415 protein-coding genes, 31 pseudogenes, 2 riboswitches and 3 other annotated features are annotated in these 457,319 nt (G+C 32.9%); of the genes and pseudogenes, 124 read left to right on the plus strand and 322 right to left on the minus strand.

Annotation, left to right across the window (positions count from 1 at the left end; all coding sequences use genetic code 11):
• Positions 1–55: 55 nt before the first annotated feature.
• Positions 56–910 carry a BCA family alpha/beta fold macrolide esterase gene (gene mleBCA / locus AC3WTA_RS01315; RefSeq protein WP_000136590.1) on the minus strand — a complete coding sequence of 285 codons (855 nt, stop codon included), beginning with the start codon at positions 908–910 and terminating at the stop codon, positions 56–58.
• A 186-nt stretch (positions 911–1,096) separates the two neighbouring features.
• Between mleBCA and AC3WTA_RS01320 the strand changes: the two genes are divergently transcribed.
• A complete protein-coding gene (locus AC3WTA_RS01320; protein WP_000644556.1) occupies positions 1,097–2,026 on the plus strand; it encodes an NADP-dependent oxidoreductase in 930 nt (309 codons plus the stop codon).
• Between the two features lie 117 nt (positions 2,027–2,143).
• Here the strand turns inward: AC3WTA_RS01320 and pdxR (AC3WTA_RS01325) are convergent, their stop codons facing one another.
• Positions 2,144–3,583, minus strand: coding sequence for a MocR-like pyridoxine biosynthesis transcription factor PdxR (gene pdxR, locus AC3WTA_RS01325; RefSeq protein ID WP_098098183.1), 1,440 nt, complete (start codon positions 3,581–3,583; stop codon positions 2,144–2,146).
• Positions 3,584–3,729: 146 nt separating this feature from the next.
• Here pdxR (AC3WTA_RS01325) and AC3WTA_RS01330 point away from each other — a divergent pair, with 146 nt between their 5' ends.
• Entirely contained in the window at positions 3,730–4,647 is a 918-nt protein-coding gene (locus AC3WTA_RS01330; protein WP_000234370.1) for a DMT family transporter, read from the plus strand.
• A gap of 134 nt (positions 4,648–4,781) precedes the next feature.
• Positions 4,782–5,819 (plus strand): DnaA N-terminal domain-containing protein, encoded by a 1,038-nt coding sequence (locus AC3WTA_RS01335; protein WP_000783728.1) that lies wholly within the window; start codon positions 4,782–4,784, stop codon positions 5,817–5,819.
• A gap of 17 nt (positions 5,820–5,836) precedes the next feature.
• Here the strand turns inward: AC3WTA_RS01335 and secY are convergent, their stop codons facing one another.
• Positions 5,837–7,141, minus strand: a complete 1,305-nt coding sequence (secY, locus tag AC3WTA_RS01340) for a preprotein translocase subunit SecY (protein ID WP_000490105.1) — start codon at positions 7,139–7,141, stop codon at positions 5,837–5,839.
• A gap of 535 nt (positions 7,142–7,676) precedes the next feature.
• On the opposite strand from secY, the gene AC3WTA_RS01345 reads away from it, so the two are divergent.
• From AC3WTA_RS01345 to AC3WTA_RS01375, 7 genes are all read left to right on the plus strand, one after another.
• Positions 7,677–8,192 carry a DinB family protein gene (locus tag AC3WTA_RS01345; RefSeq protein WP_001091622.1) on the plus strand — a complete coding sequence of 172 codons (516 nt, stop codon included), beginning with the start codon at positions 7,677–7,679 and terminating at the stop codon, positions 8,190–8,192.
• 585 nt (positions 8,193–8,777) lie between these two features.
• A complete protein-coding gene (locus AC3WTA_RS01350; RefSeq protein WP_001171067.1) occupies positions 8,778–10,724 on the plus strand; it encodes a bifunctional metallophosphatase/5'-nucleotidase in 1,947 nt (648 codons plus the stop codon).
• A gap of 885 nt (positions 10,725–11,609) precedes the next feature.
• Entirely contained in the window at positions 11,610–13,313 is a 1,704-nt protein-coding gene (locus AC3WTA_RS01355; protein WP_000791435.1) for a M4 family metallopeptidase, read from the plus strand.
• A 486-nt stretch (positions 13,314–13,799) separates the two neighbouring features.
• Positions 13,800–16,364 carry a type I pullulanase gene (gene pulA / locus AC3WTA_RS01360; protein WP_001177928.1) on the plus strand — a complete coding sequence of 855 codons (2,565 nt, stop codon included), beginning with the start codon at positions 13,800–13,802 and terminating at the stop codon, positions 16,362–16,364.
• Positions 16,365–17,235: 871 nt separating this feature from the next.
• The gene (locus tag AC3WTA_RS01365) at positions 17,236–18,213 is read left to right on the plus strand and encodes a SagB/ThcOx family dehydrogenase (RefSeq protein WP_000003215.1); all 978 of its coding nucleotides are present in this window, start codon (positions 17,236–17,238) and stop codon (positions 18,211–18,213) included.
• Positions 18,214–18,245: 32 nt separating this feature from the next.
• Positions 18,246–25,256, plus strand: coding sequence for a non-ribosomal peptide synthetase (locus tag AC3WTA_RS01370; RefSeq protein ID WP_070168605.1), 7,011 nt, complete (start codon positions 18,246–18,248; stop codon positions 25,254–25,256).
• Positions 25,257–25,311: 55 nt separating this feature from the next.
• Positions 25,312–26,766 carry an aromatic-L-amino-acid decarboxylase gene (locus AC3WTA_RS01375; RefSeq protein WP_000164817.1) on the plus strand — a complete coding sequence of 485 codons (1,455 nt, stop codon included), beginning with the start codon at positions 25,312–25,314 and terminating at the stop codon, positions 26,764–26,766.
• 111 nt (positions 26,767–26,877) lie between these two features.
• On the opposite strand, the gene AC3WTA_RS01380 is transcribed toward AC3WTA_RS01375, so the two are convergent.
• Both AC3WTA_RS01380 and AC3WTA_RS01385 read right to left on the minus strand, forming a co-directional pair.
• Entirely contained in the window at positions 26,878–27,834 is a 957-nt protein-coding gene (locus AC3WTA_RS01380; RefSeq protein ID WP_000797653.1) for an alpha/beta hydrolase, read from the minus strand.
• Positions 27,835–28,146: 312 nt separating this feature from the next.
• Positions 28,147–28,314, minus strand: coding sequence for a hypothetical protein (locus AC3WTA_RS01385; RefSeq protein WP_000649299.1), 168 nt, complete (start codon positions 28,312–28,314; stop codon positions 28,147–28,149).
• A gap of 531 nt (positions 28,315–28,845) precedes the next feature.
• Here AC3WTA_RS01385 and AC3WTA_RS01390 point away from each other — a divergent pair.
• The 3 genes from AC3WTA_RS01390 to AC3WTA_RS01400 all read left to right on the plus strand — a co-directional run bounded on the left by AC3WTA_RS01390 (position 28,846) and on the right by AC3WTA_RS01400 (position 32,168).
• Positions 28,846–29,445 carry an undecaprenyl-diphosphatase gene (locus AC3WTA_RS01390; protein WP_000010593.1) on the plus strand — a complete coding sequence of 200 codons (600 nt, stop codon included), beginning with the start codon at positions 28,846–28,848 and terminating at the stop codon, positions 29,443–29,445.
• Between the two features lie 606 nt (positions 29,446–30,051).
• Positions 30,052–31,479 carry an ABC transporter permease gene (locus AC3WTA_RS01395; protein WP_001010228.1) on the plus strand — a complete coding sequence of 476 codons (1,428 nt, stop codon included), beginning with the start codon at positions 30,052–30,054 and terminating at the stop codon, positions 31,477–31,479.
• Between the two features lie 11 nt (positions 31,480–31,490).
• Positions 31,491–32,168, plus strand: coding sequence for an ABC transporter ATP-binding protein (locus tag AC3WTA_RS01400; protein ID WP_000447850.1), 678 nt, complete (start codon positions 31,491–31,493; stop codon positions 32,166–32,168).
• A gap of 295 nt (positions 32,169–32,463) precedes the next feature.
• On the opposite strand, the gene AC3WTA_RS01405 is transcribed toward AC3WTA_RS01400, so the two are convergent.
• The 5 genes from AC3WTA_RS01405 to AC3WTA_RS01425 form a co-directional block, all read right to left on the minus strand.
• Positions 32,464–32,646: a hypothetical protein gene (locus tag AC3WTA_RS01405; protein WP_000273229.1), complete on the minus strand. Its 183-nt coding sequence runs from the start codon at positions 32,644–32,646 to the stop codon at positions 32,464–32,466.
• 154 nt (positions 32,647–32,800) lie between these two features.
• Positions 32,801–33,337 (minus strand): DinB family protein, encoded by a 537-nt coding sequence (locus AC3WTA_RS01410; protein WP_001167129.1) that lies wholly within the window; start codon positions 33,335–33,337, stop codon positions 32,801–32,803.
• 297 nt (positions 33,338–33,634) lie between these two features.
• Positions 33,635–34,651 carry a hypothetical protein gene (locus AC3WTA_RS01415; RefSeq protein ID WP_492332788.1) on the minus strand — a complete coding sequence of 339 codons (1,017 nt, stop codon included), beginning with the start codon at positions 34,649–34,651 and terminating at the stop codon, positions 33,635–33,637.
• Between the two features lie 614 nt (positions 34,652–35,265).
• Positions 35,266–36,738 carry a sensor histidine kinase gene (locus AC3WTA_RS01420; RefSeq protein ID WP_001080057.1) on the minus strand — a complete coding sequence of 491 codons (1,473 nt, stop codon included), beginning with the start codon at positions 36,736–36,738 and terminating at the stop codon, positions 35,266–35,268.
• Positions 36,731–37,396 (minus strand): response regulator transcription factor, encoded by a 666-nt coding sequence (locus tag AC3WTA_RS01425; RefSeq protein ID WP_000800743.1) that lies wholly within the window; start codon positions 37,394–37,396, stop codon positions 36,731–36,733. Before AC3WTA_RS01425 ends, AC3WTA_RS01420 begins: the two co-directional genes overlap by 8 nt.
• Positions 37,397–37,843: 447 nt before the next feature.
• Here AC3WTA_RS01425 and AC3WTA_RS01430 point away from each other — a divergent pair, with 447 nt between their 5' ends.
• From AC3WTA_RS01430 to AC3WTA_RS01465, 8 genes are all read left to right on the plus strand, one after another.
• Positions 37,844–38,536 carry an HAD family hydrolase gene (locus AC3WTA_RS01430; protein WP_000540707.1) on the plus strand — a complete coding sequence of 231 codons (693 nt, stop codon included), beginning with the start codon at positions 37,844–37,846 and terminating at the stop codon, positions 38,534–38,536.
• A 171-nt stretch (positions 38,537–38,707) separates the two neighbouring features.
• Entirely contained in the window at positions 38,708–39,079 is a 372-nt protein-coding gene (locus AC3WTA_RS01435) for a DUF4180 domain-containing protein (RefSeq protein ID WP_000403433.1), read from the plus strand.
• Between the two features lie 84 nt (positions 39,080–39,163).
• Positions 39,164–39,688: a MepB family protein gene (locus AC3WTA_RS01440; protein WP_078183525.1), complete on the plus strand. Its 525-nt coding sequence runs from the start codon at positions 39,164–39,166 to the stop codon at positions 39,686–39,688.
• 138 nt (positions 39,689–39,826) lie between these two features.
• Entirely contained in the window at positions 39,827–40,594 is a 768-nt protein-coding gene (locus AC3WTA_RS01445; protein WP_000202759.1) for an arylamine N-acetyltransferase family protein, read from the plus strand.
• A gap of 153 nt (positions 40,595–40,747) precedes the next feature.
• The gene (locus AC3WTA_RS01450) at positions 40,748–41,401 is read left to right on the plus strand and encodes a YdeI/OmpD-associated family protein (RefSeq protein WP_000022224.1); all 654 of its coding nucleotides are present in this window, start codon (positions 40,748–40,750) and stop codon (positions 41,399–41,401) included.
• A 126-nt stretch (positions 41,402–41,527) separates the two neighbouring features.
• Complete coding sequence (locus AC3WTA_RS01455; RefSeq protein WP_000844362.1) at positions 41,528–42,643, plus strand: NAD(P)/FAD-dependent oxidoreductase; 1,116 nt, start codon at positions 41,528–41,530, stop codon at positions 42,641–42,643.
• Positions 42,644–43,069: 426 nt separating this feature from the next.
• On the plus strand, positions 43,070–43,738 hold the full coding sequence (locus tag AC3WTA_RS01460) for a DNA alkylation repair protein (protein WP_001003171.1): 669 nt from the start codon (positions 43,070–43,072) through the stop codon (positions 43,736–43,738).
• A 177-nt stretch (positions 43,739–43,915) separates the two neighbouring features.
• The gene (locus AC3WTA_RS01465) at positions 43,916–44,104 is read left to right on the plus strand and encodes a hypothetical protein (RefSeq protein WP_000170114.1); all 189 of its coding nucleotides are present in this window, start codon (positions 43,916–43,918) and stop codon (positions 44,102–44,104) included.
• Positions 44,105–44,538: 434 nt separating this feature from the next.
• Here AC3WTA_RS01465 and AC3WTA_RS01470 read toward each other — a convergent pair whose 3' ends face one another.
• The gene (locus tag AC3WTA_RS01470; RefSeq protein ID WP_001202579.1) at positions 44,539–44,988 is read right to left on the minus strand and encodes an NUDIX hydrolase; all 450 of its coding nucleotides are present in this window, start codon (positions 44,986–44,988) and stop codon (positions 44,539–44,541) included.
• Positions 44,989–45,036: 48 nt separating this feature from the next.
• The gene (locus AC3WTA_RS01475; protein ID WP_000996282.1) at positions 45,037–45,294 is read right to left on the minus strand and encodes a hypothetical protein; all 258 of its coding nucleotides are present in this window, start codon (positions 45,292–45,294) and stop codon (positions 45,037–45,039) included.
• Between the two features lie 201 nt (positions 45,295–45,495).
• On the opposite strand from AC3WTA_RS01475, the gene AC3WTA_RS01480 reads away from it, so the two are divergent.
• The 4 genes from AC3WTA_RS01480 (at position 45,496) to AC3WTA_RS01495 (ending at position 48,634) form a co-directional block, all read left to right on the plus strand.
• A complete protein-coding gene (locus tag AC3WTA_RS01480) occupies positions 45,496–46,926 on the plus strand; it encodes a PQQ-dependent sugar dehydrogenase (RefSeq protein WP_000186023.1) in 1,431 nt (476 codons plus the stop codon).
• Between the two features lie 74 nt (positions 46,927–47,000).
• Complete coding sequence (locus tag AC3WTA_RS01485) at positions 47,001–47,573, plus strand: YybS family protein (RefSeq protein WP_001015346.1); 573 nt, start codon at positions 47,001–47,003, stop codon at positions 47,571–47,573.
• Between the two features lie 39 nt (positions 47,574–47,612).
• Positions 47,613–48,176: a GNAT family N-acetyltransferase gene (locus AC3WTA_RS01490; RefSeq protein ID WP_000282955.1), complete on the plus strand. Its 564-nt coding sequence runs from the start codon at positions 47,613–47,615 to the stop codon at positions 48,174–48,176.
• Between the two features lie 77 nt (positions 48,177–48,253).
• Positions 48,254–48,634, plus strand: a complete 381-nt coding sequence (locus tag AC3WTA_RS01495) for a nucleotide excision repair endonuclease (RefSeq protein WP_001048941.1) — start codon at positions 48,254–48,256, stop codon at positions 48,632–48,634.
• Positions 48,635–48,688: 54 nt separating this feature from the next.
• On the opposite strand, the gene AC3WTA_RS01500 is transcribed toward AC3WTA_RS01495, so the two are convergent.
• Positions 48,689–48,895 (minus strand): hypothetical protein, encoded by a 207-nt coding sequence (locus tag AC3WTA_RS01500; protein ID WP_000267714.1) that lies wholly within the window; start codon positions 48,893–48,895, stop codon positions 48,689–48,691.
• 132 nt (positions 48,896–49,027) lie between these two features.
• Here AC3WTA_RS01500 and AC3WTA_RS01505 point away from each other — a divergent pair, with 132 nt between their 5' ends.
• The 5 genes and pseudogenes from AC3WTA_RS01505 to AC3WTA_RS01525 form a co-directional block, all read left to right on the plus strand.
• The gene (locus tag AC3WTA_RS01505; RefSeq protein WP_001104283.1) at positions 49,028–49,807 is read left to right on the plus strand and encodes an undecaprenyl-diphosphate phosphatase; all 780 of its coding nucleotides are present in this window, start codon (positions 49,028–49,030) and stop codon (positions 49,805–49,807) included.
• Between the two features lie 62 nt (positions 49,808–49,869).
• Positions 49,870–51,192, plus strand: coding sequence for an NAD(P)-binding protein (locus AC3WTA_RS01510; RefSeq protein ID WP_000482020.1), 1,323 nt, complete (start codon positions 49,870–49,872; stop codon positions 51,190–51,192).
• A 63-nt stretch (positions 51,193–51,255) separates the two neighbouring features.
• Positions 51,256–51,783 carry a GNAT family N-acetyltransferase gene (locus tag AC3WTA_RS01515; protein ID WP_000708345.1) on the plus strand — a complete coding sequence of 176 codons (528 nt, stop codon included), beginning with the start codon at positions 51,256–51,258 and terminating at the stop codon, positions 51,781–51,783.
• A 16-nt stretch (positions 51,784–51,799) separates the two neighbouring features.
• Positions 51,800–52,321 carry a YfiT family bacillithiol transferase gene (locus tag AC3WTA_RS01520; protein WP_000999066.1) on the plus strand — a complete coding sequence of 174 codons (522 nt, stop codon included), beginning with the start codon at positions 51,800–51,802 and terminating at the stop codon, positions 52,319–52,321.
• Position 52,322: 1 nt separating this feature from the next.
• Positions 52,323–52,796, plus strand: a pseudogene (locus AC3WTA_RS01525) (GNAT family N-acetyltransferase); the annotation flags it as partial.
• A gap of 121 nt (positions 52,797–52,917) precedes the next feature.
• On the opposite strand, the gene AC3WTA_RS01530 reads toward AC3WTA_RS01525, so the two are convergent.
• Complete coding sequence (locus tag AC3WTA_RS01530) at positions 52,918–53,295, minus strand: PH domain-containing protein (protein WP_000522465.1); 378 nt, start codon at positions 53,293–53,295, stop codon at positions 52,918–52,920.
• 179 nt (positions 53,296–53,474) lie between these two features.
• On the opposite strand from AC3WTA_RS01530, the gene AC3WTA_RS01535 reads away from it, so the two are divergent.
• The 6 genes from AC3WTA_RS01535 (at position 53,475) to AC3WTA_RS01560 (ending at position 57,943) form a co-directional block, all read left to right on the plus strand.
• On the plus strand, positions 53,475–54,326 hold the full coding sequence (locus AC3WTA_RS01535; RefSeq protein ID WP_000789272.1) for a patatin-like phospholipase family protein: 852 nt from the start codon (positions 53,475–53,477) through the stop codon (positions 54,324–54,326).
• A gap of 12 nt (positions 54,327–54,338) precedes the next feature.
• Entirely contained in the window at positions 54,339–54,710 is a 372-nt protein-coding gene (locus tag AC3WTA_RS01540; RefSeq protein WP_000924180.1) for a YxiJ-like family protein, read from the plus strand.
• A gap of 268 nt (positions 54,711–54,978) precedes the next feature.
• Entirely contained in the window at positions 54,979–55,344 is a 366-nt protein-coding gene (locus tag AC3WTA_RS01545) for a hypothetical protein (RefSeq protein ID WP_000432668.1), read from the plus strand.
• A gap of 79 nt (positions 55,345–55,423) precedes the next feature.
• Entirely contained in the window at positions 55,424–56,620 is a 1,197-nt protein-coding gene (locus AC3WTA_RS01550; protein WP_098828252.1) for an alpha/beta hydrolase, read from the plus strand.
• Between the two features lie 21 nt (positions 56,621–56,641).
• On the plus strand, positions 56,642–57,049 hold the full coding sequence (locus AC3WTA_RS01555; RefSeq protein WP_001070912.1) for a DnaJ family domain-containing protein: 408 nt from the start codon (positions 56,642–56,644) through the stop codon (positions 57,047–57,049).
• Between the two features lie 78 nt (positions 57,050–57,127).
• Complete coding sequence (locus AC3WTA_RS01560; protein ID WP_000799782.1) at positions 57,128–57,943, plus strand: YwqG family protein; 816 nt, start codon at positions 57,128–57,130, stop codon at positions 57,941–57,943.
• 713 nt (positions 57,944–58,656) lie between these two features.
• On the opposite strand, the pseudogene AC3WTA_RS01565 reads toward AC3WTA_RS01560, so the two are convergent.
• Positions 58,657–58,851, minus strand: a pseudogene (locus AC3WTA_RS01565) (RidA family protein); the annotation flags it as partial.
• Positions 58,852–59,505 (minus strand): annotated as a pseudogene (locus tag AC3WTA_RS01570) (hypothetical protein); the annotation flags it as partial.
• A gap of 169 nt (positions 59,506–59,674) precedes the next feature.
• Between AC3WTA_RS01570 and AC3WTA_RS01575 the strand changes: the two are divergent.
• Positions 59,675–60,637 (plus strand): MBL fold metallo-hydrolase, encoded by a 963-nt coding sequence (locus AC3WTA_RS01575; protein ID WP_078183534.1) that lies wholly within the window; start codon positions 59,675–59,677, stop codon positions 60,635–60,637.
• A gap of 60 nt (positions 60,638–60,697) precedes the next feature.
• Here the strand turns inward: AC3WTA_RS01575 and AC3WTA_RS01580 are convergent, their stop codons facing one another.
• The 14 genes from AC3WTA_RS01580 to AC3WTA_RS01645 all read right to left on the minus strand — a co-directional run bounded on the left by AC3WTA_RS01580 (position 60,698) and on the right by AC3WTA_RS01645 (position 73,492).
• Positions 60,698–61,639 carry a hypothetical protein gene (locus tag AC3WTA_RS01580; RefSeq protein ID WP_001242976.1) on the minus strand — a complete coding sequence of 314 codons (942 nt, stop codon included), beginning with the start codon at positions 61,637–61,639 and terminating at the stop codon, positions 60,698–60,700.
• Between the two features lie 88 nt (positions 61,640–61,727).
• Entirely contained in the window at positions 61,728–62,234 is a 507-nt protein-coding gene (locus AC3WTA_RS01585) for an NUDIX hydrolase (protein WP_070168868.1), read from the minus strand.
• Positions 62,235–62,256: 22 nt separating this feature from the next.
• Positions 62,257–63,387, minus strand: a complete 1,131-nt coding sequence (gene dnaN / locus AC3WTA_RS01590; protein ID WP_000394447.1) for a DNA polymerase III subunit beta — start codon at positions 63,385–63,387, stop codon at positions 62,257–62,259.
• A 30-nt stretch (positions 63,388–63,417) separates the two neighbouring features.
• Positions 63,418–63,861, minus strand: coding sequence for an NUDIX hydrolase (locus AC3WTA_RS01595; protein ID WP_000757647.1), 444 nt, complete (start codon positions 63,859–63,861; stop codon positions 63,418–63,420).
• A gap of 224 nt (positions 63,862–64,085) precedes the next feature.
• Positions 64,086–64,502, minus strand: a complete 417-nt coding sequence (locus AC3WTA_RS01600) for a GNAT family N-acetyltransferase (protein WP_492332789.1) — start codon at positions 64,500–64,502, stop codon at positions 64,086–64,088.
• Between the two features lie 240 nt (positions 64,503–64,742).
• Complete coding sequence (locus AC3WTA_RS01605) at positions 64,743–65,369, minus strand: cadmium resistance transporter (protein ID WP_327965607.1); 627 nt, start codon at positions 65,367–65,369, stop codon at positions 64,743–64,745.
• A 289-nt stretch (positions 65,370–65,658) separates the two neighbouring features.
• The gene (locus AC3WTA_RS01610; RefSeq protein WP_000815162.1) at positions 65,659–66,867 is read right to left on the minus strand and encodes an L-lactate MFS transporter; all 1,209 of its coding nucleotides are present in this window, start codon (positions 66,865–66,867) and stop codon (positions 65,659–65,661) included.
• Between the two features lie 492 nt (positions 66,868–67,359).
• Positions 67,360–68,376, minus strand: a complete 1,017-nt coding sequence (locus tag AC3WTA_RS01615; RefSeq protein WP_000288899.1) for a serine hydrolase domain-containing protein — start codon at positions 68,374–68,376, stop codon at positions 67,360–67,362.
• A gap of 102 nt (positions 68,377–68,478) precedes the next feature.
• On the minus strand, positions 68,479–68,751 hold the full coding sequence (locus tag AC3WTA_RS01620) for a heterocycloanthracin/sonorensin family bacteriocin (protein WP_001013079.1): 273 nt from the start codon (positions 68,749–68,751) through the stop codon (positions 68,479–68,481).
• 199 nt (positions 68,752–68,950) lie between these two features.
• The gene (locus AC3WTA_RS01625) at positions 68,951–69,397 is read right to left on the minus strand and encodes an NUDIX domain-containing protein (protein ID WP_000790755.1); all 447 of its coding nucleotides are present in this window, start codon (positions 69,395–69,397) and stop codon (positions 68,951–68,953) included.
• A gap of 60 nt (positions 69,398–69,457) precedes the next feature.
• Positions 69,458–69,916, minus strand: a complete 459-nt coding sequence (locus AC3WTA_RS01630; RefSeq protein WP_492332790.1) for a GNAT family N-acetyltransferase — start codon at positions 69,914–69,916, stop codon at positions 69,458–69,460.
• A 76-nt stretch (positions 69,917–69,992) separates the two neighbouring features.
• Positions 69,993–70,916: a nucleoside hydrolase gene (locus tag AC3WTA_RS01635; RefSeq protein WP_000416762.1), complete on the minus strand. Its 924-nt coding sequence runs from the start codon at positions 70,914–70,916 to the stop codon at positions 69,993–69,995.
• Positions 70,917–71,077: 161 nt separating this feature from the next.
• The gene (locus AC3WTA_RS01640) at positions 71,078–72,439 is read right to left on the minus strand and encodes a family 8 glycosyl hydrolase (RefSeq protein WP_001013582.1); all 1,362 of its coding nucleotides are present in this window, start codon (positions 72,437–72,439) and stop codon (positions 71,078–71,080) included.
• A gap of 138 nt (positions 72,440–72,577) precedes the next feature.
• A complete protein-coding gene (locus tag AC3WTA_RS01645; RefSeq protein ID WP_001106994.1) occupies positions 72,578–73,492 on the minus strand; it encodes a DMT family transporter in 915 nt (304 codons plus the stop codon).
• Between the two features lie 145 nt (positions 73,493–73,637).
• Between AC3WTA_RS01645 and norG the strand changes: the two genes are divergently transcribed.
• Positions 73,638–75,071: an efflux pump transcription regulator NorG gene (gene norG / locus AC3WTA_RS01650; protein ID WP_000210492.1), complete on the plus strand. Its 1,434-nt coding sequence runs from the start codon at positions 73,638–73,640 to the stop codon at positions 75,069–75,071.
• A 45-nt stretch (positions 75,072–75,116) separates the two neighbouring features.
• Here the strand turns inward: norG and AC3WTA_RS01655 are convergent, their stop codons facing one another.
• On the minus strand, positions 75,117–75,647 hold the full coding sequence (locus AC3WTA_RS01655) for a DUF4269 domain-containing protein (RefSeq protein ID WP_000495201.1): 531 nt from the start codon (positions 75,645–75,647) through the stop codon (positions 75,117–75,119).
• Between the two features lie 174 nt (positions 75,648–75,821).
• Here AC3WTA_RS01655 and AC3WTA_RS01660 point away from each other — a divergent pair, with 174 nt between their 5' ends.
• Entirely contained in the window at positions 75,822–76,283 is a 462-nt protein-coding gene (locus AC3WTA_RS01660; protein ID WP_000021530.1) for a hypothetical protein, read from the plus strand.
• A 270-nt stretch (positions 76,284–76,553) separates the two neighbouring features.
• Here the strand turns inward: AC3WTA_RS01660 and AC3WTA_RS01665 are convergent, their stop codons facing one another.
• A complete protein-coding gene (locus tag AC3WTA_RS01665) occupies positions 76,554–77,417 on the minus strand; it encodes a glycerophosphodiester phosphodiesterase (RefSeq protein WP_000824690.1) in 864 nt (287 codons plus the stop codon).
• A 45-nt stretch (positions 77,418–77,462) separates the two neighbouring features.
• Positions 77,463–78,263: a GNAT family N-acetyltransferase gene (locus tag AC3WTA_RS01670; protein ID WP_001107082.1), complete on the minus strand. Its 801-nt coding sequence runs from the start codon at positions 78,261–78,263 to the stop codon at positions 77,463–77,465.
• Between the two features lie 507 nt (positions 78,264–78,770).
• Between AC3WTA_RS01670 and AC3WTA_RS01675 the strand changes: the two genes are divergently transcribed.
• Positions 78,771–79,469 (plus strand): hypothetical protein, encoded by a 699-nt coding sequence (locus AC3WTA_RS01675; protein WP_033657770.1) that lies wholly within the window; start codon positions 78,771–78,773, stop codon positions 79,467–79,469.
• 49 nt (positions 79,470–79,518) lie between these two features.
• Here AC3WTA_RS01675 and AC3WTA_RS01680 read toward each other — a convergent pair whose 3' ends face one another.
• Together AC3WTA_RS01680 and AC3WTA_RS01685 are read right to left on the minus strand one after the other, a co-directional pair.
• On the minus strand, positions 79,519–79,995 hold the full coding sequence (locus AC3WTA_RS01680; RefSeq protein ID WP_000971288.1) for a methyltransferase family protein: 477 nt from the start codon (positions 79,993–79,995) through the stop codon (positions 79,519–79,521).
• Between the two features lie 117 nt (positions 79,996–80,112).
• A pseudogene (locus tag AC3WTA_RS01685) lies at positions 80,113–80,454 on the minus strand (MFS transporter); the annotation flags it as partial.
• Positions 80,455–81,098: 644 nt separating this feature from the next.
• Between AC3WTA_RS01685 and AC3WTA_RS01690 the strand changes: the two are divergent.
• Positions 81,099–82,283, plus strand: a complete 1,185-nt coding sequence (locus AC3WTA_RS01690) for an MFS transporter (RefSeq protein ID WP_492332791.1) — start codon at positions 81,099–81,101, stop codon at positions 82,281–82,283.
• A 92-nt stretch (positions 82,284–82,375) separates the two neighbouring features.
• Here the strand turns inward: AC3WTA_RS01690 and AC3WTA_RS01695 are convergent, their stop codons facing one another.
• Positions 82,376–83,593, minus strand: coding sequence for a methyltransferase domain-containing protein (locus AC3WTA_RS01695; RefSeq protein WP_000703273.1), 1,218 nt, complete (start codon positions 83,591–83,593; stop codon positions 82,376–82,378).
• 584 nt (positions 83,594–84,177) lie between these two features.
• Here AC3WTA_RS01695 and AC3WTA_RS01700 point away from each other — a divergent pair.
• Complete coding sequence (locus AC3WTA_RS01700; protein ID WP_000684453.1) at positions 84,178–84,750, plus strand: DJ-1/PfpI family protein; 573 nt, start codon at positions 84,178–84,180, stop codon at positions 84,748–84,750.
• A 134-nt stretch (positions 84,751–84,884) separates the two neighbouring features.
• Here the strand turns inward: AC3WTA_RS01700 and AC3WTA_RS01705 are convergent, their stop codons facing one another.
• The 9 genes from AC3WTA_RS01705 to AC3WTA_RS01745 form a co-directional block, all read right to left on the minus strand.
• The gene (locus tag AC3WTA_RS01705) at positions 84,885–85,691 is read right to left on the minus strand and encodes a DegV family protein (protein WP_000831942.1); all 807 of its coding nucleotides are present in this window, start codon (positions 85,689–85,691) and stop codon (positions 84,885–84,887) included.
• A 200-nt stretch (positions 85,692–85,891) separates the two neighbouring features.
• On the minus strand, positions 85,892–86,398 hold the full coding sequence (locus AC3WTA_RS01710; RefSeq protein ID WP_000576339.1) for a DUF3189 family protein: 507 nt from the start codon (positions 86,396–86,398) through the stop codon (positions 85,892–85,894).
• 79 nt (positions 86,399–86,477) lie between these two features.
• Positions 86,478–86,945, minus strand: coding sequence for a DUF1453 family protein (locus AC3WTA_RS01715; protein WP_000353194.1), 468 nt, complete (start codon positions 86,943–86,945; stop codon positions 86,478–86,480).
• A 206-nt stretch (positions 86,946–87,151) separates the two neighbouring features.
• Entirely contained in the window at positions 87,152–88,177 is a 1,026-nt protein-coding gene (locus AC3WTA_RS01720; protein ID WP_000849937.1) for a serine hydrolase domain-containing protein, read from the minus strand.
• Positions 88,178–88,282: 105 nt separating this feature from the next.
• The gene (locus tag AC3WTA_RS01725; protein WP_000793339.1) at positions 88,283–89,521 is read right to left on the minus strand and encodes an MFS transporter; all 1,239 of its coding nucleotides are present in this window, start codon (positions 89,519–89,521) and stop codon (positions 88,283–88,285) included.
• 65 nt (positions 89,522–89,586) lie between these two features.
• Positions 89,587–89,845: a binding site (T-box leader), on the minus strand.
• A 176-nt stretch (positions 89,846–90,021) separates the two neighbouring features.
• Complete coding sequence (locus AC3WTA_RS01730; RefSeq protein ID WP_000549366.1) at positions 90,022–92,160, minus strand: penicillin-binding protein; 2,139 nt, start codon at positions 92,158–92,160, stop codon at positions 90,022–90,024.
• 306 nt (positions 92,161–92,466) lie between these two features.
• On the minus strand, positions 92,467–93,066 hold the full coding sequence (locus AC3WTA_RS01735) for an undecaprenyl-diphosphatase (protein ID WP_001110142.1): 600 nt from the start codon (positions 93,064–93,066) through the stop codon (positions 92,467–92,469).
• A 262-nt stretch (positions 93,067–93,328) separates the two neighbouring features.
• The gene (locus AC3WTA_RS01740; RefSeq protein ID WP_000644541.1) at positions 93,329–94,318 is read right to left on the minus strand and encodes a zinc-binding dehydrogenase; all 990 of its coding nucleotides are present in this window, start codon (positions 94,316–94,318) and stop codon (positions 93,329–93,331) included.
• Positions 94,319–94,489: 171 nt separating this feature from the next.
• Positions 94,490–95,002 (minus strand): GrpB family protein, encoded by a 513-nt coding sequence (locus tag AC3WTA_RS01745; protein WP_000437694.1) that lies wholly within the window; start codon positions 95,000–95,002, stop codon positions 94,490–94,492.
• A 127-nt stretch (positions 95,003–95,129) separates the two neighbouring features.
• Here AC3WTA_RS01745 and AC3WTA_RS01750 point away from each other — a divergent pair, with 127 nt between their 5' ends.
• Entirely contained in the window at positions 95,130–96,011 is an 882-nt protein-coding gene (locus tag AC3WTA_RS01750) for a protein kinase family protein (protein ID WP_492332792.1), read from the plus strand.
• Positions 96,012–96,349: 338 nt separating this feature from the next.
• Here the strand turns inward: AC3WTA_RS01750 and AC3WTA_RS01755 are convergent, their stop codons facing one another.
• The 5 genes from AC3WTA_RS01755 to AC3WTA_RS01775 form a co-directional block, all read right to left on the minus strand.
• Positions 96,350–96,916, minus strand: coding sequence for a hypothetical protein (locus AC3WTA_RS01755; RefSeq protein WP_492332793.1), 567 nt, complete (start codon positions 96,914–96,916; stop codon positions 96,350–96,352).
• An 84-nt stretch (positions 96,917–97,000) separates the two neighbouring features.
• Entirely contained in the window at positions 97,001–97,537 is a 537-nt protein-coding gene (locus tag AC3WTA_RS01760) for a replication-relaxation family protein (protein ID WP_492332842.1), read from the minus strand.
• A 31-nt stretch (positions 97,538–97,568) separates the two neighbouring features.
• Complete coding sequence (locus AC3WTA_RS01765) at positions 97,569–98,756, minus strand: FtsK/SpoIIIE domain-containing protein (RefSeq protein WP_492332794.1); 1,188 nt, start codon at positions 98,754–98,756, stop codon at positions 97,569–97,571.
• A gap of 118 nt (positions 98,757–98,874) precedes the next feature.
• Positions 98,875–99,057 carry a hypothetical protein gene (locus tag AC3WTA_RS01770; RefSeq protein WP_000156987.1) on the minus strand — a complete coding sequence of 61 codons (183 nt, stop codon included), beginning with the start codon at positions 99,055–99,057 and terminating at the stop codon, positions 98,875–98,877.
• Positions 99,054–99,356: a hypothetical protein gene (locus tag AC3WTA_RS01775; protein WP_001267641.1), complete on the minus strand. Its 303-nt coding sequence runs from the start codon at positions 99,354–99,356 to the stop codon at positions 99,054–99,056. The genes AC3WTA_RS01770 and AC3WTA_RS01775 overlap by 4 nt, the downstream gene beginning before the upstream one ends.
• A 183-nt stretch (positions 99,357–99,539) precedes the next feature.
• On the opposite strand from AC3WTA_RS01775, the gene AC3WTA_RS01780 reads away from it, so the two are divergent.
• A complete protein-coding gene (locus AC3WTA_RS01780) occupies positions 99,540–99,758 on the plus strand; it encodes a helix-turn-helix transcriptional regulator (RefSeq protein WP_000584772.1) in 219 nt (72 codons plus the stop codon).
• On the opposite strand, the pseudogene AC3WTA_RS01785 reads toward AC3WTA_RS01780, so the two are convergent.
• Positions 99,755–100,329: pseudogene (locus tag AC3WTA_RS01785) on the minus strand (restriction endonuclease). The gene AC3WTA_RS01780 and the pseudogene AC3WTA_RS01785 sit on opposite strands and share 4 nt — an antisense overlap.
• 127 nt (positions 100,330–100,456) lie before the next feature.
• Between AC3WTA_RS01785 and AC3WTA_RS01790 the strand changes: the two are divergent.
• From AC3WTA_RS01790 to AC3WTA_RS01815, 6 genes and pseudogenes are all read left to right on the plus strand, one after another.
• Positions 100,457–100,888 (plus strand): annotated as a pseudogene (locus AC3WTA_RS01790) (DUF4429 domain-containing protein); the annotation flags it as partial.
• A gap of 430 nt (positions 100,889–101,318) precedes the next feature.
• The gene (locus tag AC3WTA_RS01795) at positions 101,319–101,594 is read left to right on the plus strand and encodes a TIGR04197 family type VII secretion effector (RefSeq protein WP_000529645.1); all 276 of its coding nucleotides are present in this window, start codon (positions 101,319–101,321) and stop codon (positions 101,592–101,594) included.
• A 41-nt stretch (positions 101,595–101,635) separates the two neighbouring features.
• The gene (locus AC3WTA_RS01800; protein ID WP_000076112.1) at positions 101,636–101,992 is read left to right on the plus strand and encodes a DUF3958 family protein; all 357 of its coding nucleotides are present in this window, start codon (positions 101,636–101,638) and stop codon (positions 101,990–101,992) included.
• A gap of 3 nt (positions 101,993–101,995) precedes the next feature.
• The gene (locus AC3WTA_RS01805) at positions 101,996–103,597 is read left to right on the plus strand and encodes a T7SS effector LXG polymorphic toxin (RefSeq protein WP_000056134.1); all 1,602 of its coding nucleotides are present in this window, start codon (positions 101,996–101,998) and stop codon (positions 103,595–103,597) included.
• Positions 103,598–103,613: 16 nt separating this feature from the next.
• A complete protein-coding gene (locus AC3WTA_RS01810; RefSeq protein ID WP_000617446.1) occupies positions 103,614–104,318 on the plus strand; it encodes a PoNi-like cognate immunity protein in 705 nt (234 codons plus the stop codon).
• Between the two features lie 133 nt (positions 104,319–104,451).
• Positions 104,452–104,571, plus strand: coding sequence for a bacteriocin immunity protein (locus AC3WTA_RS01815; RefSeq protein ID WP_492332843.1), 120 nt, complete (start codon positions 104,452–104,454; stop codon positions 104,569–104,571).
• 45 nt (positions 104,572–104,616) lie between these two features.
• Here the strand turns inward: AC3WTA_RS01815 and AC3WTA_RS01820 are convergent, their stop codons facing one another.
• From AC3WTA_RS01820 to AC3WTA_RS01930, 23 genes and pseudogenes are all read right to left on the minus strand, one after another.
• Positions 104,617–105,684, minus strand: coding sequence for an N-acetylmuramoyl-L-alanine amidase (locus AC3WTA_RS01820; protein WP_000753390.1), 1,068 nt, complete (start codon positions 105,682–105,684; stop codon positions 104,617–104,619).
• Positions 105,681–105,920, minus strand: a complete 240-nt coding sequence (locus AC3WTA_RS01825) for a hypothetical protein (RefSeq protein ID WP_000253957.1) — start codon at positions 105,918–105,920, stop codon at positions 105,681–105,683. The genes AC3WTA_RS01820 and AC3WTA_RS01825 overlap by 4 nt, the downstream gene beginning before the upstream one ends.
• The gene (locus tag AC3WTA_RS01830) at positions 105,920–106,156 is read right to left on the minus strand and encodes a hemolysin XhlA family protein (RefSeq protein ID WP_000398739.1); all 237 of its coding nucleotides are present in this window, start codon (positions 106,154–106,156) and stop codon (positions 105,920–105,922) included. Before AC3WTA_RS01830 ends, AC3WTA_RS01825 begins: the two co-directional genes overlap by 1 nt.
• 39 nt (positions 106,157–106,195) lie before the next feature.
• A complete protein-coding gene (locus tag AC3WTA_RS01835; RefSeq protein WP_001260216.1) occupies positions 106,196–110,344 on the minus strand; it encodes a phage tail spike protein in 4,149 nt (1,382 codons plus the stop codon).
• Positions 110,341–111,816: a distal tail protein Dit gene (locus tag AC3WTA_RS01840; RefSeq protein ID WP_000094117.1), complete on the minus strand. Its 1,476-nt coding sequence runs from the start codon at positions 111,814–111,816 to the stop codon at positions 110,341–110,343. The genes AC3WTA_RS01835 and AC3WTA_RS01840 overlap by 4 nt, the downstream gene beginning before the upstream one ends.
• 41 nt (positions 111,817–111,857) lie before the next feature.
• Positions 111,858–114,038, minus strand: coding sequence for a phage tail protein (locus AC3WTA_RS01845; RefSeq protein ID WP_002096560.1), 2,181 nt, complete (start codon positions 114,036–114,038; stop codon positions 111,858–111,860).
• Between the two features lie 223 nt (positions 114,039–114,261).
• Positions 114,262–115,719 (minus strand): annotated as a pseudogene (locus AC3WTA_RS01850) (DUF2207 domain-containing protein); the annotation flags it as partial.
• A 230-nt stretch (positions 115,720–115,949) separates the two neighbouring features.
• The gene (locus AC3WTA_RS01855) at positions 115,950–116,306 is read right to left on the minus strand and encodes a hypothetical protein (RefSeq protein WP_000415928.1); all 357 of its coding nucleotides are present in this window, start codon (positions 116,304–116,306) and stop codon (positions 115,950–115,952) included.
• A 6-nt stretch (positions 116,307–116,312) separates the two neighbouring features.
• Positions 116,313–116,909: a major tail protein gene (locus AC3WTA_RS01860; RefSeq protein WP_000159683.1), complete on the minus strand. Its 597-nt coding sequence runs from the start codon at positions 116,907–116,909 to the stop codon at positions 116,313–116,315.
• Positions 116,910–117,242: a hypothetical protein gene (locus AC3WTA_RS01865; RefSeq protein ID WP_000172101.1), complete on the minus strand. Its 333-nt coding sequence runs from the start codon at positions 117,240–117,242 to the stop codon at positions 116,910–116,912.
• Positions 117,239–117,607 (minus strand): HK97 gp10 family phage protein, encoded by a 369-nt coding sequence (locus tag AC3WTA_RS01870; protein ID WP_000179017.1) that lies wholly within the window; start codon positions 117,605–117,607, stop codon positions 117,239–117,241. The genes AC3WTA_RS01865 and AC3WTA_RS01870 overlap by 4 nt, the downstream gene beginning before the upstream one ends.
• Positions 117,600–117,899, minus strand: coding sequence for a phage head closure protein (locus tag AC3WTA_RS01875; RefSeq protein ID WP_000997909.1), 300 nt, complete (start codon positions 117,897–117,899; stop codon positions 117,600–117,602). Before AC3WTA_RS01875 ends, AC3WTA_RS01870 begins: the two co-directional genes overlap by 8 nt.
• Positions 117,896–118,168, minus strand: coding sequence for a head-tail connector protein (locus AC3WTA_RS01880; RefSeq protein ID WP_000979064.1), 273 nt, complete (start codon positions 118,166–118,168; stop codon positions 117,896–117,898). The genes AC3WTA_RS01875 and AC3WTA_RS01880 overlap by 4 nt, the downstream gene beginning before the upstream one ends.
• Positions 118,169–118,170: 2 nt before the next feature.
• The gene (locus tag AC3WTA_RS01885; protein WP_001291036.1) at positions 118,171–118,461 is read right to left on the minus strand and encodes a hypothetical protein; all 291 of its coding nucleotides are present in this window, start codon (positions 118,459–118,461) and stop codon (positions 118,171–118,173) included.
• Between the two features lie 36 nt (positions 118,462–118,497).
• Positions 118,498–119,664: a phage major capsid protein gene (locus tag AC3WTA_RS01890; RefSeq protein WP_000854834.1), complete on the minus strand. Its 1,167-nt coding sequence runs from the start codon at positions 119,662–119,664 to the stop codon at positions 118,498–118,500.
• A gap of 13 nt (positions 119,665–119,677) precedes the next feature.
• Positions 119,678–120,262 (minus strand): HK97 family phage prohead protease, encoded by a 585-nt coding sequence (locus tag AC3WTA_RS01895; RefSeq protein WP_001076781.1) that lies wholly within the window; start codon positions 120,260–120,262, stop codon positions 119,678–119,680.
• Positions 120,228–121,439, minus strand: coding sequence for a phage portal protein (locus tag AC3WTA_RS01900; RefSeq protein WP_000522191.1), 1,212 nt, complete (start codon positions 121,437–121,439; stop codon positions 120,228–120,230). The genes AC3WTA_RS01895 and AC3WTA_RS01900 overlap by 35 nt, the downstream gene beginning before the upstream one ends.
• A gap of 35 nt (positions 121,440–121,474) precedes the next feature.
• Positions 121,475–122,299 carry an NUMOD3 domain-containing DNA-binding protein gene (locus AC3WTA_RS01905; protein WP_000041371.1) on the minus strand — a complete coding sequence of 275 codons (825 nt, stop codon included), beginning with the start codon at positions 122,297–122,299 and terminating at the stop codon, positions 121,475–121,477.
• 99 nt (positions 122,300–122,398) lie between these two features.
• Positions 122,399–124,084: a terminase large subunit gene (locus AC3WTA_RS01910; RefSeq protein ID WP_000599026.1), complete on the minus strand. Its 1,686-nt coding sequence runs from the start codon at positions 124,082–124,084 to the stop codon at positions 122,399–122,401.
• Positions 124,077–124,451, minus strand: coding sequence for a hypothetical protein (locus tag AC3WTA_RS01915; RefSeq protein WP_000985224.1), 375 nt, complete (start codon positions 124,449–124,451; stop codon positions 124,077–124,079). Before AC3WTA_RS01915 ends, AC3WTA_RS01910 begins: the two co-directional genes overlap by 8 nt.
• A gap of 359 nt (positions 124,452–124,810) precedes the next feature.
• Positions 124,811–125,032: a hypothetical protein gene (locus AC3WTA_RS01920; RefSeq protein WP_000777418.1), complete on the minus strand. Its 222-nt coding sequence runs from the start codon at positions 125,030–125,032 to the stop codon at positions 124,811–124,813.
• A complete protein-coding gene (locus AC3WTA_RS01925) occupies positions 125,033–125,254 on the minus strand; it encodes an HNH endonuclease (RefSeq protein ID WP_000333136.1) in 222 nt (73 codons plus the stop codon).
• A 206-nt stretch (positions 125,255–125,460) separates the two neighbouring features.
• Positions 125,461–125,934, minus strand: a complete 474-nt coding sequence (locus AC3WTA_RS01930) for an NUMOD4 domain-containing protein (RefSeq protein ID WP_002096564.1) — start codon at positions 125,932–125,934, stop codon at positions 125,461–125,463.
• Positions 125,935–126,068: 134 nt separating this feature from the next.
• On the opposite strand from AC3WTA_RS01930, the gene AC3WTA_RS01935 reads away from it, so the two are divergent.
• Positions 126,069–126,275, plus strand: coding sequence for a hypothetical protein (locus AC3WTA_RS01935; RefSeq protein ID WP_000834524.1), 207 nt, complete (start codon positions 126,069–126,071; stop codon positions 126,273–126,275).
• A gap of 64 nt (positions 126,276–126,339) precedes the next feature.
• Here AC3WTA_RS01935 and AC3WTA_RS01940 read toward each other — a convergent pair whose 3' ends face one another.
• Positions 126,340–126,648: a hypothetical protein gene (locus AC3WTA_RS01940; RefSeq protein WP_001228365.1), complete on the minus strand. Its 309-nt coding sequence runs from the start codon at positions 126,646–126,648 to the stop codon at positions 126,340–126,342.
• Between the two features lie 205 nt (positions 126,649–126,853).
• Here AC3WTA_RS01940 and AC3WTA_RS01945 point away from each other — a divergent pair, with 205 nt between their 5' ends.
• Positions 126,854–126,979: a hypothetical protein gene (locus AC3WTA_RS01945; protein WP_000669508.1), complete on the plus strand. Its 126-nt coding sequence runs from the start codon at positions 126,854–126,856 to the stop codon at positions 126,977–126,979.
• Between the two features lie 77 nt (positions 126,980–127,056).
• On the opposite strand, the gene AC3WTA_RS01950 is transcribed toward AC3WTA_RS01945, so the two are convergent.
• Together AC3WTA_RS01950 and AC3WTA_RS01955 are read right to left on the minus strand one after the other, a co-directional pair.
• Positions 127,057–127,734 carry a hypothetical protein gene (locus tag AC3WTA_RS01950; protein ID WP_001095931.1) on the minus strand — a complete coding sequence of 226 codons (678 nt, stop codon included), beginning with the start codon at positions 127,732–127,734 and terminating at the stop codon, positions 127,057–127,059.
• A 949-nt stretch (positions 127,735–128,683) separates the two neighbouring features.
• Positions 128,684–129,061, minus strand: coding sequence for an ArpU family phage packaging/lysis transcriptional regulator (locus AC3WTA_RS01955; protein WP_001072805.1), 378 nt, complete (start codon positions 129,059–129,061; stop codon positions 128,684–128,686).
• 833 nt (positions 129,062–129,894) lie between these two features.
• On the opposite strand from AC3WTA_RS01955, the gene AC3WTA_RS01960 reads away from it, so the two are divergent.
• The 4 genes from AC3WTA_RS01960 to AC3WTA_RS01975 all read left to right on the plus strand — a co-directional run bounded on the left by AC3WTA_RS01960 (position 129,895) and on the right by AC3WTA_RS01975 (position 134,530).
• Complete coding sequence (locus AC3WTA_RS01960; RefSeq protein WP_001288631.1) at positions 129,895–130,539, plus strand: hypothetical protein; 645 nt, start codon at positions 129,895–129,897, stop codon at positions 130,537–130,539.
• 389 nt (positions 130,540–130,928) lie between these two features.
• Entirely contained in the window at positions 130,929–131,408 is a 480-nt protein-coding gene (locus AC3WTA_RS01965) for an exosporium leader peptide-containing protein (protein WP_002096569.1), read from the plus strand.
• A gap of 485 nt (positions 131,409–131,893) precedes the next feature.
• Entirely contained in the window at positions 131,894–132,679 is a 786-nt protein-coding gene (locus AC3WTA_RS01970; protein ID WP_492332795.1) for a sulfotransferase family 2 domain-containing protein, read from the plus strand.
• A 426-nt stretch (positions 132,680–133,105) separates the two neighbouring features.
• Positions 133,106–134,530 carry an NTTRR-F1 domain gene (locus tag AC3WTA_RS01975; RefSeq protein ID WP_492332796.1) on the plus strand — a complete coding sequence of 475 codons (1,425 nt, stop codon included), beginning with the start codon at positions 133,106–133,108 and terminating at the stop codon, positions 134,528–134,530.
• Positions 134,531–134,679: 149 nt separating this feature from the next.
• On the opposite strand, the pseudogene AC3WTA_RS01980 reads toward AC3WTA_RS01975, so the two are convergent.
• From AC3WTA_RS01980 to AC3WTA_RS02065, 18 genes and pseudogenes are all read right to left on the minus strand, one after another.
• Positions 134,680–134,877, minus strand: a pseudogene (locus AC3WTA_RS01980) (hypothetical protein); the annotation flags it as partial.
• A gap of 9 nt (positions 134,878–134,886) precedes the next feature.
• A complete protein-coding gene (locus tag AC3WTA_RS01985) occupies positions 134,887–135,585 on the minus strand; it encodes a hypothetical protein (RefSeq protein ID WP_002096570.1) in 699 nt (232 codons plus the stop codon).
• A 33-nt stretch (positions 135,586–135,618) separates the two neighbouring features.
• Positions 135,619–135,834: pseudogene (locus tag AC3WTA_RS01990) on the minus strand (zinc-finger domain-containing protein); the annotation flags it as partial.
• Between the two features lie 18 nt (positions 135,835–135,852).
• On the minus strand, positions 135,853–136,590 hold the full coding sequence (locus tag AC3WTA_RS01995; RefSeq protein WP_492332797.1) for a 2-methylcitrate dehydratase: 738 nt from the start codon (positions 136,588–136,590) through the stop codon (positions 135,853–135,855).
• Between the two features lie 14 nt (positions 136,591–136,604).
• Entirely contained in the window at positions 136,605–137,021 is a 417-nt protein-coding gene (locus tag AC3WTA_RS02000; protein WP_492332798.1) for a DUF1064 domain-containing protein, read from the minus strand.
• Positions 137,018–137,533, minus strand: coding sequence for a dUTP diphosphatase (locus tag AC3WTA_RS02005; RefSeq protein ID WP_492332799.1), 516 nt, complete (start codon positions 137,531–137,533; stop codon positions 137,018–137,020). The genes AC3WTA_RS02000 and AC3WTA_RS02005 overlap by 4 nt, the downstream gene beginning before the upstream one ends.
• A gap of 561 nt (positions 137,534–138,094) precedes the next feature.
• The gene (locus tag AC3WTA_RS02010; protein WP_492332800.1) at positions 138,095–138,541 is read right to left on the minus strand and encodes an MFS transporter; all 447 of its coding nucleotides are present in this window, start codon (positions 138,539–138,541) and stop codon (positions 138,095–138,097) included.
• Positions 138,542–138,556: 15 nt separating this feature from the next.
• A complete protein-coding gene (locus AC3WTA_RS02015; protein WP_492332801.1) occupies positions 138,557–139,039 on the minus strand; it encodes a YpiB family protein in 483 nt (160 codons plus the stop codon).
• The gene (locus AC3WTA_RS02020; protein WP_000335954.1) at positions 139,020–139,208 is read right to left on the minus strand and encodes a hypothetical protein; all 189 of its coding nucleotides are present in this window, start codon (positions 139,206–139,208) and stop codon (positions 139,020–139,022) included. Before AC3WTA_RS02020 ends, AC3WTA_RS02015 begins: the two co-directional genes overlap by 20 nt.
• Before the next feature lie 5 nt (positions 139,209–139,213).
• Positions 139,214–140,107, minus strand: coding sequence for an ATP-binding protein (locus AC3WTA_RS02025; protein WP_000531231.1), 894 nt, complete (start codon positions 140,105–140,107; stop codon positions 139,214–139,216).
• Positions 140,040–140,855: a DnaD domain-containing protein gene (locus AC3WTA_RS02030; protein ID WP_000347301.1), complete on the minus strand. Its 816-nt coding sequence runs from the start codon at positions 140,853–140,855 to the stop codon at positions 140,040–140,042. Before AC3WTA_RS02030 ends, AC3WTA_RS02025 begins: the two co-directional genes overlap by 68 nt.
• 171 nt (positions 140,856–141,026) lie before the next feature.
• Positions 141,027–141,833, minus strand: a complete 807-nt coding sequence (gene recT, locus AC3WTA_RS02035; RefSeq protein ID WP_000224587.1) for a recombination protein RecT — start codon at positions 141,831–141,833, stop codon at positions 141,027–141,029.
• A gap of 15 nt (positions 141,834–141,848) precedes the next feature.
• A complete protein-coding gene (locus tag AC3WTA_RS02040; protein ID WP_001148169.1) occupies positions 141,849–142,784 on the minus strand; it encodes a YqaJ viral recombinase family nuclease in 936 nt (311 codons plus the stop codon).
• 77 nt (positions 142,785–142,861) lie between these two features.
• Positions 142,862–143,077 (minus strand): YqaI family protein, encoded by a 216-nt coding sequence (locus AC3WTA_RS02045; protein WP_000892408.1) that lies wholly within the window; start codon positions 143,075–143,077, stop codon positions 142,862–142,864.
• Positions 143,078–143,171: 94 nt separating this feature from the next.
• Positions 143,172–143,486: pseudogene (locus tag AC3WTA_RS02050) on the minus strand (hypothetical protein).
• Between the two features lie 2 nt (positions 143,487–143,488).
• Positions 143,489–143,644, minus strand: a complete 156-nt coding sequence (locus AC3WTA_RS02055) for a hypothetical protein (RefSeq protein WP_000230373.1) — start codon at positions 143,642–143,644, stop codon at positions 143,489–143,491.
• Entirely contained in the window at positions 143,637–143,912 is a 276-nt protein-coding gene (locus tag AC3WTA_RS02060) for a helix-turn-helix domain-containing protein (RefSeq protein ID WP_492332802.1), read from the minus strand. Before AC3WTA_RS02060 ends, AC3WTA_RS02055 begins: the two co-directional genes overlap by 8 nt.
• Positions 143,913–143,968: 56 nt before the next feature.
• Entirely contained in the window at positions 143,969–144,160 is a 192-nt protein-coding gene (locus AC3WTA_RS02065) for a helix-turn-helix domain-containing protein (RefSeq protein WP_000854266.1), read from the minus strand.
• A gap of 203 nt (positions 144,161–144,363) precedes the next feature.
• On the opposite strand from AC3WTA_RS02065, the gene AC3WTA_RS02070 reads away from it, so the two are divergent.
• Positions 144,364–144,717: a helix-turn-helix domain-containing protein gene (locus AC3WTA_RS02070; RefSeq protein ID WP_000481769.1), complete on the plus strand. Its 354-nt coding sequence runs from the start codon at positions 144,364–144,366 to the stop codon at positions 144,715–144,717.
• Positions 144,718–144,752: 35 nt separating this feature from the next.
• Here AC3WTA_RS02070 and AC3WTA_RS02075 read toward each other — a convergent pair whose 3' ends face one another.
• The 3 genes from AC3WTA_RS02075 to AC3WTA_RS02085 all read right to left on the minus strand — a co-directional run bounded on the left by AC3WTA_RS02075 (position 144,753) and on the right by AC3WTA_RS02085 (position 146,370).
• Positions 144,753–144,881 carry a hypothetical protein gene (locus AC3WTA_RS02075; protein ID WP_000836757.1) on the minus strand — a complete coding sequence of 43 codons (129 nt, stop codon included), beginning with the start codon at positions 144,879–144,881 and terminating at the stop codon, positions 144,753–144,755.
• Between the two features lie 153 nt (positions 144,882–145,034).
• Positions 145,035–145,181, minus strand: a complete 147-nt coding sequence (locus tag AC3WTA_RS02080; RefSeq protein WP_000733985.1) for a hypothetical protein — start codon at positions 145,179–145,181, stop codon at positions 145,035–145,037.
• Between the two features lie 37 nt (positions 145,182–145,218).
• Positions 145,219–146,370 carry an AimR family lysis-lysogeny pheromone receptor gene (locus tag AC3WTA_RS02085; protein WP_492332803.1) on the minus strand — a complete coding sequence of 384 codons (1,152 nt, stop codon included), beginning with the start codon at positions 146,368–146,370 and terminating at the stop codon, positions 145,219–145,221.
• A gap of 394 nt (positions 146,371–146,764) precedes the next feature.
• Here AC3WTA_RS02085 and AC3WTA_RS02090 point away from each other — a divergent pair, with 394 nt between their 5' ends.
• The gene (locus AC3WTA_RS02090) at positions 146,765–147,133 is read left to right on the plus strand and encodes a helix-turn-helix domain-containing protein (RefSeq protein ID WP_000380120.1); all 369 of its coding nucleotides are present in this window, start codon (positions 146,765–146,767) and stop codon (positions 147,131–147,133) included.
• A 123-nt stretch (positions 147,134–147,256) separates the two neighbouring features.
• On the opposite strand, the gene AC3WTA_RS02095 is transcribed toward AC3WTA_RS02090, so the two are convergent.
• Positions 147,257–147,907 carry a hypothetical protein gene (locus AC3WTA_RS02095; RefSeq protein ID WP_000379416.1) on the minus strand — a complete coding sequence of 217 codons (651 nt, stop codon included), beginning with the start codon at positions 147,905–147,907 and terminating at the stop codon, positions 147,257–147,259.
• Between the two features lie 291 nt (positions 147,908–148,198).
• Here AC3WTA_RS02095 and AC3WTA_RS02100 point away from each other — a divergent pair, with 291 nt between their 5' ends.
• Together AC3WTA_RS02100 and AC3WTA_RS02105 are read left to right on the plus strand one after the other, a co-directional pair.
• Entirely contained in the window at positions 148,199–149,308 is a 1,110-nt protein-coding gene (locus tag AC3WTA_RS02100) for a site-specific integrase (protein ID WP_000675847.1), read from the plus strand.
• Between the two features lie 136 nt (positions 149,309–149,444).
• The gene (locus AC3WTA_RS02105) at positions 149,445–150,713 is read left to right on the plus strand and encodes a LytS/YhcK type 5TM receptor domain-containing protein (RefSeq protein ID WP_001012273.1); all 1,269 of its coding nucleotides are present in this window, start codon (positions 149,445–149,447) and stop codon (positions 150,711–150,713) included.
• Positions 150,714–150,805: 92 nt separating this feature from the next.
• Here the strand turns inward: AC3WTA_RS02105 and AC3WTA_RS02110 are convergent, their stop codons facing one another.
• From AC3WTA_RS02110 to AC3WTA_RS02125, 4 genes are all read right to left on the minus strand, one after another.
• The gene (locus AC3WTA_RS02110) at positions 150,806–150,913 is read right to left on the minus strand and encodes a YjcZ family sporulation protein (protein ID WP_000120182.1); all 108 of its coding nucleotides are present in this window, start codon (positions 150,911–150,913) and stop codon (positions 150,806–150,808) included.
• Positions 150,914–151,048: 135 nt separating this feature from the next.
• The gene (locus tag AC3WTA_RS02115) at positions 151,049–151,849 is read right to left on the minus strand and encodes an energy-coupling factor transporter transmembrane component T family protein (RefSeq protein WP_000287575.1); all 801 of its coding nucleotides are present in this window, start codon (positions 151,847–151,849) and stop codon (positions 151,049–151,051) included.
• A complete protein-coding gene (locus AC3WTA_RS02120; RefSeq protein ID WP_001182493.1) occupies positions 151,842–153,545 on the minus strand; it encodes an ABC transporter ATP-binding protein in 1,704 nt (567 codons plus the stop codon). Before AC3WTA_RS02120 ends, AC3WTA_RS02115 begins: the two co-directional genes overlap by 8 nt.
• Positions 153,546–153,555: 10 nt before the next feature.
• Positions 153,556–154,104, minus strand: coding sequence for an ECF-type riboflavin transporter substrate-binding protein (locus AC3WTA_RS02125; protein ID WP_001038205.1), 549 nt, complete (start codon positions 154,102–154,104; stop codon positions 153,556–153,558).
• A 138-nt stretch (positions 154,105–154,242) separates the two neighbouring features.
• A riboswitch (SAM riboswitch) is annotated at positions 154,243–154,358 on the minus strand.
• A gap of 153 nt (positions 154,359–154,511) precedes the next feature.
• On the opposite strand from AC3WTA_RS02125, the gene AC3WTA_RS02130 reads away from it, so the two are divergent.
• Positions 154,512–155,192, plus strand: coding sequence for an aspartate/glutamate racemase family protein (locus tag AC3WTA_RS02130; protein ID WP_000864386.1), 681 nt, complete (start codon positions 154,512–154,514; stop codon positions 155,190–155,192).
• Between the two features lie 49 nt (positions 155,193–155,241).
• Here the strand turns inward: AC3WTA_RS02130 and AC3WTA_RS02135 are convergent, their stop codons facing one another.
• The 6 genes and pseudogenes from AC3WTA_RS02135 to AC3WTA_RS02160 form a co-directional block, all read right to left on the minus strand.
• The gene (locus AC3WTA_RS02135; protein ID WP_000932166.1) at positions 155,242–156,420 is read right to left on the minus strand and encodes a macrolide family glycosyltransferase; all 1,179 of its coding nucleotides are present in this window, start codon (positions 156,418–156,420) and stop codon (positions 155,242–155,244) included.
• A 338-nt stretch (positions 156,421–156,758) separates the two neighbouring features.
• Positions 156,759–158,885, minus strand: a complete 2,127-nt coding sequence (locus AC3WTA_RS02140; protein WP_000745498.1) for a peptidoglycan D,D-transpeptidase FtsI family protein — start codon at positions 158,883–158,885, stop codon at positions 156,759–156,761.
• A 221-nt stretch (positions 158,886–159,106) separates the two neighbouring features.
• Positions 159,107–160,894 carry an ATP-binding protein gene (locus AC3WTA_RS02145; RefSeq protein WP_000994063.1) on the minus strand — a complete coding sequence of 596 codons (1,788 nt, stop codon included), beginning with the start codon at positions 160,892–160,894 and terminating at the stop codon, positions 159,107–159,109.
• 442 nt (positions 160,895–161,336) lie between these two features.
• Positions 161,337–162,188 (minus strand): Cof-type HAD-IIB family hydrolase, encoded by an 852-nt coding sequence (locus AC3WTA_RS02150; protein WP_000766373.1) that lies wholly within the window; start codon positions 162,186–162,188, stop codon positions 161,337–161,339.
• A gap of 177 nt (positions 162,189–162,365) precedes the next feature.
• Positions 162,366–162,944: a cysteine dioxygenase family protein gene (locus tag AC3WTA_RS02155; protein WP_000954445.1), complete on the minus strand. Its 579-nt coding sequence runs from the start codon at positions 162,942–162,944 to the stop codon at positions 162,366–162,368.
• A gap of 112 nt (positions 162,945–163,056) precedes the next feature.
• Positions 163,057–163,170, minus strand: a pseudogene (locus tag AC3WTA_RS02160) (cytochrome P450); the annotation flags it as partial.
• Here AC3WTA_RS02160 and AC3WTA_RS02165 point away from each other — a divergent pair.
• Positions 163,163–163,504 (plus strand): annotated as a pseudogene (locus tag AC3WTA_RS02165) (PadR family transcriptional regulator); the annotation flags it as partial. The pseudogenes AC3WTA_RS02160 and AC3WTA_RS02165 sit on opposite strands and share 8 nt — an antisense overlap.
• A gap of 102 nt (positions 163,505–163,606) precedes the next feature.
• Here AC3WTA_RS02165 and AC3WTA_RS02170 read toward each other — a convergent pair.
• The 6 genes from AC3WTA_RS02170 to AC3WTA_RS02195 form a co-directional block, all read right to left on the minus strand.
• A complete protein-coding gene (locus tag AC3WTA_RS02170; RefSeq protein WP_000046092.1) occupies positions 163,607–163,762 on the minus strand; it encodes a DUF1540 domain-containing protein in 156 nt (51 codons plus the stop codon).
• Positions 163,763–163,832: 70 nt separating this feature from the next.
• Positions 163,833–164,465 (minus strand): Vat family streptogramin A O-acetyltransferase, encoded by a 633-nt coding sequence (locus AC3WTA_RS02175; protein WP_078183857.1) that lies wholly within the window; start codon positions 164,463–164,465, stop codon positions 163,833–163,835.
• On the minus strand, positions 164,455–165,738 hold the full coding sequence (locus AC3WTA_RS02180; RefSeq protein WP_078183858.1) for an MFS transporter: 1,284 nt from the start codon (positions 165,736–165,738) through the stop codon (positions 164,455–164,457). Before AC3WTA_RS02180 ends, AC3WTA_RS02175 begins: the two co-directional genes overlap by 11 nt.
• Before the next feature lie 266 nt (positions 165,739–166,004).
• Positions 166,005–167,240: a cytochrome P450 gene (gene cypA / locus AC3WTA_RS02185; RefSeq protein WP_000062108.1), complete on the minus strand. Its 1,236-nt coding sequence runs from the start codon at positions 167,238–167,240 to the stop codon at positions 166,005–166,007.
• Between the two features lie 158 nt (positions 167,241–167,398).
• Entirely contained in the window at positions 167,399–167,803 is a 405-nt protein-coding gene (locus tag AC3WTA_RS02190) for a hypothetical protein (protein ID WP_000282702.1), read from the minus strand.
• Positions 167,804–167,949: 146 nt separating this feature from the next.
• Positions 167,950–168,954: a DUF1835 domain-containing protein gene (locus AC3WTA_RS02195; protein WP_078183859.1), complete on the minus strand. Its 1,005-nt coding sequence runs from the start codon at positions 168,952–168,954 to the stop codon at positions 167,950–167,952.
• Between the two features lie 229 nt (positions 168,955–169,183).
• On the opposite strand from AC3WTA_RS02195, the gene AC3WTA_RS02200 reads away from it, so the two are divergent.
• Positions 169,184–169,396 (plus strand): hypothetical protein, encoded by a 213-nt coding sequence (locus AC3WTA_RS02200; RefSeq protein WP_000409414.1) that lies wholly within the window; start codon positions 169,184–169,186, stop codon positions 169,394–169,396.
• A gap of 247 nt (positions 169,397–169,643) precedes the next feature.
• Here the strand turns inward: AC3WTA_RS02200 and AC3WTA_RS02205 are convergent, their stop codons facing one another.
• The 13 genes and pseudogenes from AC3WTA_RS02205 to AC3WTA_RS02265 all read right to left on the minus strand — a co-directional run bounded on the left by AC3WTA_RS02205 (position 169,644) and on the right by AC3WTA_RS02265 (position 183,498).
• Positions 169,644–169,847 carry a hypothetical protein gene (locus AC3WTA_RS02205; RefSeq protein WP_000878362.1) on the minus strand — a complete coding sequence of 68 codons (204 nt, stop codon included), beginning with the start codon at positions 169,845–169,847 and terminating at the stop codon, positions 169,644–169,646.
• Between the two features lie 139 nt (positions 169,848–169,986).
• A complete protein-coding gene (locus AC3WTA_RS02210; RefSeq protein WP_000905592.1) occupies positions 169,987–170,403 on the minus strand; it encodes a DUF3995 domain-containing protein in 417 nt (138 codons plus the stop codon).
• 128 nt (positions 170,404–170,531) lie between these two features.
• Positions 170,532–171,305 carry a DUF3959 family protein gene (locus AC3WTA_RS02215; protein WP_000732197.1) on the minus strand — a complete coding sequence of 258 codons (774 nt, stop codon included), beginning with the start codon at positions 171,303–171,305 and terminating at the stop codon, positions 170,532–170,534.
• A gap of 208 nt (positions 171,306–171,513) precedes the next feature.
• Positions 171,514–173,901, minus strand: coding sequence for an RNaseH domain-containing protein (locus AC3WTA_RS02220; protein WP_141541578.1), 2,388 nt, complete (start codon positions 173,899–173,901; stop codon positions 171,514–171,516).
• 323 nt (positions 173,902–174,224) lie between these two features.
• Positions 174,225–174,479 (minus strand): annotated as a pseudogene (locus AC3WTA_RS02225) (thiaminase II/PqqC family protein); the annotation flags it as partial.
• Positions 174,465–175,313: pseudogene (locus tag AC3WTA_RS02230) on the minus strand (alpha/beta hydrolase); the annotation flags it as partial. The pseudogenes AC3WTA_RS02225 and AC3WTA_RS02230, both read right to left, overlap by 15 nt.
• An 832-nt stretch (positions 175,314–176,145) precedes the next feature.
• A complete protein-coding gene (locus AC3WTA_RS02235) occupies positions 176,146–176,478 on the minus strand; it encodes a DUF898 family protein (RefSeq protein ID WP_000402399.1) in 333 nt (110 codons plus the stop codon).
• 503 nt (positions 176,479–176,981) lie between these two features.
• Complete coding sequence (locus AC3WTA_RS02240; RefSeq protein WP_098631997.1) at positions 176,982–177,314, minus strand: heterocycloanthracin/sonorensin family bacteriocin; 333 nt, start codon at positions 177,312–177,314, stop codon at positions 176,982–176,984.
• 293 nt (positions 177,315–177,607) lie between these two features.
• Positions 177,608–178,297, minus strand: a complete 690-nt coding sequence (gene tenA, locus AC3WTA_RS02245; protein ID WP_000672760.1) for a thiaminase II — start codon at positions 178,295–178,297, stop codon at positions 177,608–177,610.
• Positions 178,298–178,419: 122 nt separating this feature from the next.
• A riboswitch (TPP riboswitch) is annotated at positions 178,420–178,525 on the minus strand.
• A gap of 72 nt (positions 178,526–178,597) precedes the next feature.
• Complete coding sequence (ddlB, locus tag AC3WTA_RS02250; protein WP_002096579.1) at positions 178,598–179,512, minus strand: D-alanine--D-alanine ligase; 915 nt, start codon at positions 179,510–179,512, stop codon at positions 178,598–178,600.
• A 4-nt stretch (positions 179,513–179,516) separates the two neighbouring features.
• Positions 179,517–180,965 (minus strand): MocR-like pyridoxine biosynthesis transcription factor PdxR, encoded by a 1,449-nt coding sequence (pdxR, locus tag AC3WTA_RS02255; RefSeq protein WP_000471626.1) that lies wholly within the window; start codon positions 180,963–180,965, stop codon positions 179,517–179,519.
• A gap of 160 nt (positions 180,966–181,125) precedes the next feature.
• Positions 181,126–182,169: a homoserine dehydrogenase gene (locus AC3WTA_RS02260; protein ID WP_000868161.1), complete on the minus strand. Its 1,044-nt coding sequence runs from the start codon at positions 182,167–182,169 to the stop codon at positions 181,126–181,128.
• An 87-nt stretch (positions 182,170–182,256) separates the two neighbouring features.
• On the minus strand, positions 182,257–183,498 hold the full coding sequence (locus tag AC3WTA_RS02265; protein WP_098632000.1) for an esterase/lipase family protein: 1,242 nt from the start codon (positions 183,496–183,498) through the stop codon (positions 182,257–182,259).
• A gap of 276 nt (positions 183,499–183,774) precedes the next feature.
• On the opposite strand from AC3WTA_RS02265, the gene AC3WTA_RS02270 reads away from it, so the two are divergent.
• Positions 183,775–184,116, plus strand: a complete 342-nt coding sequence (locus AC3WTA_RS02270) for a DUF3914 domain-containing protein (protein WP_000690182.1) — start codon at positions 183,775–183,777, stop codon at positions 184,114–184,116.
• A 76-nt stretch (positions 184,117–184,192) separates the two neighbouring features.
• Here the strand turns inward: AC3WTA_RS02270 and AC3WTA_RS02275 are convergent, their stop codons facing one another.
• The 5 genes and pseudogenes from AC3WTA_RS02275 to abc-f form a co-directional block, all read right to left on the minus strand.
• Complete coding sequence (locus tag AC3WTA_RS02275) at positions 184,193–184,864, minus strand: lipoprotein BA_5634 family protein (protein ID WP_098632040.1); 672 nt, start codon at positions 184,862–184,864, stop codon at positions 184,193–184,195.
• A gap of 68 nt (positions 184,865–184,932) precedes the next feature.
• Positions 184,933–186,864 (minus strand): ABC transporter permease, encoded by a 1,932-nt coding sequence (locus tag AC3WTA_RS02280; protein WP_000144149.1) that lies wholly within the window; start codon positions 186,862–186,864, stop codon positions 184,933–184,935.
• Positions 186,839–187,609, minus strand: a complete 771-nt coding sequence (locus AC3WTA_RS02285) for an ABC transporter ATP-binding protein (RefSeq protein WP_000404253.1) — start codon at positions 187,607–187,609, stop codon at positions 186,839–186,841. The genes AC3WTA_RS02280 and AC3WTA_RS02285 overlap by 26 nt, the downstream gene beginning before the upstream one ends.
• Before the next feature lie 280 nt (positions 187,610–187,889).
• Positions 187,890–188,442 (minus strand): annotated as a pseudogene (locus AC3WTA_RS02290) (GNAT family N-acetyltransferase).
• Positions 188,443–188,462: 20 nt separating this feature from the next.
• Positions 188,463–190,091 (minus strand): ribosomal protection-like ABC-F family protein, encoded by a 1,629-nt coding sequence (gene abc-f / locus AC3WTA_RS02295; RefSeq protein ID WP_098632043.1) that lies wholly within the window; start codon positions 190,089–190,091, stop codon positions 188,463–188,465.
• 518 nt (positions 190,092–190,609) lie between these two features.
• Between abc-f and AC3WTA_RS02300 the strand changes: the two genes are divergently transcribed.
• Positions 190,610–191,599, plus strand: a complete 990-nt coding sequence (locus AC3WTA_RS02300; protein ID WP_000395983.1) for an aldo/keto reductase family protein — start codon at positions 190,610–190,612, stop codon at positions 191,597–191,599.
• Positions 191,600–191,671: 72 nt separating this feature from the next.
• On the opposite strand, the gene AC3WTA_RS02305 is transcribed toward AC3WTA_RS02300, so the two are convergent.
• The gene (locus tag AC3WTA_RS02305) at positions 191,672–192,571 is read right to left on the minus strand and encodes a LysR family transcriptional regulator (protein ID WP_000354629.1); all 900 of its coding nucleotides are present in this window, start codon (positions 192,569–192,571) and stop codon (positions 191,672–191,674) included.
• Between the two features lie 367 nt (positions 192,572–192,938).
• Here AC3WTA_RS02305 and AC3WTA_RS02310 point away from each other — a divergent pair, with 367 nt between their 5' ends.
• Positions 192,939–193,565, plus strand: a complete 627-nt coding sequence (locus AC3WTA_RS02310) for a DUF6518 family protein (RefSeq protein ID WP_000373290.1) — start codon at positions 192,939–192,941, stop codon at positions 193,563–193,565.
• A 318-nt stretch (positions 193,566–193,883) separates the two neighbouring features.
• Here AC3WTA_RS02310 and AC3WTA_RS02315 read toward each other — a convergent pair whose 3' ends face one another.
• The 3 genes from AC3WTA_RS02315 to AC3WTA_RS02325 form a co-directional block, all read right to left on the minus strand.
• A complete protein-coding gene (locus AC3WTA_RS02315; protein ID WP_000620165.1) occupies positions 193,884–194,867 on the minus strand; it encodes a sensor histidine kinase in 984 nt (327 codons plus the stop codon).
• Positions 194,864–195,571, minus strand: a complete 708-nt coding sequence (locus AC3WTA_RS02320; RefSeq protein WP_000238985.1) for a response regulator transcription factor — start codon at positions 195,569–195,571, stop codon at positions 194,864–194,866. The genes AC3WTA_RS02315 and AC3WTA_RS02320 overlap by 4 nt, the downstream gene beginning before the upstream one ends.
• Before the next feature lie 126 nt (positions 195,572–195,697).
• Positions 195,698–196,612, minus strand: coding sequence for an acetamidase/formamidase family protein (locus AC3WTA_RS02325; protein ID WP_000285655.1), 915 nt, complete (start codon positions 196,610–196,612; stop codon positions 195,698–195,700).
• Between the two features lie 156 nt (positions 196,613–196,768).
• Here AC3WTA_RS02325 and AC3WTA_RS02330 point away from each other — a divergent pair, with 156 nt between their 5' ends.
• On the plus strand, positions 196,769–197,197 hold the full coding sequence (locus tag AC3WTA_RS02330) for a cell wall hydrolase (RefSeq protein WP_001128408.1): 429 nt from the start codon (positions 196,769–196,771) through the stop codon (positions 197,195–197,197).
• A 60-nt stretch (positions 197,198–197,257) separates the two neighbouring features.
• Here the strand turns inward: AC3WTA_RS02330 and lysS are convergent, their stop codons facing one another.
• Together lysS and AC3WTA_RS02340 are read right to left on the minus strand one after the other, a co-directional pair.
• Positions 197,258–198,811, minus strand: coding sequence for a lysine--tRNA ligase (gene lysS / locus AC3WTA_RS02335; protein ID WP_000558605.1), 1,554 nt, complete (start codon positions 198,809–198,811; stop codon positions 197,258–197,260).
• Positions 198,812–198,893: 82 nt separating this feature from the next.
• Positions 198,894–199,150: a binding site (T-box leader), on the minus strand.
• A gap of 67 nt (positions 199,151–199,217) precedes the next feature.
• Positions 199,218–199,388: a DUF2197 domain-containing protein gene (locus AC3WTA_RS02340; protein WP_000551050.1), complete on the minus strand. Its 171-nt coding sequence runs from the start codon at positions 199,386–199,388 to the stop codon at positions 199,218–199,220.
• 230 nt (positions 199,389–199,618) lie between these two features.
• On the opposite strand from AC3WTA_RS02340, the gene AC3WTA_RS02345 reads away from it, so the two are divergent.
• Positions 199,619–200,323: a class I SAM-dependent methyltransferase gene (locus tag AC3WTA_RS02345; protein ID WP_001079942.1), complete on the plus strand. Its 705-nt coding sequence runs from the start codon at positions 199,619–199,621 to the stop codon at positions 200,321–200,323.
• A gap of 146 nt (positions 200,324–200,469) precedes the next feature.
• Here the strand turns inward: AC3WTA_RS02345 and AC3WTA_RS02350 are convergent, their stop codons facing one another.
• The 3 genes and pseudogenes from AC3WTA_RS02350 to AC3WTA_RS02360 form a co-directional block, all read right to left on the minus strand.
• The gene (locus AC3WTA_RS02350; protein ID WP_001194782.1) at positions 200,470–201,102 is read right to left on the minus strand and encodes a type 1 glutamine amidotransferase family protein; all 633 of its coding nucleotides are present in this window, start codon (positions 201,100–201,102) and stop codon (positions 200,470–200,472) included.
• Positions 201,103–201,156: 54 nt separating this feature from the next.
• A pseudogene (locus AC3WTA_RS02355) lies at positions 201,157–202,637 on the minus strand (UDP-N-acetylmuramoyl-L-alanyl-D-glutamate--2,6-diaminopimelate ligase).
• A 440-nt stretch (positions 202,638–203,077) separates the two neighbouring features.
• Positions 203,078–203,590, minus strand: coding sequence for a hypothetical protein (locus AC3WTA_RS02360; protein WP_000197227.1), 513 nt, complete (start codon positions 203,588–203,590; stop codon positions 203,078–203,080).
• Positions 203,591–204,096: 506 nt separating this feature from the next.
• On the opposite strand from AC3WTA_RS02360, the gene AC3WTA_RS02365 reads away from it, so the two are divergent.
• Positions 204,097–204,507, plus strand: coding sequence for a hypothetical protein (locus AC3WTA_RS02365; RefSeq protein ID WP_001013790.1), 411 nt, complete (start codon positions 204,097–204,099; stop codon positions 204,505–204,507).
• 121 nt (positions 204,508–204,628) lie between these two features.
• Here the strand turns inward: AC3WTA_RS02365 and AC3WTA_RS02370 are convergent, their stop codons facing one another.
• The 5 genes from AC3WTA_RS02370 to AC3WTA_RS02390 form a co-directional block, all read right to left on the minus strand.
• Entirely contained in the window at positions 204,629–204,910 is a 282-nt protein-coding gene (locus AC3WTA_RS02370; protein WP_000600377.1) for a hypothetical protein, read from the minus strand.
• 218 nt (positions 204,911–205,128) lie between these two features.
• The gene (locus AC3WTA_RS02375) at positions 205,129–205,758 is read right to left on the minus strand and encodes a class I SAM-dependent methyltransferase (RefSeq protein ID WP_000397613.1); all 630 of its coding nucleotides are present in this window, start codon (positions 205,756–205,758) and stop codon (positions 205,129–205,131) included.
• A 234-nt stretch (positions 205,759–205,992) separates the two neighbouring features.
• The gene (locus AC3WTA_RS02380) at positions 205,993–206,490 is read right to left on the minus strand and encodes a DUF421 domain-containing protein (RefSeq protein ID WP_001021693.1); all 498 of its coding nucleotides are present in this window, start codon (positions 206,488–206,490) and stop codon (positions 205,993–205,995) included.
• A gap of 55 nt (positions 206,491–206,545) precedes the next feature.
• Positions 206,546–207,403 carry an NAD-dependent epimerase/dehydratase family protein gene (locus AC3WTA_RS02385; protein ID WP_000689427.1) on the minus strand — a complete coding sequence of 286 codons (858 nt, stop codon included), beginning with the start codon at positions 207,401–207,403 and terminating at the stop codon, positions 206,546–206,548.
• Between the two features lie 81 nt (positions 207,404–207,484).
• The gene (locus AC3WTA_RS02390; protein ID WP_078183834.1) at positions 207,485–208,411 is read right to left on the minus strand and encodes a zinc-dependent alcohol dehydrogenase; all 927 of its coding nucleotides are present in this window, start codon (positions 208,409–208,411) and stop codon (positions 207,485–207,487) included.
• Positions 208,412–208,522: 111 nt separating this feature from the next.
• On the opposite strand from AC3WTA_RS02390, the gene AC3WTA_RS02395 reads away from it, so the two are divergent.
• A complete protein-coding gene (locus AC3WTA_RS02395; RefSeq protein WP_078183833.1) occupies positions 208,523–208,765 on the plus strand; it encodes a hypothetical protein in 243 nt (80 codons plus the stop codon).
• Positions 208,766–208,792: 27 nt separating this feature from the next.
• Here the strand turns inward: AC3WTA_RS02395 and AC3WTA_RS02400 are convergent, their stop codons facing one another.
• The 9 genes and pseudogenes from AC3WTA_RS02400 to AC3WTA_RS02440 form a co-directional block, all read right to left on the minus strand.
• The gene (locus AC3WTA_RS02400; protein WP_000538967.1) at positions 208,793–208,996 is read right to left on the minus strand and encodes a hypothetical protein; all 204 of its coding nucleotides are present in this window, start codon (positions 208,994–208,996) and stop codon (positions 208,793–208,795) included.
• A 395-nt stretch (positions 208,997–209,391) separates the two neighbouring features.
• Positions 209,392–209,490, minus strand: a pseudogene (locus AC3WTA_RS02405) (S-layer homology domain-containing protein); the annotation flags it as partial.
• 222 nt (positions 209,491–209,712) lie between these two features.
• Positions 209,713–211,797, minus strand: coding sequence for a serine hydrolase domain-containing protein (locus AC3WTA_RS02410; protein ID WP_070168850.1), 2,085 nt, complete (start codon positions 211,795–211,797; stop codon positions 209,713–209,715).
• 93 nt (positions 211,798–211,890) lie between these two features.
• On the minus strand, positions 211,891–213,057 hold the full coding sequence (locus tag AC3WTA_RS02415) for a serine hydrolase domain-containing protein (protein ID WP_098632006.1): 1,167 nt from the start codon (positions 213,055–213,057) through the stop codon (positions 211,891–211,893).
• 908 nt (positions 213,058–213,965) lie between these two features.
• Complete coding sequence (locus AC3WTA_RS02420) at positions 213,966–215,135, minus strand: serine hydrolase domain-containing protein (protein ID WP_492332804.1); 1,170 nt, start codon at positions 215,133–215,135, stop codon at positions 213,966–213,968.
• Between the two features lie 805 nt (positions 215,136–215,940).
• Positions 215,941–216,573, minus strand: a complete 633-nt coding sequence (locus AC3WTA_RS02425) for a type 1 glutamine amidotransferase family protein (protein ID WP_098654044.1) — start codon at positions 216,571–216,573, stop codon at positions 215,941–215,943.
• A gap of 33 nt (positions 216,574–216,606) precedes the next feature.
• Positions 216,607–217,568, minus strand: a pseudogene (locus AC3WTA_RS02430) (helix-turn-helix transcriptional regulator).
• 63 nt (positions 217,569–217,631) lie between these two features.
• Positions 217,632–217,942 (minus strand): annotated as a pseudogene (locus AC3WTA_RS02435) (helix-turn-helix domain-containing protein); the annotation flags it as partial.
• Between the two features lie 91 nt (positions 217,943–218,033).
• A complete protein-coding gene (locus AC3WTA_RS02440) occupies positions 218,034–219,428 on the minus strand; it encodes an aminotransferase-like domain-containing protein (RefSeq protein WP_000280084.1) in 1,395 nt (464 codons plus the stop codon).
• A 190-nt stretch (positions 219,429–219,618) separates the two neighbouring features.
• Between AC3WTA_RS02440 and AC3WTA_RS02445 the strand changes: the two genes are divergently transcribed.
• A complete protein-coding gene (locus tag AC3WTA_RS02445) occupies positions 219,619–221,310 on the plus strand; it encodes a M3 family oligoendopeptidase (RefSeq protein WP_000440496.1) in 1,692 nt (563 codons plus the stop codon).
• Between the two features lie 14 nt (positions 221,311–221,324).
• On the opposite strand, the gene AC3WTA_RS02450 is transcribed toward AC3WTA_RS02445, so the two are convergent.
• Positions 221,325–222,419: a helix-turn-helix domain-containing protein gene (locus AC3WTA_RS02450; protein WP_000991133.1), complete on the minus strand. Its 1,095-nt coding sequence runs from the start codon at positions 222,417–222,419 to the stop codon at positions 221,325–221,327.
• A gap of 192 nt (positions 222,420–222,611) precedes the next feature.
• Between AC3WTA_RS02450 and AC3WTA_RS02455 the strand changes: the two genes are divergently transcribed.
• The gene (locus AC3WTA_RS02455; RefSeq protein WP_001003817.1) at positions 222,612–223,559 is read left to right on the plus strand and encodes a phosphotransferase enzyme family protein; all 948 of its coding nucleotides are present in this window, start codon (positions 222,612–222,614) and stop codon (positions 223,557–223,559) included.
• 88 nt (positions 223,560–223,647) lie between these two features.
• On the opposite strand, the gene AC3WTA_RS02460 is transcribed toward AC3WTA_RS02455, so the two are convergent.
• Both AC3WTA_RS02460 and AC3WTA_RS02465 read right to left on the minus strand, forming a co-directional pair.
• Entirely contained in the window at positions 223,648–224,397 is a 750-nt protein-coding gene (locus AC3WTA_RS02460) for an aminoglycoside phosphotransferase family protein (protein ID WP_098656562.1), read from the minus strand.
• Positions 224,398–224,513: 116 nt separating this feature from the next.
• Positions 224,514–225,308: a VOC family protein gene (locus tag AC3WTA_RS02465; RefSeq protein ID WP_000627930.1), complete on the minus strand. Its 795-nt coding sequence runs from the start codon at positions 225,306–225,308 to the stop codon at positions 224,514–224,516.
• A gap of 250 nt (positions 225,309–225,558) precedes the next feature.
• Here AC3WTA_RS02465 and AC3WTA_RS02470 point away from each other — a divergent pair, with 250 nt between their 5' ends.
• Entirely contained in the window at positions 225,559–226,002 is a 444-nt protein-coding gene (locus AC3WTA_RS02470; RefSeq protein WP_000194099.1) for a carboxymuconolactone decarboxylase family protein, read from the plus strand.
• A gap of 75 nt (positions 226,003–226,077) precedes the next feature.
• Here the strand turns inward: AC3WTA_RS02470 and AC3WTA_RS02475 are convergent, their stop codons facing one another.
• The 3 genes from AC3WTA_RS02475 to AC3WTA_RS02485 form a co-directional block, all read right to left on the minus strand.
• Positions 226,078–226,281: a hypothetical protein gene (locus AC3WTA_RS02475; protein WP_000334477.1), complete on the minus strand. Its 204-nt coding sequence runs from the start codon at positions 226,279–226,281 to the stop codon at positions 226,078–226,080.
• Positions 226,282–226,326: 45 nt separating this feature from the next.
• Positions 226,327–227,079, minus strand: a complete 753-nt coding sequence (locus tag AC3WTA_RS02480) for a class I SAM-dependent methyltransferase (protein ID WP_001003844.1) — start codon at positions 227,077–227,079, stop codon at positions 226,327–226,329.
• A 272-nt stretch (positions 227,080–227,351) separates the two neighbouring features.
• A complete protein-coding gene (locus tag AC3WTA_RS02485; RefSeq protein ID WP_000365527.1) occupies positions 227,352–227,684 on the minus strand; it encodes a winged helix-turn-helix transcriptional regulator in 333 nt (110 codons plus the stop codon).
• A 153-nt stretch (positions 227,685–227,837) separates the two neighbouring features.
• Between AC3WTA_RS02485 and AC3WTA_RS02490 the strand changes: the two genes are divergently transcribed.
• The gene (locus tag AC3WTA_RS02490; RefSeq protein ID WP_048547026.1) at positions 227,838–228,554 is read left to right on the plus strand and encodes an SDR family oxidoreductase; all 717 of its coding nucleotides are present in this window, start codon (positions 227,838–227,840) and stop codon (positions 228,552–228,554) included.
• A gap of 42 nt (positions 228,555–228,596) precedes the next feature.
• On the opposite strand, the gene AC3WTA_RS02495 is transcribed toward AC3WTA_RS02490, so the two are convergent.
• A complete protein-coding gene (locus AC3WTA_RS02495) occupies positions 228,597–229,172 on the minus strand; it encodes an NUDIX hydrolase (protein WP_000581289.1) in 576 nt (191 codons plus the stop codon).
• Between the two features lie 221 nt (positions 229,173–229,393).
• On the opposite strand from AC3WTA_RS02495, the gene AC3WTA_RS02500 reads away from it, so the two are divergent.
• Positions 229,394–230,620, plus strand: a complete 1,227-nt coding sequence (locus tag AC3WTA_RS02500) for an MFS transporter (protein WP_098656563.1) — start codon at positions 229,394–229,396, stop codon at positions 230,618–230,620.
• A gap of 92 nt (positions 230,621–230,712) precedes the next feature.
• Here the strand turns inward: AC3WTA_RS02500 and AC3WTA_RS02505 are convergent, their stop codons facing one another.
• The 11 genes from AC3WTA_RS02505 to AC3WTA_RS02555 form a co-directional block, all read right to left on the minus strand.
• Positions 230,713–231,522, minus strand: coding sequence for a MerR family transcriptional regulator (locus AC3WTA_RS02505; protein WP_088107183.1), 810 nt, complete (start codon positions 231,520–231,522; stop codon positions 230,713–230,715).
• Between the two features lie 115 nt (positions 231,523–231,637).
• Positions 231,638–233,089, minus strand: coding sequence for a serine hydrolase domain-containing protein (locus AC3WTA_RS02510; protein WP_098656564.1), 1,452 nt, complete (start codon positions 233,087–233,089; stop codon positions 231,638–231,640).
• Complete coding sequence (locus AC3WTA_RS02515; RefSeq protein ID WP_002096590.1) at positions 233,089–233,601, minus strand: DUF1700 domain-containing protein; 513 nt, start codon at positions 233,599–233,601, stop codon at positions 233,089–233,091. Before AC3WTA_RS02515 ends, AC3WTA_RS02510 begins: the two co-directional genes overlap by 1 nt.
• Complete coding sequence (locus AC3WTA_RS02520) at positions 233,598–233,903, minus strand: PadR family transcriptional regulator (protein ID WP_000338007.1); 306 nt, start codon at positions 233,901–233,903, stop codon at positions 233,598–233,600. The genes AC3WTA_RS02515 and AC3WTA_RS02520 overlap by 4 nt, the downstream gene beginning before the upstream one ends.
• 426 nt (positions 233,904–234,329) lie before the next feature.
• Positions 234,330–237,500: an ATP-binding cassette domain-containing protein gene (locus tag AC3WTA_RS02525; RefSeq protein ID WP_000865433.1), complete on the minus strand. Its 3,171-nt coding sequence runs from the start codon at positions 237,498–237,500 to the stop codon at positions 234,330–234,332.
• A gap of 79 nt (positions 237,501–237,579) precedes the next feature.
• Complete coding sequence (locus tag AC3WTA_RS02530; RefSeq protein ID WP_000881623.1) at positions 237,580–238,059, minus strand: SRPBCC family protein; 480 nt, start codon at positions 238,057–238,059, stop codon at positions 237,580–237,582.
• 102 nt (positions 238,060–238,161) lie between these two features.
• Positions 238,162–238,899, minus strand: coding sequence for a hypothetical protein (locus tag AC3WTA_RS02535; protein WP_001182539.1), 738 nt, complete (start codon positions 238,897–238,899; stop codon positions 238,162–238,164).
• Positions 238,900–238,978: 79 nt separating this feature from the next.
• Positions 238,979–239,536 (minus strand): class I SAM-dependent methyltransferase, encoded by a 558-nt coding sequence (locus AC3WTA_RS02540; protein ID WP_098656882.1) that lies wholly within the window; start codon positions 239,534–239,536, stop codon positions 238,979–238,981.
• A gap of 118 nt (positions 239,537–239,654) precedes the next feature.
• Positions 239,655–241,895, minus strand: a complete 2,241-nt coding sequence (locus AC3WTA_RS02545) for a SpaA isopeptide-forming pilin-related protein (protein WP_144524821.1) — start codon at positions 241,893–241,895, stop codon at positions 239,655–239,657.
• Positions 241,896–242,048: 153 nt separating this feature from the next.
• The gene (locus tag AC3WTA_RS02550; protein WP_000828079.1) at positions 242,049–242,852 is read right to left on the minus strand and encodes a class C sortase; all 804 of its coding nucleotides are present in this window, start codon (positions 242,850–242,852) and stop codon (positions 242,049–242,051) included.
• Positions 242,853–242,944: 92 nt separating this feature from the next.
• A complete protein-coding gene (locus AC3WTA_RS02555) occupies positions 242,945–244,606 on the minus strand; it encodes a SpaA isopeptide-forming pilin-related protein (protein WP_000719291.1) in 1,662 nt (553 codons plus the stop codon).
• Between the two features lie 569 nt (positions 244,607–245,175).
• Here AC3WTA_RS02555 and AC3WTA_RS02560 point away from each other — a divergent pair.
• Positions 245,176–246,402, plus strand: coding sequence for an AraC family transcriptional regulator (locus tag AC3WTA_RS02560; RefSeq protein ID WP_000162839.1), 1,227 nt, complete (start codon positions 245,176–245,178; stop codon positions 246,400–246,402).
• Positions 246,403–246,700: 298 nt separating this feature from the next.
• Here the strand turns inward: AC3WTA_RS02560 and AC3WTA_RS02565 are convergent, their stop codons facing one another.
• From AC3WTA_RS02565 to yqeK, 7 genes and pseudogenes are all read right to left on the minus strand, one after another.
• Positions 246,701–249,373 carry a M4 family metallopeptidase gene (locus AC3WTA_RS02565; protein WP_000791155.1) on the minus strand — a complete coding sequence of 891 codons (2,673 nt, stop codon included), beginning with the start codon at positions 249,371–249,373 and terminating at the stop codon, positions 246,701–246,703.
• 208 nt (positions 249,374–249,581) lie between these two features.
• A complete protein-coding gene (locus AC3WTA_RS02570) occupies positions 249,582–249,956 on the minus strand; it encodes a hypothetical protein (protein WP_001059012.1) in 375 nt (124 codons plus the stop codon).
• A gap of 108 nt (positions 249,957–250,064) precedes the next feature.
• On the minus strand, positions 250,065–250,913 hold the full coding sequence (locus AC3WTA_RS02575; RefSeq protein ID WP_000617082.1) for a GNAT family N-acetyltransferase: 849 nt from the start codon (positions 250,911–250,913) through the stop codon (positions 250,065–250,067).
• A gap of 102 nt (positions 250,914–251,015) precedes the next feature.
• The gene (locus tag AC3WTA_RS02580; RefSeq protein ID WP_000446317.1) at positions 251,016–251,651 is read right to left on the minus strand and encodes an SDR family oxidoreductase; all 636 of its coding nucleotides are present in this window, start codon (positions 251,649–251,651) and stop codon (positions 251,016–251,018) included.
• A gap of 15 nt (positions 251,652–251,666) precedes the next feature.
• Positions 251,667–252,407 (minus strand): 5'-methylthioadenosine/S-adenosylhomocysteine nucleosidase, encoded by a 741-nt coding sequence (gene mtnN / locus AC3WTA_RS02585; protein ID WP_000210321.1) that lies wholly within the window; start codon positions 252,405–252,407, stop codon positions 251,667–251,669.
• Positions 252,404–253,078, minus strand: a pseudogene (locus AC3WTA_RS02590) (DUF3885 domain-containing protein). Before AC3WTA_RS02590 ends, mtnN begins: the two are co-directional and overlap by 4 nt.
• Positions 253,079–253,091: 13 nt before the next feature.
• Positions 253,092–253,700 (minus strand): bis(5'-nucleosyl)-tetraphosphatase (symmetrical) YqeK, encoded by a 609-nt coding sequence (yqeK, locus tag AC3WTA_RS02595; RefSeq protein WP_000932408.1) that lies wholly within the window; start codon positions 253,698–253,700, stop codon positions 253,092–253,094.
• A 192-nt stretch (positions 253,701–253,892) separates the two neighbouring features.
• Here yqeK and AC3WTA_RS02600 point away from each other — a divergent pair, with 192 nt between their 5' ends.
• The 3 genes from AC3WTA_RS02600 to AC3WTA_RS02610 all read left to right on the plus strand — a co-directional run bounded on the left by AC3WTA_RS02600 (position 253,893) and on the right by AC3WTA_RS02610 (position 256,933).
• Entirely contained in the window at positions 253,893–254,588 is a 696-nt protein-coding gene (locus tag AC3WTA_RS02600; RefSeq protein WP_001038819.1) for a response regulator transcription factor, read from the plus strand.
• Positions 254,578–255,735, plus strand: coding sequence for a sensor histidine kinase (locus AC3WTA_RS02605; protein WP_001243287.1), 1,158 nt, complete (start codon positions 254,578–254,580; stop codon positions 255,733–255,735). The genes AC3WTA_RS02600 and AC3WTA_RS02605 overlap by 11 nt, the downstream gene beginning before the upstream one ends.
• Before the next feature lie 181 nt (positions 255,736–255,916).
• Positions 255,917–256,933: a D-alanyl-D-alanine carboxypeptidase family protein gene (locus AC3WTA_RS02610; protein ID WP_001160066.1), complete on the plus strand. Its 1,017-nt coding sequence runs from the start codon at positions 255,917–255,919 to the stop codon at positions 256,931–256,933.
• Positions 256,934–256,991: 58 nt separating this feature from the next.
• Here AC3WTA_RS02610 and AC3WTA_RS02615 read toward each other — a convergent pair whose 3' ends face one another.
• The 5 genes from AC3WTA_RS02615 to AC3WTA_RS02635 form a co-directional block, all read right to left on the minus strand.
• On the minus strand, positions 256,992–257,450 hold the full coding sequence (locus AC3WTA_RS02615) for a DinB family protein (protein WP_000288264.1): 459 nt from the start codon (positions 257,448–257,450) through the stop codon (positions 256,992–256,994).
• Positions 257,451–257,452: 2 nt separating this feature from the next.
• Positions 257,453–258,193, minus strand: a complete 741-nt coding sequence (locus AC3WTA_RS02620) for an alpha/beta fold hydrolase (RefSeq protein WP_000237655.1) — start codon at positions 258,191–258,193, stop codon at positions 257,453–257,455.
• Complete coding sequence (locus AC3WTA_RS02625; RefSeq protein WP_492332805.1) at positions 258,186–258,746, minus strand: nucleoside/nucleotide kinase family protein; 561 nt, start codon at positions 258,744–258,746, stop codon at positions 258,186–258,188. The genes AC3WTA_RS02620 and AC3WTA_RS02625 overlap by 8 nt, the downstream gene beginning before the upstream one ends.
• Positions 258,747–258,797: 51 nt before the next feature.
• Positions 258,798–259,319: a GNAT family N-acetyltransferase gene (locus AC3WTA_RS02630; RefSeq protein WP_080014166.1), complete on the minus strand. Its 522-nt coding sequence runs from the start codon at positions 259,317–259,319 to the stop codon at positions 258,798–258,800.
• A 118-nt stretch (positions 259,320–259,437) separates the two neighbouring features.
• Positions 259,438–259,794 (minus strand): hypothetical protein, encoded by a 357-nt coding sequence (locus tag AC3WTA_RS02635; protein WP_000535579.1) that lies wholly within the window; start codon positions 259,792–259,794, stop codon positions 259,438–259,440.
• A 698-nt stretch (positions 259,795–260,492) separates the two neighbouring features.
• Here AC3WTA_RS02635 and AC3WTA_RS02640 point away from each other — a divergent pair.
• On the plus strand, positions 260,493–260,660 hold the full coding sequence (locus AC3WTA_RS02640; RefSeq protein ID WP_170956736.1) for a hypothetical protein: 168 nt from the start codon (positions 260,493–260,495) through the stop codon (positions 260,658–260,660).
• A 210-nt stretch (positions 260,661–260,870) separates the two neighbouring features.
• Here AC3WTA_RS02640 and AC3WTA_RS02645 read toward each other — a convergent pair.
• The 4 genes and pseudogenes from AC3WTA_RS02645 to AC3WTA_RS02660 all read right to left on the minus strand — a co-directional run.
• Positions 260,871–261,150 (minus strand): annotated as a pseudogene (locus AC3WTA_RS02645) (N-acetylmuramoyl-L-alanine amidase); the annotation flags it as partial.
• 1 nt (position 261,151) lies between these two features.
• A pseudogene (locus tag AC3WTA_RS02650) lies at positions 261,152–261,320 on the minus strand (terminase large subunit); the annotation flags it as partial.
• Positions 261,321–261,377: 57 nt separating this feature from the next.
• Positions 261,378–261,758: a hypothetical protein gene (locus tag AC3WTA_RS02655; protein WP_000450250.1), complete on the minus strand. Its 381-nt coding sequence runs from the start codon at positions 261,756–261,758 to the stop codon at positions 261,378–261,380.
• A gap of 166 nt (positions 261,759–261,924) precedes the next feature.
• A complete protein-coding gene (locus tag AC3WTA_RS02660) occupies positions 261,925–262,095 on the minus strand; it encodes a hypothetical protein (protein ID WP_000284253.1) in 171 nt (56 codons plus the stop codon).
• A 328-nt stretch (positions 262,096–262,423) separates the two neighbouring features.
• On the opposite strand from AC3WTA_RS02660, the gene AC3WTA_RS02665 reads away from it, so the two are divergent.
• The 3 genes from AC3WTA_RS02665 (at position 262,424) to AC3WTA_RS02675 (ending at position 264,132) form a co-directional block, all read left to right on the plus strand.
• Positions 262,424–262,792: an FtsB family cell division protein gene (locus AC3WTA_RS02665; RefSeq protein ID WP_492332806.1), complete on the plus strand. Its 369-nt coding sequence runs from the start codon at positions 262,424–262,426 to the stop codon at positions 262,790–262,792.
• Between the two features lie 197 nt (positions 262,793–262,989).
• Entirely contained in the window at positions 262,990–263,634 is a 645-nt protein-coding gene (locus tag AC3WTA_RS02670; protein ID WP_492332807.1) for a collagen-like triple helix repeat-containing protein, read from the plus strand.
• 300 nt (positions 263,635–263,934) lie between these two features.
• The gene (locus tag AC3WTA_RS02675; RefSeq protein WP_000358738.1) at positions 263,935–264,132 is read left to right on the plus strand and encodes a hypothetical protein; all 198 of its coding nucleotides are present in this window, start codon (positions 263,935–263,937) and stop codon (positions 264,130–264,132) included.
• A 443-nt stretch (positions 264,133–264,575) separates the two neighbouring features.
• On the opposite strand, the gene AC3WTA_RS02680 is transcribed toward AC3WTA_RS02675, so the two are convergent.
• From AC3WTA_RS02680 to AC3WTA_RS02805, 26 genes and pseudogenes are all read right to left on the minus strand, one after another.
• Positions 264,576–266,516, minus strand: a complete 1,941-nt coding sequence (locus AC3WTA_RS02680) for an AMP-binding protein (protein ID WP_492332808.1) — start codon at positions 266,514–266,516, stop codon at positions 264,576–264,578.
• Between the two features lie 49 nt (positions 266,517–266,565).
• Entirely contained in the window at positions 266,566–268,107 is a 1,542-nt protein-coding gene (locus AC3WTA_RS02685; RefSeq protein WP_000886750.1) for an acyl-CoA carboxylase subunit beta, read from the minus strand.
• 2 nt (positions 268,108–268,109) lie between these two features.
• A complete protein-coding gene (locus AC3WTA_RS02690; RefSeq protein ID WP_000939810.1) occupies positions 268,110–268,898 on the minus strand; it encodes an enoyl-CoA hydratase in 789 nt (262 codons plus the stop codon).
• A gap of 4 nt (positions 268,899–268,902) precedes the next feature.
• Positions 268,903–269,814: a hydroxymethylglutaryl-CoA lyase gene (gene mvaB, locus AC3WTA_RS02695; RefSeq protein WP_000775447.1), complete on the minus strand. Its 912-nt coding sequence runs from the start codon at positions 269,812–269,814 to the stop codon at positions 268,903–268,905.
• Positions 269,815–269,835: 21 nt separating this feature from the next.
• Complete coding sequence (locus tag AC3WTA_RS02700) at positions 269,836–270,051, minus strand: acetyl-CoA carboxylase biotin carboxyl carrier protein subunit (RefSeq protein WP_001987345.1); 216 nt, start codon at positions 270,049–270,051, stop codon at positions 269,836–269,838.
• Between the two features lie 26 nt (positions 270,052–270,077).
• Positions 270,078–271,415 (minus strand): acetyl-CoA carboxylase biotin carboxylase subunit, encoded by a 1,338-nt coding sequence (locus AC3WTA_RS02705; protein ID WP_000486754.1) that lies wholly within the window; start codon positions 271,413–271,415, stop codon positions 270,078–270,080.
• Between the two features lie 15 nt (positions 271,416–271,430).
• The gene (locus AC3WTA_RS02710) at positions 271,431–272,576 is read right to left on the minus strand and encodes an acyl-CoA dehydrogenase (protein WP_000397261.1); all 1,146 of its coding nucleotides are present in this window, start codon (positions 272,574–272,576) and stop codon (positions 271,431–271,433) included.
• A gap of 216 nt (positions 272,577–272,792) precedes the next feature.
• The gene (locus AC3WTA_RS02715; protein WP_001248618.1) at positions 272,793–273,761 is read right to left on the minus strand and encodes a YbgA family protein; all 969 of its coding nucleotides are present in this window, start codon (positions 273,759–273,761) and stop codon (positions 272,793–272,795) included.
• A gap of 4 nt (positions 273,762–273,765) precedes the next feature.
• Positions 273,766–274,419 (minus strand): TetR/AcrR family transcriptional regulator, encoded by a 654-nt coding sequence (locus tag AC3WTA_RS02720; RefSeq protein WP_492332809.1) that lies wholly within the window; start codon positions 274,417–274,419, stop codon positions 273,766–273,768.
• A 24-nt stretch (positions 274,420–274,443) separates the two neighbouring features.
• Positions 274,444–275,463 carry an ABC transporter permease gene (locus AC3WTA_RS02725; protein ID WP_001266751.1) on the minus strand — a complete coding sequence of 340 codons (1,020 nt, stop codon included), beginning with the start codon at positions 275,461–275,463 and terminating at the stop codon, positions 274,444–274,446.
• On the minus strand, positions 275,460–276,185 hold the full coding sequence (locus tag AC3WTA_RS02730) for an ABC transporter ATP-binding protein (RefSeq protein WP_001186992.1): 726 nt from the start codon (positions 276,183–276,185) through the stop codon (positions 275,460–275,462). Before AC3WTA_RS02730 ends, AC3WTA_RS02725 begins: the two co-directional genes overlap by 4 nt.
• Positions 276,186–276,363: 178 nt before the next feature.
• The gene (locus AC3WTA_RS02735; protein ID WP_000548621.1) at positions 276,364–276,615 is read right to left on the minus strand and encodes a hypothetical protein; all 252 of its coding nucleotides are present in this window, start codon (positions 276,613–276,615) and stop codon (positions 276,364–276,366) included.
• A 207-nt stretch (positions 276,616–276,822) separates the two neighbouring features.
• Positions 276,823–277,086 (minus strand): annotated as a pseudogene (locus AC3WTA_RS02740) (metallophosphoesterase); the annotation flags it as partial.
• A 115-nt stretch (positions 277,087–277,201) separates the two neighbouring features.
• Positions 277,202–278,638 carry an MBL fold metallo-hydrolase gene (locus AC3WTA_RS02745; RefSeq protein WP_000925296.1) on the minus strand — a complete coding sequence of 479 codons (1,437 nt, stop codon included), beginning with the start codon at positions 278,636–278,638 and terminating at the stop codon, positions 277,202–277,204.
• Between the two features lie 66 nt (positions 278,639–278,704).
• Positions 278,705–279,904 (minus strand): FAD/NAD(P)-binding oxidoreductase, encoded by a 1,200-nt coding sequence (locus AC3WTA_RS02750; RefSeq protein ID WP_000857203.1) that lies wholly within the window; start codon positions 279,902–279,904, stop codon positions 278,705–278,707.
• A 750-nt stretch (positions 279,905–280,654) separates the two neighbouring features.
• A complete protein-coding gene (locus AC3WTA_RS02755) occupies positions 280,655–282,286 on the minus strand; it encodes a M4 family metallopeptidase (RefSeq protein WP_098656694.1) in 1,632 nt (543 codons plus the stop codon).
• 209 nt (positions 282,287–282,495) lie between these two features.
• Positions 282,496–282,770: pseudogene (locus AC3WTA_RS02760) on the minus strand (IS4 family transposase); the annotation flags it as partial.
• Positions 282,771–283,383: 613 nt separating this feature from the next.
• Positions 283,384–284,463, minus strand: coding sequence for a Ger(x)C family spore germination protein (locus AC3WTA_RS02765; protein ID WP_000832862.1), 1,080 nt, complete (start codon positions 284,461–284,463; stop codon positions 283,384–283,386).
• 2 nt (positions 284,464–284,465) lie between these two features.
• On the minus strand, positions 284,466–285,548 hold the full coding sequence (locus AC3WTA_RS02770; protein ID WP_000809708.1) for a GerAB/ArcD/ProY family transporter: 1,083 nt from the start codon (positions 285,546–285,548) through the stop codon (positions 284,466–284,468).
• Positions 285,549–285,568: 20 nt separating this feature from the next.
• Positions 285,569–287,068: a spore germination protein gene (locus AC3WTA_RS02775; RefSeq protein WP_000802287.1), complete on the minus strand. Its 1,500-nt coding sequence runs from the start codon at positions 287,066–287,068 to the stop codon at positions 285,569–285,571.
• 536 nt (positions 287,069–287,604) lie between these two features.
• Complete coding sequence (locus AC3WTA_RS02780; RefSeq protein ID WP_255258041.1) at positions 287,605–288,240, minus strand: HXXEE domain-containing protein; 636 nt, start codon at positions 288,238–288,240, stop codon at positions 287,605–287,607.
• Positions 288,241–288,265: 25 nt separating this feature from the next.
• Entirely contained in the window at positions 288,266–288,793 is a 528-nt protein-coding gene (locus AC3WTA_RS02785; RefSeq protein WP_098656790.1) for a TetR/AcrR family transcriptional regulator, read from the minus strand.
• Between the two features lie 85 nt (positions 288,794–288,878).
• Entirely contained in the window at positions 288,879–290,081 is a 1,203-nt protein-coding gene (locus AC3WTA_RS02790; RefSeq protein ID WP_001236740.1) for an MFS transporter, read from the minus strand.
• Positions 290,082–290,155: 74 nt separating this feature from the next.
• Complete coding sequence (locus AC3WTA_RS02795) at positions 290,156–291,205, minus strand: Gfo/Idh/MocA family protein (RefSeq protein ID WP_001020533.1); 1,050 nt, start codon at positions 291,203–291,205, stop codon at positions 290,156–290,158.
• A 17-nt stretch (positions 291,206–291,222) separates the two neighbouring features.
• The gene (locus tag AC3WTA_RS02800) at positions 291,223–292,083 is read right to left on the minus strand and encodes an HAD-IIB family hydrolase (RefSeq protein WP_000026449.1); all 861 of its coding nucleotides are present in this window, start codon (positions 292,081–292,083) and stop codon (positions 291,223–291,225) included.
• Positions 292,070–293,395 (minus strand): DegT/DnrJ/EryC1/StrS aminotransferase family protein, encoded by a 1,326-nt coding sequence (locus AC3WTA_RS02805; RefSeq protein ID WP_000855147.1) that lies wholly within the window; start codon positions 293,393–293,395, stop codon positions 292,070–292,072. Before AC3WTA_RS02805 ends, AC3WTA_RS02800 begins: the two co-directional genes overlap by 14 nt.
• Positions 293,396–293,493: 98 nt before the next feature.
• On the opposite strand from AC3WTA_RS02805, the gene AC3WTA_RS02810 reads away from it, so the two are divergent.
• The 3 genes from AC3WTA_RS02810 (at position 293,494) to AC3WTA_RS02820 (ending at position 297,458) form a co-directional block, all read left to right on the plus strand.
• On the plus strand, positions 293,494–294,483 hold the full coding sequence (locus AC3WTA_RS02810; protein ID WP_000256376.1) for a LacI family DNA-binding transcriptional regulator: 990 nt from the start codon (positions 293,494–293,496) through the stop codon (positions 294,481–294,483).
• A gap of 582 nt (positions 294,484–295,065) precedes the next feature.
• Complete coding sequence (locus AC3WTA_RS02815) at positions 295,066–295,635, plus strand: hypothetical protein (RefSeq protein ID WP_000782799.1); 570 nt, start codon at positions 295,066–295,068, stop codon at positions 295,633–295,635.
• 407 nt (positions 295,636–296,042) lie between these two features.
• Positions 296,043–297,458 carry a phosphatidylinositol-specific phospholipase C gene (locus AC3WTA_RS02820; RefSeq protein ID WP_098656187.1) on the plus strand — a complete coding sequence of 472 codons (1,416 nt, stop codon included), beginning with the start codon at positions 296,043–296,045 and terminating at the stop codon, positions 297,456–297,458.
• A gap of 175 nt (positions 297,459–297,633) precedes the next feature.
• Here the strand turns inward: AC3WTA_RS02820 and AC3WTA_RS02825 are convergent, their stop codons facing one another.
• On the minus strand, positions 297,634–299,010 hold the full coding sequence (locus AC3WTA_RS02825) for a lytic polysaccharide monooxygenase (protein ID WP_001049446.1): 1,377 nt from the start codon (positions 299,008–299,010) through the stop codon (positions 297,634–297,636).
• Between the two features lie 1,318 nt (positions 299,011–300,328).
• Here AC3WTA_RS02825 and AC3WTA_RS02830 point away from each other — a divergent pair.
• The 4 genes from AC3WTA_RS02830 (at position 300,329) to AC3WTA_RS02845 (ending at position 305,954) form a co-directional block, all read left to right on the plus strand.
• On the plus strand, positions 300,329–301,372 hold the full coding sequence (locus AC3WTA_RS02830; RefSeq protein WP_001204204.1) for a Fic family protein: 1,044 nt from the start codon (positions 300,329–300,331) through the stop codon (positions 301,370–301,372).
• 859 nt (positions 301,373–302,231) lie between these two features.
• Positions 302,232–303,740 (plus strand): spore germination protein, encoded by a 1,509-nt coding sequence (locus tag AC3WTA_RS02835; RefSeq protein ID WP_000055696.1) that lies wholly within the window; start codon positions 302,232–302,234, stop codon positions 303,738–303,740.
• The gene (locus AC3WTA_RS02840; protein ID WP_000527380.1) at positions 303,727–304,830 is read left to right on the plus strand and encodes a GerAB/ArcD/ProY family transporter; all 1,104 of its coding nucleotides are present in this window, start codon (positions 303,727–303,729) and stop codon (positions 304,828–304,830) included. Before AC3WTA_RS02835 ends, AC3WTA_RS02840 begins: the two co-directional genes overlap by 14 nt.
• Complete coding sequence (locus tag AC3WTA_RS02845; protein ID WP_000619585.1) at positions 304,827–305,954, plus strand: Ger(x)C family spore germination protein; 1,128 nt, start codon at positions 304,827–304,829, stop codon at positions 305,952–305,954. Before AC3WTA_RS02840 ends, AC3WTA_RS02845 begins: the two co-directional genes overlap by 4 nt.
• Positions 305,955–305,996: 42 nt before the next feature.
• Here AC3WTA_RS02845 and AC3WTA_RS02850 read toward each other — a convergent pair whose 3' ends face one another.
• Positions 305,997–306,347 carry a hypothetical protein gene (locus AC3WTA_RS02850; RefSeq protein WP_033657795.1) on the minus strand — a complete coding sequence of 117 codons (351 nt, stop codon included), beginning with the start codon at positions 306,345–306,347 and terminating at the stop codon, positions 305,997–305,999.
• A 1,246-nt stretch (positions 306,348–307,593) separates the two neighbouring features.
• Between AC3WTA_RS02850 and AC3WTA_RS02855 the strand changes: the two genes are divergently transcribed.
• Together AC3WTA_RS02855 and AC3WTA_RS02860 are read left to right on the plus strand one after the other, a co-directional pair.
• Positions 307,594–308,178 (plus strand): sigma-70 family RNA polymerase sigma factor, encoded by a 585-nt coding sequence (locus AC3WTA_RS02855; protein ID WP_000157852.1) that lies wholly within the window; start codon positions 307,594–307,596, stop codon positions 308,176–308,178.
• Positions 308,162–308,977, plus strand: a complete 816-nt coding sequence (locus tag AC3WTA_RS02860; protein ID WP_000010529.1) for a DUF4179 domain-containing protein — start codon at positions 308,162–308,164, stop codon at positions 308,975–308,977. The genes AC3WTA_RS02855 and AC3WTA_RS02860 overlap by 17 nt, the downstream gene beginning before the upstream one ends.
• Positions 308,978–309,735: 758 nt before the next feature.
• Here the strand turns inward: AC3WTA_RS02860 and AC3WTA_RS02865 are convergent.
• The 7 genes from AC3WTA_RS02865 to AC3WTA_RS02895 all read right to left on the minus strand — a co-directional run bounded on the left by AC3WTA_RS02865 (position 309,736) and on the right by AC3WTA_RS02895 (position 320,900).
• Positions 309,736–310,155, minus strand: coding sequence for a fascin domain-containing protein (locus tag AC3WTA_RS02865; protein WP_000819322.1), 420 nt, complete (start codon positions 310,153–310,155; stop codon positions 309,736–309,738).
• Positions 310,156–310,410: 255 nt separating this feature from the next.
• Complete coding sequence (locus AC3WTA_RS02870; RefSeq protein ID WP_000527924.1) at positions 310,411–312,618, minus strand: M60 family metallopeptidase; 2,208 nt, start codon at positions 312,616–312,618, stop codon at positions 310,411–310,413.
• A 511-nt stretch (positions 312,619–313,129) separates the two neighbouring features.
• Entirely contained in the window at positions 313,130–314,263 is a 1,134-nt protein-coding gene (gene hblA / locus AC3WTA_RS02875) for a hemolysin BL binding component B (protein ID WP_001038658.1), read from the minus strand.
• Positions 314,264–314,294: 31 nt separating this feature from the next.
• Positions 314,295–315,524: a hemolysin BL lytic component L1 gene (hblD, locus tag AC3WTA_RS02880; protein ID WP_080014168.1), complete on the minus strand. Its 1,230-nt coding sequence runs from the start codon at positions 315,522–315,524 to the stop codon at positions 314,295–314,297.
• Between the two features lie 62 nt (positions 315,525–315,586).
• Complete coding sequence (gene hblC / locus AC3WTA_RS02885; RefSeq protein ID WP_070168830.1) at positions 315,587–316,906, minus strand: hemolysin BL lytic component L2; 1,320 nt, start codon at positions 316,904–316,906, stop codon at positions 315,587–315,589.
• Between the two features lie 701 nt (positions 316,907–317,607).
• The gene (gene bla, locus AC3WTA_RS02890) at positions 317,608–318,534 is read right to left on the minus strand and encodes a class A beta-lactamase Bla1 (RefSeq protein ID WP_371410401.1); all 927 of its coding nucleotides are present in this window, start codon (positions 318,532–318,534) and stop codon (positions 317,608–317,610) included.
• Positions 318,535–318,764: 230 nt separating this feature from the next.
• Entirely contained in the window at positions 318,765–320,900 is a 2,136-nt protein-coding gene (locus AC3WTA_RS02895) for a peptidoglycan D,D-transpeptidase FtsI family protein (RefSeq protein ID WP_000744259.1), read from the minus strand.
• A 393-nt stretch (positions 320,901–321,293) separates the two neighbouring features.
• Here AC3WTA_RS02895 and AC3WTA_RS02900 point away from each other — a divergent pair, with 393 nt between their 5' ends.
• Positions 321,294–323,018, plus strand: coding sequence for a peptidoglycan D,D-transpeptidase FtsI family protein (locus AC3WTA_RS02900; protein WP_000902384.1), 1,725 nt, complete (start codon positions 321,294–321,296; stop codon positions 323,016–323,018).
• Positions 323,019–323,064: 46 nt separating this feature from the next.
• Here the strand turns inward: AC3WTA_RS02900 and AC3WTA_RS02905 are convergent, their stop codons facing one another.
• From AC3WTA_RS02905 to AC3WTA_RS02935, 7 genes are all read right to left on the minus strand, one after another.
• Complete coding sequence (locus tag AC3WTA_RS02905) at positions 323,065–323,892, minus strand: hypothetical protein (RefSeq protein ID WP_001060748.1); 828 nt, start codon at positions 323,890–323,892, stop codon at positions 323,065–323,067.
• On the minus strand, positions 323,882–324,415 hold the full coding sequence (locus tag AC3WTA_RS02910; protein ID WP_000393076.1) for an RNA polymerase sigma factor: 534 nt from the start codon (positions 324,413–324,415) through the stop codon (positions 323,882–323,884). Before AC3WTA_RS02910 ends, AC3WTA_RS02905 begins: the two co-directional genes overlap by 11 nt.
• A 600-nt stretch (positions 324,416–325,015) precedes the next feature.
• The gene (locus AC3WTA_RS02915) at positions 325,016–326,986 is read right to left on the minus strand and encodes a penicillin-binding transpeptidase domain-containing protein (RefSeq protein WP_000737779.1); all 1,971 of its coding nucleotides are present in this window, start codon (positions 326,984–326,986) and stop codon (positions 325,016–325,018) included.
• 455 nt (positions 326,987–327,441) lie between these two features.
• Complete coding sequence (locus AC3WTA_RS02920) at positions 327,442–328,062, minus strand: SGNH/GDSL hydrolase family protein (protein WP_116480648.1); 621 nt, start codon at positions 328,060–328,062, stop codon at positions 327,442–327,444.
• Between the two features lie 175 nt (positions 328,063–328,237).
• Complete coding sequence (locus AC3WTA_RS02925) at positions 328,238–329,347, minus strand: acyltransferase family protein (protein WP_088092590.1); 1,110 nt, start codon at positions 329,345–329,347, stop codon at positions 328,238–328,240.
• Between the two features lie 563 nt (positions 329,348–329,910).
• Positions 329,911–331,224, minus strand: a complete 1,314-nt coding sequence (locus tag AC3WTA_RS02930; RefSeq protein WP_000677729.1) for a D-alanyl-D-alanine carboxypeptidase family protein — start codon at positions 331,222–331,224, stop codon at positions 329,911–329,913.
• 265 nt (positions 331,225–331,489) lie between these two features.
• Positions 331,490–332,149 (minus strand): CatB-related O-acetyltransferase, encoded by a 660-nt coding sequence (locus tag AC3WTA_RS02935; RefSeq protein WP_000682543.1) that lies wholly within the window; start codon positions 332,147–332,149, stop codon positions 331,490–331,492.
• Between the two features lie 454 nt (positions 332,150–332,603).
• On the opposite strand from AC3WTA_RS02935, the gene AC3WTA_RS02940 reads away from it, so the two are divergent.
• The gene (locus tag AC3WTA_RS02940; RefSeq protein ID WP_000771847.1) at positions 332,604–333,074 is read left to right on the plus strand and encodes a DUF5065 family protein; all 471 of its coding nucleotides are present in this window, start codon (positions 332,604–332,606) and stop codon (positions 333,072–333,074) included.
• 593 nt (positions 333,075–333,667) lie between these two features.
• Here the strand turns inward: AC3WTA_RS02940 and pepD are convergent.
• From pepD to AC3WTA_RS02970, 6 genes are all read right to left on the minus strand, one after another.
• On the minus strand, positions 333,668–335,137 hold the full coding sequence (gene pepD, locus AC3WTA_RS02945; RefSeq protein WP_000287560.1) for a beta-Ala-His dipeptidase: 1,470 nt from the start codon (positions 335,135–335,137) through the stop codon (positions 333,668–333,670).
• Positions 335,138–335,278: 141 nt separating this feature from the next.
• A complete protein-coding gene (gene spoIISB / locus AC3WTA_RS02950) occupies positions 335,279–335,455 on the minus strand; it encodes a stage II sporulation protein SB (protein WP_000852619.1) in 177 nt (58 codons plus the stop codon).
• 75 nt (positions 335,456–335,530) lie between these two features.
• Positions 335,531–335,656 (minus strand): hypothetical protein, encoded by a 126-nt coding sequence (locus tag AC3WTA_RS02955; protein ID WP_000588712.1) that lies wholly within the window; start codon positions 335,654–335,656, stop codon positions 335,531–335,533.
• A 94-nt stretch (positions 335,657–335,750) separates the two neighbouring features.
• Positions 335,751–336,488, minus strand: coding sequence for a type II toxin-antitoxin system SpoIISA family toxin (locus AC3WTA_RS02960; RefSeq protein WP_116480647.1), 738 nt, complete (start codon positions 336,486–336,488; stop codon positions 335,751–335,753).
• 336 nt (positions 336,489–336,824) lie between these two features.
• Positions 336,825–337,562, minus strand: a complete 738-nt coding sequence (gene gpmA / locus AC3WTA_RS02965) for a 2,3-diphosphoglycerate-dependent phosphoglycerate mutase (RefSeq protein WP_000594144.1) — start codon at positions 337,560–337,562, stop codon at positions 336,825–336,827.
• 167 nt (positions 337,563–337,729) lie between these two features.
• Positions 337,730–338,212 (minus strand): MarR family winged helix-turn-helix transcriptional regulator, encoded by a 483-nt coding sequence (locus AC3WTA_RS02970; RefSeq protein ID WP_000191899.1) that lies wholly within the window; start codon positions 338,210–338,212, stop codon positions 337,730–337,732.
• Positions 338,213–338,328: 116 nt separating this feature from the next.
• Here AC3WTA_RS02970 and AC3WTA_RS02975 point away from each other — a divergent pair, with 116 nt between their 5' ends.
• Positions 338,329–340,005, plus strand: a complete 1,677-nt coding sequence (locus AC3WTA_RS02975) for an alpha-keto acid decarboxylase family protein (protein WP_070168824.1) — start codon at positions 338,329–338,331, stop codon at positions 340,003–340,005.
• 49 nt (positions 340,006–340,054) lie between these two features.
• Here the strand turns inward: AC3WTA_RS02975 and AC3WTA_RS02980 are convergent, their stop codons facing one another.
• The 6 genes and pseudogenes from AC3WTA_RS02980 to AC3WTA_RS03005 all read right to left on the minus strand — a co-directional run bounded on the left by AC3WTA_RS02980 (position 340,055) and on the right by AC3WTA_RS03005 (position 346,437).
• Positions 340,055–340,462: a VOC family protein gene (locus tag AC3WTA_RS02980; protein WP_070168823.1), complete on the minus strand. Its 408-nt coding sequence runs from the start codon at positions 340,460–340,462 to the stop codon at positions 340,055–340,057.
• A 120-nt stretch (positions 340,463–340,582) separates the two neighbouring features.
• Positions 340,583–341,293, minus strand: a complete 711-nt coding sequence (locus AC3WTA_RS02985) for a class I SAM-dependent methyltransferase (RefSeq protein ID WP_070168822.1) — start codon at positions 341,291–341,293, stop codon at positions 340,583–340,585.
• 98 nt (positions 341,294–341,391) lie between these two features.
• Entirely contained in the window at positions 341,392–342,144 is a 753-nt protein-coding gene (locus AC3WTA_RS02990; RefSeq protein WP_070168821.1) for an ABC transporter ATP-binding protein, read from the minus strand.
• 11 nt (positions 342,145–342,155) lie between these two features.
• Positions 342,156–344,487: pseudogene (locus AC3WTA_RS02995) on the minus strand (ABC transporter permease).
• A 6-nt stretch (positions 344,488–344,493) separates the two neighbouring features.
• Positions 344,494–345,756, minus strand: coding sequence for an MFS transporter (locus tag AC3WTA_RS03000; protein WP_492332810.1), 1,263 nt, complete (start codon positions 345,754–345,756; stop codon positions 344,494–344,496).
• 42 nt (positions 345,757–345,798) lie between these two features.
• Positions 345,799–346,437, minus strand: a complete 639-nt coding sequence (locus AC3WTA_RS03005) for a TetR/AcrR family transcriptional regulator (protein ID WP_098655169.1) — start codon at positions 346,435–346,437, stop codon at positions 345,799–345,801.
• A 485-nt stretch (positions 346,438–346,922) separates the two neighbouring features.
• On the opposite strand from AC3WTA_RS03005, the gene AC3WTA_RS03010 reads away from it, so the two are divergent.
• Positions 346,923–347,135 (plus strand): hypothetical protein, encoded by a 213-nt coding sequence (locus AC3WTA_RS03010; protein ID WP_000033155.1) that lies wholly within the window; start codon positions 346,923–346,925, stop codon positions 347,133–347,135.
• 8 nt (positions 347,136–347,143) lie between these two features.
• Here AC3WTA_RS03010 and AC3WTA_RS03015 read toward each other — a convergent pair whose 3' ends face one another.
• On the minus strand, positions 347,144–347,302 hold the full coding sequence (locus AC3WTA_RS03015; RefSeq protein ID WP_492332811.1) for a hypothetical protein: 159 nt from the start codon (positions 347,300–347,302) through the stop codon (positions 347,144–347,146).
• A 422-nt stretch (positions 347,303–347,724) separates the two neighbouring features.
• Here AC3WTA_RS03015 and exsF point away from each other — a divergent pair, with 422 nt between their 5' ends.
• Positions 347,725–348,228 (plus strand): exosporium protein ExsF, encoded by a 504-nt coding sequence (exsF, locus tag AC3WTA_RS03020; RefSeq protein ID WP_492332812.1) that lies wholly within the window; start codon positions 347,725–347,727, stop codon positions 348,226–348,228.
• A gap of 841 nt (positions 348,229–349,069) precedes the next feature.
• Here the strand turns inward: exsF and AC3WTA_RS03025 are convergent.
• The 4 genes and pseudogenes from AC3WTA_RS03025 to AC3WTA_RS03040 all read right to left on the minus strand — a co-directional run bounded on the left by AC3WTA_RS03025 (position 349,070) and on the right by AC3WTA_RS03040 (position 351,432).
• Complete coding sequence (locus AC3WTA_RS03025; RefSeq protein ID WP_176547014.1) at positions 349,070–349,327, minus strand: hypothetical protein; 258 nt, start codon at positions 349,325–349,327, stop codon at positions 349,070–349,072.
• Positions 349,303–349,576: pseudogene (locus AC3WTA_RS03030) on the minus strand (hypothetical protein). The gene AC3WTA_RS03025 and the pseudogene AC3WTA_RS03030 overlap by 25 nt, the downstream one beginning before the upstream one ends.
• A gap of 172 nt (positions 349,577–349,748) precedes the next feature.
• Positions 349,749–351,089 carry a DEAD/DEAH box helicase gene (locus tag AC3WTA_RS03035; protein WP_002096607.1) on the minus strand — a complete coding sequence of 447 codons (1,341 nt, stop codon included), beginning with the start codon at positions 351,087–351,089 and terminating at the stop codon, positions 349,749–349,751.
• Between the two features lie 73 nt (positions 351,090–351,162).
• On the minus strand, positions 351,163–351,432 hold the full coding sequence (locus AC3WTA_RS03040; RefSeq protein WP_000054886.1) for a hypothetical protein: 270 nt from the start codon (positions 351,430–351,432) through the stop codon (positions 351,163–351,165).
• Positions 351,433–351,494: 62 nt separating this feature from the next.
• Between AC3WTA_RS03040 and AC3WTA_RS03045 the strand changes: the two are divergent.
• A pseudogene (locus tag AC3WTA_RS03045) lies at positions 351,495–352,204 on the plus strand (hypothetical protein).
• Positions 352,205–352,245: 41 nt separating this feature from the next.
• On the opposite strand, the gene AC3WTA_RS03050 reads toward AC3WTA_RS03045, so the two are convergent.
• Complete coding sequence (locus AC3WTA_RS03050; protein ID WP_000691140.1) at positions 352,246–352,932, minus strand: MBL fold metallo-hydrolase; 687 nt, start codon at positions 352,930–352,932, stop codon at positions 352,246–352,248.
• Between the two features lie 245 nt (positions 352,933–353,177).
• Here AC3WTA_RS03050 and AC3WTA_RS03055 point away from each other — a divergent pair, with 245 nt between their 5' ends.
• Positions 353,178–353,507 (plus strand): YkvA family protein, encoded by a 330-nt coding sequence (locus tag AC3WTA_RS03055; RefSeq protein ID WP_000415093.1) that lies wholly within the window; start codon positions 353,178–353,180, stop codon positions 353,505–353,507.
• A 273-nt stretch (positions 353,508–353,780) separates the two neighbouring features.
• Here the strand turns inward: AC3WTA_RS03055 and AC3WTA_RS03060 are convergent, their stop codons facing one another.
• The 10 genes from AC3WTA_RS03060 to AC3WTA_RS03105 all read right to left on the minus strand — a co-directional run bounded on the left by AC3WTA_RS03060 (position 353,781) and on the right by AC3WTA_RS03105 (position 363,359).
• Positions 353,781–355,010, minus strand: a complete 1,230-nt coding sequence (locus AC3WTA_RS03060) for an MFS transporter (protein WP_000025583.1) — start codon at positions 355,008–355,010, stop codon at positions 353,781–353,783.
• Positions 355,011–355,167: 157 nt separating this feature from the next.
• A complete protein-coding gene (locus AC3WTA_RS03065; protein ID WP_001030911.1) occupies positions 355,168–355,638 on the minus strand; it encodes a MarR family transcriptional regulator in 471 nt (156 codons plus the stop codon).
• Positions 355,639–355,879: 241 nt separating this feature from the next.
• Positions 355,880–356,881 (minus strand): bifunctional threonine ammonia-lyase/L-serine ammonia-lyase TdcB, encoded by a 1,002-nt coding sequence (gene tdcB / locus AC3WTA_RS03070; protein ID WP_000628895.1) that lies wholly within the window; start codon positions 356,879–356,881, stop codon positions 355,880–355,882.
• Between the two features lie 107 nt (positions 356,882–356,988).
• Positions 356,989–358,572 carry an aminotransferase class V-fold PLP-dependent enzyme gene (locus tag AC3WTA_RS03075; RefSeq protein WP_000523027.1) on the minus strand — a complete coding sequence of 528 codons (1,584 nt, stop codon included), beginning with the start codon at positions 358,570–358,572 and terminating at the stop codon, positions 356,989–356,991.
• Between the two features lie 69 nt (positions 358,573–358,641).
• Positions 358,642–359,190: a glycerol-3-phosphate 1-O-acyltransferase PlsY gene (gene plsY, locus AC3WTA_RS03080; RefSeq protein ID WP_000610848.1), complete on the minus strand. Its 549-nt coding sequence runs from the start codon at positions 359,188–359,190 to the stop codon at positions 358,642–358,644.
• A 134-nt stretch (positions 359,191–359,324) separates the two neighbouring features.
• Positions 359,325–360,224: a BadF/BadG/BcrA/BcrD ATPase family protein gene (locus AC3WTA_RS03085; RefSeq protein ID WP_000876624.1), complete on the minus strand. Its 900-nt coding sequence runs from the start codon at positions 360,222–360,224 to the stop codon at positions 359,325–359,327.
• A gap of 9 nt (positions 360,225–360,233) precedes the next feature.
• Positions 360,234–361,391: an anhydro-N-acetylmuramic acid kinase AnmK gene (gene anmK, locus AC3WTA_RS03090; RefSeq protein ID WP_000274958.1), complete on the minus strand. Its 1,158-nt coding sequence runs from the start codon at positions 361,389–361,391 to the stop codon at positions 360,234–360,236.
• 22 nt (positions 361,392–361,413) lie between these two features.
• Positions 361,414–361,680 carry a hypothetical protein gene (locus AC3WTA_RS03095; RefSeq protein WP_000511497.1) on the minus strand — a complete coding sequence of 89 codons (267 nt, stop codon included), beginning with the start codon at positions 361,678–361,680 and terminating at the stop codon, positions 361,414–361,416.
• Between the two features lie 78 nt (positions 361,681–361,758).
• Positions 361,759–363,042 carry a PTS sugar transporter subunit IIC gene (locus AC3WTA_RS03100; RefSeq protein WP_001032306.1) on the minus strand — a complete coding sequence of 428 codons (1,284 nt, stop codon included), beginning with the start codon at positions 363,040–363,042 and terminating at the stop codon, positions 361,759–361,761.
• An 11-nt stretch (positions 363,043–363,053) separates the two neighbouring features.
• A complete protein-coding gene (locus tag AC3WTA_RS03105; protein WP_000865895.1) occupies positions 363,054–363,359 on the minus strand; it encodes a PTS sugar transporter subunit IIB in 306 nt (101 codons plus the stop codon).
• 226 nt (positions 363,360–363,585) lie between these two features.
• On the opposite strand from AC3WTA_RS03105, the gene AC3WTA_RS03110 reads away from it, so the two are divergent.
• Positions 363,586–365,145, plus strand: a complete 1,560-nt coding sequence (locus AC3WTA_RS03110; RefSeq protein ID WP_033659156.1) for a glycoside hydrolase family 10-like protein — start codon at positions 363,586–363,588, stop codon at positions 365,143–365,145.
• Between the two features lie 55 nt (positions 365,146–365,200).
• Here AC3WTA_RS03110 and AC3WTA_RS03115 read toward each other — a convergent pair whose 3' ends face one another.
• The 3 genes from AC3WTA_RS03115 to AC3WTA_RS03125 all read right to left on the minus strand — a co-directional run bounded on the left by AC3WTA_RS03115 (position 365,201) and on the right by AC3WTA_RS03125 (position 368,070).
• Entirely contained in the window at positions 365,201–366,034 is an 834-nt protein-coding gene (locus tag AC3WTA_RS03115; protein WP_000008384.1) for a DUF3974 domain-containing protein, read from the minus strand.
• Positions 366,035–366,058: 24 nt separating this feature from the next.
• The gene (locus tag AC3WTA_RS03120) at positions 366,059–367,171 is read right to left on the minus strand and encodes a toxic anion resistance protein (protein ID WP_000137410.1); all 1,113 of its coding nucleotides are present in this window, start codon (positions 367,169–367,171) and stop codon (positions 366,059–366,061) included.
• Positions 367,172–367,485: 314 nt separating this feature from the next.
• On the minus strand, positions 367,486–368,070 hold the full coding sequence (locus AC3WTA_RS03125; protein WP_000380142.1) for an O-methyltransferase: 585 nt from the start codon (positions 368,068–368,070) through the stop codon (positions 367,486–367,488).
• A gap of 311 nt (positions 368,071–368,381) precedes the next feature.
• Between AC3WTA_RS03125 and AC3WTA_RS03130 the strand changes: the two genes are divergently transcribed.
• Positions 368,382–368,540 (plus strand): hypothetical protein, encoded by a 159-nt coding sequence (locus AC3WTA_RS03130; RefSeq protein ID WP_001100982.1) that lies wholly within the window; start codon positions 368,382–368,384, stop codon positions 368,538–368,540.
• 35 nt (positions 368,541–368,575) lie between these two features.
• Here AC3WTA_RS03130 and AC3WTA_RS03135 read toward each other — a convergent pair whose 3' ends face one another.
• The 3 genes from AC3WTA_RS03135 to AC3WTA_RS03145 all read right to left on the minus strand — a co-directional run bounded on the left by AC3WTA_RS03135 (position 368,576) and on the right by AC3WTA_RS03145 (position 372,431).
• Positions 368,576–369,445 (minus strand): sigma-70 family RNA polymerase sigma factor, encoded by an 870-nt coding sequence (locus tag AC3WTA_RS03135; RefSeq protein ID WP_000447164.1) that lies wholly within the window; start codon positions 369,443–369,445, stop codon positions 368,576–368,578.
• A complete protein-coding gene (locus AC3WTA_RS03140; RefSeq protein WP_000680073.1) occupies positions 369,423–370,733 on the minus strand; it encodes a phytoene desaturase family protein in 1,311 nt (436 codons plus the stop codon). Before AC3WTA_RS03140 ends, AC3WTA_RS03135 begins: the two co-directional genes overlap by 23 nt.
• A gap of 165 nt (positions 370,734–370,898) precedes the next feature.
• Positions 370,899–372,431 carry an SMI1/KNR4 family protein gene (locus tag AC3WTA_RS03145; protein ID WP_033657796.1) on the minus strand — a complete coding sequence of 511 codons (1,533 nt, stop codon included), beginning with the start codon at positions 372,429–372,431 and terminating at the stop codon, positions 370,899–370,901.
• 225 nt (positions 372,432–372,656) lie between these two features.
• On the opposite strand from AC3WTA_RS03145, the gene AC3WTA_RS03150 reads away from it, so the two are divergent.
• Positions 372,657–373,289, plus strand: a complete 633-nt coding sequence (locus tag AC3WTA_RS03150; RefSeq protein WP_000127250.1) for a cupin domain-containing protein — start codon at positions 372,657–372,659, stop codon at positions 373,287–373,289.
• Between the two features lie 578 nt (positions 373,290–373,867).
• Here AC3WTA_RS03150 and exsJ read toward each other — a convergent pair.
• Positions 373,868–375,142 carry an exosporium protein ExsJ gene (exsJ, locus tag AC3WTA_RS03155; protein ID WP_492332813.1) on the minus strand — a complete coding sequence of 425 codons (1,275 nt, stop codon included), beginning with the start codon at positions 375,140–375,142 and terminating at the stop codon, positions 373,868–373,870.
• 468 nt (positions 375,143–375,610) lie between these two features.
• Between exsJ and AC3WTA_RS03160 the strand changes: the two genes are divergently transcribed.
• The gene (locus AC3WTA_RS03160; RefSeq protein ID WP_001121646.1) at positions 375,611–375,901 is read left to right on the plus strand and encodes a DUF4183 domain-containing protein; all 291 of its coding nucleotides are present in this window, start codon (positions 375,611–375,613) and stop codon (positions 375,899–375,901) included.
• 60 nt (positions 375,902–375,961) lie between these two features.
• Here AC3WTA_RS03160 and AC3WTA_RS03165 read toward each other — a convergent pair whose 3' ends face one another.
• Positions 375,962–376,684 (minus strand): DUF4183 domain-containing protein, encoded by a 723-nt coding sequence (locus AC3WTA_RS03165; RefSeq protein ID WP_492332814.1) that lies wholly within the window; start codon positions 376,682–376,684, stop codon positions 375,962–375,964.
• Positions 376,685–376,894: 210 nt separating this feature from the next.
• Here AC3WTA_RS03165 and AC3WTA_RS03170 point away from each other — a divergent pair, with 210 nt between their 5' ends.
• Positions 376,895–377,536: a BclA C-terminal domain-containing protein gene (locus AC3WTA_RS03170; protein ID WP_097860313.1), complete on the plus strand. Its 642-nt coding sequence runs from the start codon at positions 376,895–376,897 to the stop codon at positions 377,534–377,536.
• A gap of 407 nt (positions 377,537–377,943) precedes the next feature.
• Here AC3WTA_RS03170 and AC3WTA_RS03175 read toward each other — a convergent pair whose 3' ends face one another.
• Entirely contained in the window at positions 377,944–378,558 is a 615-nt protein-coding gene (locus AC3WTA_RS03175; RefSeq protein ID WP_097860314.1) for a helix-turn-helix domain-containing protein, read from the minus strand.
• Positions 378,559–378,617: 59 nt separating this feature from the next.
• Here AC3WTA_RS03175 and AC3WTA_RS03180 point away from each other — a divergent pair, with 59 nt between their 5' ends.
• Positions 378,618–379,202, plus strand: a complete 585-nt coding sequence (locus tag AC3WTA_RS03180; protein ID WP_001121295.1) for a LysE family transporter — start codon at positions 378,618–378,620, stop codon at positions 379,200–379,202.
• Between the two features lie 221 nt (positions 379,203–379,423).
• Here AC3WTA_RS03180 and AC3WTA_RS03185 read toward each other — a convergent pair whose 3' ends face one another.
• On the minus strand, positions 379,424–380,161 hold the full coding sequence (locus AC3WTA_RS03185) for an N-acetylmuramoyl-L-alanine amidase (protein WP_000135308.1): 738 nt from the start codon (positions 380,159–380,161) through the stop codon (positions 379,424–379,426).
• Between the two features lie 254 nt (positions 380,162–380,415).
• Between AC3WTA_RS03185 and AC3WTA_RS03190 the strand changes: the two genes are divergently transcribed.
• On the plus strand, positions 380,416–380,676 hold the full coding sequence (locus AC3WTA_RS03190) for a hypothetical protein (protein ID WP_000774121.1): 261 nt from the start codon (positions 380,416–380,418) through the stop codon (positions 380,674–380,676).
• A 293-nt stretch (positions 380,677–380,969) separates the two neighbouring features.
• Entirely contained in the window at positions 380,970–381,755 is a 786-nt protein-coding gene (locus tag AC3WTA_RS03195; RefSeq protein ID WP_000006502.1) for a sulfotransferase family 2 domain-containing protein, read from the plus strand.
• A gap of 710 nt (positions 381,756–382,465) precedes the next feature.
• Here the strand turns inward: AC3WTA_RS03195 and AC3WTA_RS03200 are convergent.
• The 4 genes from AC3WTA_RS03200 to AC3WTA_RS03215 form a co-directional block, all read right to left on the minus strand.
• A complete protein-coding gene (locus AC3WTA_RS03200; RefSeq protein WP_492332815.1) occupies positions 382,466–384,262 on the minus strand; it encodes an ABC transporter ATP-binding protein in 1,797 nt (598 codons plus the stop codon).
• Positions 384,255–386,009, minus strand: a complete 1,755-nt coding sequence (locus AC3WTA_RS03205) for an ABC transporter ATP-binding protein (protein WP_070168789.1) — start codon at positions 386,007–386,009, stop codon at positions 384,255–384,257. Before AC3WTA_RS03205 ends, AC3WTA_RS03200 begins: the two co-directional genes overlap by 8 nt.
• A 343-nt stretch (positions 386,010–386,352) precedes the next feature.
• Positions 386,353–387,237, minus strand: coding sequence for a GNAT family N-acetyltransferase (locus AC3WTA_RS03210; protein WP_492332816.1), 885 nt, complete (start codon positions 387,235–387,237; stop codon positions 386,353–386,355).
• Positions 387,238–387,446: 209 nt separating this feature from the next.
• Positions 387,447–388,184: an MOSC domain-containing protein gene (locus tag AC3WTA_RS03215; RefSeq protein WP_001045582.1), complete on the minus strand. Its 738-nt coding sequence runs from the start codon at positions 388,182–388,184 to the stop codon at positions 387,447–387,449.
• A gap of 263 nt (positions 388,185–388,447) precedes the next feature.
• On the opposite strand from AC3WTA_RS03215, the gene AC3WTA_RS03220 reads away from it, so the two are divergent.
• On the plus strand, positions 388,448–389,350 hold the full coding sequence (locus tag AC3WTA_RS03220) for a LysR family transcriptional regulator (protein ID WP_000248936.1): 903 nt from the start codon (positions 388,448–388,450) through the stop codon (positions 389,348–389,350).
• Positions 389,351–389,452: 102 nt separating this feature from the next.
• On the opposite strand, the gene AC3WTA_RS03225 is transcribed toward AC3WTA_RS03220, so the two are convergent.
• The 3 genes from AC3WTA_RS03225 to AC3WTA_RS03235 all read right to left on the minus strand — a co-directional run bounded on the left by AC3WTA_RS03225 (position 389,453) and on the right by AC3WTA_RS03235 (position 392,100).
• Entirely contained in the window at positions 389,453–389,716 is a 264-nt protein-coding gene (locus tag AC3WTA_RS03225; protein ID WP_000921702.1) for a hypothetical protein, read from the minus strand.
• Between the two features lie 66 nt (positions 389,717–389,782).
• Positions 389,783–390,889, minus strand: coding sequence for a C45 family autoproteolytic acyltransferase/hydrolase (locus AC3WTA_RS03230; RefSeq protein ID WP_492332817.1), 1,107 nt, complete (start codon positions 390,887–390,889; stop codon positions 389,783–389,785).
• Positions 390,890–391,056: 167 nt separating this feature from the next.
• Positions 391,057–392,100, minus strand: a complete 1,044-nt coding sequence (locus AC3WTA_RS03235; RefSeq protein ID WP_492332818.1) for an aspartate-semialdehyde dehydrogenase — start codon at positions 392,098–392,100, stop codon at positions 391,057–391,059.
• Positions 392,101–392,229: 129 nt separating this feature from the next.
• On the opposite strand from AC3WTA_RS03235, the gene AC3WTA_RS03240 reads away from it, so the two are divergent.
• The gene (locus AC3WTA_RS03240) at positions 392,230–393,096 is read left to right on the plus strand and encodes a LysR family transcriptional regulator (RefSeq protein WP_000425883.1); all 867 of its coding nucleotides are present in this window, start codon (positions 392,230–392,232) and stop codon (positions 393,094–393,096) included.
• Between the two features lie 58 nt (positions 393,097–393,154).
• Here AC3WTA_RS03240 and AC3WTA_RS03245 read toward each other — a convergent pair whose 3' ends face one another.
• A complete protein-coding gene (locus tag AC3WTA_RS03245) occupies positions 393,155–393,781 on the minus strand; it encodes a PRK06770 family protein (RefSeq protein ID WP_116480646.1) in 627 nt (208 codons plus the stop codon).
• 189 nt (positions 393,782–393,970) lie between these two features.
• Here AC3WTA_RS03245 and AC3WTA_RS03250 point away from each other — a divergent pair, with 189 nt between their 5' ends.
• Positions 393,971–394,732: an arginase family protein gene (locus AC3WTA_RS03250; protein WP_000055486.1), complete on the plus strand. Its 762-nt coding sequence runs from the start codon at positions 393,971–393,973 to the stop codon at positions 394,730–394,732.
• Between the two features lie 36 nt (positions 394,733–394,768).
• Here AC3WTA_RS03250 and AC3WTA_RS03255 read toward each other — a convergent pair whose 3' ends face one another.
• Positions 394,769–395,428 (minus strand): nucleoside/nucleotide kinase family protein, encoded by a 660-nt coding sequence (locus tag AC3WTA_RS03255; protein WP_000862571.1) that lies wholly within the window; start codon positions 395,426–395,428, stop codon positions 394,769–394,771.
• On the minus strand, positions 395,428–396,324 hold the full coding sequence (locus AC3WTA_RS03260; protein WP_492332819.1) for a CPBP family intramembrane glutamic endopeptidase: 897 nt from the start codon (positions 396,322–396,324) through the stop codon (positions 395,428–395,430). The genes AC3WTA_RS03255 and AC3WTA_RS03260 overlap by 1 nt, the downstream gene beginning before the upstream one ends.
• 385 nt (positions 396,325–396,709) lie before the next feature.
• Here AC3WTA_RS03260 and cspD point away from each other — a divergent pair, with 385 nt between their 5' ends.
• Both cspD and AC3WTA_RS03270 read left to right on the plus strand, forming a co-directional pair.
• Positions 396,710–396,913: a cold-shock protein CspD gene (gene cspD, locus AC3WTA_RS03265; protein WP_000176365.1), complete on the plus strand. Its 204-nt coding sequence runs from the start codon at positions 396,710–396,712 to the stop codon at positions 396,911–396,913.
• Between the two features lie 86 nt (positions 396,914–396,999).
• A complete protein-coding gene (locus tag AC3WTA_RS03270) occupies positions 397,000–397,185 on the plus strand; it encodes a cold-shock protein (RefSeq protein ID WP_000286202.1) in 186 nt (61 codons plus the stop codon).
• Positions 397,186–397,223: 38 nt separating this feature from the next.
• Here the strand turns inward: AC3WTA_RS03270 and AC3WTA_RS03275 are convergent, their stop codons facing one another.
• Entirely contained in the window at positions 397,224–397,775 is a 552-nt protein-coding gene (locus AC3WTA_RS03275) for a GNAT family N-acetyltransferase (protein ID WP_000885383.1), read from the minus strand.
• A gap of 374 nt (positions 397,776–398,149) precedes the next feature.
• Between AC3WTA_RS03275 and AC3WTA_RS03280 the strand changes: the two genes are divergently transcribed.
• Positions 398,150–398,698, plus strand: a complete 549-nt coding sequence (locus AC3WTA_RS03280) for a hypothetical protein (protein WP_000275253.1) — start codon at positions 398,150–398,152, stop codon at positions 398,696–398,698.
• 51 nt (positions 398,699–398,749) lie between these two features.
• Here AC3WTA_RS03280 and AC3WTA_RS03285 read toward each other — a convergent pair whose 3' ends face one another.
• The 5 genes from AC3WTA_RS03285 to AC3WTA_RS03305 all read right to left on the minus strand — a co-directional run bounded on the left by AC3WTA_RS03285 (position 398,750) and on the right by AC3WTA_RS03305 (position 402,945).
• Positions 398,750–400,150, minus strand: coding sequence for a protoporphyrinogen oxidase (locus AC3WTA_RS03285; RefSeq protein WP_000860333.1), 1,401 nt, complete (start codon positions 400,148–400,150; stop codon positions 398,750–398,752).
• Positions 400,151–400,210: 60 nt separating this feature from the next.
• The gene (locus AC3WTA_RS03290) at positions 400,211–400,939 is read right to left on the minus strand and encodes an alpha/beta fold hydrolase (protein WP_000600636.1); all 729 of its coding nucleotides are present in this window, start codon (positions 400,937–400,939) and stop codon (positions 400,211–400,213) included.
• A gap of 114 nt (positions 400,940–401,053) precedes the next feature.
• The gene (locus AC3WTA_RS03295) at positions 401,054–401,203 is read right to left on the minus strand and encodes an aspartyl-phosphate phosphatase Spo0E family protein (RefSeq protein WP_000424360.1); all 150 of its coding nucleotides are present in this window, start codon (positions 401,201–401,203) and stop codon (positions 401,054–401,056) included.
• 166 nt (positions 401,204–401,369) lie between these two features.
• On the minus strand, positions 401,370–402,317 hold the full coding sequence (locus AC3WTA_RS03300) for a hypothetical protein (protein WP_000428949.1): 948 nt from the start codon (positions 402,315–402,317) through the stop codon (positions 401,370–401,372).
• A gap of 34 nt (positions 402,318–402,351) precedes the next feature.
• Positions 402,352–402,945 carry a helix-turn-helix domain-containing protein gene (locus tag AC3WTA_RS03305; RefSeq protein WP_306667946.1) on the minus strand — a complete coding sequence of 198 codons (594 nt, stop codon included), beginning with the start codon at positions 402,943–402,945 and terminating at the stop codon, positions 402,352–402,354.
• A 138-nt stretch (positions 402,946–403,083) separates the two neighbouring features.
• On the opposite strand from AC3WTA_RS03305, the gene AC3WTA_RS03310 reads away from it, so the two are divergent.
• Positions 403,084–403,971, plus strand: coding sequence for a DMT family transporter (locus AC3WTA_RS03310; protein ID WP_064470559.1), 888 nt, complete (start codon positions 403,084–403,086; stop codon positions 403,969–403,971).
• A 38-nt stretch (positions 403,972–404,009) separates the two neighbouring features.
• Here the strand turns inward: AC3WTA_RS03310 and AC3WTA_RS03315 are convergent, their stop codons facing one another.
• The 4 genes from AC3WTA_RS03315 to catA form a co-directional block, all read right to left on the minus strand.
• Positions 404,010–404,537 (minus strand): GNAT family N-acetyltransferase, encoded by a 528-nt coding sequence (locus AC3WTA_RS03315; protein ID WP_097860318.1) that lies wholly within the window; start codon positions 404,535–404,537, stop codon positions 404,010–404,012.
• Positions 404,538–404,682: 145 nt separating this feature from the next.
• Positions 404,683–405,627, minus strand: coding sequence for a GNAT family N-acetyltransferase (locus AC3WTA_RS03320; RefSeq protein ID WP_033659154.1), 945 nt, complete (start codon positions 405,625–405,627; stop codon positions 404,683–404,685).
• 37 nt (positions 405,628–405,664) lie between these two features.
• On the minus strand, positions 405,665–406,189 hold the full coding sequence (locus AC3WTA_RS03325; RefSeq protein ID WP_000673962.1) for a GNAT family N-acetyltransferase: 525 nt from the start codon (positions 406,187–406,189) through the stop codon (positions 405,665–405,667).
• 207 nt (positions 406,190–406,396) lie between these two features.
• Positions 406,397–407,041 carry a type A chloramphenicol O-acetyltransferase gene (catA, locus tag AC3WTA_RS03330; RefSeq protein WP_000668478.1) on the minus strand — a complete coding sequence of 215 codons (645 nt, stop codon included), beginning with the start codon at positions 407,039–407,041 and terminating at the stop codon, positions 406,397–406,399.
• A 200-nt stretch (positions 407,042–407,241) separates the two neighbouring features.
• Here catA and AC3WTA_RS03335 point away from each other — a divergent pair, with 200 nt between their 5' ends.
• Positions 407,242–407,424 carry a DUF4021 family protein gene (locus AC3WTA_RS03335; RefSeq protein ID WP_001060700.1) on the plus strand — a complete coding sequence of 61 codons (183 nt, stop codon included), beginning with the start codon at positions 407,242–407,244 and terminating at the stop codon, positions 407,422–407,424.
• A gap of 42 nt (positions 407,425–407,466) precedes the next feature.
• Here AC3WTA_RS03335 and AC3WTA_RS03340 read toward each other — a convergent pair whose 3' ends face one another.
• Entirely contained in the window at positions 407,467–409,698 is a 2,232-nt protein-coding gene (locus tag AC3WTA_RS03340; protein WP_000716571.1) for an MMPL family transporter, read from the minus strand.
• A gap of 122 nt (positions 409,699–409,820) precedes the next feature.
• Here AC3WTA_RS03340 and AC3WTA_RS03345 point away from each other — a divergent pair, with 122 nt between their 5' ends.
• Positions 409,821–410,444 carry a TetR/AcrR family transcriptional regulator gene (locus tag AC3WTA_RS03345; protein WP_000436028.1) on the plus strand — a complete coding sequence of 208 codons (624 nt, stop codon included), beginning with the start codon at positions 409,821–409,823 and terminating at the stop codon, positions 410,442–410,444.
• Between the two features lie 127 nt (positions 410,445–410,571).
• On the opposite strand, the gene AC3WTA_RS03350 is transcribed toward AC3WTA_RS03345, so the two are convergent.
• Complete coding sequence (locus AC3WTA_RS03350; RefSeq protein ID WP_000401496.1) at positions 410,572–411,225, minus strand: MBL fold metallo-hydrolase; 654 nt, start codon at positions 411,223–411,225, stop codon at positions 410,572–410,574.
• Positions 411,226–411,291: 66 nt separating this feature from the next.
• The gene (locus AC3WTA_RS03355; RefSeq protein ID WP_000850345.1) at positions 411,292–411,699 is read right to left on the minus strand and encodes a GNAT family N-acetyltransferase; all 408 of its coding nucleotides are present in this window, start codon (positions 411,697–411,699) and stop codon (positions 411,292–411,294) included.
• A gap of 543 nt (positions 411,700–412,242) precedes the next feature.
• Between AC3WTA_RS03355 and AC3WTA_RS03360 the strand changes: the two genes are divergently transcribed.
• A complete protein-coding gene (locus tag AC3WTA_RS03360) occupies positions 412,243–412,683 on the plus strand; it encodes a MarR family winged helix-turn-helix transcriptional regulator (RefSeq protein WP_000468590.1) in 441 nt (146 codons plus the stop codon).
• A gap of 34 nt (positions 412,684–412,717) precedes the next feature.
• On the plus strand, positions 412,718–413,539 hold the full coding sequence (locus AC3WTA_RS03365; protein ID WP_000237903.1) for a class I SAM-dependent methyltransferase: 822 nt from the start codon (positions 412,718–412,720) through the stop codon (positions 413,537–413,539).
• A 428-nt stretch (positions 413,540–413,967) separates the two neighbouring features.
• Here the strand turns inward: AC3WTA_RS03365 and AC3WTA_RS03370 are convergent, their stop codons facing one another.
• The 7 genes and pseudogenes from AC3WTA_RS03370 to AC3WTA_RS03400 form a co-directional block, all read right to left on the minus strand.
• The gene (locus AC3WTA_RS03370; protein WP_000824735.1) at positions 413,968–414,465 is read right to left on the minus strand and encodes a DM13 domain-containing protein; all 498 of its coding nucleotides are present in this window, start codon (positions 414,463–414,465) and stop codon (positions 413,968–413,970) included.
• Positions 414,466–414,563: 98 nt separating this feature from the next.
• Positions 414,564–415,622, minus strand: coding sequence for a sensor histidine kinase (locus tag AC3WTA_RS03375; protein ID WP_002096621.1), 1,059 nt, complete (start codon positions 415,620–415,622; stop codon positions 414,564–414,566).
• The gene (locus AC3WTA_RS03380; RefSeq protein WP_000746046.1) at positions 415,619–416,332 is read right to left on the minus strand and encodes a response regulator transcription factor; all 714 of its coding nucleotides are present in this window, start codon (positions 416,330–416,332) and stop codon (positions 415,619–415,621) included. Before AC3WTA_RS03380 ends, AC3WTA_RS03375 begins: the two co-directional genes overlap by 4 nt.
• Positions 416,333–416,704: 372 nt before the next feature.
• On the minus strand, positions 416,705–418,921 hold the full coding sequence (locus AC3WTA_RS03385; protein ID WP_000811546.1) for a binary toxin-like calcium binding domain-containing protein: 2,217 nt from the start codon (positions 418,919–418,921) through the stop codon (positions 416,705–416,707).
• 266 nt (positions 418,922–419,187) lie between these two features.
• Positions 419,188–421,593 carry a PAS domain S-box protein gene (locus AC3WTA_RS03390; protein WP_000584324.1) on the minus strand — a complete coding sequence of 802 codons (2,406 nt, stop codon included), beginning with the start codon at positions 421,591–421,593 and terminating at the stop codon, positions 419,188–419,190.
• Between the two features lie 269 nt (positions 421,594–421,862).
• Positions 421,863–422,115 (minus strand): annotated as a pseudogene (locus AC3WTA_RS03395) (hypothetical protein); the annotation flags it as partial.
• Between the two features lie 369 nt (positions 422,116–422,484).
• Positions 422,485–424,299, minus strand: coding sequence for an acyltransferase family protein (locus AC3WTA_RS03400; RefSeq protein ID WP_000165415.1), 1,815 nt, complete (start codon positions 424,297–424,299; stop codon positions 422,485–422,487).
• Between the two features lie 506 nt (positions 424,300–424,805).
• On the opposite strand from AC3WTA_RS03400, the pseudogene AC3WTA_RS03405 reads away from it, so the two are divergent.
• Positions 424,806–424,908, plus strand: a pseudogene (locus tag AC3WTA_RS03405) (IS6 family transposase); the annotation flags it as partial.
• A gap of 233 nt (positions 424,909–425,141) precedes the next feature.
• Here the strand turns inward: AC3WTA_RS03405 and hblB are convergent.
• From hblB to AC3WTA_RS03450, 9 genes are all read right to left on the minus strand, one after another.
• Positions 425,142–426,539 carry a hemolysin BL regulatory component HblB gene (hblB, locus tag AC3WTA_RS03410; protein ID WP_000730544.1) on the minus strand — a complete coding sequence of 466 codons (1,398 nt, stop codon included), beginning with the start codon at positions 426,537–426,539 and terminating at the stop codon, positions 425,142–425,144.
• A 325-nt stretch (positions 426,540–426,864) separates the two neighbouring features.
• Positions 426,865–427,992: a hemolysin BL binding component B gene (gene hblA / locus AC3WTA_RS03415; protein WP_000977256.1), complete on the minus strand. Its 1,128-nt coding sequence runs from the start codon at positions 427,990–427,992 to the stop codon at positions 426,865–426,867.
• A gap of 36 nt (positions 427,993–428,028) precedes the next feature.
• A complete protein-coding gene (gene hblD, locus AC3WTA_RS03420) occupies positions 428,029–429,249 on the minus strand; it encodes a hemolytic enterotoxin HBL lytic component L1 (protein ID WP_000714431.1) in 1,221 nt (406 codons plus the stop codon).
• A 61-nt stretch (positions 429,250–429,310) separates the two neighbouring features.
• Positions 429,311–430,630, minus strand: a complete 1,320-nt coding sequence (gene hblC, locus AC3WTA_RS03425) for a hemolysin BL lytic component L2 (RefSeq protein WP_000791001.1) — start codon at positions 430,628–430,630, stop codon at positions 429,311–429,313.
• Positions 430,631–432,144: 1,514 nt separating this feature from the next.
• Positions 432,145–433,374 carry a helix-turn-helix domain-containing protein gene (locus AC3WTA_RS03430; protein ID WP_492332820.1) on the minus strand — a complete coding sequence of 410 codons (1,230 nt, stop codon included), beginning with the start codon at positions 433,372–433,374 and terminating at the stop codon, positions 432,145–432,147.
• Positions 433,375–434,669: 1,295 nt separating this feature from the next.
• Positions 434,670–435,140, minus strand: a complete 471-nt coding sequence (locus AC3WTA_RS03435) for a DMT family transporter (protein ID WP_000579016.1) — start codon at positions 435,138–435,140, stop codon at positions 434,670–434,672.
• A gap of 19 nt (positions 435,141–435,159) precedes the next feature.
• A complete protein-coding gene (locus tag AC3WTA_RS03440; protein ID WP_000427368.1) occupies positions 435,160–435,852 on the minus strand; it encodes a Crp/Fnr family transcriptional regulator in 693 nt (230 codons plus the stop codon).
• 19 nt (positions 435,853–435,871) lie between these two features.
• Positions 435,872–436,297 (minus strand): DMT family transporter, encoded by a 426-nt coding sequence (locus tag AC3WTA_RS03445; protein ID WP_000679405.1) that lies wholly within the window; start codon positions 436,295–436,297, stop codon positions 435,872–435,874.
• Between the two features lie 181 nt (positions 436,298–436,478).
• Complete coding sequence (locus AC3WTA_RS03450; protein ID WP_001143430.1) at positions 436,479–436,964, minus strand: DUF2798 domain-containing protein; 486 nt, start codon at positions 436,962–436,964, stop codon at positions 436,479–436,481.
• Positions 436,965–437,176: 212 nt separating this feature from the next.
• Between AC3WTA_RS03450 and AC3WTA_RS03455 the strand changes: the two genes are divergently transcribed.
• Positions 437,177–437,779: a DUF2441 domain-containing protein gene (locus AC3WTA_RS03455; RefSeq protein ID WP_001000138.1), complete on the plus strand. Its 603-nt coding sequence runs from the start codon at positions 437,177–437,179 to the stop codon at positions 437,777–437,779.
• 21 nt (positions 437,780–437,800) lie between these two features.
• A complete protein-coding gene (locus AC3WTA_RS03460; RefSeq protein WP_098098625.1) occupies positions 437,801–438,754 on the plus strand; it encodes a nucleoside hydrolase in 954 nt (317 codons plus the stop codon).
• Between the two features lie 156 nt (positions 438,755–438,910).
• Here the strand turns inward: AC3WTA_RS03460 and AC3WTA_RS03465 are convergent, their stop codons facing one another.
• The 4 genes and pseudogenes from AC3WTA_RS03465 to AC3WTA_RS03480 all read right to left on the minus strand — a co-directional run bounded on the left by AC3WTA_RS03465 (position 438,911) and on the right by AC3WTA_RS03480 (position 441,843).
• Entirely contained in the window at positions 438,911–439,777 is an 867-nt protein-coding gene (locus AC3WTA_RS03465; protein WP_001184105.1) for an MBL fold metallo-hydrolase, read from the minus strand.
• Between the two features lie 73 nt (positions 439,778–439,850).
• Positions 439,851–440,384: a DUF6843 domain-containing protein gene (locus tag AC3WTA_RS03470; protein ID WP_000375923.1), complete on the minus strand. Its 534-nt coding sequence runs from the start codon at positions 440,382–440,384 to the stop codon at positions 439,851–439,853.
• A pseudogene (locus AC3WTA_RS03475) lies at positions 440,377–441,006 on the minus strand (immunity protein Imm33 domain-containing protein). Before AC3WTA_RS03475 ends, AC3WTA_RS03470 begins: the two are co-directional and overlap by 8 nt.
• A gap of 48 nt (positions 441,007–441,054) precedes the next feature.
• Positions 441,055–441,843: a class I SAM-dependent methyltransferase gene (locus AC3WTA_RS03480; RefSeq protein ID WP_000870998.1), complete on the minus strand. Its 789-nt coding sequence runs from the start codon at positions 441,841–441,843 to the stop codon at positions 441,055–441,057.
• A gap of 135 nt (positions 441,844–441,978) precedes the next feature.
• Between AC3WTA_RS03480 and AC3WTA_RS03485 the strand changes: the two genes are divergently transcribed.
• Both AC3WTA_RS03485 and AC3WTA_RS03490 read left to right on the plus strand, forming a co-directional pair.
• Positions 441,979–442,716, plus strand: coding sequence for a ZIP family metal transporter (locus tag AC3WTA_RS03485; RefSeq protein ID WP_000440594.1), 738 nt, complete (start codon positions 441,979–441,981; stop codon positions 442,714–442,716).
• An 81-nt stretch (positions 442,717–442,797) separates the two neighbouring features.
• Positions 442,798–444,498 (plus strand): pyruvate oxidase, encoded by a 1,701-nt coding sequence (locus tag AC3WTA_RS03490; protein ID WP_000467226.1) that lies wholly within the window; start codon positions 442,798–442,800, stop codon positions 444,496–444,498.
• 311 nt (positions 444,499–444,809) lie between these two features.
• On the opposite strand, the gene AC3WTA_RS03495 is transcribed toward AC3WTA_RS03490, so the two are convergent.
• The 8 genes and pseudogenes from AC3WTA_RS03495 to AC3WTA_RS03530 form a co-directional block, all read right to left on the minus strand.
• Positions 444,810–445,655, minus strand: a complete 846-nt coding sequence (locus AC3WTA_RS03495) for a DUF2785 domain-containing protein (RefSeq protein WP_001285741.1) — start codon at positions 445,653–445,655, stop codon at positions 444,810–444,812.
• Positions 445,652–446,410, minus strand: coding sequence for an alpha/beta fold hydrolase (locus tag AC3WTA_RS03500; RefSeq protein ID WP_000155511.1), 759 nt, complete (start codon positions 446,408–446,410; stop codon positions 445,652–445,654). Before AC3WTA_RS03500 ends, AC3WTA_RS03495 begins: the two co-directional genes overlap by 4 nt.
• 109 nt (positions 446,411–446,519) lie before the next feature.
• A complete protein-coding gene (locus AC3WTA_RS03505) occupies positions 446,520–447,524 on the minus strand; it encodes an ABC transporter permease subunit (RefSeq protein ID WP_000267887.1) in 1,005 nt (334 codons plus the stop codon).
• A 1-nt stretch (position 447,525) separates the two neighbouring features.
• On the minus strand, positions 447,526–448,392 hold the full coding sequence (locus tag AC3WTA_RS03510; protein ID WP_000929007.1) for an ABC transporter permease subunit: 867 nt from the start codon (positions 448,390–448,392) through the stop codon (positions 447,526–447,528).
• 53 nt (positions 448,393–448,445) lie between these two features.
• Positions 448,446–449,725: pseudogene (locus AC3WTA_RS03515) on the minus strand (MFS transporter).
• Positions 449,726–449,963: 238 nt separating this feature from the next.
• Positions 449,964–450,995 carry an alpha/beta fold hydrolase gene (locus tag AC3WTA_RS03520; RefSeq protein WP_000721359.1) on the minus strand — a complete coding sequence of 344 codons (1,032 nt, stop codon included), beginning with the start codon at positions 450,993–450,995 and terminating at the stop codon, positions 449,964–449,966.
• 257 nt (positions 450,996–451,252) lie between these two features.
• Positions 451,253–453,136, minus strand: coding sequence for an FtsX-like permease family protein (locus AC3WTA_RS03525; RefSeq protein ID WP_000897900.1), 1,884 nt, complete (start codon positions 453,134–453,136; stop codon positions 451,253–451,255).
• A 12-nt stretch (positions 453,137–453,148) separates the two neighbouring features.
• Positions 453,149–453,916, minus strand: coding sequence for an ABC transporter ATP-binding protein (locus AC3WTA_RS03530; RefSeq protein ID WP_000106412.1), 768 nt, complete (start codon positions 453,914–453,916; stop codon positions 453,149–453,151).
• A 389-nt stretch (positions 453,917–454,305) separates the two neighbouring features.
• On the opposite strand from AC3WTA_RS03530, the gene AC3WTA_RS03535 reads away from it, so the two are divergent.
• Positions 454,306–454,788: a DUF2975 domain-containing protein gene (locus AC3WTA_RS03535; RefSeq protein ID WP_000815884.1), complete on the plus strand. Its 483-nt coding sequence runs from the start codon at positions 454,306–454,308 to the stop codon at positions 454,786–454,788.
• Positions 454,789–454,913: 125 nt separating this feature from the next.
• Here the strand turns inward: AC3WTA_RS03535 and thrS are convergent, their stop codons facing one another.
• Positions 454,914–456,833 carry a threonine--tRNA ligase gene (thrS, locus tag AC3WTA_RS03540; protein WP_000663105.1) on the minus strand — a complete coding sequence of 640 codons (1,920 nt, stop codon included), beginning with the start codon at positions 456,831–456,833 and terminating at the stop codon, positions 454,914–454,916.
• A gap of 44 nt (positions 456,834–456,877) precedes the next feature.
• Positions 456,878–457,100, minus strand: a binding site (T-box leader).
• Positions 457,101–457,319 lie beyond the last annotated feature (219 nt).

Consider the following 457,319-nt stretch of genomic DNA (forward strand, 5'->3'; position numbering starts at 1 on the left):
TGTAACGAATAGAAGGGGCACAAATTGTGGTGTGCCCCTTCTATTCGTTATTTATCTATATTTTAGATGTATGTTCAGTAACTGCATGAAGTATGTCTTCCCAGTCATCAGGATGATTTTCATGTCCTGCGCCTTCAAGGGTTAATAGCAATGAGTTAGGAATTTCATCAATAAGTGCGAGACCATGTTCAAAAGGGAGTGCTGTATCGTCTGTTCCGTGAATAACTAATGTAGGTGCTTGTATGGAGTGAAGCACACCTTCATAAGCATCATCCCCTTGAAGTAAAGCGTGATTAAACATACTTAATAGATTATTTGCTCGTTCTATTTCTTGTTTTACTTGATTATAGACTCTTTTTTCATCAAATGTTCGTTTGGATCCACATAAAAGGCGAGATCCGGAAACTAAATATTCTGCTACAACATTTTCATTTGTCCAATCTAAATGCGTGCCATTTGCGTGATGTGTTAAAATTCTTTCGTCCATCGGAGGTAAATCGCGCGTGTTATCGTCAGAGCCTATCACACTTGTAGCTAATAATGTTAACGTTAAAATTCTTTCGGGATGTTTTACAGCAGCAATTTGAGCGATCATACCACCTAATGACATACCAAATAGATGTGCTTTATCAATATGATAAGCATCGAGTACCCCAATTGCATCTTCAGCCATATTTGTAACTGTATAATTGGAAGTTCCAGGCTCATATGTAACAGAGCATCCCACATCACGGTTATCAAAACGAATAACAAATTTCCCCGTGTTAGCCAACTGTTCACAAAACTCTTCATCCCAATAAACCATTGAACACGTAGCGCCCATAATTAATAAAATAGCTGGGTTTTTAGGGTTCCCAAAGCTTTCTGTACATATATCAATCCCGTTTATTTTAAATATCTTTTCAGTCATAGAGTTTTCCCCATTTCTTTTGAATTTCATTAAAAATACAATGTTGAGTGATTCTAAGGTGTATGTAAGTTTCGTTTTGGAATTAATAGTGCAATAACCCCTAAAAATAAGTATATAGCCATTCAAGGCAAAAAATTTTGAGAAATATTTGTATGTTATTAAAATAAATAGCAAGGAGGAATGGAAATGAAAGCAATTGTTATAGATCAATATGGTAATGTTGAAGAATTAAAAGAAAGACAAGTTTTAAAACCGGTTGTTAAAGATAACGAGGTATTAATACGCATTCTCGCAACATCTATTAATCCTGTTGATTGGAAAATAAGAAAAGGAGACTTACAAGAACAGTTACGATTTTCATTTCCAATTATTTTAGGGTTAGATGTAGCTGGGGTTATTGAAGAAGTTGGGGAAGAGGTAGAGTGCTTCAAAGTAGGAGATAAAGTATTTACGAAACCTGAAAATATAGGGAAGGGCTCTTATGCTGAATTCATTACAGTAAAATCGGATTTAGTATCCTATATGCCTACTAATCTAAGTTATGAAGAGGCAGCTTCTATTCCTCTGGTAGGACTTACAGCGTGGCAAAGTCTTGTAGATTACGCAAAAATAAAAGAACATGACCGAGTACTCATTCATGCTGGAGCTGGTGGAGTTGGAAGTTTGGCAATCCAAATCGCAAAATCATTTGGAGCTTTTGTTGCAACAACTGCAAGTAGTAAGAATGAAGAGTTTTTAAAGTCTTTAGGAGCAGATCTCGTTATTGATTATAAAAAAGATAAATTTGAAGAATTACTATCAGATTTCGATATTGTATTAGATACAATAGGTGGTGAAGTACAAAAGAAAAGCTTTCAAATTATAAAAGCTGGTGGTGTGTTAGTTTCGATTGTTCATGAGCCAATTCAAAAAGTAAAAGGGATAAAATCAGGGTTTTTATGGCTAAAACCAAACGGAAAGCAATTAGAAGCATTATCAAAATTAATTGTACACGGAAAAATAAAACCAATTATAAGTAAAGTTGTGCCGTTTAATGAAGAGGGGGTTAGAGAAGCTCATATTTTGAGTGAAGGTCAACATGTTAGAGGTAAAATTGTAATGAAAGTCGGAGGATAATGAATATAGTGGCTTGTAGAGAAAGTGAAGTTGAACCAGGAAAAAACTTAGAAATAAATACTATCCCAAAATTCACATTTTTATTTTGGGATAGTATTTATTATTGGACATGTAATGTTATTTCAATAATATACAATTTCGTATTGTATCATGTAATTTCTCTAAACCAATCAACATATCTTTTTCATTTAACATTGAGTAGCTAATCCGTAATTGATTATTACTTATATCGGTATTTAATAGACAAGCTGTTCCTGGTAAAAAAGAGACATCTACTTCATTTGCTTTTTGTAATAAGGTAAAGGAATCTATCGAATCAGGAAGTGTAATCCATAAATTAAAGCCACCATTTGGTATTTCAAATCGTAATTCTTTAAGTGGTGATAACATATCAATCGTTATATCACGTCTAATTTGTAGAGCCGTACGTAATTTTTCTAAATGATTTTTCATACGTTCTGCACGTAAAAAAGGAAGGAGTGCTTTTTGCGTTAATAAAGGACTACCGATATCCATTGAACCTTTTACAGCATATAACCATTCAAAAATAGGCCCATCGGCAATAAGAGATGCGATACGCAATCCTGGTGCTAACGTTTTACTAAATCCTTTTATATATATTACATGACCGTTCGTATCAAAATTTTTGATAGGAGGGGGAATAGTAGCACCCTCAAAATATATTTCTCCGAAAGAATCATCTTCAATTATAAAAAACTCATATAGCTCTGCTAATTCTATAAGTTCCATTCGCCTTTCATTACTCATTACTGTACCTGTCGGGTTCTGGAAAGTTGGATTCGTATACAATAATACGGGATTTTTACTTTGACAAATATCATCGATTAAGTCGGATCGAACTCCATGATTATCAAGAGAAACTGGTATAATTTTAGCGCCTTTATTGATGAAAATATCAAGTGCAGAACTGTAACAAGGACTTTCCACTAATACAATATCACCAGGTTTTAATAATGTTTGAGCAATTAAATCAATTCCTTGTTGTGCTCCGCTTGTAATTAATAATTGAGATGGATCGGTCACTAAATTTTGGTGTTCACTTAAGTAATTTGCTATTTCAACTCGCAGTTCATAATCACCCTGTACTGGCCCATAAGTTGCTAGGATCATCTGGTCTTTATTAAGTATTTTATGCATTTCGTCTGCTAAGAATGGATTTGGCAATAAACGAGGATATAAAATTGCTTGTGAAAAATCGTAATATTTTCGGTGCTGATTCATTGCATATTGAGATCGCATAACATTAATCGTTTTCGTTTGTTGCCATTTGTACGGAATTGGTTTGAAATCTTTCTTTACATGTTTATGTATATAAGCACCTTTTCCTTGCTCAATGCGTATATATTCTTTCTTTTCTAATTGCTTATATGCCTTACGAACAGTTAATAGGCTAATCTGCAAATCTTCGGCCATAGAGCGTAAAGATGGAAGGGGGTCACCATGCGCAAGCATGCCACTTAGTACTCTTTCAACGATTTGCATATATATTTGTTGGTAATACGGTATGTTGGATTCTTTACGAAGGACAATCTTCATGGTTTCACCTTTTTCGTTTTTATTTTATTAAAGCGAAAAATATAAAGAGAATCAACTACAATTTTAAGTAACTGTTATATACATAGATACACTGTTATACACCATACCTTCTATACTCATGTTAAGAGTAAAAAGGAGGAAGAAAAATGGTCATTTTCAATTATATTTTAGTATGTATTATTTTCGGAACAACATTTTTAACGATAAAAATGGGAATTGAAGCAGGAGCGCCCCCATTATTTTCAGCAGGAATTCGTTTCTTTTTAGCAGGCGTAATTCTGATAATTATATTTAAGTTAAAGCGAAAAGAAATTATGCCACATGTATTTTCAAAACGTATTATATATGCTGGTTTTTGCTTAACGTTTATGACATTCGCTACATTGTACTGGGCGGAACAATATATTTCTTCAGGATTAGCTGCTGTACTTTCTGCTACGGGGCCGATGATGATTTTATTATTACAGGCAAAGAGAAATAAGGAAAAATTACAAAAAGAGCAACTCGTAGCATTAATTATTGCACTAATAGGTGTTATTTTTGTTTCTTTACCAGGAACGCACCAAGAAATAAGTCTCATATGGAGTATCGCTTGTTTTGTTTTAATAATAGGAGAGTTATTTTACGGAATAGGCTCTATTCGCTCAAAAGAAATACTTTCGGATTTACAAAGTGTTTCACCATTTCTCATTAATGGTATTCAAATGTTTTACGGAGGAGTTTTATTACTAATCATATCCGTCATAGTAGAACAACCGAATGTATCTGTATTAGCTTCATGGAGTGTACAGTGGCCTATTTTATATCTTATCTTTATCGGATCAATTGGTGGGCACGGATTATATTATTGGCTCTTATCAAAAACAAACCCTGTATTCCCGTCAACGTGGTTATATGTATCACCGCTAATTGCTATTATAGTAGGATATATCATATTAGGAGAACCTTTAAACCCTACAATGGGAATAGGTGCTTGTTTTATTTTGGTTGGTGTATTTTTAGCTAATCGATCCACACTCCGGAGCTATTTCAAACAAGGGAAATTATTTGAGAAGGAAATGTAGTTGTATAAAGAAGCAGCCCTGTATATAACAGGGCTGCTTGAATTTTATTCATGATACGGATTGACTTTATTTATTGGAAAGGCGTAATATTATTAAGCTATATGAAAGAGAACTGTAAAAAGAGGGGAGTTATTATGAAAATGAATTGGACTGAAGTAAAGGAAAAAATTCGACCGCAAATTTCAAAACCATCATATGAAACTTGGTTTACTAATACTACTGTTTATTTAGAGGATGATATATTAACAATTTATTGTCCAAATGAATTTGCTCGTGACTGGTTAGAATCTCACTACAAAGAATTAGTATTTCATACATTAAGAGAAATGTTTAATACGACGTTTGAAATTCAGTTTGATCTATGTAATGACGAACCATCAAAGTTGAAAGATGTTCCAAAAAAAAAGCTAAATAGCTGGGATGAAGTAAAGAAAGCGTTAAGGCCAAAATTAGCAGAGAAAACATTTATAACCTGGGTTAGAAATACAAATGCTACTATAGAAGATAATACATTAATAATCTTTTGTGAGGATGCGTTTCATCGTGATTTGCTTGAAGGTGAGTATAAAAATATAATTTCAAGTACCGTACAGAAAATTACTAATGAAGAATATCAAATATGGTTTGAAATAGAATCAAAAACCACTTCTATCACACATATTCATCATATGCAAAATAATCCACTCACTTCCGGACAAGAAGAACCCAATACAATTTGGAATGAAATAAAAGGTAAAATGCAATTAATAATTTCAAGACCTTCATATGAAACATGGGTTAAAGAAACGACAGCCAGAATAAATGAAAATTCATTAATCATTTATTTTGAAAACGAATTCCAACAAGGATGGGTTGAAAAGTCTTATAAAGATTTAATTGCGGAAATAGCTAAAGAGTTAACTGGAAATACATATGAACTTCAATTTGAATTAGAATCAAATAAAGATGCAACCAGTAGTGGTGAAAAATCAAAATCACCTACTGAAAATACTATTTTCGAATTATGGGAGCAGTTCAAATCGTCCAATGATGAGTTAAAATATAATAATGTAGAGGATAGCGAAAAACGCATTCAAGCATTAGAAGAAAAAATAGTGAACTTAGAAAAAGTGATTGATACATTAGTGGGAAAATTAGAGGTAGTAGAATTAAAAACACAGTTGGAAAAATAACCAACTGTGTTTTTTACTTAATTCGCTTTATTGATAAACCCTTTATAATGACGTTTTACAAGCTGACTTTCTAAAGTCTTCATTGTTTCAAGTGCTACACCGACGATGATAAGTAAGCTTGTACCACCGATTTGTGCAGAAGGTGGTAATGTAGCAATTTTCGTGAATACGAGCGGTAAAATTGAAATTGCCCCTAAGAAAATTGCACCGATAAATGTTAAACGGTATAAAATTTTAGTTACATATTGTTCTGTGGATTTACCAGGACGAATACCAGGCACATAGCCATTTTGCTTTTTCAAATTCTCAGCCATTTGTTCAGGGTTTACTTGAATAAATGCGTAGAAGTATGTAAAAGCAACGATCAGACCGACATAAAGCGTCATTCCAATTGGATGTGCGAAATCAAGATTTGCAACTAACCATTGCGATACGCTTGAATCAGGGAAGAGCTGCGCAATTGTACGCGGCGTCATTAAAAATGCGGAAGCAAAGATAACTGGAATTACACCAGCACTATTTACTTTAAGAGGTAAATGAGTGTTTTTTGCTCCTTGATATTGATTGTTTCCTGAAACAGCTTTTGCATATTGAATCGGTATTTTACGCACAGCTTGTTGAATGTAAATAACGCCAACAACTATCGCTAAAATTACGAGACCAATTAAGACCATCTTTATGATGTGCATGAATAATTGATCGCCTGCATTTTGAAATTGTTGCAAATAAATTTGATTCGCAACATTTGGAATCGCCGCAACAAGTCCTGCGAAGATAATCATCGAAATACCATTACCTACTCCATTAGCGGTAATTTGTTCACCTAACCAAAGTAAAAATGCAGTACCTGCAGTTAAAACTGTCGCAATAAATAAGTATGTAGTCCAGCTTTGATCTGTTATTAATTGTCCACCTGCTATATTATTAAAGCCATAAGACATCCCAATGGCTTGTATGAAGGCGAGAATGATTGTAAAGTATCGAGTGAATTGAGCTGATTTCTTACGGCCCATTTCTCCTTGCTTTGCCCATTCCGAAAATTTAGGTATAACGTCCATTTGTAGTAATTGTACTATGATGGAAGCTGTAATATATGGTGTAATACCTACAGCGAAGATTGAGAAGTGTTGCAGTGCTCCTCCGCCAAATACGTTTAGCATACCTAAAACGTTAGCTTGATCTTGTACTTTTAATACCTCTGCGTTAGTATGAGGAACTGGAATAAACGTGCCAATTCGAAAAACAATTAGCATCGCTAGTGTAAAAAGAATTTTGTTTCTTATCTCAGCTACTCTCATGAAATTTGAAATCGTACGAAACATTATGTCGCCTCCTATATTTTTATCAGTTCAAAACTGATTATTATATCCCGATGAAGTAACCACAAACCTCCTTCCGCATTAAATTCATTTGACAAATGGAATTTTATACATTTTGTAGTTTTCTCGGATATAAAAATATAAGGTGTTTTTTAGCGACCAATAAGCTTTTCGTAATTATTCAATACACATAATATATCGAATAAATTAACAAATGTACATACATACGCATGAAAAATGAATGAATAGGGGCATTTTTTACATTTATTTAATGCTAGATTGATAATTAGGAACGTTTTATGTAGTTGTATTGAAAGGATTCCGTGGAAAGTATTATGGTGTAGCTGTAGCACATGATAACCTCAAGGAAATCTTCAAGGATGTTGAGAAAACTCATATATTTTGTCGTGAATTAGAGAAACTATTAAAGCAAGAAAAGATTTGATTGAAATAGTAGTGAAGGAAAATCTTTCTTCTATAGAGAATATTTCTAACGCAGGAATCTAAGTATATAGGTTCTAATGAAAGGAGAATTCACATGAACACATTTGTAAAGGACAAGTTTTATAAAACGAGAAATCAATTATTTGAGGAAATTACTTTGTTAAGTGATGCTCAATTTAATAGAAAACCAGATAAGGATAAATGGAGTATAGCACAAGTTTGTCATCACTTAGTTTTATTAGATGAGAGAGTTATAACGGTTATTTCGTCAGGATTAAAAAAGATGGATAGTTTCCAAAATGAGCGTAAAGAAATTCATACTATTGTATTAGATAGATCGATAAAATTTATAGCACCAGAAATGATTGAACCAAGTATAGAACCATTTGAAGTGCTGCAAATGGTTGATTTGTTAAACGACTCTAGAAAAGAATTAATGCGTTTTCTGAGTACAATAGAAGATGAATCTAAATTGGCAAAAAAATCAGTGATGCATCCAGCTCTTGGAGAATTACTTCTTGATCAGTGGATAGAATTAATCTATTTGCATGAACAGCGTCATATAGAACAAATCAAAGAGGTCAAATTGCTTTGTGAAGTTGAAAAGTAAAAATTATTATCTATTTATTGAGCGATTTAAGATAGCATCAAGGGTTTGAGTGATAAAATACAAGTCTTAATTAAAATTATGATGAATTTAGTTGAAAGCAACCAATAAGCAGAAGAAAATACGAAACTAGCAGATCTTACTCTTGAATAGGAAACGAACATTCAAAAAAACGAATCCGAATTGCTGTATAAGTGTAACCCCGTCTTAAATGAAGAACGGGGTTATTATTTTTGGAAGTGATCTCAGCATTTTCATTTAGAAGGAAATAAATTAGCAATGAAATCCGAAAATGTAATTAGCATTACATACTATATCTTTAAGTTATAATGATTTCTGGAAATGAGTTATATGTCCATAATTTTGACAGTACATATACATCTACCGTTGGTTTAGCGCTCTTCACACGTTAGAGGAAGAAGTAAATACTATTCTGCTAGGGGGGATATGCATTTTATTCTCTATATTTTCACAGCAGAACCACCTCCAAAATTATCTTTTGCAGTTGAATTTTTCCGAATAATAAGTTACATTTTTAAAGTTCAAGCTACTTTATAGCAGTACAAAAAGGGGAGAAATATTGTTATTATGCAAAAAATGAAATGGAAGAACTATGTATGCTATTTTATTATTCTTATGCTTATTGTAACAGCAGTAACAGCCAAACCAGCTATTTCTAAGGCTGAGGAATCTGATGTTAATATTACATTGTTAGGTACTGCAGATATTCATGGTAGATTTATGCCCTGGGATTATGCGCTCGATGGTGCAAATACGAGCGGAAGTTTAACACAGCTTTATACGGTTATAAAGAAGGTGCGTCAAGAAAATCCCAATACCATATTAGTAGATGCTGGGGATACAATCCAAGGAAACTCAGTAGAATTATTCAATGATCAGCCACAATCGCCAATGATGGTAGCGATGAATGCAATGGGATATGATGCTTGGGCATTTGGAAATCATGAATTTAACTTTGGATTAGATACATTGAAAAAAGTTAGTGAGCAATATAAGGGAAAGACGTTAGCAGGAAATATTTACAAGGAAAATGGAGAGCGTTTTCTTCCTGCATATACAATTGTTGAAAAAGGTGGAATTAAAGTCGGGATTATTGGTATGAATACACCAATGATTAGTGATTTTGAAAAAGGGACAGATCATTTGGATGGATTGGTAGTGAAAAATCCAGTAGAAGAGACAAGGAAGGCCATTAAAGAGTTAGAAGGTAAAGTAGATGTAATGGTAGGTGTTATGCATATGGGACTAGAAAATGAGAATGGAATCCCTGGTACTGGTGTTCAAGATATTGCGAATGCTTGTCCGGAACTAAGCGCTATTTTTGCAGCTCATATGCATAAGCTTGTTAAAAAAGAAGTTGTAAATGGTGTCATTATTACAGAACCAGATAAATATGGAACACATATCTCACGTATTGACCTTAATTTTACAAAGCAAGATGGAAAGCTGGTTCTAAAAGATAAAACTGCTACCGCTATACCTGTAAAAAATACTGATGGAACAACAGTAGTATCTGATCCTACACTTGAAGACACACTCACACCTTTTCACGAGTATGCGAGGGGAGATGCAAATGTTGTAGTCGCTCAATTAAAGGGTAGAAACCTTGTTCCTGAAAATGAAATAAAAGGTATTCCAGGTGTGCAGATTCAAGAGACACCTTTATCGGATTTCTTTCATGAAGTCATGCTCTACTACAGCAAAGCAGATGTAGTAGCCCATCAAATTGATAACGATAATGCCCGTTTGGATGTAGGTCCTATTAAGAAAAAAGATATTGCGTATAATTATCAATATGCTTTGGGAGAAATTACGGTATATAAGGTAACTGGGAAAGACTTAAAAGACTATATGGAATGGGCGGCAGGGTACTTTAACTCATCTCGTGCCGGAGATGTAACAGTTAGCTTTGATAAAACCCGTCGTGCTTCTAAATACAGTACGAATGATTTCTTTGGAGGCGTAAAATATGAAATTGACTTAACAAAACCATATGGAAGTAGAATTACAAATTTACGTTCTATTCGTACAAATAAACCAATCAAAACGAACGATGTTATGACACTAGGAATGAATGCATATAGAATGGAGGCTCTTCAGGCAAAAGGTGGAGCTTTAGAGGGGCGTAAGTTTGAACAAATTTGGTCATCTAAACAAGAGAATGCATTCGGGGAAACTGGTGGAACCATTCGTAACCTTGCTATTACATATTTAAAAGAGGTAAAGAATGGTGTATACACACCAAAAGTTATGCATAATTGGAAAATTACTGGCGTGAATACACATTCTTCAGAGCATAAGGCTGTAGTGGATCTTGTAAATAAAGGGATTTTAGAAATTCCAAAAACTGAAGATGGAAAATATACAAATATAGCATCTATAAATACTAAAGATTCAATTACAAAAGAAGAGATTGTAGCACTCTCACAAAAAGCTAATATTAATCCAAATCAGTTTAATCATGTAAAAAGAAAAGGTGAATTTTACAAAAAACTTAGTAGGATAATTAAATAAATATAAAATAGATAGCTTTCGTGCAAAAAACTATTAAACTTGGACATACCATTAACCTAAAAAAAGTTTGTGATTGGTATGGAAATATAAAGAATCAACGATAAAAAGTCCCCTGGATCATTAAACAAATCCGGGGGATTTTTTATTTGAATAATTTTGGTTTTATTTCTTACTATGCATATTTATAATATGCTTTAAAAGAACATACCTTGAGCTAATAACATGCAAAAGATGTGTCCTTTACTATATTTAAATGGGAGACAAATTAAAGATATTTTTGACAAAATAAAAAAGCCTGAAACTCATATGAGACTTCAGCTATCTCATGATGTTACAATCCATGTAGCTATATACATAAAAACATTATATTAAAAAATCTAAATTGTAGATGCGCTGCCTCACTAAAGTATTTATATACTATATATATCATAAAACAAAACACGCACTTTCTTTTTCTTGTTTATCAAGGTCATTAGTATTCATTTGATCCATCTTTATCCTAAATCAACTTCATGTCCGAAATATAAGTTTAAATAAGTAATATAAATTATAAGATGTCCTATAATAATTGTTATTTTAATAGCATTAAACCTACTCTTAAAATAGTAAAGAGTGGGTTTTTATGTTGTTATTTAGATGTAAGGGTACTTTGATTAGAATGAATATAGATAATTAACAACTAACCAATTGGATGAGCGCCTAAAAGAGCTCTGTTTTATTGAAATTAATATACATATATGTGTCGTTCTTTATTTATATCATCGACCACATATATGTAATTTTGCATAATGTTACATAAATTGTGTATTTTCTCTTTTTTCCGACAGGAATAGACAGTATACTTTGTACAAGCTTTCTATTTCAAAAATTATACGAGGTGAAAAAATGAAAAACAAAAAGACATTAACTAAGGTAGCATTAACAACAGGCTTAGCTTTAACAGCTGTAGCACCATACGGAGTAGGTCATGCTGAGGAAACAGATCAACTACAAGTTCAAATTCAGGAAGAATCGTTCCGTTCAGGTGAACTTACACAACCGTCACAAAAGGCACCAGAGAATGTAGTAAAAGATGCTCTTAAGGAGAAAACAGAACAAGCCCTTTCTCCAAAGCAAGTCAATGGAGAAACAGGAGTAGATTATAAAGTTCTTCAAAAACGTGGTTCATATGATGGAACTACACTTGTACGTATACAGCAAACATACGAAGGAAAAGAAGTATATGGCCATCAATTAACTGCACACGTAGATAATAACGGTGTTATTAAAAGTGTTTCAGGCGATAGCGCGCAAAATTTAAAACAAGAAGAATTGAAAAAACCTATTAATCTATCAAAAGATGAAGCAAAACAATATATTTATACGAAGTACGGGAACGATATCAATTTTATTTCTGAGCCAGAAGTTAAAGAAGTTATTTTTGTTGATGAAAATAATGGACAAGCTAGCAATGCATACCAGGTTACATTTGAAGCTGCAACACCAAAATATGTTTCCGGAACTTATTTAGTAAATGCACAAAATGGTGATATGTTAAAAAATATGTTACAAGAATCTAACTTAAAAGCAAGTGAAAAACTAGTTGGAGCATTAAAGAAAAGTAAAAAAAGCAATCTTACATCATTAACTGGAACAGGAAAAGATGATTTAGGTATATCACGTACATTTGGAATCTCTCAACAAAGTAATGGCAAATATGCTCTTGCTGATTATACAAGAGGGCAAGGAATTGAAACATATGATGTGAATTATAGAGACATTACTAAAGAAGAAAGCTATTATCCTGGTACATTAGCAACTAGTACTTCGACAACATTTAACGATCCAAAAGCAGTAAGTGCTCATTACTTAGCAACAAAAGTATTTGATTTTTATAAAGATAAATACAAGCGTAATAGCTTTGATAATAAGGGACAAAAGGTAGTTTCAGTTGTACATGCTTGGGATTCTGGAGATACGAATGATCCGAAAAATTGGCAGAATGCATTAAGTGCGAATAATGGAAGTATGCTTGTATACGGAGATCCTATCGTTAAAGCTTACGACGTAGCTGGCCATGAATTTACACATGCAGTTACTTCTAGCGAATCTAATCTTGAATATTACGGTGAATCTGGTGCGATTAATGAGGCGCTATCTGATATTATGGGAACATCTATTGAGAAATACGTAAATAATGGAAGCTTTAACTGGACGATGGGAGAACAAACTGGATCTGTTTTCCGTGATATGGAAAACCCGGCTTCTGTTCCATCTTCACTTGGAGTACCTTATCCAGATGATTACAGTGAATTTAACGATTTTAATGGATGGGATCAAGGTGGCGTTCATTTTAATTCAAGTATTATTAATAAAATTGCATATCTCATTGCAAAAGGTGGAACTCATAACGGTGTAACTGTTAAAGGGATTGGTGAAGATAAAATGTTTGATATCTTCTATTATGCAAATACAGATGAGTTAAACATGACTTCTAATTTTAAAGAATTGAGATCAGCATGTATTCGAGTGGCAACTAATAAATATGGAGCAAATACTGCTGAAGTTCAAGCAGTTCAAAAGGCATTTGATGCAGCGAAAATTAAGTAAGTTAGAAATATAGTTTTCATTCATATATTATTACGTTATGAAAAACAGCTACTGTCATTTTAAAGATAGTAGCTGTTTTTTATACAGCAATGTATGATTGAAAATACACTTAATAAGCAATAATTAGGTTGTCTATCTTTATGAAGTTACGACACATATATAAGGTTTAAAGTATATAAAAACAGAAAATTAATAATATATTGACCTCTTAATAGAAAGTGCTATAAAATGAAAGCGATAACAAACGATTGCTTTAAAATGATTTCCCTGATCTTTTAGTATTTACAAATATATGTAGACATAAAAAAATCTATTTTTTTAAACATTAATGCAAACGTTTTCGCATTAAAAAGATCATGGAAATCCATATGTAAAAATTGCCAATATGGGGGGTGAAATAAAAGAGATTTCTAGATTAATTTAAGTAGTGTAATTTAGTACGAACATATTAAATCGTGCGTACTATTTAAAGAAAGGGTGTATGTGGTGCAAATGATAAAAAGATTAATTAACAAATCAGTTTTATTACTTACTATAATCGTTATGTTATCCTCTGTTTTCTCTTTTCAAAGTGTAAAGGCAGTTTCAAATTCGAAAACAACTGAAGTTATCATTCATTACAAAGAACAGTCTGGAAATACAAAGGATTGGAACCTTTGGTTATGGGGAGAAAATGCGAATGGTAAATCATATGAATTTACTGGTGAAGATGAATTTGGAAAGTACGCTAAGATTAATATAGATGATGACTATGATCGTGTAGGATTTATCATTCGTACGAATGAGTGGGAAAAAGATGGTGGCGATCGTTGGATTGAAAATATAAAGGACGGTCGTGCTGAAGTATGGATTCTTTCTGGTGATGAAAAAGTATATAATTCTAAGCCTTCTTCGGATCTATCAATTCAAAAAGCAACTATTGATAGTTTTAATGAAATTACTGTAACGACTAATGTCCCGTTTCATATTAAAGAACGGAATATTGAAATTGAAGGCATTAAAATTAAGGATATTAGTCCTTATGATATAAACAGTGGAGATATTACTAATAAGGTAAAAATAATTACAGAACAGAAAATTGATTTAAAACAGACATACAAAGTTAAAATAGAAAACGTTGCTGATACGAATACTGAAATCGGTAAAGTCATTCGTAACGAAGAGTTTGATAAATTATTTTATTATAGTGGTAACGATTTAGGGAATATATATACGCCTCAGCATACGAAGTTCCGTGTATGGGCTCCTACTGCGAGTGAAGCGAAGTTAGTTACATATAAAAAGTGGAACGATAAAATAGGTACTGAAATAAACATGCAACAAGGTGAAAAAGGAACTTGGAAAGCAGAACTTAAAGGGAACCAAAAAGGGCTCTATTATACGTATAAGGTGAAAATTGGTGATAAGTGGACTGAAGCAGTTGATCCGTATGCACACGCTGCTTCTGTAAATGGAGATAAAGGTGCAATTGTTGATATAGAAGAAACAAATCCGAAAAAATGGAAGGCAAACAAAAAGCCGAAATTTAAAAATTCGGAAGATGCTATTATTTATGAATTGCATGTACGTGATCTTTCTATTCAGCCCGAAAGCGGTATTAAACAGAAAGGAAAATATTTAGGGGTAACAGAAAAAGGAACAAGAGGTCCTGAAGGTGTGAAAACAGGCCTTGATCATATGAAAGATCTTGGTGTTACGCACGTGCAGCTTTTACCGATATTTGATTATGCATCAGTAAATGAAGAGAATTTAAACGAACCACAATATAACTGGGGATATGATCCGAAAAATTTCAACGTTCCAGAAGGATCCTATTCTACAAATCCATATGAGCCAACTGTTCGAATAACTGAATTAAAGCAAATGATTCAAACACTGCATGATAATAATCTTCGTGTTGTAATGGATGTAGTATATAACCATATGTATAATGCTGCTGAATCTAATTTTCATAAGTTAGTTCCAGGTTATTATTACCGTTACAATGAAGATGGAACATTTGCAAATGGAACTGGAGTAGGAAATGATACAGCTTCAGAACGAAAAATGATGAGAAAATTTATGGTGGATTCGGTCACATACTGGGCAAAAGAATATAATTTAGACGGATTCCGTTTTGATTTAATGGGTATCCATGATTATGAAACAATGAATGAAATACGTAATGCTGTTAATCAAATTGATCCTTCTATTATACTGCATGGAGAAGGTTGGGATTTAAATACACCTCTTGCAGCTGAGTTGAAAGCAAATCAAAAAAATGCGGAGAAAATGAAAGGGATTGCTCATTTTAACGATAATATACGTGATGGATTGAAAGGTAGTGTATTTGAGGAGAAGGAAAATGGATTTGTAAATGGAAAGGACAACATGGAAGACCGCATTAAAAAAGGGATTACGGCAGGCATTTACTATGATACAAATTCGTCTACTTATAAAGATCCGGAGCAGGTGCTAACTTATGTGGAAGCACATGATAATCATACATTATGGGACAAACTTGAATTGACTAATCCAGATGACAGTGAAGAAGTGCGAAAACAAATGCACAAATTGTCTTCTTCGATTTTATTAACATCACAAGGTATTCCATTCTTACACGCAGGACAAGAGTTTATGCGCACGAAATATGGTGATCATAACAGTTATAAATCTCCTGATTCAATTAACCAAATGGACTGGTTGCGCCGTGCAGCATTTAATAATGAGGTAGAATATATGAAGGGTTTAATAGATTTACGCAAAAAGTACTCAGCTTTTCGAATGACATCTGCAGAACAAATAAAAAAACATATAGCTTTTATGGATACTCCCAAAAATGTTGTGGCTTATTCAATAAAGGGAAATGGTAATAAAAACGAATACTTTATGGTGGCTCACAATGCAAATAGAGAAATCGTTGAAATAACGCTTCCATCGAAAGGTCCTTGGAAAGTATTAGTAGACGGTAAACAGGCAGGCAGTAAAACACTTTACGTTGTCCATGATAATAAAATTAAAGTTCCTGCGTTAAGTTCATTAGTTTTAAAAACGGAGAAACCGATTAAATAAAAGTAAATAATGTGGAAATATATACTGAATTAAGCAAATTGAATAAGGATTGCAAATAAAAAAGCGAAGTGAAGGTTGTTTTCACTTCGCTTTTAAAGTTAATGTAATATAATTTCACATACTGTAATTATATTACAATTTAATAAAAGAAATAGGCAAGAGATTATTGGTATTGTAACAGTTGGGAGAGAAGATGTCTTTGCGTTTATTTATAAAATTATCTGAAATACATTCTTAATTTATATAATTTTCATTACATATTCGAACATATAACGGACTAGAGGTTCGAGTTGTATTAATTCCTACAAATCGTTTAAAGATAGTAAAGGCGTAAAAAGTATATGGAATTAAAATAGAGAAAAGATACCATTCAAGGTGTCTTTTCTCTATTTTAAATACGATATGTAAGTAACTTACTTGCATGCAATAGTATGTTATATTTTTACACTAACTTCTAAAGGGAAATTTAAAACTCTTTTCTTAATCTATTTGTAATAAATCGTATCAGAAAATTTTATCGATATAATAAATAAAACTTTCTCAATATTATTGTGTTTAATAACTATATCCATCTGCTTTCCAATCCATTACAATAATTTCACATTGGAAATACATGAAAATTCTCAATGTTCTAAATGGTTTATACCTTATAGGATTACTATGGGAAAGGATGTGAAATGTCTAATAAAAAATCATTTTTTATGATGAAATAAAAAAATTTAATGAAGAAAAAGTTATTTTATTATTCTCAAGCTTCGTTGAAGTACATGTATTTATAATCACTATGAGACAAGGGGCAGAATCTAAAGATTATTTTTGTAGATTAGAAAATTGTATTTTAAAAATAAGTGAAACATTTATGGAGGGTTATATGAGCGAGCAAATTTATTTCTGGTCTCCTATTAAGCATTGGGAGAAATTGCATAATCAAATTTTGATAGGGGAAACAAGATTTACAGGCGTTCTGTCTGAGTGGTTTCCTGAGTTTTATTTTTTGACTCAAAAAGGTGTGAAAATTAGTGAACTAGTAGAGCACTTTTCGTTAGGAAATGTAGAAGAGACACAAAAAACAATAGAGCTTATGATAAAAAAACGTGTGTTAGTAAGTAACATATTACCCCCAAGAGAAGTCTTTTCCACACAAGAAAAGATTTTTCCGAATCCATATAGCAACCAGATGCGCTTTTCTAAAGAAGATTTAGATAAGTATATGAGTGAACAATTGAATCGAACGCACCATGCTGTGCGGTCAACCGAAATTCAACTTGAAACAACAAATGATCTACCCACTATAATCAAGGAACGTAGGTCTTGTCGCCAATTTGATATGAAAAAACATATTAGTTTTTTAGAATTTTCCCAATTCATATCAACTCTAAAACAGGTTAGGAAAGAAAATATATACTATCATTACGCAAGTGCAGGCGGACTCTACCCTATTGATATCTTTGTTTATATAAAACCAAAACGTATAGAAGGTATGAAAGCTGGGTTTTATTATTATAACCCATCAAAAAACTGTCTTGTGATTGTAAATAATATTGATCAAGTAATCAAAAGTGATCATGAGTTAATTAACCAAGATTTATTTACTCAGTCTGCCTTTTCAGTTTATTTGGTTTATAATGCGAACGCTTCCATCCCGAAATACGGTTCAGATGGATATTTATTTGCTTGTATTGAGTCTGGTATTATCACTGCTACCTTAAATATGGTGGCTGAGACATTGAATTTAGGCGTTTGTTCAATTGGTCATATGAAATTTGAAGAGATTCAGCAGTTTTTATGTTTGGATAATCATCAAGTATTTCTCCATGGGCTTGAAATTGGTCTGAAGATTAACGAATAGATGAAATGAATATTAGGGGGATAAAGATAAAAATGCACATTAAAGATCGAAGTTCGATTCATGAAAATAAAGGGGTAGAGGCGTTTTGGAAGGAGCAGTTATCTTCCGAGGTTCTCGATTTTTCTGTATTTAATAGAGGTTACCAACTAAATAAAGAAAATCCTTGCGAGCACGTTCAAGTCATAATGAATGTAGAGTTTAGTAAAAGTATACAAAAAATAATTAAGTCTCAAGATTTATTATTATTTAGCTGGTTACAGGCCGCGTTAAGGATTTGTTTGGCACACTATACAGATCAAGAAAGGATTACTATTGGTATTCCTGTAATTGAAAAGAATATTGAACAAAGCGAGAATCTTAATAAATTGATTCCTTTAGGAAGTGAAATCCATCCGCATCATAGCTTTAAACAAGTAGTAAATCAGATTGAACAAACGACTTTATTCGGGTATGAAAATCAGGAGTATCCGCTCTCTGAATTATTAGTTAAACACAATTTAACTCCTTTTCAAATTGTTATTGGGATGGAAGGATTACATAACGAAAATTCGCTAGAAGAATATGCAGAGAATAATTTAGCCATCTGGATACAAAGAAAATGGAATGAAATACATAATGAATTTGAAATTCAAATTTCTTTCAAGTCTCATTCATTCTCTTCTTTGCAACAGTTTGCAAATTCATATCTTTATGTTTTAAAGCAAGTGTCAACAAATTCGAATTTGGCTGTGAAAGATATTTGTATCATTTCAGAAGAAGAGAAAGAGTTGCTAGAAGAATTGAATCAAGGACAGGCGGACATAGAATTGTCTCAATCATTTCAAGATTTATTTGAGGAGCAAGTGTTAAAAACCCCAGATCAAATTGCTGTTGTTTGTAATGATCAATCTTTGACATATAGAGAATTGAATAGGAAATCAAATCAATTGGCTTCTATTCTTCAAAGTAAAGGTGTTTCGAAAGAAAGTATTATTGGGGTTATGGTAGATCGTTCATTGGAAATGATCATTGGCATGGTGGGGATTTTAAAAGCAGGAGCAGCTTACTTACCTATCGATCCTAACTACCCAACTGAACGAATTGAATATATGTTACAAGACAGTCAAGCAAAATGTTTACTTAGTAAGCGAACTGAGGAAGCATTGCCACAATTTGCGGGTGAAGTACTGTATCTTGATAAAGAATATCTTTTCCAAGGTGAAGAAAGTAATTTAGTACGAGAACATAATCCTAATGATTTGGCTTATGTTATTTACACATCAGGATCGACAGGGAATCCAAAAGGGGTAATGGTAGAACAGAAATCTCTTGTCCATTTTTTAAGTGTAATGAGAGAAAAAGTAAAAGATAATCAGTCATTCTTGTTTCTTGCTAGTGTATCTTTTGATATCTCCTTGTTAGAAATATGTCTGCCTTTAACACAAGGTTCGAAAGTAGTTATTGCTACAGAGGATCAGTTCGCAACAAAAGAATTAGCTTATTTGGTCAAAGAACATAAGGTGGATTTATGGGAATCAACGCCATCGCGAATGGAAGTGATTTTGAGTGATCCAGAAGGGGCAAATTTTCTAAAAGATTTAAAATCTATTTTGTTAGCAGGAGAAGCATTTTCCATTGATTTGGTTGAAAAAATTCGATGCATCAGTGAAGCGACAATTTTAAATATTTATGGTCCTACAGAAACAACCATTTGTGCAACAGTAAAGGATTTGAGCTCTGCCAAAGAAGTTACGATTGGAAGTCCCAACCCGAATTATCATTCCTATATATTGAATAAGTATGGTCAATTAAAACCATTTGGAATTCCGGGTGAACTCTGCATTGGTGGCGTGGCGGTAGCACGAGGGTATCTTGGGAAATCTAAACTGACAGATGAAAAGTTTGTACCGAGTCCTTTTACAGCAGGAGAAATGATGTATCATACGGGTGATCTCGTTCGTTGGTTGCCTAATGGAGAACTTGAATATCTAGGTCGAATGGATCATCAAGTAAAAATTCGGGGATATCGGATTGAATTAAGAGAAATCGAAAGCCAGTTAAGGGAATATCCAGAAATAAACCAAGCTATCGTTGTTGATCAAGTATATGGAAATAGGAAATTATTAGCTGCGTACTATGTATCGGATAATAAGGTCTCTTTTGATGAAATCAGAAAATATTTAAGTGATAAATTACCTGAGTTTATGATTCCTGAAAAAATGATTCAGGTGGAAGAGATTCCGTTGAATCCAAATGGGAAAGTTGATAGGAAAAGGTTATTAGAGATAACACAAACAGATTATGTATCAATTCCATACGTTGCCCCGCGCAATGAAATTGAACAAAAATTGGTGCATGCATGGGAAAAAGTTATGGAGATTGAGGGAATCGGTATTCATGATAATTTTTTTGCTTTAAAAGGAGAATCGATTAAAGCACTTCAGGTAATTAATTTATTAAGAAAAGACTGCTTAAAAATAAGTACAACAGATTTTTTTAAGCATCCCACGATTGCTCAACTTAGTAATTGTGTAAAGTTAGAGCATAAAACGGAAAACTTTGAAAATAGACCAACCCATGTTAAAGATTTGTCTAAGCCATTTCCCTTAACAGAGGTTCAGACAGCGTACATGTTAGGAAGGAATTCACAGTTTGAATTAAGTGGTATTTCACCTCAAACTTATTTTGAATATGAAACAGAATTGAATATTAATCGTCTTTCAAAAAGTTTTCAAAAGGTAATTCAACGTCATCCGATGTTACGAGCTGTAATTTTACCAGAGGGAGAACAGCAAATATTAAAAAGCGTTCCTGATTACGAGATTGAAATAGTGAGCCTCATAGATTTAGATGATAGGAATCAAAATGCTCGCTTACAAGAAGAACGTTCTCGAATGACTAATCATGTATTTCCTTTAGGGCAATGGCCTTTGTTTGAATTAAAAGCCTTTCTTTTAAAAGAAGACACGTATTTATTATGTTTTCGATACGATGCTTTATTAATGGACGGAGCAAGCATGAACATCGTTGGACAGGATTTGTTTCATTATTATTATAAACCAGAGCAAAGGTTAGAACCTCTATCTTTTGATTTTCAAGATTACATGTTTATCTATGATGAACTGGAACAAAGTACAGAATATAAAACAGCAAAAGATTATTGGACAAGTAAGCTTCCTGACTTTCCGTTTGCGCCTTCTTTGCTGTTAAAAAAGGATCCAGCAGAGATTGCTACTCCTAAGTTCCAATCACTTACTAAGATCCTGGACAATGAAATATGGAAAAAGCTACGAAAGTTAGCACAAGAGAAAGAAGTAACTCCTTCGGCTCTGCTTTGTACAATATATGGTGATGTATTGGCATATTGGAGTAATCAACGTCGATTGGCAATTAATTTGACTGTATTTAACCGTTATCCTGTTCATGAAGAAGTAGAGCAAATTGTGGGAGATTTCACTTCACTCATCTTGTTGGATGTTGATGTGAATCCAGATCAATCTTTCTTTACTAGAGTAAAAGAAACGCAATCTACTTTATTAGATGGTCTCGAACATCGCCATTACGATGGAGTTAATTTCATTCGAGATTTTACTCGATATCATCAAATGACGCCAAAAGCAGTTATGCCAATTGTTTTCACCTCGATGCTAGCAGGTGCGGGGGCTTTTGCTTGGGAACAGCTTGGTTCACTTCGCCATATTCATGCTCGGACTCCACAAGTGTATTTGGATAATGTGGTAATTGAAAAAAATGGAGAGTTATTAATTAGCTGGAACTATGTTGAAGAATTGTTTGATGTTGATGTGATAGAAGCGATGTTTCACCAATTTGTTGACTTATTGGAACAATTAGTGAAACAAAGTGACGTAACATCTTTGCAGATGAAAGAGTCAGACCATGCTTTAATTGAGCAATACAATGAGACAACAGAAAAAATACCGTCGACTACTTTATATCAATTATTTACAGACCAAGTAAAACGTACACCGGATGAAGTAGCAGTAGTTTTTGAACAGGACTACTTAACATACTTGGAGCTTCATAAGCGCTCCAATCAAGTTGCGCACTTTTTAAAAGAACAAGGAATTGGTCTAGGTGACAAAGTTGGTCTTTTAGCACTAAGACGAGTTGACACAATTGCTAATATGATAGGTATTTTAAAAGCAGGTGCCGCTTATGTTCCAATTGATCCCGACCATCCTTCAGATCGCCAAACATATATTTTAGAAAATAGCTCATGCAAACTTTTATTAGAATCTAGTCTTTATGCAGAAAACCACTTGTCATTATATACAACAGAAGATATGCCTGCTATTGCTGGTCCGGAAGATCTTGCCTATATTATCTACACTTCAGGAAGTACAGGAAAACCGAAAGGAGTAATTATTACTCACCAAGCGGTTACAAATACCATTCAAGATATTAATCAAAAATATCAGGTAAATGAAGATGATCGTATTATTGGTATTTCTTCTATGTGTTTTGACTTATCTGTATACGATATTTTCGGAACGTTAAGCACAGGTGCAATGTTGGTAATGATTCGTGACCCAAGAGACATGCAAGAATTAATCCGTACTGTCGAACGTAGAGGAATTACAATTTGGAATACAGTACCTGCAATTATGGATTTGGCATTAGATCAAGTAGGTTCTCATTTTGAACATTCTTCCTTGCGTTTAGTTTTACATAGTGGAGATTGGATTCCACTTTCTTTACCAGAAAAAATAAAACGACATTTTCCGATTGCGGAAGTAGTTTCACTCGGAGGAGCAACAGAAGCATCGATTTGGTCAATTTATTATCCGGTCAAACAGGTGGAATCAAATTGGAAGAGTATTCCATATGGGGTACCTTTGGCAAACCAAACGTATTATGTGTTGAACTATGAAAAGAAAATGTGCCCTGTTGGTGTAATTGGAGATTTATATATTGGGGGAGTGGGCCTTGCTAAAGGATATTTAAATGATGAACAGAAAACAAATGAAGCATTTGTATCACATTCTGATTTTGGTCTTATTTACAAGACAGGAGACTGTGGGAAAATGCATCCTGAGGGATATATTGAATTTTTAGGCCGCCAAGATTATCAAGTTAAAATTCAAGGATATCGAGTAGAGTTAGAAGAAATCGCCCATTGTCTTCTCACTTACAAACAAGTCGAACATGCAGTAGTGATTGATCAGACAGATGAGTATGGTATAAAATTTTTAGTCGCATATGTGGTAACTGAGCAAAATATTAGCACAACAGAACTACGAAAGCATTTGCGAGATCACTTGCCAGATTACATGATTCCTTCTTATTTTGTTTATTTGGAACAATTGCCCTTGACTCCAAACGGGAAATTAGATAGAAAAGCGCTCCCTACTCCGGAGAAACAAACAAATGAAGTATTTATTGCTCCAAAAACTGAAATGGAAAAAATATTAACTAGTGTTTGGCAAGAAGTACTCAAAGTAGATCGGATTGGAGTAAATGATCATTTCTTTGTCTTAGGTGGAGATTCGATAAAAGCGATTCAAGTTTCCGTCAGACTGTATAGACAAGGATTTGAGCTAGAGCCAAAAAATTTATTTTCATTTCCTATATTAGGAGACATGGTTCAATTTGTTAAAAAGCTTGATCATCTTCCAAATTTGCAAACAAGTGATGTAAACAAAACGAACGATAATAAAGTTACATCACTAAATGTTAAAAATAAACAACTTAATCAACATACACTTATCAAAATACAAGAAAAAATGCCAGAAATAAAAATAGAACGTATTTACCCATTGGCACCTTTCCAGGAAGTTATTTATGAACATGCTGCGACTGAACCTGATACAAATGCATATTTCGAACAAACAATTTGGGCACTTGAGGGGGAGCTGGATATTAATCTCTTTATTCAGTGTTTCCAACAATTAGTTGATCGTCATGATTCTTTAAGGACGATAATTGTGCAAGATGAACAAGCACAACCTTGGCAAGCTGTTTTACACGATGTTCAAATGATTTCAGAGATAAAAAACTTGATTGAGATGACGAAACAAGAACAGCAAGAATTCCTAGACCAGTGGATGAATGAAAATTTAAGTCAAGGATTCAAAAAAGATGAACTCATGACCCGTCTCTGTATATTCCAGCTAGGAAATAACGAGCATAAGGTGGTTTGGAGTTCCCATCATCTATTATGTGATGGTTGGAGCGTCAGCATTTTGATAGACGAATTATTCCAGCTCTATGAAACAATAAATGCGGGAACTACGGCAGAGTTACCTATGGTGAAACCTTTTGAGACATTCATAGATTGGACTGTAGCACGAGATCATGAGAAAGCACGTCATTTTTGGAGGGATTATTTATCAGGATACAATCAGAAAATTAGTATTCCTAAAAAGAAAGTCCCATCTAAAAGTGAAAGGTTAAACTTCACTTTTATGGATTTAACATTAGACAAGGATTTGACTAATCAGTTACAGACATTTGTAACTAAAAACAATATAACTATGAATACAGCCCTACTAGCTGTATGGGGAATATTACTTGGCAAATTCAACGGAACGAGAGAAGTAGTATTGCCTAATCTAGTATCAGTCAGACCTCCCGAAGTAGAAGGAATTGAAAATATGTTCGGTCTGTTCACAAATGTTTTGCCTATCCGATTAGCATGGACAGAAACGCAGTCTTTTGTGGACTTCCTGCAAAAAGTTCAACTAGAAACATTAAAATGTAATGAGTATGCATACTATTCATTTGTTGATATACAAAAGCAAAGTGAATTAAAAACTGAGTTGACTGACCATCTTTGGGTTTTTGAAAACTATCCAACTAATCCAGCAATCTTTTCTTCAAATGAAAACAGACATTTTGCTATCACGGATTACGAAGTTGTTGATGAGCCACATGTAAAGTATGGAATTATGTGCTTCCCTGAGGAAAAACTTACAATAAAGTTTGGATTTGATCAAACCGTATATGAAGCAGAGAAAATACAGGAAATATTAAATCACATCCATGGATTAATCAACATGATTCTTCAAAATCCAATACAAGCAATTGGTGATTACAAATTATAAAAAATGAAAAGGCGAGCAAGAACTCGCCTTTTTAAATAGAATAGGGGTAAACCAAATGACAAAAAACCTGCAGTTATCAGCTGAAGAGATGCGTCAGTTAGGATATCAAGCGGTTGACTTAATTGTTGATCATATGAATCATTTAAAAAGTAAACCAGTTTCGGAAACGATTGATAGTAATATTTTTAGAGACAAGCTAATTGAAACGATTCCGGAAAACGGATCCAATCCAAAAGAGTTACTTCATTTCCTTAATAACAATGTGTTTAATCAAATTACTCATGTGGATCATCCTCATTTTATGGCTTTTGTGCCCGGTCCTAATAATTATGTTGGTGTAGTAGCAGATTTTTTAGCAAGTGGATTTAATGTATTTCCTACAGCTTGGATAGTAGGTGCAGGTGCTGAACAAATTGAATTAACGACAATCAACTGGTTAAAATCAATGCTAGGATTCCCTGATTCAGCAGAAGGACTATTTGTCAGTGGCGGTTCCATGGCTAATTTGACTGCACTTACTGTAGCGAGACAGGTCAAGTTGAATAATGACATAGAAAATGCGGTTGTGTATTTCTCTAACCAAACTCATTTTTCTGTAGATCGAGCACTTAAAGTATTAGGGTTTAAACATCATCAAATTTGCCGAATTGAAACAGATGAAAAGCTAAGAATTTCAGTTAGTACTTTAAAAAAGCAAATAAAAGAAGATCGATTAAAAGGGAAAAAACCATTCTGTGTTATTGCCAATGCAGGGACAACGAATTGCGGAGCGGTGGACTCTCTCGATGAATTGGCTGATCTATGTGGTGATGAAGATGTATGGCTACACGCGGATGGGGCTTATGGGGCTGCAGCAATTCTCAGTGAAAAAGGAAGGGAGTTGTTAAGAGGAATTCATCGTGCTGATTCTTTGACGTTAGACCCGCATAAATGGCTTTTTCAGCCTTATGATGTTGGTTGTGTACTCATTCGAAATAGCCAATATTTAAGTAAAACGTTCCGTATGATCCCAGAGTATATTAAGGATACGGAAACTAATTTAGAAGAAAAAGTGAATTTTGGGGAGCGCGGAATTGAACTTTCTCGTAGATTTAGAGCATTAAAGGTATGGCTTTCTTTTAAAGCATTTGGAATCACAGCTTTTCGTGAGGCAATAGATCATGGTATTATGTTGGCTGAACAAGTTGAAGAGTTTTTAAGGAAAGAAAAAGATTGGGAAGTAGTAACACCTGCTCAATTAGGTATTGTTACTTTTCGTTACATTCCTTGTGGTCTAACGTCTACAGATACAATTCATGAAATAAACAAAAAATTGGTGGAAGAAATTAATCAAAGAGGATTTGCTATGCTAAGTACGACTAAATTAAAAGAAAAAGTAGTAATTCGAATTTGCTCTATCAATCCAAGGACAACAATAGAAGAAATGCTTCAAATCATGATGAGCATAAAAGCAGTGGCAGAGGAAATAAACAATTCGTCTAAACATCTTATATCTGTTTCTCAGCCTTGATATATTAGGTAAGTTTTACGTAATAATAGCCGATTTAAAAGAATCGGCTATTATATTTAAATAAATACTCACCAATGTAAACTATTCATGAATGTTTCTCTTGTAAAGGGATTAAGCTTCAACCTTAGATACTCTTTTGAAACCAGTTTTTATTGCTTGTACTATTTCGTTCACAGCGTAAATAGATACCTCGGCATTTGGATTCAATCCTTCAAACCAGTGATAGGCATTTGGATATAAATGAAATTCGACATCAACACCAGCTTGCGCTAGATTGCTTACATAGGTTAATGTTTCACTGCGGAATGGATCCAATTGACCAACAAATGTGTAGGTATATGGTAAGCCACTATAATCCTCAGCTCGAGAAGGTGCTGCATAGGCAGGGATTTGATCCGTTCCATACATTTCTCCTAAATACATTTTCCAACCAGCTTCATTTGCCTTTTGATTCCAAACAAATCCCTCTTTAATTTCATTGGCCGAAGGTGTATTATTTCGGTCATCAATCATTGGATAGAGTGGCATTTGTAAACAAATCGAAGGGTATTTTCGATCTCGGGCTAATAATGATAATGCTGCTGTTAGTCCACCTCCAGCGCTTACTCCTGCAACCCCAATTCGATTCGAATCAATGTTTAATAACTCTGCATTATCAGCAATCCATTTTAAAGCTGCATAACAATCCTCAATTGGTGCTGGGTAAGGGTGTTCAGGTGCTAAGCGGTAGTCTACAGACACGACCACACAGTTAGCTTCTTTTGCAAACCTCATACAAGTATCATCGTTATCGTCTATAGACCCTAAGATATAACCTCCACCATGTATCCATAATAAGACAGGTAAAGGTTCATGATTTGATTTTGGACGATAAATTCTTAATGTTAAAGGATTAGCATCTGGTCCAACAATGACTTCATCTGTTAACGAAAGGGAGTCATCAACAACGGTAGGTGGTCTCATTTGAGCTATTCCTTCTCTAATTGATTGCAAGTTTTCCGGACGTAAATCGAGATCTGGAAACATCTCTAACCCTTGTAATAATTCTGGATTTACTCTATTTTTCATTTTAGCACCTCTATTTGTAATTATTTTCAAATAAATGAAGTGTATTCTAAGTAGTTTAATTGTGAAAGAACACCATAATTAAATTGTAAATTGGATATGTTACAACAGTCAACGGAATATTCAGAAATAAAAACCTTTCTCAAGAAGGAGTTTCACGCAACCAATAATATAAGTAGTGGATTTAGGAACAAAGTGTTTTCATGTCGTTGTATTTATGTACACTTAGTTTTCTAACTAAACCAAGTGATGATCTTTTTTATTTTAATGACATATTGCAAATGATACCTGTTCGAATTCATACTCGGTAAGAATTCATACATTTGTATTCCTTAAATGAAGGTTGATTAATTTTGGAATTGTATAAGAGTTATGTCTTACTTTATTAGTAGCTTCTTTAATAACTGTATGAAGTTCATCCGCTGAATCATCTTTATTTCCAGCTACATGTTTAATTGCATTCTCTCCGCAATATGCTTTCACAATTTCCTCATCAGTATTGATGATACAAAACTTTGCAATTGGACTTTAACTAACTACATATAAACTCCTTATATCTCTAGATAAACTACCGATTAGCCCCATATAAACTCTAGATAACTAAGCTATCAAGGAGGTAAGAAAAAATGAATTTTATGATTGGTCTTATCGAAAATATCTCCTCAACTTCACAAATGATTATTTATATTGTATCGATTGCAGGTGCGATTATGTGAATGTTCCTGAACCACCATACACCGCTGTATCAGGGCTCTTACCAGTATAATAAGTATCAGGATTAAACGCCACTTTAGATTCTTCAGTAAACATGAAAAATGACAAAACTGTAAGAATGCTCGAATGTTTGTAAGAAAGTTCGATGTTTTCCTTTGTCTTTTTTTATTAAAGTAAAAAAGAAGAAAGCGATTTCATAAGAGGTTGATATTTTTAGATGAGTACAAATATCAAAACTATTCATGCAATGAAGGTGTATGGCAATCGGTAAAACACCTTACTAAAAAGGAGGGATTTGAAATGTCTTTTTCTCAATTCAATATTGATATTTTTCGAGCAATTAATGATTTAGGTAAACAATATTCATTTCTAAACTCAACCATGGTATTTTTGGCAGAATATATGGTATATATTTTTGCTTTAATTATTTTAGCTTATTGGTTTAACGGGGTCAGAAAAAGTAGGGTGTTGATTATTCAAGCGATGGTTGCTTTTGTAATTGCTGAGGTGATTGGAAAAATAGCGGGGAAATTTCATCTGAATTATCAACCGTTTGCAGTATTGCCTGATGTGAATAAACTTGTCGAACATGCTGTAGATAATTCATTTCCTAGTGACCATACGATACTCTTTTTTTCGATTTGTTTTTCGTTTTGGCTTGTTCGTAAAAAAACTGGATGGTTATGGCTTATACTTGCATTTTGTGTAGCGATTTCCCGTATTTGGGTAGGGGTTCATTATCCTTTTGATGTTGCAATAGGAGCTTTAATAGGATGTGTTTCAGCATTGTTTTCTTATTGGTTAATACCGAAATTTTCTATTATCAATCAATTGCTTACTCTATATGAAAGAGTAGAGAAACATGTTTTACCATCCAAAAATAATTCAAAGGGATTTTGAATATACAAGTATAAAAAAGACATTATCCTTCCTATAATTCTACAGAAAGGATAATGTCTTTTTCGTTTTATCGATAGTGCAAAATATTAGATTGATAGTGATGTATAGAGAACCCATAGTTAAATATAAGTCTCTTCAACTCTATCCAACCATTCAAAATAGCTTATTTTTTTGTTTTGGAGGTATAGGTTGATGGGCATGTGGTACTACTCCATATAAGAGAACATTAACTTGCTTATATTTTTATTGAAAGGTGCACCTTTTAAAATGACATGATTTCTTTGAGAAGCATATATAGATATTCAGATATGGTTCTCTATGTTTATTGCATAGAAATTACACAATAAATATTTTTTCATGTTACATACATTAAATTAAGCTTAATTTTCTCTTTTTCTATAAGTCCTTTAAATAGATAAACTTCTTACCAATATTCAAAACTGATTACATTTTGGATTGTTTTTTTTGGGTTTTTCAGTTTTTCTTGACTAAGCCAATGAATAACTACACATAAACTCCTTATATCTCTAGATAAACTACCGATTAACTCCATTTAAACTCTAGATAATCTATATAGAATACAAGTTATCAAGGAGGTAAGAGAAAATGAATTTTATGAAACGCGCAATTCTCAGTATGAAAAAAAGGATAGGAACATCATTAATTTTGATGGCAGTATTTCTGATTGTTACAAATTTGGTTCTTTCAGGGTTCACGATCCAAAATGCATCAAAAAAAGCTGCGGATGCAGCAAGAAAAAAACTAGGTGCAGATGTTACTTTAAGTCTTGATTTTGACAAATTAGGTCAACAAGCTCGAGAAACTGGAGAGATGCCTAATCCACCGAAGCTTAAAACAAAAGAAACAGATCAATTAGCGAATTCCAAGTATGTAAAAGACTATAATTACATAGCTAACACTTTTGGTATTTCTGATGGACTTAAACTAGTAGGAGCTTCAGAAGGAGAAGAAGGAAAAGGTAAAGTGGGAATGGCGGCTGTGCGAGGCGGTTCAAGCTCTGGTACAGAAATAGATATGAATGCTTCTTTTATGATTGAGGGGGTCCGCAAGACTGCATTACAAGAAAGCTTTAAAAACGGAAAAAGTAAAATCATTGATGGAAAACCAATTACAGAGCAAATGAAGGATCAGAATGTAGCTTTAATGGAAAAACGATTAGCGGAATTAAACAATTTGAAAGTAGGAGACAAAGTTAAAGTGCAATCAGGGGATAAGAAGGAAACCCTCGAGATTGAAATTATCGGTATTTACGAAACGAATGAGCAAGCAATGGGTCAACAGGCTCCTCCTATTATGGATCCAGCTAATAAACTATATATGCCGCATTCAACTATGAAAAAATTAGAAGTAGACCAAGGTATAAGTAGTGTTCAAGTCGTGTATTTCTTGAATGATCCACAATATATTGATGCATTTAAAAAAGAAGCAAAAAAATCTAATATTGATTTTAATTATTATAAATTAGATGCACATGATTCATTGTACAAACAAATGATTGGTCCTATCGAAAATATTTCTTCTACTTCTCAAATGATTATTTATATTGTATCAATTGCAGGTGCGATTATATTAGGGTTAATCATTATGCTATCAATTAAAGGACGTCGTAAGGAAATGGGAATTCTGTTATCTATTGGAGAGAAAAAATGGAAACTGATGGCGCAGTTCGTAGTAGAAGTAGTATGTGTCGCTATTTTAGCATTTGGATTATCCATAACAACAGGAGCTAAGGTTTCTCAATATATCGGGGATAATTTACTTTCGAGTGAAATTGCTACAGCAAGCGAAGAAACGGACACCACGCGAAATAGTACTGTAATGATGTCTGGACCTGGTGGTACGCTACAAAATCAAAAAGAGGATCCAATTGATAAAATTGATGTAAGTGTAACAGGAGAAGATGTAGGGAAAATGGGGGGGATTGGATTAGCTATTGCTATAATAGCAACGCTTCTTCCGGCATTATCTATTCTACGTTTAAATCCAAAACAAATTCTTTTAAAAGATGAATAAGGAGGCTTCATATGGAAACGATTTTACAATTTAAAAATTTGGATTATTATTATGAAAGTAATGGGAAAAATGTAGCAATACTAGACAATGTCAACTTTTCTTTTCAAAAAGGGCATTTCTACACGATTTTAGGACCATCTGGATCTGGTAAAACTACAACTCTAAGCTTAGGTTGTGGACTGGATGTCCCTAAAAATGGTTATGTACTGTATAATGGCAAAGATATTCGAAAAATTGGTTTGGATAGATACCGTAATCAAAATGTATCTGTAATTTTCCAATCTTATAATTTGATTACTTATATGACGGCTCTTCAAAATGTCCTAACAGCGATGGAAATTACAGGTGTCAAAGTGAAAAATAAGACGGTAAGGGCGTTAGAATTATTAGAGAAAGTAGGACTCACAGAAGTAGAAGCGAAACGAAACGTCTTGCAACTAAGTGGTGGGCAACAACAGCGTGTAGCAATTGCTCGAGCACTATCTTGTAATGTTGATTTACTGATTGCAGATGAGCCGACAGGAAACCTCGACGAGGAAACCACAATGGATATAATAGAACTGTTTCAAGAACTTGCACATAAAGAGAATAAATGCATTATTGTTGTGACGCACTCACAGGAAGTTGCTAAAAAATCAGATCGTGCAGTGTATTTAAGTAAGAAGAAGTTGGTCGTAAATGAAATCTAATATAAACATCGTAGCTGTTCAATTCACATAATTTTCAAAATGTAGCCCTTTCAAAAGCTTATATTTGATTTATAATAAAATCAAGCCATAATCAAAATGGTCTCCCTGTACTGAATGTTAAAATAGTTTGTTGTTCCCGTTTTAATAATATAAGAAAAAGAACTTGTAGGATATTCTACAAGTTCTTTTTCTTATAATTGGTTACTTATATCATGGGATAATCACACATAAAAAACGGGACGTTACCTAGATATATAATCTAAATGCTGTCCCGTTTAACTGTGTATCTGTATAGTTATTGCAGAATTAAACCTACAATCATAATTAAACTAAATACTATTATCCAACCAAACGCACAATAGCCAAAAATTCTAATCCATTTAGGTAATTGATTCATGTTAATTTTATTTGAGGGAACTCCCTGCATAGAAAACATCATTTTTTGATCTCTATCTCTATTATTTTGTTGTTCATACATAACATCATAACCTTTCCAGAACTATTGTGTTTATAGTATATCAGCATGAAGAAAATTATGTACAGAATAAAAGGGGATAACTTAATATTATGTGGTGAATTTTATAAATATTCAAAAAGAGCCCTACATAAATAAGACTATGTTTCTTCAAGTATTAACTTGCTGGATATGCATTAGAACCAAGATAGCGTTCTTTTATAATTTGAAGATGATGAAGCTCATGACCAGCAATGATGTATGCTAATGCACGAACTGTAACTTCAGAATTATTCGCATTTCCTCTTTGTGACCAAGCTTCTTTATCTAAGCTTCTAAGTAAATACACGGTAGATTGGCGAACAACTATTAAATTCTCAAGAAGATCTTGCATAGATTGCTTATCAAAAGCAGCTCTAAGAACATACATATCATCATTATAGCCTGGAAGTTCTGCTGTCTCGCCTCGAGCAATAGATAGCAAACGATACGCCATAATACGTTCTGTATCTGCTATATGACCGATTACTTCTTTTATACTCCATTTAGTAGGAGCATACCGGAAAAGTCCCTCACTATTAGAAATTTTCTTTAATAAAAGATTCGTTTTCTTCATTTGTTGTTCTAGAATATGTATGATATTTCCGTCTGATACCAAGTTGGTATACGTTGCATAATAGGAGTTATATTCACTTACCTTTGGTCTTATTTGCATACGAATCATCCTTTATATTTAATCATTACATATAGTTTATCATAAAAGAGTTCCAAATTAATCTGAAAGTTTGATTTCACATTAAATAGAAACAACAATGAATTTACAATGCGTATGTGTAAACACCTAAATAAGTTTGATATACAAATAGAGTCCCATATGAATAGGACCCTATTTCTCATTTTCTCTATACAGCTAAAGGTTTGTTGGGGGTTTTTAAGTATTTTGTAAGTTTTCATAATAAATCGAAAGAGCTTGATTTCACATTAAATAACAAACATGAATAGGAATTTACATTTAATTCGCAGGATACTTCTCATTTACAAGATCTTCGATGTTATTTGCTTCTTTAATTTCTTTTGATGATAACCAATTTGTATTTCTTGTTCCAGACTTATTTTTTAAATTGATGTCAAAGTTTTTCGTATTTAGTTCTTCTTTAAGGATTGTGGTTACTTTGATTAAATCCTCAATTAAAGGGGGATTATTTTCAAATATAGTATTGGTGGTATTAATAACTAAAGTCACTATATATTTTCGATATTTTTCATCATCCGAACTTGAATACGTAATACCTTCAATTGAAAATCGATCGTTTTGCATTTCATGTAATTTTTCTTCTACTTTGGTCTGCGTTCTAATCCAATTTTTCCAGTATTCGTTTATTGGGTCTTTCATTGTGGATTTCATTGTTTGTAACAGTTCTTCTTTTGTTGTTACTCTTTGTACATTTTTAAAAGGTCCACCTAAAGATCTACCAGTATGATCTTTAATTTCTAGTTCTGTTATCTTTTTATTATTCTTCTGAATCAGTTGAAATAGGGCATATAAACGATCTAATTCTACGGAATCCAATTGGCTAAAGTCAATCTCGTTACTCATTTGCAAAGTTAATAGCAACTCATCTGTTGGGCTTCCTTCTTCTGGATTTTGATTATCCAACATATATTGCAGAACATTTTCATTTTCATTTTCCACGTACCCTAACTTTTTCATTTCTTCTAGAGTTGGTTGGAATTTCTGATATGCCTCATATGTTTTTTTTTCATATTTGTATTCATCACCTACTATATATGAATAGAGGAGGCCTTGTACCTTTACTCGAAATTTGAAATTTTTGTTGTTTTTTTCTTGCACAGTATGATAAGTATTACCACCATTATTTTCATTTATCGAGCTCCAATCTGTTACCACAATATCGATTCCGTGTTTTTCTTTTATATATTCTTGTACCTCAGATTCATTTTCTTGATTACAACCACTTAAAAATATGAAATATACTACTAGTAATATTACATTTTTTATGCTTTTCATATAAGCACTCCCTACGTAAGAATTAACTCTTGAATGTGCAGCACAATGCAAAGCTGTCTTTTCCTTCGTCATTTACTCTAACTTTTATACAGTTTAAACTTTAAATGATTAGAGCCTTGATGTTTTTCGCCCATATCAGCCCGAACATTACTGTTTTGAAATACAGAAAATTGATTTGTTTTAATCTCTTTTTAAATTCTACAAGTATATGATTTATCAGGTTCATCTTTACACTGTATTTTCATATCGTAAGAACAATTGTACAATAAAAATTGATTATATTAATAAAATATCCCTTCCTTTAAATCGATACGGCGGAATTTATCAAAGAAAATGCTTCGTTCTACCAAATTTTCTTTACGATTAAATGCTTGATATTGCGATTGTAGGGGAAGATGAAAGGTTTTTAGGCATTCTTACCCACGCGAGAGTGAGTGAACTACTACAAGAAGCGTGGGGAGATAGGTACACACTAACCCTTGGGACAATGGAACATGAAGGTGCTCTACAACAGTTAACAAAAGCAATCTACAAATATACAACAATTAAAATTTAGTAATTATTGAACCCTAATAAGTTTATACTTACTACAAAAAACAAACAAACTCGTCCCACTAAGAGGGGAGTTTGTTTGTTTTTTGTTTTGATAATGGAATTTTCATGCAAAATTCCACACTATGTTCCATATTTTTTATAGAATACTTTATATTTAGCGTTTCAAGAATTTGTTTAACAATATATAGCCCCAAACCACTTCCGCCAGTATTTCGATTCCTTGATTTTTCAATTCGATAAAATGGTTTGAAAATTTGTTGTATATCTTCATCTTTAATATTGATACCTGTATTTATAATTTGCATTTTAATTTGATCTTGTTTAGAGTCCTTACTTAACTTTATATAGACTTTTTCATTATGTGGTGAATACATAACTGCATTATGGATAATATTTTTACATGCTTTTTCAAAAAGTACACGATCTGTATAAACAGAAAGGTCAGAGTCAATTTCTTTTATTATTTGGATGCTTTTTTGAGAAGCGAAAAATTCGAGATCTTTTGTGATTGTACCTATTAACTTTGAAAGATTAACTTCTTCTATTTTTAGTTTAAAAGTGTGTTGTTCTAACTTTGACATACTTAAAATTTCACGAACTAATTGTTCCATACTTTCAATAATTTGATGATTTTTCTTTAAATATTGATCACGATTTTGATAAGGACCAATATTGTATATCATCCCTTCTAAGTATCCTTTCATTACAGTAAGAGGGGACTTTAATTCATGTGCTACAATCGCAAAAAACTCTCTGCGTTTTGTTTCTATTTCTCTTTCTTTTTCAATATCATTTTTTAATTGTTCATTTGCTTTTTTTAAATCAAACATAGCTTGTTGTAAGTTAATAGACATGTCATTCAAACTATTAGATAATTCTCCTAACTCATCTGTGGAGCGAACCTCAATTTTTTCGGAGAAATCTAAATTTGCCATCTTTTGTGCACCCTCATTAATATAAATAAGTGGCTTTGTAATAAACCTGGAATAGAAATAAGCACTCCCTATACCAATTACGATCACAATGATACTAATATAGGGGAGAAAGCGCGCTAATACTTGCGAAGCTTCATCAATCGGTTGAAATGTTGCGAACACTACAAGCGTTAAACTACCATCTTGGAATTGAATTGGTTCCGTAACATTATATGAATTGCTAATGGTACCTGCATTCTCAAATCGTGCTGCTTTAGTAACTACTGTTGTTTGTGTACCACTTTGAATAAAAGAAAATGAAGGCGAGTAAATAATTATTCCTTCTTTATTTTGAAGCGAAAGCATCGCGTTATTTTTTTTTGCGTATTCATCAAAAAGTGGTATCGCATCTTGAAACGTAAGATCTTTGGATTTATCAATTATTTCTTTTATCCCTGTTTGAAGTTGATCTGTTTTGTATTGCTCATAAAACGTAGGGAGAAAGAAATATAAAGTTAAATAAATCAACACTGCAAAGGATAACAAAATGAGAGATGTAGTCATAAAGAGTTTATAAGTAATTTGCTTCATCTTCATGATTTTTACAATTCTATTCATCAATTTTATAACCAATACCCTTTATTGTTTTAATATAGGGGATAGCTAGTTTTTTACGTAGATTTTTAATATGTGTATCTATTATTCGTGTTTCTCCAAAATAATCGTATCCCCAAACTTTTTCTACGATATTTTCTCTTGTAAGTACTTTTCTTTCATTTTGAAATAGTAGTTGTAGAATTTCGAACTCTTTTGTCGTTAACAAAATTTCAACATCATTTACATATACTCTATATGCATCAACATCAATGCGCACTTCTTTAAATACCAAATAATTATTTACATTTTTATCATAACTTCTTCTAAGTACAGCTTCGACTCGTCTAATCAAAACATGAAACGAAAAGGGTTTTGTTATATAATCATCAATCCCAAGATCGAACCCTTTCATTTGATCTTCCTCTTCTTCTAACGCAGTTAGCATAATAATTGGTATGTTTGACTGACTTCGAATCATTTTAGCAACTTCAAATCCATTAAGATTGGGCATCATTACATCTAGAAGAACTAAATCAAAGGATTGCTTATTAAATTGTGTCATACCCTCTAGTCCATCTGAAGCAACTACCACTGTATACTGTTGTGTCATTAAAAATTGTTTAATTAATTCCTGAATTTCTTGATCGTCCTCAACCACGAGGATATGATAGTTTTTCATAATATCACCTCTGGTAGTCATTATAGCCGTACTATCTGTAGTTTATGTGGAGATACAGTAGGAAACTTCATAGGACGTTTAACGTATTAACTCCATTTTCAAGATTGTGTATTCTCCATAAAAAAGTATTATTACCCATATTCCTTTTTTATGGAGAAATATTTGTCTGCTTGAAAAAACTTATCATATAAAAAGCTGAACGATTAATATTTTTAAAAAAACAATGTATAATAATGTAAATTGTATGTAGTTTTTTTTAACTGTTTGAAAATATACTTTCGATACTTTACTAGAAGGAGAAAGGGAGATGAATTTAAATATAAAAGAAGCCAGCGAAATTCTAGAGCGTACGCCACAAAATTTTTAGTTTTTTTGCTAATTTAGTAAAGGCCTAAGGTGCGAACAAGGGATTATTAAATCATGTGAGAAAGGTTGTGAAATTATTTGATGGGTTATAAAGCGATGCTGTTTGATTTAGATGATACGTTACTTGATAGGGATAAGGCAGTAGATAAATTGTTTTTATTTGTTTTAGAAAAGTGTTATGAGGATGTTAGTGATACAGTCAAAAACAATATGTTACAGAAATTCAAAGAATACGATAAAAGGGAATACGGCATTAGTGATAAAACGATAGTTTTAGAATCATTATTTAATGAATTCGCGCCGAAATATAGATTGCCACACAATTATATCCAAGATTTTTGGAATGAAAATTTCCCTAAATGTTTTTCAATAGACCAAAATACTATTCATTTCTTAAATCATATAAAGAGGCACTTTAAAATTGGAATTATAACAAATGGCTCAACGCATAGACAAAAAGCTAAAATAATTAACACGAATTTAAACAATTACTTTGATACTATCATTATCTCTGAAGAAGTGGGACTTAGTAAACCTGATAAACGTATATTCGAACTAGCATTAAACAAGCTAAATGTACAACCAGAAAATACTTTATTTGTTGGGGATGACTTAGAAAAGGATATTGCTGGTTGTCAAAATGCAAATATAAAGGGCGTATGGTTTAACCCTCAGATAATCAAGAACACTGCCGAAATACAACCGTATGCCGAGATTAATACTTTGGATAGTTTGTTGAGTTATGTTAAACCACAATATTTTTATAACAAGTAAAACCAATCTCGATATTTAATAATTTCATTGACCGTATTAGTACTATAAATAATCTATATTTGAAATAAAAAGAGGCTATTTTGTTCGCTGTATCTAATTTGAACTATGATTAAAATGAAGAGCTGCGATACAAATTTACTCATACTGTGTAAGTAATAAAGGGGTGGGACTATGGAAATAAAGAAATTAGTTATCGATGGAATAAATATTGCGGTCATAAAAAATGATAAAGTACTAATATCCGATGTTCAAACTGCGTTGGATCTTATGGCAACAGTTCAATATGAAGTAGATGCGAAACATATTATTATCGACAAATCATTAATAAGTGAAAAGTTCTTTGACTTAAAAACACGCCTTGCGGGTGATATTCTTCAAAAGTTTATAAACTACAAGGTAAAGATTGCTATTATTGGAGATTTCTCTATGTATACGAGTAAAAGCTTAAAGGATTTTATTTATGAATGTAATAAAGGGAAAGACATTTTTTACTTAGCAACTGAACAACAAGCAATTGAAAAACTAAGTACATTGAAGCATTAATAATACCATAGTAAAATCTCCCTCTTTTTCATGTCGCTTATTATTTACAACATATAAGAACTGATGTTTGTGGTAAACTAAGAGATGAATAAAGGGGGAGTTTTCTTGTACAATTTTAATGATACAATCCGAAATTTAAACAATTTAGTTTACAAACCTAACAATTTAATGCTTACGAATCTAAAAGAAGAAAAGCAAAACGCAGAATATGTAGGATGTTTATTTCACTTAAATAACAAAACTATCCGTTTTAGAGTATCAAAAATTACGCCTAATAAAATTGGTCAATTTGTTTCTTTTTGGGAGAAAGATGACAATATGCAAAATCAAGCTTTTTCTTATAACGCTGCTCCTGAACTATTAGTTATCACTTGTATAAATGATAATAAACTAGGGCAATTTATTTTCCCTAAAGAAATTCTTCTTAAAGAAAAAATATTAAAAACGCAAAGTCAAAAAGGGAAGATGGCTATGAGAGTTTATCCAATTTGGGATACCCCTGTTAGCAACCAAGCTAAAAAGAGCCAAATATGGCAACTTCAATATTTTGTTGATTTAAGCGATCATAATAATTTACCTATAGATAAACTATTAAATTTGTATTTGTAGCTTCTTTTTTTAAGTAATCTTGTGAGTTAGACTTTTTGTACCGGTACAGTTAAACGAAATGTACATTGTTTCAGTACCCCATCAAATTTACAATTAGCATATACTATAGTAACTTATAAAATTTAAGGGGTGCTGCCTATGACAAGTCTACAACATAAGCTTTTTACAAGATTGAAGCTTGCAAACCGTGCTGAAATGAAGTTTGAAGAATTAAATACAATTCTCTTTGCATTTGCGCACACTATACCATTTGAGAATTTAGATGTTATAGCACGTAATGCAAATACAATTACTATGGAAAATTTACAGAATAAAATTTCAACTACATCCCGCGGCGGACTTTGTTATGAATTAAATACTCTTTTTTACTACTTTTTAAAAGATTGTGGTTATGATGTACAACTTGCCCTTGGTACTGTATATAAAAATGATATAAACGCATGGGCGCTTGAGGATGGACATATAACGATTATTTTAAATTATGCTAACGAACGATACTTAATTGATGTAGGTATTGCTTCATTAGTACCTCTAGTCCCTGTACCTTTTACTGGCAAGTCTGTTTCTTCTAAAAATGGTACGTATCGAGTGAGACGAAAAGATACGAGTAAAGGGAATTACGTTCTAGAAAGAAAAGATATTAACGGTGAGTGGAAAGTTTGCCATGCTTTTTATAATCGTATGATTGATGAGGCAGTAGTGAATGATGTTCAAAAAAGAGTAATAGAAGATGAGAAATCTATTTTCAATAAAGGACCCATTGCGGTCAAATTAACAGACTCTGGCCATGTCTCTTTAACGAATACAAGTTTAACTGAAATGATTCATGGTGAAAAAACGAAACGTGAAATTACAGAAGATCAATATATAGAGCTTTTATATACTTTATTTGCAATTGAGTTATGATAAAACAACTAGCCGGTTCTTATTCAGAACCGGCTATTATATTAATTTTGATTTAAAATAACTATTAAAGTTTAATTTTCTTAATAGATATAATACACTAGAACGGTATGAAAAAGTATGTACAATGAATTTTGAATGTAAAGGAAGATTTTCATGTCAATTATTGATAAATTGAAACTTAATAAGTATACAAATATGGTCGTAATTCATGAACCTAGTGATTATGACATTTTTACAGGGAAAGAAACTGCATTTTCAAAAGAACACGATGCTATTTTTATTTTTGTAGAAACACTTGATGAGATGGTGAAACAAACGAATTATATTATTAATAATGAAGAATTACTAATTGAAAAAGGCTACATATTCTTCGCATATCCGAAAAAAGGTAATTCTCGTTACAGTACGTTTATTCACCGTGATGAGATGTTTCCTGCATTAAGCGTTGGCGAAGATGGGTATGTAGGACAGAGTGATATTAAATTTGCACGAATGGTAAGTATGGACGATGTCTTTACTGTTGTAGGCTTAAAGCGTGAAAAGAAAAAAGAGAAGAAAACGCCTACTATGAGTCAATGTGTTGCCGATTATGCAGATCGTATTAAAGATGTTGAAGCATTATTGGCTAATCATCCAAATGAACTTACGTTTTATCAAAGTTTAACACCTGGATATCAAAAAGATTGGGCACGTAATTTGTTTTCTGTAAAACAAGAAAAAACACGCGATAAACGTCTTGAGAAAATGATTGAAATCCTTTCACAAGGCTATAAAACAATTGAATTATTCCGTAAGAAGAAACAATAACGATAAGGAAAGTCACAATGATGCAACAATTAATTACACTTAGCACATTGAAAAAAGAATTCCTTTCAGTATACTAAAGTATGTTCTTATATTTAAATAATTAGCAAAAGAGAAAAGGTGTTTGAAATGAAATCGTATATTGTAGTTGGAGCTGGGATTTTAGGAGCGTCTACTGCTTATCATCTTGCTAAAGCAGGTGCGAACGTTACTATCGTGGATCGCCAACAATTAGGTCAAGCAACTGATGCAGCGGCTGGTATTGTATGTCCTTGGCTTTCACAGCGTCGTAATAAAGCATGGTATAAAATCGTTAAAGGCGGTGCACGTTACTATTCTTCGTTAATCCAACAATTAGAAGAAGACGGTGAAACGGATACAGGTTACAACCGTGTAGGTGCAATTAGTTTACATACTGACGAGAAAAAACTAGATCAAATGGAAGAACGCGCTTATAAACGACGTGAAGATGCACCAGAGATTGGAGAAATTACACGTTTATCAGCTGAAGAAACGAAAAAATTATTCCCAGCATTATCAGAAGAATACAGTTCTGTTCATATTAGTGGCGCTGCACGAGTAAACGGAAGATCATTACGTAACGCATTAATAAGTGCTGCGAAAAAACATGGTGCTACGTTTATAAAAGGAGATGCTATATTAGTTCGTGAAGGGAATCGTATTACTGGAGTTACAGTAAACGACGAAACAATTGTAGCAGAAAAGGTAATTGTAACTGCAGGCGCATGGGCGAATGAAATCTTGAATCCATTAGGAATTAATTTCTTAGTTACATTCCAAAAAGGACAAATTGTTCATTTACAAATTGAAAATACAGCAACAGAAAATATGCCAGTTGTTATGCCGCCAAACGATCAATACATTTTAACATTTGACAATGGTCATGTCGTAATTGGAGCTACCCATGAAAACGAAACTGGCTTCGATCATCGTGTAACAGCAGGTGGTTTACATGAAGTATTTCATAAAGCATTAACAGTTGCGCCTGGTTTAGAAGATGGTACTATGCTTGAAACGAGAGTTGGATTTAGACCATTTACACCAGGATTCTTACCTGTTATTGGACCACTGCCTAACTTTGAAGGTATTCTCATTGCGAACGGATTAGGTGCTTCAGGTTTAACTGCCGGTCCATATTTAGGGTCAGAGTTAGCTAAACTAGCACTCGGACAAACAATTGAATTAGATTTAAACGATTATGACGTTGCGGGTGCAATTGAATAATAAAAAAGATTAGGATTCGCTCCTAATCTTTTTTATTTGGGGTAGCACGACATACCCATCAAGCTAATATTTTTAATTACTCCCATAAAAAAATTATGCATCGTTGACTACAGATAAGATGGTTATGTTAATTGAAGACAATTGATTTTAATCGCGAAATTTATATAAAAAAGATAAAATGGAAGAGTCTTTGAAATATTTAGATGAAAAAGTGGGCGAGATAATATAATTGGGTACAGCCGAGATACGTGTAAAAATAGGTCATAGACTTATATTTATTTCCATATATAAAATCAGCTTTTTCTTAATTATTAGGGGGCACCATACATCGTCATCAAATTAAGGAGACGATTTTCCCGAAAAATGGAAAAACGTTTGCAATAAGACTTATAATGAAACAGTGCTTTAATAAAGGAGTTGTATAAAATGAATGAAAAAAAAGATACAGAAATAAAACGCTCTTCAAAAGCAGAAAACATTCTATCTCAGATCAATAGTAAAACTAAGCTAGGCGACTTACGAAAAATCGCGAAGGACATTAAAAAAGATCACGAACTAGCTATGGAACTTTGGTCAACCGAAGAGTTTTTGCCCAGGCTATTAGCAATCTTAATTATGGACAAAAAACTTCTTTCACAAGATGTGCTAAATAAGCTTGATAAGGATATGCAGACTCACACTTTTGATGAGCGAAATAACTTAATGGATTGGTTAATGGCTAATCAGCTCACCAAAGACAAGCAGAAAATTGCATTGATGGAGTCATGGGAAAATAGTCCTTCTGCTCTTCAAAGGCGAGCTTTTTGGTATTATCAAGGGCGATTGAGATGGACTGGACAAACACCGCCTAATAACACCGCAGACTTGCTATCTACATTAGAAGCTAATATTACGCAGGAAGAACCGGAAGTTCAATGGGCTATGAACTTCACCGCAGGCTGGATAGGCGTTTATGATGAAAAGAATCGTGCACGTTGTATTAAACTTGGTGAGAAAACAGGTCTTTACAAAGATGTAATAGTAGCAAAAGGATGTACTCCCAGCTATTTGCCAGATTTCATTACGATTGAAGTTAACAAACGACATAATGATTAAGTTACCTTTGAATAATTTATTAGGGTTTAATGCAAAAAAATAAAGGAATTTAATGCCTCGATAATTGTATTATTTCTATAATACTATGCATCTCAATAATGTATAGTATTATAGAAATAAGTAATATAAAAAGAGATTGAATGACACATATTAATCATTAAGAAAGGGACGATCACAATGACGAAAGTATCTTATAGTGGTTTAAAATACGGGAAAAGTGATGTGGAAATAAAATTATTGGTGGATATACAAAATGATTGGTTTGAGGTAACACATACCAAGGAAGTGTCTCAAGTAATAAATAAATCAACAGGGAAATATATTATAGTAAATCGAAATACCTTGAAATGTGAGTTTGTTTCATAATACAAAGAAACTGTGAAACAACTAAATTTTAAACAACTGACTATATCAGTCTCTTTATAGTTTGATCAGATAACAATATTCTATATGAAAATAGCGAAATAGAATATTGTTTTCGCAAAATACTGGTAAGATGATTTTTATACATAAACAATGTCCGCTAATGATGTGTTATGTTAACCTCATATGAATATGATATACGTATTACATTTTATCTATATTAGGGTAAGGGCAACTGTCATACAATGTAGATAGCATCATGAATTATAGGGGAGATGAAAATGAAAAAAATTTATAGTTAGTTATTTAGTATGTCTCATATTTTTTCTATACTTACACCTAATTGGGAATTAGAAAAATTAAAAACCTTGCTGCATATGAAGTGTAGCAAAGTTTTTGAAGGTGTTTAATTCTTATTTAACTAACGGCTTTGTTAGCTAATACTGTAATTGTTTTAATAACCTCTTGTTTAATTCCCACAACGCTGTTTTGTTACTATCCCATTTCAACAGCATTACTGCTTCTTCAAAGCATAACCATTTATAATTGAAGTGTTCTTTGGATAATGAAATATTTTTTGTAGGAACTTTAACTCCAAAAGAAAACTCTTTTATTACATAAACATCTTCTCCCCAAAGAAACTCCCCAACTACGTCCTCTACAGGTAGTGAAGACACAGAATCTAATTTTATATAGGGATATTTTCTTAAAATACCAGCCTCTTCAAATGATTCCCGTTTTGCTGATTCAATTGGAGTCTCACCATCTTCTCCACCACCAGCTATTCCTTGCCAATAACCATAATCACTTCGGTTAAAAATAGCATATTGAATAGAATCATCAGTTATTATATAAGGAAATATTAATACTTGATATGGCGCTCTCATTGCATAACCTCTTCCCGAAAATAAGCTTTAAATAAACATGAATAATTGTTAATTATTATATGGAGTGGGTGTTCTTTTGAATAAAAACACAACTGATAAAATAAAGATTACGGCCTTCAAACTCCCCCAATATGGATAAACAACATGATCTGTTAAACTAGCATATTGAAAAATATTTTCTATACCGAAAATGCCTATTATGACTGCTAAGAGAAAAGTGGCTTTTCCAATAGTACTATTACGATAGAGGGTAAATAAGTATATTGCACATATAAGTGGTACGATGATTTGTAGTAAGATTGCCATGGATTGTCCCCCTAATTTATATTTTCTACTTATATTATACCGATAAATGTAATAAAAAGGAATATAAGTTAATTGATGCTAAGCAGAAAACAGACTTGTACGAACAGAGATATTACGACTTCACATCTATAGTTTTAATACTAATTGAACTACTCTAATCATATTCTTCCATTAAAAAGAATAAAAGGGGTGTAAAGTTAATTGACAAACGTTAAGGTTCGTTTACGGCCCATCGTTCATAACATAAATTTACCAACTGTAATAAAAACAACTAGACTTCCAGGTGAATCGACCGAAAGACTATTTATCGCAACCCAATTAGGAGAGGTTTTTTACATAGGAGACGGAGATATAAAGACATTTTTAAATATTCGTCACCGAATTATTAAATTAGGCACATTTGAAGAAGGTGTTTCTAGTAGCGGTTATGATGAACGCGGGTTGCTCGGACTGGCGTTTCATCCGCAATTTAATCATAACGGCTTATTTTATCTTCATTATTCAGTAGCCGGCACTCAAGGACCAGGTGCGCTTTCAGAACAATTTAAACCGAATCCTTGTGACCCGAAAACTTTAAATTTAAAGTGGACAAATAGAGATACTCAATATGATCATATTGATACAGTTGAAGAATGGATTTTACAATCAAATGGTAAACTTCAAAAACGAAGAACTTTACTTAATATAAGAAGACCATTTTTTAATCATAACGGCGTAAATAGCTTAAACTTTTCACCTGAGACTGGAAAACTTGTTTTTACTAATGGAGATGGCGGTTCGGGCTATGATCCATTTAATTTAAGCCAGGATGATTTAGAAGTAGCGGGTAAAATAATTGAAATCGATGTAAGTAAAAATACATTCATAAACAATCCTCCAGTAGTTACACGTTTTAATGAACTTCCTCTATCTATTCAAGAAACTCTTACAGTAATTGCAAAAGGCGTACGTAATATAACAGGTATTTCATTTCAAAGGTTTTATAATCAATATATCAAATATGCCGGAAACGTCGGGCAAGATATAGTAGAGTCTATTTTTTCATTTGTTCAATACAAACCAATACCAGTTACCGAACTTGTTCAAACCCATTTAATGAGAGATACTCCCGAGCAATATGAATTTATTAATTTTGGCTGGAGAGGGTGGGAAGGAGAATTACCTACTTCTTTTATAAGGCACTGTTCTGAGAATCCTACTTTAGACGAGAGAACAATGGCTTATTATAATGAAACAATAGAAACAACCGCGAAGCGTATCCAGCCTCTAATCAGTTATTTTCATAAAGATTCCAGACCAGATAAATTTGGAGGAACTTCACTTACAGGAGTTCAACCATATATGGGAACTGCAATCCCTAGTTTAACGGGTAGTATCGTGTTTACTGATCTTGCTAAGAAAGAAGAATCTCAGTCTCCAGTAAAGGGTGCGTTAGCTTATTCTAGAGCTGATACGCATGGTAAAAATACTGACTTTCATGTTATTGAAACCCATTATGATTTCGGTGAGCAGGCAGCTTATTATATGAGTTTAGGAACAAATTTAGATCAGACTAGATTATATTTAGGAGTTTACGGTTCTATGAAAGTAACTGACTTTAACAAAGGTACTATTTTTGAAATCGTTCCTTAATATGATACACACTCTCAGAATCATTCATTATATAATCGTCCATTGCATAATTAGATATCTTTAGGGGGATTTTGATGAATCACTTTAGCAACTATTGGTATCAACTGATGATCGCGCATGATGCGAATTTTGTTCATAAAAGAAAGAGGACGCCAGCAAAGAGGTTAGTCATTACAGCGTTACTCGGTTCACTTGCTGCTATTTTTCAATCTGCCGGGAACTTAATCCCTGGTATCGGCTTATTTATTAGTCCTTTTGCGACGCTGCCTATATTTTTCGCTATTTGTTATTCTACTCGCACGGGAATACTTTCTTACATTCTTACTATTCTCCTATTATTTATTATTGAGCCAAGCGAACTAATTGTCTTTCCTTTTACTACAGGTTTATTAGGTATAGTGTTAGGAGTATCCTTTATACAATTCAAGAGAAGGATTTGGATTGTTTCCTTTTCGGCGATATGTTTACTTATAGGAATTATGGTCGTTCTTGATATCTTTCGATTTCCTGTATTAGGTCCTACTGTTCATACAACTTTGGATATAAAAATTATTCTATCAATATTTATTTTGAGCTTTCTATACTGCTGGATCTATGCAGGCATTTGTAGAATAATGTTGAATAGAGTATATAAAGTATGGTCTTAACAATTTCTCATATATTTTTAAAGATTGGAGATTTAAGTCGTGTATAACGTTAAAGTTAGAAGGCCAAATTCGGATGATTTAGATGAACTAAATATGTTTTTTCGTCTTGTTATTACTGATACATTTAAAAATGAAGGGTTATCACAGTTATTAGATGACTTAGAAAATGAAATTAAAACGAAAAAACAGTATTTGAAAAATGATTTGGAGAGTAACGGAGAAAATTGTTACTTTTTATTAGCAGTTGATACAAGTAACGATAAAATCATTGGAACAATTGAAATCGGTCCAGCGAGTACATTGATTAATAGTTGTACAGGTGGTGTATTTAAAGATTTATATGAAATAGGAACAGTATTTGTACTACCTGAATATCAACGAAATGGCATAGGCAAGTTATTACTTAATGCAATGTATATTACGTTACTTAGCAGAGGAATAACTGAATACTGTTTAGACAGTGGATACAAAAAAGCACAAAGTATATGGACGAATAAGTTTGGAGAGCCTAGTTATGTATTAAAGGATTATTGGGGAGAATCAAGTGATCATATGATTTGGAAGAAGAGTTTACATGATACTCCTATAATATTTGAATTATAAAATGAAATATGCCTCTGAACGTAGCTTTTCTTACATATGTATGCTATTATTTATCTTTATAATAAAAGAGGACGTGAATGAACTTGATTAAAATTAATATTCCTGAAGCTGATGTTTCAATTACTGAACGTAAACAAGTTATTAAAGGAGACGAGCCAATAATTACTCCAATTAACGGTTTTATCGATTTCCACTTGTTCCCTAGAGATAAAGGCGGCATTTTTATGTTTTACAATATTAATGACGAACTTCTTTTCGTAGGTAAAGCTCGTAAAATTAGACAACGTATTAAAAAGCATTTTGAAGACAATGTTTCACCAATTAAAAATCACCGTGATGAAGTATACCGCATTGATGCATGTATCGTAGAAGATCCAACAGAAAGAGAAATTTACGAAACATATATCATTAATGAATACAAAGCAAAATATAACGTTGATAAAGTGTTCTATAAATAAGTAACAAAAAAAAACAATCCTAGCGCATATACTGGGATTGTTTTTTATTTAAATTTAGTCTTCATATTTTTCTCCTTTTTTTAAATGATTAGCAACAACAAAACAGCATACACCTATACATATAAGTACAATGCCAATTGATTTATGCTTTCCCTCAAAGAAAGGAATATCAGAAATAACATTTGTCATACATAACCCTATAAACACAAGGATAGGTCCTGCCCACAGTAATACATTACCGAATTTCGTATGTTGCCACATAGTAACCCTCCTCACTTATTTTTACATATATATCCATAAAATGAAAGTAAATTCATAGAGAAATATAGTTTTTTTCATATCGAAAATTCAACCTTCATATATTGGTACAAGCAAATGAGAAAGGGGACCATCATGAATTGGTTAGAAGCTTTTATATTAGGGATCATACAAGGTTTAACAGAGTTTTTACCGATAAGTAGTACAGGTCATCTTTATTTAGGAAGGCATTTGTTTCAATTAGATGAAGCAGGATTGTTTTTAGATACGATGCTGCACATTGGAACTTTGCTTGCAGTGTTTATTTATTACAAAAAAGAATTTATATATTTAATTAAAAATCCATTTTCAAAACTAATGCTACTACTTATTGTTGGGACGATACCCGCAGTTGTAATTGGATTGTTATTCAAAGACTTTTTTGAGGATATTTCAAAAACAGGTATTACGATTGGTTGGGAGTTTTTAGTGACAGGTTTATTTCTATATATGGCCGATAAACAAAAAAATGGTCGTAAAAAAATGGATGACATTACATATAAAGATGCATTAATTATCGGTTCCTTTCAAGCGGCTGCTATTTTTCCAGCAATTTCTCGTTCTGGTATGACAATCGTTGCTGCATTATGGAGGAAGTTAGACCGGGAAACTGCTGCTTACTTTTCTTTTTTATTATCAACACCAGCCATTGTTGGCGCTATCATTTTGCAATTAGCAGATGTTTATCAAGGGAAAGCAGAATCTATTTCTAGTACATCTTTAATTGTTGGAACGTTATCAGCGGCGTTTTTCGGTTATATAGCCGTTTCATGGATGATTCAATATTTAAAACGTCACTCATTAAAAGTATTCGCGTATTACGTATGGGGATTAGGTATTTTAATATTAACGTTGCAATTTACTCATGTGTTTTAATTTAGTAACAGATACTGTTTCATTCATACAAGGCAGGGTCTTTTTTCATTAAGGGGGAAAATATGTTTAATAAGGCTATCGTTATTGGCGGAAGTATAGCAGGGAAATTCGCAGCAAAAGCATTATCATCTACTTTTAAAGAAGTAATCATTATAGAAGCTGGTGAAAGCTGGGATGGAAAGTCTTCAAGAAAAAGAGTTCCACAAAGTAATCATCCTCATGTGTTATTGAAAGGTGGAGAAAAAGCGATTGAGGAATTGTTTCCTAATAGCACTAATGAATTAATTGAAGCGGGTAGTATCATAAATAACTTTACTCGTGACTTAAAATGGCATCAATTTGGTTTATGGAAACAACCATTCATAGGAGAAGTACATATGATTCAACAAAGTAGGTTTTTGCTTGAATGGCATATTCAAAAACGAATTGATGATATTTCAAATGTTACCACTAAATTTGGAACATTAGTTGATGGTTTATTAGTAGATGGAAAGCTTAACAAAGTATGTGGAGTAAAAGCTAAATGCTTAGAGACGGGCACGCAAGAAGAAATTCAAGCAGAGATTGTTGTTGATGCGAGTGGATTTGGTTCAAAAAGTATAGCTTGGTTACGTGAATACAATATTGAAGTGCAAGAAGAGAAAGTGCGTATTGATTTATTTTACGCAACTAGAATGTTTAAACTTAAAGAAAATGAGAAATTAGACTGCTGTAATATGCTAATGTCTCCAAGCTTCCCTGACAATCCTTATGGCGTACTTATTCAAACGATTGAGGATAATCGTTATTTTGTTACTTTCAGCGGATATGCAAATGAGAAAGCACCACAAACAGATGATGAATTTTATAATTTTGCTGAAAACCTATCAATTTCTAATGTGACAGATTTTCTAAATAAAGCTGAGGCAATTTCAAATATCAAAACGTACAAAATTCCATATCAAGTACGTAGGCGATTTGATTTAGTGAATCATCTACCCGAAAGATTGTTAGTAGTTGGGGATGCACATTGTCGTTTCGATCCTGTTTTCGGTCAAGGCGTTTCAGTTGCAGCTATGGAAGCTCACCAATTGCAGTTACTTTTACAAAGGAAACAAAAGCTTGATAAAGCATTTACAAAGCAGTTTTATAAAGAGACTGCTCATATCATACAAACCCCTTGGGAAATGACTACAACGGAAATATCACGTCATCCTCAGCTAAAAAGAGAATTAACGATAAAGCAAAAATTTCAGCTATGGTATACGAAACAAATATATCAACTATCTGCAACTGACTCTGACGTTTATATTCGATTAGTAAGAGTGATGAATTTAATTCGTAATCCATTTCACCTATTTCATCCGAAAGTGCTACTTGCTGTATTACTGAAGCGAAAGAAATAGAAGGAAAATAGTTGATTAAAAAAGAATATATAACAGTTAGTAGATATAGAAGGAGTAGTTGAGATGAAAATATACATAGAACAATTAATGAAACACGATGCTAAAGATTTATTTACGTTTGAACTTACGAATAAATCTTTTTTTGAAACAATGGTACCAAATCGTGGCTCTCAATATTTTGATTTTGAATATTTTCAAAAGTTACTAGACGATTTATTAATAGAACAAGCGGATGGAGATTCTTATTTTTATTTAATTCGTAATGAAGAAAAAGAAATTGTAGGACGAATAAATTTAGTAGATATAGATACGGAAACTCGAAGCAGTTCATTAGGGTATCGAGTCGGAGAAAAGTTTACTAAAAAAGGGGTTGCAACAGCAGCTGTAAAATTAGTTTTAGACATAGCGAAAAATAATGAAATCACGGAAGTTCATGCTAAAACAACTACTAATAATCTCGCATCACAAATTATATTAGAAAAAAGCGGGTTTTCTTCTTATCAAGACGAAGCAGATACAAATTCTGTAGAATTAAACGGGGAACATGTGAAGTTTGTACATTATATATGGAGAAATACTTCGCGCTTATAATAAGGGGGACTTATACATGAATGATTTACGTTATCCAATTGGGCAATTTACATACAAACGTCCTATAACTGAAGAAATGATTGATACATGGATTCAAGAAATTGAAGATTTACCTAATGAACTAGCAAAAGCAATTAAAGATTTAGATCAGAAGCAGTTAGACACACCATATCGAGTTGGTGGATGGACGGTTCGTCAAGTAGTTCATCACGTTGTTGATAGCCATATGAATAGCTACATACGCTTTAAATTAGCACTAACAGAAAAGAATCCAACTATTAAACCATATAAAGAAGAGAAGTGGGCAGAACTACCTGATTCTAAATTACCAGTAGACGTTTCACTAGTAATGTTAGATTCGTTACATAAAAGATGGGTTAACCTTTTATATTCTCTAGAACTACAAGATTTAGAAAAGACATTTAACCATCCAGATACTGGTGAAACAAAACTTGCTGCTGCAATTGGACTATATGCATGGCATGGACGTCATCATACAGCGCATATAACTTCATTAAGAAAGCGACTAAATTGGTAACATGGAGATTACATTAGAGAAGGCGACAGAAAATGATGCAGCAGTATTATTTCAAATGCAAATAGACTCTTTTAGCCCTTTATTAAATAAATATAAAGACTATGAAACAAATCCAGCAAATGAATCTATTGAAAAAACTATTTTAAGGATAAATAATCCCGGCAGTAACTTTTATAAGATGATAATAGATTCGAACCTTGTTGGAGCGATATGTATATCCCAAATAGAAAGACCTTATAAACTTTGGATCAGTCCAATGTTCATTCATCCAATCTATCAAGGGAAAGGAATCGCTCAGAAGGTACTTATTTTAATTGAAGAGATGTTTCCAGAAACACGAAGCTTTGAACTTGCTACGATTTTAGAAGAAGAAAGAAATTGTTTTCTATACGAAAAGATGGGGTATAAAAGAACAGAAGTAATAAAGAAATTAAATGATAAAACTACACTTATTTATTACAAAAAAGAAAGGTAAAGCATTTGAAATACGCTTTACCTTTTTATGTTACTTTAGATTAAATATACAAAAACAATGAATATTCTTCCAAAATACTCGGGTTAGTAATTTTGATAATGAATAAACATACAGAAAGGCGTTATTTTGTCGTATATGTTACTAACGCTTTTTGAATGCTTAAAACACTATCGTCACCTTTAAATTCCTTCGTAATTGGCGTACTCAAACTAGATACCCAAATTTTAAGCTCAGCATCTAAATCAAAATGCCCAGCTGTTTCAATGCTAAATTGTGTAATACTTTTATAAGGAATAGAATGATACTCTGTTTTTTTACCTGATATCCCTTGTTTATCTACTAAAATAAGACGACGATTTGTAAATACGATTAAATCACGAATTAATTTATAAGCATGTTCAACTTTCTCATCGTCTAACATAATCTTCTCTAAATCACGTTCTACACTTTCTGTACTCGCATTTGATGCATTTCCTAAAATACCGCTAAATAAACCCATAGGAAATTCCTCCTCCGTTATTTGTGGATTGTGTTACTTATATTGTACCATGCTATTTACTAAGAAATTATGACATTACTTTAGTAGTTTCTGGTTATTATTGCAATTCATTTATATAACCTCATCTTAAAATCTTGTGCTAACATGTAAGTAAGAAAAAAGAAGCAGAGGGATATAGCATGAAAAATATAGGTTTAGTATTAGAGGGCGGAGGAATGAAAGGTCTATATACTGCAGGAGTACTCGAATATTTTATGGAAAAGAACTTATTCTTTCCGTATGTAGTTGGCGTATCCGCTGGTGCATGTATGGGCGCAACTTATTTATCACGTCAAAAAGGGAGGAATAAAAAAGTAAATACAGAGCTAGTGTCAGATCACCGATATATATCTTATCGAAATTTGATTCAAAAACGTGAATTATTCGGAATGGAATTTTTATTTGATGAAGTCCCTAATAAAGTTGTTCCATTTGATTTTCAAACTTTCTTAAACTCAAGTGAACAGTTTGTCATAGGAACGACTGATTGCGATTCGGGAAAAGCAGTTTATTACAATAAAATAGAACATGGAAATGATATTTTAAAAATCATTCGTGCATCAAGCTCTGTCCCGTTTATAGCACCTGCTGTAGAATATGATAATCGAAAATTGCTAGATGGAGGGATTATAGATCCTATACCGGTTTTAAAAGCCCAAACTGATGGTTATCAAAAGAACGTCGTGATTATGACAAAGCCAGAAGGATATGAGAAGCAGCGAAATAAATTATCCGGACTAGCTAAAATTTTATATAGAAAATATCCGAATATCGCAGAGTCTTTAGTAGAACATTATCGTTTCTATAATGAGACGATATCTTATATGAATCATATAGAACAAAAAGACAACTTTTATGTCATTCAGCCTAGCGTACAGCTTCCTATAAGTGGAATAGAAAGAAATAAAGAAAAACTTGTCAATTTATATAATCTTGGCTATACAGATGCTCAATATCATTATGAAAATTTATTACGTTGGATAGAGAAATAAAGGGGTGGAAAGTTGCTATTAGGTAAAATGGTTATTTTTAATGAATTGCAGAAAAAGCATAGTCCGCTGCATAAACCGTTTCCGTATCGTGCTACAGGAAAATTGCAACGAGACTTAAAAAGTAAATTTACAGATGATGACTGTATAAATGCTGATTTTAATCAGTATTGGATGCATAAAGCAGGTACTTTAAGTTCTGTACTAAATGGAAACGAACAGAACATTACGTTTCAGCAAATAAAGTGGTTAAGGAAATCGTTTTTTGAATGGTTTCCGCAATATCGTTCTATAGAAACAGAAATTGTGAAGTATCCCGTTTTGTATAGAGATTTCATGAATTATGAGAAAGCGCGAAAACTATTACTATATTATCTTACTGAATAAAAATTAAAACGTACAAGTTATGCTGCTTGTGCGTTTTTTGTTCATAAAAAAGACAATATTTATACCTTGCTTATATAGGAATTTTAATGTGCAGAAAGAAGTACTTATAGAATGAAGTAAGGGAGGAGAGGCATTTAGCGATTGTTTTCCTATAATGGATTGTCCAACTCGAATATCGTTAGTTATTTATGATAAAATATTTCGAGTGAAATCAAGTACTTATTATATCCAGTATTAAATAAGTTAAGCCAGGAGGAACAACAGTAAAATGGAAAACGTATCAAATATAGGTAAATCAGAATCAATAAAATCTTTACGATCGACTATTCGTAAACTTGAAAATGCACTATCACAAATGACTCAAAAAGGTGCAAATACTACATTAGTGAAAAAACGACTTAAAGCCGTTTGTGTAGGGTTAGCAGTACTAGAAAACGTTTGGAATCAAGAAAGTCACCAGTATAGTCAAGAAGAGTTAGCAGAAGCTCGTAATGTCCTTGTTGGTTTACTTCCATCAATTGAGAGGGCTTATGATAAGTCTAAAGTTGGTAGTCCGCAAAGAACACTTTTAACAAGACGGATAAAAGCATTGGAACTTTCTATTCAGGCAATTGATAAACTTTCTAATAAATAACTCATCTAAATACATATCATCCTAATCCTAATTTTTATAAAAGCAATCTAGTGAAAAGAAATACAAAGGAGGAAGATGGGTGACTTCAATAATTAGTCCTAAGTTAGAGGAGCTTAATAATCAATTAAAGAATGGAAATGAGACAGCTTTTTATACTTTTTTACATGAAATAAAGTCGAATAATACGCCACTAATAGAACAATGTCCTGTAGATAATAAGTATAAACTTATAACGTATATATGGTTAGGAGACCAAAAAACTGAAAATGTTTATGTATTCGGTAGTTTTCCTGGTTGGGATCTGTCTGTAAATCAATTAAAAAGGTTGTTACAGACAGATATATGGTATGAAACGTTTAGGACGGATAAGAGTTTTATTTCAACTTACTATTTTTCAGTAAACGATTTTTTCGAAAATGATTGGATAAAGCGTAGTGAACAGTACCAACTAGACCGATTTAATGGAAATACATTTGGAGAAGGCGCTAATAAAGCATCAGTGTTAAGTATAGGGATGGAAATACAGTATAGCAGTCGTTTTCCTTCAAACCATTATCTATCCGGAAAAATTGAAACATATTCTTTTCATAGTACGATTTTAAATAACACACGTAAAATTCATATTTATACGCCTCATGACTATTCTCACACTTCACACCTTCAAGAACTTCTCATTGTGTTTGATGGGAATTCATTCATTAATAACCTTTCAATCGCAAAAACACTTAATTATTTAATATACGAAAAAGAAATCCCATCTTGTATTGCTGTTGCAATAGATTCTGTTGATCGACTAGAAGAGCTAACTTATAACGATATAATGAATACATTTTTAACGGAGGAACTACTTCCGTGGATTAAAGCTAGGTATCACGTATATCAAGAAAAGAATCATACAACAATTGCTGGTTTCAGTCTTGGTGGCTTAGCAGCTTTTTATGCAGCGCTTCAAAATCCACATGTTTTCGGAAACGTGTTGTCAATGTCTGGATCCGTGCATTGGAAAAAGGATGGTTATGAAAATCAAATTCCTTGGATTGAAAATCAAATTTCATCTATAGATTTAAATGCGACTCAACCTCATTTTTATATTGCAGCAGGAGAACTTGAAAACAAACCTCTTTTAACGGCTAATAGACGCCTGTATAAAGCTTTAAAAGAAAAAGGATACCAAATTACTTATGAAGAGTTTCAAGGCGGACATGACGGTGTTTGGTGGCGAGAAAAGTTGTTTGATGGATTGAAAGCATTAAAACTTACAAAAACGACACCCTAAATTAAAAAGGAGAGAGAGTCTATGAATCAAGAAGAACTAGATAAAAAACTAAAAAAGCAAGAGATATTAGTAAAAGATGAGAAAGTTTGGTCCTTTACGTATGAGGACCATATTAGTTCTATCGTTAAAGAAGCAGAAAAGAAAGGGTCTTTTGATAATTTACCCGGTAAAGGGAAGCCTCTTAATCTTGATAATGATCTTTCTTACAATCCTGAAAAGCAACTGTATAGAACGCTAAAGAATAATCATGTTTTACCTAGGTGGATTGAGCTTTCAAAAGAAATTGATGATTTAAAAGAGAGACTAAAAGAAAATACAAATACTGCAGAAGCAGCTGATTTAATTCGAACTATTAATAAAAAAGTTTTAGAACATAATTTACTTTGTCCACCAAGTGCGCAAAAAACGAGGATGAAAACGGATATTTAACGATTTTCAATGCAGCTATCTCTTGCTATATAATTAAGTAAGGCATTTTCAATTCATTATTAAAGGGAGGCAAATGTAATGAAGAATACGTATCAACTTCAAATTCCGAAAGAACTAGAGCAGTATCGTAGTATTTTAGAAGAAAGTGTGAAGCCGTATATTAAAGTGTCTGGAGCGAAAGCAGAGACAACGCTTTTTGATAGTAAGTTTGGTGGTTATCCGTATTTACCTATAGATCAAGAGCATCCTAAAGATTCAAATGGACAACCTATGATGTTACTTGCGCAGTTAAACTTTGAAGAAATGCCGCATGTTGAATATATGCCTCAAAAGGGAATGTTACAGTTTTTCGTAAGTGCTGAAGATGAACTTTATGGAGCAGATTTTGATCATCCAACAATCCAAAAAGACTTTCGAATTATTTATCATTCTACAGTTATAGAAGATTTAAATAAGGTTATTACTGATTTTAGTTATTTAAACACTTCAGAATTAGAGGACTTTATCATACCTGAAGCAGCGAAATTAAAGTTTGAATTGGGTTATCAACCCGTAACATCAAGGGATTATCGATTTGAAAAGATGTTTAGCGAGGAAATTGATTGGGAAGAAATTGTTGATGAAGAAAATCATACAGAATTAGGCGAACTGTATGATGATTTATGTAAAGATCAAGGGCATAAAATTGGTGGTTATCCATTTTTCACACAGACAGATCCAAGGGAATGGGAAGTAAAATACCAGCAACATGACATGTTATTGTTGCAAATTGATACAGATGATTCATTAAATATTATGTGGGGAGATTCTGGTGTTGCTAATTTCTTTATAAAGAAAGAAGATTTATTAAATCTAGATTTTTCCAATGTTATTTACAATTGGGATTGTTATTAAAAATATATAAATGAAATACTAGCAAGCTAAAAAATCTTCCTAAAGGTGAGGGAGATTTTTTTATGTTAAAAATAAACGTTATGTTAACTAGAATAAAGAACAATGAGTGTAATGAAAGTCAAGCGTAAATAACAAAAACAACAACAAATAATGTAAAGTTGTAAAACGTGTGCAAATAGCAATAAATTCATTAAGTAAAACATAAAATAATATTACTAATTTATATTTTGTATAGAAATATTTTTTTGTATAAAAATTTCTTGCCAATCAAAAATGATTTTGATTCGATAATTCTTAACGGATTATTGATTTGAATTTGCTGTGATGGATTTATAACAAAAAGAATGATAAAAACTGTAGAAATTCGTTTAGGTACGATTTTATGTGAATCTCACTAAAAATCTCTGCTTCGTCTCATTAAGTATAGTTTACTTGGTTTTTGATACCTGTAATTGCTTTGGTTCTATAACTTCCTATAATATATATTATGTTAACTAGATAAAAGTAATAAACTTATTATATGTTAGTTTTTTCTTGTTAGGTTCCCCTTTGCACGGGGTTCATTCTGTGTGGTCAATTATGTAATGATTTGTTGTTGTTAATGATAACGTCTCTAGATATTAATGATATTATAGATAATAAAAAATACAATTCGTTTAAAATGAACGCAGTAAACGAATTGTATTGATATGATGACGAATAAGTTTTTAAAATTAGTTTGCTACAGCAATTGCTTCGATTTCGATTAATAAGTTATCGTTAATTAACTTTCTAACTTCTACAGCTGAACTGGCTGGTGGATTTTTAGTATCAATGTATTGATCTCGTATATCTCTAACAATGGCCATTTGAGAAATATCTGTTAAGAAAAATGTTAATTTTACTACATCATTAAATTGTAATTCTGAAATCACACCTTTTGTTATTAATTCTTCAGTTACTTTTGTATAGAAAAAGTGATACCACCAGATAAAAAACTCTTCATAAGTTATTTCTTTTGAGTATCTGCTGCTTACAAAATATCCTTTTAAAGATTTATCGTTTTCTTTAAACAATAAGACCAAATCTTTACTGATTGTGTTCGCAATTTCGTTAAGTATAGATAAGTCTGTTGATTTAAATACAGGAATAACAGGTTGTGAATTTTGATATAAGCCTAATTTTTCGTAAACTATATTTAAATGTAAATCTATTTGTCTATCTGCTGCTACGAAACCTTTTACTAATTGCTTTTTCTTATAATTAATATCAGTATTAGTGTTTTGAAAATATTCTTCAAATGTTTCGTTATCTGCTGTAATTAAATTTAATGTTGAATATCGAGAATTTCCATATAGACCAATTTGAACTTCTCCTAAATCTAAATACGTATTACCATACATCCCGAAAGCCTCTATATCTGTTAGTTCTTGTTCTTGAATTGCATAATAATATCGTTTCTTATTTCTTAAAGGTCGCTTCTTTTTTAAATAGTTTCCTTCAATGTAATTTATTTGTCCAAAATCTAATAACACTCCACTATACAGTAAAAGACTATAAGATTCTTTAGATAAATGATTAAATTAGTTTCATCTGCTGCTGTTTGATTTACATTTTATATATAAGAATAATGAATTTGACGAATTTATGAAATGTAATGCATTTAAGATGAAAGGTAATATAATTTCGTTTAAACTACAATTAGCTACAATAACAACATACGTATATTGTTAAACGTAAAAAGGAGAACGAATGAAAAAGAAATATATGAATCAAATTCATACTGATGTAAGTTTTAAACTGAAAGATATTATAGGTTTATTGAATGATTACTTTAAAATGAAAGCAAAGCTGCGTCCTGTAAAGAATTTACCTATTGTTTTATCAGATAAAAATAATAAGTCTTTAGAGAGTGTTTCATGGTTTGGGCACTCTGCTGCTCTTTTAAAAATAGAAGGTAAAACATTGTTATTAGACCCGATGTTTGGAGATGCCTCTTCCCCATTTCCTGTGTTTACTAGTAAACGTTATAGTGGTTCTTTTTCTATAGAACGTGAAGACCTTCAAGAAATTGATGCGATTATCATTTCTCATAATCACTATGACCATTTGAATTACAAGAGTATTATGCAGTTAAAAGATCGTACAAAGCACTTTTACGTTCCAACTGGAGTTGCGCAATATTTAATTAAATGGGGTGTTTCACCTAGCAAAATTAGTGAACATAATTGGTGGGACGAAATTGCGTTTGATAATATAAAGTTAGTTTGTGCACCTGCAAGGCATTTCTCTGGACGGAGTATGACCGATAGAGATTGTTCGTTATGGTGTTCATGGCTTATTCTTGGTCAAGAAACTAAAGTTTTCTTTAGTGGTGATAGCGGTTATGCTCCTCACTTTAAGGAAATTGGTGATAAGTACGGTCCGTTCGATCTTACTTTAATGGAATGTGGGCAATACGATACAAGGTGGTCTGCTATTCATATGTTGCCAGAAGAGACGGTACAAGCACATATTGACGTTAAAGGAGAACTACTTCTTCCGATTCATTGGGGTGCTTTTACATTATCATTACATGAATGGAGTGACCCTATTGAACGTGTGACAAAAGAAGCAAAGCGTTTAGGAGTTAATATTGCAACGCCACAAATGGGTGAATCTATTACGTTAAAATCTACAGACTATCCTTCATCAGCTTGGTGGAGGGAATTTTAACTATAAATAAAAAAGAGCGAACCCTTTTTTAAGGAATTCGCTCTTTTTCTGTATTTAAACTTACTTCACTATATTTGCTTTACCGCTATCTAAAACTCTATTTGTTTGTACAGAGGTAATATTAATAACCGTATTCATACTTTTATCAGTTAGTTCAATGAGTTCGTTTTCGTGATTGATTTTCTGTAAATCCCACACCATTCCATTGAACTCGTTATGCTGTCCACTTACTCTTACTATATTTTTCGTTTTACTTGATGGTTGTATTTGTAGATTTGTAAATTGGTTCCCACTAATTTCATTTGGTGTAGTTACATTACTATCCATATAAATCATATTTACACAATCTTCAAGTGAGAAGTTCATAAAACGGTTGGCATTTATCCAAGCATAACCAGATTGCGGTTTCTTTGCTACTAATTTCAGCCCAGTTTCCATTCCTACAACTTTTATATTTTCAAAGTTAATAAATGAAATTTCATTTTCTTTCCCACCAGAATACAAAGAAATTCCAGTACCTTTATTTGTTTCTGTCCAATTAATAATATTTATATCTTTTATTTGTGTTTTGTGCCAAGTGTTATAATACTTATTTTTGCCGTCTAAATATATAACTTCAGAATTAAATTTAGGATCGTCTATAGCTATATAAGCTCCTTCGATAGAAGCATTTCTTTCTAATTCTAGAACTCTAAAATTACCTTCAACAACAAACTGTGTTCCATAACCGAATAATAATTTTACACCTTTTTTCACTACGATTGGTGACGTAATTTTATACTTCTTATCCTCAAGCAATACTGTTTTAATTGTACTAGCCTCTGCTTTATTAATAGCAGATTGTATTTTGTTTGAATCATTTTTACCTTTAAAGTATTCTACATACAACTTATCATTTTTTACTACACTATCTTTTTTGTTGTATTGATAAAAAGCAAAAGTAATTAGAACTACAGCTATGAGTAAAATAATTATTTTCTTCTTCATCACACTCATCCTCATATTAATTTTCTCCTTAGCTACTCTTCGAATCATTTAAGTTTTAATTATTTTGCTGTGTATTATAGATTACAATTCCTGCTTTTTATAATTAAACTATATTATCTATAGAGCTATCCTGCTTAGCCAATTCTTCATTCCTATAATCTATTAATTTATGATTAGATAAAACAAAATTGTGCTCTAATATTAATTCATTGTGGAGTAAATCAGGTAAAAATTTAGGTATCATCTCTCCTACGCCGTAATTATAGTCACTTAGAATCCAAGAAATCTCTTTCCAATCTAAAATTCCTTCTGATACTTTTTTTGGAGTGTGATATGTAAATTCATTATGTAGCTCTATTAAATAAGCATACATACCGCCAGAATATGAAGAGTCCTCCCATTTAATAATACCTTTAAATTGAATTTGTTCATGTTTAACTTCTATATTAGTCTCTTCTTTAATTTCACGAATCGCATTCTCTAAAGGTGTTTCTCCCTTTTCTATCTTTCCCCCTACCCCATTCCACAATCCTTTTACAGGGTCATATTCTCTATTTAACATAAGTATCTCTTCATTTTTCTTTATAAAACATAAAGTGTGCTTGTACATAATGTGATTCCTTTCTTTGCTATTAATAGGCTCTTACTGGAGATATAAGATGTACTGCTGCAGATAGTTTCCCTGCTTCAATTAATATCGGTCTCATAGAACCGCTGAAACTTAAAGTAACCGTTTCTTCTTTTATTGCCTTTAAAGCATCTATCATAAATCGTCCATCAAAAGATATGTTTAATTGTTTTTCACCTTGAATCGTATCTATCTGTTGAGTCTCGGATATTTTTCCAATCTGAGAAGCATTAGAAGAAATTTTAATTGTGGATTCGTCTATGATTTCTAAGTTAACATTGTTATTTGCCCATTCACTTGCTAATAAGCTGGATCGATCTACACCTTGTAAAATCCTTTTTCTATCTACGTTAATGACTGTTTGAAATTCATTTGGAATTAAACTAGATATATTAGGATATTTTCCTTCAATTAATCTTGAATATAATGTAGTTGTACCGAATGTAAAAATAATGTGACTTTCTGAAAGATAGATGTATACGAATTCTGAATTACTATTCATTAATTTTAGCAGTTCACTAATAGTTGCACTTGGTACGATACAACTTGCTTTCACATCTGTAGATATTTTCGTTTCGCGTATAGCAAGTCTATGTGAATCAGTTGCTACGCAAATTAACTTAGTATAATCTAACTCTAAATGAACACCAGTAAGAACAGGTCTAGATTCATTTTTAGCTACTGCAAAGGCTGTTTGTTTAAACACTTCAATCAATTGTTCCGTTTCTACTTGTACTTTTGCATGATCGTCTATAAGTGGTACATTCGGAAACTCATATGTTGGAAGTCCATTTAAGTTTAATGTAATTTCTTCTGACTGTATCGCAATGATTTGCTCATCCTTACTTTTTATTGTTACATTGCTTGGCATTTTCTTTATAATTTCAATGAAATATTTTGCAGGTACTACAATAGACCCTACTTTTAATATAGTTGTAATTTGGTCGTCTTCGTTAGAACTAGGGATGAATTTTTCGATGAAAATATTTGAATTACTTGCGATTAAAGTAATTCCAGATTGATCTGCAATTATTTTTATACCGGATAGTATAGGGATTATAGCTTTGGTAGATATAGCTTTACTTACTTCTGAAAGTGCTTGAGTGAAATGTTTATGATTAACGATAAACTCCATTTTTTCCCCGCCTTACATGAAATGATAATTTTATGAAGATTGATGAATGATTGTTCCGTTAAAGAAGTAAGGTACTGTTTCTTTCCTTTGTAATGTATTTAATAAGTGTTCTGGTATACGTAAATGCGGTGCTGCTCTATGTAATTCCATCCAAGTAATCTCTTCAATTTCTTTTGGCCTTGATATATATGTCTCTCCGCCAATTATTTCGCCTAAAAAATTAAAGAAAATTGCATGGTGACCTCTCTCTTCGAAAAAAGCTTCGCTGATAGAACAAATACCGTTTACAGTTATATGTAACCCTGTTTCTTCTTTCACTTCCCGAGTTACTGCCTCTTCTAACGTTTCTCCCAATTTAACTGCGCCACCTGGTAGCGTGTAATAAGAACCGTTCTTTCCTTTGTTTTTTACCATTAAGATCTTTTCGTTTGTATTATCGTATAAAAGTGCATATGTAACATTTACTTTTTTCATCTAAGTCCACCTTTAATAACGAGAATTTTCTGCCTTTGTTACATTCTACCATTTAATCGTTTTAAAATATAAAAAAGTTAATAGAGTAGTTCATTTATCTGCTCTTAGTAAAAGTAATAATCGATAAACCTTCATTACTAAATAAAAAAGAACGTATTTTGAAAGTAAATATTCAACGTACGCTCTTTATGCTTTGATTGATTCAGTTTGGGATTCTATCTACTTTATAACCTTTTTTCTAAATAGTATCGATTGTGCCCTTTAGGGTGTTCTTCACTTACTCCAATCACTTTATATCCATGCTTTTTATAAAAATCAGGAGCTTGAAAGCTAAAAGTATCTAAATTGATTAGCCTACACTCATTTTCAATTGCAAATTCTTCAATAAGTTTTAATAACTTGCTTCCGTAGCCTTCGTGTCTATACTCATCAGAAACCCAAAGGAAATCGACATGTACGTGGTGCCAAAATGTAATTGCAGTTATTCCACCTACAATTTCTTCCTTTTCATTTCTCACGATAAAACTAATTTTTTCTGAAGGCTTTTTCTCTTCTTCCGAAATATGTTTTTGGTTATATTCAATTACTTTTTCTCTTATGTAATCACTATCTTCTTGGACCCATTGTTTTACTATTTTCATTTTAATTATCGCGCTCCTTTTAAAGTATCTATTCAATTTAATAATCGTAATATCCTGTCTAACTTAATAGTCGTAGGGCACTGTTTCATTTCACTAAAATAAAGAAAAGCCCTACTACATTTTATCTGTAATAAGACTTTTATGCATTGTATAGAATCGAATTAATCTAAAGGAATGTAATTATCGAAAATATTTACGTCGTTCGATTCTTATTAATTAAAACTTCCGTAAGTTCACACCTTAGTAGAATAATTGAATTGTATCACTGCGGAAAAGAATGAATACTCCAAAACCAATTAGAACTATTGGAACGATAATATGACAATTTCTCTCAAGTACTTTAGCTAAAATAGGAGCTCTTAACAATGTGTAGCTAATAAAACACCATATTGCTATCATGGTAAAAAATATAACTAATGTAACAATATTTGTTTTAAGATTTTGACTAGCGAACATTGGTATATAAATCGAAATATTGTCAGCCCCATTAGCTAACGTTATCAAAGCTACTTTAAATATTGAACCAGAAACGTTATCAATGACTTCATTCCTTTTATAAGAACGAAGTGACAATATTCCTTTCACTCCCATATAAATTGGTACGAATCCTAATAATCCGATCCACGAAACTGGAATGAAAAAAGAGCTTAAAGAACCAATGATACTTAGAAAAGTAATCACACTAAATCCTAAATATTGTCCAATAACAATATAAAGTTCTTTCATCTTAGTTTTTTCTCGGACAGTCCTACCTTCTTTCTTAATTACTCCTGTCTTTACTTGTGAAAATAAAACAAGGAGTATGAAAATGTCATCAATATTTGTTGCAGTGAATGCCATAAAAGAAGAAATTATGGTTGTAATCAATATAAGCCAACTACCTTTATAATAAAATAATGGTATACAAATGAATTGCATATCTAATAACAAAGGTGGTTAATGTAGTTTTATAACATGATTTCAGTACCTTTATAAAACAATATGAATATTTTACTAATCTGCTACTTAGTTCGTTGAGAAATAAATCACTTTATTACTTTTCAAATCATTTCATTTTGAATTAAGTAACTCTTTTCTTCCTACACATTTATTAAAAAGGGGAAATCAAATATTTTGTAATATAAAAAGAGCCCTTTATTAGGACTCTTTTCCAGAATTAAGCTATTTTCCGATATAAATGTTTTGTTTCTTTTTTCTTTTCTGCTTTTGGTGGACGAATTAATATTGAAATAACGAAAGAGATAACAGATAGCACACCAATTATAATAAAGGTTGGTTGAAACCCACCAAGTAGTGCTCCGATGAATGCTCCTGCAAGCGCACCAAATCCGAAACCTTGGTAAACAATTCCGTAATTTGTACTATGATTTTTTAAGCCGAAGAAATCTCCGACAATGGCCGGGAATATTGTAATGTTACCACCAAAGCAGAAGGCAACACTTGCTACGCAAGCGAAATAAATGCCGTAATTTAGAGGAATGAAACTTAAAGTAAAGACTGACAATCCAATTATTATAAACGTTGCAGAAACAATTTTCATTCGGCCAATTTTATCTGATAACGTTCCAAGAACTATTCTACCTACCGTATTAAAAATTGCAATCATTGCAACGGCGTTAGCAGCAGTAGCTGCACTAAGTCCAACGAGCTGTACTCCGATATCTTTTACCATACCGATTAAATATAGTCCACCCATACACGATGTAAATAACATGAAAAACAAGAGATATACTTGTTTCGTTCGCATCATTTCACGAGGAGTATAGTCATTGTGTAATGTCTCAGTTACAGTATTACTTACAATTGCTTCACGTAAGAAGAACGATCCGGTTAATACTAAAAGTAGGACGATAATCCCCCAATATAAAAATGCTTGTGATACACCAAGACTATCGATAAGACTTCCGTTTATATATCTGAAAATTAAGCTGCCCATTCCATATGCCGAAACAGATATGCCAGAAATAAGTCCTTTTCGATTTGGAAACCATTTAATTAAATTAGATAGTGATGTAATATAAGCAGTTCCATCTGCATAACCAACAACAACACCAGCTAATAAATATAGTAATGGTAAGGAAGAAACTTGTGAACTAAGTATTAAACCGAGTCCCAGAACAATCCCTGCAGTAGCGATGAGTTTACGAAGTCCTAACTTTTGCTGCAACTTTCCTGCAAATAAGGTTGAGAATGATAATGAAAAACTTGTTATGGAGAAAGTTATCGCTACGGAATTGAGGTTCCATCCAAACTTACTAACAAGGGGTTGATTAAATAAACTCCATGTATAAATTGTTCCAAGGCCAATTTGAACAATGATTGTACCTAGAACAATTAGTAACGGATTTATAGAAGTTTGTTTCATACTAACTGTCCCCTTCTTTTATCTTGACATGAATTTTCACAGTTAGTATAACCATCATAAATTACAAAATACTGTACGGAAAATGGTAATTCAGTTCATGTACACAAAAAGACACTCCATAATGAAGTGTCTTTTTGTAGGTTATATTAGATTTACTTAAAGAAAGCTTTGTTAAGATAAGACATTTTCAAATGCTTATGTATATATGATATCAAAAGACTTCTGTCATGTGATGGGACTTAAGATGTATTTTTCATTCATCATATAGTCGGATGGATAAAAATTAATATTCGATTTCATCAAAATCCTTCGGCTGCGGTACCGTTTGCATATTAGCAGCATCTTTAGGATCGCTATAAATTGCATTTTGTTCTGTATTCACATCTTTAATATTTTGTTTTTTGTTCTGTATTCACATCTTTAATATTTTGTTTTTTGTTTTTATTCATTTTATCTTTCATTTTCTTTCACTCCTTTTCATTATAGGAGTAATTATGCCCTATTACCGTTACGAAATGTATCAGCGACTAAATTGCTAAATTCACGTAAATAATATAAATAATTATCACCACCGTAGTTGCATCTTTTATTGTACATTTTCGCAACAACTACATTATATTCTGGTATTACTAAAAGAGTCGGTCCAGTAATTCCTAATATTTGATACGCTCCTTTTGGAACACGTTCACCAAGCTCACTTAAAAGTGCAGGTTCATTTTGAACGAACCAAAACAATCCGTTTTGTGGTAATTCCTTGTTTATAAATGTGGGACTCTGCAAACTCGTAGCAATTTTTATAACTTCTTTTGGAACAATTTGTTTACCGTTTATCATACCTTGATTTAAATGAAGATTGCCCCAATAAGCAAATTCTCTAGCTGAGACAAACAGATTTTTTTCACTACCATCATCTACCGTACCAATTTCACTAATTGCGTCTTCATTTGGATTATCCACAACTTTAACTAAGTTTTCATGCTCTTGAATTCTCCAACCTGTTTCTTGGAAGTTAACTAGATCGAATACACGCTCCTTTAACAATTCAGGAAAACTTTTGTTATATAGCTGATAAATAAGACGTGTTATCATTCTTACATTAATATCTCTATACGCCCATGATTGTCCAGATTCAAATTCACGAAAAATTGTCCCGTCATTCGTTTCTCCTAAACCGTGCGAATGGGTTACTAAATGTCTTATCGTTGTTTTACCAAGTAATACAGGGTCGAAATCATTAAAGTACTTTATCGCCTCGTCATCAATAGAGTTTATTTTCCCCTCGAAAAGCGCATATGCTACCATTAATCCTAAATAACTTTTTCTCGCAGAAGCAACGTTGAATTGTGAAGATGCTGTTATTTTTTTACTTGTAGATATATTTGAATGATGGCCACTATAATGCTCTAGTACAATTTGATTATCTTTTATAATGCACAGTGCTGTTGCAGAACTATGATTTTCTTCTTTTATATTCTCAACCCAAGAAATCAATTTATCGTATGTATACAAATAAATCCCCCTTAACATGAATAAAAAATTACAACATGAAAGAAAAGTATAAAATAGTATTTACACCTTTCTTTCATATGAAATATTATTGATGTTCTATACTTAAATGATCCACCAGTTCCAGCAATTAAAGCAGCTGAAACATCCAGCGCAACCTACGCATCCGCCGCAACGTCCTGCACAACCTCCGCATCTTCCGCCGCCACATCCACCACAGCGTCCACCACAGCCTCCACATCCGCCACAACGACGTGCATCATCTTGAATGTAATAGTATGGATATTGATTTTGTTGTAGTTGATCCCAATACACAACATTACCAGATTGAAAATCATTAAGGTTTAACGATTGTAGTTCTTGTTGAAATCCATTCATTACGAAACCCTCCATTTATACAAATAAATTCCGTCCAAATGTTACAGTTTATCTATTTTTGCAAACAAAGTAGAAATCAGACTATAGACTAAATGCGTACATCAACAAAATATGAACTTACACTAGGTGATGTACCTTGTTTTTTAGCCTATTTTCTTAATCTCCTTTCGGTGGACGTATTTATTATTAATAGAGATGTTTAAAAATTGCTAATCCAACAGTTTACTAGTTCATCACTTAATTTTCTTTCTAGTAACTCTTTAACTGAAGGCTCTGGCATGATTTTATACGTATGTAAAACTTCTTGATTATAATCTATCCAGTGAAACGCTAAATGAGATTCTTTAGATTTTGGTATGAAATCAATATGTAACTCTTGCGAATCTACTTCAAAAATGTGATTGATTTCATGATGAATAACTTCTCGGTCTTCCCATTGGTTTTCTATGACTCCTAAAAAGTTTTTTATACTACAGTTTACTCCGAGTTCTTCTCGTAGTTCTCTTATTAATGCATTCTCAGCTGATTCGCCAACTTCAACATGACCACCTGGTAAAAAATAATGATGGCCAATATATTCAGCCACTAACAATTTTTTATCCTTTATCATAACAGCTCGTACAATATGGTGAAATTTATTTTTCAATTGCTATTCCTCCCAGTTATTTAATTTCATCCTTCATTTCACATCTTTACTTCGTAATACTTAAACGAACAAACGATATACTTGCTCCCCATCGTATTCATGTCCCAATGGTTGAAAACCGTAACGTTCATATAGTTTCTTTGCAGAGATATTATCTTTATGTACTGTTAACCTTATTTCTTTACACGCCTTAAATGTGTTTTTTATTAAATAGATGCTTCCCTGTAACGCCGCTTTTCCATAACCATTTCCTTGCTGCTTTTGATCGATAATAAATCCATTTATCCAATACATATCAGTTGTCTCTCTTACAACGGCATGCATAATAAATCCAACCATTAGATCACCGTCGTATATCGCAAATGGTATGTACTCTACATTGTCACCATCTGGTTTTATATACACTTTAGCTAGTGAAACTGCTACAGCCGGAACAATTTTTTTTTGCTCTTCTTTAACTTGTAATTTTAATACATCTTCCCAACTCTCTCTCGTGACAACCTTTAACTGGACATTCAATATTGTAAGCTCCTTTATAAAGAGAATGTATTTATATATTCAACGTAGTGAAATATATCCCTTTTTCGACAACAACTTATAACATGATTTTTATAAAATCTTGAATGAATTGTTGTTCATCAATTTCTAACGCTATACGGGAACCTTTAGATATAGAGCTAGGGCGAAAATCAGCGAATGTTTGTCCTTTCGTATCTCCGTATGTATCTACATTCACTGTACGAAGCGCAAATTTAAAAAAACTTGGGTTAACTAATCCACTTATAGCAACCACATCATGTAGCAAAGGCCCTTCGATAGATAGATTAAGTTTTTGGTATGCAGATAAATAGTAATCATACATCGGTTTCATTATCGTATGAAATGGATTTTTTGAATTAGCTTGGATATAGTTAAATACATTTGGAGTTAACACAGCTTTATTTGTTACATTTAAAGGGAATATAAATAAATTCTTTGCTTGCTGAAAAATAATTTTACTTGCTATAGGATCTCCATACACGTTTGCCTCTGCTAATGGCGTAACGTTTCCTACTTCTAAAAAAACACCACCCATGAAATATATTCCTTTTACATTCAGCATTAAATTATTCCATAAATTAAAAGCAATCGCTAACGAGGTAGATCTTCCTACATCGACAATTGTTAAATCTTTCCCGTACTTTACAAGAATCGCAGCAATACTTCCAAAATTGTATATTGGAATAGATAATACGCTTTCTGGAACATGGATGGGCCCTAATCCTTCTGCTCCGTGAATTTCAGGGTAGTACGTAGTAATTTCTTCTGTAAGTGGTTTTGTTGCACCACTAATGACAGGAATGTCTTGTCTATTTGCTAACTGTAAAATATACGCTGCATTATGTGCAGCATGTATATGCTCAACATTTCCGTATCCGGTTACAATACCGACAATTTCAATTTCGGGATGCAGTAAACCAAACATAATGGCAAACGAGTCATCAATACCTGGGTCTCCGAAAAATAATACTTTTTCCAAGAAATACCCTCCCCTCATAAAAAATTGAGTCATTAATAACTATGTATATGAAAAAAGCAAGTATATCTATGCAAATTTTAGAACGGATAATGTTTTACAAAATATTAAAAAGGAACTAGCGTATGCTAATTCCTTTCTTAAGTAACCATTCTCAAATTTAATTAATTATCGTATCCTTCATAAATTGCATCATTTATTTGATTTTGTGTCTTTTTATCTTCAGGTACAGGTTTCCACCAATTTCCTGTAATGAATAACATAGTTAATAAATTATAACTATCACTAAAATAGCTTTCTCTCTTATTCTTCATCCAATCCCAACCGCTATTTACCCACTTTTGATTATTACTATCCGTTATACTTGCAGCAATAAACGGTGAAACAAATACAGCAGTTGGATAACTACCAATATTGGATCCGTTTAATTGATAACCATCCACAATTTTAGAAGGATTTCCATTCGTTTTATTTTGAATCCATGAAGAGACTTTATCAGAAATGACTTTACTTCTTTTCTCGCCGTACATCGCATAGTCCATTACAATTCTCAATGGTACCCGACTAGCATTGTAATAATATGCATTTGTATATTCTGACTCATCTAAGAAGTCTTTAGGTGCGGGTTGTGGTGGGTTTTTTACAACGAAATCTGAAATAAGTCCTGTATTTTGAGAGTACTTATTACTAAATTGCGTATAAACATCGTACAAATTATTAATAACAGTAAGCCAAGTTTTATCACCTGTAAATTCATAAAATGCTCTAAGGTGTGACATCATCCAATCAGATGGTCTCGTATCAAGTGAATTTTTAGAATCCCAATCTCCCAAATTTAGTCGGTTATTATTTGTAACATTACTAGCTTTAATACCTTTTGTAATCATGTCTTGTGCTTCTTTCAAATAATTAACCGTTCCATGTGATCCCCACTGCTTATGAGCAAGAAGAAGAGAATACGCAATATCTAAATCCCCATCAGTAGCAGAATTAAAATGACCTTGTGCTTTTTTACTATCTGCGACAACCCATCCCATTAAATTAGGATTTTGAGAGCTTTTAAAAGTTCTTGCTGTTTTAAATAAACCGTCATAGATTTTTTGAGCATTCGAATCATAACCAGCCATTAATACTGTAATTATCATCCCATACCCTTGACCTTCTGAAGTTCCAAGTGGCTTAAACCCATCAGCATCACCCGTAATCTCTCCTTTTACGTAATAACCACCAGGTAAAGAAGATAAATCATTTTTCAAATATTTCTTTTTCCAATTATCGTAGTAACTTCTTACAGAAGCATTTAAACTTTCCTGTGTAACATGATTTGGTTTTATAACACCTGCATAATTAACTTGCTGGGGAAATGGTTTCATTTCTTTTACAGCAGCTACTTGTTGATTGACTATGGGAATAGAAGTTTGTACTGAATTGTCCATTACATTTGCTGCGAAACTAGAATTAGAAAAACTAGCTAGTCCAATTCCTATAATAGAAATACATGTGAAAATTTTTCTTTTTCCATTCATTATGTTGTCATCTCCTTTTAAAATGCTTACTACATAAAATGTAACATACAATATTTAACTGAAATACAAAATATTATATTTATCAACATAAGAAGGAAATTACATAAAAAAGTATCATAAAATTATTATTGAATTACATTATACGGATTGATTATTTGCTAAATTCCTATGTTTTTCTTTTCTTAATACTGGTATATGAGCAATCACAATTCCAAGTATAGTAATCCCTCCGCCAATTATCGAAACAAAAGTTGGCACTTCTCCTAACCATATCCAAGCAACAAAACATGCAGTTACTGGCGTTAAATATAGAGAACTTGTTGCCTCAGCAGCACCAGAATGAGATATGATATATGCCAATGCGATATATGGGAGTACTGTTGGAAATAAACCTAAAAATATAACACTCATATTCACTTCAAGAGGAGCTGTTAGTATTTCTTGATAAACTCCGGGTAAGAAAATAAGCATACATACAGTACTAGACAAAATTGTATATATGGTAAATGGCAAGAAACCATACTTTTTTAAGTAAGAAGTTTGGAAAACGAAAAATAAGCTTTCTGAAATCGCTGCTAATAATATAAATAATCCTCCACTATTCAATTGAATAGCATCTCCTTGACTAAATGATATGAAAGCAATTCCTATAAAACTAATTACACCACCGATCCAACCATTTATTTTCATTTTTTCATTCAAAAAAACAGATGCAAAAATAGCCGTTACTATAGGTGTGACTGAAACAATTAAACTTGCAGATCCAGCATTTACTGTTTTTTCGCCGTAGTTTAATGCAATGTGATAAAAAGTGAATCCTAAAGCACCGAACATAAAAATTGCTGGGATATCCTTTAAATCCGGTAGCCGTAACTTGTAAATAAAAGAAAACAACAGAAGTATAAATGAAGCGATTAATAAACGTAGTAAAGTAAGATGCTCAGGTGTGTAAGATTCAAGCCCCATACGAATTGCCGGAAAGGCAGTCCCCCATATTAAAATCGTAAAAGCATGAGCACAAATAATCCGAAAATCCCATTTTTTATAATTCATGTTTTTCTCCCCCTTCAAACCAACCACTTTATAATTACCAATTATTTCTTTCATCATATTTAATAGTTGATACAATGTCTTCAACCAGTTACTTATCGTAAAAACCAACCACTTGGCATTTATAAAGTGAACGAGGAGTTTTTTTATGACAACTAATAAAAAACTGCCTAAATATCGGCAGATAGTAGACTATATGAAAGAAAAAATTGAAAACGGTGAATGGCCTATTGGAAGTAAGATTCCTAGTCAACGGCAGTTAGCCAAATTATTTCATGTAAATCGAAGTACTGTAATAACTGCGCTAGATGAACTTATGGCAGATGGATTGATTCAAGGGAAAATTGGAGCAGGAACAATTGTAACAAATAATACATGGTCATTATTAGCGACGAATCCCCCGCCTGATTGGAGTGAATATGTAAAGGCCGGTATTCATAAACCTAGCAAGTTAATAGTACGAGAAATCAATGAAGCAGAAGCAAATAAAAAACTTATCCATCTTAGTAAAGGTGAACTTGCGCCTCAACTTTTCCCGCTAGAAACTATGCAGACGATTATGAAAAGCGTATGTGAGGAATTAGAGTATTTTGGATACGAAGAACAAAAAGGTTTTTTACCGTTACGTGAAGCAATTAGTAAATACGTAAAATCATTCGGAATACATACATCAGCCAGTTCTATATTAATCGTCTCTGGTGCATTACAAGCACTCCAATTAATATCAATTGGTCTTTTGCATAGAGAATCAACCGTTTTACTTGAACAGCCTTCTTACTTATATTCACTTCATGTATTTCAATCAGCAAATATAAATCTATCTGGTATATCTATGGATCATCACGGTATTTTACCTAACGAATTTTTAAAACGAATTAAATATAGTCAAAAGAAAAATATTTTATATTCTATCCCTTGTTTTCAAAATCCAACAGGGATATTAATGTCTCAAGAACGAAGAAAAGAAATATTAAAAATATGTGAAAAAGAACAGTTACCTATTATTGAAGATGATATTTACCGCGAGTTATGGATTGATGAACCACCTCCAGCTCCTTTAATGTCGATAGATAAACATGGACATATATTATATGTTGGTAGTCTCTCTAAAACACTTACTCCTGGACTTAGAATTGGATGGATTATTGGACCAGAACCTGTAATTGATAGATTGTCAGATATAAAAATGCAAACAGACTATGGATCAAGCTCATTATCCCAAAGAGTTGCTGCTGAATGGATAAATAAAGGTTTTTATGAAGAACATGTTGCAAACGTAAGAATTAAACTAAAAGAACGAAGACAAATCATGATACGAGCTTTAAATAAGTACTGGGCAGATATTGCATCGTGGGATATTCCTAGTGGCGGATTATTTATATGGCTAAAGATTGTACCTAGCATTCCGATGAAGAAATTATTTTCAGAGGCGCTATCAAAAGGAATTCTTTTAAACCCAGGACGTATATATGAAGAAGAATCAGATCGGTACATTCGTTTATCATATGGATATGCTTCTTCGGAGCAAATGACTAACGGGATTAAATTACTGAGTGAATTAATTCGTAAGCTAATGCCATAACAAAAACTCCTCTTTTATTTATAGAGGAGTTTTTGTATATCATATTTACCACAATCTCATTTCCTGTCCCAATAAAATAAGTTCGTCATAAGGATCTCCGTCAATATTTAATACTTGAGCAAAAGCAGGTTCTGTTTTTAAACCGTTCTCTTTTAAGTGAAGAATTTCTTCCCTTATATGGGGATGCTGCATTAATAACATGTGCTCTACTATCATATGTCTATATGCATTTTGGTTACGCACTGGCTTAGGCTGAGCAAATAATTCAAATTTAAAACCTTCAAATTCAAAATTTACCTTTATCGATTCTGTAGTTTTAATTTTTTTCTTTTTTATTTTGAATCCTTTATAAGAACCGTATAAAGATCTCATTTCCTGTTCAAAAACATCAAAGTTATGTACTTCCATTACTATATCTAAGTCAGATTGAAGAGTATCAATTCTAATAGGAATTGTTCCGCAAAGAACCGGACTATACAAAGTTAAATCCTCCATAATGTTAAGTTTATTCAAAACATCATACACTTTTTGTTGCTTCTCATTCCCAGATTGTAAATATGTAATTGATGTAAACATGGAAGTCTCTCCTTCATTTCGCGTAATACGTGTATTATTAAATTCAAGAAAAATTTATCAGTTGAAACTTGTACTAGGAGTACCAATACTTCAATATATTAAGACGAACAAACAATATGTTTCAACTTTCCTCCTATACTGCAATACTATAAAAATAAAAAAGGAGGAATTATTATGAGCATTTTTCACATTCTTTTAACCATCCACATATTATTTGGAACAATATGCTTAATCAGCGGTATTGTAGCGATGGTTGCTCAAAAGAAAAAAGGAAAACATACGGAATGGGGTGAAATATATCATGCATCCTATGTTGTTATCACCGTTACTGCAATTATATTATCCATTATAAATTGGGATAAAATCGCATATTTATTTTATGTAGCAATTTTCTCTTATTCATTTGCGATATATGGATACCTCGCACGAAAAAAACGTTGGAAAAATTGGCTTCACCACCATATTAGAGGTATGTTAGGCTCTTATATAGGTGCCGTTACCGCACTTTTAGTAAACGTCGGTATTCATATTCCCATAATTAATTTATTACCGCCTATATGGTTTTGGTTTTTACCTACATTAATCGGTATTCCTCTCGTAGCCAGTGTATCAAAAAAATATAAAAAGCGTAGTTAAAATTCATTACAATTTCGTTACTTTCTGATGGTAATTACAAAATTCATACTCAATGTAATATTTTATTAACAAATTCAAATTCATATTGCTTTAAGTTCGTCACTTAGAGCTAAATAAAAAGAATCCAATAAAAATATTGGATTCTTTTTCGGATTGCATTTCAATATCGGCTCTATGTATTCAATGATGTTACCATTTGGATGACAAACTATCTTTGTATACTTGTGGGTACTTGTATTATTGATTCAGTGATAATTACACCATTATAGTTTAAGGCTGTAATAATGAATGTAAACGATCTGGGTAATTCGTAAACATCCCGTCAACTCCCCATAAAATTAACTTTTTCATATCTGTTTCATTATCTACAGTAAATGGATGAACTTCTAATCCATTTTTCTTTATACTCTTTACATAAGCTGAATCAATATATTTATAGTTCATCCCAAGACCGATACAGTATGTTTTATACTTTTTTATCTCTAATTCAGTTAAATGAGCTGCCTTTTTGTAAGGTAGTAATTGTACTAGCGGTATATTAACATCTAAACCATGAATCTTTTGCAGACTTTCTTCACTAAATGATTGAATAATAATTTTATCACTTATTTCGTAGTGCTTTATAATTTCTAATAGCTTTTCTTCCATACCAGGATATTCATCTGGCAATTTTGTTTCAATGTAATAATTAGCGCTTTGCCCGAACGTTTCAATAATTTCTTCTAGTGTTGGAACTTTAGCATCTTCAAATTCTTTCTTCGCTAAACTTGGATGCTTTTCATTAAAAAAAGAACCTGCATTAAGTTGCTTTATTTCTTCTAATGTATGTTCCTTAACTAGCCCCGTACCGTTTGTAGTGCGGTTTACTGTTTCATCATGCATAGCTACTAAATGTCCGTCTTTTGTCATTTGGAGATCAATTTCTATATAATCTCCTCTCAATTGTTGCCCTAATTTATACGCTGCTATTGTATGTTCCGGCGCATACGCAGAAGCGCCTCTATGTGCAATGTTTTTTATATGATTTAATTGATTAATAGCTTTCGTGTACTTAAGTTCATTTGCTTTATGAAAAACAAAAGTACCTATTACTATAAAGGTGCAAATGATTGTAACTATATATTTTCTTTTCATAATGATGTATTAACTCCTACATGAAATTAATTTGGCTTGGATAATTTATTCAAATAAATGTCGATTTTCAAAAACAGTCATTTGTCCAACAGATTGAAAGCCAGCCTTTTTATAAATATTAATTCCATCAGGTGAAGCTTGTAATACGCATTGAGCAACCTTCAATTCTTTTGCTTCTTGCAGCAAGTAATTAAACATAGTAGAGCCAAATCCTTGCCCTCTCATTTCTTCTTTAGTTGCTATATCATAAATACCAATACTATCTTTTGTACATACTATTGAACCAACAGATACGACTTCATTTTTAAAAATCCCTAAATATAGTTTCATATTCTCACTATTCCATAAATCGAAAGAAGCAGTTTCATTGTAGAATGCTTGTACATGTGTACCTTCCTCTGATGTACCAAATAGATTAGCTAACGTTTCCCCAAAATTTTTAATTTGTCCTGGCGAAGATGCTTTTTGTATCGTAAAACCTTCTGGCATGTTTATTGTTGGATGAATTGTTTTTAAGTCTGCTACCATCGCGATATTTTGTTCTGCTTCTTTTAAGCCAAGTTTTATTAATTCGCTTTTTATAATCTGTTCATACCTATCATTCCAAAACCAAACACTCATTGGAAATTTCTTTTGATTATAGTTGTTTACCACTTTATATAATTTCTCAATACCTTCCGTTAAATCATTGTTTAATAAAGTAATGATATTAAATGTATCTGCAGGTAAACCACAGTCGACAGCAACATAATCCTTCGTTTCTTTTACATTCATTCCATGTACTTGCCGCGAAATATATGACGTTTTATATGTGAAGTTATCTATTAATAACTGTTTATAATTCATTCATTTTCTCCTTTCATAATAATTCGTATTCGAATCGTTCCGTATTAAATATAACATATATGAAATGTGCCTATTTCTATAAAAATAGCTCTATACATCACTCTATTCACCCTAAAAGAATTAAAAATGATATAACGTTGTCGGAATGAAAAAAGTGGTATATAATAAACAGTAACATTACTAGTAATTATTTTAGGTATTCCTAGAATAAAGGAGCGATACATATGAAAATTACTATTTATTTCGGAAGTCATGAAGATCAAGATGTTCGTACTATGGACTGTCATTTAGATGTAGAAGATACAGAAGAGATCGTTTCTGTATCATAATATAAATAGTTGGGATGAACCCTCTTCCCTACAGCGTTTAAGGCACCTTTAATAGGTGTCTTTTTTGTTATTTTTTCATCAAAAACCCTTTACTTTAGAGCGTTTTAATAGTAAAATATACATATACGAACAAGCGTTCTTTTTTATTTTAATTGTACATGAAGGGATGATTTTCACAATGGCTCAAGCAAAGCGCAGAGGAAGAAAAAAGCAAACACCTATTATTTCAAATACAGGCTTTATCGGCTCTGTCTTTATTGATACATTGGAGTTACAAAAGAAATCCTATTATTTCGCTCGTAAAAAACTTCAAATTGTTCATCACGTACTTGATGGCCTCTCTGGAGCAACAAGTTCTCTATTTAAAGAACATAACATTTCAGCATACATGTCATGTGTGTATTTACATAAACAAAAGAAAATCGGCTTTGTTCTTTCAACGAAACCATTTGAACAAAGTGACGGTGTTTCTTACTTTATAAATTATTTAATCGAAAAGAATTTTTACGGTAACGAAGAAGTAGAATATCAAGAAGTATTTAATACAGGTTTTATCGGTGTAGTATTCGCTGATTTATGTAGCATAGATCGTTTTAATTTCGAGTTTGAAATGGGTATGTTAACGAAATTAATGAAAGATATGATTATTCCGGTTAAAGAACTCTTTTTACGCCACAATGTACCGGCCTACATCTCCACTTCTCATTTAGAGGAACAAAATAAATTAGGTTTCGTTCTATCTGTAAAACCATATGATGAACGTGCAGAAGCAGATTTATATTTTGAGGCGTATTTAAAAGAACGCGGTTTATTTATCGGTGATGAAGAAGATGATATTGATAAGATTGTTATTAGAAAAACAGCTGAATTACGATAAAAAAGCGCAGGATAATGATCCTGCGCTTTTTATAATTTATGAAACGGATTTACCAAATAAACGGTATTAGTTTTTTGGTTTTCTGTTTATACACTGTAAATTGTTCCCCGTACTTGTTTTGTAAGTAAACATCAGATTTTGGAATATAGTCAAAAACAAATACTAAGAATAGGCCTATAGGAATAAACAAACTATAAAGATTGTTAGAGATTAACGCTAAACCAAGCACCCAAATGCAATCTCCAAGATAATTAATATGAATCGCATATTTAAATAAACCGCCTGTATATAGCTTACCTTGATTTATAGGATTGTCTTTAAAAGATTTTCTAAGTAACTCTGAAACTGTGTTTAATATACTTCCTCCTAAAAACAATGTCCAGCCTATAATAAGAACTGTTAAGTTTGAATCCTGATTACTAGTAATCATTAAGATTGGAAAACCTACATAATTTATTCCAAAAGCAATACTGTTCATAATGACTTCTTGCCATGCAATCCCTCTAGGCAACCATATAAACATCATAGCTGTTAATCGTAAAGCGGTAATAATTAAAGCTATAAAAAGTTCTATTGGATTCTACGAAGCACTATAATCTTTCGAATGAACTTCTAACGTGAAACGATTTGATGAAACTTTAATTACTATTAAATATAAGATTCCACCTACAATTGGAATGATGTAGGCTGGGATATAATTTAATAATAGCCCGGACACTACCATTGCTATAGGAAGCTTTTTATTAACTTTATCAGCAATTACACCGGCAAATGGGTTCATAACAATCATTGGAATCGTTCCTAATATGAGCGTAATCGCGAAATTTAACGCAGATCCAGTTATTTGTAAAACATATAATCCTAGCGCGAAACTATACATAGAGCTACCGAATATTGATACTGTTTTTGCAATTGAATATAAACAAATATTTCTTAGTTCTTGGTTTCTTTTTTTATTTTCTATATGCAATCGTAAACTTCCCATAACAATTCCCCCCACTTTTCTTTGTATTACATTAAGTGTAAGTTATTGGGTTAACCCAATATCAATACATTGTGTTTAAAAATTAATACAAAGAAATAAAAAAAGATGGGGTTAACCCCATGCCCATTAAACTAATCTCATCTACCGTCAATGATTTGAAGATAAATAGCTTAGAATTGCTTAAGCAAATAGTTGTAATTGATTAGATACAAAAATATACATATAAAAAACGCCACCCTTTTCTAAAATTAATTCTACAGAAAGGATGTCGCTTTTTTACTTGATATACCCGTTTAATACTTACGTTTGTTATTTATATAATCTTCATTAGTGAAAGTTAGCAATAGTTGAATTATTTAGATCGCACTTCCATCGAAAGGTAAAATTATTAGAGTTTCAGAAAGCCCATTTTATCTCTTTTATATGGGTACACGTATACGAATGCAAATTTTTTTTATTGAAATGTAAAAAGTAATATGATATCTTCTATTACATTGATTAATTACATATGAGAATCATGTATAATGGCTTGGGGGTCTCTACCAGGAACCAATAACTCCTGACTACAAAACGCGTCTTTTAGCGTTTGTGGTCAGGAGTTTTTTTGTTCTAAGGTAAATAATGATGAGAAGGGAATACAAAAAATGAATTTCAAAGTATTTATATTAGCTTTAGCAACAATAGCAGTAGGGCTTGTAGAGCTTATTGTTGGAGGAATATTGCCAGACATCGCTAAAGATTTTAATGTTTCATTAAGTTCCGCTGGTCAATTAATTACAATTTTCGCCTTTACTTATGCTATAGCAGGTCCTGTATTATTGATTTTCACAAGTAAAGTGGAACGAAAAAAATTGTATATTATTTCACTTTACACTTTTCTAATTGGAAATATACTTACTTATTTTAGTCCGAACTTTACTTTTATGATGATAGCACGAATATTAACTGCTATGAGTACTGCTTTAGTTGTCGTACTTTCCCTTACAATTGCAGCTAAGATTGTTAATCCCTCTTACCAAGCAAAAGCATTAGGATTAATTTATATGGGTATTAGCTCTTCACTTGTTTTAGGAGTTCCACTAGGCATATTAATTTCGAACACATTTGGCTGGAGAGTTATTTTTTTATGTATAGCTATTTTATCATTGGGATCTATTATCTTAATTTCATTATTTTTAGAGAAAATACCTGGGGAGGAAAACCGAACTCCTTTATCTATCCAATTAAAAGCCGTGTGTAGTCCAAAACTAGGTGCTGCTCATCTAGCTACCATGTTTATGTTAGCAGGACACTATACTTTATATGCTTATTTTACTCCTTTTTTAGAAGAAAAGTTTCAACTAAGCCCTTATTGGATTAGCATATTTTATTTAATGTTTGGTATAGCTGCAGTAAGTGGCGGAGCGTTCGGCGGTGGATTATCAGATAAAATAGGCGCTCCAAAAAGTATAGTAATAGTTATTACTTTATTTGCTCTAATCTTATTTATATTACCGTTCACGACAGTTTCTATTAGCCTATTTATTCCCGTTATGATAGTTTGGGCTGCATTGAGTTGGGGACTTGCACCACCTCTACAAAGTTATTTAATTCAAACTGCTCCAGATACGTCAGATATACAGCAAAGTTTTAATAATTCAGCTCTACAAATAGGAATTTCGCTCGGCTCTGCAGTTGGAGGTATAGCCTTAAAACAAATACATAATGTCGCTCATATGGCCTGGGTTGGTGGATCTCTAGTTCTATTGTCTTTAGGTTTGGCTATCTTTTCTCTTACTAGACATACATCGGCAAGAGAGTGTCATGTGAGTGCTAAACATGTAGATTAACATTCTCTTTGTCTTTTGATCGCAAAGAGTCTAAATATAAATCGTCAAAAAAGTCCAGTTATAAAACCGGACTTTTTTTGACGGGATTGCCCTTATCTTTTTCCGAAAAATGAATATGTATAAATTTCTTCTCCTTGAACAAAGAAATCCTCGTACTTTCCTCCTCGTGTCAAATAATTTGAAGTACTTTCATCAATGGAATGAAAGTGTAGATTTTGGATTTCTTTCGTTACTTTTGAAAGTGTAAAATTTTCTCGAAAGTTATTTGTAATTTGGCTATTTGAGCTGAAATTTTTAAATAAAATAAATAAACTTACTAAATAACAATCCGTTTTAAAAAGTGGATTTAATTCGTGAAGTAAAAAATCCTCATGCTCAAAACTATAATTGCTCGTACCAGAATGATCAATTACAACATCAACTGACTGATTCTGAATAGGGATATTCAAAAAATCAGCACAGATAAAGAGAATGTTTCTTTTCGGATTTCTTCTCGCTAATACATCTTTTAAAAATAAAAGTTTATTTAAATCTCGATCCACTGCAATGTATAGGCAATTTTCGGGCAGTTCTTCATAAATGTTTCTCAAAAAGAATCCAAGTCCCGATCCTAAATCCAGTATTAATTTGTTATTTAAATTTAAATGTACTAGTTTCTTTTTCGCCCATTCCCCTTCCCTATGCATATTTTCCAAATACGCATTATCAGTTTCATGAATATAATCCGATATAGTATCTTCAAGTGACGTTTGCTCATTAACTTTAAATAATTTACCCGCAGTTATAATTCCTGAAGTAATAATATATTCTTCACCACAATTACAAATTAGCTTCCCCTCAGTAATTTGGTTGTTAGTAATAATTCCATCTTGAAGAATTAGTTTTTCGCTACACTTAGAACATGTAAGTAAATGAAGTACGCTTAAATCTATCCCTATAATTGAATTTGAAGTTTCATTTGTTAATAATAAATCTTGTAACACTTCCTTTAATTTATCCCGCCTCTTCTCCAAAAGCTCTATTTCCTGTTCCATCTTGTCATATTTCAATTTAAATAAAGATTGGTAAAAAGTATCATTTTCGTAATTCATAGATTTCGCTAAATTTTTATAAAAAAATAGTTCTTTAATTTCATTCAAGCTAAATCCTAGATCTTTGTAATGTAATATAAGTTCTAAATCTATTTGACAATACTCATCAAAAAAATAATGCGATCCCTTTCTTTCAGGAATAATGAGGCCGAGATCCATATAATGTCTAATTGTATCAATACTTACATTATTTACTTCTGCAAACTTACTGATTTTCATAATATCACTACCATTTATATATATTTTTATATAGATTTCTATTTTTATCTTTAAAAATCCTTTTATCTCTCTATACAACAGAATTTAAGGTATGTATAGGATATTTCAATGCCACATATTTTGTAAGTGTATAATCTTTTATTTAATAAAATATACATGTAAACGGATATCATCACCTCTCCTTTATTTAACCAGTGGAGCAGGACTACTATTCTGATGACACTTTTATTTCTATTTCTGTATGTGATGAATTACACCAACTTGCTCGAGAAAGTTAAAGATTCTCATTTCCAAATACCTTACGAAGTTATTGCTAAAAATGTTGGTTTTGTAGAATGAATCGGTAGAAACTAAGCAGAAGATTTAATTGATTTATATGTTTGGGTGAGTTAAAAAATTGCTAACACCTCTTTCAAATGCATGGAATATACAGGGATTTATAACTTAATATAGAACATAAACAGGAGAAGTTCATCTTGTAAATAAGGGGACATACTTATGGAATTAGAATCAAATGTTAAAGCGATTGTTTTATTAGAAACGTTAATTGGCACTGGTAACAACAGTAAGGGGTGGATTAGAAAATGAAAATTGCAATAGTCTGTTTTGATAACTTTACTGATATAGATGTTTTTCTACCATGGGATTTATTAAATCGTGTACGTTTAGTTGGCGGTATTTCTAATTGGAACGTTCAACTATTAGGAACGGGAAAAACTCATATATCCATGTCTGGCTTACGTATTCCCATGACAGAAAGCATATCTGATATTCCGTCTGCTGACGCTGTAATATTTGCAAGTGGTAAGGGTGTACAAGATTTATATAAAAACCAAGAATATATTAATAGTATTCATGTAGATCCTCAAAGACAATTAATAGGATCTATGTGTTCTGGTTCATTACTACTAGGAGCTAAAAAATTGCTAACAGGTAAAAAAGCCACTACATATCCATCCGCAGTAGAACAGCTTAAAGAATTTGATGTGGACGTTATTGAACAAAGTTTCGTGAACGAAGGAAATATTTCGACTGCTGCAGGCTGTTTTGCAGCTCAAGATCTCTCAGCGTGGATTATAAGAACCCTAATCAATGAAGAAATGGTCAATACTGTGCTAGAAACTGTTCAGCCAGTAGGCAAAGGTTTATATTTTTAATTTCAAATCAAGTTGAGGGATTGGTTGCTCCCAAAAATGATAAAATGATCTTTTTTGCTTGATAGCGATGTAATATGCCTCCAATTTCAATTTAATTAAATAAAAAACCCGTGAATCATTCACGGGTTTTCATCTTAATAACTAATTGCTATTGTACCTTCACCTGCATGAACCGCAAATGAAATTGGTAATGGATATAGTTTAAAGTCCATTTCAGGGAATGCTTGTCTAATATCTGAAATCCATTCTTCAGCTCCATCTTTATCATTAGCATGGAACATATGAAGTACTTTTGGTAATTCTTTTTCAAGCTCATTTTTAATGTATTCTCGACATTTTTGGATTTTGCGAACTTTCTTTTCAAGTAAAAGTTCTCCACCTTTTACTTCTAATATTAAGTTAACACTTAATAAACTTCCAAGTAAAAATTGAACTCCCTTTACACGCCCACTTGCGTAAAGGCCTTTTAAACTTTTCGGGAATACGTGGAAAGGTCTTCTTTTTTCATCTACCAATGTTTTGTGTATATCTTGTAACGTCATACCATCAGTGTATAACGATTTCGCTTTTCTAATTAATTCATCCATTGGATAACTTGTTGTTTCACTATCCAATACCGTTAATGGGAAACCTGCCATGTCTGCAGCTAACTTCATGTTTTGATAAGTTCCACTTACTTTTCCGCTAATAGCAACTGCAAATCCCTCTTCATATTCTTCTTTGCATTTCGAAAATAACTCTACCATTTCCCCTATGTTAGGCTGTGATGTAGTGACAGTTTTACCTTCGTTTAACGCATTATAGACGCGCTCACGCACACCTTCTTCACAATCTTTGTACGACACACCATCAATAATAACTTCAATCGGGATAACAAAATTATCTCCTTCTGTTGTAAAACTCGCAGTTGTACTATCAGTAATCCAAGCAACACGCTTCATGTTGTTCCTCCCTTAATTCAATTCCTCTTTTCTGACTTTTCTATATATTTATGTTACGAAAAGAGAATATCCCTGTAATAGTAACAGGACTTTATTGTTTTGGCTATAGTAGATGAATAGTAAATGTGAATATTTTTTGTCATTTTCACCATAAAAAGAAGAAAACCGAAGTATTTGCCCGATTTTCTTCTTTTTATGCATTATTTAAAAGTTTCATTATCTAAAATTACAACATAATCATTTGTCAATCGGCCAGCTTCTTTCGTATAACTAACAAGTCTTTGTACGTTATCACAGCAAAGTTTCGCTCCCCATACGAGTAACGGTACGCCGATGAAGTCGATGTGAAATCTTCTAGAAAACAGGCCACCGAAAGTCATTGGTAAAGGCACTGTTGGTGATGTATTAGAAAAAATAATCTTTTCATGACTTTGATAATGTTTTTGCAAAATCTCTCCTAAATGTTTCATCGCAGGTACAACAACTTTTGATGCGCCGCATCCAATTGTATATACTGGATTACCATTTTCGTCTATTCCATGAAAAATAATTTTCCCCATATCTTCTGTTTTCAATTTATTAAAGTAATCTACATTCAAAATTTCTTCTTTCGTTAACTTACGATCCGTTGGTAATTTATTTAAATGATAAGCTGCAGCAAGTGAAGTTGAATGCGTTCCGCCGAAATCTGTGTAAATGAATATCATATTATCATCCCTTGTTATAAATGTTCAATGTTATTTAGTATTACCGTTCACGGCGCTGTTAAACAATGGATGAATACTTTCATGTTTTTTGTATTAATTCATTATATTTTTTCCAAATATAATATCGTTTACTAATTACAGTACCTAATGTGATACATAAAAAGGTATTTGTTACAACCATTAATGTATAGTGAGTACTGCTAGAAAACATACTTTGTTTAATCAAAACCTTCGTACCTAGAATGGCAAGTAGAATAATTGTACTTAACCAATTTCCTTTTCGTAATACATGACCTGTTTCACTATCTAATCGAAATGTTAAAACTTTTCCCCTAATCATTCCAAGGCCCAATCCAATCCCCAGCATTACAACGAATAGTAATACTTTCAATATAGTTAATTGTCCCATATGAATAATAGACTGGATTGTCGCAAAGCACAGCAAAGTCGGAATGAACCAAATACGATTAATATTCACTTTATATTCTTTACCTTGCATTAATATCATTATAAAAACAACAAGTAGAATAACAAATAGAATATCCATTTAGAGTCCTCCTATTTACTTGTTTACATTTGAAAATTATATTCGCTTCTTTTCATTCCATACTTTAAATAAACTAGCTAATAAAAATTATAAAATATAGAATGTGATTTCCCATCAGTTTTAAGCATTGTTTATGCAAAAAAGACGTACAAATAAATAGTACGTCTTTTTTACATTTATTAATGCGTTCATAAACTCTTTTAACCTTATGAAAAAGAGTTTTCTAATTCTTTCATTATCTTTTCAGGACCCGCTCCTTTATTTGACGGAATAACTACTGTAATTCCTAAGCCTAGATATACGGCCGAGCGAAAACTGACGCCTGGATCATATCCCATTACATGATATTTGAATATTTCGTTTTCTCTTGTTTCAATCCATATTCCATATCCGTAAGACTGATTATTATTTACTTGAATATGAGGAGTTAAAAGTATTTTTGTATATTCTCGGCTTATGATTTCAAAGTTAAATAACGCTTCCCAGAACTTCAGCATGTCTGGCGCAGTAATAAAAGCACCACCATCAGAGCCTCCTATTATTGGTATAGAGTAGATGTTTGTTCTCCAATTTTGGTTAGTTTCATCTTTTATATATCCAAGAGCTGTGTACCTTGGTAATGTATCTAAAGAAAAATAGCCAGAATCATTCATACCAATTGGTTTAAATATGTTTTTTTCTATATACTCCGTAAATTTAAGTCCTGTCTGTTCTTCGATTATTAATCCCAGTATGATAAAACCTGCATTGTTGTAGTGAAATTTACTTCCAGGTGCAAACATCATACTTCTGCTTTGGAATAATGGTAAAAAATCTTTTAAACTTTTTAATAGATACATAGGAGTTTCTTTCCAAAGATCCTCAAAGTTATCCAAAATACTTTCATCGAAATAATCCGGAATACCCGAACTATGCGTCAAAAGGTGATGTATTGTAATATCTTCATTAAAGTTTGGAAATTTAATACTTAAACACTCTTTTAACTTTGTTTGAAAAGTAATTACACCTTTTTCAACAAGTTGACAGATACCGATAGCAGTGAATATTTTACAACCGGAGGCAATCCCGAACTTTGTTTGTAGCGTATTGTTTATACATTCATTTCGATTTGCGTAACCAAACGCCTCTTCATAGACTAAGCCTTTTTCTTCTTTCACTAAAATTACCCCAGAGTAATCTATATGCCGATGTATTTCTTTTACAATGCTGTCTATTTGATCTTTTGTTTTCATTACAAAAACCACCCTTGTTTATCAATATTGTTCACCTTTCTTATATTTCCATATATAGGAGGGAGAACCCTCCTATTGAACACCATACGATTTAAACTAAGAGAACTATTTCGAATTGATTGACTCAGAGGAATGCACTTTAGACTGTGATGGCAATAAAATAAACACACACAATATGATAGTTATAAGGAACATGATTGATGATCCTATAATAACTACAAGTTGTATAGAAATAAATTGAGTTGCAACTCCGAATAGAATCGTAATCAAAATGGTTATGACCGCAATAACGAGCCCATATATACTCCCAATCCGTCCCATAATATGGACAGGTATATTATTTTGATAAAAGGTATAAAATCCCGTATTGGCATATGCCATAGAGAAAGATAAAATAAAGAATCCGATTGTCGCTATTAAAAATTCATTTGAAAAAGCATAAATTAAATAACCGATTGCGATGAATAATGATCCTATTCCAATTAAAAATGAAGGTGTTAATTGTTTTGATAAAATTGTATTTGTTATGGCTCCTAAAATAAACCCTGCTCCAGCGATACTAACTAAAAAGCCATATTCGCTATCTGTTAACAATAAAACTTCTTTCGCAAATGACAATTCAAGTGAATCAGTGGCGGCAACTAAAACCATCATCCCTTGAAATAAAAAGTACACAAAAACGATATATAAAGATTTCTTACTGAAATTTAAAACGATGTTCCAATCTTTTTTTAGTACAGCTAAAGATAACTTGTCATTTGACGTAGTAATATCGGATTTTTTATCAAGATTAGGTAACAGTAATGTAATTACTCCTGATAAGAGAAATGCTATAGCATTTATATATATAGCAAACTCCGATGTACTTGCTATTAACAATAAGCCCGCTATCGCTGGACCAATTAAAGATGCACCAGATCCTATTAAACTACGTAATGAGTTGAAACGTTGTCTTTGCTCAACTGGAACCAATTTCGTCATATACGCCATAGCAGTTGGCTCATAAATTGCATTGGCCATACTTATAAAGAATACGAATACATAAACAATCCAAAGTGATGGAAGTAAAGGTAAAATAGCGATAAATACCGCACGATATATATCAAGGTGAATCATTAACTTCCGTTTATTTAAACGATCAACCATACTTCCTGACCATGCGTTTGTAAATAAAGCGGCTAATGGTTTAATTACATATAAAGTAGCAACAGCTAAGGCTGAGCCTCCCATATTATAGACAAGTACATTCAGTGCTATTAAGTAAATCCATGCCCCTAAATTCGCAATACCAACTCCAGACAGTAGTAATAAAGGATATTTCCAATCTTTAAGTAAGTTTTTCATTTTAGGCCCCCGCTTTCCAAATTGTTTTGAATCAATAAAAAAATCCCACCCCCAAGACTTTTAGTCTTAGGGACGAGATTTATCATCGCGGTGCCACCCTAGTTTGTTAATATGTCGCCATATTAACCTTATCAGGTACTGCATTCTATTTCATGCTTATACCATAGCTCTATAACGGGAGCTCCCGTCACACTATCCCCTAATAAAAGGTTCCGATGTGCTGCTCAGAGGCTTGGTTCAATAAAGAATTTTTGCTCCTTTTCAGCTAAATAGAGCTCTCTGTGAAAAATTCATTTTATTTACTCTTCTCTTCACTGCATTTGATTTTTTCCATATTATCACAAATTAATTTAACTGTAAATATAAAATAATCAGATATTTACGGACGTGTCACTGTTTATTCTCTTATTTATTATTTTTCCAAAAAATTACGGTGCGTGAAATTACTTAAATCTATAAAAAAAGAGCCTATTATATATAGACCCTTCACTTTGTCCGAATTAGTTTGTATTCGCCTCTGCTAGCGGTTGTAACGGTGGTTCCAATTCTAGGATTAATGCATCGCCTTCTTGTATATCTTGTCCCTTTTCAATGCTCTGACTCGTTACATAGCCCGTACCTGTAGTTTTTAAATCTAATTTTAATAATTTAGAGAAATACATAACATCACGCATTGACCAACCTTGTAAATTTGGCATTATTGCGTTCTTCCCTAATAAAAATATACGATCCCCTTCACTCATTACTTCACCAGATTGCGGATATTGTTTTATTATTTTTCCTTCGCCTAAAATTATCGGTTGGAGCTTCTCTTTTTTCACACTATTCTCTACTGTATCCATTGATTGATTGACATAGTTTTGTACTTTTAATTGGGATCGTTTCGTTGCATCTGCCATTTGTTTTTCTGTATATGGTTTCACCTTTAAATATTCAAGGCTATTTTTCACAACTGGTTTAAATATTTCAGCAAGCGGCTGAGCTCCATACTCGTCTCCCTTTAACTTTGGCTGTTTAATAGCTAAGTATACAATTAACTCTGGGTCATCAATCGGAGCCATACCTAAAAATGAAAAAATATAATTTTCTTTCCCTTCCATATATCGTCCATTTTCAGGATTCGGAATTTGCGCTGTTCCGGTCTTACCTCCTATTGGATAACCATCCACTTTATACATTGTACCAGTACCTTTTGATGACGTAATAACACGCTCCATTAAATTCCTTACCTCGTCCGCTGTCTCTTTTTTTATCGGATTCCCAATTTCTTTCGGTTGATTTTCCATAATAACTTGTTTGTTTGTGGGATTTACAACTTTGTCAACGATATATGGTTGCATCATTTTTCCGTCATTTGCTATAGCAGTAGCTGCTTGGATTAATTGAATGGGAGTTACTGTAGAACCTTGTCCGAAAGAAGTTGTGACTTGTTGAATTTGTGTATTTAATAATAATGTGTTTTTACTTTCGCCAGGTAAATCTATTCCAGTTTTTTGGTTGAATCCAAATTTATTCATATATTGCTTAAATTTATCCGGTTTTAATAACTTATCTTCTAAAATAGAAAAAGCTACGTTTGATGATCTTTCAAAGCCTTCATCAAATGTAATAGATCCCCATCCAAACCCACCGTTATGATCTTTTATATCAGATGAACCAACTGAATATTTTCCAGATTGGAAATATTCTTTCCCGTTATATACCCCTTCATTTATTGCAGCAGCTAACGTAAATATTTTCATTGTTGAACCGGGTTCGTATGCATTTGCGATTGGATCATTTAAAAAGTACTCGATATCACCTTTATTGGGGTTAAAACTAGGTTTACTAGACATCGCTAAAACTTTTCCTGTCTTTGGATCCGCTATGATTCCTACTAACATAGAAGGATCATAGTGTTCTTGTGCCTTGTTCATTGCTTCTTCTAAAAAACCATTAATTTGTTTATCAAGCGTAAGGTATACATTATTTCCATTTTTAGCGGCTTCTACTTTTCCTATATCATTCGTAAGCGGAATACCCCCTTGCGTGCCCACATATTCTATTTTCCCATTTGTAGAGCGCAAATATTTATCTAGACTTTTTTCAAGTCCAAATTTTCCTTCTGTATTTCCTTTATCATCTGGTCTAGCAAAACCAAGTATATAGGATGCAAAATCTTCATTTGGATATACTCTTGCTTTCTCTGACATAAAGGATACACCCGGGATTTTTAATTGTTTTATTTTTTCCTTCACTTCTCTAGATAAATTCCGACCAACTTTTCCAATTTCAACTTGCGTACGTCCCTCATGAAAATTTTTTAATACGTCCTCTTTATCAATTTCAAGCGCATCAGCTAATCGTTGAGCAGTTTCATCTTTGTTTTTCACTATATCTTTCCCTTTCAAATTCACAACAACACGATACGTTGTGGAATCTTGGACTAGCACTTTTCCAGTTTGATCATAAATCGTGCCACGATTTGCTTCTAAAACACCATTTTTATTATGTTGTTCATTTGCTAGATCCTTTACATCCACATTATGCAGGACTCCTACTGCCTGAATATAGAAAAAACGCAAAAGCATAATAAGAAATAACACAATAAAAGTAACCATAAAATACCGCGCGCCTTTATTCGTTTGAAGTTTATGCATGTTTATCTCCTTTCTTTATTAATTTATACATGCAAAGATGCGCTTTAAAATATGTAATTTTTGTTTTCGATACTATATGTTTCGAAGTTTTCTTATCAATTCCTTTAAAACAATGTGAAACTGGTTATTGTTAATTTATTTAAACACTTAAAATACAGTACGTGAAATTTAAGAATATTCATTCTTTTAATCTTGCTGCATAACACTCAAATTCTTTTTGCAAGTAATCTATTCACTTGTATACAAAAAACCTCCTTTCAATTTCCAAAGGAGGGTTTTCAATATATAAAATGCTAGTTATGAAATTTAACCTACATGGTTATACTTCTTTAGAAAAGGAATTCGTTTCGCTGCGAGTGCGTACATTTTGAAAACAAGTTTTGCGATTGGTTCAAATATACGTTTTTTCTGCAACAATAAACTGCTTATAATACTTGTTATTACAGCTGCACCCATTACATCTAAAGGAAAATGAACACCTACATACAAACGTGATATACAAACTAAAACCGCCCATAAAAGTGCAATATATCTTAACTTTTCTCCTCTAAGAATAAAAATGAATGCAATCGATAATACAAGTACAGAATGATCACTAACAAAGGATGAGTTTTCTGCATGAGGTACTAATTGATTCACATCATATGCTACAAAAGGACGTGGATGATAATATACTACATGAATAAAAACATTTACTAGTAATGCAATTATTACTGAAAGTGTCGTATACAACACTGTATATTGTTTTCTTATCGCATTCTCTTTCTTTCCGTTATGAAACCATAAGATAAACATGAATAGAATAGCCACATATGCAGCGCTATTTGTAATAGCAATCATTGCCTTATCTAAGAGCGCAGATGTACCTGCTAAATTGTTTATCCATTGAAATACTGTGTAATTCACATTACTCTCTCCTTACAATTTCTTGTTTTACTTGAAATTAAGTTACAAGTTTACTTGATTTACACAGTATACAACATTTACACACATTTAGATTTTCACTTTATTCATTTTACTATTTTTCATTTGACAATTATGTAACTATTTACATGTATTAAAAATATATAGGGTGGAAAAAACCTTTTAAATCGAATGATTCACAAACTATAAGTTTATATATTACAAAACATAACCATATAAAAACATAGGTTATTAAATCATATTTTTATTCCATACGTAGAGCGATATTACCGAACTGTTCGCTCTGTTCCATACGGCTTAACGCTTGAATGGCTTCTTTTAACGAATAAACTTTATCAATAATTGGTTTAATTTTATATTTCTCTATAAACTTAATCATTTCATTAAATTCCTCACGGCTCCCCATAGATGTCCCCATAATATCGATTTGATTATAAAATAATGCTCGTAAAGGTAATTCAATTTTATCTCCTGAGCTAGCACCAAAATTAACAATTCTCCCATTTGGTTTTAATACATCAAAATATTGTAAGAATGTTGCTGGACCTATACTATCAATTATTAAATCTACTTTCTCTCCGCGTAAACTCTCTTCCCAATTTCCAGAACTATTAAAAGAAAAGTCTGCGCCATATGTTTCGGCAAACTTTCTTTTACTCTCTACCCTTGAAGTAACACTTACTTTTGCACCAATTGCTTTTGCAAATAACATGGCAAATGTCGCTACACCGCCGCCTATCCCCGGAATTAAAACATGTTCTCCACACTTTAATCTACCCTTTGTAAAAAGTGCTCTATATGCAGTTAGTGCCGATAAAGATAAAACCCCAGACTCTTCCCAAGTAAGATATGACGGTTTTGCCACTACATTTTCAGCTGGCACAATAACATATTCAGCAAACGTTCCATTTTTCGGTCCACCTAAAACCTCTGGTAAATCTGGTACTTCGGCAATATTTTCCCATCCAATGCTAGGATTTATAATAACCTCGCTATTTAATAAATTATTTGAAACACCTTCTCCGATTTCTGTAACAATTCCTGAACCATCTGACCCTATTACTAACGGCAGCTCCATTTCTTTTCTATTGTTTATAATAAATAAATCCCTATGATTTAATCCTGCAGCTTTTAACTTTACTTTTACTTCACCGGCATTAGGATTTGTTTCAGATGAAAATTTATATTCTAATCCTTCTACCCCTTTTTTATATTGATGTACAATAGCTTTCATTGTTTAATTCCCCCTTAATATTTTCAATATACTAGAAATATCGAAATAAATAAAATAATCCGTCTCCAATAATTAGAAATAAAGTATATCGTTATAACAAAAGAACAAATCCCTCCCTATAAATAACGTAGGAAGGGGTTTTTAAAATTTTTCAGATAAGAATCTGTAATTTTAATTTTTTTGAGTTTTGGCCAATTCTAAAATTCTTTGAATAAACGGTGCCTTTTCCTTTGTATACGAAACACGATCAAAAGGATATGTAGCTGCAAGTTTCTCTTTTAATTCTCTATATTCTTTACGTGCCCATTCATGTTTTATTAGAAAGTCTCGAAATAAAAGATTGTTTTTCCATTCGTCACTATTATAAATATAAACATGCAAATGATGGGTACCAGCTCTCCATTTTCCCTTTCTAAAAAAACGTCGATTAGGTGTTTCTTTTGGAACATACTCATATCCAATCTTTAATAAATCTTCAATCCACTTTTCAGTAATTTGTAAATCCGTTACGCCAATCATCATATCAATTAGAGGTTTCGCTCCTAATCCTTGTACAGATGTGCTCCCTATGTGCTGAATAGCAATACATTCTGCTCCAAATAATGAAATAAATTTCTCTTTTTCTATTACATACTCTTCATACCAATCTTTTTGATATGGTTTAATAACGATTTGTTGTTCCATATTGTTCACCCTCTTATAAGTGTTTATTATTATATTTATAAAATTTCATGTGATTAACATAGGATTTTTACAAAATATGTCGAATACTGAAATATACAACTTAATTATAATAAATGTGAGGTATATTATGAAAGATATTCCAGTTGAAATTCAATTAAATCAAGTAACATTCCAATTAAAGAAACATACTAATTTTGATTGGCTTATGAAATTAGGAACCGTATTTGCGGTTTTTGACCAGCAAGATTCAGGAAATCTATCTTTTGGTGTAGAAAAAGATGGACATAAGAAATTTATTAAATATGCAGGAGCACATACAATTGCATATAACGGAAAGACCGGCGATGCAATTGATAGATTAAAAAATTCAGTTTCCTTATATGAAGAATTAAAGCATGAATCACTTATACAATTAATTGAACATTTTCCCGTTCAATTTGGATATGTCTTAATTTTTGATTGGTTTGATGGCGAATGTCTTCATTCACATTGGAGTTTCCCGCCACCTGAGAAATATAAAAATCCAAACTCTCCTTATTATAAATATAAGCATTTATCTGTTTTGGAGCGAATTCAATCCTTAAATTCTATGTTTTCTTTCCATACATATGTCGAAAAGGAAAACTATGTAGCAATAGATTTTTTTGACGGTAGTATTTTATATAACTTCCATACAAATGAGACGAAGATTTGTGATATTGATTTATATTCTAAAAAACCATACGTGAATAAAATGGGAAGATTATGGGGTTCCTCGCGTTTTATGTCTCCTGAAGAATTTGAGCTAAACGCTATGATTGATGCAAGAACAAATGTATTTAATATGGGGGCGATGGCTTTCGAAATTTTAGGAGGTGGAAAAGATCGTTCCTTTACAAAATGGGAAGCAAGTAGGGATTTATATGAAATAGCGTATCGTGCTGTAAATGAAAGCCGAGCTGAACGATATGAATCAGTTAAAGTATTTTATGAAGAGTGGATAAACGTAGCAAATACTGAAAAGATATAACCCATATTATTAAAAACATAAAGTTTCTACTATAATCATGTATAACATAGATGTTTTCATTAATATTGCATATTAGTACTGTCTACTTGGTTAAGTCTATTTTTTAAAATGACATATCAGCGATATTTTATGTCTATTTTGTATAGGTGTTAGCAAGTTCGTTTGCAAACTTGTTAGCACTTTTTTGTTTAGATAATACACGCATTCCTTCTTACTATACTGACTATGTCCCGATTTGGGGATTTTTGTGCGTAAAATATACCTTCCTATTGTGGTCAATGTGGTCAAAAGAGAGTGGTCGTTTTATGCGCTACTCTCTTTTGACCACATGTTCACACTTACACTCTATTCCCTTGTGACTCATTTAAACTTTGCTCAAGATTTTTAATTGTTGTCTCTTTTTCTTTAAGAGTTTCTTTTAGCTCATCAATTATTTTTGAATTTTCATCCTTACTTCTCTGCAATTCATTTTCAAAATTAGTAAGTAAGTCAGTCTGCTTCTTCTGTTCATTAGCTGCCGCTCTTCTGTTGTTATCTCCAATCATCATAAATACAAACCCTAAAGCGATAACACTTGCTGAAGTACTCATTGAATCAAGAATTTCTTTTGGCAGGGATGCAATTAATTTGGAATTAGGAAAAGCTATTATACAAATTGCCGCAATATAATATAGTAGCGCCCCTATTTTTACTACTTTCTTTTCCGATACAGGGTCATTTTCATTTTTTATTGTTTTATTAAGCAAATCAGATAATGTTAAGCAAAGTCCAGCTAATGAAATACCTGTTACAAATGCTCCTGAAATATTTGCTTGGCCTACAATATTTAATAACCCAAGTACAACTATAGCTCCCCCCATATAAATCGTTACTTGTTCCATCTGTAAATACCAATTTTTCTTCATTAATTCACCAACTTACAAATTCATTATAGAATTTAATTATATAATAAATTTGTTATATAATTTCCTAATTAATTATTATTTTTACTAAATTAAAAATTTTTCTATTACATACACCTTCATAAAAACATCATATTTAGCTGCCAACTCTTCCAGTTTCTTTTCTCTATATTTCGTCACTGTAAAGAAATGAATCACTGGTACTTTTCCGTTATACTTCTGTTTATAAATTTGCGTAAATTCTTCATATTTCTTTAACTTCTCTTCATTCACTTTCATTTTCTGTGAGCGATCTACCTCAACCGCATGAAGTATATTTTCTTCATCACGAAATTTCACATCAGGAACTATTTTCTTTTTCTCCTTATTCTTTATATAACGTATATCCGTTTCAATCTGCCAATCATCCGGACAATACAAATATAACCATGCTTCATTCCGTAATAATGCATGCGCAAGCTTTCCTCTCGAAACAACCTTTCCATCATCGCCAAACATGGCATGCCCTTCTTTATTGAGATAGTACACATACTCTTTTCCTTGCATTGTCTTACTCAAATATGGCTTTAAATCGCCCATAATTCTGTTTGCATTTCGTATACCACCCATATCATGCACACTCATTACGTGTCTTCTTGTAGCGAACTGGAGCTTTCTAATCGTCGCAAGTATCGCCATGTGACGGTTGATTTTCATGTGACTCTGGATGTTCATGTTTTTCCACCTCATATTCTTTTAGATGTTTCCACATCATTTCATCGCTAATATAAGGAACTTGAATTTCAGTGAGCCGATCTGTTTTGAAAATCGCCCGCCCTGGAATACTCTGTATCGATTCTAATCCGGGTTCATCAATGACTACTTCAGATGCGGTTTGAGTCGGTAACCGAAAACCTAATTTTGCATCTGCATTTTGTTTCACTTGGCGTGGTAGTGTATCTCCAGTTGGATACTGTGTACAAAAAATCAATCTAAAACCCAGCGCTCCACCTATACGCGCAATATGAGAGAGTCTTTGTTGGCATAACCCTAATAATTTTCTCTGCTGTTCCTTCATACTTCTATCTGGGCATAATTCAGCCCCTTCATCTACGATTACAAAGAACCGTTCTTTCTCGTTTGTTTCCACGACATTCGTGTATCTGTTTTCTTTCATGTATTTCAATTTCTCTTCCATCTTCTTTAAAATGTTCTCCAATACAACGAATGCTTGCACAGGTGTTTCGGCTACTTCTTCTACTTGCTGCAAGTTTTTATATGGCCCAAACTCTAGTCCTCCTTTTAAATCGATAATATACAAATGCGTATGATTCGGTTGTGCTGTAATAAGAGAGGTGACTACATTTTTCAAAAAGACCGTCTTCCCCATTCTTGTTAGTCCACCTAATGTCATATGTGGTGTTTTATCAAAATCATGATAAATCAGTTTTTCTAAGCTCTGCCCTATTGGAACGCACCATTTCCCTTTCTTCACTAATCTCGTTGACCAATTCCACTTCTTCGGTATCTCTCTATGGAATACACGAATGTTCAATTTATAATTATCGTACTGGATCCGTACGGGCTTACTTAATCCTTCGCTCACCACATCTTCTACCTTCTGAATAATTTTACTAGGCATGCCCAGCGGTAAGGTATATACATAAGTCGTACTACGATCATCATCGATTTGTTTTTGGAACTTTGGATATTGCAATTTTTCTTCATTATTTCTTTTAATCGCAATACCAGCTACCTCAAAAAACACCTGTATTTTTCGTTTATCATCATTTTTACTTTTGAACTTTTCACCGAATAATGCCACTGTCAAACCTGCAGCTGGAACGAGTAATAATTCAATCATTTTCTCCACTCCCCATATACCCTTTATAAGGGTATATATCCCTTATTTTTGGAAGACTCCCGTACACGCTTTATATCAACGTTCTGTAAATGTCCTATAATTCCATGTTGGTATTCCCCTATAGAAACGCGAAAAGAACATAACGTAGAAGATACAAGAACGAGCCTGTGAGCGTTGTGTACATGGTCATACGTGGAAGCCAACGTGGAACACTCTGGCCCATTTTCTCCGCAACCTTCATCGTAAGAACTGACAAGCCAGTTGCCGTCCATACAACTACCGCTTCACCAACGATTGTCATTTGAATCCCTCTTTTCGAATGAGTTGTAATCCCTTCGGTGTCATAACCGGTTGATACTCATTAATGACATCTCCCCAATCAAGCATTTCATCCTCGTCTTCATATAAATCATCCATTATATCGTTTGATAAACGGTAATAGCCTTTATACTCACGATTTTCAAAAACCTCATGTCTTGTCATGTGATCTACAATTGCATTCGTTTCTTTTTTACCACTTGCCCCTCTATACATACTTCTTAATTCTTTTGATGGATACAGGTAAGGCGTTTCATTCAAATGTGAATATTGCCAACGCATACGCGTCCTCTCCCCTCTTGATGTCCTTGATTCCACTTGGTATTCCTCTTGGTCTTGATATAGGTATATGACCTAGAAGAAGGGATTTTGCCTGTCTATACAAATTTAATTATGATTTTTTTACAAATTATATTTTGAAGGTAATTCTCTTTACAATATGGAATAATTCAACAGGTGATGATAATGATCATTTTGAAGAGTAATATTGGAGAATTATTAAAACACAGTGGATTAAAAGGAAAGTGGATTGCTCAACGATTAAATATAAGCCAGAATCAAATGAGTAATTATGTAACTGGTAAATCTTATCCACCAGTAGACAAAGCATTTGAGTTAGCCAAAATATTCGATTGTAGGGTCGATGATTTATACGAGGTACAAGAAAAAGACCCTGCTGGTTAATTACTAGCAGGGTTTAGTGCATATTGAGGTAACGGATGGCCCTCAATAACATTTCAGCCAATCTTGATCCATCGATTAGTTGTACATTCAATTCTTCAGCATATTTTTTTGCATTTTTTGAAAAGCCACCTGTTGATACTACATACCCACCTTTTGCCTCTCTTTTGGCAATATTACTATGCACCAGGGCAATTGCTTTATAGGACATGTCATTGCACAAACACTTCACCTGCCCCAGATAAAGTTCACCGTTTACTGTATGTTCAAAGTCTACACCATAATCACCTGTAGCTACGGTTACAAATGCAGAACCACCATAATATTTTTCAATTACATCAGCCACAAAAGCTTCAAATTCTAACGGTGTTTGACGGATGAATACTGATGAACACTTTTCATTTTCTAATGGCTTCATAAAACGATAATAAAGCCCCATTGCTAAAGTACGTTTAAACTCTTCATCTTTATTAAAGCGAGCGATGAGCTGGTATAAATGATGGTCTTTTCTTCTTTTATAAACATACCATGAAATGTAAAGTATACCTGCTACTATTAGAAAAGCATATAACATATACACACCTCCTTAGAGGTAGTATTTCTTACAAAAATCTTTTTATTAAGTAACTTTTTGTGAAAATATCTGAATTATTTGATATAAACAATATTGCCTTACCAATACATATCAAGGGGGATATTTCATGGAAGCAACAGGCGTAAATGGACAATTACAAGTTGAAGGGAATAAAATCGTCATTAAACGAAAAGGTGTGCTTGCAAAAATGTCACAAGGATTAAAGGGAGATAAAGAAATCTTAATCAAACACTTATCTTCTATTCAATTTAAACCTGCTGGAATATTTACAAATGGCTATATTCAATTTTCTTTTTCTGGAGGAAAAGAAAATAAAGGTGGGCTTTTCGACGCTACAAAAGATGAGAATTCAATAATGTTTAGTAAAAAACAACAACCCAATTTCCTGAAACTCAAAGCATTAATTGAACAAAAGATGGATGAACAGCATTCGCCTGCACCTATAAATGCTTCTGGTGATGTTGCCGATCAAATCAAAAAACTAGCTGACTTGCGTGATAGCGGTATCCTAACAAATGAAGAATTTGACGCGAAGAAGAAACAATTACTTGGAATAAAAAGAAGCCGTCCTGTTGGGCGGCTTCTTTTTACTTCACATACACATAGACCTCATTTGCTGTTACATAGTATGGCTTACCTTTACTGTTGTGTACTTTATATTTTGATGAACCATCAACAATTACCTTTGCATCAATTATAAATACTATACCAATCTCTTTATCTTTCATTTGATTCCTAGCAAAGCATATTCTCTCTTTACGAACTCTCTCCCACTGACTAAAGACTGTAAAACACAAAAATTTTAAAAAAAGCAAATCTTTTAAGGAAAATATATACAATTATTGTTATAATTAAGTTCGCAATATTTTCCCGGGAGTATTCCTATAAAGAACAGTAGACAATGGACATATACACTAGACGCTCCCCTTCTTAAATAATTTCATAGAAATATAGAAAGGGTTTATACGATGGGACAATTTCAAAGTAATTTTCAATCGGCACAACAAATCGCTACGCAGATGAGAGCAGCTTCGGATACCATCCAAAGTGCAACAAATCGCTCTATAAAAAAGGCGACCCGTACTACGCTTTCTGTTAATTCAAAAGCACAAGAAATGAACCAACAATTTTTAGATTTGACGAAACAATTTTCCACCGCCTTTCAACAAGCGGTCGATAACATTCATTCGGTAGCTAAAGAGTTTGAGAGAATGGATCACGAACTTCACAACACTTTTCGCTAATATGACCACCTTCGTAAAAGTAAAACGGTAGGAGGAAAAAGATGAGTCAAGATATTGAAAAACAAATCAATCAATTGAATCAAAAATTACAAAGTGTATTCAAAGAACAGGATCGGAATCAATCTGCAATTCAAACTCAAGAACACGCGGAAGCAGATTTTCACGAATGGAGAAATCGAAGTAATCGTTTATTTAACCGAATTCTAGAAACTTGGCACGGTGATAGAGAATTATCTCATTTTTTTATGAATATGCGTCAAGAAGCACAACACATCGAACGAAAACTTACATTCGAATTGGAAAACCAAAAAGAAACATTGCTTAAAGAAAGACGAGACCTTAGTGATTTAGAAGACGACCTATCCTACCAGCAACAACAATTAGCAAGGGAGGCTTAATGCATGAGTTTAAATATGTATTTGGGAGAAGTACAAAGCCAAACTCAAAGCATGAACGCTGTATGTACCGCTACCATTCAAGGTATGGAACAAGCTATTCAGTCGATTGACGCTTTTGCAATTGATACTGTTCTACAAGGACAAACATATAGCAGTGCAAAATCATTTTTTGTACAAACCTTTCGCCCTTTAGCACAAGGAATCATTTACTTATGTGAAGAATTAATCCGTCAAAATAATGCCTTTCCAAACGATTTTCAATCGCAAGTAGCTTCAACAGATGTTATCGAACAAGAAATAAGAGCACAAATCCAAGAAATCAATCGAACAATTGCAAGTATAGAAGCAATAGAGGTACTTACACCAATGCCTGGAGTAGACGCAATTGTGGCTGTTTTAGTTGCGATGAGAAAAAAACTTGAAGAAAAACTAGAGCATCTATATGAATTCAATTATACATCCAGTAATAACTACAGCACGGCCCTTCAACTAGCAGCTAGTATTGCTACTGGTCTTGCCGAAGTTCAAAGTGGAAAAGGATTTAGTCCTGCAAGTGGCACGTTTAATACACAAGACTTGAATATGGAGTGGACAGGGCCTATTCAAGCAATTACAGAAAGTAAAGCACAAATTGAAAAAGCAATTGCTTTACGAGAACAAGAAGCCAATAGACCATGGTATGAAAAAACAGCTATCAGTACTTGGGAATTTATGAAAGAATTTTTTCAAGGCGCTGGCAGTGCGGCTTTCGAAAGCGTTATTGGACTAGAATCACCTGATAATGATGAATTAGAAAGCAAGTTAACTTATCAAGCGGGAAGGTTCACGGGTAATGTTATAGCAGGAGTGGCATCCATTATAGAAATTCTAGAAGGTCTTACCGTCATAGGCGGCTCTAATTTTTTAACTCTAGTCGCAACAGTAGGAACTGGTGGATTAGCATCACCAATTGCTATTACATTTGATGCAGCTGCTACAGCGGCTGGAGTTAGTCTTGTTGGACATGGTGTATTTGTTGGGCGTAATGCAATTCAAAATAGTAAGGATACTTTTCAAAAATTCCAGTCTTCTTCACCTTCTGGTGGAGGAGTTAAGGGGACTAATAATGCTGGTAAGAGTGTTAGTAACCCTAAGGCAATAAATACTGTACAACAAGCTAAAACAAAGCAAAAAGAAGTTATACATGAAGTAGAAAGTGGTAATGTTAAACTTAAAACTAATAAACAAAAAGGTAATTATGGAGAAATGAAGATGGATGTTCATTTCGAAAGTAAAGGTTTTGATAGAATTAGTAACGATAGAGTAACTAGTCTAGATGATAAGATAGTTAAAGGACTAGACGGAGTTTATTATAATCAAGGCCCACCTCCGAAATATATAATTGGTGAAGCTAAATATAGTGCTTCTAAACTAAGTAAAACTAAAGATGGAAGACAGATGAGCGATACTTGGATAGAGGGAAAGAACAGGCTAGAGAAAGCAGTAGGAAAAGATGTTGCTGATGATATTTTGTTAGAGGGATATGATAAGACATTAGTTAATATTAGAGAAGACGGCACTATTATAACCAAAACGTTAGACATTACAGGAAATATAAAAAAATAAGAAGGTTGGTATAGAAATGATAAGAGATACATTTAAAGACAAAGAATATTTTTTGGAGTATATTGCCGAAGAGGAAAATAGAATAAATAAATTTGAAACAAAATTACGCAATAATGAAGTGAGAGAAGATAGAATTTTTAATGTGAGAAAGAAAGTATATGATTTAAAATTTCAAATTTTTATAGCCAAATATTCTATGGGAGAACCGATGGAATCCCTTGTAGACGACTATAAATTAATAGTCAAAGAAATGGAAGAATTTTGGGATTTCAACCTTTATGAAGATATGTTGTGGATGCTTTCTATAGGTATTATGATAGAGATTGATAAGAATACATTTGATATTCTTGTAAAGTTAGTAGAAAAGCATAAGACAAATGATTTTCTCTATAATTTTATCATTCATTATAGAAATGAAGAAGTGAACTATCAAAACAGTATTTGGTTATTTGAAAAACCATTCAAAAGTCTTGTTAATGTCATTATGTGTAAAGATGATACAAAAGCTAGTAAATTCATGAAGGAATACTTGATAGAGCAATGGTATGTTGGGCATAATGACATGGGGTGGTATGAATGCCATAAACATCATGAAAAGTTATATTTTGGTTACTGGAGTTTTGAAAGTGGAGCAATTATGAAAATTTTAGGACTAGATGATAGTATATTAAAAGATGTTCCTTATTATCCGTATGATATGGTGCATTTTAAAAATGAATAGATTCGTTCTGCGATAAAAAATAATATTATCATGAAAGGATTAATAAAATTAAAATAATCAAAGAGGAATTAATTAAATTTGTAAAAAATGCAATTTCAAAGGAACAAGAGATGAAATAAGTGAATATATTGACATACTTAAGGAAAATGTTCCGTACCCTAAGCTTGGTGATATAATCTTTTGGAATTCTAAACAATTATCTCCTGAAGAAATAGTTGATGAAGCGCTAAATTGCAAAGAAGAAAAACAGTAGAATATATAAAGATCAAGCCGCCCCCTTTTTGGGCGGCTCTCTTCGTTATCTAAACCAATTTACATAAGACTCACTAGCCGTAATGTAGTATGTATTCCCTTTTGAATTGTGTACTTTATATTGTGACGATCCATTGACAGTTACTTTCGCATCAATTGCGAATCCTAACCCTGCATCAACAGAACCAGCAACATCTTTATCCTGCCAAGATGGAGCATCATAGAAACGTAGATTATTAACTTTAGAAACTACACGTTTTCCAATAATAGAAGAATCCACTGCGCTTTTCTTACTAAACTTAACGTAAGATGAATCATTCTTAATCCATTGCTCACCGCCAAGATTTAACCAACCATCTTTTTCGCCCCACACAATATATGATTCTGATTTATTTAACTGACGAATCTTAGAATAGCTTGTACCTGGTCCTTTACGTAAGTTAACGTTGTATCCCTCAATATAAGCTACACCATCAGTTACGGCTGTTGGTACTTCTGCTGGTTTAGATGGCTTCTCAGGCACAGAAACATCCACATCGGAATTATTGTATGCTCGTTGTACATCCGCTCTAAATTGAGCTTCTGAAACGCCGTGACTACGAAGATAATCAAGTGGATCTTCATGATCAGTTCCGCCAAGATATTTTGTAACATCGTAGTGAGTCCATAATCCTTTTTCTACAGATAATCCACGATCACGAAGAATTTTAGCTAATAACTTAACATATTTATCATAGCTACGTTTGAATTTCTCATAATCTCTTGTTTCGCATAATTCTACGTGAACAAATCGTTTATTTGCTCCTGGTCCTGCACCATAAGCAATGTATTTCGTATAAGCAATTTGGATTGTTTCATTCCAATCAACTGCATAATGTACGAATGCTGAACGCCATGTACGAGACTCATATTTTTGAATATTAATAGCTGGCGCTTCTGGTGTTGCTGTAGAATGGGCTACAACGCCCTCATAAGCACCTACACCATTACGGTATGGTTGTTTCGGTAAATCAGGAATAATAAGTGTTCTATCAGCAAAAGCGCTTGTAGCAAACGAAACAGCAAGTACTAGAATCATAAGAAACAAGGTAATATGTTTCATTGTTTTTTTCATTTAGAATCAACATCCTTTTTCATAATTTTTGTGTGGTCAAATAATCCACTTGCTGATAGACCAATGATGATTCCTTGAAATACATTTGTTTTTATATCTCCGTCCAAAAATAAAACGCCTAGCACAATGCCAAGCGTTAAATTCAATAACGGAACGTATTTTGATTGTAATCCAATTGTTTTTACAATTTGCGAAAGACCAACTACAATCCCAATCATTACAGCTAAACTCACCATTACATACCACCTCCTTTCATTAATAAAGTGAGAATGCCACCGACAATTCCACCTACAATAAGTCGTAAGATCCAAGTAGTATTGGCACTAATTTTATCCAGCTGTTTGTTGATATTGATAATGTCTTTCTCGTTACCGGTTGTTCGCATTTCTAAGCTTTTAATTTCTAAACGTATGTCCTTGATATCTTGCTTGATTTCTTGAACATCACTTCTTACTTCTTGTAACCCTTCCACTTTGACCACCCCCTTTTTGACAATAAAAAAAAGACCAGCTTATGGCTGCTCTGGTTTCTTATTTATTAATTGTTGTAGTAATAATTCTTCTAACTTTGCAATCCTATCTTCTTGCCTGTTTACTAAAACCTTTAACTCGTTAAGTTGATTCTCAATGTTAACTTTCTCAAGTTTTTCCGCTTCAATCTCTTGTTTTAACATTCCAATATCAAACTGTATATTATCTGTTTTCCAGTCTAATTCTTGTGCAGCTTGCATTGTAATAGAAACAGAACCATAAAGTGAGACTGCATCTTTCTCTCTTGTTGTAAACACTCCATCCGTATCTTCCGCAATCATACCGTAGTTTACGGGTAAAACATCAATTTCACCTGCATTGTATTTTTCTACATCACTGATTAAATTATATTGTTTAATTCTTACACTATTAACTTTTTTCAGTGCTGAGAAAGGCAAGTCTTCTATGTTCGTTTTAGCTTTTCGTGTAGACGTATTAATAAAATTCTTTGCATATACATCTGCATCACAACCAATGTTCCCCATTGTTCGTAATACGCCTAGTTTCATGTTTGCCCAAGAAGTTCCTGTTCCATTTTTAATCTGTAGTCCGTCCCCGACATAGTCAGGATGTCTTGCCACTCTAAACATAAGCTGATTAGCAAACAGAAAATCTACATCACCTTGATTATTTGGGTATAAATCTTTAATTATAAATGTAGGGAATGACTTGTTATCACTTGTATAAAAATTAAAGTAGCCACGTTTAGCGGTAAAGTAGATATCTTTATTAGCACTTAAGGTTATAAATCCTGTAGTACCACTTGTGGAACTAGCAGTAAGAGAAATATTACCGTTTGTATTAGTTAAACTCATATCGCCTACAGAGTTAATTTGCATTGCTCCGTCATAACGATAGAAATTAATATAACTTGACTTTAAAATGTCATTTCCACTTTTACCAGTAGCAACTCCGATAGAAGCAACTGAGTTAGTCCATTGAGAACCGTTAATTGTCGTTTGGTCAAGCACTAATGAACCATTAAGGGTTCCTGAACTTGCATAGTCATTTCCTAAAATTACAGCAGACTGAATATTACTATCTGAACGATTAATAAATCCAAAATAGCCACGAGCTTGACCACTTCCATATAACGTCATGTTCTGAGCATTTAAACGGATGTGATTCGCTCCTGATCCCTGAGGTGCTGTTTGGATGGTAACACCTTGTAAAGTCTGAGCTTTTAAGTGCTTCGCTTCAATATAGCCATCAAGATAAATCTTGTTCGCCTGAATCAATACAGATTGAGCTGTTTGGTTGATTGTGGAAGCGATGTCTCCTGCTTTAACTCGCAAGCTAATCTCAGTACTCATTAGAGATAATTGAGAAGAATGAGATTCCACTATTGCTTTACTTCCAAAACGTCCGTCAGCATCCACTTTTGTATAAACATCTGTTTTTTTTGCTTTTAAATCAATACGGTTAGATTGCTGATTGATTGTAGTCTCCATTTGAGTGACCTTGCTATTAAAATCAGAAGTAGCCACTTTCTTTGCAATCTCACCTACAAGTTGGTCATAGTTAGCATAGTCTTTCGGGTTTTCCATAAAAGTTGTAGGGTTTGCTCCCTGTTGCACTTGTGGCTGAGATACCCACATAAGGCCATTCTTAACTATCATTATTCCCGCTTGTACCTGAGTAATCGCATTCGTAGGTACATCAGCAGTAACACTTACAAAAGTCCAAGCTCCATTTGTAACTACCGATCTAACATCTATAGATTTTTGACTGACAGTAGTCCCGCCGTTGAGAATTTTAAGCTCTAAAATAGCTCCTTCGTCTAAACCTGCTTTATCGTTAGTTAATACCCATGCAGAAAGCACCATCTTTCCTTGTCCTGCTGTAACAGGTATCATCTGATACACACCAGCCCAATTATTAGCTGTTAATCCTGTAGCTTGAATCTGAACAGAATTATATCCGTCGTGATTTCGAGCGCTCGTAGGAATAACTGCTGTACCTGTAACGACTCCTCTTGTTACCCACTTCGTAAGACTTGGCGTTCTAGAAGTAACATCTCCAGTGGAAGTATCAATTACTCTGTCCTCAAAGGCCGAGTTAAAGTACATGTTTACACTACCTAATCCACCAACATAATCCTGCATTTGAGTCTCAGAAACTTTAGATTTGATTTGATTATTCAGCTGCGTAATATCACTCGTGTTTTGTTGTATAACCTCTCCATGTTTCCCTTGTGTCTGGGATATCGTAGTAATGCTTTGTGAATTAGAATCTGTAGTTTGCTTAACTTGGTTCAAGGTAGACTGCATTGTACTTTGATCTTTTTGAACAGTTGATACAGTAGAGGTAACGCCCTCCACACTTTTTTCAATCTCGGTTGTTTTCTTGGTGAATTCATCGGTTGTTTGCCGTACATCAGATATCGTCTTTTTCGTACCTTCCACAGTTGATTCAACTGTATTTAATTTATTACTAATTTCACCATCTTTTTTAGTTAATGATTCAATAGAAGTTTTAAATCCATCTGAAGTTTGTTCTATTTGGGTTACTTTTTTATTAATATTACCTTGTTCGTTTTGTACATCAGAAATTGTGCGACTAACACTTTGTAAGCTTTCCTTTACTTCGTTGAATTGTCCTGTCGCCTGATTTTGTGCATCTTGAACCTTTTGGTTTAATTCTGTTTTAGTAGTTTCAATATCTTTTTGAACATCTTTAATACTTTGCTGTAATGGCCCTGTATCCGGAACAACAGGTTCCCAAGTCGTACCTGTCCATATTTTCAAAATACCAGGCTTACCGCCACTAATATCACGCCATAATGTTTTATTCGGTTTAAGATTAGCTGTAGGTGGATTAACACCCTCTATGATATCCACAAGATTTTGTTCCACATATTCAACAGTCGCTTCTGCTAAATCTTTTGCTTCCTGACTTTCTTTTTGAGCCTGATCAGCTTTATCTTTAGCGTTAATGATGTCTTGATTTTGTTCGGTGACCTTGTCCTTTAATTGGTCAAATAACTCTTGCGGAACCTTGTCATACAATGAACTTAAAATTTTTTGATATAACCTACGTAATTCATCGTTTTGATCAATAATTTCACGATAATCACCAAAGATATATTTATCTTGTATAGGATTTTTAAATGATTCATTACCAACAATTGCTCTAGCTTCTAAAAAAAGATTAGGTGTAAATCCAGTATCTTTAACACGGATTGTATCACCTTCATTAATTTCTTCATGAGATAGCCCAGGTATTCGAGCTATATTTTGTGCATCAACTTCATAAGAAACAGAAGCATTCACAAGCTTATTCATTTCTGTTTTCATGAGAGTCATAAGTCTCTGTGGAGACATATCCTGTTCTTCTGTTTGTGGAGTATAGAAAGCAAATTTATGTTTTCCTTTTTCATTCCACCGTTGATAAGCTGCATCATCCACAAGATAAGGCACACCATTATTTATTTCTGAGATTGTGATAAACTCTCCATTTTCTTTTTTTACGTAACCTAATAAAGCGGTACAAATATTTTGGGAGTTCTCAATGCGTTTAATCCCCACCAAATCTTTACCCACAGTGATTTCTTTTCTTGTATCTCGTCCTCTTTTCTTAACCATATCCACATAACGAACAACGATTTGAGAGCCGACAACTTCAGCACGATATTGGATTTCTAGTTCAAATGAAGCGGCAATCTTTTTTAGTAAATCCAATGGATTAGTAAATTCATCAATAGTCATTGAATGTGATCCATCATGTTCTGTTTTACCTATTTCCCACTTCGTACCTTTTAGAGCTATTTCCATGCATTGCTTCAATGTTTTACTTTCGATTTTTTGCGGCTCAATAATTTCTGCTTTAGCAAGTTGAATCCATTCCCCTGATGCATAAACCATTAATGATTTATCATCAGAATCTTTTTCTGCTTCAGTAATAACATAAGGAACAATTCTGCCACCACGCACTTCTTTCAACACTAAGTTTTGTTGTACAAGTGCCGCTGCATGGTCTGTATTCTCAAATACCCTAAACTCTAATGTATCTATATTATTTTTAATTTCCCAATGTCTCTTATCATCCCAATAGTCTTTTGGTTGTATAGCTGAAACGATTTGACTCTTTTTAAAATCAACAACATGTAAAGTTCCACTTGGTGTCCTCATCTAAATCGCTCCCTATACGTTAACTCCGCTATTCCTACATTGGCTGGACGTACTATAATTTCATTCTGTCCCCGTTTTACAATAGGAAATGTACTAAATATGTCTTTCAGTACTATCGCATTCATACCGTTAATTGTAACAAGTGAACGTTCTGTATCTATTTGAATTTTGTCTCCTACATCGAAAATATAAGGAGTCTCATCTATTTCTAAAGTATTAATACGCCAGAATTTAACATCCTTGATTTGACAAACATTAACCGGATTGTAATCTCCAAAAGCTACACAACCAACAACAATATACTTCGGTTCCTTGGTAGTATTCGGATTCCAATTACCTACGTCATACCATTCCATTACAAATGAAGCTCCATCTTGTTCTGTTCCTACAATATGTTTCGCACAATAAACTCTCCAGTGGTTCCCTCTACGAGCTAAAGCAAAATGTCCACTAAATTGATTGAAAGTATCAATATAATATCCAGTTTCGTTCGATAAGAGTTGCTCATTCTCTCCAGTTCCAACGGAAGAATGAGCCAAAGTGATTTCATGACTCATATATTCATCGCTCATATCCACTTGACAGATAATGTTGTAATTAGCATCCAAGACCATAGCAATCGTTTTACCCATTTGGTCATATTTCGTAGACTGTAAGGCAAACTGGATATCCATTTTGAAATCTCCAATTTTCTTACCTATTGTCGGGATTTCTCTCATCACAAAAGGCCCATGCCATTTGTTCAGTTCACTTTGTCCGTAATCCGAAGCTCTAAAAGCTTTTCCACCTACGACTTCCATAGATCCTCTTGCAAGAAACTTTCCTATCTGTCCTCCAAAAGGTTCCCACCCCTTAAGACTAGAGCAATCATCATTGATAAGTCTCTCATCTTCTTTTACAATTTTGGACTTATACCCAACAGGATAACCAATCCGAAAATAGTCGTTATCGTTCCATACATCCAAGAAAGGGCTTTGTGAACCTACAGTTATATCAATAATTGGATTAGATTCTACAGACCCCCTATTACGAAATTCAGCTTTTAAGTTCCCGCCCTCATCTATTGCTAATACTTTCTTCTGTGTGGGACCTAATTTATAAGGCATTGGACAAATAAATGTAATTGTTCCCATTCCGAGTGTTACGAATTCATCTGGGTCAAAGCTATCATCCACAACTGCTAAATACGTTCTATTTGGTTCTACATCAAAAACAAGCTCTACTGGTTGATCTGTTATTAGCCAATTTGCAATTTCTTCTTTTATTAGTTCTAAGTCTCCATTATCAGGAACAATAATTCCAACAGGAATAGATAAAACACGCATTTCCGTTTGTGTATTTAATAATCTCGCACCTGGATATCCTGGAACACTTAGAAAATTCCGTTTCAATGGTGCCCAAGTAGGTCTTTTCCATCCTTTTGCAATTTGGATATATTTTTTACGTTCATTGTTAAATGTAAAAGAGCTCATTTTGACACCTCGCTTCTTTATAAAATAAAAGAAACCCAAACCTAAAAGGCTGAGTTTCTTTGTTCTTCTCTTTCTTGATACTCTTTCGTATATCGATAGGTACCACGTGCCACATCTCGTCCCTCTAAAACAACTGGCACTTCAATAATCAAATCTCCACCTTGTGTTGGAAGCATCCCATTTACACCTGTTTGTCCAGGAGAATAATTAAACACTTGGTTTGCAACCGTATTAGTCATAGCTTGTCTACTATTTGACATATTTCCATACACACCATTCATAACAGTTTTTAATCCTGATAATTGACTCATAGAACTAGCCATCATACGGCTCATATCACCCATTAATTGATTCATAGTTCCAGTAATACCAAGTGATTTTTCTTTTGATGATAAAGGTGTAACTGTGATTGAGTTACCTTTTTTCGTAAACAATTCTGGTCCAGCTTCACCTGTAATGAATGACCCATCACCTACAGGTTTTCCACCTTTAGCAAGCATTGGTACATGCGGAATAGTTGGTGCACTAACACCAGGGATTTGATTTAATAATTCCGCTGGTGTGTTAAAGCCATCTATGAACTTATTGATAATACGTATGATTCCATTGATAGCTGTACGAATACCGCTTTTAATACCATCCCATACACCTAATACTGCCGACTTCATACCTTCAAATGCTCCACTAACAGCATTTGTTACCCAACGAACAGGCGTCATAATAGCTTCTTTCAATCCATTCCATACAGAAGATGCGGTTGATTTAATCCCTTCCCAAATGTTTGAAAGCGTGGATTTAATACCATTCCAGATACTACTACTTGTACTACTTATCATATTCCAAACAGTAGAGATAGCTTGTTTGATGTTATTGAATACCGAACTTGCTATGGAAACAATGGAGTTCCATAAACTAGAAAGATAGTTTTTAATCGTATTCCATACTGCACTTGTTGTGGAACTAATCGTATTCCAGGTGTTTACAATCCAGTCTTTTATTGAATTGAATATTGGCGTTACAAAAGCAACTAATCCACTCCAACATGATTGTAAGAAGTTTTTCACTGCAATCCATACAGCCATTGTTGCTGAACTAATTGCATCCCAAACGGTTGTAATTGTATTTTTAATCCAATCAAATACAGTTGTCGCAATTGAAACTATTCCATTCCAACAAGTCTTTAAGAAATTTGTAAGTGCATCCCATACCGCTATAGCTTTTTGCTTAATAGCATCCCATACCGAAGCTAAAAACTCTCGTATAGATTCGAAAATTGGAGTAGCAAAGTATAGAATAGCCGTCCAAATTGCTTGTAAATATTGACTAATAAAATTCCATACAGTTTGAATTACTGTGGAAATACCATTCCAAATCATAGAAAAGAAATCAGCAATCCCTTGTAAAATAGGAGTTAAAAAGGCAACTAATCCATTCCATGTCTCTTGGAAGAATGTTGAAATCGAAGTCCATACCTCAGTGAAGAAGGTTGCTATTCCTTGTAAGACAGAAGTAAGGTATTCCACAATTCCATTCCAAATTTCCATACAGAAATTAAAAATAGAAGTCCAAATACCAATGTACGCTTCTAAAATAGCGGTGCCCCAGGTTACAACAAACTCAACTATTCCATTCCATAATCCTATTAAGAACTCCTTAATTGAGTTCCAGACTTCCAATGTAGTTTCACTAATACTATTCCAAGTATCACTTGCCCATTGTACAATCCCGTCCCATATTCCTACTAAGAACTCTCCAATTGCATTCCAAGCATCAATGGTCCATTGCCTTATAGAATCCCAATTTTGATAAATTAGAACGCCCAAGGCAACTACAGCGGCTACAACCACAGCGATTAACCCTACCCATCCCATCATTGCGGCCCCGATACTCGATATGACGACAACGATTGGCGCTAAAGCCATAAACGCTCCTGCAATTACTCCAATAGCTACTGCGATAGCGGCCAATGTAGCTGCTAATTTAGGATTATTAGAAATCCAGTCAGCTATTTTAGCAACAACATCGGCTATAACACTTAGAACAGGTTTGAGAGCCATTTGTAAATCTTGCATTGCTTTTTGAAACTTAACTGCTGGGTTTTCATCCATTTTCTTAACGGAATCATTTAATTGATCTTGATTCTTTTTAAAATCAACAGTCTTTTCTTTCGCACCTAGTAAAGTATTAATAATGTTTTGCCCTTGGTCTTCATACATTGTCATTTTGTTATCGTAAAGGCTTTTTATCCTCTACTTCTTACAGTTCAATTCCTGTAAGTTCGGCATACGTTTTCACTAATAAGTGTCGCGGTCTCGTGGAGGGATTATATCTTTTCACCCTCTATGCTCTGCCCCTGACTATACTTTGTACAGCCTTCGGTTCAAATTAGGATTCGCACCCTCTTTGCTTCATACCGCAATTTTACTTCGGCACAATTTATCATCTACCGAAAAATTTAACGCCTAATTCATTGCGCTTTGTTTCATCCTCAACTTCTGATAAAGCTTGTGCAATTTCAGTCATAGCTGCCGAACCGTCTTTACCACCTTTAGCTACCGCTTGCCCCCACTTTTCAACTTGTTCCGCTGAAATTTTTGTGCCTTCAAGGGATTCTTTCATAGCTTTATCGACACCTTGACCGAACTCAGCTGCTTTGATACGTCCTTCTTTCAAACCATCTAGCAAATTATCAATATTCCAGGTTCCTGTTTCAACCCCAGCCTCCATTATCGCTTGGACTTCTTCAGCTGAATATCCCGCTCTTGTAAGCTGTCCTCCATATTCAGCAATGATATCTAATTGTTCAGGTGGAAATCCTATTTTAAGTAACGCGTCTGTCATACCAAGAGCGCCTTCTTGTGAAATCCCTAATTCATTTCCTATTTCATTCACTTCTTGAATTAACTCAGTAAAATCTATACCTTCATAGGATTGTGCAACTGCGGCTGCTCCTTTTACGATCGCTGCATTTGCTTCATCACTTACGCCTTTATTTAAAGCCCATTGTCTGCGGACACCTTCTAAAGATGCTTCGGCATCCACTCCATAAGCTAAAATTCCTCTTACAGCTTCTTCTACTGATTTTTTCGAGGATTCAGGGACATCAAAAGATATATCAATTTTTGTTTGTAACTTTGACATATCCATTGCTTTTTCAATTGCGGTTGCAATTCCGCCACCAGCTGCCAATCCACCGATAACATTTTCTAATCCTATTTTCAGACCTTCAAACTTCTTCTCTGTTCTACCAGCCTCTTGTTGTAAATCTCTTAATTCATTTTGTACTTGTCGTATTGAGTTTCCGGCATCCACAGAACGAAGAGCACGTTGTAATTTATCAATATCTGTTCCTGCTCCTAATGCTTCACGACCAATAATTCCAATTGCTTGCTCTAACTGCTTACTTGTAGCCGTCCCATTCCGAATTGCATTCACAAGACGATTTCCTAATGCACCTGCAAAATCATCAACGCTTTTTCCTGTAGCACTAAACAATGTTTCTAATTGCCGGGTAGAACTGGCCACATTGTCTTGTTCTGCTTTCATGTTTCCAAGTTTATTTTTCAGACCATTAAGCGATCCTTCTGTAAATTCAATTTCACGCCTGAAAGCACGATATTGTTCTTCAGAAATTTTACCGTTTTGAAATTGAGCTTGTACTTGTTGTTCCGCTGCCTTTAATTTATCTAATTTCTGTGTTGTATTTTCTATTTGTTGTGTGAGTAACTGTTGTTTTTGAGAAAGTGCCTCAATATTCCCAGGGTCAAACTTTAGTAACCGTTCAACATCTTTCAATTCTTTAGCCAAAGAATTACTTTGCTTATCAACATCTTTTAGAGCATTTTGTAACGGTTGAGTGTTTCCGCCAATTTCAATTGTAATACCTTTAATTCTTCCTGCCATTTTTTCACCCCTTTCTTAGAATGAATCGAAGTCTTTTTGATTTGCTTTTCTAACTTTTTCTTTGTCTGGATTCTCCATTTCAGCGAATTCAGCAATGTAATCAAAACAATCACCGATTGTCATATCTTCTAAATCCCAACTTGTTAGTTTCGCTTTATAACAAAGAGCAAGGAACGTATCAGTGGTTAAATCTTCATCACTGAAAGCTCCTTGCTCTCCATTACTTTTCTTTATTTTTTTTTTGCACCCATCGTGCTTTGAATCATATCCATAATTTCTGGAAGAATCTCAGAAATAGGGAACTCATCAAAACCATCTAACCATGTAATTGGATCAGTAATTTCTGAGTTTGCTGCTTTCGCATATAACCAAACTAGATCATAAACAACCTCAAAATCTACTTTATTAAAATCTACATTCGCCAAATCGATAGTAGCACCAGCTTTAGGATTTGACGGTGCAATAACTCCTAATTTAAGCATATCTGCAAATAAATCACGTCTAAATTGTGCTTTATACTTTTTAACCGTTGCCGCTGTACTTTTTAATCTGACTTGTTTTCCGTCTATTGTAATTGTCTTTTCCATTTACTATTACGCTCCTTTTGGTGCTGCTGGTTTTTTAACGTACACTTCTTTGTACCAATTATCATAAATAGCTTGAGTTGTTTTAGATGTTGTTTTCGTTTTAACCATGGGTCTTCCACCAGGTGCTAAAACAATTGGACTAGAAACAAACTTCAATTCATTTGTATTTGGTTCAGCTGAATTTGTCTTTGTTTTAGATGCGATTGTTGGACGACTTGCTGCACAGTTATACATAACATGTCGAGTCGCGTTTACATCGCCATCGAATTCAAATAGTAATGCAAATGGTTTCCCTTTAGCATCCGCTAATTCATTTAATACACCATCGGTTTCATCTAACTGCTCACCTAATGCATCAATAGCAAATTGTTCCGGGATGGTAGCGATGTTCAATGTTCCATCGTAACCTTGGTTATTACTTGCTGCGTAATAAAGCATGTCATCCGCATAGAATTCTATTAAATCACCGCGTGGCTCAAATGTTAGTTCAACCCCACCAGGTAATGGAATCGGCGTACCAAACTTTACTAAAAAACCTTGTATATCAATTGGGACATAATGTACATTCTTCAAACCAAACGTGACTTTATTTTCTTTAGTCATTTATATCAACCTCGTTTCATATATTTTCTGATACATTTTTTCAGATTCAATAATCCCTTCAATCGGTGATTCATAAGGAATCTCATGATCGTCTAGGACTTTTTCAAGTTTGGCTTCTATAACTAAGCTTTTTCTAATTGTGTAAAGCTCAATATTTACATCATTTATTTTGTGATAGACCTTGTTATCTGCCATTAGGTTTGCTGAGCCATCCGCAAGAAAACAAATATACGGCGGACTTGGTATAGGATTACCTGGCGTTGCTGTGAAATTCGAATAAGCCACAGGATAACCTGTAGCTTCAAGAATCTTTGTTAATTCACCTAATGTCATTGTTGGATCGCCCTTTCAACAAGTTCAGTAAATTCATTTATCGCTTTTTCTTCTGCTGGAGCGATATGAACTTTAGCTGGTACCCGTCCACCACCAACCTTCGCATGCCCTTTTTCTAATAGGTGTGTTAATTGCGGTTTCAATGCATTATGAACAATAATTGCATTGCCTTCCTTCTTTTTTCTCCACCCTTTGGCATATTTACGTGTATCTTTACGTGTACTTTTAGGACTTTTCTGTTTCAGTTCACTTACTAGATCATTAGCTACTTTTTCTTTTGCTTCTTCCATATCTTCTTCTACAATATGGGCATATCTTTGTAATTCTCTAGCGATTTCACTCGCCCAATCATCTACACTAGCCACCAGATCTCACCTCGCAATATAGTTCGATCCTTTCGTCATCCCTTTCATATGTGCGGTAAATGCTATACTCTTTTTCACAATACTTCACTTTTTGTTCCTCACGGTAATCCAATGTATAAACAATTAATAGACATTTTGGCTTAAACCCATTTTGACCAGCCTTGAAAAACTCATCTTGAGAAATACTTTTTTTCTCGCAAAATACTTGCCTCGTAAAATCTTCTGAAACCTCTACTTGGTTCAACTCATCTTTGTTAGTTATTACAATTGGAAAATATAAAATATCGTTCATTTATAATCACCCGCTAAAGTAAGATGATTCTTAAGCATGTTATATGATAATCGAAATCGCTCTGCTTCCTTAGCATCAGGAATAAAATTAGCTTTTGCATACATGATTATTGCTCGTTTGATTAACGGATCTGTATCATCATTTGTTTTGAAACCAGAAACACCAGATAACTTTAAATCAGTTCGGGCCGCTTCAATCAAATCATCAATTTCATCATCTAAAGCATTATGCGAAACACGTAATGCCTTTTTTACTACTTCAAGCATCATGATTATTCACCAACTGGTTCAAGTTCTTCTAACGCTTTAAGTGCTGCTTCTTTCCCTTTAACCTTTTCTCCATTAGGGAGTTCGTAATATCCTCCGCCAACATGGACAATTTCAGGAACAACAGGTTTATAGTCACCAACTGGTTCAGTTTCTAAGAACCCTTCTTTCTGTAAGAACTCTACTCTTTCTTGATCATCTGTTTTATATGATTCTCCAACACTATAATGCACATAGGAAAACTTATCACGGAACGCTGTAATTACTTTAAATTCTTGCATTTTCTTTTCAGACATAACAATACCTCCTTATTTCAAATGAAAAAGCGGCTATTAAACAGTAGCCGCTTTCTTAACACGTAAGAATCCATTTTTAGAAATTACGTTACCACCTGCAAATACTGAACCTCTATGAGCAATCATACCTTGCTTGAATTTGAAGTCAGTTGAACGTTGGACATCCATATCAGAAAAGATAGTAAGTTGGTAGTTTGATAACGGACCATAAGCCATATTGAATTGACCAGCTGTTGTTGCTGCATCGGATACTGCTTTACATGCGCTATTGATAATAAATGGTACACCATCAATTGTTCCGGAGTTACCGCTTGATACAACGTTATATACCTTTTTACCATCAGATGTACGAAGTTTAGCAAACGATTTTAAATCCTTTTTATTCAAAATTAATACTGCTGCATCTTCAACATCTTCATCGCCACCATAGCTATAGATGATGTCGTCTAATGTAGAAGCATCAATTTTTGAAATTTCTAAGTCTGTTGTTGGGTCGATTGCTTTTGCCGCAGTCGAGAAAATACCAATAAGTCGATTCGTTGCACCTGTTCCGATTAGGATTTCACGAGTGATTTTCTTGCGTGTCGCAACTGTGATACCTTGCATTACTTCGCCATCATAATCAGCTGCAGGTAATTTTTGAAGCTCTTCAGTATCTTCAGAGTAAGCCGTGATTTTAGCTTTAGTAATATCAGCATATCCAAACTTCGTCTCAGCATTAGCGTAATCATTACCTTCAGTTGTATAATCACCTTCACCATAACTTTCAAGGTATGGTTGTTGGTAACTTTCTCCGCCTTTTAATGTTTTTGTAGATACACGATCAATCAGTGTAGAAACTTCATTGAAAGTAGGTCGGATATCTGAAGCTGTATGTTTCGGAAGTACTACATTTCCACTTCCTACAGTAACAGCACGATTTTCCATCAATGCTTGTCCACGTTTTTCTGATGTTTCTAGCTCTAAATCTTGTTGTGGTGGCTCATTGTTAAACGTTTCAACTACTGTACGTGTTTCTGTATCAGCATTGTTATTAATAACCTCAGCTTCTTTCAGTAAGCGTTGACGAGTTTCGATTTGTTTTTGTGCTTCTTCAAGTTCACGTAATTCAGTTTCAAGTACTGCTAGATCTACCTCTTGATCACCTTGTAGTAAAGTACGAATTTCTGCTTTTCTAGCTAAAATTTCTTGTAATGTTTTCAAATGAATCTCTCCCTTATAAGTAAGTTTTTAAAATTAGTTTTTGTCGTAAGTCTTTTTGATTACGTTCATTCACGAATTGTTTATACGGATCATGACTTCTGGCTGAAACTTGAGAATCTGGATATGCCGGGAATGCCACAGGGCTAATTTCAATTAATTTAGCTTTTGTAACACTACGCACAACATTATCTGGATCAGATTCATCCCATTCTTCTTTTACCATTTGGAAGCCAAAAGAAACGCCGTCAACATCACCACGTTTAATCGTTTTATACGTATCATTGCCTAGCATTGTATCAGCCAAATCTAATTCGAATCGAAGTCCAATCTCATCTTCAAACAATCTAAGAGTCCCATTCTTAGTTCTACCTAGAACTTGAGAGTAATCATGGCTCCATAACGCTAATTGGTCATCTTGTGTTAAGGAATCTGTAAAAGCTCCACGCTTAAACTGTTCTTTAAATCGCCTCCAATACCCCATTGTCACAGACTTCATTTCCCATTTAACCGCATAACCAGTGATTGTTCGAAGTCCACCTTCAACTTCTCTAATTTCTATTTCACTACTCAGTAGTTCCCTTTTTTCCGTTTGGTTCATTATTATCACCTCCTTCATCAGTGACCTTACCTTCCTTAACTAAGGCTGTATCTAACCTTCTGATTGGTTTATCTCCACCCTCAATTGGGCCAAGTGAAAGAATCGCTCTCCATTCGTTCGGCGTTAATGAACCTCTGTCTACCATTTGAACAAGATTCATTTTTGTACTCATAGAAGCGTATTGAAGTGATGCGGATTCAAAAATAATTTTGTTACCAAAACCTCTTTCTTTACGCGAAAAAAGCTTCCTGGTGTATTCTCCAGCAAGCTGCATCGCAAAAACCTCTATCTCTGATTCGTAGTAAGCGTTCCACTCATCTTCGTTATATTTACTTTGAATTATGTTTTCATTTGTATTGAAGAAATTATAAATACGCTGTACGGTCTCTTGCATTTGCTTTGAATCTGGAACAAATGCTTCGGGTTTAACTTGTTCTAAATCGTAACGTGGATCAGATGAAGCCGCACCGCCATCATTTGCGATATTTAAATAGTTATTAACAAAGTTTTTAACCTGCATGTCGATATCTTCTTGCTTCAATACTGATTTAAATTTTAAAATCCACTTTACTACAGCGCTGTTTTTAATCGCTTTAACAATACCTTGATCAGTAGTCGTTACAATTTCCATCAATTGTGACAAAGCTTTACCAGGATGTTCTCCAAAAAAGTCATTATCATTAAAATCCTTACGTAAATGAATCACATCGGCATATGGTATGGTCATTTGTTTGCCATTCTTAAAGTAGAACTTCAAAAAGATATCTCCGTATGCCCCTTCAACTACTTCTACTGTTGTACAAGGGATTGGATAGATCTCAGTGGCATAACCAAAATCATCACGCTTAATATAAGCGAATGCATTGTGATTCAATTCTAGTTGAGTAGCCATTTTTTCTTGAAACATTTGTCCTGTCATTAAAGGATTTGGTTCTTCTAACAGAAATCTGATATATGGTTCAGGATTAATCTTGAATTCTGTACCATTATCACGAATGTGTTTAGCTATGAGCTTCCCAACCGCCTTTGCTTTAGGACGAATACAGGCTCGTATAATATCACTTTGATAAATATCTCCATGCCATAAAAAAAAGCCTCCTCCATTGTCGTTTATCATTTCAAAACGAGTTGTAGTAGGGGCTTGTTTCTTTCCGAATATCTTAGCAAATAATCCCAAGTTCCCACCTCCTTTTATACATAATAAAAATTCGACTAATTAGTCGAATTTAATATTTCATATTCTTTTAAATACATCCATCTGTAACCACCAGTTGTTTTAGCCTTACCTCGACAGCATTTTTGTATATTCGAAGCCCAAATACCTGTTTTTCTTTGAGCTTCATTAATACTTTCAAATCTAGCTACATAAGTACCGTCTTTTTCTAATTGCACTATAGTTATAGATGTTGAACAATTAGCACCTATGTAAACACCTTTTCTTTTTTCACTCATTTTCTTTTTGGATTGTTCATCGTGTTTTTTGCCGTAGAAAGGATTTTGAGAACCAACGTATCTACCCTCCATCTTTTTTGAATGGTTCATACGTTGTTCTATAGACTGTGGTCTTCCATAATTCCAATGTTTTTCTTTAAGCCTCTTCCCTTTATGTGCAATACTTATCTTTTTTCTTGTTTCTTCGGATACTGAATGACCAGTTAGTGTTAATTTAATTTTTTCTTTTTGCTCTTCTGACATAGGCTTACCGAAATTAGGATTATTCTCCCCGAATAGTCCACCACCTGTAGCATTTTCATTTATATTATACCCAACACTTCTATCACAAGCTTTTAAAATATCTATATAGTACTGTTCTTTATCTAATAAGTTTGCACTGCCAGTTATATATTCCACAACTTCAAAAATAAAATTATTCGCGCCATATTTATTGTAAGCTCTTTGTAAGTAGGAGTTATTATGTTCACCCTTTTTTAAAGCACCAAAATGTTCTCTTTTTCTTTTAAGTAAATTGTTACTACTCCCTACATAGAACTTTCTATTGACTAAATTAAGAATCCTATATATACCCATTTTCGACATAATAAAAAAACATCTCCAAATTGTGTTTATTTATCGAGCATTAATTTGTCTTAACAGTGAAGGTGTTTCAAATCTGATAGCTAATCTAATTTATTTGCATTATATCATATTATGATAATCGTTCCATTTTTCTTGTAATATTACATACGCATTGAGCAAACTTGCAGCCCCATCTATACGGCGACGTTGATTCTTTGTCTTACAAGGCTGAATGTTTAAATTCTTATCTATATCAATAGCTACGTTACTAAGATTCCATTTTGTTAATGGATTATTTCCGTAATTTATTAATTTAGAATCTAAATCTGCACCTAATTTTTTCATTGGTGCAGATAGTGTTTTCTTCCCTTGTATAACTGGTATTGTAGCATCTGCCCCAAAATGAAGTTTTAAGTCTTCAACAAAGTACTTCGCCGACCAACTGTCGTACCCAATCCAAGGTATATAGATACCATATTCCTCCCTTAATTCAACAAGCCAATCCACTATAAATTTATAATGAATTGAATTTCCAGGAGTAGTTCTTAATAATCCCATATCATACCATGTTGAATATGGAATTTTATCCTCAATTGTTCGCTGCTCTAATAGATCCTCGGGTAACCAATACATATGTTTAGCGTAAATTGTTTCATTGTTTGGTAATTTAAAAATTATACATGCTGACGTTAAATCGGTTGTACTACTTAAATCGACTCCACAAATAGCATATGATGGATTTAATTCTTCAATGTTATATGTTGCTGTATTGTTGAGTTGTTCAAACGTCAGCCAAGCTTCGCTTGAAGTTTCTCTCACATTAAAATCCTTTGTCAGTAGATTTTTCACCAACATTAGATTTGCTTTTGCTTTCTCAACTTTACTTCTTAATTGATCAGTGTTTTTAATAGTTCCTAAACCAGGGTTAGCCTTTGCCCAACACGATTCATCTACCCATTCTTCTCGTTTATCCAATTCATAGATAATAGGAAGAACTCGTTCATCTTTATAACCGTCGGGATCATCATAACCGTTGATAATGCGTTCTGCTTCTTCATACTTAATATCAAAAATACCTTCTCGAACTGTACCAGCAGTCGTTGTAATAATTGATATCGGTTGTTCACGAGCCGTCATACCGTCAACAATAACATCATAAAGATTCTTATCTTCAATAGCATGTAGTTCATCTATTAACGAACAATGCACGTTAAGTCCATCAAGTGTATTTGAATCACTTGAAAGAGGTTTGAAAGAACCATCGTTAAAATTTGAAATCATTTCAGATACTAACGTACGAATTCTTTTAGAAAGAACTGGTGATTTTTTCACCATTCTCTTTGCTTCAGACCAAATAATTTTGGCCTGATCTTTTTTAGTTGCTGCCGATACAATTTCGGGTCCTGGTTCATTATCAGCAACCATTAAATAAAGGGCAATTGCAGAACCCCAAGCTGACTTTCCATTTTTACGGGCAACAATTAACATAAATTCACGATATTTTCTTATACCATCTATTTTATGAACAAACCCAAATAAAGCAGCCGTCATAGCTTTCTGCCAAAGTTCTAACAAGAATGGTTTACCACCCATTTTACCTTTACTGTGTTTGCAAAAATTCTCAACAAATTCTATCGCATGATTTGCACGTTTGGCGTTATATTCCCATTCGGTTTTTGTGCTACTTAAATCTGTGACAAGTTTTTTATAAACTCGCCTTACTTTATCTGATACAATTTCTTGTTTAATTTTTATTTTGTACCAGTATTCTAAAATTGGATTATAAGATATAGGGTACTTAATCACGGCTGTTTACAAACTCATCGAACCCATCGCTATTTTCCTTGGGTTTTGCTGGTATTTTAGGAACATAATCGCCAAGTTGTTTCATAATAGATTGGTAGTTTTTATTCATTGATATATAACGTCGGGCTTGCGGACGCTCTCTTTCATATGGTTCTTGATTCTCTGATTGCGAGAACATTTCATCATAACCATTCTCATCAAGATCTTTTCGGATATCTTCTAATCGAACTCGTAAGTCTGCAGCTTCAACAATTAACCCCTCTACAACCATGAGGGTATCTTTTGGCATCTCTTTATAAATCCGTTTAAGTCTGTTTACTTCCTTTTTAACTCGCTCTTCTTTTGTTAATTCTTTCTTTATCGCCATCAATAACACCTCACTTTATTCGTTTTTGGGTAGGGGGGTCACGCGAAATGACCTGTGTGTTACACGAAGCTCCCCTCTCGGTCCCCTTTAGACAGGCATTTTCATTTATGAATAGGGGGATTATCCTTTTCGATTTCTTTTGTAAAATCATTCATCATTTTGTTAATTATACTTTTTATTGCTTTTTTCTTTTCTTCTGGTCTTGTTTTTTTATTAATCTTATTAAGTGCTTTTACTACCGGTCGTAATGATTCTAATTCCACATATTATTTAATATTTTCTTCGCCAATAGCATTAAGTATTGTAGCAAGAGTAATTGCTTTCTCAAGTTTAGTTAAGTGCACCTATACTCACACTCCTTATGCCCTAGGAATTAGGAATTCATCTATTGCTTTATCTAGTACATTGATAAGCGCTTCTCGTACTTGCTTCGGTGTCATATCATCATTCATTTCATTATGCAGTGCTACAGCCTTTTCTAATTTTTGTGGCTCAATGTGTTGCTTTGCCAACTCCACACCGATAACATGATTGATTAACTTACCTATAATAACTGTTTGTTCTTGTTTAGATAGTTTCATCTAAATTCTTCCTTTCATAATCAAATCCCCATTCTCATCAAACATTACATCTTCTCTAATTAATACAGCTTTACCAAATGTCTTAGTGTTATGGCAAGGTAAACATAAGTATTGTAGGTTCTCATGATTCAATGTGATATCTGAATTGTCTATAGTCTCTGATGTTATCTCAACAATATGGTCAACGATATAACCAGGTGCTTCTTTGCAATGCTCACACATACCATCTAATGTTGTAGCAATGTACGACTCTCTGCACTTCTCCCAAGCTTTTGACTTATAGAATTTCCGACTATATTCTTTAGCTATTTAAACCACGCCCTTAAACTTCCATACATATCCATACGCCTTTTCTAATTTTCCATTACAGCACTCTGAAATATTCCCTTTGCTGTATCCGAGCTGCTTATTAATATCAGCAATACTATTCATTCTTTTATCAATTTACCTGAACTATCATATTGAATAACTACTTTGCTATTCTTTAACCGAATAGATTCATAATCAGTATTCTTTGTCTTCCTTTGCTTTTTAGTACCATGGTTTTCATTTTCTTTTCTAGTGCACCATTCTAAATTACTAACTGTATTGTTAGTTTTATTTTCGTCAATATGATTAACTTCCGGTTTATTGCCAGGATTATTAATAAATGTTTCTGCTACCAACCTATGAACATTACATTTCTTGACCTTCCCTTCTAAGTACAACCCAACCTGCAAGTACCCACTCACAGAGTTAAGTGTTAATTTTAATATCTTCCCATGCTGTATCCTTTCATGATTCCCACTATGTCTAACAATCCTATCTAAACTTTTAACTCTGCCTAAACTACTGACTTGATATTTACCTTCGTAATCCTCTATATCATTCCACACTTCAAGTTCATTATTAACCCTTGCCATTCACCTACCACCTTCTATATTAATAGGAGGTAATTTGTCTAACTCCTCCATATGGTAATCCCTTTGTAAACCTTTTTATTTAAATGTATAATTGTATTAAAAGTCAAATATTTCAGAATCATGGAGGGAGAATCATGAAAAGTTTTGGTACGTTAGTAATCTCTACCGTCATTTCAGCAGGATTAGTATATTATAATGTCGATTCCTTTTATAATAAGCTTGCATCAGGGAATACATATTACTGGGTAAACGGTATCCTAGCTGCTGGATTTCTTATATCTTTAATTATCAACATAAAAGATATTATCAAGAAAAACTACACAACTTCTGAATCGAATTAAGGAGCCTATTATGGTTCCTTTTTCTTTATAAAATAAAAAAGCAGCGGATTCGCTACTTTAATAATCACTTGTTCCATTTAGGGAAATCTTTATATAACACTTTATATACTTGTTCAATAACATTGTCATACCATGGATTTCGCTTTCTATCATCTTTATAGTTAAGCTCACTTATATTTCCATTTATATTTAACCATTCCGGATTATTAAGAGCGTATCTATAAATGAACATCCTCGTTTCTTTTAACGAACTAAACTCTTCTTCAAAAGGAAGAGTTTCATCATCTTTATTTCTTATTACTTGATATACTCCCTTTTCTTTCTGCCCTCTGGTTTCAAAGTACGGTTTAGTAAAACGATCCAATTTTCTCATCTTAACATCCCCTTTTCAATTCATTATAGATTTATTATACAAAATAAAAATAGCTACTTTTGAAAAGTTTCATACTTTTTCGTGAAAAGAATCCTATAAAAAAACATCTGTTTTTGTTCAGCTTTTGTGGAGAACCTCCTTCTATTTTGTATATACCCGTGTAAGGCAAATCTTGCGGTTATGTATATACAAGGAGGATATGAAAATGAAATTCAAAAAAACAGAATTAGAAAACGGAACACGGATTTCAGAACGAGAATTTGATATTCCAGGATTCATCTCTGCCATCGCTAATTTAATTACGGCCCTTCGCCTAGCAGGAATCATTTGATTCTTGCTTTTTCTATTCATTATGTTCGTTTGTTTTGTGCAAAAGAAAAAGCACTCTAAATGAGCACCTTACCTTTCTTACTTATTAAAGTACTTATTATATTTTGTATTATTTATCTTCTGAGCTACCTTCTTGTAAATTTGTTCCATTTCTTCATCATCAATCTCTTCACCTTTTTTATTCTCTTCTTTTACTCTTTTCCATTCTGACTTAAGTACTACTTGAAATAAATAGCCTAAGTCTCGAGCTGATTCTCTCACCAGGTTAGAATCAAAATTAGAAATATTACCTCTACGTAATTGACGATTAATTGTTCTCTGCAATTTCCTTATTTCTTTACTAACAATTTCTGTTGGATTTAATAAAAAATAAATATTATTACCTATATATGTAAGTTCATGAAATCTTTCTCTCATAATCCCTTCACCAACATCACCTTTACCACGTTTCCATTTGCTCATATCGTTCATTTGAATATGTGCAACCTTGACGTACTCGCTAAATTTATCCCTCATAGTATTTATCCATTTTACTCTCTCTTGACTTATTGCGTCTATATATCTATTTTGTTCTGCAGATTTAAGATTCTTTTCCCCCAATTCCTTAGTGATTTTACTATTTCTCATCACTGACCAAATTGAAATCCCACTCGTAATAAGCAAAGTAATTACCGCAACTATCGTTGTAATCAAAGCATTTCGTGCAGCTGTATCTGCAGCGATTTTCGCAGCTTCTATTGCAGCTTGTGTGTTCATAAATCATTCCCTCTTCCTAATATCATAATCCCATTAATTATATAATATATTCGCGAATTAAGATATACAAAGAGTTATATTGCGTCACCAATCAACCCAGCAAATATACCAGGCTCAATAAGAAACACAAAAGCCACGACACTCACGCACCGTGGCTGAATATATAATATATAAATTGGTCCTTTCGTCCTTTTTGCGGATTCTTACCGCCCATGCCCGTTCTCCGGTAACGTTTTGATAAAGGGGTTACGCTATCCCCACACTATTCTTTTTTCAAAGAACTGTATAGGTATAGCGTAATATTGATTCTGTTTTGAAAAACCCCCAGAACAGTCCCCCAATTTGTCCCCTCTTTTCTCGATAAACGTCACTCATCACCCCCAGTACCTGCAAAAAGATCTAACAAAATAAATACGTATTTTTGATAAACTTGACATGGAAAACTTCCTGTTAATCCATCGATTAATAAAAATCCAAATTATTTTTATGTACTATAGTCAATAAAATCGGATATAATAGGTATGGAAAAAGCTTATTTGTGCTGTAACACAAATAAGCTTCAAAGATTACTGTTTGCTATTTCTTCTATCCATTAAAAGAATTAATAGAAGAACTAATTGGCAAACATCCGATATGGATATTGGGGCGAATATAATAATTCTCCTCCTTTCAAAGCCAATCGTACTGTAATACGATTGGCTTTTATATTGGGATTTTTATCCTCCCTATGGAATTTATCATAACATGAAAAATAGTAAATTTAATCATCCTAATCAATAAAAAATATTTCTATATTAACAGAATTCTACCTCATATTTTTTCCGAAACACAAATATCCCCACCATCAGGCAGGGAAAGAAGATGATACAACATGTAAAATAGAATAACCTCATCTATATCAATAGCACAAAATGCTAGAATCCCATTTCTGTTGCTTCAAAAACTTGTTTTATATAATCCCCAAAGCTGTAGCTATCAACTGAATAGCACTTTTTTTCTTCTGGTAAAACGGATCACGCTTTATCATTAATTCGTTGTATACAAACGAATCTTTCACCTTCCGATTCCCCAGGTACTTCATTTCAATTATCTTACGTTCATCTTCATCAAGAGCATGTTTTAACGTCCGTTCAATTTGTTTAAAACGTATCTCATGATTCTTATCGTCACCATTCATTTTAGGAAAAAGAACTATGCCCCCCGCTTTAGCCTGTTCTTCTTGATTTTTCATCCGGACGCACAATGCTTTGTAGTTTTTCAGCTCCTTCACCACAAGTCTACGCATCTCCTTTTCATCGATGTCTTCAAAAAATGACAATTGATTCATACGATACGGTTCCCCTCCGTTCGTTCTACTAACTTGAATGATTCTCCCTTTTTTTGGCCAGACTATACATGCATCTAGATTGTCACCTTTAGAACGAGCAGTTAGCTTTTGCTAGCTGCCCTTTTGTTTATAAAAAACGAACTCAATTGACTGCACGTACATATAATATTTTGTGTTCCTTTCTCTATAAAATAGTCGTTACAAAATGAATCTCGTCACGAGAGCACTTTATTAAGTGCTCTTTTTTGATTTTTGAATACTTATCAATTGAAATTTTTGTTTAATTTATAAAATAAAACGCTTGTCCACTTCAATCTATTCACCAACGTATATCATCCAACCACTATGATTGTACAATTCTTCTTACATTTTCCTTTTGCTTCGATACGTTCTTTTATTCCCCTCAATAATTCTTGCGCTTTTATATAATTGCTTGCCAGCTTCATGATTTGCTTTTTGCAATCTTTACCTCCTATGACGAGCAATCATAGGAGGTAAAGTTGTGAATAAAGAAAATATTATTTTACGTTGAGCTACTGTTGAATTAGACTTATTTTCTTCAACACTCCACCTATTTTTCATTATTCACTTTACCAACAGGACCAACAGGTTCAAGTATATTGATTCAGGAAGCGGTCCCCTTATATATTGAAAGCTTTTTGGAGTGAACCCATGTTCCTTATATATTATGGAATGGGTTTATATTTGTGACATAAGGGCTTATTTTTTTATTTTTTTAAATTTTCAAGGGCCTTTTTCTTATACTTGTGTGTTAACCAATTCATAAGTTATAGAGTGTAAGTGGGTGAATGAATGATAAGGATGGTGTAAAAATGAGTGAATTTAAAAAGAAATTTCACATTCCGTGTGATTGTTTTCTCCCCCCTGTCCCCCTACCTCAAATTGGACCGACTGGGCCAACTGGACCAACTGGACCGACTGGACCGACTGGTTCAACTGGAGCAGGAGCTACTGGGCCGACTGGACCGGCAGGAGGGCCAACTGGACCAACTGGGCCAACTGGACCAACTGGGCTAACTGGACCGACTGGGCTAACTGGACCAACTGGGCCAACTGGAGCAGCTCAGATGGTAATTTATTTAGCTACTGATCAGCCAATTGCTAATAATCAATTTTTTGGTTTAGGTACTGCACAAGCAGGTTTTGTAAGAAATAATGTGGTTATACCACAAACAGCAACAATTACTGGTATAGTTTTTAGTATTCGAGATGAAAATTTAAGTCCAGGAGCTACTGTATCGGCTGAAATTGTTGTAAGTGACACATGCGCTACTACAACAATAAATACAGGTATTATAGCAACTGTAATAGGATCAGGTTCTCCTACTAATTGTTGCGCAGTTGGTACTGGTAGTTTTCTTGTTGAGCAATGCGATTTATTATCAGTAAGGGTTACAATAACAGGAAGTGGGGCATTAATGCGTGGTGCTGCTGCCACTATTCTATTTGCTACCTAACTATATTTTTTATCTACCTTTTATTTGCCAATCCAAAAACTATTAAAGAGAGTCTTGTGGCTCTCTTTTTATATTAGGAATCACCATAATCTGGTACCTCAACCATGACTCCGCTCACTATATATTCATAACTAAATCATAGGTTATTCTTCATTTCATTCCAATGACTATTTTATATTAAATCCGCACAACTCTTAGAAGCATACATATGATATCATGTGGTATTCTTTTTCAATATCAGTGTTTATCCGAGAGCGCCTTGGATGGCGCTCTTTAATTTTCAAATAACTATTTTATTAAATTTTACATATACAATCGCTTGTCCATTTCACTTTGCTCTAGCATTGCATTTACTATTAGTAATACGAATTTTTCAGAGGTGAATTATATTGGACGAGTTTTTATCCTCCGCTGCACTTAATCCCGGTTCAATCGGACCTACACTTCCACCTATACGACCTTTTCAATTCCCTACAGGGCCTACGGGACCGACACTATCTTTTACTCCTCTTGCACCAGAACTTGAATCTATAGATCTTCCACCAAATACAAATAACTTAACGATTATGGAGGTCTTTGTCCCTATAGAAAATATTGGTGACAGGGTCCTATTAAATGCGACAATTGGCACAGATATCGTTGTTGAGATTGGAGCAGATCAAAGTAGTTTCTTTGACATAGCTAACATTAACTATCAGTTATTCCGTGATAATTTGTTGTTAACAGAAACATTTGTATCTGGAAACTATTCAGTCGGTAGTGACGGAAGCTTTTTCTACCCTTTTAACTCCACATTTACATGGGTAGACCACCCTGGTGACCCCATATTGCCAGCAGATCCGGCTCCTATCGTATTGTGGCAAATATAGGAGAACTTAGTGAAACTATAACATCAGCACGAGTTGGAAATCGTGGGTTTGCTGCAATAAAATTTCCTGGCGATCCAGTTTGATTAAAAATAGAATTCACTCGTTTCACTATGAAAATGCTAAATTTTCTATGTTTAACATATCGAGCAGTTAACTTTTGCTAGCTGCTCTTTGTTTGTAAAAAACGAACACAATTAACTGCACTCACATATAATATTCTGTGTTCCTTTCTTTATAAATTGAAATAGTCATTACAAAATGAATTTCGTCACGAGAGCACTTTTTTAAGTGCTCTTTTTTGATTTTTGAATACTTATTAAATGAAATTTTTGTGCATGCTTTTTTGAATTTCATTACCAAATAACGCTTTCATTACAAAATTATATTATTTTAAACAATCTATTCTACTTCTCTTCTCTTGTTCATATGCCAAGCTCTTTATTCATACACTAAACAAAATTGACATAACTGAATGGAGGCTAACTATGTCTATTTCAAATATTATTAATTATGGACGCGTTCCCCACTTCAATCCTAACTTCCCTTTGATCTTATTTTGGAGTCAAAAAAGTGGTTGTACCTCCCTTGCACATTGGTTTTTTTATCAAATTAATTTATTTAAACCGGCTATAAAATATAATTCTTTCATCCATCATTACGAAAATGATATATATAAAAACTCCTCGGACTACTTTATTGAACTTGCTGCGGCTTTATATACAAAGAGAACAGATACTTATAAACTAGTTAGAAATCCATATACAAGAGCTGTAAGTTCATTCTTTTCACTCATCGCTCCCCCATACATAGAAAACCCTGCATGGAAGCCCATTCGAAGTTTTTATTATGGTAATGATAATTGTAATAAGCCTATTTCGTTTAAAATCTTTCTCTATTACATAAAAGCGCAAATGAAAGATTTAGAACAAGTAGATCCACATTTAATGCAGCAATATGTACCAGGTGAGGAGGAGTTTGTTACAGATTATATCTACCTTGAAAATTTCTCTAAAGAAATTGTACGCCTAGAACAAACATATCAATTAAAAACTTCTCCTTTACACATACTAACCAAATCATGGCATCATCAGAAGGACAAGGCGATTTTTAGCGGTACTTTTGCAGATGCTGATATTACCGATCCTTTATTCCCACGCCTCCCAACATACTATAGTTTTTATGATCAAGAAACTATCCAATTAGTACAAGATATTTTTAATAAAGATTTCAGTACGTACAAATACCCATTAACTCCTTTAATAAATAAGTGATTTTCTAATTGCGATTTCATATATTATAGAGAAACTTAATTTCACAGCAGTGCAATTATCACCACATGCCGTATAAATCTTTGTGATTTTATCTACAATTCTTTTAGAAGCAATCTTTATATGGATTGATAAATTTGAAACAACTGATGCTAATGAAGCACTCGAATAGAAATTAAAATGATTATCTTAGAGCACATATAAACATGTGCTCTATTCTCTTTTAAACATATAACGATTTTATTCAGTTTCTTAACAATTCCTTTCATTCTTTCAAACTGTTTCTATATTCTTGCTGAAACTGCACTTAAAGTATAACTAAAGATCACCTGTGCATTCACATCAATAATTCCTGCTAACTTTTCGATTTCCGCTATCTATTTCCCTATTACCGTTAACCTAAAGAATCAAAATCCCTCATGAAGTATCATGAATAGAATATACATTATTAAATCTTCATTGAACAAATGTACAAGCATAACTAACAAAGTTGAATATATCTATACTAATCTAAAAAAAGGAGGTGATTTTTTGATTAAAAATCGCATTGTAAATGGAGGATTCGAGACGGGAACACTTTCTCCATTTATTGTAAACAACCCCTCTTTTGTTTCTATTAGTGGCTTTAACAGTCATTCTGGTGTTTACAGTGCTAAATTATCTGGAGGTTTAGCTACCGCTATTATAGCTCAAGCGGTTCCAGTATCCCCAAATGAAACGTTCGAACTTTTTGTGTCCCTTTCTAAAACCGGACCATTTCCTAGTCCATTGATAGCTATCAATGTTCAATATTATAATGGAAATACTTTTTTGGAAGATGGCTTAGTTACTTTTATACATTCCAATCGTATCCCCGATAACAATGAAAAAGATTGGTTAGAAGTTTATGGGACTACTTCTCCAGTGCCGGCTACAGCTAATACAGCATCAATAGTTATCGCTAAGTTCTCCGAATTAGGAAGTGCAGATGTATTTATTGATGATGTTTCCCTTCTATCTGTCGCTAATTCTGGAACTACCGGACCTACAGGACCTACTGGTTCACAAGGACCTCATGGCAACACAGGTACTCAAGGACCTACTGGCAACACGGGTGCTCAAGGACCTACTGGCAACACGGGTGCTCAGGGACCTACTGGTAACACTGGCGCTCAAGGACCTACTGGCAACACGGGTGCTCAGGGACCTACTGGCAACACGGGTGCTCAAGGACCTACTGGCAACACGGGTGCTCAAGGACCTACTGGCGACACGGGTGCTCAAGGACCTACTGGCGACACGGGTGCTCAAGGACCTACTGGCGACACGGGGGCTCAAGGACCTACTGGTAACACTGGCGCTCAGGGACCTACTGGCAACACGGGTGCTCAAGGACCTACTGGCGACACGGGGGCTCAAGGACCTACTGGCGACACGGGTGCTCAGGGACCTACTGGTAACACTGGCGCTCAGGGACCTGGCTCAATATTATTTAGTGATACAGATACAGGAACGCAACCGCTAGGTGCTTCGCCAACAAATGTTCTTCAGGTAACAGCTGTAACTATAACAGCAGGTGATCAATTGAAATTTGATTTCACTGTACAAGTTTTAGTAACTCCTACATTACCATCATGGTCAGTTGTCCTTACCGTCGTATTATCCAGCTCCGTTGATGGAACTCTCCTCACACAGACTTATCACTTATCCGATGATACTAACATTGGTATTCAAACAATAAAAGTAGCAGAGGTATTTACAAATAGCCCTTCTGTCAACTCCCATGATTACACTGTTAGCATTACTTCTACCAATGTCAATGCTTCAACTTCAGCAGAAGTTAGAGGATTAACAATTCTTAGATTTGATGCTTAATTTCTGCAGACAGAAATAATTGAGTTTTCAAGAAGTTGATCCAATCAATCTCATGACTCAAGGGGATTGGTTGGGTCTTTTTTTTTGAATATTGTAGGTTATGTAACTTCACAACACTACACTTCCCTCTCAAACTTCTCATTCAAACTACCACCGACAAATTTAGGTTGTGTATCAAAATATCTACCCAACTGGCGTAATTCTTGACCAGTCGGGCATACCTTACATTCATTGATACTGAAACATTTGTCTGATGTACGATTGTAATAACACCGCCAGCATTTCTGTTCGATAATGTCACCAATTTGGTATGCGAGTTCTTTTCGTTCTTCTTTTGTCAGCTTCATACCATCTACCTACAAGACTGCCTTGAGCGCCATACCAAGCGCTTGTGATCTACCTTGTAACTCAAGTCGATGTTCACGTTCTTTGGCAGCTGTTTCTTCTGCAGCGCGTACATTGATATGCATCTTTTGCAGGTCATGCCCTAATTCATGATTCTTTTCCGTAATCGCATTAAATTCATTAAGTAACGAGTTATAATCTTCCTCGCGAGCTTGCAGCTGTTGCTTCATACTTTCAAACGCATCTTCTGCTTCCAAGCGTACTTTTGTTTCTGCGAAAAGATCTTGCTCTAGTTTTTCGGTTATACCTTTTAATTCTCCGTACAGTTTCGATACTTCGCTTAACTCTTTTTGAAGTGCATCTTTTTCATCAAGAATGTAATTTAATCGCTCTTTCCAAGAAACATCTAACGCTTCTATTTTCTCGATTTGCTCAATAACTACAGGTTTTAATTTTGGTGGTTCAGATTTCGGTTTTTCAACGTTTTGAGGTTGTGGTGATGGTTTTGTATTCTGCGAATTCTTTAATGCGCTTACACGCTTATTAGACGTTCCGTTCGCTTCGCGTCTTTTAGAAATATGGTAATACAAGTTCTTTTCACTTACCCCAAGATAACTAGCGATTTTTACCCAAGTCCACTTTACTGAATCTGCCTCGCGTAACTTATTTGCTGTTGCACATAATTGATCCCAATTTCTTTGTTCAGCCATATGTTCCGTTCTCCCCTCAAGTAGACTTTCGCCTAATGTTTTTAGTTTTTTACCGATTTCACAATTCTCAGCGCACCAGGAAGTTTTATGATTTTTGCTTGTATCATTGTATTTCGGAACCTTCGTACACCCTTTACACTGATCATCCTGTATATTTAAAATCCTGAGTCGGATTTGACGTTTTTCGGCTTTGCTCAATTCATCACCCCATATGAGATTGAAAGGCAGGTAGTACAACGAAATTGTCATACTACCAACCTGTTAAAATTAGTCTTCTAATGTTTCATTGAAAGGCTTATCCTCATCAGTGACTTCGATTTCTTCAGAAGATTGCGATTCTTCCTCTTGCACTTGTTCTTCTTCTTCTTCCGTTACAACCGTTTCTTTTGTCTCTGTTTCTTCCTTCGGTTTCTCTTCTGCCATTAGCTGCTCCACTACATCCGGCTGATTCTCGTACCACTCATGCCATTTAATCGCCATCGGTGCAATGCGAGCACGGTAATCATCAATCATTTCAATCAGCTTCACGTTAGAAATTTTCAACTCATTCGCTAACTTCAGATACGATTCTCCCTCGAGCTTTCGTTTTACGATGTAAGCAAAATCATGTGGTAAATCATCTAAACCTGGAGCAAGGCCACTAATGATAAACGCATCTACAATTTCACGATCTGCTTGCTCTTTCTCTTCACGAGTTGGAATTTTCTCTTCTGGAATATCGAAATCAGCTTCTAATTGTTCAAACGATGCCTTTACTTCTTTCACAACACCTTTATCATCAACTTCATACTGTGTTAGTGGTTCGTTCGTTTTCGCGTTTACAGTAACATTGAAATTAACTTGCATGGATTCCAGTGAGATAAACACCTTTGTATCAATCATTTCTGAAAGTACATCCAACTTACCGCGTAATGATGAATCCGTTACTTCTAAAACGATTTCTTTCTTCCCATCCGGCTTAAGATTTACTTTCTTTAAAGTTGGTTTAAATTCGATATATGACATATGATCCGCTCCCTTTATTTTGCTTGTTTTAGTTTTTTCTCTTCACGTTTTAATTTGTTGTACTCATCTAGTGTGATAAAGCCACCGTATTTCCTCACATGTTTTAGCAAGATGAGTTGCAAATGTGGGTACTTGTATTCGAACATCTTCTTTTTCACTGCGAATGTTTGTGTAACCATACCCTTTATGTCCACGACTTCTACATCACCATTCGGTAAATAAACCATGAAGTCTGCGATATATGTAATTGCCACAAATTTTTTACCGTTCTTTGTAAATGCCGGTTGCAATGTAAATCTTGGCTGTAATTCAAAGCTGGTAATTTCACCTGCAGCTTGCAGTATTTTTAATCCAGAGTAATAATCGGCTTCTGCTTTACTATCGAAAATATGATTATCCAGTTTAACTTTCTTGTTATTGTACTTGCTCAATATCCATCATCCTGGCGTTGATGATTTACTTTGTTCTTTTCCAGGTATGCTTGTTCTATATCTTCATGAGTAAATCCGAGGTGCTTTGTTCCTAATTCCATAAACAAGTTAAAAATTGTTTCAACGTCATCCGCTAATTGCAGTTTACTGTCTGGATAATTATGTGCTGTATCCCACATTTCTCCTACGTAATAAAATAGCTTGTTAAATGTTCCAACGATTGTTTTTTCTGTTTCGTCCTCGCAACGAAACTCTATTTTCACATCTAACTGATTGCTGATACTTAAAATAAAATGCAGTCCATCCACAAACTCTGTCTGAATGATTTCTTTTTCACTCGGGCCCTTATTTCTCCAATGTTTAAAACAACGTGTTTCGTTTGCTAATGCAGCAATTTCAACCTGTAGCGCTAAGATTAAATTACTAACTACGTTTTGACCTTCTAAACCATGTTGCTTAATAATCCGATTATCAAATATCTTTTGTAATCCACGTAATTTTGCGATATTCATTATTTTCTTTCCCCTTTCGCTTCACTGATCAGTAAAGTGATTTCATATACAGCATTTTGTGCACATTCCATGTTTCTTCACCCCTTGAATATTTTTCAAAAATCAATACATACTATTTTCAAGCCGCTTAATCCACGGCTGGTACTTCCTTCTCTTTACAGTAAGAGGCAGATTGGTTCATAACTTTTCTAATTCTTACTGTATATTTTTAAAAATATCGAAAATAATACCAACAAGCTATTTGAACTAGCAGCTTCACTCTTCTCATAATGGGAATGCAATATATCACAATTAGCTAACTCATTCGGCTAACTGGCAGACAACCGAAAATGTTGTCTGCTTTTTGTATGGAATTTTTTATTTTACATATACTACTTTTGAGCCTGTTACCAATGCAAGCCATTTGGTGTTTTGAATTCCGACTAAGCTTTTTTGTTGCATAGATTATTACATCTTTGACAACACTGTTTTAAAGCGCGTTTTCTGGTTATTCGTAGTTCTAATCCAGAATAATTTTTCTCCTATAAAGGACGGCAGGTACGACTGCTCGTCCTTTTTTACTTATACCGCATACTCTCCCTTCTGGTAGCTTCGAACCACATTACCCTCATCATCGTAGTAAGCAATTTCCCAAAAAGGATGGCAGTTGTGCTTCTCAATTCCCCCATCGAACAAAACGAACAAATTAGTTTTCCAGTTCCCGACGATCGTACCCCACATGCCAGCTACGTTTACTCGCATACCCATGTAAGCGAAATGGAGGTTGCGGTAATTCTGCATTTTCTTGAAAGCTTTTTCCGTACTGTACATGCGCTTAATATCAAAAACGCCTTCGTTCTCGCACTTTACAAACTTCATGAATTCAACCATCGGCATCGTTAGAAACTTTGTTCTGAACTTTTGCCAGTACAGGAATCTTGCCTTTCCTTCAGTTTCGGCTACCACATGTTCTTCATTCGGCCATTGTTCGAAAATGGTAGTGAGTTTGAATTTGTAAAGGACCACCATCCTTCCACCTCCCCCTTAATTCGTAATCAGTTTACGGAACAGTTCTTCGTTTCTTGTGTCTAGTGCATGATTAATGAGTTGGTATTTTATTAACTTTTCAATTTCATCATGATCTTCCCCGTCGATATGCGTTTCAAGTGAGCACTCATCATCTTCAAGTACTTCCATGTATAACGGCTCCTTGTATTTACCTTTGAAATTGATTTGAATATAAATTGGAGCATCGTTCGCATTGAAATGGTTATATACAGCTATTCCTTCCGTACCAGTTAGATTCGGTTTATAAAACGCAAACATGTTACCATCTGAAAACACTGCTGAAATCTCAATACCATACGGATATTTCTTTGCGTTTTCAACAAAGTGAATTCTGCTTGAAAACCTTAAATACTTTTTAAATGTGTAGAGAAGTGCAAATCCTTCTTCTCCTCTTTTCAAAATGCAATTTAGAAGAAAATCTATAAACTCGCGCTTTTTCTCAACCGACACGTTGCTCATGCAGTAACCCCCTTTTCCATCCTTCAAATTTTTGTATCCAAGCATCCCAATTTTCTTTTTGCATTGCTTCTTGCTGCTTTGCTACCTCACAAGTACAACCCTCAATTGTTACCACTCCAGGATAAATTTCTGTATGAACTACGCCAGTGTTACTACATGTCATGCACATTTTCTTCACTCCTTTTCGAATCTTCTTAATCGATAATTATTACCGTTCATTTCTATAACTTCCGTTTCATCATCAAAGATACGGCTGAAAATTCGTTCGTCATATATTCCAAACAAAGCTTGTACGGTATGGTTTGTTGTATAAATCGTGTGCCGTCCAATTCGGCTATCGATAATTTCAAACATTTTCTTCTTCGCCCATTTATGCTTTTTTAACTCTTCCTCATCATCCGGTTCCTTTTCAGCCCCAAGATCATCGATTACTAGGCACTCTATTTTAGAAAGCATGGTAAGCAATTCATCTTCTGTCATGTCGCTTTTACGGTTATACGTGGACTTCAGCTTGGTAAATAACTTTTCTTCTGTAATAAAGCAGGCACTTATACCGCGTTTCATAAGCTCTTTTGTCATCGATACAGCTAAATGACTCTTTCCTGTTCCGTAATCACCGACAAGCATAATGTTTTTTCCGATTTTCTTGTTAAACGTTAATACATACTGCTCACACGCTTCCTTTGCTTCATGAAGCTGTTTGCTTGGTGGTACGTAATTTTGGAATGTTGCCTTTTTCAACTTTTGATTGATTAAGCTGCCATCTTCAAATCCTCTAAATAACTTGAGAACTTTCTCTTTCACATGCATTTCTTGTGCTTCCGTTGCTAATTGCTGGTCTTCCTTTTCTACTGTTTTACACTGTGGACAAAATTCATTGCCTGTTTCTTTATCGATAAGCATACGCTTGTTACAAACATCTTTTATGTTCTTCTTACCTACAACGAAAATGTTTTGGCATCGATTCGGTGAAAATTGAAACATTTCCGCTGCTTTCTTTCTAGCGTTTTGAGAAATCGTATTTGCCGAAGAACTCTTCACTTGATTTACCTGTTTTAACTGACCCATTCGATCCACCACCTTTTACTTTTCCTGTTCGTTTATTTGCGTTACGACGAAAGTCTTCTTGCGCTGCCTTTACATCATCCAATGTACGGATGTTACTGTTATTCCACTGTTTTAAAATCCCTTCGGCATAGTTCCATTTCTTCTGTTGCTTTAATGCTATTTCCATAGCCGCCACAACAAGTTCTTCATTCGTATCTTTAATCCAATGTGCTATGCTATCTGCCATGAATGAATTTAAAAGACCGAAATTATTCTCATAAAAAGCGAACGCGTTACTACTACTTACATTCTCTGTAGTAGGCTCTGCTGTAATATCTGTAGTAATATCTGTTAAAGAAGTTTCGGTTTCGAAAGATGGATTTTGCGATTTCGAAATTCCGTTTTTTTGATTTCGCAAAAAGGAAATAAACATTTCGGAAAAACGCTTTTTGTCTAACTTATAGTGAACAGTTGGACTTCCATTTGCTTTCTTTACAAACGTGCTAAGCAATCCCATCTCTTCAAGTTTTTTTCGCGACTTACGGACTGCATATTTGCTAATTCGTATTTCTTCATGCCATTCTTTATCCGTCTTATAAAAATAACCATCTGCTCTTGTCGTGCGATCTGACCAATAAATAAGTTGAGATAAAAACAATCCAATTTCTAAATCATCGACAAAATCAACAAATGTTGTATTAATGACGATTTTATTTGCCTGTCCACAAAAAGTCGCAATTATGTCAAATACTTCGTGTTGAAAATCCATCGTGTCTACCCCCTTGTGCAAATCGCGATGTAAGACTCATTTTCCTTAATGACTTTCTCTATCCGATAGCCTGGATAATTGCTGTGTATATAACGTGCAATTGACTGTTTCAAATCAGCTTTTGATTGTGCTCTCTCCCACAATTTGCGAGAGAGAAGCACTTTAGATTTATTACTCACCTTCAATCACGAAATCGCCTTGTCCGTCTCCTTCGGTTGGTTGTTCCACTTCAATTGAATCAGCTTCGATAAATTCCGGTTCTTCCGTGATATCCTTGCGCACCACTTCGTCATGTTGCGCTTGCGATTGGACCTCAATACTAATTGGTAAGTATTTAAACATGTAACGAACCACTGTTTTCTTCGCCATTTCCTCATAATCTGTTTTCCACGGGCTATAGTTCGAATTTGCTGAAGCTGAACGCCCTCTACGTTTTTCAATTTCACTCTTTGGCATAAATTCCATTTGATGCCCACCATCTTTGAAATGTGCGACTGCATACGCTCCAATAAACTCACCACGATCACCAAATGACGGTTTGTGCTTCAGTTGAGGGTGTAAGCCTAACTCGTATTCGAACTCATCATTTTCATACACCGCATGTGCATAGATACTTTGAATGTGGCCAGAACGTCTCGCTAAATCAATCATGCCTTTATATCCGATAATGAAAGTCGCTTCACTCTTGTATGGCAAAATGTAGCAATGTCCTAATAATCCTGGCTCAAGCCCTAATTGTACGGCTTGCATTACAGCTCCCATAAGCGATGGTACTTTGCATTCAAGTAACTTTGGATTTGTTCGAATCGTTGTTAATGCAATTCGGCTCATACGATCCATGCTCATATGCTTTGGTAATACTTCCGCAAAACGCGGAGCCATCTTTTTCATGTACGCTTCTACTGTTTGTTCAGGTGTTACTGGCGCGCTTGCTTTACGACCTGCTAATTGATTTTTAACTTTTTCATTAGTTGCCATTGTTTATTTCCTCCCTTATTTAACCGTAAATTTTCTTGATTTAGATTCTTTAACATACTGCTCATACAAATCAGGATAATCTGCTTTAAATCGCTTGCTATCAAAACGATTTGTAATGTATGACTTCCAAAAAACTTTGTAGTTCTCAGTTCCACCAGCTTCACTTGTACCAAGCTTTGCTTTGATTTTGTTTTCGTACTCTGCTTTTTGCTCTTGCAACACTTTAATCTCTCTATCCACTTGATCACGAGCTTCAATGAGAAGTTCTTCTTGCTTACCTAAACTTACAAAGCTATCTGTAATGGATTCTGGATATAAGTGTTTTAATAAATCTGTTGATGCATCCGAACCATCAAACATTGGCGGCTCATTCTTCTCAACATTGTTGAGCCAGAAGTCTTTTTCAATATCGATAAGGTACTGAATCAATTCCTCATCGCGTTCGATTTTTTTATGAACAAATTTGTTACCACCAATGAGTACCGCAATCCACCATGCTTCATAGCCAGTTACGGCCATATAATGTTGACACTGTAAGAGGTAAGCAGCTGGAACTTCTTCATCTTCCCACTCTTTTTTTAAATATTCTGATGCCGTTTTGCATTCAAGTCCGATTTTCTCACCAACAATTAATCGATCCACATTTGCTAACATCCACGGATATTCAGGATGCTGTAGGATTGCATTTCTGCGTTGAACTTTTAAATCTGTACGTTTTGTAAATTCTTTTGCAACTACTTCTTCTAAAACGTTACCGAAGTATGCCGCTTCACTTTGTATATCTTCTTTTTCAATCGCTTGTGTTTTTTCAAGGAACACTTGAACCGCTGATTTCCATTTATTTAAACCTGCAATTGCAGAAACATCTGAGCCGCCAATACCTTGTGTACGTGCTAGCAACCATTGATCATGGTCCATATTGAGTGTATTTACCAATACTTTTGCTTGCATGTTCTATTCACTCGCTTTCCGTGATATACTAGCTATAACTTATCTTTTAAAGGGAACCCATTGCCGTGGGTTCTTTTTTATTCCCCTGCGGTTTTCTTCTCAAATCCAAGCTGCGTAATCATGTAATTCATAATGTTATCCCTTAAAACCACTTCACCATCTGGTGCGATTAAAAATTCATCACCTGGTAGAATTTCCTTACCTAATGCATCCTCAACTGGATGATCTATCATTTGTTCTTGCGGATCAGCTTTACCGTATCCGTTGTGCATCGACATTGGGTTTTCTAGCAACTTGTTCACCTCCTTAGAAGAATGGAATGTGGTATAATTATGCTAAGTCATACTTTTTCAAACCGTTCTAGGGGTAGGACGATTTGTTTTGGTTTTACCCAACTTCTTCTGAAAGAGTTATGTAATGTGCCCTTTCAACCAAGTCCGCGTTAATCCCCTGACTCCTTAACCGCTTAATCACTTTAAGAATGTTTTTACGATCTCTTTCACGTTCCACATCGTGCTTTTCTTTCGCTCAATACAGTGCTGCAAGTTCTCTTCTTGCCAGACGCGCTTCCTTTACCCACTCACGTAATAACTTTTCATCATGAGTTCTTAATGCTTCAATTTGCTTCTGTTCGCAATGTTTTAAAAATGAATCTAACGTTTGTTTCTTTTGTATGTCCTTTTGTAGAACTGATGCTGTGATGCTCATATTCTTTTCACCTTCCTTAATTGCTGATTTTCTTGCTTAAGCTGTTCGTTCTCGTTGATAAGCTTTTCGAATGAACTAAAAAGCGCTGCACCACCCACGACTGACACGATAACCACCGCTGTGATAAAAAGGCTGAATGTACTTTCAACCAACGTATGGTTCCTCCTTTTGGGCTTCTAGCCATGCTTCCAAATCTTTTTGTAAGAAGAGTAATTTACGCCCTTCTCGGATAACCGGAAACTGCGGATGATTTGCCAACTCATACATTCTGCAAACTGCGATGTTAAGGTAAGCTGCCGCTTCTTTCACTCGCATTACTTTGTTTGGTTGTGCTTGTTGCTGGAATGAAGCTAACGCTGCTTGAATTTCTTCACGAATAACTTCACGGATTGACTCTTTAATGATTTGATCTAATCCCATTTTGTTTTGCTCCTCTCTATTTAACTTAACCAACTTTTACTTAACTATTAGTTAAGTTACGGACAAAAAATTTTAATTGCATCTAGTTTCACTTTTAAAAACTCAGCAATTTTTACAATTAGGTCATAATAAGGACGGCGTTTGCCATTTTCTATGTACCAATAATGGACCTCGGTAATACCAACGGCTTCAGCTACTTCCTTACATGTAAACCCTTGTTCTACACGTAGCTGCTTTAGAGTTTTCATATGCAACTCCTCTCTTCCGTTTTTGTTGTTACACTCATAATAACTTAACCTTTAGTTAAGTTCAAGTCTTTTTTAAAATTTTTCTCAAAAAATTTTTCTCTTTCAACTTAACTGAGAGTTAATATATAATGTCAGTAAGGTAATATAAAATAAAATGAGCATATTATAAAATAATATAAAATAAATATTGGGGAGCTTGGAATATGTTTAATCATGAGAGGTTAAAATCACTACTTGATAAAAGAGGGATTTCCCAACAACAATTAGCTGATGCGATTGGTGTTAGCCATGTTTCTGTTTATAACTACGTTGAGGGAAAAAAGAAACCAGGAATACGTACACTGCAAAAAATAGCTAATTTTTTAAAAGTTACTACTGATTACCTGCTAGGATTATCTGATATGCCAGATTTAACAGCGGACCAAGATCTGCAACTTACCGCAGAAGCCCAAGAAATTCTTCAAATCATAAATGATCTACCCGAAGAACAACGAAAAAAAGCATTAGAACAACTAGAAATGTTTGTGAATTACGAAAAAGCAAAAGGGAATATTTAAAGAAAAAAGACTATCCGAAGATTAGATAGTCTTTTTTACATTGCTTTTTCTCTTTTAGGTTCACTTAAACAAATAGATAATAATGTTTCTTTTGGATTAACTTCTTCTTGCAGAAGTAAAAGCGCTTGTTTTATTAGATTAACATCCCCATCTTTACTCTTCATCTTCTCTTATCCCCTTATCGTTTTTGTTATTTTTTTACATAAATTTCTTTTTTGTTCGTAAACCTAAAAAGGAAATTCCCCCTAAAACTACAAATGACATCGTCAATTAAGACGATGTCATTTTAATATATATGTAAACCTATATTTCGTATCTTACCAACCACCACCAGGATCAACCATCATTTGTTGAACTACTGGTTTTGAGTCATTTGTACTAGGCTTTTCTTTCGCAGAATCAGTGTTAACAACTAGTGTAGCTGCTAATAATAGTGCAGGAATAATAGTAATTAATTTCTTCATCTTATCACCTCTTTCCAATACTAATTATACCAAATATTCAAATTAAACCCAAATGAATTTTCGGTAAATTCGAATAAAATATATTCCCTGATTTTTGACACATTAGAAGAGATTGTTTCATTAACTCTTCTCTTTTAGTTCCCTCATATGTCAATGCTAAATATGCGGTTTGTATATCGGTTAATTCACCAGTAGAACTTTTTATTTGATTTAACAATTCCCTGGCTCCCGTTGTATTACCTTGTTTAATCATTAAATATGCCATCTCACTTGGATGTACAACATCTGAATCACTAATTTCTTTGTCATGATGAATCTTTAAAAATGATAATGTATGTTGCACCATTTCTTTCTTCTTCTCTATACCTTCAACCTTTCTATCGCCAATCACTTGTAATGTTTTCTCTAAATAATATTTTGAGTTCTCATAATCACCTTCTGAGAAAACATACGATTCACCTAGCTTTAAGTACGCATTTACTTTTGGGAAAGAAAAAAAGTTATCCCACTCAAGATCATCTATTAACTTTATAGAAACTCTTCTTGCTTCATCCACTTCTCCACCTTGCAATGAAGTAACAGCAATCGCTTCTCTATAACGTAATTGAAAGCACTCGCGAAGATATTTATTACTAATTTTATTAATTTTAGTTCCTATTGATTTCAGGCGCTCATTTAAATCCGTATAATTTCCTGTTTGGTATTGCGCTTGACATAACAAAATTTCAGTTAACACTTCCATCTCCATTGTTTTCACTGATTTGCTTTCTTTATGTAGTGCTTTATGGTACTGTTTAGCATTCAATTCACCCATATATCGGTTATAAATAATCTGATACACACTAGCAAATTCTTTATTTTCAGACACCTTAGACTGTAATTCACTATTTATTACTTCAATCAACAGATCGAACTTACCTCTTAAAGCTAAGTCTTCCATTGCTTCACGTAAATTCTCTGATTTCGGGTTTGTGACATCGATATAATTCCTTAACATATTCCCTTGTACCTGTATGCCTTTATTTAATAGGATGATTGTTTTAGATAGAAAACCAAAACTAATATCTGTGTTACCTTTAAATACTTTTGTCACAGTACTCGGCTTAACACCCCAACGATCTGCTAGTTTGTTTTTTCTTATCCCAGCTACACATAATTCTTTTTCAATTTGACCTAGAGCTTTCCACATGTTTTGTCCCCCTTATTGGAACAAGACACACTTCCCTATCATGAAAACGCACCTTAATGATGAAAGACATCCAAAAGCTGTGTTATACTAGCCGTATACGTTACGTAGATTCGTAACTAAAAGGCTCATGGCAAATGTTTTCCCTACTTCTATTAGGGTTAAACGGTGTAAACGTGTTCCCAGCACCATTACACGCGCTATGGGTCTTTTTCGTTCCATTTGATTTCTTAAAATCAGTTTATCACAAGATTTAGAATTTTTAGTGTAACGATTGAACAACAAGGTTGAGAAATATTTTCTCAACCTATTGGTATAAATTATATCACAAATAATAAAAATGGTATTTTTCCTAACATATATAGTTAGAAAAATCGAATCCAAGTAAAATTTATGCATGGATACTTTAGCGATTTTCTCAAACACGCTTAAAAGATTACGTGAGGAACGAGGATTGCGCCAACAAGACGTTGCTGATGATCTTGTAATGACGCGTGAACGGTTAAGTAGTTATGAAAATAACCATTCTTCACCAGATCCGCATGCATTGGCACAGTTTGCTAAGTACTACGATGTTTCTTCTGATTTCTTGCTAGGACTTACAGATGAACGCCGTAGATACACTTCAACGGATACTGCTGATTACTTACACCGCTCACTACTTGATATCTTATCCGGATTAACAGAATCCCAACAAGATGAAACAGTAAAAAGTTTAATGCGTTATGCCCGTTTCCTCAAAAACGATGTAAAAGACTTCACATAACGTGAGGTCTTTTACTTTTCTTTATTTTACCACGAAACAGAACGAACGTTCTCTTTGTTTTCGAAAATATTGAGGAAGTTTATACTAATTTAAAAAGTATTACAAAAAGAATTCGTTTTAAAATTAACCTACGTCTTTTTTCACCTTAAAGGCAGCAATCCCAACAAATTTTTTGTGATCGACTGAATCAGCAAGTAAATACATACTTGGATGTTCGTATGAATCTACTTCAACTCTATTTTTTATAAAACTATTTTCATTACATTTAAAATATTCTATTTCTACTGTAGCCCGTGGAAATTTACCCTCTAAATAAATCAAAGGTACACTATAACTTCCTCCAGGTGGTAGATATTGAATATTTATTTCTTTTTCACTCCACACAAAAACCGCTTCTTGATGGGCTATAACGTCATCCTGATCTATTCCATAAGTAATTTCAGTATTATAAATATTAATTCTATACTTTAATTTCACATCAGTCGCTGGGAAATCACCTTTATTTTCTATATTTAGACTCCACTTTTTTTTACTATGATGAAAATCTTCATGTGGAAAACCCTCTCCCCCAAATTCTAACCCCCAAAATTCTTCATAATTACGTAAGTAGAATCTATGGTCATATGTTTGTTCCTCTTCATCTTCGATTTTTGAAATAACATAGAGCCTAGTATCCAATGATTTCTTATACACCTTATATGTAAGAAAAACAAAAACCGCTGAAACTAAAGTTCCTAATGCTGATATTAAAGCAATTAGACTTCCTGTATCCATAATTACAAATCTCCTTTTCTGTTTACAAATAAACATTTCTATATCATCATTTTATCATAATATACTTCTTTTCAATATATTTATAGGATCATAGCTAAAAATACAATTTTGACTTCTACTAACTAATATTTTAGCTTGGACAAAATGACAATCATACCCTATAACCGAATTTGTTCATATATGGTAAAATGTATCTATCGCTGATATGTCCAAACATGTAATTTTCATAGCAGCAAAATTACAACTAGACTTATACAACATGATTCAAAACAAAATGAAGGAGTGTATTAAGTGAAAGGACATATTCGAAAAAGAGGAAATAAGTACTGTATCGTTATTGATATCGGTCCTGATCCAGAGACAGGAAAAAGAAGACAAAAGTGGTTTTCTGGTTATAAGACAAAAAAAGAAGCCGAAAAAGATGTCGCGAAAAAGATTACGGAGTTAAATGAAGGGACTTTTATAGAGCCATCTAAGCTTACTTTAAAAGACTATCTGGTTCAATGGTTAGAAGTTAAAAGAATGAGTTTAGAAAGAAATAGCTACGTTTCTTATAGTAGCAATATAACCTACCATGTTATACCTAGCATAGGAATGATTGCACTTCATAAATTAAATGTTATGCACATTCAAAAATGCTATAAATCAGCACTAGATACTGGTATTTCAAATAATTCCTTACTCCAATTGCATCGAGTACTAAAAACAGCTTTAAATCTAGCGGTAAAACAAAATATTATTTCTAGAAATCCCGCTGAATTTGTTGAGTTACCCAAAAAAGAAAAAAGCCCCATCCAGACTTGGACGGAGGAAGAAGTAAAAAGATTTCTATTACATTCACAAGACTCACGATATCACATTGCTTACTTATTAGCAATTACTACAGGGATGCGTCTTGGAGAAGTTTTAGGTTTACGTTGGCAGGATGTTGATTTTGAAAATCATACAGTTACTATCAATCAAACTGTTGGTGGTGATGATAAAATTAAAAACACCGCGAAAACAAGTGCATCAAAACGTACAATCCCTGTTCCTGTAGAAACAATAGAAGCAGCAAAAAAACATCGAATTCAAATTAATAAAGAGAAATTACGAATGGGTTCTGCTTATCAAGATTTTGACTTAATTAATTGTAATAAATCTGGCGGGGTTTTATACAGAAATACTTTCAGGATAAAATTTTATAAGCAAATAAAAAATGCAGCAGTGAAAAAAATTAAAATTCATGATTTAAGACATACACACGCAACTTTATTATTGAAACAAGGAGTTAATCCTAAAATTATCAGTGAGAGATTAGGTCATACAGATATTTCATTAACGCTTAGAATTTATTCTCATGTTTTACCGAATATGCAAGAAGAAGCAGTAAAAAATTTTGGTAAAAGTATCTTTGGTTAGCTAATGTTTGCAAAATGTTTGCATTTTACAACAATAAGCCAAACAAACCTTGTATTATCAGGGTTCATTCGGCTTAACACATATTATCATGTATAATACATATAAAATGGAAATTCAAAATAACGAGGAAAATATTATGAACTTTGTTTATATTAATCAAAACGTATTAAATAATCTTCTTTACATTTTAAGTAGCATATTTATTTTTTATTTTATATATGATAGCGGACGCTATTTAAAGAAATATAAAAAACTACTTATTATCCTTTGTACGATTATCCCTCTTATTTTATGTATGCGCTATCCAATCTATATGGATGAAAATTGTATTCATGATTTAAGACAAATACCAGTTATAATAGGCACACTTTATGGTGGCTTCCCTGTTGGTATCATTTTGTTTGCTATTTTATTAATTACAAGATTTTTATTTTATGGATTTAGTATGTTAACAATACTAGTTTATGGCACAATGTTTATCGTTACAGCATTCGCATCCGCAAAATTTAATAAGTATAATAGAAAAATTAAAGTAGCTTATGGAATGTTTTTAACATTTTTTCTAGCAATATTTACAACTGTAATTGTATTAACTTTATCAGATTTTGAAGTGAATAATTTGTACATTATTTATTTCATAATATTACCAACTATTTTGATGTTGTTTGTCATTTATTTTAATGAAGTTTTAAAAGATGCAGTATGTATGCGATCGAAGATGATTAAAATGGAAAAAATGGAGATTGTTAGCCAACTTGCTGCTAGTATATCGCACGAAGTAAGAAATCCCTTAACTGTCGTAAAAGGATTTACTCAACTTTTAAAAACACCTAATTTAACTCCAGAATCAAGAGATGAGTATATTGAACATATACTTGAAGAGTTACATCGTGCACAAGGAATTATTGATGATTATTTAACGTTTGCCAAACCTGCTTCAGAAAAATTAGATCATATTTCAGTAGAACAAGAGTTGAACCGAGTTATTAATATGATCTTACCATTATGCAATATGAATACAATACATATTACAAAAGATTTTTCCACGGCAACAATTGTAGGCAATAAACAGCACTTTCAACAATGTTTTTTAAACTTAATAAAAAATGGTATTGAAGCAATGCCTAATGGTGGTACTTTACATATCTCCTCATCTATTAGTAATAATAAAGTTATTATTCGAATTGAGGATAGCGGAATTGGTATGTCACAAGATCAAATAAATCGATTTGGTGAACCATATTTTAGTACAAAAACGAAAGGTACAGGTTTAGGTACAATGGTTGCTGTTAAGATCATTGAAACGATGCAAGGTAGTTTAAAAATCCGAAGCGTTGTTAATAAAGGTACAACTTTGACAATTACATTGCCGAGATGTAATAACAACTCATCTGAAAACAAATAAAAAAGGAGCAATTATGCTCCTTTTTTATTTGTTTCGATACATAAGTATCTTCTATGTTTTTTAAGTTTACATTTGTGGAGACTAATTAGAAATTAGTACCCTCCGCCCCAGCAGCTGCATCCAACGATAATTAATAAAATAAATAACACAACTAATAAAGCGAAACCTCCACCAAAACCACAAGAACCACCGTAACTCATATTTTCTCCTCCTTTTGGTTTGAAAACTAATAGGTAGTTGATCATTTTAACTGGTTCGTATTATACATTATGTAAATATCCCTTTTTTGAGCATGTCTACATAAAAATAAGTAAAAGCACTCATTTGAGAGTGCTTTAAAATGGATACCAAAAATTTTGAAATACATGTAACTTTAAATACACTGCAACAATTAAAATAAAAACACCTACAAATAAAGCAATGAAATCCCCGCTTTTCGCTTTATTTGTATAAAACCAAGTTCGTGTATTCTTCTTTCCAAATCCTCTTAAATCCATTGCATTTGAAACTGTATCGATTCTATCTAGTGAATGGATAATTAAAGGCCAGAAAATTAAGACACGGTTTTTCATACGAATCCATAAACTTGCTTCTCCTTTTTCAAAAGCTACTCCTCTCGCCTCTTGCGCATGTTTAATAACTTTATATTCGGACTGAATATCAGGTATATAACGTAATGCAATATTTATTGCATATGTAATCTTATAATGAATTCGAAATTTACTTAAGCTACTCACAAATTTGCTTGGATCAGTCGTATATATAAAAATAAGTGTAAATGGTAATAACGTAAAATATTTTAATGAAAGTGTAGCTGCATAAAATAATGTTTCACATGTAATTGTTGCATATCCGATATGTAAAAACGAAGTATATGATTCGGTTAATTCAGATCCATGAGTTGGTGTAATAAATAAAATCATTACAGAATTTAATAAACTAAATGTAAATATAACAGTAAAAACAATACAAATTTTACGAAATGGAATTTTTGCAACTAGAAGTCCGATACAGCCAATCATAAAAACAATAAGCAATATGCGAAAATCAAGAAACAAAAAAGTAAGCGTCATACAAAAAATAAATAATAACAATTTCACTGCTCCATCCATACGATGAAAGTATGTACTATACATGTTCCTCCCTCCTAGTAACCTCAAAATAAAGTTCTATAAACCTTTCAGGGTATGCAATCCCACTAAATTTAACTAACTTGAATAATGAACTTTCCCTAAGTTTCGCTCTTTGTAACGTTTCTGAATGTCCTAATACGATAGACGAGGTATTATTCGCAATAATTTCCCCTTCATGTAAAACGATTGCTCTGTCTGCATATTCTAATGCGAGATTCATATCGTGTGTGATAAAAATAAAAGATATTCCCTTTGCAGCTAGTTTTTTAATAAACGACATAAACTGTTTATAATGATAATAATCTTGTCCCGCTGTCGGTTCATCTAAAATGATAAGTTTCGGATTTGTTGTTAGTACAGATGCAATCGTTACTCTCTTTTTTTGTCCATAACTTAATGCCTGAATTGGCCAATTACGAAATGGATACAAACCACAAATTTTTAATGTTTCTTCCGCCCTAAGCTTAATTTCTTCATTTGAAACCTTTTTTAATTTTAATGAAAATGTAACCTCTTCTATAACAGTAGGTTGCGTAATCATATGATTTGGATTTTGCATCACATAAGATATAACTTCACCACGTTTACGAATAGACCAAGAATTGATATTTACTTCATCAAATACAATCCTATCATTTTTTGTTTTGTTTATGCCTATAAGACTATGAGCTAATGTTGATTTACCAGCTCCATTATGGCCCAAAAGTGCTACAATTTCACCTTCATATATTGAGAAATTTACATTGTCCAATACTTTTTGTTTATTAGAATAGGAGAATGACAAATTCTCTACTTTCAATAATTCTTTTTTTGTAGGGGTACCTTTACAAAAAACTTGCTTCTCCATCCACTCATCTATTACGCTACGAACACTTTCCCTTTGAAGATTTTCAAGTGGGTAGTATATTACGTCATTATTACCATCAAACTGCAATTTCTTTAATACTTCTATGTACATAGGCTCTCTTAAGCCGATAGATGGTAATATATTTGACGCAAAAATCTCTTCTGGTGTCCCTATCGTAACAATTTCCCCTTCATCCATTAAAATGATTTTATCTAAATCCAGATTTAACATTTCTTCTATTCGATGTTCAATAATTACAATTGTTTTATTATATTGTTTATGTATATCTTTAATAAGTTCTATTGTATGTAAGCTACTGACAGGATCTAAATTCGCTAAAGGTTCATCAAATAATAATATATCAGCATTCGTTGTTAACAACCCTGCTAGAGAAACGGTTTGTTTTTGACCTCCTGATAATTCATGTGGACTTTGTTTATGAAAAGAATGCATCTTTACCTTTTTTAATGAGTCTGAAACAATTTTTTTCATTTCATTTTGATTTACACATTCATTTTCTAAATAAAAAGCTACATCTTCTTCTACTGTAAGACCAATAAATTGAGCATCTTGATCTTGCAAAATTGTTCCTACCTGTTTACTCTGTTCAAAAACACTGCCTTTCCTCGGATCTTTGCCGGCAATTAAAATATTACCAGTACTAATCCCCCCATAAGAAAAGGGGATTAGCCCATTGATACAATGAGCTAAAGTTGACTTCCCTGAACCACTTCGTCCAGCAATTAGTACTTTTTCTCCAGGGTATATATGAAATGTAATGTCTTTTACAGTAGGCTGCGCAGCATGTTCATATTGAAAGCTGAATTGTTCAAAAGAAATAATTGGTTGCATGTTAACATCCCTACTTTTCAATTTTTAAATGTGTATGTTTCTTATTAGATTTAGCTAGACCTATTGTAATTGGCAATCCAAGAACTAGAAATACAATAACATCAGCAATTGTTGCTCCTAATACTTGTATAACAATTTTGTCAAATGGTTCTCCCATCACAATAACATCGAATGCCCCAGCAAATATAATAGCAATGACAATACCAATTAACCCAGTAATGGCTAAATAAGAAATATCCCGCTTATTATACATACCGTTTTTCACACTAAAGCTAACTCTTTTTTGAATGAGTCCCATTGCAAAGCCGATAATGCCTGAACTTATAACCCAACCCCACCAAATACCCCATCCAGCGATTGTATCTGTTACTGTATGACCGATAAGTCCTATTAAAAGTCCTGCTACTGGACCAAATAACGCTCCAAAAACGGTTAAAATAGCTAATGCAGGTTTAATAAATGTATTTGGTGCAATAGAAAATCCCCAAAGTCCTAATATCCCGTATAATGCTGCTCCAATTCCGATTGCTACTACTAACTTTGTTGATAATTTGTTCATTACAATTCCCCTCCCATATTAGTCAACTTTTATTACTCTATATTTATTTTGAAAATGAATTATGCATCGACACTCCCTTTCTATACAACAAAAAATGACCCCTTACATAAGAGGTCATTTTCTTCACGTTCAAGAATCCTCTTATCTTCCAAAAAACACATCGTGTCCTCTGCGGAATTAGCACCTTCCTATAAATTTATATAGGGGTTGCTGAGGTTTCATAGGGCCGTTCCCTCCACCTCTCTGGATAAGTATTAATTTGTAATTCGTATTATGGCACTAATAAGTATAAATTTCAACACTTTTCTAATTATTTTTATTTTTTGTTTAACGGTACGTTTAAACCATTGTATTCTTATCGGAATTGTGAAATAATGAATTCAAAATAGTTACGGGAGGAATGTACGATGAAAGTAATCGGTTTAATTGGTGGACTAAGTTGGGAATCTACATCGTTATACTATAAACATATTAATACACTTACACTCTCTCAATATGATCAAAATGCAAAGCTTGTTTTATATAGCATGGACTTTGGTGAAGTAACTACTTTATTACAAAATCATCAATATGAAGAAGTGAAAAACGAATTAGTCACAGTTGCAAAAAAGGTTGAAAAATCCGGAGCTGATTGTTTATTAATGTGTTCCAATACGGTCCATTTATTTGCTGAAGAAGTAGAAAATGCAATATCTATTCCACTACTTCACATTGGTGATGTAAGTGCTAAAGAAATGGTAGAACAGAATATAAAGCGTATCGGACTATTGGGTACGAAACAAACGATGGAACAAGACTTCTATAAATCACGTCTAACAAATTTTAATATTGAGACGATCATCCCAAATGAAGAGGAAAGAAATTTTATTCATCATGTTATTTTAAATGAATTAAGTAAAGGAATTATTTCAGAAACATCAAAAGAAAAACTTTTACAAATTACAAACTCATTAATTCAAAACGGCGCAGAAGGTATATTGCTAGGCTGCACTGAAATACCATTGCTCATTTCCCAAAACGACCTTACTGTACCTGTTTTTGATACCGCTTTTTTACATGCAAATACTGCTGTGCAGTTTGCAGGATAATAATATAAAAGCATAACGGTTAATCCTCTATGTTTTTATATTGTCCACACTATTTATTTAAAAGAGATTTTATAACTGTAATTGCTTCTTTAGTACCAACACATTCTAAAAAACTATCATTCAGTTTTCGTATACCATGTTTATACTTTTCATTTGAAAGAACGTCTGTTACCGCTTCATTTAAAGTTTGCACATTAACATGCTCTTTCAATAATCGATGTGCTGCTTCAAGTTCAGTTAATCTTTGTGCTATCATTGGCTGGTCTTTATCGTGTGGAATTATAACAAATGGGACATTAAAATAAATGGCATCGTGAACGCTATTCATACCACCATGTGTAATGAAAACATCTGCTTCACTTAATATTTCTGATTGGGGTACGTATGAAGCAATTATAAAATGGTCTGGCGCTTTTTTAATTTTAGAACGATCATTTCGATCACCAATTGCCATTACGACTATCCCTTCAAAATCTGAGAAAGTATCAATACAAGTATTAAAGAATGGTTCGAGTCCTTCAAGTAGTGTCCCCATTGAAATATAAATAACTTTCTTATCTTTAAGCAATTCAAATGGAAACTCTACATTTGTTTTACGATTTGAAATACTAGGCCCAATAAAAATGTTATTTTCTCCGAATGAATCGCTATTAGGTTGAAAATAACGACTTGTGTACACGAGTGAAATATCTCCCTTATTATGCATAAATTGAAGATTATTTTTGGGCTTTACTCCAAATTCATGTTCCATTTGATATAGTAACTTTTTAGAAAGTTCATCGGGTCGGAATTGTATTTCTGCATTTGGATGAAAAGGTAAAGTCTCCAAAAACTCTGGGGGAATTAAAAATATAGGAGAAGAAAGTACGCCTGGAATTTGTAAATACTCCTTTACTAAATCTCCAGCACCAAATATATCGTAAATTACGAAATCAAAATTGATGCTCTCACATAATTGTTTTGTAATTTCTAATATATATAAAGAAGTTTGAACATGTACATGAAAGAAAGAATTCAGCCCATATGAGGTTTCAGTATCAATGGAAATCTCCTTTAATAAATCTGGATGAGTATATACAGTGGCTCCCAAATCTTCAATTCTGCTTTTAAAGTGTTCTGTTGTAATATAATGTACGTGATCACCCCGTTCAGTAAAAGCTTTGACTAAACGTAATGTAGGATTTACATGTCCCTCTGCTGGAAAATTAACCACTAAAATATTTAGCACTTATTTCTCACTCCTTACATTTCAATACTCTTATTAATCATACTGTAATTATTACCGTCAATCTTCCCCTAATAGTCCTAATATACTTACTACTTTATATTGATAAATAATTGTCAGTTAATAAATTAAAAAAGGCATCTACATAAGTAGATACCTAACCGTGATAAGGAGTGTTCTGTGAGGTTAGAATAAGCTTTTCAGCTTGTCCTATGCTATCAATATATGATTTATTTTATAAAGTGTGCATAGTTGATAGAATGATTTCATCCTTCTCTATCATCCATTTTGAATCTATTTCTAAATAAGACGACTCTAGTTTCTATAACATTTCATATGTTTTAATCTTCTTGAGAGCTATCTATTTTTGTAGTTTCTCCAGTCAATCGCTTATTTTTTAATTCAAAATAAGCATCTAAAACTTCTTTTCCAATATCAGAGTTAATACCAGATTTATCATTAATAACCCACGGCACAACTACAGAGAATGCTACTTCAGGATTATCATACGGCGCATATCCTGCTAACGTTAAGTTATAACATTCTCTTCGCTCACCTTTTTCATTTCTTCCTATATCACTTTCTCCACCGTATACAGTCTGTGCTGTCCCTGTTTTACCTGCTGGCTTATAAGATGCTTTTTGGAACGCCCTTACTCCTGTTCCATCACCTTCTTGGAATACCCTTCTAAATCCTTCTTTTACTTGATTTATATATTCCTCTTTCATATCTATCTTATTTAAAACGATTGGTTCTACTGAATGCACCACTTTACCAATCTCATCTTTTTGCGACGTTTGCTCTCTTACCTCTTGAACAATTTGTGGCTTCATTCGATATCCACCGTTTGCGATTGTTGAAATATACTGTACAAGCTGAAGTGGCGTATAGGTGTCATACTGGCCAATTGAGTAGTCTAGTAAGAAACCAGGTTGATTATCTTTTTTACCAATTTGTCCAGCTGTTTCATTCGGTAAATCGATGCCCGTTGGAACACCTAATCCAAATTGCCTGAAATAATACCTCATTTTATCAAAGTACTCCTGTTTAATATTTAATGAACTATTTTTCACATAATCTACACCTGCAATTTTTAATGCTGTATTAAACATATAAACGTTTGAAGAGACTTGTAACGCTCTTAAATCATCAATATTTCCAAACTCTTTCCAAGACTTTTTTTCCTTTGTTCCTTTAAACTTCATAGGTGCATCATAAAAATAAGTACCTGGTGTTATAGCTTTCGTTTCAAATCCAGTTAAAACTGTCGCACCTTTAACTGTTGATCCAAGCTCATAAGAACTAGTCATTGTGCCTAATGCATAGTCTTCAACTTCTGTTTTTCCGTCTTTTTCTACAAGTCTTTTCCCAGCCATGGATAATACTTGTCCGTTTTTCGGATTCATCATCACAACGAAAGCACGGTCCAACATTGATTCTGACCCTTTATATGCCTTTAATATTTTTTCAATACTTTCTTCTACTTTCTTCTGTAATTCCATATCTATTGTTAAAGTTAAATTCTTACCGCTCTTTCCCTCAGAAACGGTTTCCGTTCTAATTGTATTACCTTGTTTATCTGCAACGCTTCTTACTTCTTTTTTTGTACCATGAAGTACATCTTCATATTGCTGCTCGATATAACTTTTTCCAACTCTATCATTTCGGCTATAATCACGTACCAAGTAGTAATCTAATCGTTCACTTGGTAATCCTTCATCGGAATTAGAAACATTTCCAAGAACAGATCGGAATAATCCATCATTTACATACACTCTCTCCCAATCAACCGATACGTCTACACCTGGGAGATTCGCTAAACCTTCACTAATTATAGTAAATTCCTTTTCACTAACATCTTTTTTTATAATTTGAGGAGCCATTTGATAACCAGAAGTCATCTTACTTTTAATAGCTAACACCTTTATATCTTTATCTGTTAATTCCTGAAGATTTTTATCTGTAACCCGTTTTCTTTTTAACTCTTCTATTTTTTTATCTAGCTTCTTGCCACTAATTTCCTTCTCTCTAAATATATCTATTTCTTTTTTCGATACTAGATTTTCAGCCAGTTTCGGATTTAATTGCATCCAAAAATCTTTCTTATCTGTCTCAGTTAACTTAGCTATATCTTCTTGCGGCATTTCAATTATGTCTACAAGTTGTCTTGCGGTTTTTAATATATCTTCTGATTTTACACCTTTCATCTTTGTATATGTAATTGTACGTAAAGATCTATTATCAACTACTGGATTGCCTTCTCTATCAAATATTTTTCCGCGCGGGACAGAAAGACTTACGGTCGCATTTTCTTTCTTCTCTACTTCATTTTTATACGTTTCTCCATCAATAATTTGTACTTTACCTAATTGTATGATCATGGCAGAAAATAATAAAAATACACAAAAGAATAAAATATTTAACCGCGTCGGTATTGCTCTACCTGTTGTTTTCTCTCGTTTTTTCACTTCGTCTAAATCTCCTCCTTACAATATTTCAAATAATATTTGTTTTCTATATTAAAAGTAACGTACAACTTCCATACATTACCTTGCACAAATATTAATATAATATTTAAAACTTAATAGAAATTAAAACAAATCTAAAGAAAAGGTAAAGTTTACTAAATTAAATATAAAAATCCCCAATAACCGAAAGCTTAACTTTTGGTTATTGGGGATTTAGTAATTTAAGAGTTAATAATTGGACGTATTGATTCGAATCTATCATCATAATTTGATAGAGATTTTTCACTCTGAGCTTTCGGCAAGTAAATCGTTACTGTTGTCCCGACTCCAACTTCACTCATAATACTTATATTTCCTTGATGACTTTCAATGATTTTATAACTTAACATTAATCCGATACCGGTACCTTTTTCTTTCGTACTATAAAAAGGCTCACCTAATCTCTTAATTCTATCTTCAGGTATCCCTATTCCTTCATCAATTACATGAATAATGACACCTTCATCGTTTCTCTCTTTAATATGAATTGTAATTTTCCCGCCATCTGGCATAGCTTCGATTGAATTTTGCAAAATATTAATAAACACTTGTTTCAATTGATTTTCTGAGCATTCAATGCTTATGTCTTTTGTGTCTGCATATAGTTCCACTTGAATATTCGTCATAATTGCCTTTGTATTCATTAACGATACGACGTTATTATAAATTTGATAAATATTTTTTTGTTCTGTATTTATCTCATCTGTTTTAGCAATTGATAAAAACTCTTGAAGAATCGCTTCTATTCTTTCAATTTCAGAAAGCATTAAATCAAAATATTTTTCTTGATCTTCTTTATTAATTTGAAATAACTGTATAAAACCTTTAATGACAGTTAATGGGTTCCTCACTTCATGAGCCACACCAGCTGCTAATTGACCAATTGCTGCAAGTGTATCTGATTTATTTAGCAATTCTTCTGTCTTTTTCCGTTCTGTAATATCGCGTACAATGATCATAATTTTATCATGTAATAATGGTAAGCATCTAGCTTCAAAAAAATCGATACTCCCATTAATTGTAAGTGGATATTCAACAATTACATTCGTTCCTTTTTCCTTCACTTGATGAATTGCTTCCTGAAACTGCTGTGCTACTGGAGATGGTAATACTTCGAAAAACTTTTTTCCCATAAAAGCTTCTGCCGGTACGTAAAATTTCGAAGGCGATCCTGCTTTATAATCTATAATTGTGCCATCATCTTCTGTTAAGAAACATAAATCTGGTAAAGCCTTAAAAATTAATTCCAATTCAGACGTTTGTTGTTTTAACTGCTCTTCTATCGCTTTTAAATGTGTAATATCTACTCCGACCGCCCAGTAGCTATATCCTGTTACAGGAAACTGTTCTGATATATTGGACCACATGATTGTTTTGATTTCACCATTTTTACATGTTAAGTGCATTTCCCAATCCCTGAAATTTTTTCCACAAGTTAAAAATTTCGTTTGTATTTGGTGACGATAATTATGATCTGGGTACAATAATTGAAGGGCATTTGGATTTCCTATTATTTCTTCAGCGGTATAACCTGTTACAATTTCACACTCCCGATTCCACAAAACAAAATCTCCATTATAATCAAGCGCATCAACCATAACAGGCATGTTTTGTAAAATCGTATGCAGTTCCTCCTCTTTCCGAGAAAGTAACGTTGTATTTTTACTTTGAAATACTTTTGTCGCCCCATCTATAATTAGATTTGAAAGCATTTCAAAGTATTTTTGACAATTGAAAATGTCGCTTTTGTTTGTCCATACTACAAAAGATCCTAAATGTTGATTGTATAAAAAAATGGGGATTTCAATTTTGGGAAGTTTACATATTTTCGTCTCATTTATTCCAAAAGAAAATATACATTCTTTTTCAGCATCAAGAAGTTGATGTGATATGTTGGTTAATTTATAAAACTGTTCTGCCATGGTTTCTATTGTACTCACATCAATAAGTTCCATTAGCCGCGCATTCATTCCTTTTTCACCTCAATATGTAAAATTAATACAAATTCAAAATTTATACTTCTCCATTATACGAAGAATGTGCCTTTAGGTATATAGCTGCAGAATAATTATTCGAACAAATTTTATTTTTCAATTAAAAAAGAGAAGAATTTACGTATAAAATGAAACTTTAATCATTATGTATTTTTTAATTTGACAAGCAACCGATAACGCGCCCTCATGCATAGATTTAACTATGACAATAGCATTATTCATATCGCTTGTAGTAGTATAAAAATACAAAAAATATAAAGTTCATAAAATTTTCACAATTAACATGAAAAATATAAACATTTATTCCAATATATTCTATATAATATAAAGTAATAAGGCTTCTATGAATCTCATAGAATACCTTACCCCTAATAAAAAGAAAAAAAGAATCTATTTGGATTCTTTTTTTCTTTTTATATTACATTACATATTTATATATAGCATGTGCAACACCGTGTTCTTCATTTGATAAAGTTTCGTATTGACACATCGCTTTTATTTCTTCCACAGCATTCCCCATTGCAATTGATATGTTCGCTTTTTCCATCATGGAAACATCGTTTAGCCCATCACCAATCGCTACAGTATTTTCGACTGGAATATTCAGATGTTCTGCTAAAGTATATAATCCATTGCCTTTTTGAGCATCTCGATGATTAATCTCTAAGTTATGCCAATATGAAGATGTAATTGCTAAATCAGTATTATGCAGAAACGCTGCTTTTAACTTTTTTAATTTTTCTATGTCATAAGAAAATGGTAAAAGCTTATGCACATGTATATCAGTTTCTACAATTGGTTTACAACTTTCTGCACTATGAAATGCTGTATGTTCAAGATATAATGCTGCAATCGTTTCTAACTCTTTCAAATCAAAATCTTCTTTTGAATTCTTCACATATTCGATCTCATTACGTACACTCTCTACTCCATAATCTGGTACATATACACCTTTATTAGTATAAAGCTGATAATATAAGCCATTCTCTTCAAGATAGTCCACAATCTCAAGTGCCTGCATATTTTGAATTGGATATCTCTTCATCATTTTATTATCTTTATATATAAGTGCACCATTTTCCGCAATAATTGGACACTCTAAATTAACTTCTAACAACAATCTTTCAATGTCGACGATAGAACGTCCTGTACAAATTGCTACAACATGACCCGCTTCCTGACATTTTCGAATTGCTTCTGCATTCTCTTTACTAATCATTTTATTCCCCGAAAGAAGAGTTCCATCTAAATCAATTGCGATTAATTTCATTATTCCTTCACCACTTTCTATAAATACACGAGCTCATTATAAACAATAGGTATCGTTTTCATACTGATCTCGTGAAGTACTCCTTATTTATAATTTATGAAAAGCGTTTCAGGTCAAGAAATAATTAAAAATAAAATCAAAAGCTTTTCTTTTTAAAGAAAAGCTTTTGATTTTAAACTATGAACTATAACTAATATATTTCGTCTCACACATGTACACATTCTTTTCTTCAGTTGGGACATATATTTTAAACTTTTCTAAACGTTTTCCGTAAATATGAATAGTGATAACGCTTTCATTTTTACCTATTTCAAGAATATGACAATCAGCTGGTGGAATGACTTTATCTGTTTTTCCTTCTCCCAAATAAAGATTTCCTGTATGTGTTAAATAAACAAGTGAATTTTCAAGCTGCTTAGTTTGTATAAAGTTCTGCACCATTATTCTTCCTGTAAAAACGCCTTCTACTCCCCATGTACCATCGTGATCATGTAAAGGGGTAGATTGACCATCTTTCCATACAAGAGCTAATACTTCAAAACGCTTTAAAGGATCTTCATATAGCAAGTGTCGTGCATATTGAGTCGAATTCACCTTCTGTTTCTCTAACGGAAGCCATCTTTTCTTTTCTAATAGTTTTCCTAGTAATTTTTCAATTGCACAAACCATTTGCTCTTCGGATAAATTACTATCTATTAAATCGGTTACACCTTTAATAAATGCTTGAAACGTTTTACTTCCATTACACGTTAACATAAGTATCCTCCTCTACTCTTCTTTCACACACTTCCACACTATAAAACACACTAGAATTTTACAATTGAGAAATAAAAAACAAGGTACAATACAATGCACCTTGCTGAACGTTTTACCTAGTTTTCAAAAGAATAGGTAAGTATTTTAATGTTTGTTCATTTTCCAATATACATTTTTCTAAATTGAACGATGGAGATAACTCTATTTTTTCAAAGACTATAACGAAAAAAATACATAAACAAGTCGGAAAGCCAAACCGAAATATGTACGACATAACTGAAACAGGAGAAGAAATTTTTTATGAAATGTTAAGAGAGTTTCCTGAAAAACTTGCGACAAATAACGCTGAGTTCCTTGTACGTATCGCCCTATTTGAAAAACTTGATTACGAAGGTAGAAAAGAAATTTTAACAATACGCCAAGACGTACTACATAAACAGCTTACTGCTATTCAATCTTTACATGTTAGCTCATCTTTTATTACAGAAGTCATTGAATTTAGTAAATCACGTATAGAACACGAATTGCTCTGGATTACATCACTTATGAAGAAAATATAAAAATTAACAAGAAAAGTTAAAAACAATGAATGAAAATGAGATTTATTATCAATACTATAATTAATAAAAGGGCAACCACGATTTGGCTACCCTTCAAAAATTTTATATTTCTGGATCAAAAGTTTTGCAATCTGTTTCTTCCGTAGTTGATGCATGTTTCCCTTTATTACTTACTACATAAATTGCATCTGCACTACATTTATTGCCGTTAGCCCAAAATTTACAGTTGTTTACTTCACATAAAACGTCTTGTGCCATAGTATCACACCTCCTTGTTCTAATATCATTAACAAAATTCGGAGGTATGATACTCTTTGTCATGCATTTTTTATTCCCTTTTTAGTTTTCTTAATGGTTCAATGTTTCCTTGTACAATAGCATCTATATTTTCTGTTATTTTTTCAATGTCAAAATGCCACCATTGAATTTGCAATAATTCTTCTATTATTGCATTTGTAAATCTTTGCTTTATTTTATTTGCAGGGTTTCCGCCAACAATTGTATATGGTGCGACGTCTCTAGTCACAACAGATTTAGCTGCAATGATTGCACCATCCCCTATTTTTATTCCAGGCATAATCGTTGTATCCATACCAATCCATACGTCATTTCCTATAACTGTATCACCTTTGTAAGGTAAATCAGACAAATTAGGTGTATACTTCTCCCACCCATTTCCAAATATATTAAATGGATATGCCGAAAATCCATCCATCCGATGATTCGCTCCGTTCATAATAAAGGTAACTCCATTTGCAATACAACAAAACTTTCCAATAGTAAGATGATCTCCAAGAAATTCATAATGATGTAATACTCGATCTTCAAATGTTTCTCCATCTTTCGCATCATAATAAGAATAGTCACCAACAAGTATATTAGCTTTCGTTATTGTATTTTTTATAAAATGAACGTTTTGATTTCCTTCAATTGGGTATTTTACATTTGGATTAGGATTCATGTTGTACAGCACTTCCTTTACCATTCATTTCACTTTCTACCGCTATTACTGGCTTTAAATTGTATATAGGTAAAATAAATAATAATCCAATTATAAATAGTAAAGCTGTGCCCTCATACATCGTACTTAATGAGAATACCTCTTTTAATGAACCAGCAATACTCATTGTTACTACCATTGAACCGGTGAATAGTGGACTTAAAATGCCATTTACACGACCAATAAAATCTGTATCGCTGTTTTGAATAATGAGCGTATTAATACCTATTTGGATACATGGAAGAGCTAACCCACTAAAAAGTTGTGCTGTAAGTGTCACCCATAAATTCGTCGAATAACCAATAATACCAATGCCGATCGCCTGACCGAGCATTCCTACAATTAACATCTTTTGCGGAGCAACATTTTTCGCAAATACCATCGCTAAAGCGCCGCCAACAATCATACCCGCGCCATTTACTGTTAGTAACCATTGCAAACTCTCTTTTGATAACCCTAACTGCTCAGTCACAATAAATATACCTAATGGCTGAATCAATCCTATACCTAGTCCTGCTGCCATAAAACAAAGCCCAAGCAAAGTTAATGCTTTTTTCTTTTTTACGTATTTAATACCGTCTAGCATTTCCTGTAACAACGTGATTTCTTTTTTCTCATTTTTATTCTCAAGATCTTTCGGAAGAAATAACAACACAGCTGCTGCCAGTAAAAAAGCTATACCTGTTATGATAATTGAAATATAAATTCCAAAACTATGAAAGATAAATGTTCCAAGAATCGGTCCTAACACCATAAAAATCGCAAATATTGTTTGATATATAGACATCGCTAATTGGATTTGTTCCGTTGATAAATGCTGTTTAAACAATTTCATACCTGATGGTTGAGAAAACTGCGAAAGGATTGCAGAAATAAGCGTGACAAAAAACACGATTTTCCATGTTCCAAACATAAGTGTAATTAATACAGCGAATACTGAAATGGAACTTAACGTTTCACACCATATCATTGTCTTCTTTGGCTTCCACTTATCAGCAAAGGTTCCACCTATAAAGGAAAAGATGAAAATTGGAGCAAACTCAGCAACCGAAATCATTGAAATAGCAAAAGCATCACCTTTCGTCATTTCCATTACATATAGTAATACCGCAAAGTTCCGAACCCATATTCCAATTTGTAAAAACAATGCTGATGCAAGAATTCCTTGCACAAACCGATTTTTTAATACTTGTGATACCCCATTGTTTTGTTTCGTTACTACATTTGTCGACATAAAAAAGCCTCCTATTTCATGTTCTGAACAGGAGGCAGCACAAATCATATAAAAAGACTATATATTCGCAGAGCGAAATACATCCCTTTTCTATAAATGCACAGATTAATCCTATTCAGAAGAATATTTCGTTTTTTAACGAAGATCTCTTACAAATAGAATTAGTTGATCATTGGGATGTTTTCACCCTTCCGTTTCGAATTTAAATAACACATACATACTCTATGTAAATCATTTTCTATGTATGCATGTCTACAATAAATATTCTAGAATGTTAATGGTAATTCCTCTAAAGAACGCATTAAATAATTACCCTGCCATTTCATTTCTTCACGGTTACCTTTTATTTTTAGTTCAGGCATTCGATTAAATAAAGTAGTAATAGCAATCTTTGCTTCTAACTTAGCAAGTGGAGCACCTAAGCAGAAATGGCTACCATGGCCAAATGCAATATGACGATTATTCTCCCGAGTAATATCGAATACTTCCGGATTTTCAAATACAGTTTCATCACGGTTTGCAGAAGCTAATGCAATGACAACCATATCTCCTCTTTCGATTGTTCGGTCGTGAATTTGAAAAGGTTCATCTGCCCATCTTGAAGTTGTAACCTCAACTGGAGAATAATATCGTAATCCTTCCTCAATAGCTGCATCAATTAATTTTGGATCTTCTTTTAATAACTGTAATTGATCCGGATTTTCGAGAAGTGCTAATACCGTATTTGTTATTAAATTTACCGTTGTCTCATGTCCCGCCACAATTAGTAACATTATCATTGAATATAGTTCTCGGGCGCTAAGTTTATGCCCTTCACTTTCCGCAAGTATTAATGCACTCACCAAGTCTTCTTTTGGCTCTTTTCGTTTATTATCAACTAAATATTGGAGATATGTAATAAACTCAGATAGTTGCTTTTCGGTTTCTTTTATTTCTTCTGGCGTTTCTGGGTAAGCAATGACAGCATGAGACCAAATTCTAAATTTTGCTTGATCTTCTTTTGGAATGCCGAGCATCTCACTTATTACAATAATCGGTAAAGGAAACGAGTAATCATCAACAAGATTTAATGAACTTTTTCGCTCGACTTCATTTAACAAATCATCTGCAATATCCTGTATTCTTCCTCCCAATTGCGTGATCATCTTCGGTGTAAAAGCTTTTTGTACGAGTGATCGTAAACGATTGTGGTTAGGTGGATCTGAATTTAGCATGTGCGTCGTTAAATAATCACTATTATCAACAGTAAGAAAGACATTCAATGTATCTTGAGAAAATACATTGGCCGGATCTTTTTTTAAGCGATTATCTTTTAATAGTGGCAAAGCATCTTCATATCTTGTAATAAGCCACTCTGCACCTAATTCAGTTTTATTCACAAATAAGATAGGTTGCACTTTTCTAGATTCTTTATAAATTTCATACGCATCTTCTTTAAACTGAGCTGAAGCTAAATTAATACCATCCTCTATTCTTAGCCCAACTTTGTTTTTCATTGACATTGTATTCCCTCACTCTCATTTGTTTTTGAAAACCAACCAACATATGCATTATACTCTAATAAAAACGCGAAAATTGTAAATTTTCATTCAAAATCTTACTTCGTATATTGAAAAATAAAAAGTGAGAGAGTAAAATCCTTCTACTCTCTCACTCTTCTTTACGCAAAACACATGAAATTACTAATTTGTTGATAGCGATAACTTACTTTACGACGGCGACCACCTTGCCAAGTGTAACCTGAAACCCCATTTCTCCTCACTTCAGTCGGGAAGAACCATAAGTCTCTTCCGAAAGGTCCAGGACGATGCAAACGTAAATATCCCCATCTTCCTAGACAGTTACACATCCATGATTTCATATTCCCTGCTTGAGCTGGAGAAGCAAATGTAGACGGTAACGACGGCGCTTGTGACGGTGGTGGTGACGTTGGAGCATCTTCCGCATCATCTGGTCTATAATCTTCTTGTTCCATATCTCTCACTTCATTTACAGATTCATACCCGTAGTTTTGTGGATTATAATACATCCCTTGATCATATGGATAATTTTGCTGGTTATACATATTAACAAATCACCTACTTTTCATTCAGTACCTTTAACATTCATATGTAATATGCGCTCTATAGGAAGCTTATGTTATAGCCCAAATTCAATTTAAAAACCTCGTATTATTTAAAATACGAGGTTTTTAAAAATAAAATGTATTTATTATTTCCTTAACTTTACACTATAAAAACGCATTTCTTTTAGTGAACCTTCAAATTCAAATACGTCTTGTTTAATTAATTCCTTTAAGCGATATTCTAAAAACGTATCGCCAACTAACTGCTCTACAAGACCAAGCGCTTCACCAATTACTCTTGGAGCTTTTAGGAATTCTCGATCAGCACCTATACTTTTCGCGCATTCAATAATAAATTGATCAAAATAATCTTCTTGTACAGAACGCACTTCATTTTTTTTCCAAACTCTTAGAAACTCCGTACTTTTCGATAATCTATACCACTCCTCTTCAAACCTCATTCGCTTCTCTTCAGTTAAATACGGAGATTCTGCAAAACTTTTTTGGAATAGAGCTAAACTGTCAGGCGGTAATTCTCCTGTTCCACGAATAGCATACTCTTTTTTTAATATTTCTTTACTTGCTTCAGACGTATTAATAACGCGAATGTTTTTCTTATCTTTTAATTGCGCCATTACAAAACATAGGCCTACATGTTCATGTGCGTTATTAGCTTTCCAAATTGTAATAGGCGTTTCAATAGGAATAGTGTGTAGTTCTTCCATAGTTTCTAAAAACCTTGGTAAATACTCTTCTTCAAAATAATTATCATAAGCAGTTAAATTGTTTACTAACCATTTCTGTCTTGCTAGTTGTCCCTCATTCATATGTAACTTGTTTATCGGCCCAATTGAAAAGAATTCAGAAAAAGCGACAACCCTCTCTTCCAATCGTTCTTCTTTACTAAGCATATGTTTTAAACATCCAGCTGTTGAATCATCAAATGCAATATGAACATGTGAGCTTTCTTTTACATTTCTTTTATAAGATGTATTACTCGTTAGTTGTTTAGGAATATCCATTAAATTTTCAATGGTATCTTCACTATAGTTTTCTTCTAACAAATTTAACTGAATTAGAATACTTTGAAGTAAATGTTTTGCTTCATCTTCGTACATTTCTTCTACAACATTTTTGATTTTATCTATCACACAAATCCCTCTATTCATTTCATAAATAACGTATATTATAGTGTATCATTTTAGTATCATTCTTTTAAAGTTTTTTTAAAATAAAAGCATTTATTATTCAGATTGCTACAGCAATCCACATTTTCATCAAAATCTCTCCTACAATTCTTAATTACTAAATATCCCTTTGTAAATCCCTTTATTTAAATGTATAATTATATAGAAAATAAAAAATATAGGAGCTATATGTATGGAGAAAGCGATTACTACTTATAAACATTATTTAAAAAATTGGAGATTTATATTTATTTGTATATTACCTACTATCGCCATATTATATGTTTTCGATGTCATCTTCGAACTACTATTTCATCAAGATTTCTATTTATCAAACTTAATTTTTGCTATTATATTATTTTTAATATTTATTAACATCAAAGATATGTTTAAAATTGAAAGTTAAAGCACGGGATAAAAAAAGAGCACCCTGCAATTGGATGCTCTCATGTGATAGAGGTTTTTTCTGAGTATTAAGTAGGACACGAAGGTCTTGTCCTACAACATAATATATGCTTGTACTTATTTTATTGTGCATCTATTAAACATCAAATGTATACGTATTGCTAAAAATTCTGCTTATTTATTAATTGTATAATTATTATATTTACACATAAAAAACATCCCTATGGATGTTTTTTATGTACTGATTTTTAAGCTTCCATAAACTTAGCCGGTACACCAATTTTTTCAACTACAGAAGATATATTAGTAGGATTAATCATTACATTTTCAATACTAACTAATTTATTTTCTAATAGTCCATTCTCTGTAGTAATAAGTTCTTCAAACCGATCTAAAGTCATCGAGAATTTGTGTTCACTTCCGCCATTCATACAGACTTTTACATACTTCATAGTGTCACCGCCTTTCATAATAATCTATATTTCGATAAGAAGGCGCTTACATCCTTTTTATTTACTACTAGATTTCTCACTTTTATTCCTTGCTAATTCACGTTTATTTATTTTAGAAAAGGCAGCTACTATTTTATGTTCACGTTATAATTGCTAGTAAGAACGATAAAGATAAAAATGCACAAAGTGGTATATATAAAACAGTATCCATTTTAGCAAAACGCGTATCTTTTTTTCGCTTAAAGATGCCAAAATAATGAAACTCACCAATTACTCTTATAAAAAAAACAATCATACAAATCCAAGAGCCCAATTGAACAATACTATTAGGAAATACAAAATGAACAACATTTGTTTGTTGTAATAAAATCATTGCCGCCATACTTAATAATAACGCAATGAACAATGTCATTCCTACACCTGGTATAAATGCCTTTTCTCCAGATCTTGTTGGAATGACACTATTTGTCGCCCACGTACCTCCGAAAGCCCAGTAAACATGTAAAAAGCTAACTAAAAATAATATACAGACAGAAATATATGTAATAATAAGCATTTTGTCCTCCCATTATTTTATTTAAGTCCTTAACTTTAAGGTATGCTATAAATTTCTCATTAGCAATCTATATATAATTACATAAAAAACCCTTCAATGATAAATCATTAAAGGGTTACTCAAATATCTTATGCATTATACCTATTTCTACGACGTTCCATCCTCGTTTGTCCTTGAGTAGTACCTTCTTTAAATTGATGTATTTGCTCTGTCATTTCATAAGTTGCAGCTGGAGTTGGTTCTTCGTAATTATGCTCACGTATTTTTTCTGGCGTTTTTCGTTTTGATACTTTTCCACCAAACTTAAATAATTTCATCTTAAGCTTCGGTAATTTTGGAAGTGGAATCTTAAATGATAATTTTTTACGCTTCTTTTTTTGATGAAATAGATTTATATTTTCTTTATCAGTATCGTTCTCTTTACGGTGTAATAACATCGCAAGTAATCCACCTAATATAAGTCCTCCAACTAACAGTAGAAGATATAAATAATGACTTGTCATTAAACTCGACATACGTTCAAGTATGACTAACGACTGTACTTCTTTAATATCCCAAAGTAAAGCGGCCCATAATGAGAATAAACCGAAAGTAAGTCCATATGTACGAAAACGGAATAAACATGGAATTAAAGCGATACAAGCGGCGATTTTCGCATTCCCTATTATTGAACTTGTTGAAATATCCTGATGCCAAATGACTAACAGTAGTGTTATAAATGGCGCATACGCTATCCAACTACATATACGTGAATATATTTTTTTCGCAAAATAGCTACCGAAACTAGTAAAAAATAAAAGGCCCCCGATATATAAAGATTGTTCTAGTGGGATTTGCTTTATAATTCCTGCAACCGGAAAGAGGCCGCTCAATAGCATTAATAACACATCTAATTTCTTCACAATTCCTCATTCCTTTCAAATTTCTTTTGAATCAATTCATATTACTTTCCCAAATGATGTAGTTTTTTATTTCTAAAAAACATCTTAATCCTGTATGTAAATAAAGTAAATACGTAAAAGAAAAGATACATGACAAAAGATATCCTTATTTACATGAAAAAATGACAAATCCTGATCAATATAATGAGCAGGATTTGTCTACTATTATTTAGAGCAGAATAATTGAATCTTTCTTTTCTATTTTCATTATATCTACATCCAGTTCATCATCAAACTCTTTAAACTCTCTTGCATCTATATCCGTCATATAGCCCTTTACTACTTTCGCCATATGCATGGAATACGGCATGTGTACATCCTTTTCTAACAGCATACTTGAATTACAACACATGTAATGTATCATTTTGGCAATATAATTCCTTTCTACAGGTTTTACACCTAGCGGTAATATTTCAAGTATGTATCGCTGTAATGTTTCACTACCATTAATCGAATATTTACCAGTGCTATAATACATTCCTTTTTGATCTGTGTATAAACTTGTGCCATCCAGTATATCATCACATTCTATCTCACCGTATTTTGGTACATCAAAAGATATATTTATTCTTATAATGTTTAAGTTTGGAACCTTTAGCACATCAGGAACAATCTCAGGGAAAGTATCTATATCAATTTTTTTATTTTGTAACTCTTTTATCCAATGTTTTCTTAAATTCGCATCTATAATGAAATATACTTGCTCATTTTGCTCTTTTGCATGTTGTAAAATTCCCGTTAGTGTTTCAGAAACAAATTGTTTAAATTGAATCCCCATATCATTTCTTTTTGAAGGCTGCGGTAAAAAGGCATTATGTTTATTTATATTTAATAATAAACGATCAATCGTTTGCCACTCAGTATTCCCGTATAATTTATATGAAATTTCTTTCCCTTTTATTTGTGAAATAATAGGTAAGAAATCGAATTTCGAGATTCGTTCAATTGATAAATTAACATATGTACAAGGTAAATTTATCTTATTCCAACTACGTTTCAAAAATCCTTTTTGTTCTAATAAACTAAGGATACAATTTATAATTGTTTTACGGGATACACTTTGGCCTATAAATAAATTAATAAATGCTGAAATACGGTTTGTTCGTGCAAACCCTTCTCTAACGATTTGCTTTGGATTAATTTTTTCACGCCCATCACAATTTTTCATTGCGATTAACGCCAATGTTGCATCATTGCGCTCACCTGCAGTAGCATAAACCGCTTTCATAACATCCTCTACTAAGTTTGTTTTGTATTTCTGGCAATATTGCATTTTATATGGATTTTGCAATACTTTTTCAATATTATATCTTACTATTTTTAACAATACTGGAGAATCTGCATTTAATACATAAGATGACTCACCAATATGAGCTAACACAATTTCACTTTCAAATAACGCTTGTTCTACTTCCATTGAAATTTTTTCAGACCATATTTCTAACGTTATAGTCTCTAATCCTTTTGGTGCAATTAAAGGGAATAATTCATTTTCATTATTTGTTGCTAGCTTTTTACATTCTGGTAGTAATGTGAAATAAGAGAATTTTTGCTGAAACCCTTTAAATAGATACTCTCTTTCCTTTACTTTTATACCAGGTTTTATTTTAGTACCTTGCACTTTATATATTCTCTCATTGTATGGAAGCAGCACCCTAATATTTGCTCCTAGCATATAATCTTTCGGATATTGAAGAATATGCTCTAATTCAACTTCTCCACCTATATGAAAATCCTCTTTTAAATTTCTAAATATCTTAATCCATTTTATGCCGTTTGTAGCTTGTTGTACTTTTAGTTTTACAAACCGTAATTTTTTATTATTCGATGCAAATTCTGGTGTAGAAATTAATATCATGCCCCGTTTTCGTCTTAATAGCAATGGAATGTCTGGATGATTATATTCTTGATAAAATCTTCGAATTCCTATTGAAACATTTAATAATGGAATATTCTCGCCTCCGCGCGTTATATATTCGAACCGATATACATAAGCGAAATAATCTTGTGTTTTTTCGTCTTTAATAGGCTCTGACATAGCCTCACAAATATTTTGTGATCTTAGAGGAGAAAAATATATATCTTCTTCGTGTATGTTTTCTAATTGTAAAGGACGTTCACAAAAAATATGTGAAATTAATGCTGGCACCCACTTAGAATATATTTCATTATCATGTAATACTGTTACATTAGAAATTAAATCGTAATGCCATTCATATTTTGGTGGTTCTATTAATTTATTAGGTTTCCAATCATGAATAATTTCATACCAACTTTGGAAAATATAATCAAGTTGTTCTTTTCTAATAGGTTCTTTACATACAATCCATGGTGTATTTTCATTTAATACATATGGATTATGCTGAATAAATAATATATCAGAAAACATATCATATAACCTTTCATTCAATCGTTTCAACTTACTCGTTAATAAAAATGTCTTATAATGTATCTCTACAATATCGAGCCATTCAATAGGAAAATATATAAATGATACACTTTCATTTAAAAGAGGTTCTACTATATTCTCAAATGTTAATAACCGTAGTTTTTCCATGTAATGAATACTTCCTTTCTTCATTTGCTTTGATCATCAAAAAACTAGAAGAAACCGTTACATAATCTAATCAATTAAAACCCGGTTCTTTATAATTTAATAGTTATTCATTTATATAAATAATACATTATAAATAAAAATAATAATTGTTTATCTTCTATATTTTATAAAACACAACATATACATCACCACCTACTAATATTAAATACAATACATTCGAATTATACAATATAAATAGTATATTGTATTTGCAATTTACAATAACTTTACAAAAATAACGATAAAAAAGGTATTGTTCATTCCTATGTTCAACAATACCTTTTTTATCCAATTACTTCTTTTACATCTGTATTCACTGGCCACTTTTCTAAAGTATAAGCCATTTCCCAAAATGAATATTCATTTTGGCTGCTAATAATAAAATGCTGTTTCATTCGATTTCGGTCTGCCTCTGTTACTTTTTCAGCTATTGCATCTAATCGTGTAATTTGCTCTTCAACTAAAGTACGGAACCAACCCGATGCAGAAATCCATTCTTTATAAATTGGCTCTTCTGGCTGACGTTCATAGGTTCGTTTATTATAGCGAAGAACAGCAATTCCTTTCGAGGCAAGACCTTCAGCTAAATCACGAAATGGTTTTAAAGCATACGTTGCTGAATCCTGATCGGCTGCTCCAGCTCCATGAACAAGAATAACCGCTGGAAAAGGACCCTTTCCCTTTGGAACAGATAATGTTCCTGGTAATGGAAATGCACCACTTCCAACTACTACTTCTTTATCAACAAATGATTTAGGATTACTATATGATGGCCGATCTGTAACAGGACTAAACGGCATACTGAGTTGAAAATCATCTATTTTTCCAGATGGATCTAGTTTTATTAGTAAAGGTACAGTAATTTGTTCAAAAACTAAGTTAATCTCTACATTTGTATGAACAGAATTTGTCTCTTTTTGTGTAACCTCTCCAATTTCTATAAAAGAACCTTTTTGTAATTGCGTAGGAAGTTCTTCCCAATAGTTCTTCAACCATTTTTCAGATACTATTTTCTGTAATGATCGAGAAGTTAAATCAAATGCAGATTTATAATCTTCAGTATGCATAGAACAGACAAATGAAAAAGCAGTAGATATAACGGGATTTCCCTCTTCAATATTGTCTATTTTTTTTATATTTGTGTTTGTTTCCTTTAATGTCGATTTAATTTGGTGACTAAACGGATTATTATATGTATTTGGATATAAACTTCTTTTCAATACGTCCTTATTCCGTCCCTCAAACAAGTTTGAATAATCCTCAAAATTTTTAGGTGACATTACTTCCTCCGCATATGAAACCGAAGGAATAGTTATCGCACAAATTGCACTGACAAGTAATAACTTACTACCCATTCTTTTTTTCGTACTCATATATATTAATTCTCCCTTCAAAATTAAAATTTTTAATACAGCATGCCTAGTACTATAAGGTCATAGATATTTTCAAGGCGATTAATAATCTACTTTACGATCCCCCCTAACAGGTTAAAAAACTATTATAAACAAACTTCAATATAAAATGCCTTCGCTCTCTTTTTCACATGTATGTTAACTCTAGAAATTACTTATTTTCTTTAAAACACTCTTGTTACTGGTTTGTTTTTCATATATAAGTCGTACCCTTTTCCCCCTTCGCGCCACTTTATATTTTTATCATATACAATGAAAATCTCTTTTTCCTTACCTATTACTTACAAATTCCTTACATCCGAAATTGCTTTTATAATAGTGCTGCAGGAACCACTGTGCCCGAAAGCGCAAAAAAAGAAACACCAATGTAATTTGCTTTGGTGCTTCTTTTTCAGGCTTTAAATTTTGATTATTTTTCTTGCTATGTAACACAAATTACATTGTGCTATATGATACAATCCTAATGTTGTTAGAATCACTTTTTTAAATGGTAAATTTATACTAGAAGGTACTCATATCCAACAGTTTAAGAAAAAGAAAAGTCTCAAAATAACTAAATGTAGAGACAGAAAATTTTCATTTAAGGATGACTTCAAAACCATTAACTTAAGAAACGGATATTCTTCAGAGCGAAAAATAAAAAGGTTTCTTTCAAAATGTATGGAATTTTTGTTCTGGAGGTATTCATATTTGTTAACTGAATGAGCATGGGCTATTTATCTATATTTTCGTTTTTCATACCATAAATAAAAATACCAGTCGTTATAGACTGGTATTATAAAGCTAATGTTTTTTAATTGATAAATGTAGTATTTTTTACTTTCCAGTCTTCAAGTTTAATGAAAACCCAGAATGAGTAGATTCCTAGAGTGATAATTGATAAGAGCAACCATTTTATCCAATTACCAAACAAGCCTACAGCAGAACCATTGAATTTCATACGGTGCCCGTTAACTACTGTATGATTTATTTTCCAACCATAAACCATACATAAAGCCCAAGGGTAACAAATACCAAGGGTAAAAACTGTAATAAGTACACCAAGGATACTCCAACCAATAAAGCTGAATAATCCACCATCAAAAAATGAGTGGCGACCATTTTTTAATTCAGAACCGATTTCCATAAAAAACTCCTAACATATATACATTCATAATGACAAAAACAAATTATATCACAATAAAATGGTTTCAGGTCTATAAATCGTAATATAAAGTAAAACAAAAACATCTTACAGAAACAAAGCGCCTTATCTCAAGTTCTTAATTTTGTATACTAGAGCGGTGCATTTAATAAAAATAGTTACATAGTTGTAAAAATTTATAAGGTGGTAAGATTTTTTTATGATTAAGTTTAATTATATGAGAAATATGAAAAAAGAAAAAAGGGCTGATAGAAGCCCTTCTTTTTGGTTCTGGTGCAATAAATTTACTTACGAAAGTCAAAGATCGCATAAATGGTATAGAACATAAAAAAGACATTCGATTGTTGATTTGAAATAAAGTCACAATGTTTATAAAAAGGTGGGATAAATTGTTTCTTTAAATTAAAGGATGCTACATGTGTTTTGATTAAATTTTTTTATAAAAATTGTATAATACTTCACAAATGGATTCCTTTTTTCTCTAATCAATATTCATATGTTACAATAGTACCAGTTGTATCAGTAGTACCATTAAAACCACTAAAACAATTAGAACAACCACCACAACTACCACAGCCACCACAACCGCCACAACCAAAACAACCGAAGCAACCAATACAACGGAATCCACCACAACGAAATCCACCACAGCGACCGCCACAACCACCACAGCGACCACAACCGCCACAGCGACGAGCATCATCTTCAATATAGTAATATGGATATTGGTTTTGCTGGTCCCAATACACAATATTTCCAGATTGGTAATCATTAAGGCTTAACGCTTGTAGTTCTTGTTGAAACTTATTCATTTTCATGACCTCCGTTTATAAACTTCAACCTTTTCAATGCTTTCCTATATTTCTGTTCGTTAAATCTAAGTAGAAATAGCGCTATAAACTAAGTTCAATACGTACCCCTACAAAATATGACCTATCACTAGATAATGCACCTTGTTCATATACCTATTTTTAGGTTATTTTTCCATAGGCTCATTTTTATAAATTGAAAAAAGACGCACTTAGATTGATGCGTCTTTTTGCGATACTTCTTTTATGAAATCATATACATAGGTATTATCCATACCTATGTATAGCAATACCCCTACTCATTATCCAATGACATCTTCTACTTCTGTATTCACTGGCCACTTTTCTAAAGTATAAGCCATTTCCCAAAATGAATATTCATATTGACTGCTAATAATGAAATGCTGTTTCATTCGCTTACGGTCAGACTCTGTTACGTTTTCAGCGATAGTATCTAATCTTGTAATTTGCTCTTCAACTAGCGTACGGAACCAATCAGATCCATAAGCAGAAATCCATTCGTTATAAATTGGCTCTTCTGGCTGATACTCTTTTAAACGCTCACCAATTTCATAATACAACCAATAGCAAGGTAAAATTGCTGCAATGATATCGCCTAAATGTCCTTCATACGCAGCACGATACATATGTGAAGTATAAGCGTATGCAGTTGGAGCAGGGATAAAATTATCTTTTTCTTCTTGTGTTATCCCTAGTTTCTCCGCAAAATTCTCATGTAAAGATAATTCCGCCTCGTATGTATTTTGAGCATGGTGTGCCATACGAGCTGTTGTTTCTAATTCCAGTGCTTTTGCAGCTCCTAAAGTTTGTACTCTAGCAAAGTGACTCAAATAATATGAATCTTGAAGCACATAATAGCGAAAACTAGCTAAATCTAAAGTTCCTTCACCAAGTTGTTTTACAAAAGGGTGATGAAAACTAGCTTCCCAAATTGAATCTACTTCTTGACGTAATGATTGTGAAAATTTCATTTAAATCCCTCCAATAAAGTATAAAATTTAAGTATTTACCCACAGTTATTAAATCTGTAAAATAAAAAAACTTTCTTTACAAACGTAAAGAAAGTGAAAGTGACAGTATTTATTCATAAAATAGTAATGTCTTCCCACTTCCCTACGCTAGTATTAACCAGATCAGGTACTAAGAGTCTCAAATTCTCGTTTGATCTCAGCCTATAATAGGCCCCCCTAGTGGATAAATATTTAATTTTCGTATTGTATTCATCATAACATACTTCATGTTACTGTCAAAAACATTCATGATACTGCTACTTAAAACCCTTCTTCTTTTCTTACTTTTAATGAAGTTTCAATAATCATATCTAATAGTTTACTATAATGAATACCAGCTGCATCTGCACTTTTCGGTAGTAAACTTGCTTGTGTCATCCCTGGTAATGTATTAACCTCCATTACATATGGAATTCCGTCCTTTACCATCATATCCACCCTTGCATAAACGCTGCATTTCAATGCTTTATAACAAGCCAGTGACGCTTTGTTTACACGTTCCTTCAATTCAGCTGGAAGCTCGATAACTTCTTCAATTGTACTAACATCATCATATTTTGCATTGTAATCAAAGAACTCAGCTGCATGTCGGATTGAAATAATAGGTAACTGTTTTCCATCAAAAATTGAACATGTAATCTCATCACCTTTTATATACTTCTCTATTACTACTTCAGAATCCCATTCAAACACAGTTTCCAGCATTGAAATTAATTCATCTTTATCATATACAATCTTTACCCCAACACTTGATCCACCAGAGTTTGGTTTTACCACTAACGGAAATCCTAACTTATCTAATTCATCAAGATTTAGATCCGCCATTTTTGTAAGTTCAATCCAATCGGGTGTTTCTATACCTTCATAGCGTAAAATCTTTTTCGAAATATTTTTGTCCATACACATACCGCTAGATAACATATTGCTCCCGCTATAAGGAATACCTAAACTTTCAAGCGTGCCTTGAACCGTCCCATCTTCTCCGTATTTTCCGTGTAATGCGAGCAGCGCAAAATCAATGTCTTTCGCTTTTTCGATTAAATCTATTTTTTCATTTAACGTAATTGGTACGATTTCATATTTATTTTTATCTAAATTTGCAATCATTTCATTTCCAGTCATAATTGATACTTGTTTTTCAGAGGATACTCCACCCATAATAACGCCAATTCTCATTTCCTCAACTCCAAATTTCATTTTTTATTGTATCACCGATTATTTTGATTCCACGAACTATTTCTTCTTCTTTCAGACGTGAAAATCCTAATCGAAAAGTAGTCGCTCCTCCTCCATCAGAATAAAAAACATCTCCAGGAGAAAATGTAACCCCTTGCTCATAACACTTTTGTAAAAGTGTGCGGGCATGAATTTTTTCTTCTAACTCTATAAATAAATGAAGTCCACCATCACCGGTCATTCTTTGAAACGGAATGTACTCATTACACGCCCCAACAGCTAACTCATATTTTTTCTTATAAACTGATCTTGCCTTTTTTAAATATTTTTCAAAATATCCTTCATGTAAATATTGAAATAGAACAGCTTGATCTAACGTAGATGTGTGAATCGTTCTTGCTCTTTTTACACTTTCTAAATGATGAATCAGCTCTTTATCTGCGATGATCCAGCCTACACGTAAGCCAGGGAAAAGTACCTTTGAAAAGCTACTAATATAAATTACATTATTACCAGCGCCAGCAAAAGTTAATAATGGTGCTAAATGTGAACCTGAATAACGTAGCTCTTCATTAAATCCATCTTCTATAATAGGAACCTTATATTTTGAGAATAATCTCATCAGTTCCGTTCTTTTCTCCGAACTCGTAACAATACCGGTTGGATTATGATAGGAAGGAATTAAATATGCGAAATCAAACTCTTTTTCACGCAAACTTTTTTCTACTTCGTTCGTATCGATGCCATCTTCATTCATATTAATTCCGTGAACTTCAAGTCCATGTAAACGGAAAAGCTTCAATGCAGCATGGTGAGTTGGATTCTCACAAATAACCCGCCCTGATTTCTTTGATAACGAGGATAGCACGATGTCTAATCCTTCTGTAAATCCATTTGTAATTAAAATATCTTTGTTCGAAATATCTACACCTTTCATTTCCATATAATGAAGTAGATAATTCATTAACGGTCTATAACCTTTTGCGTATCCGTAGTTTAATACGACATCCCCTTCAATGGACATACGAGTAAGAAAAGCTCTTTTGAAATTTTCCACATCAAATAGCTTTTCGTCCGGAGCAATGCTATTAAAAACAATCATTCCTTTTTCCCAGCGAACACCATGTTTCATTAAATCTAATTCATCCGCTAATAAGGTAACGGTATTAAGTTTATTTTTCCAATCTATTTCAACAGACGAAGTGTTCGATATATCAACCTTAGCTACAAAATTCCCTTTACCTTTAACTGCATAAATGAGTCCTTCTTGCTCTAAATCCGCATAAGCAGCGAGTACAGTATTTCTGCTCACACTTAGTAATTCACTTAATTCCCTAGTTGAAGGGATTTTTTGATCCCCGAGCAAATGACCTTTCATAATCATCTTTTTCAAATAATCTTTCAATTGAATATAAACGGGACGATCTTTCACAACTTTAAAATCTTTAAACAATTCCTTACCCCCTGCAATCATTTTTGCATATTTATTTCATTCTCAAAAGGTCCACTACATATGTATTTTTTATAAAGGGCGGTACGGTCTTATAAAGTGGAACTTTAATCAATGGGGCTGATTATCACCCACTGATTATTATCCCTTAGTAACAGGCATTTTACTGCCTATTACTAAGGGATAAATCTTTGCGGTATAAGTTAATTACATCTTTTAAAGCTGCTGCTGCGGCTCCGCGTGGATTGGAAGCACCACCAATTGTAGTAACTTGCCCCATCGTATCTGTAAAGAACGTAATTCCTTTTTCTGTCCCATTTACTTTTGCTAGCGGATGATCTTTATCTATTTCGTACGGTTCCACATGAAGAACCACTTTACCGTCCTTATCCTTATATGCTGAAGCTATTAATTTAATATATTTATTTTGTTCTTTAGCATTTCGAATTTGTTGTTTTGTAACATGTTCGATTCCTTTTATATGTATATCAGTAAGCGTATTTTCTGTTCCCATTAAACTATTTGTCAAAAGTAACAATTTACACGCACTATCAGAACCACTTACATCTAATATTGGGTTCGTTTCAGCAATCCCTTTACTTTGCGCTTCTTTCAGTGCTTCTTCAAACGTAATATCTTCCTCATTCATTTTCGTAAGAATATAATTTGTTGTCCCGTTTAATATTCCTTCTATTTTTTCAATATGGCAACCAGCTAAACTAAATTGACCAATATCAAGTGTCGGTAATGCGGCCGCAGTTGCACCACTATATCGAATTCGTACATTTGCGATTTTTGCTGCTTCATTTAGTTCTCTCCAGTTTGTAACGAGTGCGCCTTTTGAAATTGCGACAATATCCATATGTTTCTCAATCGCTTGTTTTATATATTGTTTTCCTGGATTTCCATCTTTAAGGTTTGTAACTGTTGATTCTACTAATACAGTTCCACTTATGCTAGTTGTTGCTCGTTCCTCTGGATGATGTTCAATGTATTCTTCAATTGCAGCGCTACCGCCACCGTACGTTAATAAGTGATGAATAGATAATCCATCCTCATTATGTATTGCAACATTTCTACCTAATACAGCGCTTACCACTAAATCTATTCCATATGATTCATTTATATATAAATATTTTTCATTTAATAATTTTATAAACTCTCTTCCTACTGTCCCATATCCTGATAATACAACTTGAACTTTCATAATATCCCCCCATATTTTTCTACCATATCCCTCTTTCAATATAATATAAAGCGCCCTCGAATTCCATCGAGAGCGCTTTATTATTACCTATTTCGGTAAACGTGATAGCTTTTCAGCAATTGTTCTATAAAATTCTTGAATGCTAGAAAAACCTAACGTATCTGAAACACTTAATCCTACCATGTCGAGATGGTCCCAATTCGCTTTCGTTTCGATATGATTCCATTTTCCAACCTGTAATGACTCATTATTATTTACAGCAACATTAGAAGATGGTGCAATCATAGAATTTGTATTTACTACACCATCATTTTGCCACCAAGAAGTATCAACTAACGGACGGTTTTCTTCATATCTCGCATAAGAACCTAAGAAAAATGCATTCCCCATCAACACTTTATTCATCGTTATATGAGGTAAATGTAAACCTGTTATAGGTGCTGCTTGTGATGCATGTCCACTATAAGATAAGTAATACACATCCGGTTGCGTCTTTACCCAATTATTTAACTCCTTTGCACCATCAGTACTTAAATCCCATTGACTAATGTCTTTTGTATTTTTCCAAATTGAACTATTTAGAATACGATTACTATATTGGAAAAAGGACTCTCCAGCATTCTTCTTTATACCCCATTGATCCAATTTAAAATCATATAACGATAAATTATTGTTTCCTCCAAAGCTTGCAGCTGTAATGAGTAAATCTTTAACGAACGGCAGCAGAAGACTACCATCCGCAAGTGTTGTACCGTTGTGAGGGGTTGCTAATGTTGTCACACTATGAACATATGATTTTCCGCCTTCAAATAGTGGTGATATTTTGGTGTCTGGGTGATTTTTCACATAATTCTTTTCTTCAAAACTACCTTCTTTTAATAGCTGTACTAATGTTCTAATCGTTTGTCCACCCATACTATGCCCAACTAAATGAACTTTATTTGTTTCACTCCAATTCGGTGCAAAACCACTATAAGTTCTACCAAAACGATTATGTCCATGTTTCTCAGCATGTGCGGCACCGTAGTCTACTGTACCACCGTTAATTTGCGCATATAATTCACATGCACGATCCCAGTTACTAGAAACAGGTCCAACAGCTGCGGTATGTACCATATAACCACTTTGTTTCAAATCTTCCTGTATATCATGAACACCACCCCAATATTTTACGCCAAGCATTTCTTCTCTACCCCATCCAGCAAATCCATTCACCAATATGATAGGATAATTATTTTGTTGTCTCTCTTCAGCGTACGTTATTTTTATTGCGAATGAACATACAGTCACTAATACGAAAAAACATATTTTTAAAAATAACTTCCCCATACTTCCCCCCCTAATAAAACGTTTACATTTTTCTTTTAAAAAATTCACAGCATGCTTTAATAACTTAAACATAATGTAAAGTATTTTATATACGTTGTATATATAGAAAACATATACAAATGTTGATAAATATTAATTCAAGTAAACATTTACTGTTTACAATACAACTTGTAAATCTGATTATTTGAATTTATAATTAGATATAGTTTCCTCATGTTAAATAGATTTAAAAACCATAAGAAAACTAATCTCATTGCTTGAAAAGGAGGAAAAAGCATGAAAATCGGATCAAATATTCATACATTATCTCAACCTACTAACATAACTCCATCTACTCTTGAGCATAATACTATCTCTTCTACTAAACTTGAAAGTAAGAAAGTAAATGATCCTATCAAGTTTGATATTCGTTCATCTGAAAAAGAAATGAAACAACCTGAGCATAAATTTAATGAATTAGATTTATGGAAGATGTTAAAGGATAAAGGTATTCCTTTATGGATCATCCTTGAAATGCTACAAAAGTCTCGTAAAGAAAAAGAAGACCAAAACAATTCGGTTCAAAATTCAAATGCGATTGAAGAAACGAGTGAGACTCGATTAAATGAAGTAATGTAAGGCAAAATATTTGAGTGATCTATAAACTAAAAAGAGTTCGAGGTTGATAAAATTTTCATCAGCCTCGAACTCTTTTTTAAGGTTTTTCTCCAATCGTTACAAACTGAAAAGATACGTCTCCTTCCAATCCTTTAATTAGCTTTTTTACTTTGACATTTTCATTAACCAATGTATTATCTGTCGACATTTTAGGGTTTTCATCACCTAAAGTTTTTTTAAATTGAAGAAGATGCATTTTCGTTTCATTTGCTTTTATCTCCTTATATAAATCATTTTTTGATACAATCACATACCATTGCGTTGGATAAATACGTTTGTTACCTATCCAAGCGTCACTATTGTATATAACAGGAACCTCTTTTCCTTCTAATTTAATACTTCTCAAAGTCTTTTCGTCTTCTTGTGCAAACAGTAGCGAACCCTCTTTTGAGAATTTCGGTAACGTATTTATAGGTATAAAATTTGAGCCATTATCTCGTTTACGAAAAACTTTATCTTTAATCAATGCTCGTGCTGTAGATTCATTTAAAATTAATACCCGTCCGTTTCCATAAGTACCTGTTTTCACAGAAAACACTTCATTGGCTTTCGTAATTTCCTGATAACGATTAATAATTGGTGAAATTTTATTTTCATCTCCAATGGTTAATAAACCGTTTGCTGGAAATGGATTCTCCTTTTTAGAACATGCACTAAAACTTATTAATAGTAGTATCATTAACATAAAAATAGTTAAAGTTCTTTTCATCTCGTTTCCTTTCATCATACAGTTCATTTTTCCACATACTTTAGTGTAGTCTTACAAGCTAATAAATTCTATTGCTCCATAACCTTATAAAGCTTTTGCAGGTAACGCCAACGAGTTATAAAGAAATATAATACTTGTATACATATAAATGAAATTAAAATAACGATAGAACTATTTATGATAGAAAAATCGACTAATTGCTGTAATGCCATATAAGCGACTACAGTATGAATCACTGCAACGACAATCGGTAAGAAGAACATTAATAATAACTGCCTCGTTACAACTTTTTTCAACTCACCTCTACTTAATCCCATTTTCGAAATCATTTTATATTGCTGTTGATCGCGATCCAAATCTGTATATAATCTGAAATAAATAAAACTAGCAGCGAACGTAAAGAAGACGATTCCGACTAAAACACTTGCCATAAGTAATAACCCATTCGTTTGCTTCGCACTTAACAAATCTATAGTTAAAGCTCGAAATTGAAAATTACCTACCCTAGTATCTTTCTCAAATGTATTAATTAATTCATTTGAAATCCCCTTCGTTTTCATCCAATCGTCTACAACAAATCCGTAAGTACGATATGGAATTTCTTTATTAACTGGGTCACTAGTAAGAGGTATTCCATCATATACTTGATCTTGAACAGCGATATAAATAGTTCTAGAATCATGTGGTAAAACTAAATTTTCTACAGCTTTTTTCACATAAAATGTCTTTGTCCAGTCACCTTGAATGACTTCTATATTCTTTTTATACTCGCCATTTTTAAATTCTTGTTTTTGTGATACGACTCCAGGAATTAATAAAATTTCATCTTCTTTTTCAATTATTTCTTGTTGATAGCCTAGTGCTTTAGCAAGATCGTTATATTCACTTAACTTCATTACATTTACGCCATTTTCTGTGTATATATATGAAGATGAAGCCATTCGGTACGGAATATTAGCATCAGAAAGGTGTTTTTTTATAATAGAAAGATTTTTATTCAATACTTTGTCATTTTCAAAACTTCCATACAAAAATGTATAGGGATTTGTCATCCTTACCAAATCCCTATTTCCAATTGCGGCTGTTGTACCAATTGCTGTAAATGCAACTGCTGAAACAATAGATACTATAAAAAACATCGTTGCATTATCTTTCATACGGTAAATTAATTCAGAAAATGTTAATATATTTGTTCTCTTTAAAAAGAAAGATTCTCTCCTTTTAGCAAAGTGCAATATATAAACGCTACACTGTGTATATAAAAAGTACGTTCCTATAATTACTAGGAGCACACCTATTCCAAGCGTAATAAAATTGGTACTTGATATGAAGCGAAATACTGAAAAATATCCATAGCCTATACCAATTAAAGAAAGTAGTGATAATAAAATTGAAGATTTCGGTTCAGGTTTTGGCTTTTCCTCTGCTCGAATAAGTTCCACAAGTTCCGTTACTTTTATCATTTTAAATGTAAATAATGAAACAATTAAAAACAAGAAAAGAAATGTGATAACTGTTAATAATACAGCCCGCACTGGTATATAAAAAGGTAAGCCATTATTAATCATTAATACACTTGCACTTATCAATAAGACTAGTTTAGAAAATATGAGTCCAATGAAAATCCCTATACAAATTGAACCAAGTCCAATCAGCATATTTTCAATTAATAATAATTTTTTAAGCTGTCTCATTGACATACCTTGCATCATTAAAATGCCAAATTCTTTCTTACGCGTTTTTAAAAACGAACTAACTGAATATAAAATGAAGAAAAATGAAAATACAAAAATCAATCCTTGCGAAACTGAAAATCCCAATGTACCAAATGCACTTATTGTTGCACTTGTCGATTTCAACTCACCTTGTAAATCAGGATGAAATAATAAAAGAGCATACGTAAAGAAAATCATAATAGAAAATGCACTACTTAAAAAATGGGCAGCATATGTACGCTTATTGCGAAAAATATTGTTAAATGCGAACTGACGAAAAGTCATGCCTTTTCCCTCCTAACAAAGAAAGGACATCCATAATCTTTTGATAAAATGTTTGCCTGCTTTCGCCACAATAAATTTCGTTATATAGTTGACCATCTTTAATAAAGATTACTCGGCTGCAAAAACTCGCTGCATACGGATCATGAGTAACTAACATCATCGTAGCTTTTTCTTCCTTATTGAGAATATCTAACATCTCCATTACATCATTTGAAGATTTAGAGTCTAAATTTCCTGTTGGTTCATCTGCAAGTAATAATTGCGGCTTATGAACAATTGCACGAGCGATTGCTGTTCTTTGAGCTTGGCCCCCTGATATTTCAAACGTTCTTTTATTCAATATATCTGTTATATTTAATTTCGCTGCAATTTCTTGTACTCGTTTGTTCATTTCTTGCACAGCAACACCATCTAAAGTCATCGGCAGTACGATATTTTCCTTTACTGTAAGTGTGCTAAGTAAATTAAATGATTGAAAAACAAATCCTAATTGTTTCCTACGAAATAAAGCTAAATCTTCTGATGATAACTGGAAAGGATTTGTACCATTTATTAAAATTTCTCCTGAAGACGGAGAATCGATAGTAGATACCATATTTAATAATGTAGTTTTCCCGCTACCAGATGGACCCATAATCCCTATAAATTCACCTTCTTGAATTGATAAATCAATATCTACTAATGCTTTAAAAGGTATTTTCCCTTTATATACTTTACTAATATTTTTCGCATGTAAAATTTCCATTTCTATTCTCCCTTCATTTGCACTTCTCACAATAGAGTGTAAATGAATTGTCTTAATGCTCATATTGATTCATCTTTCATTTATCTTACACGCTTGTAAGATTTCTAAAAAAACTGACAATAAAACTGTTTTCAAACTAAAATTAACGCATAACTATCTTATAATAATTGTATAGTGGCAGGAAAGACAATGTATATCAAATCTTTATTATATAAAAGAAAAAAGACCGATTGCTTTATCAGTCTTTTCCTTCCCAAAGCTATATTTTTAACTAACGCCTTTAAAGAGCAATATTTTTGATCCACACTGATTTAGTCAATACATAATGATTATATAGTTGATTTTCTATCGTCTGTTGACCCAAATAAGTAAATCCACATTTTTCAATAATTTTATTTGATGGTACATTTTTAATTAAAGCAATTGCGTTAAGGGCATCCACATTTGTATTTTCAAACAAATAGCCGATTAAGCCTTTAGTCGCTTTCGTTGCATAACCATTATTATGATATTCACTTGAAACAGCATACATAATTTCTCTGTTCGGTGCAGGGAGTTCGCCTTTCATACCTGTGCAGCACCATCCAATAAATTCATTTGTGATTTTCTTAAATATTCCTAGTCTTAATATGTGATCATCTATGTTAGTCGTAGTTCTCACTGCATGAAGAAACGCTTTGTTCTTTCGTTGATTTCCAGTCTGGTAAAAACTTTTCTATTTCTGGTTGATTTGATATTTTATAAATACTCTCTGCATCTTTGAACGTAAACTCTTGTAGGTATATATCACCACAATCTATTCTAAATAACTTAGTCAAACTCTCTTCTCCCATCTTAATCCCCCTTCCTTACTTTAAAGCACCTTAATCTGCTTCGTAAGTTCCATAAACCGTTCATCTAGTTCTTTATATTCTTTGTCTTTAGAAGTTAAAAAGCTTAATTTCCCTAATACTTCTTGTCTTTCTGTTTCTAACGTTAAACGTAGCTCTTCAATTTCATCCCTTGTTTTCGTAGGTTCTTCAAGTTGCTTTTGTATCGTATTGTTTACAAACACGAGTTTTGTGTTAGTTGTTTTCTCCAGAAAATATCGATCGTGAGAAACGATAACGAGTGTTCCGTTATACTCAGCTAATGTATTTTCAAGCTGTTCACGTGAAGGCAGATCAAGGTGATTCGTTGGTTCATCTAATATAAGCACATCTTTTTCATCTAAAATATAAGCCATTAGCTTACATTTTACTCGTTCCCCCATACTCATATATCGTATCGACTCTGTCCATTGAGAAGCTTGGAACCCTAAATGTTTCATTAAATTTTGGACTTTTCCTCTTTCTTCAAATGTAACTTTATAAAATAAATCTTCTGGTGTTTTATCAAGTGGTAAATCAAATACTTCTTGTGTTAAATAACCGATGTTTGCTGATGGTGAAATCCATACTTCTCCTTCAGCAGTTTCGTTTCCCATAATCATCTTCAGTAAAGTTGTTTTCCCACTACCATTCGGCCCAATAATCGCAACCTTCTCACCGTGCTGAATTGTAAAATTAACGTTTTCAAATAATGTCCGATTATTAAATTCTTTCCGTAATTGTTTTACTTCTAAGAAACGTTTCCCTACTTTTTTAGTCGCTTGAATAGAAAATTCAACTGAATAATCTTCTTTCACACGTTCAACTTTCGTTTTCTCAAGCTCTTTTTCAAGACGTTTTCGTTTCGATTTTACTTGCGCATCCATTCGCTTTGCCTTTACACGATAAAACTCTTTCACTCCTTCTTGCTTTGTAGACTGTGCATGTGCCTTTTGTGACCATGAACTTAATTCTTTTATATGAGTTTCTACTTGTTCTATCTTCTTTTGTTGTTTTTCATATTCACGCTGCTGCGTCATTCTTTTATGTTCACGTGCTTTCATATAACTTATATAATTACCACTATGATCAATTAATTTCTTATCCTCAATTGACCATATTCTTGTTGCGATAACATCTAAAAAATATCGATCATGTGATACGACGATAACTGTACCTTTCATATTTTTGATTTGTTTAATAAGAAATTCCGTACTCATCTCATCTAGATGATTTGTCGGTTCGTCTAATATTAAAACATTAGGATTTTCGGAAAATCCTTTTGCTAATCGAACTTTTAGCTTTTCACCACCACTTAAAGTTAGAAAATCGTTCGTTGGCACGCCCCATTTTGCAAGGAGTTCCGCTTCTTTTGCAATTATATCCTTACTAACAAATGATTCTTTTTCTTGTTCAACATATGCTGTTGTCATATTCATTTGCATCCATTCAACAGTACCTTTTGATGGTTCAATTTTCCCATTTATTAATTGAAGTAACGTTGATTTACCAGCCCCGTTTTTACCAATTAACCCGATAACATCCCCTTGTCTTACTGTCACATTCATTTTCTCTAACAAAGTGTTTTCCTTTATTTCAACATAAACATCATTTAATTTTAATAGTTCTTTCATAATACCGATCCCTTTCATTAAGGGAGAATAAAAAAATCCTCCCAAATAAATTTGGCAGGATTAGTCGTTAAAATATTTATACCCAAATAAGCTATTGCGTAACATAAATAGCAATACCGTTGTATGGAAATTGGGTAGACTAATCCTATTTTTTAGAAATTGAAATTTATTGAATTTCAACATTTAAAAATAAGATTAGTTAATCATCGTCCACCCATCATTCCTTTCCGTCGTTAGTAACCATATTGTACCATGATAGTACTGTATGAGTAAATGCAATTATATGTGCTATTATTATGATTACTTTCTTCTAGGTCTATTTATCATTTCTTAGCTTCAAATTGAACAAGCATACTTTACATTTGCTATACTACTTTTCCTTTAGATTTCCCTAATAATAACCTTCTAAGCACTCCCTCTTATATAATTTTTATATAACTGTATGATTAATTTTATATTATACATACTACATTTCAGTTTTTATAATAAAGTTATCATTTTTAAGGAGGGATTCTACAATGGAATTTAGCAAACTCGGAAACAGTGGATTAACAGTAAGTAAGATTGCATATGGTAACTGGATAAACCATGGTGGAAAAGTAAATGAAGATACTGCAAATGAATGTGTGAAAGCCGCATTAGATGTTGGAATTACAACGTTCGATACTGCAGATGTTTATTCGGACACTATTGCTGAGGAAGTGCTTGGCCGCTCTTTGAAAGGTATACGCCGAGAAAGTATAGAACTTTGTACAAAAGTATGTCATCCGACCGGACCTGGAAAAAATGATCGAGGTTTATCACGAAAACATATTATAGAAAATTGTAATGCATCGTTACAACGGCTACATACAGACTACATTGATGTCTATTATGCACATCGATTCGATACAACAACACCTCTGGAAGAAACAATGTTAGCTTTCTCAGATCTTGTAAGACAAGGGAAAGTCCTTTATTTAGGCGTAAGTGAATGGACATCGGAGCAAATCACACGCGGTGCAGCACTTGCACGAGAATTGAAAATCCCTCTTATTGCTAGCCAACCTCAATATTCGATGTTGTGGCGAGTTATAGAAACTGATGTGATTCCAACATGTCAACGTGAAGGACTTGGCCAAATTGTTTGGTCTCCCCTCGCACAAGGTATTCTCACTGGAAAATATCAACCAGGTAAACCACTCCCCGCCCAATCACGTGCTAATTCAGATGCAGGAAAACCCTTTTTCAACAAACTCGTACAACGTTGGATGAGTGATGATGTACTTACTGCAATACAGAAACTTAATCCTATTGCAATTGAAAATAATCTTACCTTACCTCAACTCGCAGTTGCTTGGGTACTACAAAATCCAGCTGTTTCCTCTGCAATTATTGGCGCTTCAGATCCGGAGCAAATAAGAGAAAATGTAATTGCTTCTAGTGTTACATTGTCACCTGAAATTATGGGTCAAATTGATAGTGTACTAAAAGGTTTCATTGAGTATGACCCAAGTAAAACAGGTTAAATCGTCAGTGACTTAACAATAAATATAGTACCTTTCCCAAATTACTACTGCCCATCCAATCAAGATGGGCCTTTACTTTTCAAATTCAAATTGTGAAGTCGTATAAATCTCTCTAACAACTGCTAAGAAGTTCTCGAGCACGACAGACTTTTCATCCTGCCTCCATCCAGCGTATAAGTTTATTTCCGGTGTATGTTCCTCAATGTCTTTATATATGACTCCCGATTTTTTATAACTTTCCACCGATGATGGAACGACAGAAATTCCCATTCCTGCTGCAACTAAATTAACAATCGTCTGCATTTGAATTGCTTCTTGAACAATATTTAAACTTACTCCATGCTCCCAAAAGTAACTAATAATTAAATCATAAAAGTTAGTACCGAAATGACGAGGAAATAAAACAAATGGTTCATCTACTAGTTCTTTAATAGAAATATTAGGTAACGAAACTAATGCGTGATTTTCATGTAAAACCAATTTTAAACGTTCTTTAGAACAAACTTCGGAAGAAAATATTTCATTATTCTGCTTAGAACGAATAAATCCAATGTGAATTTGCTTTTCATAGAGTGCTTTTATCTGCTGGTCTGTTGTCATCTCGCGTAATATAAGCTGAATTTTAGGAAAGCGTTCTCGAAATGTTTTTAATATGTTTATAACCGTTTCTGTAGAATCGACAAAACCGATGATTAAATGTCCAATCTTTCCTTCATCCGCAAGCTGTGTTTCTTTAATAGTTCTTTCTACTTGAAGTAACGTTTGCCGAGACCCTTCTAAAAATATTTTCCCAGCATCGGTAAGCTCAACCACTCTTTTTGTTCGATGAAAAAGTTGGACCCCTAATTCATCTTCTAATTTACGAATTTCTTGGCTTAAAGGAGGTTGTGCCATCATTAGGCGTTCTGCTGCACGGCTAAAGTTTAATTCTTCTGCCACCGTTATGAAATATTTTATTTTTCGAATATCCATTACAATCCCCCTATCATTCACAACTAGTAAAAAATCCCTCCTTCTAATAAATTGTAAATAAAAACAGGAGGAAACTATATCAATCCCTTTTCGTTTCTTTTTTATCATAAATCATTTCATGAAAATACGAGAGATTTATACTAAGTTGAATTACATGTTTTGGGCAATTTCATTACTTCCATATATTATTTGATTTACCATTTGGTTGAGTAACGAGTACTTGATATTTTATTCACCCAATTATAAAAACAAAATGTTATTCGTTACCCAATAATCACTTGTTGTTTTTCGATAAATTTTTATTGATTATCCCCCTACAATAAGCTATTATATGTTTGCAGAAAATATTAATGTAAGGGTTGATTTTATGGACAGGGCATTAAAAATCACAAAGTTAAATATGTTTTTAAAGATTTTTCTCATCCCGATTATAGTAGGGATTATTGTTGGTATACTAACTAAATTGGGGCAAGGTATACTTCCAGGACATTGGAATTCATTAGCTAATCTAGGAAGTGTTTGGTTAGTTCCATCCTTTTTTGTGGCTAGCTTTAGTTATTCTAAGCGTACAGCTATACTTTCTGGTATCCTTGCACTACTCGGTATGGTATTAGGCTATTATGGTTATGCAATAGTTATTAAAAATGTAGCTCACTCTATTTATTTTATATCTGTATGGATTGTATGTGCATTTATAGGAGGGACTATCTTTGGAACTGCAGGTTTTCTATGGAAAGATACTACAAATCCACTTCATAAATTCGGAAGCGCGCTTATTAGTGGAGTTTTTGTAACGGATGGACTTCACATTCTTTTAAATTTTGAAGACTATAGTCACATGTTACCTGTTGGATATACCGAAGTGATAGTCGGGATTATCTTGATTCTTGTGTTAGAACGCTCTAATGCTAATCGAATTTCTTCTTTCTTAATGATGGTTCCTATCACTATTTTAGGAATAATTGGATATACATTATTAAGTTTGTTTACTTAATTACAATACTGTATCATGAAAAAACAAAAGACTAATTCTATAATAATCCACAAAACATATCACGAATTCGAACATTATACTTATTAATGTTGATACACTTATTCATATGATGGATTCATGAAGCTATTTCTTTCAAAGGGGTGGCTTTTTTCTTACAAAAACTATTTATCAGCTTTTTATTAAATACTTCTAATTTAACAATCGTATTTATTTGCGTGTCATTATACATACGAAGATTACCTTTTACCATTTCATATAATCGCTATAAAGTAAGGCTAAAAAACTTATCTCCAAAGTTCTTTAGCCTAGTTCACTTATTTACACATTAAAAAATATAATTCGTACAACGGTACCTTTACCAACTTCTGAATGGATTTCTACACTATGTCCTAATTGTTTCGTAATTTCATATACAAGATATAGCCCCATTCCAGTTGATTCTTTAAAATCTCTGCCATTTTCTCCTGTAAAGAAAGGTTTAAACACTCTTGGTAAATCTTGCTTCGGTATCCCTACGCCATTATCGGCAATTTCAAGTATAACTGTATTACCTTCCTTACAAGCTTTCACTTTAATCTTTTCTCTACTACCTGATGAATATTTAATCGCATTCGATAGTATTTGTCCAATTAAAAATTGTAACCATTTCGCATCACTTTCTACACTAATGTCCTTATCAATTTTAAGCTCTGGATATACAAAATTCCGGATAAAGAAGCGTTTATGTTCATGTACAGAATCATTCACTATTTTATGTAGTTGTACTTTTTCCACATAAAAGTCTTGTGTAAATGCTTCTAAACGTGCGACATACAGAGCCATCTCTAACCCCTTTTTCAGCCTATCTGTTTCCTCATTTATACTTTCAAAACGTGAATCGACTTCATCTTGTGTAATTAATTCTATTACAGATAAAGGTGTTTTCATTTGATGAATCCACTGATTCATAAAAGTTAAATGATCATTATTTTTTCTCTCTTGTATTTGCAGCTGATTTTGATAATGTCGATATTGCACCTCAAGAAGTTCTTGAAGAGCATCAGATAAAGCTGCAAAATCTGATTTTTGAACAGATTCATCCAAAGAGTTCAACGGATTTGCTAATCGTTCATAGAAAGTACGATGAGTAAAATAACGAAATACTAAATAGCCTACCATAAAAAAGACACCTAAAAACATTGCATATAATGCCGTTGCAATATGGTTATGCCCATCAAACCAATATACAAGAAATATGGCTAGTAATTGGATTGCTGTAAAACAAATAAGTGGTATATGATCACGAATAAATAATCTTATCATTTCTCCATACCAGTATCCCAAGTAATATGTAATCTATAACCGACACTACGAATCGTTTCAATCGCATCTTCAATCTGTAACGTTTTTAACTTTTTTCGCACACGAGTTGTATTTACGCTTAAAGTATTATCATCAACATAAGATTCGCTATCCCATAATTTATTCAACAGCACTTCTCTACCCACAACACGCGGATAATTTTTCATTAACATTTCTAATAAAATGGCTTCGTTTCTCGTTATATCAATCTCTTGATTACGCAATTTCAATACAAGCCTTTCAGGATATAAACAAAGACCTTGTTGCTCAACCATCCGTTCTTCTACTTTCGGTGCATAATCTCCATAAGCACGTCTTAAATGACTACGAATTTTAGCCATTACCACTTCGTAATGGAATGGCTTTGAAATGAAATCATCACCACCGTTTTCTAGTGCCATAACTTGATCCATCGTACCTTCACGGGCTGAAATAAATAGTATCGGACATGTAGAAACTCCGCGAATTTGACGACACCAATAGTACCCATCAAAACTCGGTAAATTAATATCTAATAAAACTAACTCTGGTTGTTCTTCTAAAAAAATGTTTAATACATTTTGAAAATCCGATACAATAATTCCTTCATACCCGTATTTCGCGACATGTGTTGATAATAGTTCTGCAATTTTCATATCGTCTTCTACAATCATAATTTTAACCATGTGTTTACTCCTTTTTCGATCCACAATCTTATATTCAATTATATAAAATAAATACTACCTGTTTATATATCATCCGTAAATCAAGAAAGGATACTTTTATACAACAGCATCCTTCTTCTATCATTCTTATTTAAGATGAAATTTACTCAAATTAAAACCTAGCTTCTCCACATAATTCATACCTAGTTCCATTCGTGCTGTTTTCAGTGGATCTACAACTTGGCAAACTCTTAAATCGCCTGCAGCTGATAATAAAAGTGTTGCATTAGCTTTAGACATTTCTAATTCCTTATGTAAAAATGTCACCATATTACGTACAGCGCGATTCGCTGCATCATCTAACAATTTCTCTGAAGCAATCGTCATTATTTTTTCTTTTTGGATCGCCATTGGTAGTGACCATTTCTTTCCTTTTATAATTTGAACTGTAACAGTTACCTCACCAGCAACCTCTACTCCACTAACACCAATTTCACCATCACCCATCGCCGCGTGTAAATCACCTAATGCTAATAGGGCACCAGGAACATTTACAGGTAATAATAATGTTGTCCCTTCTTTTATTTCTTTACAGTCCATATTCCCGCCGTGATCATGCGGTGTGCCACATGAAATACTCTCTTCTTTCGGCGCAGTACCAATAACACCGATCATTGGATTAATCGGGATTTGTAGTTCATTTGAAAACAAAACATGTTCATTATGTATTGGGACGATTTTCACTGTATTTTCGTTTAGATCTTCACCCATTACGCCAAGATTCGCTCCTGTAGTTAAAACACCTTGCTCTGCAATTTTAATCTTTTCAATCATTACAACTAATATATCACCAGGTTCTGCACCATTAATATATACAGGCCCAGTCGCCGGATTAATTCGGTTCCAATCTAATTCTTGAAACGCAACATCTTCAGATTCAATTTGATTTTCAAAGCAATCATATGTTTCAAATACAAGACGACTCCCAATTTCTACTTCCATACACGGCTTATTTTCTGGTGACATTGCGTAAATAATATGGTCTTTATGAATTCGATACACGTTATCTCTCCCCTTTTACATTAGTCTACAATTACTAATTAGCTTTTTTCATAAAAGCTAATTGTGAAAATTAATGAATTTACATATAGAAAAGCACTTAGCTTATTTTCATACATACACTCTTTACTATAACAGATAAAGAAAGGTGGTAGCACTATGCCCCTTATTCCATATAACGAAAGTGATGTTGATTTACTAGCTCGTTTAATTCGTGCAGAAGCTGAAGGAGAAGGTCGACAAGGTGAACAACTTGTTGGCTGCGTAGTAGTAAATCGTGTATTTTGTGATTGCTTAGATTTTAAACAGCTTCGTTCTGTACGTGACGCAGTATATCAAAGTCCCGGTGGATTTGAAGCAGTGCAATACGGATATTTTTATCAGCGTGCTCGTGATTCTGAAAAAGAAATTGCAAGAAAAGTTTTACAAGGTGAATGGCGCTGGCCAGCACGTTGGGCTCTTTGGTATTTCCGTCCAGTTGGTGCTTGTCCACCTGAATGGTATAATCAGCCGTTTGTAGGACAGTTTAAAAGTCATTGTTTTTATGAACCACGTGGTGATGAATGTCCGAAAATGTATTCACGGTAGCAAAATATGAAACGCAAGTACTTAGCTTAGATCTCTGAGTACTTGCGTTTCCTTTATTTTTTAGAAATCTAATAATGTGATGAATTTTTCAATGCCTACTACATGTATTAATAACGGTATACGTGGGCCGCTAGACTGATTTATTATGAGCCTATATATAATAATAAATAATTGTTTTTGATTTTCTTTCATTATTTTTTTATTTTCATGATGACAAATCGAATACAATTGTTCCATTAAGTTAGAGTAATCTTTGTTAGAACGAAGTATGTTGCAAACTTCTACTAGCCACTCTTTCTGTCTTTCATCTAATGTGTTGTAAAACTCTGTATTTCTCTCTAGATTTACCGCAATTAATTTTTCAGATTGAAAGTTTCTTATCCAATACTCTGCACGGTTACATATCGCTATCATAGCATCTAATGCATAACTCCTATCTGTTTTTTCTAATATACCTTGTAAAATAGATGAATCAAAATTTAATAGCGGTAACGTTCCAGCAACCTGATTAAACTTTGGATACTCTTTAAACCCGCTATCAACTTTAGAGAGTTTAATTGCATCAAATAAATCTTCATTTTTGAGCGTTTTATTTTCATAACTATCTTTTAATCGTTCATACTCTGTATAATTGCGAATCACATCTTCATCAAGGCCGATATGAAAAGCTGCGTTTGGTCTATATTTAGCAAACATAAAAAGAATCACTTCGGGCAAATACACTTTTAACAGCTCGCTAGGTGTAATACTATTCCCTGAAGAACTAGACATTTTTTTATGATTCCCTTTAATGCCAATGAAATCATAAGAAACATAATGAGGAGCTTCACGATTGAATATTTCCATCGCAATTTCCTTTGATACATTATAACTACCCGTTTCTGATGAATGATCTCTTCCGCCCGGTTCAAAAATAACATCCTCTATCATCCACCTCATCGGCCAATCGATTTTCCAATTCAATTTCATTATATTTGTATCTAAGACCGATAATTCATTTTGCTTTCCACATTCACATTCATACCGTACTGTTTTTAACACTTCATCAAAATGTGTAATCGTTGTTGCATCTTTCCCGCATCTCTCACAATATAACGTAACCGGATAAAAGCTCTCTCGCTCTTCTTCACTACACTCCCCAGTTTTAAATCTCATTAAAATATCATATATTTCTTTTCTTTTATATAAAGCCTCTAATATATTTTTGTTATACCTTCTACTTCTATATTCAGCATGTTGATATATGAATTCCACTTCAACCCCAAATGCTTGAAGAGATTTCTCAAACTCTTTTTCAAAATGCTCTGCATACGAATTATGACAGCCATATGGATCTGGAATATCACAGTATGGCATACCAATATATTTTGCAAAAGATGGATCAATATTTTTAGGAACTTTTCTAAATCTATCATAATCATCCCATGAGAATATAAAACGAGTCTTTTCCCCTAAATCTTGTAGTGCTTTTACCACGAAATAAGTCGTTATTATTTCGCGAAAGTTCCCGATATGAACAGAACCAGATGGACTTATTCCAGATGCGCAAACAAAAGTTTCTTTATTTGGATGTTTTCTTATTAATTCATGTGCTACTTCATACGCCCAATGCATATGTTATTCACCTCAATTATTATTTGTTTTCATATTTTCAAATTTATGCAATAAAAAAACTCCCACCCCCAAGATTATTCATCTTGAGGACGAGAGTTGTTAGCTTCGCGGTACCACCTCAGTTTGTTAATACGTCGCCATATTAACCTCTTCAGGTACGGCAAAATATGCTTATACCCTATCTCTATAACGGGAGAATCCGTCGCACCATCCCTAAACAAATTAGTTCCTTGCGCAGCTCCAAGTCTTTTTTCATTAAGATTTATACCGCTCATTCTCAGCAACCAGAGCTCTCTGTACGTAACCTTTCTTAACTACTCTTCTCTTCCATGCCACTTTATATATTAGTTTTTTTCATATGATAATTTATAATGCTTTTATTGTCAAACTTTTCCGGACATATAAGCTATCTAAATAAATGCTTTATCGCTTCTAATTGAATTTTGTGGCTACACTCATCGCAACAATAAGTTCCTTTCGGTTTCTCTTTAAATCGCTTATATTTTTCACTACCTTCGTAAACACGAAATACATTTTTACAAGAAAAGCAAACAATTTCATAAAACATCATATGCATTTTCCTCTCCATGTTTATACATTTTTTTAATCACTTAAGAAAATCAGTTTTCCACAGTAAGAATCTTAATATCTCTGGCTAAAAGGTTTACCTATATTCTTATCGAATTATACAAATATCTTATAAAGCGAGGTGAAAATCTTGATCAGTAATATAGAATTAGTTTTAGATGCTTTAGCAAGTTTTGCTAAAGGACCTCGTTAGAATGAAAGTATTGGAGTTGAAATACAATGAATCGTATTAATTACATAAGACACGAAGAAAAGAAATATCATGACCTTTGCTATGAACAATACAAATTATTTGAAACTGGCTCTTGGCTTTACAAACCGGTTAAAACAGTTATGGATTTAATAATGGATTACTTTGAAGGACAAAACAACTTGCAAGTACTTGATCTCGGCTCTGGCGTTGGAAGAAATAGTATTCCAATTGCACAAAAAATAAAAAATGCTAGTGGTACTGTTACATGTGTGGACTTACTGGATTCCGCTTTAACAAAATTACAAATTTATAGTAAAGAACATGATGTTTTTGAAGTTATAAAAACAGAACAAGCAGCAATTGAAAACTACTACATCCAACCTGATACTTTTGATTATATCGTTGCAATATCAAGTTTAGAGCATGTTCAATCAGAAGAAGATTTAAAAAACGTGCTCCATTCTATGAAAAAAGGTACAAAGACTGGTGGTATCAATTGTTTAATTATTAACTCGAACATACAAGAAATTGACTTACATACGAAAGAAGAATTAGATGCTTTAATTGAAATTAACCTTCCTACTGAACATATGATATATCTATTAAAAAGCATTTATAAGGAATGGCAAGAAATAAAAATTGAAATAAAAGAATTAGCTTATAATATAGTCCGAAACGAAAGACACATTCAATTAAAAACAAATGCTATTACTTTTGTCGTTCAGAAATAATAGTATAATAAAGAAGTGACTCTTTCTCTCAAATTCATTTTTATTGTACAAAATTTGTTACTTTATATATTTATTAATCAAAACACAAAAACCATGCTTCAGTATCATTAGAAACATGGTTTTTATTATTGATCATACTAAATTGCTTAGCTATTTAATGAATTCATTAACTGGAAGAAATGTTCAGGTTCATGTGTCTTATTTAATTCATACCATGAATGGAGTGTATCTGGCGCAAATACATCTAATGTTTTTAGAACTTCCATTGCAAATTCCAAAGGAGCTACTCCAGATGCAGTAATAAGATTTTCACCAGACGCTACAGGTCCCATTTCATATAAATTTTCCCCTTTATATGTAGGGCAAACCATTTTCATATAATCTAAACTATTACTTGTATGCTTTCTAGAATTTAAGTATCCGTAATTTGCAAGGCCTATTGTTGCACCACAAATTGCAGCCACAATAGTACCAATCTTTAAAGCTTCTTCAACTTTTTGCAATATGGGTTTATGTATGTTTTCAGTCCAAGTATTTCCTCCAGGTAAAATCAATAAATCATTACTCTCAAGTACACATTCATCTAGGGAAATATCTGGCTTTACGCTCAAGCCTCCCATTGAAATAACCATTTCTTTATTTATTCCAACTGTAACTACTTTAAAAGGTGCTAAACCCTTTTTAAAATATCTACCTGTATTAAGTTCAGCAATTAAATGTCCGTATTCCCAATCGGACATCGTATGAAATACATATAAATAAGCTTTTCTAGTTTGCATTCAATAACACTCCATTCACAACTTAATCTAATCTAGTCTTTTCTAAAAGATAATCTATTTATTATTTATAATTGCTTGTCGAGCTTTTTCTTTATCATCAAAATAAATAGTCGAATCCTTTAAAATTTGATACGTTTCATGCCCTTTCCCTGCAATCAAAACAATATCATTAGAAGATGCCATGTTTATTGCATGTTTTATAGCCAGTTCACGATCTAATTCTACTTTATAATTCAAATTATTATTCTGTGAAAATCCTTTTTCAATATCTTTCATTATTGCCTGCGGGTCTTCCGAACGTGGATTATCAGAAGTAATATAAACAAAATCACTATAACTTCCAGCAATTTCACCCATTATAGGTCGTTTTTTTCATCTCTATCCCCACCGCAACCGAAAACAGTAATAATTTTACCTTTTGAAAACTCGCTAATTGTAGAGAGGACATTTTCTAACGCATCGGGTGAATGAGCATAGTCCACGATTACAAGGAAATCTTGATTTTCGTCTATGATTTCCATTCTACCTTCAATGCTCTTTACATGAGATAAACTGTCACTAATGTTTGTAAGCGGAATACCTTCAACCAATGTAGCTGTTATTGCTGCTAATGCATTATATACATTAAAGCGGCCTATTAGATTTAGATGGATTTCTATTTCTCCATTAAAGGATGCAACTACAAAACGAATTCCTTTTGGGCTTAAAGTTATGTTCTTCGCTTGAACATCTGCTTTATTATGTATCCCATATGTGATAACCTCAGCTGAAGTAATTTTTTTAAAGTATTCTACCGACGGATCGTCTGCATTCAATACAACAAATTTTTTATCTGTAATAGAAAAATCATTTCCTAATCTGGAAAATAGAAGGCCTTTTACTTGCTTATATTCCTCAAATGTTCCATGGTAATCCAAATGATCTTACGTTAAATTTGTAAAAACAGCGGTTTTAAAGTTACACCCTTTAACTCTTTCCATATGTAAACCTTGTGAGGTAACTTCCATAACACAATAATCTGTATTATGATTTTTCATCGTTTGCAAATTCCGCTGAAGTATCGGTGGTTCTTGCGTATTAATATCAGTAGGATACCATTTCGAACCAACTTTCACTCCGTTATTCCCCATAAGCCCTGTTTGAAATCCATAATCACTCAAAATCTTTTCAAGTAAATAGGAAGTAGTTGTTTTACCATTTGTTCCTGTAATTCCAATTAGTTTCATTTCATTAGATGAGTAACCATAGAAATGTGACGCAATAACTGCCATAGCATACCTAGCATCTTTAACAATTATTTTAGGTATTTCAATATTTACATCTCTTTCTACAATTAACGCCATAGCGCCATTTTTCACTGCATTTTCAACAAATTGATGTCGATCTTCAAGAAAACCATCGATACCTGATACACATATAAATAAATTTCCACTAGTTATTTTTCTAGAATCCATTTCTAATCCCGTAATTTCTACATTCATATCTCCAATGGTTTCTTTAATCAATAACAAATCCGCCAGCTCTTTTAGTTTCAAATCCCTCGCCCCCTTACAAATTTCCCCTACTTATTTTACCACTTTATATAAAATAATGGTTTAAAATTCCATATTAGTCGGATGAAATTTAATCATCTTCAATAAACAAAAAAATAAAAGAGCACTTGTTTCCGCAAGTGCTCTTTTTGGGGATTTTGAGATACCCTATTAACGAAAGTTAAGGTTACTTAAAGTTAATAGGTATTTCTATTATATGCTTGTCCTTTTTATTTGTGCATAATCAATATATAAGAATTTATATTAACACTAAATAATTTCCTTAATTACTATTTTAGAATAAAGGTTATTCAACTCATTGCAAATAGCCTAAAAAAGATAAGCCAAAACTATTATTAAAATATAAATTTAATATCATACATTACTTGTTCAGCTACAGTATCAGCTAATTGATTAACAAATTGATAAAACAAATACTAAATTTATTTTAAACCTAAAATCGGTAATACTGTGTAATTAATCCTATATCCTTCAAACCCTGATGGCTTCACATCGTATTCCCACTTATGGAAGCATTCTGTTAACATGTATCCTACTTTTCCTTTATTCTCGTCTGTATTATGATTAATATAGCCGCATTGTTGGTGCGAGGTAATGAGATCCCCAGAAATTTTCTCCACATTCTTAAAACGGCTAAGATCAGGCGTCACATCTATCCAACTTTGATTTGTTACTTTATCATAACGAGCTTTTAAACGATAAATAATCCAACCATTTGGTTGTTTAAGTACACTATTCTCTAAAGAGGCCTTACCTGAATAGTAAGTAACTACATCAATCTCAACTTCTTCTTTGTTTTTCATATCTTCCATGAATTGTACAACTTCACTATAATCTGTTTCTTTTAGTTCTTCCTCAAAAACACCAAGTGATACTAAAATTAGTATGAACGCTGTAATTGAAAATAAGGTAATGATTATCTGTTTTCTTGTCATGTAGTTCCCCCTAATTATATTAAACACTACACATGATATGGCTTTGAATATATTCACTCTAGTGGTCTAACGTTTTTCCTCCATTTTAAATTTCACCATAATTAACCACATTATTGTTTCTAGAAATACTAAATGAAAATCATATTTTCAACATGGTTAAACTTCATTTTAAGCAGACAACAGATAAGGTATACCTCGCCCATTACGATATGACTACCTACTAATCTTTTTCTTTTGTACAAGCGATTAATAGCCGAAATTTTCACAAAACATTTTGACGTATTACTTATTCCAATATAAAATTATATGCAAACAATCAAAATTAACCTAAAATATATAAAGGGTATACCATACTAACAGTTAAATGCTTAGATTTGTCCTTTTCCATAATTAACAAGGATAGAGTAACATGAAAATAGAGAACGAGTACCGTTACTAATCACATGCAGGTTCTTTGAAAATTACATTTTCATACTATAAACATAAATAAAAGGGGTACATATGAAATGAACGGTTTAATGGAAAATAATTTAAGAACTTTGTTCCTTCTCTTTGTAAGTATAATTGTACTAGTATTTCAAACTATTATTTTTGTAAGAATAGTAAGAAACTGGTTCAAAACCAAAAATATAGATAAATTAAAAGAAGATAAACAGTATATTAAAAAGCTAACTATAGTATACATAGCAATTATGGTAATAGGCGCTATTACAAACTTACCTTTATTCGGATTTATATTGTTAGGTTTTATGTCTAATACTATTATATTAATGTCTTTAAAGATAGAATTGTCTAATACAAAATCAAGTCAGTTGAAAACTGTGAAGAACTCAAAGCTCATGTTATGGTTTGTAATGAACACTATACACTTAGTGCTTTTCTTTGTTGAGGGGATAAAACTCATTAAACGTATATAAGGCGATACTTTGGGATAACGATACGAGTTCTTACGCATCACTTAATTACATTACATTGACAAATTTATAGAAGGGACTGTATCTTTTAAAAGAAACGGTCCCTTCTATAAATATATATGTATTAAAATTTATATTTTTTTACGGTACAAGGAATAGTTACAATGTACAAATCTATAGCATAGTTTGTAACCCAAATACCTTTACCTTCAGCTTCTAACTTTTTATCTAATTGAGACAAATGCTCTGAAACTTTTCTTTTCCCCCATCTTCTAGGAAGCCATTGAAAAACCTTAGGAACATTATATTTCTTATTATACCAAGTATTCAATCTCCAGAAAATGAAAAAAAACAATACAATAATTATGATACGAAAAATATCAAAATATGAAATTCCTAAAATCATATTTTATTTTCTCCATTTCTTCTTTTTCTGACATTAAAACTCCACAAAAAATATCAAACACATTTTGTTTCTCATTTTATCACTGTATTTCCCCATATTTTAAGCGCTATCTAATCTTGTTTCTCTAGACCTATCTCTATTAAGACTTCTAATTCATTCATAATTTCTTGTGTGTTTTATTATTTATACATAATATACAATTAATATATACTAATTTTTTACAGGTCTTTTCTACATTTTATCATTAAGAAATTAATTGAAGGTTTATTTTCTACATTCTTATTTGGTTCATCAATTTCTGAAATCTGTACTAATCCATATTTATTAAAATCTTGCTTTATAGATTCAGAATCGTAGAAGAACATTTTTACACCTTCCATTATCTCATAATAGTCTTTATCCAACTGGTTTCCTTTTCCGTACATGGGAGCTTTTTTAGAAACGGTTGTAAAAATCAAATAGCCGCCTGGTTTTAACTGATTATAACAATCTTTAATAAACTTCTCTCTTTCCTGCTCATTCAACAAGTGAAGAAGTGCATGACTAAATATCCCATCATAAAGTTTATTATCAAAAGGCATTTCGTTTACCGAACCGTGATACATACGAACATCTTCTAGTCCGTTTTGTTTTGCTAAATCAATGGCTGTTTTTGAAATTTCAATACCTGTTACATTTATACCATTTTCGATAAACACCTTTGCGTTTCTTCCATATCCAATACCCGGAACTAATATATCTTTAACGCTCTTTTCCAGAAAAAAATCTTTTGTCAAAATTGCAGATTCTGTAGGTTCAAATCCCCACATCGTTTGTTTCTCAATAAAGCTTGATTCCCAAAATTCCATTTTATTTTTATCTCCTTATTCTTATCTCATGTATAGCATCACATGAAAGACCTATTAATTTTAACGCTGCTTTTTTCACCACAGTCACTATAGGTCCATTGAATATAGCATATTAATAAGCCTATATCTATTTTAAAGATTGGTTGAATATGTATTCTAAATATTAACCATTACGTTTGTAGAAAAATAAAAAAGCCAATACTCCGTTGCAGTATTGTCTTTTTTAAAGAGAATTTATCTTTTTATTTTGTGTTGATCTAATATTTTTTCTAAAATTTCTAAAGTTATCGGTTGAGCTTTCTCTATTAATTGATAACCAATACGCCCATTCGGTTCAGCTGTAACTTGTTGTAAACACTTTAAATCATGAATTCCTTTTTCTCTTAATTGCATATATAGTTGTTGTTCCGACATTTTTGCTTTCATCAAATTCTCTTTTACAATTTCTCCATTCTCAACAATTACAATGCTACTGCCATTTAGGAATTGCTCCACCTTCTTTGATTTCAATTCAAAAAAATGAATGATAAGAAGTATGCTTGCAAATATTACAGCTGCAAATATAGATGGGACTACTTTCCTACTTAATACAGGCTCTACAATAATACGTCCAATTGAAACTACTATAATTATTTCAGCTCTCGTCATTTGGCTAACAGAATTACTACCTGTCATTTTTAATGCAATCATTCCAGTAAGAATTAAAATAATACTTTCCCAAATTATATTCATAATTGCCCAATCCTTTAATGGTGAATGTTACTAGCATTCCCATTAAAGTTGTATTTTACATACTTACCAAGTTTTTAAAGCCTTCAGACCATGATGGAAATATAGGGTTCCACCCATACTCTTTACGCGCTTTATTATTTGAAGCTCCTCTTTCCCAACTATTTTTACCAGTTTGAACTTTAGGCATAGGTGCCCCTATCGCTTCTGCATATATTGGTAACCATTCTTTACTAGCTGCCGGAAAATCATCCACAATATTTACGGTTCCCATCGGCCAATGAAGAGCTAACATAGCTGCTCTAGCGGCATCTTCGACATGTAAAAACGAGCTTATCCCGTCTGATGCAATAATTTCATTATTACGAACTTGATCTGCTATTAATCCGTTTTCTGCATACCATGTGCCTGGTCCATATAGCGTACCGTAACGAAGTATAACCGCTTCTGGTAACTCAGAAACAGCTTCTTCTAATTTTAATATGCCATTAATAGTCACATGCCTAGACATAGGGACAGCAATATCTAGTGAATCTTTTTCTGCCGCAAATGTATCTCCTGGTTCATACACCCATGAAATACTTTGAGCGATTATTCTCTTTACCTCTACATTTTTAGCAGCATCAACAAGGTTACGAGTGCCTTCAATTCTAATTTCGGCATTATCCTCAACATTCCACGTAGACAATGACGTTAATTGATGAATGACTACTTTAGGAGTTGTTTCATTTAATACAGAAAATACAGCATGCCGATTAAATATATCAGCTATTACTGGGATAGCACCAACTTTCTTCATTACCTCTACTTGTGATTCATTACGAATCATTGCATATACCGTATGCCCCTCTTTTATTAACATCGGTAATAAAGAACGTCCTATTACACCCGTAGCACCTGCTACAAATATTTTCATATAAGTTCCTCCTCAATTTATTATCATAAATGTGACGAAATATATATGAAATACGTGACAAATAATTGCTAGATTTATTTGTTATTCATATGAAACGAACACTTTTAAAGGCTTCAACGCCCCTTCACTTAATTCCTTAAAACATTGTGTAAGTGCAGTGTAATGAATTTCATGTTGAAAAATCTCTTCTATCCATGGCGTCTGTTCTATTTGATTAAAAAACCAATCTGCATGTTTTTGATAATCATATCCGTCACTTGAACCAATGATTTGCAATTCTTTTCGATAAAAGTCGGCGATTAATGTTAAGTCTTCTATATTACCATCAGAAAGAATACATATAGCCCCATTACTTTTAATAACCTTTTGCAATGTGTGAAACCCTCTATTTGTAGCAGAACATTCCAAACCGTAATTATACGTATCTATAAGTTTCTCTTCCGAATCAAAGAGGTTTTTCGCACCAAAATTCTTTGCAAATTCTCTTCTATTTTTATTAGGCTCAACAACATCCACATGCTCAACACCTACATAGTATTTTAAAAAATAACAAGCGAGTAAACCGATAACTCCCATTCCAGTAATGAGTACTTTTTCATCACGTCGCGGGTCTAGCTTCAATACCCCTTTAGCAGCATCACACGAAAGAATAGATAATAAAGCAACTTTAGATTTTATATAACTAGGCACTCGAATTACTTTATCCCCTTTAACTATTCCTACCGTTTCATGCCCATAAAAAGAAACTACTTTATCACCTACGTTTAAATTTGTTACTTTATTACCAACTTGAATAACTTCACCATAACTTTCATATCCAGTTTTTCTTGGATACATAGGATTTGTATCTGTAACATCAGATTCTTTATACTGCGGTAACTCTGCTCCAATACTTATTGCACCTGCAATTGTTTTAATAATAATTTCCTCATCCTGTATAGACTTAATTTTACATGTTTCCCACTTAAGACGTTTTGATCCTACTAAAACTAATTTATTTTGTTCCATTTATAACCCTCACATTATATAAAAATATATTCTCACTAAATTTCAAACAATGTATAATAGATTCATCTAAAATTCAAGCTATAATGTTGGCTAGCAACCAACAGTGATAATATGATAATTGAATTTGATGGATATAGAATAAATGAGTATGTTATTGGCCGTAACTGTTCTCTAAACGAATTAAGAAGAATGTATTTACATGTAAAAAATGAAGAGATATCTAATGAAGATCTTCTAAGCTTATTTTGTGTACAGTACCATTATGAAAAAATTCCAAAATTACTACAAGAAGACATCACGAGCGATGTTTTCATTGATTTAGATACGGACTATATTTATACCCCTAATAGATAACAGTAAACTAGATTGAATGAATAGAAATTACGATTCAGCTAAGAGTTTAATAAAATAAGTAATTGTCCAAATTACTGTTGCAAATTGAGTGACAAAATACATTGTCCATTCAAAACCAGTCAATTTTCTCTCTCGTCTTACCTTTTTTAAATATCTGTAAAATATAAATGTACTTAAAAACATTAGTAACAACGATAATTGCTGTAAATCATCGACTATACGTACCCCCATAGACTCGATCACCCTCCTATTCAAAATAAATGCTATACTTTAAGGATATTATCTATTGGTAATTTATTTCCATTTAAAACAATTATGTCCTAAACAAAAAGAGCACTCAGCAATTGAGTGCTCTAAAAAGTATTAACGTAACACTTTTCTTTTACTTTTTATAACTCAGTTCTATCACTTCCGGTATATGATTACTATCATATTTCCTTGTATAGGGGTAACGTCACATGCCCATCAACTTAAGAATTCCAAATTACCCCAAAACAAAAAAATGAGCTTTTTTACTACAAGTTAGCACAAAATTTCGTTCTGGGGGTATTTACTTTTCTTAGCTTGATAGCAATGTGGTAGGGCCCTATATTTGACTCTTTTTCTACACCTAGATATTCTAGAGTTCATTCTAACATAAGTGCAGCCTGTTGACGTGTGAGTGTGCCATATGGCGTGAACTTAGTAGCTGAAACACCTCGGATAATTCCTGTATCGTATAGGGCTTGTACATCATAATACCGGCTGCGAACGTAATTACATCAAGAAGATTAATGGAGCAAATAATGATTGCCCTGAATTGGTATGATAGCTGTTTTTGCAGAATTTGAGCGTGATATTATTCGTTGAAATTCTCTTCTTAAAGATAATATGTAAATACAAACAAAACCAGCAAAACACCGTTCCTATGTCGTACTGGTTTTGTTGAAGTCCATCTTGAATTGTAGCTAGTTCAACGTAATTGCAAATTCTGAGTTCGGTGCCCCAGCAATTACAACCGTTCCATTCTTCGGCAGTTTTACTTTGTTATTGCCGCTCACGATGGTAAAGTTGACGCATACTCCATTCTCATCATACACCGCGAACGCACCCTTTGATGGCAATGTCACGGTCATCCTTTTTCCTGCTGCCGCTTGCGGGATCGTAAACCATTTAGCATGCCCATTTGCTTGCAGCGTAACTTTGGATGATTGGCCAGCATCAAGTGGTTTTACGTTGGTTCCACTTACGTATAACAACCCGGCCATTTCCATATATTCATTGCCGCCTTCTGTATAGAAATGCGTTTCCGTCGTATCACGGCCATTCATCACGGGGATTTGGAGCTGATGCGTCGCGGTGTTCGGACCTGTAATTTTTCTGCCCTCCCAATAGCCCGCCAGGCCTTCCTTACGATTAATTTGTGTGGTAATAAGTTTCGGTTGTACGAGATATTCAATAGAACTAAATTTCTCATTCACAAGATAGAACTTAACACCTTCCCGCTTCGCCCATGCGGCAGCGGTTTTCTTCGATAGCACATTGTCTTCTAGTTTCTCGGCTAAATAGTGAGTCATCACACCTTGCCCTAAGTCTGGTGTCGATTTATATGTGCTCTCCCTCAAATAAGTTCTTCCATTCTTCTCGGTGACAAAGTTGAGCTTAGAAGTACCCTTCTCATTAATAAAGCTTCCATCCGCAGTATATACATATTTTTCTTCTTGATTAGATGGTAAGAACAGTTCTCCATTCTTCGTAATTTCAATTTTGAAATGAGTTTCGCTATTGCCATAAAATCCCGCTTTCTTTGCCACGTCTTGAGGCATCTTGACCTTAACCGGCTTGCCAAAAGATTTGTTAGGCTTGATGTTCTTAATTGTACCCTTCTCTTTAAGCGCGGCGAGCAGCAATTCCGTTGCCAGCAGTTGATTTATAGAGCTTCGTCCACCGGATGACAACACAGCCGCTGCCATTTTCTGTTCCGGAAGCACGACCAGTATAGCATGTTGCAGTGCCGTGTCGCCGCCCTTAGCCAAGCCTTTTATCCCATATTCACTGAATGGGTATAGTTTCACACTATCCCAGCCAAGACCATAGTTAAAAATATTATCTCCATCCCCCGGCCACATTCCTTTTTTATATTCCTCTTGCTCCATCGCCTTGACTACCTTATCAGAGAGGATCCCTTTTCCCTGTCCTATAAATAATTGTGAGAATCGTACCATATCTTCTGCCGTGGAAGAGACCCCTCCCGTACCAATCACATTCACAGATTCAATTGGAAGCTGCCCTTGGTACGCCGGAAAATAAAGTCCAGCCCGCTTTTCGTCCCTCCATTTGTCCTGCGGCGTTTTTGTATGATTCATCTTTAAGGGTTCTGTAAACCGTTGATGTAGAAATTTGGTAAAGCTCATACCGCTGACTCTTTCCACCAAAATTTCGGCCAGCGTAAAGCCATCGTTGCAGTATACCGAGAACGCGCCAGGGTCTGCTTTCAGGCTCTGGTTGGACAATTGCTGCAACAAGAAATCATGGGAATAGGTATCATTATCGTTAAATAAAAATGCATTACTTAACGTTGAACCTTGCAAGCCGGAGGAGTGATTCAACAACATACGCGGGGTAATGCGTTTGTACCGCACATCTTTCATATTAAAATCAGGAACATAGTTGACCACAGGAGCATCCAAATCGACTTTTCCTTCGTCGGCCAATTTCATTACAGCCGCTGTTGCATACATTTTACTGACTGAACCAATCCCGTATAGAGTATCTTTGGTTAGTGGCTGTTCCCCTTCCATATCGTTCTTTCCAGCCTGCCCCGACAAAGTAAGCTTGCCATTATCAATTAGCGCATACTGCACGCTAGTCGTCCCATGGGACTTCGTGAGTAGCGCAGCCTTCTCTGCTGCAATCTTCTTCAACTCTTGGCTAGCTACTTCTGCGTTAGATACAACTGTAGTCTTACTGTCAGAAAATGCTTTCGCTCCTGTTGGTAGAATCATAGTTAGCGCTAATGTAACGGCTAATACACCAGTTAGTTTATTTTTCATGAGGGAATTGCCTCCTTAGATAAGTGATCAATTTCATCATTTATTTGTTTAACTATGAAAATATGATAAAATTTATCTGTTCTTCCTTTTGGCCTACTTGCTAAATTCAGCAAGTAAAATATTTTTAAAAGGATCAGGACTATCAGCATTAAGGCTGTTCAAATTGACAGCTAATGTATGCTTGCCTCCAAGTGTGCCTCCAGCAAAAGTAACAAACCCTGGAATGCTACCTCCGTGTCCCCATATTGAGAAACCATTTGGAAGCTTAGTTTCATAGATTCCAAGACCATATCTGCCAAGTTCAGCTTCTCCTGTTGGAACTGTAGTAAGCATTTGTTTTAGTTGCTGTTCTTTTAGTAATTTACCCCCTAGTAAGTAAGAGAAGAATTTGTTTAAATCATCAGCAGTAGAAATCATATCTCCAGCCGAGCTCCCCATACTTGGGTTATAATAAGTAACATCTTTTGGCTCACTTGCTTCGTCTAGTTGGATATATCCACGGGCATGCTTGGTTCCTGGAATCACGCTTGAATTGCCAGGTAAGAATGTATTCGATAATTCAAGCGGTTCAATAATCCGATTTTCAATCTCTTCCGCATAGCTGTTCCCAGTTACTGTTTCAATAAGGATCCCTAGTAATACGTATCCTGTATTTGAATAAGACCAGCTCTTTCCTGGAGCAAAATTTGGGGGCATCGAAATCCCCATCTTTACTAATTCTTCAGCCCTATACGATTTTTTAGTATCCATAAGATTAAAACTTTTTGACCTTGTGTATTCAGCGATACCACTTGTGTGGTTCAATAATTGCCGGATAGTAATCTGTTTATCATCATACCCGTTTCCTTGAATGACACCAGGCAACCATTTTTTAATAGAGTCGTCTAGATTCAAGCGGTTCTCTTCGGCTAATTGAAGTACAACTGTTGCCGTGAACGTCTTCGTCACGCTACCAATGCGAAAGCGAAAATCTGTTTTCATTGGTTTCTTGCTGCTCATATTCGCTACCCCAGCGGCATAACTCCATGTTTTTCCACCCTCAGAAGTTTTAGCAAGTATCCCCGGGAATCCAAGTTGCAATGTATCCCGCACTGCTTGCTTGACAGAATTACGATCTCGTTGAGTACTTGTTTGTACCGAACTAGATACACTTTGAGTAGGTTCTGCTTTTACAATTAAGGTCGGCGTTGTGTATAACAGAGAACTTCCAGCTATTAAAAGGGCCAGACTTGCACATGTAATTTGACTACGTGTTTTCATAGGGCATTCCTCTCCTCTATTCATATTGTATAGGTGGTTTCTTGCTATTTCGTATTAACCACACAGCTACCATCTCCACCAATGAAAAAAGGTCAACATTGAATTCGTAATCATCTTCATATTTATTATTTTTACAAACGCTATTCTGTCCTGGGTAAATCCCTCTTTTTCCACATATATGTTAACCACATAAATTACTTCTTTTCCTTGAAACAGTCTTGTTACTGGTCTGTTTTTCATATATAAGTCATATCTGTTCCGCCTTTCACGCCTCTTTATATTTTTATCATACACAATGAAAATTTCTTTTTTCTTACCCATTTCTTACAAATTACTTACTTTCAAAATCGCTTTTATAATAGGATAGAAGGAGCATCTGTGCCGTAAAGTTCAGTAAATATATTAATCAAAAAGAAACACAGTTTTTTTACTTCTGTGTTTCTTTTTACCATCCTTTTAAATATTAAGAGTCGATTTACCCTTAACAGGATGAATTCTGGCTCTTTTCTAATGTAATTTTTCTTCTTGCAATACAACACAAATGACATTGTGCTGCATGAAACACTCCTAACGTTGTTAAAATCACTGGTTTTTAAGTCAAAATTTATTTAACTTAGGGCGGATACTCCATATCCATCAGCTTAAGAAAAATAAACGCCCTTAAAACGAAAAAATAAGTTACCTTCTCAAAGTAACTACCTGTAGAAAAAGAAAATGTTCATTTAGGAGATATATTAAAACCTTAGCTTGATAGTAATGTGGGGCTACCCCACATCCATCAACTTAAGGAGAATAAACGCCACCAAAACAAAAAAAGCCCCAAATTTTTCTCGAAAATAAGTTGGGGCTTTTGAACCAGAAAAGTATATTTTCAACTATGAAAACTACGATAAATTTTTCCTTTTTTCCTACTTGCTAAATTCAGCAAGTAAAATATTTTTAAAAGGATTAGGACTGTCAGTTCTACCCAAACTATTCCAATTGACGACCAACGTATGCTTGCCTCCTAGTTTGCCTCCAACAAGAGTTGTAAACCCTAGAATGCCACCTGTGTGTCCCCATATCGAGACACCGCTTGGAAGCTTAGTTTCATAGATTCCAAGACCATATCCATCGATTCCTTCTTTTCCTGTAGGAACTGTAGTAAGCATTTGTTTTAGTTGCTGTTCCTTCAGTAATTTGCCACCGAGCAAGTAAGAGAAGAATTTGTTTAAGTCGTCAGCAGTAGAAATCATATCTCCAGCCGAGCTACCTGCACTTGGGTTATAATAAGTAACGTCTTTTAGCTCACTTGCTCCGTCTGGTTGGACATATCCACGGGCATGGTTAGTGCCTGGAATAACACTTGAATTGCCTGGTAGGAATGTATTCGACAATTCAAGTGGTTCAATAATCCGATTTTCAATCTCTTCCGCATAGCTGTTTCTGGTTACTTTTTCAATAAGAATGCCCAGTAATACGTATCCTGTGTTTGAATAAGACCAGCCCTTTCCTGGGGCAAAGTCTGGAGGCAAAGAAACCCCCATCTTCACTAACTCTTCAGCCGTATACGATTTTTTTGTATCCGTAAAATCAGCGTCTTTTGACCTTGAGTATTCAGCGATACCACTTGTATGGTTCAATATATGCCGGATAGTAATCTTGTTACCATCATATCCATTTCCTTGAATGACACCAGGCAACCAGTCTTCGATGTAGTCGTCTAGATTCAGGCGATTCTCTCCAGCTAATTGAAGTACAACTGTTGCAGTGAACGTCTTCGTCACACTACCAATGCGAAAGCGAAAAGCTGTTTTCATTGGTTTCTTGGTTCTCAGATCCGCTATTCCAGCGGCATACCCCCACGTTTTTCCACCCTCAGAAGTTTTAGCAAGTATCCCTGGGTATCCAAGTTGCAATGTATCCCGCATTGCTTGCTTGACGGAAGTACGATCTCGTTGAGTATTTGTTTGTAACGAACTAGATACATTTTGAGTGGGCTCTGCTTTTACAATTGAGGTTGGTGTTATATATAACAGGGAACTTCCAGCTATTAAAAGGGCCAGACTTGCACATGTAATTTGACTACGTATTTTCATAAGGCATTCCTCTCCTCTATTCATATTGTATAAGTGTTTGCTTACTGTTCCCTATTTCCTGACAAGACTTAGGGAAAGGCCCTCACGCATATAGATTAAAGCCCCAGTACAAAGGTATCTATCAATACCAACAATTTGAGCCAGTTAAATCTCCATCCCTTCTATTACAAAATTATTTAAAGGTATGAAAGCATATTATGTACCCTTATTTATTGTTAGGATTAACACAACATGAGACATAGCCCCAACCCATATTTTACTTTATTTATCCATAATATGTATTGAGAAAGAATGTAAATTCGAATCCTTTTCGTACCCCAACTATTGATCGTTTTTTTCACCTATTATAATTAGTTATTTAGAATTTCATAATAAAAAACTGTAAAAAAAATAACGAGTCCCTTAACGTACAGGAAGCGGTTGAAAAATATGTCTAAACGCACAATTTTCTTTTTTTTGATATGGTGACCCCGTCGCAATCAAGCTAAGGTTTTGAAGTACCCACTAAATGAAATTTTTCTTTCTCTACAGGTAGTTATTTTGAGAAGTCAGCTCATTTTTTTGTTTTTGCGGTGTTTACTTTTCTTAAGTTGATGGGTATGTACCGTCACGAAAATACGGATTTACAACGTTTAGGAATTTTCAATACTAAAAAGCCCAACTTCACCGTTAATTAATAGAGAAATTGGGCTTTTTCATTACTCCATAACCATTTTTAAGTTATATTTAAAAACCATGCTTTGACATTGTCTAGAGCATGGTAATTATTTAAACAAATATAAATCTGCTAAGTTGATTTTTCAGCTCAGCTATTTAATGAATTCATTAACTCGAAGAAGTATTCAGGTTTATGAGTCTTATTTAGGTTATACCATGCATGTAATGTATCTGGTGCAAATACATCTAATTTTTTCAGTACTTCCATCGCAAATTCCAGAGGAGCTATTCCTGATGCAGTAACTAAATTCGCATCAGATACCGCAGATCCCAACTCATAGAACTTTTCTCCTTTATAGTTAGGACATACCATTTTAGTGTATTCTAAATTATTACTTGTATGCTTTCTAGTATCTAAGTATCCCCTATTTGCAAGGGCCTCAGTTGCACCACAAATTGCAGCAACAATAGTGTCAAGCTTTAAAGCTTGGTCAATTCTTTCCAAAATAGGTTGATGAATTTCTTCACTCCAAGTAGTCCCTCCTGGCAAAATTAAAAGATCTTTACTTTCAAGAGTACATTCATCAAGGGAAATATCTGGTTTTATGCTCAGTCCTCCCATAGTAGTAATCATTTCTTTATTAGCTCCTACTGTAATTACTTTTAAAGGTACTAAATCTTTTTTGAAATATCTTCCTGAGTTTAGTTCGGTAATTAAATATCCATATTCCCAGTCCGACATTGTATTAAATACATATAGAAAAACTTTTTTTGTTCGCATCCAATATCACTCCAATCACAATTGATATGGTTATTATACTTGATGAAATTTTATTAATTCCGACAGAACTTCAATAAGTCTTTTCTTAAGACTTATTGGCTCAATAACTTTAATAGATTTATTGTACGGTAAAAGTAAATAAGGTACATATGTATGTATCATATCTTTTTCAAGAAGAAAAACTGCTTGATTTGAAGTCCGTTCTTGTAAATAATGTTCTAAAAACCAATGTTGGCAAATATCAGCCAATACACTTTTATCCCCACTAATAACCAAAGAAATAATCCCTTCCGTATCTTCTATAGTTGGAAGAAGATTTTTTATAAAAAAGTCACGTGCTGAAAAATTTTCTGGCCGGTTAAACTTATTTTCGGTTAGCATTAAACTTTCAATTCGATCTACTCTAAAACTACGGATATCATTCCTAAGATGACAAAATCCAATCACATACCACTTATTATTCCAATAGATAATTCTGTACGGATCGACCAATCTATAATCTAATTGCTTTTTGCCACTTTTATAGTAAAGAATTTTTACTGAGTACCCGTCAGTTACGGCCTGCTCCAATTCCTTCAAAAAATGTTCCATAGAGAGTGAACTACATCGACTTATTACTTCTAGACTACTTAAATGTTGGTTTATCTTTGCTTCCTGCTCTTGATTTGAGTATTTACTTAGTTTTGAAATGGCCCTATTTAATGCTTCACCTCCATAATATCCGGCTTCTTCTGCAAAAACAGCAGCGTGAAATAGTGAAGTTTGCTCCTCAAAATCAAAAAAAGAGGAGCCTCAATAAAATTGTTCAATAAAGTGTATCCACCGTTATGTCCTGGTTCTGAAATTATAGGTACGCCACTTGTTGAAATTGTATCAATATAACGATACACAGTCCTTATATTCATCTCTAACTTTTCTGAAATTTGTTTTGCAGTAATTTTTTTACCTGAGCGAAGCATCCATAGAATCGCTAACATATTGTCAATTTTAGGCATGTAATTCCACCTCTCTATGGAATTTATTCTCTATTAAATATTTCTGATTTTTGGTATAACTCATCAACTGTTCCTTTCCGATAGCTTTCTATATAATGTGGCCCTAGACACATTTGTAATTTCACAAATTTGATTTACAGTCATATCTCCCTCTTAATAAAGCTTTACTGCATAGTTCATTCCTGCATGATTTTTATGGTATTTCTTTAACCGACCTTTAAATTTTCCTTCTTTCTTATTCAGTTCAACCCCTTCATGTTTCCGCCTACGGATCAGATCACGTTCTAATTGGTTTACGCCCGCCATAACCCCGTAATTAAGAATTGGCTGTAGGGATTATCTTCTGATAAATCTAGCCATGTATCTTTTAAGGATTATAATTATCATCTTTATTATAATATGCAGTTATAACAATAGCTTCAATTATTATAGCGATACACACAAACAAGAGAATTATTTTGCGTCTCACAACAAACCTCCTTTTTCATTTTTTTCTTTTTTAAATTGAAAGGTTATACGCTCCACTTGTTTGATTTCCTCAATTACTTTACGAATTCCTACTTCAATCCTATCTTCCTTCACATTCGATACGTTTAACTTTAATAGTCTTTCTTTCGGAAAACCTCTCACATAATTTTTATCAATTGTATCAATACTTATTTGTTTTTCACTTAGTCTTTGGAAAAACATTTCTGAAATACTCGTTTTATGTAATTCTAAACAAGTGTGGATTCCAATTGCATTTTGCTTTGTATATGTAAATAAAAGCGGGTTTTCATTATGCATTCTTTCTAATGTTTCTGCTAGTTTTTTAGATCTATCGTGATAGGAAGATTTAATTTTATTTTTATGACGTTCAAACATGCCACTCTTTATATAAATTTCTAAAGCAGCTTGAGATATCATTGGGCTATCGATATCTAAAATCTTTTTATATGTATGGAAATCATTTGCTATTACCGGTGGGATTACTGCTACACCAACTCGTAAACCTGGAAAAATAATCTTTGAATAACTTTTCAAATATATGACATGATTCCCATTATCCAAGCTATATAACGGATCTGCTTTTGAATCCATTTCTAAATCTGCTAAATAATCATCTTCAACTATATATACATTATATTTCTTAGCCAATAACACAATTTTTTCTTTCTCATCTTTAGAATAAGAAGTTCCGAGCGGATGATGATATCTTGGTATTGTATAAAAGAATTTTATTTTACCTGTTCGAAAAATGCGTTCCAATTCATTTAAGTCAATACCTTCATTCGTACGTTTAATACCGATTACAGGAATTTTGTTTATTTCTAGATATTCAATATATAGATGATATGTTGGTTGTTCAATTAATATCGTTTCATTTTCATTTGGAAATGGTATAGAAGTTAATATTGCTAGCGCCTGCTGTACACCTGACGTTATAAAAATATTCTCTTCTTTAGTGAAAACTTGATAGTTTATCAGTTGTTTTTGAATAACCGGAATTAAAGACGGTAAACCTTTTGGCGTCCCATATACGAACAAGTCATTTTTATATGTATCAATGGCTTTATTAATACAATGTTGAAAATCTAAATATGGAAAAACATCTGGATCTGGTGCTGAGGTAGCAAAATCAATTATCTCGTCATTTTCTACAAAACTCCCTGATTTTCGAACAACGTAGTATCCACTTTGAGGGATGGAATAAATAATATGACGCTTTTCTAATTCATGTAGTGCCCGTATAACTGTCGCCTTATTGCATTCATATTGTGTAACAAGTGATCGTATAGAAGGTAATTTCTTTCCTTCTTTTATCTCTCCATGTTGAATCATTTTTTCTATATCATTAAAAATATGTAAATACTTATACATTATTTCACTCCCTTATTAAAGCACTTAAAAAGACCCCTCATTCTCATACGCTCTCTATAAAGCAAAAGTAAATACATCCTTTCTATCACTTTAAAGTTTAACATTATTTCACATTTTCTCCTCTTAACAAGGAAATTACAATTAATAAATAGAATATCTCCATGAATAAATAAAAAGTGAGGGATATGTTATGGAGCGTTTAAATACAATTGATATTAGTAATGTTCTAGAATTAGAAAATACTCTTTCTACTTTAGAAAATGAAGTGATTTCTTCAAAACTAGAACTTGAAAACTGGTTAAAAGAGCAGTCAAAAGTTATTTGGGAAATAGAAGAACAATTAAGATTACATTATATCGCCTTTCAATGTAATACGGATGATGAAGAAATAAAGGATACTTTTGAACATGATCAACAATTTGTAAAGCCACTTTTAAAGCGATACCAAAATTTATTGGATAATAAATATTTAGAGTCACCTTTTCGAATGGAATTAGATTCTAACGTATATGGTTTGCTAGATGCAAAAATAAAAAATGCTCAAAAGTTATTTTGTGAAGAAAATATCGAACTAGAAATAAAGGAAGACAAATTAGTCACAGAGTACTTTGAAATCACTGGAGGATTAAGTGGAATTTGGAACGGAGAAGAAAAAACGATAACGGAATTACAATCCTATTTACAAGATTCGAATCGTGACATCCGTAAAAAGGCAAAAACCATTATTTCTGAACAATTTTTATCTGTTGAAAAAGAACTCCAAAACATATTAAATCAACTAATTGAAATTCGCCATCAAAAAGCAAAGAATATTCAACTAGCGAATTATCGTGATTATATGTTTAAGAAATACGAGCGTTTTGATTATTCAGCGAAAGATTGCTATGAACTAGCTGAATCCATACGTAAGTATGTTGTGCCGCTTAAAGATAAAATATTGCTAGAGAAAAAAGAAAAACTGCAAGTGGATACGCTTCGCCCATGGGATGTATCAGCTGTAACTCCAGATCAAAAAGTACTTAAACCTATTGCAAATGAAAATGATTTAATTGAAAAGAGCACTCATATCTTTAATAAACTAGATGTTGAATTTTCAGCAATTTTAAATCGAATGTATAAATACAATTGTCTTGATTTAACAAGCCGCAAAGGAAAAGCAGCTGGTGGCTTTTGTGAGTACTTACCAGCTTCACAATTATCTTTTATTTTTATGAACTTAAATTATACACAAGATGATATTATCACTTTTATACATGAAATGGGGCATAGTATTCATAACGAACTCGTAAAACCATTAGAATTACGACAGTATATAGAAATTCCAGCTGAAACAGCTGAACTAGCCAGTATGACAATGGAGTTATTCTCGCTTAATTATTGGGATACCTTCTATACAGACAAAAAAGATTTAAAACAAGCAAAAATTAACTTCTTTAAAGATGTTATTTCATATTTACCTGTTATGCTTATTGTCGATCAATTTCAACACTGGCTATATGAAAATCCAAGTCATACTTCTGAAGAAAGAAATGAAAAATACTTACAACTTCAAAAACATTATCAGTCTAGTGTCATACATATTGATGGCTACGAAAACTGGATAGCAACGAGTTGGTTACCTGTACTCCATATTTTTGAAGTACCATTTTATTATATTGAATATGCGATCGCCCAACTTGGTGCATTACAAATGTATAAACAATATAAAGATCAACCTAAGCAAGCACTAGAAAATTATAAAAAGGCATTATCACTAGGAAGCTCGCAATCTATAAAAGAAGTGTATGATGCAGCCGGTATTCGTTTTGATTTTTCTGGTGAAACAATTAAAGAACTAATGCTATTTGTAGAAAAAGAATTAGAATTACTTGAACAAATATAAGAAGAAAACTACACCTATATTTTAGGTGTAGTTTTCTTCTTTATTTTATTAATCAGTTCTATGTACTGAGAATCTCCATATCCGATTGTAGGAAAAAGATGAAACAACTTCATTAATAATTCTTGAGTTGATAAATCTTTATTTTTAGAGATAAATTTCATTACAGTATTATCTTCTTTTAGCATTTCTAAATATAAGTCGATAGCCTGATACATTACTGGCAGTATTTCAACAGATGTTTTTTCATGATTTACGAGCACTTCTTTATACGCAAAGTGATAGTTTCCTAACTTCATTTCAGTTTGACTTACTTTAAATTCATCTTCTCTGAAACTATTTAAGTATACTTTCCCTTCATAACAAGACTGTTCAAGGTATGAAAGTATAGTAAGTAGATTCATTTGGCAAAACATATCTTCACCGAACCATAAAACGATGCATTTATACTTTTTCGTAAAAAGATTTTTTAAAGGATCTATGACTTTTTTTGTATAACTTTCTACTGAACTGTTATGACCTTCTGCTCTTGTTTTAATAAAATCTTCATTAAAAACTTGTATAGTAGCCGGGTTCACACACATTGCCTCATTAAATGGTGCATAATCCGAATCACCCATTAGCTTTTCGGTTTTAAATTCTTCATACATCATTTGACCATTCAATATGTTTAATACATCATTCTCAAACAGCTCACTCTTTGCACTACGCAACTGCTCAACCTCTAATTTTCTAGAAAAATTCATTTTAAACTCCCCTTCTTTATTTATATTGAGTTTAACAAATGATTGAAGTGGCATTTTGTTAAGCTTAAAGTCTCTTGGATTCATCCCAAAAACATTTTTGAAAGCTCGGCTATATGCTTCTTGCGAAGAATACCCGTAATCAAAAGCGACATCGATTATCTTTCTATCCAGTTTTAGATCCTCAGTAGACAAGTACATTCTTCTAAGAGGGACATAACGTCTAATACTAATACCTGTTACTTGATGAAATTTAAAAGAACAGTAATACGGAGAATACCTCATATAACGGGATAATTCATTTAATGAAAATTCTTCTTTTAAATTGCTCTCAATCCAATCAATCATCTGCTGTATATGTGCATTCATTTCCTTCACTCCTTATATAAAAGTATAAAAAAGATTCGTTTCTTTCTTTTGATATTTCTTGTGTTTTATAACATGAGCCATTCATTACTTCATGCTTCATTTTAAAGGATATCAAAAATAAAACACGAATGTTGTAAATTACGAATCTTTTAGTTCTCTAGTAAAAAATTAAAGTTTGGAAAGGACGTTACAATGAACGAGCTAGAAAAAGAAATACTTCAATTAATAAATAAACTATATCCTTTGAATTTTATTAACATTAGACCAATAACAAATGAGATGTATAAATGTCTCACAGAACAAGTTACATACTTCATTAGAATTACAAACTACAAAACATATGAAGAACAGTTAGAAGAAATTACATATACGAACTTTTTATATCAAAATGGTTTAGCGGTTCCTCCAATATTACCTTCTCTTAATGGGAATTTAGTAGAAAAGTTAACATTAGACAAAGAGATTTTTGCCGTATTATATAAAACTGCGCCTGGTATACATTTACCGAGGTGTGATTGGAATTCTAATATATTTAAAAATCTTGGTAAACAAATTGGAAAATTGCATCGTATTTCTAAAAGCTTTGAACAGACTATGCCGGTTAAACATATAAACGATTGGTATGAAAATGAAGAATATAATTTTCTTAAGTATATCCCTAAAAAAGAAACTACTATAAGAGAAATTGCATCTAACATTTTAACTTCTATAAAAGAGATACAAAAATCTCCTTCAAATTATGGCTTAATTCACGGAGATTTATGGTTAGAAAATATTTTAGTTAAAAATAATTCAAACTTAACAATGATTGATTTTCAAGACTGTGAAAAACATTTTTACATATTTGATTTAGCAGTTCCTATTTATAGTGCGATAGAATATTCATTTGCTGGAAATGGGAATATCGTTGACTATGAGCATTCTATTACAAAAGCACTATTTGAAGGGTATCAAGAAGAAAATGAACTACCTAAAGAGATGATAGACAAATTTCCATTATTTATAAAATTAAAGGAGATTTTTGAATATAGCTTAATGCATATGTATTGGGATAAAGAAGAATTAACTGAGGAACAAGTACGGATAATGAATCTTTATAGGATGAAGATTGAAAATAAATATACCTATATCAATATTTAAAAATGCTGTTGTTTAACTACAAGGAAACTTTAGTTAAACAATAGCATTTATTTATTAATTATCTACTAAACAACCTTTGTTTTATTACTTATAAATACTGCTTCAATAATATGTTTAAATACACTTCATTTTGCGGAGATACTTTCTCAGAAAATCTAGCTGCAATCATAATAGGAGCCCATTGAAAGATCTCATCTCTTGTTAGATCAGTATTACTGCAATATATTTGTAAATACATTTCTGCTAATTCTATATAAGACTGCGCATACAATAAATATGTACGAAACACATCTACACGAATATCACCTGAGCAAGCATCTACCCAGTCTATAATACTTACATTCTTTTCACTCAAAATTAGATTAAATGGATGGAAATCACCATGGCATAATCTAGGTTCAAATTTGATTGAATGTAACTTATTCAATATACTTTCCTTTTGTTTTTCATCCAATTTATGTACATATTTAATTTGACGCTCTAACCTTTCCCCCATCGCTTCCATTTCATCCGTATTCACACGTATAGCATGAATCTTTTTTTGTTCATTAACACAAATATTTATGTAATACTCTGCCTCATTTAGATTATTAAGCAGGAGATCACCTATACTGTCCCCTTTTACGTATTCCATAATAATTGCCTGTCTATTTTTAATCTTAGTCACTTCAAATACGTTTGGAACTGATAGTCCGCATGAATACGCATATTTTTGTTTTTTTGCTTCATTCATAGACTCTGTATTTGGGAGGTATTCTTTAAATAATTTTACAACCTTAGTATCATAGAGATAGATTTCCGCTGTATTCCCTTTAGCGATCGGATTTCCTAAATTCAATTCATTTCTCTCCTTACTATAAATTAAGCTAATACATTATACTCCTCTATAAATTCAGTGTAATAAAGCTAAAACCCTTCTCCACGAAAATATAAAAAACTTACCACTTTCCATCCTTAAATAGAAAGCGGTAAGTTTAATTTACTAGGAATATCGGAAGGAAAATGCGGTGTATGCACAATTGAAAATGCATATCCCTGCTCAATAAATGACACTTCATTATGTTTACATTGAAATGGGACACTATTTTTCTTAAAGTTAATTTGGATTTGCTGTAAAAATGCTTGATCTGTTGTTCCGAAAGATACGTGTACTTTTGGTGGTAAAGCTTTCATCGCAATCGGGATCCAAGGTCGCTGCCACCAAGTTGCAACGATGTATGCAGTGCCACCTATAACAAAGTTGAAAATATCCCCATCTTCCATCGTTTTCATATTTAAATTTGATTTCAACCATTCTGTAAATACAGGTACACTTTTAACAGGAAGTCCGATTTCCCTTACATATAAAATATTTAAAGGGGACTGCGGTACTAATACATCTTCTTTAACATAACTATGAGCGATAATTTCGAGAAGATTTCCATCTCCGTCTTTAAAGTATACATTGAATAAACCATTCTCTTCACCAGTTACATTTCCATTTTGCCATTTCACAATGAGTAATCCAGAATCCTTCAACCATCTTGCTGTTTCGTGAAATTTTGAATACGGAATCTCAAAAGCGAAATGTGCAGGTGCGATTGGTTCGTATACTTCTTGAAAACTAATTGTAGTGTATGGTGTTACTTCAAATTGAATAAAAGATGCCGTTTCTTTTTTTATTGGAAAAGATAATATATCCTTATATACTTGTTTTACCCCTTCTATGGAAACCGTTTGTAGTTTTATATCTGATATATGTGTAATCATTGTAATAAACCTCCAAATTCATTATATCTATTAGTATTGTATTTCAAAAACTAACAGGAAGAATCCATCTAGAGATTGAAACTTTAATTAACAAAATAATACTTTTGTATTAGAGCAGTTACGCTAACATTTTCGGCTAATGCAATAAAATTTTAACTTCAAGCGTTTTGCGCTATAGTTCAAATAATTGGTATAAACGACCATATCAAGATATAATGAACAATATCTTAAGCTAAAGGAGTGATGTTTTGTGACCCAAAGAATTTCTTACTATGATGCTGCACCTGATGCTATGAAAATTATGATGGACATGGAAAAGTACACAAAGCAATCAACGATTGATCGAATGACTAGAGAGCTTATTAAAATTAGAGTTTCTCAGATCAATGGCTGTGCTTACTGCATAGATTTACATACATCTGATGCACGAAAAATGGGAGAAACTGAACAAAGAATTTATTGCTTAAGTACTTGGGATGAATGTACTTTTTATACAACAGAAGAAAAAGTCGCTATTGAACTAGCTGAGCATATTACACTTATTCCTACTAAAAGAGTTCCTGAGTCCCTATATAAACGAGTATGTGAACATTATGATGAAAAACAATATATTGACCTTGTCTTGATTATTAATCAAATTAATAGTTGGAATAGAATTTCTATCGCAATGGGAAATACACCTGCTAAAAAATAACACTCTAAGCAACTTACTTACTCTATACATTATTTCTTTATTACATATAATTCAAAAAGGTTGACTTTGCCAACGTTACCTTATTTCTACTACTATTACTTCTGGATAATCCCAATAAAAATGCTTAGAATCTGGGATTAATTTTACTGTCGTACTTGTTCTCTGTATAAAAATACTCGCTGCCTTACCTCTATATCCATCCCAATTTTCTGTTACTGAAGCACGAATTAATATTAGATTAAATGGAGACCATTTTGTATAAACTTCTTTCCCGCACAAAAAGCTGCTTTTTTTAAAGAAAAGCAGCTTTTACTTTATAACATATTATAATTTTGCAGCAGTAATCATAAACCTTTTTGAATTCGTACGAATCCCTTTTTCAGAACTATTTGCGTCAATGAACTTTTGTAAAATAGTAAAATCTTCTTCCTCTTCTCCAAAATTAGGAATAATAGGCGTATGTTTTAATAAGAAAATGAGGTCTTCAGGGCTACTGTAATAATCAGTGACATCATATTCACTTACTTGAACGCGTTCAAATCCTGCACTACTAAGTTCCCTCATATACTTTTCTTTTAAAGTTCCATCTCTTTCACCTAAGCATTGTCCTCTACCAAATGCTTCTTTTAGGTTTAATTTATCGTGTTCACTAACTTGTTGCGTTAAGAAAACAGCATCCTTTTTCATTACTTTTGATAATTCAGTCGCTGTAAATGGTGCATGACAACTTGAAGCTATATCAAAATGTGCATGCGGAAACACTAAAGCTTCAGAATCCATTTGAAGAAACTCAACATTTTGTATGCCTGATTTTTTTAAGTTAGAATGTGCTGTAGCAATCATCCCATTAGAATTATCTATTCCAATTAACAATTTAGCCGAAGATGCTATGTTAAGTACATTTTCTCCTCCACCTGTACCAACATCTAGTAAAATATGTGATGGCTTGCATCTTTCTTTTACCTCTCTATAAAAGTCCCATGAATCTCCTACAGTTTCACATTTTATTTTACTAAAATCCCATCCATTTAATCTTCCTACTTTATCATAAAAGTTTTTGTATTCTAATTCGTTCATTTTATTATTTCCCCTTTGTTAAAATGCATAAAATGTTTAATCCTGATCATCCCCGAAATAGCCTCATAGTTTATATATTCGTAAATCTCCTTTTATATCAAGTACGCATCTCTCAATCCCAAACAACTACTTACTTCGAGCTATACATAAATTCATCCCACCGCAATTAAAAGAATATATGTACGATAACATCATTTAATTAAGTATATTATAAAATAAAAATTATCAAAATAATAACTTTACACACTTTAGTTTACATAATATATTTATAGTTAATCTTCATTAATATATTCTAAATGTCTTCTTCCCCAACGACACATACTATCTAAGACAGTAGTTACTGTTTTTCCATGTTCAGATAAACTATATTCCACTTTAGGTGGTATTTCTTGATAAATTTCTCGTTCTATTAGTTGATCTTGCTCTAATTCACGCAATTGCTTCGCTAAAGTCCCTTGAGATATATCTGGTATTAATCGCTTTAATTCACCAAATCGTTTTGTTCCATCAGTTAATAATATAAACAAAATGAGTGGCTTCCATTTCCCTCCGATGATTTGTAATGTCGCTATTACTCCTTTTAATTTCGGTTCTTGTAAATCCATTTTTTCACCTCTCAAATCCACATGAATAGCGGTTAGTACGAAATTTGCGACTATGTACATATAAAGTGCGTACTTTTCACTCGCTATCTTTTAGCGAATAATAAAAGCATAGCAATTTTATTTTAAAGTTTTTATTAAGGGAGTGGCTAAAATATGTCTATTACTACATTAAAAGATAATCGTATCGTTATCATTGGTGGGAGCTCAGGTATCGGATTAGCAACAGCAAAACAAGCAATCGAACAAGGAGCACATGTTATTATTGCAGGGCGTTCGAAAGAAAAACTAATGATTGCTCAAGAAATAATAAGTAACAACCGTCTTCAAACTTATGTATTGGATAATCAGGATAAAAACCAACTAGAAGATTTTTTCAAAAAGCTTGGGAATTTTGATCATTTGTTCACCCCAGGAGCCTCTTATACCCTTGGACCAATTACTGCTACGGATGATATTGCTGAAAGCAGCTTTATCGGCAAGTTTTGGCCACAATATTATGCCGTAAAATATGCAATTCCTTTTCTTTCAGACTCCGGATCTATCGTATTAATGTCCGGTGCATTTAGTCAAAGACCGCTTAAAGGGGCACCTGCTTATGGAGCTTGTAATGGTGCTATTGAGAGTTTAGGGAAAGCTTTAGCTGTTGAAATAGCTCCTATAAGAGTTAATGTTGTTTCCCCTGGAACGATAAGGAGGGAAAATGAACAAAACGAAAATAGACTAGCTGCTTATGAAGCTTATAAATCTCTTTCTCTTCTAAAGAGGCCTGGGCATAATGATGAAATTGCACATACTGTTCTATATTTAATGCAAAATAGTTTTACTACAGGCAATGTATTGTTTCCTGATGGAGGATACACATACCATTAAATTATTTAAAACAAAAGCCCCTTATTAAGGTGGCTTTTGTTGCTAATTTAGAAACTGCTGCAGTAATAAAGGATCCTCTTTTAAAATTCCTGCTAAAAACATAAGTTGCGGATAAGGTTGTAAGATTAAGTCTATATCCATTTTTTCTTTCAATATAGCTATTCCACCTTGCTTAATATAATCTTTTAGTGTTATTTCCTTACTACAAATTAGCCTAATATCACTTAAAGAAAGTAATAGAAGTCCATTCGTTTCAGAAGATGGATATGGCTTATTTTCTGAATGTGCCATATACATAATAGATAAAGTTTCATCTGGACTATCAATAATTAATATTGGATTGATCTCATTTGCTACCTTTATTTTCTTTGATTGCACATTCCAGTTCTCTTTATAATATGTACTTGGTGAACTCAAAATAGTAATATCGATAGTAGCTTCTTCTCTCACTTCTCTTTTAGCAGTTTCTACTGCTGTTTCTTCATCTTCTTTATGTCCGCCGAGCCTTACTACACCTAATGTATCTCCTTTACTCGTTGGCCCAACTTGGAAAACAAATAAGTTCTCGTATATTACATATGCACCAGATGTTCGTACATTTTTATCTATATGTATCAATATTTCCCCTCCTTAATCAACTTTCTCGCAAAATAGTTTACTATAATTTTATTATGTTTTTAAATAATCTTCAATCCAAAGCCTTCATTTTTATTCCCTCCTTAAAATTTTAAAATACATCTAAAAAGTAGGATTCACAAAAGAATCATAGAATTCTATATATAACAAATATTGAACGGATTTTTTTCAAATTCCTCTATAATAAAGGTGGTATAAATAGTGTGAAACTTAAACAAGAACAAAGATTTACCGTAAAGACAACTTTCTCTAAAGAATACAAGATTTTTATTTTTGGTTTACTCATTTCACGAATTGGGGATTCACTATATACTTTTGCATTGCCTTGGATTGCCTATCAATTAACCGGTTCAGCTGTAATTATGAGTTCTTTATTTGCTATTAATGTATTGCCAATTGTTTTATTCGGCCCTTTAGTTGGTGTAATAATTGATCGATACGATCGAAAAAAATTACTTTGGATAGCGGATATTACCAATATTATTTTAGTAAGTCTCGTACCAATTCTACACGCATTACATCTATTAGAAATCTGGCATTTATACGTAATTACTTTTATCTTAGCAGTTATGTCCATGCTTTTTGATGTAACAACTATTACAGTCATTCCACACATCGCGGGTGCATCATTAACGAAGGCTAATTCTTTATATCAAATGGTCAATCAATTGGCTAGTTTGTTTGGCCCAATGATAGCCGGAGTTTTCATTTCATTTATTGGTGGGTTTCATGTACTTTGGATTAATGTTCTTTCTTTTATTGCAACATTAGTTGCTGTAATGTTATTACCATCTATGAAAACCGCAAATAAGAAATGTAAAGATAAAAATACACTTCAAAATGTACTATCTGATTTGGTTAATGGGTTTAAATGGCTCAAAAATGACCGTTTAAATATAGCTCTATCTTTTCAAGCTATGATAGGAAACTTTGGAGCAAGTGCGGTTTTAGGTGTATTCATGTATTATTTATTATCCACATTGCAACTTACCCCAGAACAAAGTGGGTTTAACTATTCATTAATTGGAATAGGTGGTCTTTTAGGAAGCTTGATTGCAGCTCCTTTAGAAAAGAGGTTGCAGCGCGGCATATTAATTCCTTTACTCCTATTTGTTGGAGCAATCGGCTTAACTTTTGCGCTTTGGAGTACATATTGGTTCGCTCCTGGAATTGCTTTCGGTGTTGCAATGACTTGCAATATTGCATGGAATACACTTGTAGCCTCAGTCCGCCAGGAAACAGTCCCATCAAATATGCAAGGGCGAGTTTTAGGGTTTTCACGTGTGCTTACACGATTAGCTATGCCACTTGGAGCGTTAGTAGGAGGCATTATTTCGGCCTATAATCCAGTGTTTGTATTTGCTTTAGCTGCCTTCACAAAATTACTTGAAGTTTTCATTGCACTATATAGTCCGATACGAAAACTATGAAGGAAAGATAATTATGTATGATTGGTTAATTGAAATTTATGGATAAGTTTACAAAGAAAAAAGGCATATCATAATGCCTTTTTTCTTTATCATCATTTAACTGGATAACAAACTTCTGTAACCCACTTATTAGGATCCGATTCCATCGCTGGGCTCACATGATAAATATTAAACATCGGGCCTGCTAATTCATAACCTTCTGACTCAATCCATTTTGCTGCAGCCTCATTTACAGCTGTCATTTGTTCATAACTTCCATTAACTGTTATAGATGCTACATGAGTTGATTCAATATTTTTAAATATAACATCATTTGTATTTTCATGTTTACCTAAAATACTTAGCTGTATTTCTACATCTACATCATTTTCTTTGTATTCACGATCATGGAAAACCGCAATACTATAACTCGGATGAGCAATACTAATATTTTTCATATGAATTTCTTGCATTAATATACTCCATACATCCCCTTCGCAATTATACGATGGAATAATCTTTCTAACACTAGCTACATTTCTTTCTGGAATTTCTTTTATTAAAACATGATAGTTCATCTCAACAACATCCTCTCTCATCATTTTCATTGAGGCTTCGAGAAGACGTAATTGTTTTTGGAGGTCATACATCTCATTATTTATTTGTGCACTACGATTTTCAAATTGTGATTTTATTACTTCCATATTTTCGCTCTCTATTATTTCTTTAATAGTAGCAATATTAAAGCCCATATCTTTTAACGTTTGAATTTGATTTACTTTCTTTAATTGGGCTGCTGAATAGTAACGATAACCACTTTGTTCATCGACTTTTACTGGTTGTAATAATTCCACTTTATCGTAGTGCCTCAACATACGAATACTAATGGAAGATAGTTTTGAAAAATCCCCTATTTTAAACATATTTTCCTCCTATAAATTACATCTACTTCGAAGCTCAACTTCATCTTAAACAATGACATTGTGTGAGAGTCAACTGTTTATAACGCTTAAATTATATTTCTTTAATTATTTACCTTTATACCCTTTTCCTTCTTAAGGCTATAAAGATTGGTATTAATCCGTTCGCAGCTAATAAAATTACTATAATACTTGTAAGGAAGGCCACATCTGCCGCAAATATTTTAATCGTACGCCATGGTGAGCTTGTACTATAAGTAAGAAGCGGGATGAAAATAATAGATACTAGTAGAAATAGATTTCCTACGAATAACCAAGTTAGTTTTTTAACAGTTTTCTTATGTTTATATTTTTTAATTAACATAATTGATGTAATGAAAAGCACGAATATAACTATCGACATAACAATTTGTGTAAATGGTATGTTTTTAGGGGGATCCATGGGTTCTTTTCCATTCAAAATACTAATAATCCCATTCTTCAACACTGATAATGCTGGCTCTTCTAATACATGATTTTTATTCGTTAAAATCACACCACTCCAGCCACTTTTATTTAAAATAAATATTTCTGCACGAGCATCAGGAGTTGATCCTGAATGCCAAATCATCTTGTCACCCTTATTTATATTTGTTGTTCTTAATCCAAAACCATAACTTTTTTCTGAATTATTTTTATAAAGTGATGATAGATAAAGGTCTATGTTTTCTTTCTTTAAAAATTGAGTGTGCTCTTGGCGATTCAAAAACATAATAAATTGAATCATATCTTCTAAACTTGCAGTAATATAGCCATACGGTGCCCCTGCATTATCATAGGACACTACACTTTTTCTTGGTATGCCAAACCACGACTGATAACCTGTTAAATAACCTTTTTCATATGCAGTTTCTTTACTTGCTGCCGCGCCATTCATATTTAATGGCTGAAAAATATGCTTTTCCATATATGATGAATATGTTTCATTTGTGACGGCCTCAATAAGCGCACCAAGTATTATATAATTCGCATTACTATATTGATATTTTTCACCTGGTGGAGCAGTTAATTTTAAATTTGAAAGTTTCATTACATTTTCTTGTAATGCTGTAGAATTTTTGGATTGTTTATCTGATAATGCTAAGCCCTCATATGTACTTATTCCGCTTGTATGAGTTAGTAGTTGTTGGATTGTTATAGTTGAGGATATTTGAGGATCTTTTAGTTTAAACCATGGAAGATATCGTTGAACTGGATCCTCTAATTTTATTTTTTTATCTTCTATTAATTTCACTATAGCTAAAGCTGTTAAAGATTTACTTATTGAGCCGATTGCAAATGGTGTTTTACTAGTTACCTTTTTTTCCGATTCTCCAGTAATCCCCACCGTTTTTGTAAAGAATACGTCTTTATTATGTACAATTGCAACAGAAGCTCCTGGAATGTTCTGCTCCTTTATAAATTTTTCAATATACTTATCTAATGTGATTTTAATATTTTGCTGAGCGTAAACTTTTGGATCTGTAATATATAACATAAATACATTACAAAGAATAAAAATTAGAGACATTTTATAGATCGTATTCTTCATTATGCTTTTGACAGCTTTCTTTTTTTATAACTTACTAAAATAATAAATACTACTACAGAGAGCGTAAAACTAAACATTATTAATAATGAATTCCACCATTGATTCTCTGAAATACGATATAAAAGATTATACTGAAATGTAGTTTTACTATTAGTTGGATTAAATGATTGAGTTAAAAATATTGTAAATGTAGTTTGCGAGATGAAGTAAGTAATAATTACGATGAATATGCCCTGTAAGATAAATGTATTGAATTTTCCTTTTTCATTTTGAAGTTGTTTCATCTTAACTTGTAAATCGATTTCATTTATTTCTAAATAATCTTGAACAAATAATTGAGGTGTACCTAAATCATCTATACTATCTTCACCATGTTCGCGACATTCTTGAATATGTTCTAATATTTGTCGCTTAATATTTTCCCTTTCTTCTAAACTTATATCGTATTGCTGTAATTCCTTAAGTACGTCTGTTAAAAATTGCTTTTCTTTACCTATTAATCTATTCCTCATTTCAGAAGGTCTCCTTTCAAACCGCTTTTTAATAATGTTTGAATATCCGATTGCAATTCTAACCACTCATTAATTTTTTTCTCAAGACGTATTTTCCCGTTTTCATTAATTTCATAATAAATCCTAACTTTACCACTGTCTGTTACTACTTGATAAGTATTAACCCATTCTTGATTTTTCAACTTAGTTAAAATGGGATAAATACTTCCCACTCCTTTCAGTTTTAAATTGTTTACTTCAAGTTCTTTCATAATCTCATAACCATAACTTTTCTTTTTCGACAAAATAGATAATACACACATTTCTAAATGACCTTTAATTAAACTCGTTCTATCCATAGGATAAATTTAACAGAAATATATACTTCATTCAAGTATATATTTCTGTTAAATCCAAAAAATCAGACAACAGAACGAAGATATTATAAGCAAAAGATATTACTTGCGAACTGTTTTTACCCCTAAAAATCACTTTTATAATATAATAATTACATAATATATCAACTGTTTGTCCCTTTTATTTCTCTATCTCTCCTCCATATCATATCTTAGCTGGAAATATAGTATACGGGACATGAAAATACTAAAAATTCCAATTCCTTAATTTTCACATTAAGAAATTGGATCTTCTTTCATTACCTTGTAATACTCATACTGCGTTATTATAAACATTATAAAGAATATACGTTTTATATAAGTTATGTTAATAACATATAAACTAATATAACTTTACTGATTACTCTCAAGACATTCATAAACCGCCATCATATCTCGTTTATCCAATTCGCGAATACGATTAAAAATTGGTATTTGCGAAACAGCTTCTGTTAATAAGCTTTCATCCACAACATCACAAACTTTTCCAGTTAACCATGTTTGTACACCCACGCCCTCAACAACTTCTTTTAGTCCTTCGTCATTAATACCAGTTGCATTACAAGTTACACATGGAATTGTTAGTTTAAATACACCATCATGTAGATTATCTTCCGTAATAACTTTCTTTCCTTTACAAAATGGACATGGATTACTTTTTTTAATTTTATTAATTTGGGTAACTAACTTTTTGTATCCAAACGCTTCGTATACATACGTAAGTTTTTTATATTTACCATTTGTGAAATAATTATCTATAATGGTTTCTCTCGTTTCATAAACATTAGGGAAATCACAAACAGTTACTTTATTATTAACACTAATGGATTCGATATTTCCTTTTATTTCGTCCCAGAATGGTAAGACATTTTGTAACACCATTTCATAGTTTGAAAAGCTTGCCTGTTCTAATTCAAACATTTTCAGTGCAACTTGTGCTTTTCTTGGCAGTAAAGAAACATCTTCTGTCAATCTCATATCGCCACCAACAATAAATTTCAATTTTTGAAGTGCAGGTAAATCACTTACTATTTGCAACACTTCATCAACTGGTTGATTAATAATTTCACGAATATCAAAGTTACCAAATTTAAGCGGTTTATGATGATTTAATACCGTCCCTTCACAAATTGGACATGTCATCTTTTCTTTAGAAGTCTTAATTTCTTCTTTAATAGCTGCTTTTGAAATAACAATATATCCACCAATAATCGTATTAAATCCTACCCATGTTCTGCGTGTCTTTCCTTTTTTATCATAAAATGATTTTTCAAAATATCCGTACCAAAACGTATGCTTTTCTTCTTCTGACATATCATTATAGCTCTTTGATAAATCGTGACCAAGCTCATTTTTAATTTCTTCAAATAGAAATTCTATTTTTTCATATTGATAAAATTTTAATACTTTCATGATTTCCGGATCGAATAAACCATCCCAAAATGGAACGTTTTTATCTTGAATTGCAATATCTTTATCAAAAACTTCAATTTGAAGGCGTCCAGAACAAGATGGACAATGATTGTCCTGTGAATAGAAATCAAAACTTCTCGTATCTTTATTAGTTGGATGAGCAGCTACAATATGATTAATTAGTCCACCAATTTCATATAAGAAACTATATTGACTATATAAATGTCTTTCAAGATCAATAGCAACAACAGGTGCAATTGTATCAGATTCATATTCACTATAAATTAAACGGGCCATTGATGATAAACTTTTTAAAATACCACCCTTATAAATGTTTTCGGCATTTTTAAAATAGTGAATATGATTTTCTTCTAAATAGTGAACGCCTTCTTTATGCTTAAGTGCTGAAGAAATATGTATTTGCTCTGCATTATTCACACTGCTTTTTTGACGATAATAATCTTCATGACTTACTACATCAAGATGCTTTATAGATTCAAGCTGTCTTTTCCCGAAATCTACAATATAATCAGAGCTTTCTAACATATAACTATTATGTTCAATCATGATGATAGAGACTGATTCATCTTGTAATATCCCTCTAACACTATCTATAAATTGGTTTAAAATATTTTGTGATAAACCTTTTGAAGGCTCATCAAAAATAAATAATGTATGTGGATTTCTTGTGTTTGCAAATAACTCCGAAACTAAATGAACACATTGGAACTCACCTGTTGATAATGTTTGTGTTTTTCGTTCTAACGTTAAATAACCTAGTCCTAATTTAATTAATAGACTCAAGCGTTTATACGCAATATCTTCATTTGGGAGTTCTTCTATAATATCCTCAATCGAACGCTCAAAAATATCATCAATTTCTTCGCTATACTTTGTGAGTTTCTTTTTAATATCTAGGAAAGTGGCTACAGTTGATCGACTTGTAATGGATTGATTTCGATCTTGTCCTACCATAACTAATTTATCTTTTGGATATCGTTTCAAGAAATCTGTAGCTAAACATTCATTGACAAGTGTAGATTTCCCGCATCCAGATTCTCCAGTAACCGTCACAAGCCTATTTTTAGGGATTTGAAACTCCGCCATTTGGATATTACGGCAATATAATTCATGGAATGTATAATATTCTGTTGGTACTTCTTTATTTAGATCCGACAGTATTGGTTTTGGTCTTGGCGATTCTTTCACAATTTGTCCACCATATTTTCCGCTACCAGGTCCAAAGAACAATTGCTCATCTGTTGTATCCAGTACAGTATCTGAATGATCAATGAGCCAAATTTGATTTTTACACCCTAACTGCTTAATCTCTTCTAATATTTGTAATAATGTTTCATGATCAAGTCCAACTGAAATCTCATCAATAATAATTACAGCATTTTCGCTTACTGCCATAAATTCAGCCAAATATAGTCTTGTTAACTCTCCACCTGACAACGTACCCATAATTCGATTTAATGTTAAATAACCAATGTTCATATTAATTATATTTTGCAGTATATGTTGCTTTGCTTCACTAATATTTAACTCTTCCGCTAACGAAAGAATAGACTCAACACTTAAATCATTAATATTTGAAATTGTATGTGGTTTAGCAAATAAATCTATCGTATGTTGTTCGATTTCTTCGCTATAACGTTTTCCCTTACATTTTTTACACTCAATATTTTTAGTAGTACCTCGGCCTTTACAGCCAGTACACCAGCCTAACTGGTTATTGAATGAAAAAACCTCAGGTGAAAGATGAAATACATCAGCAAGTTTTTCACGTACCTCTGTGAAAACACCAGTATGTGTACCGATTGTTGAACGTGGATTGGAAGAAATCGATGATTTTCCTAGAAAAAGTACTAAAGGCATATCCTCCATCTTAATAGCACTAAAATTTGTTTCCATGATATTAGGAAATAAATATTGATATTCAGCCTTTGGCAATAAAGAAACTAATCGTTTTTTTGATTCTTCGCCAATCGTTTGGCAAAAAGTTGTTTTACCCGATCCTGATAAACCAGCGATTCCAAACGACTTATTAAATGGAATAGCTGTATCTAATTTATTTATGTTATTAGCAATTAATTGTTTTACTTTCATATTAACCTCTATTCTTATTTTTCATGAAAACCATTTTTACAATATAATAATTACATAATAAATATATTATCTTACGTAATTATCCTCTCACTTCAAGAACCTTATCCTTATATATTTCAAACCACTGTTGCCATTCATCTTTAGAAAATTCTTTTTCTTCTCCTTCTAGAACGGAAGAAAAAAGATCTAAACAAATATGCCACCCAGCTATATCTTTCGGTGTATGATCAGTTAATTCATTAATGTATTCTTTGAGAAGTAACAGAGTACAATTTTCATCTTTATGTATTTCAAATCGAACACGATCTTTATCCCAAGTAAATTCAAGTACTGAGTTTAGTTGACACTCTAAAATATCAATATTTATAAATGAACCGTCCATCATGTCAAACTTGATTATTCCACCTATTTTAAGGCTTTCAATCTGTAAATTAGACATCCATTTTTTTAGCTTACTGTTTTCTGTTAAAACAGACCAAACTTCTTCTATCGAATATGAAAAATAGCGCTCAAATTGCACTACATATTCATTACCTTGTTTATCTATTACTGCTAACATTATTAATTAACCTCCTTTTTGCCCGAACGAACGAATGTACGTTCTATATTTTATTTTACATGATTTCAATCAAAAAAGAAATCACTATTACATCCCATTAATTTAAGAGGTTTTTGTTAGCTCCAAAATTGAGTGACTTATTATATATAAGAGCTCTAATCTAGTTGACCATGCTTTTATAGGGTCAATAATATTATCTTGGTTAAGCTTGTTCACGTATTTTAAACCTTCTACCGCAGTGTAACGAATATTAAAATCTGTAAAAGTATTTATAATCATCGGCCATTCTCCATCAGTCATTCTGCATTTAGAATATTTTATTATGTAATCAATTGCTCGTTTGGATAACGCACATGAACCAGCTGTAATATCTACTTGTTTCCCTAATTGTAATGACATAATTTTATTTGATACTGTTTCTGTAATTTTCCATTCTTCAGGATGTGTCTGAAAAGCTTTCTCCGTTCTGCCAATGATTAAGTAATCTACATCAACTATATTCTGAATGAACGAATTAAGCTCAGCTGGATATTCTTTAATCCAAGTTAGCAAACGATCAAAATCACAATAGTGATAGTAATCATGATTATAGTTACTAACAAACTTCAAAGAATCCCTACGTGCGTTCCCTACTCCTAATTTTTCTACTATATTTATATGGAAGTTACATTCTGCTAGTTCTTTTACAACCTCTTTAGGTGTTACATTACTAATTGTTATATATTTTTTATCATAATTTAAATTTAACAATTCCTCTTTTAGTTCTTTTATTGTAGATAATAAGCTCCCTGTTGGATCATGAGTAATGCATGTTAATGCCACTTGTTTTATAGGTTGCATAGTATATTCATCCCCTTTGCAAAATAAAAAGCAGAAAGAACACTTTCTGCTTTTTATAATTACTTGCTTGAAAAATTTATCATTTAATCGCATCAACAATTAAAGATGGAAAACCAAGTTTATCACCTTTATTTCTAGAATCATACCTTTTCGAACGGAAAATAACACCGTCATTTGCATCCCATTCGTTGTAATAAAACTGACCATTTTCATCACAATATTCAAGTAAAACTACCTTAAATCCAGCAGTTTCAAACATTTTCGTTAATGTTTTATAATTATGAACAATTTTATGACTTGCTGCTGGATGATCTTTCGGACCAGGTCCGCCTATTTGAACTATATTTTGGTATGCTTCGTCTCGGAAAAATGCATCAGGAACACCGCACCGAATGTGCCCTGCTGGCTTTAAAAATTCATAACAAATTTCTGCTGCCCTTACACCTTCTTCAAACGTAAGGTGTTCCCATACATGCTCAGCTAAAATAGCTGAAATAGAATTGTATTCAAATCTTTCTTCCCACGTAACTTTATCTAGTAAATTAAGTTCATCTTCTTGCGTTTGTATCCAACCTGGATTATTATTAAACACCCCAGCTCCGACTACTACTTTAATTTCGTCTTGTTTTATTGCCATCACTTTCACCTCGTAAACATTTTAATTATTAATATATTCTATGTTTACTATTATCCTTCCTTCTTCAACAAATTTAGTAGCATGAATCTAGTACAATGCCGAACTTATCCCCTAAAAACTATCTAATGTAACGATTTTTCTTACAGAAATATAGCACACCAAACATTAGCACAAAACCAGTCACGTAAAAACTTGTTGTTCCGCTGCCACCAGTATTAGGAATTACCCAATTATTTTTCACATTTTTCACTGTTAGTTTTTGTGTCCTTACCGCTTCTGTAATTTCTATTTCTATTGGATCTCTAAGTAACATATATCCGTTTGGCGCTTTTATTTCTTTAACCGTATACTTTCCAATTACTAACTGGTTGGAAATCACCTTTCCTTTTTCATCCGTTGTTAATCTAGTAACTTCTTTACCTTCTTTATCTAATACTTGAAATACAGCACCTTTTAGTTTTAAATTAATATCCTTATCATCAACTTTCTCAATTTCAAATTGCCCAGTCGGGTCTGGTAATTTCTTATTCCCTATTTTAATTTCTACTACTGTATCTTTTTCTATTTTTACAGCTATTTTATCTTTTAATAATTCATAACCTTTAGGTGCTTCTACTTCCACTAGGGTATAGTTACCTATTGGCAATTCTTTTGATATCGCTTCTCCTTGTCCATCTGTTACTAACTCACCAACTACTTTTTTATTTGAATCTTCAATATGAAACTTTGCTCCTGCTAGCTTTTTATTTTTATCTCCCGTATCTACTTTCACTAGCTTCATTTTCCCCATCGGATCTGGTAATTTCTTATTTTCTATTTTAATTTCTACTACTGCATCTTTTTCTATTTTTACAGCTATTTTATCTTTTAATAATTCGTAACCTTTAGGTGCTTCTACTTCCACTAGGGTATAGTTACCTATTGGCAATTCTTTTGATATCGCTTCTCCTTTTTCATCTGTTACTAACTCACCAACTACTTTTTTATTTGAATCTTCAATATGAAACTTTGCTCCTGCTAGCTTTTTATTTTTATCTCCCGTATCTACTTTCACTAGCTTCATTTTCCCCATCGGATCTGGTAATTTCTTATTTTCTATTTTAATTTCTACTACTGCATCTTTTTCTATTTTTACAGCTATTTTATCTTTTAATAATTCGTAACCTTTAGGCGCTTCTGTTTCCACAAGAGTATAGTTACCTATTGGTAATTCTTTTGATATCGCTTCTCCTTTTTCATCTGTTACTAACTCACCAACTACTTTTTTATTTGAATCTTCAATATGAAACTTTGCCCCCATCAATTCTTTATTATCATTATTACTATCTACTTTTTTTATCTTTACTTTTCCTGTACTAGGCTTGTTCCAATGTTGCCAATTAAATTTGAAATTGTGAAATTCAAATCCACCAGTTTGTTGTACTGCACCGACAAATGCTTGTCCATTAATCGAACCGCCTTTTGTTTCTAATACAGCATTTGGAGCAAACACACTCCCAACGACACCATATCCCTCTGTTGTGATTTTTTTTGCATTAGGAAAAACCCAAATCACCTTCCCGTATAACTCAGTGAACGGTGAATTAGGAGAATAGGGTTGTGATGTAGGAATTATATCTGTAGCCCTACCAATATTGTTCGTGTCATATAAGATAGCACCATTTTTAAATGTAACCTCTATTGCATCTGAATACATAACGATAAAATCTTTTCCTTTAGCATTAGGTAAAAAGACATCTCTTATATCTAAATTGATTTTCCCTACCAATTCTGATGAAACATAAATATTAGGATTGTTTATATCTTTTCCGATTCCATAACTCATATTTGGAATTGGGGTATTCGTTTTATATTGACCTGCATTTTTACTGACTTGGTTCACTATGTTGTGAAATTCATTAAATTTCGCGTTAATTTCTAGTTTTTCTTTATAAACGATACGATCATAAGAAGATTGTATGATACGATCTGGATCACTCTCTTTTGTCATTACGACTATTCCGTTTTGAATGATAAAAGATTCCTCTCTTGACTTTTTAAATTTTCCAGACAATAACAAGGATGGATATCCCTCGTCATCCCATTTCCCCCCAACTATATTAGATGTTCCCGCTGCTGCACCTACAATTGTATAACCAGATGCATCCATATCACCTTGAACTGCAATTGCTCCTTCAATGTCGCCACCTACTGCTATATGGTTACCAAAGACAACAGCATTATAACGCGATATATCCCCTAGACCTTCTAAGTTAGTCGTGGATCCATATGCTTCTTTTGGTGCATATACGACAAAACTTACACATAACATTAACAAAACCATAAAATGAATACTTACCAACTTTAATCGTAACCTCAATTCCTTTGTCCCCACCTTTACCGTATTTTTTCTACAGTCGAATAAAGTGAAACTTTTTTCAGTGAGGATTTACTTCATCCCCTATATACCTTCTTTGCTTATCTCTGGATTTTCGGTCCCACTGCCCATTAATACAGGATAAATAAATTCATTCTATCGAGTTAATTTTTTCTTATAAATTGCGACTAGTAACACACATAATAATAGGATTAAGACTACTACGGTCCACTTATTAAACATAAATATCTCTTTACGCATTTTTTGTTTTTCTTTCTCGTTAAACTCCACACGCTCACCTCGAACCAGTAATCTATTTGTGTTTACTCCATAAGGCGTACATGTAATTAATGTTATATAATCTTTCTTTTCCACAATTTTTAAATCGTCCGTTTCGTGTGGTAACACTACTTTAATTTGATCTACTTTATAAGCAAGAATTTTGTCTAAAGAATGAATATAAAAAAGATCTCCTTCACTCAACTTATCTAAATCTGTAAATAATTTTGCTGATGGTAAACCACGATGCCCTGTTAAAATAGTATGCGTATTTTCTCCACCTACCGGAAGTGAAGAATATTCTAAATGACCTACCCCCCGACTCAATACTTCCTCAGAGGTCCCTTGATAGATTGGCAGTTTTATATTAATTTTCGATATTTCAATATACCCCATTACATCACCTAAATTTAACGCATCGGCATATGCTTGATGATTATTTTTTTCTTCAGAAAATGGATCTGCAAATGTTTTCATGGAAGTTTGAACTTGTTTATTATATTCGGTTGCTTCTTTTTCCCTACGTTCAACTTCTTTCTTTTGTAGTGCTTTGATCTTCTTATCGTAGGAGCTAATCTCAGAATAATGTGCACGAGTCGCCAACCAATTACTAATAGTAGGATATAAAAAAATAGCTAATCCAAATAAAAAAATACCTCCTAAAACAAGATTTCGTTTCATATTTCCACCTCTGCATATACTAAAATATCGAAAAGAGGGAAGCATTTTGCTTCTCCCCTTTTCACATCACTTGGTTACATGTTCCTAAAACCTTAATTATTAGCAAACTTTTTTCTAAAGAAAACAAATGCCGCTGTAGCCATTAACGCAAGGCCTAGTACAGTAAATAGAGTCGTTCCGATACCACCCGTTACAGGAAGAATCCATCCACTTTTATTATTTTCAATCAATAATTTAACCGTTTGATTATTTTCGCTAATCTTTACATCAATAGGGTCCTTTAATAATTGATATGAAGCTGTTGTACCATCTTCTTTTGTATAAGTTGGTGCTTTCGTTTCAAAAATTTGATAGTCTCCATACGGAATGTTAGTCCATTTAATAACACCATTTTCATCTGATACACCTGTGACTTCTTTACCTGCCACAACAACTATTTTTCCATTTTTATCTTTAAGTACAAACTCCGCACCTTTTAATTTCTTCTTATCAGCACCATCAACTTTTGTTAACTCGATAATTCCAGTTGTCGGAACAACAACTACAGGTTTAGATTCCTTTTCTCCAATTACATCATTTTTATTTATAAAATCAATTTTTGCTGTATTTAAAATTTCCGAACCAGATAGTACTCCTTCTTTTACTTGTGATTTAATTTGTAAATGAAATTCTTTTTTACCATCTAACTTTGTGAAATCTTTTACTGTAGCTGTTACTTTTTGGCCTTCTACAGCTACCTCTACAATACTTGCATTTACTTCCGCTCCATCAATTTTCACGACTGGTTTTCCTTGAATCATTAAACGATTGTCTAAAGTATCTGTTACTACATATTTTTTGTAGTCTTTAATGTCTTCTGGAATTAATGTTTTGATATCATAATTGTAATTAGTTAACGGATTAATTAGTAACGCTTCCAAATTCCCGTTAATCTTTTTATCAATATTTGGTTCTTCATAGTTTTGCACTTCTACTTTAACTACTGTACCAGAAGTAATTGTTCCATCTTCGTTAATAGTTCCGGAGGTCTTTATAAAAAACTCGTGTTTAGTCAGATCTAGTACATACCCTTTCGGCGCTTTTGTCTCTTGGAAATAGTATTCCCCATACTCTAATCCTTGCACGCGAATATGCCCATTACCATCTGTTGCTAACTCTTTTTTCACTTCTGTACCATCTTTCTTAAATAAAGAGAATACTGCACCTGCTAATGCTTTTTCATTTGCACCAGTCTTTACTAAATCAACTGCACCACGTTTAATCTCATTTTTCGGATACATATGAACATCATAGTTTAGCACCTTACCCTCTTTATTCGTTAATGGAATATCCACTGTATACGTATTTGGATTTAGGTTAACATGCGGAGGTCCTGCCACTTCTTTCACTTCATAACGTCCTAGCGGAAGATCTTTTAATACAGCTTGTCCGTTATCATCTGTTACTACTTGAGTTGGAGTTGCTCCCATTACAGGCTTCACATCTTCTTTCACGATTTTCCCATCGTTTGAAATTTTTTCAAACGATGCAACCCTTTTCACTTCAAACGTTACACCTTTTAACGGTTTCGCATTTGATGGTACCTCTTGATTTGCAGAGCCATCACCTTCTAGCCCCGGTGCGCCATCTTTTTCTTGTTCATATTTATGAATCGTTAAAGTACCTTTGGATGGTGAAGCTGCCTTCACTAATACACTAGACCATGTAGAAAATGTTAAGAAAAATACTAAAAGCACACTAAATATTTTTTTCATTTCTCTTATCCCCTTTACTACTTCTATCATTTTAAAAATCTCTTTATTACTATTACCCTCTTAAAAGCAATAGTGTGCCAAGTACCAGATTTAAACGAGTAACCTAAAACATAGTCGTCCAACAATCCATTGTTTACAATCACTTATTCACTCTTCTTATTTTCTATTATTACGTTGTCTCTCCGTATGATATATGTAGTTTTTCCCCTGAATTACACTTATATCTCTACTTCAAAAATCGTTACACATTAACTTCTATCGCAAATTTTCATTAATTACTTAACTTCAATTCATTAATCTCTTCCTTCCTATCCCTATTTAAAATCCAATCTTAATCATTTTTGATACATATAAGCAATGAACAACGAATAAGTGTGACAATTAATATTTTACGTTACTCCCTAAAACTATTACCTGTATATTCAAATAATATGTACTAACCATGTTAAATTATGGTATTATTCTTAGAAGTTTATAATTTTTATAGATAAAGTTTTTCCGTTTCTACTTATGAAAAAAAGGAATATGTAAACATTCAACTATTACGCACAACTGTAAGGAGGAATAATATGACTAAAAAGCTCAGTCTAGTTGAGATAGAGTACATTTGTAATATGTTTTTCCAATCTTTTGAAATTCCAGTTTGTTTTTTAGATTGTAACAAAAATATTCTTTTAGAATTTACATCAAAAGATGATTCACATTCGTTCTATAAATCAAAAATAGAACAGTTACATGTGCTTTTTCAAAAAAATGATTCATTTAATTCGCCTATCTTCAGAACTCACCAATATTTAGGGCACTTCATTTTAATTCACATAAAGAGTCATTATATGGTGAACGGTACTGTTATTATTGGGCCCTTGACACATGTAAATTTTTCTACAAGTAAAACGGATAGTAACCTTAATTTTATTTCGAATTATAAAAGAACAAGAGATCACTATTTTTCATTGTCAGTCAAAGATCAAAATTTCTTTGTAAATATAGCAATATTGTTCTATAACATTCTCTATAAAAAAAATTCAGATGTAAGTAACTTTTCAAATAACAGTGACTCATTTCATGTAAGTCATAGCAATATCTTAAACGAGGATGTATATATTTCAATGCAAAAAAACGAATCTATCTGTCATAATTTGTATATAGAGCAGCAACTACTTGGAGCTATAGAAAACGGGGATAAAGAAAGCGTACTCAAATATTATTACGAATTCCAACAAGAGACTCTTTCATCCTTATCTTCATTCCATCAATTAAGACGTCATAAAAACATTTGTATTTCATCCATCACACTTGCTACTAGATATGCTATAAAAGGAGGACTTCCTTCCGGGCTTGCTTACAAGATTTACGATCTACACATTCAAAAGACAGAGGATTTAAAAGACACAGAATCTGTATGGGATTTATTAAGAAATGTCTTCTGTACTTTTGCAGACCGTGTAAAAGCACAAAAAGTACAGAAATACTCAAAGACTATCGCTATTTGCAAAAACTATATTTTTGAAAATATTTACAACCAAATATCTGTTAAACAACTTGCTAAATTTGCAAACGTAAATTCAGATTATTTATCTATATTATTCAAAAAAGAGGTCGGTATTTCATTAATTGAGTACATTCAACGTGAACGAATTGAAGAAGCAAAAAAATTATTAACTTTCACAACCTATCCCTTATCAGACATATGTGCTTCGCTCAACTTTAGTGATCAAAGCTATTTTACTAAAATTTTTAAAAAATTCACTAACGAAACACCTGGTAAATATCGAAAATCTCATATTGTCATATAGAGTTAAACTTTCATTAAAACAAAGTGTTTTTAATAACTTATCAATGGCAGATTAGAATTACTTCCACATCCATGACCTTTTAAATTCAGGCTATTTTTAAATCAAAAAAACACGTTACTATTCTTTTATTTGAATGAGAATAGTAACGTGCTTTATATGTAATGTAGGTCTGTAGGAAAAATAGCGTCCAAGCACAAATTTTTATAGAAGCAAAATACACTACTTAAATACTAAAATCTTATTAAGTAAAAAATTCATCTAATAATTATTGTGTGAGAAATAATCCCTACTATTATTTTTATATCTTTCTAAATTTGCGAACCAAAGTGAGTACTGTACCGACAATAATCATCCATATGCCCATTGTTGCACTGTTAGTTGTACTTGCACCCGTGTTGGGAAGCTCTTTATATGTAGATTCTTTTTTATCAGAATTAATGTTCGTGATATTACCGTTATTACTATTATTAGTAATACCTTTAGCTTTGCTAGTATCTTTATCCTTCACTAATACTTTTTGTATTGCATGTACCTCATTACCTACAGAATCTGTGACACTATATATTATTTCAAAAGTACCAGCTTTAGAGGGATCTATATCTCCTTCATAAACTACTTTAGAAGTAAGGTCACCGCTTTCCTTATGAGTAGCTGATACTCCTACCATTGGATCGAATTGATCCCCCTCAGTAATTGTAGTTGTAGCAGGTACTTTTAGTATTGGTATTTCATTTTTAACTTCATCTCTAACTTTGACCGTTACAGTTTGTTCCTCAGTTACTTTATGACCTTTAGAATCTGTAACTGTGTACTTTAATACGTAAGTACCGGCTTTAGAGGTATCTACTTCACCATTAAGTTTTACTTTAGAAGTAAGATCACCATCTTCTTTATCAACAGCTAATACTTTTTCCATTGGATCAAATGAATCTCCTACATGAATTGTCGCTCCAACAGGCGCTGTTAATGTAGGTTTTAAATCTAATGTTTCTCCATTTTCCTCTACAATTACAGTCTGTGTAGCCGTTGCATTCCCCCCTTGAGAGTCAACGACCGAGTAGTCCACAATGTATGTACCTGGTTTAGAAGTATCTACATCGCCTTTATGTTTTACTGTATTTGTTAAATCACCATCTTCTTTATCAACAGCTTTTACATTACTCATCGGGTCAAACGTATCACCAACACGCAGTGTAATTGTAAGCGGTACAGTTAATTCAGGGACTTGGTTTTCTGCAGTTTTTTCGTTTTCTTTCACTGTCCCTTTAATTTTTGCTGCATCAAAAGCGTTTTGGACCGCTTCAACCTCAATTGAGTTCGCTCCATATTTATTTGTTGCAACTTTAAGACACGCTAATCTTAATTCAGAGAAATTAGAAGTCATGTTCAATTCATCAGTATTTGCATAATAGAAAATATCAAACATTTTATCTTCACCAATACTATTTACAGTTACACCGTTATGAGTGCCACCTTGTGCAATTAAATACGCGACTTTATTAATAATACTTGAGTTGAAATGAACGCCCTCATTATCTTCTCCGTTTAAATCACTGTATTTGCTATAATCATCTGGATACGGTACTCCATCAAAAAAATTGATTGAAGATGGATTTTTCATATTACGTAGAACTGAGCCGCTTTGTTCTCCTATTGTCCAATTAAATTCTCCATTATTTATATATTTCTCAATAGCCGTTCCCATAATATCAGATAACGCCTCGTTAATTGCTCCAGATTCTCCGAAAAATTCAAGATTAGATTCGCTAGATGTAACCGCATGCGTAAATTCATGGCCCGCTATGTCAAACGCTCTAACCATTAAATCACCATATATAAGCATACTAACATTGTTAACATTAGCACTAAATGCATTACTCCAATTTTTAGGATCATCTGTTTCTCCAGAATCCCATGCATGTACAACTGATACTACTTTGTTCCCCTTATTATCAAAACTATTACGCTTATATTTATCTTTATAAAAATCATATACCTTTGTTGCTAAGAAATGAGCACTTACCGCCTTTGGATCATTAAATGTTGTTGAAGTGCTAGTTGCTAATATACCAGGATAATATTTTTCTTCAAAACTAATATCTCTATAATTCACATCATATGTCTCAATTCCTTGCCCTCTTGTGTAATCTGCAAGCGCATATTTCCCATTACTTTGTTCAGAAATACCAAATGTGCGAGTTATCCCTAAATCATCTTTACCAGTTCCAGTTAATGATATGGAATTGCTTTTTTTAGTTTCCTTTAAAGATTCCACTTGCTCTTCACTTACTTTTAAGCTTGACTCTTGCACCATATTTTTCAACATATCACCATTATGAGCATTCACTAAATAAGTTCCAGATACATAGTTTGGTGTTGCAGCAGTAAATGTAACTTGATATGCATTGCTAGCCTGTCCATTATTTTCATTTACAAAAATAACTTCCTTAACTTCTGGCTCAGAAATAAATTTAATATCGTTCCCGTACTTCGTATAAATATGTTGTTTTGCTTCTTCTTTTGATAAATTACTAGCATTCTTTAAATCTTCTTGTGTTAAATTTTGTGCACTTTCTCCTGAAATACTTTTAATAATACCCTTTTTATCTACATGAGCAGTCAATTGGTGTCCATATACTTCTTTACCTTCATATATTTGTTGCATACGCACAAGTGTAGTCCCATCATAAGAACTACGTTTTTGAACAACGTTGTAATCTACCCCTTTGTCTCCACTAACTTGTTTTGGAGACAAAGCATGCTCGGTCTTTTCCTTAAGTGCATCTTTCACTATATTCTCTGGCGTCTTTTGTGATGGTTGTGTAAGTTCACCTGTACGGAACGAACCCTCTTGAATATCAACTTGCATTTGACCCGTTTCTTCTGCATAAGCTATTCCATATGGTGTTACACTTGTTAAAACTAACCCTGTTGTTAATGCAACTATAGCTATTTCTTTTTTATTCTTCATTTTATTTTCCTCGTATAATTTCCTAAAATATGAAACTGCTTCAATGTATTCCTATCAAAAATAGAAAAAATAAAAAGTACATCACATTACGCAAAACTGTATTATAAAAAGATGACTTCTGTAATCAACAAAAGTCACCTCTTCAATATGTCATATCCCTAATATGTTTTTAATACATACTTTCTATATGAAAAAGAAAAAGTATTCTTTAACGAGCATTTTGCAATACTTTTATTAGGTCATTTATATTTTCAACTTTTTGCTGAAACTGATCAAGCCTGTTATGTAGCAATGAAGGATTCTTATCTTCAGTTGAAATAACTTTTTTTAATTCTTGTTCTAATTTATCATATGTATCAAAGAAATTATCAAATTCTACACTTATAAGTTCTTCATTTTCACGATAAAATCTTTTTGCTTCTATATAAGTCATATATGATTTATTTAAAAACCCTAATGAAATTAAATATTTAGAAGTGTTTTCTTGATAAATAGCAATATCACATGCTATTTTAATATCAGAATAAGTCTTTTGAACGAAACAATGCAATTCAAAAATCTTAAACTTTAATCCATTATTCATTTCATCCCCTCCCATCCTATCTATTTTACATAAAAAAAGAATATTATACAAAGTAAAATATCAATATAGCACAAAAATAAAAAGCGAAATAATGACTCCTTTCGCTTTTTATAACAATACATACATTTCATATTGTGCTAATGAATTCTTTTCAAATCCAGTTTTCTTTAAAAACCCTTCCAGTAAATTGTTGTTTGGAAACCCAATTGATAAACTTGATACATGTAAGTTTTCTCTTGCTACTTGTAATAATTTTGATCCAATACTACGATTTCTATAGTCTTTGTCTACGAAAATAAAACTAATTTTACCTTGTTCATTCATACATATTGAACCCTTTAAATCATTATCGACATATGCACCGTAAAATGTATTATTTGTTTTTTCGATATAATCCATATCATTTTGCCAATTTATATGGAAGTGTAACCATTTCTGAATTTCAACTTTAAAAGCTGGAAATTCTAATTGTTTTACTTCAATTTCCTTACAATCTTTATTTATTATTTTAGTCATATCTTTTAAATTATAATAAGATAGATCGTACACTTTTTCATAGCCTAATTTCGTATAAAAATGAATCGCTCGGTCATTGCCTACAATGACTTCAAGAAAAAGTTGCTTACACTCATTTTGAAGCGCCTCTTCCTTATGCAGTTCAAATAATTTTTGACTCACACCAATACCGCGGTAATTAGGATGAACCGCTAATGTTCCACAACGCATTGTTTTTATGTTTTCATAATCCTTTATCCCGCCAAGTATTACACCAACAGATTTGTTACCGTCTAAAGCAAGAAAGGAATGTTTTAGTGAATTCCCTTCTGGTCCCAAAAACCTTTTTATAAAATCTTCTTTTGAAACTTCCATTTTAATAATGTAATCTGAAAATCCATCTTTAAAAGCTTCATACACTAAATCTATACTTACTTCACTGCATCTTTTGTATTGAATCATATAAAATTCTCCCCCACTTACTCGTGTTAAACTTAGCATTCAAATACGTAAAATGTACTAGTGCCAATCTACCCATCATTCTTTAACTTTTAATTAAACCATTTAATTTGAAATAAACGGGCACTTCCCTACATATCTCTCACTGTTAATTTGTTTTATCACAAATGGTGCAATATCACTATTTTGAATTTTGATTCCGGGCATATCTACTAAACTCTCTTTTATATTTCCAATGCTCTTCCCTTCCATAACAAATGGTAATCTAACAATTGTCCAATCTACATCACTACCTTGAATAGTTTGCAATTCTTTATATTTATCTTGCATCATCTTTGATAAAAATGCTTTAAACAAGGTAGCTCCTATTTTATTTACAATTCCCTTCTGATCTCCTGTAACATCTAAAGAACCTCCAGAAATCAGAATATATCGTTTTATTTCAAACTCCTTCATTGCTTCTAAAATATGCTTCGTTACTGTGCTAAAAATATAAGATTCATTTTTCGGTTGACCTACCGCATTAATTACAGCTCGACAACCTTTAAGTAATTCACGTATTGAAGAAAAATCACGTGCATCCCCAATAATAGTCTCTAAATTTTCATTAGTTATCGTCATATTATTAGAATTTCTCGTTAATATTTTTACTTGATATCCCTTTTTTAATGTTTCGTTTACAAGGAATTTCCCGGCTTTTCCGTTTGCACCCAGAATAGCTATTTTATTTGTACTTTCCAATATTAACCCCTCTTACTATCTATTATTTACTACATTAATCTCGTACACACGTAAAAAAGCAATTAAATGCTCGCACGCTCGTTCACATGCCAACATTTTAAAGATTTTTTGTTCCTCTTTCGTTTTATCATTCGCTTGATCTGAAGCAGCTTTTAAACATAGAAAAGGCTTTTTATTGATTTGGCATACATAAGCGAAAGCTGCCACCTCTTGATCAACCGCTAAAGCTCCATATACAGTATGGAGTAAATATCTCATTTCTGAACTACGGATACGTTGATCTCCAGATAAAAATGTACCGAAATGAATCGGATCATAAGATTGTATCTTTTTTATTCTTCTTACAATTGACTTTGTTGTTTCAATAGGTGCTGTTCTACCATTATATAAATTAAAAACATCTTCTCCCGAACCAGCAGCAGTAACGTCATGTTGTATTGCATTAAGCGCTACTACAATATGACCATTTTTCACCTTATTTGATAAACTTCCGCATATCCCTGTCATAAACAACTCATCTGGCTGAAACTCACTAATTAATAATTGTACACAACTTGCACAACTTACTTTCCCAACTCCAGTTATTACGGAGATAACTTCCATATTATTAATATAATGAAAATGAAATTCCCAAGCAGCTCGTTTTTCAATACGTTCACTTGGATAATATTGATGCAAATACGTAAGTTCTGGTTCCCATGCGGATACGATTGCAATACGTTTCATTACACGCTTCACTTCCCCCATTGTTGTCATGTAAATAAGTTATCTATACTTTCTCGTTCATAATCTGGAATCCACTCTTTATATTTCTCATATAAATTTCGTATTGTTTCTTTATTCTTCGCAATTACTTCACATCCTCTATCATCGTAAATAAACATGATAATATCTTTCGATGCATTTATGAGAAATACATCTGGATAAGAAATCTCTTCCTTACGTCCAAAACGAGGATTAAGACCTGGAAAATCTTCATGATTCGCAGCTTGAATAAGTGGTTTATACTTTATATCGCTAGCAAAACATTTTAATGAAAATTGATATGTACAATATAAATTAGCTTCTTCATCTTCAAATAGAAAAGGTAATGTTTCTTGTCTTATTTGGAACTTTAAATCCCTCTTTTTAATAAATCGATTATATACATTTATTTTCTGCGAATTTTTCACGTTTTCCTTTTTAAATCGATAAACATTTGTAACTAAAAATACTTAATCTTCTTTTGAAAATATATCTTCAAATAAGTATTTATTATATGTATATAGTTGAGAGAAGTATTCCATATTTATATCGTCGGTGCCTTCTACATTTTGATGTTTACCTTTCCCAAAATCAAAATACAAATAATTTTCCCCCTGAAAGGATATATGTGGTACTAATGTAACCCCAGGAAATGTTTGATTCATATATTCTTTTAATTGCATTCTTATACCCTTTCTACTCTACAATTTCTTTTAACTGCCAATATGCTTCTTCTAGCCACGGATGTATAACTTTCAAAGTGTCTTTTCTATCCCACAAATATGAAATATATGCAAAAGCAGCATGTTCTAAAGATTTTTCTAATCCTTTTTTTACTTCTATTAAATATTGCAGTGTACCATTTTGATCCCATTCTATTTTATCAGCAACAAATAACACTAAATCCATTTTCGTTGCATGTTTACGTAGTGTAGTATGACAACAAATTGCATTTAAAATCTCTTCATCTTCCACTTTAAATATCTCTTTTGCAATTACTTTCGATAACTTTTGATGAATAATCATTGGAAATTCTCGTTCTTCTTGTAATATCTCTATTCCAAATTGCTCAGCAACTACAATCCGATCTTCATTCGGAAAGATTGCACTAATATCATGTAAATATCCTGCAATTGCTGCCTTTTCTTCATTTACATTATAAGTAACCGCAATTTTACGAGACTCATTTGCCACCCGGATTGAATGTTTATATGTAACTTCTTTGCTGTATTTTAATAGAAAAGCTTTTATATCATTTTCAAATTTTCCAGTTGGAGTAAATGAATAGATATCTTTATTTAACATTGCAAATCCCCCTTATTCCTCACTTTCAGTATAATGCATTATTTAAATATCCTTCTTCTTTGTATTCGTTATGAATGTTTTAATCCCCTTTTTATACGTTACATGAAATTTTATGGCGATTCATTGCTACAAAATACATAAATGTTTGATATTATAGTAATGTTAATGATTTGTTAGGAAAGGAACTACATAATGAATAAAAACATATTAATTATTGATGATGATAAAGAAATTGTTGAGTTACTTGCTGTTTATTTGCGAAATGAAGGCTATAACATTTATAAAGCATACGATGGCGATGAGGCATTGCAAATGATTTCTACATATGAAGTTGACCTTATGGTTTTGGATATTATGATGCCAAAACGCAATGGATTAGAAGTTTGCCAGGAAGTTCGTGAGAATAATACTGTACCTATTCTTATGCTGAGTGCAAAAGCCGAGGATATGGATAAAATATTAGGTCTTATGACAGGTGCAGATGATTATATGATTAAGCCATTCAATCCATTAGAATTAGTAGCTAGAGTGAAAGCTTTGTTACGAAGATCATCTTTCCAAAATGCCACTTCCTCCAAAAATGAAGAAGGTATTATTCGTATTCGTTCTGCTGAAATACACAAACATAATCATACTGTTAAAGTAAATGGAGAATATATTAAACTTACATCTATTGAATTTGATATTTTATATTTACTTGCGAGTAATACCGGAAGAGTATTTAGTTCCGAAGAAATTTTTGAACGCGTATGGCACGAAGATGGTTATGGCTCAAATAAAACTGTAATGGTTCACATTAGTAATTTACGGGATAAACTTGAAACAGGAATGAATGGAGAGAAATTTATTCATACTGTTTGGGGAGTAGGCTATAAAATTGAGAAATGAAGCATTTGATATATTAAAAGATATCCCAAAATGGAAATTGATTTTTTGGTTCATGTTAGCTATCACCCTTACCCCTATTACTGAATTAATAATATATCGTCTTGTTACAAGTGTAATTGAAAGTTCACTTACATTAAGCGAACTCGGCAAAGAATTCATTAGAATTTTTGGATATGAAAAATATAAAGGAATAAAGGAATCTCTCTGGATGATGATTGTATCTTATTTGTTTTTATTTTCTATTTTTTCATCCTACCTATACATTTTTTATCGTCATGAAAGAAAGCTTTACTATGAAACTTGTATTAAAAAAATGATAGAAGAGATTCGTTATATTGCAGATGGAAACTTCAATCATAAAATTTCTATCGTACATCATAATTATCTGGAAGAGTTAGCGACCGGTGTTAATCAAATTGTTGAACAATTGAAAGTCTCAATTGATGAAGAGAGACAGGCGGAACAAGCTAAAAGTGAACTTATTACAAATGTATCGCATGATTTACGTACTCCTCTTACCTCTATAGTTGGATACGTAAATTTAATCCACCATGATAATTATAGAGATGAAGTGGAATTACGCTATTATATACAAGTCATTTACGATAAAGTAACCCGCCTTAATGCATTAATGAATGATTTGTTTGAATATACACGTGTTCAAAATAAAGAGTTAAGTTTATTTTCTGCTCCTATTGATATTGTAGAGCTACTTGGACAATTAACTGTTCAATTCCGCATACAGGTTCAAGAAGCTAATATAGAATGTCGACCTTCTTTCCCATCTCAAAAACTCATGGTATTAGCTGATGGAGACAAATTAGTGCGTGTGTTTGAAAATCTTATTATAAATGCTATCGCTTATGGAAACGACGGTGGATATATCGACCTTGCTGCCTATGAAAGCAATAATATGATTAATATAGATATAACAAATTACGGACAACCTATTCCTAGTACTGATTTACCTCATATTTTTGAACGTTTTTATCGCGTTGAAAAATCTCGCTCTACGAACACTGGTGGATCTGGACTCGGATTGGCAATTGCAAAAAGTATTGTCGAATTGCATAAAGGAACAATTGAAGTATATAGTGATGATAAAAAAACAACTTTCACTGTAAAACTACAACCATATAAATGTTAATACAAATTAATTTCAGGTCCAATTTCTTACCATATAAGAAATTGGACCTTTCATTTTCCATTAAAATCCAAAATTTAATAATATTTTATAATTCTTTAGAAATTCTTTACCTTTTCTTTCTTCCTAATTAAGCATTACTTTTTACAATAGTATTATTGATGTCATAGTAGGAGGATCGCTTATGCAATTCTTGAAAAAGTTCACAATTTTATTCTTATCTTTTGTTATTACAGCACTTATCGTTTTATATTTTTACCTTTATGTAAATGGTCCAATTATTCAAGCTAAATCAGCTATTTTAATAGATTCTAATTCAGGTGAAGTTATTTATAAAAAAAATGAAGAAATTCCTATACAATCAGCTACTTTATCTAAATTAATGACAGAGTATATCGCAATGGAACAACTGAATGAAGGAAAAATACAGTTAGATGAATTAGTAAAAATAAGTAACGAAGTTTTCCAAGCAGAAACGAGTCCTATACAAGTAACTTCGAAAGATAAAACGACAGTTCGTGATTTACTTCATGCATTGTTTTTGACAGGGAATAATCGTTCCGCACTTGCCCTTGCAGAACACATTGCTGGAAACGAAGATAACTTTACACTTTTAATGAATGAGAAAGCAAAACAACTAAAGTTATCACAACCATCCCCGTTTCTAAATGCTACTGGAATGAATAACGATACAAATAAACAATCAACTACATCAACTATAGACGTAGCTAAACTAGCGACACAATTAGTAAAAGACTTTCCAGATGTATTGAATATTACGAAACTAACCTCTTACCAATTTACCTTCAAAGACTCAAAAGTTTTCAACACAAATAAAATGATTTATTCCCTTAATAAAAACATTAAACTCCAAGGTGTTGACGGCTTACAAACTAGTTTTTCAACTAATGGTAATTATAGTTTTGTCAGTACAGCAAAACGAGGAGATACTAGACTTATTTCCGTAATATTAGACTCCAATGAAGAAAACAGTACTTTTATTGAAACAAAAAAGTTACTACAGTACGGTTTTGATCCTTCCTCGTACTCTGCACTCCAAGCTTTTAAAGATGCTGTTACATCTTGGACAGTTTTGCTTCAATTTAAAAATTTGATCATACAAACATTGTTGATTTTCTTCATCATTACAATTTTAATGTTTTTACATATACGTCAGAAAAAATCCGAGGATTTCAACTAGGAAATCTTCTTATATATAAAAACCGGCTTGCCTTTACAGTGCAAGCCGGTTTCTAAATTTATAATCCTCTTCCAATTAAATTCGCTGAAACAGGCTGAAGATTTAATTCTCTCGCCCATATAGATAGCTGACCGATATGGTGAATTTCATGCACAATTACATGTCTTAAAACTTCACCGTATGTATATGTTTTATCTGTCCACGAAGCTTTTAATATCTTACATTCTAGGCTAGATGACCACAACTGTAAAAAATCTTCTAATTCTCGTATATATAAATCAGATAGCGCTTTCACTTTTTGGATGGATTGATAATCTTTAAACTGCGGTTCATTATCTTCTTTTCCTTGAAGCGCACGAATCCAGCTGTACTCAACATCGACAATATGGAATAATGTTTCTAAAACACTACCAACACCACCTACACGCTTGCGGAGTAATTCTTCCTCTGAAAGTTGTTCACACCACTTAAACCAATCATCTCTTACTTGCCAATTGTATTGAAATAACGTGTACATATTTATCTCTCCCCTACTCCAATTATCCACCTAACAGCATCTATTACATAATGTGGCTCATCTTTTTGAATATAGTGACCGCTTTGTTCTGCAATTACAAATTTATTATTGCTTGATAATCGTAATAATTCTTCTTGCAACTGTAACCACTTCAGTTGTGCAGCTTGCGAATAAAAAGTTTTTTTACCAGCAGCTAACACGACAAGTGGAATATTTCTAGTTGACTGACAATGTTTATCTGCTTCGCCTAGACTAAACATAAACTCTTCATAAGAACTTTCATATACAAATTGTTTATAGTAAGCTTCTTGAAATTCTGGGGACATGATTGGTAAAAAATCTTCTTTATAATTTTCTGGTGTCGAATCCAACAAGACGATTCCCAGCATATCTTCGGGATAAAAAGCCGTAAATAAACGTGCATTTATACCACCAAAAGAATGTCCTACAAAAATATAAGGTGGTTTCAATTGTAATTGCTCTAAGCAACTTCTTAAATCTTTTACCATTTCAGAACTAATACGTCGCTTGGAACTCTTCCCACTTTTTCCTAATCCAGCTCGATCATATGTAATTACCGTCCCAAATTCAGTCAGCCCTTCAGCAATATGCTCCCATGCCTTGGAATATTCTCCATAACCTGCTTCCATTATAATAACAGGTTGCAACTGCTTTCCTTGGAATACTTTTGAATACATTTTAAAATCAGCAACTTGTACATATTCCTCTATACATTTAACCATTGACGATTACTTCTCTCCGATTAAGTGACTCTAAAATTTGATTAATTATTTCATCGACAGATAAAGATCCATCCAAAACAATATCTGAATTTGGCTTTACGGTATGAAGTGCCTCTAAATAAGCTTTTCTAGCATATGTTATATAGTGTTTTAAATCATTTTGTATTTCACTCATTGTATCTTCCTTAAAATCTCGCAAAATTCTTCTAGCCATCGCAATATCTAAAGGTGTGTCGATAAATATGGTTACATCAATGAATTGTCGCATTTCACTATTTAGGTATGCAAAAGGATAATCTACAATAATATAATCTAGATAACTATTTTGTAACAGATGCTGAATATCCTTAATTAATGGTGTAAGTACCCATTCATCATAATTTGCTCCATCATCAATCCATTTACAAATATCAGCAGGACAATTATCAAAGTCATAGCTATCAAAGTATAGTGCTTTTGAATTCATTAACTTGTGAGTTAAACTTTCTGTAACAGTAGTTTTACCTCCTCCTGAAACAGCTGCAACTGAAATTATTTTAGTATTTTTATTCATAACTTCCCACCATACCCCTTTTAATTGACATAACATAATTATAAAAAACTATTATTTTTTATCACTCCATTCATATTCTAACATACTCATTTCCCATAAATTCCAATATGTTTCTCCTACTTTTTTGGATTCTCTTAATAAACCTTCTTTTACAAATCCTATTTTTTCATAACATGAGATGGCCGACGTATTAAAATCATAAACACCAAGAGTTACTCTATGTAGTTTTAATTCTTTAAATGCAATTTGTAATACTGCTCTCATCATATGTTTCCCTATAGAACGCCCTCGCATTTTCGTATCACCAACTAACACTTTTCCAATTCTTGCAGATTTATTTATATTGTCAATTTGCCCAAGTGAAATATGACCAATTACTTTTCTAGTCTCTTCATCTATTACTTTAAATGCAAGCGTATTTTTGCTTTCAATATATTTTTCTAATTGTTGTTCATGTAAAGGGTATGTAAATAAATTTCCTGACCACTGTATTAAAAATTCTTCGCAATCAATCCAATTTATTAATTGTTTGAAATCAGTTCTTGTAAATTGTTTCAGCTTGATCACTCTCATTCTCCTTTCACACAACCTTTTATACACCTTCAAATTTATTTCTATATGAAAAATATATTCCCTTTTATACAAAATAAAAAGCCATTCATAAGAATGGCTTAGCATCAATAAAGCATAATTACTCTTTATTTGCTACGTCAACACCGTTAAAATCAAACTCATCAGCAACAGTTGTAGCAGGTGGTAAAATCGCTTCAATTTTACAAAGAGATATAATTGCTGCAACTGAACCAGGAATAGCAGCCAGCTTAACAACATCGCAAGTTACAGAAGAAACAGTACCTATATAAGTACGTCCTTCAGTGTTAATTCGCACTGTTTTATTAATTAATTTTTTAAGTTCGTCTCTAATTCCTTGTACACAAGAGCTGTCACATTTCTCATGCTGTTCTTTTTTACACTCTTCAAAAACATCCCAACAATCATCATGTTTACACGTACATTTTTTTCTACAATTATTAAATCGAGAACCCAAATCCTCACCCCCTAACCCTTTCTATTAGTAAAGTATGTCCAATAGCTTAAAAGTGTACGAGACAAAAGCATAGAAACAAAAAAACAAACACTTGTACTAAACCTTTTTATATATATTAAAAACGAATATACTACTGTATGAATACTCAATTCAAATACTCCAAATATGTAGCATTATTAGTATAAACGTGCTTTCAACGACAATAACATTCTTTTCTTTATTAATAACAAAACGGACCTCTAACAATTAAAGGCCTGTTTAATGATTGGACTTGGATTTAATTCTGCTGAATTTAAAATTTAGACAACCTCTTTCTCAAACGAACCTGTTTTTTTTTATAAGCCGGCTCCTTTAAGAGGGACCAGCTTTTCCTATTACTTCACATATACATAGGCTTTGTTTGCAGTAATATAGTATGTTTTTCCTTTGCTGTTGTGAAATATACATTAAAAAAAGCGTACTCCAAAATAAGATATTATTTAAAATCAGAACGTTTTCTTCAACAAGTGTTTGTTGATTAATATCATAACCAGCAGTTCTCTCCACTACCTTTTGAAAATTAAGCATAGTTTGTATGAATTCTATATTTAGTAGAAAGCACTCTATCATATAAAGGTAAAATAATAGGTTAATAAACAAGCCATTTTTTTACTAAAACATAGAATAATATGAACCCTAATTGAAGGGAGGTATAAAAAATGTCCTGGAAAAATGATTGCTGGAGTTCTAAGAAAAAGCATTGTTGTGATGACTGGTGGAAATCTAAAGAACAGCACCATTGTGATGATGATTGGCGTTCTAAACGAAATAAGTGTCGCTGTAAATGTTTCTTTATTTGTTGTCATTGTAAAAGAAAACATTGGTAATATATTAAATGTCAACTTAAAGGAAAGAATATGTCTTTTGGGACCGATAAATACTAGAATATATAAAAAGCTGACTAAATATAGTCAGCTTTTTATATATTCACACGCAGAGATTTAAACTGGCATCTATAATTACTAGTTGAGTGGAGTATTGAAAAATAAGCTGACTCTTATAAATCGACTCTTTAATTACTTCACATACAAATAAGCTTATTTACAGCAGTATGTTTTTCCTTTGCTATTGTGCACCTTGTATTGTAGTGTTCCTTTAACACTTACTTTTGCATCAATAACAAACTCTAATCATACATTAACAGAACCAGCAACGTCTTTATCCTGCCAAGTTGATGAATCATAGAAACATAAATTATTTCTTTTAGAAACACCACGTTTTCCTCCAATAGATGAATCTACTGTACTTTTTTATCGAACTTCACATAAAAGAATCGTATTTAATCTATTGCTCTTCGCCAAGATTCAACCAGCCTTCTATGAGTTTTAAAAATGTACGCACCATTTTGTCTAACTAAAAGACCACATACACCAAAATCCCGAATACTCGCAAATTCTAATGCTCCTATAAATTTTTGAGCATATAAATTAGGGAATGGACGATTTGCAAGCAAGAATTTCTGACCATTTCGCAATGCAACATTCTAAAATTAGTATTATAATGGAATTTTCTCATATTTTATTAACTTCCTTATTAGAAAAAGATTATTTTATATAGATTACTATAAGCATCCATAAAGCCAAGGCGCCAATGATAGCGAGCGCTATACGTGTAGATAGTACCCTTACTTCAAAGTCTGTTTTCTTGGAAGGTTCAGGATATACAATTATGTAGATTCCCTTTAATAATGCAAGCCATGCAATAAACGTTAGGAACCCCTGCCAGTTGAATACCCATACATTATGTAGGATTACACTACCTAACCCTAGGAAAATCGATAGAAAACCATACATAATACCAAATCCTCTGTCTTCAACCACTAATTTTTTCAATTCACGTAGTACCGATGGACGTACGAAAAGTATTCCCGATACAATAACCGTTACCCATCCCCAAAACAATCCTAAAAAAGTACTAGTTTCCATTATTAGTTCACTCCCCTCAATTATTTATATTTCAGATATTCCCCCCTTTAGAACAATTCCAACATCTTTATATATAGGCTAAATTCTGCTCTTTTTTAATACAAATATGGCATATTCTATGCCCATCCTTAATCACCTTATTTCTCTACGAAATGAAATTTTCACATCATTCTTCGTCATCATCTATCCGAATTAACCAAAGTCGCTTTGTACTATTACCGCACACTTTTTCATAGCTTGGAACTAACATGCACCGAAGCCAATATAATGATTTATTCGCCTTTTCACTAACCTCAAAAATTGTCCCCTCTGTAATAAAATGATCACCTTGATACAATGTATACTCACTTGTCCCATGGAATCATCATTATTCCCCTCCCTATTAAAATAGCGTTTTTGTTTCAAATGATGCTCTCATTAATTCGGATGAATTTACCAGTGTTTTTACCAAAAAATTCATGATATCGTTAATTAGTCGAGTACTTCATTATTTGACGATTTCCCTTAGGAGCCCGCAGACAATCGGGGTTTCTTTTATTTAAATAAAAATTTTGTTTAAACTTTACAAAACTCACCTATATTAAAATATCTTCTAAAATCCTTATTGAACATTTATAATACTTTTAAATAGTTTAAATTCTACAATCAGTAATGGAGGCCTTTTAATGGGAAACATCCCAAAAGTATCATCCCAACAATCAAATCCTAATATACCCTCACAGCAAGTGAACCCTAACACCCAACAAGGTAGTAATAAAAAAACAAGACGCCGTATTGTAACTATTTTGGTTTTAATATTACCTATAATTTTTGTCCTTCAATATTCTCTTAATAACCAACAAGAAATGATTAAAGAAAAACAAATCACGCTTAATACGGAGCAACAAAAATTATCTTCTTTAAAGAAGGATGGTCATTCCCTTAAGAATGATGTTAAAATTTTAACAGATAGTGAAGAAGAAATTTTAAAATTCGCAAGGAAACTGTATGGATTTTCCAAACCGAATGAAACTATTTTTCAAATAACTGAATAAAATTACACTGCATTACCCAAAAGGCAATTTGAAAATACTCGCCTTTTTATATTTAATTTCTAAAGGAATCGTACTAATCTCTCTTTCTATCAAATAAAAATTTTGTTTAATTTATTAAAATACAACCGCTTGTCCATTTCAATTTGCTCTATCATTACATTTACTATTAGTAATACGATTTTTAGAGGTGATAAATAATGGACGAGTTTTTATCTTTTGCTGCACTTAATCCGGGTTCTATTGGACCTACACTTCCACCTGTTCAACCCTTTCAATTCCCTACTGGTCCCACCGGTTCTACAGGAGCTACGGGTTCAACCGGACCAACTGGATCAACTGGACCAACTGGACCAACTGGATCAACTGGATCAACTGGACCAACTGAATCAACTGGACCAACTGGACCAACTGGATCAACTGGACCAACTGGATCAACTGGACCAACTGGACCAACTGGACCAACTGGACCAACTGGATCAACTGGACCAACTGGATCAACTGGACCAACTGGATTTAATCTTCCTGCTGGGCCTGCATCTATTACTTTGACTTCTAACGAAACCACGACATGTGTATCCACTCAAGGAAATAATACTTTATTTTTTTCGGGTCAAGTATTAGTAAACGGTAGTCCTACTCCAGGAGTAGTGGTCAGTTTTTCATTTAGTAATCCTTCTCTTGCTTTCATGGTTCCTCTTGCTGTCATTACAAATGCTTCAGGTAACTTTACCGCTGTATTTCTAGCCGCTAATGGGCCTGGAACAGTAACCGTTACTGCTTCACTTCTTGATTCTCCTGGAACAATGGCTAGCGTCACTATTACCATTGTGAATTGTCCGTAATGGTTTTATCTTTAAGTACTAAGCAATTTCTGATAAGATGAGCACTGATTTACAGTGCTCATCTTATCATTGGGATGTTCCTTTCAAATGAAATTTCGAAACACCCTACTAAAATAAAGCTTTTATTAAGAACTAATGATCTTTATATTTCTTAAACTTGTCATCACAAGTGATTTTTATAATTAGTTAAATTCTCAATATAGTTTATGTATATAATTCTATTCAAAGATACATAATACCCACGTAACTATTTAAAAACACTTCGTTTTTATATCTAAATTCAAAAAGGAGCTACATAACATGGATAAAAAAAATCTATTAAGTCAACAACTTGATTATGTGTCATCGGATGCGCTGAATACCCCTAGTAAAGCCCAAGAGCAAATGCAAGAAACATCTCAGGAGGCACATGATTCAAACAAAAAGGACAGTACTCAAGCTTTACATGGCGACGATTTACCAATTTCAGATGTATATAGAACAACGAACAAGCAGTAAATTTAAAAGGGAAAAATCTTAAGAACGAGTGAACTTAATTCTTTTCCCATTTCCTATTTAATTAACACTTTTATATGAAACCCGTACACATTTTTGACACATCTACTATCACAATCTCCTGAAAATTCGTGATAATATTAATTTGTCGAATACGCCAAATTTCGACATTGAACGACAATGATATCTCCTTTATTGAATCCCTGTCCCCCAGGGATTTCTCCTTTTATTCATTACTTTTTTCTTCACTAAATGTTCATTCTTAACAAAATTCAATTACTCCATTGGATAGATATGCAACAGTATCCTATTTTGATAAAAACTAAAAACAAACAGACATACTTAACACTAATAGTAGATTTTTTAACTTCAAATTTACTTTTTCTCTCTTATCTTTTTGTAAACATTAAAAATGAGCTCTATTTACATAGAGCTCATTCGTAATTTTATAGTTTACTAGACTGTAACCCCTGAATAAACGGAACTACTTCAGGATTTACAAGTGATGATAAATCCCCTAATTCTTTTCCTAAGTAAGCAGCTTTAATGACGCGTCGCATTACTTTAGAATTACGTGTTTTTGGTAAATCTTCTACAACGTGAATATCTTTTGGACACAATGCTTTTCCGATATGAGAGTTTACTAAACTCATTAATACTTTCTTTAACTCTCCTGTGAATGTTACATTGTCCCTTAATACTACAAAACAATGACAAACTTCACCTTTTACATCATCAGGTACACCAATCGCGGCAGCTTCTATGACATCATTATGCTTAACAAGAATAGATTCATATTCTGCAGGTCCAATACGTTTTCCAGCAATGTTTAACGTATCATCTGAGCGTCCTGTAATAATATATTGCTCACCATCATAAATCACCCAGTCACCATGAACCCATTTATTTTCAAAACGTGACCAATACGTGTTCACATAACGCTCATCGTCTTCCCAGAAACTTTTCGTCATACCAACCCAAGGTTTCTCTAAACATAATTCTCCAACTTCATCACGAATTGGATTGCCTTGATCATTAAGCACAACCGCTGCCATTCCTGGTAAAGATGCGTTAAAACTAATCGGTGCAATCGGTTTAATAAGGACGTTTCCGAAAATCCCACCAGAAATTTCAGTTCCGCCTGAATAGTTACAAATTGGTACATTATTTTTTCCAACTGTTTCAAATAGCCACATCCAAGGATCTGGATTCCAAGGTTCACCTGTTGATGCGAATACTTCTAAACTCTTGAGCGAATGTTTATTTACATACTCATCACCCTTTGCCATTAACGCACGAATTAATGTTGGTGATATACCGAGATGTGTAATTTCATATTTATCAACGGTCTCCCATAAACGATCTGCTTCTGGGAAATCTGGAACACCTTCGTACATAACCATCGTTGCTCCATTAATGAGAGAGCCGAATAGTAAAAACGGTCCCATCATCCAGCCCATATCAGTTACCCATAATACGCGGTCACCTTGTTTGATGTTCATTCCAAATCCTGCATCAAATGCAGATTTCAAAGGGAAACCAGCATGTGTATGTACTGTTCCTTTCGGTTTCCCAGTTGTACCTGATGTATAAATGAGCATTAACGGATCATCACTATTCATTTCTTCAGCATGTGTAAATGGTTTTTCTTTTTCTAGCGCACTCCATGAGAAATCGTAATGATGCGGTGTAAAATCATTTCCTGCATGACGAACGATAACAACTTTTTCAACAGTTGGACAATGTTCACAAGCTTTATCTACTTCATCTTTTAATGCAACAATTTTACCACGGCGTGAAAAACCATCTGCAGTAATGATCATTTTTGCCCCTGCCGCTTGCACGCGTGTCATGACTGCATCAGACGCAAATCCTGAGAAAATTGGTGAAATAATTGCCCCAATCTTCATTACAGCTAGCATCGCAACAACTGTTTCTGGAATCATCGGCATATAAATTGTTACACGGTCACCTTTTTCAATACCCGCATGTCTCAAACCGTTTGCAACGCGACTTACCCAGTTGTCAAGCTCTTCATATGTAAATGATTTTGAAGTTCCATTTTCCCCTTCATACTGCAGTGCTGGTTGCGTTCTTGTTTCATCAGCTGCAAGCCAGCGTGATAAAACTGATTCTACAACGTTACATGTTCCGCCATTATACCACTGTGCAAACGGCGTACCATTTTCTAAATCTAGCACTTCTGTATAAGGCTTCATCCATTGATAGCCAACCGCTTTCTCAGCTTCTCCCCAAAACCAATCTGTTTCTTCAATAGATTTATTATAAAACGTTTCATAATCTTCATAGCCCAATGATTTCATCCAACCATATAAACGCGTTTTTTCTTTATATTCTTCTGTTGGAAACCAAACTGCTTGTTTCAATGTTTTCCCCTCCTTGACTTTTTGAGCAAGAAAGCCCTAAATAGGGCTTTTAAACTGGATAAACAGGATGTTTACGATCTGTAAATACTTGATATTTACTCATATACATTTCGAATCGTCCTTTTAACTCTTCTCTTAAATTGTTTGGATGAACAATACCATCAATGACCATCTCTGATGCCAAATGGTAAATATCAATATCTTTCTTATACTCTTCGCGTTTTTCAGCAATGAAGCTATCACGCTCTTCTTCTGGTAAAGCTGCAATCTTATTTGCATATACAGCATTGACTGCCGCTTCTGGACCCATTACTGCAATAGAAGCTGTCGGTAATGCTAGGCAGCAATCTGGTTCAAAGGCTGGACCTGCCATTGCATATAAACCAGCACCGTATGCTTTACGAACAACAATAGAAATTTTCGGTACAGTTGCTTCACTCATTGCAGAAATCATCTTTGCACCATGACGAATAATACCAGCACGCTCTACTTTAGTACCAATCATAAATCCAGGTACATCTGCAAGGAATAACAATGGAATATGATATGCATCACATAAATTAATAAACTTCGCTGCTTTATCAGCTGAATCGTGGAATAATACGCCGCCTTTCATACGCGGTTGATTTGCAATAATACCAACTGGCTTACCATCAATACGTGCTAAGCCTGTAATTAGTTCTTGAGCAAATAATTTTTTCACTTCATAGAAAGAACCTTCATCAATAACTCTATTAATGAGATCTTTCATATTGAAAGGAGCATTTTGATTTTCTGGAATGATTTGTTCTAACGTTTTTTCGAATTGTTTCGGTTCTTGAGGTGTAACCAATGGAGTCTTCTCTAAGTAGTTGTTTGGAAAATATGAAATGTATTGTCTTGCTTGTGTAATCGCATCTTCTTCTGTTTTACATAAAACATCTCCGCATCCTGATACAGAGCAATGCATACGAGCTCCGCCCATCTCCTCTAAAGTTACCTTCTCGCCGATAACCATCTCCGCCATACGAGGAGAACCTAAGTACATAGATGCATTTCCTTCTACCATCATAACAATGTCACAAAAGGCTGGAATATATGCGCCACCAGCTGCCGAAGGTCCAAATAATAAGCATACTTGAGGAACTTTACCTGATAATTTCACTTGATTGTAGAAGATTCTTCCTGCACCGCGGCGCCCTGGGAACATTTCTACTTGATCTGTAATACGCGCTCCAGCAGAGTCAACTAAATAAAATAACGGAACACGTAATTTTTCTGCCGTTTCTTGAATACGTAAAATCTTTTCAACTGTACGTGCGCCCCATGATCCAGCCTTTACCGTTGAATCATTTGCCATTACGCATGCAGTACGACCATGTATTTTACCCGTTGCCGTTATAACACCATCAGCAGGTAATCCAGTTTGTTCACAGTTTGCAAATAATGCATCTTCTACATATTCACCATTATCAAATAGAAGCGCTAAACGATCTCGAACGAATAGTTTTCCCTTTGCTTTGTTTTGTTCATGATATTTTGGTGCGCCGCCTTGTTTAATCGTTTCAACTCGTTCTTCAAATGTATTCGATTGTTGTTTTTGGTCTAACATATTTACTCCCCCTTATACATTGGTGTGCGTTTTTCCTTGAATGCTTGTAATCCTTCTAATCTATCTTTCGTATGGATTACACCTTCATACGCTTGTTTTTCCATTTGTAATCCGGTATGTAAATCAACTTGAATACCGTTTGAAATTGCTTCTTTTGCTAATCGAACAGCAATAGGACCATTACTAGCAATTTTCTCTGCTATTTCAATTGCTTTCTCTTCAAGTAAATGAGCTGGTACAACAAATTCTACTAAACCATATTCTTTTGCTTCTTGCGCCGAAATACGTCTTCCTGTATAAATTAATTCCTTCGCTCTACCAACACCAATTAATCTTGGCAAACGCTGCGTACCACCTGCTCCTGGTATAATTGCAAGTGTAGTTTCAGTAAGACCAAGACTTGCAGATTCAGCCGCAATTCTAAAATCACAAGCTAAACTTAATTCCGTACCACCACCAAGTACGATTCCATTTATAGCAGCGATAACTGGCTGTGGTAATTGTTCAACCATTTCCATAGTAGTGCGAATCATACTAACAGCATGACGAACTTGTTCTTCATTCATACCAGCGCGTTCTTTTAAATCAGCACCAGCACAAAATGCTTTTTCACCAGCACCTGTTAGAATAACTACTCTAGTATTTGACTCTTCACTTATTTGAGTTAATATGTTTTGTAACTCTTCTAATAACGCTAAAGATAATGAGTTTGCTTGTCTTTCACGATTTAATGAAATCTTTACAACGTGAGGTGTTACATAATCAACTGAAATGTTTTGTAATTGTAGCATCTTCTCACCTACTTATCGTTTTATGTTGAAGCGCTCTATACACATGACTTGGTAATTGGATATTTAATTTACTTTGAATAAATTGACTCGCTCTCAATAACTTCTCTTCATCAATATTCGTTTGGACCCCTAACTTATGGAGCATATAAACTAAGTCATCAGTTGCAACATTACCTGATGCTCCAGGTGCATATGGACAACCCCCAAGGCCACCACAAGAACTGTCAAATGTTGTAATACCGTATTCTAAAGACTTAACTACATTCGCCAGAGCCATACCGTACGTATTATGGAAATGCATTGCAAACTGCGAAGCATCGTATTTCTTTAATAAATGTTCTAATACTCCCTCTACTTGTAGCGGATTCGCTACACCGATCGTGTCACCAAGCGAGACTTCATAAATGCCGTATGAAAATAGTTGATTACATAATTCATCAACTGCTGCGGTACTTATATCCCCTTCATAAGGACATCCAAATACAGTAGAAACATAGCCTCTTACCTTTTTCCCTTCGAATAATGCCTGTTTTGTTATATCTTCAATTACAACTAATGCTTCTTTAATTGATTTATTAATATTACTTTTATTATGAGATTCACTTGCTGATAAAAAAACATTCACCTCATCTACATTTTGCAAAAAAGCTCGTTCCAAACCATTTTGATTTGGAACAAGCGCTGCATATGTAACATTTGGTTCCCTTTTTAGCTCAGAAAACACATCATTTGCATCTGCTAATGCAGGGACCCATTTAGGGTGAACGAATGAGGAAACTTCAACATACGATAATCCCGCCTCTGTAAGTAGTTGAATCCATTTTACTTTATCTTTTGTGCCAACAATCTTTTTTTCATTTTGTAAGCCATCACGTGGCCCGACTTCTTTAATGACAGCAAAATTAGGTAGTTTCAATTCACTTCCCCCTATATCTCCCTATTCAATTTCTAGTAATACATCTCCTTCATTTACAAAATCGCCTTCTTGCACATTAATTTTCATAACTGTGCCAGCTTCTTCTGAAATGATTGGAATTTCCATTTTCATAGATTCCAAAATGACGACATCTTGCTCTTCCTCTACTGTATCTCCTACTCCTACAACAATCTTCCATACATTTCCTGCCATCGATGCATATACTTTCGTCATCATTTTTTCCCCCTTAATATTGTTAAATCTTATTTTTTAACAAGTTGTTTCGTTACAAAACCTGTTGTATAAATACCACTTTTGAACACATCGTCTTCCAATACTTGAAGTAACATTGGCGTGTTCGTTTTAATACCTTCTACTTTTAATTCTTCTAAAGCATCATGTAATTTTGAAATTGCTTCTTCACGAGTTTCACCATGAGCAATGACTTTCGCAATCATTGGATCGTAGAAAGGTGTAATCGTGACTTGATTCTCCAAAAAGTGATCAATACGTACATTTGATGGAAGCGTTAAATCTGTAATCTTTCCAGGTGATGGGAAGAAAGTTTTCGGATCCTCTGCATAAATACGTGCCTCAATGGCATGACCACTACGTTTTACATCATCTTGTGTAAATGATAGTTTCTCACCGTATGCAATTAGAAGTTGTTGTTCTACAAGATCTAAACCTGTAATTTCTTCTGTAACTGGATGCTCTACTTGTAATCTCGTATTCATCTCTAAGAAATAAAAGTTCTTCTGATCATCTACAAGAAACTCAACTGTACCTGCATTTGTATAGCCTAGAGCTTTGGCAGCTTGTACAGCAACTTCCCCCATCGCTTTTCGCGTACCTTCATCTAAAAATGGTGAAGGTGCTTCTTCAATTACTTTTTGATTTCGGCGCTGCACTGAACATTCACGCTCCCATAAATACACTGTGTTACCATGTGTATCTGCTAAAAGCTGAATTTCAATATGGTGTGCATCTGCAATATAGCGCTCTAAATACATTTCTCCGTTACCGAAGAAGTTTTGTGCTCTTGTTTTGTTACTTTCAAATGCTTTGGTGAGCGTTTGCTCAGTTTCCATCAACTGCATTCCAATGCCTCCGCCGCCTGCGGATGCCTTCAGCATTAATGGATAACCAATTTGTTTTGCAATTTCAATTGCTTCTTCAGCAGTTTCAATATTTGTAGTAATACCTGGAACTACTGGGACATCTGCAGCTTGCATTGCAATACGAGATTCGATTTTACTTCCCATCTTCGTAATAATTTCTTCTGATGGACCGATAAATACAATTCCTTCTTCTCTACAGCGAACCGGAAAAGACGGATTCTCTGATAATAATCCATATCCCGGATGGATTGCTTCAGCATTTGTCTTCTTAGCTATTTCAATAATTTTTTCAAGGTTTAAATAGCTTTCTTGGACACGCGGTCCACCTACTAAGTAAGCTTCATTTGCCATTTTTACATGTAGGGCATTTTCATCAGCCTCAGAATAAATAGCAACAGTGCGAATGCCAAGTTTTTGACAAGTTTTCATAATACGAACTGCGATTTCCCCGCGATTAGCAATTAATATTTTTTGAAACATAGTGATTCCTCCTTTTTATCTACATCCTAAATGTCTTGCAATTACGAGACGTTGAATTTCAGAAGTTCCTTCACCAATTTCTAATAGTTTTGCATCACGAATATGTCGTTCCACTTCATATTCACGCATATAGCCGTATCCACCGTGAATTTGTACCGATTGATTTGCAATACGACTAGCAGCCTCAGATGCAAATAACTTTGCCATAGCCGCTTCTTTACCGAAAGGTTTATCATTATCTTTTAACCAAGCCGCTTTATGTACTAAATTACGTGCAAGTTCTACTTCAGTCGCCATATCAGCTAATTTAAATTGAATCGCTTGGAAATTAGAGATTGACTTTCCAAATTGTTGACGTTCTTTCGCATATTGCAGCGCACGTTCAAATGCAGATTGTGCAATACCTACTGCTAATGCTGCGATTGAAATACGTCCTCCATCAAGTGTATATAAGAATTGTTTAAATCCTTTATTTACATCACCAAGAATATTTTCTTTCGGTACACGTACACCATCAAGTACGATTTCACATGTATTAGAAGCACGAACACCCATCTTATCGTAAGGACTTGAGATCGTTAATCCTTCACTTGTAGTCGGTACGATAAATGCCGAAATACGTTTTCTACCATTATCTTCAACACCGTTGATAGCGGTTACAATAATTGTATTTGCATACTCTGCATTTGTAATCCAACACTTTTCACCACTAATAACATACTCATCTCCATCTAATACTGCTTTCGTTTTTGTACCGCCTGCATCTGATCCAGCGTTCGGCTCCGTTAATCCGAAAGCACCTAATGTTTTACCTGACGCCATTGGAACTAAATATTTCTGTTTTTGTTCTTCTGTACCGAAATAATAAATTGGAGAAGCACCTAATGAAATTGTTGCAGCGTAACTTAATCCTGTCCCACCACAAGCACGACCAATTTCTTCAACTGCTAACGCGTACGATACAGTATCGCCACCTGAACCTCCATACTCTTCAGGGAATGGGATACCTAATAATCCTAGTTCGCCCATTTTTTGAAATGTTTCATATGGAAATTCCGCAGTTTTGTCATAATACACAGCTTTCGGTGCGATTTCCTTTTCAGCAAAGTCACGTACCATTTCTTTAATCATTTGTTTTTCGCGAGTTAGAGTAAATTCCATTCCGCTACACACCCCTTATCGAATATTGAGTTTCGACAGCGTGCGAGTTTCTACTACAAACATTACGAATTAAAAGACACGAATATTAGTTAGACAATTGCTATAATTCTGTCATAACTTAATTTTAAAACAGATTCTGTACTAATGCACAAAAAAATTCCTACATTGTTCTACAACAACATAGGAGTTTTCTTGTCGAATTATGTAATTTTTTGTTTAATAATCTCTACCTTTTCCCGAATCAGAAATTTCTACTAAAGCTTCAGGGTAAGGTTCAAAATATGTTTGTCTTAATAAATACTTTTCGTCAAATCGAATGGCCCATGATTTTAAAATTGTAAGTAAGCTACTAAGCGGGACTTTCTTTTCTATATACTTTTGTATCAAATCTAAAAAATGATCTTTTTCTTGTTTTTTCAACTTTGTTTTAAAATATCCAAAAATATGCTCACATACATTTACATTCGATGTATAGCGGGAGGTGCGCATAAATAATTCATATAAAGTCTTCTCATACTTATCAAATACAACTTCAATCGTTTCATTTTTTTGATTTGCAATAATACGCCCTAATTCTTTTTGTTTCACTTGATTATATGCCATAAATAAATACTTATAGTCTGATTGAAATGATACGAGTTCTTTTATGTTTTTAGTATGTTTAATCATTTTGTAATGCGCGATTGTAAACAGTCTTGTAAAGAAATGTTCTCTAATAATAAAATTCGACAATCTACCCTCTTCTTCAATTGGAAGATGTGAAAATTTTTTTATTACTGCTCCGCCAAATAAGCCAGATCCCTTTCCTTTTACTGGCGCTTTTTCAAAACCAGAATAAATTTTCACATCGCGCGTACCACAACTTGGCGAACGATTCTTTAAAATAAAACCATCCACATCGGATATCGTTTGTAAAAAGTCATTTGAAAATTGCTCCATTTTTTCAGTTACATCTTCTCGTGTCGACGGCTGTACAAGCCTATTCGCACCATTTTCTTCTACGATTCGTATCGTTTCACGAGGAGTCCCCAATCCGATCTCGACTTCTGGACAAACAGGTATAAATGTAACAAATGGCTGCAAATTTCGTATTGTTACATCTGGTATCATCTCTGCATTATAACGACAGGCATCAAATTCTAAACATTTACTTACAACAATTGTTGGTTTTGCAAATTGGCGCATCACATTACCTCCGTGGTGTTAATCCATACAATATAAATTGAATCGTATTTTCAATTTCCACTTCATCATCCCATTTTTCTTCAGGCAATAATAAAAATCGTGTTAATAGTAAACCTAATACAGCTGATAAAGTAAGACGTAATACAGAAGATGGAGGCATCTCAATAATTTCCCCTTCTTCTTGAAACTTTACAATCAACTTTTTAAAATGTGAAAGTAACTCTGTTTCTACTAAATGTTGTATTTCGTTTTTCAATTCTGGCTGAAATGGCACTTCTTGAATTAATATTTTTATCATTGGAAAATGCTTTTTTGCAAATTCAAATCTATTATGAATAACAACTCTTAGCAGCCCTTCATACGATTCATACTGCGATTTGAAAATTTCCTTTGCAAAGGCTTGTACAAAAAATGGTGCAGCAAACTTTGTTAATGTCGGCATGACGACTGCTAACAATAAATCTTTTTTTGTTTTATAGTAGCGGAAGATTGTTCCTTCCGCTACACTAGCACGCTTTGCAATTTCACTTGTAGAAGTTGATGCATATCCTTTTTCTCCAAACATATCAACAGCTGCCTCTAAAATACGCATTTGACGTTCATTTCGTTTATCCGTATTAGTTGCGGCAATTAATTCATCCAGCCAATCCTTCTTCATCTATAATGCCCCTTTGTACCGTCATTATATTTTTCGATGTTTCTTTAATGCATATACATTTCCTATTGCAAATAATAGAGAAAAAAGTAGTAATACAGTAAGATCTAATGCAATCTCTGTAAATCCTTGATTTCGAATCATCACTTGTCTCATTGCGTCAGCTCCATATGTGAGCGGAAATAATTCCCCTAACATTTGTAGCCACTTATTCATAGATTCAATTGGAAACAACCCAGAAAAGAAAATTTGTGGCACAATGACAAGCGGTATAAATTGAATCATTTGAAATTCATTATTTGCGTATGCTGATAAAAACGTCCCTAAAGTTAATGCTGTTAAAGAAAGCATACATGTAATAAGTAGCGTTAACCATATGGAGCCAGCTACATACAAGTCTAAAATATAAACTGAAAAATTCACGATTATAATTGATTGTATAAATGCAAAGATTCCGAAACCAATAATATATCCTACAACTATTTCCCATCTTCTCACTGGAGTGGACAATAACCTCTCTAATGTACCACTTAAACGTTCTCTAACAAAGGAAACTCCAGACAATATAAATACAAAGAAAAATGTAAAGAAACCAATCAATACTGGACCAAGCCCATCAAACATTGTAAAGTCTTTAGAGCCATGTAAGTAATTTACTTCAGGCTTCATAACTGATACTTCATTCTTTTCTGTACTCTTTTGTAAAACTTGAAGTACAGCACGATTTTTTGATGAATCACTTCCTTCTAATAAAAAATTCATTTTCCCATTCTCTAAATAAATTACTGCATCTACCTTTTGCAGTTCTAACTCTGAAATTGCTTTCTCTTTGCCGTATTCATAAATTGAGGCTTCTTGAGTTTTCATTGTTTTTACAATAGGAGCAGGCACATCAACTACAGCAATATGCGGTACATAGTCTTTTTGTGTAAACACTAGAGACAATAACCAAAGTAATAACATAGGTGCCCCAAACATCATCGCTAACGAACGTTTATCTCGAAAAAATTGGCGAATAATACGAATGATTACACCAGTAACTCTCATGATAGAGCCACCTCTTCCAACAAAAAGACATCTTCAATCCGTCCTGATGATACCCGTTTTTTCAATTCTTCAGGTGTTCCAGTCGCAACTAGTTTTCCTTCTCTAATCAACCCTAGACGCTCACAAAACTCAGCTTCATCCATAATGTGCGTCGTTACAATAATAGTTGTGCCTTTCTTTTTCAAATCATAAAATTTTTCCCAGATTGTTTTTCTAAGAAGTGGATCTATCCCCACTGTTGGCTCATCTAAAATTAATATTTCAGGTTCATGAAGGAGTGCTATCGCTAATGATAAACGCTTCTTCATCCCACCTGAAAAATGCTGCACTTGCTGTCTTATATGTTGTGATAATTGTACAAGGTCAAAAACCTCTTCGATTCTTTCTTTTTTATGTTTTCCCTTTAATCCATACATCGTTGCAATAAAATCTGCATTTTCATATGCTGATAGTTCTTCATATAATGCATCAGCCTGAGCCATATAACCAATTCTTTTCATTTCATTTAAATTAGGCATGTTCGTGTTGTATACAAGCACTTCACCTTTCGTTGCCTCATGAATACCTGCAATCAATTTAATAAGAGTCGTTTTCCCTGAACCTGAAGGCCCAACTAAACCAAATATCTCTGCTTTTTCAACTCGCAATGAAAGATTGTGTAACACTTCTTTTTTCCAAAAACTTTTTGATACAGTCCGTAAAATAATGGCAGGTTGCTGCACGTATTCTTCCCCCTTTTCTAAAATGAGTGAGTACTCACTTTTATTTTACTCTTGCGTAATTATATGTCAAACTTCATTGATTAGTATGTATTTTCAATCTTAAACAATGAAACAGAGTCGACATTAGAATATCATTTCTTAAAGTCGACTCTGTTTCATTTAAATTATATATTTTATTTTACGTTTTCAAATTCATATATTTCCTAATTCTAGCAACATCTAAAGAATATTCGATAACTAATTGCTGTAACGGTAATATAACTGTGTCGGGATATAAATGGGCATATTGTAATGTTTCTGCATATTTTTCTAACCTTTTTTCTAAATACTTTATAATTTGATCAGGATGACTTACTAATAAACATTTACAATAATAATGTATTTGTTCCTCAATCGCCGTATACTCTTCAATTTCATATTCTTTATGCATGTGTACACCCCTTTATGTTTTTATACAGATTCCTTATCACACTTTTCACTCGACTAATTTTTAAGTTTTTTGATTATTTACACTATAACAAACTCTACGGGTCAAATTTTGTTACTTTATGTAACGTAGAAAATTTTTAACAAAATTGTAATGTTAACTTGTATAAATTACATATGGCTTATTTTTCTATACAAAAAATCGTACAGTTCAATTTAACTGTACGACTACAAGTTCTGGCCTATTAAAAATTCTTTGCGGAATGATACTATTGCCTAATCCTCTACTCACTACCATAGACGTATTTTGTTTTTCATATAAACCAGCTGTATATGTAGGGAATATACCTTGATTCGGGGCAACTAACCCTCCGATAAATGGCAATCTAACTTGCCCTCCATGAGCATGCCCCGATAACACTAAATCAATTTTCTCAGCAGCATAATTCTGAATAAATTCAGGTCTATAGAATAAATCATCTATTTCTCCTATTTTAATACACTATCTAAATGTATTGCTCCTATATATAGATATATTCCTATTTAATCCGCAATTTTCCTTATCGGATAAATTAATAAAAATTATTTCCCTACACATTGCGATTACATGTTATATAAGGAAGCTCCTCTTTTTTCCATGCAAGAAATCCTCCCTTTAAATTCACTACTTCCTTTATACCAGCTCTTTGTAAAATACTAGCTGCTATAGCGGAACGCAATCCGGTTCGACATTGTAAAACTAATGGGCAATCTTTTGGTATGCAATCTAGCTGCTTAAATAGATTTCCTAAAGGGATATGTATTGCATCATGAAGATGTCCTTCCTCCCACTCTGTTTTACTACGTACATCGATAACCTTAACGCTACCATCCTTTATATGCGGATTTAATTCAATCGATGTTTTTTCTTTGTAACTTTCAAATCTATCAAGTCTTTGTATAACTTGTAAGGGTGCAAAAGCAATAATATTATCTAGCCCAATAGATTCAAAGTCTCTAATAACCTCCTCCAATCTAACCTTTTCCTCATCTAGAATGATTAAAGTTTCTGTTTTATAATCTAGTAACCAGCCACACCAAGTTGTGAAGGAATTGTTATACGGTATGTTAATTGATTTCTCAATGTGACCAGAAGCAAAACTTGCTACATCCCTTATATCAACTATTTGCTGAACGCTCCTCATAATTTCTTGAAGTTCTTCTACTGTATTAATAGCAGTAACTTCTCTCTTATTACGAATTGGTGGACCGTACTTATTTAAATTCTTCATTAATGAAAAATACTTTGGAGGCTCTGGCTGTCCCGTCAATAAAGTCGATACAAAATCACTTTCTTTATTACACTGAAATGCCCAATTAAACATCTTTTCATAACCTAATGTAGAAGTTGGAATTGCTCCTAATGCTTTTCCACATGCGCTTCCTGCTCCATGTGATGGCCATATTTGCAAATAATCAGGGAGTATTTTTATTTTTTGTATAGAATCAAATAATTGTTTCGCTCCTATTTTTGCAGTATCTTTCATACCTACAGCGGTTTCTAATAAATCCGGTCTTCCTATATCTCCTACAAATATAAAATCACCTGTGAATATTCCTATCGGCTTATCATTCTTATAATTATTTTGACTTGTATCAGTTACTAAAAAAGAAATACTTTCAGGCGTATGCCCTGGTGTGTGAATTACATTAAATTTTATATGACCTACTTTAAACTCTGTGCCCTCTCTAACCAAATTATATCGACCTTCGTTAAGATATTGATATTTCCAATCACAATCTCCTTCGTCAGATACATATAAATTTGCATCATAAAGATTAGAAAGTTCCCTAGACCCAGAAAGAAAATCTGCATGAATGTGAGTTTCAGCCGCAGCAATTACTTCCATCCCCTCCTTCTTAGCAAATTCGATATATTGTTCTATATAGCGACCTGGATCAATTACAATTGCTACACCTTCCTTCTGACAACCGACTAAATAGGAAGCATGTGCTAATTTTTCATCATAAAAATATTTTAAAAGCATAGCTATTCCCTCCAAATAATTATTTCAACTTGCTTTTCAATTTTTATTACCACTTTCTCTCTCCTCTTATAGAATCCCTTTCAACATAAAGTTCCAATACATATAGGGCAACATATATCTTTTAAGTAAAAACATACTATACCGTTCTTTCGCTTGATTAAACGGAAACGTTTCTTGAGGTTCATGTTCATAGTTAAATTCAGCTAGTATTAGACTTTTATATCCTGTAACAATCGGACAGGATGTATATCCATCATATTTAGCCTGTAAGTCTCTTCCGTTAAGTACGTCCATAATATTTTGTTTTAAGATAGGTATTTGTTTTCGAATTGCCGCTCCAGTTTTAGAGGTGGGTAAATTGGTACAATCTCCAAGTCCGAAAATATTCTTATACTGTACATGCTGCAAAGTATAAGGGCTTATATCTACCCACCCCTGAGAATCACTTATCTCACTCTCTTTAATAAAACTAGGTGGCCCCATTGGTGGAACAACATGGATCATACTATATGGTACTGTTTCTCTTTTCAGTGTTTGCGTATCTTCAAAAATTGCTTCTTTCTTCTCAGCGATAATTTCTACTAAGTTTTTATAATAATTTGTTATAATTTGCTTTCTTTCAATTACTTGTTCTAATGTATTTGCATAAAGTGGAACCTGAAATATGTTAGCGTTCGCAGTATAAAACATTACTTCACTTTTGTTTCTTACACCGCTATTACAAAAATATTCTTCTGCTAAATACATTATTTTTTGTGGAGCACCACCGCATTTTATAGGCGTATTGGGGTGGGTAAAAACAGCATTTCCTCCTTTAAATTTTTCAATTTCTCTCCAAGTAGAATCAACATATTTATAAGAGTAATTGCTACAAACCCCATTAGTCCCAATAGACTCCTTTAAGCCTTTAATGCCGTCCCAATTTATTTGTATACCGGCTGCTACAATAAGAATTTCATACTCAAGCAGCAGTCCATCATCTAAAAGTAGCTTATTTTCTTCCGGAAACAACTTAACAACACTTTTAGGGATCCACGTTGCCCCTTTTGGAATAAGCAATTCTTGATTACGCATCGTACTTTCCTTTAAAACAATCCCTCCCCCCACTAAACTCCATAATGGTTGGAAATAATGTTTTTTTGATGGATCAATAATTGCTATACTTTCTTTCAATAGGGGTACATTTCGTAACAAATGTGCAGTAGAAGATATTCCTGCAGTCCCTGCACCAATCACAATGATTTTATATCTATCTCTGGTCTTCATTATCCTCTTCCTATCTAAAATTGATTTTTAAAATAACTAATTCGTAGCCGTATTTTCATTGTAGTAACATTATTATAAGTTAAAAGTACCACATATTTATCTGAATCAAATGAAAATTTTGTTAATTTTACCATCGATATTACTTTATGCGTAAATCCCCTATGCTACTTCCATATTTCATATTTTTCAATACTAGTCTTTGCCCTATCTTACTTTTATTACAGTTTCTCTCTACACTCAAAGCTATCTTTATCTTCTTTTTCGAAGAATACCTCGTTACTTGTAATTGGAATTTAAAAGTTCGAATAGTTTTTCTTAAATATATAAATTTATATAATCGTATAGAGGGAATTCTATTTAAATATGGAGGGTTTTTATAACGCGCTAGGTATTCATGTGAAAAAATTACCAATTACATAAAAATTAGCAACGGTTCATATTCAATTGAGTGAAATTATTGAGGTTACTGAAGATAAAATATATGCTGATGTTAAAAAAGGAGAAGTAAACCTTATTGGTAAAGTAGAATTATCTATTATTTGCTTTCAATAAAATAGTCCTTTTAAATATAATAAATGCATAAGTATTGCTGTATTGATTAATCTTAAAAATAACCAGATTTGGATTCTAGTTCTTAAACAATACAAAAAACAACGAAAAAGAACACACCTTTTTGCATTATACAAGTGTGTTCTTTTCTTTTTTTAGTTTTAATTGCTATAATTCTTAGCCTATAGTAACTAAATTAAATTATTTTACACCGACCTGATTCCAAGCATTTTCTATAGCTTTATACGTTACACTATCATAACCATCATAATCAGCCGCAGATTGTAATAAAGCAGTACGAGCTTGTTTAAAGTCGCTAGTTGGAGTCAAATATGTTGTTAACGCACGATAATAGATTTTTTCTGCCTTTTCTTTACCAATAGAATTAATTGTCAGATATGCAGCCTTATTCGGAATACCGCTATTTATATGCACTCCACCATTATCTCCTTCTTCAGTTTCTGGAAGATATTGATAGTTTCTCATATGAGCAGGCTGTCCATATTTCTCAGGATTTGATAAGCTTCGCAGTGCGTCCCCAGAAACACCAGGTGTAAATACAGCATCTCCTACATCCCAATTGGTAGGATCAACAAAATAGCCAAAAACATCAGAGAAAGATTCATTTAATGCACCTGATTGATTTACGTAACGAAGATCAGCAGAATACTCTGTAACAGCATGAGTTAATTCATGTGCCACAACATCAAGAGAACCAGAAAGCGGAATAAATCTGCGACCATCTCCATCCCCATATATCATTTGCTGGCCATTCCAAAATGCGTTATTTACGTTAACTCCATAATTCACAGCCGAGCGAATTGTTTTACCTTTTCCATCAATACTGTTACGATTATGAACGTTTTTATAATAATCATAGACTTTTCCTGCATGATAATGGGCATCAACTGCTGGCCCTTGATCTTTATTTTTCCAAGCATTATCCTCATCAAACAGACGATAATTTATTGGATAATCTTCATCACTATGATTAACTGTAAATGTTTCAATGTAGCCACCATTCATAGGTTTTGTTGTGTCTTTTAAGTAGTATTTTCCCTTTACACTACTAAAAGTTGTATTCAATTCTTTTTTATCACCTAATACCCCATATCCGTAGCCTTTATGAGCACTATCTGCATCTGTAACTGCATTATATGAATCTACAATTGTTCCATCTTCCGCATTAACATAGATGTGCCAGTTAGCACCATAAGGTTTAATAAATTGTAGTTTCACTTTAAACGTTAAATAGTATGTTCCATCTTTTTCATATACAACTAAATCTGCTGTTTCATTAGTAGACTCTAAGTTTTCTTTTATCTGATCTAATGCATTCCCGTCCATTTTTACTAGCGTATCAATTTTTGTAAGTTTAATATGTTTCCAAGCATTTGAAAGTGCTGTTTCCTTTGTAATCTTTGCTTTTGTATTCCCCTTTAAACTCTCCTCTGCAGCTGGATGGACATCTCCATTGACCGTTGTTACTTTCCCCTCTTTATCTGTATGTACAATAAATTGTGCACCGTCAACAGGTATTTTATTTATAGATCGTGTATAAACATAATGTTTCATACCTAAATCATCTGATTTCACTTCTTTAAGTGTTAAATCTTTTTGTGGATTTATTTTAAATAATTCTTTATTTTCTTCAAGAAACTCTTTTACCGCTTTTTGAGTCTCTACCTTTTTATCAGATAAATCACCTGAAAGAAATGATGGACTTCCCTGTTCCTCATTCCAATTTTTTTGTAGTACCTCCATTTTATCCATTGCTTCTTGTTGAGAGACTTGTTCTTCTGCAAACGCAGTTGAAAAAGGAGCACCTAACATTGTTCCCGCAGCAAGTAATGTAATAACCGTTTTTTCATTCGTTTTCCCCCTTCAATATGAGTAATTTAAAAGATATAATTGCAAAATTTAATATACAATTATTTTTGGATTTTTTGTATAAATATGAATAATTGCATATTATTCATTTATTAATTTATTGAGATATAAATTACTTATAAGGGTACTAACCCATCGCTATCAAGCTATGCTCATAAAACGTCAATTAGAGTAGAGGCTGTTTTCTTATCGTATCGATGAGATTTTTCGCCCGTTTTGCTGTTGGAGGTTGAACAGGCGAATTAGAATCTTTGATAGCTCTTGGGTATCTTTCTGTATAGCTTGGAAAAGAAGAAAATAATCTTTAATCATATATATGGCCTTATATTTACTCAGTTCTCGTTTCTTTTTAAATAAGAAGTAATTACCATATTTGAAACATGATAGAAGAAAAAAGTAGGATGGTTGTCAGTTGTCCATACACATAAAGCGATTAAATCTTTTGCTTGGTATTTACTGGTTCGTTGAACAAAATCAACATCTCTAGCAAGATTCCGTAAGGCATTTGGAGAAAAAAAACCTTGAATTTCTTGAGCAAATAGTTATAATTCGTCAAACACAGAAACAGACACAAAAAACGCCATCCTTTCCTATGATTTAAAGAAAGAACAGCGTTTTTTTTAATTTTATGGAGAGCTAATTATTTCTTTTTTTATAATAAGAAAGGAGATTTATTATCATATTAATTAAACATATAAAGATAAGTGAGTACTTAAAAATAGTACTTTTATAGTTTCCAAAAAACAAAAATAGTATAGCTAAAAGTGATATTATACTAATAATTAAATGATACATATATTGAGACTGTTTCTTCATTAATCATTACTGTTATTCATCTAATATAAATATATAGATTATATATTATCATAGAGGAGATTAAAATAAACAAAATATGCCTATTGCATATCTAATAGCAAGATACCACTCCATACCTCATTAACTAAAAAATAACCTGACCTTTCAAAGAAGTTTCTCTTCTCCCTACTCTCCTGCGAGACCATATTTTTTCATTGAAATTTTCCATATCTTATTTGATTTATTTATTCTGTAACACCAGATTGAGTTACTTTTACATCAGCTGTTACACGAAAACGTAAATGTTTATAGGATTCTTCCCATTCTTGACTGTTCCATTTTCTTACGTGAGTTCTACCGAGCTTTCTAAGTCCTATAGGATCTGTGCCTTTTTTAATAAATCTCTTTATCAATGTAGTTGCTTTTTTTTCTATTTCTTTTTCCATAATTTTTTCTAATTTTTTTATTTCTTTAGGATTATCTAGATTTTTGGTTTTTGTAAATTCTTGAATTTCAGCTTTAACTTGAATATGAGCATTTACGAATGGATGCTTACTATTCCCCTCCATCTTATATTTTGTTCTAGCTTTTATATTCTCTATCGTGGCGTAAGTATTTGAAGAACTAGGTAGTTTGAATTGGTATGTACCTTGTTTAAATTTATCTGTCAACAATTTAAATACAAATAAATCTTTAGGGTTCACTTTATCAACCATTTTACATCTTTTAAAAAGTGCTATTCCATTTAACTCCAACACGTTCCCTTTTTTAGATATCATCGGCAAATAGGAATCCCTCGCATCATCATCAAGTTGATTTAAAAACATAAAAAAGTTTGTTTTTGGTTGCGTCCCATTGTTCATATTTTGCTCCAGTAAAGAGGATAGATAGGAAGCAATTTCTTTTTCTTTAGAATAGTTCCCTTTTAATAGTGATTCCCCTTTTACATTTGTAATTGCTAAATAAATTGCATTTCCTACACTAGGATTTCGGTTCAAAGTCTCTAAAATTTCCTGCATTCCCTTTTCAATTATTTTTTCATTAAATATAATAACACGCAATTGACCCAACTCTAGAGGTCCAGAAGATTTTTCGGATGCCCTTGCAAGAACTTCTCTACCAGTCTGGCCTGATGCTGAATAGATTTTTGTTTCACCTTCTCCGCCTCCTTTATAAGCTGAAATCGCAAAGGTTCCTTTTAGCTTACCTTCTGCTTCAGTATCATATGCCGCAACTTGAACTAAATCAATGTCATCCACAATTTTTGTTTTAGCACAACCTATTAAGAAGACACTTAATATAAGGAAAAGTATCCATCTCTTCATGTTTATCTCCTTAACTTTATTTTGGCGGTTTGAATTAGCCATAGTACAGGTAGGTATACATATATATATACAAAGCCAATTTGACCTGTCCAAGTATTTAATAAGTTAATTTTATTACGGTTATTCAAGAAAAATGATAAAACAAAGATGAATACGATGATAACTGGCAAAACATATTTTTGCTTTATTCCCAGTGCCTCTTTTATACCACGACTTACTCCCCATAATGTAAAGGAAACATTAGGTAATATAAAAAAAGCCCAAACAGAAACAACAATGTATTCAAACCGCTCTATAAAGGGAAATTGTATAATTTTAATCATGCTTAAATATGCCCATATCGCGTTCGCGAGTTGTTTTTCACTAAAAAACGCAAGAGTTAAAATCATAAGGTATGTGTAGACAATAGTCGTTACTAAATTTGCATAGTGCGCATATTTTTGAGACTTTTTTGCCTTTCTAATAAATGGGTAGTACAACAATAACATTTCAAATCCAAAAAAACTAAACATATTTCCTTTCATTCCTTTCATAATTTCTAGGAATGAATGCTGTGCAATTGGAAATAAATTCCGGAAATCTGCATACTGCAAAGGATAAAAAAATGTAAAGATTAGAATGCTTGGGATAACGATTCCAAAGAAGCCAATTCCGACAACTACACGAAACCCTCCAGTCACAATGTAATAACATAAGCCTAAAAAAGTCCCCGCTATAACCCAAGATGAAATTGAAGGAAACATCCAAACATGTACTACTTCGATATAAGTATGTAGTGTTGTTGCACCTAACAATACAATATAGGATAAAAAAATGAAGTTGAACAATCCACCAACCCATTTTCCAAATACGTTTTGATTGATTGCAATGATGTCTCCATTACCCTGATTTAAAATCTGATATATAATCCAAATCATAAGATTAACAGATATTCCAAAAAGTAGCGTGCTAATCCACGCATCATTTCCAACTAACTTTGCACCAATCCTTTCAAAACCAAGCATACCAACCCCCATCTGTATAGTAATAATCGAAAAAAACACCATATATGGAGATACTTGATACTCAATCGGGATCTGTTTCATAATGCTCCTCCATGCTAAATTCAATCATCAAAATCATTTCGTGATAAGATTTTATTTTTCTCTACCTCTTCTGGATTAAAACGAAAACGCTGTTTAGATCTTGAAAAAATCGGACGTCTGAACATCGCTGAGATTGGCATACGTATAATGCTGTCTTTCCAATCTGTAGGGCGTGTAGGATAAAAAGGGAACAAATACGGACGACTTAATGATTCTGTACGTAATAAGCGTGCTAAAAGGAAAGAACTTGTTAAAACAATTCCTAATAAGCCCAACAGGTGTGCAGCCATTATAAAAGGAAAACGAATTACTCGAATTGTATTACCAATTCTATATATTGGTGCTGTAAATGAACTAAGAGCTGAAAGTGCAACAATGATAATTAGTACATTACTTGTAAGACTTGCCTCTACCGATGCTTGGCCAATTACAATACCACCTACTATACCGACAGTTAAACCCACTTTAGTTGGTAAACGTGCCCCCGCTTCTCTCAGCAATTCAATCGTTATTTCTAAAAAAAGTGCTTCAATTAATGGAGGAAAAGGTACTTTACTTCTCGATATGATTAACGTTTCAAGAAGCTCTTTTGGAATAAGCTCGTAATGATATGTTAATATCGAAACATATAATGGAGTCGTTAAAACAGAAAACATAAAAGCAAAAAGCCTTAACAGTCGAAAAAAGGAGGCAATAATCCAAGGCATGGTGTAATCTTCTGTCGTAGAAAAAAAGTCAATTAATGTTGTTGGCAGAGTGATAGCATAAGGTGAGCCATCTACAAAAAGTGCAATTTTCCCTTCTGCCAATACAGCTGCTACACGGTCTGGACGTTCTGTATTCAAAAATTGAGGGAATATAGAATTAGGATTGTCAGCAATTAATTGAATCAAATAAGTACTATCTAAAACATGGTCTGTTTTTATTTGACTCACTCGTTTTATAATTTCTTGTAGATTTTGATCATTTACAATTCCCTCAATAAATACAATTGCAACGGTTGTGTTAGAGAGAGATCCTACCTTCAATTCCTTCATTTGTAAATAAGGTGTTGGAAGCTTTCTACGTACTAAATTTAAGTTTACATCTAAATCTTCAACAAATGCGATTTGTGGACCCACGATATTGTATTCAATTTCAGCTTTTGTAATATCTCTTTTTTCTTTCTTTGACACATTTATTAACAAGCCATTTAATTTATCTGTATCGAACTGAATAAGTATATAGCCGTTTAAAATACTATCCTGAATATCTTTCATTTGATTTGTTACTTTTGAATTTTCAAAGGGTAAGATAGACTGAATATCTTGTAACGAATCGAAGCTCCTCTCTTTTATATAAGTTAAAACCTCTTCATGAAATATATTTATATCGATTAATGTTCTAAAATATGAAATGACTATAGCGGAATTCTTTGAAGCAATCTCCAATGTTATAAAATCTTTAGATTTTTTTAGCAATTGCATTAATTCCTGCAAAGATTTTATAGAGTGAATAGGTACTTTTTCATGTGGTTTCAATTGATAATACCCTTCCTTTCAAAAAGAAACTATATATAGTTTTTAGGAAATTTCTATTTTTAAAATTAGGGATAGTTATATGTAAATATGCTCATTGAAAATAATGTCTTTGGAAATAACTTAACCAAAAACAGTTAAAAAATGTACGTAAAGTAAAAATAAGGAATGATTATAAACGAAATTATGATGTGGATTAGATGGTATATCCAGCATTTCGGAAAGTTCAAGCCAGTCAAATGTCATTGCTCGAAGAAACTTTTTAAAACGATAGCCGAGACAGAAAAAAGAATCTTAATAGGGGTCACTGTACATGCCTATCAACTTAAGAATTCAGTATTATCCTAAAACGGTAAAATGAGCTTTTTTGTTACAAGTTAGCAGAAAATTTCGTTCTGGGGGTGCTATAAAATTTTAGCTTGATGCAATGTGGCGCTACCCCAAAATACAAAAATCTCTTTCAAAAAAAGAAAGGCGCCTATGCACCTTTCTTTTTTAATTCACTTGTACTCTCTTCAGCATCCAAAAATCCTTCTGAATCACTTTAATGCATCATTGTACGGACCTAATTGCTTTTTAGAAAAGTAATGAATTGTCTCCTTACTTTTCAGTAACATATTTCCTTTTATAATTAAAAAATAGGTAGCTACTAGAAAATAGATTATCCCTAATATCCAATTCAAATTTGTAGCTAAATTGTGTAAAAGAACATATCTCATATATGCATAACCAATTGGTACATGTAGTAATACAACCGCACCTAATCCTGGGTTGTATATTGTTTTAGCTTTTATATTCGCAAAAATACCATGCCATATGAATTGAAAAAATCCCATTAAAATAGGTCCCAACCCAAGCCATATAATATCTGGAAAGAAAACGGGAAGTAAATAAAAAACATACGCAATCAAAACATTTATTACCATAGCAGATTGCGTATTTAATGGATAGCGATCTGGTATATCACTTTTAAATATAACTACATTAAACAGACCAGCGAAATAACCTGGCCAACGATACTCTTCAAATTGATGCACTAAAATGGCTACAAAACTTAACGCTAACAGTACTTTTATTTCACTCATTTCTCCAAAATTCGCGACTAAACAACCTACGACAACAATTGCCATAGCTAACCCTACATCACACCAACGCTTTCTAAAGAAATTAATCATCTCTATCACCCACTATCTTAAATTTTTAAAAATAGCGTTCAAATAGGAAATCAATTTGTTTTTCTACAGGCAGTATTCTTATATCTGCCCCTAATTCAAGAATTGGCATCATTAATGCTGAGAGAAAAATGGATCCGAATATTTGCACTATCATCATCATTAAAATTTCCTGATCCGTTTCATTTGTTATTTCACTTAAAATATTCTTCACTTTACTAAAAACGAGCCTCTTCAAAAAATCACCATATTCGTATTGAGATGTAAATACCGTAGTTCCCCTTGCAATAATTTTCCTAACTAACTCAGGGTATTGCCGAATTACTAGTACATAATCAAGTAAAAATATTTTTAATCTTTCTTTTGCTGGCACATTAATATCATCTAAAATAGAAAAAGCGCCTTGAAAGCTAATTAATAAGACTTTAATCGTCTCACTAATCAACTTTTCTTTTGAGCCAAAATGGTAATTTACAAGCGCAATATTTGTATCCGACAATGCCGCAATTTTTCTTATTGTTACACTTTCGAAGCCTTCGTCTTTAATGAACTCCAATTTTGTATTTACAGAATTTTAAACCTTATCAATCTTTTTTGGGGATTCCAAATATAATTACCTTTTTCACATTATAAAAATTTTTCTATAAATTTTTTATATTTTCTACTTTTTTGGCACTTTCATTACTGTAAGTAGAAATTTTTCTCATTTTAAAAATAATACAACCTAAACTAAATGCGAAAAGTGAAAATATCCCAAAAGTAACCTTTATAGTATTTAATGATAGACTCCAGCTAATTAGAAAAGATACTAGTGCCCCCCCTAAACTGGCCGATGCAATAAATAAACTAGTCACTTCATCAATATTATTTTCCATAATACGGGAGGCTAGGATTAATGTTATTGGAAAAACACCCGCTATAACTAAACCAATAATGAAGATGATAAACAAATACATACCTGTACCTTGAACAAAGGGGAATAGAAATAATAGAATCACTAATGTAAAGCAACTAGATGTAATGTATGTCCAATAATTAAATTTATGAGCTAACTTACCTACAAGTATTCTTCCTATAACTATGGCTAGCCAAAAACAAGATATACTTACTGAACTGATTAATTCATTATTGGTAAGAATCATTATTGTAGATAAAAAATTTGCAAGATTGGTTTCTATGCCTGCATATAAGAATGCAAAAAGTGAAATAAATACTATAACTTTAATCTTTTCACTTTTAAATTTAAGAGTGAATGAGGAAAGGGATGCTCCTCCCTTTTCATTTTTTTGAGGAGAAAAATTTAGAAATTTTGTACGTCCAAGCATGTACCAAACAAATAGTGTAAAAATAAAGAATAGTAATATCCCATAAAGAATAAAATACCATTCATAAAATTTTGTAATATAATTAACTAGTAACGGAAACCCTAGCGCCCCAACCCCAAACCATACTTCGAGAATACTAAATTTAGCAGCACTATTCCTTTCTGCTGAAATAATAAAGGAACCCACCGTAGTTTCTAACAAACCTGCTCCATAGCCTAATACAAAGCAAATAACGGCTAAATATGCCCATTCTTTAATATACATAAAACCTCCTAAAACGATGGACATTACTAAAACACCTAATGTTATTGTTTTAAAATAATGATACTTTCTTACTAGTATGGGTGAACTTAGAACACCAAATAAAAAACCCGTAAATTGAAAAAATATTAAAACACCTAATTGATCAGGGGTTCTTCCATAATATTGTATTAATGAAGGAATTAAACTACCTATACAAACATGTATTATTCCTACAATAAAATAAAACAAGCAACCATAATAAAATATTAACCGCATCTTTTCTCAACTCCAATCCAAAATAAAAACAGGGATTTAAGTAAAAGTTTTAAACCCCTGTTTTTACCATAAAACTAAATAGTTGCTACAGATCGTTCTTTATTACTACTGCTTTTATCAAAAAACATATCCAATATTACTTGTGAACGAAACCCATCTTCAAATGTTGCTACAGACTTATTTGGCCCACCTTCCGCAGCCTTAGCCCATTCTATAATTTCACTTCTAAAAGAATCAGACCATTCAAAAATCTCGTTTTCTGGATCGACTAGTAAAGGTAATGGTAACGGGATTTCATGTTTTTCCAATCCATCAAAGAGTATATATTTATTTGGCTCTTTAGAAGAATACTTATATTCTTTCTTCGTACCTATTACCTCTATACTAAAACCACAATCGTCAAGAAATGAACTTTTAGATGTTGTAATATTAACAAAAACCTTATTTTTCAATTGGCCATAAACCTCAGCATAGTCATCAACAAAAACTGGTTTACTTTCTTTTTCCTTAACATTTGTTTTAATTTTAGTTCGAACAGTATCCTCTCTAAAATCACTCTCAAATAAAAACCATAATAAATCTATTAGATGAATTCCTAAATCTCCCAAGGCCCCACTAGTTCTATTGCTTTGAAAATCATCTCGCCAAGTAAACGAAGTTCTCCTAAAAGCGCTATTCTTTTTAAAATGCAATCTTACCACTACTATTTCCCCTAATTCTTCATTTTGAATTAATTGTTTTAAAGCCTTAACATAAGATAGGTGGCGATAGTTAAACCCCATTGAAGCGACTAAATTAGTATTTTTTGCTATTGTCATCATGTATTTTGCTTCTTCACAAGAAATTGCCATTGGCTTTTCACATAACACATGTTTGTTTTTTAATAACGCTTGAACAGCTTGAGATCTATGACAAAAATTCGGTGAAGATATTATTACCCCATCAACTACTTCAAGTAACTCTACATAGCTATTAAAAACCTTCCCACCAAAATTCCCTACCAACTTTTGGGCATTCTCATTATTAACATCATACACTCCAACTAATTTACAACTATCAACAGTTGATAATGCTCTAGAATGAGCTCTTGCAATACTTCCTGCACCTATAATCCCAATATTCATTATATGAACATCCCCTTTTAATTAATAATGTGCTTTAGAGTATTTAAAATTCCAATCGAGTATTCACCTTGAGCTAACATTGAGTGTGTGTTTTTGGCTTCTTCTGTTGCATTTTCTACTAAATAACCATGTCTTACAGCTTGTAGCATTCTTAAATCATTCCCACTATCTCCAAAAGCAATGGCATTTGTTTTATCTAGTTCGTACTTGTCTAAAATAAACTTCACTATCTCATCTTTACCTGTTCCAAGTGGAATAAAATCTACATCATAGCAATTTTCTGGATCACCAGCTAATGGATTACATTTGTTAATATTAACTCCCACTTGGAATATTTCTCCGATTTCTTCTATCTTTTCTAAATTCTTTGCATCAATAAATTCATTTTGCTCTTCATAATAAAAATTAAATTTGTACTTAGAACTTCCTAATTGTGTCTGAGGTCTTAAAAAAATTTCATATTTTAATTCTAGCAATTTAAGAATTCTTTCAATATTTGAAGAATCAAAACCACCCTCTATAATTCTCTCCTCCCAAATTTGATCATCTATAGTAGTCCCATTACTATCAAAGTACGTTATTTCTGTACCTAATCCACTCGCCACAAAATGAGGGAAATACTGAATACCACCCCTTTTCATTTTTTCAACAATTGATTCTAAACTACTTCCCGTTACCCAACCAATTACTAAATCCCCTTTACTTCCGTGTTCATACAAATACTTTTCTAACAATTTCATATTGCTTCTTTTAGAATCATCCATGTTATGAGAATAATAAGTTTCATCAAAATCACAGAACACTACATATTTAGGTTTTTGAACCTGTGGTAGTCTTTCAAAATTTAAAGATTTTAGAACTTCATTATTTATTGACATTGAATAATCCCTCCAAAACGAAATTTTGCTCTTCTAACATCATGTTTGGGTGTAAAGGTAAATGTAATATTTCTTTATGAACTTGCTCTGTATTTAATATATTTTTTTGCAAATCATTTTCCTTTACCCTCTTAGTATTTTGTTTATGAGATAATACCGGATAATAAATATCTGTTTCAATGTTATACAATTGGTACAATTTATTTTTCAACTCGTCTCTTCTTCCATTTTCAACTCTAATCGGAAAAAGGTGCCAGACATTATCTTCTGTCATCTTAGGTAGCTTAATTAATTCTCTATCTTCTAATTCCTTTAAATCACGTATATATCGTTGAGCTAAATACGCTCTTTTTAAATTGTTGTATGATAAGTACTTAATTCTTTCCAAACCAATAGCTGCTTGCAAATTATCAATTTTAGAATTGAATCCAAAGTCTAATACCTTTTTATTTTTTTTATCAATTTCAAATCCATGATAACTATATTGATTGCAACGTATTGCAAGAGTTTCATTATCGGTAACTATTGCACCTGCCTTACCACATACACCAAAATTCTTATATGGGTTAAAACTAAGAACAATAATATCTCCATATTCTCCAAGATTTGAAGAACCAATAGCTTGACATGCATCTTCAATAACTCTTAATTGATATATATCCGCAATTTCACGAATTTTTTTCATTTCACATTGTTTACCATACAAATGTACTGGCAAAATGCATTTAGTTTTTTGGGTTATAGCTTCTTCGATTTTAGACGGATCAATACAATAACTCTTCTGATCTATATCTACAAATATAGGTTTTGCTCCGACTGCTAACACAGCATTTTCAGTAGCAGCAAAACTATTAGCTGGCATAATTACTTCATCCCCCGGCTGGATACCGATAGATAACAATGACACCATTAGAGCATCTGTACCACTACTTGTTGCAATTACAAACTTTTTATTCAAATAACTTCCGATTACTTCTTCTAGTTTTTTTGAAAATGGGCCACTTGTGAATTGACCTGTCAGTAAAACATCTTTTAAAACCCCTATAATTTTTTCAACCTCATCTTGAGAAATCAACCGATTTACTGGCATAAATTCTATTTTCTGTATATTTTTTCTGCTATAATTGAAAATATCTTTTTCTATATCAATATCTATTTTCAATTTGTTTTCCCTAAATAATTTCTCTTTCATCTTGTGATTCGGTAATATATTACTAATTTCAAATTCTTTTTCTTTTGTTTCCCCCTGTAGGCACTTTAATAAAGCTAAATTGTCTTTACTATGTCCAGAAATTGTAGTAAGAGTTTTCACGTTAAATCACCTCTAAGAAATTATTTTGAAAATCATGAGTAGACTATATTTTATGTTATCGATTACATGTCAACATATTTTTTACGGAGGGTTTCTCTATGGTAACAATTAATGAAATAGCTAAATTATGTAATGTATCAAATGCTACGGTTTCAAGAGTTCTAAATAATCATCCTTATGTAAATTCAGAAAAACGTGAGAAAATAATAAAAGTAATGCAAGAATTCAACTATACTCCTAGTTCTATTGCAAGGAATCTTAGGATAAATAAGACACAAACCATTGCACTATCAATTCCCAATATAGATCATCCCTTTTTCGGAAAATTAGCTAGAGAAATTTCTAAAGAATTATTAAAGCATAATTACAAATTGCTAATTTATCAGACTTTTTATGAGAAAAAAATTGAACTTGAATTACTTTCCTTACTAAAGAATAAAGCTGTAGATGGTGTAATTCTCGCATCCCTAGAAAATAGTTGGGAAAATATAGAGCATTATTTAGCATATGGGCCCATAATACTTTGTAATGAGTATGAGGAAAATGCACCTATTCCGATAATTTGTTACGATGAATTTGAAGCTGGATACAAAGCTGTTAAACATTTAATAAGCAAAGGTCATAAAAAAATTGGCTTTTGTTTTGATTCTCTTAATAGTCAAGCACAATTAAAACGCCAACAAGGTTATCTGCATGCCTTAAAAGAAAAACAATTACCATTCAATAAAAAATGGCTATTTGGAGATGCAATTACTATTAATGATGGGTTTAGAATTTTTGAGAAGCTAGATAAATTAAAAGATAAACCTACTGCATTATTTACAGGAAATGATCAAGTTGCTGCTGGAGTCATTAAAGGAGCTACTATTAAAGGGTATTCTATTCCAACTGACTTAGCTGTTTGTGGTTATGATAATCAATTAATTTGTACAGTTACAACCCCAACAATTAGTACTATTGATATTCCAATTGTTAAACTGAGTAAACGAACCGTTAACGAGATACTACTATATATAAATACAGATGAATCTATTAAACGTAAAATTATTGAATATCCTACTAACTTAATTATTCGTGAATCTACATAATTAAAATAAAAGTTTCTGCTTAAATTTATCTAATATATAAAAAGAGGACGTAAATAATAATGCGTCCTCTTTTTATATCAAATTAAAATGATCCATTAAAATGCTTTTCACGAAGTCAGATAGATAATGTTTTTAAGAAAGTTAAGAACTTACATATTAGCTGTTACAATAGGTGGATCACATAATTCACACCTATTACAAGCATTACATATCACTCATATACTGTTACCTTTTTTAGATATATATAATGATTAAAAATTGTGAAATTTTATAGCATTATGTAAGACATTTAATATCAAATATATTACATTCACTATGAAATTAGTTTGTTTATAGGATTTCTATAGATAAACAAGGTACTAAATTGACTCTTAAGAAGTCATTACTATTACATTTATCTAAAAATTGAAAAAACATGTGTAGATAGATATCATCTTAAATACATATATAATTAATTTTAATTCTCTGACATAATTCCACATAATTCTTAAACCAGTTTTTTGTGCATTATTAAATAAAATATTGCACAATGTCAGTCTTTAAAAGATTATATATCAAAACTTTAAGAGAGGAAGAAAAACTATGAAGATGAAAAGAAAAATCATGATGACAACAGCACTTGCAGCTACATTAGCTACAGGTGCACTACCAACTACATCAGTGTTTGCTGCAGAAAAAGAGGCTCCTATCCAACAAAAAGAGGCTCAAATGGGTATTCAACCATTAGCACAAAATAATTTAGAAACAGCTGTTAATGCTGCCTTAAATGGTCCAGAAATCAAAAAAATAAAAGTATTTGAGCATGAATTTAACGTAAAAGAAATAGAAGTAGTAAATCTAGGTGGAGGAAAAAAATATGTTAAGGGACAAATTTCTCATCATTTAAGTTTCCGTCCAGATGATCAATTTTATTATGAGTTTACTGTGCAAGATGGAAAAGTAGTAGATAAGCCTGTATTTAATATTGATAGAGGTGGTTGGACACCATTTGCTGCTCCACTTTTATCAATTCTTGCTGCGTATAATGGAATTCCAGTTAATCCAAATGATTTAAATACACTTGGTCAGCAGATTGGTAAAGTTATAGATGGAAGCTGGGAACATGCAGCCCAATCTATCGCAACTGTAGTTAGTCTAAGTTTTAATGAGTAAAATGTTTTAATTTTTATTAGCATTGTAGGGACCACTTTTCCTAAATAGCCTTGTTATAAGAAATTCCTGAAACAGCTATAAATAGATTTTTACCGCTCACTCACATTATCTTAATTTGTTAACCACCTTATCATTCATAATATGTCACAAAATAGAAGTCTTTTTAAGGCTTCTGTTTTGTTTGTATACAATACAGCAAAAAGATTATTTTTACCTATCTATGCTTCAATTTTTTAAAAATCCGTTTGGCTATTAGATATAAATTATTACAATAAACTAATAATATCTTAAGTTAGCTCACTACCTCTTTTTAATTACAAAAATTCATTACATTAGGAATAACAAACAATAAATATAGTAAAAAACCATCTTATTATAGCTATTGTTTAAAAGTCAGGAGAGATATAATGAACAAAATAAAAATGAAAAATTTCTTTAAAATTAGTATCCTCACTTATTTTACACTAGCAATTTTAAGTGCACCATCTACTATTTTAGCTGATAGTCATCCAGGTTATTCTTATGAACCCAATATAGGATATCAGAATCCATCATGGATGTCAGAAGTAGCTGATTTAACAAAATTAAGTGAAATATCTATTCCAGGAACTCATGGTACAATGGCTTTACATGGAGCAAGTTTTCTTGATGAAAATTTGACAAGAAATCAAACTATGAGTCTACCCCAACAATTAAATTCTGGAATTCGATATGTAGATATGCGCGTTAAACGTGTAAAGGATTCTTTTGCAATGTACCATGGCATTGTAAATCAAAAAGCAGTGTTTGAAGATGTATTAAAAGACGCAATTCAATTTTTAAAAGATTATCCGACAGAAACAATTTTAATGCGCTTAAAAGAAGAAACTACACCTGAAAGTGGATCTCCATCATTTGAGGAGATATTTTTAAAATATAAAAACGTTAATGCTTCATATTTTTGGGATCCTAATTCCGTACCAACTATAGACAAAAACAACCCTACTTTAGGAGATATCCGAGGTAAAATTGTAGTCTTACAAAACTTTACATCCTCTCAATTGTACGGTATTGATTACGATAGTTTGAATATACAAGATAAATTTGAAATTGGAAGCGGACCAAACGAAATATATGAAAAATGGAATGCGATAAAAATTCATCTACAAAGTGCAAATACTAACTTTAATAATGGAAAAATATATCTTAACCATTTTAGTGGTACGGGTGGTGCAGCCGCATTTTTAAATAATGTATATCCTTGGTTTGTTGCCAGCGGAAAAGAGAATAGAAATACTGATAGTAACCCTAATTTAATTCAAACGAATTCCACTAATGCGTGGGGTGATTTTCCCCGCGATAGAAATGGGCAAGTGTATTATGGTGGGATGAATACACTTGGGACCGAACTCTTACAACAAGGTGGAATTAGACATTCTGGTATTATCGCAGCTGATTTTCCTGGACCAGGTTTAATTGATAGTATCATTAAATTAAATGGTGTACATTCAAATGAAAAAGAGATATTAATTTCGCAAATTCCATCCGAATCTAGCCCTTTATCCGGACAAAAAAATCGATCCAGTCAAAACTTTAAAATTGATAGTTTACCTGTAGGTACCAAAGAATTAAAATGGGTTATTGAACCTTCAGAAAAAGATCATCCTTCTACTATCTCTTTCAATGTAATGATTGATGTTTCCCTAGGTACCGATTCTATTCGTTGGAAAAATATTTCACATGGATCTAGGACTGAAGCTTACACAAATGCTAAATATTATATCGCAAGTCCCATTGGTGCCACTAACAAATTCACTGTGAAAATATACGCTATTACAAATTAGAAAATAAAAAATCCCAATGGAATACCATTGGGATTTTTTGTTAATTTCATTTCGTAAACATTAGATGGGGATTAAATTTATTAGTACATCATTTAGACCATTAGAGAATTTATTTTTCGAACACCCTTTATTTTCAAAGAAAAACCCAAAAATGTTAACTACATTTTCCTGATTATCATTTATTCAAAACTGCCTTCCAAAGCGATAGAGCAAAAATCCAATTTGTGTCACCATTGCCTTGATAATCTTGAACTGCTTCATACACTTTTCCCTCATGTACTACTCTATCACCTTTAGTATATGCTTTTCTCGCATCCCATTTTTCATATGTGGAATCCTCTGCCTTTGTTGTTACACTCAAAACATCACTTCTACTAGATTCATTTCCAGCTAAATCATCCGCCGTTACTACATATTTATACGATGTATTAGCCTTCAATTCTTTATCCATAAAGGATGTATTAGCCGTTGTCCCAATTTTATTCATAACTCCAGCGCTTTCTCTATATACAGTATAATGGTCTACACCTACATTATCTTCAGACGGACTCCACATCAAATCAACAGTTGTCGCTGTTGTACTCATACTATGTAATCCTTTCGGTTGAGTCGGAGCCTCTATATCTGGGGTTTCATTTGTTGTCTTAACTTTTAGTTTTTCACTTTCTTTTGATATGTTTCCAGCAGAGTCTAATGCCTTTATTGTATAGGTATATTCCGTATTTGCTTTTAGCTTTTTATCAATAAATGTTGTACCTGGTACCGTATCAATTAATTCTCCATTGCGTAACACTTGATACTCTTTTACACCTATATTATCCGTAGAGGCCTTCCATGTTAGTGTAACACTATTGGCAACAACTTTAGACGCATTTAATCCAGTTGGTTGACTTGGAGCTACTGTATCGGGAGTTTCATTATTTACTAGATTTACATCAATTACATTATAAAACGCATTTGACGTATCTGCTACATCCCATACAGCTAAAATAACATGATAACCATTGCGATCAGTTGGTACATTAATTGTATGTGTTAAATTATTTGATGCGGCCGAAACGTCATGTTTCACAGTTCCAATTGGTTCTAAGTCAGCACGTGTTAATGGCTTATTAGGATCCCATCCCTTTTTTGTAATGTAATAATGCCATTTACTTGTAGAATGTGCAGCTGTATATTTCCATGTAAATGTATTTGCTCCACCCATAATCGTATTTTTAAACCAGCGATTTGATGTTTGTTGGTCAAGAATCCCTCCAAATAGTCCTCCTGCCGAAGCGATTTTCCCATCAATCGGTCCACCATCTGGGAATCCTTTAGGTGCTTCTAGGCTTTGAGGCTCGTACATTATATTTCCACAATTTAAATTCAATGCTCCATAATTCTGACTACATAAAGTAGCACGACTGCTTGGCTTTTCAACAAATCCATGTGCATACGCACTTTGAGGAATCATTGTAATAGCCGTCATCCCTGCAACTAAAACACAAGCACCAATTCCTTTTTTACTTTTTCTTAATCTTTCAAATTTAGATGTAAATTTCAAATTCATTCTTGTCCCCCCAATATATTATTGTTATCGCTAATATAATAGCAATATAAAGATAAACGAACAAATTACTAGTAAATATACTAATATCACTCATACATTGTTATATTTATTATTATTTTTAATCTCATATAAAAATAAAATAAATACAATAACTCTATTTTGTAACATTATGTATTAATAGAGGAATGAAAACCTCACTTAATTTCACAAAAAATTCAAATATTAATTTAAGGAATTATACCTTATTTAGAAAAAATACACTTTTAAAGTAAAAAAGTCTGGAAGGAACTCATAATATCAGTTTCTTCTAGACTTCACATTTCTATTATATAACTTGCAAATAAGTCATTTCCAAAGCTAGATTCACACATATTTTCTAAACCTTAAAAAACACAATAAATAATTTACTTATATTCACATGGTGAATGTACACAAATCCTTTTAATCTTATATTTATTCCTATAAGATACCATAAAATATCCAACTTAACTTTATAGTACTGGTGAATAGTCATCTTCTACCCTGTAAATCCTTATTTTAAACAAATCATCTATAGATTGATAATGTAAAAGAAAGGAATTGAAAATCCAATTTCCTCCATAACATTCCATCAATTTATTATATTATTTTTACCTAATAAGGTACAGGAACAAACAAAAAACTTCAGTGTGCTTGCAATTATTAATAAATATAAACGTTTTTAGGGTGAAACGTTTAAAGGGTACTTTACTGAATTGTTATTAACTGCTCCTGTACCTAGTATTTAAATTAACTTATGTCAATATATTTTACAATACAAGTGTTAAACGTTACATATTTCTATATTTAATGATACATTTCATCAATATAGCCCCCTAATCTTTAGGCTAAATATAGAAATTTAGGCTCGTTAGGATTTAATTGTGGAATTCTCATCATTGCAAATGAATAGATTAGGCACATAACTGTCACAAATTAATCACTTATCTATTTTTTCAACTGTGAAAATTTTATTACCACTTCAATATTTACTCTTAAACTAAAACACATTTATACCTACAATTAATTTATTATCTTTCAAAAGAGTCGATAGTTTTATATTTTTTATTTTTTTATTGTACATTTGTACATTTGATGTTAGGATTATGCCTATTAAAATTGAATCCTAACGATTCTTCTTTATAATTTCTATATTTTAAATACCAAATAAAAATATAGATTCTGAAACACGATCAAAATCAGAATAAAAATGTCGTTATTTTACAATGATGTCGTGGAATACCTTTAGAATGGAAAGATACATGCAACAACGTGTTAAGGGGTTACAGGGGGAACAAAAATGAGAGACTTTTTTGATGATAAGTATAAAAATATTGAATTAAAAAGGAGGTTAATAAATTTAATAAGTGACATTAGCGAGTTCAAAGGAAAATTAGCTGCTTATCAGGAACAAAACCCTGACATATTTAATAATTTAGAAAAAACTATACCACTACATTACATAAAAAATTTCACAACTATTTATGAAGATGTAAAAGTTCCTAATAAAAGATTAAAAGAGCTTATTTTAGATGATATAGTACCTCAAAATATTTCAGAAGATGCTATTTTTTGTTATTATCAAACACTTTCTTTTGTACATAAAAACTCCTGTACTTTATTAATTAATCCAGCAACTATACAGGAATTACATTTTCAACTAATACATTACCTTACCTCTGACAGTGCCAAATGGCGTGAAAAACCTTTTATTATTCCAGGTATTCCCGAGCATGGAATGCACTTGAATAGTTACCGCATTCTTCCACATGAACTTATTCCGCAGTTTATGGAGCAATTATGTGATCAATACAACTCATTAAATACTAGTAAGGGACTACATTCGCTTTTATTAATAGCTCGTTTTATATTAAATTTTTATTGCATTGTCCCTTTCAATCAAGGTAATAACAGGCTAGCATTTATGTTAATGCAATTACTGTTAATTAAGAGTGGACATACATTTGTAAAACATGTATGTTTGGATAAATATATTAAGAAAAATGAATCTGATTATTACAATTCGATTTATAAATCTTCCGTGAATTGGTACTGCGAGGAACATAATAGTAGCTTTTGGTTAAAAACGTTTTTAACAATTATTTTAGAGGCTTACAAAGATCTTCATAACACAGTTCTAGATTCTATATGTAAACATACTAAAGTTGAGAGAATTCAGGATTTTATACTTAAACAAAAACACCCCTTTACTAAGGAGAGTATTCGTAGCACTTATCCAGACATTGCAGAGAGTACAATCAGTAAGGCTTTAAATTCCTTGCAATTATTTGGGCATATTAAGCTAGTTACAAAAGGAAGAAACGCAAAGTGGACTAAAGTTTGACCATACTTTTATAACTCTTACAGTTCAAAAATTCAATTATAACGTTATCAATTGTTTCCATGATTTTGGGATCAAATTCATGGAATGTCATTTTAATTTTAAGCTATTATTACTACTTTAGTTATTTCTAATTCCTACACAACAATTTATAGGAAAAGGTACGTTTCCTTCCACCTTTTCCTATAAAAATATTAGATATTAACACAGAAAGATTGTCGAAAAAAGTCGTATTTTACTATTTTTTCTTTATTTTCTGGTTGTAAACGTTTTAATTTCATGTTACCATCTTAATCAAACAATAGAGGGTAATAAAAATGAAAGTATTTCTTTCCCTTAGGAACATATAAACGTACGGTAACATCAAGTAAATAAGGCCAAAGAAATATTTGATACCTTCCAAAATAAACAATAGGAATTTTGCACTTTAATTTTTTCTTTCAATTTAGAAAAATACATTTTGTCCCTAAACAAAAATTGTTAGCATGCAAAGTTCAAATACACTAGAACACCCAAATAAATGTAATTTCTTTTTAATCGATCATTAAAATATGAAAAAAGTATTCTTCCTACAAAATTCAGCTGATTAACTTAAAGACATCTAAATTACTATCTTAATTTCCCTCTATTGTTGACAACATATTTACCAACTATGAAAAAGAGCCTTACAAGGGTTCTTTTTTGTTATAATCATTCAAATTTCAATTCTATCTTGATACTTAGATTTCCACACAAATTTCCTCTACTTTTTTACTCTCAATTATTAATTTCCATTCCAAATTTGTTTAAATTTATGAATAAAATTCCATCATATAAAAATAATAAATACAACTAATTGTTATATATTAAAGAGGTGTCAATTTTGTCCTTAAATGAAGAGACCTTAGAAACTAAAACAGATAAAAACATTGAAAAGATCCAAACAAGTAACTTAGAAGAGCTTAAAAATACATTAGATAATATCTTTGATATTAGTGCAGATTTAATCGAACATCCTTTGCAATTAAAAACAAACACGAATATTTTACTATATTATTTTGAAGGCCTTACAGATGGTGTCGCTTTAAAAGGCAATGTTGTTACACCATTATTACAAAAAGTAAATGAGGACAGCCAAATATTTAATTCTAATATTATTGCTACTCATACCAAAATAGTTTATACATGGAATGAAATTAAAGAAGGATTACTTGAAGGTCAATGTGTTCTATTTATGGAAGGAGAAAAGCGGTCACTTCTAATAAATACAAAAGGCTGGGCAGAAAGAGCAATTCAAGAACCAATTTCAGAAGTTACTATTAAAGGCTCACATGATGGATTTATTGAGAATGCCACAAAAAATATAGGCTTAATTCGTCGATATCTTCCTTCTACAGAGTTAAAAATCAAAAAGCTGACGATTGGAGAACGAGCAACTTCATTAGTCTTTTTAATTTACTTAGGTGATGTAGCAAACGCAGATGTTGTCCAAGAAATAGAAACTAGAATCTGTAAAATTAAAACGGATGCGATATTAAGCATTGGAGAACTATCTAATTATACAAAAGATCAAAATTGGACTCCTTTTCCACAGGCTTATTTAAGCGAACGCCCAGATGCCATTTCAAATCATTTACTTGATGGGAAAGTAGCAGTGTTAATGGATAGATCCCCTGGTGCAATGATTGTTCCAATGAATTTAATTGGATTTTTTCAAACTCCAGATGATTATAATATTCATTGGCTCATTGCATCTTTTTTTCGCCTATTACGATTTGCAGGATTTATTATAGCTATTTTTTTACCGGCATTTTATATTGCTATAGTCTCTTTTCACTTTGAAATCATTCCTATAGATTTATACACTTCTATTGCAACGTCAAGAGTCAAAGTCCCTTTCTCTCCCTTATTGGAAGCTTTTATAATGGAAATCACACTAGAAATGCTACGTGAAGCTGGTATTCGCTTACCACAACCCATTGGACAAACTATAGGAATTGTTGGAGGGATTGTAATTGGACAGGCTGCTGTTCAAGCTGGTCTTGTGAGTAACGTTATGGTTATTATCGTATCTATTACAGCCATTGCATCATTTATTGTTTCTAATTATGATTTATCAAGTTCTATACGCCTTATTCGTTTTCCAATGATGTTATTGGCATACTTTTATGGGATTGTAGGTATTGTTAGTGGATTAATGCTCTTATTCGCTCATTTTGTTTCACTAACTTCCTATGGTTCACCATACGGATTGCCAATCGCGCCATTTCGGCTCAAAGAATTAAAAGATTCTTTTGTAAGATTTCCTATTTCTATGATTACCACCCGCTCGAGTACAGGACAGCCGAAACAAAAAAAGAAAAAAGAAGGTGGTTCGCATGGGGAATCTTAAATTTCAAAACCTAACTTTATTCGAATTTATTATTTTCATTCATTCACTGCAACTAGCATCAGGTATGTTAATTATGCCAAGTCCACTTGCTACTACAGCTGGCACAGATGGCTGGATTTCCATCATTCTTGGATGGATAGTTACTTCTATAATCGGCGTATTTATTATATTAATGTTACAAAAAAATCCTAACAAAAATTTCTCACAAATCTTAAAAAGATATTTTGGTAAATGGATAGGGACAATTCTTTTTCTTTTATATGCCTTTTATCTATTTTTTGCTGGCTTTAATACTTTATTAAAGGCAACTGATATTGTAAAAGTGTGGATATTCCCTTCCACTCCTGCTTATCAAATCACCATATTATTACTATTACCTTTTATTATTTTAGCCCTGAGTGGGTTAAGGGCTCTTACTAGTTATTCTATGCTTGTTTTCTTCTTCACTACTTGGATGCCACTATTTCTTCTTTTTTCACTAAAGACTAACTACAACCCTTTACACCTACTACCTATTTTTAAAGATGGATTATACCCTATTGTAAAGGCAACAAAAGAAACCATTACTCCTTATGCTGGCTTAGAAATTGCATATTATATATACCCGTTCTTACAAAGAAAACAAAAAGCCATAAAAGGACTACTAATTGCGAATACTGGAACTATGTTTTTCTATCTATATGTGACTATTCTTTCTTATATATACTTTAGTCCGGAGGGGATAAAAGACGTAATCTGGCCAGTATTTCATCTGTTAAAAGGGGTTCGTTTTTCATTCATGGAACGATTAGAAATTATATATATCGCTTACTATTTAATTGTATTTTCCACTACGATATATCCGTATTTATTTTTCAGTTTTGAATCTGTGACCATTTCACTTCAAAAAAACACCCGCAATTGGGCGCTGCTTGCTTTTATGTTATTTATAGTTGGCATATTTATTTTCCTAAATCCCGATGTGGATCAATATTTGTTTATATATTCTCTTATGGATATCTTAAATGTCGTTTTCTTTATTCTATTACCAATCTTATTTTTCTCTTACAGTATTCTTTTTACTTGGATTATTAGGAGGAAGCAACTTTGATTCGAAAATGTATATGGATTGTAACTTGTTGTGTATATATAATTGGTTGTAGTCAGAGAATTCCTCTTGAGAAGGTTTCATTAATCCTGTTAATTGGCTTGGATAAAACCCCTAATGGAGACATAAAAGTTGGAACAAGCATACCACTCTTTCATCATAAACAGCAAAAAAGTACTATAGAACATTGGACACATGCATCAACTGTATATACTGGATTCAGTAAGATAGATACGAAATTAACGGGCTATATGACAGCTTCCAAAGCTGAAATCATTTTAATTGGGAAAAAATTAGCGCAAGAAGCAAATTGGTTGCAGGAGCTTGATTCGTCATACCGTGATCCTTACGCTACCATTAATACTAAAGTAGTACTTGTAGATGGACCTACAGAAGAAATTTTTAAAATTCATAAGCCTAGTAAACCATCACTTTCATCTTATATAAATGGTGTAATCGAATCCTCAATTCAAAATAACCAATCCGTCTCTTCTACAATTCAACAATTAATGAGAGAACAAAATGAAGAAGGAATGACGCAAGCTGTTCCAATTATCAAAAAAACAAAGAATGAAATCGACACAGTAGGAATTGCATTTTTAAATCGAAAAGGGAAATATTTAACTCATATCCCTAAAAAAGATGTTAAATTTTTCAATCTTATTAATAAGCCAAAAAGTAACGGCCGAATGATACTACACCTTGCGCTTCCTCCTAAAAAGTCCAACAAAAAAACAAACACCTCTATCTTCGTACAGAACGCGACAAGGAAAGTAGATGTTGATTTTCAAAACGGAAAGTTTATATTTAATTTCAATATATATGCTAATGTAGCTTTAATAGAAAAAACCAATGCGAATTTAATTAAGGGGCACTATGATAATAAAACAAATATAAATAATTTAAAAAGTGCTATTCAAAAAGAAATTAATAATAATTTACAAAATATGTTGAATAAAATACAGCAGAATAAAATTGATCCAATTGGATTATCCCTATATGCTAGAGCTTTTCAATATAAAGAATGGAAAAAAGTAAAAGGAGATTGGTTGCAAGCGTTAGCAGAGGCTAAAATAAATGTAAAGACACACGTCAAAATAAAAGATACTGGGACCATTAGAAATTAGTCTTAGATTTAATAGCATTTCTCAAAGGAATCACATATTGTTCTAGTGATTCCTTTTTATGAGAGAATAATGCCTTGCTTTAACGAAAATACAATATATGCAATAGACAATGATAGCTAAACTCCAACTGACACCATAGTAATCCTGTGTGTAGAAGTCATAACCTGCCTTAATACCTGTTTCCATTACAACTAACGTAAATCCTAACGCCACCCACTTGTTAATTTTCATCTTAATATACGTTATCGCTATAATTATTAAAAATAAAATATTTGTAAGGTAGTTTATCTTTAGCTCATATTTTTGAATGTATACTGCCATTATACAAGCAACGATATTAGTCGCAATGCCCAAGGCAACCACGGCTCTCCAAATCCTGTCCGAAATTCCCACTTCTAATTCAGTCCCTTCCTTAATCACATTCGTTCCTACACCCTATTCAAGGTATGCTGTATTATCCTTGTCTGATGAATATCTATTTATCTTTTCATATAGAGCAAACAAAATTTTTACTCATAATTTTTTCTTTATCAGGCAAACTAGGTTTAAGCCGTTTGAACTAGCGGCTTCACTCTTCTGGTAATGAGATAGTAATTTATAGTAATTGACTAACTCATTCAGTCCATTGGCACTGGCAGGCGACAAAATTGTTGTCTGCCAGTTTCATGTATACTTTTTCTAATTTCATTCCAAACCATACGTTCGCTTTACTGATTTTGAAAAGGACGGAATTAGATTTTGAATAAGTAAAAAAGATAAAGCTCAGTCCACTTTTGGTATAGGACATTTTCTTTTTACATATACTATTTTTGAGCCTTTTTACCAATACGTGTCCTATTGGTGTCTTAAATTCCTCCTAAAAAAGGGCGGCAGATACGACTGCATGCCCTTTTTTATTTATATTGCTGTTCTCTATCCAATAAACCAAATGAAAACTAAAAATGCACTATTACATATTCTGTTCAGTCCAGATTATGTTAAAATTTCTTATGTTGTTTATTTCATAGTCGAATTATGGTTTCATATCTAATTCAACAATATGTGAGCTGTATACCAAAAGAAAAGACACCCGAATGGTGTCTTTTCTTCTTTTAATCTAAAAAAACATTTTTCTTTTTCAGGAAGATTTAATTATCTCACTAACCCAAACCTCTAATTAAAAGACATTTTGATCACGGTGCTCAAGAGGGCTCATCTATATCAACATGTTAATATTTTAATTCCAAATCAATTTTCCAGCACTAAATTTGCTTTCTTAAAGATTTTCTGTCTTGTTCTTAATTTGGTCAAAATCCTCATATAGCTATACAAAAAATATATGCTATTATGATTTTAAGAAACTATGCGTTCCCTTAACCCTGTGACCCTGTATTTTTTACAGGGTCCTTTTTTATTTTATTTACTTTTATTTAGCTTACACGAGTTAATACACATGCCCATCAAGCTAAGATTATATAGGTTTAATTTCATATGAGATTTTCTCTTTTTTCTAAAGGTCCAGTGTAAATTCTTTAAAAATCTACGTATTCTATATACGTCTTAAGAGAAGATAAAAAAATATATTTTTTTATCAAAATTGGAACTTTATCTTGATTACTGTCCAATATATAGTGAAATCAATTTTAAGGAGGGTGCCTGTTTGGCTAGTAATGACAACATAAGCACATGGATAGACCGTCTGTTATCCGGTGACGAAGAAGCTTTTGAATATATATTTGATTTAACAAATCAGAGGATATATGACACCGTATTTGCCATAGTTAAAAATAGTCATGATACAAATGAAATTGTAAATGAGGTTTACTTTCAACTATGGAAATCCATCTCAAAATATGATCAATCTAGACCTTTTTTATTTTGGGTGAATGGCATTGTCTATAAACAAATTAGTCAATGGCGAAAACAAGTTTGGAAAAGGATGCGTTTATTTGAAAAACAGCATTCAATGCAGGAGTCAGTTGTAGAAATCCCAGAAAAACTATTACTTGAAAAGGAAACACAAAAGGAATTGCTAACATTGATTCAAGAATTGCCGTTCAAATTTAGAGTTGTGATAGTGTATCGTTTTTATCACGATTATACATATGAAGAAATTGCGGAATTATTACAAATCCCTATAGGTACGGTAAGGTCTAGAATTCATAGAGCGTTAGAAAAAATTCGGAATCAATCTAATATTGAAATTGATGAGGAGGAATATAAATCAAATGTCATTTTCAAATGAATTAAAAAAAGAAATGAAACAAGAAGTTCCTAAAGAAGTTAAAGAGCGTGCATATCACTCATTTACGCAAATTCACAAGAGGGAGAATAAAAAGAAATTGAAAAAGAAATTATTAATAACAGGTTTAGCGGCAGCTATCATTATACCAACTAGTACAATGGCACTAAATAACTCTTATTTTACGCAACCTCAATTAAAATTGAATGACATGATTACTGATCAAGTTAGAAAGTATGCAGCAGCGGGAAAATCTATACCTTTGGATCAAAAAATAACAGATCAAGGAATTACGCTTCATTTAAAAGAAATGTTAATCCAAGAGGATAAAATACTTGTTTACTACCGATTTGAACAACAAGATGGATTAATAATTCCGTATGAATTTAATACAAATGGATTGCATATCATATCCAGTGGTAAAGAAAAGGGTAAGCAAGTGGCAAGTCCAACGTATAAGAATGAAAAATTTAATACTGTAAGTGAATTGCGTTTTCTTAGTAACAATAATCTAGACAGCTATCAAAAGGATCGTATTGGTAATCCAAATGCACCGGATATTGGTATGTTTTACTTAACTGATGCAACAGGAAAGGCTTATGAAACTGCGCTGGCTTTTCATGATAAACCAGAAGGAGCAGTAGTTTTTGAAGAACTTCAAGGAGAAAAATTCCCTAATTCTTTAACTATAAACATCAATATTGATAGAGTTGGAAAAACAGAAGGAAATTGGAAAAACAAAATTTTAGTTGATGTAGAGCATAGATCCGTACAAAAGATTGATACGGATAAAAATCAGTAGAAATCATAGGAAAAATTCCGTACCTTATACTTTTCAAAAAGTATAAGGTACGGAATTTTCGAAATCAATCGGTTTAGTATCCTACTATCAATATCTAAATATTTGTGAAGAATACCAGCATGATGACTGTATTTAAGAATTAGTCCCCAAACAAAAAATAAGCTAAATTTACATAAATAACTGTAGAAAGAAAAATTTTGTTATGAGGGCATTTAAAATATTAAGTTGATAGGCATGGAGTTAATACACACCCAATTTCAATTAAAATCGTTTAAATCTTAGTTAAAATTTGAAATGATAAATCTATTAGCTTTTTTGAAAATTGTAATCTAATACTAGATATCTCAATGTATACTTCACTAAACACCAGTTAACACTATAAGCATAGTGTTAACTATCTTAATTGAATATTAATAATAATAAGTATAAACATTATCAATTTACTATATCTTACATTTATGTAAAAATAGATGTATGTTAAGCTTTTTCAAAATCTTTCCCCTAATAAAGATTTGAAGTAGCATTTCATGATTCTCCTTACAGTTAATATGCCTTGAAAAAGAACCCTATAGGGTTCTTTTTCTTCTTATTACATCTACAGCAGTTACTTATTTAACATACAAAAAGCGCTGACAATTACTTGTAGTCCTTTTTGTACCTAAATATACACTTGTCTTAAGTACTTAATCCTTTATTTTATTATGCATTATTATTAACTAAACATGTCATTATCATTTAGAAATATTACACTTCCAAATTTAGAAGTACACAATAACAAATCTTTCCCAGCTTCCAGCTACATAACTATTAGCTGTTAATTCTCTACCACCATTTGCTGATATAAATCTACCATTACTTAACGCTTGTAATACATATACCCTATTGTCTCCACCATTATATAAAATAAATTTTTCCCACGCCCCAATTAATGTACGATTTGCTACTACATTTCCCGATGGCTCAGCAGACACATATTGTAAATTTGCAGCTTGTATAGCAACAGTCCAGCTTCCATTAAATAGATTCACACCTTTTAGTGAACACGCATTTAATTGGCTGGCTGCCAATGCATCATTCGATGGGGTTATCATCATTATCATTAGAACCATTGGTAACACCATTAAAACTAACTTTTTAAAGATCTTATTACCATTTGCATGAGCTATGAACCTCTTCATTCCCATTCCTCCCTTAATATATAGCACTCATATACATCATACTAAATATGTAAAATTTTGTAATACAAGAGAGTCTTTATCAACAAATACCTTATTATTCTGTTTCTTTTTTCTCAAATCTATAGCACCTAAACATTGCTCTATTCTCAAACATATTTTTAAAATTAATTTAACTTTATTTTAAATAAAAGCTAAATAGCCGTTCATAATGAACGACTATCAAGCATCTAACTAATAATTTGAATGTTTTTCATGTTAATCTATTTTGTTTAATCCCGTTGAAGTAACTTGATAGATTCTTTTTTTGCCTATATATTCTTGTTTATTATTCTCAAGGTTAGTAAGTGTAGCCCGTGTCTTTTCATTTACTGCCTCCCCTTCTATATGGGTAAACTCGATATAATCTCCCACTTTGACTGGCACAGTTTGGCTTTCAGCAGTTTGCTGTCTATTTCCCACTATTTCCTTATTGTACATAACACTACCGGATGAATTCTGTACTTTGATACTTGTATACGTATTATTAAAATAAGAATGTGGTACGCCTGCCTCTAAATTCACCTGCATTTTCTCTGTTACCCCATTATAATTTATTTTTGCAATCTCTCTATCACTATATCCTTTTAAAGACCAGCCAAATTGATTCCCGTCTAAAACCGTTGTTTCTGGCATTTTTTCTACTTTTTTCAGACCTTCTTTTGTAACTTCGTACATTGCTTTTTTTCCAAAGCTTTCTTGTTTACTATTATCTATATTTGTTAAAGTAGCTCTATGCACACCTTCTAGATGTGTTAACTCAATATAATCCCCTACTTTAACTGGAACTTTTTGCGATTCAGCATTTTGTTGTTTGTTTCCATAAATGTCTTTCTTGTATACTACTTTGCCTGATGCATTTTGTACTTTAATACTCGCATATGTTTCATTAAAATAGTGATGCGGTACGCCTGCTTTTAAGTCCACTTGCATTTCTTCTGCCGACTTATTGAAATTGATTTTAGCAAACTCGAAATCACTAATTCCTTTCATTGACCACGCAAACTGTCTTCCTTCTAAAATATTATTTGCATTAGGCACATTTGGTTTAATCGGATTAGAATCAGTACCCTTCCAAATCTCTGCTGTTAAAATTGGATATCCTAATGCAGCCACTTTTTGAATGGTATCATTATTTGGACGTAATCCCCACTTCTCAAAGAAAGGCATCAAATTTTGTTTGGCTACTTTTGATGCTGAGATCATAAATAATTGTTTTTTATTTTCATCTGTTTGTGGAAGTTCATCAGAAGGCATATCTCTATACAATTGATGCAGTTTAGGATAGAAGTCTTCTCCATATGCTAATTGTAGTTGCCAAAGCATAACAAGCTTAACAAAAGCATCACTAATTTCATCATAATTTTTATTAGATTGTTCTAAGTATTGAAATGCCTTAGTATAAGCACCCTCTTGTTGCAATCTAAAAGGTTGATTAGATGTAAATGCTTTTTCTACAGAAAGGCTGTAAATATTATTTTGTACTTCTGTCATATTATAAAACTTCCAAGGTGATTGCTGTCTCAAATGCCCTGCCTCATGCCATGGACCCCAACCATCTTTTATAAATTTATTAATATCTAACACGTATTGGATTGCGTCTCCCACATATGCGGTTCGATAAGAAGTTGCATACATATAATAATCAGGAGAATGATTTTCTTCTACGTAATGAATATAATGTTTATCTGCTTGTTCTTCAGATAGTCCAGCTACTCTGTCTTGAATTCGAGTAGCTTCATCCATCTTTTTTAAGAGTTGTACAGGATCTGTATTAGAACCTAACAAATATTTCTTAACACGTGCCGGGCTGGCCGTAATTAATACACGTTCTCCTTTTAACTCCACTGCATGTGCATTTGGATATTGGTCCAGCATGTTTATTAAATCTTGTTTCGTATGTTTGCCTAGTTCAAAGAAAGGAGTAGTCGCTCCACCCGTTGTGACTGTTGTTCGAATAGTGCCACCTTGTTGTTTATTATAAAAATAAATCATCCCCCCATTTGGAGATTGGATTGTGTTTATACCAGGTTTTAATGTAAATAATTTTATTTTAGAATCTTCTCTCCAAGAAGCATCATACGAATACGTTCCAATGTATGCTTGAATATTTTGATTTCCTTCTACATTAATCGTTATTTGTTCATTTGGCTTTGCATATAAACCAGTGGGTTCATATGGACTAAATGCCATACTTTTTCTTTCCTGTTGTTTCAGTATCTCAACATCCCCTTTTCCTGGGACTGTATATATTCTGCTTTCTGATTTAACTGACTTTTCCTCTTGCAATGATGTCGATATTTTTTTTTGCTGCTTTGTTTCCTCTGCAAAGACATCTGATGAAGAAACCATTCCAGTCGTAAGCATAGTTACTGTAGCAGTAGCTGCAAGTATTTTTCTAGTTTTATATTTTGAGTTATTCCCCATATTATCTCCCTCATTTTCCCTTAGTACATGTAAGGACTATTATTTTATTTATCATGTTTTTACATCAAAAACTATTTACGCTATTTATGTTGTATCTAATACTCTATTTTTTCTCATAATAGTCTCCTTTTCTTTATTTCTAATTGTTTATAAATGTTATTTGATGACACATAAAATAACAACTTTACGATAAACTCATCAATAACAACCTATTATGTTTTGATTTAGTATTCTTAACTTCCATCTAATTGTATAAAAGTATTCAATTAGGAAAATAAGAATATAAAGCTCACTAATCATAGATTAGGTTTTACGGAAAAATTCATAAAAATCATTCACCTTAAAAATTCAAACTTGTATAACTACTTTCTACATATAGGATGGAATTATAAAAATATTTCAATAAAACAAAAGACAGAGGCCTGATTATACCTCCGTCTTTTCAATTTATAAAGAACAAAAAATCATTTTATAACTGTATAAATGCCCTTGCAACAAATACCGTATTCCGCTATTTTTTTGAAGAAACAGGATCCATTTTTAATGTTTTTATCCCTTCTTTTAATGTAAACGCATCCGCTCTCAATGTTTTCCAACTATCTTTCGCTGCATTCAAATTAGGTTTTAGGAATTTGAATTTATTTTGATCCGCTTTTTGGGATGCTTTATCAATATGACTAAGCACTCCCGAATATTGAGAATCTAAATCATGCCATTGTGCAGACATATAGGTAAGTGCATTAATAGCCGATCCAATCGCATTGTGCATTTCATTAATATTATTATACGCAACACCAACTACACGATTTAATGTTACTTTATAATCTATAGTCTGACGTAATTGTGCTAACAACGGCTCTAATGTACCTAAATTATTTCTTGCTACCCCTATCATTACACCACCAGCAATCCACGTAGGAATTGAGGGAATTGATACAGTTATTATTCCATCTGATTCTACTTGTTTAAAATGTCTAACTTGCTCTAAAACTTCATTTAGGCGCTTTTCATCTTCATCAATTCCAGATGCTTGGTTTTTCAGAATCGAATGCAAAATATCTTTATGACCTCCAAATGCCCGGACATCTTCTCCAATACTATCTCTTAACTTAGCTAGTTCTTGTATTAAATTCTGTGTATATGCTTGATTTTGTTTAATCTCACCTTGTAAATCTGTAATGCCTTCTTTTAATGTGTCTGCATCCCCTTCATTAATCGCTTCTACTAATGTGTCATAATAATTGTCGAATTTAGTATCATACTCTACAATCCCCGTCAGTGTATCTAAAAGTTGTTTTTTTATGTGTGAATCCCATTTCGTAGCATGCTCTCTTGCATTCTTTTGATCTTGTAGAATTTGACTAGGTAGATTTGTATATCCTTTAATGTCAATTCCTTCAAAGTTAACATCTGGGTTTTTAATTAACAAATAAGAGTAATCATTCATAGATTTTGCAAATACCCCAGCATCTTGCAAAGCTTTTTTCATCTTTTCGCTGTTTACAGAAAGAGATATATCTTCGGTACTAGTTTGTTCCATTTTACTTTCACTTGCGAAGGCTGCCACTGGAGAAACTACAGTAGTTGTTGTCACAGTTAAAAACGTCGATAAAGCAAGTAGTTTATAAGGAAAGTTTTTATTCATTTTAATTCCTCCTATACATATATATTGATTTTTAATTTGTTTTTTCTTGTTTAAAAGCAATGTCTTTTGAAATGAATTCTGCATCCTTATGAATATCATTCCAACTTTGTTTTGCAGCCTTTAAATCATCAGGTATTAAAGACAGTTTATGTTCTTGCATTTGGTCGATATTATCATATAGATCTTTATAATTCGCTCCCATCGTATTCCACTGTTGCTGAACATTCGTTAGAGACATGATTGCTTGATCCACTGTTTGATACAAATATGTCAACGTGTCTTTTGTATTAGTAAGTGAAATAACTGCTTGGTTAGCAAGATCGGCTTTCATACTTAATTCTCCGATTTTATTAGAAATTTCATTATAAGAGTTCATATGATTAGATGCCGCAACACCAGCTGCTGTTCCTAAACCGATACCAGCTGCCCCTAGAGCTGTTAGACCACCAACAACAGCTGGTGTCGCTGTGCCACCGGTCACAACAATTACTACCGCTCCTGCAATCGTTCCAATAACTAAAATAGCTGCTCCTAATCCACCACCAATTGACCAGGCTAATACATTATCAAAATGTGCTTTCTGCGTAGAACGTAAATTCTCAATTTCGGCCTGAAGTTGTGGGACTAGTGCTTGTTTTCCCGCTAATATAGCCGTTAATCCCCCTTGTCCATCTGGACCTCCAACATTATTTTTAAAATCTACAGTATTTGTATACAACTTTGTTTTGAAAGCTTCTAACATCTTAATAACTTCCGTAACTTCATTTGAATTTGTATGAATTGTACCGATTAAATCCCCTATTCCTTCTTTGAGGCCCGCCTTATCTTTCTTTTTTACAGTATCTACTAGTGTGTCGTAATAATTTTGAAATTGTTCATCATAATTTACAATATTACGTGCTGTCTTTTGAATGTTTGGCTTCGCTGTATCTAGCCAGTAATTTGCATTGATTCGTGACAGTTCCTGATTCAGGTGAATGTTTTTAATTAATTCTCCCCCTCCTGAACCTAATTCAATGTTGGATAAATTTACATTCGGTTGCTTAATCATTGTTTTTGCGTACAAATCCATTACAAGAATATGAGAGCCTGTTTCAGCCAATACTTTCTTTAACCCTTCAGGTCCTAACGCATAATTTTCTATTTGCTGTTCTTGTGCTGTCTGTTCTTGTGCAAGTGCATGAATAGTACTACCATTCGTAGCAGTTATAACCGTTGCTAAAGTGGCCAAAGTTATGACCTTAAATGGAAATTTCATTATTTGATTCTCCTCCTTATTTTCAGTTGCATTATAATTTTTTTGTTAAACCTAATTTCTTAATATTAAAATTTATTAACTTGTTCTTCGAGTTGATTTATTACATTCTTTAGTCGTCTTAATGTATCTTTTTGAGACTGAGTGTTATTCGTATCAACTTCATTCGATAATTTTGTAATACTATTATTTATTAGATTCAAATCCTCTTTATAACGTTTCATTAGCTCAATCTCTCTATCTACTTGATTAGCAAATGTATGCAAATCATTTTGCATGAAAAGAATCATTGATTTTTGTAAATCTGCTACTGTTAATTTAGTTGTTAAGTCATATAATTTTTGATTTTGTTTCTCTAAATCATTTAAATATGCTCTTTGCTCTGCTGTTAGTTTATTAATTTCGGCAAAGGTACTATATGTTTTTTTAATTTTTTCAGAATCAATCACTTTCATAAGATCATACTCTTTCGTTTTTGTAACTGCAGCTGCAGCAATTTCACCTTTTTTACTTTTCTCTATCGCTTCACGTGCTTCTTTTTTGGCAGCTTCAATTTCTATAACTGATTTTCCCTTTTCTGTTGCTTCTTGCTCTGCTTTCTTCTCTGCTTCTACAATAGCATTGTTTATTTCTTTTCCTTTGTTATACGCCACTACTGCGGTTTGAGCAGCCGGTTCAATGATATCTTTTGATAGACTATAAATTTCTTGGAATACCTTTAGCCCTTGTTCATTTAAAGCTCCTGGTAATAATGCTATTTGCTGTAAATCATTTTGAATTGATTTTTTTGTATTTAGCATTTCATTTTTTAACTTGTCTATTTTTCCTGTTCCCTCTGAACTAAGTACACTCTGTGCTTTTACCACATCTTTATCAAGATTTTTCAGTTTCTTATCTACCTGTAGTTTAAGATCTGTTAACTCATTAATCTGACGTTGCACGTTTTCTTGGTTTGTTATAGTCATATGTTGAAGAACTTCCAGTCTATCTAAAAACCCTTCTTTATCTTCCTTATTATCTACAAATCCTTTTAATGTTGGATAATAGCTATTAAATTTGGTTGCAAATCCTTTACTTTTTGAATTTAGTAGAATTAATTTTGGATATAGTTCTGAGGACCACTCTTTCATATCTTGTTTAATTAGAAATTGAGTTGTATTTAAAGATGGAACTTCTTCAAGTTGCACATTCGGACTTGCTAAGGCTCCATCTATAAAGGTTTGTGTTAATTTGGAGTGTGCACCTATTTTTCGTAATGCTGAGGAAATATCTATATTTTCTTGTTTCGTTTCTGCCTGAACGGTTGGCGTTGCGAGAGTATTGATAGGAATAGTCGCTCCAGTAACGATTGATGTTATTAAAAATCCTGTCATAATTTTATTCTTCATTCCGTACACCTCTTCACTATTGTTTTTTACAGTTTTAATCGTAAATGTTGTACAACCTAACGTTAGGATTTCTTCACACATACTTGAGGATAGAGATTTTTTCAAAAAAGTAATTCCATCTCGTTTTTTATTTATTTTTGAAAAAATATAAGGACCTTACTTCCCCCTCATTTTAAACACTATGTTTTTCATAAGTAAACCAGAAAATCGCTTTTGTTAAATTTGATTTTTCAGATATTTATTATTCAAATTATAAAATATTATATTTAAAAAAGTTAAATCCAAATTTCATTTCATAAAGTGAAATAATTATACTATGATAATTAAACATAAAAATCCTTTTATTCACCAAAACCTATATCAATCCCTCATCCGAAAATGATTTTAATATAATTTAATAGTAATTGACGCATATGTGTCTTTTAGATGGATATGTAAAATTACATATCCATCTAGGAGTAACTAGCATACATACGCCAACAATATTATTATCGTATAAATAATAATATTGTGACTACGAACACCACAGGAGAAAACTCCCCTCATGCACTCTAGGGGATAGAATGTCTATGTAATAAAATTTTTTACTTATATACTTACTATTCATTATAGAAATACAAAAAAGCGATTCTTTTCACATGAAAAGAATCGCTTTCTAGGTTCATATTTTCAATTACGTTACATAAAGAATTGAGAAATTATCATTTAAGAGCCTTAACTATCATTTCAGTTGCCTCTGCAATTAGTTGATTATCATAGGTAGCCTCTTTCTCATCTTTACTAGATAAAATTGCGATGATAATGGGTGCTCTATTTGGCGGCCAAACGATAGCAATATCATTTCGTGTCCCATAACTTCCAGCTCCTGATTTATCTCCAACTATCCAGTCAGTTGGTACGCCTGCACGAATAAGTTTGTCTCCTGTAGCATTTCCTTTCATCCACCCTGTAAGAATGTTACATTTATGAAGCGGAAGCGCATTTCCGACCGTAAAAGCTTTCAGATTCGTAGCAATTGCTTTCGCTGTACTAGTGTCACGAATGTCTCCTGGAATAGCCTCGTTTAATTCTGTTTCAAAGCGATCAGACATAGTAACCCGATCACCCATCTGTCTAAGCGCTTTTTCATATCCTTTTGGTCCGCCTATTTTGTTAAATAAAATGTTCCCTGCAGTATTATCACTGTTACGAACAGCAGCCTCAGCAATTTCTCCTAGTGTCATTCCAGTATCTATATGTTTCTCGGTAACAGGTGAATAATCCACTAAGTCTTCTTTCGTATAAGTAATAACTTCATTTAATTTCTCAGTAGAGTTTTGCTGTAGTAATACCCCTGCCGCTAACGCCTTGTATGTTGATGCAAAGGCAAACCTTTCGTTAGGTCGATAAGAGATTGTTTGATTTGTACCAGTATCAATCGCATATACACCTAATCGTGCATCGAATTTTTTCTCAAGTTGAGAGAACTCTTTATACGTCGCCTGATGTTTATGCTTCACTTGTCCTGTCTTTTCTTTCGCCTCAACTTGCAATGGCCCTCCTTTAAAAGCTTCTAAGCTTGTAAGACTTAAACTTAATATACCAACGCATATACCTATTTTTAGCATCCTCTTATTTTTCAAAATCATCATTCCTTTCAAATTTTCAACATCTGTTTTTATACGTACACATAATAGACCATCTAAGAAACAAGTTTGTTCCATAAATTTAAAACTTTTTAACTAGTAGCCAAGATATTAACAAAATAAAAGATAGCAGCTACGAGCGCCGCTATCTCTTATTTCACATCTCATTTTTTTACTTATAAATACCTTTATATAAACAGGGTCTCTTCCCTGAGAAAAGTACTAAAATCTTATTAATTTTGCTTAGAAATACCTGTACTAGGAGCTCCCCCCTGTATACGTTGCTGTTTCAAATCAAAGTATACATCTAAAACTTCTTTTCCAATTATAGAATTAATTCCACTTTTATCGTTATGAAGCCATGGAACTACTACAGAAAATGCTACTTCTGGATTATCATATGGAGCATATCCAACTAACGTTAAGTTGTAGCATTCCATACGTTCTCCTTTTGCATTTCTACCAATTGGATCATCTCCACCATAAACAGTTTGAGCTGTCCCTGTCTTTCCTGCTGGTTTATATGGCGCGTTTTTGAAATACTTCACGCCAGTTCCATCACCTTCTTGGAATACCCATCTAAACCCTTCTTTTATCCGATCAATATGTTCTGTCTTCATATCAATTCGATTTAATACGACAGGCTCTATAGAGCGTATAACTTTGCCAACCTCTTCTTCTTTTATTGATTGCTCTCGTATTTCTTGTACAATTTGAGGTTGCATTCTATACCCCCCATTAGCAATCGTTGAAATATATTGCGCCAATTGCAACGGTGTATACGTATCATACTGCCCGATAGAAAAATCTAGTAAAAACCCAGGCTGACTATCTACTTTTCTAGTTTGTCCAATTATTTCATTCGGTAAATCAATACCTGTTGGAACTCCTAATCCAAATTGTTTAAAATAATAGCGCATCGTATCAAATGCTCCTTGTTTTATATCCAACGAACCATTTGGTACGTAATTAACTCCCGCAATTTTTAAAGCTGTCTGGAACATGTATACATTCGAAGATACTTGTAGCGCTCGTAAATCATTAATATTACCAAATCCGGATACATTCCACGATTTCTTAGCTTGTGTACCTTTAAATTTCATAGGTGCATCATAAAATTGATCTCCTGGCTGTATTGCCCCTGTCTCATATCCAGTTAATAAAGTTGCACCTTTTACAGCTGACCCTAGCTCATACGAGGTTGTCATGTTACCTAATGCCAAATCTTCAATCTCTATTTTCCCTTCTTTTTCTACAATCTTTTTGCCTGCCATAGATAAAATCTGTCCGTTATTTGGATTCGTCATGACGACAAAAGCTCGGTCCAACAGTGGCTCTGAACTCTTAAACGCTCTCAAATTTTTCTCTATACTTTCTTCCACTTTCTTTTGTAATTCCATATCAATCGTTAATGTTAAACTATTACCACTTTTTCCTTTAGAGATTATTTCTGTGTTTATAATGTTTCCTGATTTATCAGTAATGTTTTTCACTTCTTCTTTTGCACCGTGCAAGACATCTTCATATCGTTGTTCAATATAACTTTTTCCTACACGATCATTTCGGTTATATCCACGTACCAAATAAGAATCTAAGTTTTCTTTCGGTAATCCTTCTTCACTACTCGTAATATTACCTAACACGGAACGAAATAGATTACCATTTACATAATTACGTTCCCAATCAACTGTTGCATCTACTCCTGGAAACTCAGCAAGGTTTTCACTTATTCGCGCATACTCTTGATCTGTTACATCTTTTTTTATAATTTGTGGTGTTAGTTGATAACCTGAACTCATTTTACTTTTAATAGCTAACACCTTTAAATCTTGTGCTGTTAATTCTGCCAATTCTAATTCTGTAACACGACTTCGTCTTAAGTCTTCTATTTTTTTATCTAACTCTTTTCCTTCTATTCCCTTATCTTTTAACTTTTCAATATCTTTTTTAGTAATCATTGTCTCCGCACGTTTCGTATTCAACTGCATCCAAAAATCTTTTTTATCGATATCTGTTAATTTATTTATATCTTGTTCAGACATTTCAAGTACTTTCGCTAAGTCGTTTGCTGTTTTTAAAATATCTTCACTAGTAATTCCCTTTACCCTTGTATACGTAATCGTACGAAGAGATTTATTATTAACGACTGTTTTCCCTTCTCGATCTAGTATTTGTCCACGTGGAACTGGTATACTAGTTGTTTCATTTTGACTGCTCTCCACTTGGTTCTTATAAGCCTCTCCCTCAACGATTTGTACTTTTCCTAGCTGCATAATAATGGCTGAGAATAGTAGAAATATGCAAAGGAACATTATATTTAATCGAATAGATATATATGTCTGCTGCTTTTTTTCTTTTTGTTTTTTCATAAACCCTCCATATAATTCTTCCGGAACTCCTCACTAATACTTAGTAAATAAATACGTTCCCTATATATTAGAAATCACCATTCAGTTATAAATAGTGTCTTATCTTTTTTTCTACATCCTTGTAAGCATCAAGCCTTCTTCGTTTAGCCGCGTAATCGATAAATCCCCTTTCCTGTTTTTCTCTCTATTTTTTTATTGCTTGCATTAGAAATGCTAAACTGTATAATGACTCATATTAAGCTTACACATAGACTTGCTAGTAACTTTTCATACTAATTATTCCTTTCTTCATGCTGTTATACTTAATAGACAACCTAAATAATAAAATTGTTCCACATTTACAAAAAAAATAATTAACTATAAGATGAAATAGGCTACATAAGGGAGGGTTATATGTTACATATAAAAAGATGGAGATTTTTTGCGGTTCTTTCTATTGTAGGTTTGATTTTACTAATTTTATTAAAAATCAACTTCATCTCAATTACTATCGCAACTTCTTCAGCTGAAAGAGGAAAAATTTCCGATCAAAATGGTGTAATACTAGCTACAAATAAGAAAGTTAAGTCTCTATATTGCACTTCTAATGATGAAAAGGTATCGAATCAAGATACATCAAACACATTAGCTTTTTTTAATCAATTTTCAAACGAGTTTCAACATGACATTTCGGCAGAGGACATAAAATCACAATTACAACAATCTTGTAAAAAGCAGACTATGAATGATATACCGTTATACTCTGACATAAATGAGAGTGAACTTACATTCATAAACAAGAAAAAACCCAATAATGTAATAATTAAAGATGAATGGATTCGATATTATCCTAAACACGAAGTTGGTTCACAGCTAATTGGGTATGTAGAAAATGACCTTAATTCTAAGTATGGATCCGTTGGAAAAAGCGGGATTGAGCTGCAATATGAAAATGATTTAAAAGGAAAACCCGGAAAAACTCTTATTTTTAAAATGAATAATAAAAAGTTCTTATGGAACATTCAAAAAGTACAAAAAGGAAAAGATATCCGGCTAGCTTTAGACTCTAAGTTGCAGCAAAAAACAGAGGAAGCATTAAGATCTCAAATCAAGAAAATAACTGATGTTAATGCTGGTTACGTTGTGGTAACCGATGTGAAAACTGGCGCAATTTTAACTATGGCCAACTCAGCAGTGTTTGATCCAAATACATTATATGAACAAGTATCATCTAAAAAAGAAAACATCAAATCACTTTCGCAAAATAAAGCAATTCAAAAATTAAAGTATGGTGAATCTTATGTAAATATGGCCTCAACTATAAAGCCACTTACTATTTTAATTGGATTAAACGAAAAGCTTTTTCAACCTGAAGATACTTATTTAGATAAAGGTACTTTTCAATATGATAATCAAAATAACATTACGAATGCACCTGGAACGCCAACAGGTGAGATTACACCGAGGCAGGCTATCATTAATTCATCTAACACATTTATGACAGCAAAAGTAGCTCTACCCTTATTCAACCAAAATAATGGGAATATAGAAAAAGTTGCACATATATGGACAGAGTATTTAAAACAATTCGGCCTTCGTTCTAAAACCGGGGTTGATTTACCTTTTGAAGAAGACGGACAATATGAATTTCATCCAACAAACAAGTTTGAAAATGGTATCTCCGCCTTATTAAATGCCTCTTGGGGAGGAAATGAAGTACACACGCCTCTTCAACTTGCTCAATATGCAGCAACTTTAGCAAGTAAAGGTGATAAATATAAACCTCAAATCTTAAGTGCTATTATTGATCAAAATGGTAAGGAAACCAAAAAGTTTAAACCAATTTTAGAAAGTTCAAATCGTTACCCGGTGAAATTTTGGAGTGTCGTGCAAGGTGGGATGAGCCAAAATATAGAGGAAATTAAAAACTTACCCTTTCATGTCGCAGGTAAAACAGGCATAACAGGTGCTCCGAATGAGCAAGAAAGAATGATAAACCATTCTCTTTTCATTGCATATGCTCCTACGGAAGATCCACAAATTGCCGTTTCTGTCGTTATTCCTGGTAGTAATTCAGAAAAAAACATTGCTGCTCTCGTTACATCAGAAATTTTAGAGTACTGGAATACTCTTCAATAAGAGAATAAAAACAAAGAGGAAGGTTCATTAAAGTGAACCTTCCTCTTTACCATATAGAATCTATATTCATTATTTTCCATTTACCTTCATGATCCTTTTCGAACATGAAAGAATATTTAATATCAGTTAAAACATACTCTTTTTGTACATATCCAGTATTACCGCTAATTGTCGATACTTTTATATATCCATTATTCTGCACTTTTTCTGGAATCCAAGCTTTTACCATTTCATTAGATACTTCATATAAAACTTGTGATTCTCGCTTTGGTTCAGCTAAAATTTTCGTTTTATTTCCAGTAACAGTTGCATATATATAATGCGCTTGCTTTGGTTCGTTACTTTCTGTCAATCCACTTGGTACTTTGTATACTTTTTTTGTATCATTTGCAAATTCTCCCCCCATTGTAAGAGCGACTTGCAACTCATGAAAAATATCTTCATCAAACTTCAATTCATCCTTCTTATAACTCTTCCCTTTAAATAGAACTTCATCATTTAACGCTCTATACAAGTCATTTTCATTTTTTGAATTTGTACTTTGATATAATTCATTCATAAATTGTTTTAATGTTGGATCTTGAGCAGACTCATCTTTAGTTTTAGGCTTAATTTGTGTACTACTTTGGACCGGTGATTTATTATCATCAAGCCATGGTTGTTGAACGATAACAAATAACATTGTACAAACCAAAACAACTACTATAGGCAATGCTCTTTTACGAAACGGTCTTTTATGTTTTACAAGATCCGCTTCATTATTTTCATATATAGACTGCTTTATTTTAAAAATAAACTCTTCTTCATCTTTACGATTCTCCATTGGGCCTTTTTTTAATTGTTTATACCAGTCAGGATTTTGTTTATTGTTCATCACTACTACCCTCCCCTATTAATTTTGAAACCTTACTTCTCGCTCGGCTTAATCTAGATTTTACAGTTCCAATGGATACTCCTAGTGTTTCGGCCATTTCTTCATAAGATAATTCATATTTCGCGTCTAAAATTATTATTTCACGGTGTTTTTTAGGTAGTTTTAATACAACATCCCACACTTCATTCATTTCCTCTTGATTAAAAAATTCTTTTTCTGCCGATGGAGATTGCTTATCATCACTAAAAAAACCTACTAATGATATCCTTTTAAAATAGGAGGATTTCAAATAGTTTATTGCTGTATTTCTTGTAATTTTTAATATCCACGTTTTAATAGATGACTCCTTTCGAAATGAATTCCAATTTTTAAATACCTTTATAAATACATCTTGCGTGATATCATCTGATAAGTGTGGATCTTTCGTAATAATAAATGAATAATTCCATACATCTTGCCAATAGTCTTTTATAACATAGTCAAGCTCATCATGAATACACTTTTCAATAAACGTCTCTTCCATTTCCACACCTCGAACTTATTTGAATAAAGATAAAACTGCCCTCACTTTTATTATGGTTTCAATATATAGACAAGATACAAGTTTCATTTGTTCCGTTCTTTATCTTTTTTTAATAAAAAAATCCTCCTAAAAATGTAAAGGTGTGCAATTACTTTCATAAAATAATCATCTATACATTCTTTTACATGACAGGCTCCGAAAAAACAAGTAAAGCATACAATGTTAAAAATACACTCATAAAAAATCTGATTATTATTTGTGCATTTCACGCAACACTCCACTTGTATCACCTTTTTTCTTAGAGCATACTTATTTGTGTGCTCTATTTATGTTTTACTAAATAACTGTTTTGTTAACGTTTATAATTCCCCCTCACTTGTCCCTTTCAATTTGTTTTACTCTTCTATTTACTATTAGCAATACCAACCTTTCAAAAATGAAAACAAAGATGTGTTATTATCTTTATTCAGCCACACCAAAAAAGCATTCTCAATTAAGGAGAATGCTTTTTCGAAACTTAATTGTTCTTTGTATTGCTCAATTTATACCTTCGTGTTAAGCAAACAATGAATGTAGTAAAAGATTTCACCTTATAGTTACTTATTTTTTCTGAAAAACATGTTTTACTTTTTCGCCTGGAACGTTACTCCCCCCTCTTCCTTTTACATCTTCGATCATCATGGTAACGATCATGTCGGGCGCATTTGCATCAAAAGCTGCAAACCATCCAAGTTCTTTTCCGTCTGCTTCTTTCGACTCCTTCAGTTCTGCTGTACCGGTTTTACCAGCAAGAGTTATACCATCAACCTTAGCAATTCTCCCCGCGCCATCAGGGTCATTAATGACTTTTATTAATGCGCTCTTTAATATCTCTTGATTCTTTTTAGAAACCACATTTTCTTTCCAATTCCCCTCTACTTTTGCTTCTTTTAAAAGATGAGGCGACGGAATATTCCCTTCATTCACAATCGGTGCATATGTTAATGCTAAATGGAGTGGTGTCATTAATACTTGTCCTTGTCCATATCCCGTGTCTGCTAGTTGAATATCATTTTTTATCCCATCTCTTGCAATGATTGAAATAGGAAATTCGTATTCGATTGGTAATTTTTCATAAAATCCGTATTTCTTAAATTCATTTACATACTGATCTTTTCCCATTTTCAAAGCTTGTTGAGCAAAATAAATATTATCAGAGTACTTCATTGCCTTATCAAAATCAATTGGACTAGCTTCCTTCACACGTGTTACATAATAATTTCCCCAAGATGAATCTTTTGCCCACTTTAATCCTTGAATTTTAAATTCTTCCTTAGGGTTTATAGTGTTTGTTTCCAAACCAATTGCACCAGTAATCGTTTTAAATACGGAACCTGGTACAAATGCTTGTGTGAAACGATTCATCATTGGTAGTTTTGAATCGTTATTCCATGCTTCTCGTTGGGCTTTTGACGCTCCTCTAACTATTGTATTTGGATTATAAGCAGGGCTACTTACAAGTGCTATAGTTTCACCTGTTTTAGGATTGACCGCTGCACTAGATCCTGCTTCATTTTTCATCTCATTAAAGATTTTTTCTTGAATTGCAGCATCAATTGTTAACGTAACGTTTTCCCCTTCTTTTGCTTCTTTTTTTGCTACATTTTTAATCTCTTTTCCATTCTCATCTTCTATAAATACGCGTCCACCTTTTTCGCCACGCAATTTATTCTCTAATACTTTCTCTAAACCTGTCTTACCTACTAAATCATCAGCTTGATAACCTCTTTTTTGAAGCGATTTTAACTCCTCTGCATTCACCTTTCCTATATATCCAGTTAAGTGTGCCGTTGCTTCTCCTAATGAATACGTACGAATATTTACTGGGCGAGATGATACTCCTTCTAATTCAATATAATCATTCTGTCTAGTTCCCTCTTTTAAAATCCCAATTGGTACAAAGGAGTCTGGTTTTATCCATTTCGCTGTAAGCTTCTGATCAACCTCTTCTATAGACATATCCAGTAACTGTGCTACTATTTCTTTTGTTTGCGCTGCCGTTTCGCCTAGTTTCTCTGGAATAATTCCAACCTCAGTCGCTTTACCATTCGTTGCTAGACCCTTCCCATTTCGATCATATATTTCTCCGCGTTTTCCTTGTTCTATTTGCATACGTACTTTGTAATCTTTTTTCATACCTGGAAAAATGAAATCTGGTGTCCAATCTATTTTCCAAGATTCTTTTTCTTTCACAAGTTTTGCTTCATGTATAAATGAAGCTGTTCCTCCATCCGTATCCATCTTAACTTCAAAAAGAAAAAGTTCTTTATCTTTAGCATTCTCTCCTTTCGTTTTAATTTTTAAATCCTTAACTCCAATACCCTCATAGATTTTTTGATATTTCTCGGTGAATTCCTTTTTAGAAATCGTTTTTTGGGCATGTTCTGATAAATGATCATACATATTTGCGAATTTTTTATCATTCCATAAATTTATATATTCTTCAAATGCTTGTTTTGGCGGTTCGTTTTTATTACATCCTACCAACATAACTGCAAAACAAAAGAAAACCAACATCCATAATTTTTTCAATTCAATCTTCTCCCTTAGTTAAAAATATTTATTCCTTTCTTGATATATTAAATAAAAAATGTTGTAACGCTTAATAGACAGTGTAAGTAATGAGATTGTTCCATATTTACAAAAGAAATTAATTTATGGTTCAGATGCATTCGAAGGGGAAGATTTTAAAATTCTTACAAATTAAAAAAGCGGATCTATTTAGCAATCGGTGTCATTATTAGTGCTGTTTTAACAATTTTATTTAAAATACCTTTTAGTTTGAGTTCTCCGCTCTTATCTTTTTTGTAGATATTCGAAACAAAAAAGACCCCTTATACTAAGGGTCCTACAATAGAAAATAACTAAGTATAAACAATAAAAAGAATTACTGAAAGTATAATTTATAGGCGCTTTATATCCTTCTATTTCGCATCAAAACCCCTGCGCTGTATGCGACAGGGGATTCGATGCGTTCATTCTAAAGCTTATTTAGAAGAGTCATGTACAGGCAAACTACTAAAAATCAATTCAGCAACTTTTACATATCCTTTTGAGTTTGGATGAATCAAATCCGTAGACCAAAGCGTATTATCGTTTACTAAATGATGATTCCAAAAGTCAACATGATGAAGCTTATACTCTCTACTCAATGAAAGTATAATTTCATTTGCCTCTAATAATTGTTCTTTTAACACTTGTTTTTTTTCAGAAGAAATAGGTAGCCGAACTGTAAAATCTGGAAGGTTTGCTATAATAATATCAGCATCCGTTTTACTTAATGTATCTATCATAAATTCCATTTCGTTCTTATATTCTTGATGATTCCAACGTCCTTTTAATACATCATTTGCACCTGCAATTAAACTAACCAAATCTGGATTAAACGTTAATGCCTTTTCCAATTGCTGTGAGCGAATTTCTTTAGTTACTAACCCACGCTTTGCAAAATTAGCATATTCTATATCGTTTACACAGAGTTGAACAAAATGATCTACCCAGCTTTTTAATGCTATTCCCTCAACTTCATCCCCTATGCCCTCTGTAAAACTATCACCAATCGATACAAATCGCTTCCACATATGTAGTCCCCCTTTATTATTAACCATATCTATACTATACAATAGCTCACACCGTAATTGTTATTTCTAAGTGGTTTTCGATTTCAATTATATTCCACTTTACTATATTTACATTTAGAATCCAAAATTGACCGATTCCTAAGTATACTTAGGAATCGGTCAATTTCGTATATTTACTAAAGAAATAAAATCTCTCTAGGAATTATACTTTTTTCAAAAAATTGGTTGTTCTTTGTTTTGCCCAGTTTATACATTTCTTTTCGATTAAATGATACGAAATTATAGAAAAAAGTAGTGTCATTGCAATGCACAAAGTAAGCAGGAAAAAGATAGGTATCTTTGTATACAAAAGTTTAAATAGTACCATCATGATTGGAAAATGACACAAATAGATACTGTATGAAATTTCTCCTAAATATACAAATACATTCTTATTTAAAAATGCTTTTACTTTTAGGTTACTCATAGCCATTATAATAAATATACTAACCCCCATTACGACACCCCAATCTTTTAATAAGAAAGTAGTATCATTACGGGAAAAACCATAAATTAAAATGGAATATAAATATAAAATAATCCCTAATGCAATAAGAAATCCTTTTTTAAATTTTTTCATATTCCTATATGAGTAAATAAGTTTTTCCTGATACTTAAAAAGTAACATTCCAACCATAAACATAGATGTAAAATGCAGTGTATCAGCATAACCATTATAAAACCCTTCAGCTTTCCCAATATGCAACATATTAAGAAAAACACTAATGAAAGAAAAGCTCAAAGCAAATAGTACCGTTTTCTTCCAATTCAGTTTATAAAAAAGAAGGAATAATAAAGGAAACACAATAGATATACGTATTTCTTGAGCCAATGACCAAATAACTGGATTATAATTTTCCGTAAAAAAGTTATTAAGAAGCACAAAGTGGTTTAGAATATCTAATTTTGTTATAGACCCTTGCCACCTATCATAGAACCAATCCCGTAGTCCTACCACTTCATACGACGAAAATAAAATAAATAAAACAAAGGTAACGATTATCCAAAAATAATAAGGAATATAGATTCTTACAAATCTCTTAATTAAATATCCCCAATAATTTGTTTTTGAATGATAAAGTGCCATAGATAACACAAAACCACTTAGTACATAAAAAACGATAACAGCTTCCCCACCCGCCCATAAAAACCTAAGCGGGGAAAATTTAATAGAATTAGGCAACGATGGTAGCATTAAACAAAAATGTCCAAATACCACAGTAAGTGCCGCTAACCCTCGTATAGAATCTAATTCTTTTATTCTCTTACTCATAAAATGTTCTCCTTGTAAATTGTAGATTTTGCTGTTCGTAAAGGCCACTATACTAGTGTAGTGGAAGAATTGTACATAATGTCTATCTAGATCCCAGATATAAGCAGTTCAAAGTCAATCTATGCATCTGTTTTCTGGTCTCCATTTCCTTATATAAATAATTTAAAACAAAATATTTAATACAAAGAAAAGATTTTATTAAATTTTTATAAAATCTAATTACAGAAATACGTACCGGGTATTATTTTTTTATTGTCATTTAATGAAAAAATGGATGTTTTTTCTTCATGTAACTTTATTAAACTAACTTTGTACTAGAATGCTTTGAATCAAAAAATACATAATAAACGCCATCCTTTCTGTATATTTCTACAAAAAGAATAGCGTTTTTTGATTATATAGATACAAATTTAATTTAGCTTGATAGCACTACCACTACAAATAGTTCTGAAGAGCCAAATTTGAGAATTAATGCAATCTACCATTCCAAGCTATCTACACAAAAATCCATAATACTTTGAAACTCTGTATTTCAGATTAATTTTTAGTTTTATCTTATAAAGTTAGCTTTTTACTATATCAACCGCACTATCCCATATACTGCTAAAGAAAGATCCAATTTGGCGCATAAAACGTGTAAACCAATTTGCTTGTTCTACATCAGATTTTGTTACAAGGTCTATTTGTAATGATTTACCTGATAAGAACCCAGGATCTGTATTATCTTTAGGCAAGATAATCATTTTACTTATTGTTACACCTTTTTTAATAGGCGCTTCTTGTTCTTTATTCGATACTTTAAATTCTTTTTTATAAACATCTTTATTGCTCTTTGGTATTGGAAGTGAAACAGCTTGCTTCGTTTGAACTACTACATCTTTGTCTTTTGCATTTGCAACTCGCAAAGTTTCATGCCCTTTTACTACTGAATCTTTTCCGTAGATATTCTTCACTTCAAAATTCGCAAATCCATAATCATATAATTTCTTCGTTTCATCAAAACGTGCTGTATGGGAGTTTGCTTTTATCACTACAGATATTAGACGCATACCGTTTCTTTCTACTGTACCAGTGAAGCAATCACCGGCTTCTGGAGTAGTTCCTGTTTTCAACCCATCTACACCTTCGTATTGCTTAATTAAACCTTTTAACATCATGTTAAAATTCACCATATCAATTGGATACTTGCCACCCTTTTGGAATGTTTTTTTAGGAATTTTCGCTGTATCTAACATTTTTGGAAAATCTTGAATAAGACGTTGTGCTAAAATCGCACAATCTCTTGCGGACATTTTATTTTTCTCGTCTGGAGTTGTCCCTTCTGGGTGATATCCTTTTAAATCATAGTTTGTTAAGCCTGTAGAGTTTACAAATTTATAATTTTTCATTCCAAACTCTTTTGACTTATCATTCATCATTTTCACGAAATCGGCTTCTTTTCCAGCAATTTCTTCAACTAAAGCAATTGTTGCACCATTTGCAGAGTAAATTGCCATTGCCTCATATAACTCTTTTACTGTATAAGAGCCACCATTTTCTAATGGAACGTTTGATAATGAGCGATCTTGTGAAATCTTATGTGCATATTCAGAGATTTTAACTTTTTGATCCCATTTAAGTTTTCCTTTATCCACCGCTTCATGAACTAAATATTCACTCATCATTTTTGTCATACTAGCAATTGCTAGTGATTCATCCGCATTTTTTTGATATAAAATTTTTCCGGAATTCGCTTCTACTAAAATTGCTGATCCTGCTTCTACATCTAAAACAGGGACTGTTTCCGCTGTTGCTCTTCCAGATGTAACAATTATGCTACAAAATAGTGTAAGCACTGTTACTATTACAATGAATTTTTTGTAAAACATACCTTTCAATCCTCTTACCTCCAATATATTTTTTAGGATTACAATGAATAGACAATCTAAATAATGCGTTTGTTCCATATTTACAAAAAATAAAACCAGTGTATCCCGATTAAATATCGAGACACACTGGTTTTATTAGCTATCAAGGATTTTAATTATTTAATTCAGCTATTTACTATACTCATACCAGAGATGAATTTTCCTTAGTCTAGACTATTAATTTTTTATAATAAAAAAACTACATCCTATATAGAATGTAGTTTCCCTCACAGATCTATCTATTTTTTACTTCCTTGTTATAAAAATCATATAATAATTCAATAGATGAACTAGATAAAAGCGGCATTGCCTTCTCAACTAATTCTCTATCCCAATCAAACCAACGCATTTCCATTAGCATTTTCATTTCTGTATCAGTGAATCGTTTCTTTATTTCCTTAGCAGGATTTCCACCAACTATTGTATACGGCGGAACATCTTTACTTACGACAGATCCCGCTGCAACGATTGCACCTTCACCGATTATAACGCCAGGCATAATAATAGCATTCATTCCAATCCAAGCATCACTTTTAATGACTGTATCGCCCTTCGGTTCATATGAATGTTCAATTTGCTCAGCGAATGGATATACTGTAATCCATTCTGAGTGATGATTATGATTACCACCCATTAAAATGACTACTCCACTCGCAATACAAACATAGTTCCCAATAATGAGTTTATCAAGATGCCATCCCATCTGTTCAATTGGATTGAACAGCGCTCGGGACTTAGCATCCCCCCACAAATACCTTACACAGCCATCTTCAAAATTTTGATGACCATAATAACCTGAATAATAGGAGTACTCTCCTACCTCAATGAGTGAATTTGTTACTATATCTTTTAAATACTTTGTTTCTGACCAATGATTAAATAATGGATGCTTCATAACTTTATTCCTCGCTTCTAAGTATTATATATTTTGCTATTTACTTAGAAGCTTACTACGACTGCTACATTTTTTAGCTTTCTCAAACGACGAATCATTGTCTTCAAGCCTTTCTTTTATTATAAAGCAATCATATCGTGATAAATTATATAAGTCAAATTGTAAAATTATGTACTGAAACTTGAAGTATGAATTGAAATTTCAGCATTAAAACAATCGAGTTTTCAAATAACAAAGTCCCAATTACATATAATAAAGATTTCTTATCTATACATCTAACTTCTTTCTTATATTAGCATTAACTCCCTCGATATAGTTTTATTATTTATTAATTTGTCTGATAAATCAATAAATGTTAATATGATTATAGAAGATATTATCATCCATTAGATTTCACAGCTAGTTTTTCACAAAAACGATTTCTGAATCCTTAAGTAAATAGGAGGTTTAGAACATGAAACTTTTAAGGCAATCAACAATTATTGGTGCATTGACTGTTGGAGGATTTTTATTTTCGAATACAATTAGTACAATCACACCTGTGTCTGCTGAATCGCAACTTACACAAAAAGAATCACGAATTTTAGATAATTGGCGGTGGCAAAGCTATTTTTTATTACATCATAATGCAGATTTTATAGAAGAGTTAGCAGTTGGTGACTTAAAACATGGAGATACATTCGATGTTACTATATATACTGGTGGTAAAGATACTGGTATTGTAAAAATATATCAATTGAGTGGAAATGAAAATGATGAAATAAACTTGCATAGATATAAAACCATTTATGACTCGGGTTTGAAACATAATTATGGTAGATTTGTAACACCTATTACTAAGGTTTATAATCCAGGAACATATGTAGCCGTTATGAAACTTGGAGAAAATTATTATTATGGGGGCAGCTTTAAAATCTCAAAATAATTTGCGTATATCTGACCAGTAAATATATATTGAATACTATTGTTATTAGACAAAAACTATTTTAAAAGCTTCTCTGCCCTATATAAGGTAGAGGAGCTTTTTGATTGTCTGCCCTTTTTAAGATTAGAAAAAATCCTTACTTTCTTTATAAATTAGCATTTTTATTCAACAACTGTTTCCACGTCTTTAAGTTCTACAATTCAATATGCAATATTGCATATTCTATATGTTCACTCTTTAAAAATGCGATAATTTGTTTATAAAAATATTTAAAATTAGTATTGGAAGGAGAATATTACATGTCTTTCTATTCTTGGTCCCTCTTATTTTCTTAATATTTGTTGCAATTATCATTTCTATTCAAAAGGCTAAGAAACAATAATTTATTATTTGGAGGTGTAATAATGTCATTTGCAGCATGGAGTGCATTTTTTATGACTTTAATCGGAGCAGTATCCGGAGCAATCTTTGGTACAATATCCTCTAGAAATAAAAGTAAAAATTAAATACTAACGTAAAAAAAATTTCTAATAAAACTCTATACAAAAAAGTAGCCTATAAAGTTTTATAGGCTACTTTTCATTTCATCCATATTATTTAGCTAATTCTTTCGTACCCTTCATTACATCAACGAAGAATCCCCAGTTATTCACAACAGAAGAAATACTAATATGTTCATCTGGTGTATGAACGTTAAAAATGTCTGGACCAAATGAAATTGCATCTAAGTCAGGCATCTTTTGAACGAATGCACTACATTCAATACCTGCATGTACAGCGAATATTTCAGCATCCTTGTTGTATTTTTCTTGATGCACTTTTTCAAACAAATTACGAATTTGTGAATTCGGATTGTATGGCCATTCTGGATATTCTGACTCTATTTCAAATGTTGCACCAACTAATTCGGCAATACATTTAATTTCATTTGCAATATGTTGTTTTAAACTACTGACAGAACTTCTCACTTCGTTACGTAATTTAATTTCATCTTGCAACGTTTCAATAACGCCTAAATTTGTTGAACTTTCTACTAGACCTTTAATATCCATGCTCATACTTTGAATGCCATTCGGAATTAAGAATAATGATGAAATAAGTTGCTTTTGTGTCTCTTTAGCAAATACTTTTTCTACTTTCTCATCCAATTTTGTAAGTGTTACATGAACATCTGGATCAACAGCACGCATTTCTTCTTGTAATACTCTTGTCCATGATTCTAGTTTTTCTTCTACTTTCTCTACATCTTCTGTAGCTAATACAATTGTAGCTACACTTTCACGCGGAATTGCATTTGTTTTTAATCCGCCGTGAACTTCACTTATTTCAAATTGAATATTTGCTGATAAATCACGTAATACTCGTCCTAATACTTTGTTCGCATTACCACGTTGTTTATCAATTTCCATACCAGAATGTCCGCCTTTTAAACCACCAACATATAGACGGTATGCATCCGTATTCACTGGCGCTTCATCCCATATTACTGGAATTGTTTCTACAGCTTTCGCACCACCTGCGCTACTTACAAGTAATTTATGATCTTCTTCAGAATCGATATTTATAAAAATCTTTCCTTCAAAGTGATTTGCATCAACAGCGAAAGCCCCGCCCATTGTTGTTTCTTCTTCAGTAGTAATAACTACTTCAAGTGCTGGATGCGAAATGTCTGATGCATCTAATAAAGCCATTGCATACGCAACTGCAATACCATTATCCGCTCCTAAAGTCGTTTGATTTGCATATAACATGTCCCCAATGATTCGTAATTCAATTGGATCTTTTTCAAAATCATGTACGGTTGCTTGATTTTTTTCACATACCATATCCATATGGCCTTGAATGATAATAGCTGGTACATTTTCATAGCCAGTAGTTGCGTCTTTTTTAATAATGACATTCATTGCTTCATCTTGAATCACTTCTAAGTTACGCTCTTTTGCAAAACCAACTAAATAATCACTAATTTCCTTTTCATTACCAGATCCTCTAGGAATCTTTGAAATTTCTGCAAAATGATAAAATACAGGGTGCTTTGTTAATTGTTCTAAAGTAGAATACATTTTTAAGCTCCTCTCAAAATGACAAAATAATATGTAAGTCTGCTATCATTATACCATGATTCGTTACTTTCCCTTTCTATTTCATACTTTATAATCCACTTGTGAAATATTTAATCGTATAAAAAAACGAAAGAAAATGCACTATGCATTTTCTTTCGTTTTTTTTGCTCTCATATATTTTGAAGTACCATTATTCATTAATTTCTCTAACCGATTTATATTTTCCGTTAATGCACCTTTCACAAGAGAGAAATCTGTATTTGGTTCTTCTTTTTTTTCTTTAAAAAATGAAGACTTTTGTACGTTTACTTCAGCCATCTCTTCTCCCCCTTTTCCAAAAGATACAATCTTCTATTTATATTATATCGCAAATGTAGACAGCGTGTACACGTATCATTTTCTTTTTAATTCTTCTTCTAATTCTTCTACTTGCTGTAATGTATCTCCTTTTATTAACGAGAAATCTGTTGTATCTTCATTATCTTCTTTAAAAAAATCATTGTCATAATCTTTTATCATTACAATCACCTCTACGTGCTAGTGTAGGAATGATTGTCCGATTTTATACAAGTCCTTTATGTATAAGTGAAAAGGACAGAAGAAAATCCTGTCCTTATTTACTAAAATAACTATGATGTATTGTTAAATTATATACATTTTCAAAATCTCGATCTTGCAGGTTATTTTTCTTCCCATCAATAACAATGAAAACATCACTCACCATTTTTGCTGGTATTATTCCGACATTTTCTACTTGCACCGCTTTCTGCTCATTCAATTGCTCAATGTGTTCTAACGGAACGATAATACTAAATTGAGAACGGATACCACGAAAGTTTGTATTTAATTCCTTTGCCGCTTCAAATACAACAATTTTCGCACCAATCTTTTCTCCGTACGAATCTAAAAATGCGTTTAAGCTCTTTGTATATTCCTCTTCCGTATGCCATTCCATTGTACCGAATACTGCTGGATTGACATTTTGAATAATTGTTGTGTATATTTCTCCTCTTGCTTTAGAAGCAATTAATGACCGTTTTATCGATTGAACAGTCTTGCCGATATCGCTAAATTTCGCTCCCCATATTTCTGAAATATTTGGTGTTAAAATAAATGCGATATCAACGAAAATAACCATTGCAGTGAACATTAAAAGATTTTTCCAGAGGGTTAAATCAATTCCTTTTATCATGAAATACACGGTGACTGATATTATAAACAACCCATACCAAGTCTTTCTAATACGTTGCTTTTTCTCCTCGTACAACTCTTCGTTTCTCCAGTAAAAGAACACAAGAACGAGAAAAACGATTGCTAAAATAAATAAGCCGATTCGAATGTTAGAGATCACCAATGACATCACCCTCCATTCAAAAACTACTCACGATATAATTACATGCACAAGCAGCTCTCTTTATGACAAAAGACGTGGACAAGCTTCTAAATTTAGCAATATCGCATATACATTAGAAGGTGCCACGTCTTTTACCCCGCATTAACGGGCAGTAAGACCCCCACCTGAAAGTTTAGCAAAAGCATAGAAGTTAGGTAGGGGATCAACTGCCCATAAAAGCCCGATTGGTTCAACTAATAATCAATGGGGGATGACCCCCCCACTGATTAAAGTTTCACTTTATCATGAATCTACATTGTATATGTAGACAAGCATGCGTTTCAAATTTTCATGTTAAAAAGAAATATGTTTCGGAATTTCCCCTTCTGGTACTTCTCCGTCCATACTTAAGTAATAATGACGAATCGGACGTAAATCATCGTCTAATTCATAAACGAGTGGAATGCTCGTTGGAATATTTAATGAAACAACACCATCGCTTGAAAGGTTATCTAAGTATTTCACTAGCGAACGAATCGTATTACCGTGTGATGAAATAATTACCTTTTCACCAATTTTTAATGACGGCGCAATTTCTGAGTGCCAATAATCAAGTACTCTTTTCTCCGTATCCACTAAACATTCAGTCAATGGAAACTCACCTTTTTTAAGTGCTTTATATTTTGGAGCATTCATTTCATATCTAGGATCATCCTCAGTAAGAGCAGGTGGTCTTACATCAATACTTCTTCTCCAAATATGAACTTGCTCCTCACCATACTTTTTCGCAGTTTCATCTTTATTCAACCCTTGCAATGCACCGTAATGTCTTTCATTTAGCTTCCAAGATTTATGTACTGGTACCCAAGCAAGATCCATCTCATGAAGTACAATCCATAACGTCCGGATTGCTCGTTTTAATACAGATGTATAAGCTACATCAAAAGTATATCCATTTTTCTTTAATATCGCTCCTGCTTCTCTCGCTTCACTTAATCCATTCTCTGATAAATCTACATCTGTCCATCCTGTAAAGCGATTTTCAAGATTCCATAAACTTTGTCCGTGACGAATAAGTACAAGTTTTATCATAATAATTCCCCTCTCGGAAATGTGAATTTTATTGTTCCATTGCGTACACGTATAAAGTATCTAGTAATGTATCTTTTTATCCATTCACTCTATGACCAATCCATAGTTGCCAAATGTATGGATAAAATTTTTTCTTTTTCAAACTATAAAAACAGATATATTTCTTATTATTTTTGATCGATTACAACTTCTCGTTTTGATATCCAAGCATCAAAACCTGATCGACTATTTGCCATTTCATTCATAACTTGATGCCAATTTTCTTCACACGATTCACCAAATTTTGAAAAAATAACACTCATTTGTTGTCTTTGAACATCGCTCAGTTTTTTCTCTAAATCTACACCTATTTCTGTTAAAGATAACTGTTTCACACGGCGATCATGTGTAGCTTCATTACTCTCAATTAAGCCCTTTTCCACAAGTTGTCGTAGTGGTCCGTGAAGAGCTTGTTTACTTATTTCTAGCAGTGATAATAACTCATTTACACTTATCCCTGGAAATCGTGCGATAAAAAATAAAATTCGGTGATGTACTCGTTGTATGCCATACTCTTTTATAATTTCATCTGGCTTTTCAGTAAATGTTTTATATGCAAAGTAAAATAATGCTAATGCTTCATTCATCTGTTCTTCTTTATGTTGTGTCATCTACTTTCCCCCTGTATGTAAATTATACCACAATCTAGTATTGAATATTTTAACGAACACATTAGAACTTCTTTAGTTTATTGAAATATTCAATGCACAATTAGGAGAGGATTCATTTGAAATCGCAATATACTATAAGTACATATTTATTGGATAGACTACACGAATTAGGAATTGAACATATATTTGGGGTTCCTGGTGATTATAACCTTGCCTTTTTAGATGATGTAGTAGCACATGAAAATTTAAAGTGGATTGGAAATTGTAATGAATTAAATGCTGCATATGCAGCAGATGGGTACGCTCGCATAAAAGGAATCGCTGCTCTTATTACTACTTTCGGTGTTGGAGAACTAAGCTCCATTAACGGTGTTGCTGGCTCATATGCCGAAAACGTACCAGTTATAAAAATAACTGGTACGCCAACAACTAAAGTAATGGAAAATCGAGCACTCGTTCATCATACGTTAGGTGATGGAAAGTTCGATCACTTTTCCAATATGTATCGAGAAATCACGGTGGCACAAACAGATTTAACAGCTGAGCATGCCGCTGAAGAAATTGACCGTGTGTTACGTGCATGTTGGAGTGATAAACGCCCTGTTCATATTCAATTCCCAATTGATGTATATAATAAGCCAATTAATAAACCTACGGAACCAATTTTACATAAACCAGTTTTAAGTAATAAAGATGCGCTGGATAAAATGCTTCTACATGCGACTTCAAAAATAAACCGTGCCAAAAAACCAGTTATTTTAGCTGATTTTGAAGTGGCTCGTTTTCATGCGGAAGAATATTTGCATCAATTCGTAGAAAAAACTGGGTTTCCTATCGCAACGTTAAGTATGGGAAAAGGAATATTCCCTGAAAAACACCCTCAATTTATAGGGATTTATACTGGGGATGTTAGTTCTCCATACATACGAAAAAGAATTGATGAATCTGACTGTATTATTAGTATTGGTGTGAAATTAACTGATACTATTACCGGCGGCTTTACACAAGGTTTTACGAAAGAGCAAGTTATAGAAATCCATCCCTATACTGTGAAAATTATTGATAAAAAATACGGACCAGTTGTAATGAAAGATGTTTTAGAACAATTAAGTGATTTAATCGAACATCGCATTGAGGAAACACTTGAAATTAAGCCCTTTATTTCAGAATCACTATCTATGACAGAAGAGTTCAATCCAAAAGCACAAATGGTTACACAAAAACGTTTTTGGCAACAAATATACCATTTCTTACAAGAAAACGATGTTTTAATTGCAGAACAAGGAACGCCTTTCTTCGGTAGTGCCGCTATCCCTTTACCAAATAACACTACATATGTAGCACAACCATTATGGGGCTCGATTGGTTATACATTAGCTGCTCTACTCGGTACACAGCTCGCTGACTTATCGCGGCGTAACATTTTAATTATTGGTGATGGTTCGTTCCAATTAACTGTCCAAGAGTTATCGACTATACTTCATCAAAATTTAAAACCGATTATATTTTTAATTAATAACAATGGATACACTGTTGAACGTGCAATTCACGGCCAAAATCAACCGTATAATGACATACAAATGTGGGATTACACGAAACTAGCAAACGTATTCAGTTCAGAAGAAAAAAGCTTAACATTTAAAGTGGAAAATGAAACAGAGTTAGCAGAAGTCTTAACTAAAATAAATTTTAATATAAATCGACTTATCTTTGTTGAAGTTGTAATGAGCCAAGGGGATCAGCCTGAATTGTTAGCTAAACTTGCGAAAAGATTCGGTAAGCAAAATTCTTAATAAGAAAAAGCGTAGCCCATTTATAGATACGCTTTTTCTTATTAAATTTTTATTCCGCAAGCGCTAACTGCCAAGACACACCATACTTATCATTTAACCAGCCAAACTTTTTGCTAAATGGATAGGAACCTAAAGGCATTAGTACGGATCCATCCTGCACTAGTTTATTAAAGACCGTTTCAATTTCTTCTTCTGTCTCACAAGTTACATAAAGAGACATAGATGGTGTAAATGTAAAACCATGCTTTACATAACTATCAATGCACATAAATTCTTGACCATTTAACGTAAAAGTTGCATGAATGACAGTTCCCTCTTTACCAGGTCCATTTTCATCGTAGCGAGAAATACTTACAATTTCTGATTGATCGAATAGCGACGTGTAAAAATTCATCGCCTCCTCAGCTTTACCTTCAAACATTAAAAACGTAGTAATTTTTTGATTTGTGTTACTCATATAGAGACAACCCCTTATTATGTATTTATGCAAAACATACACCGGCAAGCAAAAACCGAACGTATATTCTTATAAGTATATTGTCTATAAAAACGATGAGTTTGTCAATTATCTACTTTCTTATTTCTTCTTAAATAATGCTGTCCAAAGAAATGATTCTCCAAACATAGTATTTGGTTGGTCAATTTGCTTCATCTTTCTAATTTCGATCACTTCAAACTCGTCAAATATATCTCTTAATTTTTCTTCTGAATATGCAAGGCCACCTTGTAGACTCCATCCTCTATATACATCCCAATCTGTTATTTCTGATCCATTTCGCTCATCTAAATCACCTGCCGAAAAACATGTTAATCCAAAATAACCACCCGATTTCAAGGAGTTTTTAATTAAATTCACATAATTTATTCTTCTATGCGGTGGAATATGATGTAAACAGCCCGAATCGTACACAAAATCAAAATCATTTTGACACTCTAAATTAAAAATCGAATCACAAATAAAATCGATTTCTATTCCTGTTGCTAACGCCCTTTCTTTCGCCCAATTAATGCCCTCTATAGATAAATCCACTGCTTTTACTTCAAATCCTTCATTCGCCAAATAAATTGCATTTCTTCCTGGACCACATCCAAGCTCCAACACTTTCCCTTTGGAGATCCATTCTTTTTGTATATAGGAAACTAGGTTCTCATCTGGAATATTTTCAAAAAACGGAACATCTTTTTCTCTGTTCGCATAAAATTCATTCCAAAACAGTTCTGCCGGTCTTAATAATGAATCAAGCATTTCAATAATATCTTCTTGAGTATGCAACGTTTCATTTTTCATTTGTACCCCTCCAAATTTAATAGTCAGAAAATTATTATATATCTTTTTGAACTTTCAAACAAAGAAAAAACTCCTATATTCAATAGGAGTTTTTGTCTTTAAAATCCAAGTACAGCCAACCATTTTAACAACTTCTCTTCTCGCGCTTTTAAATCATCGTTCCTAAGCTTGCCTAACTGTACTTCACTCACAATTTCTCCGTCTGCCATAAAAAGAACTCTTTCTGTTTTCGCTGCTACCTTTACATCATGAGTTACTAACATAATTGTAGTTCCATCACGATTAATATTTAATAAGATTTGCATTACTTCTTCTGTTGATTTTAAATTTAGAGCACCCGTTGGCTCATCAGCAAAAATAATATTTGGATTATTAATGAGCGCTCTACATATAGAGACCCTTTGTAATTGCCCTCCAGATGCTTCGGTTATATAATGCGACGCTATATCACTTATCCCCATTAGCTCCAGAGCACGTTTATTTACTATTTTCTTACTCTCACATTTCGCTAAATATGCTGACAAAATGATATTATCAAATAGATTCAAGTTTCTCAGAAGGTTGCTCTGCTGAAAAATAAATCCTATTTCAGTAAGGCGCAATTTGGCTAACGCTTCTTCTTTCATACATGATAATTCTTTACTATCAACTTTCACACTTCCAGATGATATTTGATCCATTCCGCTAATAGTATAAAGTAACGTCGATTTTCCGGAACCAGAAGGTCCCATAACCGATACAAATTCTCCCTCATAAATCTCTAAATCTATATTTTTTAACACGTGATAATTGGCATTTCCATCTATTGAATATTTTTTGTTTAATTCCTTTACTTCTAAAATTTTTTTCAAGTTATACACCCCTACTCCCCATTTGGCTTTACATCGTTTGTTTGCTTTATAGTAAAACTAATGAAAAGTGTTGCTGTAGTCACAGATATAAATAATATAGCTGGACATATTACATAAGAAACGATAGGATTTACGACAAACTTTATGTGAGCTGCTCCCATAAATGAGCCTAACCAACTTACTAACATTTCACCAAACATAGCAGCTATACATGTCCCAGTCACAATGCCTAATAATACAATGACGATAGAACGTATTATATACTGTATACGAATATCTTTGTATGAAAACCCTATACTTTTCATAATTAATATTTGCGAAGAGTCTTTTGCCAATAACATTTTAAAAAACATTGCAGTGATTAAAACTGATATGAATATAGCAATCAAAATAGCCACTTGAGTCACGAGTCTTAATTGTCTCTCCTAAAGTTTGTGTTAAATAATCATCCGTATCTGTTATTTTTACAGAACTAAAATTATGTTTATACTCCTTCACTTTTTCTTTTAAATTCACAGTAGGCTTCATATCTACATTTACTACATACCATAATATATTTTCATTATTATAAGAGAAGCTCACTTTAGCTGTTTTCCCGCCATTCGTTACATCTTGATATATACCACTAATAGTTAGTACGTTCTCTTTTCCTTCTGCAAATAAAATGATTTTATCCCCTACATTCTTTTTCAATTCATTTGCGTTCATATAAGAAAGAGCAATTTCATTTTTATTTTTTGGTGCCATACCTTGAATATTGTCTAATGGGAATTGAGTGAAGTCTCCTACTTCTAGATTTAAATTTTCATGTATGCCATCAGCATTCACCATTTTAAATGTAATCGTTACAAATGCTGCATATTTTTCTACTTCATCATCATTTCGTAAATATGATATAACGTCCTTAAATCGTTTCTCTATATTTTCAGTTTGCTGTAAATCTATTCGAATATCACTTTTTCCTGTTCCCATATAATTAACAAACTTCGGTGACTGAATCGTATACAAAAAGTTAACAGGTACAACAATCATAAACACAGCTATTATTAATACGATACTTAATACGCGATATAACTTAAATCTTTTTATAACATCTTGTATACCAATAAATATATTTACATTTTTAAATTTAGATTGATTGAGTGAAAAAGAGTTTCTAATCTTTCTTTTCCCTAGTTTATCTCTTGATTGTAAAGCGTCTATTGCTGTAATTCCCCTAAAATCCCGCAAAATGATGCGACAGAACAGGATAACGACTAAAAATAACAATGTTGTAATTATTAATGGCACAACATTGTGTAAAATACTTTTATCTGCCACCCCCATATAAAGTGTGATATTCGAAGTGAATATTTTTGTAACAAATAGTGAAAGTATATATCCACATATACATCCACCAGCTGAAATAACAACATATTTTGTTACATATAGTTTTTGAATATCTTTACTTGTAATACCGATAGCTTTCATAACACCTATTTCCCGATATTCTTCTTCCATTGAAGTCATAATCGTAAATCTAATACATAAACTTGCGATTAACATTAATAATGCACTTATTATAATAAGCACTGCAGCTATAATTCCATCTGTTAATGAATTGAGTGTTTTAAAGAGTGAATACGTAATAGAGGGACCTTTTTGAGGTAAGTTCGATGACTCGTATAGATTTTCAAATTCATTTATTTTATTTACATCTGTTAGCTGGAATTCAATAAGATATTCGCTTTCTCCAAAATTCCTTTTTATTCTTTCGAAATCTTCATTGCTTATTACGAATCGTTTTGAACTAATAATTGATGGATTCATTTGAACATCACGAACAAATGCTGAAATAGTAAATTCTAGTTCATTCTTATTTTTATCAACCCATATTTTATCTCCAATACGCAAATTATATTTTTGCATATAATAAATTGGTACACCTATTTCTCCTTTCCTAACATCGACCACTTCATTATTTAAATTTAATAAAAAATCAAACTTACTATTTTGTTTAACTAAGCTTATGTCCATTACACTATTATGTTCCGCTTGACTTTTCTTCTTTATAAAAATGTTAGATCCATTTATTTGAACCATCTCAGCCGTTTGCTGTTTTTTTACAAACGGAATTTTTTCTACAAAGGAATCAATTGACTTTTGATTTACTTCTCCGGCATGCATTTGTACGAAATGCGGTGCGTTTGATATTTTAACCAATTGATCCATTGAGTTCAATAGATTTATAACATTACTTGAAGCACTAGCCATTAAAAGACTTGATAACATGATAAACATAAATAAAATGGTAATTATCATTTTATTTTGAGAGAAATCTCTTTTTAACATTCTCCTAATCATATAAAGCTAGTTCCCTTCATTCAATAGTATTTTCTTCATCACAACCGCTATTAATATCATTATGAAACTAATAACTAATATAGGTAAATAAATTTTCATACTGAATTCTTCAAACATAAAACCATAAATGACTTGCCCAATCGGTGCCATACATTGGGATACCGCTGTTATAATTGCCATTACTTTTCCTAAGTGCTCATTTGGTGTTTTCTTTTGAACTACAGTAATCACATAGATGGATACAATTGTCATGATCATTGCAATTAGAATTGAAGAGAGTATAAAGATGATAAATGATGGATAGTGTCCTAAATTAAGAATAAATGGTGTAACGGATAGTGCCATAGGTATTACTAATAATGCTATTAAAAGCATCCAATAATACAATGTTTTCATCTGAAGCTTTTTCGCAAAATAACCTATAGATAACGCACCTAATATCGTTGCAAAATCTATTAATCCCATTCCAATTCCGTATAACGTGTGGCTACTTCCCATTGTTACTCGTATAATAATTGGAGCACAAACAACAAATAGCGGTGTTAATATTAAATTTAGTAATGCGGCTAAAAGCATAGATTTCAAAATAAATGGTTGTTTTAAAACGAATATAAACCCTTCTTTCATATCCTTTACAATTGTCGGTATTATATGGCTTTCTTGCGTTCTTTTTATAAAAGGTATTGTAATAAACATTTCCAAAATCGCAGATAAAAAGAAAGCGAAGCAACTTATTATTACGAGCATTTTCAAACCAATTATGCCGTACAATATTCCTCCTAATACAGGAGCGACTATATTAGATAATGCTTGCACACCATTTACGATACCGTTCGCTTGTTCTAACTTTTTCTCTGGAACTAATTGCGGAATACTCGCCATTACTACCGGTGAGTACATTGCACTAATGATCGCTAGTAAAAACATAATTGTTCCGATCAATAGAATAGATACAGATCCAGTAAATAACAAAACTATAAAGCTTAACACAATCGCAGCGTTTATAAAATCAAATATAACCATTAAATTACGGCGATTGAAACGATCTGCTATCGCTCCGCCAAGAGGAGCTAGCAAAAACGGAATACTCGTAACCGCATATAGTCCTGCGAATATATCAGCACGCCCTGTTATATCTAATACATATAAAGACAGAGCAAAACGTAAAAGTGTTGAACCTAAAATAGTAATAATTTGCCCACTTACCATTAAGTGAAAATCTTTCATAGAAGATTTTATACTTGCTGGCATCCTCATCACACCCTTCATTTAATTCAGACCGACTGTCGGTCTGTAATAATTAAACAGAAATCATGATTTCTGTTTAATTAAAACCTCAACCATATAATTAAAGGATCCTTCTTTCGCTCCAACAGATACTTCCATCATTTTAATATAAGCTTTAGCTCTTCTGATCATTTCTTCCGGCTTCCACTGGAATAAACCTTCATCAAATATGACTTGTGCTGAAGAGAGTAATAGTTCAATCGTTTCTTGTGGGTATGGTGTAGAAAATATGCCTTCATCGATTCCTTGTTCTAAAATCTCTGCTAAAACAGGAGATAAATGAATAATGGATTGCACTATACTTTTTTGATGCATTTCCGCATTATTTGGTTGATGAAATTGTTCAATCATTTTATCTTTAACATCCCCTGATTTTGGCGATTGCTCCATTAAAACTCGAAATAATTTTTCTAATACCGGGATATTTGGATTAGAGACAATTACTTTCGCTTTAGCAACATCATCTTTAATGATCCTCATAATGATCTCATCCATTACTTCTTCTTTTGACTTAAAATAGTGATAAAATGTCCCCTTTGCTATCCCTATCTCTTTTAAAATGTCATTTACTGTTGTTTTCGTATAACCTTTCGTAACAAATAAACGTTCAGCAGTTTCTAAAATTTCCTTTCTACGCTCCTCATATTCCTTAACTATGCGCATTCACGTTCTCCTTCCCGCCAGACCGACTGTCGGTCTATTTTAATTATATGTTTAGTTAGTAAAAAGTTTCCTATTATTGTTTATATACAACATCCTTCTTTCTATTTCCTTTATAAATTTTTATTTTTTAACTTCCGTTCAATTTGTTTAAAACGTATCTCATGTTTCTTATCGTCACCTTTTATTTTAGGAAAAGAACGATGCCCCCGCTTGATCCTATTTTTCTTGATTCTTCATTCAGACGCACAATACTTTGTATTTTTTCAGCTCCTTTACCACAAGTCTGCGCATCTCCTTTTCATCGATGACTTCAAAAAATGACAATTGATTCATACGATACGGTTCCCCTCTGTTCGATCTATTTACTTATGAATGGATTATTTTGTTAAGTTCCAATATGTAATTTTGCATATTTCATACTTTTAATTTTTGCACATGCGATAATTTATTTATAAAAATATAGATTATTAATAAGGGTGATTTATATGAGCAAGTTCCGAAAGAAGATGATTAAATATTTGCAAACATTTTGGGGATGCTTAGCATTTGGTGTATTAATGTTTGCTATCTTCTTAATTATGGATTTAACAGATACGCCTTTAAATTCATTAGGCTGGAGAGACTGGTTAGGTTCTGCAGCAGGTGCAGCCATTTTATCTGTTGGGATGTTTACTTTAAATAAATTGGATTTAAAATAAATATTCGGTCAATACTGTATGTAGGCTGTATGCCAAATTTCATTTAAAGTAGTTTTCCCTGTATCTCCTTGTATTGAGCAGTTAGCTTTTGCTAGCTGCTCTTTCATTTCGTTCCAGTTCTTACCACTTAAAAAACTCTTTAACTGCGTTTCCCAATAAATACACATATCTATTCCCCTTTGCTACAAAATGAAATCTTTATTTTGTTATTCGCTTCAATTCGTTCTATATGCATTCTCCCTTTCTCAACTATTAACCGGACAAGCATATATTATTCTATGGAGGAATCCACTCATAAAAATCTACCTTTCTTGTCAAAGAGCATGCTTATATGCGTGCTCTTTTTTATTATGTTTTCTTTCATTTCTAAATAACATTTTTAACTCTGTTCATACTATTTTTTCAACTTTAGGTTACAAACTATTTCTGTAAGCGTAGTGTTTCCTTTGTACAACAGGCAGTTAGTTTTATTCATAACAGCACACCTCTGCACTATTCACTAGAAATTTTCATATAGTGTATTGTGCTTGTCCAAAACGTGAGGTTATTACTCACGCAATCTAAATGAAAGAAAGGAGTGAGTGAGAATATGCGCTCATCTAGTCGTAAGCTCACAAACTTTAATTGTGGAGCACAAGCCCCCAGTACACTACCAGCTCTCGGTTTTGCTTTTAATGCTACTTCACCTCAATTTGCAACACTATTCACGCCACTACTACTACCTAGTACAGGCCCAAATCCAAACATTACTGTACCTGTAATCAATGATACAATCAGTACAGGAACTGGTATTAGAATTCAAGTAGCTGGTATTTATCAAGTCAGTTATACATTAACAATCAGCCTCGATAATGTTCCAGTAGCCCCGGAAGCAGCGCGCTTTTTCTTGACACTAAACTCATCAACTAATATTATTGCAGGATCTGGAACCGCAGTCCGTTCTAATATCATTGGCACTGGTGAAGTAGATGTATCCAGCGGTGTCATTCTAATAAACTTAAACCCTGATGATTTAATTCAAATTGTACCGGTTGAAGTAATTGGTACAGTAGATATTCGTTCTGCCGCTTTAACAGTTGCACAAATTCGTTAATAAAAACAATATGCTTTGCTAATTAACATTTAATATTCCTTATACACCCCAAAATATATGTTATAGATTTAACACACATTTATATCAAACAAGCATATTTTATTGTATGGTGACTATCTAGTCATACAAATCTAAAGCGTTCATAAGAGCATACTTATATGTGTGCTCTTATGAAAATCAAGCTTTAATATAACTATTTTGTTTTACCTTATACTCATCGCTCTTTTGAACATTTACCTTTTTATTGTTATATTTGCTCATTGTTTTTCTCTTTTGTTTTACTAATTAGCTGATTAATTTCACAAACACCTTTTATTAAACATTCCATGTTTCTTCACCCCTTGAATATTTTTCAAATAAAAATACATACTATTTTCAAGCCGCCGTGTCCACGGCTAATACTTCTTTCTTTTGTTACAGCAGAAGCAGGTAGGTTCTTCACTTATCTGCTTTCTCTGTATATTTTTTAAGAAATCGAAAATAATACCAACAAGCTGTTTGAACTAGCAGCTTCACTCTTCTCGTAATGGGGATGCAATTTATTACAATTAGCTAACTCATTGAACTCACTGGCAGACAACCAAAATCGTTGTCTGCTTTTTGTATGAGATTTTTCGTTTTACATATACTACTTTTGAACCTGCAGACCAATACGAACCATTTTGGTGCTTGGGATTTCCCTTCCTGGGGATAAGTATTTTTTACTTATCCCTTTTTGTATAGACACGTACATTTAAGGTAAAGCTAATTACAAGCAGATTTTCTGTTTATGCGTAGTTCTAAACAAGAATACTTTTTCTCCTATTAAAGGACGGCAGGTACGACTGCTAGTCCTTTTTTCTTATATCGCATACAATCCCTTCAGGTAACTTCGTACTACATTACCTTCATCGTCGTAGTAAGCAATTTCCCAATAAGGATGGCAGTTGTGCTTCTCAAGTTCCCCATCGAGCAAAACGAACAAATTAGTTTTCCAGTTTCCAACGATCGTATCCCAATACGAGTTAAATCCTTCATAAACTTCTCTTTTTCCATTTCGATAATTGCGGAATGTGTAATGAAAATACTCGCTCGCTACATTACCTTTTCTTTCAACCAAAGTATTCTGCCGAAATAGTAGACATAATAAGTTCCGTTCTCTTTTTGCTGCAGCATAACATTCCCGTACCGTTTGAATGTGTTACGAATTTCTTTCACCAAATCGTCCAATTCTTTGTTAGCAAAAAATGTTTTCGTATCATTATACCAATTGATTTTTTCATAACCCGTATCATCATCAGGGCGCTAGTACGAATTGTTTTCTCTCGATTTTTTTTCCGATTAAATATTGTTCATACGTAAGTTGCACTTGTTCTTGAATTGCGACATGGCAGTAATACCTTTGCTCTACTGGTTTTGGACTATAAAATTCATTTTAAATACGGTGAATGAAATTTTTGCTTTTTCTCGGCATCACCCTTGTTGTCTACAAACAAAAAAAGAGCCGCAACACTTTGCGACTCTTTTTAAATAATAACTATTTAACGGCCACGTCTTTGCTGACCTTGTTTTGTACTACTTTTCTTATTACTTGGCTTATTAAATGATCGATTGTTATCATTTCTCGAACTATTTCTTGGGCCACCTTTTGAACCACTTCTTGAACCTTCACGGCTATCTCTTTGACGATATTGATCTGATTTCTTTGGAGCCGGCTTTGGTACCGGTTTTCCATTTTCATCTACACGTTTTATCTTCGGTTGTTCGATTATTTCTCTTTGCAGTGGTGCACCAAGCGTTTTTTCAATTTCTTCTAAATGTTTTTCATCTTTCGCTGCAACGAACGTAATTGCAATACCTGATCCACCTGCACGTCCTGTTCGGCCAATGCGGTGAATATAACTTTCTACATCTTCAGGAATGTCAAAGTTAAATACGTGCGTTACACCATCTACATCAAGTCCACGAGCTGCTACATCAGTCGCAATTAAGTACTGAATTTTAGCTTCGCGGAAACTCTTCATGACTCTTTCACGTTTCGCTTGAGGTATATCACCATGAAGTTCAGCACAATTATAACCTAGTCCTTTTAAATTATCATAAAGCTTACTTGCTCTAACCTTTGTACGACAGAAAATAACAGCTAAAAATGGCTGATCACGATCCATAACAAAACGAAGTGCATCTGGCTTTGCACGATCTGTCGTCTCAATGACACGCTGCTCAATTGTATTTACCGTTACTTCTTCACTTTGTACTTGAATCATTTGCGGCTCATCCATATAACGTTTCGCCAATTTCTTAATATCTTTTGGCATCGTTGCTGAGAATAACATCGTTTGTTTACTATCAGGTGTCTCATCTAAAATATCTTCAATATCATATAAGAAACCGAAATAAAGCATTTGATCCGCTTCATCTAGTACAATCGTTGAAAGATTACTTAAATCAATTGTTTCACGTCGTATATGATCTAATAATCGACCTGGTGTCGCTACAACAATATGTGTATTACCTTTTAATTTTCTCAATTGTTGTGCTACATCTTGTCCGCCATATATCGCTAGTACATTAATATCTTCTCTTTGAACAAGCATTTTTTTAATTTCAGTTGTAATTTGCAGTGCTAGTTCCCTTGTTGGTGCCACAATTAAAGCCTGAACATCACTAGACTCTGGATCGATTTTTTCTAAAATCGGTAACACGAATGCTAACGTTTTACCCGTTCCTGTTTTCGCCTGCCCAATAATATCTTTACCTGACATAATAACAGGAATTGCCTTCTCTTGAATTGGTGTTGCTTCTGTAATTCCATTTTCACGTAATGTATGATTAAAAGTTTCACTAATTCCTAATTCTAAAAAGTTTTTCAAATAGACCACTTCTTTTCCTTATTTTTCACATTAGCTTTCATTGTACCATTTGTTTCGCCAAATATGAAAAATAAAAAAATTCTTATCTTCTTTTTTTATATTCATCGTGTACTAAATGAATAAATTCTTTTTGTTTTTTCTCGGATTTTATTAATGCTTCCATATTAATAGAAGACAAAATGAACTTTTTAATTTTTCTATTATTCCAAATTAATTTTGTATACTTTGTATCTTCGTGTAGCTTTCGAAACCACTCGAATTCACTTAACTTTGCAATATGATGTTTTAATTTCATATCATTTCGAGGATAAAATAAAATTATATCCATTATTATATCAAGCAATAAACTCATCTTCTCCCCTCCTATACATATATATTTCAAATTTACGGAAATATAGTTACAGGGTGATGAAATTGACGACTACATTCATAAAGAGTTTTTGCGTATTTTTCTTACTATATTTTCAATCGAACTCAATTATTATGGCGAAGTCTCAAACAAATGTGATAAGTGAATTTAAACAAGCTTTACTCAAAAATGATAAAAAATTAATGCGGTCAAATGTAACAGAAGGGATTGAATTGCCTACTTTCCTTACAGATAAACATATTTATGAAATTAAAATAGTACCGTCTCCAAAAGAAGATACTACAATTCTTATTTCCTATTTCAAAGACACTGGTGATGAATTTACTATTGGTTGTATTTTAGAAATAGTAACAAAGAATATTAAAATATCTCGAATTAATCAAATTTATGATGGAACTAACCCTCTTATGAAAGAAGCTACTATTGTAAAAGAATATGAATTGAGGATTAAGCGGCATAGACTAACACCTACAAAATTCCCATTCGAAATTCACGAATTTCAAGGGTACATCTATAACGATTACTTAAACCTCCAATACTACAATGAAGATATTCATGGGATTTTAAAAATCACTGTTTCACCAGTTCAACATAAATTAGATCAATATGTACATAAGGGAACTAAATTTCACATTTTAAAACATAATATAAAAAAGACGGTTTTCAAAATAAAATCGCCATTGGTAACAAACTATACATAAAAAGAAAATACAGTGTTAATGATTTGATTAGAATTGCAGAATCTATGAATTAAAAAACCGATCTTTCCTATATCGAAAAGGTCGGTTTTTTAATTCATACAGTGAGTTTTCCTCCATGATAGCAATAATAACTTGCAGCTTTAAGGTTTTTAATTCTCTTTAAAGATTCTTCCGCTTTTTCTATATCTAAACAAAAATCCGGATTAGCTATTTCTAATTCACAATTATCTTGAACGGCCGCATCCCCTGTAATTACACAATTTAAATTTGGAAAATATAATGAAATATGCCCCGAAGTATGTCCTGGGGTCGCTACTATTTGACATTCATCATTCAAAATCATTTGCCCATCATATACTTTTTCATCGACGGAAATATGTCTTATATTTTTTAAGTGTTGTATAAACCACTCACCAAATTCTTTCTCTTCAATTGGCATACGTTCTAACATGTCTTCAGCTTGAACTAGTCTCTCCGATTTTATTTCACCATTTATGTAGTTGGATTCTATTTCACTAGCCATAATATTAATGTAAGGATATTTCACTTTGAAATCATATAAAGATCCTATATGATCGTCATCATAATGAGTAATAATTATATTTTTTAAGTTTTTCATCTCATACCCCTGTTTTAAAATTGCGTCTTCAATTAAAGGTAAAAAGTTTAAATAACCTGTATCTACTAAAGTTAATTCATTGTTTATTATAATTAAGCTAGGATAAATATATTGTTTTGCCCCATTAAACTCAAATTCAATTGGTAATTCTATTATCTTCATTTTTCTTCCCCCATACCCATTATTTAATGTTTAATAATAAACAAATCATCCACATACATTTTACTGTACATACTTATGTAACAAAACACCGTGAGTCGTGACATAACCAACATTCTATTATTTTGAACAGGTAATTCCTTATTTTTATGGAAATATACAATAAGATAAATAATAAAATTGATTACTTCCTCACTTTTTTGTCTATCCTTTTAAAAAATCTCTGTTTTAGTAAAAGGAGTGTTTATATGGAGAAACAGACACTTTGGAAAAAATTCAAACAAAGCTCAGCAAGCCTCGGAAAATCTAGCGTATATGAAAGTATTATTTTATACTACACAATGAGAAAAAAAGGGTTACCTACTAAAGCGAAATTTATAATTTTAGCCGCTTTATCCTATTACGTATTAACAATCGACTTCATTCCAGATATAGCTGCTATTATTGGGATTGGCTTATTAGATGATGTTTTAGCAATTGCTATAGCGCATAAGTTTGTAATGCGCCATGCGGACGCTGAAATTCGAGAGAAGAGCAAAGTAAAAATGGAGTCATTATTTACTTCAGCACAAGTATAATTATACTGTCCATTCATTTACCTAGCTTTTTACTTTCAAAAAAGCTAACTATAATTATTGATAGTTTTATTTAGCATTCACCATGAGAGCATTACAGAATAAATTCTTAATTTCTCTTAGCTCTCAACCGTAAACAAATAAGGTGTCAGTACTTGTTCCTAAGTTCTGACACCTTATTATTTGTTCTGAAATTTATCTGTTATACAATTCATTCAGGAAGGATTCCAGTAGTGACATTCTTATATGAAGAAATACCATATTAGTGCATGTAGTTTATACAGTTACATGCGTCCCCTTATACAAAACTGCTATTGCAACTACTATAAGAATCATCCCCATAAAAGCAGGTGCAGCATGACCAAGTGATACATAGATTTGCCCTCCAATAATTGGACCAATCATTCTTGCCAAAGCTTGAATAGATTGGCTACCGCCTTGAATCCTTCCTTGTTCACTAGAATCGACAGACTTTGAAAGCATCCCATTGAATGAAGGCCCGAAAATTGAGTCACCAAAACCAAACAGTAACATCCCAACGATTAGAAGAGGATATAAGGAAAATAAAGCAGATGCTGCAATAAAACTGTAGCCAATAATCTCCGAAACCATTCCAAGCATAGCTATTTGTTTATCACTAAGCTTGATCAAAAGCTTTGGCATTATAAAAGCTTGTGAAATGATATCTTGAAAGCCCATAATTGAAAACATAAGTCCGATTAGTGCAGGTTTCCAGCTAAAAGTATCCATCGTAAATTGTGTAAAAATTGCTTGTAAAGATCCGTTAGGTATCCAAAGTAAAAACGCTGAGACAAGTAACCATTTTAAGTTTTTCATGGAAAGTATGTTTGCCAGCTGTGCAAAAGGATTTAACCTTACAAAAGTAATTTCTTTTAACCTATTATTTTTGTCAAGACTCTCAGGCATATATTTCATCCCATATAAAACATTTAATAAAGTTATAAGTGCTCCGAAATATAAAGGTACAGAATGACCAAACTTTGCAAGTAATCCCCCAAGAGTTGGTCCGATAATGGTTCCTGCACCTACCACTGCACTCACCCACCCAAAATACTTCGTTCTCTGTTCTGAGGGAATGATATCTGCAAAATATGCAAAAATTGTACTGATGCTCCCGCCTGTTATTCCTTCTACTATACGTCCAGCAAATAGTACCCATAAAGCCCCTCCTATACCAAAAACTAAGTACCCGATTGCAGAACCGAAAAGGCATATTAAAAGTAATGGACGACGGCCATATTTATCGCTCAAAGCTCCGAGTGCAGGAGCAGCGAAAAACACGCAGACCGCATAAACAGAGGTCAGTAGCGTAACAACTAGAGCCTGTTCTTCTGGACTACTTATATAAGACTCCACTAAGAATGGCACTACAGGCATAATGATACTGAAACCTATACCACAAAGAAATACAGAAATAAGACCGAATATTAAAGCATGTTTATCTATGTTTTTTTCAGTTTCATTTTTTGATTTTAAAATAGACATTTAATTTCTCCCCTCAGAACATTTTATTGCTTTGTCAACAAAAATAATAACTCTGTTTTGTTGATTAGTCAACAAAAATAAAATAATAAAAAGGTAGCCTTACCGTGAATAGGCTACCTTTTTATTATTTAAATATATCTCGCATTAACAGGCAAATTTACGACTTAATATGTATACCTTGTTTCTTTATTTCTGCATCCAAATGCCTACTATACTTTTCCACGAAGTTAATAATACTGTCGAATTCCGCCTCGGTTACTTGCTCAAATACAGCTTTATCCCGTTGTTGAAACTCATTGTGCAACTCTTCGTGAATTTTATATATTTCTTTCCCTTGTTCAGTAAGCTTAAAATAGATTTCTTTTTTATTCTCTGATTTCTGGTAACTTTCGATAAGGCCTTTGTTTATGAGCTTCTTAGTCATTCTACTTATTGCACCGCGAGTCACATAAAAAGCCTCTGCAAGTTGTGTCACGTTAGAATCGGCATTGTTTTCAATGTATTCAATACAATGTACTTCAGAAGACTTAAAACCTTTAAGACCTTCTTCCATTTTATCCTTATTAAGCCAAACCATCTTATTATATAATTCCCTGAAACCGTTCATGACCTGTTCTTCCTTATTCATGGTCTATCCTCCTAACCGCTCATTCATACGTTAAAACCATTATAATAAATTTCTGTTTCCGTTTCGACAATATTGATATAATTATTTGAGTTATCTATGAAAGTAGACGATAAAATATAATAATTCACTATACGGAAAATAAAGCATGTATATTATAATATGCCCTACACGGTAAACAAAAAGTAAGAGCTAAGATTAGTTGTCTTAGCTCTTCTTCCATAAAATTTATGTTTTTTAAATACTATTTCACTTCATTGGCTACAAAAAATTGCTCACAAACACTGGAAATGCGCTGCAAGTCTACGTTTCCACCAGATATAACCGCGACTACCTTTTTCCCTTTAATATATGGATCCACTTTCCCTGCAAGTAGAGCAGCAGTAGCTAATGCACCAGCACCTTCTACAACAGCTTTTCCACGTTGTAATAAGTCTTTCATCGCTACTTCTAATTCACCTTCTGACACTGTTACGATATCATCTACTAATTCGTTTACAACTTCAAAAGTTAAATCGCCTGGTATTTTAACTGCGCAACCATCTGCTATAGTAGGTGCCTCATAATGTTCTACAATCGTGCCTTTGTCATAAGATGCCTTCATCCCATGAACATTTTCTGCTTGGACACCAATTATATTAATGGATGGATTAAAAGATTTTAATGCAACAGCAATACCAGAAATAATGCCACCTCCACCAATTGGTACAATGACAGTATCAACATCCCACATATCATCAAGAATGTCCAAACCAATTGTACCTTGACCAGCCATTACCTCTACATCATCATATGGATGTAAATATGTTTCACCTGTTTCTCTTATAATCTCCTCACATTTTGCCTTCGCATCATCAAAAGTTTCACCGTATAAAACAACTTCTGATCCATATCCTCTAGTAGCCTCAACTTTCGCTAAAGGCGCAGAAATTGGCATTACAATTTTACTCTTAATACCAAGCAAATGAGCAGATAAAGCAATACCTTGTGCATGATTACCTGCCGAACAGGCAATTACTCCTCGGTCTTTTTCTTGATCTGTCAACTGTGACATTTTATTAAATGCACCACGAAATTTAAAAGAACCCGTTAATTGCATATTTTCTAATTTCAAGTGAATTTCTCCACCTGTTTTACTAGTCAAATAAAAAGACTTTACTAATGGAGTTTTACGAGCATTTCTGTCTAGAATGTTTTGAGCTTTTTTAATGTCTGCTATATGTAATGGTAGTTTTTTAGTTATCATACTAATACCCCCTTCTCATGATTTATGATTTACTATTTGTCTCATTCCTAAGTTTTCGTAGGCAATAACTCCTTTATACGCAACCAACCCTGTTAAAAAATCATTCCTCATATATGTACGCTATTATTTACTGTACATATATGCAAACAATTCAACATCCTCTTCATATCACGTTCTTTGTAATGATTCAGGCATGCAATTTGGATCCAGTTATTCTTTTGTAAATACGCTGATTCATAATGGACGATATATCCTTGTAGCGCTAACATATCACCTACCGCTTTAGAAGAAAGACCTTCGCTTAATTGAATGGTAAGTATAACTGATGCAGCATGTTCTTTAGGTGAAACAAGATTTAAACCCATATTAGTAATAGTTTGTTCAATATATGCATACGTCTCGTTTATTTTTTCAAATGCTTTTGCATCTTCAAATCTCTTTAATGCTTCTTGCAGTGCATAAATTAAATTCCATGAATGAGAATATGGAATACTGTCATTTTCTTCGTACATGCCAATGTCCATATAGGCCGGTAATGCCTCATTTACTTTCACATTGTGATTATAAAAAACGAAAGATAATCCAGTAAACGATTTAATTGCCTTTCCACTTACACCGCTTGCAAAATATACACCTTTCAAATCTATCGGTATTGCTCCAATTGAGCTAATGCAATCTACACATAGTTTCACTTTATACTTTTCACAAAAAACATTTAGTTCGTCTAAATCATTTAACATTCCGGTTGATGTTTCATGGTGAACAAACCAAAGCCATTCATAATTGCCAGTTTCCATTATTTGTTCTAATTCTGTATAAATAAATGCTTCTCCCATTTCTTTTTTATACGTATCAAAATGTAATTGCGCGCGTGCTGCATGTCCAACTAATCTATTACCAAATTCCCCATTTGTTAATACTAGTCCTTTCCCTTTTAAAGAACGTAACTGTAAAGCAATGGCATCATTTGCTAACGTCCCTGTTCCTAACATAAGTTGTACATGCTTTGCTTTTGTCATGTGAAGTAACCGTTTTTTCACATTGTCCATTGTCATTTGAAATGACTTAGAACGATGCGAAATAGGCTTAGTAGAAAATGCCTTTCGAACATTTTCTTCAATATCTACTGGACCAGGTAAAAACGAATATTCTTTCGTCATAACCCCTCCAACGCTCGACGCTTCAAACATAGCAGGCGTAACATACATTGGCTGGAAGGCTGCTTCTTCTGTACCAACTAACGTATGGAAAGATTTGAATCCCATTTGCTCATATAAAGGTAGTTCACGTGTTGTAGCAGAAATGAGTGCCAATTCATATCCATTTAGAAGCAAATAACGATGTAAAAAGCGAATTAAACCTAACAACGCTCTTCCATTTCTATATTCACGTTCTACTGAAAGTAAACGAATTTCATATACGTTTTCTCCATGTTCTTGCAAATAATAATCTAGATTTGGAATTTTATTATCTAACGAGAATGGTCGTTTTCCTCGCAATGTAACCATACCTACTAACTTATCGTCATCTAAACAAATTAAATATGTATTTTCTTCATGGAAACGATCTATACGAACACGCTCTTGCGTTTCTTCATGTTGCGGAATTTCTTCTACAAATGTTTTATAATTCAACTTATGTATACTTTCAAATTCCCAAGCTTGATCAGCAACTTTATAAATTAACCCCATGTTGTATCTCCTTTATGTATTTAATAAAAATTATAAGTGGAGATTAACTCCACTTATAAAAAGTTCATTTCATTCTCGATTTACATATAAAATAAGTACAATTATAAGTGCACTTAATATAGTCGTAACAATAGAGTAAGAATACAAAATCATGCAAACTGGTAAACAAGCGATTGTAATTAGTCCTGGCTTAGTAAATCCTTTAAAGATTAAATAAAATATAATGAAAACAGCAACAAGGGTAAGCGCTATCAAATAATCAAATGCAATTAATCCTCCAATAAATGTTGAAATGCCTTTTCCGCCCTTGCCTTTAAATATAATTGGGTAAATATGTCCAAGTAAAACAGCCAGTAAAGCTAACATTACAAATGTAGAATCTCCAAAAAGGTATTTTGCAATAGAAACTACGATTGCCCCTTTGATCGCATCACCTAAAAATGTAGCGACGAAATACCCTTTTCCATATACCCGCCCCATATTTCTTGCGCCAGGATTACCGCTTCCTTCCTGCCGAATATCAACATTATGTTTCCATTTCGTCACTATATAAGCGGTCAATATGTTTCCAAATAAATAAGAAGCCACCAAATACAAAAATTGCATACTATTAATCATGTAATCATTCACTTTCTACATGGGAGTACTTATACAATATTCAATGACCATGTATATTGTACTTTTCTTACTTTACATCCCTTTATACATTTTAACATCATATTTTTACAAATCATACAAAAATTCTCATATAGCTATTTATTAAAATATAAATTCTTCATTAAGTAATAGGTTCCTTTCACTGCTAGTTCTGATGGTGATACAAATATAACTTCTCCCATACTTTTCTCGCAGCATTTCTTAAATTCAGCATATATTTCAGGAACGAAACGTAATATACTGCCACTTACTGCAATTGAAGTTGATAAATCAAACTGCATCTTATTGTAAATATTCACCGTAATTCTCGTTAATTCCGTAGCCGCTTGCACCATAATTTCACGTGCGTCATCATTCCCATTTCTCGCTTCCTCAATAATGAATGGTGCGATTGCTGCAACTTTATCTTTTGAAAAACTATATACTAGTCTTTTTATATGAGACGATGTCAAAAGTTGAAACTCTTCTTGAATTCTTACGCTTAATGGGCAAAGTGTAACTCCTTGATCAAATTGATTTGCCATTCTCTTTAAACCTTGTAACGCAATCCAATATCCGCTTCCTTCATCTCCTAAAATATGTCCCCATCCCCCACTATACTCGTACACTTCCCCTTTCTTTCCTATACAAATCGCACCTGTACCGCCAATTGTTAAAATTCCATCCTTTCCTTTTAAAGCAGCTGCATGAGCAATCATTGCGTCATTAAAAACTTCAATTTGTGTTCCGTACTTCTTTTTCAGACGTAATGTTAATTCATTTGTATTTGCTCCGCTTACACCCGCTAATCCTAAACAAATACAAACGCAATGCCCATTTAATAAACCTTTTTGGCATTGATCAATCGCTTCCATACTATGAAAAAGTGCTTCTTCAAAATCTATTAATATATTTCCAAAACCACTCGTAGCCCTTTCAAGTTCACTTCCGTCTTGATCAAATGCAATTGCTTCTGTCTTTGTTCCCCCGCCGTCTACTCCAATCATATATTTCATATGTTCGCCTCATTCTCTTCGAATTGGAGGGAATGTTATATTCCCTAAAACTACAGATTGCTTTGCACCTGTTGCACTTGGCACATTACTCGGATTACGATGATACGTTTCGTTTGCTAAAATGGCAAAGGCGATTGCTTCTTTCGCCTCTGAAGAATAGCCTATATCTTCTTGAATGAATATGGCGCATTTTTCATCCTTCAATCCATACCGTATCATTTCAACAAGTGTACGATTATAACTGCCACCACCGCCTAAAATCACCTCATCGATTTCATAATACGGCAGAATAAACTCCTTATACTGATAAACAATTGAACTTGCTGTAAACATCGTGACAGTCGTCACTATATTTTCTTTACTATGCTTTTCATACCGCTTCAACAACTCACTGACAAATTCTTCTCCAAACTGTTCTCTACCAGTTGATTTCGGTGGATTCATTTTCAAAAATGGATGGTTCATACAATAGGTCAATATTTCATCTACAACTACTCCCTGTTTTGCAATCTCACCATTTTGATCATATGATAACTGAAATAGCCTTTGACATATTTCATCAATTACCATATTCCCTGGACCAGTATCAAAAGCTATAACGTTCTTATCACTTAGGTGACTTGGTATTACGGTAACATTACCGATCCCGCCAATATTTTGTAATAGTCTATTTTTAGTTGGATGACGATACAAAATAATCTCTGAATATGGTACAAGTGGTGCACCTTGTCCCCCTGCTGCGATATCCATCGTTCGAAAATTAGAAATAACCGTCGTATTCGTTTTATATGCTATAACTGCTGGTTCTCCAATTTGCAATGTGGAAGGAATCATATTACCATCTTGCTTTGGCTGATGATAAATCGTTTGTCCGTGAGAACCAATTAAATTTAATTGTCCCAAAGGAAAATTGGCCTCTTTACAAACTTCCCTTACAGCATTGGTGAAGCATAAACCGAGTTTGAAATTTAAACTGCATATGAGTTGTACATTTGAATTTTCTATTGATAATGCCTGCTGGATCTCATTTTTCATATCATTACAAAATGGAACTGTAGTAAAATGGATGAGTTTGACCTTAGACTCTACACCACTCCCCTCTATATGAACGAGTGCTACATCTATTCCGTCTAACGAAGTACCGGACATTATCCCTGCAATATACATAACATGCATGACCTCCTATTTACTAATAAACAATCATGTAAGTTACAAACGTACAACCGATGGAAAATAATATAAATCTATAAAACAACTGAGCTTTCGATGCAAACGATCCATCAATGAAAGAAACAACTACTGTAAGCAAAATACTTGCCGCAATGCTTGTAACGAGCCATATACTATGCATTTGTGATAAATGTAGCATTCTTAATAAAGGTACGAAAAGTAAATTCGCACATACCACTCCAAATAATAATAAAAATACACCTTTATAACTAAATTTTATACCCATTCCATTTCACCCTCTCTGGACTTCATGTGAAAGAAGTGATAGACAAAATGCCTATCACTCAAAAATAAAATATAAAACTTACGGATTAACAGATTCCCCATCACCATTTTTCTCAATTTCAAGCATGTTTTTGTCGTACATTTTAAAGAATGGTAAATAAATAAGGAATGATATTGTTATGTTTATAAATACGAGTACAATCGCTCTCCAATCCCCACCTGTTGCTAAATATGCACCAATTGGAGCTGGTAATGTCCATGGAGGCATTATATGTGTTGGTGTAACAAACCCCATCGCAGTTGCTGAGTATGCAATAGTTGCTGTTACTAGTGGTGTAATGATAAATGGGATAATTAATATTGGGTTTAGTACGATTGGTAATCCAAAAATAACAGGTTCATTAATATTAAAAATACCAGGTACAATACAAGTTCTTGATAATGCCTTCGAATATTTTGATCGACCAAATACAATCATAGCTAATACAAGTCCTAACGTCGCACCAGAACCACCAATCCATATAAACCATTGGTATAATGGTTCTGGTGAAATGAATGGTAACTGATTTGCGCCACTAGCAACTGCTTCACCATTTTTCCCTAAATATACTTCCCATAATGGCCGGGCAACAGTTCCAACAACCGACACACCATGAATTCCGAATGACCAAAAAAATGTAATTAAAAATACTGGAATGATTACACCGAAGTAACTATCACCAGCTTTTACTAACGGTGCCGCTAATTTATCAACTACATGATGTAAATCAATACTAAAAACGACAGTTACTAAACTCATTAAAATAATAACGAATGCAGCAGGTATAAGTGCTTCAAACGAACGTGAAACAGACGGCGGTACTTGTTCTGGCATTTTAATCATTACATTTTTCGTCTTACAAAATCTTAAAATCTCAACTGATAAAATAGAAACAATCATTGTCACGAATAATCCATGACCTCCGAGATTTGTCATCGGAAGCATAAACCCTTTTTTATCAATTAATTCAGGCGTTAATGTTAATAGTAATGAACATACTGCAAGCTGTGCTCCTGATAAAGCATCTAGCTTATAACTTTTCGCTAAATTATACCCTATTCCAAATGCTATATATAAAGACATAATAAACATCGTTAAACGATATGGTATTAATATACTTGTTTGATTTTTTAATGCCCAAACAGATATGAAACTATCTTTCGGTAATGGTGGAAATGCTACGATTAAAAAGAAACTTCCTACAATAATAAATGGTAACGCTGAAATAACTCCATCACGGATTGCTTGTAAATGCCTCTGTTCAGAAAGCCTTGCCATCGGTCCAGATAAGTTTCTATCAAGAAACGTGACAAATTTATTCATAACGCTTCCCCCTAACTAATTAAATCATTTACAGTTTTTAATAAAGTCGGTCCGCCAAGCGGCGTGTATGCTTGTGGCGGTATGATACCGCACGGGATAGATTCCTCTTCTGCGAATTTTTTAACAGAGTCAAATCTATGTCTTACTTGAGGTGCAACCATTACAACGTCCCAGCCATTCTTTACTTCTTCCTCTATCTCACTTGTTCCAATGGCATGGACTTCCATGTTTACACCTTTTTTCTCCGCCTCTTTTTTTAAAGCGTTTACAACAATTGCACTGGACATCCCTCCAGAACAAACGAATAAAACCTTCATTTATTAATCCTCCTATACTTATAAATTATCCCCTTCGGATGAAAGGAAGTTTCACTTTACTAACAAGCATATGAAGAAGTAAAAGAATTTAGTTATATTGAAAGTAAATTTCAGTAAAAATATTTTTCCTATTAAATTAATGTTTCAATATTTATTTTTCTCAATTGTAAGTACAACCTCACCTCGGATATCATATTAGCTAACCATATAATAGGGAGGCGTATAAATAATCATGAAACGTTTATTAGTGATATGTTGTATCGTCATCTTTTTTATTCCTTTCTCTTTCATTTCTCCTCACTCTACTTACGCTGAAGTAAATACTACGTATAAAAAACACGAATTACGTGCTGTATGGATTGCTTCTGTACTTAATATTGACTGGCCCTCAAAAACTGGCTTACCTATCGCAAATCAAAAACAAGAGTTTATTAGATTATTAGACGATGTAAAAAACATTGGTATGAATGCAGTTGTTGTACAAATAAAACCAACCGCGGATGCTTTTTACCCTTCCAATTACGGTCCTTGGTCAGAATACATTACAGGTACACAGGGAAAAGATCCCGGATACGACCCGCTCGCATTTATGATTGAAGAAGCACATAAAAGAAATATAGAATTCCACGCATGGATTAATCCATACCGAATAACGATGAATCACACTGATATAAATCGATTATCGGATAACCACCCTGCAAAACAGCATCCGGATTGGGTTGTACCTTATGGAGGAAAGTTATATTTCAACCCTGGTATTCCAGAAGTGAAAAAATTTATTACAGAAGGCGCTTTAGAAATCGTACAAAATTACGATATTGATGCTTTGCATATGGATGATTATTTTTATCCATATAAAGTAGCTGGTGAAGAATTCCCCGATCAAAAAACGTTCGAAACGTATAATAATGGTAGATTTACAAATATAGAAGATTGGCGACGTGACAATGTAAATGAACTTGTCAAAGGTTTAAATACTGCTATAAAACAAGAAAAATCATACGTAAAGTTTGGCATAAGTCCGTTCGGCGTATGGCGAAATATAGCCGACGATCCAACTGGCTCTAACACAACTGCAGGCCAAAGAAACTATGATGACCTTTATGCTGATACACGTGAATGGATACAAAAAGGTTATATTGATTACATTACACCGCAAATATATTGGAATATTGGTTTCACACCAGCTGCATATGACATATTAGTAGATTGGTGGGTAAAAGAAACAAATAATAAACCGATTCACCTATACATCGGTCAGGCAGCCTATAAAATTAATAATAATTCTGTCCCAGCTTGGTCTGATCCTGAAGAATACCCAAGACAAATTGCATTAAACCGGTTATATCCTGAAATAAAAGGTAGTATGCATTTTAGCTTAAAAGATATGAATAACAATCCACTAGGAGTTAAAGATAGACTCTCAAAAGACATATATAAACATCCTGCATTAATCCCATCTATGCCTTGGCTTGATCATGATCCACCAAAACAACCGACTTTAAAAGGTGCTATTCCAAGAGATGAAGGTATTGCTGTAGGTATCATTGATGATAGAGAGAATGACACTGCGTATTACGCCATTTACCGTGTAAAGGGGAAAAATGAAGTGGATACAGAAAATCCAAAAAATTTACTTACTGCTGTAAGAAAAACAAAGCTCGGAGAAATTTATGTAGATAAAACAGCTATTTCTGGAGAAACGTATACGTATGTAGTAACTGCAGTCGATCGATTGCATAATGAAAGTGTTGCATCTAGTCATACAACCGTTAAAGCAAAATAACAACTAATAAAAAAACGCCTTAAAAGCTAAGCACTATAGCTTTAAGGCGCTTTTTTTATTTATTCTTAAACTTCTCAGTCGCTGCTCTCATCTTCACATTCAAATCGTGATCAATCGAGTCACGAATATCTCGCTCGACTACTTCCATTTCTTTTTGGAAATTTTGCAAGTAGATTTTTAATTCTTCTTCTTTTTCTGGTCGTTGTGAAGGAGGTAATTGTACGACTAACGATAGCATAGCTGTTAAATCTTTCATTAAAAACGTTTCAAGTTTATGTTGTTGTTCAAACATACGCTGCTCCTGATAATACGGCAAGGCATTTAATACTGAAATTGTAATTTCATCAACCGTTCTTTGTAATGAAGGGTTGATTGAGCGCTTATACGTTTGAATTGTATTTAATGCATCTGGATATCGATCATAAAAATACAATTTATAAAACGAAAGGTCTGATGGTTTTACTGTTTGCTGCGTTTCTTGTCTTAAAAAATCTTTTACTTTCATCGCCGCTACATCAATATCTTCATTTGTAAGTTTTTTCGTTGTTTTCGCCATTACATGTACTTTTTTCTGTTTTTCTTTCGGTAACATTGAGAATACTTGCTCTCTCGTACGTTGACCCGATGCACAGAAAAGAGTGTTTAATGTATATTGTTCTTTCTTTCCTTCCGTACGAATCCAGCGATAAAAGAGTGGGTGTTGTGTAAATTCTTGTAGAAACGGTAATGATTTATTCGATAACTTATCTAAAGAATCATGTGCTCTTTTATATGGTTTCGTCCATGAAAAATACAGTTTACGTCCGAAATATACAACTAAAACAACGACAGTAAATGCGATTAAAAGCAATGTACCCAATAGTACTAATACTGTTTGAATAAAACTCATTTTTTCACCTCCTCTAAAAGTCTGTTATTTCCTTGGACGCTGAATGAGTTTTTGTTTCATTTCATCATTAAATGTGTCTAATTCAATTACAAACTTCTTACTTGACTCGATAATACGTTCTGATGATTTCTCAGAAGCTTCAATCGCAGCAAATACATTTTGGAATGATTCACGTAATTTATCCATGCTAATAGCAGGATTTTCAAGAAGTTTTGTTGTTTCTTCTGTATTTTGTTTTAATGCTTGTGAGTTACTTAATACCATTGATTCAATTGCTTCATTTGTCGCATTCACTGCATCAATTGTTTTACGCTGATTTGTTAACGCTAGCTGGATAGCAGCTGAAACTGTTACAACGTTTTGCGTCATCGTAATTGCATTACGAATTGCCTCTGTTAACTTTTCATTATTTTTCTTAATAATGTCTACAGATGCGATAGATTGTAATAGCACACTTTTCGCTTGCTGCATATTTCGTGTACGTACTAGAATTTTTTCTAATGCATCGTTAATTAATGGAATATCTCTTTGACGTTCTGGATTTTGTTTCTCAGCTTCCAGCATACCAGCGAGTTTTCTTCCTAAGTATACTTGTTTATCAAGAGCGTGAATTTTATCGTGCGATTGTTCTTTAAGCATTTCAAGACCAACTGTATCTTCTTGTAAGTTGTCACGACCAATTAGAAGGGATCTTATAATCTCTTCAATTTGTTTATCTATAGATTGATATTTATGCACGTATGTTTCAAGTGGATTTTTCTTGAATACTTTAAACATAATTTTCTTCATACCACTTGCTTTTAATGAATTCGGATCAAGCTCTGATACCACTTTGCGTAATTCTAACAATGTATTTGGAATTTCTTCATTCTTTCCATTCATCATCGCTGTTACAGGACGTTTTAATGCTGATAACGTTTGTCCTGCTGCTTGTTGCTCTTTATCCCCTAAATCTCCTAGCTGTGACAATACTTTTGATAAATCCGTATTTTGCTCGCTATTTAATTTTTGTACATAAAGATCAGCTTCTTTATTCAGTTCCTCTAATTCTTGATCTTTTATAACTGTATCTACTACTACTTCTACATTATTATCTTTCACAATGGATACAGGTTCTTTTTTCTCGAGTTCAGTCAACAAAATCGCTCCTTTATTTATATGTGCGAATTTATATGCACTATATTTCATCTATTATATCGTATTTCATATACATTCTAACTGCTTGAAATCGATTTTTTTAGAAATGCCTGTTTATGCAGTCATTCCCTGTTTCTTACTATAAGTATACCTGTTCTCAACATTATTTTCCTCAGACTTAAGACCTAGAGAACAACATGCTGAAGGCGGATTCTTCGTATGTTACGTATATAAATTACGTCCTTCCCATCTTACTGTACTCAATCTTTTGACATACACCCTTTTTCAATGTGATAATTATATTACGCTCAATCCTAACTCTTCTTAAGCGCTACAAATGCTCCATTTTGAAATGCCAATAAGACCGTTTCAAACATTTCATCTTCTTCAATCATTTTTCTAAACTCGGCTAATTCGCTTGCATGAGAGGTTGCGTTATCAACAACAAGAAAACCCTTTGGTTGTAAAATGCGTTTTATATGCTCAAGCCACCACATGTATTGCGTACGCTCTGAATCTAGGAAAATAAAATCAAATGAGTGATCTAATTGCGCATCTAAAAATGCCCCTGCTTCTTGATTATGAACATCAATCCTTTGTAAAAGGTTTGCCTTTTCAAAATTGACAAGTGCCTCTCCAACTCGTTCTGAAGAAAGCTCTACAGTTGTTACATTTCCATTTGTTTCTTCTACCGCATTAGCTAACCACAATGTAGAATAGCCATTAGAAGTTCCGATTTCTAAAATGTTTTTTGCGCTACACCCTTTTACTAAAATCGATAAAAACTGCCCCATCTCACGAGTAATATTCCGTAACTTTTCTTCCCGTGTTTTTTTATTTCGATCATGCTCTTCTCCATATTGTTCAAGTTGAAATAATAATGAATCTAACGTATCCATTTTTTCATCGCCTTTCCAAAGCAATATGATGAAAAAGCTCTTGCTGCCCGTCTACTTTCATTATATGCGAAACAAAAACCTTTTTCTCGTTATATGACAAAGATTTGAATTTTTTTATAGCATATTGTTTCGTTTTTTGGTAAAGTTAATTTCTACGTGCAATTATTCCATTCATACTATTTTTAATTCAATTGCAGTTATTAAAAAATATAAACCCCAATTAAATGAATCGGTATTTCAAATTCAATTAAGCGCCCTTTCCGGACGCATTTTCTTTTGTTTATATATTTCTAGAAGAAAGGATGCTTACAATGAACGTGATTAGCTTAGATGCTGCTCGAAAGCGCAAAGAGCATAAAAAATTAATGATTACTATACCGATTATTTCACGTATTTATGAAGAAGATGGGGAAATTAAATTTGAGGTAGCAGGCGAAAAAGATGTACCTCTTGAAATGTTAGAGAAATAAAAAAAAGACGCACTTCTAAAGAAATGCGTCTTTTTTTATACTGTTACATTTAAGTGCATAAGTTTTTCAGGATTAACCATCATATAAATGTTTGAGATTTTCTCATTTTCAAATGTAAATGAAAGCACATAAGTCACTTTATTATTTACTTTAACAATAACACCTGGGGCACCATTTACCATCTTATAATCAACATTGTACTCTTCCGGGAACTTCTTCCCAATTCCAAAGAATAAACGTATAATTCTATCTGCAGAATAGATTGGATGGATTGCAGTTGTAGCTTTACCACCACCATCAGCTTTTAATATCGCATCTGTTTTTAATACTTCTAACATGCCTTGCGCATCCCCACACTGCAATGATGATACAAATTTCTCCACATAGGCAGCCATCTTCTTCGTACTTAATGTTGACTGCTTCGGCTTATCCAAAATACTTTTTCGTGCACGTTGAAAGATTTTTCGGCAGTTCGCATTACTCTTATCTACAATTGAAGCGATTTCTTCGTATTCATAACTGAAAACCTCTCTTAATATGAAAACAACTCTCTCTACCTCAGACAATTGTTGTAAAAGTAATAAATATGCCGTAGAAATTGATTCTTTCATTACAAATGACTCTGATGGATCATCAACCTCTTCCACAAATGGCTCTGGCAACCACATTCCGACATATACGTTCCGTTTATGTGCTGCCGAACGTAATTTGTCAATTGAGCGATTTGTTACCATTTTACATAAATAGGCTCTCATATTTTCTATAGATTGAACGTCCTCTATATTATTAAGTGATATAAATACGTCATGGACGATATCTTCAGCATCCATAACACTCCCAAGGATTCTATATGCTAACGAAAATAATAATGATTGATACGTTTCATATAATTGCTCCGTTTCCATGATGAATTGCCTCACTTTCGGATTGCTTTAATATGTGTAACGCTGCACGTTTTCCGCTTGCTACCGCAGCATCAGCTAATATTTCATCATGTCCTAACCAATCTCCTGCAACGTAAACACCTGGCATTCCAGGTATATTAGGGCCTGGTTTTTCAACACGGTCAATATGAGGAAAATCATATACTACCGTTATTTTCGGTAAATATTGCTGTGCAACAACTTCCCTTTCCCAATTCGGATGTAATAATTCCATCGTATTTTCTAACTGTTCTTTATCATCTTGAATATGATTTAGCTCAAACACAGGGGTATGATACTTAATTAGACTTACTGCAATTGATCCGTCTTCACTTAATTTAGCTGCTCTCGATTGATTTGTATAAAATATAGGTTGATCTAAGCCTAATACAAATTGATGTGTAGGATTGGGTAATCGTCTCAAACCAATATCTAATGCAGCAACGGTAACCGGTACTGATTGTTCACTCCATCTATGCAAACTTGTTCCTTCCGCACCTTTTATAATTTTACAAGCTTCTTTCGGTGGAGTTGTTACAATGACTGCACCTGCTTCAAATACTTCATCGTCAAAACATTGTATTCTTTGTTTCCCTTCACAATGCTGTATTTTCAAAACATGCTTTTTAGCCAGAAATTGCACACCACTAGTACTTGCTATATTCCTTAAATTTGTTATTATCGTCTCCCAACCGCCATCTACATAAAGTACTCCTTCTTTCATAGAAAGCTGTATTTGCTTTAGTACAGAAGATGCTAATTGTATTGTAGGAGCATACGTATATGTTGTTGTTCGGCATAATGCATAAAATATATTTCGAACCATTGGATCTTTAATTTCATTTTCTGCCCATGTAGTTAGGCTCATTTTCGGAACTTTTCCTACATCTAAGTTTCCTAAATGAATCATAAGACGAGCGAACTGTACTTTTGTAGACCATGAAAGTAACGGTGTTGATAAAATGGAGCGAAAATCTGTTGGAATGGTATAAATATCCCCTTTCCATATTCCATGTGCTTTTGTAGATGGGATTTCACCTGGAAGATTTACTCCTAGCTCATTAAAAGCTAAAAACGCTTCTCCACCTCTATATAGAGCATGTGCACCAAGATTCATACAAATGCCGTTTTTATTTATTGTCATCCCTCGACCACCGAAGTGACTGGACTTTTCTAATACAATAACTTTCCTTCCAGCTTTCGCTAAATATATAGATGCTGTTAATCCAGCAAGCCCACCACCAACAATTGCTACATCAAAATGTTTCATAACAAAATCCCTCCTTATACGTTCTACATACAAGACGAACGATTAAGGGGGGATGTGACATTCAGTTACACATAATTTATTTCATCTAACCACTTTATTGCAGTATCAACTGTCAAACAGTTACACCTTCTACAAACAAACTTATTTACATAATAATGTTATTTTCTAATCAATTACATGCTGGTGCCAAATTTCTCTTTCTTCTTCAGACATCCCTCCTATTATTTTTGAAAAATCTATTTTCCTATCAAATGAGTCTTTTAACATATAAAATTGTTCAAACGATCCTGTAAATATTTCTAATGATCGAGAACAACAAACCGTTTCAAGGTTATCAATTGTTGCGCCATCTAATTCTAATTCCTTTAGCCCTTTCATTTTACCTAATGCCGATACATCTTTTACCTTTGCATCTGTCAACTTTATATTTTGAATTGACGCATTGTGTCGAAAGCAATATAAATTAGCGATGTCGCTATTTTCAAATTCAATTGTGATTAACTTATTTAAATTTTGCAAAACAAGTAAATCCAATTCACTAACATTCTCTAAACCTAAAATATATAAATGCTTTAAATTATCTAATTTCGAAATCGCATAGAGCTGCTCACGATTTGAAATATGTACAGAAAGCGATTCTAATTTTTGAAACCGCGGTAGCAACGAAAAATCTTGAATACTAGTATGTGAAATATTTAATTTTTTTAATGATGACATTTCTACAAGTTCCGATAAATTATTTATCTTCGTATTCTTTATATTCATTTCTTGTAAGTGTTTTAGATGTATGATTGGCGTTAAATCTTGAACCGGATTATTAACTAAATATAACTTCTTTAAAGAATTCATTCGTTCTAATCCTGCTAAATCTCGAATTTCATTTCCGGATAAAATTAGTTCTCTCACTTCTGTACAAATCTGTAATGGACTAATATCTACTAACCCTTTTCCACCTAAATATAATCTCTTCTCTCTAATAAACCTGTCTGCACGTTCAGATGCACCCACTATATTTCTCCAATTCTCATCTAAACTATCGTACCAATCTTTCACGTTATTTTCAGATTGAAATATAAATTGAGGATGTAAAACAGGTAATTCAATATTAAATAAAGCGTCTAAAAAATGTATATTATCGTTAGCACCATAACTCCAATATATATAATCTTCCTCTTGATGAATGGTGAAATTTTTACTTTTTAGCGTTTGTAAAATAAATAGTAATAACTCTGAAATTCTATTTGCAATTACGTATTTCACTTCTTCATCTCTTCCAAAATTAATTACTTGTCCCATTTCCCCCTTTTCATCCGGATCAACATCTATTCCTATATTGTTACCGCCATAATCTTTACTAATAGGTATCCAATTGTGATTCACATATCTTTCCTTAATCCATTCTGTTGGTATTGAAAATGCATCAAAATTAAAAAAATCATCCTCTTCAATTCTTTTCCATATTCTCCACTCATCCAAAACTTCATCTAACGAGAGAAATGGCAAACCAAAAAATAACCCTGGTCCTGATTTATCCTCACCGTTATGTGCGAGATAAAGATTACGTAATTCATCTGGAAACGAAATTCCCATTTCACTTTCGGCATATTGAATTTCTTCTATTGTTGCAGGTGCATTCAAAAACGGTTGAAAGTAATTTGTTAATTCAACTTCCAACTCTTTTAAAATATTATGGTTCATTTTCTGCACTCCCCTTGTACTCCAAATTAAAAAAGCGCTATCTTTTACATTAATTGTAATTAATAGCACCATTTTTCGCAATGAAACTCTTGTAATTATAGTGCATTCAAACGAACAATTTTATCACTTTACAAACGAAGAGCAGCAACGCTTTCACATTTCAATAACTAGACTCATATCCTAAATTCAAATTGCATGAAAATATAAGAAAGGCAGGTAATACAAATGACTGCTAGTATCGACTACACTTCCCCCTCAACTAATTTCACCCATGATTTAAGTAAAAGTAATTTTTTTAAGAAAAATGCCCAAAATTATATAAACGTACTTGGCATGAAACAATTAAATACGTTAGAAAATACTTCTTTATTAGATATCTATTTAAGTACAGGAAATGTTATAGAGCCGCATATTCATCAAAATGCAGCTGAACTTGTTTACTGTATTTCAGGATCTGCTGTTGTTTCCTTACTTAATCCTTTTACAAACCAAATATTAAACTTACCGATAAAACCAGGGCAAGTTGCCAACATTCCACAAGCGTGGTGGCATTATGAAATTGCTACAGCAGATGGTACTCATTTATTAGCTATTTTCGATGCCCCAACTCCAGAAGTTATTTTTGGTTCTGATATTTTAAGATTAACTCCCGCTAATATGATGGCTCATACTTACTGTCTCGATGAACAACAATGGAAACAAACGGTATCCCCTATTCAATCCACTACAGTAATTGGTCCTCCAGCAAACTGTAATAAAAACCGAGGAATGATAAACCCACCAACTCATCCTCCTAATCAACAACAAAATTTATATTACCAAGATTCATACTATTTCCCTCTTTACTGGGGATATTAATTTATTTCATTAATAGACAATTATTGATCTCCTCGGAAAATACGTAGGAGATTTTTTATTGTATATCCACCATTCCTATTTTTTTCGTAACAATTAATAGAGTACATACATATAATATTTATATATCTAATTGGAGGTGATAGTACTATGAGTAATTATAACTATCGAAAAAACTACTCTAATAATAAAAATAGTAGTTCATCAGCATCCTCTCAGTCTTCGAATTCTCAATCTTCCAATTCCCAATCACAAAGAGATTTAGCCGAGCAAGGCTATGTAAAGAAAAAAGGATGTAACTGTAATAAAAACAAATAGTTTATTACTAATTTGAACTATAACATTTCAACGCTCACGATAAATAACTTTCTTCCCTTTTATACCATTTATGAAATGGATGAATTCTATTTTTAATAGAATTCATCTTTTTTATTTATAGGTAATTTTTTCAAATCATTTAACTTATTCCATAAATAATAAAGTATAAATCATACATTTTGATTTATCACCTATCTTCCCATAAAATATAGCCCTTCCTAATAAAATTAGGAAGGGCTATATACAGAATACATTACCACAAGTTATTCGATATTAATACCTGCACTTACAAATCCAGCAACTGCAGCTATTGGACTTGCTGCTGTTAATGAAACATATAACAGTATTTTATCTCCAGCAGCTACTGGAATAGCTTCAGGGATGATTCCCGATGCTGTAGCACCAATCGCTATTACAGCAAATGCTGGTGCTAATAATAAAGGTGCGCCCTGTACTGTAAACGTATTACTCGCTGCTGGTGCAGTTAATATTTGTATCTGCACTTGAACAGGTGATAATGGAGCTAATGCAGCTGTTGCACTAAAGAAACCTGCTAATGACGTAATAGTTCCTGCACGTGGTGCTACAAATGCATAATCACCTATACCTAACGCTAATGTGATACTTGTTCCACCCGTTAAAGCTATGCCAGGCTGACTAAATCCAAATCCAAGAAGAGTTCCTGTATTAGCTATTAATGCGTTAACTAACGCAGATGGTGTTGTACCTGAAGCGAATGGAATAATAGCTCCGCCACCTGTTGCACCAGTTGCTCCTGTTAAGCCTGTTGCTCCCGTTGGACCTGTTGCTCCTGTTGGACCTGTTGGACCTGTTGGACCTGTTGGACCTGTCGCTCCTGTTAAGCCTGTTGCTCCTGTTAAACCTGTTGCTCCCGTTGGGCCTGTTGCTCCTGTTACTCCTGTTGCTCCACCAGTACCTGCTGGACCTGTCGCTCCTGTTGGGCCTGTTGCTCCTGTTGCTCCTGTTGCTCCCGTTGGACCTGCTCCGGTTCCTGCTGGACCTGTTGGACCTGTTGGACCTGTTGGACCTGTTGGACCTGTCGCCCCTGGAGTAGCATTGATTAATTGAATTAATAAATTAAAAAGAAGTTGTAAAGTTGCAGAATCAACATTTGAGTTGCAGGATATAGGGATAAGATCTAAAGCGAAGAAGAATTGTGCAAGGGCGCTATAAAATTGTTGCAATAATGTTGACAATTGTCCTAAATTAGGTGCTGGAGATTGTAATAAAACTATAATACTTTGAGTTAATTGTTTCAAAAAATTAACTTCTGGAGAAGGTAATAAGGAATTTAAGAAAATTAAAAATTGATTAAATAAATCGAGTAACACTAATCTGTTTGCATTACTTGGATTTGCAAAAAACGCTGAAATAGCTGATACTAATGAGTTTAGTAAAGTAATTAATTGACTTAATTGTTCCCTAGTAATAGGAACTGACTGTGGATTTTTACAACAATCTGCTGAAAAAACAATCGGATTGCAGTTATTATGATCAAAACAATCATTATGTTTCATTTATTTCCTCCTTACTTTTCTTATAGTTGAGTGTTTTCCTATTCTAAGTACTATAAAAGATGCGATTGAAAAAAGTAGTTAAGTTATATGTTTCTCTTAAAATAGGAAACATGAATTATAATCAAACTTGAAAACGTAATTTAATTATGTTCATGACTCACATATTAATTATATGTTTTTAATAATTGACTGCTTAGATTAAACACCTAAACTTAAGAGTTTATTTTAATTTTCCACGTTTATCTCTTAGGTCCAAAAGCACATTTTAATTTAAATATTAAAACTAAGCATTAGCATATAACCAACAAGTAACAACACCATCTTTTCAGATAAGTAACAATATCTTTACTAAAATTATGTTCTCTCAATAATTAAGAAGCCGTTTCTATTATAGAAAACTCTCATACAATATATCGGACAAGTTATTCTATAATTCGTTCAAAAAATAATTTAGGAGGTGAGAATTAATTGCCAATCATCCAACCATTTATGGCATCTAGAAGATTTACATCTACACTAGGAGCTGGAACAGGAACAGGTGCAGCTTTTGCAATTGCTGCTACAGCTTGTTTAAACGATGCTGGTACTACTGCAACTGCTTTTCCGACTTTTACGTATTACAACTTTTATGTAAACGGCATTCTTCAACCTAGTGTGAACTCCAGTATTACTACTGGACCTACTGGTGCTATTACAATTCCTGGCGGAGATGCATTAGACGGCGGAATTCCAATTACAATTGAATTTATCGTCACTTAGTTTAACTACTTTAATGTAGAACAAAAAGACAGATTCTTTTTATTTAAGAATCTGTCTTTTTTAATTAATAATGATGAATTGCAAAATAATTGAAGAACCTTGCGTAGGTGGTTGATTATCCAATAAAGTTAGCTGACCATTACTAACCAGATATAATGGTTGTGGTTGAAGTATTCCATTAATAAACAAATTAATATAGGAAACCTCATCAGGAGGTAATATGTGTGTTGTACCATATTGAGCTATCCCATCTGAATCTGTATATATAAGTTTTTCTCCATCTGAAAAAGTGTAAAATAATAAATTAGTTGTTGTTATGGGACCAATAACTCCCGTTGGACCCGTTGAACCCGTTGAACCTGTTGCTCCCGGTGTTCCTGTTACTCCCGTTGGACCTGTTGCTCCCGGTGTTCCTGTTACTCCCGTTGGACCTGTTGCTCCTGGTGTTCCTGTTACTCCCGTTGGACCTGTTACTCCCGGTGACCCCGTTAAACCAGTCGCACCTGTTACTCCCGGTGATCCTGTTAAACCAGTCGCACCTGTTACTCCCGGTGATCCTGTTAAACCAGTCGCACCTGTTACTCCCGGTGATCCCGTTAAACCAGTCGCACCTGTTACTCCCGGTGATCCTGTTAAACCCGTTGGACCCGTCGGACCCGTCGGACCGGTCATTCCCGTTGGGCCCGTTGGAATATAAATTGGGGGAAGAACTGGAAACGTAGGTCCAATGTTTTCAGGTTCTATCATAGCTTTATTTATTGATGATTTATCATCTCGCTTCACTTTAATACCTCGTTCCACATTTTTGTTTACTACTTAACAAAATAATACATCTATCATTTTAGAAGAATTCCATAACTACTTTTTTCATTCTCAAATGATTTTTACATATAGTAAACTTTTTACCGTTGCTATAACTAGTAGTAATAATATAATAAAATGATAGTTCCATTTCAAAATACTAAATCGGTTACGTTCTAATTTAAAAATGAGGTGATTTATATTCAAGATAAGAATGAAAAAATGAAAAAAGAACTATTATCACTGGCTCTTGAAATTATTCTTCCATACAGACTTACAGGTCCTACTGGGCCCACAGGTAATACCGGTCCTACAGGCATTACTGGACCCACAGGTATTACTGGGCTCACAGGCATTACTGGGCCCACAGGTATTACTGGACCCACAGGCATTACTGGACCCACAGGCATTACTGGACCCATTATTACAACAAACTCTATGTTCGCTAATAATACATTAGGTGGTCCCATCTCAGTCATATTAGGTGGAACTAATATTCCACTTTCTAATAACCAAAGTCTCGGTAATTTTACAGTGAACGCTACAAATGATATATATACAATTCCTGTTACTGGAAGATATTATTTAACCTATCAAATTAATACAACAACTTCTCTACTTGCTGGTACAAGGCTACTATTAAACTCTTCGACTCCACTTCCCGGATCTATTTTTTCACCCGCAATATCAACTTCAAATTATAATAATAATTTAATAACCAATTTAATTGCTGGTAATACAATTTCCCTTCAAATATTCGGCGTATTATCCATAGTTAATTTAGTTGGAGGTGGTTCAACAGGTGCCTCTTTAACAATTATACGAATCGATTAATAAATGATTCATTCTTTTTTATAATAAACATTCTTAGCTGCTAAAGTAGTAACTATTACGTCATTCCTAAAGCTAATAATATTTCAATAATTTCACGACAGTGATTAAGCAATAAAAACAATTTGTACTATACTCATAGTAATAACCATCTATACTAAATTTTCCGTATATACATTATCAATTTACACTTCTCCCTGCCAATGTTACATTAAATAAGAAGACAGTTTCCCAAAATGCGAACCATCTCAAAACGTATTTGAGAAACATAATCCAATCCTATACGCGAGAGCAATACTATGTCGACACTCAAACGAGTGTCTTTTTTTATGAATTTTAAAAAATAAAACCATCTCTTATAGATGGTTTATCAACACACATTTCTTTATATTCTTGATGCAATTGTAAGTTTATGCAGCTGGATAATAAATGGTCATACTTAACCGAGTTAGCGTACTTCCGGAATTATGATAAGAGTGCGGTCTATCCGCCTTAAAGCGAATTGCATCTCCGCTATTTAATGTATATTGACAATCATTTATTTCAATTATCAATTCCCCTTCAAACACCGTTATAAATTCTTCGGTCCCTTCTTTATGGCCTTCCGAACTTAATTTTCCTTCTGTTTCAATTTCAACCGTATAGATTTCAAAGTTCCTATCATCTTGAAAAGGAAAAGAAGGATACACTTTATATCTCCCATTGTCTTCTGATAATACTTGAACATCATTTCGTAAAACAACTTTCGTATCTGGTTGCGGATTATTGATTAAAGAAGTAAAAGACACTTTCAAACCATTAGCAATTTTCCATATCGTTGTTAATGTTGGACTTGACTCCCCTCGTTCAATTTGTCCAATCATCGTTTTACTCACACCTGTTAATTGCGAGACCTTTTCCAAACTCATTTTCTCTTTCTCTCGTATTGTTTTTAAATTTTTCGCCAAAATAAGTTGAATTTCTTCCATAAGAAACACTCCTACACTATATACAATATAACGACCGTTATGTATAATAAAAAGCACACGTTATATTGTTCTTTTTGGTCATTATAACACACACTAAATAATTAGGGGGTTTTGAAATGCCTATATTTTCTTTTTTGTTATTTGTTTTTATAAGTAGCTTCACACCCGGTCCTAACAATTTTTTAGCTATGACATACGCTAATCAACATGGTTTAAAAAGGAGTATGCAATTTTGTTTTGGAGTAGCTTTCGGGTTTTTCATCCTCACTTCCTTATGTAGCTTCTTTAATATTGTACTAATTAATATCCTACCCATAATCGAATTCCCTTTAAAAATTTTAGGTGTAGCATATATGCTATATTTAGCATTTAAAATACTCACTAGTAAAACTAGTACAGATCCTGATGAAAAACATAATAAAAACTTATTTACAGTGGGGATTTTTCTTCAGTTTGTTAACCCTAAAGGGATACTATTCGGCCTAACTGTAGTGTCAACTTTTATTCTCCCTTACTATAATTCATATTCAAGTTTTCTACTCTTCTCATTATTTCTAGGTGTAGTTGGGTTAATGAGTACATTTAGTTGGAGCTTATTTGGTTCCATGTTCCAAAAACTTTTATTAAAACATACTAAATCTTTTAACATCATTATGGCCGCTTTATTAGTTTTTAGTGCTTTTTCAATTGTAGTCAATTAAATTCAAATTCTAAATTTTTTTGATAGTATATTTTAAAAATATAGCTGAGATGCCCAATGAATCCTCCGCTCCATACATCACTTATTTAGTTTTAGGGCGGTGTCTTGTATATATTCTTATTCATTCGGATAAAAATTTTAAAAAGAGGATTACTCATTAAAAGTTATCCTCTTTTTGGCGCCAATTATTTTTTAAACGTACTGTTCCTCAAATTAAACTCTTTACTTAACTTCATACCACCAACCTTTACGATCAAGCCAACCTGTCATACCATTTAATTGCGTATCTGATGTTGGATCGGAAATAAAATATGTTAATCCATCAGGCTGTAAAATAAATTTAGCTGTCATTTTAACTGAATTTAAAGCTTGCATAGCTTCAGGAACTTCATACGGTGAGAAAGCGCCTGATTGGATAATATTTTGTTTTGATGGCGGAGTTGTCCCACCAGATTGCCCTGTTAACGCATAAACAATTGAATTTGCAATCTTATCTGGATTCCATTTTGACATATCTGCTTCATTATCGATAAATCCAAGTTCAATTAAGATTGCAGGTGCTTTCGTATTCGCTAATACATAAAGGTCTTTTCGCTCCTTCGCGCCACGATTTGACCAGCCAATATCTTTTGAAAGTTGCGCTGCTATCTTTGCTGATAAAGCTTGTTGGTCATAATACAGTACTTCAACACCATTAGCATTCGTATCATATGAGTTTAAATGAAATGAAACTACTAAGTCTACATCATGTGAGTTTGTTTTAGATACAATGTTATTTAAATTTTGCGCTTGTGTTGTCCCTACTTCATCAGTATCATCATAAACTGTATGCCCTAATGCTCTTAATTTAGCAACAACTGCATCCTTAACTTGGCGATCCATAATATGTTCTTTCCGATTCCCATAATTTGCACCCTGTACAATACTATTATGACCTCCATGTAAACTATATCTAGCCATTGTTCAACATCCCCTTTTTTATTAATATATTCAAAGCTCGTCTTATTGTCCGGTCAAATATCCAGTAAAGCTCCAGCAAACAATAATAAGGGCACTAATCTATTTTCTAAAACAAAGGACTCATAAATAAAAACCACAACTAATATTTTTTAGTTGCGGTTTTTACGCATTTAAACTATTTATTTCAAAATCTTTTTATTATAATACGTAAAAATACATTATAATATAAGCTACTGTTCTTTAGGAGGGATTTAATGGCTGATAAATATAAATTTTTGATACTCATTGTTACAGCATTTTTTTCTTTCTTTTCCTTAATAAAAGATTTCCGTAACACTTCAAAAAGTTTCTTTTGGGGGAGTTTTGCTATCCTAACAAGCTTTATATTATTATTAACTCACGCTTTAGAATTAACTCCTATACTTCTCTATTCAGCACAGATGGCTCTTGAGATTATTACAATTCCACGTAAATTAATTCTTCCATCTAGCACTGAAGTTGCTAGTTTTTGCTAACGAGAGGTGATCACTATAAACTGGAAACAAAAATACAATCCAAAGTATCTCTTTTACCGCATGTATAGTTATATTTATAAAGCCCTTGATGATATATCATGGTCCTTAAAATAATTTAGATTGTTATGAGTACACATTTTTTGTGTGCTCTTTTCATATCCCTATAAAATAACGCTTTCATTTCAAAGTTATATTGTTTTAAATTATCTTTTCTACTTCTCTTCTCTTGTTCATATACCCAGTTGTTTATTCATAAATTAAAAATAATTGACATAACTGAATGGAGGCTAACTATGTCTTTTGCAAATATTATTAAATACGGACGCGTTCCGCACTTTAACTCTAACTTCCCTTTGATTTTATTTTGGAGTCAGAAAAGTGGCTGTACTTCACTTGCACATTGGTTTTTTTATCAAATAAATTTATTTAAACAAGCCATAAAATACGATTCCTTCATCCATAATTATGAAAATGAAATATACAAAAACTCCTCCGACTACTTTATTGAACTAGCTGCTGCTTTATATACAAACGGAAAAGATTCCTATAAATTAGTGAGAAACCCCTATACAAGAGCTGTAAGTTCATTCTTTTCACTAATTGCCCCCCCTCACATAGAAAACCCAGCATGGAATCCTATTCGGAATTTTTATTATGGTAATGAATTTTGTAATAAGCCTATTTCATTTAAAATCTTCCTCTACTATTTAAAAGCGCAAATGAAAGATTTAGAACAAGTAGATCCACATTTAATGCAGCAATATGAACCAACTGAGGAGGAGTTTGTTACAAAGTATATCTACCTTGAAAATTTCTCTACTGAAATTGCGCGCTTAGAACAAACATATCAATTAAAAACTTCTCCTTTACACATACTAACCAAATCATGGCATCATCAGAAGGGAAGGGCGATTTTTAGAGGTGATTTTGCAGATGCTGATATTACCGATCCTTTATTCCCACGCCTCCCAACATACGATAGTTTTTATGATTATGAAACTATCCAATTAGTACAGGATATTTTTAATAAAGATTTTCACACGTACAATTACCCATTAACTCCTTTAAAAAATATGTGATTTTCTAATTGTAGTTTCATATATTATAGAGAAACTTAAATTCACCTATTTAAGTTTCCTCATAAAACTCTCGTAGTAAGTTGGGGCACTGGAAACAGTGTCTTTTTTTAATAAAATTCAAATTGTATTATTTATTAAATCATTAAAACGTATAAATATAACGTGAAACACTCATTAAGGTTGTCTTCATTCGCTCTATTTGTTCCACTGCCGTTGTATAATCAAAGTTCAATTATTTCACTATTAAATACAAAAACTTCAATTTCCAAACGATTAGTCTCAATTGTTAAAAAAGCAATTGAAGCATTATAATAACCTAAAATTATAACACACACTGATAAAGCAATACTTGGTCAAGCGTATTACGGACTGTGATTGAGTTGTTAGCATCAAAAAAGCTACATGGGGTTGTCGCAATGGGTTTCATGATATTTTTAAGGCTTATTTAATGAAATCTGAATTTAAAAAATTCAATTTCATAGTTTACGTCAGACTCATGCAACACTTTTTTTGAACAATTTGTACATCCGAAAATTACAAGTGAACGATTGGGTCATAAAGGTGTTTTCATAACCTTACGCATGTTTTACCTTTGATGCAAGAATACGCAGTTAAAACATTTAGTGAACAACTATTTGGATAATAATGTTTACAAATATAAAAATACGGTTTCTCTTTCCTAGAGAAACCGCACCATATCAAAGTTCTTATTATATTTTAAACTGACTCGTATACAGGTCAAAGTAAAACCCTCTATCTTCCATAAGAGATTCATGATTCCCTCTTTCCAAAATACTTCCATCTTTTATAACAAGGATTTGATCTGCTTTTTCAATCGTTTTCAGTCGATGAGCGATTACAAAACTTGTTCGACCTTTCATTAAATTATTTAGTCCTTCTTGAATTTGCAATTCTGTTCTCGTATCAATATTTGATGTTGCTTCGTCGAGAATTAATATATCTGCATCTGCTAAAATCGCCCGCGCAATCGCAAGAAGTTGTTTTTGTCCTTGACTTAAATTCGATCCTTCTGAAGCAATTTTTGTTTCATATTGATTCGGTAAATGTTTAATAAAAGAATGTGCAGATGCTGCCTTAGCTGCATTGATTACTTTATCATCACTAGCATCTAATCGACCATAACGAATATTATCCATAATCGTCCCTGCAAATAAGTACGTATCTTGTAAAACTACTCCTATTTTACTTCGCAACGAATTAATATCATAATCTTTTATATCTTTTCCATCGATATGAATTTGCCCTTGCTGTATATCGTAAAAGCGAGTTAGCAAATTAATGATAGTTGTTTTACCCGATCCAGTGGGACCAACTAAAGCAATTGTCTCCCCTGGTTGCGCCTTAAGACTCACTTCTTTTAAAATCGTTTTATTTCCCTCATAACCAAATGAAGCATTCTCAAGTGCAACATGCCCTTGTAAATTTTGTACAACGAACGCATCTTTTTTATTTTGAATTTCTGGTACTTCATCCATAATTTCAAAGACACGTTCTCCACCAGCAACTGCCGCTTGAATTGTATTCATTAAAGTTGCGAATTGACTTAGTGGTCTTGAGAATTGACGAGAATAATTAATAAAAGCCGCAATGACACCTACTGTTGTCATTCCATTTAAAACCATAACTGAACCAGTCCCAATTACAAGCCCCATACCTAAGTTATTTATAAAGTTCATACTTGGAAAAATAAAAGCTGAAAATGTATCCGCCTTCGTAGCTGAAACTCTTAATTGTTCATTAATTTTATTGAAATTTTGTACGGTTTCTTTTTCTTTCCCATATAACGTTGTAACATCCGCTCCTGTTATAGCTTCCTCAATAAAACCATTTAATTCTCCTAAATCTCGTTGACGCTTTGCAAAGTTTTTACCACTATAAGTAACTAGTTTTTTTGTAACGAAAAACATAATAGGCACTGTAATTAAAGTAACAATCGCTAAAATCCAATCTAATGCGAACATCGCAATCGTTACACCTATAAAGGTTAATGCTGATGAAATAATTTGTACAACACTTTGTGTCAACGCTTGATTCAAATTATCTATATCATTTGTAACACGGCTCATTAAATCCCCTTGAGAACGTACATCAAAGAACCGTAAAGAAAGCGTTTGGATTTTCTCAAAAATATCTTGTCGTATTTTTTGTATTGTTTTTAATGCAACGTTAACCATGACAAATGTTTGTAGCCAAGTTAACAATACTGTTACACCGTAAATCGCGATAAGTAACAAACACATTCTCGCCGTACCGCTTAAATCTTTCGGTACAATATATTGATCTATAATTACTCCCATTAAATACGGACCTAATAGCCCAAGTAACGTCGTAACAAATACTAAAAATATTACGAACGTAAGAGCAGCCTTTTGATACCCCATATAGTTCCATACTCGCAATACAGTTCCTTTAGTGTTTCTAGCTTCACCCATTTTAGGCGCGTTACGCCCACCTTTATTAGCAAATTGCCCTTGAAAATTACGCATGTTCTTTCCCACCTTCTTTATGTAAATTGCCACCTTGGGAAAGATAGATTTCTTGATATACCTCACATTGTTCTAACAATTCTTCATGTGTACCATCACCAACTAATTCACCGTTATCTAAAACGAGAATTTTATCAGCATCTATTATTGATGAAATTTTAGAGGCAATTAATAATGTTGTTGTTCCTTTATATTCTGTTCTTAATGCCGATTGAATGTTAGATTCCGAATTCGCATCAACTGCTGAAGTAGAATCATCTAATATAAGAATGGATGGCTTTCTCACAAGTGCCCTTGCAATGGATACACGTTGTTTTTGTCCACCTGATAAATTCGTCGCACCTTGTGTTAAATGATATTGATATGAATCTTCCAACTTGTTAATAAACTCAGTCGCACAAGCTGATGAAGCCGCTACTTCCAGTTCGTCATTCGTTGCATCTTCTTTACCATAACGTAAGTTCTCTTCTATGCTACCTGAAAACAATAATGCCTTTTGAGGTACAAACCCGATTGAAGCACGAAGTTTTTGTAAATCGAATGCTCTAACATTTATTCCATCAATGCATACTTCCCCTTGATCAACATCGTATAAACGCGGTAATAGTTTTGCTAAAGTGGATTTACCACTCCCTGTAGAACCGATAATTCCTACTTTTTCGCCTTTACATATGTTAAATGAAATATCTTTTAATACATATTCATTATTTTTCGTGTAACTATAACTAACATTTTTAAAGTCAATATGTCCCTCGATTTGCTTAGGTACAAGCGCATTTGTTTCACTCATAATATCAACCTCAGTATTTAAAACTTGCTGTACACGATCCGCAGATGGAAATGCTCGCGCGATTTGCATAAATACCATACTTATAGACATAAGTGACATTAAAATAATATTCAAATAGTTTATAAACGCTAAAATAGCTCCTACTTGAAGCGTTCCATTAAATACTTTTTCTCCACCAATCCATAATGTTGCGACAATCCCGCCACTTACAACTAACATAATGATTGGCATCATTAAAGAAATAAGCTGCACCGCTCGAATATTTATCTTCGTTAAATTCGTATTAACATTTCCAAACTGAGTAATTTCATATTTTTGTCTTACATACGCTTTAATAACACGTACTCCAGATAAATTTTCTTGTAGCTTTGTATTCACTTTATCTAATGCTTCTTGCACTTTTTTGAACGTTCCGCTCGCATTACTTGCAATGAATATAATCGCAAGTAATAAAATTGGAACAACCACAAGTAATATAGGAAATAACTCGCGTGCTGTTACAAAAACAATTATTATACTTCCGATAAATAACAAAGGACCACGAACAAGTACACGTAATGTCATCGTCATCGCCGATTGAATAGAAGTAATATCATTTGTCACAATCGTTAATAATTTCCCAGTTCCAAATGAATCACGATTTTCACTAGAAAATATTTCTACTTTCGCAAATACATCTTTTCGTATGTCTGTAGCGAAATTAACAGCTGCTTTTGTAGAATACATCATACACCCAAGTCCTCCAACTAAACCGAGTGCTGCAGCTCCTATCATAAGAAGCCCCATTTTTATTACATAATTCAAATCACGATTTGCTATCCCAACATCAATAATATGTTGCATAATAGTCGGTTGAATTAAGTCCATCGCAACCTCAAGTACCATAAATAGTGGTCCAATAATAGCGAAGAACATGTATGGTTTTAAATAATGTAATAATTTGCGAAATGATTTCATACTTAATCTCCTTTTTCCTATGAAATTACCATTTAATAATTCATACCCTCCTTACTTAAACCATATAATTTTTGATTTTCCCAGTACTTCTATTATATTATGTAAATTAATATTTAACATTATTAAATGATAAGCATTAATGACTTTCCGGTCAATAAATGTGCTTTATATTACGCAAATAGAAAAACCGTATTCTCAAATAGAAAGAATACGGTTTTTCTATTTATTTGTTAGATTGCAAAATTCAATCTCAAATTCATTTTTTCAAGTGGACTTCATATGTATAAACCTATTTTAATAGTATGTATACTTGTATCCCCCTCAAAAATATCTATATAAACATTTAAAATTCCGTTAACACTGGGAATTTAAATCCTTTAAAATCTAACTCTTTATTACTTCGAACCATTAAACACTTACTTGACTGTAATTCTGTAAATTGTACATCCTCAATCCCTAATTGATCTGGTGAGAAGTAAAATTCGATTTCTATAAATCTTTCAGCAATTTCCCCGCATATTTCATCTAAAACTGGAAGTACTGGTGCAAACACTCCATATAATTTCAACTTTTCATTATCTACTTCATACACAATAAGAGCATCTAGCTTCTCTGAATAATACAATTTCTCATTCCATTCCGAGTCATACATATTCAAATAAAACGAAGGGCGGAAGTTTAATGTTGCAAAATTATTTGAAAGTCTTTGGCTACTATCAATAGTTTCATGTATTAACTTTCTATCCTCTTCCATATAATAATCTAACTTTCTAAGTAAAGAATCATTATTATTCTTTTTATCATATGGAATAGTCATCAAATACTCCTGCACAACTTTAAACCCAAATGATGCATATAGTTCAGGTATTTCCGTAAACAATAAAGTACATTCACATTTCTTATCGATTTCTTCTATCATTTTACTCATTAATTGTGTCATGAGTCCTTGTCTACGAAAATTAGAGTGTGTCATTACCGATTGAATTCCCGCTGCATTTATTCTTTCACCATTTACTAGCAATGGTAGCGAAAATGCCGCAACATTTGCAATTGCTTTATCGTCATGTAAAAATGATAAAGCTTTGTATGTATCATCCCAATAACCTCTCTCTGAAAAATCATTCAATGTTTGAATTGTAATCCCAAACACTTCTTCAAATAAAGGAAATAACTGCTCTCTTTTCGGTTCTTCTAAAAGAAGTTTTTCAAAATTTTCAACATTCCCCATGTTGTCCCTCCATACGTTAATTCCATCAAATTAGATGTAGTTGTAGAACCTACTCTTAAAGTAATAGGTCTTACCAATCAATATACTATCATAAAATATAAAAAAAAAGTCTAATTTATTTTATGTTTTGACTATTCGAAAATAAGTCGAATAAAATAATATTAGGATTTTTGAATATTAATAAGTTTGTTATATAAAAATAGTGCTTTCTAAGTCGTTTTTACTAATAGAAATGCACCATTTATAAAAAATATTTTTTTATTTTTTTTTCCTTCTAGTCTCTCCTGCGTGTTAATTTCTTCTCCCCTCATTCGCCTTTCAAATGTATTTCTCCAACTCGTAGAAAGTGCCTGTACTTCTAAAATCCTTTTTAGCCCTTTTACATTTTGTTTTTCTTTATGCATGATACGATTAGCAAATGCTACCGTAACACCTTTTGGATCAGACTTCAGTAATTTTAACGTATCAGCAGGTGATACCCATCCTTCTTTTAATACGCGAAAATAAAATCCTGTATATCCTGTTTCTTGAAAATATAGTGGTAACTTTGGAATATTGTATTTCTTAGCTAATTTAAAACAAGGTTGTCTTGGTTGCGTCACTTGGACAATCGCTTCTCCAATTTGAAATGTATCACCTATACAAACATCCTCTTCACACATACGACTAATTGTTATATTTTCTCCGAATGCTCCATATACAAGGTCTTCATTCAACTCTTTTTCCCAGTATCTATAATGTTCTCCAGAATACACACAAACTGCTTTATCTACTCCGCCATGATGAACTAAGTCCGCTTGCCCATCTCCATTAAATTTTAAAAAGGATAAAAACACTGGTTCCCTTACTTGATTCTTATTTATACCTGTATGAATTACCTTTCCGCCGTATGTAACCTCTTTTGGTAACCCTATATTTAAAGATAGTACCTCATATACTTTATTCATCTTAATTGCTCCTCTTACTTACCCCAAAATTTTTCAATAGATTAATTTATACTTTCAAACTCTCTGTCTATTTTTCATTTAAAATGACAAAAGATCAGCAAATGTAATAACCACTCAAATATCCTTGCTCCGATACTTATCTATCCTTACTTCAAAAACTTTTCAATCCCTCTCTAATAAAGTGATTATAAGCTCAACAAAATCATTGTTCAATCCAATTATTTATATAATAATGATAGGTATAACCTATCATCAAACTTGAGGTGGTCCCAATCGAATTACGACAACTTGAATATTTTTTAGCTGTTACAAAAGAATTACATTTCACAAAAGCAGCTGAGAAATTAAATATTTCACAGCCTTCACTAAGTCAGCAAATACGTGCATTAGAACATGAAGTTGGAATGCCACTTTTCGATCGCATTGGTAAAAAAATATCTTTAACTAACGCAGGAAGGATTTTATTATTACATAGTAAAACCATTTTTCATGAAGTCGAACAAGCTCGTTCTGCTATTCAAGATTTAAACGGGTTACAACAAGGTTCCTTAACAATAGGATCATTGTTAACCGTCGTAAATTATTTACTACCACCCGCTATTTTAAATTTTAATCAATTATATCCTAATATAGAACTCTCTGTATTAGGGCTTCGTACAGGAGATATTCGCGAAAAATTATTACAAAACGAACTTGATATTGGCATTACATTTCTCCCGGTGCAAGATAAGGAGATTATTTCTATCCCTCTATACAAAAGTGAACTTACATTAGTCGTACCAACCGATCATCAATTAGCTGAACGTAATCATGTATCTATTGCTGAATTACAGAACTACCCTTTAATTCTTTTACCTAAAAATTTCTTTTTAACCGAACTAATTACATCTTATTGTCAAAAATTTAACTTTAAACCAAAACCAATTTTAGAAATTAGTACGATGGAATCTTTAATCCAAATGGTTTCAAAAGGAATGGGAATTACAGTGTTACCAAAACCGTATATAGAATTTTTACAAAATAAAAACATTCAAGCAATTAAAATAGAAGATCCTACCCCAACAATAGAAATTGGGCTTATTTATAGAAATGATAAATATATGTGTGCTGCAACTCGAGAATTTATTGAACAACTAAAAAGAACAGTACGTTCTTTACAAAGCTAAACGAACAAAAGAGATTATCCTATAAAACCGTTTCACAACGCTCTAGTAGAATAATCTCTTTTCAAAACAAAATACAACATAACTTTTAAACTCAAATAAATTTCAATGTACCTTTTTAGATATTGGAATATATTTCGTAAAATATGCCCCCACTAGTAATAAAACAATTGAAATGAACCAAATAAAAATACCGCCAAAGTTAAACCAATATGCAAGCAAATTTAAGATTGCTAGTGTAAAGAAACAAATTGAAGTTAACGCACTCTTCAATCCTTTTACCCCTGCTTTTTTTCTTTTTTCATAAGTAATATACATTGAAACGGCAACAAATAAGATAAGAACAATCGGTAATATTACTTTTAGCAATGGCAATCCCTCCCGTATATACACCTTACTATTACCATTTTATCTCATTTATTCTTCTTGAATCAATTAATAGCGTTCTTCTTTCCAAAAGTTAGTATACGTTTTATTATTAAATTTCACATTCACCTTAGAAAAGGATAGGCTCTCTCCAATTTTCAATGAGTACCAGTCGTTGAATATTGGAGATCCGAAGCAAATATTCATTGTACGGTTATGCAAATCAAATAAGACAGAATGCAAAGTTCCAAACCATTCTTCATAATTATGTACTGTCAGCCCAGTAGGATACTCTTTTTCTACTAATCCTTTTAAAGACTTCATGCTCACTAGTTCATTTTGATTTAAATATTCATACAATGTGTGATATCTGTTTGTGGATTGTTCTAATCTTCTATTATTCAATTTTTGAATAGGTAAACTAATCGCATGGTTTGTTGATACGATAAAATCATGGCTTTCCTCATCAATTGTGGTTATTGATTTAAAACCGTCAAATATTTCAATACGCGCTGCGTCTAAAGGATCTGCTACAATTAGATTAATATTACTTGCAATTGGCATTTCATCAACTAGTGATATCGCCTCCTGCACATTTTTACATTTCTCCAATAATACTCGAATTACCGCAAAACATTGTAAACCATTTAACACCGGCTTTCGTAAGCCTTCAATACTCCCTACTGGTTGACCACATGCTGAAAATGTAACAGCTAACCCATGCTCATTAACACCTTCAGTTCGACCAAAATAAAAAGTAGAAAATCCACTATGGGCATACGCGCCTTCAACATGTGTAGAGCAAAAACGCATATCATCTATTTTTGGTGACAAATCATAATTTCTTAATACATATGTGTGCTTTGAATCTGTCTTTTTAGGTAATACGACACAATGACTACATCCTGCTTTTAATAGTGTTTGATAATAATACATCATATTTCTAGCAGGAATTTTCAACACTTCACAAAACCCGTCAATTTCTTCATTAATTCCTGGACAATATTGATTTAATATATTTCTAGATTCTGTCCAATAATTATCTGATACTAAATGTTCTTGTTGTATAAATTGTGGAATGAGATACGGATGACTTTTCACAAACTCTCCTTGTTGCCTTCCAATATCATAATGACTTCCTTTTAATGATGAAAAGTACCCCTTTACTTCATACATCATATTTCCCCCTCTCATTGATTATATCCATATCATACTAAAAGGATTTTATTCATTCTTGATGTTTTTTACTGTCTTTCAAATCAAATTTGGCTGGAATAAAGAAAACAATTATAAAATAAAAATTAGGAAACTGTAATCATTAACAGTTTCCTAATTTACCTATACTATATTATCCCTTCCTCCACCAACGTTTCTGCAATTTGAACCGAGTTCCAAGCGGCCCCTTTTAATAAATTATCGGAAACAATCCAAAGATGGAATCCTTTTGGTGTATCAGGGTCTTTTCTAATTCTCCCGACAAATGTATCTATTTTCCCTTCTGCATATAATGGCATTGGGTACAGCTGTTCACTAGGATTATCTTGCAGTATAACACCTGGTGCATCCAGCAACACTTCTCTTATTTCTGCAACAGTCGCTTCTTTTTCAAGTTCAATATAAACCGATTCTGAATGCCCTGAAACAACTGGAACACGCACACAAGTAGCTGCCATTTTTAAATTGAGATCTTCTAAAATTTTCTTCGTTTCTTGAATCATTTTTACTTCTTCAAATGTAAAATCATTATCTGTAAATATATCTACTTGAGGCAGTACATTAAACGCAATTGGATAATGCTTTTTATCTTTTTTCACAGGTAATATCGTACCCTTAACCTCTTCATCTGCAAGCATTGACTTAGTCTGTTCTTTTAATTCCTGAATCGCATGAATTCCTGAACCTGATACAGCTTGGTATGTGGAAACAATAATTCGTTCCAATCCGAATGCTTTTCGAATTGGCTGAAGTGCCGTCACCATCTGTAATGCTGAACAATTCGGAACTGCAATGATCCCTTTATGCTTCTTTAAAGTGTGCGCATTTACTTCTGGAACAACGAGCGGTACATCATGTACCATTCGGTATTCACTCGTGTTGTCAATTACGATAGCACCACTAGAGACCGCGTGATTGACAAATTGTCTAGAAACTTCTCCTCCAGCGCTAAAAAAGGCAATATCTACACCTTCAAAGCTAGTTGTTTTTGCCTCTTTTATTATTATCTCCCGTCCTTTAAATCGCACTACTTTACCAGCGGATCGTTTTGACGAAAGCAATGTAACTTCAACTATATTAAATTGAGTTTCTTTCTCTAACAGTTCAATAATTTTCTGTCCGACTGCACCTGTAGCCCCAACTACAGCTACATGATAGCCCTTTTTGATCATCTTTTCTCCTCCAATATCACTTAAATGAATATTTCTACAATTTCATTTTATAAAGAATTTAACCATTTGGAAAATTGAAATACGTGATATAATCATTCACAAATCATGATAATAAAAGAGGGATTGCTTATGGAAATGAGACACGTTAAAACATTTTGTGCGATTGTTAAATATGGTGGTTTTTCTAAAGCTGCTCATGCGTTAGGTTATGCGCAATCTACTGTAACAGCGCATATGAAAGCATTAGAAAACGATTTACATCTCCCTCTTTTCGATCGATTAGGGAAAAAAGTACTTCTTACAAAAGCAGGTTATCAATTTCATCCTTATGCTCTAGAATTACTAGCTATTTATGAAAAAGCGCAAGAAATCCCTCAAAATAGTGATGATTTAGAGGGAACATTAACGATTACATCTAACGAATCATTAGCAGTGTACCGATTACCACAATTATTACGTATGTACAAACAGGAGAATCCGAAAGTAAATATCGTACTGGAAACAACTACAAACGAACAAGCAATGAATAAGCTACGTGAAGGAGAATCAGATGTTATTTTCATAATTGGAGAAAGTATGGAACATAATGATTTTATTACGCGTACTTTTTGTAATGAAGCATTTGGATGGATTTTACCTCCCCATTACTCTACACACTCTAATCCATTTTGTTTACTAAATGATACTCAATTTATCTTTACAGAACAAAGCTGCGGCTATAGACAGATGGTAGATCGGTTTTTACGTCAAAGCGGAAATATTCCAGCTAAAACATTTGAAACTTCCAACGTTGAAGTCATTAAACAATCTGTGATGTGTGAGTTAGGAATTTCAATTCTTCCTTACATCGTTGTACAAGAAAGTTGTCAAAAAGAGCAACTCTGTTTTCAGCCTATCGAAACTCCAGCAGTTATTCAAAGCCATGTAATTTATCATAAATCTAGATGGATTTCACCCGTTTTACAATCGTTTCTTTCCTTACTAGAGCGGGACTAAAAGGTGCACAAAAAAAGAGTAACTGCCTAATAAGCACTTACTCTCTTCCAATATTATCTTATTTATTAGTCTGTCCCCCATCTGCAATTAATTTACTGCCTGAATAAGTACCTTTTTGTATAAACACTTGATTAATTAACTCTTTTTGTTCCGCCTCTGACATTACTCCTTTTCCTTCGCCTAAATTCCCGCTTTGTAATTTCCAAATCTTATTGTGATCCGCGTCCATCTTTTCATATTTTCCTTGTTTCCATCTCTCTAAAATATCTGCATATGTATTTCCTTGTACTAGATCATTACTCTTTACAATATCAAGTAAACTTTCAATTCGTTCTTGTGTGATAAAAATATAGCCCCACTTTTGATCAGCTTTCGTTTTTTGATGTGCCATTTCATGTAATGCTGTCTGTATGTTCTCATCTGTCCATTTAAAATTTTTATTAAAACCGCTATTTGGTAATGAATGATTGCCATTTTCTAAAAGCTTTGCATCTTCAGCTTTTACTTTACTATCCGCTAGTACTTCTGCTGCCGGAGCAGCTGGTGATGCCTTTTTCGCAGCTGGTTTACTATTATTTAGATAATACAGCATACCATATGTTAAACCTACGCCGATTACCGCCATACCAGCTAAAATACCTATTATTTTAAAAAATGTTTTCATATTGCTTGTTTCCTCCCACATATCCCATTCATATTTTCTATTTCTTGAACCACATGTATATTTCCTTATATTGTATTTCTTTTCTTTATAAATTGAAAGATTATTCTGTCAAAAAACTCGATCTTTTTCAAATGCAGATCCATCTCTAAGCATTTCGGTTTAATTTTATAAAAATATATGCTAGCCTACCTATAAAGGAGATGAATAAATATGAGTTTATTGTATAGCGGTTTAACTTTTTTAAACTTTGACGATACATATTTATTACAAAATAAACTTCATTCTTATTCACATGAAGATATTGATTTTAGTCATTTAGAGCACGCAAACCTGTATTGCGAGACTCCTTCTTTTAAGCGTATAAAACGGGAATTATATCGTAGAAAGCAAAGAGGAATCACCTTTCTCGGTTCTGGAAATTATCATTATGTATCTTATTTGCTACTAAAAGAAATAGATGAACCATTTAGCCTTATTTTATTTGATCATCACACTGACATGAACTTAAAAGAAGAAAATGAACATACTCTTATTTCTTGCGGTTCATGGGTATCATTCGCACTTCAAAATAACCCGAAATTAAAGAAAGTAATTATTATCGGACCTTCTTCTTTAACCATTCATTCTAATGATTATTCATGCGTAGAAGTATTCCCGATAGATACAACTTATGAAGTATCTACACATACGATACTTTCGCATATTCATACAGATACTATATATGTAAGCATTGATAAAGATGTTTTAGATTCAAAAGTAACTATTACAAATTGGGATCAAGGACATATGAAACTTTCTACACTATTAAAATGTTTACATTCTCTTATTAGGAATAAAAATGTCTATGGTATCGACATTTGTGGTGAACTACCGGTTTATCCTTCTCAGCTCTTTCTAGCTAAATATGCAAATGCTATTAAGAAAAATGAAAAAGCAAACTTACAAATTTTAAAATCAATATATAATACATAAAAAAACAACGAGTACCTTATAAGGCACTCGTTGTTTTTATGCACGATGTTCTTTTAACCACTTCGTAATCGCATCTAACCTCGAAACATCAAAACGTCTCTCTTCACACACATTTAAACTGTTTACACTTTTCACAATTTCTAGTTCATTCGATTTTACACTTTTTGCTTCAATCATTTTGCAGTACCCGTCTGTAACCGTATTTAAATTTTCATAATAACGTTGAAACGATTTTGATATATGTAAATGTTTTTCAAAGTTTCTTCTTCTTTTTGTCTCGTCAGATTCTTTCCGTTTTCTAAGTTCTTCATCATTCGTATATAAATAAAAATATTGATCAGGAAAACCAATTTCCTTATTGATCAGTTTTTCTTTATAAAAGTTTTCTATTAAAGATAATGGCTGATTAAATATATCAAAATGGAAACACCAATTATAACTAAGTGGCTGATAAATATCACCATCAAGTATTACTAATTCATATTGCTCAGACTTCTGCACTGCTATTTTCCAGCGCTCTACTTGTTTTTCAAAATACCATGTTCTATGTTCGTTTTTTGGTCTTTCAAATAAAACATTCACTTCAGGTATAATATACGCACCATAATTTTTTTCTAATTCACGACACGTGCTACTCTTACCAACCGCACTTGCTCCCTCAAACGCTATAATCCCCATAGTTTCTCCCACTTTCATTAACTTAAATCTCTTTGCTTCGCATTTTTTCCCCATAACTGTCTCCATAAAACAATGGAAGCGATAGAAAGCATGATTGTTGTAATGATACTCCCCTCAATACCGAACGAGCCCCCATGAAGGACTTCCGATCCTTTTGTTACAGGTTTAAAAAGTGGTGTAGAATACATTGCCATTCCACTTACTGCAAAACCATAAATATTAAACTGTGCCCAATTCCACAACGAATGCCACGCGCATATCCCCCAAAGACTACTGTCCTTTAAAGCGTAAAAAGCTGCAAATACACCAACTAATATTATATTCGATATTGAAAGAATTGTAATACCTGGATTTAGTAAATGAAGAAAACCAAATAAAAAAGAAGTTACAACAATCCCAATCCATATACGACTTCTAACAGAAAGGACCGGAAATAACCAACCTCGAACAACAATTTCTTCTGTTGCACCTTGTATTAAAAAAGCAACTAAAGATCCTACAATTCCAAGTATAGCGGTTGGCGTAATTTGTTGCATTTGTAGTTGTACAATTCCTGTTAATAAAAGTAGCATGACTGGTATTGAAATGAAAACAAACCCTAATAATCCACCTTTCAAATATTTTCTTATCCACTGATTTCTCCAAAACCCAATGGATGAAATTGATCTTTTCTCTACAAATCTAACCCATAAAAAAACAAAAAATACAGCTCCGCCAAACGTCAATATCATCTCAATATCACTATGAATTGCCTTCATTAAAAGTGTTTCTGCTTTCGGTAAAAACAACATAAATAACATGAACAATTCACCTAAAGTTAAAAATACAATTGCAAGTATAACAGCGAATACTGAATGAATTTTTCTTCTTCCTTCTTTGGCTGCTTCAATTATTTTAAATTGAGTAAATTGCAATATTCTCGCCTCCTTAACAAATACATCAGCACTATTCTTATACTATAAACCGTTTTCCTAATACAAATATTCAATAAAAAAAGTTCTCAGTTTAGCATAAACCAAAATTAGGAATAATATATAAATAAAAGAGATGTCTTTGTGTCTTTTCCCATTATCTCCATCCTATTGCACACTGGTATTACCAGCACTTGCTATTTCCCACCATTTGTTGTAAAATAGTAATTAAGGTCAATTTAACACCATATTTCCTTTGCATATTATCAAGTATCAATCAGGATTATTTTGTACTCCTTATGGGTGTTTGATAATATGTGAACTTTTATTTTTCATTCAAATAAGGCCGATCATATTGTAATCTTTTTAAATTTTAGGAGGCATTACCATGACATTAACAGGTAAAGTAAAATGGTTTAACAGCGAAAAAGGTTTCGGTTTCATCGAAGTTGCAGACGGTAACGACGTATTCGTTCACTTCTCAGCTATCACTGGCGACGGCTTCAAGTCTCTTGACGAAGGTCAAGAAGTTAGCTTCGAAGTTGAAGACGGTAACCGTGGACCTCAAGCTAAAAACGTTGTAAAGCTATAATTCAAACAATAAAGAGGTTGTTACCAGCTCGGTTAACAACCTTTTTAATATATAACTAAAATTTTTTACATAAAAGGAGTGGTTATATGTATCGCAATCGAAAGAACGATGTAGCTGAAGTACCACCAGAACAAACCCCTGTCTGGGAATGTGAATCAGAGGATTGTTTAGGATGGATGAGAAAGAACTTTTCATTTGAAGAAGAGCCTAAATGCCCTTTATGTAAAAGTAGCATGAAAAGCGGAGAACGTTTATTACCTAAAATAGGTTAATTTTTACTTAACCCCTCTTTTATAAGAGGGGTTTTTTATTATAACTTTATATCCTCTACATCCGTTCGAACTATAGAATACAATAGTGCATCATGTTGCTTATTTCCTTGATGAATATATCCACGTAATATTCCTTCCTTATGAAAGCCTATTTTAGATAACATTTTACAAGAAGTAACATTTTCAGGGTATGTAATAGCTCCAATTCTAAATAAGCCTAAATCTCGAAATCCATAATGAATAATTTCTCGAGCCGCTTCTGAGGCATAACCATTCCCCCAATAACGAGGATGTAAGTCATATCCAATTTCAGATCGTTTACTCCATAGTTGTAAATTATTTAATCCAATTGTACCCACTAAAGTATTTGTTTCTTTTAATACAATCCCCCATCGTATTGCCTTTTTCTCAAAGTAATTTTTTGAAAAAGATTCAATCATACGTGAAGCTTGTCCAAACTCCGTAAAAGAATTCATACCGTAATAACACGTTACTTCATCCAATGAAAAGATTTCATATATTTTTTGACAATAAGATTGTTCTATTTCAACTAAACGCAAACGTTCTGTTTCTAATATAGGAAACGCCATAGGATCACTCCTTTCTTTCTACTCATTCATTATAGCAGAAAAAGTATTTATAATTAGGAAAGTCCTCAATGTCCCATTTATCAAATATTTCTAGAGAAGCTTATCCTCTTAATTCAATACGAACTAAAAATAACCCTTCTTGCTTTTGCATGATTAGAAAAAATAAAGAGGTGATCAAAATACTATGATCACCTCTTTATGCTCTAGTTTTATAATTAATTGTATTATTTTCATCTCCATCACCCCGCCCTTAATAATACGTCTTATAAATTCGATTCCGTGCTCACTTTTCCCTTCTAAAACAACACCTTATACATACATTTATGGTAAAATGTAGTTAATATTATATTTTACTGTGGAGGTGTAAATGTTCTATGTATATATTCATCGGCTTATCCCTCTTACTCATATTACTCATTTTTTTATTTGCAAAAAAATTCGTTCCAAACTCATTCATGATGACTAGTTTTAAAGGCAATAGCTTTAAGACATTTTCAATTGGCATGTTAATCGCTGCCACTCTTTCTCTTTCATATGGAATCTTTCACGCAGCAACCTATCAACCTAAACATTTAGATATCACGTTACAAAATCAAAACTTTACTGTTTTCGGTAATGTTGGGGAGCTTGGATATTTCTCAGAAGTATTACTAAAAAAAGATACAGAAGTTGAACTACATTTTGCCTCTTGGGAAACAATGCAATTAAATAATCCAGAAATAATAGTAAAATACCCTTCAGGTAAACAAGAATCATGGAAACCGAACATAACATCACTTGCAGCCAATAAATTAAAAGAGACACATGGCATAAAAGAGCTTTATCAACTCTCATCCTATTCATTTAAAGAATCCGGGAACATAACATTAACGATTACTGAGAATAATACAACTAATAAAAAAATCTCAATTCAAGTGAAATAAATAAAACGTCCCTCCAATATACTGGAGGGACGTTTTATTTATATATGTATTCTATTTTGACGGTTCATTTAATGTTGCAATTATTTCATTTGCAATGTTCTTTCCATTTCCAATACACGCACCAATTCCGACACCGTAATATGAGGCACCAGCTAAATATACATTAGGATAAAAATCCGTCATTTTTTCTTGTAATGTTTGAACCGCTTGATTATGTTCTAAATGATATTTCGGCATTAAATCTTTCCAATTTGTAACTTCAACTACTTCTGGTTCGCCTTTAATTCCGAGACTCTTTTCAATATCAAATAAAGCGACTTGTACCAATTCTTCTTCACTATAATTTTTAATCGTTTCATATACTGGATTTGTACTCTTATAAAACATTCTTACTAATAGCTTTTGTTTTCCCGATGTATGCTTCCACTTCCGGCTTGTCCATGTACACGCATCACAATGTAAATCGCTGTTTTCCGTTACGATAAATCCTGTGCCGTCCGCCGGTAATTGTTCATCAAGTACATCAAATCCTAAGTAAATACTTATAAGAGATGCGTTTTTAAATGTATGAAACTGCTCGTTTAACTCATTAGACTGTAATAAAGTTTGTGCGATATCATGCGGAGCTGCTAAAACAACATAATCAGCTTGGATTGATTCATGATTTGCAAAGGAGATTTCATAGCGATCACCTTGTTTCCTTACAGCAGTCGTTACAGCGCCTTTCTTAACGACTGTCTCAGTCAGCATTTCTTCTAAACGATCAATAATCGTAGATAGTCCACCTTTAAATGATACGAACTTTTTGTTTCCTGCTGATTGAAACTGTTTTTTATTCTCTTCAAAACCTTTAATAATACTTCCATATTTATTTTTATAATCCAGTAAATACGGTAATGTCGATGCCATAGTAAGCTCATTTAATTTACCGGAATATACTCCTGAAAGCACCGGAGCAATTTGTTTTTCCACTAACTCTTTCCCTAAAAAACTTTCTAAAAATACAGCAAGCGAAGTATCTTTTGTAAACTCTTTATTTTTCGTTATAAAATCTTTTAAAGCAACAATTTTCCCTTTCGTTGATACTAGCGTACTGCTAAACAAAGACTCCACACTCATCGGTATCCCAAATATAGTGTCAGATGGAATTGGGTGTAAAGTATTATCAGAATATATGTAAGAAATACCCGTTTCGTTATATACCATTTCTTCTTCTAGATTTAAATCTTTTACTAGCGGCATAACATGTTCATTACGAGCAACGATAGAATCCGCTCCTGATTCCATAATAAAATCCTTTTCTTCTACACTATGGATTTTACCACCTAAGTACTCTTCTTTTTCTACAAGGATTAAATTTAAATCGATATTATTATCCTTTTTTAATTTTTCTAAATAAAACATAGTAGAAAGTCCCGTTATACCTCCACCGATAACAACAACTGTTTTCATATGTGCTGCGCTCCTAACCGATACAATTAATAATTCCTTTATTATTATACCCAAAAGTCCTTATATTCGACTAGCAGCTTGTGCATTCTGTAAGAAATTAGACAATATATTCGAATATATTTCCGGTTGATCATTGTGCACTAAATGACCAGCAAACGGAATAACAGCAATATGTATATTGTCGTTTAATTGTTTAAATGTTGTAGCAGCTGTAACTTCATCTTCCGAATCTCCCCCTGCAATACAAAGTGTAGGTACTTGAAGATTAGCTACATCACCAGTTTCATCGAATGGGTACCAATCTTTAACTTGCCACGATTCAAGCAATGCTTTCCAATCACTTTTTTTATGAATTTGATTCATATAAGTTACAACTTCTTCATTTTCTATCAATTGCTGATGGCACTTCGCTTCATACTCCTGAGACTCCTCCCAATTTTCTCTCCTAAGCGGAAAGATACCAGAAAAAGTTAATGTTCTCACTTTATCCGGATATTTTTTTGCAAATAATAAAGCGACTAACCCTCCTAGGGAAACACCAGCTATATGACATCTATCAATTTGTAAATGCACTAACGTATCATGTAAATCCTTTACAGAACGTAGGAAATAATTCTCCAATGTCCCCCCTGATTTTCCATGCCCTCTTAAATCTGGACGAATGACTTCATAGTTTTTTTCTCGAAAAAATGCTACCTGCTCTTCATACTCTACTAAACCCGTCATACCACCAGAGTGTAAAAGCATAATTGGTTCCCCTTCGCCTGAAATGTGCGTATGTAATATCATATATCCCCCTCCTACAAAACAGAATATTCTATCTATTACCAGTATATAGAATATACATCTGAATTTCCAAATAAAAAAGAACTATAACATTTTCAAATCATGCCATAGTTCTTTTTATTTTAAAAACATAAAGTAATTAATCAATTTGTCTATTTCTTGACTTAATGCCAATACTTTTTCATGTTGAATTCCGTAATCCGATACTAAATATAAAAGTTCTTCTTTCTTTATTTCAATTGCTTTTTCCAATTTTACTAATTCCATGTCGTTTTACTTCTCTCTCCAATACTAAAATATATGTATTTTAGTATAGCCTATTTACATAATTAGTAAAAGTAAAATAAGCATGTAAAATCTTACAAATATAAAAATAATATACTATCAACATAAAATTTTAAATTTAACCCTTTATACAGATCATTAGACTTCATTACGTATTAATAAGAAATCGGAATTTATCTAATGTAATATCTTTATATTCCGGAACTCTCTTTATATGATCAAAATAACTATATGAGAATTTAAAAACATGCCCAAAATCCCAATTAAACGCACTATAGTCTTTTAGCCAAAATTGATTTTCTGTTGGTAATACATGAGCACGTTTTGATTCGATTAAAGGTAAACGATCTATAGGTGAGTGCAAGTTAATTTCAGTATTCGGCATCAGATTTTGGCTAGCACGTAACACGTATACTAGTTTTAACAGTGGCCGTATCGCTCGATGGAATATATCTATATGCCCTAAGTCATACATAATATTAATTGCATGAGAAAAAGTAAGTAAATGACCAATTAAATCATGATGCGATTCCGCTCTATAAATAATATTAAATTGCGAGAGCTCCTTTAAAATAAACTTAGATAATTGTTTCGGATTTTTGAATTCACTTTCTATCTCATCGTTTATACTTAATTGTTTTACTTCCTTCGTCGTAAAACCAATCCACGATCTACCAGGAATTGTTTTTCGAAACGATAATATAAGGTTAGTAATCCCTTCAATTGCTTGATTATCACCCCATTTTTGTAACTCTTTCATAGCTAATAAACTTAATGCAGCATAAATGACATTATGCCCCACCCAATGAAGTTCATCAATTGTATGTTCCAATGATTTTATAATCATTTTTTCAGCACTTTGAAAATCAATTTCTTCTTTACTATCGATGATTTCACCTAAGTTTTGATTGTTCAACATCATTTTTGTTTGGGAATACATACAATGAGCGATCTCTTCTTCCATATTGTTATCTTTCATAAAAAAATAACTAGCAATTGCAGCTGCTCCGAAATGCGCATGCCAAATATCATTTGTTTGTTTTTTACACTGAGAAATAATTGAAAGACCATCTCTTAAAACAGTTTTATTTTCCATCTTTTTATCCCCCATAATAAAAATCACTTTATACTCATCCTAAAGATGGCGTCAATACAAATAAAATATGATTGGAAACATCACTTTTATTCAAAAAACGATGTTTCACATTTGGCGGAATACGTACAACATCACCTTCTTCTAAAAAATATTCTTTTCCTTCTAACTCCACATACACTTCTCCTTTCATAACAACAGCAATCTCTTCTTTATCTTCATGTGAATAATAACTTTCCGTTGTGCTTGCTTGTTTATTTAAATCCATTATTAACATTTCAATACGTGCTTTCATAAAATCCGGTGTTAATACATCATATACAATGTGATCATTGTTCTCCCGATATACTTTTTTTCGATCTTTTTTCTTAGAAATGAGTGAATCTGTATCAATTTCATTAATAAAAAGTGTAAATAGTGGTACATTTAATGCTTTCGCAATTAATTCCAATACACTTAAAGAAGGATTCGCATATCCTCGTTCAATTTGACTAATTAGTGAAGTACTAATCCCTGCATAATCAGCAAATTCCCGAATTGTCATATTATTTTTCTTACGATAACTTAATACAGTTTGTCCGAGTCTATCATGTATCATAGTAAAAACTTCCTTTCGTCCATCATATTGCATGTTTCATTGTCTTTGTGCTGACATACTAAACAAAGGCAAATAATCCTTTCCTATCGTCTCTGGGACTTATATACTTACCTTTGTACATTATATCGTATTTAGTTCATTATAATAAACAACCTATCGGAGGGACAAACTGTGAAATCACCTATTCTTTCATATTGCATCTTATTTTTCGGCGTATTCGCCCTATCAACTTCAGCAATTTTCGTAAAATTGGCAGATGCTCCTGCGGCTATCATTGCTTTTTACCGTTTATTCTTTGCTGCACTGATTCTATTACCGTTATTACTATTTAATAAAAATAATCGAAACGAGCTAAAAACAGTAACAAGAAGACAATGGGGATTCGGATTCATATCCGGGCTATTTTTAGCTGCACATTATGTACTATGGTTTGAATCATTACAATATACTTCTGTAGCGAGTTCTACAGTTATCGTAACGTTACAACCTTTATTTTCAATGATTGGTGGTTACTTTCTATTTAAAGAGAGATTTACGAAAGGAGCGGTTATTGGTTGCCTCATCGCTATTTCAGGAAGTATCGTCATCGGATGGCAAGACTTCCAAATTAGCGGAGAAGCATTATACGGAGATATTTTAGCATTTATTGCGGCCGGAATTATTACCGCTTATTTTTTCATTAGCCAACATGTTCGTAAAGATTTATCACTTATACCGTATTCGGTAATTAGTTATGGAAGTAGCGCCTGTTTTCTCGGTATATTTGCCTACATGCAGCAAGAATCTTTCATCCATTACTCTACACAAACTTGGTTGTGCTTTATTGGCTTAGCTTTCATTGCTACGATTTTAGGTCAAACAATATTCAATTGGTTATTAAAATGGATGAGTGCTACAGTTATCTCTATGAGCATTTTAGGAGAAACGATTGGAACTTGTATACTAGCGTACTTTATATTAAATGAGACTATTTCTTTACAACAAGGACTAGGCATTACAGTTATTTTTATTGGCTTAGCATTATTTTTAGTGCAACCAAAACTGCCTAACAACAACTAACAAATAAAAAGCATGACAGTATAATGTCATGCTTTTCACTATCCATTATGTATGATTAAACCATCAGGTCTAAAACGACTCATCATAATTTCATTAATAAACTTTCCGTGAGCCTTCAAATTCCCTACTTTTATTCCCTCTTCTACAAATCCAAATTTTTCATATAGCGATTTCGCTTTAGGATTCGTTGCTAAAACACCAAGCTCTACTCGCTCTAACATTAACCAATTATCAGCCAAATCAAGCATTTTTGTAAGAAGTGCTTTCCCAATGCCTTTATTATGATATTTACTATCTACCCCCATAAACAAATCCCCCGAATGAGATCTACGTCCTGGGCTTTGGGTTAATCCAACAAATCCGACAACTTTTCCATCATACTCTGCAACAAATTCAAATTGATTTGGCGCTAAATTACGAATTCTATTTTCCATCGCATCTACACGCATACTAGGTAAGAAAACCATATAAGGTAAAACATCATCTTGTATGCATATACGATGAATTTCTCTAGCATCTTGTATTTCTACTGCTCTAATGTTAATTCCCATTTTTCTCTCCTCCATTTGAATAATATATTGTTGTTTTGTTTTATTCTAGAACCCTGTATTAATGACCCTCTCATTCTTATTTCTTTATGTTATTTTTACATAATTATTTTGGTATTACACTTAATTCCCCAAAAAATTATCAACATAAAACGCGGTATGGTTAACTTTTCAAATTATTATATAAATCAAGCAGATTTTCAATTGAAATACCATTTATTATCATACCGACTATATCACAATTTTCTATTTCAACATTTTTCAGATTACTATTACTTATCGTACTACCTTCCAAATCACATTTATCGAATAAAATAGGTTCCTTCTCGTCTCCGAGATTTGTATTTTTGAATTGTACTCCACCTAAAGTCACCAAATTAAATTTACTACCAGAAAAATTTAAATCTGCATATGATGACCTTCTAAAATTTATATTTCTAAACTTTGATTGACTTACATTACAATTACTCATGTTCATATTCATTATATTGCTGCGAACAAATGCACTATTGTTTAAATTCACTTGATAATACTCTGTATTTGCTAAATTACAGTTTTCGTATTGACTATTTTTCATATCTTTATTTGTAACTACACTCTCTTTGTTTGAGCTTGTTTTTATTCTTTTCACGTAACAATACTCATCTTCCGATTCAAAAATCATTTGGTAACCCATCTTTTTATAAAAGTGATGATTATTAATTTGTCTACTAGATGTTTCGAGATCCCAAATCTTTATGTTCGGATATTCTTTTTCTATTAATTTAATAACATGTGATCCAATTCCTTTTCCTTGATACACAGGATCTACAAAAATACGATCAATTCGACCGTACGACTTACCAGAAATCGTAACTATTATTCCTCCGACTATTTCTTTATCCATTACAATTTTGAAAGAATCCAATTCTTCGATGGAATATTTCATCATTTCAACTGAAGAATATCCTGGTGGTTGGATGTTATAGTCAATAATATCATCTTGGCCGTATAACCATTGTTTTGCTTCTGCATCAAATGTTTTTTTCATTATTTCTGTTAATTTCTCAGCATCCAAAATTGTAGCTTTTTCTATGGATATTATCGTCATTTTTGTTTTCCCCTTCATTGTTACAAACCGACAACTTTTTTAAATAACATAATTATCAATTCACTTTTGCTTTTAATGCTTTCCCCATTATTACATATGGAACATCATTTTTACTTGGAAGAAATGGCTCCAATACATTTACCCAATCCAACCTTTCATATAGCGAACGTGCTTTTTCATTGTTAATTTGTGTTGTTAAAACACTCGTTCTATTTGAAATCCCTTCTAGTAATTCATTATGTAAGTTCGTTCCAAGACCTTCATTTTGATATTGTGGGTGAACTGCTAACTCTACAAATTCAAAACAATCTTGTAACCACTCGTCTACTTGCTCTAGATTTAACGCTGCTCTCATTAATTGATTATAGTACTGTCCCTCCATTGAGCGATAACCATAAGTAAAAGCAACTACTTCATTTTCATCATTTATTGCTACTATACCTTTAAAATCTGTATATTCTATATGTCTTTTCATTCTTTCGATTATTTCATTGAAATTTGTTTTCTCAAATGCTTTACAATACAATTTTGCCATATTCTCAATTAGGATCTCATCTTTTTCAATACTTACGAATTTCACTTTACTTCCCCCCTATTAAAACATTTATAGCTTTAATAAATCACAAAATAAAGAAAATTAAATCAACAACTCTCTTTACTATTAAACTACAAATCAATCTATATTTTCCACTGTTACTTAGTAGTAATGAAAAAAAAGAGACCATGCAATATAAACATGTTCTCTTCTTTTATTCATTTTCAATTGTGTATAATTAAAAATTACATATTACTTAAGGTTGCAACTATTACTTAACTCCTGTAAATCTTCTATAAATCGACTCGCATGATATCCATCACAAACCGAATGGTGTACTTGCAATGAAACTGGTAGCATAACCTTATTTTCTTCATTAAAATATTTCCCACAAGTTATAATTGGTAATAGAAAATCAGCATCATTATTAATATCAAGATTAAATCCAGTAAAACTAGTCCAAGGTATGCTAGAGATTGGAAAAGCATTTGGCGGAATATTCTCTTTCGTGAAGAGACCATGAACATTAGCATAGCATCTCATATCTTCTTCATAATTTTTATAGAAAATGTGGAAATCACTTGAATAATCCGTCCATATACTTGAAAAAGACTTATCATCTTTATGGAAGATTGTATAACTTGGTGTCATTTCCTCCCAATAGCCTAAAACTCCTTCATCGTTAAAACATGTTCGAAATTCTTTATGATTATTTACTACTCTAGAAATTAAATATATAAAAACGGGATAAAATTTTATTCTTTTTTGATGTAATTCCTTTAATAACATCGTGATATCAACATTTACAGTTATACTAAACGTACATTTCAATTTTAAATAATGTTCAAAATACTGCTCTCTATTCCAATTTTCCCTGTCAATTATATGAAACTTCATTGTAATAGCCTCCTAAAATTTTCTTTTTATTTTAGAAGGCTAATTTCCTTGCTTTCACCATAATTGTTCACTCCTAACAGTTTACATTTCACCCTAATTGTTTATTTAATTATATAACATCTATAAGAATCAATTCACATATTTCTGGAAATCCATCCACATACTATAAATAAATCAAATGAAATTTGGAGGAATCATACATGAATAACAAAAATGTAAATAAAAAAGAAAATGTTATCGAAAACGCTGTACCTATCCAAAATAATAATACTGCAAATCTTAATATCGAAGAACAAGCAATGAACGGCTTATATGGAATGCCAGAAACTTCCATTGAAGATGCTGATCATGCTGTAACTGATGATTTGACTTCAAAAGATTAATTAAATGGAAAAAGCCAAGGGAAATATCCTTGGCTTTCTTAACTATGCATCCACTTTTTGTATCTCTTCACTCTTTCTCGAAAGTTTCCCTGGCCAAAAAGCAAACCTTCCTAGAACAACTGTGATTGCTGGTACAAGTAATGGTCTAACAATAAAGGTATCTAGTAATACACCAATTGCTGTTACAATACCAAATTGAACAAGAACTTGAATTGGAAGTGTGCCTAACACCGCAAATGTTCCTGCTAAAATTAAACCTGCTGATGTAATGACACTACCTGTTTGTATAACGCCATTTTTTACAGCATCCAGGTGATTTTGCGTCTTTCTGTTTTTCCATATTTCAGAAACCATAAAGATATTATAATCTTCACCTAATGCTACTAAAAATACGAATGCGTATAACGGTATCGCCCCTTGTATCGCTGGAGCCCCCATACCGAAATGAAGTAATATCCATCCTGCTCCTAGTGCCGAGAAGAATGATAAAACAACAGTTACAATTAAATAAATCATCGCGACAATAGATCGTAAGTAAACAAGTAATAATAAAGCTATAATACTAATCATTACTGGAATAATAACTGCTTCATCACGTTCCGTAATTTGCTTTGTATCATATAATGACGCCGTTTCTCCGCCAATCCACAATTGATCTTCAACATTACTAATCCCAGCACCCTTTAATACTTTTTCTACACTACTTTTCAATTTAGGGATTTGATCTAACGCTTCAATTGAGTATGGATTTTCCGCTAAAGAAACCTCATACATTTGTATTTGCTTATTTTCTTTTCCCTCTTTTGGCTCTTTCACTGTATTTACAAAAGAAAATTTCTCTAGTTCTTGTTTAATAGGAAGCTCTTTTCCTTTCGTATCAACAACAATTTTTACTGGTGCTAGTTCACCAGCTGAAAAATGATCACTAATTAACGTAAACCCTTCGCGTGAAGGCATGTCTTTTGGAAACGATTCTAATAGGTCATATGTGTATTGTATACGTGGTACGAATGAAGCCAATCCGCCTAATACAAATACAGTTAGCATAATTATTGTCCACGGTCTTCTTACTACAATATCTCCAAGTTTTTTACTAAAGGCGCCTTTTGATTTTTTTACTTTTACTACTTTCTTTTTCTTTTTTGCAAATTCTTCATTCATTGAAGTTGTTCTCGGTATAAACGGGAAGAATGCAGCTCTACCGAAAATTAATAAAAATGCAGGAAGAATTGTTAAAGCAGCGATTCCCATTATGAATACAGCAACACTAAATGGTACTGCAAAACGATGAAAGGCACCATAATGAGCAAGTAATAATGTTCCTAATCCAAGTACTACCGTTAATGCACTCATTATAATTGCCCCGCCAGATGCTTTAATCGCAAGTTGCAATGCTTTATATTTACTTTCTTCCTCTAGTAAGTACTCTCTATATCTCGAAATTAAAAATAGACAATAGTCCGTTCCAGCACCAAACAATAATACTGTCATGATTGAAATCGCTTGGGCATCTACTTTAATCCATCCATGATCAGCTAAAAAACCAAGTGTAGGACTAATAATACCGTATGCAAATCCCACAACAAGTATAGGTAAAATTGCTAAAATTGGTGAACGGTACAGTAAAATTAATAAAACCAATACTAGTAATACCGTAGCCACCAATAATTTCACATCTGCTTGACTAAATAAACTAACTGCATCCGTTTGAATACCTACAGGTCCAGACAATCGGACATGTAAACCAGAGTCACTTATTTTTTGTTTGAATGGATCTTCATCCACTTTACTATTTACTATCTTTCTTAAATCTTCAAGATTTCCTTTTAATATATCTGTACCCGCTGATTTATTAAAAAATACTGGTGTGACAAATGATGTACCATCTTTTGATGCACTTTTTGATAATACTTGTTCCGGGATTGTATCAAATGGTGGTAACGTTGATTGTTCCTTTAAAGGACTAGCCTTTAATTCTTTATAAACGTCTTGTATGAGTTTATAATCCTGTGACTGTAATCCACCATCTCTATGCCATACTACAAGCAACGGATTCCCTGCATTATTAGGGAATTCTTTTTTCATAATTGCTTCCGCTTGCTGCGACATAGCTGTTTCAGGTAAATTTTTCGGATTCGGTTCTTTCGTGCTATTTACTTGTGGTAACGTAAATGAAAGTACTAATGTAATAAGAATCCAAACCGATAAAGTTATCCATTGCGTATTCTTCCCTGCTACAAGCCTCCCTAGCATATGTAACGGGTGCTTTTTCATAAAAAACCCACCTTCCTTTTTTCCTCCACTATTAATTATATATACTGGTCGGTTAATTAATCAAGAATGATTAAAAATTATGTTATAATTATCTCAACAATACATGTCAGGAGCGAATGGATTTGGAACAAAAACAACGTCCTCTCGGAAGGCCTCGTCAAAATAAAAATACAAAATCTACAAAAGAAACCATTTTGGAAGTTGCAACTCGGCTATTTCTTACTCAAAATTATCAAGTCGTTTCCATGGATGAAGTTGCAAAAGTTTGTGGTGTTACGAAAGCAACCGTCTACTATTACTATTCTACAAAAGCTGATTTATTTACCGCTACTATGATTCAAATGATGATACGTATAAGAGAGAATATGGATCAAATACTTTCCACGAATAAATCTTTGGAAGAAAGGTTGTTAGACTTCGCTAAAGTATACTTACACGCAACGATGGATATTGACATGAAGAACTTTATGAAAGATGCAAAACACTCTTTATCTGAAGAGCAATTGAAAGAATTAAAAAATGCCGAAGATAACATGTATGAAGTGTTGGAAAAAGCACTTCATAACGCGATGCAACTTGGAGAAATAAGTAAAGGCAATCCTAAATTTGCTGCCCATGCTTTCGTATCTTTATTATCAATTGGGAATTTTAAGGATGAAAATCACAATCCTATTCTTGCAAATATAGATGAATTAGCACAAGAAATCGTTTCTTTTTATTGGAACGGGTTAGGTCATTCGTATTAAATAGATTCCCTTTAATAAAAGAGCATATTTGAATTTTTCTCAAACATGCTCTTTTATCAATTAAGTGTTGTATTTATATACTTACAATTAGACTATTCTTTAGCACCAATTAACAAAAAATTATTATTTACAGATTTTGAATTTGTGCATTTATATTCCCTTTACTTAATCCCCCGTGGTAACAAACTACGGATTCAATATCTAGATTTAAATACTTCTTCAAAGACTGTAGTGCTTCCTGAACATCCAAAGTAGTTGGAGCGTGAATTCCTCCTAACATTCCATTTACACTATACATTGAATCCCCTGCGATAAGAGTTTTACTTTGTTTCAAATATAAACTAATATGACCCGGCGTGTGTCCTGGCGTATGGAGAATTAGTATGCCACCGCAATACGGAAGTTCTTGTCCATCAATCACAGTATCACTCACTTTTCCTTTTGGTGGATTCTCCACATTTCCACCTTTCAATAAAGGTAAATCCCCTTCAATATATGGCTTATCTAGCTCGTGCGCATAAACTTTAATATTACTTCCACAGTTCTGCAACAACTCTGGAAGACTACCTATATGATCTATATCCTGATGCGTTAAAATCACGGCTTTTAATTTATCAAACGATACGTCAACTCTCTCCATCTCTACTTGTATATCTTCAATTTGTCCAGGGAAGCCAGTGTCTATTAAAACTGCCATTTCATCATTCCATAAAAGAATTGGGTGAATAATAAATTCTTGAAATTCAAGTTGTAACATTTCTACCCCTTTAGCAATCTCCATACAGCAATTCTCCTTTATACTGAAGTTTAAAAATATGTGCGAGTAAACTGAAAATATAAAGCGCCACTATCTTTTAATATGTTTTGTCATCCCAATAGAGAATACCTCAAACCCTATAGATTCATAGTAAGATTGCAATCTTTCCACACACATAAGTTGGGGAATAACTTTGTTTTGTTCACAGTGCTGGATTAATCGTTCCACTATTTCTTTTCCAATGCCAATGGACTGATATTTTGGCAATACACATACACCACAAATAACGCCTGTTATTACACCATCGGATATAACACGCCCCATGCCAATTAATTGTTGCTCTTTAAAAGCATATATCACATACCAACTTTGTTTACACATTTGTTCCAATTCATTAACCGTTAATTTTAGAGAATTCCATCCTAAAGATTCATATAAAGCTAATAATTCATTGAAATTTGTTGGGTGTTCAATTGTATAGCTTATTTTAGTTTTCATAAACGCCTCCCTATTCTCCTATTTATATCCTCTTTTACATTACTCTATTAAAAATTTTAGCCCCTCACCAACTTAACTTGAACAAACTTCAATAAGAAAAATAGAATTCCTTCTCAACATAAAATAAAAAGAAGTTACCTCACCTGAGATAACTTCTTTTATATAAATCTAACACTATATTATCACCCAAAAATTATGCAGCTACATACGATAAGAACGAACAAAACTAATAAACTATTTGAGAAATAACCCATAGAATACTACCCCTTTATTTCATTATGTAAAAGATTTTATCATAAAATTATTTACAACATAATAACTGAAAAAGACATTGCATTCATTAGTTATGTATATTTAGTAATATTTTATTTTTGGCCATATTCGTCTTTTCTAAAATCACTTCTCATCCTCCTCTTCTTTAGTTCACATAATTTCAAAATAACAAATTAGTAAATGTTAATTTACTATAATAAGTTTAAATATTTGATTTGCAGCTAAATTAGTAATAAAATAATGACTAAATCCAAAAAGGAAGCGAAAATAATGTTCCATAAAGAATTATTAAATGAATACATGAATTTATTATTAAATATGTCAGGTACTTTCAAATTACTATCAGAAAAATCCTCTGAATTTACACATTTAGAACAACACGTAGTGGAGTATATCGCCCAGCAAAAAGTACCTGTAAATTCAAAGATGATTGCTAATTATTTAAACATTCCTAAGCAACAATTAAGTGTAACTGTACGTAACTTAGAACAAAACGGATATATTGTAAAAAAGCAAGATACGGTAGATAAAAGAGCTGTATTAATTTCTCTGACAGAAAAAGCTGAAAAGGTACATTATGAGAGATGGAAACAAATTTATAAAAATTTCACAGTAAACCTCGAAAAGTTATCCGAAGAAGATAGGCGGGATTTAACTTACGGACTATATAAAACAAATACAATGCTCTCAAAAATGTTAAATAACGACTAACTATATTGTTTTATTATGCAACGGAGGATGTTTCATGGTTAAAGAGTTAGATTTACAATCAGTACAAGGTACGATGCTTATTCCCCTATGGGGACGAGCATATGGCAGTGAGAAAAATAAGGATATTTTAGATGATACAGAGGCTATACGAATAATTAAAGAATGCGATTTCGACTTCTCAACAATAGCAGATACATTTGGCGAATACGGATGTATCACATACATTACCCGTGCACGAAAAATTGATGATACGATAAAACAATTTATAGCAAAACACCCGAACGCCACTATAGTAAATATCGGTTCAGGACTAGATACTACTTTTTCAAGAATTGATAACGGTACAATACATTGGTATAACCTTGATTTACCCGATGCAATCTCTTTTCGCAAGACTTTAATTGAAGATACACCGAGGAATATTAGCATCGCTAAGTCATTTTTTGATACTTCTTGGTTTGACGATATAAGATATGATCCAAACGACGGTATTCTTTTTATATCAGCAGGTGTATTTTATTACTTTAAAGAAGAAGATTTAAAAGAGATCATAGTTGCTATGTCAAAACGTTTTCCTGGAGGAGAGCTATATTTTGATGCTGAATCAAAATTCGCACTGAACCTTTCGAATGCAACTGTAAAAAAATCTGGCAATAACGGCGCGATGATGTATTTTTATGTAAACAATCCAAAATCAATAGAAAAATGGTCTTCTACCATAAAAGTATTAAGCTGCTCCCCTTTCTTTAAAGGTATACCTACAAATAAAGATTGGGATGGTAGTACACGTATTATGATGCGAATTGTAAACGTAATAAAGATGTTGAAGTTTGTTCATTTGCGGTTTGAAAAATAATAAATAAAGAAGGCCGCAATACATTTATATTTAGGTCATAAATGTTAAACTTAATAAAAGGGCAGGAACATATTTGATATGTTCCTGCCCTTTTATTATGGGTACCGATACATAGTCATCTAGCTATGAAAAGCAACTACCCCAAAATGAGAAATTTGGCATCTTAACACCCCTCAAGTGGCTTCTGTATATAACACATTTAAAATTTAATTTTTCTTGATAAATGAAAGATTTCCTGGCATACCCTTAAAATTATTTATGCACGAATAAAATCTCTCCGTAAACGTCCAATTACACTAAAATATACAAAAATTGAGAAATATGAAAAAGACACTCTTATGAGTGCCCTTCTTAGCAACTAAGTCCACTACAGCTATTATCATAACCCATATGAATTTCGCCTGTAAGAGGAAATTTTAAGTTCATATTTAATTATTAAAATAAACCGCACCAAAGTTTTCATTAAATCTTTTACACCAAACAGAAACCGAACCATATTCACTTACATCTATCCCTTCAGGAATTTCGTAGTTTTGGTCTCCTTTATTTCCCTTTAATTTTCCTAATTCAATATACTGATAGTTTTTTACGTCTTCATTATTTTTCAAACGATTTGTAGGAACTAATACAACTCGTACATCTGGCCCATTTGATGTTGCAAAATTAGAAAGTCGTAAAACACGTTTTCCATCCGCTAATTGGTGAATTTTTGCCGTTCCAGTTGTTTCATGGACACCGTTTTGAAACTGACCTTCCCTTATTACTCGATCACTTTGTTGCCTTACTTCAGTTGATTGTATCTCTGTTTGTGGCAATGATTCATTTACGTGCTTATCAATAAATAATTTCTCTGGTCGGAACAATGACCATAAAATCCCCAATACAATTATTAAACCACCTATAAGCCATACATATTTTCTTTTCATAAAGTAAAAAACCTCCTGTAACATACTGTGTAGTAGTATGTTAACAAGAAGGTCTTTCATTTTTCTAACGTAAATGTTACAAAAGTCTTTCAGCCATCTTATTTTTTTACTGATGTGATGGGAAGAGTGAACCAAAATTCACTTCCCTGCTTACCATCTGCGCGATTCCTTACACCAATTTCCCCTTTGTGCATTTCAATCAATGATTTTGCAATAGCTAATCCAAGTCCGGAACCTCCAGATTGTGAACTTCTTGATCGATCTGTTCTAAAAAAACGTTCAAATACACGTAATTGATCATTTGGAGGAATTCCCATTCCTTCATCCCGCATAGTGAATTGGACCTGTTGAGTTGGTTTATTTTCCACTACAGTCAATTCAATTGTTCCAGAGATAGAAGAATATCGAATTGCATTATGTAATAAATTACCTATGACCCTTTCAATTTTACAAGGCATAATCAAAAGTCGAGGTAATGTATCAGGGACATCCAATTGCACATGGATTTGTTTGTCTCCTAATAAGACAGAATGTGACTCTAATACATCTAATAGAACTTTATCTAAATGTGTGAAACTTGGGTGAAAATCTACTTGCTCAAACTCTAACTTTGAAAGATCAAATAAGTCGTTAATTAATCCATTTAATCTTTCTATTTCTTTTAAAACCGTTGCTAAGTATTGCTTTTTCATTTCAGGATCTTCAATCAGGTTATCTTGTAATGCTTCTATCATCATTTGCATGCTAGCCATAGGTGTTCGTAAGTCGTGTGAGATATTGGTAATTAGCTCCTTACGAGAGTTTTCCTGTTCCTCTAACTTAGTAAACCCTTCTTCTAATTTTTTTGCCATCTGTTGAAAGGCTGTTGCCAATTCTTTAAACTCATGTGGTTCTTGCCCAATTATATACATCGTTTCAAAGTGTCTATCACTAAATTGTTTCGTCAATTTTATTAAATTTTGTATAGATCTCATGATAGGACGTGTCATTAACCAATAAATAAACGTTGAAATAATGAATGCCACAAATGCAATTACTGTTAATAACCGCGTTTGTTCCGGTTCAAGTAACATTTTCGTCTCACTATACCATATAGCAATTACCATAATACTGGTACTTAATAGATTCATGAGTAACAATTGAATACGTAATCTCATGTTTCATTTCCTCCATTTGGCTCAAAGCGATATCCTATACCCCAAACCGTATGAATCCAACGATTCTTTATCGTATGCTTTTCGAGCTTTTCACGTAAACGACTCACTAACACGGTAACTGTGTTTGATGCTCCTTCATGTCCAAAATCCCAAATTAATTCAAGAAGCTGCGAGCGAGAAAATACTTGTTTTGGATGCTTTGCCATGAGATAAAGTACCTCAAACTCTTTCACCGTTAACTCCACTTCCTTATCACAAACAAGTACATATCTTGTCTTTGGATATATTTTTAAATCTGGAAACTCTATCACTTCCAATAGAGATTCTTTCGCTTGTATTGGTACATGGCTTCCTCTTCTTAGTATAATTTGAACCCTTAATACTAATTCACGAGGGGAAAATGGCTTTGTTAAATAATCATCTGCCCCCATTGTTAAGCCTAAAATTCGATCCCTTTCCTCTCCCTTAGCAGTTAACATAATAATAGGGACATTTGACTGTTGACGAATTTCCTCGCATAATTCCCATCCATCTTTTTTTGGCATCATCAAATCTAATATAATTAAATCTGGTTGATGTGTAAGAAATAAATCCCCACCTTCTTTACCATTTACAGCGGTATAAACTTCATATTCTTCTCTTTCTAAATACCGTTTGCATACTTCTCGAATATTTTCTTCATCTTCTACGATTAAAATTCTTTTCTTCATATACTATCCTCACTTCTTTTTCACCAATAACGCAAAATTTATTTTTTCTATTATCCAATAAAAATATCTTTATAGGTAAAGATATAGAAACTAATCACATAAATAAATCAGAATTCCTCATTTCAGCCTCGAAACGAATGAAGATTCAGAAAATAATTCATGTAATACAGATAGTAATCTTAACATTTGATTACTTATATGACTAGATAGGTATTTTAAATAGTAGTTACTAAATTATATAAATTAAAAGGAATGAGTCCGATTCAACATCGAACTCATTCCTTATTAGTAACCTAAATTATTGTATCTAACTTTTCGGATTCAATTCATTTCCGGTTCTCTTTCCAAACTTAGCAACAGAACTGTTACCTATTACTGAACTCTTGATAGATTCCATGCTATAGTATCAGTCCCATTCTCTCCATTACCATATTTCATATAATCAATTAAATATCCTACCTTTAACTTGTTACCATTAGATAGTATGTTCCATTGCTTATGGTATCCAGTGAAATTCTTTGGATATGCATGATTAAATTTAAAAGTACTTGCATTCTGTTTTTGATCTAAATGGATATAACTATCTTGAAGTTTTAAATATGCATAATCTGAATAAATAGGATTTCGAAATTTAATTAATACCTCTTCATCCTTTTTAATTGGTTTTCCAGGTTTAGGTTGACCTACTCTTTCAATAATTACATTCACTTTTTCATCACTAGATTTTTCAGCCCAAAGATACTCCCATTTATTCCCGGCATGATGACTTCCCCAATAAGCTGTATTTCCATATGAAGCTACGGTATAAGGAACCCCTTCTGTAACAAATTCACCTGAATTATCTACTACATAATCTTCAAATTCTTTATTAGCTTTAATTTCAATATCAATCTTTTGTGTAGGCGTTAGATTGTGTGCGTCATTGATTTCAAATGTAACTTTTCTGTGCGCAGCAATTTCAGATTTAATAGGGTGTATATTTTCTCTAGACTCATATGTAAATCCATTCTCACGTTTAACTAGTGTGACTGTTTGTGACGGAGCATTCCATTTCTTACTATAAGTAGTAGGAATCTCTTGACTCACACCAAATAAACCAGGTAAAATTGTTGCCCTAATCTTTTGCGTCACAGAATCATAACTACCTTCTACTAATGTTGGTTGCTGTAGTTTTGCAAAAGCACCGTGTACAGAGTCTTTATGTAAATAACCGCGATCTCCCTGTCCCGCTTTTAAATTGTTCAATGCATCAGTTCCATTATTAGCTGAAACCACTGATACGTTATTAGTACTTTTAGCCTTGTTTACAATATGATTTACTTTTTTCGTATCTATATTTACATGTTGAAAAACTTCATTATAGGATAAAACTGGCTTATCAGCAAGGGATTTGTCTTTAGGAGTGTATAGCCTAAACTTTGGTATATTTCCTATATCTGTTTCTAATTGTTCAGTAGCTGCATTTACTCTAGACTCATATCTCCCTGAATCCCCCAAATGCATAATTTCTTCACCTTTTTCAATAGATAAATCCATTGTACTTGTAGGTAAAACTTCAATCGAAAGAAGTTCCCCTTGTTCAACAGCTTTCAATTCATCCAAAGATAAGACAATATTCGCATCTGCTTGTCCTTCTAAACTGTCAATTACTACTTCTGTTTTATTCCGTCCACCTTTTTCTGTACTTAAATAGTTTGCTTTATAACGATCTTGTGTTGCCTTTACAGTATTAATAATTTTGTTTCCTAAACGAATATTAAAATGAGGCGAAACATTTTCAGCGGATGCTGTTCCTACATTCTTATATTCCAAATGTACCCGTAATTTTGCTGCGTTCGTTGTATCCACAGTTGTTGCAGTAGACCAATCAAAATTATTTGTATAACTCTCCGTTTCCGTAGTTGTTTTTGAATATCCGTATCCCACATTTGCTGAAACACTTCCGGAAGGAACAGGACCAGCTGCTGAGCCTTCTACACCACCTGAACCACTTAAACCTACATTAAATGAATGTTGTGTAGATACACTTTTTTCCCATCCTCTGCTAACTGATCCGCCATTATTATCCGTAATGGTTGCAATAGGAATTACTTCAATTCGTTTGACACCAATTTGCAAATTCGGCATGTTGGCAACTATCGGATTGAAATTAGTATCAGAATCGTTGTTATAATTCTCAACCTCATACATATCAGTAAAAGGATCACCATCCGTATTGGCATTCATAGGATTCGATATAAATTTTGGTTTCCCTTTATCCTTCTCGGGATCCCATGCTTTCACTTCATTTTTTCCAGTTTGTGAATTGAATTCAATTTTATATCCATTCATCTCTAAGTCGTTAGAAATACCATCTTTATCCCAATCGTTGTTTGCCATTTCAATGTTTTGTGTAATGAGTGAACCTATTTCCCCATCAGATCCGAGCGTGAAATTCTTATCTTCTTTTTTTACATTTGCATTCTCTTTGAATATTTCAACTGTACCTCCTGGATTCGGTTGTTTTACATCTGCTAAAGCAGGAGATGCTAAAGTCAGTGCCATCGATACACTACCTAATACACTAATTGCTGGCTTCAATTGTTTCATTGTAATTTTCCCTCCTTGGTTTCTAGGTCAATTAGAACACCTACTAGTAAGATTAATTTCATCATATATAACAAATCTTTCTTTTCTCTCTCATAACTGTTAAAAAAGTCTCTCGTAAATGTTACAAAACACTTACAGAGTTTTTAAAATCTATATATGAAACATTAAAAAGCCGTAATATGAAGAACCGATTACAATATATACAAAAAAGCAGCTAGCCAAAGCTAACTGCTTACTAATTTATAAAATCTCAGTAAAAGAATGCATTAATTTTGAAGTGTGCAAATTGGAAGAGTGACTTCAACTATAGTTCCCTTATTCACTTCACTCTCAATAAATACCTTCCCCTGGTGTGTTTCAATAATTTTATAACAGACCATTAATCCTAAGCCGATTCCCTCTTCCTTAATACTGTAAAAAGGTTCTCCTAAATATGGTATACGTTCTTTTGGAATCCCACATCCTTGATCAATAAAGCGAATCCTTATTTGATTATTATCAAGTTTATCAAATTGAATCAAAATTTCTCCTCCTGTTGGCATGGATTCAATTGCATTTTTTATAATATTAACAAATACTTGTTTTAATTGATTTCCTTCACATGGAATCAGTGGAATACCAGGTGTAAAATCAATTCTAATTTTTATATTATTCATCATTGCTTGAGGTTGCAGTAGCATTAAAACTTGATCCATTAGCACACTAATATCATTAGGTTGTATCTTTAACACCTGTGGTTTGGCTACCGCCATAAATTCATTAGTAATACTTTCTATACGCTCAATCTCTGATGATACTATATTTATATACCCCTGATTATTCTCAGTTTCCGTTGATTTTAGTAATTGCATAAACCCTTTCATTGCGGTTAATGGATTATTAATTTCATGAGCCATTGCAGTCGCTAATTGTCCTACGACTGCAAGTTTTTCAGATTTCCGTAGTAATTCTTCTGTTTTTAGCCGTTCAGTGATATCACGAGAAATACTCAGGAAAACTTTTTTACCATTTAAGTTAAAAACACGGACACTAAACTCAGTTGTTATTATTTTTCCTGTTGGAAAAGCATATTCGTCTTGCAAGGTGAAGGAAGTTTGTCCCTCTCTAATTTTTTCTAACAACCTTACAATCATTTTAGAATCTTGTGGTACTACATTTGGAAATGATAACGAGAGCAACTCTTCTCTACTATATCCAAATCTTTTACAACCAACAGGGTTTACCTCAATGAATCGACTTGGAACATAATTTTCATTCAGCTCTACTACATATACTGCATCAGTTGCTTGTTCGATTAGTGCACGGTACTTCATTTCACTATCTTTTAATTGTTGGTGTAATCGATGTCGTTCTCTTTCTGCTTGTTTTCTTTCAGAGATGTCTCTACATATTGCAGATAAAGCTATCACATTTCCTCTTACGTCTAGTATAGGAGAAACTGTCAGACTGACATCAAGAAAACTTCCATCGTTACGTCGTCTAACAGTTTCTAATCTAGTAACTACGGATTCTCTTGTTAGAATTTTCCGAATGTTTTCAAGTGATTCTTCCATTAAGAAATCTGGTACACAGGGTAATCTCTTACCTATGATTTCTTGAAATGACCATCCAAATATCTTTTCATAAGCTTTATTTGCTTGTAAAATATGCCCTTCTCGATCAGATATGGTAATAGCATCTACATTATGCTTTATAAATGATTCTAGTAATTCTTTGGTAGCTCTTAATTCTGATTCTACCCTTTTCCTTTCGGTTATATCGACTGTAGAACCAACAACTTCAATAACTTGTCCATTTCGTTTAATCGGCCTAAGTGCAATAAGAATAATCGTTTTATCATCTGGCCAGGGTAATTCAAATATAATTTCTTTCCCTTCCCATGCCTGAAGATAATACTTCATCAATTGTGAAACTAAATGTGGTGGAACAATAGAAGCATCAATAGTCCGTAAGCTTTTTCCTACCACCTGTTCAGAATAAAATCCTTTTTGATAATAAAACTGTCCATCACATAAAGTGTGTATAAAGTGCTTACCCACTTTTTTAAATTTAAAAATCCCTCCTTGAAGCTCATGTACGGTATCTGTGAGTTCTTGCTTTGATTTTTTTAATTCCCGATTCATTTTAGATAAGTCCTGTGTTAAATAATATAATCTCTGGTAGGCTTCCATAAGAAATAGCCCAATTAAAAGTCCTAACGCTATATATAATAAACCTCCAGAGTAAAGTAACGTAGTATTAAAGAATACACCAACTAACCACTTTATTCCGACAAAAACAGAAAAATATAAAGATGCACTTTTAAAAGGATGAAGGTTTTTAAAATATGTTTTAAAAGTAGAAAATAGAACACTCATACTTAAATATGCAATCACAGGTGGCTCCCAATACCCACCAATGAAAAAGATACGCATTATAATTATGCTAATTAGTGTAATCCAGCCAGCAATGCGACCAAAGTAAATAAAAGATAGAATAAGAGGAACAACTCGAAGATCGTAGGAAAATCCCATGTATGGAAAAGAAAAGAGCATCAAAGTAACTGCAATAATCCCTCCATAGAATTTTTCGAAATATCGCCTGGAATGAATCAAAAACACTTGAATAAATATCGCTGCGCTAACTAATAAAGAAAAAATAGAAAGATTGATGAAATATTCTTTAATAATCATGTAATGTCCCTCCTTGCATTAAAGATATATTCGACAAGAAAACAGAAAATCCTACAATTATTACAAACAGTTCAGGTGCAGAAAATATAATTCCCTACATGACAGTACATGTAAATAGTATCATATTGATTCAAATCGAAAACCAGGGAATCTTCCATCAGAACCTTCAAATCCCCCAAAAATAAGGTGTTTTTTTAAATGTTATGTACAAAAAAACGTAGGAATATTTAATTCCTACGTTTTTTATAAATTAATCAATTCCTTCACTATTACAATTCTTCTAATTCCTCAATTTCGGCTTTTCGCTTTAAAAATATTGCAATATCTCTATTCTCCCTTTCTATTAAACCAAGAGCATGTCTATCATTTAAAATCAATTCTTTATAACCCCATATATAATTCTATTGTTGTCGCTTTACTATGTTTATGATCCGCAAAATACCATTCTAAAGGTTCTAAAGGGTTAGATACTTCAAACAATTCAGCTGGCTACCATGAAGGCAAGTTTTCATTTTCACCCAGTCGCCTTCTTTGGGCCAACGAGGATCTGTCATTGGTATTCTCGCTAGAACTATACTTTATGGATTTGAATTAACTTTTTTATTACTTGTTGCTCTTTTAATGTATTTGCAGTGCTTCCACCTGCAGAGCCTCTTCCTAATATTTCAACTTCATATTTTGTATCCTTTGTAGCCTCTTCTAGTGCCTTTTCTTTCTTTTCAAGTTCGCCTATATTTCATGTCAAATTACAGGAGTGAGTCAGGCCACTCTAAATCGTAGATTAGAAGAACATGAATAATATTCTTTTTTGAATTGTAATTAAACCTCAGAGTGGCACCTCATACTCAGAACCATTTCCTTACCCAACAGAAGTTAATAAAACATAGTTAATTATTGCTTCACCGCTTTGGCTACAAGTGCTGCGTATGCTTCTGCACCTACTTTGGTTAAATGCACAACGTCAGGTGCAAAGTAGTCTTTCTTTCCAGCACTTGCTGCATACCAATCAACTAGAGTTACATTCGGATATTCAGATGCCGTTACTTTCAGTCTCTCATTCACGATTGATTCCCACGGACGTGGTACTCTCGTATTAATAAATATGATTTTACGTTCGTTTCCAATTACTTTTATTAATGAAACAAGTTGCTCAGTAGTAAAGGCTCCATTTGTACCTAATCCAATAATGACATAGTTTCCTAAATTCCCTTCATATTTTAACTGTTCAACTACCGGAATCGCTTTTGACAGCTGGCGACCAATTTGCGCATCAATCCTAATATCAGGAAAAGTATTTTTTAAATACGGAGTAATATCAATCATAACGGAATCGCCTATCGCAGTAACTGTGAGTGAATTTTTAGGTTGCCCAGAATTTACTTCTCTTGATTCCCCTTGTTTTTGAGGCGTCTCTTGATTTGGATCTTCCCAAACTGCAACTGGATGTGGCGCCGGTTGTGTTTGTGCTGCTTCCACCTTATCTTGTTGAGAGTTCTCCTTAGCCTTACTAGCTTTTGATACCCCTACAACTGCTATCGACGAAACGAATAATGTACAAATTAAAGCTAACTTAACACCTAAAGTGACATTTTGAATTCTTAAATTCTTAAACTGAATGTTCCGGAGCGCACCTTGTCGGATTGGTTTTTCAATAAACTTCCATGAAATTTGCGCAATCAATATAATCAAAAGAAATTGAAGGATTGCTCTTATTAATGAAAAATCCCCAGCATTTACCTTTGGAGTCGTCAATGTAAGAATTGGATAATGCCAGAGGTATATGCCATACGATCTTATCCCTATCCAACGCAAAGGTCTAAATCGTAAAAATTGAGCAATACGACTAGCTGGATGAGCTAGATTTGCCACTAACAATGCTGTTGCAATTGATAAGAGAACCATTCCTCCCTTGTATAGAAATGGATCATATTGATTGGTCTTCCAAAACATAACCAAAATAATAATAAGGGCAATGCCCCCCACTACATCAAGAATGAAACGCGCCTTTGGGATAATTTTATTTGCAAGCCTATTGCTTGGCCAAACTAAGGCAAGTACCGCTCCGATAAGTAAGGAAAAGGCCCTCGTATCTGTACCATAATATATTCTGCTCGGATCAGCTCCAGGTTCATACAAAATTGCCATCGCTAAAGCTGAAGCAACGGCTCCCAGACAAATTAATAAAATCATACGGGATTGTTTTTTTATGTAGTAAAGCCCTAAACTAATGATAAACGGCCAAACAACGTAGAATTGTTCCTCAACTGCTAACGACCAAAAATGATTCAATGGAGAAAGCTGGTTAAAATTATCAAAGTACGATAATTTATGATAAATATACCACCAATTACTAACATAAAATAATGCCGCTAATGAATCTCCGCGCATTTTTTCAAGTAAAGAGCTATGAAAAACCGTAATCCATGCCAACGTTATAACGAGCATAACAAGCATTCCTGGAAGCAATCTCCTTGCCCTACTAAGCCAGAATTTTTTTAAATCAATTCTCTTATTTCTCTTCCACTCTATGGCTAGAATATCTGTAATTAAATAACCTGAAAGTACAAAAAATACAGTAACTCCTAAAAATCCTCCAGGCATCCAATTAAAATTAATATGATACAAAATAACACCTAGTATAGCTAGACCCCTTAGACTGTCCAATCCAACCATATAACGACTATTTTTTTTAAAAGGTTTAGTCATCCTACATTCACCTCTTTTTCTTGGAAATTAGGTTAATAATAACGGCACAAAATGCTATTAATCCCCTGAAATCGTATAAGCTAAACTATTACAAACATCTTTTTGTAAGGCTCTTTTTTTATCTTTACATGCACAGTAATTAATACTTTAACACGTTATCTGGCTCTGTTGTGAAAATTTTTAAGCTAGATGTTCTTGTTGCTCTTCCGAAAAAGAGGAATATGATATATAACGTATATTTGAACATTTCCCTGCAAAATAACGTTATAAAGAAGGGCTACTGGTTATGAGCAGCCCCTCTTTTACCTTACTTCACATATACATATGTTTCATTTGAAATCACATTTTATGTCTTGCCCTTACTGTCGTGTATTTTATATTTCAGCGAACCTTGCATCAGAACAATATGTGTTCTGGTGCAAGGTTTTTTTAACTAGAATAAATTCTGGGAAAGCAAATAAGGAACATGACAGATGTGATATTTTAAAGAAAATAGTTTAAGAAAAATAATAGTAGCCATTTGCTACTATTATTTTTTCTTTAAGTTATCGTAATATGCCTGAAATTCTAAAGGGACGTGGTATGTCAATTCATCTAACAACCATTATGTGCTGAGTTCGTGAATGCGGAAATTTCATTCGTGATTTTTGAAAAATAAAATAAAAAAGAAAAACTATCTTTGAAAATGGATGAAACCTACATTAATGTCAACTAATCTATGTACGAATTCCTTTGCTTTAGCTAGGTGTTCTAGGAAATAAGGAGCCATATGCCGGTCAATTTTTCAATTAACTTGGTGTCTAGTTTAGTGTACCATCTCCAATTAATGCGTTTTTTCGGGTTCAGTTCATTATATTTTCTACTTTGTCTTTATATACAACATATTCTTTTCCATCCACTACTGCTACCACCGCAAATTCATCATTTGGATTGAATGAAAGCCAGTCAGCCCACATGCTTGTATTAGCACCTCCACTCCACATATGATGAACAGTGTTTTTAGTTAAATTCATAACTTTATAAGACGCATTTGGTGCATTTGTTCCAGTCTTTATTTCAAAAGTGTATGCGTTATGGATTTTTTTATAAAAGTAAAAAACGTTTGATGGACGAAGTAGATTCATAAAATCTTGTTCTTTCTTCTCTGCAATTTTTATGCATTCCAGTAATGTGACAACATCTGTTCTTAATGTTTTCCAACTGTCTTTAGCTGAATTCAAGTTAGGCTTTAAAAATTTATATCTATTTTGATCAGCTTTTTCATCAGCTTTATCAATATGCCCCAGTATGCCCGAATATTGAGAGTCTAAATCATCCCATTGTGTGGACATATAAGTAAGAGCAGTAATAGCACTATCAATCGTACTATGCATATCACTAATATTATGAAATGCAACTCCGACTACACGATTTAATGTAATTTTATAATCTACAGTTTTACGTAATTCTGCTAAAGCAGGCTCTAATCGACCTAAATTATCTCTAGCAGTACCTATCATTATGCCACCAGAAATAAGCGTGGGGATAAAAGGGACTTTCACCATTATTAACCCATCAGATTCTAATTTCTTATAATAGTTTACTTGTCCTAAAACTTCATCTAAACGCTTTTGATCAGTCTCTACATCAGCTCCTTGGTTTTTTAAAATCGATTGCAAGGTCTCTTTATGGCTTCCAAATACTCTAACATCTTCTCCAATAGCGTTTTTAAATTTAGTTAATTCTTCTATTAATGCTTTTGCAGACTCTTGGTTTCGTTGAATCCCCAACCTTAAATCTGTAATCCCCTTTTTTAAAGTATCCCCATTTCCATTATTGATCGCCTCTACTAATGTTTCATAATAATTTTCAAACTTTGTATCGTATTCAATAATGCCGGTCAATGTATCTAAAAGCTGTTTTTTTACTTTTGTATTCCATGTAACAGCATGTGCTCTTGCATTCTTTTGATCCTGTACAATTTTACTAGGTAAATCTGCATATCCATTAATAGAAATTCCTTCAAAACTCACATCCGGATTATTAATTAGCAAATAAGAATATTCATTCATAGCTTTTGCAAATAACCCAGCATCTTGTACAGTTTTTTTCATCTTTTCTTCATTTGCTGAAAGAGACATATCTCCAGTGTTCGTTTGTTCAGTTTCAATTGCAAAGGTTGCTACTGGTGTGACTGCATAGGTAGTTGTCATAATTAAAAATGCTGATACAGCCAGTATTTTATAAGATTTTTTTTTCATCTTTTCTTATTCCTCCTGTATAGAGTATGATTTCAAGTCCTATTCTTATTAAAAGACGATGTTGTTGCATAGATTCGATATTATTAAGCAAATCTATATAACCTGTCCCCTATTGATTAATTCTGTTACAGATTTTTAAAAACAAGTAAACTACATGACTATCTTTTTATTTGGATAAAACTTATATATAAGTGAAAGGCGAAGTCTTTAATGAGACTCCGCCTTTTTAATATATAAGGATTTATTAATTATCGCTTTACTGTTTAACAGTGTAATCATAGACTCTCTATGTTATGGATCACTTTGCAATAGAATAAATATTTCCCTATTTTTGTGGAGTAACAGTTTCCACTTTTAATTCCTTTATCCCCTCTTTTAATGTAACCGCATCTGTTCTTAATGTTTTCCAACTGTCTTTCGCTGCATTTAAATTAGGTTTTAAGAATTTAAATTTATTTTGATCCGCTTTTTGAGCTGCATTCTCAATATGCCCTAGAACGCCCGAATATTGAGAATCTAAATCATGCCACTGCGTTGACATATAAGTAAGAGCGTTAATAGCATCATCAAGCGCCTTGTGCATTTCATTAATATTACTATAAGCAACTCCAACTACACGATTTAATGTTACTTTATAATCCACGGTCTGACGTAATTCTGCTAATAAAGGCTCTAACTTACCTAAGTTGTCTCTTGCTACTCCCACTATAATACCGCCAATTATTGGTAGACCCAAAATAGCACCCTTCATTACATTAAACCCATCAGATTCTAATTGTTTATAATAGTTTACTGATCCTAATACTTCTTCTAGACGCTTTTGATCTGCATCAACATCTGCACCTTGGTTTTTTAGAATCGACTGCAAAAGATCTTTATTGCCTCCAAATGCTCTAACATCTTGTCCAATAGAGTCTCTTAATTTAGTTAATTCTTCTATTAATTGTTGTGCGTACTTTTGGTTTTGTTGAATTTCACCTCGTAAATCTGTAATTCCTTCTTTTAAAGTTTCTCCATCCCCTGTATTAATCGCCTCAACCAATGTTTCATAATAATTGTCGAACGTGGTATCATATTCAACAATACCAGTCAATGTATCTAAAAGCTGTTTTTTTACTTTTGTGTCCCAAGTAACAGCATGTGCTCTTGCATTCTTTTGATCTTGTACGATTCTACCAGGTAAATCTACATATCCATTAATAGTAATTCCTTCAAAATTTACATCAGGATTCTTAATTAGCATATAAGAATAGGCATTCATAGATTTTGCAAATAATCCAGCCTTTTGCAAGGTCTCTTTCATTCTCGCTTCATTTGCAGAAAGAGCCATATCTCCATTGTTCGTTTGTTCAATTTCACTTGCAAAAGTTGCTACTGGTGAGACTACTGAAGTTGCTGTCATAGTTAAAAGAGCCGATGCAACGATTAGTTTGTACGGGATATTTTTCATCATTTTCTATTCCTCCAATATAAGTTTTCATTTTCAGTTCTATTCTTGTTTAAAAGCGATGTCTTTTGAAATGAATTCTGCATCTTTATGAATATCATTCCAACTTTCTTTAGCAGCTTTTAAATCATCCGGTATTAAAGAGAATTTGTGGTCTTGCATAGAATCGATATTATCCAGTAAATCTGTATAATTTGCGCCCATTGTATTCCACTGCTTTTGAATATTTGTTAGAGACAATATCGCTTGATCTACAGTCTGGTATAGATATGCCAATGTTTCTTTCGCGTTAGTAAGCGAAAGAACTGCTTGATTAGCCCGATCTGCTTTCATACTTAATTCCCCGATTTTGTTAGAAATTTCGTTATAGGAGTCCATATGCTTAGATGCCGTGACACCAGCCGCAGTTCCTAGACCGATACCAGCTGCTCCAAGAGCTGAAAGTCCACCAACAACAGCCGGTGTTGCTGTACCGCCAGTTACAACAATTACAACTGCTCCTCCAATAGCTGCAATAACTAAAATAGCTGCTCCCAATCCACCACCAATTGACCATGCTAATACATCATCAAAATGTTTTTTCTGAGTAGAACGAAGTTGCTCAATTTCAGCTTGAAGTTGTGGAATCGTTGCTTGTTGACCTGCTAATATTGCAGTTAATCCACCTTTCCCATCTGGACCACCAACATTATTTTTAAAATCTGTAGAATTTTGATATAGTTTCCCTTTGAAGTCTTGTAGCATCTTAATTACATCTGTTACCTCTTTTGAATTTGTATTAATTGTTGTAATTAAATCATTTATGCCCTCTTTTAGACCTGCCTTATCTTTCTTTTGTACAGTATCTACTAATGTGTCGTAATAATTTTGAAATTGTTCATCGTAATTTACAATATTACGAGCTGTTTTTTGAATCTGTGGCTTCGCTGTATCTAACCAATAATTCGCATTGATTCGTGACAGTTCTTGATTAAGGTGAATATTTTTGAGCAACTCTCCTCCTTCTGATCCTAAATCGATATTAGATAAATTTACATTCGGTTGCTTAATCATTGTTTTTGCGTACAAATCCATTACAAGAATATGAGACCCTGTTTCAGCCAATGCTTTCTTCAGTCCCTCAGGACCTAAAGCATAATTGCCTACTTTTTGTTCTTGAGCGGTCGTTTCTTGTGCAAATGCATGAATAGTGTTACCAGTAGTAGCAGTTATAACCGTTGCCAGCGTGGCTAAAGTTAGCACTTTGAATGGGAATTTTTTCATCACTTTTCTCCTTCTTTCGCTAGATTCTTATAATCTTTATAGTTTTTTCAAAAACGTAATATCAAAATTTATATACCTGTTCTTCAAGGTAACTTATTACATTTTTTAATTGTCTTAATGTATCTTTTTGAGACTGCTCGTTAGTTACATCAACATTAGTAGATAATTTTGTAATGTTATTTTTTATTAAATCTAAATCTTCTTTATAGCATTTTAGTAGGTCAAGTTCTACATCTACTTGATTTGCAAACGTATGCAAATCATTTTGTGAAAGAAGAAGCATTGATTTTTGCAAATCTGCTATTGATAGTTTCGTTGTTAAATCATATATTTTTTGGTTTTGTTTCTCTAAGTCATCTAAATATGATCGCTGCTCTGCTGTTAGTTTATTTACTTCTGCGAAGACACCAAATGTTTTCTTAATCTTTTCAGTATCAATGGCTTTCATCAGGTCATATTCTTGCGTTTTTGCGGCTGCAGCTGCAGCTATTTCACCTTGTTTGCTTTTCTCAACTGCTTCACGAGCTGCTTTTTTGGCCGATTCAATTTCTAGAGCAGTTTTACCTTGTTCTGTCGCTTCTTGCGCTGCTTTTTTCTCAGCTTCTAGAATAGAGTTGTTAATTTCTTTTCCTTTGTTATACGCTGCCATCCCTGCTTGAGCAGCCGGTTCAATAATTTCTTTTGAAAGACTATAAATTTCTTTGAATATAGCAAATCCCTGCTCATTTAAAGCTCCTGGTATTAATGCAATTTGTTGTAAATCATTTTGAATTGCTTTTTTGGTATTTAATATTTCATTTTTTAACTGATCTATTTTTCCCGTTCCATCTGTACCTAATATGCCTTGCGCAGTTGCCACATCAGTATCGAAATCTTTTAATTTTTTATCAAGCTGTAATTTAAGATCAGTTAACCCATTAATTTGTCGTTGCGCATTTTCTTGATTCGTCATAGCCATTTCTTGAAGTACTTCAAGTCTATCCAAAAAACCTTCTCTATCTTCTTTATTGTCTACATATGATTTTAATGTCGGATAATAGCTATTAAATTTTGTTACAAATCCTTTGCTTTTTGAATTTAATAGAATTAACTGTGGATAGAGTTCCGATGACCATTCCTTCATATCTTGTTTGATTAGGAATTGATTTGTATTTAAAGCTGGGACTTCCTCTAGCTGTACATTAGGACTCATTAAAGATTGATCAATATACGTTTGGATTAATTTAGATTGCGCACCTAATTTTCGTAATGATGAAGAAATATCCATGTTTTCCTGTTGAGTTTCTGCTTGAACGATTGGTGTTGCGAGAGTATTGATAGGAATAGTCGCTCCAGTTACAATGGATGTTATTAAAAATCCTGTCATTATTTTATTCTTCATTCCGTACACTCCTTTACCATTTTTTTTTATAACTTGATTCATATAACTTGTACGACCTAGCGCTAGGCTCTCTCTTTGTACACGGATGAGGAAAGAGAATTCTTTCAGATAGGGTGTTATCCTTATTTTTTACTTCTAATAGGATGTAAGAATTTTACTCATCTCTCATTTAGATACTCTATTTTTCAAAAATAAACAATAAAAATTCATTAGCTATATTTGAATTAGACACCCAATGGGTAGTAAAATATTAATTCTCCCATAGAGTTGCGGTTTAACTTACAGAGCCGCGAAGATAGATAAACCAATGCTTACAGTTAATCCTGTTTTGACCTTTTTTAATATCAATTACATAATATGTCTCTTAGTTTTGTCAGCAAGAGCCTTACAAGACTACAAAAGATGAACTTATACTGTACATTGCTTATACTTTTATTGCGGAATAAATTCACTTTTGTTATGCAAAAACTTAGAACACTTTTATTACAAACTTGATCCTTCTGAGATTCTAGGTCTCTCATTAATTAACTGATTATTAGGAAAATTACTTCCGACATAATGTTACTTACAACTTCGCTATACTCCTATTAGCGTAATCTTCTCCTTTCTCTCTGGTCATACCAGTTATGTTGTTCATTAAAACATTAAATTTTTAATGCGTAAATAGCAAAATTTTGTCGATTGTACTCAATAATTTAACTGTTAAGTAAAAACACCAGCCAAAAACATTATACAAATATAATTAATTAAAAATTTCACCTCTGCAATTGTAATGATTACAAATTAATATGTATAAGGTTAAAAAATAACTATTTTAGCTTAACCAAGAAATTATATTTTAGAAAAAATACTTATAGAATAATTTAATAGGTTTTTTTATACTTTTTTACCTTTATTTAGTTATGTATAATTACATAAAACATAGATATATCATGTGATATATGTTACATTATTAATTTTCACGAAATACACCCTAATATTAACATTAATAAATATTTAAAATGGAGATATTAATCTATAAACTTATCCATCGTTATAACCATAGGTTTTAAAATATAAAATAGCTGCAAAGCTTTCTTAAAAATCCTTTGCAGCCTCCTGTTTTTTTGTTTTCTTTAGAAAAATAGTGGTTAGTGTATTCTTTCAAGTTAACAATATGGTATAAACATTTCCATTTTGCTTGGATATATGTTTCATGGACTCTTCAAAAGCTATTTGTTTGAGCTGACGTCAGACTCGTTTGTCTAATTCAGAACTATACTGATAAATCCAGCACATAATTATTATTTAAAAAATAGATAAGCTTCGTTTCTCCATTATTTTTGCCAACTCCTGAAAATTGAAACTGTTCCACTAACAAGATAATATCAGGTTAATCATACGTCTATTTGAATACAAGTTCCTTATCTAAACAAATCACACACTTTTTCTAGAGTAATAAGCTCAGTATTTTCAAGTTTTAGAGATTACTTACACCTATGTTTAAGTTTTTACATTGAAACCAGATAACAAACCTATATTATTGTATATTTTTCACGGTACTGTCTAGGGGTCATGCTAGTAATTTTTTTGAAAACCCTCGTAAAATAACTTTGGTCATTAAAGTTAAGCCAAGCACAGATATCTGATAACGAATAAGTAGTTAGAGTTAATAATTTTTTTGCTTCTTCCACTCGTTCCCTTTGAATATATTCGCTTAAAGTAATTCCCATTTCTTTTTTAAATAGTTTAGACAGATAAGTAGGGGTAATTTCCAAATGATTAGCAAGTTCATTGAGAGTTATTCCATCGTAAACATTTTTATTAATATGTTTCATACATGTAGTAACCGCGTATGAATACTTTTGTGCATTGTATTCTTTCACACGATCTGCAAAGGTACGTAAAGCGTCTCCTGACAATCGCTTTGCAGATTCTACGTTATCTAATTGTTCCAAGGTTTGTATATATAAAATACTATGAGCAAAAGCAATATCTGGTGGCAGGTTTCCTTCTATCGCATACCGAGTAGCTAAGGTAATCGCAATAATTCCAAGGTTTTTTTGATTCCTGAGCGGATCCTCTATTAACATAAGTTCAACATCCTCTTGTGAAACTGCATACATATACTGTATTAACTTTTTTTTATTTCCTTCTTTGATAGTCAAAAAGAAATCATTTACTAATGCCATGTTGTGAGTTTTAGGTTTGTTTTGTCGGCGTTTTAAAATATATAAATCAGGTTTCACAATTTTATTAGGAACTTCCTCTAGTACTTTATTTTTTTCTAAAACAATACCTACATCTAACTTTTCATTGAAAATCATGTAATGTAATAAAATTCCCATATCAATTAATGTAGTTTTTTTAATCTCAGATAAACACTGATAATAGGCTAGTCTTTCTTGAATTTTATCATTTGATTTAAATTCTTTTTGAAGTTTTATGGTCATATCATCTGAACCTTTTGGATGTATAGTGGGACCGATAATAATAGTCCCTTTAATGTAATCATGATTTTCTATATGTATTAGAACAAAATTTTCAAGATAGCTGTTACATCTGAAAAGTGGTAAGTTAAAGGGATCGTTTTCTTGATAAATATCACTAAGATGTTCTTCTTTTGAAGAATAAAAAGGACTATAAACATCATCAGATATAGAATGATATAAAATTTTTTTGTCTGTAGATAAAATATGTACAGGGGCATTAAATGCTTTATGTGCAAGATCACACAAGTGTTGTATATCGATGGAAGTATTCATTACATTCTCCTTTTAAGTAAATTATTTGATGAATTTCCGCATTGTTCCTTTTATAGTTTCATAAAATATATTCTGCTAGGTATAATTCACGACAAATAATACTATAAAATATCAAATTAGTACAATTCACGACAAAATATTACTATATCTTTTTTATGAAAATCATATATTATTTAATTGTAATTAGCATCTAAATATCAGAGTAGATAAGAAAATGAAATGAACGAAGGTCATTTCTTAATTCTACAAGATCTAATCATTACACTTGAGAAAACAGTGAAGAACATACAAAATACAGTGGTACTCAATGCGAGGACCAAGCTGGAAAAAAGATTCAAAATACAGCGAAAGTAACAGGAGATACTGTACCACCGCAAGAACCAACAATCAAAATTTCAATTCAAATACTTGTACAAATTGAATTCCAAAAATAGATAATGCTAATTTAAATGTAAAACTGAAAACCTACTGTGTTTCAAATTTTAGACAAAGATAACAAAAAGTCGGGAAATTAACAACAGAGGACAATGATAAGACTATTTATGAACCACTATGCTTCGGAAAGTACACGTTGGAAGAAATTCAAGCACCAAATAGGTCTACGTTATTTAAAGATCTAATTGAGAGAAGAATCTTATCATCAGTACAAAAATAAAAAAAGAAAACATAAAAAACGAATGGAATATTTAAAATTCTGGCGATATAAGTACAACTATTTTTATCTAATCCCCACAATATTACTGGTCCCAACATTAGTTTTATTTTCCACAAATGAGGAAGAAATATATAGATTTCAAAAATACTAGGAATTGCAGAGGAGATAGAACATATGAATAAACTTTATTTATATGTTGTTCATCTTTGTATTATTAATCTTTATGCTACCTAGCTTTAATACCGCACCACATCAACATATTATTAATTTTCCACTTTATTTTTAATTAAAAATCAAAATGCCTTTAAATGAAGTTGTATTATAGTTTATTAAATACTATAAATAAAAATGAAATGCTATTTAAACACCCTATGACTACTCATATGAGGTTTTTTCTCTAATGATACCTATGGTATTAACTTCACTTTAAAGAATCATTTTAAAAGAATTTGAGAAGCCATTTTTCTAGTTCACCATCAAAAATCTTGAAATTTATGTAAAAAAAGAACCCATTTTATATATAGTTTCTTTTTTCATTTCTTTAACTTAGTCTAATCTATATTGGCCAGTTAATTGTTCCTCAGCCATTCGAGCTAAGTGTAATTATTCTAATCATTAACACCTTTTTCCTTTAAATTCTTTAGACCCTATCCTTGTTTATATGAATAGCTTTCTTATTCGAAAATAGATTTTTAAAAATTCCTACCCCTACAATTACTACACCTATTCCAACTAATTTATTTATTTGTATTGGAACGCTCTCCATTCCAAACAATCCGAATGTATCAATACATAATGCAACAACTAATTGTGTAATAAGACTAATTAACACCGTATACGCTGGACCTAAACTCTTTATTGCACCCATTATACAAATAATTAATCCGATACCAAATAACCCACTTACATAAAACAAATAATTTGTAGTGTAAAAATTAACGCTTATACTTTTCTCTGTAATGATATAAAATAACACTGAACTTATAAGACATATTCCAAGAACACATGTAGTTGTTAACCACTGCCCTATATTTTCATTCACTTTCGTATTAAAAACAGATTGTAAGCTAATTAATATTCCTGCTAATATAGCTAAACTAAATCCAATCAAAATCTCCCTCTCCCTTTCATTACTCATATATATTATCTTTAGCAACTTCCTTCATTTTAAAAAAGTCTTTAATTACAATAACTCCATTTCTTTTTTCAATTAATTTTTCTTTATAAAATTTTTGTAACACCCGAATTACGTGCCGATAACTTACTCCTATAAAATCCGCAATACTTGATATCGAAGTTGCATCCAAATCTATTTTATTCATATTCCCATTACTATCAGTAGAAATAGAAAGTAAATAACTAGCTACACGTACTTCTACTGGATAAAGTAAATTAAGTGCTGTAAAACGAGTCGATATTTTTAATGTGTTTGCAATGTTTTCAAGCAAGAAGTTCATAAATATAGGATCATGTAATAACTTATTTCTAATTACAGCATGAGAAATAGAGATGGCTATAACATCTGAACAAGCTTCAACGACATTATGTGCTTTGCTATTTTGTATGAATTCAATATCACCAACAACCGCCAATGGATTGATAAAACGAAGGATCAGTTTCTTTCCCTCTTGTGTAATCGTATAAACTTTTACTTTACCTTTAACAACAAAATATAAACGATCCATTTCGTCATCTATATTGCAAATAAGCTTACCTTTATCAAAATGATTTACTTGAAAATAAGCTGTATCTATCTCTGAAAAAATTTCAAGCATTTTATTAGTTTTCAAATAATGGATAATTAAATCTGATCCATTCTCCACTTTCATTTCCTCCTTTCATTTACATATTAAATACAACAATACCTATAATCATTACTATTGTTCCCACAATATGATATCCCTCCATCTGTATCTTTTTTATATGGAACAGTCCTTTTATTTCAATGAAAGTTGCTGTTAATAATTGAGCAACCATAAGTGTTCCAGCTGTTAATGTAACTCCCATTGAATGTATTGCTATTGTTTCTGCACAAATAATTAACCCACCAAGTGCACCTGCTACTAAATATATTTTTTTCACATCCTTTAAATCTGCTACTTTCTCTTCTTTCTTTAACAAAAATACAGTTGTTGCAATAAGGAATCCAATTAAATGCGTTATAATACTCGTTGACCATATACCGATATGTGAACTAAGTTTTGCATTAAATGTACCTTGAAGTGTAATAAATACGCCAGCTAAAATAGCAAATACAACGCCTTTCAAAAAATCATCTCCTAATCTTCTATTTCTGACTTAATTAAAAGCTATAATCCTATAAAGGCAAAAGGACAAATGTCACATCAGTATGAAAATAGCTACAAATGAACAATAAAAAACACAACTCAAAATATTTGAGATGTGTTTTTTATTGTTTTATCTGTATAAAATATTTTAATAATTATAACTACGCTATATTAACAGGTTTATTCTTCATAACAAACTTTCCAAATAAAACACGCACAAGTGGCCCCATAATAATTAATTGTAGTGGATACGCCAAAATAAAATTTTTAATGAAAATTGAAAAATACATCGATACAAATGAGTCTCCTTGTAGTCCACCATGTAAATACATCATAGCCATTCCGTAAAAAGACATAAAGAAAACCATTCCAATTACCATAGCTGTCGCCATCGCAACTATAATATTTATTTTCTTCGATTTATCAAACGGTAACATGAATACAAGTTTTTTCGCACAAGGTCCAACGATACATATTTCAATTAATAATGCAATAATGAATCCAATTATTAGTTCTAATGCGATCTCCTTAATATGAATTGGCCCTCCTGCTCCATTCAGTAATACATTATAAAACGTCATTACAATAACCATCCCAAGGCACATCATCATACCAAATTGGAGGTTTTCCTTTCTTGTTGTTGGCAATTTCTATCATCCTTTCTGTTTAAGTCTTTGTCATTATATCGATTATGGAAACCTCTTCGTAAGTGAACATTTTGTGAACATATTTAAAGCGTTATCATATATTCACTATACTTTCTGATTAAATTCTCACTCTTACTTATAAAGGTTTTATATATTTCAATGTTGAATTACTAAATTTAACACTGAATTACATTACTACTAGGAGGATAACCATGAATGACACAGAATTTTACGTATACCACATCGTTACAAGGGAAAAAATGGATATTAGACAAATCATTCATTTCGATAAAAATCAAACTAATACCCTATTTCATTTCTTTTTTGAAAGAGAACATTTGAATTCTAGTGGTGAAGATGGCATAAAAATTATAAATAACCACTATAAAAATGAAGAATTACATATAAAGAATGAAAATGCTAAAGTAGTTATGAGTTATATCGATCAAACAATTAGAGCGGTTAGAGAAACGATTGTAGAAATGGTTAGACTACAAGAATTTCCTGAATACCCTTCAAGATTATCTTGTTTATATGCTGCAAAGAGCTATGATGATGCTTTAAAATGGAAAGCATTATTTGATTCTTACAATCGAGAAGTTTTGCAAATTGTTAAACTACGAGTAATTGGAAATTGTTTTGAAGGTGACGGAAATCTTTTACCGAAAGAAGATGGTATTCCTTTCTCTCAAAAAATTGAACAAGCGAGAGAGTATTGGAAAGGAACTGTAAATAATGAACTTCCGGAATTACTGATCAATGGAAAAATTGAAGTGGTGGAAATCATTGATGATTTTTCTAAAATTCATATTTAATTCCTTACTAAATCATATAGGATGGAGATTACAATGAGGGAAAAAGTGTACTTCAATCATGATGGTGGTGTAGATGATTTAATTTCACTATTTTTATTACTCCAGATGGATAATGTCAAGCTTACAGGTGTTTCAGTTATCCCTGCAGATTGCTATTTAGAACCAGCCGTGTCTGCAAGTCGCAAAATTATTGATCGCTTCGGCAAAGGCAATATTGAAGTAGCTGCATCAAATTCCCGTGCGAAAAATCCATTTCCAAAAGAATGGCGGATGCATGCATTTTATGTAGATGCTTTACCCATTTTAAATGAGTCTGGAAAAGTTGTAACACCCGTAGCAGAAAAACCTGCACATCATCATTTAATTGAAACCTTACTACAAACTGAAGAGAAAACAACTTTATTATTTACAGGGCCTCTTACCGATTTAGCCCGTGCACTATATGAAGCACCTATAATCGATGGGAAAATTGAGCGCCTTGTCTGGATGGGAGGAACATTTCGTACTGCCGGCAATGTACATGAACCAGAACATGACGGAACAGCTGAGTGGAATTCGTTTTGGGATCCTGAAGCAGTAGCTCGTGTATGGGAATCAAAAATTAAAATCGACTTAGTGACACTAGAAAGTACAAACCAAGTCCCATTAACTATAGACATACGTGAACAGTGGGCAAAAGAGCGTAAATATATTGGTATGGATTTCCTTGGTCAATGCTATGCTATGGTTCCTCCCCTCGTTCATTTCTCAACGAACTCTACTTACTATTTGTGGGATGTATTAACTACCGCACTTGTCGGAAACACTAGCCTTGCAAAATCTCAAACGATTAATAGTATCGTTCATACATATGGACCAAGCCAAGGACGTACAGAGGAAACTGCTGATGGACGGCCGGTAAATGTAGTATATGATGTAAACCACAATGAGTTTTTCGACTATATAACTGGGTTAGCAAAGAAAGTCTCTAATTAAAAACTTATCTATATGGAAAACCCAAAAATGATGTAGCTTCAGATGGTACAGTAAAAATAATTAGAAATTGGTTGGAACTTAATATTAAAAAGAGTATTGAAAGTTAATTCAATACTCTTTTTGTGCAGTTTAATGTTATCTGATTAAAGCTGCGTTTTATAGATTCACCATTTCATAACCATTTACAAAAAACGTTATTGTTTCTAGTTCATCTTCATTTAATTCTCTATCTACGTCTCGTTTATACGCTGCCTTTATGTTCTCTTCATCGCCTTTATGAGCTTCTGTATATGTTCCTACTGTTTTCAGCAAATGCATTTCTTGTAAAAACTCATCCCGATTTATAGCTGTCCCATGAGAAAGAATATATGTCTCAGCATCAAATTTTTCTAATTCATCTATTAATTTAGACGTTCGTTTCGTCGTATAGTTCCACTTCGAAGAAAAAATATCTGCATATATACAGTCTCCTAAAAACAATATCTTCTCTTCTTTTATATACATAACAACAGAGTCATGTGCATGATCTCCGCCTATATGTTTTAACACGCATGTCACTTCACCAAGATCTAATTCAAGTTGATCGTGGAACGTTAAGGTCGGAGGAATAATTTTAATATTTCTTTGTTCTTCACTGAACTCTTTTTTGATACAATCCGCACAAAATTCTATTTCAGTACCCTCTTTTACGCGTGCGTCCAATGCTTCATCTGTCCATTCATAAGATACTAGTTTCTGCATCTCTTTTTTCGTTTCAGTATGCGCAATAGTTAATGCATTTTGTAGTACAGGCAATCCAAAAATATGATCCCAATGCCAATGTGTTAGTGCTACGAGATCAGGATTTGATACGTTTTGTTCTTTTAGCATTTCTAAAAATAATTGTGCATGTGCTTCTGAATTCCCTGCATCAATCATTAAAGTTTTTTCTTGTCCGACGACCATTCCTAATATAGGTCTATCTGTTTCAGAAACAGGTGTCATATACCAAAATGAGTTTCCTATTTTTTTAATTTGTTGCATAATTAGTTCCTCCATTTACTACTATTCTCTTCAATTTATACTACTTATGAATTTCTTCCATCTAACATACTAACTATTTCCCTTTATTCATATACTGTTCTTGTACATGCTGCATTAAATCTCTCATCTTCTTTTCAGCAGGATGCTCTTGGTTCTCTGGTACCTCTCTACCATTTGCTGAAAATTCTTTAGAACATGCTGTACGAGTTACTTCTAAGTTTGCAAGTGGAAATTCCCAAGAATTTTCGGTTCTACTTCCAGTTGAAGCAAGGCGTATACAGCTAGAATCAAGCTTCGTACGCCTCCCTTCTTTATTTACTGTGTAATATAAATCGTTCACTGTACCATATTTCATATCTTTTGTAGATGTAACAGCAGTACCGTCAGCTGCGAAAGTGACAACACTAAACTCTTCTTCTTTTGGTAACAATTCAGCACCAGGTACGTTATATAAAACAATTAAATCCCCTTCATATTCTTCAGGAATTACGTAAATTGTATCTGTAGTTTCTTTACCAAAACTGATACATCCACTTAAAAATAACGTTAATATGATTCCGAAACAAAATGTACTTTTCTTTACAACGTAGTAAATTCTTCTATCCATTTAAATACGCATCCCAATCATAGTCTTCAATCTTATAGAATCTACCTTTATCATTTCTTTCATATGCACATAAAGGTGGTTCCTCAAGAAATTTTAAAATAGAATCATCTATATTCAATATGACTCCAACTGAAATAACTTGAAAATTTTTAGGATCATTTACATAGTCATCACTTTCATAGCCACTTAATATTGACCAACCAGAGTCGCCTTCTTCTCTCGAATCCTCTTTAAGCATAAAGTTAAATTCTCTTCTTTCCAGTACATCATTACTAACAATTACCTTCGTATCAAAATAAAAATCCCAATCTTTTGAAGCTGGATCCTGATATTCCGTATCACATATATTTTGAATTCCAAATGAAATTTCATCACCTATTTTTAAATTTAAACGATACGGATTATTATTGAGTTTCCCTACAAACTTCTTCTCATTTCTTTCAGTAATTTCAACCCACATTCTTTCTCAATTAAACCCATCCTCTTCTTCATTTTTAGTTACAAAAATTAACTTTACCAAATCTCCAACCTTTAATTTCTCCAAAACTTCTGAACTAGGAAGATAGAATGTATAGGGCGCTTCTTTATTTATTTCATAAACATTATCTAAGTACCAAGTCATCTTTTTCTCTCCTTAAAAGCTTTTCAAACTCATATTTTAAAAATAACACTATTTTTTCTTCCGGCAAACTATTACCATAGAATAGCAGTCTTCCCCTAACTCATTTCCTTCCCAATCATTATATATATGTAATAGTTCAAAACCATTCGCTACTAATAATCTTTCTAACTCTTGCGGATATGTATAGCGAAGGTCAATCGTTGTTTTCAGTTCCTCTACTTGCCCATCATCCTCATAAAACCTTCTTGTTGTTATGTAGTGCTGTATTTGCTGAATTGAATCATATGTCATTTCAGTATATAAATCACATTTTCTTCCCATTTCATCACGAATAGTTGTCCAATATACTTCTGTAGATGGTTGTATTAATTCTTCTTTTGAAGGAAAACGTGTATCGAATATGAATATACCATTATTAGCTAACACATGATGAATAGATGTTAATAGCTTATTTTGATCAATATTCGTAAGAAAATGCTGAAATCCATGACCAACCATAAATGCTAACGGAATTGTTTCTTCAATCTTCAATTGTAAGCAGTCTTGTTGTAACCATTTTACTTTCTTATATTTCATAGATTTTCTCTTCGCCTCAGCAAGCATACCTTCATGTATATCTATACCAATCATTTTATATCCGTTTTCTATAAATGGAATTGTAACCCTTCCTGTTCCGCAGGCAATATCTAGAATCCATTCATTTTGTATACTTAGTTTTTTTGCCCATGATAGTAAGAACGGAAAATCTGACAAACTTTTATTTTCCACATCATATCGTTTTGGATTTTCATATTCAGATAGACTCCATTTTGTTTGCAAACGTATTCCCCATTTCATATTTCCACTTAAGCTTAATATATAAATTATAAAGAATTATTAGTTTTTTCTCTATAATCAAACACAATTACTTGGACTAATCTAACTTTCCTTTTCGTAAGCTAAAAATAAGTGGAAGAATCGGAGTGTGATACGATGGAACGATTATGGATTCCTATGATAGTTACATTTTTTTCATTCGGTGGATTACTATTAGGCGGCGCTGTCGGCATTGCTACGCGCCAGCTAATTGAAGAAAAAATGCATCGTTTATATGCATTATGTGGCGGAATTTTGCTTGGCCTTTTATCCCTTGAAATTATTCCTGAAACATTTGCAAGCTATGAAATAATTGGGCCTATACTTGGTATAGCTATCGGTATTTTAATTATGAGCTTATTAGATAACTATTGTCACCATCCAATGATACATAAAAAAGATCAACAAGCGTGGCAAACTTTCCTTTTTCTTTCTTTTGCTATATTTATTCATAATTTGCCGAGTGGCTTTGCATTAGGTACAGCATTTATAAATCATAATGATTCTGCCATTCCTTTCTTACTTGCGATTGTAATTCACCATATTCCTGAAGGCCTAGCATTAATCATCCCCTTCCTCTTTACAAAGCATAAATACATTTCATTTTTATTAACGACTTTATTACTTTCACTTATTCTCGGAACTGGTACTGTTTTTGGCATTTTGATGGAAGGAAAAGCTCTACATTTACAAGGGCTCATTATGGGGAGCGCTATCGGTTCACTTGGCTATGTCACAATTCATGAAATGCTTTGGAAAGCTAAGAAACAGCTCTCTTTCCTTTCATTTTTAACATGGGCAACTAGTGGATTTTTACTAATAACAGTATTTACACTATTTACTGGTCATCATTAAAGATAATAATATAATCATTTGTATATTTTTCCTTTTTCTCCAAAACATAATAGTATCTACCTATTATAAGGAGGAAAAATTATGTTTGGGAAAACAGCCGGTGAAGCATTAGTTGACCTATTAATTGACTGGGGAGTAGAACACATTTACGGAATGCCTGGAGATTCTATCAATTCTATAATTGAAGCTTTAAGAAAAAAACAAGATAAAATCAAATTCATTCAAGTTCGCCATGAAGAAGCTGGTGCACTAGCAGCAGCTGCCTATGCTAAGTTAACAGGAAAACTCGGTGTTTGTATGGCAATCGCAGGGCCGGGTGCTATTCATTTATTAAATGGTTTATATGATGCTAAACTCGATAAAGCCCCTGTTCTAGCAATTTCAGGTCAAGTAGAAACAGATTTACTCGGGACGGATTTTTTCCAAGAAGTAAACTTAGAAAGATTATTCGATGATGTTGCGGTATATAACCAGCGCATTATGTCAGCAGAACAGTTGCCTGCTGTCGTGAATCAAGCGATTCGAATGGCTTATACGAAAAAAGGTGTATCTGTTCTTACGATTCCAGATGATGTTCCGAAATTCGAAGTAAAAAGTGGTGCTCGTGTTACAAATACTTCTTTTACATTACCTGAGTTATTTCCGCAAGAAGAAGATTTACATGCTGCAAAACTCGCAATAAATGAAGCGAAAAAGCCTGTAATTTTAGCTGGAAAAGGTGCGAAACATGCGAGAGAATCTTTACTTACTTTCGCAGAACACATCGGTGCTCCAATCGTACTTACATTACCAGCTAAAGGCATTATCCCTGATGAACATCCACTTTGTATCGGTGGATTAGGATTAATTGGAACGAAACCTTCTTATGAAGCAATGAAACATGCGGATACTTTAATTATGATTGGTACTTCTTATCCGTTCACCGGTTTCTTACCCGAAAAAGCAAAAACAATCCATATCGATACTGATCCTGCCCAAATCGGAAAACGTTATGTAACTGATATCGGCTTAGCTGGTGATGCTGATAAAACATTAAAATGGTTAATTGAAAATGTAGAAAAACACGAGAATCACTCCTTCTTAAAGCATCACCAAGAAATGATGAAAAATTGGGAAGAAAAATTACACAATCAAGAAGACGATTCTTCTACTCCAATTAAACCACAACGCGTTATGCATACACTGCAACAAGTAGCTCATGATGATGCAATACTATCAGTCGATGTCGGAAATGTAACAGTATGGACTGCAAGGCACTTCCGTATGACAAACCAGCAATTTATCATTTCTAGCTGGCTCGCAACTCTTGGCTGCGGTTTACCTGGTGCAATTGCTGGAAAAATTGCTTTCCCGGATAAACAAGTGTTTGCAGTTTGTGGTGACGGTGGTTTTGGAATGACAATGAACGACTTTGTAACAGCTGTTAAATATAAACTGCCAATCGTTGTCATCGTATTAAATAATAATAAGATTGCCATGATTAAATTTGAACAAGAAGTTATGGGTAATATCGAATTTGGTACAGACTTAACAAACCCTGATTTCGCAAAATACGCAGAGGCGTGCGGAGGTATTGGATACCGCGTTGAAAATTTAGATGAACTACTTCCTGCTTTCGAAAGTGCGGTAAAACAAAATAGTCCGTGTATTATTGATGTAGTTGTAGATGTAAATGAAGCACCAATGCCAGCAAAAATCACCTTTGGTCAAGCAGCTGGTTATACGAAGCATATGATAAAAGAATTATTTGAAGAAGGTAAGATTGATTTACCACCACTTTAAACGAAAAGACGAGGATAGATAAAGCAGAAAGTATTATGCATTATCTATCCTTTTTTGTACATGTACTAAAACACATTTTTAGGCCTTATTGAACTAAAGCATTCTTTAATTCAATAAGCTTTACAGAAATGCTACCCTTTAGTTCAATGAGGAAAAACTGCCTTAATTGCAGCCCTTGCCTCTCCTTTTGTGCGTGGTGGGTGGTACTTCCATTTTACCAATGGATGGTTTCTTCTTGTTTTTCTTGACATAAAAAGGGGCCGTCCCAAAAGCCAATTTCCCATGGCTTTTGGGACGGCCCCTCTAACCCTTTAACTGAAAGAAAACCTGTTCAATATTGCCTCGGTACTAAGTATAACAGTGTTAAGCTCATTCCCTCCGCTATCTTGTCCCCTTCTGAAATAGAGACTGCGTAAAAAATTTTTGCTGTTCACGCGAGCAATCACCTGACTGCGACTTCTCGGCAAATTGCAGCATTGCGCTAAACCACTAATCCAATCAGCGATTTCTTGATGTGGAAGTAACTCTTTGTCAATCATCGTACCCACGATGTTTACTAACCGTTCATCATCCTCATCGCTAAAAATGTGTCTACCATTATGAAGCATGCCAGAAATAGCGACAAGAACCTTACGCAGCATTGTGACGCTGCTCTCCTCACACTGCACCAGCTCGACAAAAACATCCGCACCATGAGACGCGCTGTGAGCCCAGCCTCCTACTGAAAGGTAACCTCGCAGATCCTTCTCCTCTTTATAATAACGGAGCATCGCATGCATTAATTGCTCAATTTCCGCTTGATTAAAAAATGGATTCTGTCTGTGGCGTTGCACAATCAAAGCGATAGGTAAGGCCGAGAACGTCCTTGTAAAAACTGACTGATCATCCTCGCTACCAATACTATAGAACAAATGGTTCTCATCAGTCAGAACAGTTAAGAGGCTTCGTAACTCCTCTTCACTGAATCTATTCTCTTCCTTAATCCACATATAAAACATTGAATAAATCAAGTTATCTCGTAATTCTGGCTGAGGATCGCCAATATATTGAAGTAACAAAGGTAAGAAATCTTGATGCCGCTCACCTTCACGTAACTGATACTCATCCTTCTCAATTCTTTGCAAATCCAGCATCAATTTAGTCCTTGTATCGCTCATTTCCCCATCTCCTTCAACATTAACATAATCTCCTCTATAACAACTTCTGGCTCATCATGATGAATATAATGTCCACTTCGACTAGCAATCCGGTACTTGCTTGACGTTGATAGCCATTGGAATTCTGCTTGGAGCCTTTGCTCAATTCCCAATATTTCTTGAGATGGCCATCCCTCTTCAACATTGTCAGCTAAACCTCTTGTAATAATTGCAAGAGGTAGGTTACTTTGCTTTGAATGATCAACGATTTGCTTATAACTTTGTATTTTATCAATCTTCTCACTATTCAACATAGGATTCTCGTAATATTCCCTATTTCTTGCAAGCAGATTTTCGGGTAGAACCTTTTCATAGGCAAGTTCTTTATATTCCGGTGCAGCGTCAACCAAAACCATACCACAGATGTTCAGTGGATAAAGGCTGGCGTATAATCTAGCAACCAAACCACCAAAAGAATGTCCCACCAATATATAGGGCTTCTCCACTTCAAGCGCTAGCAACAATTCGTTTAGCTCCTCGACTAGATTATAGCAAGTCGTCGGGACGGATGCGACTTGACTCCTGCCAATACCCGACCTGTTATAGGAAAAGGTTGATGTTTCTTGCGATATTCGGTCTTGGACTTTTTTCCATGTCTCATAACTATCGCCTAACCCTGCTATGAAGATTACGCTTGGAATACTGTTACGTGAATATTTATTTAATAGTCTGTGGTTATCACATATATCAATTATCTTTTTATTTCGTATAGTCACTTTTAATCACCCAGTTCAATTATAGGATTTACACTATCGATATTTCTATAATAATTCGATTATTATTTCTTTTAAAACTTTACTGTTTTTTTAACTTCAGCTATCTTTTTTATTTTTGTATCTCTCTATAAAAAGAAAAATCATTCACATTAGTTTGTATTCGTTTCTCTTCCTTTACTTCTTTATCCTTGCTCTTAGGTATTTTTACATTTCCTAGTTTAATCGCATCTTGCATACTGTTACTAATCAGATTTCCCGCTAAAATTGTCATACTATAAAAAGCAATCGGTATAAGTACAATCCATGTATGTGTAGTTAAATGGCGGAAGTTTTGACCAATTAGACCCGTCCATTCTTTTGTTACACTATCTGGATCCATTCCACTGAAGGTTATTGTTCCACCAAAAAATAATTGCAACAAACCAAGGTGTAAAAGAAGCAATAAAGTACTCACAAATTGTTGGGCTACTAATAAAAGAAATGTTGGTAACATATGCGGCCATATATGGCGCTTCAACCTCTGCCATTTACTCCCGCCGAGAACAGTAGCTGCCAACATAAATTCCTCTTTCTTAATACGTTTTACTTCTTGCGCTACATATAGCATAACTGTTGGTACAGCAAGGAATACAAGAACTATAATTTGAAATGCCACCCGCAAATACAACGGCACAACTTCCGCTCCACTGTCAAACGTTAAAACTTCATTTAACATAAAATAAGAAATCATGACCATTGGTACAATACTAAAAGGATCAAAAAATGATGAAATAACTGGAAAAGAACGTTTACCATACATACCAAGAAGTAAACCAACTCCCCCTCCAACTATAACTCGTAAAATCGCTATAATTATACTCGCTCCAACTGTCCATTTCGCGCCTTCTATTATTAATTGAACAAGGTCGCGGCCTTTCACATCACTTCCAAACCAAAATTTACTTGATGGCGAAAATGGAGCTGCCTCTAGTTCTCCTTTTTCGTTATACATCATCGTAAGTTCGCGAATATTCCCATCAAAAAACACCGTATATCCAATACTAACAATCATTAGTACACTTAAAAAAGTAATACCTATCCAAAATCTCACATCTCTTTTTACAACTTGCCACATATTACACACGCTCCTTTATCACATTTTGCAAGAGTGTATGTACTATACGAAATAGTATAAAAAGCGGTACGTATAATATTACTAGACTCACTGTAAATATTTCTAATTTAGAATTTTCTTTTACAAAAACAAACATACCATATGTATTAAATATCCATTCAATAATATATAAATTGGAAAGCATAAATAATATATTTGTTTTCGCATAATAAATTGTCGTCAATAAAACATTTCTTGAAATATGATGTGTCAAAATATGCTGTAAGCTTAATCCTTTACTCTTGGCAAACAAACTATAATCTTTCTCTAACTCTTCTTTAAATCGTAATAACAACAGTTTAATAAATAATAATGTTGTTGGTATTGTAAGACATATAATCGGTAACAAACGTATCCTTTCTTCCCCTAATCCAGCTAGTTTGACCGGCATAAATCCTGTTTTTTGAAAAAGAATTACGACAAGAAGTTGTGATAATAAAATAAGTAATATATCTGGTATACTCTCAAGCGTAAGAAAAATCCCGTTCCACATTTTCTGTTTCATATGAGAACGTTGCAATACCCAAACGACAAGTACATACGCTATAAGCAAAGATAGTAAAAACGCTGAGAGAAATACAATCATCGTTTCAATATAATGAATCCATATTTGTGGAAATAATTTTCTTGAGTCCCGAAATCCATATGTAATTTCACCTGGTTGAAGTAACTTTCCTCCAAGAAATACAATCGTGTTCCAAAAACCGATTAAATCCATTTGCAATCCCTTAAATAAACGTGGCAGCGCACCTAAGCAGATTATACATAAAATAGCAGCTACTAGTTGTAAACAAGTAATCCCACACCATTTAACAATTCGCATCAACATAACGATTTCTCCTTACTATCCGATAGAATATTCAGAAATCAAAACCAGATATATTACATCTCTTCAGCTATACCTTGCACTCGTTTCTTTCCACTAGGTAAAATGGCTTGATATAAACACGTAACAAAAAATAATAAACCAAATAAAATAATAAACCAAATAAAATAATAAACAACGTATCTGCAAGAATCCATTTCGGGAACAACATCGCTATCGCACCGAGAGATAACAGCTGGAATCCTGTCGTTAATGGACTAAGTAAACTTTGAACGCGTCCCATGAATGACTCTTCTACAATTTCATACATCCAGCCCATTATTGCAACATTAATAAATGGTAAAAAGAAAGTCGCAAAAGCGATACATACATAAAAAGACCATACGTGATTTACAAAGTAACACATACCGAAAAAGACTCCTGAGCCCGCCATTCCAAATACAATAATAGGCTTAGGTGCATATTTCTTACCTATACTTGTTGCTACTACACTTCCAATTAGTAATGAAATCCCTCCAACTGCACCACCCACCATCGCTAAACTTTCATACGTTGCTGGTGCTAATTTATATTTTAATATGTAAGTTGTGGATACGCTTAAAATACCATTTAATAGTCCAAACACGATAAATCCTAAAAGTAATTTTTTTAAAGTATCATTTTGATATATGTACTTGATCCCTTTTTGAAACTCTGTTATTAACATTTTCAAATTAACTTCTTTCCATTTTGTTCTACCGTTTGGCAAACGCACTTTTTCTGGAATGGAGATCGTTTGAATCAAAATACCACTCATAATAAAAGTGAGCGTATTTACTAAAATACTCCCGTATATTCCAAAAGTCCAGTACACCATCGTTGCAATTCCTACACCAAACAAAGCATACAAACTATTCACCATTTGATTCACACCTGCTGCTGCACCGTATTGGTCGGATTCAACTACTCCCTGTATCATCGACTGTTCTGATGGAGAGAAAAATTGTATACATGCATTTTCCAAAAATAAAAATATAAAGACGAGTATAATCATTCCGTAATAAAGCGAAATTAGAATTCCGATATTACAGAGCGAACAACATATGTTACTTACCGTACAAATACGTTGTCTATCAAAACGATCCACTACTGTCCCTACTAATAGAAAAAAGATTAATGCAGGTAATGCCATCATAATTTGTGTCATCGTTGCGTAAACTGGTTGTTTTCCGTATTGGTCTAACAAATAAAACATTAAAGAAACTCCAGCAATCATAGAACCGAGTCGCTCTAAAATATTTGCTAGAAAAAAACGTGCATACACTTTGTTACGAAATAACTGTAGCATTTCTTTCATACTTCTAACCCTTTCTCTCGACAAAATTTTATTTTTTCAGTCATTTCTCGGAAGTTACATTATATTTTTCGACCATTATCCAATCTTTTCCTTCTGTATAGAGCACAATAAAAAAAAGACTCATGTTTTTTATACAAGAGTCTTTTTATTTAACTTCGCTTCACGTAATAATATGTAGCTAAAATCTTTATACGTCTCGCTAACTATTTTAATTCTCTAAAGTTCGGATATACTTTATTTATTTTATAAATGTATCGCACATCCACTCATAAAATTTTTCCTTCTCTTCAAATTGCGGATAATGAGCTGACTTTTCAAAAGTAATGAATTCTTTTTGATTCACTTCAATCATATCAAAATATTTTTTCGCTGCATGAAATGAAGTATTATAGTCGTATTTTCCCATAAGGAAATAAAGCGGTAGCTTCATTTCAGTCACCTTAGTAGGCAATGGGTTCTTTAAATCCTTTTCTAATAAGACAGTTTGAGAATGTGATAATCCAACGTTATAACGAATTACATCTAAAAAGTTATATTCATTACTGAGTAGCATCCCAATGTTATCACCATCTGGATTTTCAATGAGTCTTGATGTTCCACCATATTTTGCAACATAATTCCTCGGAGTGTATGTATCGCCATTTTTAATTTTTTCAGTCAACTCATTTAAATAGGCAACCTCATCTGTATTCCCAGCACTTTGTGCCTGTTCAATCACATAGTTTAAACTATCCATTTCACTTTCTACTGTATCACTCATTTGCCCTATGCCAACATATGCTTCATATTTTTCAGGGGCTTTATTGGCAGCTTGCAATCCGATATATGTACCGTAAGAATGACCAACCAATATTACTTTTTCTTTACCAAGATGTTTTGAAACATAATCTGTCATAGCTAATAAATCTTCTACAAGAAGATCTGATGTAAGATTCGAATAGTCTTCAAAGAAATGATACGACTTCCCACTCGCTCTTTGATCGTAATTAACAACTGTGAATTTCTCTTCCAATAAGTTTTGGTATTTTTGCGCATATGGTATTTCTGAAGTACCTGGTCCACCATGTACAAAAATAATAACCGGATTGTTCTTATCTTTTCCGCGTATCATAATTTCATGATCACTTCCATTTATCTCTACTTGCTCTAATGTACTTATACTGTTTTTCCCTTTTATTTGCGAGGTCCATGTAGGAAATATTAGTGCTACGATTAATAATAGTAAAATGATGACTCCAATAAGTTTTATTAATTTTTTTATCTTCTTCATAAGTAGTTTCCTTTCTTTTAAATTTATAAAAACATTAATTTAGTTCAGTAAAACTACCTCAAAAAAATATAAATATACAACAATTTCACCTTGATCTTTTGCACATTTTTAATATCCCATACACTTCTTAATTTTCCCCTATATAAACTCTTAATATTTTCTTAATTTTCAATACATTAATCGTAGAAAAACTTGATCACAGGTATTACAAATATAGAAAAAAGCCCTTGTTTTCAAACAAGGACTCTTTTCTTAAACTATTTCGCTACTTCTTCTTTCGGCATTACCATACCTTTATAAAGTTGGACAGTAATCCAGTAATAGATGAAATAAATGACTAAGAAAATCCCAATCGGCACCCACACCTTTACAAACGGGTCAACTAATATAAAACTGAATAAGTTAAGCCCTACTAACACGTGGGAAATTCCAATAATCGCTGGGAAGATAAATAAATATGAAATTTCTTTATAAATACTTTTCGTTAACATACTACGTCTCACACCAATTTTTCGTAACATTTCATAACGGCGTACGTCACGAGAAGCACCTGTTAATATTTTGAACATTAGCGAACTTGCCATCATTGCTAAAAAGGCAATTCCGAGGAAAAATCCCATAAACATTGTTCCACTCATGAAACTGTTCATAAACTGATAAATTGTCATTTTTGTAAATAAGTCTACTTTTGTACCTGTTGTTTTTTCAATTTGCTCTTTTTGTCTCTTATCTATATCGAGCAACAACGGTTTATATTTTTTCATATCATCTACTTTTGCTAATGTTACACTATGTTCCGTTCCTTGAACTGCTTTGTAGTGTTCTTCATCAGCAATTCTTACAGGTTTTCCGTTAAATTGATTATGTGTAATTTGTATTTCTCTTACAACCGCATCTTCCCAATCTTTTGGCATACGAGGAAGCTTATTGGCTGCTTCGGGAGCTTCTAAAGCAGAATAGACAGGTTCAGTTAAAGGTTCAGCAACACGTTTACGAGCAGGCTCTTTTAAAGTTTTTGTATCGAAGTGATCGGAAACGAGTGGTGGTTTCGCCGTTAAGTCGTTACGTAAGTAATACACCGCTTCTCCATCTACTTTATACTTGTACTTACTTTCTTCCACAATTTCCATTTCTTTTAATGCCGCTTTATCTTGATCATTTGGATCATGAATTACAACATCATATACACGTGAGAAGTCTGTCATAATACCTACATTTTTTTGAAATGCCATCCCTGCCGTCATCGCTCCTGCGCCTAATGCAATTAACATCGCTACAGTGCCTAATACTCTCGATAAACTATTTACGCGAAAGCGCAGCTGTGCATATGTAAAACTATTTAAGCCCGTTTCATTTCGTTTTTTATTCCCTTTAATTTTCATCACAAAAAATGGGAGTAATGAACTAAAGATAAAATATGTTCCAAGAGTTGTAACGATTGTCGCTATTATAAAGCCTAATTCAGCATATATTTTTACATTGATCATAAAGTAGTATCCTATACTTACTAGCAATATACCAAGTACCGTCATTATAATAATGCGAGTTTTACTTTTCTTTACTTCATCTAGTGTTTCATCTTCACGAATTAACTCCAATTCTGTTTTACGTAATAACCGGATGCTATTCATTAAACCAGTAATAAAAAATAGTATTAAGAAGAAAATAGCTGTAACTAAGATTGCTGGTGTATATACAGATGAATAACTACCTTTTGCTGAAATTTCCATACCATTCATTAAAAGGTTTCCTGCTACACTTGCAAGTAACATCCCTACTAAAATACCGATAATAATACTGACAATACCCATACCGAATGTTTCAATAAATAGTAACTGTGCTACTTTTTTCTTTTTCGCACCGAGCATCATATACATACCGAGTTCTTTTCTTCTTAATGTGAGTAAGAACGAATTGGCATATATAATATAAAATACAGTAATGAAAGATAATAGTATGGCACCTACCCAAAATACGAGTCTAATACTACTAATAAGACTATTATCCTTCGTAAATTCACTATTCATCGCCATTGTTTGGAACATGTAGAAAATACTAATACTAATAACGAGACCAATTAGTAACACCATATAATCTTTTAACATCTTTTTCATACTATGACGTGATAATTTGAATAACATAGTCTCGCCCCCCTACTTGGACTCAGCAGCTGAGCCCATATGAGCGAGCACACCTAAAATGTCTTGATAGAAATTTTCTCGCGTTCCTTGACGCTTTAGCTCTTTATATAGAAGACCGTCTTGAATAAATAAAATACGTTCACAATAACTCGCACTAAATGCATCGTGTGTAACCATTAAAATACTTACATTGTGATTTTCATGTAAGTCTTGCATCGCTTCTAACAAGCTTTTTGCATTTTTACTATCTAACGCTCCTGTCGGTTCATCTGCTAATACGATTGCTGGATTATGTACTAAAGCTCGTGCTGCCGCTGTTCTTTGCTTTTGTCCCCCAGAAACAGCAGTTGGATATTTCGTTAAAATTTCAGTAATCCCTAACTTCTTCGCAACCTCATTCACCTTTCCAGTAATCTCACTTGAAGGTACGCCTTGCAGAGAAAGTGGTAAAGCGATATTTTCATAAATTGATAAGTTTTCTAGTAAGTTAAAATCTTGAAAAATGAACCCTAATTTTTGAGATCGAAAATCAGATAATGCATTCCCCTTCATAGAAGTAATATTTGTACCAGCTATTGTCACACTGCCACCCGTTGCTTGATCCAATGTACTAATCACATTAAGTAAAGTCGTTTTTCCAGATCCAGAAGGACCCATAATCCCGACGAATTCCCCTTCTTTAATACTTAATGACACACCCCTTAACGCTTTTGACTGATTCTCATTTCTTTTCCCATACGTTTTTTCTACACGTTCTACAGTAACTACATTTGTTGACATCTCTTTCACTCCATCCCTTTTGTGTAAAATTAATTTCTCACATATTTCTTATCTTTTTCTCATGTAAATCCTTAATAATTTTTAAATTTTTCAATCAGAAAGGATTACACGAGTTACGTAAACCTTTTTCCTATTACATGTTCTCACTTTTCTAAAACTCGTTCCTTCGATTTCGCTTACATTTACCTTACATTTTTGTAAGGTAAAAAATATTACAGACCATTTCATAAGGCGGATTCCTTTGTAATGAGCAAGTTTTTTATTTTTATCAAAATTAATGGGATACATAAATAACAATAATAATAAGTTAAAAAACAATATAGTTTTATTTTAAAACGATAAATTATATGATAAAATCATATTGTCATTAAATAAACGAGGTGCTTTTTATGAAACAAGTTTCAACACTCTTTTTAAAACTAGCTATTGTTTTTATAGGTATAGTAGTACTTGCATTGTGCATATTTTTAGTTCCTAAAATCGGGAATTTCGCTGGAGAATTGTATCCAGCTATTGCTTATATGAAATCTCTCGTTTTAATCGATATGTACGCAGCGACGATACCTTTTTACTTCGCTCTGTATCAAGTTTTTAAACTTTTAAGTTATATTGATAAGAACAAAGCGTTCTCGGTATTATCAGTAAAGGCTTTAAAAAATATAAAATACTGTGCGCTCACTATCGGTACCATATACATACTAGGTATGCCACTTTACTATCTTATGGCAAAAAAAATTGATCCTCCAAGTTTTATACCAATTGGATTGATCATTATTTTCTCCTCTATCGTGATTGCTGTTTTTGCTGCAGTTCTCCAAAAGCTCTTACAAGAAGCCATTAATATAAAATCAGAAAATGATTTAACGGTATGAAGTGAAGTATATGGCAATAAATGATGAAGGAATAGCGATTAAGCTATCCCTTCATCATTTATTATGGTTCTTTAATGAGTTTAAATTCAGTAATACATGTTAATGGTGTATTTTATTATCAATCTCTATTTCTTATTTTTTATTTCCTCTTTTATACTCTCCACAAACCCATTTAGTTCAATAACTTCTGACTGGTCTTCACCGTATTTACGTACATTTACAGATCCGTTCTCCATTTCCTTATCCCCAATAACAAGAACATAAGGAACTTTTTGCATTTGTGCTTCTCTTATTTTATATCCTAACTTTTCATCTCGTACATCTCTTTCAACACGAATGCCAGCTTGTGCTAATTTATCCGCAATCTCATCTGCGTATTGTACATGGACTGCATTCGAAACTGGAATGACCTTCACTTGAACCGGTGCCACCCATGCCGGGAACGCGCCTCCAAAGTGCTCAATTAATATCGCTAAGAAACGGTCTAAAGATCCTAAAACTGCTCTGTGAATGACAACTGGTCTTCTCTTTTCATTCTTCTCATCTATATAATTTAAATCAAACTTCTCTGGCATTTGGAAATCTAGTTGGATTGTCCCGCACTGATGACTTCTATTTAAGGCGTCTTTAATATGGAAGTCGATTTTCGGTCCATAAAATGCACCGTCACCTTCATTTAGTCTATATTTATAATTCAATGAATGTAATACATTTTCTAATGCCTCTTCTGCTTGCTCCCACAACTTATCATCACCCATTGAATCTTCTGGACGAGTAGAAAGCTCTACTTCATATTCGAATCCAAAAGTTTTATAAACATAATCAATTTGCGCCATTACAGATTTAATTTCATCTTCAATTTGTTCTGGAGTTACAAATAAATGAGCATCATCTTGGCAGAAAGTACGTACTCTTAATAATCCATTTAATGCCCCGCTAAATTCGTGTCGGTGTACTTGACCGAACTCACACATACGAATTGGCAATTCGCGATAAGAGTGTAATTTATTTTTGAACATTAACATATGTCCTGGGCAGTTCATTGGTTTTAATGCGAAACTTTTATTGTCTACTTCAGAGAAATACATGTTGTCTTTGTAATGTCCCCAGTGTCCTGATTTCTCCCATAATTCTTGGTTCATCATAAACGGAGTACGTACTTCTTGATACTTATACTCTTTTTGAATTTCTCTTAAAAATGCTTCTAATTCATTACGAATAATTTGTCCTTTCGGTAAATAAAATGGCATTCCCGGAGCCTCTTCAGAAAACATAAATAACTCCAGCTCACTACCTAATTTACGATGATTTCTTTTTGCTGCTTCTTCAACGAAATGTAAATAATCTTCTAATTCTTTTTGAGAAGAGAACGCAACACCATATATACGCTGAAGCACTTGATTGTTACTATCACCTCGCCAATATGCACCAGAAACGTGAGTTAATTGGAATGCTTTCAAATAGCCTGTTGACGGTACATGTGGTCCTCTACATAAGTCTACAAATTCACCTTGTTTATATAGTGTTACACTTTCCCCACTAGGAATTGCTTCTAACAATTCTAATTTCAGGTGATCATTCATTTCTTGAAACAGTTTTTTTGCCTCTTCTCGTGAAACCTCAACTCGCTCTATTTTTACATTTTCATTTATAATTTTTTTCATTTCTTTTTCGATTTCCGGTAAATCTTCTACGTTTACACTACTCGGAAGATCCATATCATAATAAAATCCATTTTCAATAACAGGTCCTACACCAAGGTTTACATTACCATGCATCCTCTTTACAGCTTGCGCTAAAATATGTGCCGCAGAGTGTCTTGCAATTTCTACCCCTTCATTTGAATCTATTGTAACGATTTCTACTTCCGCATTTTCTTCAATATTTCGGCGTAAATCATATAACTGATCATTTACTTTCCCTGCGACTGCTTTCTTTTTTAAACTACTGCTAATGGATCCCGCAATTTCTTCTAAAGTAATTCCTTTTACAAATTCTTTAACGCTTCCATCCGGAAATTTCATTTCAATCATCTGTTCTTTCATTTTTCATCTCTCCATTTCATAATAAAAAGCACACTCATCCCTAAAATAGGGACGAGCGTGCTTTTACCCGTGGTTCCACCCAGATTCCCATTGTAAATACACAATGGCTTCTTTTACGGTAACGTCGTTTACACGGCACTAGATACTTAATTTCCCCAGTGCAGCTCTAAGGTGGTAAGTTATTTTTCTGCGTTAGGAAGTTCTCAGCTTTCCTTCCTTCTCTGTATAACCGGATAAAATAACTCGTGTCCTTTTCTTCGCTTATTATGAAATTGAATACAAAAAAGCATATTCATCCCTAAAATAGGGACGAATATGCTTATATCCGTGGTTCCACCCAGATTCCCATCACAAAAAACATAATGGCTTCTTTTGCGATAACGTCGCTTACACGGCACTAGATACTTAGTTTCCCCAGTGCAGCTCTAAGGTGGTAAGTTATTTTTCTGCGTTAGGAAGTTCTCAGCTTTCCTTCCTTCTCTGTAT

Source organism: Bacillus sp. EB106-07-01-XG149, from assembly GCF_058791555.1.

What these genes read in the sequence shown, in the direction of transcription:
- AC3WTA_RS01435 (WP_000403433.1), top strand. Translation starts at nt 38,708, where the DNA reads ATGGAAATAAAGAAATTAGTTATCGATGGAATAAATATTGCGGTCATA.
- hblA (WP_000977256.1), bottom strand. Translation starts at nt 427,992, where the DNA reads ATGATGAAAAATATCCCGTACAAACTAATCGTTGCATCGGCTCTTTTA.
- AC3WTA_RS01840 (WP_000094117.1), bottom strand. Translation starts at nt 111,816, where the DNA reads ATGAGCTCTTTTACATTTAACAATGAACGTAAAAAATATATCCAAATT.
- AC3WTA_RS02630 (WP_080014166.1), bottom strand. Translation starts at nt 259,319, where the DNA reads ATGAGAGTGATCAAGCTGAAACAATTTACAAGAACTGATTTCAAACAA.
- AC3WTA_RS03275 (WP_000885383.1), bottom strand. Translation starts at nt 397,775, where the DNA reads ATGGCGTTTCCTATATTAGAAACAGAACGTTTGCGTTTAGTTGAAATA.
- AC3WTA_RS02395 (WP_078183833.1), top strand. Translation starts at nt 208,523, where the DNA reads ATGATAATTGAATTTGATGGATATAGAATAAATGAGTATGTTATTGGC.
- AC3WTA_RS03290 (WP_000600636.1), bottom strand. Translation starts at nt 400,939, where the DNA reads ATGATATTACATACGCACATTTCAGGCGAAGGGGAACCAATTATGCTT.
- AC3WTA_RS02970 (WP_000191899.1), bottom strand. Translation starts at nt 338,212, where the DNA reads ATGACACAACATAAAGAAGAACAGATGAATGAAGCATTAGCATTATTT.
- pdxR (WP_098098183.1), bottom strand. Translation starts at nt 3,583, where the DNA reads ATGAAGATTGTCCTTCGTAAAGAATCCAACATACCGTATTACCAACAA.
- AC3WTA_RS03215 (WP_001045582.1), bottom strand. Translation starts at nt 388,184, where the DNA reads ATGAATAAAGTATATGAGGTACTATCTTTAAATATAGGGTTACCAAAA.
- AC3WTA_RS03360 (WP_000468590.1), top strand. Translation starts at nt 412,243, where the DNA reads ATGTTCCATAAAGAATTATTAAATGAATACATGAATTTATTATTAAAT.
- AC3WTA_RS02625 (WP_492332805.1), bottom strand. Translation starts at nt 258,746, where the DNA reads ATGAATAAAAATACTAAAATAATTTCAGTTGCAGCTGTTTCAGGAGGA.
- AC3WTA_RS01655 (WP_000495201.1), bottom strand. Translation starts at nt 75,647, where the DNA reads ATGTTTACATCAATTACATATTTACAATCTGGGAATGAGAAGCAACAA.
- plsY (WP_000610848.1), bottom strand. Translation starts at nt 359,190, where the DNA reads ATGATTAATAGTATGCAATTTTTGTATTTGGTGGCTTCTTATTTATTT.
- AC3WTA_RS02735 (WP_000548621.1), bottom strand. Translation starts at nt 276,615, where the DNA reads ATGCATAAAGAATATGAAATTGAAGAGTATACGGCGATTGAGGAACAA.
- AC3WTA_RS01455 (WP_000844362.1), top strand. Translation starts at nt 41,528, where the DNA reads ATGAAATCGTATATTGTAGTTGGAGCTGGGATTTTAGGAGCGTCTACT.
- AC3WTA_RS03390 (WP_000584324.1), bottom strand. Translation starts at nt 421,593, where the DNA reads ATGATTATTAAAGAATATTTCATCAATCTTTCTATTTTTTCTTTATTA.
- AC3WTA_RS03195 (WP_000006502.1), top strand. Translation starts at nt 380,970, where the DNA reads ATGTCTTTTGCAAATATTATTAAATACGGACGCGTTCCGCACTTTAAC.
- AC3WTA_RS02640 (WP_170956736.1), top strand. Translation starts at nt 260,493, where the DNA reads ATGTCCTGGAAAAATGATTGCTGGAGTTCTAAGAAAAAGCATTGTTGT.
- AC3WTA_RS02830 (WP_001204204.1), top strand. Translation starts at nt 300,329, where the DNA reads ATGAGAGACTTTTTTGATGATAAGTATAAAAATATTGAATTAAAAAGG.
- AC3WTA_RS03210 (WP_492332816.1), bottom strand. Translation starts at nt 387,237, where the DNA reads ATGGGGAATGTTGAAAATTTTGAAAAACTTCTTTTAGAAGAACCGAAA.
- AC3WTA_RS02900 (WP_000902384.1), top strand. Translation starts at nt 321,294, where the DNA reads ATGTTACATATAAAAAGATGGAGATTTTTTGCGGTTCTTTCTATTGTA.
- AC3WTA_RS03240 (WP_000425883.1), top strand. Translation starts at nt 392,230, where the DNA reads ATGGAAATGAGACACGTTAAAACATTTTGTGCGATTGTTAAATATGGT.
- AC3WTA_RS01875 (WP_000997909.1), bottom strand. Translation starts at nt 117,899, where the DNA reads ATGAACGATATTTTATATTTTCCAATTGTAATAACTAACAAAGATGAG.
- AC3WTA_RS01475 (WP_000996282.1), bottom strand. Translation starts at nt 45,294, where the DNA reads ATGGCAATCTTACTACAAATCATCGTACCACTTATATGTGCAATATAC.
- AC3WTA_RS02535 (WP_001182539.1), bottom strand. Translation starts at nt 238,899, where the DNA reads ATGCAACCTATAAAACAAGTGGCATTAACATGCATTACTCATGATCCA.
- AC3WTA_RS01710 (WP_000576339.1), bottom strand. Translation starts at nt 86,398, where the DNA reads ATGATATTCATTTACACAGATTTCGGCGGAACGCATTCAACTTCACTT.
- AC3WTA_RS01365 (WP_000003215.1), top strand. Translation starts at nt 17,236, where the DNA reads ATGAGCGAGCAAATTTATTTCTGGTCTCCTATTAAGCATTGGGAGAAA.
- AC3WTA_RS01765 (WP_492332794.1), bottom strand. Translation starts at nt 98,756, where the DNA reads ATGATTGAATTATTACTCGTTCCAGCTGCAGGTTTGACAGTGGCATTA.
- AC3WTA_RS01805 (WP_000056134.1), top strand. Translation starts at nt 101,996, where the DNA reads ATGAGTTTAAATATGTATTTGGGAGAAGTACAAAGCCAAACTCAAAGC.
- AC3WTA_RS03130 (WP_001100982.1), top strand. Translation starts at nt 368,382, where the DNA reads ATGAACGTGATTAGCTTAGATGCTGCTCGAAAGCGCAAAGAGCATAAA.
- AC3WTA_RS02315 (WP_000620165.1), bottom strand. Translation starts at nt 194,867, where the DNA reads ATGATAAGATTATTTATTCGTGATCATATACCACTTATTTGTTTTACA.
- AC3WTA_RS01445 (WP_000202759.1), top strand. Translation starts at nt 39,827, where the DNA reads ATGACAAGTCTACAACATAAGCTTTTTACAAGATTGAAGCTTGCAAAC.
- AC3WTA_RS03335 (WP_001060700.1), top strand. Translation starts at nt 407,242, where the DNA reads ATGAATAACAAAAATGTAAATAAAAAAGAAAATGTTATCGAAAACGCT.
- AC3WTA_RS01500 (WP_000267714.1), bottom strand. Translation starts at nt 48,895, where the DNA reads ATGTGGCAACATACGAAATTCGGTAATGTATTACTGTGGGCAGGACCT.
- AC3WTA_RS02440 (WP_000280084.1), bottom strand. Translation starts at nt 219,428, where the DNA reads ATGTATAAGTATTTACATATTTTTAATGATATAGAAAAAATGATTCAA.
- AC3WTA_RS02485 (WP_000365527.1), bottom strand. Translation starts at nt 227,684, where the DNA reads ATGGATTTACAAGAACCGAAATTAAAAGGAGTAATAGCGACATTACAA.
- AC3WTA_RS01555 (WP_001070912.1), top strand. Translation starts at nt 56,642, where the DNA reads ATGAATCAAGAAGAACTAGATAAAAAACTAAAAAAGCAAGAGATATTA.
- AC3WTA_RS03505 (WP_000267887.1), bottom strand. Translation starts at nt 447,524, where the DNA reads ATGTGGCAAGTTGTAAAAAGAGATGTGAGATTTTGGATAGGTATTACT.
- AC3WTA_RS03075 (WP_000523027.1), bottom strand. Translation starts at nt 358,572, where the DNA reads ATGGGGTTAATTTATAAAGTTGCTGATCAAGCTTGGGAATTTGAAAGT.
- AC3WTA_RS01930 (WP_002096564.1), bottom strand. Translation starts at nt 125,934, where the DNA reads ATGGCAAGGGTTAATAATGAACTTGAAGTGTGGAATGATATAGAGGAT.
- gpmA (WP_000594144.1), bottom strand. Translation starts at nt 337,562, where the DNA reads ATGATAAAACTTGTACTTATTCGTCACGGACAAAGTTTATGGAATCTT.
- mtnN (WP_000210321.1), bottom strand. Translation starts at nt 252,407, where the DNA reads ATGACAACAATGGGGGAAGTGAAGCGTGTAATGAAACGTATTGCAATC.
- AC3WTA_RS01725 (WP_000793339.1), bottom strand. Translation starts at nt 89,521, where the DNA reads ATGAAAAACTTACTTAAAGATTGGAAATATCCTTTATTACTACTGTCT.
- AC3WTA_RS01950 (WP_001095931.1), bottom strand. Translation starts at nt 127,734, where the DNA reads ATGAACACACAAGCTGCAATAGAAGCTGCGAAAATCGCTGCAGATACA.
- AC3WTA_RS02810 (WP_000256376.1), top strand. Translation starts at nt 293,494, where the DNA reads ATGGTAACAATTAATGAAATAGCTAAATTATGTAATGTATCAAATGCT.
- AC3WTA_RS02795 (WP_001020533.1), bottom strand. Translation starts at nt 291,205, where the DNA reads ATGAATATTGGGATTATAGGTGCAGGAAGTATTGCAAGAGCTCATTCT.
- AC3WTA_RS02150 (WP_000766373.1), bottom strand. Translation starts at nt 162,188, where the DNA reads ATGAAATTAATCGCAATTGATTTAGATGGAACTCTTCTTTCGGGGAAT.
- AC3WTA_RS01690 (WP_492332791.1), top strand. Translation starts at nt 81,099, where the DNA reads ATGAATTTCAAAGTATTTATATTAGCTTTAGCAACAATAGCAGTAGGG.
- AC3WTA_RS03365 (WP_000237903.1), top strand. Translation starts at nt 412,718, where the DNA reads ATGGTTAAAGAGTTAGATTTACAATCAGTACAAGGTACGATGCTTATT.
- AC3WTA_RS02365 (WP_001013790.1), top strand. Translation starts at nt 204,097, where the DNA reads ATGAACGGTTTAATGGAAAATAATTTAAGAACTTTGTTCCTTCTCTTT.
- AC3WTA_RS02935 (WP_000682543.1), bottom strand. Translation starts at nt 332,149, where the DNA reads ATGAAGCATCCATTATTTAATCATTGGTCAGAAACAAAGTATTTAAAA.
- AC3WTA_RS03530 (WP_000106412.1), bottom strand. Translation starts at nt 453,916, where the DNA reads ATGTCAACAAATGTAGTTACTGTAGAACGTGTAGAAAAAACGTATGGG.
- AC3WTA_RS01995 (WP_492332797.1), bottom strand. Translation starts at nt 136,590, where the DNA reads ATGTCATATATCGAATTTAAACCAACTTTAAAGAAAGTAAATCTTAAG.
- AC3WTA_RS02655 (WP_000450250.1), bottom strand. Translation starts at nt 261,758, where the DNA reads ATGGAAACTAGTACTTTTTTAGGATTGTTTTGGGGATGGGTAACGGTT.
- AC3WTA_RS01920 (WP_000777418.1), bottom strand. Translation starts at nt 125,032, where the DNA reads ATGAAACTATCTAAACAAGAACAAACAGTTATTATAGGTAAGTTAATC.
- AC3WTA_RS03005 (WP_098655169.1), bottom strand. Translation starts at nt 346,437, where the DNA reads ATGCGCATAGTTAAGGAATATGAGGAGCGTAGAAAGGAAATTTTAGAA.
- AC3WTA_RS01665 (WP_000824690.1), bottom strand. Translation starts at nt 77,417, where the DNA reads ATGAAAAGAAAATATATAGTTACAATCATTTGCACCTTTATAGTAATA.
- AC3WTA_RS01375 (WP_000164817.1), top strand. Translation starts at nt 25,312, where the DNA reads ATGACAAAAAACCTGCAGTTATCAGCTGAAGAGATGCGTCAGTTAGGA.
- AC3WTA_RS02330 (WP_001128408.1), top strand. Translation starts at nt 196,769, where the DNA reads ATGCCCCTTATTCCATATAACGAAAGTGATGTTGATTTACTAGCTCGT.
- AC3WTA_RS02390 (WP_078183834.1), bottom strand. Translation starts at nt 208,411, where the DNA reads ATGGAACAAAATAAATTAGTTTTAGTAGGATCAAAACGTCTTAAGTGG.
- AC3WTA_RS03015 (WP_492332811.1), bottom strand. Translation starts at nt 347,302, where the DNA reads ATGTGTATTTATTGGGAAACGCAGTTAAAGAGTTTTTTAAGTGGTAAG.
- AC3WTA_RS01800 (WP_000076112.1), top strand. Translation starts at nt 101,636, where the DNA reads ATGAGTCAAGATATTGAAAAACAAATCAATCAATTGAATCAAAAATTA.
- AC3WTA_RS03105 (WP_000865895.1), bottom strand. Translation starts at nt 363,359, where the DNA reads ATGAAGGTTTTATTCGTTTGTTCTGGAGGGATGTCCAGTGCAATTGTT.
- AC3WTA_RS01740 (WP_000644541.1), bottom strand. Translation starts at nt 94,318, where the DNA reads ATGAAAGCTATTGTACATCAATATAAAAAAGGGGTAGAAGGATTAGAA.
- AC3WTA_RS02285 (WP_000404253.1), bottom strand. Translation starts at nt 187,609, where the DNA reads ATGGAAATTTTACATGCGAAAAATATTAGTAAAGTATATAAAGGGAAA.
- abc-f (WP_098632043.1), bottom strand. Translation starts at nt 190,091, where the DNA reads ATGAAAGAACTATTAAAATTAAATGATGTTTATGTTGAAATAAAGGAA.
- AC3WTA_RS02745 (WP_000925296.1), bottom strand. Translation starts at nt 278,638, where the DNA reads ATGCTTTTAAAATATTTTTATGATGAAAAATTAGCACATGCTTCCTAT.
- AC3WTA_RS02370 (WP_000600377.1), bottom strand. Translation starts at nt 204,910, where the DNA reads ATGATTTTAGGAATTTCATATTTTGATATTTTTCGTATCATAATTATT.
- AC3WTA_RS01720 (WP_000849937.1), bottom strand. Translation starts at nt 88,177, where the DNA reads ATGAAAACAAAAGATCAAATAGACAGCATTGTAAAAGAAATACATCGG.
- AC3WTA_RS02240 (WP_098631997.1), bottom strand. Translation starts at nt 177,314, where the DNA reads ATGAAAATGAATAAGTTTCAACAAGAACTACAAGCGTTAAGCCTTAAT.
- AC3WTA_RS02465 (WP_000627930.1), bottom strand. Translation starts at nt 225,308, where the DNA reads ATGATTACACATATATCAGATATAAAACTACAAACGGTTTCCATAGAA.
- AC3WTA_RS02005 (WP_492332799.1), bottom strand. Translation starts at nt 137,533, where the DNA reads ATGAATATCGCAAAATTACGTGGATTACAAAAGATATTTGATAATCGG.
- AC3WTA_RS01520 (WP_000999066.1), top strand. Translation starts at nt 51,800, where the DNA reads ATGAATGATTTACGTTATCCAATTGGGCAATTTACATACAAACGTCCT.
- lysS (WP_000558605.1), bottom strand. Translation starts at nt 198,811, where the DNA reads ATGCATTGGGCGTATGAAGTAGCACATGAATTAATAAGAAAACATCCA.
- AC3WTA_RS02200 (WP_000409414.1), top strand. Translation starts at nt 169,184, where the DNA reads ATGGAGAAAGCGATTACTACTTATAAACATTATTTAAAAAATTGGAGA.
- AC3WTA_RS02145 (WP_000994063.1), bottom strand. Translation starts at nt 160,894, where the DNA reads ATGAATGCGCGGCTAATGGAACTTATTGATGTGAGTACAATAGAAACC.
- AC3WTA_RS01620 (WP_001013079.1), bottom strand. Translation starts at nt 68,751, where the DNA reads ATGAATGGATTTCAACAAGAACTACAATCGTTAAACCTTAATGATTTT.
- cypA (WP_000062108.1), bottom strand. Translation starts at nt 167,240, where the DNA reads ATGTCAATGAAAAACAAAGTTGGGCTAAGAATAGAGGATGGTATTAAT.
- hblD (WP_000714431.1), bottom strand. Translation starts at nt 429,249, where the DNA reads ATGAAAAAATTCCCATTCAAAGTGCTAACTTTAGCCACGCTGGCAACG.
- AC3WTA_RS01335 (WP_000783728.1), top strand. Translation starts at nt 4,782, where the DNA reads ATGAAAATGAATTGGACTGAAGTAAAGGAAAAAATTCGACCGCAAATT.
- cspD (WP_000176365.1), top strand. Translation starts at nt 396,710, where the DNA reads ATGACATTAACAGGTAAAGTAAAATGGTTTAACAGCGAAAAAGGTTTC.
- AC3WTA_RS03100 (WP_001032306.1), bottom strand. Translation starts at nt 363,042, where the DNA reads ATGAATAAATTTGTCACGTTTCTTGATAGAAACTTATCTGGACCGATG.
- AC3WTA_RS01855 (WP_000415928.1), bottom strand. Translation starts at nt 116,306, where the DNA reads ATGGAAAAGACAATTACAATAGACGGAAAACAAGTCAGATTAAAAAGT.
- AC3WTA_RS01465 (WP_000170114.1), top strand. Translation starts at nt 43,916, where the DNA reads ATGACGAAAGTATCTTATAGTGGTTTAAAATACGGGAAAAGTGATGTG.
- AC3WTA_RS01775 (WP_001267641.1), bottom strand. Translation starts at nt 99,356, where the DNA reads ATGCGTTGGCAATATTCACATTTGAATGAAACGCCTTACCTGTATCCA.
- AC3WTA_RS03055 (WP_000415093.1), top strand. Translation starts at nt 353,178, where the DNA reads ATGGAGAAACAGACACTTTGGAAAAAATTCAAACAAAGCTCAGCAAGC.
- AC3WTA_RS02720 (WP_492332809.1), bottom strand. Translation starts at nt 274,419, where the DNA reads ATGAAGAAGGATTGGCTGGATGAATTAATTGCCGCAACTAATACGGAT.
- AC3WTA_RS01780 (WP_000584772.1), top strand. Translation starts at nt 99,540, where the DNA reads ATGATCATTTTGAAGAGTAATATTGGAGAATTATTAAAACACAGTGGA.
- AC3WTA_RS02095 (WP_000379416.1), bottom strand. Translation starts at nt 147,907, where the DNA reads ATGGATACAGGAAGTCTAATTGCTTTAATATCAGCATTAGGAACTTTA.
- AC3WTA_RS03235 (WP_492332818.1), bottom strand. Translation starts at nt 392,100, where the DNA reads ATGATCAAAAAGGGCTATCATGTAGCTGTAGTTGGGGCTACAGGTGCA.
- AC3WTA_RS03370 (WP_000824735.1), bottom strand. Translation starts at nt 414,465, where the DNA reads ATGAAAAGAAAATATGTATGGCTTATAGGTGGTTTAATAATTGTATTG.
- mleBCA (WP_000136590.1), bottom strand. Translation starts at nt 910, where the DNA reads ATGACTGAAAAGATATTTAAAATAAACGGGATTGATATATGTACAGAA.
- anmK (WP_000274958.1), bottom strand. Translation starts at nt 361,391, where the DNA reads ATGTATATTGCAGGGATAATGTCCGGTACTTCGTTAGACGGAATAGAT.
- AC3WTA_RS01440 (WP_078183525.1), top strand. Translation starts at nt 39,164, where the DNA reads ATGAATAAAGGGGGAGTTTTCTTGTACAATTTTAATGATACAATCCGA.
- AC3WTA_RS02925 (WP_088092590.1), bottom strand. Translation starts at nt 329,347, where the DNA reads ATGAGTAAGAGAATAAAAGAATTAGATTCTATACGAGGGTTAGCGGCA.
- AC3WTA_RS01905 (WP_000041371.1), bottom strand. Translation starts at nt 122,299, where the DNA reads ATGTCGAAAATGGGTATATATAGGATTCTTAATTTAGTCAATAGAAAG.
- AC3WTA_RS03430 (WP_492332820.1), bottom strand. Translation starts at nt 433,374, where the DNA reads ATGAATACTTCCATCGATATACAACACTTGTGTGATCTTGCACATAAA.
- AC3WTA_RS02420 (WP_492332804.1), bottom strand. Translation starts at nt 215,135, where the DNA reads ATGAAAATACGTAGTCAAATTACATGTGCAAGTCTGGCCCTTTTAATA.
- AC3WTA_RS02860 (WP_000010529.1), top strand. Translation starts at nt 308,162, where the DNA reads ATGTCATTTTCAAATGAATTAAAAAAAGAAATGAAACAAGAAGTTCCT.
- AC3WTA_RS02300 (WP_000395983.1), top strand. Translation starts at nt 190,610, where the DNA reads ATGGAATTTAGCAAACTCGGAAACAGTGGATTAACAGTAAGTAAGATT.
- AC3WTA_RS03460 (WP_098098625.1), top strand. Translation starts at nt 437,801, where the DNA reads ATGGAGATTACAATGAGGGAAAAAGTGTACTTCAATCATGATGGTGGT.
- AC3WTA_RS02275 (WP_098632040.1), bottom strand. Translation starts at nt 184,864, where the DNA reads ATGAAAAGAACTTTAACTATTTTTATGTTAATGATACTACTATTAATA.
- AC3WTA_RS02715 (WP_001248618.1), bottom strand. Translation starts at nt 273,761, where the DNA reads ATGCGCCAATTTGCAAAACCAACAATTGTTGTAAGTAAATGTTTAGAA.
- AC3WTA_RS02825 (WP_001049446.1), bottom strand. Translation starts at nt 299,010, where the DNA reads ATGAATTTGAAATTTACATCTAAATTTGAAAGATTAAGAAAAAGTAAA.
- AC3WTA_RS03190 (WP_000774121.1), top strand. Translation starts at nt 380,416, where the DNA reads ATGGCTGATAAATATAAATTTTTGATACTCATTGTTACAGCATTTTTT.
- AC3WTA_RS02555 (WP_000719291.1), bottom strand. Translation starts at nt 244,606, where the DNA reads ATGAAAAAAATATTTAGTGTGCTTTTAGTATTTTTCTTAACATTTTCT.
- AC3WTA_RS02865 (WP_000819322.1), bottom strand. Translation starts at nt 310,155, where the DNA reads ATGAAGAGGTTCATAGCTCATGCAAATGGTAATAAGATCTTTAAAAAG.
- AC3WTA_RS03510 (WP_000929007.1), bottom strand. Translation starts at nt 448,392, where the DNA reads ATGTTGATGCGAATTGTTAAATGGTGTGGGATTACTTGTTTACAACTA.
- AC3WTA_RS02870 (WP_000527924.1), bottom strand. Translation starts at nt 312,618, where the DNA reads ATGGGGAATAACTCAAAATATAAAACTAGAAAAATACTTGCAGCTACT.
- AC3WTA_RS01410 (WP_001167129.1), bottom strand. Translation starts at nt 33,337, where the DNA reads ATGCAAATAAGACCAAAGGTAAGTGAATATAACTCCTATTATGCAACG.
- AC3WTA_RS02350 (WP_001194782.1), bottom strand. Translation starts at nt 201,102, where the DNA reads ATGCAAACTAGAAAAGCTTATTTATATGTATTTCATACGATGTCCGAT.
- AC3WTA_RS03250 (WP_000055486.1), top strand. Translation starts at nt 393,971, where the DNA reads ATGAGTTTATTGTATAGCGGTTTAACTTTTTTAAACTTTGACGATACA.
- AC3WTA_RS02550 (WP_000828079.1), bottom strand. Translation starts at nt 242,852, where the DNA reads ATGAAACGAAATCTTGTTTTAGGAGGTATTTTTTTATTTGGATTAGCT.
- AC3WTA_RS01810 (WP_000617446.1), top strand. Translation starts at nt 103,614, where the DNA reads ATGATAAGAGATACATTTAAAGACAAAGAATATTTTTTGGAGTATATT.
- AC3WTA_RS02155 (WP_000954445.1), bottom strand. Translation starts at nt 162,944, where the DNA reads ATGTTAACGTGTAATGGAAGTAAAACGTTTCAAGCATTTATTAAAGGT.
- AC3WTA_RS02905 (WP_001060748.1), bottom strand. Translation starts at nt 323,892, where the DNA reads ATGAACAATAAACAAAATCCTGACTGGTATAAACAATTAAAAAAAGGC.
- AC3WTA_RS01895 (WP_001076781.1), bottom strand. Translation starts at nt 120,262, where the DNA reads ATGAACCAAACGGAAAAAAGGGAACTACTGAGTAGTGAAATAGAAATT.
- AC3WTA_RS03375 (WP_002096621.1), bottom strand. Translation starts at nt 415,622, where the DNA reads ATGAGATTACGTATTCAATTGTTACTCATGAATCTATTAAGTACCAGT.
- AC3WTA_RS03255 (WP_000862571.1), bottom strand. Translation starts at nt 395,428, where the DNA reads ATGAAAGTGGGAGAAACTATGGGGATTATAGCGTTTGAGGGAGCAAGT.
- AC3WTA_RS02120 (WP_001182493.1), bottom strand. Translation starts at nt 153,545, where the DNA reads ATGCAACCAATTATTTCTTTTGAACAATTCAGCTTTCAATATGAACAT.
- AC3WTA_RS01845 (WP_002096560.1), bottom strand. Translation starts at nt 114,038, where the DNA reads ATGACAATGTATGAAGACCAAGGGCAAAACATTATTAATACTTTACTA.
- AC3WTA_RS03295 (WP_000424360.1), bottom strand. Translation starts at nt 401,203, where the DNA reads ATGGAATTAGTAAAATTGGAAAAAGCAATTGAAATAAAGAAAGAAGAA.
- AC3WTA_RS02610 (WP_001160066.1), top strand. Translation starts at nt 255,917, where the DNA reads ATGCAATTCTTGAAAAAGTTCACAATTTTATTCTTATCTTTTGTTATT.
- AC3WTA_RS03315 (WP_097860318.1), bottom strand. Translation starts at nt 404,537, where the DNA reads ATGGAGGAGAGAAAAATGGGAATTAACATTAGAGCAGTAGAAATACAA.
- AC3WTA_RS03480 (WP_000870998.1), bottom strand. Translation starts at nt 441,843, where the DNA reads ATGAAATGGGGAATACGTTTGCAAACAAAATGGAGTCTATCTGAATAT.
- AC3WTA_RS03520 (WP_000721359.1), bottom strand. Translation starts at nt 450,995, where the DNA reads ATGAAGAAGATAAAAAAATTAATAAAACTTATTGGAGTCATCATTTTA.
- hblB (WP_000730544.1), bottom strand. Translation starts at nt 426,539, where the DNA reads ATGAAAAAAAAATCTTATAAAATACTGGCTGTATCAGCATTTTTAATT.
- AC3WTA_RS02180 (WP_078183858.1), bottom strand. Translation starts at nt 165,738, where the DNA reads ATGTCGACAAATGTAGTAACGAAACAAAACAATGGGGTATCACAAGTA.
- AC3WTA_RS03355 (WP_000850345.1), bottom strand. Translation starts at nt 411,699, where the DNA reads ATGAAAACTAAAATAAGCTATACAATTGAACACCCAACAAATTTCAAT.
- AC3WTA_RS03095 (WP_000511497.1), bottom strand. Translation starts at nt 361,680, where the DNA reads ATGGGTATAAAATTTAGTTATAAAGGTGTATTTTTATTATTATTTGGA.
- AC3WTA_RS02175 (WP_078183857.1), bottom strand. Translation starts at nt 164,465, where the DNA reads ATGAATCCTAATCCAAATGTAAAATACCCAATTGAAGGAAATCAAAAC.
- AC3WTA_RS01885 (WP_001291036.1), bottom strand. Translation starts at nt 118,461, where the DNA reads ATGTCTGAAAAGAAAATGCAAGAATTTAAAGTAATTACAGCGTTCCGT.
- AC3WTA_RS02540 (WP_098656882.1), bottom strand. Translation starts at nt 239,536, where the DNA reads ATGGCAATAAAACAAGACGAAATTAAAGTAGTAGTCGGAGCTGGGGTG.
- AC3WTA_RS01945 (WP_000669508.1), top strand. Translation starts at nt 126,854, where the DNA reads ATGAAATTCAAAAAAACAGAATTAGAAAACGGAACACGGATTTCAGAA.
- AC3WTA_RS01425 (WP_000800743.1), bottom strand. Translation starts at nt 37,396, where the DNA reads ATGAAAAACTATCATATCCTCGTGGTTGAGGACGATCAAGAAATTCAG.
- AC3WTA_RS01330 (WP_000234370.1), top strand. Translation starts at nt 3,730, where the DNA reads ATGGTCATTTTCAATTATATTTTAGTATGTATTATTTTCGGAACAACA.
- AC3WTA_RS01380 (WP_000797653.1), bottom strand. Translation starts at nt 27,834, where the DNA reads ATGAAAAATAGAGTAAATCCAGAATTATTACAAGGGTTAGAGATGTTT.
- AC3WTA_RS01750 (WP_492332792.1), top strand. Translation starts at nt 95,130, where the DNA reads ATGAAAGATATTCCAGTTGAAATTCAATTAAATCAAGTAACATTCCAA.
- AC3WTA_RS01485 (WP_001015346.1), top strand. Translation starts at nt 47,001, where the DNA reads ATGAATCACTTTAGCAACTATTGGTATCAACTGATGATCGCGCATGAT.
- AC3WTA_RS02310 (WP_000373290.1), top strand. Translation starts at nt 192,939, where the DNA reads ATGGACAGGGCATTAAAAATCACAAAGTTAAATATGTTTTTAAAGATT.
- recT (WP_000224587.1), bottom strand. Translation starts at nt 141,833, where the DNA reads ATGGCAACTAATGAAAAAGTTAAAAATCAATTAGCAGGTCGTAAAGCA.
- AC3WTA_RS02260 (WP_000868161.1), bottom strand. Translation starts at nt 182,169, where the DNA reads ATGAAAGTTCAAGTTGTATTATCAGGATATGGGACAGTAGGAAGAGAG.
- AC3WTA_RS01370 (WP_070168605.1), top strand. Translation starts at nt 18,246, where the DNA reads ATGCACATTAAAGATCGAAGTTCGATTCATGAAAATAAAGGGGTAGAG.
- AC3WTA_RS01585 (WP_070168868.1), bottom strand. Translation starts at nt 62,234, where the DNA reads ATGTACAAGCACACTTTATGTTTTATAAAGAAAAATGAAGAGATACTT.
- AC3WTA_RS01745 (WP_000437694.1), bottom strand. Translation starts at nt 95,002, where the DNA reads ATGGAACAACAAATCGTTATTAAACCATATCAAAAAGATTGGTATGAA.
- AC3WTA_RS01580 (WP_001242976.1), bottom strand. Translation starts at nt 61,639, where the DNA reads ATGAGGATGAGTGTGATGAAGAAGAAAATAATTATTTTACTCATAGCT.
- AC3WTA_RS01595 (WP_000757647.1), bottom strand. Translation starts at nt 63,861, where the DNA reads ATGAAAAAAGTAAATGTTACATATGCACTTTTATACGATAATACAAAC.
- AC3WTA_RS01470 (WP_001202579.1), bottom strand. Translation starts at nt 44,988, where the DNA reads ATGAGAGCGCCATATCAAGTATTAATATTTCCTTATATAATAACTGAT.
- AC3WTA_RS02575 (WP_000617082.1), bottom strand. Translation starts at nt 250,913, where the DNA reads ATGATTCAATACAAAAGATGCAGTGAAGTAAGTATAGATTTAGTGTAT.
- AC3WTA_RS02075 (WP_000836757.1), bottom strand. Translation starts at nt 144,881, where the DNA reads ATGAAGAGTAAAGATGGGGATGTTAATCTAATAAAACAAGCGCTTTTA.
- hblC (WP_000791001.1), bottom strand. Translation starts at nt 430,630, where the DNA reads ATGAAGAATAAAATAATGACAGGATTTTTAATAACATCCATTGTAACT.
- AC3WTA_RS03320 (WP_033659154.1), bottom strand. Translation starts at nt 405,627, where the DNA reads ATGAAGGGGAAAACAAAAATGACGATAATATCCATAGAAAAAGCTACA.
- AC3WTA_RS03205 (WP_070168789.1), bottom strand. Translation starts at nt 386,009, where the DNA reads ATGAAATCATTTCGCAAATTATTACATTATTTAAAACCATACATGTTC.
- AC3WTA_RS02040 (WP_001148169.1), bottom strand. Translation starts at nt 142,784, where the DNA reads ATGCAAGCAAAAGTATTGGTAAATACACTCAATATGGACCATGATCAA.
- AC3WTA_RS02125 (WP_001038205.1), bottom strand. Translation starts at nt 154,104, where the DNA reads ATGAACAAATTATCAACAAAGTTAGTAGTAGCAATCGGAATTGGAGCA.
- AC3WTA_RS01645 (WP_001106994.1), bottom strand. Translation starts at nt 73,492, where the DNA reads ATGAATTATAAAAAATGGGATTTTCGGATTATTTGTGCTCATGCTTTT.
- pepD (WP_000287560.1), bottom strand. Translation starts at nt 335,137, where the DNA reads ATGTATTCTACTTTAGAACAATTAACAAAGCACCCTGTATTTTATCAT.
- AC3WTA_RS02105 (WP_001012273.1), top strand. Translation starts at nt 149,445, where the DNA reads ATGAACTTTGTTTATATTAATCAAAACGTATTAAATAATCTTCTTTAC.
- AC3WTA_RS02400 (WP_000538967.1), bottom strand. Translation starts at nt 208,996, where the DNA reads ATGGGGGTACGTATAGTCGATGATTTACAGCAATTATCGTTGTTACTA.
- AC3WTA_RS02170 (WP_000046092.1), bottom strand. Translation starts at nt 163,762, where the DNA reads ATGGCACAAGACGTTTTATGTGAAGTAAACAACTGTAAATTTTGGGCT.
- spoIISB (WP_000852619.1), bottom strand. Translation starts at nt 335,455, where the DNA reads ATGGCTGAAGTAAACGTACAAAAGTCTTCATTTTTTAAAGAAAAAAAA.
- AC3WTA_RS01350 (WP_001171067.1), top strand. Translation starts at nt 8,778, where the DNA reads ATGCAAAAAATGAAATGGAAGAACTATGTATGCTATTTTATTATTCTT.
- AC3WTA_RS02210 (WP_000905592.1), bottom strand. Translation starts at nt 170,403, where the DNA reads ATGCTTATTATTACATATATTTCTGTCTGTATATTATTTTTAGTTAGC.
- AC3WTA_RS01940 (WP_001228365.1), bottom strand. Translation starts at nt 126,648, where the DNA reads ATGAGAAAATTGGATCGTTTTACTAAACCGTACTTTGAAACCAGAGGG.
- AC3WTA_RS03535 (WP_000815884.1), top strand. Translation starts at nt 454,306, where the DNA reads ATGAAACAAGTTTCAACACTCTTTTTAAAACTAGCTATTGTTTTTATA.
- AC3WTA_RS02600 (WP_001038819.1), top strand. Translation starts at nt 253,893, where the DNA reads ATGAATAAAAACATATTAATTATTGATGATGATAAAGAAATTGTTGAG.
- ddlB (WP_002096579.1), bottom strand. Translation starts at nt 179,512, where the DNA reads ATGAGAATTGGCGTTATTATGGGTGGAGTATCCTCTGAAAAACAAGTA.
- AC3WTA_RS01420 (WP_001080057.1), bottom strand. Translation starts at nt 36,738, where the DNA reads ATGAATAGAATTGTAAAAATCATGAAGATGAAGCAAATTACTTATAAA.
- AC3WTA_RS03085 (WP_000876624.1), bottom strand. Translation starts at nt 360,224, where the DNA reads ATGAAATATATGATTGGAGTAGACGGCGGGGGAACAAAGACAGAAGCA.
- AC3WTA_RS02985 (WP_070168822.1), bottom strand. Translation starts at nt 341,293, where the DNA reads ATGAAAAATGAAACGTTGCATACTCAAGAAGATATTATTGAAATGCTT.
- AC3WTA_RS02920 (WP_116480648.1), bottom strand. Translation starts at nt 328,062, where the DNA reads ATGGTTAATAATAAAGGGGGACTACATATGTGGAAGCGATTTGTATCG.
- AC3WTA_RS02725 (WP_001266751.1), bottom strand. Translation starts at nt 275,463, where the DNA reads ATGAGAGTTACTGGTGTAATCATTCGTATTATTCGCCAATTTTTTCGA.
- AC3WTA_RS02790 (WP_001236740.1), bottom strand. Translation starts at nt 290,081, where the DNA reads ATGCGGTTAATATTTTATTATGGTTGCTTGTTTTATTTTATTGTAGGA.
- AC3WTA_RS02480 (WP_001003844.1), bottom strand. Translation starts at nt 227,079, where the DNA reads ATGAACGAATTAGAATACAAAAACTTTTATGATAAAGTAGGAAGATTA.
- AC3WTA_RS01355 (WP_000791435.1), top strand. Translation starts at nt 11,610, where the DNA reads ATGAAAAACAAAAAGACATTAACTAAGGTAGCATTAACAACAGGCTTA.
- AC3WTA_RS03400 (WP_000165415.1), bottom strand. Translation starts at nt 424,299, where the DNA reads ATGACTAAACCTTTTAAAAAAAATAGTCGTTATATGGTTGGATTGGAC.
- tdcB (WP_000628895.1), bottom strand. Translation starts at nt 356,881, where the DNA reads ATGATAACTAAAAAACTACCATTACATATAGCAGACATTAAAAAAGCT.
- AC3WTA_RS02205 (WP_000878362.1), bottom strand. Translation starts at nt 169,847, where the DNA reads ATGAAGTATGTAAAAGTCTGTATGAATGGCGGAAGTGAACACAAATTC.
- AC3WTA_RS01560 (WP_000799782.1), top strand. Translation starts at nt 57,128, where the DNA reads ATGAAGAATACGTATCAACTTCAAATTCCGAAAGAACTAGAGCAGTAT.
- AC3WTA_RS02955 (WP_000588712.1), bottom strand. Translation starts at nt 335,656, where the DNA reads ATGATAAAAGATTATGACAATGATTTTTTTAAAGAAGATAATGAAGAT.
- AC3WTA_RS02060 (WP_492332802.1), bottom strand. Translation starts at nt 143,912, where the DNA reads ATGGGATTAGATCAAATCATTAAAGAGTCAATCCGTGAAGTTATTCGT.
- AC3WTA_RS01390 (WP_000010593.1), top strand. Translation starts at nt 28,846, where the DNA reads ATGTCTTTTTCTCAATTCAATATTGATATTTTTCGAGCAATTAATGAT.
- AC3WTA_RS02115 (WP_000287575.1), bottom strand. Translation starts at nt 151,849, where the DNA reads ATGTATAGTACATACTTTCATCGTATGGATGGAGCAGTGAAATTGTTA.
- AC3WTA_RS01660 (WP_000021530.1), top strand. Translation starts at nt 75,822, where the DNA reads ATGAGCATTTTTCACATTCTTTTAACCATCCACATATTATTTGGAACA.
- AC3WTA_RS01760 (WP_492332842.1), bottom strand. Translation starts at nt 97,537, where the DNA reads ATGAGTGTGCATGATATGGGTGGTATACGAAATGCAAACAGAATTATG.
- AC3WTA_RS02235 (WP_000402399.1), bottom strand. Translation starts at nt 176,478, where the DNA reads ATGGAAATCGGTTCTGAATTAAAAAATGGTCGCCACTCATTTTTTGAT.
- AC3WTA_RS02570 (WP_001059012.1), bottom strand. Translation starts at nt 249,956, where the DNA reads ATGAATAATGGATTAAAGTTTAAGATTTTTGAATTGCATTGTTTCGTT.
- AC3WTA_RS01600 (WP_492332789.1), bottom strand. Translation starts at nt 64,502, where the DNA reads ATGAAAATAGTAAAACAATGGGTCCAAGAAGATAGTGATTACATAAGA.
- AC3WTA_RS02415 (WP_098632006.1), bottom strand. Translation starts at nt 213,057, where the DNA reads ATGAAAACACGTAGTCAAATTACATGTGCAAGTCTGGCCCTTTTAATA.
- AC3WTA_RS02665 (WP_492332806.1), top strand. Translation starts at nt 262,424, where the DNA reads ATGGGAAACATCCCAAAAGTATCATCCCAACAATCAAATCCTAATATA.
- catA (WP_000668478.1), bottom strand. Translation starts at nt 407,041, where the DNA reads ATGAAGTTTCATATAATTGACAGGGAAAATTGGAATAGAGAGCAGTAT.
- AC3WTA_RS02800 (WP_000026449.1), bottom strand. Translation starts at nt 292,083, where the DNA reads ATGTCAATAAATAATGAAGTTCTAAAATCTTTAAATTTTGAAAGACTA.
- tenA (WP_000672760.1), bottom strand. Translation starts at nt 178,297, where the DNA reads ATGAAATTTTCACAATCATTACGTCAAGAAGTAGATTCAATTTGGGAA.
- AC3WTA_RS02345 (WP_001079942.1), top strand. Translation starts at nt 199,619, where the DNA reads ATGAATCGTATTAATTACATAAGACACGAAGAAAAGAAATATCATGAC.
- AC3WTA_RS03380 (WP_000746046.1), bottom strand. Translation starts at nt 416,332, where the DNA reads ATGAAGAAAAGAATTTTAATCGTAGAAGATGAAGAAAATATTCGAGAA.
- AC3WTA_RS02560 (WP_000162839.1), top strand. Translation starts at nt 245,176, where the DNA reads ATGACTAAAAAGCTCAGTCTAGTTGAGATAGAGTACATTTGTAATATG.
- AC3WTA_RS03230 (WP_492332817.1), bottom strand. Translation starts at nt 390,889, where the DNA reads ATGTATGAAGTAAAGGGGTACTTTTCATCATTAAAAGGAAGTCATTAT.
- AC3WTA_RS01610 (WP_000815162.1), bottom strand. Translation starts at nt 66,867, where the DNA reads ATGAAACAAACTTCTATAAATCCGTTACTAATTGTTCTAGGTACAATC.
- exsJ (WP_492332813.1), bottom strand. Translation starts at nt 375,142, where the DNA reads ATGAAACATAATGATTGTTTTGATCATAATAACTGCAATCCGATTGTT.
- AC3WTA_RS01495 (WP_001048941.1), top strand. Translation starts at nt 48,254, where the DNA reads ATGAACTTGATTAAAATTAATATTCCTGAAGCTGATGTTTCAATTACT.
- AC3WTA_RS02450 (WP_000991133.1), bottom strand. Translation starts at nt 222,419, where the DNA reads ATGAATGCACATATACAGCAGATGATTGATTGGATTGAGAGCAATTTA.
- hblC (WP_070168830.1), bottom strand. Translation starts at nt 316,906, where the DNA reads ATGAAGAATAAAATTATGACAGGATTTTTAATAACATCAATCGTTACT.
- AC3WTA_RS03050 (WP_000691140.1), bottom strand. Translation starts at nt 352,932, where the DNA reads ATGAAGATAATAGAATTACCAATTGAATTTGAGTTTAATGGGGCAAAA.
- AC3WTA_RS02375 (WP_000397613.1), bottom strand. Translation starts at nt 205,758, where the DNA reads ATGGAATTTTGGGAATCAAGCTTTATTGAGAAACAAACGATGTGGGGA.
- AC3WTA_RS01450 (WP_000022224.1), top strand. Translation starts at nt 40,748, where the DNA reads ATGTCAATTATTGATAAATTGAAACTTAATAAGTATACAAATATGGTC.
- AC3WTA_RS02190 (WP_000282702.1), bottom strand. Translation starts at nt 167,803, where the DNA reads ATGTATAACCAGCAAAATTATCCATATGATCAAGGGATGTATTATAAT.
- AC3WTA_RS01925 (WP_000333136.1), bottom strand. Translation starts at nt 125,254, where the DNA reads ATGTGTGAGCATTGCAAAGAAGCACCTGGTTATATCGTTGACCATATT.
- AC3WTA_RS01730 (WP_000549366.1), bottom strand. Translation starts at nt 92,160, where the DNA reads ATGCATAAACTTCAAACGAATAAAGGCGCGCGGTATTTTATGGTTACT.
- AC3WTA_RS03465 (WP_001184105.1), bottom strand. Translation starts at nt 439,777, where the DNA reads ATGCAACAAATTAAAAAAATAGGAAACTCATTTTGGTATATGACACCT.
- AC3WTA_RS02085 (WP_492332803.1), bottom strand. Translation starts at nt 146,370, where the DNA reads ATGTGGAAAGCTCTAGGTCAAATTGAAAAAGAATTATGTGTAGCTGGG.
- AC3WTA_RS03185 (WP_000135308.1), bottom strand. Translation starts at nt 380,161, where the DNA reads ATGGCTAGATATAGTTTACATGGAGGTCATAATAGTATTGTACAGGGT.
- AC3WTA_RS02280 (WP_000144149.1), bottom strand. Translation starts at nt 186,864, where the DNA reads ATGACTTTTCGTCAGTTCGCATTTAACAATATTTTTCGCAATAAGCGT.
- AC3WTA_RS02320 (WP_000238985.1), bottom strand. Translation starts at nt 195,571, where the DNA reads ATGGTTAAAATTATGATTGTAGAAGACGATATGAAAATTGCAGAACTA.
- AC3WTA_RS01695 (WP_000703273.1), bottom strand. Translation starts at nt 83,593, where the DNA reads ATGAAAATCAGTAAGTTTGCAGAAGTAAATAATGTAAGTATTGATACA.
- AC3WTA_RS02530 (WP_000881623.1), bottom strand. Translation starts at nt 238,059, where the DNA reads ATGTTAGCAGTAATAGATAAACAAGGTAATGAATATGTAGTGCAATTT.
- AC3WTA_RS02015 (WP_492332801.1), bottom strand. Translation starts at nt 139,039, where the DNA reads ATGAGCAACGTGTCGGTTGAGAAAAAGCGCGAGTTTATAGATTTTCTT.
- AC3WTA_RS03200 (WP_492332815.1), bottom strand. Translation starts at nt 384,262, where the DNA reads ATGCGTAATTTTCAAGGGCAATTTGCTAATAAAGGTGGGCGTAACGCG.
- AC3WTA_RS02620 (WP_000237655.1), bottom strand. Translation starts at nt 258,193, where the DNA reads ATGGTTAAATGTATAGAGGAATATGTACAAGTTGCTGATTTTAAAATG.
- AC3WTA_RS02380 (WP_001021693.1), bottom strand. Translation starts at nt 206,490, where the DNA reads ATGAATATAATTTGGGAAAGTATTATTTTAATTCTTACTGGAATGATT.
- AC3WTA_RS02510 (WP_098656564.1), bottom strand. Translation starts at nt 233,089, where the DNA reads ATGAAGAATACGATCTATAAAATGTCTCTAATTTTTATTCTTTGTAAT.
- AC3WTA_RS03470 (WP_000375923.1), bottom strand. Translation starts at nt 440,384, where the DNA reads ATGGATAGAAGAATTTACTACGTTGTAAAGAAAAGTACATTTTGTTTC.
- AC3WTA_RS01515 (WP_000708345.1), top strand. Translation starts at nt 51,256, where the DNA reads ATGAAAATATACATAGAACAATTAATGAAACACGATGCTAAAGATTTA.
- bla (WP_371410401.1), bottom strand. Translation starts at nt 318,534, where the DNA reads ATGATTTTGAAAAATAAGAGGATGCTAAAAATAGGTATATGCGTTGGT.
- AC3WTA_RS02670 (WP_492332807.1), top strand. Translation starts at nt 262,990, where the DNA reads ATGGACGAGTTTTTATCTTTTGCTGCACTTAATCCGGGTTCTATTGGA.
- AC3WTA_RS02410 (WP_070168850.1), bottom strand. Translation starts at nt 211,797, where the DNA reads ATGAAAAATAAACTAACTGGTGTATTAGCCGTTACATTAGCGCTAACT.
- AC3WTA_RS02765 (WP_000832862.1), bottom strand. Translation starts at nt 284,463, where the DNA reads ATGAAGAGATGGATACTTTTCCTTATATTAAGTGTCTTCTTAATAGGT.
- AC3WTA_RS02080 (WP_000733985.1), bottom strand. Translation starts at nt 145,181, where the DNA reads ATGAAGAAATTAATTACTATTATTCCTGCACTATTATTAGCAGCTACA.
- AC3WTA_RS01970 (WP_492332795.1), top strand. Translation starts at nt 131,894, where the DNA reads ATGTCTATTTCAAATATTATTAATTATGGACGCGTTCCCCACTTCAAT.
- AC3WTA_RS02490 (WP_048547026.1), top strand. Translation starts at nt 227,838, where the DNA reads ATGTCTATTACTACATTAAAAGATAATCGTATCGTTATCATTGGTGGG.
- AC3WTA_RS03495 (WP_001285741.1), bottom strand. Translation starts at nt 445,655, where the DNA reads ATGAGCGATACAAGGACTAAATTGATGCTGGATTTGCAAAGAATTGAG.
- AC3WTA_RS02030 (WP_000347301.1), bottom strand. Translation starts at nt 140,855, where the DNA reads ATGGATTTTCAACACGAAGTATTTGACATAATTGCGACTTTTTGTGGA.
- AC3WTA_RS02525 (WP_000865433.1), bottom strand. Translation starts at nt 237,500, where the DNA reads ATGAAAGTAAAACAATTAATTGCTAATAACATAAATAAATTAGATACA.
- AC3WTA_RS02710 (WP_000397261.1), bottom strand. Translation starts at nt 272,576, where the DNA reads ATGGAATTTACTCTAACTCGCGAAAAACAAATGATTAAAGAAATGGTA.
- AC3WTA_RS01860 (WP_000159683.1), bottom strand. Translation starts at nt 116,909, where the DNA reads ATGACTAAAGAAAATAAAGTCACGTTTGGTTTGAAGAATGTACATTAT.
- norG (WP_000210492.1), top strand. Translation starts at nt 73,638, where the DNA reads ATGACAACTAATAAAAAACTGCCTAAATATCGGCAGATAGTAGACTAT.
- AC3WTA_RS01715 (WP_000353194.1), bottom strand. Translation starts at nt 86,945, where the DNA reads ATGGATATTCTATTTGTTATTCTACTTGTTGTTTTTATAATGATATTA.
- AC3WTA_RS01820 (WP_000753390.1), bottom strand. Translation starts at nt 105,684, where the DNA reads ATGAAAAAAACAATGAAACATATTACCTTGTTTCTTATGATTCTAGTA.
- AC3WTA_RS01960 (WP_001288631.1), top strand. Translation starts at nt 129,895, where the DNA reads ATGAGTGAATTTAAAAAGAAATTTCACATTCCGTGTGATTGTTTTCTC.
- AC3WTA_RS03385 (WP_000811546.1), bottom strand. Translation starts at nt 418,921, where the DNA reads ATGAAACAATTGAAGCCAGCAATTAGTGTATTAGGTAGTGTATCGATG.
- AC3WTA_RS01935 (WP_000834524.1), top strand. Translation starts at nt 126,069, where the DNA reads ATGAAAAGTTTTGGTACGTTAGTAATCTCTACCGTCATTTCAGCAGGA.
- AC3WTA_RS02270 (WP_000690182.1), top strand. Translation starts at nt 183,775, where the DNA reads ATGAAAATCGGATCAAATATTCATACATTATCTCAACCTACTAACATA.
- AC3WTA_RS01575 (WP_078183534.1), top strand. Translation starts at nt 59,675, where the DNA reads ATGAAAAAGAAATATATGAATCAAATTCATACTGATGTAAGTTTTAAA.
- AC3WTA_RS01510 (WP_000482020.1), top strand. Translation starts at nt 49,870, where the DNA reads ATGTTTAATAAGGCTATCGTTATTGGCGGAAGTATAGCAGGGAAATTC.
- AC3WTA_RS02385 (WP_000689427.1), bottom strand. Translation starts at nt 207,403, where the DNA reads ATGAAAATATTTGTAGCAGGTGCTACGGGTGTAATAGGACGTTCTTTA.
- AC3WTA_RS02565 (WP_000791155.1), bottom strand. Translation starts at nt 249,373, where the DNA reads ATGAAGAATAAAAAAGAAATAGCTATAGTTGCATTAACAACAGGGTTA.
- AC3WTA_RS02455 (WP_001003817.1), top strand. Translation starts at nt 222,612, where the DNA reads ATGAACGAGCTAGAAAAAGAAATACTTCAATTAATAAATAAACTATAT.
- AC3WTA_RS02700 (WP_001987345.1), bottom strand. Translation starts at nt 270,051, where the DNA reads ATGATGACGAAAGTATATGCATCGATGGCAGGAAATGTATGGAAGATT.
- AC3WTA_RS02305 (WP_000354629.1), bottom strand. Translation starts at nt 192,571, where the DNA reads ATGGATATTCGAAAAATAAAATATTTCATAACGGTGGCAGAAGAATTA.
- AC3WTA_RS03485 (WP_000440594.1), top strand. Translation starts at nt 441,979, where the DNA reads ATGGAACGATTATGGATTCCTATGATAGTTACATTTTTTTCATTCGGT.
- AC3WTA_RS02910 (WP_000393076.1), bottom strand. Translation starts at nt 324,415, where the DNA reads ATGGAAGAGACGTTTATTGAAAAGTGTATTCATGATGAGCTTGACTAT.
- AC3WTA_RS03125 (WP_000380142.1), bottom strand. Translation starts at nt 368,070, where the DNA reads ATGGATACGTTAGATTCATTATTATTTCAACTTGAACAATATGGAGAA.
- AC3WTA_RS03180 (WP_001121295.1), top strand. Translation starts at nt 378,618, where the DNA reads ATGCCTATATTTTCTTTTTTGTTATTTGTTTTTATAAGTAGCTTCACA.
- AC3WTA_RS02090 (WP_000380120.1), top strand. Translation starts at nt 146,765, where the DNA reads ATGGATACTTTAGCGATTTTCTCAAACACGCTTAAAAGATTACGTGAG.
- AC3WTA_RS01770 (WP_000156987.1), bottom strand. Translation starts at nt 99,057, where the DNA reads ATGACAATCGTTGGTGAAGCGGTAGTTGTATGGACGGCAACTGGCTTG.
- AC3WTA_RS03350 (WP_000401496.1), bottom strand. Translation starts at nt 411,225, where the DNA reads ATGGAGATTGCTAAAGGGGTAGAAATGTTACAACTTGAATTTCAAGAA.
- AC3WTA_RS01670 (WP_001107082.1), bottom strand. Translation starts at nt 78,263, where the DNA reads ATGAATTATAAACAGTTATTAATAGATAACTTCACATATAAAACGTCA.
- AC3WTA_RS03040 (WP_000054886.1), bottom strand. Translation starts at nt 351,432, where the DNA reads ATGAGTTTATTGCTTGATATAATAATGGATATAATTTTATTTTATCCT.
- secY (WP_000490105.1), bottom strand. Translation starts at nt 7,141, where the DNA reads ATGTTTCGTACGATTTCAAATTTCATGAGAGTAGCTGAGATAAGAAAC.
- AC3WTA_RS02770 (WP_000809708.1), bottom strand. Translation starts at nt 285,548, where the DNA reads ATGAAACAGATCCCGATTGAGTATCAAGTATCTCCATATATGGTGTTT.
- AC3WTA_RS02010 (WP_492332800.1), bottom strand. Translation starts at nt 138,541, where the DNA reads ATGGTGGTCCTTTACAAATTCAAACTCACTACCATTTTCGAACAATGG.
- AC3WTA_RS03060 (WP_000025583.1), bottom strand. Translation starts at nt 355,010, where the DNA reads ATGTCTATTTTAAAATCAAAAAATGAAACTGAAAAAAACATAGATAAA.
- AC3WTA_RS03305 (WP_306667946.1), bottom strand. Translation starts at nt 402,945, where the DNA reads ATGCAATATGATGGACGAAAGGAAGTTTTTACTATGATACATGATAGA.
- AC3WTA_RS01505 (WP_001104283.1), top strand. Translation starts at nt 49,028, where the DNA reads ATGAATTGGTTAGAAGCTTTTATATTAGGGATCATACAAGGTTTAACA.
- AC3WTA_RS01700 (WP_000684453.1), top strand. Translation starts at nt 84,178, where the DNA reads ATGAAAATTGCAATAGTCTGTTTTGATAACTTTACTGATATAGATGTT.
- AC3WTA_RS01400 (WP_000447850.1), top strand. Translation starts at nt 31,491, where the DNA reads ATGGAAACGATTTTACAATTTAAAAATTTGGATTATTATTATGAAAGT.
- AC3WTA_RS01985 (WP_002096570.1), bottom strand. Translation starts at nt 135,585, where the DNA reads ATGGCTGAACAAAGAAATTGGGATCAATTATGTGCAACAGCAAATAAG.
- AC3WTA_RS02130 (WP_000864386.1), top strand. Translation starts at nt 154,512, where the DNA reads ATGAAAGTAATCGGTTTAATTGGTGGACTAAGTTGGGAATCTACATCG.
- AC3WTA_RS01430 (WP_000540707.1), top strand. Translation starts at nt 37,844, where the DNA reads ATGGGTTATAAAGCGATGCTGTTTGATTTAGATGATACGTTACTTGAT.
- AC3WTA_RS02340 (WP_000551050.1), bottom strand. Translation starts at nt 199,388, where the DNA reads ATGCATATGATGTTTTATGAAATTGTTTGCTTTTCTTGTAAAAATGTA.
- AC3WTA_RS01415 (WP_492332788.1), bottom strand. Translation starts at nt 34,651, where the DNA reads ATGAAAAGCATAAAAAATGTAATATTACTAGTAGTATATTTCATATTT.
- yqeK (WP_000932408.1), bottom strand. Translation starts at nt 253,700, where the DNA reads ATGTTAAATAAAGATATCTATTCATTTACTCCAACTGGAAAATTTGAA.
- AC3WTA_RS02520 (WP_000338007.1), bottom strand. Translation starts at nt 233,903, where the DNA reads ATGTGTGTATTATCTATTTTGTCGAAAAAGAAAAGTTATGGTTATGAG.
- AC3WTA_RS02505 (WP_088107183.1), bottom strand. Translation starts at nt 231,522, where the DNA reads ATGTTTAAAATAGGGGATTTTTCAAAACTATCTTCCATTAGTATTCGT.
- AC3WTA_RS02780 (WP_255258041.1), bottom strand. Translation starts at nt 288,240, where the DNA reads ATGATTAATTTCTTTAGAAAGCGTTGGTGTGATGTAGGGTTAGCTATG.
- AC3WTA_RS03010 (WP_000033155.1), top strand. Translation starts at nt 346,923, where the DNA reads ATGAGCAAGTTCCGAAAGAAGATGATTAAATATTTGCAAACATTTTGG.
- dnaN (WP_000394447.1), bottom strand. Translation starts at nt 63,387, where the DNA reads ATGGAGTTTATCGTTAATCATAAACATTTCACTCAAGCACTTTCAGAA.
- AC3WTA_RS02755 (WP_098656694.1), bottom strand. Translation starts at nt 282,286, where the DNA reads ATGTTAGGTGCTCCTTTTTCAACTGCGTTTGCAGAAGAACAAGTCTCT.
- AC3WTA_RS02940 (WP_000771847.1), top strand. Translation starts at nt 332,604, where the DNA reads ATGAAACTTTTAAGGCAATCAACAATTATTGGTGCATTGACTGTTGGA.
- hblA (WP_001038658.1), bottom strand. Translation starts at nt 314,263, where the DNA reads ATGAATAAAAACTTTCCTTATAAACTACTTGCTTTATCGACGTTTTTA.
- AC3WTA_RS03145 (WP_033657796.1), bottom strand. Translation starts at nt 372,431, where the DNA reads ATGAACCATAATATTTTAAAAGAGTTGGAAGTTGAATTAACAAATTAC.
- AC3WTA_RS02615 (WP_000288264.1), bottom strand. Translation starts at nt 257,450, where the DNA reads ATGTACACGTTATTTCAATACAATTGGCAAGTAAGAGATGATTGGTTT.
- AC3WTA_RS01755 (WP_492332793.1), bottom strand. Translation starts at nt 96,916, where the DNA reads ATGAAGAAAAATTGGTATTTACAGATGGAACAAGTAACGATTTATATG.
- AC3WTA_RS03340 (WP_000716571.1), bottom strand. Translation starts at nt 409,698, where the DNA reads ATGAAAAAGCACCCGTTACATATGCTAGGGAGGCTTGTAGCAGGGAAG.
- AC3WTA_RS02685 (WP_000886750.1), bottom strand. Translation starts at nt 268,107, where the DNA reads ATGTTAGACCAAAAACAACAATCGAATACATTTGAAGAACGAGTTGAA.
- AC3WTA_RS03245 (WP_116480646.1), bottom strand. Translation starts at nt 393,781, where the DNA reads ATGTGGGAGGAAACAAGCAATATGAAAACATTTTTTAAAATAATAGGT.
- AC3WTA_RS01535 (WP_000789272.1), top strand. Translation starts at nt 53,475, where the DNA reads ATGAAAAATATAGGTTTAGTATTAGAGGGCGGAGGAATGAAAGGTCTA.
- AC3WTA_RS03065 (WP_001030911.1), bottom strand. Translation starts at nt 355,638, where the DNA reads ATGAATAAGGAAGAACAGGTCATGAACGGTTTCAGGGAATTATATAAT.
- AC3WTA_RS02020 (WP_000335954.1), bottom strand. Translation starts at nt 139,208, where the DNA reads ATGTGCATGACATGTAGTAACACTGGCGTAGTTCATACAGAAATTTAT.
- AC3WTA_RS01880 (WP_000979064.1), bottom strand. Translation starts at nt 118,168, where the DNA reads ATGATGCTTGAAGTAGTAAAAAAGGCATTACGTGTTTCGCATAATGCT.
- AC3WTA_RS02065 (WP_000854266.1), bottom strand. Translation starts at nt 144,160, where the DNA reads ATGAAAACTCTAAAGCAGCTACGTGTAGAACAAGGGTTTACATGTAAG.
- AC3WTA_RS03150 (WP_000127250.1), top strand. Translation starts at nt 372,657, where the DNA reads ATGACTGCTAGTATCGACTACACTTCCCCCTCAACTAATTTCACCCAT.
- AC3WTA_RS01675 (WP_033657770.1), top strand. Translation starts at nt 78,771, where the DNA reads ATGGCTCAAGCAAAGCGCAGAGGAAGAAAAAAGCAAACACCTATTATT.
- AC3WTA_RS01640 (WP_001013582.1), bottom strand. Translation starts at nt 72,439, where the DNA reads ATGAATGGAAAAAGAAAAATTTTCACATGTATTTCTATTATAGGAATT.
- AC3WTA_RS02815 (WP_000782799.1), top strand. Translation starts at nt 295,066, where the DNA reads ATGAAGATGAAAAGAAAAATCATGATGACAACAGCACTTGCAGCTACA.
- AC3WTA_RS01835 (WP_001260216.1), bottom strand. Translation starts at nt 110,344, where the DNA reads ATGAGGACACCAAGTGGAACTTTACATGTTGTTGATTTTAAAAAGAGT.
- AC3WTA_RS02690 (WP_000939810.1), bottom strand. Translation starts at nt 268,898, where the DNA reads ATGCTACAATTACAAAACATTTCAGTTGATTATGTAACACCTCACGTT.
- AC3WTA_RS03000 (WP_492332810.1), bottom strand. Translation starts at nt 345,756, where the DNA reads ATGAAGGGTGTGATGAGGATGCCAGCAAGTATAAAATCTTCTATGAAA.
- AC3WTA_RS02515 (WP_002096590.1), bottom strand. Translation starts at nt 233,601, where the DNA reads ATGAGGAATAGATTAATAGGTAAAGAAAAGCAATTTTTAACAGACGTA.
- AC3WTA_RS01915 (WP_000985224.1), bottom strand. Translation starts at nt 124,451, where the DNA reads ATGGCGATAAAGAAAGAATTAACAAAAGAAGAGCGAGTTAAAAAGGAA.
- AC3WTA_RS03135 (WP_000447164.1), bottom strand. Translation starts at nt 369,445, where the DNA reads ATGGAAACGGAGCAATTATATGAAACGTATCAATCATTATTATTTTCG.
- AC3WTA_RS01405 (WP_000273229.1), bottom strand. Translation starts at nt 32,646, where the DNA reads ATGTATGAACAACAAAATAATAGAGATAGAGATCAAAAAATGATGTTT.
- AC3WTA_RS02425 (WP_098654044.1), bottom strand. Translation starts at nt 216,573, where the DNA reads ATGCGAACAAAAAAAGTTTTTCTATATGTATTTAATACAATGTCGGAC.
- AC3WTA_RS01955 (WP_001072805.1), bottom strand. Translation starts at nt 129,061, where the DNA reads ATGAATCAATTGTCATTTTTTGAAGACATCGATGAAAAGGAGATGCGT.
- AC3WTA_RS02110 (WP_000120182.1), bottom strand. Translation starts at nt 150,913, where the DNA reads ATGAGTTACGGTGGTTCTTGTGGTTTTGGTGGAGGTTTCGCTTTATTA.
- AC3WTA_RS01460 (WP_001003171.1), top strand. Translation starts at nt 43,070, where the DNA reads ATGAATGAAAAAAAAGATACAGAAATAAAACGCTCTTCAAAAGCAGAA.
- AC3WTA_RS02360 (WP_000197227.1), bottom strand. Translation starts at nt 203,590, where the DNA reads ATGACAAGAAAACAGATAATCATTACCTTATTTTCAATTACAGCGTTC.
- AC3WTA_RS02840 (WP_000527380.1), top strand. Translation starts at nt 303,727, where the DNA reads ATGGGGAATCTTAAATTTCAAAACCTAACTTTATTCGAATTTATTATT.
- exsF (WP_492332812.1), top strand. Translation starts at nt 347,725, where the DNA reads ATGCGCTCATCTAGTCGTAAGCTCACAAACTTTAATTGTGGAGCACAA.
- AC3WTA_RS01795 (WP_000529645.1), top strand. Translation starts at nt 101,319, where the DNA reads ATGGGACAATTTCAAAGTAATTTTCAATCGGCACAACAAATCGCTACG.
- AC3WTA_RS01680 (WP_000971288.1), bottom strand. Translation starts at nt 79,995, where the DNA reads ATGATGTTTATATGGTTGCCTAGAGGGATTGCATGGCAAGAAGTCATT.
- AC3WTA_RS01320 (WP_000644556.1), top strand. Translation starts at nt 1,097, where the DNA reads ATGAAAGCAATTGTTATAGATCAATATGGTAATGTTGAAGAATTAAAA.
- AC3WTA_RS02220 (WP_141541578.1), bottom strand. Translation starts at nt 173,901, where the DNA reads ATGGAAAAACTACGGTTATTAACATTTGAGAATATAGTAGAACCTCTT.
- AC3WTA_RS02675 (WP_000358738.1), top strand. Translation starts at nt 263,935, where the DNA reads ATGGATAAAAAAAATCTATTAAGTCAACAACTTGATTATGTGTCATCG.
- AC3WTA_RS02980 (WP_070168823.1), bottom strand. Translation starts at nt 340,462, where the DNA reads ATGAGTAACACAAATCAAAAAATTACTACGTTTTTAATGTTTGAAGGT.
- AC3WTA_RS03455 (WP_001000138.1), top strand. Translation starts at nt 437,177, where the DNA reads ATGAATGACACAGAATTTTACGTATACCACATCGTTACAAGGGAAAAA.
- AC3WTA_RS03300 (WP_000428949.1), bottom strand. Translation starts at nt 402,317, where the DNA reads ATGGAAAATAAAACTGTTTTAAGAGATGGTCTTTCAATTATTTCTCAG.
- thrS (WP_000663105.1), bottom strand. Translation starts at nt 456,833, where the DNA reads ATGAAAGAACAGATGATTGAAATGAAATTTCCGGATGGAAGCGTTAAA.
- AC3WTA_RS02025 (WP_000531231.1), bottom strand. Translation starts at nt 140,107, where the DNA reads ATGGGTCAGTTAAAACAGGTAAATCAAGTGAAGAGTTCTTCGGCAAAT.
- AC3WTA_RS01825 (WP_000253957.1), bottom strand. Translation starts at nt 105,920, where the DNA reads ATGGTGAGTTTAGCTGTAATGATTGGGATTGTAGTTGGTCTTTCGCAA.
- AC3WTA_RS03140 (WP_000680073.1), bottom strand. Translation starts at nt 370,733, where the DNA reads ATGAAACATTTTGATGTAGCAATTGTTGGTGGTGGGCTTGCTGGATTA.
- AC3WTA_RS01530 (WP_000522465.1), bottom strand. Translation starts at nt 53,295, where the DNA reads ATGGGTTTATTTAGCGGTATTTTAGGAAATGCATCAAATGCGAGTACA.
- AC3WTA_RS01345 (WP_001091622.1), top strand. Translation starts at nt 7,677, where the DNA reads ATGAACACATTTGTAAAGGACAAGTTTTATAAAACGAGAAATCAATTA.
- AC3WTA_RS02705 (WP_000486754.1), bottom strand. Translation starts at nt 271,415, where the DNA reads ATGTTTCAAAAAATATTAATTGCTAATCGCGGGGAAATCGCAGTTCGT.
- AC3WTA_RS03490 (WP_000467226.1), top strand. Translation starts at nt 442,798, where the DNA reads ATGTTTGGGAAAACAGCCGGTGAAGCATTAGTTGACCTATTAATTGAC.
- AC3WTA_RS01865 (WP_000172101.1), bottom strand. Translation starts at nt 117,242, where the DNA reads ATGACATTAGGTGAATTAACAAAGATTCTTGAAGCTACAGGTTATCCT.
- AC3WTA_RS02820 (WP_098656187.1), top strand. Translation starts at nt 296,043, where the DNA reads ATGAACAAAATAAAAATGAAAAATTTCTTTAAAATTAGTATCCTCACT.
- AC3WTA_RS02895 (WP_000744259.1), bottom strand. Translation starts at nt 320,900, where the DNA reads ATGAAAAAACAAAAAGAAAAAAAGCAGCAGACATATATATCTATTCGA.
- AC3WTA_RS01705 (WP_000831942.1), bottom strand. Translation starts at nt 85,691, where the DNA reads ATGAAGCGTGTTGCTTGGATTACTGATAGTACAACTGCGAGTTTTACA.
- AC3WTA_RS02445 (WP_000440496.1), top strand. Translation starts at nt 219,619, where the DNA reads ATGGAGCGTTTAAATACAATTGATATTAGTAATGTTCTAGAATTAGAA.
- AC3WTA_RS02750 (WP_000857203.1), bottom strand. Translation starts at nt 279,904, where the DNA reads ATGAAGACCAGAGATAGATATAAAATCATTGTGATTGGTGCAGGGACT.
- AC3WTA_RS03525 (WP_000897900.1), bottom strand. Translation starts at nt 453,136, where the DNA reads ATGTTATTCAAATTATCACGTCATAGTATGAAAAAGATGTTAAAAGAT.
- AC3WTA_RS01545 (WP_000432668.1), top strand. Translation starts at nt 54,979, where the DNA reads ATGGAAAACGTATCAAATATAGGTAAATCAGAATCAATAAAATCTTTA.
- AC3WTA_RS01395 (WP_001010228.1), top strand. Translation starts at nt 30,052, where the DNA reads ATGAATTTTATGAAACGCGCAATTCTCAGTATGAAAAAAAGGATAGGA.
- AC3WTA_RS03270 (WP_000286202.1), top strand. Translation starts at nt 397,000, where the DNA reads ATGTATCGCAATCGAAAGAACGATGTAGCTGAAGTACCACCAGAACAA.
- AC3WTA_RS03285 (WP_000860333.1), bottom strand. Translation starts at nt 400,150, where the DNA reads ATGAAAACAGTTGTTGTTATCGGTGGAGGTATAACGGGACTTTCTACT.
- AC3WTA_RS01975 (WP_492332796.1), top strand. Translation starts at nt 133,106, where the DNA reads ATGAATAGAATATACATTATTAAATCTTCATTGAACAAATGTACAAGC.
- AC3WTA_RS03280 (WP_000275253.1), top strand. Translation starts at nt 398,150, where the DNA reads ATGTATATATTCATCGGCTTATCCCTCTTACTCATATTACTCATTTTT.
- AC3WTA_RS02070 (WP_000481769.1), top strand. Translation starts at nt 144,364, where the DNA reads ATGTTTAATCATGAGAGGTTAAAATCACTACTTGATAAAAGAGGGATT.
- AC3WTA_RS02265 (WP_098632000.1), bottom strand. Translation starts at nt 183,498, where the DNA reads ATGGGGAAGTTATTTTTAAAAATATGTTTTTTCGTATTAGTGACTGTA.
- AC3WTA_RS03115 (WP_000008384.1), bottom strand. Translation starts at nt 366,034, where the DNA reads ATGAGTTTTATTCAAACAGTATTAGTACTATTGGGTACATTGCTTTTA.